At 42.0% G+C, this 461373-nt stretch carries 445 protein-coding genes, 1 tRNA gene, 1 other RNA gene, 4 riboswitches and 1 other annotated feature (2 of these 452 only partly in view); of the genes, 119 read left to right on the top strand and 328 right to left on the bottom strand.

Annotation, left to right across the window (positions count from 1 at the left end):
• The 11 genes from sufC to MKZ02_RS06855 all read right to left on the bottom strand — a co-directional run.
• On the bottom strand, positions 1-356 hold the 5' portion of the coding sequence (gene sufC / locus MKZ02_RS06905) for a Fe-S cluster assembly ATPase SufC (protein WP_120034262.1). 424 nt of this gene lie to the left of the window's left edge; only the first 356 of its 780 coding nucleotides appear in the window; it begins with the start codon at positions 354-356; the stop codon falls past the left edge of the window.
• A 426-nt stretch (positions 357-782) separates the two neighbouring features.
• Positions 783-944: a hypothetical protein gene (locus tag MKZ02_RS06900; RefSeq protein ID WP_182917009.1), complete on the bottom strand. Its 162-nt coding sequence runs from the start codon at positions 942-944 to the stop codon at positions 783-785.
• 255 nt (positions 945-1199) lie between these two features.
• On the bottom strand, positions 1200-1562 hold the full coding sequence (locus tag MKZ02_RS06895; RefSeq protein ID WP_120034266.1) for a carboxymuconolactone decarboxylase family protein: 363 nt from the start codon (positions 1560-1562) through the stop codon (positions 1200-1202).
• Between the two features lie 160 nt (positions 1563-1722).
• Complete coding sequence (locus MKZ02_RS06890; RefSeq protein ID WP_120034268.1) at positions 1723-2568, bottom strand: MetQ/NlpA family ABC transporter substrate-binding protein; 846 nt, start codon at positions 2566-2568, stop codon at positions 1723-1725.
• Between the two features lie 20 nt (positions 2569-2588).
• Positions 2589-3257, bottom strand: a complete 669-nt coding sequence (locus MKZ02_RS06885) for a methionine ABC transporter permease (RefSeq protein WP_120034269.1) — start codon at positions 3255-3257, stop codon at positions 2589-2591.
• Positions 3250-4275 (bottom strand): methionine ABC transporter ATP-binding protein, encoded by a 1026-nt coding sequence (locus tag MKZ02_RS06880; protein WP_120037895.1) that lies wholly within the window; start codon positions 4273-4275, stop codon positions 3250-3252. Before MKZ02_RS06880 ends, MKZ02_RS06885 begins: the two co-directional genes overlap by 8 nt.
• A gap of 85 nt (positions 4276-4360) precedes the next feature.
• A riboswitch (SAM riboswitch) is annotated at positions 4361-4475 on the bottom strand.
• An 83-nt stretch (positions 4476-4558) separates the two neighbouring features.
• Complete coding sequence (locus MKZ02_RS06875) at positions 4559-4900, bottom strand: hypothetical protein (RefSeq protein WP_120034271.1); 342 nt, start codon at positions 4898-4900, stop codon at positions 4559-4561.
• Between the two features lie 154 nt (positions 4901-5054).
• Positions 5055-5357: a thioredoxin family protein gene (locus MKZ02_RS06870; protein WP_340852661.1), complete on the bottom strand. Its 303-nt coding sequence runs from the start codon at positions 5355-5357 to the stop codon at positions 5055-5057.
• 1 nt (position 5358) lies between these two features.
• Positions 5359-5709: a toprim domain-containing protein gene (locus MKZ02_RS06865; RefSeq protein ID WP_120034275.1), complete on the bottom strand. Its 351-nt coding sequence runs from the start codon at positions 5707-5709 to the stop codon at positions 5359-5361.
• A gap of 111 nt (positions 5710-5820) precedes the next feature.
• The gene (gene gcvH, locus MKZ02_RS06860; RefSeq protein WP_120034277.1) at positions 5821-6204 is read right to left on the bottom strand and encodes a glycine cleavage system protein GcvH; all 384 of its coding nucleotides are present in this window, start codon (positions 6202-6204) and stop codon (positions 5821-5823) included.
• An 84-nt stretch (positions 6205-6288) separates the two neighbouring features.
• Complete coding sequence (locus tag MKZ02_RS06855) at positions 6289-6645, bottom strand: arsenate reductase family protein (protein WP_340852656.1); 357 nt, start codon at positions 6643-6645, stop codon at positions 6289-6291.
• 216 nt (positions 6646-6861) lie between these two features.
• On the opposite strand from MKZ02_RS06855, the gene mgtE reads away from it, so the two are divergent.
• Entirely contained in the window at positions 6862-8211 is a 1350-nt protein-coding gene (gene mgtE, locus MKZ02_RS06850; RefSeq protein WP_120034282.1) for a magnesium transporter, read from the top strand.
• Between the two features lie 72 nt (positions 8212-8283).
• Here the strand turns inward: mgtE and MKZ02_RS06845 are convergent, their stop codons facing one another.
• The 6 genes from MKZ02_RS06845 to MKZ02_RS06820 all read right to left on the bottom strand — a co-directional run bounded on the left by MKZ02_RS06845 (position 8284) and on the right by MKZ02_RS06820 (position 18240).
• The gene (locus MKZ02_RS06845; RefSeq protein WP_340852654.1) at positions 8284-10071 is read right to left on the bottom strand and encodes an acyl-CoA dehydrogenase family protein; all 1788 of its coding nucleotides are present in this window, start codon (positions 10069-10071) and stop codon (positions 8284-8286) included.
• 35 nt (positions 10072-10106) lie between these two features.
• The gene (locus tag MKZ02_RS06840) at positions 10107-11282 is read right to left on the bottom strand and encodes an acetyl-CoA C-acetyltransferase (protein ID WP_340852651.1); all 1176 of its coding nucleotides are present in this window, start codon (positions 11280-11282) and stop codon (positions 10107-10109) included.
• Positions 11283-11328: 46 nt separating this feature from the next.
• On the bottom strand, positions 11329-13716 hold the full coding sequence (locus tag MKZ02_RS06835; RefSeq protein ID WP_340852649.1) for a 3-hydroxyacyl-CoA dehydrogenase/enoyl-CoA hydratase family protein: 2388 nt from the start codon (positions 13714-13716) through the stop codon (positions 11329-11331).
• A gap of 1066 nt (positions 13717-14782) precedes the next feature.
• A complete protein-coding gene (locus MKZ02_RS06830) occupies positions 14783-14950 on the bottom strand; it encodes a serine protease (RefSeq protein WP_120034292.1) in 168 nt (55 codons plus the stop codon).
• A gap of 18 nt (positions 14951-14968) precedes the next feature.
• Entirely contained in the window at positions 14969-16753 is a 1785-nt protein-coding gene (gene thiC, locus MKZ02_RS06825; protein ID WP_340852646.1) for a phosphomethylpyrimidine synthase ThiC, read from the bottom strand.
• Between the two features lie 147 nt (positions 16754-16900).
• A riboswitch (TPP riboswitch) is annotated at positions 16901-17015 on the bottom strand.
• A gap of 82 nt (positions 17016-17097) precedes the next feature.
• The gene (locus tag MKZ02_RS06820) at positions 17098-18240 is read right to left on the bottom strand and encodes a polysaccharide deacetylase (protein ID WP_120034296.1); all 1143 of its coding nucleotides are present in this window, start codon (positions 18238-18240) and stop codon (positions 17098-17100) included.
• 178 nt (positions 18241-18418) lie between these two features.
• Here MKZ02_RS06820 and MKZ02_RS06815 point away from each other — a divergent pair, with 178 nt between their 5' ends.
• From MKZ02_RS06815 to MKZ02_RS06805, 3 genes are read left to right on the top strand one after another with little or no spacing between them, the layout of a single operon-like run.
• Positions 18419-18634 carry a DUF1659 domain-containing protein gene (locus tag MKZ02_RS06815; RefSeq protein WP_120034299.1) on the top strand — a complete coding sequence of 72 codons (216 nt, stop codon included), beginning with the start codon at positions 18419-18421 and terminating at the stop codon, positions 18632-18634.
• A gap of 16 nt (positions 18635-18650) precedes the next feature.
• Positions 18651-18869 carry a DUF2922 domain-containing protein gene (locus tag MKZ02_RS06810; protein ID WP_340852642.1) on the top strand — a complete coding sequence of 73 codons (219 nt, stop codon included), beginning with the start codon at positions 18651-18653 and terminating at the stop codon, positions 18867-18869.
• Positions 18870-18925: 56 nt separating this feature from the next.
• Positions 18926-19063, top strand: coding sequence for a YvrJ family protein (locus MKZ02_RS06805; RefSeq protein WP_120034303.1), 138 nt, complete (start codon positions 18926-18928; stop codon positions 19061-19063).
• 38 nt (positions 19064-19101) lie between these two features.
• On the opposite strand, the gene MKZ02_RS06800 is transcribed toward MKZ02_RS06805, so the two are convergent.
• Positions 19102-20577: a potassium/proton antiporter gene (locus tag MKZ02_RS06800; protein WP_340852639.1), complete on the bottom strand. Its 1476-nt coding sequence runs from the start codon at positions 20575-20577 to the stop codon at positions 19102-19104.
• A gap of 270 nt (positions 20578-20847) precedes the next feature.
• Here MKZ02_RS06800 and MKZ02_RS06795 point away from each other — a divergent pair, with 270 nt between their 5' ends.
• Positions 20848-21060 (top strand): KGG domain-containing protein, encoded by a 213-nt coding sequence (locus MKZ02_RS06795; RefSeq protein WP_120034307.1) that lies wholly within the window; start codon positions 20848-20850, stop codon positions 21058-21060.
• Positions 21061-21143: 83 nt separating this feature from the next.
• Positions 21144-21545: a glucose starvation-inducible protein GsiB gene (gsiB, locus tag MKZ02_RS06790; protein ID WP_120034309.1), complete on the top strand. Its 402-nt coding sequence runs from the start codon at positions 21144-21146 to the stop codon at positions 21543-21545.
• Between the two features lie 162 nt (positions 21546-21707).
• On the opposite strand, the gene MKZ02_RS06785 is transcribed toward gsiB, so the two are convergent.
• From MKZ02_RS06785 to hpaI, 11 genes are all read right to left on the bottom strand, one after another.
• Positions 21708-23288 carry a sodium:solute symporter family protein gene (locus MKZ02_RS06785; protein WP_340852636.1) on the bottom strand — a complete coding sequence of 527 codons (1581 nt, stop codon included), beginning with the start codon at positions 23286-23288 and terminating at the stop codon, positions 21708-21710.
• A gap of 5 nt (positions 23289-23293) precedes the next feature.
• Positions 23294-23407, bottom strand: coding sequence for a symporter small accessory protein (locus tag MKZ02_RS06780; RefSeq protein WP_340852634.1), 114 nt, complete (start codon positions 23405-23407; stop codon positions 23294-23296).
• A 138-nt stretch (positions 23408-23545) separates the two neighbouring features.
• Positions 23546-23947, bottom strand: coding sequence for a 5-carboxymethyl-2-hydroxymuconate Delta-isomerase (locus tag MKZ02_RS06775; RefSeq protein WP_340852631.1), 402 nt, complete (start codon positions 23945-23947; stop codon positions 23546-23548).
• 17 nt (positions 23948-23964) lie between these two features.
• The gene (locus MKZ02_RS06770) at positions 23965-24762 is read right to left on the bottom strand and encodes a fumarylacetoacetate hydrolase family protein (protein ID WP_340852628.1); all 798 of its coding nucleotides are present in this window, start codon (positions 24760-24762) and stop codon (positions 23965-23967) included.
• Complete coding sequence (locus MKZ02_RS06765; RefSeq protein WP_340852627.1) at positions 24759-25550, bottom strand: fumarylacetoacetate hydrolase family protein; 792 nt, start codon at positions 25548-25550, stop codon at positions 24759-24761. The genes MKZ02_RS06770 and MKZ02_RS06765 overlap by 4 nt, the downstream gene beginning before the upstream one ends.
• Before the next feature lie 132 nt (positions 25551-25682).
• A complete protein-coding gene (gene ribF / locus MKZ02_RS06760; RefSeq protein WP_340852625.1) occupies positions 25683-26579 on the bottom strand; it encodes a riboflavin biosynthesis protein RibF in 897 nt (298 codons plus the stop codon).
• A 26-nt stretch (positions 26580-26605) separates the two neighbouring features.
• Entirely contained in the window at positions 26606-27079 is a 474-nt protein-coding gene (locus MKZ02_RS06755) for a flavin reductase family protein (RefSeq protein WP_340852623.1), read from the bottom strand.
• A 24-nt stretch (positions 27080-27103) separates the two neighbouring features.
• Positions 27104-28087 carry a 3,4-dihydroxyphenylacetate 2,3-dioxygenase gene (hpaD, locus tag MKZ02_RS06750; protein ID WP_340852620.1) on the bottom strand — a complete coding sequence of 328 codons (984 nt, stop codon included), beginning with the start codon at positions 28085-28087 and terminating at the stop codon, positions 27104-27106.
• Positions 28088-28132: 45 nt separating this feature from the next.
• Complete coding sequence (hpaB, locus tag MKZ02_RS06745; RefSeq protein ID WP_340852617.1) at positions 28133-29602, bottom strand: 4-hydroxyphenylacetate 3-monooxygenase, oxygenase component; 1470 nt, start codon at positions 29600-29602, stop codon at positions 28133-28135.
• 192 nt (positions 29603-29794) lie between these two features.
• Entirely contained in the window at positions 29795-31309 is a 1515-nt protein-coding gene (gene hpaE / locus MKZ02_RS06740) for a 5-carboxymethyl-2-hydroxymuconate semialdehyde dehydrogenase (protein WP_340856346.1), read from the bottom strand.
• A gap of 68 nt (positions 31310-31377) precedes the next feature.
• Complete coding sequence (gene hpaI / locus MKZ02_RS06735; protein WP_340852615.1) at positions 31378-32304, bottom strand: 2,4-dihydroxyhept-2-ene-1,7-dioic acid aldolase; 927 nt, start codon at positions 32302-32304, stop codon at positions 31378-31380.
• Positions 32305-32533: 229 nt separating this feature from the next.
• Here hpaI and MKZ02_RS06730 point away from each other — a divergent pair, with 229 nt between their 5' ends.
• On the top strand, positions 32534-33421 hold the full coding sequence (locus tag MKZ02_RS06730) for a LysR family transcriptional regulator (protein ID WP_120034329.1): 888 nt from the start codon (positions 32534-32536) through the stop codon (positions 33419-33421).
• A gap of 57 nt (positions 33422-33478) precedes the next feature.
• Here the strand turns inward: MKZ02_RS06730 and MKZ02_RS06725 are convergent, their stop codons facing one another.
• Positions 33479-34543, bottom strand: coding sequence for a hypothetical protein (locus MKZ02_RS06725; protein WP_340852612.1), 1065 nt, complete (start codon positions 34541-34543; stop codon positions 33479-33481).
• A gap of 173 nt (positions 34544-34716) precedes the next feature.
• Between MKZ02_RS06725 and MKZ02_RS06720 the strand changes: the two genes are divergently transcribed.
• Complete coding sequence (locus MKZ02_RS06720) at positions 34717-35034, top strand: DMT family transporter (RefSeq protein WP_120034333.1); 318 nt, start codon at positions 34717-34719, stop codon at positions 35032-35034.
• A 12-nt stretch (positions 35035-35046) separates the two neighbouring features.
• On the top strand, positions 35047-35388 hold the full coding sequence (locus MKZ02_RS06715; protein WP_340852609.1) for a DMT family transporter: 342 nt from the start codon (positions 35047-35049) through the stop codon (positions 35386-35388).
• Positions 35389-35470: 82 nt separating this feature from the next.
• On the opposite strand, the gene MKZ02_RS06710 is transcribed toward MKZ02_RS06715, so the two are convergent.
• The 6 genes from MKZ02_RS06710 to MKZ02_RS06685 all read right to left on the bottom strand — a co-directional run bounded on the left by MKZ02_RS06710 (position 35471) and on the right by MKZ02_RS06685 (position 42282).
• Positions 35471-37015 (bottom strand): BCCT family transporter, encoded by a 1545-nt coding sequence (locus tag MKZ02_RS06710; RefSeq protein ID WP_340852608.1) that lies wholly within the window; start codon positions 37013-37015, stop codon positions 35471-35473.
• A gap of 244 nt (positions 37016-37259) precedes the next feature.
• Entirely contained in the window at positions 37260-38339 is a 1080-nt protein-coding gene (locus tag MKZ02_RS06705) for a tartrate dehydrogenase (protein WP_340852605.1), read from the bottom strand.
• Positions 38340-38358: 19 nt separating this feature from the next.
• Positions 38359-39810: an aldehyde dehydrogenase family protein gene (locus MKZ02_RS06700; RefSeq protein WP_340852603.1), complete on the bottom strand. Its 1452-nt coding sequence runs from the start codon at positions 39808-39810 to the stop codon at positions 38359-38361.
• Entirely contained in the window at positions 39803-40885 is a 1083-nt protein-coding gene (locus MKZ02_RS06695) for an aromatic ring-hydroxylating oxygenase subunit alpha (RefSeq protein WP_340852602.1), read from the bottom strand. The genes MKZ02_RS06700 and MKZ02_RS06695 overlap by 8 nt, the downstream gene beginning before the upstream one ends.
• 92 nt (positions 40886-40977) lie before the next feature.
• Positions 40978-41226, bottom strand: a complete 249-nt coding sequence (locus tag MKZ02_RS06690) for a ferredoxin (protein ID WP_120037897.1) — start codon at positions 41224-41226, stop codon at positions 40978-40980.
• Between the two features lie 36 nt (positions 41227-41262).
• Positions 41263-42282 (bottom strand): NAD(P)/FAD-dependent oxidoreductase, encoded by a 1020-nt coding sequence (locus tag MKZ02_RS06685; RefSeq protein WP_120034344.1) that lies wholly within the window; start codon positions 42280-42282, stop codon positions 41263-41265.
• Between the two features lie 254 nt (positions 42283-42536).
• On the opposite strand from MKZ02_RS06685, the gene MKZ02_RS06680 reads away from it, so the two are divergent.
• Entirely contained in the window at positions 42537-43907 is a 1371-nt protein-coding gene (locus MKZ02_RS06680) for a sigma-54 interaction domain-containing protein (RefSeq protein ID WP_406910218.1), read from the top strand.
• A 214-nt stretch (positions 43908-44121) separates the two neighbouring features.
• Here the strand turns inward: MKZ02_RS06680 and MKZ02_RS06675 are convergent, their stop codons facing one another.
• From MKZ02_RS06675 to MKZ02_RS06660, 4 genes are all read right to left on the bottom strand, one after another.
• Complete coding sequence (locus MKZ02_RS06675; RefSeq protein WP_120032260.1) at positions 44122-45480, bottom strand: IS1182 family transposase; 1359 nt, start codon at positions 45478-45480, stop codon at positions 44122-44124.
• Between the two features lie 312 nt (positions 45481-45792).
• Positions 45793-46605 carry a YitT family protein gene (locus tag MKZ02_RS06670; RefSeq protein WP_340852600.1) on the bottom strand — a complete coding sequence of 271 codons (813 nt, stop codon included), beginning with the start codon at positions 46603-46605 and terminating at the stop codon, positions 45793-45795.
• A gap of 156 nt (positions 46606-46761) precedes the next feature.
• On the bottom strand, positions 46762-47625 hold the full coding sequence (locus tag MKZ02_RS06665) for a permease prefix domain 1-containing protein (protein WP_120034350.1): 864 nt from the start codon (positions 47623-47625) through the stop codon (positions 46762-46764).
• 15 nt (positions 47626-47640) lie between these two features.
• On the bottom strand, positions 47641-47967 hold the full coding sequence (locus MKZ02_RS06660) for a PadR family transcriptional regulator (protein ID WP_120034352.1): 327 nt from the start codon (positions 47965-47967) through the stop codon (positions 47641-47643).
• A gap of 197 nt (positions 47968-48164) precedes the next feature.
• Here MKZ02_RS06660 and MKZ02_RS06655 point away from each other — a divergent pair, with 197 nt between their 5' ends.
• Positions 48165-49373: an MFS transporter gene (locus tag MKZ02_RS06655; protein WP_340852597.1), complete on the top strand. Its 1209-nt coding sequence runs from the start codon at positions 48165-48167 to the stop codon at positions 49371-49373.
• 75 nt (positions 49374-49448) lie between these two features.
• Here the strand turns inward: MKZ02_RS06655 and MKZ02_RS06650 are convergent, their stop codons facing one another.
• From MKZ02_RS06650 to MKZ02_RS06640, 3 genes are all read right to left on the bottom strand, one after another.
• Entirely contained in the window at positions 49449-50675 is a 1227-nt protein-coding gene (locus MKZ02_RS06650) for a CynX/NimT family MFS transporter (protein ID WP_120034356.1), read from the bottom strand.
• Positions 50676-50677: 2 nt separating this feature from the next.
• Positions 50678-51370: a FadR/GntR family transcriptional regulator gene (locus MKZ02_RS06645; RefSeq protein ID WP_340852595.1), complete on the bottom strand. Its 693-nt coding sequence runs from the start codon at positions 51368-51370 to the stop codon at positions 50678-50680.
• Positions 51371-51555: 185 nt separating this feature from the next.
• A complete protein-coding gene (locus MKZ02_RS06640) occupies positions 51556-52440 on the bottom strand; it encodes a LysR family transcriptional regulator (protein WP_340852593.1) in 885 nt (294 codons plus the stop codon).
• Between the two features lie 121 nt (positions 52441-52561).
• Between MKZ02_RS06640 and MKZ02_RS06635 the strand changes: the two genes are divergently transcribed.
• On the top strand, positions 52562-53746 hold the full coding sequence (locus MKZ02_RS06635) for an MFS transporter (protein ID WP_340852592.1): 1185 nt from the start codon (positions 52562-52564) through the stop codon (positions 53744-53746).
• A 74-nt stretch (positions 53747-53820) separates the two neighbouring features.
• Here MKZ02_RS06635 and MKZ02_RS06630 read toward each other — a convergent pair whose 3' ends face one another.
• The 4 genes from MKZ02_RS06630 to MKZ02_RS06615 form a co-directional block, all read right to left on the bottom strand.
• Positions 53821-54525 carry a pirin family protein gene (locus MKZ02_RS06630; RefSeq protein WP_340852590.1) on the bottom strand — a complete coding sequence of 235 codons (705 nt, stop codon included), beginning with the start codon at positions 54523-54525 and terminating at the stop codon, positions 53821-53823.
• Positions 54526-54556: 31 nt separating this feature from the next.
• Positions 54557-54964 (bottom strand): DoxX family protein, encoded by a 408-nt coding sequence (locus tag MKZ02_RS06625; RefSeq protein WP_120034364.1) that lies wholly within the window; start codon positions 54962-54964, stop codon positions 54557-54559.
• A gap of 69 nt (positions 54965-55033) precedes the next feature.
• Complete coding sequence (locus tag MKZ02_RS06620; protein ID WP_120034367.1) at positions 55034-55477, bottom strand: MarR family winged helix-turn-helix transcriptional regulator; 444 nt, start codon at positions 55475-55477, stop codon at positions 55034-55036.
• Positions 55478-55603: 126 nt separating this feature from the next.
• A complete protein-coding gene (locus tag MKZ02_RS06615; protein WP_120034369.1) occupies positions 55604-56104 on the bottom strand; it encodes a flavin reductase family protein in 501 nt (166 codons plus the stop codon).
• Between the two features lie 167 nt (positions 56105-56271).
• Here MKZ02_RS06615 and MKZ02_RS06610 point away from each other — a divergent pair, with 167 nt between their 5' ends.
• Positions 56272-57651, top strand: a complete 1380-nt coding sequence (locus tag MKZ02_RS06610; protein WP_340852588.1) for an amidase — start codon at positions 56272-56274, stop codon at positions 57649-57651.
• A 41-nt stretch (positions 57652-57692) separates the two neighbouring features.
• On the opposite strand, the gene MKZ02_RS06605 is transcribed toward MKZ02_RS06610, so the two are convergent.
• The 15 genes from MKZ02_RS06605 to MKZ02_RS06535 all read right to left on the bottom strand — a co-directional run bounded on the left by MKZ02_RS06605 (position 57693) and on the right by MKZ02_RS06535 (position 76319).
• Positions 57693-59285: a long-chain-fatty-acid--CoA ligase gene (locus tag MKZ02_RS06605; protein ID WP_340852586.1), complete on the bottom strand. Its 1593-nt coding sequence runs from the start codon at positions 59283-59285 to the stop codon at positions 57693-57695.
• A 166-nt stretch (positions 59286-59451) separates the two neighbouring features.
• On the bottom strand, positions 59452-60477 hold the full coding sequence (locus tag MKZ02_RS06600; RefSeq protein ID WP_340852585.1) for an NAD(P)/FAD-dependent oxidoreductase: 1026 nt from the start codon (positions 60475-60477) through the stop codon (positions 59452-59454).
• 43 nt (positions 60478-60520) lie between these two features.
• A complete protein-coding gene (locus MKZ02_RS06595) occupies positions 60521-61558 on the bottom strand; it encodes an aromatic ring-hydroxylating oxygenase subunit alpha (RefSeq protein ID WP_259455601.1) in 1038 nt (345 codons plus the stop codon).
• 56 nt (positions 61559-61614) lie between these two features.
• The gene (locus MKZ02_RS06590) at positions 61615-63057 is read right to left on the bottom strand and encodes an aldehyde dehydrogenase family protein (RefSeq protein ID WP_120034379.1); all 1443 of its coding nucleotides are present in this window, start codon (positions 63055-63057) and stop codon (positions 61615-61617) included.
• A gap of 101 nt (positions 63058-63158) precedes the next feature.
• Complete coding sequence (locus MKZ02_RS06585; RefSeq protein ID WP_340852584.1) at positions 63159-64592, bottom strand: amino acid permease; 1434 nt, start codon at positions 64590-64592, stop codon at positions 63159-63161.
• Between the two features lie 92 nt (positions 64593-64684).
• Positions 64685-65863 (bottom strand): Glu/Leu/Phe/Val family dehydrogenase, encoded by a 1179-nt coding sequence (locus tag MKZ02_RS06580; protein ID WP_340852583.1) that lies wholly within the window; start codon positions 65861-65863, stop codon positions 64685-64687.
• A 66-nt stretch (positions 65864-65929) separates the two neighbouring features.
• Positions 65930-67594, bottom strand: coding sequence for a thiamine pyrophosphate-dependent enzyme (locus MKZ02_RS06575; RefSeq protein WP_340852582.1), 1665 nt, complete (start codon positions 67592-67594; stop codon positions 65930-65932).
• A gap of 62 nt (positions 67595-67656) precedes the next feature.
• Entirely contained in the window at positions 67657-69141 is a 1485-nt protein-coding gene (locus MKZ02_RS06570; protein ID WP_340852580.1) for a sodium:solute symporter family protein, read from the bottom strand.
• Between the two features lie 2 nt (positions 69142-69143).
• Positions 69144-69332, bottom strand: coding sequence for a DUF3311 domain-containing protein (locus MKZ02_RS06565; RefSeq protein WP_120037899.1), 189 nt, complete (start codon positions 69330-69332; stop codon positions 69144-69146).
• A gap of 67 nt (positions 69333-69399) precedes the next feature.
• Positions 69400-70374, bottom strand: coding sequence for a hydroxyacid dehydrogenase (locus tag MKZ02_RS06560; RefSeq protein WP_120034387.1), 975 nt, complete (start codon positions 70372-70374; stop codon positions 69400-69402).
• 199 nt (positions 70375-70573) lie between these two features.
• Positions 70574-72505 carry a sigma 54-interacting transcriptional regulator gene (locus tag MKZ02_RS06555; RefSeq protein ID WP_340852579.1) on the bottom strand — a complete coding sequence of 644 codons (1932 nt, stop codon included), beginning with the start codon at positions 72503-72505 and terminating at the stop codon, positions 70574-70576.
• Between the two features lie 88 nt (positions 72506-72593).
• Entirely contained in the window at positions 72594-73793 is a 1200-nt protein-coding gene (locus tag MKZ02_RS06550; protein ID WP_340852578.1) for an MFS transporter, read from the bottom strand.
• Between the two features lie 567 nt (positions 73794-74360).
• Positions 74361-74708: a fluoride efflux transporter CrcB gene (crcB, locus tag MKZ02_RS06545; protein ID WP_340852577.1), complete on the bottom strand. Its 348-nt coding sequence runs from the start codon at positions 74706-74708 to the stop codon at positions 74361-74363.
• Positions 74705-75091 carry a fluoride efflux transporter CrcB gene (crcB, locus tag MKZ02_RS06540; protein ID WP_120037901.1) on the bottom strand — a complete coding sequence of 129 codons (387 nt, stop codon included), beginning with the start codon at positions 75089-75091 and terminating at the stop codon, positions 74705-74707. The genes crcB (MKZ02_RS06545) and crcB (MKZ02_RS06540) overlap by 4 nt, the downstream gene beginning before the upstream one ends.
• A 346-nt stretch (positions 75092-75437) precedes the next feature.
• Positions 75438-76319 carry a DUF6612 family protein gene (locus tag MKZ02_RS06535; protein WP_120034397.1) on the bottom strand — a complete coding sequence of 294 codons (882 nt, stop codon included), beginning with the start codon at positions 76317-76319 and terminating at the stop codon, positions 75438-75440.
• A gap of 209 nt (positions 76320-76528) precedes the next feature.
• On the opposite strand from MKZ02_RS06535, the gene MKZ02_RS06530 reads away from it, so the two are divergent.
• On the top strand, positions 76529-77593 hold the full coding sequence (locus tag MKZ02_RS06530) for a hypothetical protein (RefSeq protein WP_340852574.1): 1065 nt from the start codon (positions 76529-76531) through the stop codon (positions 77591-77593).
• A 132-nt stretch (positions 77594-77725) separates the two neighbouring features.
• On the opposite strand, the gene MKZ02_RS06525 is transcribed toward MKZ02_RS06530, so the two are convergent.
• Entirely contained in the window at positions 77726-78613 is an 888-nt protein-coding gene (locus MKZ02_RS06525; protein WP_120034401.1) for a LysR family transcriptional regulator, read from the bottom strand.
• A gap of 132 nt (positions 78614-78745) precedes the next feature.
• On the opposite strand from MKZ02_RS06525, the gene hutG reads away from it, so the two are divergent.
• From hutG to MKZ02_RS06505, 4 genes are all read left to right on the top strand, one after another.
• Complete coding sequence (hutG, locus tag MKZ02_RS06520; protein WP_120037903.1) at positions 78746-79696, top strand: formimidoylglutamase; 951 nt, start codon at positions 78746-78748, stop codon at positions 79694-79696.
• A 14-nt stretch (positions 79697-79710) separates the two neighbouring features.
• Complete coding sequence (gltS, locus tag MKZ02_RS06515; RefSeq protein ID WP_120034403.1) at positions 79711-80907, top strand: sodium/glutamate symporter; 1197 nt, start codon at positions 79711-79713, stop codon at positions 80905-80907.
• 265 nt (positions 80908-81172) lie between these two features.
• Complete coding sequence (yhfH, locus tag MKZ02_RS06510) at positions 81173-81301, top strand: protein YhfH (protein ID WP_120034405.1); 129 nt, start codon at positions 81173-81175, stop codon at positions 81299-81301.
• 180 nt (positions 81302-81481) lie between these two features.
• Positions 81482-81886: a (deoxy)nucleoside triphosphate pyrophosphohydrolase gene (locus MKZ02_RS06505; RefSeq protein ID WP_340852572.1), complete on the top strand. Its 405-nt coding sequence runs from the start codon at positions 81482-81484 to the stop codon at positions 81884-81886.
• A 7-nt stretch (positions 81887-81893) separates the two neighbouring features.
• Here the strand turns inward: MKZ02_RS06505 and MKZ02_RS06500 are convergent, their stop codons facing one another.
• Together MKZ02_RS06500 and MKZ02_RS06495 are read right to left on the bottom strand one after the other, a co-directional pair.
• Positions 81894-82334, bottom strand: a complete 441-nt coding sequence (locus MKZ02_RS06500) for a GNAT family N-acetyltransferase (RefSeq protein WP_340852570.1) — start codon at positions 82332-82334, stop codon at positions 81894-81896.
• Positions 82335-82474: 140 nt separating this feature from the next.
• Positions 82475-82930 carry a GNAT family N-acetyltransferase gene (locus MKZ02_RS06495; protein ID WP_120034409.1) on the bottom strand — a complete coding sequence of 152 codons (456 nt, stop codon included), beginning with the start codon at positions 82928-82930 and terminating at the stop codon, positions 82475-82477.
• A 469-nt stretch (positions 82931-83399) separates the two neighbouring features.
• Here MKZ02_RS06495 and MKZ02_RS06490 point away from each other — a divergent pair, with 469 nt between their 5' ends.
• The 5 genes from MKZ02_RS06490 to MKZ02_RS06470 are packed head-to-tail and all read left to right on the top strand — an operon-like array spanning position 83400 to position 86912.
• Entirely contained in the window at positions 83400-84353 is a 954-nt protein-coding gene (locus tag MKZ02_RS06490) for an ABC transporter substrate-binding protein (protein ID WP_340852567.1), read from the top strand.
• A 1-nt stretch (position 84354) separates the two neighbouring features.
• Positions 84355-85389 carry a FecCD family ABC transporter permease gene (locus MKZ02_RS06485; RefSeq protein ID WP_340852564.1) on the top strand — a complete coding sequence of 345 codons (1035 nt, stop codon included), beginning with the start codon at positions 84355-84357 and terminating at the stop codon, positions 85387-85389.
• Complete coding sequence (locus tag MKZ02_RS06480) at positions 85376-86161, top strand: ABC transporter ATP-binding protein (protein ID WP_340852562.1); 786 nt, start codon at positions 85376-85378, stop codon at positions 86159-86161. Before MKZ02_RS06485 ends, MKZ02_RS06480 begins: the two co-directional genes overlap by 14 nt.
• Complete coding sequence (locus MKZ02_RS06475; protein WP_340852560.1) at positions 86158-86568, top strand: ankyrin repeat domain-containing protein; 411 nt, start codon at positions 86158-86160, stop codon at positions 86566-86568. Before MKZ02_RS06480 ends, MKZ02_RS06475 begins: the two co-directional genes overlap by 4 nt.
• Entirely contained in the window at positions 86565-86912 is a 348-nt protein-coding gene (locus MKZ02_RS06470) for an antibiotic biosynthesis monooxygenase (RefSeq protein ID WP_259455602.1), read from the top strand. The genes MKZ02_RS06475 and MKZ02_RS06470 overlap by 4 nt, the downstream gene beginning before the upstream one ends.
• Positions 86913-86969: 57 nt before the next feature.
• On the opposite strand, the gene MKZ02_RS06465 is transcribed toward MKZ02_RS06470, so the two are convergent.
• The 3 genes from MKZ02_RS06465 to MKZ02_RS06455 form a co-directional block, all read right to left on the bottom strand.
• Entirely contained in the window at positions 86970-87902 is a 933-nt protein-coding gene (locus MKZ02_RS06465) for an NADP-dependent oxidoreductase (protein WP_340852557.1), read from the bottom strand.
• A 45-nt stretch (positions 87903-87947) separates the two neighbouring features.
• A complete protein-coding gene (locus MKZ02_RS06460) occupies positions 87948-88628 on the bottom strand; it encodes a type 1 glutamine amidotransferase domain-containing protein (RefSeq protein WP_120034421.1) in 681 nt (226 codons plus the stop codon).
• Between the two features lie 330 nt (positions 88629-88958).
• On the bottom strand, positions 88959-89252 hold the full coding sequence (locus tag MKZ02_RS06455) for an SAV0927 family protein (RefSeq protein WP_120034424.1): 294 nt from the start codon (positions 89250-89252) through the stop codon (positions 88959-88961).
• A gap of 733 nt (positions 89253-89985) precedes the next feature.
• On the opposite strand from MKZ02_RS06455, the gene MKZ02_RS06450 reads away from it, so the two are divergent.
• Positions 89986-91344: an IS1182 family transposase gene (locus MKZ02_RS06450; protein WP_340852552.1), complete on the top strand. Its 1359-nt coding sequence runs from the start codon at positions 89986-89988 to the stop codon at positions 91342-91344.
• A gap of 208 nt (positions 91345-91552) precedes the next feature.
• On the opposite strand, the gene MKZ02_RS06445 is transcribed toward MKZ02_RS06450, so the two are convergent.
• Both MKZ02_RS06445 and MKZ02_RS06440 read right to left on the bottom strand, forming a co-directional pair.
• A complete protein-coding gene (locus MKZ02_RS06445; RefSeq protein ID WP_340852550.1) occupies positions 91553-91948 on the bottom strand; it encodes a secondary thiamine-phosphate synthase enzyme YjbQ in 396 nt (131 codons plus the stop codon).
• A gap of 34 nt (positions 91949-91982) precedes the next feature.
• Positions 91983-92726 carry an NADPH-dependent oxidoreductase gene (locus MKZ02_RS06440; RefSeq protein WP_120037907.1) on the bottom strand — a complete coding sequence of 248 codons (744 nt, stop codon included), beginning with the start codon at positions 92724-92726 and terminating at the stop codon, positions 91983-91985.
• A gap of 177 nt (positions 92727-92903) precedes the next feature.
• Here MKZ02_RS06440 and MKZ02_RS06435 point away from each other — a divergent pair, with 177 nt between their 5' ends.
• Positions 92904-93686: a DUF7225 domain-containing protein gene (locus tag MKZ02_RS06435; RefSeq protein WP_340852549.1), complete on the top strand. Its 783-nt coding sequence runs from the start codon at positions 92904-92906 to the stop codon at positions 93684-93686.
• A 186-nt stretch (positions 93687-93872) separates the two neighbouring features.
• Here the strand turns inward: MKZ02_RS06435 and MKZ02_RS06430 are convergent, their stop codons facing one another.
• Genes MKZ02_RS06430 through MKZ02_RS06410 form a run of 5 tightly spaced genes read right to left on the bottom strand, consistent with a single transcriptional unit; the run spans position 93873 to position 98561 of the window.
• Positions 93873-94013, bottom strand: a complete 141-nt coding sequence (locus tag MKZ02_RS06430; protein WP_182917012.1) for a hypothetical protein — start codon at positions 94011-94013, stop codon at positions 93873-93875.
• 47 nt (positions 94014-94060) lie between these two features.
• Positions 94061-94282, bottom strand: coding sequence for a heavy-metal-associated domain-containing protein (locus tag MKZ02_RS06425; protein WP_120034428.1), 222 nt, complete (start codon positions 94280-94282; stop codon positions 94061-94063).
• 18 nt (positions 94283-94300) lie between these two features.
• The gene (locus tag MKZ02_RS06420) at positions 94301-94798 is read right to left on the bottom strand and encodes a DUF1641 domain-containing protein (RefSeq protein WP_182917013.1); all 498 of its coding nucleotides are present in this window, start codon (positions 94796-94798) and stop codon (positions 94301-94303) included.
• Entirely contained in the window at positions 94773-97754 is a 2982-nt protein-coding gene (gene fdhF, locus MKZ02_RS06415; protein WP_340852544.1) for a formate dehydrogenase subunit alpha, read from the bottom strand. Before fdhF ends, MKZ02_RS06420 begins: the two co-directional genes overlap by 26 nt.
• A 3-nt stretch (positions 97755-97757) precedes the next feature.
• Positions 97758-98561, bottom strand: a complete 804-nt coding sequence (locus MKZ02_RS06410; protein ID WP_340852543.1) for a formate/nitrite transporter family protein — start codon at positions 98559-98561, stop codon at positions 97758-97760.
• Between the two features lie 165 nt (positions 98562-98726).
• On the opposite strand from MKZ02_RS06410, the gene MKZ02_RS06405 reads away from it, so the two are divergent.
• A complete protein-coding gene (locus MKZ02_RS06405) occupies positions 98727-98945 on the top strand; it encodes a hypothetical protein (protein ID WP_120034434.1) in 219 nt (72 codons plus the stop codon).
• A 216-nt stretch (positions 98946-99161) separates the two neighbouring features.
• Complete coding sequence (locus MKZ02_RS06400; protein ID WP_120034436.1) at positions 99162-99788, top strand: FMN-dependent NADH-azoreductase; 627 nt, start codon at positions 99162-99164, stop codon at positions 99786-99788.
• A 50-nt stretch (positions 99789-99838) separates the two neighbouring features.
• On the opposite strand, the gene MKZ02_RS06395 is transcribed toward MKZ02_RS06400, so the two are convergent.
• On the bottom strand, positions 99839-101125 hold the full coding sequence (locus MKZ02_RS06395) for a LysM peptidoglycan-binding domain-containing protein (protein WP_120034438.1): 1287 nt from the start codon (positions 101123-101125) through the stop codon (positions 99839-99841).
• 175 nt (positions 101126-101300) lie between these two features.
• On the opposite strand from MKZ02_RS06395, the gene MKZ02_RS06390 reads away from it, so the two are divergent.
• Complete coding sequence (locus tag MKZ02_RS06390; protein WP_340852541.1) at positions 101301-101753, top strand: nucleoside deaminase; 453 nt, start codon at positions 101301-101303, stop codon at positions 101751-101753.
• 21 nt (positions 101754-101774) lie between these two features.
• On the opposite strand, the gene MKZ02_RS06385 is transcribed toward MKZ02_RS06390, so the two are convergent.
• Entirely contained in the window at positions 101775-101909 is a 135-nt protein-coding gene (locus MKZ02_RS06385; protein WP_120034442.1) for an FbpB family small basic protein, read from the bottom strand.
• Between the two features lie 543 nt (positions 101910-102452).
• On the opposite strand from MKZ02_RS06385, the gene MKZ02_RS06380 reads away from it, so the two are divergent.
• The gene (locus tag MKZ02_RS06380) at positions 102453-102911 is read left to right on the top strand and encodes an OsmC family protein (protein ID WP_340852540.1); all 459 of its coding nucleotides are present in this window, start codon (positions 102453-102455) and stop codon (positions 102909-102911) included.
• Positions 102912-103195: 284 nt separating this feature from the next.
• On the opposite strand, the gene MKZ02_RS06375 is transcribed toward MKZ02_RS06380, so the two are convergent.
• On the bottom strand, positions 103196-103573 hold the full coding sequence (locus MKZ02_RS06375; protein ID WP_120034446.1) for a hypothetical protein: 378 nt from the start codon (positions 103571-103573) through the stop codon (positions 103196-103198).
• A 117-nt stretch (positions 103574-103690) separates the two neighbouring features.
• On the opposite strand from MKZ02_RS06375, the gene MKZ02_RS06370 reads away from it, so the two are divergent.
• Positions 103691-104569, top strand: a complete 879-nt coding sequence (locus MKZ02_RS06370) for an alpha/beta fold hydrolase (protein ID WP_120034449.1) — start codon at positions 103691-103693, stop codon at positions 104567-104569.
• Between the two features lie 86 nt (positions 104570-104655).
• Entirely contained in the window at positions 104656-105549 is an 894-nt protein-coding gene (locus tag MKZ02_RS06365) for an alpha/beta fold hydrolase (protein WP_340852539.1), read from the top strand.
• Between the two features lie 68 nt (positions 105550-105617).
• Here the strand turns inward: MKZ02_RS06365 and MKZ02_RS06360 are convergent, their stop codons facing one another.
• The 9 genes from MKZ02_RS06360 to MKZ02_RS06320 all read right to left on the bottom strand — a co-directional run bounded on the left by MKZ02_RS06360 (position 105618) and on the right by MKZ02_RS06320 (position 113703).
• Complete coding sequence (locus MKZ02_RS06360) at positions 105618-106979, bottom strand: APC family permease (protein WP_340852538.1); 1362 nt, start codon at positions 106977-106979, stop codon at positions 105618-105620.
• A 3-nt stretch (positions 106980-106982) separates the two neighbouring features.
• The gene (locus MKZ02_RS06355; RefSeq protein ID WP_406910133.1) at positions 106983-107897 is read right to left on the bottom strand and encodes an acetamidase/formamidase family protein; all 915 of its coding nucleotides are present in this window, start codon (positions 107895-107897) and stop codon (positions 106983-106985) included.
• 71 nt (positions 107898-107968) lie between these two features.
• Positions 107969-109324: a hypothetical protein gene (locus MKZ02_RS06350; protein ID WP_340852536.1), complete on the bottom strand. Its 1356-nt coding sequence runs from the start codon at positions 109322-109324 to the stop codon at positions 107969-107971.
• Positions 109317-110018, bottom strand: coding sequence for a response regulator transcription factor (locus MKZ02_RS06345; RefSeq protein WP_120034468.1), 702 nt, complete (start codon positions 110016-110018; stop codon positions 109317-109319). The genes MKZ02_RS06350 and MKZ02_RS06345 overlap by 8 nt, the downstream gene beginning before the upstream one ends.
• On the bottom strand, positions 110015-110758 hold the full coding sequence (locus MKZ02_RS06340) for a sensor histidine kinase (protein ID WP_340852535.1): 744 nt from the start codon (positions 110756-110758) through the stop codon (positions 110015-110017). Before MKZ02_RS06340 ends, MKZ02_RS06345 begins: the two co-directional genes overlap by 4 nt.
• A 236-nt stretch (positions 110759-110994) precedes the next feature.
• On the bottom strand, positions 110995-111132 hold the full coding sequence (locus tag MKZ02_RS06335) for a YfhE family protein (RefSeq protein ID WP_259455603.1): 138 nt from the start codon (positions 111130-111132) through the stop codon (positions 110995-110997).
• Between the two features lie 83 nt (positions 111133-111215).
• Positions 111216-111539, bottom strand: a complete 324-nt coding sequence (locus tag MKZ02_RS06330; protein WP_120034472.1) for a YnfA family protein — start codon at positions 111537-111539, stop codon at positions 111216-111218.
• Between the two features lie 265 nt (positions 111540-111804).
• A complete protein-coding gene (locus tag MKZ02_RS06325) occupies positions 111805-112224 on the bottom strand; it encodes a universal stress protein (RefSeq protein WP_340852532.1) in 420 nt (139 codons plus the stop codon).
• Between the two features lie 21 nt (positions 112225-112245).
• Positions 112246-113703 (bottom strand): SulP family inorganic anion transporter, encoded by a 1458-nt coding sequence (locus MKZ02_RS06320; RefSeq protein WP_340852530.1) that lies wholly within the window; start codon positions 113701-113703, stop codon positions 112246-112248.
• Positions 113704-113934: 231 nt separating this feature from the next.
• Here MKZ02_RS06320 and MKZ02_RS06315 point away from each other — a divergent pair, with 231 nt between their 5' ends.
• The gene (locus MKZ02_RS06315; protein ID WP_120034478.1) at positions 113935-114477 is read left to right on the top strand and encodes a recombinase family protein; all 543 of its coding nucleotides are present in this window, start codon (positions 113935-113937) and stop codon (positions 114475-114477) included.
• 68 nt (positions 114478-114545) lie between these two features.
• On the opposite strand, the gene MKZ02_RS06310 is transcribed toward MKZ02_RS06315, so the two are convergent.
• Entirely contained in the window at positions 114546-115451 is a 906-nt protein-coding gene (locus tag MKZ02_RS06310; RefSeq protein ID WP_340852529.1) for a LysR family transcriptional regulator, read from the bottom strand.
• Positions 115452-115584: 133 nt separating this feature from the next.
• Here MKZ02_RS06310 and MKZ02_RS06305 point away from each other — a divergent pair, with 133 nt between their 5' ends.
• Complete coding sequence (locus tag MKZ02_RS06305; RefSeq protein ID WP_340856340.1) at positions 115585-116622, top strand: YeiH family protein; 1038 nt, start codon at positions 115585-115587, stop codon at positions 116620-116622.
• A 375-nt stretch (positions 116623-116997) separates the two neighbouring features.
• On the top strand, positions 116998-117444 hold the full coding sequence (locus MKZ02_RS06300; protein WP_340852528.1) for a universal stress protein: 447 nt from the start codon (positions 116998-117000) through the stop codon (positions 117442-117444).
• 43 nt (positions 117445-117487) lie between these two features.
• Here MKZ02_RS06300 and MKZ02_RS06295 read toward each other — a convergent pair whose 3' ends face one another.
• The 5 genes from MKZ02_RS06295 to MKZ02_RS06275 all read right to left on the bottom strand — a co-directional run bounded on the left by MKZ02_RS06295 (position 117488) and on the right by MKZ02_RS06275 (position 123001).
• Positions 117488-118597, bottom strand: a complete 1110-nt coding sequence (locus MKZ02_RS06295) for a Ger(x)C family spore germination protein (RefSeq protein ID WP_340852526.1) — start codon at positions 118595-118597, stop codon at positions 117488-117490.
• Complete coding sequence (locus MKZ02_RS06290) at positions 118594-119688, bottom strand: GerAB/ArcD/ProY family transporter (RefSeq protein WP_340852524.1); 1095 nt, start codon at positions 119686-119688, stop codon at positions 118594-118596. Before MKZ02_RS06290 ends, MKZ02_RS06295 begins: the two co-directional genes overlap by 4 nt.
• Positions 119689-119690: 2 nt before the next feature.
• Positions 119691-121040 carry a spore germination protein gene (locus tag MKZ02_RS06285; RefSeq protein ID WP_340852521.1) on the bottom strand — a complete coding sequence of 450 codons (1350 nt, stop codon included), beginning with the start codon at positions 121038-121040 and terminating at the stop codon, positions 119691-119693.
• 185 nt (positions 121041-121225) lie between these two features.
• Positions 121226-122395 (bottom strand): FtsW/RodA/SpoVE family cell cycle protein, encoded by a 1170-nt coding sequence (locus tag MKZ02_RS06280; RefSeq protein WP_120034492.1) that lies wholly within the window; start codon positions 122393-122395, stop codon positions 121226-121228.
• A 138-nt stretch (positions 122396-122533) separates the two neighbouring features.
• Positions 122534-123001: a hypothetical protein gene (locus tag MKZ02_RS06275; protein WP_340852519.1), complete on the bottom strand. Its 468-nt coding sequence runs from the start codon at positions 122999-123001 to the stop codon at positions 122534-122536.
• Positions 123002-123166: 165 nt separating this feature from the next.
• On the opposite strand from MKZ02_RS06275, the gene MKZ02_RS06270 reads away from it, so the two are divergent.
• Complete coding sequence (locus MKZ02_RS06270; protein ID WP_340852517.1) at positions 123167-123481, top strand: thioredoxin family protein; 315 nt, start codon at positions 123167-123169, stop codon at positions 123479-123481.
• A gap of 177 nt (positions 123482-123658) precedes the next feature.
• On the opposite strand, the gene MKZ02_RS06265 is transcribed toward MKZ02_RS06270, so the two are convergent.
• Positions 123659-125938, bottom strand: coding sequence for a transporter substrate-binding protein (locus MKZ02_RS06265; protein WP_340852516.1), 2280 nt, complete (start codon positions 125936-125938; stop codon positions 123659-123661).
• Between the two features lie 305 nt (positions 125939-126243).
• Here MKZ02_RS06265 and MKZ02_RS06260 point away from each other — a divergent pair, with 305 nt between their 5' ends.
• Both MKZ02_RS06260 and MKZ02_RS06255 read left to right on the top strand, forming a co-directional pair.
• Complete coding sequence (locus MKZ02_RS06260) at positions 126244-126426, top strand: hypothetical protein (RefSeq protein WP_340852514.1); 183 nt, start codon at positions 126244-126246, stop codon at positions 126424-126426.
• The gene (locus MKZ02_RS06255) at positions 126419-127840 is read left to right on the top strand and encodes an amidase (protein ID WP_340852512.1); all 1422 of its coding nucleotides are present in this window, start codon (positions 126419-126421) and stop codon (positions 127838-127840) included. Before MKZ02_RS06260 ends, MKZ02_RS06255 begins: the two co-directional genes overlap by 8 nt.
• Before the next feature lie 119 nt (positions 127841-127959).
• On the opposite strand, the gene MKZ02_RS06250 is transcribed toward MKZ02_RS06255, so the two are convergent.
• Positions 127960-128361 (bottom strand): hypothetical protein, encoded by a 402-nt coding sequence (locus MKZ02_RS06250; RefSeq protein WP_120034505.1) that lies wholly within the window; start codon positions 128359-128361, stop codon positions 127960-127962.
• A gap of 207 nt (positions 128362-128568) precedes the next feature.
• Between MKZ02_RS06250 and MKZ02_RS06245 the strand changes: the two genes are divergently transcribed.
• Positions 128569-129882, top strand: coding sequence for a globin-coupled sensor protein (locus tag MKZ02_RS06245; protein WP_340852508.1), 1314 nt, complete (start codon positions 128569-128571; stop codon positions 129880-129882).
• Between the two features lie 356 nt (positions 129883-130238).
• On the opposite strand, the gene MKZ02_RS06240 is transcribed toward MKZ02_RS06245, so the two are convergent.
• Positions 130239-130376, bottom strand: a complete 138-nt coding sequence (locus tag MKZ02_RS06240; RefSeq protein WP_340852507.1) for a hypothetical protein — start codon at positions 130374-130376, stop codon at positions 130239-130241.
• A gap of 74 nt (positions 130377-130450) precedes the next feature.
• The gene (locus MKZ02_RS06235) at positions 130451-130774 is read right to left on the bottom strand and encodes a winged helix-turn-helix transcriptional regulator (protein WP_120034509.1); all 324 of its coding nucleotides are present in this window, start codon (positions 130772-130774) and stop codon (positions 130451-130453) included.
• A gap of 237 nt (positions 130775-131011) precedes the next feature.
• Here MKZ02_RS06235 and MKZ02_RS06230 point away from each other — a divergent pair, with 237 nt between their 5' ends.
• The 4 genes from MKZ02_RS06230 to MKZ02_RS06215 all read left to right on the top strand — a co-directional run bounded on the left by MKZ02_RS06230 (position 131012) and on the right by MKZ02_RS06215 (position 135938).
• Positions 131012-131611, top strand: coding sequence for a nitroreductase family protein (locus MKZ02_RS06230; protein WP_340852505.1), 600 nt, complete (start codon positions 131012-131014; stop codon positions 131609-131611).
• A gap of 117 nt (positions 131612-131728) precedes the next feature.
• On the top strand, positions 131729-132871 hold the full coding sequence (locus MKZ02_RS06225; RefSeq protein WP_340852503.1) for an iron-containing alcohol dehydrogenase: 1143 nt from the start codon (positions 131729-131731) through the stop codon (positions 132869-132871).
• Between the two features lie 9 nt (positions 132872-132880).
• A complete protein-coding gene (locus MKZ02_RS06220; RefSeq protein WP_340852501.1) occupies positions 132881-134512 on the top strand; it encodes a sensor histidine kinase in 1632 nt (543 codons plus the stop codon).
• Between the two features lie 4 nt (positions 134513-134516).
• Positions 134517-135938: a sigma-54-dependent transcriptional regulator gene (locus MKZ02_RS06215; RefSeq protein ID WP_120034518.1), complete on the top strand. Its 1422-nt coding sequence runs from the start codon at positions 134517-134519 to the stop codon at positions 135936-135938.
• 124 nt (positions 135939-136062) lie between these two features.
• Here the strand turns inward: MKZ02_RS06215 and adh are convergent, their stop codons facing one another.
• The 8 genes from adh to MKZ02_RS06175 form a co-directional block, all read right to left on the bottom strand.
• Positions 136063-137580, bottom strand: a complete 1518-nt coding sequence (adh, locus tag MKZ02_RS06210) for an aldehyde dehydrogenase (RefSeq protein ID WP_340851843.1) — start codon at positions 137578-137580, stop codon at positions 136063-136065.
• A 60-nt stretch (positions 137581-137640) separates the two neighbouring features.
• The gene (adhP, locus tag MKZ02_RS06205) at positions 137641-138651 is read right to left on the bottom strand and encodes an alcohol dehydrogenase AdhP (protein WP_340856338.1); all 1011 of its coding nucleotides are present in this window, start codon (positions 138649-138651) and stop codon (positions 137641-137643) included.
• A gap of 439 nt (positions 138652-139090) precedes the next feature.
• Positions 139091-139249: a hypothetical protein gene (locus MKZ02_RS06200; protein ID WP_340852499.1), complete on the bottom strand. Its 159-nt coding sequence runs from the start codon at positions 139247-139249 to the stop codon at positions 139091-139093.
• 49 nt (positions 139250-139298) lie between these two features.
• Positions 139299-140033: a glucosamine-6-phosphate deaminase gene (gene nagB / locus MKZ02_RS06195; protein WP_340852498.1), complete on the bottom strand. Its 735-nt coding sequence runs from the start codon at positions 140031-140033 to the stop codon at positions 139299-139301.
• 340 nt (positions 140034-140373) lie between these two features.
• Positions 140374-141351, bottom strand: a complete 978-nt coding sequence (locus MKZ02_RS06190; RefSeq protein ID WP_340852495.1) for a S66 family peptidase — start codon at positions 141349-141351, stop codon at positions 140374-140376.
• Between the two features lie 35 nt (positions 141352-141386).
• Complete coding sequence (locus tag MKZ02_RS06185) at positions 141387-141809, bottom strand: GlcG/HbpS family heme-binding protein (RefSeq protein ID WP_182917016.1); 423 nt, start codon at positions 141807-141809, stop codon at positions 141387-141389.
• A 61-nt stretch (positions 141810-141870) separates the two neighbouring features.
• A complete protein-coding gene (locus tag MKZ02_RS06180) occupies positions 141871-142020 on the bottom strand; it encodes a hypothetical protein (protein ID WP_182917017.1) in 150 nt (49 codons plus the stop codon).
• Between the two features lie 180 nt (positions 142021-142200).
• Entirely contained in the window at positions 142201-143262 is a 1062-nt protein-coding gene (locus MKZ02_RS06175; protein WP_340852493.1) for an S-layer homology domain-containing protein, read from the bottom strand.
• A gap of 252 nt (positions 143263-143514) precedes the next feature.
• Here MKZ02_RS06175 and MKZ02_RS06170 point away from each other — a divergent pair, with 252 nt between their 5' ends.
• From MKZ02_RS06170 to MKZ02_RS06160, 3 genes are all read left to right on the top strand, one after another.
• A complete protein-coding gene (locus MKZ02_RS06170) occupies positions 143515-143877 on the top strand; it encodes a hypothetical protein (RefSeq protein WP_120034530.1) in 363 nt (120 codons plus the stop codon).
• A gap of 125 nt (positions 143878-144002) precedes the next feature.
• A complete protein-coding gene (locus tag MKZ02_RS06165) occupies positions 144003-144695 on the top strand; it encodes a response regulator transcription factor (protein WP_340852489.1) in 693 nt (230 codons plus the stop codon).
• On the top strand, positions 144682-146133 hold the full coding sequence (locus MKZ02_RS06160; protein ID WP_340856336.1) for a HAMP domain-containing sensor histidine kinase: 1452 nt from the start codon (positions 144682-144684) through the stop codon (positions 146131-146133). The genes MKZ02_RS06165 and MKZ02_RS06160 overlap by 14 nt, the downstream gene beginning before the upstream one ends.
• Before the next feature lie 57 nt (positions 146134-146190).
• Here the strand turns inward: MKZ02_RS06160 and MKZ02_RS06155 are convergent, their stop codons facing one another.
• The 8 genes from MKZ02_RS06155 to MKZ02_RS06120 form a co-directional block, all read right to left on the bottom strand.
• Complete coding sequence (locus MKZ02_RS06155; RefSeq protein ID WP_120034534.1) at positions 146191-146346, bottom strand: DUF1540 domain-containing protein; 156 nt, start codon at positions 146344-146346, stop codon at positions 146191-146193.
• Positions 146347-146475: 129 nt separating this feature from the next.
• Positions 146476-146640, bottom strand: coding sequence for a DUF1540 domain-containing protein (locus MKZ02_RS06150; RefSeq protein ID WP_120034536.1), 165 nt, complete (start codon positions 146638-146640; stop codon positions 146476-146478).
• A 28-nt stretch (positions 146641-146668) separates the two neighbouring features.
• Positions 146669-147493 (bottom strand): manganese catalase family protein, encoded by an 825-nt coding sequence (locus tag MKZ02_RS06145; protein ID WP_120034538.1) that lies wholly within the window; start codon positions 147491-147493, stop codon positions 146669-146671.
• Between the two features lie 132 nt (positions 147494-147625).
• The gene (locus MKZ02_RS06140; protein ID WP_340852486.1) at positions 147626-148582 is read right to left on the bottom strand and encodes a siderophore ABC transporter substrate-binding protein; all 957 of its coding nucleotides are present in this window, start codon (positions 148580-148582) and stop codon (positions 147626-147628) included.
• A gap of 21 nt (positions 148583-148603) precedes the next feature.
• Positions 148604-149362 carry an iron ABC transporter ATP-binding protein gene (locus MKZ02_RS06135; RefSeq protein WP_120034542.1) on the bottom strand — a complete coding sequence of 253 codons (759 nt, stop codon included), beginning with the start codon at positions 149360-149362 and terminating at the stop codon, positions 148604-148606.
• The gene (locus MKZ02_RS06130; protein ID WP_120034544.1) at positions 149356-150306 is read right to left on the bottom strand and encodes an iron chelate uptake ABC transporter family permease subunit; all 951 of its coding nucleotides are present in this window, start codon (positions 150304-150306) and stop codon (positions 149356-149358) included. Before MKZ02_RS06130 ends, MKZ02_RS06135 begins: the two co-directional genes overlap by 7 nt.
• A complete protein-coding gene (locus MKZ02_RS06125; RefSeq protein WP_120034546.1) occupies positions 150299-151249 on the bottom strand; it encodes an ABC transporter permease in 951 nt (316 codons plus the stop codon). Before MKZ02_RS06125 ends, MKZ02_RS06130 begins: the two co-directional genes overlap by 8 nt.
• 726 nt (positions 151250-151975) lie before the next feature.
• Positions 151976-152491, bottom strand: coding sequence for a DUF3231 family protein (locus tag MKZ02_RS06120; RefSeq protein ID WP_340852484.1), 516 nt, complete (start codon positions 152489-152491; stop codon positions 151976-151978).
• A 128-nt stretch (positions 152492-152619) separates the two neighbouring features.
• Between MKZ02_RS06120 and MKZ02_RS06115 the strand changes: the two genes are divergently transcribed.
• Both MKZ02_RS06115 and MKZ02_RS06110 read left to right on the top strand, forming a co-directional pair.
• Positions 152620-153039: a hypothetical protein gene (locus tag MKZ02_RS06115; RefSeq protein WP_340852482.1), complete on the top strand. Its 420-nt coding sequence runs from the start codon at positions 152620-152622 to the stop codon at positions 153037-153039.
• 14 nt (positions 153040-153053) lie between these two features.
• Positions 153054-154775 carry an MMPL family transporter gene (locus MKZ02_RS06110; RefSeq protein ID WP_340856335.1) on the top strand — a complete coding sequence of 574 codons (1722 nt, stop codon included), beginning with the start codon at positions 153054-153056 and terminating at the stop codon, positions 154773-154775.
• 43 nt (positions 154776-154818) lie between these two features.
• Here the strand turns inward: MKZ02_RS06110 and MKZ02_RS06105 are convergent, their stop codons facing one another.
• Together MKZ02_RS06105 and MKZ02_RS06100 are read right to left on the bottom strand one after the other, a co-directional pair.
• Positions 154819-156048: a DEAD/DEAH box helicase gene (locus MKZ02_RS06105; protein WP_120034552.1), complete on the bottom strand. Its 1230-nt coding sequence runs from the start codon at positions 156046-156048 to the stop codon at positions 154819-154821.
• Between the two features lie 152 nt (positions 156049-156200).
• The gene (locus MKZ02_RS06100) at positions 156201-156770 is read right to left on the bottom strand and encodes a spore coat protein (RefSeq protein ID WP_445324275.1); all 570 of its coding nucleotides are present in this window, start codon (positions 156768-156770) and stop codon (positions 156201-156203) included.
• Between the two features lie 202 nt (positions 156771-156972).
• On the opposite strand from MKZ02_RS06100, the gene MKZ02_RS06095 reads away from it, so the two are divergent.
• The 5 genes from MKZ02_RS06095 to MKZ02_RS06075 all read left to right on the top strand — a co-directional run bounded on the left by MKZ02_RS06095 (position 156973) and on the right by MKZ02_RS06075 (position 160145).
• A complete protein-coding gene (locus tag MKZ02_RS06095; protein WP_340852480.1) occupies positions 156973-157461 on the top strand; it encodes a spore coat protein in 489 nt (162 codons plus the stop codon).
• Positions 157462-157589: 128 nt separating this feature from the next.
• Positions 157590-158024, top strand: coding sequence for a YndM family protein (locus tag MKZ02_RS06090; RefSeq protein ID WP_120034558.1), 435 nt, complete (start codon positions 157590-157592; stop codon positions 158022-158024).
• 130 nt (positions 158025-158154) lie between these two features.
• Entirely contained in the window at positions 158155-158904 is a 750-nt protein-coding gene (locus MKZ02_RS06085; protein ID WP_340852477.1) for an SDR family NAD(P)-dependent oxidoreductase, read from the top strand.
• Positions 158905-158917: 13 nt separating this feature from the next.
• Complete coding sequence (locus MKZ02_RS06080; RefSeq protein WP_340852476.1) at positions 158918-159652, top strand: SDR family NAD(P)-dependent oxidoreductase; 735 nt, start codon at positions 158918-158920, stop codon at positions 159650-159652.
• Positions 159653-159731: 79 nt separating this feature from the next.
• Positions 159732-160145 carry a MarR family winged helix-turn-helix transcriptional regulator gene (locus MKZ02_RS06075; RefSeq protein WP_120034564.1) on the top strand — a complete coding sequence of 138 codons (414 nt, stop codon included), beginning with the start codon at positions 159732-159734 and terminating at the stop codon, positions 160143-160145.
• A gap of 322 nt (positions 160146-160467) precedes the next feature.
• On the opposite strand, the gene MKZ02_RS06070 is transcribed toward MKZ02_RS06075, so the two are convergent.
• From MKZ02_RS06070 to MKZ02_RS06050, 5 genes are all read right to left on the bottom strand, one after another.
• Complete coding sequence (locus MKZ02_RS06070; protein WP_120034566.1) at positions 160468-161175, bottom strand: ABC transporter ATP-binding protein; 708 nt, start codon at positions 161173-161175, stop codon at positions 160468-160470.
• Positions 161168-161956 (bottom strand): ABC transporter ATP-binding protein, encoded by a 789-nt coding sequence (locus MKZ02_RS06065; RefSeq protein ID WP_120034568.1) that lies wholly within the window; start codon positions 161954-161956, stop codon positions 161168-161170. The genes MKZ02_RS06070 and MKZ02_RS06065 overlap by 8 nt, the downstream gene beginning before the upstream one ends.
• Positions 161946-162896: a branched-chain amino acid ABC transporter permease gene (locus MKZ02_RS06060; RefSeq protein WP_120034570.1), complete on the bottom strand. Its 951-nt coding sequence runs from the start codon at positions 162894-162896 to the stop codon at positions 161946-161948. Before MKZ02_RS06060 ends, MKZ02_RS06065 begins: the two co-directional genes overlap by 11 nt.
• A gap of 9 nt (positions 162897-162905) precedes the next feature.
• On the bottom strand, positions 162906-163781 hold the full coding sequence (locus MKZ02_RS06055; RefSeq protein WP_120034572.1) for a branched-chain amino acid ABC transporter permease: 876 nt from the start codon (positions 163779-163781) through the stop codon (positions 162906-162908).
• Positions 163782-163900: 119 nt separating this feature from the next.
• The gene (locus MKZ02_RS06050; protein ID WP_120037916.1) at positions 163901-165097 is read right to left on the bottom strand and encodes an ABC transporter substrate-binding protein; all 1197 of its coding nucleotides are present in this window, start codon (positions 165095-165097) and stop codon (positions 163901-163903) included.
• A gap of 550 nt (positions 165098-165647) precedes the next feature.
• Here MKZ02_RS06050 and MKZ02_RS06045 point away from each other — a divergent pair.
• Complete coding sequence (locus MKZ02_RS06045) at positions 165648-166253, top strand: DedA family protein (protein ID WP_340852468.1); 606 nt, start codon at positions 165648-165650, stop codon at positions 166251-166253.
• A gap of 185 nt (positions 166254-166438) precedes the next feature.
• Here the strand turns inward: MKZ02_RS06045 and MKZ02_RS06040 are convergent, their stop codons facing one another.
• From MKZ02_RS06040 to MKZ02_RS06005, 8 genes are all read right to left on the bottom strand, one after another.
• The gene (locus MKZ02_RS06040; protein WP_340852466.1) at positions 166439-168325 is read right to left on the bottom strand and encodes a XylR N-terminal domain-containing protein; all 1887 of its coding nucleotides are present in this window, start codon (positions 168323-168325) and stop codon (positions 166439-166441) included.
• Positions 168326-168360: 35 nt separating this feature from the next.
• Entirely contained in the window at positions 168361-169872 is a 1512-nt protein-coding gene (locus tag MKZ02_RS06035; protein ID WP_340852464.1) for a 4-hydroxyphenylacetate 3-hydroxylase family protein, read from the bottom strand.
• A gap of 369 nt (positions 169873-170241) precedes the next feature.
• A complete protein-coding gene (locus MKZ02_RS06030; RefSeq protein ID WP_340852463.1) occupies positions 170242-170940 on the bottom strand; it encodes a 4'-phosphopantetheinyl transferase family protein in 699 nt (232 codons plus the stop codon).
• 184 nt (positions 170941-171124) lie between these two features.
• On the bottom strand, positions 171125-174844 hold the full coding sequence (locus tag MKZ02_RS06025; protein WP_340852461.1) for a non-ribosomal peptide synthetase family protein: 3720 nt from the start codon (positions 174842-174844) through the stop codon (positions 171125-171127).
• Between the two features lie 24 nt (positions 174845-174868).
• Positions 174869-176614 carry a methyl-accepting chemotaxis protein gene (locus MKZ02_RS06020; protein WP_340852460.1) on the bottom strand — a complete coding sequence of 582 codons (1746 nt, stop codon included), beginning with the start codon at positions 176612-176614 and terminating at the stop codon, positions 174869-174871.
• Positions 176615-177003: 389 nt separating this feature from the next.
• Positions 177004-178476 carry an aldehyde dehydrogenase family protein gene (locus tag MKZ02_RS06015; RefSeq protein ID WP_340852457.1) on the bottom strand — a complete coding sequence of 491 codons (1473 nt, stop codon included), beginning with the start codon at positions 178474-178476 and terminating at the stop codon, positions 177004-177006.
• On the bottom strand, positions 178477-179652 hold the full coding sequence (locus MKZ02_RS06010; protein ID WP_340852454.1) for an iron-containing alcohol dehydrogenase: 1176 nt from the start codon (positions 179650-179652) through the stop codon (positions 178477-178479). It abuts the gene before it with no gap.
• 14 nt (positions 179653-179666) lie between these two features.
• Positions 179667-179795, bottom strand: coding sequence for a hypothetical protein (locus MKZ02_RS06005; protein WP_259455607.1), 129 nt, complete (start codon positions 179793-179795; stop codon positions 179667-179669).
• Positions 179796-179889: 94 nt separating this feature from the next.
• Between MKZ02_RS06005 and MKZ02_RS06000 the strand changes: the two genes are divergently transcribed.
• Positions 179890-181653, top strand: coding sequence for a sigma-54-dependent Fis family transcriptional regulator (locus tag MKZ02_RS06000; RefSeq protein ID WP_340852452.1), 1764 nt, complete (start codon positions 179890-179892; stop codon positions 181651-181653).
• Positions 181654-181680: 27 nt separating this feature from the next.
• Here MKZ02_RS06000 and MKZ02_RS05995 read toward each other — a convergent pair whose 3' ends face one another.
• From MKZ02_RS05995 to MKZ02_RS05975, 5 genes are all read right to left on the bottom strand, one after another.
• Positions 181681-182052 (bottom strand): GIY-YIG nuclease family protein, encoded by a 372-nt coding sequence (locus MKZ02_RS05995; RefSeq protein ID WP_340852448.1) that lies wholly within the window; start codon positions 182050-182052, stop codon positions 181681-181683.
• Between the two features lie 21 nt (positions 182053-182073).
• A complete protein-coding gene (locus tag MKZ02_RS05990; protein WP_340852446.1) occupies positions 182074-182820 on the bottom strand; it encodes a DUF2087 domain-containing protein in 747 nt (248 codons plus the stop codon).
• A gap of 181 nt (positions 182821-183001) precedes the next feature.
• Entirely contained in the window at positions 183002-183730 is a 729-nt protein-coding gene (locus MKZ02_RS05985) for an amino acid ABC transporter ATP-binding protein (protein ID WP_340852444.1), read from the bottom strand.
• Positions 183727-184371 carry an amino acid ABC transporter permease gene (locus tag MKZ02_RS05980; protein ID WP_340852442.1) on the bottom strand — a complete coding sequence of 215 codons (645 nt, stop codon included), beginning with the start codon at positions 184369-184371 and terminating at the stop codon, positions 183727-183729. The genes MKZ02_RS05985 and MKZ02_RS05980 overlap by 4 nt, the downstream gene beginning before the upstream one ends.
• Positions 184372-184488: 117 nt before the next feature.
• Positions 184489-185274 (bottom strand): transporter substrate-binding domain-containing protein, encoded by a 786-nt coding sequence (locus MKZ02_RS05975; RefSeq protein WP_120037918.1) that lies wholly within the window; start codon positions 185272-185274, stop codon positions 184489-184491.
• Between the two features lie 333 nt (positions 185275-185607).
• On the opposite strand from MKZ02_RS05975, the gene mprF reads away from it, so the two are divergent.
• Positions 185608-188145, top strand: a complete 2538-nt coding sequence (mprF, locus tag MKZ02_RS05970) for a bifunctional lysylphosphatidylglycerol flippase/synthetase MprF (RefSeq protein WP_340852439.1) — start codon at positions 185608-185610, stop codon at positions 188143-188145.
• A gap of 28 nt (positions 188146-188173) precedes the next feature.
• Here mprF and MKZ02_RS05965 read toward each other — a convergent pair whose 3' ends face one another.
• Genes MKZ02_RS05965 through MKZ02_RS05955 form a run of 3 tightly spaced genes read right to left on the bottom strand, consistent with a single transcriptional unit; the run spans position 188174 to position 190544 of the window.
• Positions 188174-188830 carry a TetR/AcrR family transcriptional regulator gene (locus MKZ02_RS05965; protein ID WP_120034600.1) on the bottom strand — a complete coding sequence of 219 codons (657 nt, stop codon included), beginning with the start codon at positions 188828-188830 and terminating at the stop codon, positions 188174-188176.
• 25 nt (positions 188831-188855) lie between these two features.
• Complete coding sequence (locus tag MKZ02_RS05960; RefSeq protein WP_340852437.1) at positions 188856-189653, bottom strand: ABC transporter permease subunit; 798 nt, start codon at positions 189651-189653, stop codon at positions 188856-188858.
• A gap of 15 nt (positions 189654-189668) precedes the next feature.
• Positions 189669-190544 carry an ABC transporter ATP-binding protein gene (locus MKZ02_RS05955; protein WP_340852434.1) on the bottom strand — a complete coding sequence of 292 codons (876 nt, stop codon included), beginning with the start codon at positions 190542-190544 and terminating at the stop codon, positions 189669-189671.
• Positions 190545-190741: 197 nt separating this feature from the next.
• On the opposite strand from MKZ02_RS05955, the gene MKZ02_RS05950 reads away from it, so the two are divergent.
• The 4 genes from MKZ02_RS05950 to MKZ02_RS05935 all read left to right on the top strand — a co-directional run bounded on the left by MKZ02_RS05950 (position 190742) and on the right by MKZ02_RS05935 (position 194333).
• Positions 190742-191419 (top strand): response regulator transcription factor, encoded by a 678-nt coding sequence (locus MKZ02_RS05950; RefSeq protein WP_120034606.1) that lies wholly within the window; start codon positions 190742-190744, stop codon positions 191417-191419.
• Positions 191419-192831, top strand: coding sequence for a sensor histidine kinase (locus MKZ02_RS05945; RefSeq protein ID WP_340852432.1), 1413 nt, complete (start codon positions 191419-191421; stop codon positions 192829-192831). Before MKZ02_RS05950 ends, MKZ02_RS05945 begins: the two co-directional genes overlap by 1 nt.
• 106 nt (positions 192832-192937) lie before the next feature.
• Positions 192938-193510, top strand: a complete 573-nt coding sequence (locus tag MKZ02_RS05940; RefSeq protein ID WP_120034611.1) for an SCO family protein — start codon at positions 192938-192940, stop codon at positions 193508-193510.
• Positions 193511-193550: 40 nt separating this feature from the next.
• Positions 193551-194333: a FixH family protein gene (locus MKZ02_RS05935; RefSeq protein WP_340852428.1), complete on the top strand. Its 783-nt coding sequence runs from the start codon at positions 193551-193553 to the stop codon at positions 194331-194333.
• Positions 194334-194405: 72 nt separating this feature from the next.
• Here the strand turns inward: MKZ02_RS05935 and MKZ02_RS05930 are convergent, their stop codons facing one another.
• Positions 194406-195020, bottom strand: coding sequence for a PH domain-containing protein (locus MKZ02_RS05930; protein WP_340852426.1), 615 nt, complete (start codon positions 195018-195020; stop codon positions 194406-194408).
• 481 nt (positions 195021-195501) lie between these two features.
• Here MKZ02_RS05930 and MKZ02_RS05925 point away from each other — a divergent pair, with 481 nt between their 5' ends.
• Positions 195502-196050: a PadR family transcriptional regulator gene (locus MKZ02_RS05925; protein WP_340852425.1), complete on the top strand. Its 549-nt coding sequence runs from the start codon at positions 195502-195504 to the stop codon at positions 196048-196050.
• A 10-nt stretch (positions 196051-196060) separates the two neighbouring features.
• The gene (locus tag MKZ02_RS05920; RefSeq protein ID WP_340852423.1) at positions 196061-196537 is read left to right on the top strand and encodes a DUF4188 domain-containing protein; all 477 of its coding nucleotides are present in this window, start codon (positions 196061-196063) and stop codon (positions 196535-196537) included.
• Between the two features lie 63 nt (positions 196538-196600).
• Here the strand turns inward: MKZ02_RS05920 and MKZ02_RS05915 are convergent, their stop codons facing one another.
• A complete protein-coding gene (locus tag MKZ02_RS05915) occupies positions 196601-196849 on the bottom strand; it encodes a hypothetical protein (protein ID WP_340852420.1) in 249 nt (82 codons plus the stop codon).
• 284 nt (positions 196850-197133) lie between these two features.
• On the opposite strand from MKZ02_RS05915, the gene MKZ02_RS05910 reads away from it, so the two are divergent.
• Positions 197134-197796 (top strand): GntR family transcriptional regulator, encoded by a 663-nt coding sequence (locus MKZ02_RS05910; RefSeq protein ID WP_340852419.1) that lies wholly within the window; start codon positions 197134-197136, stop codon positions 197794-197796.
• A 43-nt stretch (positions 197797-197839) separates the two neighbouring features.
• Here the strand turns inward: MKZ02_RS05910 and brnQ are convergent, their stop codons facing one another.
• The 7 genes from brnQ to MKZ02_RS05875 all read right to left on the bottom strand — a co-directional run bounded on the left by brnQ (position 197840) and on the right by MKZ02_RS05875 (position 204866).
• On the bottom strand, positions 197840-199195 hold the full coding sequence (gene brnQ / locus MKZ02_RS05905) for a branched-chain amino acid transport system II carrier protein (RefSeq protein ID WP_340852418.1): 1356 nt from the start codon (positions 199193-199195) through the stop codon (positions 197840-197842).
• Positions 199196-199585: 390 nt separating this feature from the next.
• A complete protein-coding gene (locus tag MKZ02_RS05900; RefSeq protein WP_259455608.1) occupies positions 199586-200059 on the bottom strand; it encodes a CarD family transcriptional regulator in 474 nt (157 codons plus the stop codon).
• A 375-nt stretch (positions 200060-200434) separates the two neighbouring features.
• Positions 200435-200830 (bottom strand): glycine cleavage system protein GcvH, encoded by a 396-nt coding sequence (gene gcvH / locus MKZ02_RS05895; RefSeq protein ID WP_340852414.1) that lies wholly within the window; start codon positions 200828-200830, stop codon positions 200435-200437.
• Between the two features lie 307 nt (positions 200831-201137).
• A complete protein-coding gene (gene sdaAA / locus MKZ02_RS05890) occupies positions 201138-202019 on the bottom strand; it encodes an L-serine ammonia-lyase, iron-sulfur-dependent, subunit alpha (RefSeq protein WP_340852413.1) in 882 nt (293 codons plus the stop codon).
• On the bottom strand, positions 202019-202537 hold the full coding sequence (locus MKZ02_RS05885; protein WP_120034633.1) for a serine dehydratase beta chain: 519 nt from the start codon (positions 202535-202537) through the stop codon (positions 202019-202021). Before MKZ02_RS05885 ends, sdaAA begins: the two co-directional genes overlap by 1 nt.
• Positions 202538-202552: 15 nt before the next feature.
• The gene (gene glyA, locus MKZ02_RS05880; protein ID WP_340852411.1) at positions 202553-203803 is read right to left on the bottom strand and encodes a serine hydroxymethyltransferase; all 1251 of its coding nucleotides are present in this window, start codon (positions 203801-203803) and stop codon (positions 202553-202555) included.
• Between the two features lie 108 nt (positions 203804-203911).
• A riboswitch (glycine riboswitch) is annotated at positions 203912-203995 on the bottom strand.
• A gap of 3 nt (positions 203996-203998) precedes the next feature.
• Positions 203999-204099, bottom strand: a riboswitch (glycine riboswitch).
• A gap of 140 nt (positions 204100-204239) precedes the next feature.
• On the bottom strand, positions 204240-204866 hold the full coding sequence (locus MKZ02_RS05875; RefSeq protein WP_340852410.1) for a nitroreductase family protein: 627 nt from the start codon (positions 204864-204866) through the stop codon (positions 204240-204242).
• A gap of 119 nt (positions 204867-204985) precedes the next feature.
• On the opposite strand from MKZ02_RS05875, the gene MKZ02_RS05870 reads away from it, so the two are divergent.
• Positions 204986-205336: a winged helix-turn-helix transcriptional regulator gene (locus tag MKZ02_RS05870; protein ID WP_340852407.1), complete on the top strand. Its 351-nt coding sequence runs from the start codon at positions 204986-204988 to the stop codon at positions 205334-205336.
• 194 nt (positions 205337-205530) lie between these two features.
• Positions 205531-205938: an LAGLIDADG family homing endonuclease gene (locus MKZ02_RS05865; protein ID WP_340852405.1), complete on the top strand. Its 408-nt coding sequence runs from the start codon at positions 205531-205533 to the stop codon at positions 205936-205938.
• A gap of 407 nt (positions 205939-206345) precedes the next feature.
• Here the strand turns inward: MKZ02_RS05865 and ssrA are convergent.
• From ssrA to argS, 9 genes are all read right to left on the bottom strand, one after another.
• Positions 206346-206687, bottom strand: a transfer-messenger RNA (tmRNA) gene (ssrA, locus tag MKZ02_RS05860).
• A gap of 100 nt (positions 206688-206787) precedes the next feature.
• A complete protein-coding gene (smpB, locus tag MKZ02_RS05855; protein ID WP_120034639.1) occupies positions 206788-207255 on the bottom strand; it encodes an SsrA-binding protein SmpB in 468 nt (155 codons plus the stop codon).
• A 59-nt stretch (positions 207256-207314) separates the two neighbouring features.
• Positions 207315-209657, bottom strand: coding sequence for a ribonuclease R (gene rnr, locus MKZ02_RS05850; RefSeq protein ID WP_340852402.1), 2343 nt, complete (start codon positions 209655-209657; stop codon positions 207315-207317).
• A gap of 24 nt (positions 209658-209681) precedes the next feature.
• The gene (locus tag MKZ02_RS05845) at positions 209682-210428 is read right to left on the bottom strand and encodes an alpha/beta hydrolase (RefSeq protein WP_120034644.1); all 747 of its coding nucleotides are present in this window, start codon (positions 210426-210428) and stop codon (positions 209682-209684) included.
• Between the two features lie 249 nt (positions 210429-210677).
• Positions 210678-211256, bottom strand: coding sequence for a TetR/AcrR family transcriptional regulator (locus MKZ02_RS05840; RefSeq protein WP_340852399.1), 579 nt, complete (start codon positions 211254-211256; stop codon positions 210678-210680).
• Positions 211257-211388: 132 nt separating this feature from the next.
• A complete protein-coding gene (locus tag MKZ02_RS05835; RefSeq protein WP_340852398.1) occupies positions 211389-213026 on the bottom strand; it encodes an amidohydrolase in 1638 nt (545 codons plus the stop codon).
• Between the two features lie 42 nt (positions 213027-213068).
• Complete coding sequence (locus MKZ02_RS05830) at positions 213069-214430, bottom strand: APC family permease (protein WP_340852397.1); 1362 nt, start codon at positions 214428-214430, stop codon at positions 213069-213071.
• A gap of 71 nt (positions 214431-214501) precedes the next feature.
• Entirely contained in the window at positions 214502-215461 is a 960-nt protein-coding gene (gene speB / locus MKZ02_RS05825; RefSeq protein WP_120034650.1) for an agmatinase, read from the bottom strand.
• Between the two features lie 201 nt (positions 215462-215662).
• Positions 215663-217354, bottom strand: a complete 1692-nt coding sequence (gene argS, locus MKZ02_RS05820) for an arginine--tRNA ligase (protein ID WP_340852393.1) — start codon at positions 217352-217354, stop codon at positions 215663-215665.
• A 47-nt stretch (positions 217355-217401) separates the two neighbouring features.
• Positions 217402-217618: a binding site (T-box leader), on the bottom strand.
• A 321-nt stretch (positions 217619-217939) separates the two neighbouring features.
• Here argS and MKZ02_RS05815 point away from each other — a divergent pair.
• On the top strand, positions 217940-219325 hold the full coding sequence (locus MKZ02_RS05815) for an APC family permease (protein ID WP_340852391.1): 1386 nt from the start codon (positions 217940-217942) through the stop codon (positions 219323-219325).
• A 139-nt stretch (positions 219326-219464) separates the two neighbouring features.
• Here the strand turns inward: MKZ02_RS05815 and secG are convergent, their stop codons facing one another.
• From secG to MKZ02_RS05765, 10 genes are all read right to left on the bottom strand, one after another.
• Positions 219465-219701, bottom strand: a complete 237-nt coding sequence (secG, locus tag MKZ02_RS05810) for a preprotein translocase subunit SecG (RefSeq protein WP_340852390.1) — start codon at positions 219699-219701, stop codon at positions 219465-219467.
• A gap of 127 nt (positions 219702-219828) precedes the next feature.
• Positions 219829-221124 (bottom strand): phosphopyruvate hydratase, encoded by a 1296-nt coding sequence (eno, locus tag MKZ02_RS05805; RefSeq protein WP_120034654.1) that lies wholly within the window; start codon positions 221122-221124, stop codon positions 219829-219831.
• A gap of 27 nt (positions 221125-221151) precedes the next feature.
• Positions 221152-222687 (bottom strand): 2,3-bisphosphoglycerate-independent phosphoglycerate mutase, encoded by a 1536-nt coding sequence (gpmI, locus tag MKZ02_RS05800; RefSeq protein WP_340852389.1) that lies wholly within the window; start codon positions 222685-222687, stop codon positions 221152-221154.
• Complete coding sequence (gene tpiA / locus MKZ02_RS05795; RefSeq protein WP_120034658.1) at positions 222680-223441, bottom strand: triose-phosphate isomerase; 762 nt, start codon at positions 223439-223441, stop codon at positions 222680-222682. The genes gpmI and tpiA overlap by 8 nt, the downstream gene beginning before the upstream one ends.
• 32 nt (positions 223442-223473) lie before the next feature.
• Entirely contained in the window at positions 223474-224658 is a 1185-nt protein-coding gene (locus MKZ02_RS05790; protein WP_340852385.1) for a phosphoglycerate kinase, read from the bottom strand.
• 166 nt (positions 224659-224824) lie between these two features.
• Positions 224825-225832, bottom strand: a complete 1008-nt coding sequence (gene gap, locus MKZ02_RS05785) for a type I glyceraldehyde-3-phosphate dehydrogenase (protein ID WP_340852384.1) — start codon at positions 225830-225832, stop codon at positions 224825-224827.
• Between the two features lie 87 nt (positions 225833-225919).
• Complete coding sequence (locus MKZ02_RS05780; protein WP_340852382.1) at positions 225920-226948, bottom strand: sugar-binding transcriptional regulator; 1029 nt, start codon at positions 226946-226948, stop codon at positions 225920-225922.
• A 153-nt stretch (positions 226949-227101) separates the two neighbouring features.
• Positions 227102-227338, bottom strand: coding sequence for a glutaredoxin family protein (locus MKZ02_RS05775; protein WP_120034664.1), 237 nt, complete (start codon positions 227336-227338; stop codon positions 227102-227104).
• A gap of 19 nt (positions 227339-227357) precedes the next feature.
• The gene (gene rpoN / locus MKZ02_RS05770; protein WP_120037928.1) at positions 227358-228686 is read right to left on the bottom strand and encodes an RNA polymerase factor sigma-54; all 1329 of its coding nucleotides are present in this window, start codon (positions 228684-228686) and stop codon (positions 227358-227360) included.
• Positions 228687-229181: 495 nt separating this feature from the next.
• Positions 229182-229253, bottom strand: a tRNA-Arg gene (locus tag MKZ02_RS05765).
• A gap of 249 nt (positions 229254-229502) precedes the next feature.
• Between MKZ02_RS05765 and clpP the strand changes: the two genes are divergently transcribed.
• Positions 229503-230099 carry an ATP-dependent Clp endopeptidase proteolytic subunit ClpP gene (clpP, locus tag MKZ02_RS05760; RefSeq protein ID WP_120034666.1) on the top strand — a complete coding sequence of 199 codons (597 nt, stop codon included), beginning with the start codon at positions 229503-229505 and terminating at the stop codon, positions 230097-230099.
• 171 nt (positions 230100-230270) lie between these two features.
• On the opposite strand, the gene MKZ02_RS05755 is transcribed toward clpP, so the two are convergent.
• From MKZ02_RS05755 to hprK, 21 genes are all read right to left on the bottom strand, one after another.
• Entirely contained in the window at positions 230271-230534 is a 264-nt protein-coding gene (locus MKZ02_RS05755; protein ID WP_120034668.1) for an HPr family phosphocarrier protein, read from the bottom strand.
• A gap of 18 nt (positions 230535-230552) precedes the next feature.
• Complete coding sequence (gene whiA / locus MKZ02_RS05750; protein ID WP_340852378.1) at positions 230553-231500, bottom strand: DNA-binding protein WhiA; 948 nt, start codon at positions 231498-231500, stop codon at positions 230553-230555.
• A 19-nt stretch (positions 231501-231519) separates the two neighbouring features.
• Positions 231520-232485, bottom strand: coding sequence for a gluconeogenesis factor YvcK family protein (locus MKZ02_RS05745; protein WP_340852375.1), 966 nt, complete (start codon positions 232483-232485; stop codon positions 231520-231522).
• The gene (gene rapZ, locus MKZ02_RS05740) at positions 232482-233375 is read right to left on the bottom strand and encodes an RNase adapter RapZ (RefSeq protein WP_120034672.1); all 894 of its coding nucleotides are present in this window, start codon (positions 233373-233375) and stop codon (positions 232482-232484) included. Before rapZ ends, MKZ02_RS05745 begins: the two co-directional genes overlap by 4 nt.
• Before the next feature lie 62 nt (positions 233376-233437).
• Positions 233438-233896, bottom strand: a complete 459-nt coding sequence (locus tag MKZ02_RS05735) for an NUDIX domain-containing protein (RefSeq protein ID WP_049664749.1) — start codon at positions 233894-233896, stop codon at positions 233438-233440.
• 391 nt (positions 233897-234287) lie between these two features.
• Complete coding sequence (gene trxB, locus MKZ02_RS05730) at positions 234288-235241, bottom strand: thioredoxin-disulfide reductase (RefSeq protein ID WP_259455610.1); 954 nt, start codon at positions 235239-235241, stop codon at positions 234288-234290.
• A 113-nt stretch (positions 235242-235354) separates the two neighbouring features.
• Entirely contained in the window at positions 235355-236866 is a 1512-nt protein-coding gene (locus MKZ02_RS05725) for a tetratricopeptide repeat protein (protein WP_340852366.1), read from the bottom strand.
• Positions 236867-237105: 239 nt separating this feature from the next.
• Entirely contained in the window at positions 237106-237744 is a 639-nt protein-coding gene (gene hisIE / locus MKZ02_RS05720) for a bifunctional phosphoribosyl-AMP cyclohydrolase/phosphoribosyl-ATP diphosphatase HisIE (RefSeq protein ID WP_340852364.1), read from the bottom strand.
• Complete coding sequence (hisF, locus tag MKZ02_RS05715; RefSeq protein ID WP_340852362.1) at positions 237741-238499, bottom strand: imidazole glycerol phosphate synthase subunit HisF; 759 nt, start codon at positions 238497-238499, stop codon at positions 237741-237743. Before hisF ends, hisIE begins: the two co-directional genes overlap by 4 nt.
• The gene (gene hisA / locus MKZ02_RS05710) at positions 238496-239230 is read right to left on the bottom strand and encodes a 1-(5-phosphoribosyl)-5-[(5-phosphoribosylamino)methylideneamino]imidazole-4-carboxamide isomerase (RefSeq protein ID WP_340852361.1); all 735 of its coding nucleotides are present in this window, start codon (positions 239228-239230) and stop codon (positions 238496-238498) included. Before hisA ends, hisF begins: the two co-directional genes overlap by 4 nt.
• The gene (hisH, locus tag MKZ02_RS05705) at positions 239227-239859 is read right to left on the bottom strand and encodes an imidazole glycerol phosphate synthase subunit HisH (protein WP_340852359.1); all 633 of its coding nucleotides are present in this window, start codon (positions 239857-239859) and stop codon (positions 239227-239229) included. Before hisH ends, hisA begins: the two co-directional genes overlap by 4 nt.
• Positions 239860-240450, bottom strand: a complete 591-nt coding sequence (gene hisB / locus MKZ02_RS05700; protein WP_340852358.1) for an imidazoleglycerol-phosphate dehydratase HisB — start codon at positions 240448-240450, stop codon at positions 239860-239862. It abuts the gene before it with no gap.
• Between the two features lie 47 nt (positions 240451-240497).
• Positions 240498-241766, bottom strand: coding sequence for a histidinol dehydrogenase (hisD, locus tag MKZ02_RS05695; RefSeq protein WP_340852357.1), 1269 nt, complete (start codon positions 241764-241766; stop codon positions 240498-240500).
• A gap of 5 nt (positions 241767-241771) precedes the next feature.
• On the bottom strand, positions 241772-242401 hold the full coding sequence (hisG, locus tag MKZ02_RS05690; protein ID WP_120034687.1) for an ATP phosphoribosyltransferase: 630 nt from the start codon (positions 242399-242401) through the stop codon (positions 241772-241774).
• Between the two features lie 5 nt (positions 242402-242406).
• Positions 242407-243591 carry an ATP phosphoribosyltransferase regulatory subunit gene (locus MKZ02_RS05685; protein WP_120034689.1) on the bottom strand — a complete coding sequence of 395 codons (1185 nt, stop codon included), beginning with the start codon at positions 243589-243591 and terminating at the stop codon, positions 242407-242409.
• 200 nt (positions 243592-243791) lie between these two features.
• The gene (locus MKZ02_RS05680) at positions 243792-244421 is read right to left on the bottom strand and encodes a LysE family translocator (RefSeq protein ID WP_340852355.1); all 630 of its coding nucleotides are present in this window, start codon (positions 244419-244421) and stop codon (positions 243792-243794) included.
• A gap of 117 nt (positions 244422-244538) precedes the next feature.
• A complete protein-coding gene (locus MKZ02_RS05675; RefSeq protein ID WP_120034693.1) occupies positions 244539-245036 on the bottom strand; it encodes an acyltransferase in 498 nt (165 codons plus the stop codon).
• The gene (gene ppaX, locus MKZ02_RS05670) at positions 245033-245689 is read right to left on the bottom strand and encodes a pyrophosphatase PpaX (RefSeq protein WP_120034695.1); all 657 of its coding nucleotides are present in this window, start codon (positions 245687-245689) and stop codon (positions 245033-245035) included. Before ppaX ends, MKZ02_RS05675 begins: the two co-directional genes overlap by 4 nt.
• On the bottom strand, positions 245686-246636 hold the full coding sequence (locus MKZ02_RS05665; RefSeq protein WP_340852352.1) for a nucleoside recognition domain-containing protein: 951 nt from the start codon (positions 246634-246636) through the stop codon (positions 245686-245688). Before MKZ02_RS05665 ends, ppaX begins: the two co-directional genes overlap by 4 nt.
• Before the next feature lie 14 nt (positions 246637-246650).
• Positions 246651-247466 (bottom strand): prolipoprotein diacylglyceryl transferase, encoded by an 816-nt coding sequence (lgt, locus tag MKZ02_RS05660; RefSeq protein WP_340852350.1) that lies wholly within the window; start codon positions 247464-247466, stop codon positions 246651-246653.
• 30 nt (positions 247467-247496) lie between these two features.
• A complete protein-coding gene (hprK, locus tag MKZ02_RS05655) occupies positions 247497-248432 on the bottom strand; it encodes an HPr(Ser) kinase/phosphatase (protein ID WP_120034701.1) in 936 nt (311 codons plus the stop codon).
• Between the two features lie 161 nt (positions 248433-248593).
• Here hprK and MKZ02_RS05650 point away from each other — a divergent pair, with 161 nt between their 5' ends.
• On the top strand, positions 248594-249145 hold the full coding sequence (locus MKZ02_RS05650; RefSeq protein WP_340852348.1) for an N-acetylmuramoyl-L-alanine amidase: 552 nt from the start codon (positions 248594-248596) through the stop codon (positions 249143-249145).
• An 86-nt stretch (positions 249146-249231) separates the two neighbouring features.
• Here MKZ02_RS05650 and MKZ02_RS05645 read toward each other — a convergent pair whose 3' ends face one another.
• The 11 genes from MKZ02_RS05645 to MKZ02_RS05595 all read right to left on the bottom strand — a co-directional run bounded on the left by MKZ02_RS05645 (position 249232) and on the right by MKZ02_RS05595 (position 260450).
• Positions 249232-249582 carry a phage holin family protein gene (locus MKZ02_RS05645; RefSeq protein ID WP_120034705.1) on the bottom strand — a complete coding sequence of 117 codons (351 nt, stop codon included), beginning with the start codon at positions 249580-249582 and terminating at the stop codon, positions 249232-249234.
• A 5-nt stretch (positions 249583-249587) separates the two neighbouring features.
• Positions 249588-250769, bottom strand: a complete 1182-nt coding sequence (locus MKZ02_RS05640) for a DUF4097 family beta strand repeat-containing protein (protein WP_182917020.1) — start codon at positions 250767-250769, stop codon at positions 249588-249590.
• A gap of 226 nt (positions 250770-250995) precedes the next feature.
• Positions 250996-253848, bottom strand: a complete 2853-nt coding sequence (uvrA, locus tag MKZ02_RS05635) for an excinuclease ABC subunit UvrA (protein ID WP_340852344.1) — start codon at positions 253846-253848, stop codon at positions 250996-250998.
• Between the two features lie 7 nt (positions 253849-253855).
• Positions 253856-255835, bottom strand: a complete 1980-nt coding sequence (gene uvrB / locus MKZ02_RS05630; RefSeq protein WP_120034711.1) for an excinuclease ABC subunit UvrB — start codon at positions 255833-255835, stop codon at positions 253856-253858.
• Between the two features lie 201 nt (positions 255836-256036).
• Positions 256037-256822 carry a sulfite exporter TauE/SafE family protein gene (locus MKZ02_RS05625; RefSeq protein WP_120034713.1) on the bottom strand — a complete coding sequence of 262 codons (786 nt, stop codon included), beginning with the start codon at positions 256820-256822 and terminating at the stop codon, positions 256037-256039.
• Positions 256823-256848: 26 nt separating this feature from the next.
• Complete coding sequence (locus tag MKZ02_RS05620; protein WP_340852340.1) at positions 256849-257208, bottom strand: rhodanese-like domain-containing protein; 360 nt, start codon at positions 257206-257208, stop codon at positions 256849-256851.
• A gap of 45 nt (positions 257209-257253) precedes the next feature.
• Positions 257254-257514: a metal-sensitive transcriptional regulator gene (locus MKZ02_RS05615; protein WP_120034717.1), complete on the bottom strand. Its 261-nt coding sequence runs from the start codon at positions 257512-257514 to the stop codon at positions 257254-257256.
• Between the two features lie 155 nt (positions 257515-257669).
• Positions 257670-257900 carry a glutaredoxin family protein gene (locus MKZ02_RS05610; RefSeq protein ID WP_120034719.1) on the bottom strand — a complete coding sequence of 77 codons (231 nt, stop codon included), beginning with the start codon at positions 257898-257900 and terminating at the stop codon, positions 257670-257672.
• A 15-nt stretch (positions 257901-257915) separates the two neighbouring features.
• Positions 257916-259328, bottom strand: coding sequence for a rhodanese-like domain-containing protein (locus MKZ02_RS05605; protein WP_340852335.1), 1413 nt, complete (start codon positions 259326-259328; stop codon positions 257916-257918).
• 159 nt (positions 259329-259487) lie between these two features.
• A complete protein-coding gene (locus MKZ02_RS05600; protein WP_120034724.1) occupies positions 259488-259721 on the bottom strand; it encodes a CsbA family protein in 234 nt (77 codons plus the stop codon).
• 84 nt (positions 259722-259805) lie between these two features.
• Positions 259806-260450, bottom strand: a complete 645-nt coding sequence (locus MKZ02_RS05595; RefSeq protein WP_340852332.1) for a YfbR-like 5'-deoxynucleotidase — start codon at positions 260448-260450, stop codon at positions 259806-259808.
• A gap of 136 nt (positions 260451-260586) precedes the next feature.
• Between MKZ02_RS05595 and MKZ02_RS05590 the strand changes: the two genes are divergently transcribed.
• From MKZ02_RS05590 to MKZ02_RS05575, 4 genes are all read left to right on the top strand, one after another.
• A complete protein-coding gene (locus MKZ02_RS05590) occupies positions 260587-261417 on the top strand; it encodes an undecaprenyl-diphosphate phosphatase (RefSeq protein WP_340852329.1) in 831 nt (276 codons plus the stop codon).
• A 302-nt stretch (positions 261418-261719) separates the two neighbouring features.
• Positions 261720-262763, top strand: coding sequence for a pyruvate dehydrogenase (acetyl-transferring) E1 component subunit alpha (gene pdhA / locus MKZ02_RS05585; RefSeq protein ID WP_340856333.1), 1044 nt, complete (start codon positions 261720-261722; stop codon positions 262761-262763).
• Between the two features lies 1 nt (position 262764).
• Positions 262765-263760, top strand: a complete 996-nt coding sequence (locus MKZ02_RS05580; RefSeq protein WP_120034731.1) for an alpha-ketoacid dehydrogenase subunit beta — start codon at positions 262765-262767, stop codon at positions 263758-263760.
• Positions 263761-263771: 11 nt separating this feature from the next.
• Positions 263772-265028: a dihydrolipoamide acetyltransferase family protein gene (locus MKZ02_RS05575; protein WP_340852327.1), complete on the top strand. Its 1257-nt coding sequence runs from the start codon at positions 263772-263774 to the stop codon at positions 265026-265028.
• Positions 265029-265173: 145 nt separating this feature from the next.
• On the opposite strand, the gene MKZ02_RS05570 is transcribed toward MKZ02_RS05575, so the two are convergent.
• The 4 genes from MKZ02_RS05570 to MKZ02_RS05555 form a co-directional block, all read right to left on the bottom strand.
• Entirely contained in the window at positions 265174-266331 is a 1158-nt protein-coding gene (locus MKZ02_RS05570; protein WP_340852326.1) for a Glu/Leu/Phe/Val dehydrogenase dimerization domain-containing protein, read from the bottom strand.
• Between the two features lie 21 nt (positions 266332-266352).
• On the bottom strand, positions 266353-267789 hold the full coding sequence (gene nhaC, locus MKZ02_RS05565) for a Na+/H+ antiporter NhaC (RefSeq protein WP_340852325.1): 1437 nt from the start codon (positions 267787-267789) through the stop codon (positions 266353-266355).
• 401 nt (positions 267790-268190) lie between these two features.
• Positions 268191-269534: a hemolysin family protein gene (locus MKZ02_RS05560; protein WP_340852324.1), complete on the bottom strand. Its 1344-nt coding sequence runs from the start codon at positions 269532-269534 to the stop codon at positions 268191-268193.
• Between the two features lie 398 nt (positions 269535-269932).
• A complete protein-coding gene (locus MKZ02_RS05555; protein WP_182917022.1) occupies positions 269933-270103 on the bottom strand; it encodes a hypothetical protein in 171 nt (56 codons plus the stop codon).
• Between the two features lie 230 nt (positions 270104-270333).
• Here MKZ02_RS05555 and MKZ02_RS05550 point away from each other — a divergent pair, with 230 nt between their 5' ends.
• The 5 genes from MKZ02_RS05550 to MKZ02_RS05530 all read left to right on the top strand — a co-directional run bounded on the left by MKZ02_RS05550 (position 270334) and on the right by MKZ02_RS05530 (position 275783).
• Positions 270334-270999, top strand: coding sequence for a response regulator transcription factor (locus MKZ02_RS05550; protein WP_340856332.1), 666 nt, complete (start codon positions 270334-270336; stop codon positions 270997-270999).
• A complete protein-coding gene (locus MKZ02_RS05545) occupies positions 270996-272012 on the top strand; it encodes a sensor histidine kinase (RefSeq protein WP_120034737.1) in 1017 nt (338 codons plus the stop codon). The genes MKZ02_RS05550 and MKZ02_RS05545 overlap by 4 nt, the downstream gene beginning before the upstream one ends.
• A 161-nt stretch (positions 272013-272173) precedes the next feature.
• A complete protein-coding gene (locus MKZ02_RS05540; RefSeq protein ID WP_120034739.1) occupies positions 272174-272941 on the top strand; it encodes an ABC transporter ATP-binding protein in 768 nt (255 codons plus the stop codon).
• Positions 272931-274937 carry an ABC transporter permease gene (locus MKZ02_RS05535; RefSeq protein ID WP_340852322.1) on the top strand — a complete coding sequence of 669 codons (2007 nt, stop codon included), beginning with the start codon at positions 272931-272933 and terminating at the stop codon, positions 274935-274937. The genes MKZ02_RS05540 and MKZ02_RS05535 overlap by 11 nt, the downstream gene beginning before the upstream one ends.
• A 228-nt stretch (positions 274938-275165) precedes the next feature.
• Positions 275166-275783: a YitT family protein gene (locus MKZ02_RS05530; protein ID WP_120034743.1), complete on the top strand. Its 618-nt coding sequence runs from the start codon at positions 275166-275168 to the stop codon at positions 275781-275783.
• 14 nt (positions 275784-275797) lie between these two features.
• Here the strand turns inward: MKZ02_RS05530 and cysC are convergent, their stop codons facing one another.
• From cysC to MKZ02_RS05505, 5 genes are read right to left on the bottom strand one after another with little or no spacing between them, the layout of a single operon-like run.
• Positions 275798-276397: an adenylyl-sulfate kinase gene (gene cysC, locus MKZ02_RS05525; protein ID WP_120034745.1), complete on the bottom strand. Its 600-nt coding sequence runs from the start codon at positions 276395-276397 to the stop codon at positions 275798-275800.
• 12 nt (positions 276398-276409) lie between these two features.
• Positions 276410-277558 (bottom strand): sulfate adenylyltransferase, encoded by a 1149-nt coding sequence (gene sat, locus MKZ02_RS05520; protein ID WP_340852320.1) that lies wholly within the window; start codon positions 277556-277558, stop codon positions 276410-276412.
• Between the two features lie 41 nt (positions 277559-277599).
• Complete coding sequence (locus tag MKZ02_RS05515) at positions 277600-278310, bottom strand: phosphoadenylyl-sulfate reductase (protein ID WP_120034749.1); 711 nt, start codon at positions 278308-278310, stop codon at positions 277600-277602.
• A 32-nt stretch (positions 278311-278342) separates the two neighbouring features.
• On the bottom strand, positions 278343-278876 hold the full coding sequence (locus MKZ02_RS05510) for a histidine phosphatase family protein (protein WP_340852318.1): 534 nt from the start codon (positions 278874-278876) through the stop codon (positions 278343-278345).
• Positions 278858-279628 carry a phosphosulfolactate synthase gene (locus MKZ02_RS05505; protein ID WP_120034753.1) on the bottom strand — a complete coding sequence of 257 codons (771 nt, stop codon included), beginning with the start codon at positions 279626-279628 and terminating at the stop codon, positions 278858-278860. Before MKZ02_RS05505 ends, MKZ02_RS05510 begins: the two co-directional genes overlap by 19 nt.
• Before the next feature lie 191 nt (positions 279629-279819).
• Between MKZ02_RS05505 and MKZ02_RS05500 the strand changes: the two genes are divergently transcribed.
• From MKZ02_RS05500 to MKZ02_RS05480, 5 genes are all read left to right on the top strand, one after another.
• The gene (locus tag MKZ02_RS05500; RefSeq protein ID WP_340856331.1) at positions 279820-281043 is read left to right on the top strand and encodes an MFS transporter; all 1224 of its coding nucleotides are present in this window, start codon (positions 279820-279822) and stop codon (positions 281041-281043) included.
• Between the two features lie 14 nt (positions 281044-281057).
• Positions 281058-281342, top strand: coding sequence for a hypothetical protein (locus MKZ02_RS05495; protein ID WP_120034755.1), 285 nt, complete (start codon positions 281058-281060; stop codon positions 281340-281342).
• A 243-nt stretch (positions 281343-281585) separates the two neighbouring features.
• Entirely contained in the window at positions 281586-282353 is a 768-nt protein-coding gene (locus MKZ02_RS05490) for a sulfite exporter TauE/SafE family protein (protein WP_120034757.1), read from the top strand.
• A gap of 197 nt (positions 282354-282550) precedes the next feature.
• Positions 282551-282766, top strand: a complete 216-nt coding sequence (locus MKZ02_RS05485) for a hypothetical protein (protein ID WP_120034759.1) — start codon at positions 282551-282553, stop codon at positions 282764-282766.
• Positions 282767-282995: 229 nt separating this feature from the next.
• A complete protein-coding gene (locus MKZ02_RS05480) occupies positions 282996-283616 on the top strand; it encodes a DUF2238 domain-containing protein (RefSeq protein ID WP_120034761.1) in 621 nt (206 codons plus the stop codon).
• Positions 283617-283744: 128 nt separating this feature from the next.
• On the opposite strand, the gene MKZ02_RS05475 is transcribed toward MKZ02_RS05480, so the two are convergent.
• The 23 genes from MKZ02_RS05475 to MKZ02_RS05365 form a co-directional block, all read right to left on the bottom strand.
• Positions 283745-284290 carry a TVP38/TMEM64 family protein gene (locus tag MKZ02_RS05475; protein WP_340852315.1) on the bottom strand — a complete coding sequence of 182 codons (546 nt, stop codon included), beginning with the start codon at positions 284288-284290 and terminating at the stop codon, positions 283745-283747.
• A 120-nt stretch (positions 284291-284410) separates the two neighbouring features.
• The gene (locus tag MKZ02_RS05470) at positions 284411-285592 is read right to left on the bottom strand and encodes a PDZ domain-containing protein (protein WP_340852313.1); all 1182 of its coding nucleotides are present in this window, start codon (positions 285590-285592) and stop codon (positions 284411-284413) included.
• A 159-nt stretch (positions 285593-285751) separates the two neighbouring features.
• Positions 285752-287197, bottom strand: coding sequence for a S41 family peptidase (locus MKZ02_RS05465; RefSeq protein WP_182917158.1), 1446 nt, complete (start codon positions 287195-287197; stop codon positions 285752-285754).
• Between the two features lie 157 nt (positions 287198-287354).
• Positions 287355-288503 carry a trans-sulfuration enzyme family protein gene (locus MKZ02_RS05460; RefSeq protein ID WP_340852312.1) on the bottom strand — a complete coding sequence of 383 codons (1149 nt, stop codon included), beginning with the start codon at positions 288501-288503 and terminating at the stop codon, positions 287355-287357.
• A 284-nt stretch (positions 288504-288787) separates the two neighbouring features.
• A complete protein-coding gene (locus tag MKZ02_RS05455) occupies positions 288788-289369 on the bottom strand; it encodes a peroxiredoxin family protein (protein ID WP_340852310.1) in 582 nt (193 codons plus the stop codon).
• On the bottom strand, positions 289362-289946 hold the full coding sequence (locus MKZ02_RS05450) for a hypothetical protein (protein WP_340852309.1): 585 nt from the start codon (positions 289944-289946) through the stop codon (positions 289362-289364). Before MKZ02_RS05450 ends, MKZ02_RS05455 begins: the two co-directional genes overlap by 8 nt.
• A gap of 181 nt (positions 289947-290127) precedes the next feature.
• Positions 290128-290232: a YjcZ family sporulation protein gene (locus tag MKZ02_RS05445; protein ID WP_120034774.1), complete on the bottom strand. Its 105-nt coding sequence runs from the start codon at positions 290230-290232 to the stop codon at positions 290128-290130.
• A 153-nt stretch (positions 290233-290385) separates the two neighbouring features.
• Entirely contained in the window at positions 290386-291726 is a 1341-nt protein-coding gene (locus MKZ02_RS05440; RefSeq protein WP_340852307.1) for a murein hydrolase activator EnvC family protein, read from the bottom strand.
• A gap of 74 nt (positions 291727-291800) precedes the next feature.
• Entirely contained in the window at positions 291801-292685 is an 885-nt protein-coding gene (gene ftsX / locus MKZ02_RS05435; RefSeq protein WP_120034778.1) for a permease-like cell division protein FtsX, read from the bottom strand.
• Positions 292675-293361, bottom strand: a complete 687-nt coding sequence (gene ftsE / locus MKZ02_RS05430) for a cell division ATP-binding protein FtsE (protein ID WP_120034780.1) — start codon at positions 293359-293361, stop codon at positions 292675-292677. Before ftsE ends, ftsX begins: the two co-directional genes overlap by 11 nt.
• Positions 293362-293881: 520 nt before the next feature.
• Positions 293882-294220: a cytochrome c551 gene (gene cccB, locus MKZ02_RS05425; RefSeq protein WP_120034782.1), complete on the bottom strand. Its 339-nt coding sequence runs from the start codon at positions 294218-294220 to the stop codon at positions 293882-293884.
• Positions 294221-294622: 402 nt separating this feature from the next.
• Positions 294623-295773, bottom strand: a protein-coding gene (locus tag MKZ02_RS05420) for an IS3 family transposase (protein ID WP_340851290.1) whose coding sequence is annotated in 2 segments (ribosomal slippage) — positions 294623-295500 and positions 295500-295773 — 1152 coding nt in all. Because the reading frame shifts where the segments join, the coding sequence is not laid out codon by codon here.
• Between the two features lie 124 nt (positions 295774-295897).
• Positions 295898-296996, bottom strand: a protein-coding gene (gene prfB / locus MKZ02_RS05415) for a peptide chain release factor 2 (RefSeq protein WP_120034786.1) whose coding sequence is annotated in 2 segments (ribosomal slippage) — positions 295898-296923 and positions 296925-296996 — 1098 coding nt in all. Because the reading frame shifts where the segments join, the coding sequence is not laid out codon by codon here.
• Positions 296997-297041: 45 nt separating this feature from the next.
• The gene (locus MKZ02_RS05410) at positions 297042-297245 is read right to left on the bottom strand and encodes a hypothetical protein (protein WP_340852305.1); all 204 of its coding nucleotides are present in this window, start codon (positions 297243-297245) and stop codon (positions 297042-297044) included.
• A gap of 66 nt (positions 297246-297311) precedes the next feature.
• Positions 297312-299816, bottom strand: a complete 2505-nt coding sequence (gene secA / locus MKZ02_RS05405; RefSeq protein ID WP_340852303.1) for a preprotein translocase subunit SecA — start codon at positions 299814-299816, stop codon at positions 297312-297314.
• Positions 299817-299973: 157 nt separating this feature from the next.
• Positions 299974-301050 carry an SEC-C metal-binding domain-containing protein gene (locus MKZ02_RS05400; protein ID WP_120034790.1) on the bottom strand — a complete coding sequence of 359 codons (1077 nt, stop codon included), beginning with the start codon at positions 301048-301050 and terminating at the stop codon, positions 299974-299976.
• 300 nt (positions 301051-301350) lie between these two features.
• A complete protein-coding gene (locus MKZ02_RS05395) occupies positions 301351-301965 on the bottom strand; it encodes a hypothetical protein (protein WP_340852302.1) in 615 nt (204 codons plus the stop codon).
• A 445-nt stretch (positions 301966-302410) separates the two neighbouring features.
• Positions 302411-302971, bottom strand: a complete 561-nt coding sequence (hpf, locus tag MKZ02_RS05390) for a ribosome hibernation-promoting factor, HPF/YfiA family (RefSeq protein ID WP_120034794.1) — start codon at positions 302969-302971, stop codon at positions 302411-302413.
• 275 nt (positions 302972-303246) lie between these two features.
• Positions 303247-303591 carry a flagellar protein FliT gene (locus MKZ02_RS05385; protein WP_120034797.1) on the bottom strand — a complete coding sequence of 115 codons (345 nt, stop codon included), beginning with the start codon at positions 303589-303591 and terminating at the stop codon, positions 303247-303249.
• Positions 303591-303995: a flagellar export chaperone FliS gene (fliS, locus tag MKZ02_RS05380; protein WP_340852301.1), complete on the bottom strand. Its 405-nt coding sequence runs from the start codon at positions 303993-303995 to the stop codon at positions 303591-303593. Before fliS (MKZ02_RS05380) ends, MKZ02_RS05385 begins: the two co-directional genes overlap by 1 nt.
• 88 nt (positions 303996-304083) lie before the next feature.
• Positions 304084-304434, bottom strand: coding sequence for a flagellar protein FlaG (gene flaG, locus MKZ02_RS05375; protein WP_259455613.1), 351 nt, complete (start codon positions 304432-304434; stop codon positions 304084-304086).
• A gap of 157 nt (positions 304435-304591) precedes the next feature.
• Positions 304592-305266 (bottom strand): NUDIX hydrolase, encoded by a 675-nt coding sequence (locus MKZ02_RS05370; RefSeq protein WP_340852300.1) that lies wholly within the window; start codon positions 305264-305266, stop codon positions 304592-304594.
• The gene (locus MKZ02_RS05365) at positions 305223-305423 is read right to left on the bottom strand and encodes a YwbE family protein (protein WP_340852299.1); all 201 of its coding nucleotides are present in this window, start codon (positions 305421-305423) and stop codon (positions 305223-305225) included. The genes MKZ02_RS05370 and MKZ02_RS05365 overlap by 44 nt, the downstream gene beginning before the upstream one ends.
• A gap of 178 nt (positions 305424-305601) precedes the next feature.
• Here MKZ02_RS05365 and MKZ02_RS05360 point away from each other — a divergent pair, with 178 nt between their 5' ends.
• The gene (locus tag MKZ02_RS05360) at positions 305602-306150 is read left to right on the top strand and encodes a glutathione peroxidase (protein WP_120034804.1); all 549 of its coding nucleotides are present in this window, start codon (positions 305602-305604) and stop codon (positions 306148-306150) included.
• Between the two features lie 109 nt (positions 306151-306259).
• Here MKZ02_RS05360 and MKZ02_RS05355 read toward each other — a convergent pair whose 3' ends face one another.
• The gene (locus MKZ02_RS05355) at positions 306260-308794 is read right to left on the bottom strand and encodes a bifunctional 2',3'-cyclic-nucleotide 2'-phosphodiesterase/3'-nucleotidase (RefSeq protein WP_406910005.1); all 2535 of its coding nucleotides are present in this window, start codon (positions 308792-308794) and stop codon (positions 306260-306262) included.
• 620 nt (positions 308795-309414) lie between these two features.
• Here MKZ02_RS05355 and MKZ02_RS05350 point away from each other — a divergent pair.
• Positions 309415-309906, top strand: coding sequence for a thioesterase family protein (locus MKZ02_RS05350; protein ID WP_340852298.1), 492 nt, complete (start codon positions 309415-309417; stop codon positions 309904-309906).
• Positions 309907-309970: 64 nt separating this feature from the next.
• On the opposite strand, the gene MKZ02_RS05345 is transcribed toward MKZ02_RS05350, so the two are convergent.
• The 3 genes from MKZ02_RS05345 to MKZ02_RS05335 all read right to left on the bottom strand — a co-directional run bounded on the left by MKZ02_RS05345 (position 309971) and on the right by MKZ02_RS05335 (position 314209).
• Positions 309971-311464, bottom strand: coding sequence for an APC family permease (locus tag MKZ02_RS05345; RefSeq protein ID WP_120034810.1), 1494 nt, complete (start codon positions 311462-311464; stop codon positions 309971-309973).
• A gap of 507 nt (positions 311465-311971) precedes the next feature.
• The gene (locus tag MKZ02_RS05340) at positions 311972-312526 is read right to left on the bottom strand and encodes a hypothetical protein (protein WP_340852297.1); all 555 of its coding nucleotides are present in this window, start codon (positions 312524-312526) and stop codon (positions 311972-311974) included.
• Between the two features lie 222 nt (positions 312527-312748).
• Entirely contained in the window at positions 312749-314209 is a 1461-nt protein-coding gene (locus tag MKZ02_RS05335) for an aldehyde dehydrogenase family protein (RefSeq protein WP_340852296.1), read from the bottom strand.
• A 463-nt stretch (positions 314210-314672) separates the two neighbouring features.
• Here MKZ02_RS05335 and MKZ02_RS05330 point away from each other — a divergent pair, with 463 nt between their 5' ends.
• Positions 314673-314993 carry a YbjQ family protein gene (locus MKZ02_RS05330; RefSeq protein ID WP_120034816.1) on the top strand — a complete coding sequence of 107 codons (321 nt, stop codon included), beginning with the start codon at positions 314673-314675 and terminating at the stop codon, positions 314991-314993.
• A 5-nt stretch (positions 314994-314998) separates the two neighbouring features.
• Entirely contained in the window at positions 314999-315229 is a 231-nt protein-coding gene (locus MKZ02_RS05325) for a hypothetical protein (protein ID WP_259455615.1), read from the top strand.
• Between the two features lie 345 nt (positions 315230-315574).
• Here MKZ02_RS05325 and fmdA read toward each other — a convergent pair whose 3' ends face one another.
• Positions 315575-316753: a formamidase gene (fmdA, locus tag MKZ02_RS05320; RefSeq protein WP_340852294.1), complete on the bottom strand. Its 1179-nt coding sequence runs from the start codon at positions 316751-316753 to the stop codon at positions 315575-315577.
• A gap of 279 nt (positions 316754-317032) precedes the next feature.
• On the opposite strand from fmdA, the gene MKZ02_RS05315 reads away from it, so the two are divergent.
• Both MKZ02_RS05315 and MKZ02_RS05310 read left to right on the top strand, forming a co-directional pair.
• On the top strand, positions 317033-317638 hold the full coding sequence (locus MKZ02_RS05315; protein ID WP_120034822.1) for a chromate transporter: 606 nt from the start codon (positions 317033-317035) through the stop codon (positions 317636-317638).
• Positions 317635-318177, top strand: a complete 543-nt coding sequence (locus MKZ02_RS05310; RefSeq protein ID WP_340852291.1) for a chromate transporter — start codon at positions 317635-317637, stop codon at positions 318175-318177. Before MKZ02_RS05315 ends, MKZ02_RS05310 begins: the two co-directional genes overlap by 4 nt.
• Positions 318178-318291: 114 nt before the next feature.
• Here MKZ02_RS05310 and MKZ02_RS05305 read toward each other — a convergent pair whose 3' ends face one another.
• From MKZ02_RS05305 to MKZ02_RS05295, 3 genes are all read right to left on the bottom strand, one after another.
• Entirely contained in the window at positions 318292-319785 is a 1494-nt protein-coding gene (locus MKZ02_RS05305; RefSeq protein ID WP_340852289.1) for an amino acid permease, read from the bottom strand.
• A gap of 134 nt (positions 319786-319919) precedes the next feature.
• On the bottom strand, positions 319920-321422 hold the full coding sequence (locus tag MKZ02_RS05300; protein WP_340852287.1) for an aminotransferase class I/II-fold pyridoxal phosphate-dependent enzyme: 1503 nt from the start codon (positions 321420-321422) through the stop codon (positions 319920-319922).
• A 216-nt stretch (positions 321423-321638) separates the two neighbouring features.
• On the bottom strand, positions 321639-323045 hold the full coding sequence (locus MKZ02_RS05295) for a sigma-54 interaction domain-containing protein (RefSeq protein ID WP_445324337.1): 1407 nt from the start codon (positions 323043-323045) through the stop codon (positions 321639-321641).
• A gap of 576 nt (positions 323046-323621) precedes the next feature.
• Here MKZ02_RS05295 and MKZ02_RS05290 point away from each other — a divergent pair.
• Complete coding sequence (locus MKZ02_RS05290; protein WP_340852283.1) at positions 323622-325022, top strand: vWA domain-containing protein; 1401 nt, start codon at positions 323622-323624, stop codon at positions 325020-325022.
• A 68-nt stretch (positions 325023-325090) separates the two neighbouring features.
• On the opposite strand, the gene MKZ02_RS05285 is transcribed toward MKZ02_RS05290, so the two are convergent.
• Positions 325091-325588, bottom strand: a complete 498-nt coding sequence (locus MKZ02_RS05285) for an SH3 domain-containing protein (protein WP_340852281.1) — start codon at positions 325586-325588, stop codon at positions 325091-325093.
• 434 nt (positions 325589-326022) lie between these two features.
• On the opposite strand from MKZ02_RS05285, the gene MKZ02_RS05280 reads away from it, so the two are divergent.
• Positions 326023-327999: a methyl-accepting chemotaxis protein gene (locus MKZ02_RS05280; RefSeq protein ID WP_340852280.1), complete on the top strand. Its 1977-nt coding sequence runs from the start codon at positions 326023-326025 to the stop codon at positions 327997-327999.
• A 72-nt stretch (positions 328000-328071) separates the two neighbouring features.
• Here the strand turns inward: MKZ02_RS05280 and MKZ02_RS05275 are convergent, their stop codons facing one another.
• From MKZ02_RS05275 to MKZ02_RS05245, 7 genes are read right to left on the bottom strand one after another with little or no spacing between them, the layout of a single operon-like run.
• Positions 328072-328497 (bottom strand): Hsp20/alpha crystallin family protein, encoded by a 426-nt coding sequence (locus MKZ02_RS05275; RefSeq protein WP_340852277.1) that lies wholly within the window; start codon positions 328495-328497, stop codon positions 328072-328074.
• A 40-nt stretch (positions 328498-328537) separates the two neighbouring features.
• Positions 328538-328756 (bottom strand): spore germination protein, encoded by a 219-nt coding sequence (locus MKZ02_RS05270; RefSeq protein WP_340852276.1) that lies wholly within the window; start codon positions 328754-328756, stop codon positions 328538-328540.
• A 54-nt stretch (positions 328757-328810) separates the two neighbouring features.
• Positions 328811-329179 (bottom strand): spore germination protein GerPE, encoded by a 369-nt coding sequence (locus MKZ02_RS05265; RefSeq protein ID WP_340852274.1) that lies wholly within the window; start codon positions 329177-329179, stop codon positions 328811-328813.
• Between the two features lie 11 nt (positions 329180-329190).
• Positions 329191-329367 carry a spore gernimation protein GerPD gene (locus MKZ02_RS05260; protein WP_340852273.1) on the bottom strand — a complete coding sequence of 59 codons (177 nt, stop codon included), beginning with the start codon at positions 329365-329367 and terminating at the stop codon, positions 329191-329193.
• Entirely contained in the window at positions 329364-329990 is a 627-nt protein-coding gene (gene gerPC / locus MKZ02_RS05255) for a spore germination protein GerPC (RefSeq protein WP_340852271.1), read from the bottom strand. The genes MKZ02_RS05260 and gerPC overlap by 4 nt, the downstream gene beginning before the upstream one ends.
• Positions 329991-330027: 37 nt before the next feature.
• Positions 330028-330240 (bottom strand): spore germination protein GerPB, encoded by a 213-nt coding sequence (locus MKZ02_RS05250; protein ID WP_340852270.1) that lies wholly within the window; start codon positions 330238-330240, stop codon positions 330028-330030.
• Positions 330241-330266: 26 nt separating this feature from the next.
• Positions 330267-330488 (bottom strand): spore germination protein, encoded by a 222-nt coding sequence (locus MKZ02_RS05245; RefSeq protein WP_120034846.1) that lies wholly within the window; start codon positions 330486-330488, stop codon positions 330267-330269.
• 308 nt (positions 330489-330796) lie between these two features.
• On the opposite strand from MKZ02_RS05245, the gene MKZ02_RS05240 reads away from it, so the two are divergent.
• Positions 330797-331915 (top strand): CAP domain-containing protein, encoded by a 1119-nt coding sequence (locus tag MKZ02_RS05240; protein WP_340852269.1) that lies wholly within the window; start codon positions 330797-330799, stop codon positions 331913-331915.
• A 152-nt stretch (positions 331916-332067) separates the two neighbouring features.
• Here the strand turns inward: MKZ02_RS05240 and MKZ02_RS05235 are convergent, their stop codons facing one another.
• Positions 332068-332280 carry a hypothetical protein gene (locus MKZ02_RS05235; protein ID WP_120034850.1) on the bottom strand — a complete coding sequence of 71 codons (213 nt, stop codon included), beginning with the start codon at positions 332278-332280 and terminating at the stop codon, positions 332068-332070.
• A gap of 121 nt (positions 332281-332401) precedes the next feature.
• On the opposite strand from MKZ02_RS05235, the gene MKZ02_RS05230 reads away from it, so the two are divergent.
• The gene (locus MKZ02_RS05230) at positions 332402-333349 is read left to right on the top strand and encodes a hypothetical protein (RefSeq protein ID WP_340852267.1); all 948 of its coding nucleotides are present in this window, start codon (positions 332402-332404) and stop codon (positions 333347-333349) included.
• Positions 333350-333663: 314 nt separating this feature from the next.
• Here MKZ02_RS05230 and MKZ02_RS05225 read toward each other — a convergent pair whose 3' ends face one another.
• From MKZ02_RS05225 to MKZ02_RS05215, 3 genes are all read right to left on the bottom strand, one after another.
• Entirely contained in the window at positions 333664-334284 is a 621-nt protein-coding gene (locus MKZ02_RS05225; protein WP_340852265.1) for a DUF3298 and DUF4163 domain-containing protein, read from the bottom strand.
• Positions 334285-334753: 469 nt separating this feature from the next.
• Positions 334754-334954 (bottom strand): YjfB family protein, encoded by a 201-nt coding sequence (locus MKZ02_RS05220; protein WP_120034861.1) that lies wholly within the window; start codon positions 334952-334954, stop codon positions 334754-334756.
• Between the two features lie 348 nt (positions 334955-335302).
• Positions 335303-336487, bottom strand: coding sequence for an S-layer homology domain-containing protein (locus MKZ02_RS05215; RefSeq protein WP_340852263.1), 1185 nt, complete (start codon positions 336485-336487; stop codon positions 335303-335305).
• A 469-nt stretch (positions 336488-336956) separates the two neighbouring features.
• Between MKZ02_RS05215 and MKZ02_RS05210 the strand changes: the two genes are divergently transcribed.
• From MKZ02_RS05210 to MKZ02_RS05200, 3 genes are all read left to right on the top strand, one after another.
• Positions 336957-338129 carry an LL-diaminopimelate aminotransferase gene (locus tag MKZ02_RS05210; protein WP_340852261.1) on the top strand — a complete coding sequence of 391 codons (1173 nt, stop codon included), beginning with the start codon at positions 336957-336959 and terminating at the stop codon, positions 338127-338129.
• The gene (locus MKZ02_RS05205) at positions 338129-339811 is read left to right on the top strand and encodes a thiamine pyrophosphate-dependent enzyme (RefSeq protein ID WP_445324265.1); all 1683 of its coding nucleotides are present in this window, start codon (positions 338129-338131) and stop codon (positions 339809-339811) included. Before MKZ02_RS05210 ends, MKZ02_RS05205 begins: the two co-directional genes overlap by 1 nt.
• A gap of 325 nt (positions 339812-340136) precedes the next feature.
• On the top strand, positions 340137-341411 hold the full coding sequence (locus MKZ02_RS05200) for a dicarboxylate/amino acid:cation symporter (RefSeq protein WP_340852258.1): 1275 nt from the start codon (positions 340137-340139) through the stop codon (positions 341409-341411).
• Positions 341412-341464: 53 nt separating this feature from the next.
• On the opposite strand, the gene MKZ02_RS05195 is transcribed toward MKZ02_RS05200, so the two are convergent.
• Positions 341465-342226: an IclR family transcriptional regulator gene (locus MKZ02_RS05195; RefSeq protein ID WP_340852257.1), complete on the bottom strand. Its 762-nt coding sequence runs from the start codon at positions 342224-342226 to the stop codon at positions 341465-341467.
• Between the two features lie 549 nt (positions 342227-342775).
• Between MKZ02_RS05195 and MKZ02_RS05190 the strand changes: the two genes are divergently transcribed.
• Positions 342776-342955, top strand: coding sequence for a hypothetical protein (locus MKZ02_RS05190; protein ID WP_340852256.1), 180 nt, complete (start codon positions 342776-342778; stop codon positions 342953-342955).
• Between the two features lie 34 nt (positions 342956-342989).
• On the opposite strand, the gene fliS (MKZ02_RS05185) is transcribed toward MKZ02_RS05190, so the two are convergent.
• Positions 342990-343388, bottom strand: coding sequence for a flagellar export chaperone FliS (gene fliS / locus MKZ02_RS05185; RefSeq protein WP_340852255.1), 399 nt, complete (start codon positions 343386-343388; stop codon positions 342990-342992).
• A gap of 124 nt (positions 343389-343512) precedes the next feature.
• Here fliS (MKZ02_RS05185) and MKZ02_RS05180 point away from each other — a divergent pair, with 124 nt between their 5' ends.
• The gene (locus MKZ02_RS05180; protein WP_120034877.1) at positions 343513-344322 is read left to right on the top strand and encodes a flagellin N-terminal helical domain-containing protein; all 810 of its coding nucleotides are present in this window, start codon (positions 343513-343515) and stop codon (positions 344320-344322) included.
• A 118-nt stretch (positions 344323-344440) separates the two neighbouring features.
• Here the strand turns inward: MKZ02_RS05180 and fliS (MKZ02_RS05175) are convergent, their stop codons facing one another.
• From fliS (MKZ02_RS05175) to MKZ02_RS05090, 18 genes are all read right to left on the bottom strand, one after another.
• The gene (gene fliS, locus MKZ02_RS05175) at positions 344441-344842 is read right to left on the bottom strand and encodes a flagellar export chaperone FliS (protein WP_340852252.1); all 402 of its coding nucleotides are present in this window, start codon (positions 344840-344842) and stop codon (positions 344441-344443) included.
• Positions 344843-344879: 37 nt separating this feature from the next.
• On the bottom strand, positions 344880-346967 hold the full coding sequence (gene fliD, locus MKZ02_RS05170; RefSeq protein ID WP_340852250.1) for a flagellar filament capping protein FliD: 2088 nt from the start codon (positions 346965-346967) through the stop codon (positions 344880-344882).
• A gap of 817 nt (positions 346968-347784) precedes the next feature.
• Positions 347785-348471: an acylneuraminate cytidylyltransferase family protein gene (locus tag MKZ02_RS05165; protein WP_340852248.1), complete on the bottom strand. Its 687-nt coding sequence runs from the start codon at positions 348469-348471 to the stop codon at positions 347785-347787.
• Positions 348472-348477: 6 nt separating this feature from the next.
• Complete coding sequence (gene neuC / locus MKZ02_RS05160; RefSeq protein ID WP_340852246.1) at positions 348478-349629, bottom strand: UDP-N-acetylglucosamine 2-epimerase; 1152 nt, start codon at positions 349627-349629, stop codon at positions 348478-348480.
• The gene (locus MKZ02_RS05155; protein ID WP_340852243.1) at positions 349630-350673 is read right to left on the bottom strand and encodes an N-acetylneuraminate synthase family protein; all 1044 of its coding nucleotides are present in this window, start codon (positions 350671-350673) and stop codon (positions 349630-349632) included. It lies immediately after the preceding gene.
• An 18-nt stretch (positions 350674-350691) separates the two neighbouring features.
• A complete protein-coding gene (locus MKZ02_RS05150) occupies positions 350692-352545 on the bottom strand; it encodes a motility associated factor glycosyltransferase family protein (protein ID WP_340852241.1) in 1854 nt (617 codons plus the stop codon).
• A complete protein-coding gene (locus MKZ02_RS05145; RefSeq protein WP_120034885.1) occupies positions 352535-353125 on the bottom strand; it encodes a hypothetical protein in 591 nt (196 codons plus the stop codon). Before MKZ02_RS05145 ends, MKZ02_RS05150 begins: the two co-directional genes overlap by 11 nt.
• Positions 353126-353630: 505 nt before the next feature.
• Positions 353631-354476: a flagellin N-terminal helical domain-containing protein gene (locus MKZ02_RS05140; RefSeq protein WP_120034887.1), complete on the bottom strand. Its 846-nt coding sequence runs from the start codon at positions 354474-354476 to the stop codon at positions 353631-353633.
• 273 nt (positions 354477-354749) lie between these two features.
• Positions 354750-354977, bottom strand: coding sequence for a carbon storage regulator CsrA (gene csrA, locus MKZ02_RS05135; protein ID WP_120034889.1), 228 nt, complete (start codon positions 354975-354977; stop codon positions 354750-354752).
• Positions 354978-354981: 4 nt separating this feature from the next.
• Entirely contained in the window at positions 354982-355425 is a 444-nt protein-coding gene (gene fliW / locus MKZ02_RS05130; RefSeq protein WP_340852236.1) for a flagellar assembly protein FliW, read from the bottom strand.
• A gap of 16 nt (positions 355426-355441) precedes the next feature.
• Positions 355442-356032: a DUF6470 family protein gene (locus tag MKZ02_RS05125; RefSeq protein WP_340852234.1), complete on the bottom strand. Its 591-nt coding sequence runs from the start codon at positions 356030-356032 to the stop codon at positions 355442-355444.
• A gap of 106 nt (positions 356033-356138) precedes the next feature.
• Complete coding sequence (gene flgL / locus MKZ02_RS05120; RefSeq protein WP_340852232.1) at positions 356139-357026, bottom strand: flagellar hook-associated protein FlgL; 888 nt, start codon at positions 357024-357026, stop codon at positions 356139-356141.
• Positions 357027-357041: 15 nt separating this feature from the next.
• Positions 357042-358556, bottom strand: coding sequence for a flagellar hook-associated protein FlgK (gene flgK / locus MKZ02_RS05115; protein ID WP_340852231.1), 1515 nt, complete (start codon positions 358554-358556; stop codon positions 357042-357044).
• 32 nt (positions 358557-358588) lie between these two features.
• Positions 358589-359065, bottom strand: a complete 477-nt coding sequence (locus MKZ02_RS05110) for a flagellar protein FlgN (RefSeq protein ID WP_340852229.1) — start codon at positions 359063-359065, stop codon at positions 358589-358591.
• Positions 359066-359114: 49 nt separating this feature from the next.
• Positions 359115-359378, bottom strand: a complete 264-nt coding sequence (gene flgM / locus MKZ02_RS05105; protein WP_120034901.1) for a flagellar biosynthesis anti-sigma factor FlgM — start codon at positions 359376-359378, stop codon at positions 359115-359117.
• A 171-nt stretch (positions 359379-359549) separates the two neighbouring features.
• Entirely contained in the window at positions 359550-359969 is a 420-nt protein-coding gene (locus MKZ02_RS05100) for a TIGR03826 family flagellar region protein (RefSeq protein ID WP_340852227.1), read from the bottom strand.
• A 23-nt stretch (positions 359970-359992) separates the two neighbouring features.
• The gene (locus MKZ02_RS05095; RefSeq protein WP_340852225.1) at positions 359993-360676 is read right to left on the bottom strand and encodes a ComF family protein; all 684 of its coding nucleotides are present in this window, start codon (positions 360674-360676) and stop codon (positions 359993-359995) included.
• Between the two features lie 26 nt (positions 360677-360702).
• Positions 360703-362073 carry a DEAD/DEAH box helicase gene (locus MKZ02_RS05090; RefSeq protein WP_340852223.1) on the bottom strand — a complete coding sequence of 457 codons (1371 nt, stop codon included), beginning with the start codon at positions 362071-362073 and terminating at the stop codon, positions 360703-360705.
• Positions 362074-362265: 192 nt separating this feature from the next.
• On the opposite strand from MKZ02_RS05090, the gene MKZ02_RS05085 reads away from it, so the two are divergent.
• Positions 362266-364557: an S-layer homology domain-containing protein gene (locus MKZ02_RS05085; protein WP_340852221.1), complete on the top strand. Its 2292-nt coding sequence runs from the start codon at positions 362266-362268 to the stop codon at positions 364555-364557.
• A gap of 48 nt (positions 364558-364605) precedes the next feature.
• Here MKZ02_RS05085 and MKZ02_RS05080 read toward each other — a convergent pair whose 3' ends face one another.
• The 10 genes from MKZ02_RS05080 to MKZ02_RS05035 all read right to left on the bottom strand — a co-directional run bounded on the left by MKZ02_RS05080 (position 364606) and on the right by MKZ02_RS05035 (position 376267).
• Positions 364606-365232 carry a LysE family translocator gene (locus tag MKZ02_RS05080; RefSeq protein ID WP_340852220.1) on the bottom strand — a complete coding sequence of 209 codons (627 nt, stop codon included), beginning with the start codon at positions 365230-365232 and terminating at the stop codon, positions 364606-364608.
• Positions 365233-365403: 171 nt separating this feature from the next.
• Positions 365404-366255 carry a DegV family protein gene (locus MKZ02_RS05075; protein ID WP_340852218.1) on the bottom strand — a complete coding sequence of 284 codons (852 nt, stop codon included), beginning with the start codon at positions 366253-366255 and terminating at the stop codon, positions 365404-365406.
• 193 nt (positions 366256-366448) lie between these two features.
• Positions 366449-367864, bottom strand: a complete 1416-nt coding sequence (gene lpdA, locus MKZ02_RS05070) for a dihydrolipoyl dehydrogenase (protein ID WP_340852216.1) — start codon at positions 367862-367864, stop codon at positions 366449-366451.
• Positions 367865-369079 (bottom strand): dihydrolipoamide acetyltransferase family protein, encoded by a 1215-nt coding sequence (locus tag MKZ02_RS05065; RefSeq protein WP_340852215.1) that lies wholly within the window; start codon positions 369077-369079, stop codon positions 367865-367867. It lies immediately after the preceding gene.
• Positions 369080-369516: 437 nt separating this feature from the next.
• A complete protein-coding gene (locus tag MKZ02_RS05060) occupies positions 369517-370536 on the bottom strand; it encodes an alpha-ketoacid dehydrogenase subunit beta (protein ID WP_340856328.1) in 1020 nt (339 codons plus the stop codon).
• Positions 370537-370543: 7 nt separating this feature from the next.
• Complete coding sequence (pdhA, locus tag MKZ02_RS05055) at positions 370544-371599, bottom strand: pyruvate dehydrogenase (acetyl-transferring) E1 component subunit alpha (RefSeq protein WP_340852213.1); 1056 nt, start codon at positions 371597-371599, stop codon at positions 370544-370546.
• Between the two features lie 20 nt (positions 371600-371619).
• Positions 371620-372762: a Leu/Phe/Val dehydrogenase gene (locus MKZ02_RS05050; protein WP_340852212.1), complete on the bottom strand. Its 1143-nt coding sequence runs from the start codon at positions 372760-372762 to the stop codon at positions 371620-371622.
• A 365-nt stretch (positions 372763-373127) separates the two neighbouring features.
• A complete protein-coding gene (locus MKZ02_RS05045; protein ID WP_120034922.1) occupies positions 373128-373583 on the bottom strand; it encodes an Lrp/AsnC family transcriptional regulator in 456 nt (151 codons plus the stop codon).
• Between the two features lie 65 nt (positions 373584-373648).
• On the bottom strand, positions 373649-374992 hold the full coding sequence (locus tag MKZ02_RS05040) for a sodium-dependent transporter (protein ID WP_340852210.1): 1344 nt from the start codon (positions 374990-374992) through the stop codon (positions 373649-373651).
• A gap of 300 nt (positions 374993-375292) precedes the next feature.
• Positions 375293-376267, bottom strand: coding sequence for an NAD(P)H-dependent flavin oxidoreductase (locus MKZ02_RS05035; protein WP_340852208.1), 975 nt, complete (start codon positions 376265-376267; stop codon positions 375293-375295).
• Between the two features lie 82 nt (positions 376268-376349).
• Between MKZ02_RS05035 and MKZ02_RS05030 the strand changes: the two genes are divergently transcribed.
• Complete coding sequence (locus MKZ02_RS05030; RefSeq protein WP_120034928.1) at positions 376350-376868, top strand: gamma carbonic anhydrase family protein; 519 nt, start codon at positions 376350-376352, stop codon at positions 376866-376868.
• Between the two features lie 93 nt (positions 376869-376961).
• Here the strand turns inward: MKZ02_RS05030 and paaX are convergent, their stop codons facing one another.
• From paaX to paaK, 15 genes are all read right to left on the bottom strand, one after another.
• On the bottom strand, positions 376962-377840 hold the full coding sequence (paaX, locus tag MKZ02_RS05025) for a phenylacetic acid degradation operon negative regulatory protein PaaX (protein WP_120034930.1): 879 nt from the start codon (positions 377838-377840) through the stop codon (positions 376962-376964).
• A gap of 82 nt (positions 377841-377922) precedes the next feature.
• Positions 377923-378699 (bottom strand): enoyl-CoA hydratase-related protein, encoded by a 777-nt coding sequence (locus MKZ02_RS05020; RefSeq protein WP_120034932.1) that lies wholly within the window; start codon positions 378697-378699, stop codon positions 377923-377925.
• A gap of 194 nt (positions 378700-378893) precedes the next feature.
• Positions 378894-380099 carry a 3-oxoadipyl-CoA thiolase gene (pcaF, locus tag MKZ02_RS05015; protein ID WP_340852204.1) on the bottom strand — a complete coding sequence of 402 codons (1206 nt, stop codon included), beginning with the start codon at positions 380097-380099 and terminating at the stop codon, positions 378894-378896.
• Entirely contained in the window at positions 380096-380968 is an 873-nt protein-coding gene (locus tag MKZ02_RS05010; protein ID WP_340852203.1) for a 3-hydroxyacyl-CoA dehydrogenase, read from the bottom strand. The genes pcaF and MKZ02_RS05010 overlap by 4 nt, the downstream gene beginning before the upstream one ends.
• A 70-nt stretch (positions 380969-381038) precedes the next feature.
• Complete coding sequence (locus tag MKZ02_RS05005) at positions 381039-382556, bottom strand: aldehyde dehydrogenase family protein (RefSeq protein WP_120034936.1); 1518 nt, start codon at positions 382554-382556, stop codon at positions 381039-381041.
• Positions 382557-382570: 14 nt separating this feature from the next.
• On the bottom strand, positions 382571-383344 hold the full coding sequence (locus MKZ02_RS05000) for an enoyl-CoA hydratase-related protein (protein ID WP_120034938.1): 774 nt from the start codon (positions 383342-383344) through the stop codon (positions 382571-382573).
• A 14-nt stretch (positions 383345-383358) separates the two neighbouring features.
• On the bottom strand, positions 383359-384135 hold the full coding sequence (locus MKZ02_RS04995) for an enoyl-CoA hydratase/isomerase family protein (RefSeq protein ID WP_340852202.1): 777 nt from the start codon (positions 384133-384135) through the stop codon (positions 383359-383361).
• Positions 384132-384440: an EthD family reductase gene (locus tag MKZ02_RS04990; protein ID WP_120034942.1), complete on the bottom strand. Its 309-nt coding sequence runs from the start codon at positions 384438-384440 to the stop codon at positions 384132-384134. Before MKZ02_RS04990 ends, MKZ02_RS04995 begins: the two co-directional genes overlap by 4 nt.
• A 17-nt stretch (positions 384441-384457) precedes the next feature.
• Positions 384458-384958 carry a 1,2-phenylacetyl-CoA epoxidase subunit PaaD gene (gene paaD, locus MKZ02_RS04985; protein WP_340852201.1) on the bottom strand — a complete coding sequence of 167 codons (501 nt, stop codon included), beginning with the start codon at positions 384956-384958 and terminating at the stop codon, positions 384458-384460.
• Positions 384959-384984: 26 nt separating this feature from the next.
• Positions 384985-385800, bottom strand: a complete 816-nt coding sequence (paaC, locus tag MKZ02_RS04980) for a 1,2-phenylacetyl-CoA epoxidase subunit PaaC (protein WP_120034946.1) — start codon at positions 385798-385800, stop codon at positions 384985-384987.
• Positions 385797-386141, bottom strand: a complete 345-nt coding sequence (gene paaB / locus MKZ02_RS04975; protein ID WP_120034948.1) for a 1,2-phenylacetyl-CoA epoxidase subunit PaaB — start codon at positions 386139-386141, stop codon at positions 385797-385799. The genes paaC and paaB overlap by 4 nt, the downstream gene beginning before the upstream one ends.
• 25 nt (positions 386142-386166) lie before the next feature.
• Positions 386167-387120: a 1,2-phenylacetyl-CoA epoxidase subunit PaaA gene (gene paaA / locus MKZ02_RS04970; protein ID WP_120034950.1), complete on the bottom strand. Its 954-nt coding sequence runs from the start codon at positions 387118-387120 to the stop codon at positions 386167-386169.
• Positions 387121-387321: 201 nt separating this feature from the next.
• On the bottom strand, positions 387322-387561 hold the full coding sequence (locus tag MKZ02_RS04965) for a ferredoxin (protein ID WP_120034952.1): 240 nt from the start codon (positions 387559-387561) through the stop codon (positions 387322-387324).
• Between the two features lie 39 nt (positions 387562-387600).
• Positions 387601-388602 (bottom strand): NAD(P)/FAD-dependent oxidoreductase, encoded by a 1002-nt coding sequence (locus MKZ02_RS04960; protein ID WP_120034954.1) that lies wholly within the window; start codon positions 388600-388602, stop codon positions 387601-387603.
• 35 nt (positions 388603-388637) lie between these two features.
• Entirely contained in the window at positions 388638-389966 is a 1329-nt protein-coding gene (gene paaK, locus MKZ02_RS04955; RefSeq protein ID WP_120034956.1) for a phenylacetate--CoA ligase PaaK, read from the bottom strand.
• Positions 389967-390419: 453 nt separating this feature from the next.
• Between paaK and MKZ02_RS04950 the strand changes: the two genes are divergently transcribed.
• Positions 390420-390872 carry a PaaI family thioesterase gene (locus tag MKZ02_RS04950; protein ID WP_445324262.1) on the top strand — a complete coding sequence of 151 codons (453 nt, stop codon included), beginning with the start codon at positions 390420-390422 and terminating at the stop codon, positions 390870-390872.
• 146 nt (positions 390873-391018) lie between these two features.
• On the opposite strand, the gene MKZ02_RS04945 is transcribed toward MKZ02_RS04950, so the two are convergent.
• From MKZ02_RS04945 to MKZ02_RS04930, 4 genes are all read right to left on the bottom strand, one after another.
• Positions 391019-391486 carry an S-ribosylhomocysteine lyase gene (locus MKZ02_RS04945; protein ID WP_120034958.1) on the bottom strand — a complete coding sequence of 156 codons (468 nt, stop codon included), beginning with the start codon at positions 391484-391486 and terminating at the stop codon, positions 391019-391021.
• A 60-nt stretch (positions 391487-391546) separates the two neighbouring features.
• The gene (locus tag MKZ02_RS04940; protein ID WP_340852193.1) at positions 391547-392095 is read right to left on the bottom strand and encodes a hypothetical protein; all 549 of its coding nucleotides are present in this window, start codon (positions 392093-392095) and stop codon (positions 391547-391549) included.
• 417 nt (positions 392096-392512) lie between these two features.
• Positions 392513-393193, bottom strand: coding sequence for a response regulator (locus tag MKZ02_RS04935; RefSeq protein WP_120034962.1), 681 nt, complete (start codon positions 393191-393193; stop codon positions 392513-392515).
• Between the two features lie 25 nt (positions 393194-393218).
• Positions 393219-394373 (bottom strand): sensor histidine kinase, encoded by a 1155-nt coding sequence (locus tag MKZ02_RS04930; RefSeq protein ID WP_120037961.1) that lies wholly within the window; start codon positions 394371-394373, stop codon positions 393219-393221.
• A 434-nt stretch (positions 394374-394807) separates the two neighbouring features.
• Between MKZ02_RS04930 and MKZ02_RS04925 the strand changes: the two genes are divergently transcribed.
• Both MKZ02_RS04925 and MKZ02_RS04920 read left to right on the top strand, forming a co-directional pair.
• Entirely contained in the window at positions 394808-395449 is a 642-nt protein-coding gene (locus MKZ02_RS04925; protein WP_340852192.1) for a YigZ family protein, read from the top strand.
• A 136-nt stretch (positions 395450-395585) separates the two neighbouring features.
• Positions 395586-396566 (top strand): LCP family protein, encoded by a 981-nt coding sequence (locus MKZ02_RS04920; protein ID WP_120034966.1) that lies wholly within the window; start codon positions 395586-395588, stop codon positions 396564-396566.
• Between the two features lie 68 nt (positions 396567-396634).
• Here the strand turns inward: MKZ02_RS04920 and MKZ02_RS04915 are convergent, their stop codons facing one another.
• The gene (locus MKZ02_RS04915) at positions 396635-397684 is read right to left on the bottom strand and encodes a glycosyltransferase family 4 protein (RefSeq protein ID WP_120034968.1); all 1050 of its coding nucleotides are present in this window, start codon (positions 397682-397684) and stop codon (positions 396635-396637) included.
• Positions 397685-398053: 369 nt separating this feature from the next.
• On the opposite strand from MKZ02_RS04915, the gene secA2 reads away from it, so the two are divergent.
• Both secA2 and MKZ02_RS04905 read left to right on the top strand, forming a co-directional pair.
• Positions 398054-400411: an accessory Sec system translocase SecA2 gene (secA2, locus tag MKZ02_RS04910; RefSeq protein WP_340852189.1), complete on the top strand. Its 2358-nt coding sequence runs from the start codon at positions 398054-398056 to the stop codon at positions 400409-400411.
• 2 nt (positions 400412-400413) lie between these two features.
• Positions 400414-401316, top strand: a complete 903-nt coding sequence (locus MKZ02_RS04905) for an accessory Sec system S-layer assembly protein (protein WP_340852188.1) — start codon at positions 400414-400416, stop codon at positions 401314-401316.
• A gap of 132 nt (positions 401317-401448) precedes the next feature.
• Here MKZ02_RS04905 and MKZ02_RS04900 read toward each other — a convergent pair whose 3' ends face one another.
• On the bottom strand, positions 401449-402642 hold the full coding sequence (locus MKZ02_RS04900; protein ID WP_340852187.1) for a phosphodiester glycosidase family protein: 1194 nt from the start codon (positions 402640-402642) through the stop codon (positions 401449-401451).
• Between the two features lie 327 nt (positions 402643-402969).
• Between MKZ02_RS04900 and MKZ02_RS04895 the strand changes: the two genes are divergently transcribed.
• Both MKZ02_RS04895 and MKZ02_RS04890 read left to right on the top strand, forming a co-directional pair.
• Positions 402970-404415 carry an MBOAT family O-acyltransferase gene (locus MKZ02_RS04895; protein ID WP_120034976.1) on the top strand — a complete coding sequence of 482 codons (1446 nt, stop codon included), beginning with the start codon at positions 402970-402972 and terminating at the stop codon, positions 404413-404415.
• Between the two features lie 11 nt (positions 404416-404426).
• Entirely contained in the window at positions 404427-405464 is a 1038-nt protein-coding gene (locus MKZ02_RS04890) for a hypothetical protein (RefSeq protein ID WP_120034978.1), read from the top strand.
• 107 nt (positions 405465-405571) lie between these two features.
• Here MKZ02_RS04890 and MKZ02_RS04885 read toward each other — a convergent pair whose 3' ends face one another.
• The 15 genes from MKZ02_RS04885 to MKZ02_RS04815 all read right to left on the bottom strand — a co-directional run bounded on the left by MKZ02_RS04885 (position 405572) and on the right by MKZ02_RS04815 (position 427953).
• A complete protein-coding gene (locus MKZ02_RS04885; RefSeq protein WP_340852186.1) occupies positions 405572-407446 on the bottom strand; it encodes a C40 family peptidase in 1875 nt (624 codons plus the stop codon).
• A 183-nt stretch (positions 407447-407629) separates the two neighbouring features.
• Entirely contained in the window at positions 407630-409642 is a 2013-nt protein-coding gene (locus MKZ02_RS04880; protein WP_340852185.1) for a penicillin-binding transpeptidase domain-containing protein, read from the bottom strand.
• Between the two features lie 90 nt (positions 409643-409732).
• Positions 409733-410689, bottom strand: a complete 957-nt coding sequence (locus MKZ02_RS04875; RefSeq protein WP_340852184.1) for a DMT family transporter — start codon at positions 410687-410689, stop codon at positions 409733-409735.
• A 141-nt stretch (positions 410690-410830) separates the two neighbouring features.
• A complete protein-coding gene (locus MKZ02_RS04870; RefSeq protein ID WP_120034986.1) occupies positions 410831-412792 on the bottom strand; it encodes a hydantoinase B/oxoprolinase family protein in 1962 nt (653 codons plus the stop codon).
• Between the two features lie 13 nt (positions 412793-412805).
• Entirely contained in the window at positions 412806-414893 is a 2088-nt protein-coding gene (locus MKZ02_RS04865) for a hydantoinase/oxoprolinase family protein (protein ID WP_340852181.1), read from the bottom strand.
• Between the two features lie 148 nt (positions 414894-415041).
• Positions 415042-416022, bottom strand: coding sequence for a 5-oxoprolinase subunit C family protein (locus MKZ02_RS04860; RefSeq protein WP_120034990.1), 981 nt, complete (start codon positions 416020-416022; stop codon positions 415042-415044).
• A 2-nt stretch (positions 416023-416024) separates the two neighbouring features.
• Positions 416025-416909, bottom strand: a complete 885-nt coding sequence (locus MKZ02_RS04855) for a 5-oxoprolinase subunit B family protein (protein WP_120034999.1) — start codon at positions 416907-416909, stop codon at positions 416025-416027.
• A 13-nt stretch (positions 416910-416922) separates the two neighbouring features.
• Complete coding sequence (locus tag MKZ02_RS04850) at positions 416923-418953, bottom strand: sigma 54-interacting transcriptional regulator (RefSeq protein WP_340852177.1); 2031 nt, start codon at positions 418951-418953, stop codon at positions 416923-416925.
• Between the two features lie 445 nt (positions 418954-419398).
• Entirely contained in the window at positions 419399-420559 is a 1161-nt protein-coding gene (locus MKZ02_RS04845) for a glycerate kinase family protein (RefSeq protein WP_340852176.1), read from the bottom strand.
• 165 nt (positions 420560-420724) lie between these two features.
• A complete protein-coding gene (locus tag MKZ02_RS04840; RefSeq protein WP_340852175.1) occupies positions 420725-422560 on the bottom strand; it encodes a sigma-54-dependent Fis family transcriptional regulator in 1836 nt (611 codons plus the stop codon).
• A gap of 244 nt (positions 422561-422804) precedes the next feature.
• Positions 422805-424184, bottom strand: coding sequence for a dihydrolipoyl dehydrogenase (gene lpdA, locus MKZ02_RS04835; RefSeq protein WP_120035007.1), 1380 nt, complete (start codon positions 424182-424184; stop codon positions 422805-422807).
• Positions 424185-424200: 16 nt separating this feature from the next.
• Positions 424201-425421 carry a dihydrolipoamide acetyltransferase family protein gene (locus MKZ02_RS04830; RefSeq protein WP_340852172.1) on the bottom strand — a complete coding sequence of 407 codons (1221 nt, stop codon included), beginning with the start codon at positions 425419-425421 and terminating at the stop codon, positions 424201-424203.
• A 28-nt stretch (positions 425422-425449) separates the two neighbouring features.
• Complete coding sequence (locus MKZ02_RS04825) at positions 425450-426481, bottom strand: alpha-ketoacid dehydrogenase subunit beta (protein WP_120035009.1); 1032 nt, start codon at positions 426479-426481, stop codon at positions 425450-425452.
• Between the two features lie 24 nt (positions 426482-426505).
• Positions 426506-427498, bottom strand: a complete 993-nt coding sequence (locus tag MKZ02_RS04820) for a thiamine pyrophosphate-dependent dehydrogenase E1 component subunit alpha (RefSeq protein ID WP_340852169.1) — start codon at positions 427496-427498, stop codon at positions 426506-426508.
• A 173-nt stretch (positions 427499-427671) separates the two neighbouring features.
• Positions 427672-427953, bottom strand: a complete 282-nt coding sequence (locus MKZ02_RS04815; RefSeq protein ID WP_120035013.1) for a hypothetical protein — start codon at positions 427951-427953, stop codon at positions 427672-427674.
• 319 nt (positions 427954-428272) lie between these two features.
• Between MKZ02_RS04815 and MKZ02_RS04810 the strand changes: the two genes are divergently transcribed.
• Entirely contained in the window at positions 428273-429382 is a 1110-nt protein-coding gene (locus MKZ02_RS04810; RefSeq protein WP_340852167.1) for a mandelate racemase/muconate lactonizing enzyme family protein, read from the top strand.
• Positions 429383-429422: 40 nt separating this feature from the next.
• The gene (locus MKZ02_RS04805; protein WP_340856326.1) at positions 429423-430502 is read left to right on the top strand and encodes a M20 peptidase aminoacylase family protein; all 1080 of its coding nucleotides are present in this window, start codon (positions 429423-429425) and stop codon (positions 430500-430502) included.
• Between the two features lie 113 nt (positions 430503-430615).
• Here MKZ02_RS04805 and MKZ02_RS04800 read toward each other — a convergent pair whose 3' ends face one another.
• Together MKZ02_RS04800 and MKZ02_RS04795 are read right to left on the bottom strand one after the other, a co-directional pair.
• Positions 430616-431380: a 3D domain-containing protein gene (locus tag MKZ02_RS04800; protein ID WP_120035015.1), complete on the bottom strand. Its 765-nt coding sequence runs from the start codon at positions 431378-431380 to the stop codon at positions 430616-430618.
• Positions 431381-431889: 509 nt separating this feature from the next.
• A complete protein-coding gene (locus MKZ02_RS04795; RefSeq protein WP_120035018.1) occupies positions 431890-432447 on the bottom strand; it encodes a 3D domain-containing protein in 558 nt (185 codons plus the stop codon).
• A 392-nt stretch (positions 432448-432839) separates the two neighbouring features.
• Here MKZ02_RS04795 and MKZ02_RS04790 point away from each other — a divergent pair, with 392 nt between their 5' ends.
• Complete coding sequence (locus MKZ02_RS04790; RefSeq protein ID WP_340852163.1) at positions 432840-433502, top strand: hypothetical protein; 663 nt, start codon at positions 432840-432842, stop codon at positions 433500-433502.
• Between the two features lie 23 nt (positions 433503-433525).
• On the top strand, positions 433526-434773 hold the full coding sequence (locus MKZ02_RS04785) for an efflux RND transporter periplasmic adaptor subunit (RefSeq protein WP_340852161.1): 1248 nt from the start codon (positions 433526-433528) through the stop codon (positions 434771-434773).
• A gap of 546 nt (positions 434774-435319) precedes the next feature.
• Here the strand turns inward: MKZ02_RS04785 and MKZ02_RS04780 are convergent.
• The 3 genes from MKZ02_RS04780 to serC all read right to left on the bottom strand — a co-directional run bounded on the left by MKZ02_RS04780 (position 435320) and on the right by serC (position 441261).
• Positions 435320-438826: a S8 family peptidase gene (locus tag MKZ02_RS04780; protein ID WP_340852160.1), complete on the bottom strand. Its 3507-nt coding sequence runs from the start codon at positions 438824-438826 to the stop codon at positions 435320-435322.
• Positions 438827-438983: 157 nt separating this feature from the next.
• On the bottom strand, positions 438984-440186 hold the full coding sequence (locus tag MKZ02_RS04775; protein ID WP_120035027.1) for a phosphoglycerate dehydrogenase: 1203 nt from the start codon (positions 440184-440186) through the stop codon (positions 438984-438986).
• A complete protein-coding gene (gene serC, locus MKZ02_RS04770; RefSeq protein ID WP_120037966.1) occupies positions 440176-441261 on the bottom strand; it encodes a 3-phosphoserine/phosphohydroxythreonine transaminase in 1086 nt (361 codons plus the stop codon). Before serC ends, MKZ02_RS04775 begins: the two co-directional genes overlap by 11 nt.
• 774 nt (positions 441262-442035) lie before the next feature.
• Here serC and uraA point away from each other — a divergent pair.
• Positions 442036-443310 carry a uracil permease gene (uraA, locus tag MKZ02_RS04765; protein ID WP_340852158.1) on the top strand — a complete coding sequence of 425 codons (1275 nt, stop codon included), beginning with the start codon at positions 442036-442038 and terminating at the stop codon, positions 443308-443310.
• 113 nt (positions 443311-443423) lie between these two features.
• On the opposite strand, the gene MKZ02_RS04760 is transcribed toward uraA, so the two are convergent.
• The 4 genes from MKZ02_RS04760 to MKZ02_RS04745 all read right to left on the bottom strand — a co-directional run bounded on the left by MKZ02_RS04760 (position 443424) and on the right by MKZ02_RS04745 (position 446039).
• Complete coding sequence (locus MKZ02_RS04760; RefSeq protein WP_340852157.1) at positions 443424-443609, bottom strand: hypothetical protein; 186 nt, start codon at positions 443607-443609, stop codon at positions 443424-443426.
• 33 nt (positions 443610-443642) lie between these two features.
• Positions 443643-443972 (bottom strand): DUF2812 domain-containing protein, encoded by a 330-nt coding sequence (locus MKZ02_RS04755; RefSeq protein WP_340852155.1) that lies wholly within the window; start codon positions 443970-443972, stop codon positions 443643-443645.
• A gap of 285 nt (positions 443973-444257) precedes the next feature.
• Positions 444258-445118: a CvfB family protein gene (locus tag MKZ02_RS04750; RefSeq protein WP_120035038.1), complete on the bottom strand. Its 861-nt coding sequence runs from the start codon at positions 445116-445118 to the stop codon at positions 444258-444260.
• A gap of 132 nt (positions 445119-445250) precedes the next feature.
• Positions 445251-446039 (bottom strand): hypothetical protein, encoded by a 789-nt coding sequence (locus MKZ02_RS04745; protein WP_340852153.1) that lies wholly within the window; start codon positions 446037-446039, stop codon positions 445251-445253.
• A 133-nt stretch (positions 446040-446172) separates the two neighbouring features.
• Here MKZ02_RS04745 and MKZ02_RS04740 point away from each other — a divergent pair, with 133 nt between their 5' ends.
• Complete coding sequence (locus MKZ02_RS04740; RefSeq protein ID WP_340852152.1) at positions 446173-446301, top strand: hypothetical protein; 129 nt, start codon at positions 446173-446175, stop codon at positions 446299-446301.
• Between the two features lie 28 nt (positions 446302-446329).
• On the opposite strand, the gene MKZ02_RS04735 is transcribed toward MKZ02_RS04740, so the two are convergent.
• Positions 446330-448153: a S8 family serine peptidase gene (locus MKZ02_RS04735; RefSeq protein WP_340852150.1), complete on the bottom strand. Its 1824-nt coding sequence runs from the start codon at positions 448151-448153 to the stop codon at positions 446330-446332.
• Between the two features lie 398 nt (positions 448154-448551).
• Between MKZ02_RS04735 and MKZ02_RS04730 the strand changes: the two genes are divergently transcribed.
• Together MKZ02_RS04730 and MKZ02_RS04725 are read left to right on the top strand one after the other, a co-directional pair.
• Positions 448552-448710 carry a hypothetical protein gene (locus MKZ02_RS04730; RefSeq protein ID WP_182917028.1) on the top strand — a complete coding sequence of 53 codons (159 nt, stop codon included), beginning with the start codon at positions 448552-448554 and terminating at the stop codon, positions 448708-448710.
• 177 nt (positions 448711-448887) lie between these two features.
• Complete coding sequence (locus MKZ02_RS04725) at positions 448888-449169, top strand: late competence development ComFB family protein (RefSeq protein ID WP_120035044.1); 282 nt, start codon at positions 448888-448890, stop codon at positions 449167-449169.
• A gap of 61 nt (positions 449170-449230) precedes the next feature.
• Here MKZ02_RS04725 and MKZ02_RS04720 read toward each other — a convergent pair whose 3' ends face one another.
• A complete protein-coding gene (locus tag MKZ02_RS04720; protein ID WP_120035046.1) occupies positions 449231-450601 on the bottom strand; it encodes an aspartate kinase in 1371 nt (456 codons plus the stop codon).
• A gap of 229 nt (positions 450602-450830) precedes the next feature.
• On the opposite strand from MKZ02_RS04720, the gene MKZ02_RS04715 reads away from it, so the two are divergent.
• A complete protein-coding gene (locus MKZ02_RS04715; protein WP_259455832.1) occupies positions 450831-450959 on the top strand; it encodes a hypothetical protein in 129 nt (42 codons plus the stop codon).
• A 145-nt stretch (positions 450960-451104) separates the two neighbouring features.
• On the opposite strand, the gene MKZ02_RS04710 is transcribed toward MKZ02_RS04715, so the two are convergent.
• The gene (locus MKZ02_RS04710) at positions 451105-453258 is read right to left on the bottom strand and encodes a 5'-nucleotidase C-terminal domain-containing protein (RefSeq protein ID WP_340852141.1); all 2154 of its coding nucleotides are present in this window, start codon (positions 453256-453258) and stop codon (positions 451105-451107) included.
• A 334-nt stretch (positions 453259-453592) separates the two neighbouring features.
• Between MKZ02_RS04710 and MKZ02_RS04705 the strand changes: the two genes are divergently transcribed.
• Positions 453593-454573 carry an S-layer homology domain-containing protein gene (locus MKZ02_RS04705; protein ID WP_340852140.1) on the top strand — a complete coding sequence of 327 codons (981 nt, stop codon included), beginning with the start codon at positions 453593-453595 and terminating at the stop codon, positions 454571-454573.
• A 51-nt stretch (positions 454574-454624) separates the two neighbouring features.
• Here MKZ02_RS04705 and MKZ02_RS04700 read toward each other — a convergent pair whose 3' ends face one another.
• Both MKZ02_RS04700 and MKZ02_RS04695 read right to left on the bottom strand, forming a co-directional pair.
• On the bottom strand, positions 454625-455461 hold the full coding sequence (locus MKZ02_RS04700; protein ID WP_340852139.1) for a YihY/virulence factor BrkB family protein: 837 nt from the start codon (positions 455459-455461) through the stop codon (positions 454625-454627).
• Positions 455462-455738: 277 nt separating this feature from the next.
• Positions 455739-457130, bottom strand: a complete 1392-nt coding sequence (locus tag MKZ02_RS04695; RefSeq protein ID WP_120035054.1) for an O-antigen ligase family protein — start codon at positions 457128-457130, stop codon at positions 455739-455741.
• Between the two features lie 479 nt (positions 457131-457609).
• On the opposite strand from MKZ02_RS04695, the gene MKZ02_RS04690 reads away from it, so the two are divergent.
• From MKZ02_RS04690 to MKZ02_RS04675, 4 genes are all read left to right on the top strand, one after another.
• Complete coding sequence (locus MKZ02_RS04690; RefSeq protein WP_340852135.1) at positions 457610-458680, top strand: YARHG domain-containing protein; 1071 nt, start codon at positions 457610-457612, stop codon at positions 458678-458680.
• 11 nt (positions 458681-458691) lie between these two features.
• Positions 458692-459639, top strand: a complete 948-nt coding sequence (locus tag MKZ02_RS04685; RefSeq protein WP_340852133.1) for an N-acetylmuramoyl-L-alanine amidase family protein — start codon at positions 458692-458694, stop codon at positions 459637-459639.
• A gap of 124 nt (positions 459640-459763) precedes the next feature.
• Positions 459764-460312: a shikimate kinase gene (locus MKZ02_RS04680; protein ID WP_259455621.1), complete on the top strand. Its 549-nt coding sequence runs from the start codon at positions 459764-459766 to the stop codon at positions 460310-460312.
• A 446-nt stretch (positions 460313-460758) separates the two neighbouring features.
• Positions 460759-461373, top strand: the 5' portion of a protein-coding gene (locus MKZ02_RS04675) for an S-layer homology domain-containing protein (protein ID WP_340852132.1). Its footprint extends 816 nt past the window's final position; the window shows 615 of its 1431 coding nt (coding positions 1-615); its start codon is at positions 460759-460761; its stop codon lies beyond the right edge, outside the window.

The following is a 461373-nucleotide window of genomic DNA, read 5'->3' as shown; positions in this document are numbered from 1 at the left end:
AAAGAAATTTCATTTCCCTCTTCACGGCGGCTATTAATAGCAGAGCGAAGGAAATCGGCATTCGTTACTCCACTAATCTCGCTTGGATATTGCATAGCAAGGAAGAGACCGGCACGCGCGCGTTCGTCTACTTCCATTTCAAGAACATCCTCTCCGTCCAATTCAATGCTTCCGCTCGTTACTTCATATTTAGGATGACCCATAATAGCTGCAGATAAAGTGGATTTACCTGTTCCATTTGGTCCCATAATTGCGTGGAACTCTCCACCTTTTATTTCAAGATTTACACCTTTTAAGATTTCTTTTCCATCAATGGATACGTGTAAATCTTTAATTGTTAATGTTGAAGCTGTCATGTCCATACCTCCGTAATCATCGAAGCAAATCGATGTTTATTATCATTCTCAATTTATTCTCATTACAATCTTATAACAAATGAAAATTATATTCAACCGGTCTGACTGAATTGTCCCGGATATTTGATGATAGTTCATCCTTCATATGAAATCAAGGGAAATGGGAGCCATTTTTCTTAGTTTCTCCCTTGTTTATTTATCTTATTTACAATAGATTTTCTTTTTGAATCATAGAAAAAGCCAGCATGTGTGCTGGCTTTCAGATGGTTGGCAAACTTCCGCGTTCTTTATTGCTATAGCAATTTCGCTCCTGGCGAGTTTTATGGCTTCAAAGACAGTCGTTTTCAATATTTGCGGTAATTTTGTTTTGAACCTTCAAAGTCGGCTCATACGCTAAATTTGAAGGTTTACTTATATGCAATTTTATTATGAAAGATGGTTCGTAAATTTACGGTTGTGATCAGCAACCATTCGTCGGCTCTCCACATATTCCTCTTCACGTTGACGTTCAACATTCATTCTCACTTCATGATTTTGGCGGTACACCTCATATCCAACTCCACGGGATCCATGCATAGCCTTTTCCATACTGTCTGTGTACTGCAAATTCAGTGAGTTTAACGAGTTAATGGGGAATCAATCCTTTCGGTTTTTAGAATGAAATTTTCTTACAGGAACTATCGTAACAGTCTTTCCTTTTTTTCACAAAAGGCATATGAACTGCTCTTACCTGCTCACGCGTGATTTTGCGTGCTTCCTGTCTTTTATATAACCCCATTCTCAAAATTTAAACCATATCCTGCTTGATTCTTAATTTTCCGAAAGAGTCCCCATTCTGTCGTTTTAATGATTTACTTTTAATTCATCGATCGCTTCCTGTACAAGTGTTACTGCCTGGCTCATTGCCGCCCCACCTCCAAAAGCTGCGGCCACACCAAGCGATTCATAAATTTCCTGTTCACTGCACCCTTGATCCAAGCAGCCTTTCACATGATAAAGGATGCAATATTCATCTTGTGAATAGACGCTAATGCCGAGAGCAATCAGCTGCTTTTCTTTTTGGCCGATTTCTCCCTCCTTAAAACACTCTGCCGTAAATGCATTAAAATGACCAGCGAGCCCAGGCATTTTTTTTGTAAATGTGCCAAGCCCCTCTTTATATTCTAATAACGCTGCTTCTGTTGATGTTAAAACTTCTCTGTCCATAGGATAGCCTCCTCTGTTTTTATCTTTTTTAATATGCAGCAAGTAAAAAAGCTTTATTCAAATAAAGAATAAGAAAAGATTTTTCAGCCAAACAGAGAACTGGCCTTTACGATGAAACATAAAAACACCTGCAAGGGACTCCTTGCAGGTGTTTTTATCTTTATTTGTTAACCGGTACGACTGCTCCGCCCCACTCTTTCAAAATAAAATCCTGAATTTCTTTTGAATGAAGGACTTCTACCAGCGCTTTGATTTTTTCTTTGTCTTCATCGCCCTTGCGGACAGCAATAACGTTTACGTATGGTGAATCTTTGTCTTCAATAGCGATTGAATCCTTTAACGGATTTAAACCAGCATCGATTGCATAGTTAGAGTTAATGAGAACTGCATCGCCTTCTCCGTTGTTATAGGCCTGTGGAAGAAGAGCGGCTTCATAATTATAATCAAACTTCAAATCTTTTTTGTTCTCCGCGATATCTTCAACTGTCGCTTCCTCTTTCTTTACGCCGTCTTTTAATTTAATGAGTCCTTCTTTTTCAAGCATGGTTAAAATACGTCCGTGGTCTGCAACCGAGCTGCTCATTAAAATAGTTGCCCCTTTTGGAAGTTCCTCAAGGGTTTTATATTTCTTAGAATATACACCGATCGGTTCAATATGAATGCCGCCAGCATTTACAAAATCATAGCCATGCTCTTTCTTTTGAGACTCAAGATAAGGGATATGCTGGAAATAGTTAGCATCCAAATCTCCCTCTTCTAAAGACTTGTTCGGTAATACATAATCTTGGAATGTTTCAACCTTCAGATCATAACCTTTTTTCTCAAGCAACGGCTTAGCTTCTTCTAAGATCACCGCGTGTGGTACGTTCGAAGCACCAACAACGATTTCCTTATCTTCTTTGCCGCCTTCTTTTGCTTTCTCATCTTTCTTATCATCTGAGCCGCCACAGGCAGCCAACGCAAACACAACTACTGCAGTTAACAAAGTAAGCAACCACTTTTTCATCTTTCTTCCCCTCCTAAAATTTATCTTTTATCTAACTTATTAGTAATAAGATCACCAATCAATTGAATCACAAACACAATGATTAAAATAATAATCGTAGCAACCAAAGTGACATCATTCCGGCTGCGCTGGAATCCATCCAGATAAGCAAGATTCCCCAGACCGCCAGCTCCAATCACACCTGCCATGGCCGTGTAGCCAACCAGAGCGATCGCTGTAACAGTAATCCCAGAAACAAGCGCTGGCATTGATTCAGGAAGCAGTACTTTAAAGATAATCGTACTCGTTTTTGCTCCCATTGCTCGCGCTGCCTCAATGACTCCTTTGTCAATTTCACGCAGGCCGATTTCAACCATGCGCGCATAGAAAGGAGCTGCCCCGATGATAAGGGCTGGCAGTGCCGCATTTTCACCGATCATTGTACCGATAAGCGCTTTTGTAAATGGAATTAATAAAACAATCAATATAATGAAAGGAATGGAACGAAAAATATTAACAAAAGCAGAGACAATGCTGTAAATTACTTTATTGCTCCATATATTTCCTTTAGCTGTCAAAAATAACAGCAGACCAAGGAGTATGCCCAAAATAAAGGTAGCCACCACGGATATACCCGTCATATAAAGGGTTTCATTTGTCGCTTCCCACATTTTTTCCCAATCAACATTAGGGAACCATTGTTCAAGCATGATGGATCACCTCCGAGCTGACTTCTTGCTTGTCGAGATAGGCCACTGCTTGTGCCACTTCCTCTGGTTCACCCGTTAAATGAACGAATAGTGAACCATACGCACCGTTTTGCGTCTGCGACACTTTCCCTTGGACGATATTTACCGCTATGTTAAATTGACGGATTAAATTCGTAATGATTGGCTGCTCTGCACTTTCACCAATAAAAGTAAGCTTGACTACCTTGCCATTTGGAAACTGTTCAAGCAAGTGCTCTATGGTTTCTTTTGATTCTTCTGGCTCGGTCACTTGTTGAACGAACCGCTTTGTAATTGGCTGCTCGGGCGATTTGAAAACGTTGAGCACCGAACCAAGTTCTACGACACGGCCTGCTTCCATTACTGCCACCCGATGGCAAATTTTCCGAATGACATGCATTTCATGAGTGATGAGCACAATTGTTAATCCAAGACGTTTATTAATATCAACAAGCAGATCTAAAATAGCATCCGTTGTTTGCGGATCAAGTGCTGAGGTAGCCTCGTCACACAACAGAACTTTCGGGTCATTTGCGAGCGCCCGGGCAATACCGACGCGTTGCTTCTGTCCGCCGCTCAATTGTGAAGGATAAGCGTCTTCTCTTCCTTCCAAACCAACTAATTTAATCAACTCATCCACTTTCTTAAGGCGCTCTTCTTTCGACACACCCGCAATTTCTAGCGGAAAGGCAATGTTATCTCGCACCGTTCTTGACCAAAGAAGATTAAAGTGCTGGAAAATCATGCCGATCTCCTGGCGCGCCTGACGCAGCTCGCTTCCCCGGATTTTTGATATCTCCCGGTCCGCAACAACAACAGAGCCCGAAGACGGATTTTCAAGACCGTTCAGCATCCGGATAAGTGTGCTTTTCCCAGCTCCACTGTAACCAATTACACCAAAAATCTCGCCTTTATCTATCGTTAAGTCAATATTATCTACTGCTGTCACTTTTCCATTTTTTGTGGAAAAGACTTTTTTTACATTTTTTATTGAAATCATGCGGCGGTTTTCCTCCATTCCACCCGAAAAAATAAAAAACCTTTCTGCAAAATGAGCAGAAAGGTGTTCTTTAGTAGATTCCTTTCTCTCATCTCCCAAAGCAAAACGCTTTGTGTGAATTGGCACCTTTTCAACAAGCGCTCGCTGTTGACGGTTGCCGGGCTTCATCGGGCACATCCCTCCACCTCTCTTGATAAGAGCTGTATGCAATATGTTGTTCTTAATGGATTTGATTTTATCATTATTCTACGAAAATTGTCAATTATTCTTTAAAAAAATGTTTTTATGCTGTATCAAACTTTTCATAATAAGGGCGGCATAACCAAAGGAACGATTCAAACCAAAGCTTAACCCGGTAAAATCCTGACACCTCGACTGCCCCCATCGCTTCATACAAGCGCAGCTGACCCTGCCCCTCTAAGAGCGGTTCAAGCCCACCCCTCAACCGTAAATGCCAATGATCCGTGCTGCTATTTGAAAGCTGCATTCCCTGATGGCTGATCACGAGCAGCCAGCTCTCACTTTCTCCTACCAGCAGCACGTGTACAGGTTCGAGCGGGAGCAATGGCCAGATATGCGTTCTACCATGGCAAGCTGCCTGTACAGCTAACAATTTCTCTTTCATTTTATTTCCCCCTCTGTTCGCTTTAGCTTTACTTAATAACTTCCAAGCAGAGGAGGAAATCTCCTTTATTAATTACTCGACAAAGTGCGCACTCATTCGCATATTTCGTCAAACATGCCTATATAAAAAACTGCCTCCCTGTAGGAAGCAGCAATCATATATATTGACTTAACTTCTCATATATATGAGGAACCGACTGAAAGGCATAAATCTTTTCCTTTAATTCCCCTTCTTTAAATATAAGCAGACATGGGACACTTTCAATCGCATGATGAATCGCAAAGCTCTCATGATAATTCACATCCATGCGGGCCCATATAAAGCCGTTGTCTACCTTCTCGACAACGTCGACCATCTTTCCAGCTAATTGGCACGTTCCGCACAGCGGTGTATACGCATAGATGGCTACTAAGTGATTCGTCCTGATTAATTCGTTTATATTTTGTTCCTTTTGCATTTCATCCATCCTTTTGTAAAAACTCCCCATGTACATCAATGTTGGCACTTAATAATACAGAAGCCAGATGGCGGTAAGGAGCAGTAGCGACTTCTTTATAGACACGGTCAATGTATAAATGGTGAGCTTCGGGAAATTCACGGATAAATTGCTGACGCAGCTTTTCCCCGGCGCGGTCTGCATCAACAAGGATATATACATCTTGTCCTTCCAAGCTTTCAATTAACTCATCCAGCCGGCTCAGCCCGATTGTTCCATTCGTACAAATGATGTCCACCGGCTCATTTACAATTTCTTGTACTTTCTTCCGATCCGAAGCCCCTTCTACAACGATTGTTTTTTCTGTACGCATGAATATCCCTCCACCGTCTGAATATCTTGCCTCACAGTTTAATTGTCCTTTATTTAGTAAGAAATTGCAAAAGAACACTCCCTAAACCGGAAGTGTCCTTTTCTCATTTCATTAATCTTCTTGTGTCATTTCATCATACTGTTCAGCTGTCATTAAGTTATCCAGCTGCGCAGTATCAGATAATTCGACAACGATCATCCATGCTTTTTCATATGGTGATTCATTAACGAATTCAGGATTATCATCAAGCTCTTCATTTACTTCAACAACTTTTCCGCTGACAGGAGCATATAGCTCGGAAACTGTTTTTACAGATTCAACACTACCAAATGGTTCGTCAGCTGTGATTTCATCTCCTACAGATGGAAGCTCAACGAACACGATGTCGCCAAGTTCTGATTGCGCAAAATGCGTAATGCCGATACGGACGGTATCCCCTTCTGTTTTTACCCATTCATGCTCTTCTGAATAACGTAATTCTTTCGGTGTGCTCATATAAATCCCTCCATTACCTGATTTCAATTAAAACTTTACTTATTATAAAGGCATAAAGCAAGAAAAATAAGCTTTACGCACACTTTACAACCATTGTTTTTCAAATTCTTCCTCTTTAAACCCAACAGTCACTTTGTCACCATCAGTAGTAAGAGGGCGCTTAATAAGCATGCCATCGGAAGCGAGCAATTCCAGTAATTCCTCGTCGGAAGCGGTGCTTACTTTGTCCTTTAATCCAAGCTCGCGATACTTTTTGCCGCTCGTATTAAAAAACTTTTTCAATTCAAGTCCACTTTTTTTATATAAGTCTTTCAATTCTTCCTTGGAAGGCGGATGTTCCACAATATGTATTCCCCGAAAATCAACATTATGTTCTTCCAGCCATTTTTTTGCATTGCGGCATGTTCCGCACTTCGGATACCAGTAAAATGTTAATGTCACTCTTCAATCAGCCTCCTATTTACACAGTGCTCGGCTTTAAAATGTTTTCGCCACCGTTTTCAATTCTCCTGCTCTATTAATTAAAATATACCTGCTTTTTTAATAAAAGACAAAGTTTCAGCTATTCTTCCCCTCCATAACCAATATCCAAAATTACTCAAAAATGGTTTTTAAATTCCTTTATAGGGAATAGCGTTGATGACGGAGGTGTTGATCATGAAAAAAATACAAGACGATACACTGTTCGTTATCGAAAAGCTGAAAGCAGAAAAATATCAAGAGATCAATGACATGTTCACGAGCAAGAAACCTTATGACTTAGCCGCTATTTTTCAAAACCTTCCCGAAAAGCATCGAGCTTCCATGCTAGAACATCTTAATGAAGCTTCTATCGCCAGTATGATACAAAAGTTTAATCAGCTGAAACAACTTGAGTTGCTGGGAAAAATCGGTCCTGCCAAAGCAAATAAAGTTCTCTCCCTTCTGGACACCGATGTATTGTCTTCTCTTTTACTTCACTTCCCAAAAGCCGATCTTGATAGTTTCTTATCAGAGATAAATGATAGTGAAGCCAAATATTTAAAACGAATGATGAGCTATGAGCGAAACACGGCAGGCAGTATGATGACAAATCGGTACCTCGCTGTGCATCTAGAGGATACCGTTGCCGATGCAGTAGAAAAAGCACGTGTTCATGCTATGTACTCTGAAACGCTTTTCATTATTTACGTGCTTGATGAAAAAGAAAAGCTGGCTGGTACAGTCTCTTATCGGGATCTTGTCATTGCTCAGCCGGATGATTTGGTAAAAGACATTATGTTGAAGCAGATTATTTCCGTTCCCTACACAGCGAAGAGAGCAGAGATCAACAAGCTACTCAAGCGATATGATTTCAGCGCAATTCCTGTAGTGGACGAGAAAGAGAGACTGCTTGGGGTTATTACCTTTGATGATATGATGCAGATTGTTATTCAGGAAACGAACGAAGATATTGGTAAATTATCAGCTGTGGATAAAGAAATTGACTTTGACACAAAGCCGCTGACAGCTGCCAAACGCCGATTGCCCTGGCTGATTGCTCTTTTATTTATCGGTCTTGTCTCGGGAAGCATCATTTCGAAATTTGAAGGAACGCTTGAAAAAGTAGTAGCGCTTGCTTTTTTTATGCCGCTTATTGCTGGGATGACCGGCAATACTGGCACCCAGTCTCTAGCAGTAGTCGTACGCGGTCTGACAGAGCAGGAAATCAACGTGAAGGTAGTCACCCGTCTAATCCTTCGAGAATTTCGCGTCAGCTTAATCATCGGCATAACATGCGGTCTGCTCATTTCTCTTATTGCATTTATTTGGCAGGGAAATATATACTTAGGAATCGTCGTTGGAAGCTCGCTTCTACTCACCCTTATTCTCGGAACGCTTGCTGGAACGATCGTTCCACTCATACTCTACAAGTGCAACCTTGACCCTGCTGTTGCTTCAGGTCCGCTTATTACTACGGTCAATGACATCTTCTCGCTCGTGGTCTATTTCTCTATTGCTTCTTTTTTCTTAAGTCAATTAGTTTAGCTGTCTTTCAACAATCTTTATATTCAAACAAAAAGTGCCTGGAAAGTTATATTTCCGGGCACTTTCTCTTAATTAAACCGTATACTTTTCCACTTCAATCAAGCGATCAGCTGCTTCACGTTTCTTAGCGATTACATTAATGGGAGTGTATCTCGTTAACTTTCTTAAAATAGAGGTCATCATGCGCAGCGTGTCGCCCTCTTCTACAGCAACAAGTGTTTCTTTAGCATCAGCTTCAATTTGATTGAAGGCTTCTTGACAAAAGATTTGGGTATATAACAGTTTTTGCTTTGCTTTTTCCTCTCCAGCTTTGGCAATTGCTTTTTCTGTGCGAAGAACGACGGACTCCATCGCGTAAATATTGTTAACAATGTCAGCAATATTGGCGAGCACTTCCTGTTCTTTTTCAAGCGCTTTTCCATACTTTTGAACAGCTAGACCGGCTGCAAGCAAGCCTATCTTTTTTGCATTCTTCACTAAATACTTTTCTTGTTCAAGCGCTTCTGTACCGACTTCTTCCGGCATCAGCATCATGACTTCATTTTGCAGCTCCTGTGCTTTTTCAAACAATGGCAATTCACCCTTGAACGCCTTGCGCACGTATGTCCCCGGTACAAGCAGACGATTGATTTCATTTGTTCCCTCGAAAATACGGTTAATTCGGGAGTCGCGGTACATCCTCGCAATTTCATACTCTTCCATAAAGCCGTAGCCACCGTGAATTTGTACGCCTTCATCTACTACATAATCAAGCATTTCCGAGCCAAAAAATTTACCGAGTGAGCATTCAATGGCATATTCAGCGATAGAAGCAGCGACTGACAAGCCATCTTTTTGCTCTTCTTCCGAAAGCTGGCTCATTCGGTCTTCAAAGTAACCGACTGTACGGTAAATGGCACTTTCACTTGCATAAATTTTAGACGCCATATTAGCAAACTTTTCCTTAATCAAATTGAAAGAGGAAATCGGTGTTTTAAACTGCTGGCGCCCATTCGCATACTTTAATGAGATGTCCAATGCCCGTTTAGCACTACCCACTGCTCCAACACCTAGTTTGTAGCGGCCAATATTTAAAATGTTAAAGGCAATGACATGACCTCTTCCCACTTCTCCAAGCAGATTCTCTTTTGGTACCTCTGCATCCTGGAGGATAAGTGTGCGTGTGGAGGAACTTTTAATCCCCATCTTATCTTCTTCCGCTCCTGTGGATACACCAGGAAACTCCTTTTCTACAATGAAGGCAGAGAATTTATCTCCATCAATTTTTGCATAGACAACGAATACATCAGCAAAAGCCGAGTTCGTAATCCATTGCTTCTCTCCATTTAATATATAATGGGTGCCGGCTTCGTTTAATTTTGCTGTTGTTTTTGCTCCAAGCGCATCGGAACCCGAACCCGGCTCTGTCAATGCGTAAGCAGCAATTTTCTCTCCAGTAGCTAAAGTCGGCAAGTACTTTTGCTTTTGCTCTTCGTTGCCGAACAGCACAATCGGCAACGAACCAATGCCAACATGGGCTCCATGAGTAATGGAAAAACCTCCGGCAGCCGCCATTTTTTCAGCAATTAAAGCTGAACTGACTTTATCAAGATTCAATCCGCCGTACTCTTCAGGAACGTCAGCACTCAACAGTCCCAGTTCTCCAGCTTCCCGGAGTAACTTTACAGAACGATCAAATTCATGCTTCTCCAAATAAGGAACTTGCGGCATAACACTGTTATTTACATATTCTTCGGTTGTTTTGGCGATCATTTTTTGCTCATCAGAAAAGTCTTCGGGTGTAAATACTTGATCATATGTTACATCTTCAATTAAGAATGCTCCACCTTTAACTGCCTGTCTTTCTGTTTGTTTTGCCATCTATAATTCCTCCCATTCCCTTTTATTCGTTTTATTCACAATAGCTCAAATACGCCAGCTGCTCCCATTCCTCCGCCAATGCACATAGACACCATACCGAATTGTTCGCTGCGGCGTTTCATTTCATGCAGCAGCGTCAGCGTCAGTTTTGCCCCTGAGCAACCGAGAGGATGTCCGAGAGCAATCGCTCCACCGTTGACATTTACCTTGTCTTCATCAAGGCCAAGTTCCCTTATGACTTGGATGGATTGTGAAGCAAACGCTTCATTCAATTCAATTAACCCAATGTCAGACAGACTAAGACCAGCAAGCTTCAATGCTTTCGGAATAGCTACCACCGGGCCAACTCCCATGATTTCCGGAGGAACGCCCCCTACAGCAAATGATCGGAACTTCGCCATCGGCTTTAATCCAAGCGCTTCCGCTTTTTCTCTTTCCATGACCATTACTGCTGCTGCTCCGTCGCTTGTTTGCGAAGAGTTTCCAGCTGTTACTGTGCCACCTGCTGCAAATGCCGGCCGCAATTTGGAAAGCACCTCCATGTTCGTTCCCGGACGCACCCCTTCATCCTTTGTAAAATGGACCTTCTTTTCGACCGGTTTGTGATTCGGTCCGATTTCTCGAATTGTGACTTCCACGGGCACCATTTCATCTGCAAATTTCCCGCCTGCAATGGCTTGTGCGGCCCGCTGATGGCTCCGAATGGCAAACGCATCCTGCTCCTCGCGTGTAATACCATATTTTTTGGCAACCTCTTCTGCTGTATGCCCCATGCTCATATAGTATTCCGGCATTTCTTCTGCAATGCGGAGATTCGGACGGACAACATGCCCCATGACTGGCACGAGACTCATTGATTCTGCTCCTCCAGCAATAATCGTTTCTGCCTGGCCAATCATGATCCGTTCCGCAGCATAAGCAATTGCCTGCAATCCGGAGGAGCAATAACGGTTAATAGTTACGGCTGGTACGTTATACGAAAGACCAGCAAGTGCGCCAATATTTCGCGCCATATTCAGTCCCTGCTCTGCTTCTGGCATGGAACACCCTATGATTAAGTCATCGATTTCCCCTTCGTAGTTCCCTGCGCGCTTCACTGTCTCTCTCACCGCAAGCGCTCCCAAATCATCTGGGCGGACTGTGGCGAGCGTGCCTTTTTTCGCACGCCCGACCGGTGTTCTAGCACCGGCAACGATTACCGCTTCTTTCATCAGCTTTCTCCTCCTCGCTTTTTTATCTATTGGAATAAGAATCTAGTTAATTGCGCAGCGGTTTGCCTTTAACGAGCATATGCTGCATGCGCTGTTGTGATTTTGGCTCAGCAATTAAGCTGAGGAACGCCTCCCGTTCGAGGTCAAGCAAATATTCTTCATCCACTTCCGTTCCAAACGGCAGCTTTCCTCCGGCAATAACATACGCTAATTTTGAAGCGATTTTAAAATCATGCTCTGAAATAAAGCCTGATTTTAGCATGGATCGTGCACCTAAAAGTAAGGCTGCATACCCCGTTTCCCCTACAACAGGAACTTTCTTTCTCTTTGGCGCCCGATAGCCAGCTTCATAAAGGTACAAAGCCGCCTGTTTTGCATCATATAGCAGGTGGTCACTGTTGATACTGATTCCGTCTGCTTCCGATAAGAAATTATTCTCTCTTGCTTCTGCTGCCGAAGTCGACGTTTTAGCCATGGCAATCGTTTCAAATACCTTGTTAGCCACTGCCTGCAGGTCAATCTGTACACCATTCGCCATCTGCTCTAAATGCTTTAAATAGAGCTCCTTGTTTCCGCCGCCACCCGGGATAAGCCCGACACCGACTTCCACAAGACCTATATAAGTCTCCGAACTTGCTTGAATATGCGCAGCCGGCAAACAAACTTCTGCACCGCCGCCAAGTGTCATCGAGAATGGAGCAGCAACGACCGGTTTGCTCGAATATTTCACTTTCATCATTGCTTGCTGGAAGCCTTTTACGACCATATCTACTTCCCAGAGGTTATCATCCTGTACCTCCAGCAAAATCATAGCTAAATTAGCGCCGACGCAGAAATTTTTCCCTTGGTTTCCAATGACAAGCCCTTTGTAATTTCTTTCTGTTTCATCAACCGCGTAATTAATCATTTGAACAATATCCGCGCCAATCGCATTGTTCGGTGAATGAAACTCAAGCAAAACAATGCCGTCCCCAATATCAATCAAACTCGCCCCGCTGTTCTTTTTAAGAACTTTTCCTTGTTTCTTCAGCCTTTTTAAATCAATTACTTTCTCGCTGACAGAAACTTTTTGATACCCGCCGTTATGATAAAAATACACCTCTCCATTTTCCTCTCTATAGAAAGAAGAATGGCCGGCTTCCATCATGTCTTTCACCCAAAGCGGAATTTCGAAGCCCTCTGCCTCCATTTTTTCCAAAGAAGATGGCAGGCCAATCGCATCCCATATTTCAAACGGTCCTTGCTCCCAGCCGAATCCCCATTTCATTGCCTGATCGATCGAGACAATGTCATCGGCAATTTCGCCAGTGAGGCGAGCCGAATAAATCAGCACCGGTGCGATGATCTTCCATAAAAAATTTCCAGCTTTGTCATCACTGTAGATGAGCGTCTTCCATTTTGCCGATAATCCTTTTTGCTGCTTCGCCAATTCGATTGAAGCCGCTTTCATTTTCTTACGTTCACTGTATTCCATTGTTGTCGGATTAAGCTCCAGAATGGTTTTACCTTCCTTTTTAAAGAAGCCTTGGCCGCTCTTTGCGCCAATCCAACCGTTATCGCGCATCTTCTCCATAAATTCCGGTACATCAAATACTTGTTTTTCTTCTCCTTCTACTTGCTCGTAAACATTGTTGGCCACATGAATAAACGTATCAAGCCCCACTACATCAAGCGTGCGAAACGTGGCACTTTTCGGCCGGCCAATTAATGGCCCGGTAATGGAATCTACTTCACCGGCGGAAAGTCCGGAATTTGTCATTTCCTGAACCGTTTTCAGCAATCCGTATGTTCCAATACGATTGGCAATAAAGTTTGGCGTATCCTTGGCGACTACTACTCCTTTACCGAGAGTATCCTCACCAAACGTCTTCATATATTGGAGTACTTCTTGATCGGTATCTTTCGTTGGAATGATTTCGAGCAGCTTTAAGTAACGTGGCGGATTAAAAAAGTGGGTACCGAGAAAGTGACGGCGGAATTCTTCTGAACGCCCTTCCGCCATCGCCTCGATGGATATTCCTGACGTATTCGAGCTGACAATGCTGCCGGGCTTTCTATATTTTTCTATCGTTTCAAACACTTGTTTTTTTACATTTAAGTTTTCTACCACCACTTCAATGATCCAATCAACATCTTTTAGTTGTTCTAAATCATCCTCTAGATTTCCCGCTGTAATATATTGAATGTTGTTCTTCGATGTGAGCGGAGCAGGCTTTTGCTTTAGCAGCTTTTTCAAAGCATTGGCAGCGAATTTATTTCTGATTTCTTTATCGTTAATTGTAAAACCTTTCGCTTCCTCTTCTTTTGTGAGCTCGCGCGGAATAATATCTAATAATAAAGTCGGGATACCGATATTCGCCAAATGAGCAGCAATTCCTGAACCCATTACGCCTGAACCTAAAACGGCAGCCTTTTGAATGTGCTGAACCAACATAATTCCCCCTTCACATCTTTGAATGAATGCTCATTCATTATTTCTATTACTAATATAACCCAACCTTTCATTTGGTGCAACGAATAAAGAAGAAAAAATTGAAATTTTCAAACTTCATTTGATTTCTTTCGCAAAATGGATGCCTCTCTTCCTCCTTTAAAAACTAGATTATATAAATATTGACCTAAATTCCTACTATTTTTATGTTGTAAAATTGTTAAAGAACTCATATAAAATATCCTATCAGCTTACTTACATCGCCTTAAGGACATATGCTATTTTTTCTGCATTTAGCTGTATGGTTTTTCTTCATTTTAGTAAAAGGACGTAAACCTTTAACTGTGCTCCAATTCAATTAACTCCTTTAATTGAAAGCTGTTAGACAGAGCACTTTCTGAGAATACAAATAAAAGACTGCCTTCAGTCCACTACCTTGAAGACAATCTTCACTTCACACACTTTATTCCAATGTTCATTTATATACATGCTCAACCATCATAATTAATTAGCGAAGTACCTGATTATTTGGAACCCTCTGTCTCATCCCAACTAGCAAAAAGCGAGTATCTTCATCGTCCTTCCTCCATAATCGTTACATTAAAAATAGCAGGGTCAAGGTAGCGGCTCAATAATCGATTAGCCAGTCAAAAGATTCAAGGTTAGTGAGAAAATATTGCAAGGGGTTAGACTTCTATGAGCAAGGTGATTGGTTTAATACTATAAGGAAACGTATCTGCTAACAAGAATGATCCTAATCGCGCGCTCTCCACATAACTCCTCGCCCAAGTTTTTTTAGTCTCTCTGTTTATCCTGTCCCTTGCTGCTCAGAAGAGGGGTCCATTCTCATTGATTTTGAAAATCATTATCAATTATAGTTGACATTCATTCTCAATTAAAATATGATAAATACATGAACAGTTTACTTGTCCCGTTGCTGTTCTCTCATCAGAAAGAATAATATGCACAGCGGCTGTGCGAATGCCCACCCGCACAGCCCCCCTTAATGCATTCTTTACCTCTCTTTTTTATAAAAACGGCCGCGAGAATCTTCTCGCGGCCGTTCACTTTAATAATATAAAACATTCACTTTTTTACATTTGGCACAAGTTTCATAATACTGATTACCTCTATAATGATGGTCACAATTTTGCTGAATGAGCCTTAAACGATTTTGTAGAAGGACCAGCTTTGCTTTTAATTGATCAATTTCCCGTTCAATTTTATGGACAGTCATCTGCATTTCTCCTCCCGCTCACTGGTATATACTGCTGCCGGCTTGCTTGAACTCCTTCGCCTTTTGCTCCATCCCCTTTTCAAATGCTTCATCTGTATTTATTTCATTTTCCTTAGCATAATTGCGAATATCTTGAGAAATCCTCATGCTGCAAAACTTCGGGCCGCACATTGAACAGAAATGAGCAGTTTTTGCGCCCTCCGCCGGCAAGGTTTCATCGTGATATTCCAGCGCACGTTCCGGATCTAAGGACAGGTTAAACTGATCTCTCCAGCGAAATTCAAATCGTGCTTTTGACAGCGCGTTATCCCTCTTATGAGCTCCGGGGTGCCCTTTCGCCAAATCGGCAGCATGAGCAGCAATTTTGTAAGTCACTACCCCAGTGCGTACATCATCCCGATTGGGCAACCCTAAATGCTCTTTCGGTGTGACATAGCAAAGCATCGCTGTGCCGTACCAGCCGATCATCGCGGCTCCAATTGCAGAGGTAATATGGTCATAGCCTGGGGCAATGTCCGTTGTTAGCGGACCCAGTGTGTAGAAAGGGGCTTCCTGGCAAACTTCAAGCTGCTTATCCATATTCTCTTTAATAAGGTGCATAGGCACATGGCCGGGTCCTTCTATCATTACTTGCACATCGTGTTCCCATGCAATTTTAGTCAACTCCCCGAGTGTTTCCAACTCAGCAAATTGTGCCTCATCATTGGCATCAGCAATGGAGCCGGGACGCAGTCCATCTCCTAAAGAGAAAGAAATATCATAGGCTTTCATAATTTCACAGATTTCTTCAAAGTGAGTATATAAAAAATTTTCCTGATGATGATAGAGACACCATTGAGCCATGATTGAACCACCGCGTGAGACAATCCCAGTCATGCGCTTAGCTGTTAATGGCACATAGCGGAGAAGCACTCCAGCATGAATAGTAAAGTAATCTACCCCTTGTTCCGCCTGTTCAATCAATGTATCACGATACACTTCCCAAGTAAGAGCTTCTGCTACACCGTTCACTTTCTCAAGCGCCTGATAAATAGGGACAGTCCCCACTGGAACGGGTGAGTTACGGATAATCCATTCACGGGTCGTATGAATATTCTTTCCTGTCGACAAATCCATAATAGTATCCGCTCCCCAGCGTGTTGCCCATGTCATTTTTTCTACTTCCTCTTCGATTGACGAGGAAACAGCTGAATTACCGATGTTTGCATTAATCTTTACATGAAAATTGCGCCCAATAATCATCGGTTCAATTTCCGGATGATTGACATTAGCTGGAATAATTGCTCTTCCTCTCGCTACTTCCTCGCGGACAAACTCAGGTGACATGTTTTCTCTGATTGCAATGAATTCCATTTCGGGTGTAATGATTCCCTTTTTTGCATAATGAAGCTGCGTAATGTTCTTTCCCTTTTTTGCACGCAGTGGCTGGCGCTTTAACCTAGGGAATAGATGATGATTGGTTCGGGGATCATTTTTCTCTTTATAGCCATTGTCTTCAGGTTTTATCTCTCTTCCTTCATACGCCTCTACATCATTGCGTTCATTAATCCACGGACTGCGAATAGTCGGCAATCCTTTTGTAATATCAAGCGTGTAATGAGGGTCTGTATAAGGACCGCTCGTATCATATACACGCACGGGCGGATTTTCTTCCTCACCAAACGTACCAGTTGTTGGAGTGAGGTTGATTTCACGCATGGGAACTTTTAAATCAGGACGAGAACCTTCAATATAAACTTTCTTACTACCCGAAAAACTGGACATAATGGAAATGTTTTTTTCACTTAATGAGGATGTGGACATAAAAAAATCTCTCCTTTTCAACGGATTAATCGTTTAAGGACGAGATGCAGGGCATAGCATGTGGAAAAGCTCACTCATGTACATAAAAAAGCCGGTGTCCAATCAATGGATGGACCCGGCTAATATGTATGCAGAAGTAATCATAATAAATAACTGTTTTAACTTCCCCACGCTGGTATGAACCAGATCAGGTCCCAAGAGTCAAGAAACTTCATCGCGTTCCTTTCTCAGCCCAGCTCATTGGACTCCCCTAGTTATAACTATTTAATTTGACTCCATTATACATAGAGCTGCTATAAAAGTAAATATGTTTATTCAGAAAATTCCACCGTTTTATCAACTAATTACAGTCTTCCGTCCTTCCAGAAATTCTGGGTTACATGGGCAGAGGGATTGTAAGCTTTCAGTTCATATCCTTCCTTCTTTAAATAAACTAGAATTTGCGGAAGCATTTCTGCAGTGATCTTCTTCTCATGCAGTAAAATGACAACATTCTGATCGCCCTTCTTCTTTTGCAATTTAATTCCCGCTTGAATATTTTGCAAAATACGCGCTTTCGAAGATGTGTTATATTTCCAGTCCTCACTGTCTATATCCCAATCCCACAACCGATAGCCTTTTTTAACTAAAGCATCACGGAATGGCTGTTTTAGATAAGGGGAACTTCCAAATGGAGCCCTAACCAAAACAGAGGACTGGCCAGTCACTTTCTTTAATGTCTGATTTGTTTTTTCCATTTCGTTTATAAAGTTTTGTGGCGACTTATAAAGCGGGTTCACTTTATGGGTTACGCTGTGAAGGGCAAGGTAATGCCCTTCTGCTGCAGCTTTTTTCGCCGCAGCCCCATACCTTGAAATATTGGGTTCAATATAGAAAAATGTTGCTTTCACTTGCTGAGAAGCAAGGGTTTTTAAAATGCTGGCTGATTGAGCACTTGGACCATCATCAAATGTTACATAAGCGACTGGCTTTTTAGCTGGCGGCGGACTTTTCAATCGATCAAAAAACGGTTGATTAGCCACTAAAAACTCTTCGTTGGACAACTTTGATCCAGCCTTCGTATAGAGGCGTACTGTTTTATGCTCACTCAAGTAATCTGCCTGGAAACCAAATTGCTCTGCAATCCAGCGAATTCCAATATAAAACTTGCCATTTTCAGTGTAAGTAACTGCAGGGGCCACAGCTTTCCCGTCGAGCAAGGCTTCCTTCGTTTTGATGTTTACTTTCAGCTGCTGGCCGTTTTTTTCAAAGATATAAACTCCTTCTTTTTCCTTGATGGTTTCTTTTATATATAAATAGCGTGATAGTTTTTCTGATGGAGCAACTGCCTGACCATTGATGATAAAGGCTTCTCCTGTTGTAAACGGCAGCATTTTATCATGGAGCCCTATGTAAATGTTCTTCTTCTCGGCCGCATGAGTCGGCATTCCCCCTGCACAAATAAACAGCAGTAGGAAGCTGCACATGATTATTAATCTTCTCTTCATCTCTCTTACCCCTTTTTTCCCTCTAAATTTTATCTATTTATCTATTTTTCACCATTATAATACATATTTTTCACTTATGTTACAAAAATATTAAAAATATTACTTATTAAATTTTATGCAGGAGGGTATCCTTTATCACTCTTTTTCTGTATGTAGGAAGTGAAAGGAGGTGATCAGCATGGCACAAGCAATATTGATGAAGTCCACGTTAAGTCTCGTCTTTGATCACGGGTTAAATGATGAAGGAAAACCAATTCACAAAACAAAAACTTTTGCCAATGTGAATGAAATGGCAACGGCAACTGAATTAGAAACAGCTGGCACAGCGATTGCTACTTTAACTGATAAACCAGTTGTCACAATTGCAAGGAATGATTATTTTGAAATCAATTAACAGGAGGAAATAAAAAATGGCTAAAGTTCTTCAGTTGCAATTTGCTACCCAGTTAGATAAAACTGCGACATTGTCGATTGAAAACCCTAAAGAACCGATTGACCCATTGGCCGTAAAACAAGCCATGACCGCAATCATTCAGTCAAACGTATTTAACTCGACTTCCGGAGCTTTGACAGGCATCAAAGGGGCTCATGTTATCGACCGCAGCGTGACACCTATTCCCATTAACTAGCAAGCAGAAGGAAAGCCGGTTTCTCGGCTTTCCTACTCTTCATAGGAGGATAAAAAATGGAGACACTCATGCCTTTTATTCAGGAAGTTGGCTTTCCGATTGCCGTCACCTTTTATTTACTTTATAGAATCGAAATAAAACTGGACGGTGTAATCCAATCTATTCAGAACTTGCCTGAAAGAATGCGTAACTAAAAATAAGAGAGGATCACTTGTATACACGTGATCCTCTCTTATGTGAGCTGTTCGCTTTTTTGCTTTTCCTTTCTTTTCATCATCACTTTTTTCAATTCATTTTTCTGCTCTTTCTTCACTAACACGTAAAGCACATCTTCAGGAAAAAGCTTCGTTGACCCTTCCGGAGTAATAAGCTGGTCGCCCCGTATAACAGCGGTAATTAACGTTTTAGGCGGCAAATCAACTTCATGAATGCGCTTATTGGCTGCAGCTGATTCTTCCAAAATGCGCACTTCTACCATCTCGCTGTTCGTCTTGCCAATGGATATAAGTTCCAAACTGTGAGGCGATTCAGTTTTTTTCCCTGCCCGGGTCACACCGAACAATTCAGCGGCTTTAGAAATGCTCGCTCCCTGAATCACTGTGGACAAAAGAACAACGAAAAAGACCACATTAAACATAAGCTGTCCATGTTCAAGTCCCTCCACGAGCGGATATGTCCCTAAAATAATCGGGACCGCTCCTTTTAAACCTGCCCATGAAATAAAAAGCTTTTCCCTGACGTTCATTTTCGAAAACAATAAGCTAACAAATACTCCAACTGGACGCGCAACAATCATCAAGAAAACAGCTAATATAATGCCCTGCCAAGCTACATCAAGCAGCTCACTCGGGAAAACAAGGAGGCCCAAAATCATAAACATCACCATTTGCATCATCCACGCCAACCCTTCATTAAAACCAAGAATAGAGTGGCGATAAGTTAAGTCGGCGTTTCCTATAACGATGGCCATCACATAGACTGCTAGAAATCCGCTTGCATTCATGATCGTAACGACACTGAAGGCAAAAATAGATAAGGCAATAGATAAAACCGGATAAAGACCGGATGAATCGAGGTTGATCTTATTAATAATCCAAACGGAAGCTATACCGAACAAAATACCGAAGAAAAGTCCAAGCCCCATTTGCCAAAAAAAGCTCAAAACGAGGGTAAGAGGATCGAATGAAGGAGATTGAATTACTTGAATAAGACTGATCGTTAAAAAGATGGCCATTGGATCATTGGAGGCCGACTCTGCTTCGAGCACAGTTGCCAGTTTCCGTTTAACATTCTTGTTTCCAAGCACACTAAAAACAGCTGCCGCATCAGTCGAGCCAACGATCGCACCAACAAGAATGCCTTCTGCCCAAGTTAGATCAAGTACAAGCTTAGCAGCAATGCCGACAGTGAGAGTGGTAACAATTACTCCAATAGTGGCAAGTGACAAAGACGGCTTGTAAACTGGCTTTACACTTTCCCACTTTGTCTGCAGGCCACCTTCAAATAAAATAATGACCAATGCAACGGTTGCTAGTAATTGGGCAAGCCAGGCATTGTTGAAGAAGACAAATTGATTTAATACCATACCCGCAGCGATAAACAGGACGAGCGACGGCAAGCCAAGCCTTGTAGAAAACTTAGCGCTTATAACACCAACTAACAATAATATAGAAAACAATAAAACAATGTTTTCAATTGTAAAATTCATCGCACTCTCCTTTCTAGAAAATAATGTCTCTTCTATTCTATAACACGCGGAGAGCTTTTCCAAAATAAATGGTTTCCTCCTATTTAAAGCGCGACAGATCATTTCCTTCTTCTCTCTAACATCTTCTCATACAGTTAAAGGAAATAAATACTTTTATCTAAGAAAAAAGTTGGGGTTTTTACTTTTTATATAATTATATGGTTTTAAATACTTTAAAGCGGATATATAACAAGCGTACACCAAATATTCCATTTAAGGAGAGGATACAAAATGGCAGAAAACAAAGATAAAAAAATGACTGTAGAAGAAGCTGGCCGTAAAGGCGGAGAAGCTACTGCCCGCAATCACGACAAAGAATTTTATCAGGAAATTGGCCGCAAGGGCGGAGAAGCCACTGCCGAAAATCATGGAAAAGAATTCTATGAAGAAATTGGTGAAAAAGGCGGAAATGCTCGCGCTGAGCAAAGAGAATCTAACGAATAAAAATATAAAAATAAATGTTTAATAATCTTATAAAAAGGTAATAAAAACCATATGATTCATTAAATTAAAAGGAGATGTATAAAATGGCAAAAAACAACAATGAAAACAACGACAAAAAAATGACTGTGGAAGAAGCTGGCCGCAAAGGCGGAGAAGCCACTTCTGAAAACCATGACAAGGACTTCTACCAAGAAATCGGCCGCAAAGGCGGAGAAGCTACTGCTGAAAATCATGACAAAGAATTCTATCAAGAAATTGGCCGCAAAGGCGGAGAAGCTACTGCTGAAAATCATGACAAGGACTTCTACCAAGAAATCGGCCGCAAAGGCGGAGAAGCCACTTCTGAAAATCATGACAAAGACTTCTACCAAGAAATTGGCCGCAAAGGCGGAGAAGCCACTTCTGAAAACCATGATAAAGATTTCTACGAAGAAATCGGTGAAAAAGGCGGAAATGCTCGCGCAAAACAACGTGACAATGATTAATTAATTTCACTCAACAAAAAGGCCCTTTGATAAGGGCCTTTTTGTTGAGTGAAAAGAATGTCTAGATCATCAATGAGAGTCTTATTTTTCGCAGTCTGACGAGAAACACAGAAAGTGAATGTTTGCCAAAAGTCTTAATCCCATCCCTCTAGAGTGATGACATCACACCGCCTTCTCCTTCTGTTGCTGTTCTTCCTTCTCTAGTTTATCTTTCGTAAGCAAACTTACAAAGATAAAGACAATAGTAGATAATGGCAGTGCATAAAACAATGGATCAACATGTGTCATTGGATAAGCAAACAATGTATCTTTTCCAAATAAAGCTTTTGATAACCCAAGGACAGCAGCCTCCTTTTCGTGCAGGAACATAAACCCTAAGATGCTAACTGTAAATCCAACAATCATGCTGGCCTTAGCTCCTGCTCTCGTCGACCGCTTCCAGAAAAACGCCCCAATCATAACCGGGAGAAATCCAGCCGCACAAATGCCGAACCAAAAAGCTGTCGCCTGTGCGATGACCCCTTCGGGCAATACATAAGACAAAGCAACTGCCGCCACAATACCGATAAGCACACCGATACGGGAAGCATCCATTCCTAAAAACGATTGAATACCAAAGCTTTTCAAAATATCTTGCCCAAAAGCAGATCCCTGCAAATGAATAAGAGAACTGATAGTTGAAATAGCCGCCGACAATAAGGTAAGCGTGAATAAATAGACGAACCATTCCGGCATTAAATGATTAATTAACGCGGGAATCACGAGATCTACATTTCCCTTAGCTACCTCTATGGAAAGCTTTCCTACATGCTCCTGAAAATACAAATTACTGATCGGACCGAGCATAAAAGCAGCACCTGTCATAAAGAAAATGAAGACTCCACCAACGATCACCGAACGATACAGTGCCTGATTGTTTTTGACTGTCATAAATCGCATAACAAGCTGCGGCTGAGCTAGTACACCGATCCCGACTCCCATAACGATCGTGCTGACTAACGTCCACCAAATAGGAGAACCTAATTCCGGCATGGAGGTCCATCCACGATGCCCTTGCTCTACTAAAGACTGAGGAACAAGATTCTTCATTGCCGTTAATCCAGCATGTCCGTCAATCACACCTCCCACTGCTTTATAGCCCATAAACAGAAAGATAGCCATACCGACAAACATGACAACCGCTGCAAAGGCATCGGTATACATAACAGCTTTAATTCCACCGCTTAGTACATAAAAGCCGACAATGACAGCTAATACTAACAGTGCAACATTATAGTTCATTGAAAGAGTTTCCTGAAGAAAGCGTCCTCCGCCTACAAGGACAATACTCGTATAAGCAGGCATTAATACAAAAATTATGACTCCAGAAAATACAGTAATAAACTTCGATTGATAGCGCTTTCCTAAAAGCTCAGCAAATGTGTATGCTTCCAGCTTTTCCGAAAGTTTTCGAATGCGTGTCCCAAAAAAGACAAAAGAAATAAAAACCCCAAAAACAATGTTTAGAAAACAAAGCCATAATAGTCCAAATCCATATAATGAGGCCACACCGCCAAAACCAATAAGAGAAGAGGTGCTGATAAAGGTAGCTCCATAAGAAAGCGCCATGACTGTAGGATTGATTCCTCGTCCACCCACTAAATAATCAGCTTCTGACTTTGTTGTTTTATAACCATAATAGGCAAGTGCCGACATAATACCCAAGTAAAGTAAAAGGATAGGAATTAATATAGTAAAATTCATTTATTTCATTCTCCTTCCCCGCGATTCCACATGACTGCTCCAAACACAACACAGCCAATCATCGATAAAATGGTGCCAATCCAGGCAAAAGCAATTATTGGATCTTCCATGCCAAACATGATGAATTCCTCCTTTTATTTTTCTGTTTAAACAAAGAAAAGACTCATAACTAAAGTTTGTTATGGGACAAGCTTTAGTTATAAGCTAAAGGATAACCGTGCTATTAACCCTCTCAATGCAACTTTCATTTTCGTATTCTATTTTTCTGAGGTTGTTTTCTTATAACGGGCGTGTATATTGTTCTGCTTGTACGTGCCAGCCTCGCTAAATTCCACTAGCTCCATTGAGAGAGCCAAGTAACGTTTAGCAAAAAGATCAGCAAAGTGATCCTTCATAATAGCAAACAATTCATCGCAAACCGCTTTTTTCACCGATTCTGGGCGGCCAGCGCCGATTTTCAGTGCAGCATGGACAAATGCATCGTCCTCTGTGCCATCGGCAATGAAATAATCATGCAATTCAATCGCCCGGGAGCGAATCCCCCCGACTGGGAATACATCGTCATGAGAAATAAGCGATTGATTGATTTTTTTTAGCAAGGCTGGAATATCTGCCTCTGCTTTTATATTATCTGTATACTCGATAATAAAGTGTGGCATAGAAGTTCCCCCCTTTTTTACATCGTCTGTTTGGATGTTACTTTCGCAGAAGCGGTGCGAATGCCAAATGTCTCATCTCCTACAATAGTATTAACAAGGCGGCCAATGCCTTCTATTTCTGTAATGACCTCGTCGCCGACTTTCGTATCCACCGATCCTTTCGGTGTGCCTGTTAAAATGATATCTCCCTCGTTGAGCGTCATAAAGCTACTTAAATATTCGATCAAATAAGGAATATCGAAGACCATATCTTTCGTGTTACCTTCTTGAGTGAGCTCTCCATTGACATATGTTCTTAATGTTAGGTTCATCGGATCTGGAACAGCTTCTTTTTCAACGAACCAGGGGCCGATTGGTGTGCATGTATCCCTGTTTTTCACACGCAGATTGGGACGATAGTAATTCTCCAGGTAATCACGAATGGCGTAGTCATTAGCAACGGTATAGCCTGATACATAATCATACGCCTCTTCTCGTTTCACATTGCGTGCTGGACGGCCAATCACAACAGCCAACTCACATTCATAGTGCATATACTCTACATCTCCTGGACGTCGTGTCTGTCCACAGTGGCCAATGAATGTGTTTGGACCCTTCAAAAAAACAAGAGGTTCTTCCGGTGCTTTAAAGGACAACTCTGCAGCATGATCAGCATAATTGAGGCCAAGAGCAAAAACGGTCCGCGGTTCAACTGGCGGCAGCCATACGACATCTTCCTCCTTAACCATTCGACCGTCATTCAGCTGCAAACGGCCCTCATCTTTCTCTACAGCTTCGTGAATCGCTCCTGCATAAGCAACTTTTGCCCGCTTCATTTTAAGCCCCCCTCTGCTAATTCTTGTTCAGGCACAATCGTATTTTCGAGCGCGCCCACTCCCTCTACCTCAATGCGAACAACATCGCCAGCTTTGGCAAGTGGTGCCTTTTCAGGAATGCCTACAAGCAGGATATCTCCAGCATGCAACGTCATAAAATCGGTTACGTCTGCCAATAACCTGGCTATTGGACGAATTAAATTTGCTGTTGTGTTTTCTTGGCGCAATTCTCCATTAATATATACACGGGTATGTATCCGATCAGGATTTGGCACATCTTCACGCTTGATGATCCAGGGACCGATCGGGCAAAACCCGTCACGTGCTTTTTGTCTAATAGCTGGACGATAAACACTTTCGTGTGGAATACTGACATCATTGACTACCGTATAGCCAGCTACATAATCGAATGCTGCTTCTTCACTCACTCGTGTAGCTGTACGGCCAATGACTAATCCCATTGAGGCTCCGATTTCAAGTGCTTCGATGCCTTCTGGAAGTGGAACCGGCCGTTTATGGCTATTGATTGTATTTGCCGGTTTAATATAAAGAATCGGGGCTTTAGGAGCCGCTTTGTAAGGGGCCTCACTGACCGCCTCTCCCAGCGCTTCCAAGGCTCCTTTGTAGTTTAAGAGCGTGCCATATACAGTACCGGAAACCGGTGCATCTACAACCAGCTGATCAAAGTTAAAAGACTGGCCTTCCTTCTCCACCACACCTTCCATCAGCTTCACATTGATTTCATCTGATTGCAGCGTGCCATGAAATTTCACCTTTGCTGTTACCATCTCTTTTCCACTCCTTTGACAATAGGTATAACTACTTTTATGCTCTTGTTCTCAAAGAAATCCAGACAGGGTGAAAGGGGAGACATTTGGCTGCTCCCCTTCTTTCCTTTTTATTTGTTAACAAATCAGCAGTTAAATGACCATGTCCTCTCTTTGAATATAATCATTCACTTCGGCTGTTTCTTTTTGTTTGCCAAACATATATTTTAGCCATTTGATGTTTACTTTTTTTCCATAGGTGTCTGCAAAACATTCTTTTAGCTGGATAAGCAAGAATGATTGGCGGCCTATAACGGTCATTTGGTGGCAAATGCCTTCATACGACCGGCCCTCGATTTCTGCTTCTACACGATAAACACCGAGCTTCGGCAGGCGGTAATCTTGATTAATATCCACTTTTATAAATTGATGGTTCTTGTAAAATAGAGAGTTTTGCTTCACTTTTCCTCTCACCTCATAAGACTGACCTAGCAAGTCAGAAGCCTTCTCTACTTTTCCAGCAGCCAACAATTCACGGACGGCAGTAGAGCTGATTTTTTCAGCTTGCTGCTCAATCTTTTGGACGGTTGTTACCTCGAATTTTCCGTATCCTGCCTCAGTGAGTGTCTTCATGTTGCCTTTCCCTTTATGGCCATAATGGTAATCGAATCCAGCGACCACATGTTTACAGTGAAGATTCACAATATAATGCTCAATAAAGTCTTCAGGGGACAGCTTTGCAAATTCAGGAGTAAACTTCACAATGAATAATTGATCCACACCAATCTCCTGGAAACGCTCTTCTTTTACTGGCAGTGGCGTCAAGTATGTCATTGGCTCCCGCTCAGGAAAGAGGATATCTTTCGGATGGGGATAAAAGGTCATAACATTGAATTGATAGCCTTTTTTTCTTGCCGCCGATCTTGCCGCTTCAAGAATGCCGCGATGTCCAATATGGACTCCGTCGAAAAAACCGAGCGCCAGCACACAAGGAGTTGATCCGGCTGTTGTTGGGATTTGGTTTGGATGCTCAATGTGAATCGTTTCCATTAGTTGCACGTCCCCTTTCGTTTTACTTAAGCGAGCTGTCCTTCTGCAAGCTGGCCGTATTTTCCTTCAAAGAAAGTAAGCGGTGTTCCTTCACGTAAAACAATATCCTGCACTTCACCGATGAATAATGTATGGTCTCCAGCTACTTGCTTTGAATACACCTTACAGACAACATTGGCAAGCGCACCTTTAATTACTGGCACATCCTGAATGCGGTCGAATTCCGCTTCACGTTTTTCCTTGATTTGGCCGGCAAACAACATCGATACTTCTTGTTGCTCTGCTGCTAAAATATTAACAGCAAATTTGCCGGATTCATTAATTTTCTCAAGCATTTTTGCTTTTTCACCAATCGAAATTAAGACGAGCTTCGGATTGAGTGACACGGACATGAAGGCATTTGCCGTCATTCCATGTGCTTCCCCATCCAACTCAGTTGTAATAACTGTTACACCTGTCGCAAATTTCCCCATTGCATTGCGGAATAACCGATCATCCATCATTGATTCCCCCATTACTTTGCATTAGATAATAAATTCAGGTTTCTTTTGTTCCAGCTTGGCAGCTTCTGTTTCTACGAATTCCCCTGTTTCAATATCAAGGAATGGAGACGTTTCATTGAACCAGCTGTCCGGTGCTTTCGCTCCCCAGAACGTTTGGCGGCGTGGATCATTTAAATCCCAGCGGATCGGTTCAAAGTCCGAATCACTTGTTAAGTAATCACCGTTATACAATTCAATTCGATGACCATCCGGATCTCTTAAATATAAGAAGAAGGCGTTGGATAAACCATGACGGCCTGGTCCGCGTTCAATGCTGTCCGCATAGCCGAGTGAAGCGAGTACATCACAGCAATGAATAAGAGCTAATGGATCTGGCAGCCAGTAAGCAAAGTGGTGAAGGCGCGGGCCTTCTCCATTCATGAATGCCTGATCATGAACGCTCGGCTTGCGATGCAGCCATGCCGCCCAAATACTGTCATCTTCTGTTGCCGTGTATTCAGAACAAGCAAATCCTAATTCGTTAATGAAAAAGTCATAGGCTTTCTGAACATCAGGCACCGCACAGTTTACATGGTCAATGCGCTGAATTCTTGCGCCTCTATATAAGTCATAACGTTGCAGCAGACGCTCGGCTTTATCCATTTTACAGAAGAATTCAAGCGGCATCCCCGATACATCATGGACATGAAGCGCACGACCGAGCGCATGCTGTGTTCCCTCCTCAAGCCATTTTGTTTTCAGGCCTTTTGATTGGAAAAAGACTGCAAGCTTATCAAGGTCTTCATCTTTTTCTACTTTGTAGCCGAGTGCGTGGACACCCACTTTCTCGGATTTTTTCAATACTAAGCTATGATGAACATGCTCCTCTAATCCTCTTAAATAAATGCAATCATCCTTGCTTTCTGTTTCTATAAACCCTAGCGCATCGACATAAAATTTTCTTGAACGCTCAAGATCCTTTACATTTAATACGGTTCTTGCAATACGGATAATGTTAAAATCCATTGCCCCTGCCTCCCTTTTTCTTATGAAAATATCAAACTGTGCGGATTATTTTTGAATGAGCTGCTCTGAACGATCTAAGAATTCTTTTACACGGTCTACGTACTCCTGTTTGTCATAGCCGTTGTATAGTGCGCTTGCCATTCTGACTGGATCACCAAAGAAGAAGCGCTCATACAATGTTTGTCTCGTTCCAAAAGCACTCATGCATACATCCCATGCCAAGCGATATAATTTCACACGGTCGTAAGCGCTTCCAGTGGCAGACTGCAAATACTTGTCGAGATCCGGACGGATTTCTGAATTAAAGTCTGCTTCGTTTGGAATGGCCATTAAACCGCTAGCACCAAGCAATTGCATAATTTCACTGAAGCGAGGATAGATTTTCGGGTAGTAGTTACGAGCAATATTCAATGGCGTAAAGTCCGGTGTCATGATGCCCCATTTATCAACTTTAGCATTTGCTTCTGATGCCGCGACATAAGCTTTCACCGTTTCTAGTGCCATAATGATTTCAGATGCTTTTTCCTGAACGTGCTGATATTGTCCGATATTGATTGTTTCGATCATTAGTTGAACAAGGCCAAGAATAAACTCTGTTTTGGCAACATTTTTAGAAACGACTTGGTGCGTCATATGAACCACTGCATTACTTTCGTTATATGCCTGGTTACAGACTCCTACATCACCAAGAGCAAATACGCGATCCCAAGGAACAACGACATCGTCGAAAACAACGATCGTATCCATTTCTTCAAAACGAGAACCTAGCGGATGATCAAAATTGGACTTTCCATAATCAAATGATTCACGGCAAATAAACTTTAATCCAGGTGTGTTATTTGGAATAGAGAAAGCGTAAGCATAAGGATTTTCTTCTTCCGCTTGTTTTAATAAAGTAGAAGGGAATACCATAATTTCATCTGTAATGCCGCCTTGGGTAGCCAGCAATCTAGCGCCTTTAATCACAACGCCTTCTGATGTCTTTTCTTTAATGCGGGCTGCGATATATGGATCCGGCAGCTGAGCCGCATTCACACCCCGGTTTACTTGCGGCTGAATCAGCGTGTGAGTTAAAGATAAGTCATTTTCTCGACAGTATTCATAATATTTCGACATATTTTGAGCATAGAAAGGGTCTTGCTTGCCGAACATTTCCGATGCAGATCCGTAAGCCATCATTCCAACATTGATGTAATCCGGTGAGCGTCCCATCATTCCGTTGTTATGTCTCGCCCATTCCTGCATCATTTTACGGCGCATTTCCAAGTCTTCTTTCGTTCTTGGCTGGATAAAAGAAGTACCGACACGATCACCCGTCGTTGGCGATTCATATGTCATAAAATCTTTTTTCTTTGGATCATGCTGCATATCATATAACTCAGCCTGTGTTTTCATGACTCCTTTAAATGCAGGGTGCTCAGAGATTTTTCCCTTTACCTGCTCTCCATTGATCCAGACGTTCGCTTGAGCCTGGTCGACTCTCTCGATGTATTCCTTACCTGTTTTAGCTGGCATATAACTCTCTCCTTTTTAATAAAAGTGAAAGGCGCTTGATCAGCGGCGACTGGCATAAGACGAGCCGGCTAGAAGGTTGTTCTTTAACCTTCTGGACGGATTGGCTTATGCCAGTCGCCGCTAGTGCCTGTAACTACACAATCTTGAAAGTAGAAGGCGCTGGCTTAGCGCCCTCTCTTTTAAATGTTCCGTTTACTTACCGAACTGTGGAATATGATGGTCGCCAATAGCTACGTGAATGATTTTTGGTTCTGTATAGAATTCAAAGAGTGCATAACGACCGCCTTCTCGACCGACCCCGCTGTCTTTCATTCCGCCGAATGGGATTCTTAAATCACGCACGTTTTGTGCATTGATCCAGACCATGCCGGCTTCGACTGCCTGGGCAACACGATGGCCGCGTTTAATGTCGTTCGTCCACACGTATCCTGCAAGGCCATAACGCACATCATTCGCTGCTTTAACCACTTCTGCTTCATCTTCAAATTCGATGACCGCCATCACCGGTCCGAAGATTTCTTCCTGACACACTCTCATTTCGTTTTTAGCATTTAATAACAGTGTGGGCGGCACAAAGTTGCCGGCTTTCACTTCTTCGGGCACTACTCCCTGAATCACTTCACAGCCTTCTTCTTTTGCTAATTCAATGTAACTTTTAACTTTATTAAAATGCTCTTTTTCAATTAGAGGTCCAAGCTGTGTTTTGGCATCCATTGGATCGCCGATCTTAATATTCATGACGCGTTTCTTTAATTTCTCCACGAACTCCTCTTTAATGTTTTTATGAAGGAACAGACGAGAGTTCGCTGTGCAGCGTTCACCATTAAAGGAGAAGATTCCCCATACCGCTGCATCCAGGGCGCGGTCAAGGTCCGCATCTTCAAACACGATTAGCGGGGACTTACCGCCCAGTTCCATGGAGGTTTTCTTTAACGTATCGGCCGAATTCTTAATAATGATTGAGCCTGTCGTTGTTTCTCCAGTAAAGGAAATGGCTTTTACATCTGGATGTGCCACAAGCGTCGCGCCTGCTGTTTCCCCGAAGCCATGCACAATGTTGAACACCCCTTCTGGAAGGCCGGCTTGATCGATGACTTCCGCTAACTTGTTCGCTGTCAAAGGAGATAGCTCCGCCGGTTTCAGGATCACGGTATTCCCCGTTGCCAAAGCTGGAGCAACTTTCCATGTTTCCAGCATAAATGGCGCATTCCATGGTGTAATCAGTCCAATGGGTCCAAGCGGCTTATAGACAGTGTAATTGATGAATTCATCATCCATTGGGTATGATTCTCCGTGCAATACGGATTGCACCATGCGGGAATAAAAACGAAAGTTCTCTGCGGCACGAGCTGCCTGTTTCTTCGTCTGGCTGATCGGAAGACCTGTATCAAGGGATTCCAGATAAGAAATTTCTTCCGCGTTTTCCTCGATCAGGTCAGCGATACGCTCAATATACTTCATGCGTTCGGCCACTTTCATCTTGCCCCATGGCCCTTCTTCGAACGCTTTCTTTGCCGCAGCTACGGCTTTGTTGATATCTTCTGCACGACCCTCGGCCACCACGTTATTTACCTTATTCGTAAATGGGTTCACATTTTCAAAGGTAGCGCCTGCTTCGGCATCGGTAAACTGACCATCAATATAGAGTTTTACATCTTCTACTCGTTTATGGGTTAACCCTTGTTGTCCAGCTGCTTGTACTTGCATCATGGTCACTCCTTTTTCATTTCCTCAACCATTTTTATAGAGACTCATTCGTTCTTTCGCTCAGTTCATTAGTTCGCTGAAATACCTTCCGGTAAGATATTGTACGATTTCAGTACGTCACGGATTTCCCCCTGCAGCTCCTGTGTTGGCAACGCCATTGGCTTGCGCAGAACCGGCTCGATTTTGCCCATCATGCCGAGAGCGGCTTTGACCGGTGCTGGATTTGTGTCTTTAAAGAGCACATCGTTTAATGGCATCAATTCATAGTGAAGCTCAAGCGCTCTTTCCGCATTTCCTTCCATCCAGGCGTTGTGCATTTCTGCCACTTGTGCTGGCGCGACGTTCGCTGTCGCACTGATGGAACCAGCACCGCCGATCGTCAGCATCGGATAACAAAGCAACTCAATGCCAGAGAACAGCTTAAAGTCTCTTCCGCAATTTAACAGGACGCGGTTTACATGTTCAAAGTCTTTATTAGACTCTTTCGCCCCGATAATGTTCGGGCAGTCTTCCACTAAACGAGCCAGTGTTTTCACTTCCAGGTTCACGCCTGTGCGTCCTGGAATGTTATAGACAACGATTGGAATATCTACCGCATCGGCGATCGTTTTGTAATGAGTATAAAGCGCGTGCTGAGAAGGTTTATTGTAATAAGGAACGATGACCATTGCGGCGTCGGCGCCCATTTCCTGTGCCGCTTTCGTTAAGCGCAGCGCTTCGTTGAAGTTGACGGAACCTGTGCCCGGTGCGAATGGGACGCGTCCATTGATCGTTTGGATCGCTGTTTCCATCACAAGCTCTCTTTCTTCTACGGTTAGGGAACTTGGCTCTCCCGATGTGCCCGTCACGGAAATTCCGTGGCTTCCGCTTTCAATTTGCCAGTTGATTAAGCTTTTGAATGTGTCGAGATCTAAACTCTCATCCTGTTTAAAAGGAGTAATGACCGGTGCAATCGACCCTTTTAACTTTTCTTTTGCTTCCTGAACTTTTGACATGTTTCCTTCGCTCCTTTTTATCATCAAAATAATGTTATAAAGAAGTAACAGCTTTACTCCTTCATTCGTTCTAATAGATTCTTCACCAAATAAATTTTAAAAAGATTTCGAAAAAATGGTGGAATCGTTTACATTTATAACTTATCATAGGAATTAAAATATTAAAAATATTAAAAATATTGGTTAACCATATTAAAAAAATATACATATATGCAAGGAGGTTCCAAAGTTGGATATTCGGCAAATTCGCTATTTTGCTACCATTGCGGAAGAAGGACAGATTACAAAAGCGGCTAAAAAACTGCATATGGCTCAACCTCCTCTTAGCCAGCAACTAAAAGCATTAGAGGAAGAACTCGGTGTCTTGCTGTTGGAACGTAAAGGCAGAAGCCTTGAGTTAACAGAAGCAGGAGAAGTGCTGTATAAAAAAGCAAAATACTTGCTGGAGCAAATGGAAGAAACCGTTACTGAAGTAAAGGAAGTGGGAGACGGCTTAAAAGGTGTTTTATCCATCGGGTCTGTAAAAACATGCTTTTCTTATATACCTGAACGATTTCTTTATTTCAGGGAGAAATATCCCCGTGTTAAATTCCGATTAAAAGAAGGCGATTCCTCTCTATTAGCCAACTATGTGAAACAGCGCGAAGTAGAGCTTGCTATTGTTCGGCTTCCTCTCGAAATGGAGGAATTTTCTTACTTGCCGCTGCCAACTGATCCATTTGTTGCCGTTATCCCTGAAAAAAGCGAAGCCTCTTCTACTATCCGAATGAAGGAACTTAGCGGCATGCCTCTCATGCTGTTGCATAGGGTTAGCGGTGTCGGTCTCTATGAACTTGTCGTTAATGAATGTACAAGGCATAGCTTCGAGCCAAATATCATTTGCGAATGCCCTGATGCGGCGATGTTGCTCTCACTTGTTCGGACAGGCTTAGGGACAGCACTTTTGCCAAAATCTACACTGCTCTCTTTTCCAACGAATGGTTTAAAGGTAGTTGAAATTGAAGATTGCACCATCCAATCAGAATCCGCTATTATCTGGCTAAAAGACCGCTACTTATCTAAAAAAGCAGAGCGTTTTCTTGACACATTTCATTCGTCCAAAATGATTATCAATTAATAAAAAATGAGACCGCTATGTACGGTCTCGTTTCTTATTCTACTTATATTGTTCATCTCATGTAGCCATCCTGCTTAACCCCTCTTCTTCCACCGCTGCTAGAAATTCTTCCGGCTGGTCAAGACGCAAATAGATTCTCTTTGCTTTTTTAGTAAACCCGTATATATAGTGAACCGTCGCCGGCTGCCTTAATTCAATTACTACTTGTGGCTCGCCTTTTTCCATATCGGCATATACACCATGAAAAGCATCTTGATCCTTTTCGTTGTATTCTCCCTCCTCTGTGCGCCGGATCGAGAAAATATTTTCTTTTGTAGCAGTAATTCTTTTAACTAAGCCAATAGGGACAGTAATTTTGTCCGCTTCTACAACTATCGGGTTAAGACGGATCGCTTGGATTTCTCCGATAAAAAAGAGCACGGTGTATATATTTAAGACAACCATTACCCAAGCAATAACCGGATTCATCGAGTGGATCAGCCAGTGCACGCCGACCGTTTCCAGTACAACAGCATGGATGAGCATCACATTGAAAGCGAGAACACTGGTCTGGCGGTGAGCCGTAAAATGACGGTCAGATTCAGGTGGTTTTTGCTTCCAGCTAGCAAGCGCAAATTTCCATATCATCCATTCAGAAATAATAATTTTTGCAAATCTATTTTCTGAGAAAGCAGTTTCTGCCTGCTGCCAGACAGCAAGTGTTGAGGTAACAGCTCCTCTAGTGGCCTGTACTTTTCGACGGATAGTATGGACTGTTTTAATAAGCCGAAAAATAATCCAGATTTCAGCAGCAAAAAGGGCTGCCTCCCCTGCAAACAATACCCATCCGATCCACTCCATACCGGCCAGGCGGCCATCAGGGATAATTGCTTTCCCGACAAAATAACCAAGTAATGCCACGCCAATTACGGGAGCCATTTGCCGTTTTTGGCGAAAAACAAAGAGGTACGCAAGAAGCGGGATGACAAGAACAAAATCTAATAGCGAACCAATTGTCACCATCTGCATTTCATTGGGAGGAAGAGGAAGAAGATGATGCGCAGCAAAATTGGAGAGAATAATGACTCCAGCTAAGGCTAAGAACCAATTCCATTTTGTTGGTGATACACGAACAGCATTCATAAGAAAAGCCTCCTTTACAAAAACTGTAATCGTTTCACCTCTATTTTATAAAAAAAGAAACGTCCGCCCATTGAAAAAAGTTACAATTTTCCTACGCTTTCGTTTTTAACCAGAAGGTTCGGCAACGTGTGTTAAAATATTTGTAAAGTTTTTACCTAAGTGGAGGGTATCAAATGACGTTTCTTCCCTATTTGCTTTTAGGAATTGCTATCGTCTCGGAAGTATTCGGCTCTACTATGCTGAAACTTTCCAATGGGTTCACCCGCTTGCTTCCGGTAGCGGGAGTGATTGTCGGATTTGGAGTGGCCTTTTATTCCTTATCTATAGCTTTGAAAACCTTGCCTCTAGGAGTGGTTTATGCTACGTGGAGCGGCTGCGGTACCATTTTGACTGTTATCGCGGGTGTGTTATTTTTCAAAGAAAAAGTAAACAAGCAAGGCATCTTAGGAATAGGACTGCTCATCGTTGGACTTGTCTTACTAAATAGTTAAGGAGAAATAAATATGAGAGGCGTTCTTTTTTTAACACTTGCTATACTGCTAGAAATATTCGGGTCCACCATGCTGAAATTATCCGACGGGTTTACCAATATAGGACCTTCCATAGGAGTGGCCATCGGTTTTCTATCGGCATTCACTTTATTCAGCTTTGCATTGAAAAGTCTCCCCCTCTCCTTCGCTTACGCTGTCTGGTCTGGTGCTGGAACAGCACTAACAGCTATTATTGGTGCATGGTTGTTCGGAGAAAGCTTTAGCGCCTTGAAAATCGGTGGACTATTTCTTATCATCTTTGGCATTGCCCTTCTTAATACTTCTTCAGAAAAATCCGTACAAAGTGAGAGCTAGCCTATAATGATTTTGTATGTCTAAAGTCAATTTCTACATAATAAAAAGCGGACTTTGAAAAGTCCGCTTTTTAACATTTATTCTAAAGAGCCTTTTGTTCAGAAATATCCTTTTGTTCTTTCAACTCTTTATTTTTTTTTACAGATGACTGGATATATTCATCGTTCAGACCTTTATACGTTGAATAACACATCACGAGCATTAAAACAGCAAGAGGTACAGCTGTTGCCACAAGCGCTGATTGCAAACCTTGCAAACCGCCGGTCATAATAAGCACGACCGAAACTGCTGCAATAACAACTCCCCATATAATCTTTGTCCGGTGTGCAGGATCTGGATTGCCATTTTCACTGATCATTCCTAATACGAATACAGCTGAATTGGCTGATGTAATAAAAAACACAAGGACAAGCACCATTGCCAGTACACTTAAAAACGCACTCATTGGGAAGTACTCAAAGAACTGGAATAACGCAGAAGTAACATCGGTTGATACGGCAGTCGCGAGCGCCTTTTCTCCCATATTTTGAATAAGGTGAATTGCTGATCCTCCCATTACTGCAAACCAGAAGAATGAACCGAGTACAGGAATAAAGACGGCGCCCATCATGAACTCTTTAATCGTTCTGCCCTTGGAAATTCTGGCGACAAAACTACCAACAAGCGGCGCCCAAGCAATCCACCAGCCAAAATAAAATAGTGTCCAGCTAGCGATCCAGGAACCATCGTTATATGGCTCTGTTCGGAACGACATGCCGATGAAGTTTTGAGCATAATCGCCAACACCCTGGAAGAAAATTTTAAAGATAGACTGGGTTGGCCCCAGGAAAAGAACGAAGCCTAATAAAGCAAAGGCGAGGAACATATTCAGATTGGATAAATGCTTCATTGCTCCTTGCAGGCCAGAAACAGTAGAACCTACATAAATAAAGGTAACTACAATGATGATGAGTGCCTGTGTAAAGATATCCACCGGTATTCCCCAAAGGAAATTCATGCCGCTGTTTACTTGCAGCGTACCAAAACCGAGCGATGTAGCAATTCCAATAACAATCGAAAGGATAACCATGACATCAATCGCTTTGCCAAAAGGGCCTCTGATTTTATCTCCAATCAAAGGATAAAAGACAGAGCTCAATGAAGACGGAAGTTTTTTTCTAAACTGAAAGAAAGCTAAAGAAACTCCTACGAGTGCATAACAAGCCCAGGCCGAAACGCCCCAATGCAAATAAACAAACTGCATAGCAAGCTTGCCTGATTCCTCAGAAGATCCTTTGCCGAATGGAGGGTCAATGTAATAGGAGACAGGCTCTGCCACGCCCCAAAACACGAGGCTGATACCGATAGAAGCACTGAAAAGCATGCCAATCCAGGTGGCCGTTTTATATTCAGGCCGATCGTCATCATCCCCTAAACGAATATGCCCGAATTTTGACAGTCCGATATACATACAAAAAGCAAAGAAAATAAAAACACTGGCAAGAATAAACCATCCCAAGTTATTGTAAATAAAATTAAGTGACGAATTCGAAAACTTCTCCAGTTGCTTTGGTGCGAATACACCTACACTAATTAATAATAAGCTGATTGCCAAAGAGGAATAAAATACAGCTTTCTTGCTATTCACCTAACCACTCCTTTAAAGTTTGCCAATCAAAAGATGCTACTGCATCCTCCCACTCCCTTAAAAACTCTCCTAACATGCAAACGGTTTCTAAATTTAACACACTATCCATGATCCCCTTGAGCAAACCGCTGAGCACCTTCTACGTTCCTATAAAGTCCTAGGCAAAATAAGAAATTTCAAAAAAATATAGCGATACCGCCCGAGGAAAGTTTCCCCAGGCGATACTGTTTTATTTATCTAAAAATCATTTTGCTGGAACTAATGAAGCGATAATTTCTGTTATCCGGTCCCCTACTTCGGACGTAGAGGCTGTTCCGTTCATGTCAGGCGTTAACGCTTTATCTTCTAAAAGTAATTGTTCAACGGCAGCTAATACTGCTTGGCCGTATTGCTCATAGCCGAAAAAGTCAAGCATTTGACTCGCAGACCAAATAGATGCCAGTGGATTTGCGACACCTTGTCCTGCAATATCCGGAGCCGATCCATGAATCGGCTCAAACATGGACGGGAAGTTACGCTCAGGATTAATGTTGGCCCCTGCAGCAAGCCCGATACCGCCGGCAAGAGCGGCTCCCAGATCGGTTAAAATATCCCCAAATAAATTGGATGTAACGACTACTTCAAAACGCTTCGGATCCTTGATCATCAGCATGGCGGCTGCATCAACCAGGTAGGACGCCGTCTCCACTTCCGGATATTCCGCGCTTACCTCATCGAATACCTGATCCCAGAAAACCATGGAATAATTCAAGGCATTCGCTTTGGAAATGCTTGTAAGAGACCTTCCTTCTCTCTTTGCTGTTTCAAATGCATAGCGGATAATCCTTTCTGTTCCTTTACGGGAAAACACGCTGTTCTGCAATACCACTTCATGTTCTTGCCCCTTAAATAGCCAGTCACCGGCACCCGAGTATTCTCCTTCACTGTTCTCACGAATGAACAGCATATCAATGTCCTCGCGTTTCACGTCAACAAGCGGCAAGTGTGCCCCTTTCAGCAGTCTAACGGGACGAATATTCACATACTGATCAAAACTTTTGCGGATTTTCAATAGTAAATCCCAGAGTGAAATGTGATCGGGAACTCCAGGAAAACCAACGGCTCCTAAATAAATTGCATCAAATTCTTTTAGCTGCTCAATTCCGTCATCATCCATCATTTTGCCATTTTCTGCGTAAAACTCGCATCCCCATGGAAAGTAAGTAAAATCAAACTGAAAACTTGAATCAAGTTCAGCTACTTTATTTAATACTTTAACCCCTTCGTTAATAACTTCCGGTCCAATGCCATCCCCGGCAATCACCGCTATTTTAAATGTTTTCACGATAATCTCCCTCGTTCTTTCAGCTTTGGTTCCAAACGACTAATTTCATTTCAGTCATTTCTTCCACTGCATACTTAATGCCTTCACGGCCTGTGCCGCTTTCTTTCACACCGCCGTACGGCATCTGGTCTACACGGTATGTCGGCACATCATTGATGATGACACCGCCAACATGCAGCTCCTGTGAAGCGTACAAAGCATTCTTAATATTATTTGTGTAAATTCCTGCCTGCAGTCCATAGCGGGAATCATTTACTAATTCCACCGCTTCTTCGATACTGCTTACTTTATTAACAACGACAACCGGAGCAAACGCTTCCTGGCAAGATACCTTCAACTTATGCTCCGCCCCTGTAATGATGGTTGGCCCTAAAATGCCGTTTTGCAGTTTACCTCCTGCTGCTATCTGGGCACTGCTTTCTTTTGTTTCTTCGATCCACTCTAGCACGCGCTCTGCTTCCCCTTTGGCGATCAAAGCGGAAATGTACGTATCGGGATCAAGCGGATCACCGACTTTCAATTTCTTTGCCGCCTCTGTAAATTTCGCAATAAACTCATCGTACACTTCTTCGTGGGCATAGACACGCTGCAGGGAAATACATACCTGGCCTTGATTGGAAAAAGCTCCCATGATGCAGCGGTCAATGATGTCATTGATCTGAATATCTTTATCGATGATCAATGCTGAATTAGAGCCCAACTCAAGCGTTGTCTTCTTCAATCCTGCTTTACTGCGAATGCTAATACCCACACTTGGACTTCCTGTGAAAGTCACCATGCTAACACGATCATCTTCAACAATGGCATCTCCCACTGTTCCTCCCGGTCCCGTTACCACATTTAGCACGCCGGCTGGAAGACCAGCTTCCGCGAAGAGCTCTGCGATGAAAAGAGCAGAAAGTGGAGTTTGTGAAGCTGGCTTTAATACGACTGTGTTACCGGCTGCGATGGCAGGACCGACCTTGTGTGCAACTAAATTGAGTGGAAAATTAAACGGTGTAATAGCACCGATCACTCCAATCGGTTCTCTTACCGTATAGCCGATCCGGCCAACACCGCCCGCAGCCGCATCAAAAGGAATCGTTTCACCATGAATTCTTTTGGCTTCTTCCGCAGAAAACTTATAGGTTTCAATCGTTCTTGCTACTTCTGCTTTAGCGAAGACAATGGGCTTGGCTGATTCACGAGAAATAATTTCAGCTGCTTCATCCGCTCTTTCTTTTAAAAGAGTAACTACTCTCTCCAAGATCTCCGCCCGTTGATAAGCAGGCATTTTTCCAATCGCTTCACGTGCGTGATAAGCAGCTGTAATGGCTTGCTTTGTCAGCTCTCTGTCGGCCATAGCAATCTGGGCAATCTCCTCCCCGGAATAAGGAGAGCAAAGCGGGGTGTATACCGGCGCTTCCACTTTTTCACCATTGATCAAAAGAAACTGTTTAACAGAATTTTCTTTACTCGTTAATTTACTCATTGAGGGCCTCCAATACCATTTCATGAAATTGAACGATCGCTTTTTCCGAAGAAGAATATTTGCCCTTATTAAACGCGCGAGACCGGAAACCAATTTGTTCCAGCTCTACTAAGTCCACATCTTCCTGACGAACCTGTTCCGCAAAAGCAACTAAGTCTTTTTCTTCCTGAGTCAAGTTTTCATCGCGGAAGTAATACGTGTAAACAGCCAATGTGTTTTCATGGTCAATTGGCAGCATTTGAATCGTTGCCATATTTCCCGGTCCCGGATAAATCGTAACCATTAAATTTGGCCATAACCAGTAAAAGGTCCCACCCCGCATTTCCGCCTTGTTCAAATCCACTTCACCATAATTTTTATCAGGCTTTACAATGGACCCTTGGATAGAGTAGTTCTCACATGTAATAATTTGATAATCATCCATGTCCAGTGTTGCAACGAAGCTTGGATGAGCTACATGGCAATGGTCACATTCTAAATAGTTGTCAATGAATGCCTTCCAGTTAGCTTTAATGACACGTGTTTTTTGACCGGTTCTTTTCAGTTCGCTCAAGAAAGGAAACTTGCTCAATCTTTCAAAGAAATCCCCATAAGATTCACTGAGCGGCTTTGCTTGATCATCCAAGTTAACGAAAATTAAAGATTCCAAAATTTCCATGCGCACAGAACGCAAGCAAGCCTCCTGCACACAAGCAGCGTCTTGCCCTCTAAAGTTCGGCGCTTTATTTAACTTTCCATCCAACTTGAACGTCCATCCATGATAGCCGCACTGAAGGATTTTCTTCTTCCCCGCTTCCTTCTGTTCAAGCTTCGTCGCACGGTGTGGACAAACATTGTAAAAGGCGCGAATTACTTCATCCTGGCCACGAACAACGATGATTGGTTCTTTAGCTACTTCCGTCGTAAAGAAAGATCCTGGTTTTTCTAGTTGGCTGACATGCCCGACAAGCTGCCATGATTTTGAGAAAATAAGATCCATTTCCTTATCCAATACTTTTGGATCTGTATACAGATCATAAGTCATTGTTCTCTCAAATGTCCGGTTCGTCGCGTTTTCTACTTTATTATAAGCCATTATTCATTCTCCCCCGTAAAATAAATTGTGTTAATTGAATCAGCCTGGACTGTTTTTAAAGCGCTTTCGTTTTGGAGAAAGACGTTTGCCCTTCAGCTGACTTCTGCCTTTTTACACGCAAAAGGTTGTTCAGCCACTTTAATAGAGTCTGTCGGGCAGCCATCAAGCGCATCCTCTAAATCTTCTTCAAGGTCTTCTGGTACTTCCATTGCTCCTTCATTGTTATCAAGAACAGCAAAGGCAAGTCCTTCATAATCGTAATCGAACAGCTCCGGAGCCGTTGCCCCGCAGGCGCCGCAGGCAATGCACGTCTCCTGGTCTACTATCGTGTATTTAGCCAACACTACTCGTCTCCTTCCTGCTACTTGATTTCGTTATTACACAGAGTGGGTACTTTTGTTTTTTTCGCCCATCACACTCGTACTGTGGAGCGGCTGTACTTTTGCGCTCGGATCAATATATACTTTGGCGTTGCTGACAGCTGTGGGTGCTTCTCCAAAACCGCTGGCAATCAACTTGACCTTTCCTTCGTAGGTGCAAATATCTCCAGCGGCATAAATGCCTTCCAGGTTTGTCTCCATCCGAGAATTTACTACAATAGAATTTCCTTTGATTTCAAGTCCCCACTCTTTAATTGGTCCAAGGGACGAGACAAAACCATAGTTAACGAGTACATCATCGACTTCAATTTCAAGTGGTTCACCGCTCTTGGTTTCCGTCACAATGACTTTTTCAATCCTTTCTTCGCCAATAAGTTCCATCGGCACATACGGTGTTACAATGTCGACCTTTGACTGTTTTAACAGCTCTACACTATGTTCATGAGCACGGAACTTATCTCTACGATGGATGAGCGTTACTTTTTCTGCGATTGGCTCAAGCATCATCGCCCAGTCAACGGCTGAATCCCCTCCGCCGAATACCACTACCTTCTTTCCGGCAAACTGATTTAAATTCTGAACGGAATAATGAAGGTTAGCGCTTTCAAATTTTTCTTCGCCTTCAAGTTTCAGCTTACGTGGCTGAAAAGCTCCATTTCCAGCTGTGATAATAATTGCTTTTGAGTAATGGGTTTCTTCATTCGTTGTGATAGCGAGCACTTCATCTGTTGTTCGTACGATGCTTTCCACTGACTGTTCCAGACATACTGCCGTTTCGAATTGATTCATTTGCTCGATTAATTGATCAACAAGCTCCTGAGCACGTACTTTTGGAAAGCCAGCAATATCATAAATATATTTTTCAGGATATAAAGCGGATAACTGGCCGCCAAGCTGTGGTAGACTTTCAATAACCTTGACTGAAGCCTGACGCATTCCCGCATAGAAAGCAGTGAACAACCCAACCGGGCCGCCGCCAATAATTGTAATATCAAATATTTCCGGCTGTTGCTTCATCGTCATTCCCCCTCTACTACAAAAATAGTTCTCCTTGAGTCTGCCTCTTTGGAATAAACGGATATTTCAAGACAGTGTTGACTGCCTGTTGGTTGTATATATGCAATTCCAATGCCAACTTCTAAAATTAGCGAAAACGATAAAAAAATAACGAAAATTCTTTCAATTTTGATTTAAATTGAGTTATATTTAACTCAAAGTTAAGAATAGTTAGTCAAATATAACTCACTTGATTTACAAAAGGGGGAATGCCTGTGAAACATGCAGAAGAAAAAAACAGCGTTGAGATGACACTGGAGACGTTATTAAAAATACTCGATCATTCTTCCGATGAGATTTTTGTACTTGATGGTGAAATGCGGATTCTTTATGTTAATCAGGCGTGTGAACGTCATTATGGATTAAAGCCCACCGATGTAATCGGTAAATATAACATTGAATTGTTCGAAAAAGGGTATTGGAAACCTTCTATTGTTCCTGAGGTGTATAAAAGAAAGAAACCATGCTATATGAAACAGCAAACATATATTGGTGCAGAACTGCTCACATCTGCTATTCCGCTCTTAAATGAAGCAGGAGAGATTGAACTTGTTGTCATAACGTCAACAGAATCACAAACGTATAAAATGTTCAAAGCGAAAGAGGCAGCAAGTGAGTCAAATATAACTCACTTTGAAGAGGAAGCAGAGCGGATCGTTACAAACAGCGAAAAGATTAAACAAATCATCTCCTTCTGTGAAAAAGTAGCACCTACAGATTCAACGATTTTGATTGAGGGAGAATCAGGCACAGGAAAAGGAGTGCTTGCCCATTTTATTCATCGAATTAGCCAGCGGAAAAACGGGCCATTTTTAACAATCAATTGTGCTGCTATTCCAGAAGAGTTACTTGAATCCGAACTATTTGGCTATGCAAAAGGGGCATTTACCGGCGCCAGCAAATCTGGAAAGCCCGGCTTGATCGAGGCGGCGGACAACGGCACTGTGTTTCTCGATGAAATTGGCGAAATGCCTCTTGCTCTTCAGGCTAAACTGCTTCAGGTTATTCAGGATAAGCAATTTATCCCTGTTGGCGGCAGTGAAACAAAAAAAGTCGATATCCGCATTATTGCTGCCACCAATCAGAATCTAGTCCAAATGGTCAAGGACAAACAGTTTCGCGAAGATTTGTTTTATCGTCTAAATGTGATTGATGTCCATCTGCCACCGCTCCGCGAGCGAAAAGAAGATGTGATTCCACTGACATATAATTTTTTAAATAAGTTTAACGAAAAATACCATACGAACAAAGTCATTTCAGAAGAATGTCTCAATACTTTGATTCATTATCCATGGCCAGGCAACGTGAGACAATTGGAAAATCTCATTGAACGGCTAGTTGTGATTAGCGACTCTGTCATTCAAGTGTCTGACCTTCCTGATATGATTACGGAAAACGCCGGGCCTCTTACCCAGCTTTCCCTTCCCCACACTCTCGACCAGGCATTGAATGAGACAAAACGGATTCTCATCAGAAGATCTTACCAGATGTATAAATCATCACGAAAAGTCGCCAATGACCTCGGCATCAGTCAGACGAAAGCGTCGAAGCTGATCCGCGAATATTGCAGCGATTTGATGAGCTAGGCGCATAAACACGGTCACCAGGTCCGTGCACAAGCAGTCAGTAAATACCCCAGGTGGTGAGTAATCCTGGAAACATAAAAAAACCTTTTCCTAACAGGAAAAGGTCAGTTTGTCGACAAAAGGGGTTCGGAATAGTCTTATTCCGAACCCCTTTTGATTTTTCGGTAGTTTTAAAGCCCTTCGAGAGAAAGATAGACCTCTCCGAGGTCATCATTTAAGCCATTTCTGGTTCTCGCCAAGTCCAGCTGGCCATTTTCTTGAGATTCATGGCAGCGAAAGTAAGCATCGCTTGCATCGACAATTTTTTAAGTCCCCTTAACGTTGTCCAACGCATGCCATGCTTTTCTTTTGCATCTGCGAATACACGCTCAATCGTTTCTTTTCGCTCCGCATAAATCGCTTTAACTTCTTCGTGGTGGCGAAGATGGTCGGCCTCTTCCATATATTTCTGCCAAATATGGCGTGTCACCACTTTTTGATGATCTCTGCTTTCCGTGCATTTAGCTAAAAAAGGGCAGGAGGTACAAACCTGTTTGGGTGATCTGTATTCACGATAGCCTTCCTTATTCGTCGTTGAGTAATTCAATACTTCCCCTGCCGGACAAAGGTAACAGTCAAAATGTTCATCGTACACATAGTCATGCTTTCTGAAGAAGCCCTCTTTTGTGCGCGGCCGTGTATAAGGCAAAGCAGGTGTCATGCCGTTTTCCATTAAATAACTGGCAATGGCAGGTGTTTTGTAAGCTCCGTCTGCACCAACAGCTTTAGGTTTTCCTACCTTTTCTATCACTTTCTCCATTAACGGCTCTAAGATTTGGCTGTCATGTGTGTTGCCTGGTGTGACCATTGTGCCAATTACGAATCCCTTACGGTCTGCGGCCGCGTGAAAGGAATAGGCAAATTGTTTGGTTCGTTCGTCTTTAACGTAGTAGCCACTGTCCGGATCGGTTGTACTTTCCTTGATTTCTTTCGTTTCTTCTTTATCGAACTTATCTGGCGGGAACGGCTTTTTTCCATGATCCTCTCGGTCCTGATTAATCTCTTCTTGGAGGCGTTCCTGATACGCGCGTGTTTCTTTGCGAACCATTTTCTTTTCAAATTTACGCTTATTCGCGCTAGCTTTTACATGAGTGGAATCCACAAAAACGTGCTCCGCACTAATGAGCTTTTTCTCGGCAGCTATTTTTAAGATACGATAGAAGATCTGTTCAAACAGGTCGGTATCTTTAAAGCGACGCTCGTAGTTCTTACCGAAGGTAGAGAAATGCGGCACTTTATCATGGAATCCATAACCGAGAAACCAGCGGTAGGCCATATTCGTTTCCACTTCCTCGATCGTCTTGCGCATGGATCGAATGCCAAAGGCATATTGGATAAATGTTAGTTTAATTAAAATAATTGGATCAATGCTTGGGCGGCCCACTTCCGCATACAATCCTTCCACCAAGTCATAAATAAAAGAGAAATCCATCGCTGCCTCCATTTTACGGACCAGGTGATTCTCTGGTACAAGCTGGTCTAGAGCGATCATTTCTATTTGATTCCGTTGGATTGGATTGTTTTTCGAAAGCATCTTTCTCACCTCAAGTGTTTGATCTATTTATTTTAAAACAGGTATGGTTGTACGGCTACTCTAACTTTGTAACCCCTGTTGATTGAAATGGATGGCGCAAAGACTCCTGCGGGATCAGCGGGACAGGTGAGACCCCGCAGGCGCTTTCGCGGCGAGGAGGCTCACCGCCCGCCCCGCGGAAAGCGAAGCGCCTGGAATGGAAATCAACAGCCCCCATTCACAAGCAAAATAAAAAGGACTGTAGACAAACTCTAGAATTTCATTGAGTTTGTCTACAGTCTGACCTTTTCCTAACAGGAAAAGGTTTTTTCTCTAGGAAGGCCGGTGAAATGAGCCAACAACTTCAACCGTCTGGGTAACATTAACAAAGGCCCCAGGATCAGCATCATGAATCATTTTCTTTACATCAGTAAGCTGATAACGCGTAATAACCGTCATGAGTATGGACCGTCCTTCACCCGTGTAGGCTCCTTCTCCGTTCATTAGCGTAACACCGCGATACAAGTTTGCCAGAAGCTTTCCTTTCACTTCTTCCCCTTTGGCAGTAATGATCATTAATGTTAGCTTGACATGGTTAGTATGAATCATGTCAACCACTTTTCCTGTCGCATAAATGGCAATCAGCGTATTGAGCGCAGCATCCCAGCTGAAGATAAATCCAGAAGCCAGGACGACTACAGCATTCATAGCTGTTAAAATCGAGCCAAGCGGAAAGTCTTTCTTCCTTGTCAAAAGCATGGCGATAATATCAAATCCACCTGATGAACCAGAAGCCCGGAAGATCAGCCCAATGCCGGCTCCCGTAATCACTCCGCCGAACAGTGCGGACAAGATAGGCTCTGTGGACACTTCAACAATCGGTATCACATAGAGACTGAATGAAATCGTGACTACTGATAAAATCGTGTAGCTGATAAAGCGCCTTCCAAGCTTGATTAACCCAATAATTAGAAGCGGCAAATTCAAAATCAGGTTTACCACGCCTGTATTTAAAGGAGTGATCAGACCAAACATAATTGCTACCCCACTAAGCCCACTGCTTAATATCTCGTGCGGGATGAGAAAAAAATTGTAAGCGACTCCTACTAAAAATGAGCCAAACAGAATGATTACAACATTTTTCATCTAACCTCTCCCTTCTCCCATCTACTGTTTAATTGTTATTATTATAGGGGAGAAACTGGAGATTTTAGAGATAATAGTTTTTTCTGAAAAACCAGACGCGCACAAAAAGATGTAGAACAAAAACGCGAAGAGACACTTAACTCTTCGCGTTTTTATTTATAAAGCTTTTTTCTGCTTGAAAGGAATGGCTCCGATCAATACCTCTACACCTGTCGCAAAAATAAATACGATCCACGCGTACTTCCAACTAATAATAAAACCAATGAGAAGAAAGGTAGCAAAGGCAAAAATCCATAAAGCACCCGAGATACTCCCTCGTATCATTTGATATTCCGGATTATAATACTTGGCTGTATACTTCATCCACTCTTGGTCGTGTTTGCTGCGGTCCTTTTCTGTCAGTCCAAGAAACACGTAAAGGCAGATGGAAGGAATAGCAAATGGAAGCAACGTAGCAACCCACTCACCATTTTCTACACTCCCTTGAAAATAAACAATACCAGCGGTAAATAAGCCAAACAGTAAAACTCCCGTCGCTGCTGTATAGCCTGCTGCCCGGATCGGTCTCATTCCAAAATGATGTGGAGTTTCTTGAGTCAACCCTAAATAAACAAGCGCACTGATCGATACAAGGGCAAATGGAAACAAGGTGGAAATAGTAATGTAGTATTCTTCCATCCGCAAATGGACAAGCAGTGCCGTAATCATCCCGAACAGTAAAATTCCAATGCTAATGACATAGCCAAACACATGGACTTTAGGGAGCGGTTTTTTATTATACATATGATCAATAACTTCATAATGAGCTTTTATGCCGATGTCTTCAGCTACCTTCGTCACATCGCCAAGCTGGCTGATTGCTTTCTGAAACGCCTCTTCTTCGTTCATACCCTGATTAGTAAATTCCTGAATCCTCTCCTGCAGATTAACCTCTACTTCCTCCTTTAATTCATTAAGCTGATTGGAGGGAGGAAAATCAGCAAATACTTGTTCAATATATTCCTTGATCCTGCTCTTCATTTTTTCACAGCCTTTCTACAATAATTTGTCGATGACTTCTTTGGTAAACTCCCAATCATCACAGTTTCGTTTATAAAGCGTTTCACCGGAAGCAGTAATACTGTAATATTTTCTTCTGCCTCCCTGTGTCTCGCTTCCCCAATAAGAAGTGACACAGCCCTCTTGTTCAAGCCTTCTAAAACTGGAATAAAGAGTTGCCTCTTTTAATTCGTACTGCCCTTCGCTTTTCTCAATAATTTTTTTATAAATTTCATATCCATAACTGTCCCCTTCTTTTAAAATTCCAAGGACGATCGTATCTGTATGGCCTCTGATTAAATCAGATGATATTTTCGCACTCATTAGGCGTCCCTCCTACAATTACAATATACTTCATATTACTTTGTCTGTCAAAGTAATATTACAGACATTTTCTATTAAAAAAAGACAAGTTTAGCCATCTTGGCTGTTCAAGAAATAAATAGCTCTTCTTACTTTCCATACGTTATGATAGAGACACTATTTAAATCTGAGGTTTTTAAAGGAGAAAGTGATGTTGTTTGCAAAGAAGGAAAATTACAAGTAAGTGGCTTATTCTTTTCATTGCTACTCTTGCTCAAGCCTGTGCCACATTTGTCACTTACGGGATAGGTCCGCTGGCAACTTTCTATCAAAGAGAATATGAGCTTTCACAATTGGAAGTTGGCCTGTTAGTATCCGCAGTAAACGCTGGTCCGATCTTCTCTATGCTATTCTTTGGAGATTTAATGGAGAAACACGGAGAGAAGTGGGTCGTTGGTTTAGGCGCTGTGTTTCTGGGCTGCAGTATTTTAGCTGCTTCTTTAACAGATCAGTATGTTTTACTGCTTATCATTTTGGCCATTGTCGGCTTATGGTACGGCACCGCCCAGCCCGGCGGAAGCAGTGCTATTATGAAATGGTTCCCTAAGCAGCACCGCGGACTGGCGATGGGCATCAGGCAAACGGGAATCCCTATCGGCGGGGCCGCCGCTTCAATGATTCTTCCTTTCTTGTTTTATTACAATGGGGCCACCGCCGTCATAACAGCACAATCAGCCGTTGCTATAACAGGTGGTTTAGTCTTTCTTTTATTCTACAAAGATATTAAGCATGGAAAGAATGGCAGCAAAAAACACCGCTTCATGGAAAAAATCAATACAATTAAAAGTAACACTAGTCTTTATCCTGTATTTTTCATTGGCATGATTATGGTTTCTTTGCAGATTATCCTTGTTGCCCACTTAATGAGCTACTTTACGAACACTTTGCATGTGAAGCTTAGCACAGCAGGGTCTTTCTTAAGTTTTGCGTTGGCTGGCGGAATGTTTGGCCGGATTATTTTGGCCTGGATCAGCGACCATGTATTTAAAGGAAATCGAAGCAAGCCCCTGCAACTAACGATGTGGGCCTCTGCTATGGCTGTATTGGGTCTTATTCTTCTGCCATCTTATCTCCCTTTATGGGCAATTAACCTTTTATGCTTTTGGATAGGATTCTTGGGAATTGGCTGGTTCAGCCTGTTCATCGTGCTCGTCTCGGAAAAATCAACCACTGAATTCTCCACCTTAACAGTGAGTTTTGCTTTAACGTTAAATCAAGTGTTTATTGTTGTTTCTCCCTCATTATTCGGATGGCTTGTAGACTATTCTTCCGGGTATACTATTCCACTGCTTATGCTTACTTTTTTTATCATGGCAGGCGCTGTATGGCTTGGATCATCTGAGAGGCACTATAATAAAAAAGCTTAGGATGACCATGAAAAGACTGGTCATCCTAAGCTTCTTTCAAAGATTGACTATAGTTAAATTTGAGCTTTCACCACTTTACTTTTGGGCAGACGAAGTAACGTACCCCTTTTTCCCGACAGATAAGCCAGTGACAAAAATAAGCACTGAAGCCGCAATCAGCATGGTTAAAGGAATCGTCCAGCTATGGGTAAGATCATGCAATCCGCCGAACAAAACCGGTCCAACAGAAGCCAGAAGATACCCGAATGACTGAGCCATTCCCGATAACTCTGCCGCTTCCTGTGTACTTTTCGTACGCAGACTGAAAAACATCATAGCGAGGCTAAATGCAGATCCTGCTCCAATACCGGTAAAAATCACCCATAGCAGCAAAAGGGCACTATCGTCAAACAGTATGCCAATCAGTCCGGCCGTAAATAAGACGGCCGTGGCAGCTGCAATCCCACGCTGGTTTTCCTGCCGGCCTGCCAGCACCGGCACAATAAATGTAAACGGCAAAACAGAAAATTGCATCATTGACAGCATCCAGCCGGCTGATCCGGCATCCATTCCTTTTTGCTGTAAGATATCCGGCAGCCAGGTAATTACTACATAAAAGATTAACGATTGTAATCCCATAAATAAAGTAACCTGCCAGGCAAGACGAGAATGCCATAACCGGCTGCCTGAGCGATTGCCTCCTGGCACTGCTGTTTGTTTTTTACGACGCAGCTGCGGCAACCAAAAGAAAACAGCAATGAATGCTAATACTGCCCATACCCTGAGAGCGCCTGACCAGCCAAAACCAGCGCTGGCAGCAAGCGGTACACTAAGGCCCGAGGCGATAGCGCCACAGAGATTCATGGAAACGGAATAAATGCCTGTCATCACACCAAGACGCTCAGAAAAATGTTGTTTGATAAAGCCAGGCAGCAACACATTGCCAAGAGCAATCGCTAATCCGAGTAAAATTGTCCCTGCAAATAAGGCTGCTACTCCCCCGGAGGAACGGAGCAATATTCCTGTTGCCAAAGCAATTAAAGCGACAAATAATGTCAGTTCGACTCCGAACCGCCGAGAGATTTTTGGCGCAAACGGCGATAGAAAAGCAAAGGCAAGCAGAGGAAGCGTCGTAATCGTGCCAGCAACAGCATTTGATATTCCAAGATTCTCCCGAATAGCTGGTACGAGGGGTCCGACAGAAGTTAAAGGTGCTCTAAGGTTGGCACCGATCAAAATGATCCCCACGATTAAAAAAACGACTTTCCATCTTCTTGATGCATGATTTTGTTCAATAGATTGGATTGCTTGTGGTTCTCCCATTCTTATTCCTCCAAACCGGCAGACAGCAAATCTTTTAAGTAAACCATATATTCATTAACAGCTTCTGCTGCCGCCTCTTCATTTTGTGTCGCGATGCCCTCAACGAGCTTTTCATGAATATGCTGATGAGTAGCTGTGCAAAAGGAAAGTTCAACAAGATTGCGCACAGATGAATGCAAGGCATCGATCATATGCTCATATAATTCAATCAGCAGGCGGTTATGAGCAGCTGCAGCAACAGCTTGATGAAGCTGAATATCTGCTTCTGCATAACCTTCCTGATCCCCGTCATTAATCGCCTGACGGCAGTTATCTAAATAAGACCTCAGCTTTCTGACATCTTCATCGCTTCGCCGAACAGCCGCCAGCCGGGCTGCTTCCCGTTCAAGTGCATGTCTGACCTCCAAGGTTTCCTGCAAATCCGACTTGCTTACCCGCCGTTCAATAGCCACGCCGAGGGCGCTCGTCGAACAGACATGAGTGCCGCTTCCTTGTCTTGTCTGCAAAAGACCGCTATGCACAAGTGCGCGTATGGCTTCACGAAGTGTATTGCGGCTCACTTCAAATCGTTCCATCAATTCCATTTCCGGAGGCAGCCTCGTGCCGACCGGCCAAGCACCGGTCTCAATTAATTCCTCTATTTGTGCTGCGACTTGATCCACAAGTGAGATACGGTTCGCTTTTTCAATGTTCATGTCTACACCTCAAATTTGTAGGATGATTGGTTCATTGGCAAACTTATCATATCTATGAAAATAAGTAAACATCAAACGAAAAATTCCTAAAACAATTTTAATGAAGCTCTCCTGCCGACAAAATGCCTATACATAATAACTAAAAAAACAGCCCAAAAATCAGGCTGTTCCAAAAGCCAGAAGGATCACGGGCTTTTTAACTTTTCTTCCATCGTTTCAATAAACTTCCGCACCGCAAATCCTAGATACTTATCCGCCCTGTAAATAATCCCAATATCTCGTACAGGAGGGTCATCGCTCACCCTAATTAAGCACAAACTGGGATCATTTAGCGATTGGGAGAGCGGCAGTGGCTGGAGAGTCGCCCCGATATTTTCTTTAACAAAACGGAAAAGCGAAGGTCCCGTCGTTGTTTCTACCACTGTGTTTAGTTGAATGCCATGCTTTTGACAGTGATCCTCTAATAGTCGCCTTCCTAAAAATTGCTTAGCATACATCACCATCGGCATGTCTCTTAACTCTGCTAAACGGATAGAGTGACGGTTAGCTAACCTATGGTTTTTTGAAACGACTAACACATACTCTTCGCGATAAAGGGGGAGGCTGACTAAACGGCTGTCCTGTGATAAAAGCAGTGTAATCCCAATATCCACTTCGTTATCAAGTACTTGCTTAGTAATTTCAACAGTGGACGCAGAGAGATTTAAGCGAATGTTAGGAAATCTCTTGTAAAAATCGATGAATAAAGGAGTAAATCGGTAATCGAGCTCTGCCGGCAAAACGCCGACCGCGACAGTGCCTCCCTGGTATTCACGAAGTTCCTCTATCTCGTGAAGGGCATTTTCAAGGTTTCGAAACATTCCCTTGCAATTCTTGAGAAGAATGGCTCCAGCTTCTGTTAGAGCAATTCTCTTTCCAATACGGTCAAATAACGGAGTTCCCAGCTCCTGTTCTATCGCTCGTATTTGCAAACTAAGTGTTGGTTGAGAAATCCCAATTTTCTCTGATGCTCTTGTAAAATGAAGCTCTTCACAAAGAGTCATGAAATATTCTAACTGTCTAAGTTCCATGCCGGCCTTTCTCCTCATATCATTGATTTTTTCAATGATTATAATAGTTTTTATTGAATTGTCCAATCATTTATCTTCAGGTAACCTTGAGCTTAAATGAGTAAGAAAAGGTGTGAAGAAAATGAAAAGATTTAGGGCCACTCTGATGGCGCTCGCTCTCTTTATGGCTTCTTTAAACTTGCGCCCTGCAATCAACTCCATTTCCCCTTTGTTGGAGTCATTGCGAAACCACTTAGGAATTAGCGCTTCAACAGCAAGTTTACTAACTTCCATTCCTGTCCTTTGCATGGGAATCTTTTCGCCAGCAGCAGCCAAACTGGGAAATCGTATCGGCATGGAACGGGTTTTAGGAGGTGCTCTCCTCCTAGTTGGTCTCGGCACATTTTTACGCTTCTTTACGAACTCGGTTTTCTTTTTACTTTTTACCGCATTCGTAATCGGCATTGGCGCCGCTATTATGGGCCCTTTGCTTTCCGGGTTTATTAAACGCCACTTCCCTCACCAGGTACCGAAAATGATTAGTGTTTATTCCGTTGCTATGACGATGGGAGCCGCTCTTGCATCCGGCTTAGCCGCGCCGCTTCAAAGCGGACTGCATTCCTGGCGAGCTGCGCTTGGCATTTGGACTGTTTTGGCTTTAATCGCCATTCCACTCTGGTGGCTTTTGGTTTTACGGCAGGTTAATCATTCAAAAAACAATTCCGCCTTTCAGCCGTCCCCTGCCCTTCCTTGGAGAAATCCAAGGGCCTGGCTGCTGATATGGTCGTTTGGCCTGTCAGGAATGATCTTTTTTTCGATCACTGCCTGGCTTCCTCCGATTGTACAAGGCATGGGTTACAGTGAAAGCTATGCCGGCAATGCGCTAACTATTTTTGCGGTTGTACAAATTCCCGCAAATTTGCTACTTCCTTTTATTATTAAAAAGTATCCTTCCCGTCTCTTCTTATTGCTGTTTTTTTCTGGCGTAGAGTTCATTGGCTTTCTCATGGTGTACCTTGCAATATTCCCTTGGGTAGCCGCTATTTTTCTTGGAATTGGAGCAGCTTCCTTATTTTCGCTCAACTTGCTGCTGCCAATTGATGCAACTACAAGCGGACAAGAAGCTGCTGCTTGGTCAGCGCTGATTCAGTCAGCAGGCTATATTATTAGTGCAACAGGACCGATCTTGATCGGGTGGATTCATGATGCAACCGGAGGTTTTTTATTCTCTGTCATAGGATTGATTGCCATCAATCTCGCATGCATGATCGTTCAATTTTTTGTTGCGTTCCGCACTAAGAAAGAAAAAGTTCCCACAGCTGCATAGAGCTTATTAAATATCAAAAGGAGAGCCCTGCTTAAGCGTTTAGGCTCCCCTTTTGAAAATCATTCTCTCATTCTTTACGGTAGATCGATTAGCATAAATTGCGAGTCAGATTCTGCGATTATTTGTAAAGTGCCCGTTTCTGTTATGCGGGCAGAATCACGCTGGTGTAAGACGGCTTCAGCGTTTATCATAACTTTTCCCTCAATCACAAACAAGAAGATCCGACGTCCTTCTTTTTGCGTAAATGTGAGTTCCTGACCTTTCTCTAAATCTGATAAATAAACTGTTAAGTCCTGGTGGATATACGCGGTCTGTTCGGAAATAGGCTCTTGACTTACTATAGGAAGCAACTGATTTTTCAACTGATCCACATCAAAATTTGTTTGCTCATAGGAAGGCGTTAAACCATTTTCTTTCGGTTCAAACCATAGCTGCAGAAAGTTTACATCTTCATCAGAAGAAGGATTAACTTCCGAATGAATCACCCCTGTTCCTGCTGACATCCGTTGGACGCCTCCAAAAGTTGTTGTCGCCGTATGTCCCGCACTGTCTTCATGCTTTAAATATCCACTTAAAACAATTGACACGATTTCCATTTCACGATGCGGATGAGCCCCAAATCCTCGATGGGGTTTGACAATATCATCATTTAGCACTCGCATCGGTCCAAAGTTCATATTTTCGGGGTTATAATATTCCGCAAAGGAAAAACTGAAATGGCTCTTCAGCCATCCGTGATCTGCTGTATGGCGTGAGCTTGCTGGATAAATTGTTATCATTTGATCCCCCTCCTCTTATTACGTGTTTAGTTTAATTTCCTTGAAAAATAATGGCATCTAATGCATATTGGCCTGAACCGATTAAGGCAACACCAATCACTACTGCTATAATCATCAGATTATACTCATAGCCATTTTCAGTAGCCCAGTAACCATTTGGTCCGTGCACTTTTAGAATAGCGACGACCATCGTTCCAGCAATAATGACAGCTGCTAACGGTGTAAGCAGTCCTAAAGCAAATAGTGCTCCGCCAATCAATTCTGCCAATCCAGCTAAAACAGCCATCGTTACTCCCGGCTTCATTCCTATAGACTCAAAGAAACCTCCCGTTCCTTTAATTCCATGGCCTCCAAACCACCCAAACAATTTTTGTGCCCCGTGTCCGGCAAAGCTTAGACCGATAGCTAAACGTATTATTAATAACCCTGCATTCATCATTTTATTTCCTCCTCTTTTATTATCATTTCATATATTATGAATTCGAGATATATAGTTAAAAAAAATTATTTAAAGTTCTTGCGCGTAAAAACCTAGTTTTTTTAATTGGGTGATCATTATTTCTTTTTCTTTAGCATCTAATCCACCGAATATTTCCTGAATGGCCTCTTTATGTTTAGGAAAAATAGTACTCATTAATTCCTGGCCCTCAGGGGTAATAGAAGCATACGTGACACGTCGATCTGTTGGACATGGTTTCCGCACGAGCAGTTGTTTTTTCTCTAATTTATCAACAACGTAAGTGATGCTGCTGCTTGCAAGCAATATTTTCTCGCCGATTTTCTGTATGGGCTGATCCCCTTTGCTGAACAGCAGTTCAAGTACTGCAAACTCAGTTGTATTCAGTCCATAATTTTTTATATCTTCTTCTACTCGTTTCGTTACGGATTGTACAGCCCGAGATAATACAACGAATAGTTTCAAAGATAAGTCTTGTTGGTCAGCTGAAGCCATGATTATCAATTCCTTTACAAATTATCTCGATTTCGAGATTTATTATATAACCGTTTTTCTTTGATGTCAAACGGATCTTTTTTCAAAATAAACTGTCCGCTGCTAGTAAGCAACGGACAGGAAGTATTATTCAGTATAAAATTCTGCTGGGATTGGTCCAAAGCAGCGGCGATGATACAGCATTGGATCTTTTCCTTTATCGAGATGAATGTCGGTTACATTGCCAATCAGGACAGTATGGTCGCCTGCTTCGACTGCCTGAAATGTTTCACATTCAAATACACCGAATGCTCCTTCAATAATCGGCAGCCCATTTTCGGACATTTTCCATTTGCATTGACTGAAGCGGTCCACACCTTTAGTGGCAAACGTTTTGCAAAGCTCCTGCTGCTCACCGGCAAGCACATGCACGGCAAATTTGCCTCCTTCAGTAAATGCTTTAATTGTTGATACACCATGATCGATTGACCACAGCACCATCAATGGATCAAGTGAAACAGATGCAAATGAATTCACAGTCAACCCAACAGGTGTTCCATCTTCGGTTACCCCTGTTACAATCGTTACACCCGTTGGGTAATTCCCCATTACCTCTTTAAATAATGTTTGTTTCTCTGCTTTTTCCATTCCTCATCTCTCCCTTGTTATGTATTCACTTCTACTGTATCAAAAAATGGACAAAAACTGGGCAAAAAAGTTTCATTCTTTTTTGTTTATTTTAATATTTAATTTTTTGAAACTATTTCATGATAAAATAATGGAGGTAGGGATATAACAATTAAGGGGGAGGAACCATGAAAAATTTAACGATTCGTGAACTGAAAGCTCATTATCAAAACAAAGAATTCTCACCAGTTGAAGTCACTAATTATTACTTGAGGCGGATCGATCATAATCAAGACTTGAACACTTATATCACAGTTTGTGCTGAACAGGCTTTAAAACAAGCGGAAATTTCAGAGAAAAAATTTTTAGCCAATGAATTAACAGGAATATTAGAAGGCATTCCCCTTTCTTATAAAGATAACTTATACACGAAAGGGATTCGTACAACAAGCGGATCGAAAATCGAAGAAAATTTTATTCCGGATACCAATGCTGGCGCTTTCCAGATTCTCCAGCGGGAAGGAGCCGTCAATCTGGGCAAAACCAATATGCATGAGTATGCATTCGGCATTACATCGAATAATCCATTTTACGGACCGGTAAGGAACCCGTGGAATCGAGAATACACACCAGGCGGGTCCAGCGGTGGGTCTGGAGCAGCAGTTGCCGCCTCCTTATGTGCTGCCTCCATCGGCACGGATACGGGTGGATCTGTCCGTATTCCAGCGGCTTCTTGCGGTGTGATCGGTTTGAAGCCTACATACCATCTCGTTGATGCGACTGGCGTGAAGAATATTTCATGGTCAATCGATCATGTCGGGCCATTGACCAAAAACGTGGATGATTTAGCCATTATGATGGAAGCCTTAACAGGTCTTTCTTATTCAGAAAATCTACAGGAGGACATTCGTGGCCTCCGTGTCGGCGTGCCGTCCAATTACTTTAACGAGTATATAGATAAAGAAAGCCTGTCTCTCTACAAACAGGCCCTTAATAATTTAGCAAGCCTCGGAGCTGTGCTGATTGACATTGAGGTGCCATTTACAGCTGAAGATCTTGCTTTAGTGTTCACTCTTGCCATTTCCGAAGCAGGATTCGTACATGAAAATAGTTTGCATCATGCGATTGACCAATTCGGCCCTGATGTTCGTGCAGCTCTGGAGGCAAGCCGATCCTTCTCTGCGTTGGATTATATTAAAGCAATCAAACGAAAGGCAGATATTACAGAGCAATTTGAAAAGCTATTCGAACAAATTGATGTATTAGCGACACCAACACTGCCGGATACTGCCCAAAAAATTGGTGTAGAAGAATTTGAAATCGCCGGCAGAAGGGAACCGATCTTTGATGCGATGATCCGTTATGCGTCTGTCTTTAATTTAACCGGACAGCCTGCTCTATCTATTCCGAGCGGCTTGACAGAAAAAGGACTTCCCGTAGGATTACAGCTAGCAGCTGCAACGTTCAATGAACAGACGCTGATCCGTGCGGGCTATGCTTATGAGCAAAGCTTCCTCAAAGAGTTTTATAAAAAAAGAGAAGCGCTAGGAGAATCTCTGAAGAACTAATGGCAAAGAGCTTGGACCACTAATGGTCCAAGCTCTTTCTATTAATTAACGAAGCGGCCGGATGTGCCTGCAGAGCTCCAATACTCATTTCGCAAATGAACCTTTTGAATTTTCCCAGATGCTGTTTTGGGCAGCTCTTCTACGAATGACACCCCAGTGATTGCTTTAAAATGAGCGAGCCGGCTTCTCGAAAAATCAATTAACTCTTGTTCTGTTATATTCGAAGAAGGACGCTTTACCACAAAAGCGTGCGGTGTTTCTCCCCATTTCTCGTGGGGAACGGCTACAACAGCTGCTTCTAAAACATCACTATGCTCGTACAATACTCCCTCTACCTCAATAGAAGAAATATTTTCACCGCCGCTAATAATGACGTCTTTCTTTCTATCAACGATATCGACGTTCCCATACTCATCTACCGTCGCCATGTCTCCCGTGTATAACCAGCCATCGCGGATGGCTTCCATCGTAGCCTGTTCATTTTTCCAATATCCTTTCATCACGCCATTGCTGCGGACAATTAATTCACCGATCGCTTGTCCATCATGGGGCACCTCTTCTCCAAACTCATCTACAACGCGCACCTCATTGCCGATCATAGCGAAACCGGCTTTTGCTTTCATTCGGTATCTTTCCTTTAAAGGCAATCCGTCACACTGAGGCCGAATCGCTGAATAGGTGCTGAGCGGGGAGGATTCTGTCATTCCGTATACTTGCAGAAACTCCCAACCAAGCTCTTCTTCCACACGGGCAACAAAAGCTGGCGGCGGTGCAGATCCAGCGATGACAACACGTAATTTTTGCTTGATATGCGGTTTGTATTCTTCATTGTATTGCAGCAAACTGTTCAAGACTGTTGGAGCCATATGCATCACGGTTACATGATGATCGGCAACTGCTTCAAAAATGGTTTTCGGATCTGTTTTCTTCAAGCAAATATGGGTAGCGCCATTAGCTGTATAATAAAACGGCGCTCCCCATCCATTTACGTGGAACATTGGCAAAACATGCAGATAAATGTCTCTGTCTGACACGCGGATTGCATGCATGGAAGACATCGCATGCAGGTAATTGTTGCGATGGGTGAGCATCACTCCTTTAGGGTTGCCTGTTGTTCCGCTCGTATATAACAGACTGGCGAGGTCATCCTCCTCGACATCGGCTCTTTCGAAAGCAGTTTCGGAAAACCGTGCAAGCCATTCATTGTAGTCAGTCTCCTGACACCCCTTGCTCTTATCATGCACAATAATTTTTTCAACAGTTGTCAACTTTTCTTTTACCGGTTCAATGAGCGAATAAAGATCGTCATCTACAAAAAGCACTCTAGCTTCACTATGATTAAGGATAAATATATAATCTTCTGGTTTAAGACGAATATTGAGCGGTACCATGACTGCCCCCAGCTGGAATACTCCATAAAATCCCTCCAGCATTTCTAGCGAGTTGGGAGCAAGATAGGCTACTCTGTCCCCTTTTTTGACGCCCTCTGCTCTTAAACCACGTGATAAGCGCTGAACTCTTGCAAACAATTCTTTATAAGTGAGCGAATCTGTTGGAGTGATGACAGCTGTTTTTTCTCCATAATAAGTAACAGCCCGATCAAGAAATTGCGTAACTATAAGCGGTACATTCATTTCTCTCATCCCCTGGTCATGTATTTGTCCCTTCTTCTTTATCTTAATTGATTTTTCAGAAAATTAAAATCAATAACTGTTCACCTTGTTCCTATGAACTTACGCCTTTCATATAAAAGCAAAAAATAACGCGGGTTTTCCCCCGCGCTATAAATACATATCTTTATTAACTTAAAACCTTCTGAGTGTTTTTCTCTGTTTCGCCCATTATACTTGTGCTGTGTAACGGCTGTACTTTCGCTTTTGGATCAATGTATACTTTCGCGTTGCTGACAGCCGTCGGCGCTTCGCCGAAGCCGCTCGCAATCAGCTTCACCTTTCCTTCATACGTACAAATATCTCCCGCTGCGTAAATCCCCGGGATGTTCGTTTCCATCCGAGAATTGACAACGATGCTGTTCTTCTCAATGTCTAGTCCCCAGTTTTTAATGGGACCGAGGGAAGAAACAAATCCGTAAGTAACGACGACATCATCGACCTCGATCACCTCTTGCTGTTCCCCTTTCACTTCTTGGAGAATGACCTGTTCGATTCTCTCTTCCCCAACAAGTTCAGTCGGCACAAATGGCGTTTTGATATTGACTGAAGAATTCTTCATTGTTTCCACACTGTACTCGTGGGCACGGAATTTATCGCGGCGGTGGGCAATGGTCACCTGCTCGGCGATCGGCTCCAGCATCAGCGCCCAGTCCACCGCCGAGTCGCCGCCACCGAAGACCTGTACTTTCTTTCCGGCAAACTGGTTCAGGTCGTTGATAAAATAGTGAAGGTTCTTTCCTTCGTATTTTTCCGAGCCGGCAAGCTCCAGCTTTCTCGGCTGGAACGCCCCGTTCCCTGCTGTAATAATCACTGTTTTCGTATAGTGCGTACCCGCATTCGTTGTCAGCTTGAACGTACCATCTTCCTGCTTTTCCAGTCCTTCGACTGCTTCCTCGAGGCAGACGGTCGGATCAAACTGATTCATTTGCTCTTTTAAATTATCGACAAGCTCCTGAGCTCTCACTTTAGGAAAGCCGGCTACGTCATAAATGTATTTTTCCGGGTAAAGGGCCGACAGCTGGCCGCCTAGCTGCGGCAAGCTTTCAATGATCTTGCAAGACATCTGTCTCATTCCCGCATAGAAAGCGGTGAATAATCCTACTGGCCCTCCCCCGATAATTGTGATGTCATACATTTTATTACCTTGGTCCATATGTTCTTATCCTCCGATTTAATCAATCTCAACTATTAGTCGATTATTCGCTCTTCAAGGCTGCGTCAACAAGTTGATGAAAATATTCCTCCGCATTTTCAGTTGGAGAAAAGATTCCGTTTGCAAATGCTTTGGAGCCCAAGCCTTTCTGTAGCTCTTCCACTAGTTCAAAGTCTTCCAGCCTTACTTGATCCACAAATTTGAAATATTCTTCTTTCTCTGCTGTAGCCGTTTCATCAATTGAATAATCCCGGTAGATTCCAAGTGAAGTGCCTTCATCCAAAGGAACAACTTGAATCGTGTTAACATTGCCATCTCCCGGATAGACATTGATCATCATATTCGGCCAGATCCAGTAAAAGCGAGCAAGCTCACTTTCGTCAGCACCTTTACTGGCTGCCATATATTGATGAGTAAATTTATCGTGTGCCGTTGTACAGAAATTCGATAAGTCGTAGGACTTAGCAAATCCCGGGTGAGCGATGGCACAGTGATCGCACTCAAGATAATTGTCAACAACGGCCTTCCAGTTTGCCTTTACAACACGGCGTGTTTCTCTAATCAGCTTCACTGAATCAAAGAAGGAGAACTTCGCCATCTCTCCTAAAAACTCTTGATAAGCTTCTGACATCGATGGTGCTTGCTCATCCAAATTAACGAAAACTAAGGAATGATGTACCTCCAAACGAACTGACTTCATACAGCTGTGTGCTCCCAGCTCAGTTGTTTTAAAGTTAGGTGCTCGGTTGACACTCCCATCTAATTTAAATGTCCAGCCGTGATACTTACATTGCAATATTTTTTTGTTGCCCTGATCCTTCTGCTCCACTTTCATTCCACGGTGTGGACAAATATTATAAAAAGCACGCAATTCACCATCTTTATCATGTGTTACAATGATTGGCTCTCCCGCCACATCCATCGTCAGAAAGTCACCCGGCTTTGCCAGCTGGCTCGCATGACCAATGAAAATCCAATTCTTGGAAAATATCTTTTCTCTTTCTTCTTTGAACACCGCTGGATCCACATAACGTGAATAAGGTTGTGTAGAATTAAACTCTAATTTTTCTGTTGCTGTCATAATAAAGGCCCCTCTCATCATTTATAATCAATTAAAATGTTTATTTCTCTTGCGGACTACATACGATCCATATAAACTGTCTTTACTTCGGTATAAAATTCAATCGCACTTTTCCCTTGCTCACGGCTTCCGGTGCTTGAGTTTTTGTTGCCGCCAAACGGCAATTGCGGTTCGGTTCCGGCCGTTTCAGAATTCACGTGTACCAGCCCCACCTCGGCGTCTTCAACAAAGCGCTGTGCTAGTGTTAAATTATTTGTACAGATTGCCGCACTCAAGCCATATTCAGTATCATTGGCCATTTCTACTGCTTCTTCGTAATTTTTCACTTTAAACAAAGCGATGACCGGTCCAAAAATCTCTTCACGGGCAATGCGGGCATCTTGCGGAACGTTTTCAAATACGGTCGGCTGAACATAGAAGCCGTTCTGTAACTCCTCTTCAGCCGGGATTTCTCCCCCACATAAAAGTGAAGCTTCTGCTTTCCCCGCTTCAATCATTTCCATGACTCCATCGCGCTGTGCTTTTGACACAGCAGGCCCGATATAATTTGTTTCATCGAGAGGATCGCCGATTTTTAACTGTTTTGTTCGCTCGATAAGACGATCACGGAACGCTTCATAAATTCCTTCTTCCACAATGACCCGGCTCGTTGCTGTACACTTTTGTCCTGTCGATTTAAAAGCACCGCCCACAGCAATTTCGACCGCTCTCTCTAGATCAGCATCTTCTAAAACAATAAGCGGGTTTTTTCCGCCCATTTCCATCTGTACTTTCTTTCCGCTTTCAATAGCTTGCCTTTGAATTTCCCGGCCCACCTGATTAGACCCAGTGAAAGAAATAGCTTTTATAGCCGGATGCTTCACTAGTTCATTACCGATCACAGAACCTCTGCCAAACACACAGTTTACAACGCCCGCTGGAAGGCCAGCTTCATCGAATGCTTTCATCACGTGGTAGACTGATTTTGGTGTCAAATCAGCTGGTTTAATAACTACTGTGTTTCCGTAAATGAGAGCCGGTGCCATTTTCCACACAGGAATAGCAATTGGAAAGTTCCATGGTGTAATCAGCCCAACTGGCCCGAGCGGTGTGCGTGATGTGTATAAAAAGGTCTCTGCATTGGCTGAAGGAATGACCTGCCCTAGCGGCTGCTTTGCTTCTGCCGCGAAGTACTCAAGAATGCTGACTGCACGATTAGCCTCGCCCATTCCTTCCGTATATGTTTTTCCTTCTTCTTTTATAAGGTCCCGCCCTACTTCCTGTATATTGGCTTTTAAAATAGCGGCCGCTTTTTGCAAATAAGAAGCGCGTTGTTGAAACGAAAGCTTTTTCCAGGCAGGAAACGCCTCTTTTGCAGCAGCTGCTGCCTCATGTAAATCCGATGCTGCACTGGAAGGAAACTCCCCAAGCTTCTCTCCGTTATGCGGACTAAGATCTTCTCTATATTCTCCTGTAGATGGTTCTTTCCATTGACCATTAATGTAGTTTAAATAACGCATGTGTTCTCCTCCCATAATCTATTTTTCTGCTGCTAAATTATCATTCTTTTGAAAGGGACTCCTTTTATCATGAGGCTGAAGAGTCCCCTCACACCTGCTTTTTATGGAGCTAATTTATCAGGCTGTTCGGCTGTCGTTGTTAAGGCAGGTGCTTCCGCCTTTTTTCTCGTAAATTTGAAATAGTAGAAGAGATAACAAACAGCAACAAAGCCGAAGCCCCAATATAACGAAGTGCGCTGTGTCGGATCATAAGCAGTGAACACAAAAATACCTGTACACATGATCAGACAAAGAATCGGTACGAACGGGAAGAAAGGAACTTTAAACTTTAAATCCTCAACCCTTCCACCTTCTCTAATGTATTGCTTGCGGAATCGATACTGGGCAAAAGCGATGGCCATCCAAGTAAGTACTCCTCCAACCCCGCTGATGGCAAGCAGCACCACAAACAATGTTTCTTCTGCTACTACACTAGTAAGCAAAGACAACAAGGCAAAAACAAGAGTGACAAGCAAAGCGTTCATCGGAACACCGCGGCGATTAACCTTTCCAAATGCAGCCGGTGCCATTCCGGTTTGAGAAAGTGAGAAAAGGATTCTCGTACAAGCAAACAATCCTGTGTTTCCTACTGAAAGAACTGCTGTTAAGATAACAAAGTTCATAATGTCAGCCGCATAAGGAATGCCTGTCATTTCGAATACAGTAACGAAGGGACTTTCCAATACACCTGCTTCTTTCCATGGAACAATGGCGGAAAGAACAAAAGTAGCAAGAACGTAGAAAAGCAATATGCGGATAACGATGCTCCGTATCGCCCGCGGAATGTTTTTCTCCGGTTCTTCTGTTTCCCCGGCTGCCACCCCCATGATTTCTGATCCTTGGAAGGCATACACAACTGTCATCATCGAAATAAATATGCCGGTAAATCCGGTAGGGAATAATCCGTCACCGACAAAGTTAGTCAGGAATGGCGCAGGATTTCCTTCCATCGGGATGATCCCAAACATGGCAGCCCCGCCAATAACAATGAATAAAATAACGGTAAGCACTTTAATTCCTGAGAACCAATATTCTGTTTCAGCAAAGCTTCTCGTTGTCAAAGCGTTGATACCAAATAAGAGTAAGGCAAAAACTGTACACCATACCCACACGGGCGTATCAGGGAACCATCTGGACATGAGCAAACCTGCCGCTATAAACTCCAGACCGACGTAAAGGGCCCAACTCATCCAATACGTCCAGCCGATAACAAATCCGGTAGCCGGTCCGATAAACCGAGCAGCATGGGCTTGAAAAGAACCTGATACCGGCATGATGACTGATAATTCGCCGAGACAGACCATTACTAGGTACATTAATAAACCACCGACTAAATAAGCTACGATGGCCCCTGCAGGGCCTGCTTCACCGATGGCATAACCCGATCCTAGAAAAAGACCAGTGCCAATGACCCCACCTAAGGAAAGCATAAATAAATGCCGGCTCTTCATCGAACGCTGTAATTCTTTTGGTTGGTTCCCTTGTTCTGTGTACATTATATTCCCCCCGTTTCTAACCGTTAGCGTGCTCCCACACTCTGGAAAATGAATCATTATTTTTAATATTTACATTATTCTGAAATTAATCTTCACTTCTGGACAGCTACTGTTTCGCTCGGCTCTTCATACTCTAATAAATCGCTAATCGTTGGTTTAAAAATTTCATAAGCCACTTCTCTTTGATATCTGTTTTGATTTTTTGCTTCCGTAAACAAGCGATTCGTATTTTTGCGGCACAGCTTTTCAATATCATCAATGACAGCTTGCGGATTTGGGTCAACGAGGCCAAAAATAACTGCATCGTAAAATCGGATTGCACCCAGGTTGGCGACGAAGTCATTTACGATATCAATCCCTCTTTGCTTGACGATTTCGTCTCCCTCGGCAGAAATCGGAATGTTTGCCGCTTCGACAATCAGGCTTGCTTTTACATTTTCAGCATTAGATGCGTTGATAACATCTTCCAGAGCGGAAGGAATCAATATATCACAATCTACATTTAGCCATTCTGTATTCGGTCTTACAGCGTAGTTTGGCTCGAAATAAGCTTGATCCATTTCACCGTAAATGTTTTTATGGTCAATCAGCTTCTGGATATCCAATCCCTCTTCACATGTTACTAGCAAATTTGCATCGGAAATTCCAACGACTTTATAGCCTAGCTGAGACATTTTCAACGCACAGCTTGCTCCTACACAGCCAAATCCCTGGATGACAACTTTTGCATCTTCTTTTCCATTTTTAAACTTCCAAGCTTCATCTGCGGAAAATGCCACACCATACCCCGTTACTACATCATTTAGAAGCAACCCGTCAATTCTTGTTCCTAATAGTTCATCAAAGTCCTTTATTCCTTGCAGAACATCTGGATTTCTCTTCATTGATTTTGTAAGAGGAATATCAATGCCGAATTCATTGAATACTTTAAGCACGTCTTCATATTTAGTGCCTAAATCACTTCCCAAAGATACACCGATATCAATATAAGGCATCATCGCAATCAAGAATCTTCTTAATACTGCATAGGCATCCGGTGCTTTGTAATCATAAGCAATGCCGGCTTTACAACCGCCCGTTGTTCCACATTCACAGGCTACATATTTATAAGCCATCGCTTCAGCTAATCTTTCAACCTCTTCTTTTGTTACCGTTGGATGCATTCTCGTACCGCCGCCGGTATAGCCTTTTACAAAATTATGGACAACAAGCCATCCTTTTGCATCTGTTTCTGTATCATTCCACTCTACAACTAAATATGGTTTTGTCATTATGAAACCCCCTAAATGTCTTTTTAAAAAGTGATAATCGTTTGAAAGGCAACGTTCCTGTTTGGATTAATTACTAGATACGAGTTTCTCTTGTACTTTTGTCTTGTCCTGGCTTACAGAAATAATTTCAGGGTTAGTAACTACTTCTATTACAGCAGGCATTCCAGAAGCCATGGCTCGCTGCAATGCTGGTACGAATTCAGTGTTCTTTTCCACTTTTTCTCCATGGGCTCCAAATAAACGGGCCATTTCAGCGAAATCCGGATTTGTTAAATCCGTCCCAATCATTCGATCCGGGAAATGGAGTTCCTGATGAGCGCGAATCGTTCCGTAAATGTTATTGTTCACGACAATCGCTATCACAGGAATTTTATATCGCACAGCCGTTTCAATCTCTTGCATCGTCATCATAAAACCGCCGTCTCCCGAGAAGGATACAACAGGCCTGTCAGGATGGGCCAATTTCGCCCCAATGGCTGCAGGCAGTCCGTATCCCATTGCTCCGGATGTTGGTCCGACATACGTATTTTCCTTTTCAAACCGGTAGTAACGGGAAAGCCAGCCAAAGAAGTTTCCAGCATCATTTGTAATAATTGTATCCTTTGGAAGCTGGGCAACAATATCATGCATAAATCCATCCATATCTGTAAACTTCTCTGTATAATCTGCTTTTGTTTCCGAAAAGTCCATATAGGCCACATGCAATTGTTCAACTCTTTCTTTATCTGTACGGATCGTTTTTGATTCAGCAGCCTCTAATGCTATCTCCAGGAAGCTTTTTGCATCTGCTTCGATGGCTATAGAAGGAAGATACACCTTTCCAAAGATATCCGGACAAATATCGATATGAATCAATTTTGTCTGTTCTGACAGCAATGTATAATCCTGAGTGCCTACCTGAGAAAAGCGTGTTCCTAAAGCGATGACCACATCCGCATCCCGTATTTCATCAAGCAAGCTGCTTGGTGTTCCGAATCCGAGCCATCCTGCATAGCAGGCATTCGTATTAGGAAAAGCATCAAATCGGCGGAAAGCCGTTACTACAGGAAGATTCATTTTTTCAGCAAACTGTACGAGCAGCGACTGTGCTTTGGCATGGATAACACCGCCTCCTGCCATTAAAATCGGTCGCTTTGCTTGGCTTATTTCTTCTACTACTCGTTCCACTTCATCTACATGTGCACGCGGTCGGCTGGAAAGGTAAGTTGAATATTCAGCCATGATGGCTTCGTCTTCCAACATATCATGCGGCAGCGCCACTAAAACCGGCCCTGGTCGTCCTGAGCGTGCCATATGAAATGCCCGGTGCAGCAATTCAGGAATTCTTTCCACTCGGTCAATCTCTACTGTCCATTTGCATAGGTGACTGAAAAAACCGGCCAGATCCACCTCTTGAAAAGCTTCCTTTTCTTTAAAAGGCCGTTCTACCTGGCCAATAAGTGCCACTAATGGTGTAGAGTCTTGGGCAGCTGTATGAATGCCAATCGCCAAATTTGTAGCTCCTACTCCTCTTGTTGCCATACAAACGCCTACCGTGCCGGATGCTTTGGCATACCCTTCTGCCATGAAAGAGGCCCCTCCCTCGTGACGAGTGGAGATCAGCTCAATTTCAGGATGCTCATATAGTGCATCCATAACACCGAGATAACTTTCTCCCGGTACACAAAAAGCTTTCTTTACTCCTTCTTTCACCATGACATCTACAACTGCTTTGCCTCCACTAACTTTCATAGGTACTCCTCCTGTTTCTATCTCTAGTAAATGATAATGATTAAATTTTTAAAGGTAGTTGATCAGTTTGCTACATCAGTTACATCGTTATTTGTTTCTTTCTTAATGAAGGGCTTTCTTGTGATAGCGCTTACCCCAAGTGTAATCGCGACATTAATGAGCAGCACAGCCAATCCTACGTCAAGATCTTTAATTACTTGCGGGGATGTTGGAAATAGTGTAGCTAGCGTTGTGCCCGAGATTGTGGAATAGACGACAATCAAAATCCCAACAATCATTCCAGCAAAAGCTCCTTGTACAGTAACCGGGTTCTTTTTCCACAAACTGAAAAACAATGCCGGGAATAATTGTGCCATGAAGCTGTAAGCCATTAAATACAATGTAAAAATTGAGTTTCCGCCATTAAAGGTAAAGTAAAGAGTCACCAATGCAATGATCGGCACCAATATTCGACTTAACCTTGCCAGCTGGACATCCGATGTATCCGGCTTCCATACTTTATAAATATTTTTAGAAAGAATAGTAGCTGTTGCTGTTAGTACTAACGAGCTTGGAATTAGCGCTGCCATTGCTCCCGAAGCTCCAATGACACCGACAAACCAGGGATCAAACGACATCTTTGCCATTTTAAATAAAGCCAAGTCTGCTTCGGCCCCCTGCAGATTTGGAACTTGCAGAATGGCTGAAAAACCGATAAGTAGTGAAAAAATGATGATTACCTGATAAATTGGCATGATTCCGGCATTCCAGCGAAGTGATTTTGGACTTTTGGCAGAAAACACTCCCGCCAGCATATGAGGAAACATATAGAATGCCAGCGCCGTCATGATCGTGGCAGAAATAAACCACGAAACGCTCAATCCTTCCTCTGGAAAGACTAGAAACCCTTCTTTAGCTGTATCGATCGCTTCAAACATTGGCTGCAAGCCTCCGTAATAATGAAGCGGAAAGTACACTCCCATAAAGACCACAACTGCCAAAATCATAATATCCTTGATAACGGCCGTCCAGGCTACACCATGCATACCTGAAGCGGTGACATAAATCGTGATCGCAATCACGCCTACCATGATGGCCATATTCGGGGAGATAGAGCCATAAGAAGTTTCCGATACAATAATCCCTAATCCTTTTAGCTGCATAATTAAATAAGGAATGATAGAAATTACACTAATGATGGCTACAAGAACACCTAATGCCGGACTGTTGTACTTTTTGTCGTAAAAATCAGATTGGGATATCACATTATTTTCCTTAGCATATTTCCAGATTGGCGGGAGCAACCAGTAAGCGATTACAAAGTAAAAACAATTGAAAGCATATAAAGCGGGTGGAATACCTGACCTATAAGCACCGCCGCTCGCTCCTAAAAATGTATAGGTTGTAAACATTTCGCCTGCTATTAAGAAAAAAACGATAATGCCTCCAAAGCCGCGTCCGCCGACAGCCCACTGCTCTAGGCTCATATTCTTTCCCTTACGCGCTCGAAGCCCCAGCCAGATACATAAAATGAGAAAGAAAAGAATAACCAAAAGGGCTGTATTCATATTTATTCTTCCTCCTTATTGGCAGGATCCAGTTTGTTCGTAATAATTAAGAACAACGATGTCAGGCAGACCCAGCAAATGGCCCAAAAAAGTACAAACGGCATTCCAAGTACGTAGGGTTCTACCCGATTAATTACAACAAGCGAACCAAGTGCCGGTATCGTACTTGTTAAATAAACCAGCTTTTTCATCTGCTCACCGTCCTTATTGTCCATAAAATTATTTACTTAGCCGCTGCGAAGAAACTATTTTCGTCCGTTATATTGATATCTCCTTATTTAGTAAATCATTAACGGCCCAGTCGGGCCTTTCTCCTCTAAGTACTTGATCTACTTGCATTGCCGCATGAACGGCCATCCGTACAGAGGCTTCTTTCGTCAGTGCCGCGCTATGCGGGCTCACAATTACATTTTCCAGCTGAAAAAGCGGATTGTCTCTATCAGGCGGTTCTATTTCAAATACGTCTATTCCTGCTCCGGCAATCTTACCAGTTGTTAAAGCCTCGATTAAGTCCTTCTCCCTTACGATGCCTCCTCTGGAAGCGTTAACAAAATAAGCAGACGGCTTCATCCAGGAAAACTCCCGGCTTCCTATCGTTTCTTTTGTTGTTTCACTTAATGGCAGGTGTAAGCTAATCACATCAGCATTTCGAAATACCCATTCCAAGTCTGTCACAATGTCCAAATCCGAACTCGTACTTGCAGCTAAATAAGGATCATAACCGATAACCTTCATGCCAAAACCTTTGGCTGCCTTTTGTGCCAATAGTTTTCCTATTCTTCCCAAGCCAATAATCCCTAATGTCTTCCCCTCAAGATCCATGCTGGACAGCAGATGACGAACTCCATAGTTGCCAGTTCTTAATTCTTTATCGGCTGATAACAATTGTTTGGACAGAGTTAGAATAAATGCCATCACATGCTCAGCAACTGTATTTGCATTTGCCTCTGGAGTATTCGTTACATAAATCCCTCTCTCTGTAGCTGTCTTTACGTCAATATTGTCCAAGCCTACTCCATACTTAGCAATCACTTTCAACTTCTTCCCTGACTGAATGACCTCTTTGTTAATGATAGCGATTGATCTTGTTAACAAGGCATCACAATCTTTAATTTCTTCTTCAAGGGTTTGTTGTGACAAATTAGAACCTATTCTAAGCTTGTATCCCCTTTCGAGTAAATAATTTTTTCCCGCTTCTTCAATATCTTGAGGAATATACACTAGATAGCTCACATTTTCCCCTCTTTCATGTTGAGATGATGATTCATTTTTTTATTAACATCTTGTTCACCCTTTTATATATGTATTTGCAAAAATTGTGCCAATTTTCAAAAATCCATTTTTTTTGATAGAAAGCCGTTTTGTATGATTGATGCCTCATATAACTTTTTAACAAAATGTTTCACTGTGAATCATTTCGTTTCAAAATGTTTCATTTCGTTTCAATGTTCCACTGTTTTATCTTTCTCCACAAAGTTGTACGGCTCATTCCCAATTCGTCTGCCGCTTTCCCTTTGCTGTAATGACAATTTTTCAATACCTGCATAATTTGTTCACGCTCAGACACCGAGGATGCCCTCGCAACATTTCTCTTTGATTCCTGGAATGGACGTTCTCTTTCCTCATTTGTATCCGGCAGGTATTTTTCAATGTCGTATATATCAATGATTCTTCCTTTGCAAAGAACCATTAACCTCTCACAAAAGTTTTGCAATTGGCGCACGTTTCCTTCCCAGCTTGCTTCGCTTAACCTTTGACAAGCTGCCTCAGTGATCATAGGATGTGTATGACCTGGAAAGGATTTGCCGATAAAAGCATTGACTAGCACCGGAATATCTTCCCTGCGCTCTCGAAGAGGCGGAAGGTTAAGATCCAATACACTTAAGCGATAATAGAGGTCTTCGCGAAAGTCACCAGCTTTGACCATATGAATAAGATTTTTATTCGTAGCTGCAATGATCCTCACATCGACCGGAATAATTTTGTCGTCTCCGATACGCATAATCTCCCTTTCCTGAAGCACGCGGAGCAGCCGGCTTTGAAGCTTTGGGGAAATTTCTCCAATCTCATCCAAAAAGATCGTTCCCCGATGGGCCAGTTCAAAAAAACCTTGCTTTCCGCCTTTCATTGCTCCTGTAAAAGCACCCTCTGCATAACCAAATAGCTCACTTTCCAGCAAATCTTCAGGGAGAGCTGCACAGTTAATCGCTACAAACGGATTGCTCTTCCGCCTGCTGTGATTATGGATACTTTGAGCAAATATTTCTTTTCCTGTACCTGTTTCCCCGATGATTAAAATATTGGAGTCCACTTCACTGTAACGCTTCGCCGTCTCAATTGTTTTTTCAATTTCCGTGCTGCAAAACAGAATATCTGCAAATGTGTACTTTGCTACGTGTCCACGGGAATAAATTTTTTTACGGATTTTCCCTTCCATTTCCTGAATGCCGGTCACGTCTTGAAAAGCAACCATATTACCGACTTTCTTTCCTTTTAGAAAGTTTCCAACTTTTTTTACCGACAATTGTACAGACTGATAAGAAACAATCTCCTCATGATAATCGCCTTCATTGAGCAGCAAATCCCTGAACTTTCCTTTCTGCAAAACCTCGTAGATAGACTGTCCAATTAAATTTTTCTCAGAGATGGCCAGAATTTCACGGGCTGCCGTGTTGAAAACAGAAATTTCTCCTTTTAAATCGATGGCTACTACCCCTTCATATGCATGGTTAAGAATGGTCTGGTAGCGTTCAGCTTTTTCCTGCTCCCTCAAACTGACGAGTGCCAGCCTCTTTGCCTCAATTAAAGCCTGCCGGAAGGACTCCTTTCCTGTCTCTACAATAGCGGCCCCCAAACCAATGGCTTCTGCATATTCAGTAGTGCTCAATCCGCTCACTACGATCTCACAGCCTTCATTGACAGCTAAGTCTACTAAACTCGCTGATTTTTCTATGTCTTCCAAAATATAAGACTGAATCGGCAAGTCAACGATATCCGCCAGATTTTCCACTCCGTAAATCATATTAAGAGCACCGATCACAGCCACTTTCTTTCTCCCGAAGCGTGCCTTGCAGTCGGACAAACAGCGAATCAAGTCGATCCCTTGCACTGGAATGTCCACAATTGGCATAAATTCATTATGTTCTTTTAAAAGCTTTGTCATTAATCCCCTTGATATGATAACATCAGCATCCAATTCTAATTCTGCAATCTTGTGGGCAGCCACTACTACCTCTTCCAGCTCAATTTCTGCCATTTTCCCATGTTGATTTTCTCTTTCCTCCAGCTGGTTAAATTCCTCAAATCGCTCAAATGCCTCTTTAATGTAGCCTTTACGCGGAACAACCAGTTTTATTTTAATCAAAATACTCCCCCCTAAAAAAGCTTCGCGCAGGCACACTACAAGGCCTGCGCGAAACTGTTTATTTTTGTAACAGCAAAACAAGCAGTCCCTATCGCTTTGCTGCCTGCTTAGCAAGCGGAAATGTAATACAAAAACCACTGGCTAGTAAAACAGCTAGCATTTCAAATGCCAGCACGTAATTCTCTGTTTTCATTAGCAACACGGCAATTATCGGCCCGATCGTTGATCCGATAAATAAAAAGAAAGAATATAATGACATGGCCGCTGCCTTTTCTCTGCCTCCATGTTGGCCGAGCAGCGAAATCAGTGCAGGAACGGTAACGGAAATTCCTGCTGTAAAGACAATGCTCATTATTATCATCAGGAAGAGATTTCCTGAAATCCCCATACAAAAAAGGCCTAGCGCTGCTGAAATGAGACCGCTCCGCATCAATGGAAACGTTCCGAATCGCGAAGCAAGTCTGCCACCAAACGGCGCGAGCATCATGCCGATGACTCCAGCTGACCTAACGAGTAAAATCTGTGTAGCCTCCAGCGCATAAGCTTCACGCAAATAGTTCTCCAGTGTGGTATACATCCCTACAAAGCTTAATAACAACAGAATGGTAATAAAATAGCAAAGACGAAAGAAGTGTTGAAATAATACACTAGCAAAAGCCCCGCCAATAGATCTCTTTTTCCCAGATGGGAAAGCAGTGCCTTCTGGAACAACCGTATAAAATGCCAGCGCCATTACGACATACACTAATCCAAATATATAAAACACGTAATTCCAGCTAAACAGGTCATTGATCACGCTACTGTATATTTGCCCGATAATTCCTGCCATTAAAAATCCAGCACTGATAAAACCAATAGCCGTTACCCTTTTTTTAGAAGGATACAGCTCTGTAATGAAAGTTAACGCAGTTGGTGCAAACGAAGCAGCCATAAACCCTTGAATGCCTCGAAATAAAAGAATACTTTCATAGTTATTTAGCAGGCCTATCACTGGTGAAATAATCACCAGTGCAAATAAGCCAAACAAAATCACTCGTTTTCGCCCGTACCGATCAGAAAAAGGCGCGAAGAAAACTGTCCCAAGTGCATAGCATAACGAACACACACTCGTCGCTAATGCGGCTCTTTCTGCCGTAAGATGAAATTCAGCCATAAACACCGGATTAAGTGGGATGGTTACAAAAAGAGCTGATACAATGAATAGCCCGCTGCAAAAAAAGACAAGCGTCATAAGCGAATAACTCTTTTTTGGCATTCCCTTATTTGTTTCCGCTGCCAACTGTTCCATTAAATTCTCCTTTACCTATTGTTAAATTATTTAAAATATTTTAATTTTAATTATAAGAGCCAATAGGTCTCTGTGTCTAATAGCAATTTTTCTTCTGTCTTACCTTTCCCTTATAAAAAAATGACCTGGCTAAACCATCCTTTACTAGCTGGCAGCAACCTGCACTCACTTACTCTGGTTCTCCTCATACAGAGCCTAAACCTCTTCAACGTCTTCATCGACAATGCCTAACTTCTCTTTCCCCCATTCAGTATCTTCCTAAGACATCTGCCTCTCTTTTGCGTTCACGTGAAAAAAATCATGCTTTTCCCACCAAATGGTACGGTATGAATACAGCTCATGAATTATGACAATATGTAACGATTTGATTGTCACTCTAGATTATCCATCATAAAATTATGCTCACCCTCTGTTCTTGCCTCTCTTTTATTCCGAAGCAATCAAAAAAGCCAGTTAACCCCTTTTTAATAACTGGTGTTAACCGGCTTTGTTTATTAATGTCTTTATAAAGACACGTGACAATACCTCAATGAGCTATTGGAATGATTTGTACTTTGTCATTTCTCTTTACATGATCAATCCGATCGCCGCTGCGATACAGCCACCTATCACAGAAACAGCTACATAAACAGCGGCTGATTTAGTTCTCCCTGCTTCAGCCAGCGTAATCGTTTCATAACCAAATGTAGAGAAGGTTGTATACGCTCCACAAAAGCCGACACCTCCTAAAAACCACAGTTCATCACTAATACGGCTGGCTGAATGAAGGCCAGCGAGCCAGCCAAGCAGGAAAGAACCAATAAGGTTTATCAGCAACGTGCCGATTGGAAATAATGATTTTTTATTAAGAATCCCACCTATAAAAAACCTAGCAGCCGCGCCTAAAGCCCCACCCAGCCCAATTAGCCAAATCATCTTTTTACACCTTCTTTTTCATTGGATAATGCCCATCTGCGCCCCACTCCAGCCAACAGTAAGCCAAGTAACAGGCTGGATAGAATATAAAACAATGCGATAAGAAAGCGCCCCTCCCCAAATAATTGCATCACTTCCACTGAAAATGTCGAAAAAGTAGTGAAGGAGCCGACAAAACCTGTTCCTATTAATAAAGTAATTTCAGGCTTTATTTTCTTGTTTTGACTGACATACGTTAGAAACCAGCCAAGAAATAAACAGCCAATCAGATTAATCAATAAAGTACCCACCGGAAAACCATGCGCTGTATGAATCCATTCTCCCAATAAGTATCTGCATATAGCGCCTAAAAACCCGCCGATCATGACGAATAATACATTCATCAAAATCACCTTTCTTTCATTTAAGCTTCCTATCATTTTACACTGCCGTCTAGACAGATACCATGCGGTATACGTATGCATTTTTATAATCATGATCCATGGCTATTAGCTGCAAGTAAAAGTCCTTCACTCAAAAATATGATTGAAGGACGATTTGAAACCAGGCCGTATTTTTCATGAGATTTAGGATTCTATCATGAATGAAAAGCAGGTTATCTTGAATCACTAGTAGTTTATCTGAAAAGAATCTTCTTTATCATAAAAAATAAGCATGTAAATCATGGGCTAGATAGTGTTACCTACTTGTACATAAAAAAACCCCGCTTATAAAAGCGGGGCCCCATTATTATTCCATAGCTGGCATTGGCATTTCCTGAGCTTTATTCTTAACCTCTTCTGGAACTGTAATTGGTGCTACCTTATTGTAATCGCTATAAACAATATGCATCACTTGAGACGTTTTCATTGCATTTCCTTCTATATCCATAGACATATCCATGTCTACATCCATTTTGTTCGTCTGGAACGAGTCTTTATCAATATAAATAGTGTAATTTACCTTTTCAACTTTCATTGCCTTCATCATTTGCTCCATCATTGCCTTTGCTTCTTCACCGTTTGCCCCTTGCGTCATTTGAGACATTTGTGTTTCTATGAGTTTATTAAACTTTTCTCCTGCAGCATCTAGTTTTAATACGTACTCATCTTTCGTCTGCTCGAATTTAAAATCATCCTTAAACTGTTCGAGCTGCTTCAGCTGTTCTGCAGGCTCCACTTGCTGCTGAGACATATTCATCATTTGATCGTACATTTCTTTTGGCATCTTAATCCATTGCCCGCTCTCAGGCTCGTTTATGTAAAATCCTTCTTCTGTCATATATGACTCAATATTCATCGGCTTTGCTTGCTCGCCGCCTTCACCTGGAACTGCCATCGTACCCTTTTGATAAACTGCAAGCGGCTTCATCGTTATGTTCATATCCATATTCATCGCTGTATCCATGGATTGTTCTTCTTTTGGATAACTGATCTTTTGCTTCATATCCATCTTGGCGCTTACACTTTTTGTTTCATTAGAAACTTTAACCGCCTCATTAAACACTTCTCCTAACGTCTTCTCGCTCGTCTCTTCCTTTGGTGTTTCCGGCGTTGGCTTTGCCGTTTCTCCACAAGCAGCAAGACCAAGAGTCAATACTCCTGCTGCTATCCATCCTGTCCATTTCTTCATAGATGGTTCCTCCCTTATATATGTCTTCTACCTATTCTATACGAATTGCAGGTCGAAAAGTTTCGATAAATAGGTTTTTTTGTTATTTTTGGTAGTAAAATCCTAGGAAATACTATAGAAGGAGGAGTAATTCCCTACTATTTATCCTCTCCCTTTTCTTTAGAGGTCATGTTATTCTATGAAAATACTCTATAAAAGTGGTGAAAGCAATGTTCTACTTGATATTATTTATAGTCATTTCTATTTGTTTAATGACTTTTATTTTTCTCAAAAAAATTTTCATTAAGACCTCTACCCCAGCAATCGTTATGGCTCTTGGCATTATAATCCGCGGCGTGCTTTCTCACATGGCAGGTTCCCATTCTTTCCTTGTTCAGCTGCTAAGCGCAGTGATCATCGCTCTATGGCTCACATTTTCTTTTTCCATTATTCTATCGTTTATTTATAAGCGATTTATCCCTTTGCATATCGTCGACCCGTTGAACCGGTTCGGTATTGGTACCTGGATCGCTGGTACTTCCATCTGCGCCATTCTTATTTTTGAGCAATTCAGCTATTGGCAATGGGCTACATGGCTTCTTTTATATATTTCCATTTTCCTTTGGCCCTACTATCTATGGCAGGCCAGCCGGTCTTTTTACGAATTAAGAGGAAGCCAAAAAGTAAATATACACGGGATTTTACTGCTCACTACCGTTAGCACTCAATCTCTCGTCTTGTTGTTGAATGAAATCTACAGGGAGATTCCTTCATTGTTTAACTGGACGCTCCTTATTATTGGAATTGTTTTTTATGCTGTTGGCACCTTCTTGATCATCCGGCATCTTTTCACAGCTGGCTGGAATATGAAAGAGCACTGGGCTAATACTAATTGCATCTTACATGGCGCTTTATCTATTACCGGATTTGCCGGTATTTCCTCAGGTGCTATTAACGGAGGTTCGGCTGTCTTATGGTGGATATTCGTCAGTATCGTTTTTCTTTTCGTTGAATTCCTTGAAATTTGCAGGCTTGTTCAACGCTTAAGATATGATGGAGTCAAGAAGGGGATCTGGACATATCATGTCACCCAATGGAGCAGGTTGTTCACCTTTGGTATGTTTTATACGTTTACTTCTCTCGTGAAGCCGCAGACGAATTGGCTTGTCAATGCGAAAACTGCGATTCTTACAGCAGGTGCACCGCTAATCTTTGCATTATTTATTATTGAACTATTGCTTTATAGCTCCTTTCTTCTTCAAATTTTAAAACAGCCACAAGGCCAACGGTTGTAAGAAGCTGCCTCTAAAAAGGCAGCTTTTTTATAACCAATCTAATTTTTGTTCTCCTACTTTTGTATAACCGTAAATACATAACTAAAGACAAAAATAGATACTTACTGGTGGCTCTATTACTTGAGAATGGAATCAATCCTTTGCAAAAAACTCTTTCACTAAAGAAATAAACTGCAGGACTAAAGGGGGCAAATATCTATTTTTATCGAACGCCAAGTAGACGGTTCGTGACAAATCCGTGTCCTCCAACGGCTTAATATGAAAAAGAGTTTTCTCTGAATGTTTTACATAATTCTCTGGAAGAACCGTCATCCCCAATCCTTCTTCAACGAGCCGACAAGCTGTTTCAAAACGCTCAATTTCAAATTGTATATTCGGCCGGATTCCGGCTTTTTGAAAAGCATGCAAAACATCCGTCCTTGTCTGAAATCCTTCTTTGCACACAATGAAAGGTTGTTTGTCCAAGTTCTCGACAGCAAGAGAAGACTGATGCCGTAAAGGGTGTTTTTCCGGCAGCAATGCAACCAGCTTTTCTTCATATATAGGCACCATTTCAATCTCGTCATTATTAATGTACTGATTCGTTATCGCTAAATGAATATCAAAGTTATTTAAAGCTTTTTCGACATCCGTTAGGCTTAACGTGTCCATTAATTTAATGCGTACATCTTTCTGCTCCGCTTTAAAACGTGATAGCACTTTAGGTACCCAATACTTAGTTGACTCGATCACCCCAATAGATAATTCAAGAGGGCCATGCTCTTTCAGCCTTTCCATTTCACCAGTCACATGTTCAAAATGATTAACGAGTTTTTTCGCTTCCTGATACAGCACTCTCCCCTCTTTCGTCAGCTGTACCTCTCTGCTGCTGCGATCCAATAAAACTAAACCCAGCTCGTTTTCCAATTTTTTTATGGCGGCACTTAACGAGGGCTGAGAGATATGCAAAGCGGAGGCTGCATGAGTAAACGTGTTTTTTTCAGCAACTGCAATAAAATATTGAAGATGGCGAATTTCCATTTCTATCCTCCTATAGATAAAAACTATAGAAACATACATTTTCTATATTAGTAATTATATATAGGCCTGCTTTATAATAAAAAAGTAAATAATTTCAGAATTTAACGATAATACAGATATGAGGTGATTATTATTTACACGTTGCCAGATAAAAAATATTGGGACGGCAGAATTGATAGTGAGAAGGATCAGAATTCTTTTCGTCTTCATCAGATAGTGGCGCTAAAAGATGCCCAAAAATTAGCGGAAAATGAAAGCGCTTTTGGATTTGTTGGCTTTGAGTGTGAGGAAGGAGTTAGACGCAATAAAGGCAGGCTTGGAGCGGCTCTTGCTCCTAATAAGATCAGACAATTTTTATCAAGCCTTCCATACCGTCTAGAAAAAAAAATAATAGACATAGGAAACATTTCTTGTGAGGGAGAAGCACTCGAAAAAGCCCAGAAAGAGCTTGGCGAATCTATCGGCAAGCTATATAACAGCTCCTCTGTTCCGATCATTTTAGGAGGAGGGCATGAAACCTTATATGGACACTATTTAGGAGCCCGGGGCCATATCGGACCAGATGCTTCATTAGGCATAATCAATATTGATGCTCACTTTGATATGAGAGAGGATCCTCTCCCTTCCTCCGGTACAATGTTCAGACAAATTCTTGAACATGATACAAATGCAGGCTATTTATGTATTGGCATCCAAGAGCTTGGAAATACAGAAGCCCTTTTCCAAACGGCGGACAAGCTAGGCTGCACTTATATTTACGAGGAAGACGTGGCGGCTAATGATTTTCTGCAAACCTTTAAAAAAATTGATCAGTTTGCTGCCCAACATGATTTTCTTATTTTAACTTTGTGTACAGACTCCATTATTTCATATGCAGCTCCTGGAGTCAGCGCTCCTTCCCCTTTTGGGTTGGACCCGAAAACAGTTAAAACACTTTTGAGATACATAGCTGCAAAAAACAACTTGCTTAGCTTCGACATCTCAGAAGTCAATCCGTTATACGATGAAGGAGACCGAACCGTCCGGCTTGCTGCTTATCTTATCGCAGAAGTCATGCGTCATTTCAACCAGAATCACACATAATAAGGAGTGAAACTATGACAGTCGAAATCAACCAGGTAACTACGATCTTCTTAGCGGTCGCTGTCTTTATGATTGGAACATTTTTAAATAAAAAACTTACATTCCTGGATAGGTTTTGTATTCCTGCCCCGGTAGTCGGCGGGCTTTTATTTGCCATCATTGCAACCGTATTAAAAAGCACCAATCTTTTAAGCATTAATTTAGATACTTCCCTTCAAGGACTTTTCATGCTGACTTTCTTTACAACTGTAGGCTTGGGAGCGAGTTTCGCTTTAATTAAGCTCGGTGGAAAATTACTCATTATCTACTGGCTGTCATGCGGCTTTTTAGCACTTATGCAGAATGTGATCGGTGTCTCCTTCGCGAAATTACTCGATATCCATCCGCTCATTGGTGTCATGGTCGGCTCTGTATCAATGGAAGGTGGCCATGGGGCCGCCACAGCATTCGGCACAACCATTGAAAAGTCGGGCATCGACTCTGCTTTATCCGTTGGCCTTGCCGCTGCTACCCTGGGACTGGTTGCTGGCGGCTTAGTCGGCGGACCAATTGTTAAATATTTAGTAAGTAAATATCATTTAAAGCCTTCCGAAACAGAGCTGAATCCAACATCAACCGGCTTGGAGGAAGCAGCAGAATCACCTGTCACATCCCAATCGTTTATGATGCAGGTATTCATCATTACGTTATGTATGGCTTTAGGGTCCTATCTCGGGAATTTATTCACAAGCCTCACCGATTTTTCTCTACCTGATTACGTAAGTGCGATGTTTGTTGCTGTTATTGTACGTAATATTCTTGATCAATTCGATAAAGGCATTATCCAAATGAAAAGCATCTCGCTCATTGGCGACATTACACTGGGTGTCTTTTTGTCCATGGCCCTAATGAGCATCAAGCTGTGGGAGATCGCCGACCTTGCTCTTCCTCTGATCATTATTGTACTTATTCAAGTATTATTCATCGCACTGTTTGGCATCTTCGTTCTCTTCAAGCTACTGGGCAAGGATTATGATGCAGCTGTTATGGTCGCCGGATTTACGGGGCACGGTCTCGGGGCCACCCCTAATGCCATCGCTAATATGAGCGCTGTTGTAAACAAATTTGGCCCTTCTCAAAAAGCTTTCTTGATTGTTCCGATTGTTGGCGCCTTCTTAATTGATGTATTTGCCATGCCAATTATTATTACAACCATAAATATGTTTAGCTAGAAACTGTTGCTAAAGTCTAGAATAGTAGGCTTTAGCAACAGTTTTTTATTCGTAAGGCCCTGTTATATTTGTTTGTTGATTTTCACTGCAGACGGACGTTTTTCGCTATAATCCAGATTGAAAAAACAACATTTCTTTTTAGTAAAGCTACTTGTAAAAAAAGCGAAACAATTGTATAACAGATGTTGACTTTTAAAATCTGTTATAATACAATGGTTTCAAAGATAAATAAGTCAGAATAATTAAAAAATAGGAGGTCGTCATTATGATGCCATTAGAATTTTATCGCAATATTCCAGGAAAAGAATGCTGCCAGTGCGGAGCACAAATCATTGAACAACATGAGTCTTATCATAATGAATGTGAATATTGTCTAAGTAAGATAGAAGAATAAGCCGTTCATTTTGTATGAATCCGCCTGTTATGAAGAACAACAGAGCGGATTCTTTTATAACCTTATATAAAAACTGTTTGGAATGGTTGACTGCTAACGCATAACAAATCAATCTGTCGGCAGAATATCAAATATACTTATCAGCCATTATTAAAAGTTGGATCTGCTAAGGGGGCTCTAATGAGAAAAACGATCAAAGTCGTCGCTGCTGTCTGTATTGATGAACATGATTGTGTATTATGCGCTTTACGCTCACCGATCATGCCTTTACCGAATTTATGGGAATTTGCAGGAGGAAAAGTTGAAAAGGGAGAAACTCCTGAGGAATCACTCGTGAGAGAAATTCAGGAGGAACTAGGCTGCCTAGTACAAGTTCATGAATTGATCGAAGATGTGTCTCATGAGTATCCTCATGTTATTGTGAACTTGCTTACCTATCGAGCAACCATCGTAGAAGGAGCTCCAAAAGCAAAAGAACATGCACAAATCAAATGGGTGCCCCTTCAAGAGCTACGCTCGTTAAAATGGGCACCCGCTGATATTCCGACAGTGGATAAGCTTCTGACAGACGAACTGAGCGTTTAAGATCTTATTAGACGTTTAGCTCGTAATAGAAAAACTGCTCATCCTTTATCCATCCATCTGATTCATATAAATGTTGTGCGGAGATATTGTCTACTGCTGTTTGTAGCTTCAATCCTTTCGCATCTGTTTCTTTTGCAAATTGTTTGGCAGCGTGTAACAGCTGTCTCCCTGCACCTTTATTTCTACTTTCCGCTGTTACGAATAGATCATTTAAAATCCAGATCCGCTTCATTGAAACAGACGAAAAAGCGGGATACAATTGAGTGAATCCAATATACTCGCCATTTTCAACTGCTGTAAAAATAACAGATTCCTTCTTTTCCATTCGTTCGCGTACGAAGTCCTCTGCTGCCTGTATGTTTGAGGCCTGTTTGTAAAAAACTCTGTATGAGTTAAACAGATTAGCCACTCCATTGATATCCTCTTGTGTTGCCTGATAAATCTCCATCTCGCTTCCCCCATTCCAGTTTCTTTATAATTACAGAATATATCATCTTTGCGGAAAACAAAAAAATTTTTCGCATTTTTCTTTCTATTTCTAATTTATTTTAAATAGATTATTCATGCTTGCATAATCATTTTGTTCTGTTATTTGATTTCATAGTTCAGCCACACAGCCTTATCCGCTCCTACCTTATCATACAAGGCCTGAGCCGCCAGGTTATCGTGTGCTGTTTCCCAAATCATATGGGAATAATTATTTTCTCTTATATAATCAATGCTATGCTGAAGCAGCTTTTCGCCAATTTGTTGTCCCCTTGCGGCCGATGTTACATATAAATCGTAGAGGATAGCCATACGCTTTACTTCCAGTGTGTTAAAAGTGAAGTATAGCGTAGAAAACCCGACGATTTGGCGAGGACTTTTTTCTGCCACAAATTGAATGCCCTCATAAGGATTGGCAATTAAATGTACAATTAATTTTTCAAGTGAGCCTTCATCCGGACGATCACAGTTATAAAAATCGACGATGTATTCATACATCAAATCCATCAGCTGTGGTATGTCACTTTCAACAACAGGTCGAATGCTTATATGTTCCATATTTCCTTCCCCCCAATTTATGAAATGTCATTGTACTTTATGCAAGTTGTATGCCGTCAAGGATAGAATTCCTCTTATATGGAAGACGTTATTTTTTGTATTTCTTATGTTAGCCAGGCAGTTGAAGCACTCATAAATGAAGAAAAAGATACAGTGTTTTGAAATTAGAGGAAAAACTTTTTGACTTTACCACTCGGAAAATCAGACACCTTTGAAGATCAAGATTATATCTGAATACTTAGCTATCCTAAAGCTGCAGAAACCGATCTTTTGCCGCCTCTCTTCAATGAATAACGGTCAAATCTTGCTGTATTCCGTCCCTTTCAGCAAGATATTTTTCCTATTTTAACCTCCCAGATAGACGAAAAATTAGTTTTATTTTCCAAAACATCATTGACATTGATAATCATTATCAATATTATTAAAACTAATGATAATGATTATCATTTTTATTTAGGAGGATTGCATAATGAGAAAAGCATTTCTATTTTTTACTGGCTTGACCTTGCTGTTTATGTTAGCTGCCTGCAGTGCCAGTGAACAGCAATCAGCTGGAAAGGATAGCGAAGCACAAGCGAAAGAATCAGCTGGAATCGAAATAACGGATGACTCTGGACAGACGATTACATTTGATTCCGCTCCCGAGTCTGTCGCTACCCTGAGTTCAGGAGATTTAGATATTTTGTTAGCTTTAGGCGCGAATGTAACGGGACGGCCGACAGCCAATGGACATGTAGTTAAAGAAATGAAAAACATTCCTGAAATTGGTAATTTACACCAGCCGAATTTTGAAAAAATTAGTGAAGTCCATCCCGCTGTTTTAGCCGCTCCTGTAAGTTTCAAACAACAGGCAGCAAATATTGAACAGCAAGGAACAAAGGTTCTTTACACACAAGCCAACTCGGTAAAAGACATTCAAGAAACCATTACGATGTACGGAAAGCTATTGCAAAAAGAAGCTGAAGCGAAAGAGTTGAATAAAGTTATTGACGAAAAGAAAGAAAGTGTGGAAAAAAGTCAAAGCAACCCGGTCGATACGCTCCTAGTGTATGGAGCTCCTGGCACCTATCTCGCTGCCTTGCCAAACTCCCTTTCTGGAGATTTACTAGAAAAAGCCGGCGGAAAAAACATCGCCTCTGACTTTCCAAAGGAGGAAAAGTTCCCTCAGTATGCCAGCTTAAGTGTAGAAAAGATCATCGAAAGAAACCCACAGGCTGTTATGCTCATTACCCATGGCGATCCTGAAGCAGTCAAATCAGCGTTTGAAAAAGAAATGATGAAAAGTGCTGCCTGGAAAAACCTTGATGCAGTGAAAAACGGCAATGTTGTTGTTCTGCCTTCTCACTTATTTGGCACTAACCCTGGAACAAAAGTAACCGAAGCGTTGGAAGTAATGAAGGAAAGTCTCGAAAAGGTGAAATAAAGTGGAAGCCATAGAAGTAAAAGAATTTGCAAAGGCCCACCCATTCTCCAAGAAAAGAACCTGGTTCATCTGGACTCTTGGCTTATTGCTGTGTCTATCTTGTTTATCAAGCTTGATGATTGGAACGGTTTCTTTTTCAGTTAGTGACATCTGGAATGGCATTTTTCATACAGCTGACACGCTTGAAAGAAGGATTGTATGGGAGCTTCGACTTCCGCGGATGCTTGTTGGCATGATGGTTGGCATGTGTCTCTCCGCCTCGGGAGCCATTTTGCAGGGAGTGATGAAGAATCCGCTCGCTGATCCGGGAATTATTGGAGTTTCATCAGGGGCTGGCTTAGCTGCAGTAACTACTATGATTATTTTCCCGGCTTATCTTATGTTTCTGCCACTCGCCGCTTTTCTCGGAGCCCTTATTACAGCACTCGTTATTTACATTTTGTCGTGGAAAGGCGGCACGTCCCCTGTCCGGATCATTTTGGTCGGTGTTGCTATTAACGCTATTCTTGGCGCCATCATGAGCGCGCTCATGATCCTGTATAGCGATCGGGTGCAATCTGTTCTTCCCTGGCTTGCCGGGGGAATTGGCGGAACCGGCTGGGTACAGTTCAACATGATTGTTTATTATACAGCTGCCGCTCTGATTTTATCTCTGTTTTCAATTAAGCATATTCGTATTTTGCGGCTTGGCGATGAAGTGGCCAAACTGCTTGGACACAATGTAGAATGGAGCCGGTTTCTGCTGATTGTGCTTAGCACGCTCCTTGCTGGTATTGCTGTCAGCGTATCAGGGCTCATCGGTTTTGTCGGATTGGTCGTCCCTCATATACTAAGAACCACTATCGGCGGTGATTATCGGTACTTACTCCCTGCCTCAGCACTTGGCGGCGGTCTGCTTGTTGTTGTCGCTGATACAGTGGCCCGGAGTGCTTTTAATCCGATTGAGCTACCTGTCGGCATTTTACTTGCCTTTCTAGGCGGGCCATTTTTCTTATATATGATTCAAAGACGGAGGGATTCATTTGCTTCTCACTAAAGATCTGTCATTCGAGCATGCTTCTCCCTTTCAATTGAAAGATACAGATATTCATATTGAAAAAGGTGAAATTGTCAGCTTAATCGGCCCAAACGGTTCAGGGAAATCTACACTTCTGCGCATCATTTCCCGGCTTATTTCTCCCAAAAGCGGTGAAGTGATCCTTGACGGTAAAAACATCCGGTCAATGAAAAGCATGGAGGTAGCCAAAAAACTAGCCATGCTTCCGCAAATGCAGGATCATCAACTAGATTTAACCGTAGGAGAACTCGTTGAATTTGGTCGATATCCCTATCGGGGAGCTTACAGCAAACTGAAAGAAGAGGACAAGCATATTATTCAATGGGCCCTTGATGTTACACAACTTGGCCCTCTACAAAACCGTATGCTGCAGACACTTTCCGGCGGCGAGCGACAAAGAGCTTGGATTGCGATGGCGATTGCCCAGCGTCCAGATGTTTTGTTGTTAGATGAGCCCACTACTTTCCTTGATATCTCTCACCAGCTGGAAGTCATGGAACTGGTGAAAGAGCTTAATGATCAATTTAATATGACTGTGGTCATGGTGCTGCATGATATCAATCAGGCAGCGCGCTACAGCGATCGGCTAATTGTTTTAAAAAATGGCAAAATCGAATATGAAGGCCTTCCCCAATGCGTATTATGCAAGGAAATGTTCCGCTCGATCTTTGAAATTGATGCCCATATATATCAGGAAAATGGCAAAGCCTTTTTTACTCCGATTAAATTAAGAAAGGAAGAGTATGCATGAAAAGAGAACCTCTTAATCAGGATTCAGTGAGAGAATTTATTGTGGCGGCCCATGGGAATTTCGATGAGGTAAAGAAGCTGTTAGCAGCCGAACCTGCACTTCTTCACTCCTCTATCAACTGGGGAGGCGATGATTGGGAAAGTGCGCTCGGCGCAGCAGCACACACAGGCAGAAGAGATATTGCCCAATTTCTTCTTGACCGAGGAGCGCGAATGGACATTTTTGCCGCCGCTATGCTTGGCGAGCTGCCTATCATTCAGGCCATGCTTAGTGCTTGCCCCTCTTTGCTTCATGCTAAAGGGGCACACGGCATTCCACTACTCCGCCATGCAAAGATGGGCGGAGAGCCGGCTTTTCCTGTGTATGAATATATAGATAAATTATTGTCTGAGGAGGCAGTTCTATGAGAATGATGAAAGCTGTGAATACGATTAAAATCAAAAAAGGAAGAGCAGAAGAGGTTTTATCCCGTTTCGCCAGGCCGAAAGCTGTTCATACATTTGAGGGATTTGTATTGATGGAAGTACTAAAAACAGAAAGCTTGTCCGATTATGATGAGTTAAAGATCTGCACTACATGGGAAGACCGTCAATTCTTTGATAACTGGGTAGAAGGAAGAGGAGCAAAGAATGCCCATCAGCAAAGCCGCGAGCAAAATCCTGAGGATAGTCCAATCATTGGCTCCCACCTAATAACCTTTGAAGTCATCTACCAGCATAAGCCGGCTGCAGAAGCGAGCCAAAGCTTATAAAAAATCAAAGGCGAGCCTTTTATCTGCTCGCCTTTTTCTTGATATGAAACAGTCCGCTTACATTTCAATCACGATTTTTCCCTTTGCATGGTGGGTTTCACTTAAGGCATGGGCTTCTTTTATCCCTTCAGCCGTCAGCGGAAACCGGTGTCCGATTATGACCTTTAATTTACCTTGCGCTAAAAGATCGGCCATTTTTGCCAGCTGCTCTCCATTTGGAACGAGCCAAATGTTCTTCGCTTTAATATTCCTAAGCGCTGCTTTTTCTTGATCCGGTTCAGAAACGATAGACGCCATTCTGCCTCCCTCTCTCAAAACTGTAAAGCTCTTTTCTTGATTTTCTCCTCCCAATGAATCGAGCACAAAATCGAAATCGGCAAGGGCTGTTTCGAAATCTTGTTTCTTATAATCAATCACCTGATCGGCTCCAAGAGATTGCAGTAATTCAACGTTGTGGGTACTCGCTGTCGCAGCGACATAGGCACCAGCATGTTTAGCCAGCTGAATAGCAAAGGTTCCGACTCCGCCGGCCCCTGCGTGAATAAGCACTTTATCTCCCGCTTTCACTTCTCCAAAATCGAACAAACATTGCCATGCGGTCAGTCCAGCAAGAGGCACACAGGCTGCTTCTTCAAAGCTAATATTATCCGGAATCTTGGCAAGCAAGTGTGAATCGACCGCAGTGTATTCTGCATATGTTCCTCTATTCGTTGTTTCTGGACGTGCAAACACTCTGTCACCCGCTTTGAACCCTTCAACGTTTTCACCAACTTCTTCGATTATGCCTGAAGCATCCCATCCTAAAATAATCGGGAATTCAAATGGCATCATTGTTTGTAGATAGCCTTCCCGGAGCTTCCAGTCAATCGGGTTAATCGAAGTTGCATGGAGCTTCACAATGACCTCATTCTTCCTGGCGCTCGGCTTTTGGATGTTCATTTCCTTTAATTGCTCGCTGCCGCCATATTGCTCAATGACAATTGCCTTCACAGTCGCTCACCCTCTTTTCCAATATCATTTTTCTTACACTGGCCTTTATTTTCTTTTTTCAAGCGCTTTAACTAGCTCTTCTCCCATTCGTTCAGAAGAGAATGGATCACGGCTCGTAACAATTTGCTCACTCGCCCAGACAGCATGCGCTTTTTCGCTTAAATTCCCTTTATCATATGAAGCAATGTGAGTGAGTTCCTGCTCCAGACTAAACGGCAAAATATCCAACAAGCCTTCCGGTTCAATTTCATCCGGGTATCCCGTTACTCTCTTGCCGGCAATAATACTTTTTCCATTAGGACGCAATGTCCAAATAAGCGGAGCCGGGCCATGACACTCTGCAGCAACAATGCCGCCCTGATCATACACTTGATTAATAATACGGTGTAAATCTTCATTTTTTGCCAAGTCATACATCGCTCCATGCCCGCCAACAATCAAAATGACATCATAGTCATTCGCCTGTACATCTGAGAGCTTTTTTGTATCATCTGCTCTTCCAGATTCATACAGGGCTTTATACGTTCCTTCGGGATCATACTCCGGAGAAAGGCTTGCCAGATCAACAGTTGGCTTACCACCTAATGGAGAAGCAAGGTCTACGTGATGGCCAGCGTTTTCTAAAATCTGCAATGGAGCAAATAATTCTTCCCCCCACCAGCCTGTTTCGTAATTATTTTTTTCATCTTTATATCCGCTAGACAAAACTGCTAATACTTTTCCCATTTCCATCTCTCCTTTATTTACATTTAAAACAAGTCAACCCTGCACGGATCGTCATCATTCACCCGGTTTCCACCAGCTATTGAAAAGTACCCTTTCAAGGATTGGGCAAAACTATTTCTAGTTTGCACCAAGCTTGACAAGATATTCTCTACATTTCTTGTATCCAAGAGCTTGCTGCTTTCTCAAGCAGGTCGATTCATTTCATTGCTGTTCCACATTCGAGGAAAAATTTAACGGCCTTTCCCTGATTAATGATCAAGAAAAGGCCGTTATTTATCTCTTACATTTCTAGTACATCTCAGTAAACCAATAAGAAAGCAGACTTCCTATTTAATAAGAAGGCTTAGCTGGTTCGTATGTTCCTAACGCCGTATAAAGAAAATCTTGGATGGCTTTTATGTCTTCTTCTTCAACCCCTAGCCTCTGGGCCCAGTATGGGCTGTTTTCAATGTCCTCTTCACACATGAGTACCATTTGGCCGTTTTGAAGAGAAAGAACAATGCTGTTACCTAAAAACTGCTTTGTATCAATAATCGCTAAGTCGTAACGATGGTGATCCGTAATACAACATACGAAACGATTGGATTGCAGTTCAGTCTCATCTAACAAAAAAGTTATATCCATTTTACCCCATCCTTTCACTCGATTTAGCGGCCTAAAGAATTAAATACTATTCCTTAGCTCAAGAATCGCTCTTTTTTCCTTTTAATAATAGAAAAGCAAGATTCATGCCACCTTTAAAATGCGATCGAAATAAAATAGAGCCCCGATACAACACAGCGCAAATAGCCTGGATGAACCGTTCAGGAATAAGAAAGAGAACAAGGCGACCAAACTTTTATTCATTTTTGGGTTCTTAACTCTATTTTGAATAAAGGAGCCCTCTTTTCTCTTGGTAGAACGATTGAATGAACAACTATTGTTACTTGGTATCAATCTAAAAAACTTCTCCTAACCGTCACCCGGTCTGTCTTCTCTCCTCACAGAGACACGATGCCGGCTGAATCCCTCCCATCCCTGTACTTTTCCGATAAATGCATACAAAAAACGGAAGCTGTGTTATACAGCTTCCGTTCAGACTGTAGACAAACTCAATGAAATTCTAGAGTTTGTCTACAGTCCTTTTTATTTTGCTTGTGAATGGGGGCTGTTGATTTCCATTCCAGGCGCTTCGCTTTCCGCGGGGCGGGCGGTGAGCCTCCTCGCCGCGAAAGCGCCTGCGGGGTCTCACCTGTCCCGCTGATCCCGCAGGAGTCTTTGCGCCATCCATTTCAATCAACAGGGGTTACAAAGTTAGAGTAGCCGTACAACCATACCTGTTTTAAAATAAATAGATCAAACACTTGAGGTGAGAAAGATGCTTTCGAAAAACAATCCAATCCAACGGAATCAAATAGAAATGATCGCTCTAGACCAGCTTGTACCAGAGAATCACCTGGTCCGTAAAATGGAGGCAGCGATGGATTTCTCTTTTATTTATGACTTGGTGGAAGGATTGTATGCGGAAGTGGGCCGCCCAAGCATTGATCCAATTATTTTAATTAAACTAACATTTATCCAATATGCCTTTGGCATTCGATCCATGCGCAAGACGATCGAGGAAGTGGAAACGAATATGGCCTACCGCTGGTTTCTCGGTTATGGATTCCATGATAAAGTGCCGCATTTCTCTACCTTCGGTAAGAACTACGAGCGTCGCTTTAAAGATACCGACCTGTTTGAACAGATCTTCTATCGTATCTTAAAAATAGCTGCCGAGAAAAAGCTCATTAGTGCGGAGCACGTTTTTGTGGATTCCACTCATGTAAAAGCTAGCGCGAATAAGCGTAAATTTGAAAAGAAAATGGTTCGCAAAGAAACACGCGCGTATCAGGAACGCCTCCAAGAAGAGATTAATCAGGACCGAGAGGATCATGGAAAAAAGCCGTTCCCGCCAGATAAGTTCGATAAAGAAGAAACAAAAGAAATCAAGGAAAGTACAACCGATCCGGACAGTGGCTACTACGTTAAAGACGAACGAACCAAACAATTTGCCTATTCCTTTCACGCGGCCGCAGACCGTAAGGGATTCGTAATTGGCACAATGGTCACACCAGGCAACACACATGACAGCCAAATCTTAGAGCCGTTAATGGAGAAAGTGATAGAAAAGGTAGGAAAACCTAAAGCTGTTGGTGCAGACGGAGCTTACAAAACACCTGCCATTGCCAGTTATTTAATGGAAAACGGCATGACACCTGCTTTGCCTTATACACGGCCGCGCACAAAAGAGGGCTTCTTCAGAAAGCATGACTATGTGTACGATGAACATTTTGACTGTTACCTTTGTCCGGCAGGGGAAGTATTGAATTACTCAACGACGAATAAGGAAGGCTATCGTGAATACAGATCACCCAAACAGGTTTGTACCTCCTGCCCTTTTTTAGCTAAATGCACGGAAAGCAGAAATCATCAAAAAGTGGTGACACGCCATATTTGGCAGAAATATATGGAAGAGGCCGACCATCTTCGCCACCACGAAGAAGTTAAAGCGATTTATGCGGAGCGAAAAGAAACGATTGAGCGTGTATTCGCAGATGCAAAAGAAAAGCATGGCATGCGTTGGACAACGTTAAGGGGACTTAAAAAATTGTCGATGCAAGCGATGCTTACTTTCGCTGCCATGAATCTCAAGAAAATGGCCAGCTGGACTTGGCGAGAACCAGAAATGGCTTAAATGATGACCTCGGAGAGGTCTATCTTTCTCTCGAATGGCTTTAAAACTACCGAAAAATCAAAAGGGGTTCGGAATAAGACTATTCCGAACCCCTTTTGTCGACAAACTGAACGGAAGCTGTGTTATACAGCTTCCGTTCTTTGGTAATCTCCATACCCAAGGCTCGGGATGGATAAAAAATATCCTTAAGCGTTCTACAAGTTGCTAGCTACAGAGTTTTTACGTAAAAATTACGTGTGCGTGGCCCATCAAACTCACAAAAATAAATGCCCTGCCACGTTCCAAGAAGCAGACGGCCTTCCGCAACAATGACATGCTGGGATGATCCGACTGTGCTAGATTTCATATGGGCCGCTGTATTGCCCTCCGCATGCCGATCCAATGAGTGCTCCCACGGATACACTTCATCAAAGCGCCGAATCATATCCCGCTTTACATCTGGATCTGCATTTTCATTGATCGTTATGCCTGCTGTTGTATGGGGACAATACACAACAACAGCCCCATCCTGTATCCCTTGCTCCTTAATGAAATTCTTCACTTCCTGAGTCACGTCGATCATTTGATCACGACTGTTCGTGTTTAACGTAAATTTTTTGAGCATGGCTTCCTCTCCTAAAAAAATTGAATGATAGCTTCTATTCTTTTCCTCCAGGAAATTTCTGCTGCTTCAGCATGTCAGCAATGCCCTCATAATAAGGCTGGCGGTAAAAAGAGGCCACTGTTTTTGTCCACGTGCCCGCCCGCTGCGCTCCGCTTCTTTCAACTAAATAATTAGCGTAATCGTCATTATACTTTTCAAGCAACGGCTTTTGTTCTTGCTGATAAGTATTCTCGTGATAGACTGCTTCTTTCGGCAAGCGCGGCTTTTGTCCGGTGTCCTTTCCGGGATGACCAATACATAGACCGGTGATCGGGATCACATAAGGCGGAAGAGCGAGCTCTTTTACCACCTCTAAAGAATGGCGGCGGATGCCTCCGATCGGTACCGTACCAAGCCCAAAGGATTCAGCTGCAGCCACAGCCGTTCCAAGAGCAATCCCGACATCTGTCACTCCAACAATTAATGTATCAATATCTTCAATAGCCTCCATCGGCATACCTTCCATCTCGCTTGCCAAATGTGTCCGATAAAAATCTGCACAGAATATGAGAAAGACGGCTGCTTCCTCCACATGTTTCTGTCCGCCGCACAGCTCGGCAAATCGTTTCTTGCGCTCCGTGTCCTTGATCGCGATAATAGATAGCTGCTGTCCGTTAATCCAGTTTGGAGCGGCCTGCACGGCCTGAATAATTTGATCTAATTGTTCCTCATCTACCGGTTTGTTTTCAAACGACCGGAACGAGCGATGGGATAATAATGTTTGAATTACTTCATTCACCAATGGTTTCCTCCTCATAATTCTCTTTTACATTTCTTCTTTTTCATCGTAACGCAATGGTCTGAAGATTTCAAAAAACACACTCCACAGCAGATAGATGCATCAGCTAGCATTCACTTTACCCACATTTGGCCGATAGAATAGCTGAGTGCACAATAGAAGGAGAGCAGCCATAAAATGACTATTTATGAACAAATGAAGATTGTCTTACAAGGTAAGTTAAATGAACTGATCACCTCTTCAGATGTGAAATCTGCTTTAATGAATCATTTTGGGACGAATCCGGACAGCGTGATCCTTTCTGATTACTGTTATAACCGCTTTAATAATGGAATCCCCTTTAATAAGCATTTATTTCTATACATAAATAGAAATACGTATAAATACTTAGGAGAACATTATCCGTATACTGGCCTTATTTTTCACAAACCTAAAGGATCTGATGAAGAAATAGTGATCGGAGAGTGGAGAAACGGAGTAAGCAGCTTTTATGAAAAAAAAGAGGACTTTCCCGTTGGTAACCGAAGTCAGATTCCCTCCATTGGCAAAGAGCAGATCAGCAAACTTTATGAAGAGTACAACCAAATGCTAAAGTATGAAATGAGCTTACTAAATTGTAAAACGACAGAACTCCGGCATCTAATCGGAAGGATTGGCGAATTCCTTTGCGCGATCCACACAAATGGAAGTCTAGCCAGACAAACGAACCAGCACGGCTTTGATGTCATAAGTAAGGGAAGGAGAATCAGCGTTAAAACCACTGCACAAACGAGCGGATTTATTACCGTTAACCAGAACACATTTGCAGAATTTGATGACTTCTTCGTTGTTCAATATATCCATGATGAATTTAAAGTTATCTATTACGGGCCAAAGGAAGGGATACTTGACGTAGCGAGAAGATATGAAAATAAATATGAAATCGACATAAAGAAATTAAAGACGGTATCTGTTCGTTAGTGGCTATCCTGCTGTTTAGATAGAATCGACTAGCTTTTTATTCCATATAGGCCCTTTTTAACATACAACTAATCGATTCTTTTTCATAGCTTCATATTCCTTTTCCACTTAACAAAAAACACCGGACAAAAGACGATTGCAGCTCGTCCGCTTTGCACGGTGTTCCTTCAAGCATCAGATTATTTGTTATTCCTCATCGAAGGAGGGCAATTGACGGTCCGTTCGGCATTTTTCACAAACGTGCAGTAACCCCGCCTGCAATTGCCATTCTCCATTTTGGCTCATTTCCATTTCTTCCTCGCTTCCGCACACTTCGCAAACTTTCATCTCTATTCCTCCTTTTCTCAAGAGAAACGCTTTCTACCGTTACTTTTTTAATGATTTTGATCTTCTTCTATTTCAAACCCGCTATCCAGTAGAGCTTGTTGAAAGTCCGTATAAGAAGCCGCCTCTTCATTGTAGCTGAAGACGGCTTCTCCGCTGGCCGGGTTTACTTCTGTTCTTCGCACTCCCCACACGGATTCCAATGCTTGTGAAGCTTTTTCTGCCTCCTGCTGGGTCAGCTTATTTTTCAACCTGATGACTCCCTTTGGCACGGCAAACTCCTCCTTCTATTAATGAGTCTCCCTTTTATCCTGCTGAAATGCCTGGCCCATTCCTTGTAGAAATTCCGTCATGACTGCCAACGAGGCCCGGGCTTCAGGAGTACGAATGCTCTTTCCTAGCTTCCAAATCCCTGGATCTTCTTTTCTTTCTACACTTTCTGAGACCCTTTGCATCCCTTGATTTACACCTTCTAGAATATTCGCCAACTGCTCTGGATTTACAGCTCCTAAAAATTTGGCCGTATTCATTCCATTTTTAATAATGTTGTACATCGCTGGCTGATTCATCTGCTGGATAGCAATGGCCCCCACATCCGTGCGCTGCTCAAGCAAGCCTTTAACGATGTTCAAAACTCCCATTTCATGAAGGTTCTTTAAAATTGCGATGGTGCTGACGATCGCTTCCCGATTATCGGCTAGCTCTTTGATGATGGCTGTTACTGCCTCAGTTTGTTCTTCCTGCTGATTTGGAATGTTTCTGCTAATTTGCCTGACTGCCTTGGCCATACTCATCCCCCCTTATTTCAATAATTTCTTCAATCGGTATGAAATCCGGCCGTTTCCATTTTTCCTCTACTCTCACGCTGATCTGAGGAACACGGTTTCCAAACCGGTGATTCACCGGTGGAAGTGGAGGTTCACCTTTTTCTTCAAGAACTTCCATCTTGACGCCCATTTCCTTATAGTTTGGCGTATGAGTAATCTTGTCATGATAGCTGCTCGTTAAACGGTTTACCGCTTCGATTTCCTCAGTCGTGTTCATAGTTAAATACAGCTCGTTGCCTCTTACACGTTCCGTGACAATCGTTCTTACTTCCACATGGCCATAAGGAGAAGTCAACCGTACCAAAGATCCATCTTCAATGCTCCTTTGGCTAGCAAGCTCTGGCGATATTTCAAGCCACGGGTGTGGAACTTTATGAGTTAATCCCTCCGACCGGTAAGTCATGTTTCCTTCATGGAAATGCTCCAACAACCGGCCATTATTTAAATGCAAGTCATATTCTTCCCCTGCTTCATACGGCGGTGTGAAGTCAACTGGATAAAGCCTTGCCTTTCCGTCCGGAAACGCAAAACGGTCTTTGTATAGAAGGGGCGTATCTGTTCCATCGGCAGCGACCGGCCATATGAGACTGTTCCACTCTTCCAGACGATCATAGCTGACCCCTGCAAAGAGAGGTGCAAGCCGGGCTGCTTCATCCATGATCTCGCTCGGATGTTTATAATCCCAATTGGCACCCAGCCTGTTGGCCAACTCTTGAAAAATCATCCAGTCCGGTTTAGAATCTCCAAGCGGTTCCATTACCTGATAGAACCTTTGAATTCTCCGTTCTGTGTTCGTGAACGTCCCTTCCTTTTCAGGACTTGGAGCAGCTGGCAAGATCACATCTGCATACTGAGCCGTTCTGCTGAAGAAAATGTCCTGAACAACGAAGAAATCAAGCTTTTCAAAGTGCGCTTCTACATGGTTTGAATTTGAATCGACAAGCGCCATTTCTTCTCCGAAAAGGTACATCGCTTTGATTTGCCCCGTCTGAATACCTTCCACCATTTGGTGATTGTTGAATCCTGGTTCTGCCGGCAGAGTCACACCCCATTCTTTTTCATAGCGCTCTCTGGCTTCTTGATCTTGGACAGGTTCGTATCCAGGCAACCAAGCTGGCATTGTTCCAAAATCACAAGCTCCCTGTACGTTGTTATGCCCTCTCAGCGGATAAGCTCCTGTTCCGGGACGACCAAAATTCCCGGTAATCAATAATAAATTAGCAATAGCTGTACTGGCATCAGTCGCTCCTGTATGCTGGGTAATTCCCATCGCCCACAGCGCACACACTGATTTAGCTTCATGAATCATTGTCGCTGTCTCAATCAGCTGTTCTTTCGTGAGCCCGGTTGCTTCCTCTGCATAATCCAATGTGAATTTTTCTAAAGAAGTGATATATTCATCTAATCCATTCACTCGCTTGTTTAAAAACTCTTTATCCTCCCAACCTTGATCCAATATATATTTGGTCACGGCAGAGATCCAAATCAGATCCGAGCTCGGCTTTGGATGCAGAAAAAGATTAGCTCGTTGTGCCAGCTCATTTTCTCTTAAATCAGCTACGATCAGCTTTTGGCCATGTAATTTATGCGCCCTTTTTACCCTTGTCGCAAGCACTGGATGAGACTCGGCTGCATTTGCTCCGATCACGATGACTAATTCTGATTGCTCAATGTCTCTCATCGTTCCTGAGTCCCCGCCGATGCCAACCGTCCGCATAAGCCCCGCAGTAGCTGGAGACTGACAATACCGTGAACAATTATCTACATTGTTGGTCCCCATCACAGCGCGTGCCAGTTTTTGAAATAAGAAGTTTTCTTCATTCGTACATTTAGAGGAGGCAATATAGCCGATAGAGTGTGGACCATGCTGTTCTTTAATAGCTGTGAGTTTGCTGGCAACAAGGTTTAGCGCTTCCTCCCATGTTGCTTCTATAAACTCATCTCCCTTGCGGATTAGAGGGGTCGTTAACCGCTTCTCGCTGTTCACGAAATCCCACCCCCATTTTCCTTTCACGCAGGTTGAAATGCCGTTGACAGGTGCCTCCTCTGTAGGTTCAATTTTTAAAATTTCACGGCCCTTTGTCCACATCTCAAAGCTGCAGCCAACACCACAATATGTACAAACCGTTTTCGTCCGCTTAATGCGTGATTTTCTCATGGCTGCCTCTACTTCTGAAATAGCAAAAATCTCTTTATAGCCAGGTTCTACTTCTTTCGTTAAGTCAATCATCGGCTCCAAAATTTTTGGAGGAATGGATGTTAAATAGCCAGCTTCCCCGAGCATGGATTTCTCCATTAAGGCGTTGCATGGACAAACAGTAACACAATGTCCGCATGATACACATGAAGAATCATCAATCGGAACATCGTTATCCCAGATGACCCGAGGGGCTTCCCTGCTCCAATCGATTGTTAACGTTTCGTTCACCTGTAAGTCTTGGCAAGCCTCCACGCATCTTCCACATAATATGCACTGATCAGGCTCATATCGGTAAAAAGGATGGGAATGATCAGGAGGATACGGCTTAGCTTTGAATTCATACTTTTGATGCTCAATCTCCAAATACTCTGCCGTATTGTGAACGGTACAATTGCCGTTATTATTGTCACAAACCGTACAATAAAGCTCATGGTTTTTCAATATTCGTGACATCGCTTCGTATTGGGCTTCCCGTACAGGTGATGACAGCGTGTCTACCTGCATACCTGCTTCCGCTTTTGTAGAGCAGGCTCGTACCATTTCTCCTCCTACATTGACGAAACAGGTGTCACATGTTTGAATTGTTCCTAGATTTGGATGATAGCAGATACTAGGGATGAAAAATCCCCCTGATTGAGCAGCCTGCAGGATAGTCTGTCCCGGCTTTGCCGTGAATTCCTTGTCATTTATCCGGATTGAGAATGCGGATTCTTCCATTCTTTATTCCTCCTTGCTTTCAGTATTGCTGACTGGCGCAAGTTCCCGCCGGTAAGCAATCCAATAAAAAGCTGAAACAAATAGACTTCCTCCTATAGCATTCCCAATAAATACAAGAATAAAATTATAAAAATAATCTCCCCAATTAAAATAGCCTGCAAAGATAGCTGCAGGAATAACAAACATATTGGCGACCACGTGCTGAAACCCGATAGCAACGAATGCCATAATAGGGAACCAGATCGCTAATATTTTCCCACCGATATCCTCTGCTCCATAGGCCATCCAAACAGCCAATCCAACGAGCCAGTTACACCCGATAGCAGAAAATATCGCTGCCAGCGGATTAGCTTCCAGCTTAGCTTGTGCTGTTGCAACCGTTTTTTCGAGATAAGGGCCAGATGCCGTCAGTTCGGCTACGTGGCCGAAAAAATAAGCGACGAAGAGTGCTCCAATAAAATTGCTAATGGTGATCCAAAACCAGTTTTTGGCAAGCTGAGCTGCAGTAACCCTCTTAGCTAAGCAGGCCATCGAAACAGCCATCATGTTCCCCGTTAATAATTCTCCTCCCGCGATAATAATTAGCATTAATCCCACAGGAAATACAGCGGCGCCTAAAAAGGCTGAAAATGATCCCCACTCGTGAGGCAAACTGGCAACTACTCGTATATCTAAAAGATAGCCGAGTGAGATAAAGGCTCCTCCCAAAAAACCCAATAACAACATACTGTGAAGTGGCAAATGAACTTTTCTCGCTCCAGTCTCTACTGCTAGTTGTGCAATTTGCTGTGGACTGTGATAAGCCAATTCTCTCTCCTCCTTTGCTGACATTCTTTTATATACCTTCCCTAATAATGGAGATTTCAACAATAAATTTTCTTCTAATGGATTTGGTATATAAAGAAGAAAGGTAGGATACCTTTTTACATAAGAAATACTTTAAAGGACTCTATGGTAAGGAGGTCATTAGACATGGAGAGAGATCCATTATTTGAGAGGGTCAAGGGGATGATTTTATCTTCATCCAAGAAGCCGAAATATATGGCTATATCAACAGTAAAAGTTGCAGAAATATTAGGCGTAAAACCTGCTGATGTCGAACAGGGATTACAGAAACTGGTTCATGAAGGCAAACTAATCAGATCAAAGATAGAGGAAGCGCCGAATAGTGAAATTTATTCATTGCCTTAAATCGTCAACATACGAAAGAAAGGCTGTCAGGCAAAAAGGCCGGACAGCCTCTGTTGACAGCTTATCCCCCTCCTTTCTATCAGGCTTCCTTATTAAAAGCCAGGAGGGTCAATGATTGACAATAACTTTTTTCTTACTTTAAACTAGTAAAGACAATGACTACAATACCGCCTTATCTTATAAATATAATAAATTACATATTATGGAGGAATTTGCATGTCTAAAGTTTTATTTATCAAAGCTAATCCACGACCAATCGATCAGTCTGTAAGTGTAAAGTTATATTATGCGTTCCTTGAGAGCTACAAAGAAACTCATCCGCACGATGAAATCACTGAGCTTGATTTGTTTCAAGAAAACTTGCCGTACTATGGCACAGATATGATTAACGGCATGTTTAAATTAGCAAAAGGCTTAGAATTAACAACTGAGGAAGAAGCAGCTACCGTTACTGTCAATAAATACTTGAATCCATTTCTGGAAGCAGACAAAGTCGTCATCGCCTTCCCACTCTGGAACTTTACTGTGCCTGCAGCGCTACATACGTATTTAGATTATTTGTCGCAAGCTGGCAAAACGTTCAAGTATACACCTGAAGGTCCAGTTGGTTTACTCACTGATAAAAAAGTGGCCCTTCTGCAAGCACGTGGTGGTGTTTACTCTGAAGGACCTGCACAAGCAACAGAAATGTCCATGAATTATGTAAGAACCATTCTTGGCTTCTGGGGAGTAAATGATATCACAACCGTTATTGTTGAAGGCCATAATCAATTCCCTGACAGAGCCGAAGAAATTATTGAAGAAGGCGTAAGGAAGGCCGCAACAGCGGCCAACACATTTTAAATAAACATCACAAGGGGCTTTCCTGTCGGAAGCCCCTTATCTGATCGTCTTTATGCTCTTTTTCTAATAGTAAAGTTATCCTCCAACAGCAGCCAATTTTGTGGAAAAGAGAGACCAAGTTTCCAATACATAATCCCCCTTAAGCCAAATTGCTTGATCAGGTCAAATTTTGCCTGAATGCTGCGCGCATCTTCAAACCATACTTCATGCTGTACTCCGGCATCATCGATGTACTGAAAGAAAGGCGCTTGCGCCTGGTAATCATATTGAATTTGAGCATTTTCCCTTAATGCGATGGCGATTGCCTGCTGGGGACTGACAGCTCTTGCTGGCGGACCTCCTGCTGGTGGATAAGGAGCTGCCCAATTATAGCCATACAAATTTTGCCCCAACAATATTTTATTCCTCGGAATAACGCTCACGGCATAGCGCACAACATTTCTAACTGGCCCAATCGGGCTAACCGCTTGCGGTTCACTGTACGTGTATCCCCATTCATAAGTCATCAGAGCCACAAAATCAACAATTTGCCCAATGGCTTCATAGTCATGAGCGCCGTAAATCCCAGTTGTCACATCGCTCGCTTTCGGTGCAACAGCGGCCGATATCATTAAACCGGCCGCGTGAAGCCTGTCTCTCGCTTTTCGCAAAAATGTATTATACAGTTCGCGATCTTCAGGCCTCATCAATTCAAAGTCAAAATGGATGTCTTCATAACCAACATCATTAGCCACTTGGATAATATTTCCAAATAGCTGATTTTGAGCGGCATCATTCGTAAATATAGCATGCGCGAGATCAGCACTAAACTGGAACTCTTCTATATTACTGATAACCATTGCATTGATCGTCCTTGCAGCGCGAGCAATGGCAGGGATGTTGTCAATTGTAGGGGCATTGAGCGATCCGTCGCGATTGACCTGATAGCTGAACATGGCGAGATATGTTAAAGAGCCAACTCGATTGCGCACTTCATTGATGATCGCTTCGCTCACCGATGCTTGTGGTTCAACATAAAGCAGCACATCAATTGTAGACTTCGGCCGGGGAGGGATATATAGACGTTGCCCTATCTGAAGAGGAGCGGACACGGATATATTATTAACACGCGCAAGCTCGCTAACAGTTGTGCCATACGTTCTTGCGATGACGGAGAGCGACTCTCCTTGCCTTACCCGATGGTATCGCCCTGTAACCGGAATAACCAATGCCTGCCCGACAACGAGACGTGAAGGATCAGGCAATTCATTTGCCTGAGCAATCGCTTGCACAGTAGTTCCGTAAATTTGAGCAATCCGGTATACACTTTGGCCCTGCTGGACAACATGGATCTGCACAATAAACACCGCCTTTCTGAATAAAAGACTCCTTCACAATCCAATATATTTGCCGTTCAAGCCTATTATTCAGCAAAATCACTTCTTCTCTCTTAGTATACTGTGGTCCATTTAGGAAAAATAATGATAAATGCCTTATAATGATGGTGAAGAGTTTTCAGAGGAGGTTGTTAGATTGGATTCATTTATGAAGCGAGCGTTAGAATTAGCTGTGGAAAATGTTCAAAGCGGTGGCCAGCCATTTGGAGCAGTACTCGTGAAAGACGGCAGCATCATCTCTGAGGGAGTCAATGAACTCCATAAAAAATATGATGTGAGCGGTCATGCGGAAATGCTGGCAATCCGGCGTGCACAAGAACAGCTACAGACAAATGACTTATCGGGTTATACGATATACGCAAGTGGGGAGCCTTGTCCGATGTGCTTTGCAGCTATGTATTTTGCGGGCATTAAAGAAGTTTTTTATTGCGCGGCTGTTGAGGAAGCAGCAGCAGTCGGACTGACCACCTCTGGAAAGATTTATGACGATTTAAAAAAATCGAGAGAAGAACGAACCCTTTCGATGGTTCACATGCCCCTTAATGAGGGACAAGCCAATCCTATGGAACTGTGGGGAAAGCGTTCCTAAAGTAAAAAAAGCTAGCTTTTGTTAAGCTAGCTTTTTTAACTCATGGCGCTCTTCGATACGCTTTTCAATCTTTTCAATCGCTTGTTTATCATTAAGCAATTGTTCCTTATTCTCTTGAATAAGCTCTTCAAGAGATTTCTTGTGCTTGATGCGCATAATTTTACACTCCTTTATATGTCATTTGTCTCCATAAACTTTAATTAGAAAAATTATTTGTAATAGAATTTTCTGAAAAATTCCATCTACCCTTAATATATACCACATCACATCTTAATAAACGTTCGGATTTTGACAATTATATGAAGGATTTTTATGTAAAATTATTTCCTGCGAAACAGAGGCTTTGTCCTAAAGAAAAAGAGCCTTCTTGGCCATTTCTTTTTTTCACTAAACAAAAGAAAAACAAGAACCTCTTTTTCAAGAAAAAAGAAGCCTAACTATTTTTCACACGTTTGCTGTTCACATTGTTATAGTTGATGATTTCATTCACTCTTCCAAATCACCGCTAATTGAGAAAAGAAAAATTTCTAAAATAACAGCCATTGCGAGCAAGCGGACCAATTTAACGAAGTACTTTAATAAAGCCAGGTTTGTACACACCTTTTGCCGCTTATGCAAATCACCATTTTATAAAAGAATAAGAAATGGTTGAATGGCTTTGAGTGGTTATTTTACCTTATAAAAAAGGAGAGAAAATCGATGACATTACACAGTTTTCATTTAAAAGCACACTGGCCCGGCCTGCGCAATGATGTAGGCAAAATTGAAACGGGCAATTTACAAACAAAAGTATCCATTCCACCCGAAATGGACGGCCCCGGTATCGGCACAAACCCGGATGAGATGCTGCTTGGTGCTGCAGCTACCTGCTACATTATTACCTTAGCTGCCATGATGGAGCGCAGCCATCTCGAAAAAGACAGCTTGACGATGGAGTCGGAAGGCATAGTGGAAGTTATAAATGGGATCATTACCTACAAAACAATCATTCATCGTCCAATTATTGTATTGAATTCCCAGGCTACCGACAGGGAGGTGTCATTAGCAAAAAAACTTGCTGAAAAAGCGGAAAAATCTTGCATGATCAGTCGAGCGCTTAAAGGAAATGTTGATATCCAACTGGAACCCTCTATTGAATTGGGACTGTCCGATAGCTAGCTATCGGACAGTTTTTTTATTTATGAGACTATGTTATACTCGGTTGTTGATGTCTGCTGGGGGCGGTCCAAGCCTCCTCGTTGCATGCGCTCCTGCGGGGTCTCACCAGAATTGCCGGGTTCACCCGTCTATCGCTACAACCAACTCTTTAACAGAGCCTTATTTATAAGCAGACATAAGCCTGTTGCGAGCAGAGTTTTGTCGATGATGGCTGTAATTTTATCGTTTACGGGCGAACCAGTTGATTCCAAATATGCGTCACGTATATGTTGAGATCACTTTGCTTACTCCTTCTTTACATCTTTCACAATAAATTCCCCGTTTGACTGACTGTTATCAATGGTAATAATAAGTGAATTTGTCTCTCTCGGAACATTCAGCACTTTTACTTTGAGGATAATTTCATACTCTACCCCCGGCTTCATTTCTTCTGATGGCTCGGGTAAAGCCGCTTTTTTTATTGAAAGAATACGTGCATGTTCAAATTGCGGGAACCTAACATTGTAGGCACTTTTTATGGATTGCGATATTTGGGCATGAAATTGGGCAACCAGCACTTCCTCCATGTCCTCATTACTGACGCCTTGAGCAGTTACATTCATCATGCTGCTGCCTAAGAAGATAACAACAAACAAAGACAGAGAATAAGCTATTTTTTTCAAGAGACTCACCTTTCTTTCTTCTTTAACTTTCCCTAATGGTTTCTATTCATAAGCGTTAACTTATACCACTTGCAAAGTGTGGCTATTCTAAAAGAAAGACGGATAGGAGGCGGACACATGATTTATGAGCACTCTCATATTAAACACCACGTAATGCAACAATATGAGGATTACTTGCGGTTATTTAAAGATAAAGTAGAAAGAGAATACGTACAGACAAGGTTTGGACGAACACATGTATTGAAACTCGGCAAAGAGGACGGCAAACCGTTATTCATTTTCCACGGCGCCAATTGCCTGAATCCAATGACACTTTCCTGGTTTGAGGGATTGTTTGCTGATTATAAAATTTATGCGCCGGATACAGTCGGTCATCCCGGTTTCAGCGATGAAAGACGAATCAATCCTGAAGATGACAGCTTTGCCTTATGGGCGAACGACTTGTTGGACTATTATGGGATTGAATCCTGTGCCTTTGCCGGTGTGTCTTACGGAGGCGGCATCGTTTTACGGCTTGCCGCTTTTTATCCGGAGAAAATAAACTGCGCTATCCTCGTTGTTCCGGCCGGGATCAGCCCTTTCTCTAAATGGTGGACGATAAAGAAAATGCTCCTTCCATTTACACTTTACCAATTGAACGATTCAACGAAGCAAATTGAAGCGGTGGCTGATGCCATGTCTGCGGGTGAAATGAAAACGATAGACAGAGAAATCATCGCCACAATCTTTCAACATGTCAAGCTTGAGCATGATTTGCCCAAATTAACGACAACACAAGAACTTCAACGTTATCACTCACCCACAATGGTGATTGCCGGCATGCAGGATGTTTTCTTTCCTGAGAATAAGCTATTTCAGAGGGCAGCCCCTCTCTTTGGAGACCTTCTTGAATGGCGAGCTTACAACATGGGACATTTTCCTTCAAGAAAACATATCGAGAGAATGAATAAGGACATGTCTGATTTTTTAGTTCGTCATTACCATTTAACCGACTGATCCCTCCCTGGATTTTCATATTTTTATGGTGTTTTCTGTTAAAATACTGATTACAAAACAGTTATTTTATACAGGGGGCGGGATGCATGAAAAATAAATCCATCTACAGGAGTGAGCGAGGAAAACAGCTTATTCTTGGAAAGTATGAAGAGTACCTGCAATCATTCAGCTGTAAAATACAGAGAGAATATGTGCCGACAAGATTCGGCCGGACACATGTCTTAACGATGGGAAAAGAAGATGGAAAACCATTATTTATCCTTCAAGGTGGCAATTGTATTAACCCGGTCACCTTGTCCTGGTTTGAACACTTGCTCAGTAAATATAAAGTATATGCTCCCGATACAATCGGACATCCAGGTTATAGTGATGAAACGAGGATATCAGCCAAAGATGAGAGCTTCGCGTTGTGGATCACTGATCTTCTTGATCATTACCACATTGAGCGCTGTGCCTTTATCGGCCCTTCATATGGGGGCGGGGTTATTTTGCGGCTGGCAGCTTTTCGTCCCCAACGAATTGCCTGTGCTATACTTGCTGCTCCAGCAGGCATCAGCCTTGGTTCAAAAACAAAAATGATCAAAGAGATTATGATGCCTTTACTTCTTTACAAAATGAGCGGTTCAAAAAAACACCTTGCCTCCATTGCCAATACGATGTCTTGGGGCAGCATGAAAGCAATGGATAGAAAGATCATTGGGATGATTTTTAAGTATGTTTCCCTTGAGCAGGACATGCCAAAATTAACAACGAAAAGTGAATTAAAGCATTACCATTCTCCGACTTTGCTGATTGCCGGAAAGACTGATATTTTCTTCCCGGAGGATGCCTTATTAAAAAAAGCGGTTCCCCTTTTTGGGAACCTGCTGGAGTGGCGGGCGTATGATATGGGGCATTTCCCTTCCTCTTCACATATTGAGATCATCAACCGTGATATCGTCGCTTTTCTGGCTGCACACTATTCATCTGTCGAGAACTGAGGTGCTACTGATTCTTACGTCCATAAGCTAAGAAGGCAGCCCATTCTCAGGCTGCCTTCTTAGTTTTATCATTCAATATCCAGTGACATGTCTCTCTTCTTGATCTTTAAAAAAAGCAGATAAAGGATACCGATGCCAAGCCAAGAAAAGCCAAGTTGCTTGGAAAGCGGATCGAGATTGAACCACACATAGCCAATAATAATGAACCCAATCAAAGGTAAAATTAGATGGCGCACATAATCTCTGCTCTTCTGCTTACCCATGTAATAGTTGATCACAGATAGATGCAAAAACAAGAAAGATGACAATGCCCCAAAGTTTACTACAGACGCCAGCTTATCCAGCTGCGAAGAGAAAAAGAATGTTACAATAATAGAAATAACTGCAATGACTATGGTGCTCGTGTAAGGTGTATTATATTTAGGGTGAATTTTCGCTAAGAATACCGGCAGCTTGCGGTCACGCGCCATGCTATAAAGAATGCGCGAAATGGCGGCTTGGGCCACAAGTGCATTGGCGATTCCCCAGGAAAAGACTGTGGCCAACAAAGTCAACATTTTCAGCCAGGGTCCGCCGACAACTTCGGCAACTTGGTAAAAAGCGACGTCCGGATTTTTAAATGTTTCATAATCAGGCCAAATTAATGCTGCAACCCATGTTTGAATAATGAATAGAATGCCGACGGTTAACAGAGCATACACACATGCTTTGCCAATTGCCTTGCTTCCTTCTTTTGATTCTTCCGCAAGGGTAGAAATACCATCAAAGCCGAGAAAGCTCAACACGGCGATTGAAACAGCCCCCATAACTACGCTCATACTAAATTTACTCTCATCGTAAAGCGGTTTAATGTTGAACTCCGCCCCGTTGACTCCTTTTACAATAGCGAGTACACCTACTGTGATAAAGATAGCTAAGATGAGCAACTCAATCACAACAATAATTTTATTTGCCTTAGCGGTGAATTCAATGCCTAAAATATTGATTAATGTATTAATCGCAATAAAGGCTACTACCCATACGAGCATCGGAACTTGCGGAACAACATCGCTCAAGGCTGCTGCGCTGACTAAATAGAGCAAAGACGGAATGAAAACGTAATCTAGAAGAATGAGCCAGCCAGCGATAAATCCTACCGATTCGTTGATTCCTCGCTGGGCATAAGCATAGACAGATCCGGCAATCGGAAAAGCTTCTGACATGCGAGCATAACTAAATGCAGTAAAAATCATGCCAGCCATTCCGATTAGATAAGCAAGGGCCACCATCCCATTCGACCCTTGAGCCACCACACCATAGATTCCAAAAGGCGCAATGGGGACCATAAAAACCATTCCGTAAATCAATAAATCCCAAAAGGACAAAGAACGCTTCAGACCTGGCTTACCCGAGTTTGGAGGTAATGATGATTGTGCCGCTTTAAGTGCCATCCCTTATCCCTCCTGAAAAATTTCTTTGATGCCAAGCTTCTTCAAAATATCTTTAGAAAGAAAACAACGAGCTGTTTTTAACGGATCAACAATCTGGCTTACCTGCACATGGCCAGTCGCGCTTAACAGCATCGTCACTTCGTCAATCTTCATACTTGTACGTTGCAATAAATAATCAACTAGGTGTTCTACTGATTGATCAGCAGCTTCATCAAGTGTTTCTTTAGAAACGAGAAAAGCAATTCCTTCCTCATTTTCAACAAGGGGCGTCTCGATCGATGAACCTTTAATGACTCGTAAGGTTACTGTGACCTTTGCGGGAATTTCTATCCCTGATACGCCAACTTCTCCGTCTCCCATAGCCGCATGGACATCCCCCAAAGAAAAGAGAGCTCCTGGATGGAAAACAGGAAAATAAACCGTTGCCCCCTCGGCGATTAACGTTGTATCCATGTTGCCTCCATGATCCCCTGGTGTTCCGCAGGGCACCTCTCCCTCTTTAGGAGCCACACCGATGACCCCAATCATCGGGTTCAAAGGCAGTGCTATATCTTTATTAAAAATGGCTTTTCCATTTTCAATCGGCACCACTTTCACAGAAAACTCTTCTATACGGTGACCCATAGTTCCTAATTGCGGTCCCGTTGCCATCACTCCCTGTTTTTCAAGCTCAATCTTATGGATTGTCACGGACAAAATATCTCCCGGCTCTGCATCTTCTATATAAATAGGACCTGTCGCTGGATTAATTTGCGACCAATCAATTGCATTGAATGCAGTATCAGCAGAAGTAATTTGATTAAGAAAACAGTCATAAGTGTCAATCACTACCTCTGTGCCAGAGGCTACTCTTAAAACAGGCGCATGTGTATGACTCATTTCATAAATATACTTTTGACGTGTAAGTGTTTCAGCCACGATTGTCATCCTCCTTTTTATTCATTATAAAAAAAGCGAAGGAGGTTGATTTTCGAAATCTTGCCCATATTTTATGAAAAGTTATCCTTTTCTGAAAAATTAGATAAAAAGATGCTTCCTCCCAACGTAAAGGCCAGAATAATCCCCCATTGAAGCGAAAGGCTCGTACTCTTCGTCAGAGTATAAACAGTAACCCCTACGGCCCAAATGAAAGCCATCGCCAAAGGAGCGCTGATATTTATACGCCCGCTCTTTCTTAAAGACGCCCATAGCGGGATAGAAAAAGATAAATAAAATAAGATATACATGAACAGAAACCAAAAAAAGAAGCTTGGCAAGAGAACTTGCAGACTTAGACAAGCAACAGCTATCCCGATGGCAAAATAATAGATTTTCTTTGTTGTTACCTGTTTGTCTGCCGTTTCCATCCAATGAATAAAAATAGCTGTCACCGAGAAAAGAGAGAGACCAACAGAGTGTACGAGACCTACTAGCCAAATAATAATCATCAGTATAGAAGCGGCTTCATTGTGAGCTTCCATTATCTTATTTAAAATCACCGGAAAAGTAGGTGTTACCCCCTTTCCCAATAGATAAACCGCATACAAACATAACGAAAAAGGAACAGCTGCTGAACAAAAGAGGGAAAGCTTAATAGAGGAGGCTAAATGCTTCTCTTTAATTGAAGAAATAACCTGCCAAAAGAAGACGTTCATAGAAAGCTTTCCGGCAAAAGCTATCACACAGGCTGTTATCCATAGCCATTTTCTTTCATAGGTCAATGATTGGGCCACTCTTTTGTAATCATTGAATATCGCATTTGTGCCCTCCCCTAAGTAAAGAAGCAGGGAAATAAGGATCACCGATGCACTGCTTATCCATAGAAGCTGCGTTCCCGCCTTATAAATGGTAGTCATCCCGCCAAGTCCTGCTATAATTAGGCCAAACATAAAAAGCAACATGATAAAGAAAAAAGCATTCTTCCCGAAGCCTTCATTCAGCAGAATATTTGCAAATGCTGGCTCCAGCAACGCCCCTTCTAAATTTGCGATAACCATTAATAATAGAAAGAAACGATACCCATTTGCAGAAAACTTTTTTTGATAGTAAGACAAAATTCCTGATTTGTGGTCAAGCTGGTGGCTAATTCTTTTTATTATCTCTTTTAAAAAGAAGTACAGGGCTATTATTGTTCCTGCAAGAAGAGCTATCCCGATAAATATCCCAAAATGATAAGTAAGAAAGATCGGCAACCATACAGCCCAGCTACTAAAAAAAGAAAGCCACAGTAAAACCGTGCCTTTTTGAATGCCAAGAGCTTTCCCCGTAGAAAGGTAATCCCATGCACTTTGATGTTCAGCTACCCGATCAATGTTAGCCATCACAATAGCTGTCCCTAAAAATAAGATGACATACCAGTCAATCATCGATCAAACTCTCCTTGTATTGCCTCGGCGAAAAATGGACGAGTTTTTTAAATGTATAATTGAAGTGGTTTTGGCTCGAAAACCCGGTCTCTTCTGCAATTTTACTCATGCTCCAATGAGGCTCCTCTTTTAAAAGCTTTTTGGCTTTTTCAATTCGATACTTGACCAGATATTCCTGAAAGCTGACACCTAGCTCTTCGGAGAATTTACGACTTAAGTAGGTTGGCGCTACATGAATCCTCTCTGCCAACTCAGATAAATTTAACTTGGTCTGATAATGTTGATGAATAATAGCGAGCGCTTCTTGGATGGGCGGTGAACCTTCTAGGTAACGGTGCTTTTCTTTGAAAGCATCCAACACATGATAAAGCTCTTTGCTGATCACTGGTTTAACAATATAGTCAAGCACCTGCAAGCGGATCGCCTGCTTAGCATAATCAAACTCTTGGAATGCTGTGATTAATATGCATTCAGCCTCGTGTTCGTTGCGTATATATGCGCAAAGATCAAGTCCTGATTCTCCCGGCATATGAATATCGACTAAAGCCAAATGGATAGATTGGCTGATTAAAACTTTCCTCGCTTGAGCGGCGTCTTCTGCTGTAAAAACCGACCATAGCGGATACCTTTCACCAATGAGAAACGCCAATTGCTCTAATTCTAACGGTTCATCATCTACCAGTAATATGTTCATGCTCTCCCCCCTGGTGTATATGGCCACTGCGCAGTCACAACGGTTCTGTCTTGATATCTCCTTATGTTGACATCTGTATGTAAATCAAATAATAAGCGAAGGCGCTTCCTTATATTATCCAAGCCGATTCCTTTCTGTTCATGGGTCTTTACCATCGTTTCTGGGCCATTATCTATGACCGTTAGGACGACCCAGCTTCCTTCTCTTTTTAAGCGAATCAACAATGTCTTCTCCCCTGCCTTTTTTTCAAGGCCATGTTTAAAAGCATTTTCTACAAATGTTTGCAGCATATAGGGCGGAAGATAAGTTGGCAAGGCCCGGTCATCAAGATCAAATTCAACACTTAACTTTTCACCAAATCTAATCTTCTGTACAGACAAATAGTGATTGGTGTATTCTAGTTCCTTTTCAAATGAGACGAGCGCATCTTTCTCGATATATTTGTAGCGCAAAAATTGAGAAAATTGCTCCATCGCCTCCACTATATCTTTTGTTCGTCCTAAACGCCCGAGCGACAACATCGCATTCAAAGAGTTGAACAGAAAGTGAGGCTGAATTTGCTGGCTCAACTGCAAATATTCCATGCTTTGCAGTTCCTTCTCCATACGAATCTGTTTATTCTCCAGCTGTAAATAGTCAAATTCCCTCTCAAAAAATCCAAGTAAAAGTAAAATAACAAGGCTGGCAATGGGCAACCCGAGGCAAAGAAAGACGATGGAAGTGAATAGCAATGAGCTCACCTTGAAGCCCTCCATTTTTAATTTCCTGTTTAGTAACGTTTTAATTTAGTTTAACACTTTTTCTAGAGCCCCTTCTATGAATAATTTTTGAAGCCATCAGAGCTTAAGATCGCTTCCCCTTGAAAAATTTATGGCGCTCTTACATTCAAACGAACGTAGCGCAAGGGAGCTATCACAAATAAAGAGCTGTTTCGAAGATCAGCATCACACTGACTTTCAAAACAGCTCCACTCGTTTTACTTCTTATTTTTCTTATTTTTCTCTTTGTTTGCAGCGTCTGCACGGTTAAATTCACTCTGGTACAGCACCTCTTGTGTGTTGCTTAGCCCATTGCTTTTATCCGTCATTTTCTCATGCGGTTCTTTTCTAGCCACTGTTTATTCTCCCTTCCTCTTTTAGGTCATGTTCTATTCATTACTGTTCCCAGAGGAGAGGTGCTTTAAACGAACGGTTTGTGTCAGCCACGCGGCCATAAAATTACAATTACACCCGCTAGGCAAATCAAACCGCCAATCCAATCAAAGGAATCCGGCGTTTTCTTATCTATCCACCAGCCCCATAACAGACTTAATACCACAAATATTCCACCATAGGCAGCATATACTCGACCGAAGCTAGGAAACAGTTGCCAAGTCGCAATTATTCCATATAAAAACAGCGCTGTTCCCCCGAGAAAACCGAACCATCCTGGACGCCCTTCGCGCAGCCACTGCCATATTAAATATCCTCCCCCGATTTCAGCTACACCTGCTAAAATAAATAAAACTATTGCTTTTATCACTTACATAACTCCTTCTCGAATAGGTATCTATAATGTTAAGTCCAGATTATTTTCCACTCGCTTGATTCTCTCCAATTTTTTCGCTTGCCCCCTTCAAACCAGCGGCTTTTTAACAGGCTACCAATTTTCTCATTAGCTTATAACAATATACTTCTATGTACAATGCTTCACTTTTTCATTCGTTACTCTTCTTTCTCTTTTATGCAAATAAAATAGCTTGCTTGGAGAATAGCCACTCTTCAAGCAAGCTGTTTAAACAGGGAAACTATTTGACGATTAATGCCGGGCAATTTACTCTTTTCATGACTTTATGACTGACGCTACCTAACACCATCTCTTGGAATGAATTAAGCCCGCGGCTGCCAATAATGACGAGGTCAAAGTTCTCTTTATTTGCATATTCAACAATAACGGGTCCTGGCTCTCCATGCAAAATTTTCACTTCATACGCTATATGCTGTGATTGTAATTCTTTTTCCACCTGACGAAGCTTTTCCCGCCGGGAGAGCTCCAGCTCTTCTTTTCCTTGGGAATGAAGGATAGCGCTTTTTGATTTTGAATAGTCAGCCACATAAACAACCTCAATTTTGCAATCTTTTACGAGGAAAGCAATTGTAGCAGCTTCCCGCGCTGCTCGCAGGGAATTCTCTGACCCATCTGCAGCTAGTAAAATCTTTTTATACATATTGTCACCTCATTCGCTAAATTAATGAGGCATTAATCTAGCGTTTTTGTGTACAGCTAGCTTGTCAACGATTCTTTGACTGGACGAGTTCAATCCTTTAATCGCCACTTTATTATTTCTCTCATTGTATTTCATCATGACCTTATCAATTGCTCCAACGGCGGAGTCATCCCAAATATGAGCACCTGAAAAATCAATGACAATCTTTTTATTCTCCACCGTAAAATCAAAAATATCTACAAAGTTATCCGCAGAGGCAAAGAATAATTGACCTTCCACTGTAAACAATGTATGCTCTTTTTCTGCTTGTTTATTGATTTTTATTTTAGAGATTTTAGCTGTAAAAAAGATTGCGCTTAAGATCACTCCAGCAATTACTCCCTTAGATAAGTCATGAGTTGTAACAACAATCGCCACAGTGACGAGCATCACAACTGCATCTGTTTTCGGTGCTTTCCTTAAGTAAGAGAACGATGACCAATCAAACGTTCCGACAGATACCATAATCATAATTCCCACAAGGACCGGCATCGGAATCTGTACAACAAGATCCCCTAATACTATAATTAGAAACATTAAAAATGATCCTGCCACTAAAGTAGATAACCGGCCGCGGCCGCCTGATTTGACATTGATAACAGACTGGCCAATCATCGCACAGCCAGCCATTCCGCCAAAGAAGCCTGTTACAATATTGGCTACTCCCTGGCCTCTCGCTTCCCGATTTTTGCTGCTTTCGGTTCCTGTCATATCATCAACAATCGAAGCAGTTAACAATGATTCGAGTAGGCCAACGATGGCAAGAGCAATAGAATAAGGAAAGATAATAGCGAATGTTTCAAATGTGAAAGGCACATCTGGAATGAGAAACTGCGGCAGTTGTTGACTAATGTTTCCCAAGTCTCCTACTGTTCGCACATCTGCTTGTGTATAAATAGCTGCCACCGTCAAAACGAGGATCGCGATTAATGGTGCCGGAATGATTTTGACAAATCGAGGAACAACATACACAATAACTAAAGTAATAGCAACAAAAATATACGTTAGAGTTGAAATGCCAATGAAATTCGGCACTTGGGCCATAAAAATTAAAATAGCCAGCGCATTAACAAATCCGATCATCACGGCTCGTGGAATAAACTTCATGAGCCTCGCGATTTTAAATACACCAAATAATATCTGAATGATACCTGTCAAAATCGTGGCGGCCAGCAAATAATTAAGCCCGTATTCTCTCACGAGCGGCCCCATTAATAGCGCCATGGCCCCAGTTGCTGCTGAAATCATAGCCGGACGGCCGCCAGCAAATGAGATAACAACAGCCATCGTAAAGGAAGCATATAGTCCTATCATCGGATCCACTCCAGCGATAATGGAGAAAGCAATCGCCTCTGGAATAAGCGCTAATGCCACAACGATACCGGCAAGAACATCTGCTCTTATATTAGAAAACCAATCTTTTTTTATTTTTTCTATCATCTTGTTTTACCCCTCATTTATAGTAGGATGTTTTGGCTTTTCACTCTCATGAAAGCCGGGCCGATAGGAACAAAAAACAGTCTATCATCTTTCTTCCCAAAAAGGAACCCTTTTGGTGCCTTTTTTTGCACACCAACCTGGTTATAGAGGAAGTAAAAATGCAGGCAAAAGTTACTTTACATACTCTCAGGTAAACAGCCTGAAACTTTTACACTAGTTAGGGGAATCGTTATGTTAATCGGATATATGAGGCCATATTATGAAGATCAAAATTGCGACAGCCAAGCACAGCTTTTAGCAGACTGGTCATGTGAAAAAATCATTAAAGAAGAACATTCATCTGCCAAAAAGAGAAAGGCCCTTGAGCAGATGATTAAGGAACTTCATCCCGGAGATAAAATTATCGTGGCAAAACTTTTTGCATTAGCTGACTCCACTCGCCATTTAGTTGAGCTCTTGGAGACATTGGAGATGAAGGGAGCATTTATTCAATCACTAAAAGAGGAAATTGATACTAGCCACGAAAGCGGCTACCGGTTCAGTGATATTGTTAAGCACCTTGTTGAGTTTCAAAGTGATGTGATAAGCGAAAAGACTAAAAGCGGTGTCCATGAAGCGAGGCAAAAAGGGATTGCAACCGGGAGACCGAGAAAGCCGGATGAAAATGTCAAGAAGGCTATCCGAATGTATCAAAGCAAAAAATATAGCCTAAGTGATATAAAGGAAGAAACAGGGATTAGCAAATCCACATTATATCGATACTTGGAAAGCTAGCGGCTTTCCTATCCTCAAAAGGGCGGCCCAAACAATAAGACGGCCGCCCTTTTCCCCTATTCGAATGGTTATATCTCTACCTTTGGGATAGCATTGGCTAAATCCTCTCGTAGCAACTGGCTCAAGATTTCAACGACCTTCGGCTGGAATGGGTCCGTTGTTGTCACTAAGGAAAATTTTCTTTTTACCGGCGCTTCTTTTACTTTTAAAATGACAAGTGAACCAGCCATTGCTTCTTTTCTGATTGCCCATTGTGACAACAATGAGATGCCCAAACCGGCTTCAACGGATTCTTTTATAATTTGTGTGCTGCCAAACTCCATTAATTGTTCAGGCGGTTGTTCAAATAGCTGAAACATTTTTTCTGTTGCTTCCCGTGTACCTGATCCCTTTTCTCGAACAATCCATGTCTCCTTCTCTAACTCGGCCAGCTTAATGGACTTTCTACGAGCGAGTTTATGTTGAGCAGCGGCCACCACATACATTTTGTCTTCAGCGAATGGTTCAAAATTCAGCCTTTCATGCTTGAATTCTCCTTCTACAATCCCAACATCTAATTGATGCCTGGCGACTAAATGTTCAATTTCCTTTGTATTGCCAATCTTAATAGCTGGCTTAATGAGCGGATAATACTTACTCAAATAAGCAATAATATGAGGCAGCACATATTCACCAAATGAATAACTGGCCCCTATCGATAACTCCCCGCTTGCCTTGTTCGTTAAATCGTCTACTAAACACTTCATTTTAGTATATAACCCTGTGATTTCCTTCGCGTGATGGTAAACGATCTCCCCTGCTTTATTTAAGCGGACATATTTATTCGTGCGATCTAACAGCCGCGATCCAACTGCACGCTCAAGCGCTTGGATGCACTGGCTGATCGCTGGCTGCGTCATATGCAATTCCTCTGCTGCCCGAGAAAAATTCTTTTTTTCTGCCACTGTAATAAAAACAAGCAAAAGTTGATCCATACATATGTTTCTCCTTTCTCATTTTATTATGCATTTTGCTTATTATCACTATCATAATGATTTATTTTTCTTATAGCAAATCATCCTTTAAGATAAAATTACAATCTATTTTTGTGGAGGGATTGAAATGTCTATGCAGAATGTTCAACTCAAAAAAAAGCTTGTCCAGCCAAAGGGCAAGACAGCTTTTCTTCTTCCATGGATCGGCGGGATCTCCTTTACGTTTCTGATTGCTTTGCTGGGATACTTATTAGCTCAGGTGCCTGGGTTTGATCATGTCGGCCAGTTAGCCTGCGCTATCATAATTGCTGTTGCGTATCGGCAATTACTCGGATATCCAGAAGTCATTCGTTCCGGTATTGCTTTCTCCTCTAAAAGACTGCTAAGACTGGCAATTATTTTATATGGATTGAAACTAAATATTAGTATGGTTCTGCATGAGGGTCTTGGGCTGCTCGTACGGGATGCGGGAGTCATCATTTTTGCTATCTTCTTAACGTTAGGAATCGCTAAATTGCTTAAAGCTGATCAAATGATTTCTCTCCTTCTCGGTGTCGGTACGGGTGTTTGCGGAGCAGCTGCTATTGCAGCGGTGGCTCCTATCGTCAAATCAGACGATGACGATACGGCCATTAGTGTCGGAATCATTGCATTGGTCGGCACAATATTTGCTATTGCCTATACCATCTTACGGCCGTTTCTTCCTTTATCAGCGGTTGACTATGGCATCTGGTCAGGCATCAGCCTGCATGAAATTGCCCATGTAGCCTTAGCAGGAGCACTGGCCGGCCAAGAAGGGTTAGCTATGGCCTTGCTCGCCAAATTGGGGCGTGTCTTTCTACTCGTTCCGTTATGCTTTATTGCTATGTATTTGATGAAGCGCAAATCAGCGGAGAATCACTCCGAAGCAAAAGTGGAATTCCCGTGGTTTTTAATTGGATTTCTTGTGATGAGCCTTTTTGGGAGCTATATTCTCGGCCACTCTATTCACGTTTCAGACGAGACAATGAACGGAGTAGCTAATATGACAACTTGGCTTCTGACAGCAGCTATGGTGGGTCTCGGGTTAAATGTGAATCTGCGGGACTTACGTACAAAAGCGTTCAGGCCTTTAATCGCTATGGTCCTTACCTCTATTTGCTTATCCATCCTTGCTTACTTTATCATTTAGTGAAGCCGCTCATGTTCGTATATTCGTCATCTGTATCTTTTTTCATTCATCACATGATGCAGTTTATTCTGCTTCTTTAGCTAACAGCTTATTCTCACTCAGAAACTGCCCTGTACGAAAAACTGACTCGCCCAGGGCAATTTCTATACTAACCCGCAGATGTTCTTCCGCTAACCCCGTCACTAAAAAGGCTTTTATTCATATTTCTTAAAATGGATCTCTTATGCTTGCTGACTGATTGAACAATTTCATTCAAAATGCTCTGAAATGCTATATATTTTCTATTTGTTTGGAAATTATTCGCAAATCTTGTCTATTTTCTACTGATTCTCTTCCATCGATTAGGTACAATAAAGAAAAGGAGGAAGAATAACGATGAATTATAAAAATATTTTAATTGCAGTAGACGGTTCGGATGAAGCAGAACAAGGGCTTCAAAAAGCGATAGAAATTGCCAAGCGTAACGAGTCCTCCCTTCATATTGTACATATTGTTGATAATGGCTATTTCGCTTCAGTGGAAGCACTGGCCCATGCTTCTATTCCTGATTATAATGAAAAACAAGGGCAGGAGCTTCTCGCTAGGTGCAAGCAAGCAGCAGAAGCAGCAGGCGCTCCGAAAGTTTATACAGTAATGGAAGTCGGCTCGCCAAAGTCATTGATTCCAAATCAGATTGCCGATCAGGTGGAAGCGGATTTGATTATTTGTGGAGCAACCGGCATTCACGGAGTAGAACGTCTTTTCCTCGGGAGTGTTTCTGAGCGTATTACCCGCACAGCTAAATGTGACGTTCTTATCATTCGCAGTAACGACGTACATTAACACTAAATGAAAAATCCAGCCACACGTTTTCCTGGCTGGATTTTTATTTAATAACCCCGGTGCTTTTTATCGTCACTTTAGCCTCTACATCAAATTTTAGCCGCGGATAAATCCGTTGCCATTCTGCTTCAAGATCTCGGTTATGAAGCCTTGTAGCCTTATAACGAAGACCAAATCCTAAAGGATCCACCTCATTTTCTTGCAAGAATTCCAGGAGATGAAGCGCTCGCCTCTTCACTGCCTCGCTCGCGTATTTACTGTAAAGGCTTAGCTTTTCAGGCGGTACGGGATGTTGTGATTCTTCTATGATCCCGTCAATATCCACGGTCATTTTTAAAACAGGTGCTTGATTGGCGGGTGTCAGTATTTTATACTTTGCCTGTACTTTGCCAGCTGCAATCGTAATATGCACTCCCTTCTTTTTTACAACAATGTCTGCCCTTTCCTCCCTGCCCGATATAAGGTTGTAGTATTTCGTTTTTTCTGGGGTTAACTTTACCTTTTTCCTGCCCTCCTTGAAAACAATGGTCTCGTTCGTTCGATATTCTTGCCCCTTATCTGTTGCTCGAATAATCGGCAAAATCGGATCAAGACCAGTCTCAAATAGCCGGCGGGCAAAGTCGTACACGTAGGTTGTCACAATATAGACGCTTTCTGTCCCTTCATCAGAGAAGATGTTGAACAAGGCGTTGGAGCCCGGCACGTCAGTAGTCGGATTTGTTTTTAAAACTTTTTCCGCTGAAGGGTCGCCGACCGCTACCCAGGCAATTCCCTGAAAATCTCTTCTTCTTAAGAAAATATCAAATGTTTGTCTCGCGTCATGTTCAAGGATGTTTTTTCCTAAGAGAATTACTTTTGCATGCGAAAAGTCCAATTCTTTATCGGTATGTGTTTTTAACATTCGAACCCCTTCTGCCAGAGTAGCGGACTCGATAGACAAATAATCATACGTTGGTTTTGGAGCTTGCTTGAATGCTCCTGTCGGCACTACTAACTTTAAGGTAATACGATAGGGTTTCTTTTTGTCTTTTGTCCCATCTACACCAACCGCAACAACAAACCCCCTCTTATCAATGTCTTTAAATCCACACCCCGATAAGATTGCCAGACAGGCAAGCATAGAAATAACAAGAAAAAGTGTTTTTCTGCTCATGCCTTCGCCCTCCTTCTTATCCACAGAAGACTAAGCAATAGGACAAAGATAAAAGGAAAGACCAAGTCAAGCGCGTATTCTGTATACGTATACAGTTGGAATTCCGTTAAATAAGGAATAACAATCAGACTGCAAACCCAAAAAACAGCCACAAACAGCCAAGGAGTAAGATTGTAACCTTTCCATTGCAATTTCTTAAACCAAATAATATTTTTGAGTAACTCTATGGCGACATGCCAATGAATGAGTATGCTTAAAAAGGCAATCGATAAGCTTAATAGGGCGAACATAAAAAGAACGCGCTCGATAAATCCAAACTTCATCCGAATAGAGTCAGCTGTAAGGAACCAGGGATGGACAAGAAGATCAATATTCTTGAACCCCTGGAATCCAATTGGAATGAAATAAGAAGTAAACAAAGCGAATATTCCGGTTATGACTATAACCAGCAGTTGCTTCCACGACATCGTTTGTTTATTAGTAAACACCCGATTGAAAATAATTAAATTCGCCGGTCCTAAAACTACATATACAGCCGCAGCAAATGCCGGGTAATCTGGCATATGTTCGATATACATCATCGCTTCTCTCACGAAGTCCCAATTCATCCCTTTATCTACATACATTTTCGCAAAAATAAAAATCGTAAAGGGAATGCTGATAAGAAAGACAACCTCCACGGTATACAACACGCTTTTGGAATTCATCAATATACCGAAGGAAACAAACACCAACATCATGGAAATGATACCCATAATTGGCATGTCGGGGTTTAAAAATCGCTTTAGCAATTGCGAATAAGTAATAAGGGTAATTAAACCCGCTGTAAACCAGACGAGCACCGTACAGAAGAGAAGAGGCTTGGCAATCCATTTACTAGTGTATTCTTTTAACAACTCGGGATAGCCTTTACCGGGAAAGCGATTAAATATCCTCGTCATCCAGTACATAACCAAGCTTCCTGCACCGAGAGAAAGAATCATCGACACGATGGCTCCTTCCTTTCTTGCCTCGAAAAGTACCATCGGGACAGAAGTAATAATATGAGCAACCATATTAACAGCAAGCAAGTAATAAAAATAACGATTCATATTTATATCCCTTCATTTTCATTCGCTTTTTTCTGCACAAATAATTTTAAATAAGGCTCGCCAAAGCTGTTGACATGCGTTAAATACATCACCAAGCCGACAACTCCCAATGTCAATCCGGCTACTCCTGAAACGGTTGCAATGGCGAGCAAAACATACTTCATTACCCTTACAGCCGTGTTCATCTCATTAATCGGAATGGCAAAGTTGGAAATGGCCACCGCGGAGACAATAATGATCATAATATTGGAAACCAAAGCCGCTTCTGTTGCAGCTGTCCCCAAAATTAAGCCGCCAACAGTGGTCGCCGTTCCACTAATTACTTTTGGCAGCCGGACACTCGCTTCAATCAGCAATTCCATAATAATGAGCATAAACAATACCTCAACAAAGGACGGATAAGGAACCCCTACCCGGCTGCCAGCTACAGACATGGCAAGCTGCACACGGAAAATCTCTGGATTGTATGAAGTGACCGCCACATATAAACCAGGCAACACCAAAGAAAGAAACATTCCCAAATAACGGATTCCTTTTAAAAATTTCACTACGAAGTACGGGTAATAGTTGTCATCCATTGCTGATAAAAAGTCGAAAAAAACACATGGAGCAATAATGGCAAATGGATCTCCATCGAGAAGGATGACTATTTTGCCGCCAGACAAGTTATAGACAACTCGGTCTGTTCGTTCTGTCACCATCATTTTTGGAAACAAGGCATACTTTTTTTTGTTCATCATTCTTTTTAATTCTACTGTTGATTGAATGATGGGTTCTTTTAGTTCCTTCAAGTTCTGTCTGATATTATCCAGCATTCTCTCACTAACTGTTTCTCTGTCGTATATTAAAGCCAGTGCCTGATGAGATTTAGATCCGACTTCAAGCATTTCCACTGTGAGCGTCGGCTCATGGTACCGCTGCCGAATAAGATTGACATTCGTTTGTATATCTTCACTAAATGCATATTGTGGCCCTTGTGTGGTAGTTTCAATAGCAGCTTCAAGAATATTGTTTGTATTGACCTTCTTGACGTCAAATAAGAGCAGCTGACCGCTTACAGCAACAAGCACACTGCCTTTGGTTAACTCGATCATTAAGTTTTCCCTGGAAGTGACTTCCTGCTGGCTAGGAAGTGATTGTAAGTATGCCTCATAATGAGCTTCTGAATCCATTTCAAAAAAAGGCTTAATAATCAGCTTTTGCAGCTCATTACTGTCTACGACTGTTTTAATAAATAAAAGCGTAGCCTCTTTTCTTTCAATTTTCATGTTTTTCTCTACAAAATCTGAATTTGGCTTCAGCTTTCTTGATAACCAGCGAATTGTGTCAAGTGCTTTAGCTGAACGTTGCATCCTTTCACCTAATCTCTGTTAATAATTAATCAAACATTTATCAGCCTGGTGTCCTGTTAATTCCTTTTAAAATTTACATATCTTAGTCTCAGCATCCCGCACCTTGTTTATACATAACTAAACGACAAAAAAGACTGATCCGGACAGGGCTCCCTGTCTTTGGATCAGTCTTTTCGGATATATTATTATCTGTCTGAAGAGAACATATAGTGACGCTCATTGAAGGTCATAGAAAAAATCAAACTGATAGCAAACATATTTCCCATTAACGAGCTTCCCCCATAGCTAATGAATGGAAGCGGGATACCAGTGATCGGCAAAAGTCCAATCGTCATGCCAATGTTTTGGAAGGCATGGAAGGTAATCATCGCAATGACTCCGGCACACAGATACGTATAGTACGGTATCTTCGTACTTAAAGCGAGTTTGGTAATATGATAGATTAGCAGGAAGAAAAGACTGACGACAATACTCGCACCAATAAAGCCGTATTCTTCGCCGATAATACTAAAAATAAAGTCGGTATGGCTTTCCGGAAGATAAACTTCCCGATAACCGAAACCTTTCCCCATCGTTTGTCCGGAACCGATCGCCAGCAATGACCTTGTTAAATGGAATCCTGTCGAACTTTCATACGTGTATGGATCAAGCCACGAATAAACGCGTCCGAACTGATATTGCTTGACGCCAAGGTATTTTTCTAAAATAAGCGGATGCCACAGTACCAGATAGAAAATACCCGTTATAATTGCAGCGGCAGACCCAAACAACGGCAATAAGATTTTCCACGTAATTCCGGAAACGAAAATCATGCCGAGCAAGATAGATAAGAATACAAGTGACGTTCCGAGGTCAGGCTGTTGCATGACGAGCAACAGCGGAAAAGCTGTAACAAGTCCAAGCTTAATCAGAAGCCAGAAGTCCGATTGAATGGTTTTTACCGGGTTCTTCTGATGATGAACAATGAGCACACGGGAAAGTGTTAAAATTAAAAATACTTTAATAAATTCGGATGGCTGTAAAGAAAGACCCGGCAGCTGGTACCAGCTTTTTGCCCCATTAATAACGGGCGCAATGCTGGAAGGCGCTACAATCAAAAAAGCGAGCAAGGCAATACCAAGTCCATATAGATACCAGGACATCCCCATTAGCTGGTCGGAGTCAAATCGGACAACCACTAAAATAATGGCAATGCCGACCATATAATAAACAATTTGCTTCATTACAAAGTTACTGTCATACTGTCCCGTTGTCTGGGCACTATAAATCGCAACACAACTCGTTATAAACATCATTAACAATATCAAAATTAATCCGTAATCAATACGGCTGGAGTTTTGGTTTGGAGAAGTCATGAAAAGATGCCTCTTTCTTATAAAATTACACATCTTACATTATAACGTTAAAGTGCGATTTCACAACAGTTTAACATCAGCTAATAAGAAGAAAATCTTCTGGAAATAAAATGAAACACTTTTCACTCTCCAATTTTGCTAACTCCAGTAATTGAATACCAGCTCTCCTATGGTGCGCGGCTGCCAGTGAATAATTTGCCCCATTTCCGCCTTATTCAAATCGTTCTCTTGCTCAATCGAAAATATAGGCTGGGTTGTTATTTTTAACAATTGGTTAAGCTCTTTCGCTTCGCAAATGTAAAAGCCTTTAAATATTCCGCTTACTGCTGGCTCATCGTAAAAAATAATATGTTTAAATGACACCGAAGCTGCAAAAGCAACAATCGGGTAGTGTGCGTTCATCAATATGTGCAGGCGCTTTTCCCCATTGTCCAGAACCGCTTCAAAAAAATTAGTGTCGACTCTCGGCTTATGAAAGGCGATCATTTCGGCAGCCAGTTCTTGTGCCGCTTCAGTACACATCTGCTTAAATAATTTGCCGTTATTTCGCGGCGGAGGATTTTCTCCGCTTTCATAAAATCCCGTAATTCCGTAGGATAAATGCATCGTGCTGCTCCTCTCACTTGTAGACGCTCTTTCTTATTATAGGAAAAGCCAGCCCGAATCACTCTCATTTAACGAAAGCTTAAAGAAATTGAAATGTTTTATTTGTCTCTGACCGCCGTACGTCATACAATGGAAGACAGAATGAAAACTGAAGGAGAATGAGAAATGGAAAGAGTACAAAGCAAAGATCAATTTCAGCAATTAATTTCACAAGAAAAACCTGTTATTATGAAATTTACAGCTGGCTGGTGTCCCGACTGCCGCCGCATGGATATGTTCATCGACGATATCATCGCTAAATACGATCAATATGACTGGTATGAAATTGACCGTGACGAATTTCCTGAAACAGCTGAAAAATATGATGTCATGGGCATTCCGAGCCTTTTAATTTTTAAAAATGGCGAAAAGCAGGCTCACCTTCACAGTGCCCACGCAAAATCCCCAGAACAAGTGATTGACTTTCTACAATCTGTCTAATTGGCCAGCCTCCCAATACGATATACGGGGAGGCTTTTTAAGATTAATGGGTGTCCTTGTTAATAAATGTTCAAATATTAGCGAGAAACACCTGCTAACTTACACTTCACTCTGCTTCATTTAATTAGACAAGAAAAAGAACCGAAGGAAGCATCGTTTCGGTTCTTTTTACGCTTATTAAATCGTCAAATCAAATTCTTTTATTTTCCTATACAGCGTGCTGCGGGCGATTCCAAGCCGTTCAGATGCTTCCGTTACTGTTTTTGTTTCAAGCAAGGCTTGTTCAATAAGCTTCTTCTCATAATTTTTAATAGATTTTGGTCTATGCTCTTTCCGATGGTAATATCCCATTAATACATTCGGCAAATGTATCGTTTCGATTTGCTGATTCTCCTTGCCAGCAAGCAAGAACGCTCGTTCTAATACATTCTTCAACTCTCGTATGTTTCCCGGCCAATGATATTGAATGAATACTTGCAAAGCCTCTTTACTTACTTGGCTCGGGCCCTGCCCATATAATACGGTAAACTCCTGCAAGAGTTGCTGACAAAGATGCTCGATATCTTCTGAACGCTCTCTTAGCGGCGGGATCATAACAGATAAAACGTTTAATCGGTAAAAAAGATCAGAGCGAAAAGAACCATTGTATGCTATTTCCTCCGCAAGATTCCGATGGGTCGCAGCAATAATTCTCACATCCACAGCCCTTTCCTTCGTCTCTCCCAAACGCACAATTTTCTTTGTTTCTAGCGCCCTCAGTAAAACCACTTGCAATTCTAACGGCATGTCACCGATTTCATCTAAAAACAGTGTGCCGCCGTGAGCAGCTTCGAACTTACCAACCGCTCCACCTTTTTTCGCGCCGGTAAACGCTCCATCAGCAAAGCCAAACAATTCACTAGCAACCAAATCCTTAGGCAGCAGCCCTGTATTTATAGGGATGAAAGGGCCATGATTACGATCGCTTTGCTCATGGATCATTTGAGCGATCACTTCTTTTCCTGTGCCCGTCTCTCCGAGAATTAACACGTTGGCAACAGATTGGGATGCCAGCCTGGCCACTTCTAATTCTTGTCGGTAATTTTCACTCCATGTCTGAACACGGCCAAATGAAAATGGTGAATCTATAGAAACTTGTTTTGTCTTACGCTTTAATAAATATAAATGTTGGTCATTGGTTTCATAGCTGTTGACTTGGAAACACTGCCGTAGATGTTGAAGGGCACTCTTAGTAAGAGTTTGTCCTTCGCGAAATTCCGTTAGTTCGATTGCTTTCTTACTCATATATAAGATTTTCCCTCGCTGTGATAAAACCAACAAAGCCTCTTCACTAATTCTCCCCCACGCTTCAAGGACAATTTCATTTACCCGATCAGACTCCATAGTTTTAAGCTTAAAAGGTTTGGGTGGAATGTTTTCTTCTGAGTCCCAAACGATATCAAATTGACCGTTTGATAGCGCTTTGGCAATTTTCACCGGACGTGCTAAATGCCGGTGATCTGCATCTACTACGATTTTGCCGCATGCTGTGTCGAATGTTTGGCCGCTTAAGTCGTATAGAATGCGGCGGTGATCTTCACTCTTTACTTTGCAGATACTGTCAATCACTAATCTAGTGCCTAAGTAAGTATTAAACATTACAGAAGAAATAACTTGCTTCCCTCCAGCAAATCGGTGAAATTTATTAACGAATTCTGTGTTTAATGCATTGGAGAGAGATTGGAAATAGCTTGCCGAACCGTAATGCCCGGCTCCGTATTCACTCCCCATCGCTGCAATTTCTGTTTCCTTTGTAATTGGACTGAAAATAGGGATTTCTTCGGGATTGAATCCCATCCGTTTATAATCCTGATAAAAAGAAATGATACTTTTTCCGACAAGTGTAGAAAAAATAGCATCAGGCTTCTTTAAGTGAATATCTTCTAAAATATCATAAAATTTTTGCTGCCCGAAAGGAACATACCGCTCTCCAACCACCATTCCCTCCCGCTCATACAAGTATGTTTGAACTTGCTCATTTGTTTCACGGGGATAAATATAATCTGTGCCGATACAATATACTCGATTTCCATACTGGTTTGTTAAATAATCTAAAAGTGTGTGAACTTGCTGATTAGGTACTTCTCCGGTATAAAAGACATGCGGATGGCATTCACGTCCTTCATATAAAGTAGGATAGACAAGTAGACAATCGTATGTTTCTAGAATAGGCAAAATCGCTTTTCGACAGGCTGATGTATAACACCCAATAAAGATTTTTACTCCCTCTTTAGCAAGTTGCTCCGCTTCCTGAGCACTCTTTAACGGATCTGAACAAATATCACGCACAACAGTCTCTATAGTGTGCTCCCCGTTATCATACTCTTGGATCGCCAGCCTTGCTACTTCACATTGCCATTTCTCTGTGATGGAAGTCGTTCCTGTTAATGAAAACAACAATCCAACTTTACTATACACGTCATCCCCATCCCCTTGTCCCATTTTAGGAAAGCTGTCTCAAAATCGGACAAGCTTTCTTTCTCTTTATCATACAATTAATTTCTGAATATTTGGAATAAAATTGTCTTATTTTACAACATTCTTATAAGCACTTTCTCCATCTCTTACAGATTTTGATAGTGGCATAAAAATTGCAGTTAAAAGAGCCAGAAAGGAGGATTTTACTCCACATCATAAAAACGGAACTCGTGGATGGGGTTTGCATACTTATCAATTGATGAATGAATCATTCTTTGTACTTAAGGAAAAGGAGAGGGTTTGCAATGAAATTATCCGTACGTGAAAGATTAGAAAACCAAGGGGTGCGCGTAACCGAGGAGCATCTTACCCTTCTTGAATCACGTTGGCAGGCCATCGAGCAAATGAAAGCTGAAACGGACAGTGCGTCTTTAGACGACTATGATATTTCTCTTCGCAATATTCCCGGAGGTGATCATATTGAGTAAAGACCTTATTACAAAATCAGTGGAAGAATTGGCACCATTGATTGAAAATAGAAAGATTTCTTCTCTTGAATTAACAAAAGCTGTTCTGGATCATGCTGAATCCCAAAATAAAACAATTAATGCATACATCAGCTTTACTCGCGAGAAAGCGGAAGAAACTGCCCGCTATATGGATAAAGAAATAGCTAACGGAAATTATCGCGGCATGTACCATGGCATTCCGATGGCCGTTAAAGATAATCTATATGTCCAAAACGAAAGAACGACTATGGCTTCAAAAATTCATAAAGACTTTATTCCCAATTTCGACGCCACCGTTATTAGCAAGATGAAAGAAGCCGGGATTGTTTTTACCGGAAAATTAAATATGCATGAATACGCATGGGGAATCACAAATAATAATCCACATTATGGCGCCTGTCGTAATCCGTGGGATTTAGAAAAAATCCCGGGAGGTTCCAGCGGCGGTTCCGGTGCTGCTGTTGCAGCGGATATGACTACTGCTACCCTTGGGACAGACACAGCCGGTTCCATTCGTATTCCCTCTTCCGCTTGTGGAGTTGTAGGATTAAAGCCCACACACGGCAGAGTAAGCAAATATGGATGCTTCCCGCTCTCCTGGTCTCTTGACCACATTGGCCCCATGACAAAAACAGTTAAAGATGCGGCAGGGTTGCTAGAGATTATTTCTGGATGTGATCCAAACGATCCTACCTCTATTCACGCACCTGTCAGCCGATATACAGAAATGTTAACCGGCGATGTAAAAGGTCTTGTCATTGGTGTAAATGAGGAATTCTTCTTTAAAAATGTCGATTCCAAGGTAGAAAAGCTTGTACGAGCTGGGATTCAATCCTTAGTCGATCAAGGGGCAAAAGTAGAAGAAGTGAGCATTTCTTCATTAAGATACGCAGAATATGCAGAAATGATCACCATTTTATCGGAAGCAGCCACGATCCATCATCGAAACCTTTTAGAACGACCGGAGGACTTTGGGGCAGATATTCGCTTACTACTTGAGCTGGGAGAACTGCCTGCAGCCGTGGATTACTTGCGAGCTCAGCAGCTACGACGTCAAATTAAATTGGAATTTCAACAAGCATTTGAAAAAGTAGACGTATTCATTACCCCAACATTGCCTATTATTTCGCCAAATATTGGGGAAGATTTTGCAGACTTAAATGGTGAAAAAGTAGATTTGATTGACCATATCATCCGCTTTACAGGACCCGGAAACTTAACCGGCCTTCCCGCCCTTACTGTTCCTTGCGGCCTTGTGGCTGGCATGCCCGCCGGACTGCAGATTATTGGGCCGGCATTAAAAGAAGAAACCATATTAAACGTTGGCTTTGCTTTTGAAAAGACAAATCCTATGCAAGGAAGAAAGCCTGGATTAGCCAGCTCCCTTCAATAATCTATTGCCCCCTTCCTTCATGAAGGGGGTTCATGTGCTTAAACTTATCAGCAAATCCTGAATTTGATTAAAGAAAGCTCCATCTAGGAGACCAATTTAAATAGCTCTTCAACTCCTCATCATTGTACCTGTACTTTCATCGGTTCTTTTTCTCCTTTTTCCGCTAAACTGACATGGCGGAACTCACCAACCAGTATTCCCGCTGCTCCTCCTGCAGCAAAAGCAAGTGCCCATAATTCATCTGATAATAGGAAAATAGTAAGAGAGGCAAGAACATAGACAGGCCATGCATACCAAAGCGACATAAAGAGATCATCCTCTCGTCTCTCAAACCAAGGAGCACCTTTGTAGAGCACGAACCGGTAAACAGCTGAAATATATAAGAAGAAACAGAAGGTGCCTAGAAGCGCCACCCCGGCAAATGTCCAATTCATATAAAAAATAATAATAAAAGAAGTAGAAAACCACACACCTAGTACAGCGATAATATAAGGGTTTGTTAAGAACTCTCTAATTTTCATTCCACATTCTCCTTTCTCCTCTTTATACCGTATGCACGCAGGTCTATATAAAGACGAATGTTCTTTACATCAATAAAAAGACACAACATTTTTTTCTTCTCTATAAACAATTTTTGTAAACTTCCGATATGAAAGACAAGAAGCAATGTATTTTAAAGAGCCATGGGACTCTATCATTGAAAAGGATAGGGATATAGGAGTGGGGATATGAAATTTTTCAGAATAAAACCAAAAAGAACGGCCGAGAGCGAAACAGCTTCAACTTTCTCAGCAGTCGGACGTCTATCTGTGCGCCCTGAAGGCAGCCTGATGAATCAACTAGACATGATCAACTTATCTATACAAGATTTAACGGTCGTAAAATCACTTCAGCCGCTTGTGGAGGAACACCTCGATGATATTGTGACAGCATTTTACGATGCTATTGGCAAACAACCCAACCTGCTGAATATCATAAAAGAACACAGCAGTGTTGACCGATTGAAGAAAACACTAAGACAGCACATTCAAGAGCTATTTAATGGTGAAATAGATGAGGAGTTTATCCAGAAGCGACTTAAGATTGCTTATGTACACGTGCGTATCGGCCTGAAAACAAAATGGTACATGTCCGCTTTTCAGGAGCTATTCAACTCGCTTATCGCACTCATCTCTGAGACGGATAAAACGGTCGACGAAAAAATTGAGGCCATTACCTCCGTATCTAAGCTGTTAAACCTTGAGCAACAGCTTGTTCTGGAAGCCTATGAGAAAGAAGAGGAACGGCTCCGCCTCATAGTCCAGCAAAAGAGAGAAACGATGATTGCTAGCGCTCATTCTATTTCCCAGGAGCTTGCAGCTATTTCGCAAGAAACAAGTGCATCACTGCGGGAACTTAGCATGAAGTCAGATGCTATCTTACAACTTTCAAAAGATGGCATGACCCTCGCTGATGAATCTGCTAATCATTCTGTTCGAGGACAGAGAATGCTGAAAGACCAAGGCGAGAAGCTAACAGATATCCAGGCAGCAGTCTCCGATATCCAGACTTTTTCTGCTGAATTGAATCATATTGCATCCAGTATTACAGAAGTTATTACCATCGTCGGCAACATTGCCGGACAGACTAACTTGCTAGCACTGAATGCTTCTATTGAAGCGGCACGTGCCGGTGAATACGGCAAAGGCTTTGCCGTAGTAGCAGAAGAAATTCGCAAACTATCTGACCAAACAAAAACATCCACTACAAATGTATCCGATCATATTATGAAGACGAATAGCTTGATTGGCCAGATGAGCCAGTCCGTTGACAAAGTGAATGAGTTAGTCGTAAAAGGCATGGATAGTATGGGAAAAACCGATGAAGATTTCAACGAGCTATTGGAACTGATTGCAAATACAAAAGAACAAAACCATCGGATTGAAGGCGAAATGGCTCAACTTAACCGTATTGTTGATGAAATTGAACATGCATCCCAGGAAGTCGCGAATTCCGCTGTCGCTTTAAGCGACTCCACGGAGGACTTGCATTACGACAATTAAAAAAACTTTACTTTAATGTCATGCCTCCGGTTTAAATAACAGGAGGCCTTTTTATTGATAAGCTCTGCTATATTTGATGATTGAGTTTCGCTATAGACGCCGCTTCCACGCCAATCAGCTATTAAAAAACAACCTTCATGTTTAATGGAGCCTATTGATCAAACAAGCTGGCGCATGATAGCAAGCACGGTAATTAGCCATTCTGTTACCCATCTACTTATCCAGCATAATACATGAAAAAAAGAGGCCTAACGGCTTCGCTCTTCCTGCTCAATAACTGGACAGAAAGACCAAAAAAGCTCGTCCAAAGCCCGACTCTTTTTCCAAAAGAATCGCGTGCGTTGAACGGGCTTTTTTTATTGATTGGACGCAATGATAAAGCCGACTTTTTCTTCAATTAATCTGAGTACATCATTTAGTTTCGTATCTTGTTGTTGTGCTGCTTCATAGGCTTCTCGCATGGCTAAGAGAAACTGCTGCTGGTCCTGTGTCATTTGTAAGCTCCTTTAGTTTAAAAATACAACAATCTTTCTTTTCCACCCTTGCTTATTTTTAAACCAGGAGGCGCTTAATTTTTTTCCGTTATTTCAACCCATTCTTCTGCCCATTTTGAAATTTCCTTCATAACCGGCTTCAGGGCTTTTCCTTTCTCCGTCAATTCATATTCTACACGTACAGGTACTTCTGCGTATACTTTTCTTGTGACGAGTTCTTCTTCTTCCATTTCCTTTAAACGCTCTGTCAGCAATTTTCCGCTGATTGGCAGTTCGGCTTTTATTCGTGAAAATCGCTGTGGACCCGAGAGAAGCTGATTAATGATTAATCCTGTCCATCTCTTTCCGAGCATCTGCATCCCCTTTTCAAATTTGGGGCAAAGCTGAAAATCACTCATCGTCTTCACCTCTTTATATACTTATTATACCCCTTTTTCTTTAAAAGGAAATCTCTTTACTTTAATAAACAAAGTTACTTGACATCTCTTTATTTTTATTTTATATTTAGTTACGAAATGTAACAAAATGATTTTTCAATACAATCGAGATTTTATTAAATGAGGATAACTTCTTCAACTAACACACATACTGCCTTTAAAGGCGGTAAAACCATTTGCAGAAAGAGGGAAATTACTATGGCAAAAGACTTTTATACTGCAGTAGAGGAAAGACGCTCTATCTATGCAATCAGTAAAGAACAGCCAGTATCTAATGAACGCGTTCAGGAAGTCGTTGAGTTTGCGGTAAAATATGCACCTACTGCTTTTAACTCTCAATCTGGTCGTGTCATTGTTTTGTTCGGCGAACAACATGATAAGCTATGGGATTTAACAAAAGAAACATTACGCGAAATCGTTCCTGCCAAAGATTTTGGCCCAACCGAAGAAAAAATGGAGATGTTCAAAGCTGGCTCCGGCACAGTTCTTTTCTTTGAAGAGGAAGAAGTGATCAGAGGCCTTCAAGAACAGTTCCCGACATATAGCGATAAATTCCCGGAATATTCTTTGCAATCATCTGGTATGCTCCAATATATCGTTTGGACCGCTCTTGAGCAAGAAGGTTTAGGAGCTACTCTTCAGCATTATCAGCCTTTAATTGATGAAAAAGTACGCAATGAGTGGAATGTTCCCGCTTCTTGGAAACTGCATGCACAAATGCCTTTCGGCAAACCAGTAGCACCTGCTGGTGAGAAAGAATTCCAGCCGCTAAGCGAGCGTGTAAAAGTATATAAATAATGTTAACGAAAAAAAGCTTATTCAACCGTTTTTGTTGAATAAGCTTTTTTATTATATAAAAATTTCCATGTGTAATGATACAATAAAAAAGTAGATGAAATAAAAGGCGGTGTCCTTATGTATAAGTTTGTGATGCCTGAAGTAATTTTCGGAAGCGGCTCAATCCAGCAGACGGGAGAAAGCTGCATTCGTCTCGGGGCAAAACGCGCCCTGATTGTAACTGATCAAGGTGTCATCCAAGCTGGATGGTCCGAGCTGGTAGAAAAAAGCTGCCAAGAAGCAGGGCTTTCTTCTGTTGTCTTTTCCCATGTCAGCGTAAATCCAAAAGATATAGAAGCAGAAGCCTGTGCCCTCGCCTATCTTGAAAATGAATGTGATGCTCTCATTGGAGTAGGAGGAGGCAGCGCGATTGATACTGCAAAAGCAGCTGCGATTCTTGCAACAAATGGCGGTCATATCCGCGATTATGAAGGAGTAGACCAGATTTCCTCTCCCCTCCCGCCGCTAGTAATGGTTTCCACAACGGCAGGATCGGGTTCAGAAGTATCGCAATTTTCTGTTATAGTTGATACAGAACAACAGAAAAAAATGACGATTGTCTCTAAGTCACTTGTTCCTGACATCGCTATTGTTGACCCAGATGTGCTCGCTACAAAAAGCGCCCGTCTGACCGCTTCTACTGGTCTGGATGTCATCACCCATGCCATTGAGTCTTTCGTCAGCATCGCAGCTACCCCGCTCACAGATGTTCATGCCAAAAATGCATTGGCTCTGTCGTGCCGTTACTTACGCCCCTCTGTTGCTTCTAAATACAACAAGGAGGCGAAAGAACGAATGGCGATGGCTAGCTTGCATGCGGGCCTTGCTTTTTCTAACGCTATTCTCGGTGCTGTCCACGCGATGGCCCATGCAATCGGCGGCCGCTATCCTTTCTTACACGGCGATATCAATGCTGTATTGCTTCCTCATGTGATGGAATTTAACTTGCTGGCTTCGCCTGATAAATTCAAAGAAATCGCTGCGCTTATGGGCGAAGATGTCCAATCGCTTCCCTCTTCAGCAGCCGGGGAAAAAGCGATCAACTTTATTAAGAAACTTTCCATTGATATTGGCGCCCCGCTCACATTAACGGAAATGGGATTTGCAGAATCGTCCATCCCTGAAATAAGCGAAACAGCCTTGTCAGATGCTTGTATGATTACAAATCCTAGAGACATTACGGCAGAAGAAGTAGCTGCACTTCTCTACAAAGCCTTATAGGTGATTAAGATGAAAAAACAAGATATGATTGAACTATTAACAGGGGTCCGATCCTCAAAACAAAACTATTATACAGAGCTAAAGACAACAGTGGAAGAATTAAAGAAACGAAATAGCCAGCTTGAAATCATGAATGAAGTGATGAGAAGCTTCAATATCAATATGTCCGTTCAAGAAATGCTGGAGAATACGCTGAAAAAACTCCAAAGCATCTATCCTATCAAACGGGTGAGCCTCGCCCTCTTTGACGGTTATGAACTTCGTCTGTCCTATATCTTTCCCGAAGACTCATTCTATCTAAAAAAAGAGACTTCCTTTCCTAAAGAGCACTCTTTATATAACGACGTATTTGTAACTGGGCGAGAACGCATTTATCAACAGGACGATGACTCCGACTTTTTTGAAAAAGAAGCTTTTCAACATCTCCATCTTCACTCTGTTTTTTTATTTCCATTAACAAGCCGGGGGAAAATTATTGGCGTACTCTCCCTGGGCTCTCTTGTTCCCTTTTCATATGATGAGAAGGATCAAGCTTTCTTTCTGCATTTAGCTGGACAAATTGCTGTATGCGTGGAAAACGCCCGGCTGTATGAGGAAGTCTTTGCAAGCAAACAGCAATGGGAAGAAACCTTTCGTGCAGTCTCTGACGCCATTTTAGTTATCTCACCAAATGGAACCGTTTTATCCAAAAATGATGCAGCTTCTTCCTGGCCGCTGAATTCCCATGGAGACATTCGGCCATTCATAAAAGAAGCCGCCCGATCCTCTCGAAATCCATTTGAAGAAACCATTAAGTTCAAAAAGCCGCATTATGCTGAACTGCGGCTTCAAAATAAGTTTTATGATTGTTCCTGCTACCCTCTTTTTGTTGAAGACTCTACTCTCCATGCTGTTATTCTCTATATTAAAGATGTTACAGAAAAACGGCAAATGGAAGCCCAACTCCTTCATTCCGGTCAGCTGGCAGCGATCGGTGAAATGGCAGCAGGAGTTGCTCATGAGCTTAATAATCCCTTAACAGCCATTATCGGCAATACACAGCTGCTTCTTCGCATGAATGATATAAATGAAAAGATAAGGCCACTGCTTGATGATATCGATCTTTGCGGGAAGCGATGTCGGACAATCATCCGCAGCTTGCTTGCTTTTTCCCGGCAGGAGGAGTTTTCCTTTAAGCCTTGCTCTTTAAACCAGTCAGTAGAAGAAGCGCTTAGTTTAACACGCCGACAAATTGAGAAACAGAACATTCAATTGGACATCAACCTTTCTTCTTCTCTGCCTCTCATCAACGGAAATTTACAACAGTTAAGTCAAGTAGCCGTGAATTTACTCATTAATGCTAAAGATGCGCTTCAAGATGTAAAAGGCAGAAAAAGAAAGATTATCGTTGAAACAAAGAGCGATCATCACTCTGCTTTTCTGACCGTTACGGATAATGGTACAGGAATTGCTCCAGAAATAATAAACGATATTTTCCACCCGTTTTTTACTACGAAAGCGGCAAACAGCGGAACCGGCCTTGGGCTGCCTGTCAGCTTTGGCATTGCCAAGTCACACGGGGGACGCCTCTTAGTCGAAAGTTCAAATTCATATCAAACTACATTCACATTAGCTATCCCTCTTTTAAGTGAAAGGCTGTGAATAGATGAAACATATTTTAATCGTTGAAGATGAATGGGAAGTTGCCCGGTTTTTAGCAAGATTGTTTGAATTAAAAGGATACAGAACAACACATGTAGAAAACGGCGATTGCTTTGATCAACTTGATGATTATTCTGTTTTTCAGCTTGCTTTTATCGATGTTCGTCTTCCCGATCGCAATGGCCTTGAAATTCTACAATCATTAAAATTGAAAGCTCCTCAATGTGCCTGTGTTATTATGACTGGCTACGGTACAGTCAAAACAGCTGTAGACGCGATTAAAAACGGAGCAGCGGACTTTATCGAAAAACCCTTTGAGGACATTACAGCGATTGAGCAGCTTGCCGAGCGGCTGACCGACAGTTCTCCCAAAAATAACGAAGAAGCAGATTATGCGGTTCTCGCCCGGCAGCTCGGCTATTTTCTGGGCACAAATTCTAAGATGCATCAATTATATGAGTTCGCTTATAAAATCGCTTCGAAAGATATTACCATTTTAATAGAAGGCGAGACAGGCACTGGAAAAGAGGTGCTTGCAAATTATCTGCATGCGGCAAGCGAACGCAAGGAAAACCCATTTATCGGTATTAACTGTGGGGCTATCTCTGAATCGCTGCTTGAAAGCGAACTATTCGGCCATGTAAAGGGAGCCTTCACCGGCGCGACCGCAGATCGGATTGGCTACTTCGAAGCTGCCTCTTCAGGGACTTTATTTCTTGATGAGATTGCAGAAGCAACCCCTGCTACTCAAGTAAAGCTATTGCGCGTTCTGGAAACGGGTGAGTTTATGAAAATCGGTGGTACGATTCCAAAGCGAACATCAGCACGCATTATTGCCGCTTCACACGTTAATTTGGAGGAAGCCGTTCGGCAAGGATCTTTTCGCGAAGATTTATTATACCGTCTTGATGTAGTAAAGCTCATCATTCCGCCACTCAGAGAACGGCGAGAAGACATTCCCCTTCTTATTCAATCGCTCATTGAACAACTAAATGCAAAAATAGTATTTGCCAAGGAAACGATTGATCGAATGGTTGAATATGATTGGCCCGGCAATATGAGAGAGCTTTCCAACGTAATCCGGCGCACTGCCGCTTTATCAAATGATGGCATGAACATCACTCCCGATTTGTTGCCGGGAAAGGTGAACGGCCAGCATCAATCCGCGTCGGTGCCCGTACAGGTTGCACCAGCCAATTTTCTTGATGAATGGCGCCAATTTGCCAGTAAAGTCGAACACGTATATAAGAGAGAAGATCCAATGCAGCTGAACGAGCTAATTAGGCAAATGAAAAATATGGAGAAAAAAACAGCAGCAGCAATCATTCATAATGTTTTAAAAGAAACAGCCGGCAATCGTGAACAAGCGGCTGCCCGACTTGGATTATCCAAACGACAAATCCGCTATTACCTAAATGAAAAATAAAAGCAGATGGCAGAATTTCTGCCATCTGCTTTTAAGCTATTCAAAAAAACATTTTTCAATCATCCTGATATATAGGATGCATGCTTTACCTACCATGTCGAAGCGATGAAGTATAGGGACTCTATTAGAAGAATCCAAGGGCATCCTCGCTGTAGCTGACGAGCAGGTTTTTCGTTTGCTGGTAATGAGACAACATCATCAAATGGTTCTCACGGCCAACGCCCGACATTTTGTAGCCGCCGAATGCCGCATGGGCCGGATACTGATGATAACAGTTTGTCCAGACACGCCCTGCCTGAATGCTGCGGCCGAAGCGATAGGCCCGGTTCACATGGCGAGACCAGACACCGGCGCCCAGCCCATACAGCGTATCATTGGCGATCTCCAGTGCTTCTTTTTCATCTTTAAAGGTGGTCACAGAAACGACCGGTCCAAAAATTTCTTCCTGGAAAATTCTCATGTTGTTCGCTCCTTTAAAGACGGTTGGTTTTACATAATACCCATTTTCAAAGCCTGCGACCGTATTTTTGCCGCCGCCCACCAGGCATTCTGCTCCTTCCTGGTTGCCGATATCAATATAAGAAAGGATTTTCTCCATTTGCTCACTGGAAGCCTGGGCCCCCATCATCGTATCGGTATCAAGCGGATTGCCCGTCTTGATTTGCTTGACACGTTCAATCGCGCGCTCCATAAATTGATCGTAAATACTTTCATGAATCAATGCACGGGAAGGGCATGTACAAACTTCCCCTTGGTTTAAGGCAAAAAGCACAAAGCCTTCGATCGCTTTATTTAGGAAAGCATCATCTTTTTCCATGACGTCGTCAAAGAAAATGTTCGGTGACTTGCCTCCAAGTTCCAGGGTGACAGGAATCAAATTTTGCGAAGCATACTGCATAATCAGGCGGCCCGTTGTCGTCTCGCCTGTAAAAGCAATTTTGGCAATGCGTTTATTAGAGGCGAGCGGCTTGCCGGCTTCGAGCCCAAAGCCATTCACAATGTTTACGACTCCTGGAGGAAGCAGGTCCTGGATCAGTTCCATAAAGACTAAAATAGAAGCTGGCGTCTGTTCTGCCGGTTTTAGCACGACACAGTTGCCGGCCGCAAGGGCGGGAGCGAGCTTCCACACGCCCATAAGAAGCGGGAAGTTCCAAGGGATAATTTGGCCGACGACACCGAGCGGCTCATGGAAATGATACGCAACCGTGTCATCATCAATCTGGCTAAGCGATCCTTCCTGTGCACGGATCGCACCGGCAAAATAGCGGAAATGGTCAATCGCCAGCGGTAAATCGGCATTCAACGTTTCCCTTACGGCCTTTCCATTGTCCCATGTTTCGGCTACCGCCAGCTTTTCAAGGTTTTCTTCCAGGCGGTCGGCAATTTTATTTAAAATATTCGCTCGTTCGGCCACGGATGTCCGCCCCCAAGCATCTTTAGCCGCATGAGCTGCATCTAAGGCAAGTTCAATATCTTCTGCCTGCGAGCGAGCTACCTCGCAAAATACTTCCCCCGTCACCGGTGAAATATTTTCAAAGTACTGGCCGCCTACAGGCGCCTGCCATTCTCCATTAATAAAATTTTCATATCGTTTCTTAAAGGTTACTTTTGACCCTTCCTGGCCTGGATTTGCATAAATCATTGCGGCTCCCCCTATCGCGATTTACAGTCATCTATTGTAAAACTACTTTTCTCTTAAATCTTACATCGTCAAGACAATACGCCCATTGATTTTTCCTTGGACCATCTTTTCAAACACTTCATTGATTTGATCGAGCGGAGCGGTTTCAATTTGCGCTTTTACTTTTCCTCTTGCAGCAAAGTCCAGTGCTTCTTTCATATCCATGCGAGTACCAACAATCGATCCTTTTACTGACACGCCATTTAAAACTGTGTCAAAGATCGGAATTGGCAGTTCATCATTTGGAAGACCGACAACAACAAGCGTACCGCCGCGTTTTACAGATTGATAAGCTTGCTCAAACGCTCTTTTTGTTACCGCTACGCTGACAGCTGCCTGAACGCCGCCTACACGGTTTTGAATCGCTTCGACTGGATTTTCTTTCATGCCATTTACTGTTTCATCTGCGCCTAATTCTTTGGCGAGTACCAGCTTCTCATCTGCAATATCTACCGCCACTACGTTAAATCCCATTGCCTTCGCATACTGAAGAGCAATATGGCCCAGACCGCCAATACCATAGATCGCTACCCAGTCTCCCGGCTTAGCTCCTGATACTTTAAGTGCTTTGTATGTGGTTACTCCTGCGCATAAGATAGGGGCCGCTGCCACTGAGTCGAGCTCATCCGGTATCTTCGCCACATAATCTGCTGCAGCCAGACAGTATTCCGCGTAGCCTCCATCAACAGAATAGCCTCCATTCTCTTGATTCGGACAAAGAGTCTCTTGCCCTTTCAAGCAATACTCGCATTCACCGCAAGCAGAATACAGCCAAGGGATCCCTACGCGGTCTCCCACTTTTAAAGTCGTGACCCCTTCACCAACCGCTTCGACTACACCCACTCCTTCATGTCCGGGAATAAGCGGCAGCTTTGGTTTTACCGGCCAGTCACCATGAGCTGCATGCAAATCTGTATGGCACACGCCGCACGCCTCCATTTTTACGAGTGCTTCTCCAGGCCCCGGCTTAGGCTTTGATACAGTTTTCACTTCTAAATCTTGTTTAAATTCATTGACCACAGCAGCTTTCATAACACTTGTCCCTTTGTCCACCTTTTTAACTTCTTCTACGACTGTTTCTTTCATGAAAAATCCCCCTTTGTCTGATTATTCAGTTTTATTGTTGCAAGGAACATGCCAGCTAAAAATCGTTGTTTTTGCCGCTTATTTTATAAAAAAAGCCGTATTTTTGTCTCTTTGGGCCGTTTTTACGGCTATGCTTTGACAAAAAAACGGCTGCTATTATCCTTACTCAAAAGGCTTGGTTAAAGATGAATGTTATTTTTTCCCTAGTGATTATAGCGGGAGCAGCCAGTCCTGGAAAAACCGAACCCACAGAAGCTCATTTACCTCGTGTGGAAAGCATTTGATTGCAGCAAAACTTAACAATCCAGTCTAACTCTAACGGGCCCCATCAAAAAACAGTCCCACCATCGTTATGGCAGAACTGTCTTCTCTTTTGTTACCCTAATTATCCAAAATACTTATCGCAGTCTTCTTCCTCTTTACATTTAATAATCGGCCCTACATCCATTCGAAAATTCCCATCCCAGTCCCATCCAATCAATACTTTGTTGACCCCTGGGTTATTTTTAGTTATGTCTAACTTTTGCCCCTTTATTAACGTCACCCCTATATTAACTCCCTTTCCCTTCAATCATTTAATCAAGTAATGAATGTTACTGTTTGTCTACTTTTTTTAATGCCTCTTCATCAACGACCACTGTTACATTCGGATGTGCCAGCAAAGCCGAGGCCGGAAAGCTCTCGTTCGCTTCCTCTGTCAGCAGTTGAACCATTGCCTCTGCTTTTGATTCTCCTGAAACGAGCAATACAATTTCTTTCGCGCGCATGATTGTTTGAATGCCCATAGTAAGTGCCTGTGTTGGCACCTCAGCTAGACTAGAGAAATAACGGGCATTTGCTTTTCTTGTGGATTCATCAAGCGTTACCACATGAGTGATTGAATGGAAAGGAGTACCTGGTTCATTAAAACCGATATGCCCATTTCCTCCGATACCGAGCATCTGCAAATCAATATCCCCTGCTTCTCTAATTGACTGCTCGTACTGAAGACATTCCTCCTGTAAGTCCTTCGCTTCTCCATTCGGCAAATGGATATTTTCCTCCGGTATATCAATATGATCAAACAATTGGTGCTTCATATACGTATAGTAGCTATTTCGGTCTGTCCGTGGCAGACCGGCATATTCATCAAGGTTAAATGTTGTAATATGTTTATAGCTTGTTCCGGCTGTACGATGATCAGCCACTAATCGCTCATACATTCCTTCAGGGGTTCCTCCTGTAGCAAGCCCTAATACCATTTGCGGATTTTGTTTTACTTTTTTTAATACAATCCTGGCAGCTGTTTCACTTAGTTCTCGGTAATCTTTTACTTTGATTATGTTCATAACATGGTACTCCTTTAAAAATATAAAAATAAAACGATGGCTCTATACATCGTTTTATTTATTTTTACCATATCCCTGACAAATAAGCTATCGCTTCAGCGCCTTTTTAACTTAATACATCACCCTTCAACTATAAAAGGTAGATAAACCGCTTCTCTCACCGAGTATAAAATTGCATTATTTTGCTTTGATATTCTCTAAAGCATTGGCCGCGCAAACTAACAATAGCGATGGGAGCGAGGAAATCGTCGCATCCCGGAGGAGCTTAATCAGGCATAGTCAAAGAGCCTGCTGTGATAAATGTCTCCACAACAGGCTCTTTCACACCATTGTATATAACTTACGCTCCGTAAATAATAATTTCAGCCTTGCCATTTTGTGCCGTAATCTCCGCTTGTCCACCAATTGGCAATGTAGCCATTGGGTCTGTATGACCAAAACTAACATTCAGCAATACAGGAATTCCAGCAAGTTCCGGCTTATTTTTCAGCAGCGAAATGAGGGCAGATTCGGTCACATCGGACTCTTTTTGAAAACGCCCAATCAACACAGCTTTCAATTCCTTCGCTTCAGGTAAATGAAGGATTGACTGCAGATCGCGGTCAAACTTCATTAAATGAGTTTCATTATCATCTTCAATAAACAATACTGCTCCTTTTAAAGAAGGCATAAACTCTGTTCCTTGCAGCAAATTCAACGTGCAAAGATTACCGCCAATTAGCCGTCCCTCTGCTCGCCCTTCTGTGATAATAACAGGTCCTTCATTTGGATAATATGTACGGTCTTCTTGTTCCAAGTACCATTTATCGTCACTCCATGTTTCAGGAGTTTCTAATTCGAAGGGCGCATCATTCGTTAAAGCAGTCAGCATGCCTTGAATGGTGTAATCTGCCATATACTTCATGCCAAACGTAGAAAAATGGGGTCCAGAATAGGTAATTAAACCGGTTTTTCTATAGATGGCCAGCTGAAGTGCTGTAATATCGCTATACCCGATGAGGATTTTAGGATTGTTTCTAATGAGCTCATAATCAATGTGGGCAAGGAGTTGGTTCGCATTGTATCCTCCGATTGCCGTAAAAATCGCTTTTACGGCCGGATCGCGAAATGCTTCATGCAAGTCTTCTATTCTATTTTCAACCGATGTAGAAAATACAAGGTCATGCTCATCAACATGGCGGCCAAAGGTAACGCGAAAACCTAATTGTTCGAGTCGTTCTTTGGCCAGCTCTACCTGCTTTCCTTTTACAATCGCCATGCTCATTGATGGAGCAATCACCCGAATTTCATCTCCGGGCTGTAAACGCGGTGGCTGCATTTTTCTTCCCTCCATATTTGTTGCCATGTTCTTTTTTACTCAGTTATCAAGCCAAGTGCCGCTTCACAGCAAGCTTGATCTTGCTCGGTCGAACCGCCGCTTACTCCAATTCCGCCTGCTAGATCTTCTCCACAACGTACAGGATAGCCGCCGCCGAACACGGTAAGCCGCTTTGTATGAACAATACCGGTTTTTAAAGACGGCTTGTCTTTAATTACATCATACCATTCATGCGTAGGCCGGCCAAATGCAGCAGCTGTATAGGCTTTATCCTGGGCGATTTCAATACTTAATAGCGGCGCCCGATCCATTCTAGAAAAAGCTAATAAATTGCCTCCTGCATCCATAATCGCTACGTTAATAGCAATGCCAAGCTCTCTTGCTTTTTCCTTGGCGGCCTCCACCATCCGCTCAGCCAGATCGCTCGAAATTGTTTTTTGTTCAATAAACATTCCCATATCTTCCATCCCCTTTCCCTATCAATAAAAAATTAAGAAAAGACGGCACATTGGCCGCCTTTTACCTACTATGTACGTTTTCCTTGTACATTTCCTGCATTCTTTCTTTAATTATGTGCATAACTTTTTCAACCTTACTGTCATCCCGATAAGCTTCTTCATAAGCTTCCTGCATGAGCAACAATAACTGTTTCTGTTCTTGCACTTTCATCCTTCTTTTACCTCGATTGTCCAATAGATTTCTTTCTCATAAAACAAATTTATCATACTATAAAATTGCTAATCTTCCAAGAGAAAAGCAAATTATTTCCTTTTGTGTAACAATTGCAGCAGGAGGAGCTGAACAGTCCATCTGTTCAGCTCCTCCTTGCCGTAATGAAAATTGTGATGTTTATCGCTTTACGAACATCTGAGTGTAATAAATTCCATAATCGCCGCCCTTGGCAATCCCAATTCCCATTTCTTTGTAATTGGGATTTAAAATGTTGGCGCGATGGCCGGGACTGTTCATCCAGCCTTCCATAACGGCTTCTGCTGTACTGTAACCAGCAGCAATATTTTCCCCGGCAAATGTGTAGTTAATGCTGAATTGATCCATCATTTCGAATGGACTTCCATATGTGGGAGAAGTATGGTCAAAATAGTTGTTTTTCACCATGTCTTCTGATTTTAGCTGGGCTACCTTCGCCACATCATTGGCATACTGCAACGATCCTACTCCTGCTTTCGCTCGTTCTTGGTTGACAAGCCCTAAAATTTGCTTTGCGATTTCAGAATGAGTACCCGTAACTGACTGATGATCGAGCGGCTGCGGATTCGTCAGTTCCTCATTTTGATCATTCGGCTGATGATGCTTCAGAACATTACTAATAAAGACAGCAAGCTGTCCTCTCGTTACTTTCCCGTCCGGTGAGAAGGTAGTAGCTGATGTTCCAGAAGTAATTCCTGCTCCTGCAAGAGTTCCAATATACTCAGCTGCCCAATGGCCCTCCGGCACATCGGTAAAATTCGGACCTTTAGCCCTAGGTAAATTAAATGCTGTTACCATAATTTTTGCTAACTCTGCTCTTGTAAGCGTGCGATTTGGATAGAAGCTCTCTGATTTAGAAAATACGCCCCGTTGTGTGAGAGCAGTAATATAAGGATAAGCAGCTGTTCCAGAAGGTGAAATATCCTGAAAACTTGTTGTGCTGGATTGTCCTGGCTTAATCTGAAGCGCCCGTCCAATGAAAATGGCACTCTGTGCCCGAGTTACCGGTTCACCTGCTCGAAAGGTCCCATCTTTGAATCCAGTGATGATTCCCTCATTAGCCATTTTTTCGATTTGCGGGTATGCCCAATATCCGCTGGGAATATCACTAAAAGGATTGGCTGCATCTGCAGGAGATGCCCAAATACTGCCCGAAAGAATCAATGCGGCGGCGGCTGTTCCCATTTTTTTTGATAGTTTCATAAGTTTACACCTCTGCTAAATAAGTGATTTGCTTTTCATCCGGCCTATTATATCAATTTCTCCCGTTCATCTCATCGCCTGATTGACCTATTATCCATATTAAAAAAGTACGTTATAAAACTACTTTTCTCTTAATAAAAACAAAATAAACATAGAATTTTTTCATTTGACATGTTGTTGACACATTCATCCCTTACATTAAAATTATCAAATCGTTATTGAAGTCTTTCTGTACATAGGAGGAATAGATAGATGAAAAAGAGAACGATGTCGTACGTGATGAGCGGTGCGCTCTCAATTGGGATTTTAGGATCGGCTCCTTCCATGACAGCAGCAGGCCCTGCCACAACAAATGCGGAAGTGACGTCTTATAAATATCGGGACGGCCAGCAGATTAAGCCGATCAGAGATTTTTCTGATGTCATTCGTGAACAGGCGCAAACATTCGGGATCAACGTTGAAGATAAAGATATAGAAACACTTGCTAAGGAAGTAAGGGAAGAAAAAATAAAACAGCAGGCTGCTGCGCTAGGCATTGATACGTCGAATAAAGACGTTCAAACCCTTAAGAGCGAAGTTCGCATAGCTCAGCTATCGTTACATGAAAAGCGCTAAATGAGATTCTTTCTTTAAGCTGTCAATTTGGCAGCTTATTTGCTTTTTAATTATAATGATTAAAAATGTAAGCTATTTGTTTAACGAACATACACCAGTAATCAAATGAGCTGAGGTGAAGTGAGATGACTGCTTCTGTACTGCTTGCAGAGGATGAATTGGCTATCAGCCAAGTATTAAAAGCTTATCTAGTCAAGGCCGGCTTTCATGTGATCCAAGCTTTCGACGGACGACAAGCGATTGATTTATTCTATTCCGAGCCGCCTGATCTTGTGCTGTTAGATGTCATGATGCCCAAGGCAGACGGCTGGACCGTTCTTAAAGAGATTCGTCAAACAAGTGCCTGTCCAATCATTATGCTGACAGCTCTTGGGGATGTAACCTATCGGCTAGATGGATTAAATAATGGTGCAGATGATTATATTACAAAGCCATTCAATGGAGAAGAAGTGGTAGCTCGAGTGCGGGCGGTTCTGAGACGATCAATCAACGAACCCCTGACTTCGACTCTCAAGCATTATGGCAGCTTAACCATTGATAGTGCGGCCCATCGAGTCACATTAAAAGGAATTGATTTATCATTAACACCACGTGATTTATCGGTCTTGCTGTTTCTTGCCTCCCAGCCAAATCGAACCTTTACACGGGAACAGCTGATCGAGCATGTGTGGGGACATGATTATGACGGCAGTGATCGCGCTGTGGACTTGTCGATCAAAAGACTCCGCAAAGCCTTAAAAAATTGGCCGGAGACAGAAGGAGAAATTAAAACCTTACGGGGATTGGGGTATCAATTTTGTGTTCATGAAAACAACTAGAAGAGTTTCTTTGCTGCGTTATTGGACAACGCGTTATGTTGCTGCTCTTTGCCTCGGTCTTTTAATTGCCGCCATGCTTACAGTTATTTGGCTGCAGCATACGATGCTTAACAATCGGCTGGAAGTGTCAGAATTTATTGCAGAGGAGTTAGCAAACCGAATTGCCGGCAGCCAAGAGGAAAAAAGTGTCTCTCCCACTATTGATGAAGACATGTTGAAGAGCCGGGAGCTCTTTTTGCAATCTGAACATCCGCCAGCTATCTATATTACAGACCCAAAAGGACGAGTACTCTCGGCTAATCAGCAAACCTCCGGCATTAAAACAAGTTCCTTTGCAGCTTCTCTATTGGAAAAGAAAGGAGACGTGTTGAAACTTTCTCCTGAATTGGCTAATGGCTCACGTACATGGATGATTAAAAAGCCGATTAAGGTAGATGACATTATATTCGGTTGGGTCGTCATGCTGCAGCCAGAGAATGAACTGGAAAATGTGACAGAGGAATACCGTCTTCTCACCGGTCTGATTATCAGTCTTGGCTTGTTTGGCTGGGCTGCCATTTATATTCTCTCTCGCCGGCTCGCTACTCCAATCAGCCAGGTGGCAAAAGCGGCAAAACAAATTCAGGAGGGAAACTACCAAGTTCGCCTGCCGGAACAAATTAAAGAACAGGAGGTATACGATCTCGTTCACTCATTTAAGGAGATGGCCCAAAAGCTTCAGCAGCTAGAATCCTTGCGTGCTGAACTGCTGGCCGGTGTTACCCATGAGCTAAAAACACCTGTCACTTCAATCAGCGGACTCCTACAAGCTGTAAAAGATGAAGTGGTGACAGGCGAAGAAGCACAAAACTTCATTGATATCTCCTTAAAAGAGACAACGAAAATGCAAAAAATGGTCAATGATTTGCTTGATTTCAATTCATTTTCAGCAAAAGCCCTGCCTGTGGCAGTGGAAAAGCATTCAGTAAATGAGCTGATTTCTGAAATCGTTCATCAATGGCACTTGGGCCAGGAGACCGAGGAAATTACAGTGTCACTGTCTCCCCTGCCACATGATCGATATATTTCAACGGATGCCGTTCGGCTTCAGCAAATCATCGTTAACTTATTAAATAATGCGCGCCATGCTGTAGATTCGGATGGGAAAATTGAAGTTATATTATCAGAACAAGAAGGCGGCCTTCTCTCTATTGAAGTGAAGGACAATGGCAGCGGCATTCCTCTAGCTGAACAGCCATTGATCTTCGAGCGCTTTTATCGCGGCGAACAAAAAAAATACAAAGTGCGCGGTTTGGGGCTTGGCCTTCCTTACAGTAAACTGCTAGCCCAAGCATTAAAAGGTGACCTCCTGTTAAAAGAGAGTTCACCTGCAGGAACGACTTTTCGAATTTCCCTGCCGTTATCAGAAGAATCGTTTGGCAAGTCCTCCTTTGGCTAATAAAACAGTAAATCCAGATTGTAAAGGCTGACTCTTTTTTCGAGTCAGCCTTTTTTGTTATACTTCCGGTTCAAATGTCTTACAATCAGTCTCTTTTGTGTTAGTGGCCTGATTCCCTTTATGGCTAACCACATAAATTCGATCTGCTGTACATTCGTTTCCTTTCGCCCAATAAGTACAGTTGTTTACTTCACAAAGTACGTCTTTCGCCAATGTTCACACCCCCTTCCTTATATATTTAGCAAAAAGGATAAGCTCATTCCCTCCTTATTTTGGTCTTGCTCTCTGATCCGAATCAAAAAAGGCTTGCCATTGGTGGCAAGCCTTTTTTGAAAAGTATCTTTACTCTCTCTTAAATGTTTGGCAATCTGTTTCTTCTACATTGGATGCTCGATGGCCCCGGTGACTGGTCACAAGAATTTCATTAGCAGAGCATCGATTGCCTTCTTCCCAATAAACACAGTTGTTCACTTCACAGAGTACGCCCTCTAATACATCTTTATTCAAAGTAGTTTCCTCCTTTTAAATAGTTGATTTATTGTGGGTCGTGTGGCGGAGTGCTGTGCATATACGGGGGAGCTGGCGCTAGCATCGGTTTTTCCCCGTAGATGACCGGCATTTCCTCATATTCGAATTTTTTTCCGTCCGGTGCGGTTCCTTCAGCCCAGCTGCCTTTTACACTGTCTTCCCCTTCTGAAAAGTTGTACAGTTTATGTGAAAACTCTGTTGCTTCATATTCAGCAGGCACAGTAGAAGGAACGATGACTCCTTCTTTCTCCTCTAATTCTTTAATGGCTGCAATCCATTGATTTTGATGCATGGTATCACGTGCCAGCAGGAATGATAACATATCCTTAACACCGCGGTCATCTGTCATTTCATACAGACGAGCCACCTGCAATCTTCCCTGAGACTCGGCGTTTAAATTCGCACGGAAATCCGCTAATAAGTTGCCACTTGCTACGATATATCCAGCATTCCAAGGAACACCGGTACTGCTTTCCGGCGTGGCACCCAGTCCAGATACGATAGCGTGATGCGGATTCATCCCACCCATAATCGCACCAATAACCGGATCTTTAGCTGCATTTTCCTGCTCATTCACCGGCGCCTTATCAAGCAGGCGTGCAATCATGGTGGCAATCATTTCCACATGGCCAATTTCTTCTGTTCCTGTATCTAAAATGAGGTCTTTATACTTCTCGTTCCCTCTCGTATTCCATCCTTGAAATAAATATTGCATAGCAACTGAAATTTCGCCGAACTGCCCGCCAAGAATTTCTTGCAATTGTTTGGCGTACACCGGATCCGGCTTATCTGGTTTTGCGTGGAATTGAAGTTCTTTCTTATGGAAAAACATAAACTACCACCTTTGCTATTTTATTTGAATCACCGGTTGTAACCGGCTTTATGAAGATAGTATGTTATTCCACGTTTGGCTTTTTTTAAACAAAAATAACCTCCGGCAAGCCGGAGGTTAAAATTAAATCACTTATTTTAATGCTGATTGTACTTCCTTCACCATGGCAGAAACAGACTCTAATCCACCGCCAGATAAGTACCAGTAACCAGGATCTAGATAAACAATGTGGCCATCTTTATAAGCCTTCGTATTTTTCACTAAATCATTTTCGATCACTTGCTTAGCGGATGATCCGCCTCCTTCAGCAACAACAGCGCCGCGGTCAACTACGAATAAGTAGTCAGGGTTTTTCTCTACAATGTACTCAAAAGAAATGCTTTGACCGTGAGTAGATACTTCAATATTTTTATCAACCGGAGTTACACCGAATACGTCGTGAATGATACCGAAACGGGAACCTGGTCCATATGCACTCACTTTGCCATCGTTAGCCAATACGACTAAAGCGTTTTTCTTATCTTTTGAAGCTTGCTCTTTCAGCTTGCTAATTTCATCTTCTACTTTCGTCAATTCTGTTTTTACTTCCTCTTCTTTATCGAAAACTTCACCTAATGTTGTGGCATTTTTCTTAAATGAGTTCATAAAGTCAGCTGGGTCAACAGCTAAATAAATAGTTGGAGCGATTTCAGCAAATTGATCATACAATTCAGCTTGACGGCCAGAAATAATGATCAAGTCAGGAGACAATTCGTTTACTTTTTCAAAGTCTGGTTCTTTTAAGCTTCCAACATTCTCGTACTTATCCTCTTCATACTTAGACAAATATTTAGGAATATTTTCTTTAGGAAGCCCCGTTACTTCTACACCAAGCTTATCAAGTGTATCCAGGGAACCGAAATCAAAGACAACTACTTTTTCTGGGTTTTTCTTTACTTTCGTTTCACCAAGCTCATGCTTAACTGTTACCTCTTCTGTTTCTTTTTTCGGCTCACTGCTGCTCTTTTCTTTGTCCTCATTTGATCCGCAAGCAGCCATAATAGCGACTAGCATCGCTGTGATCATAAGTAATGATAGCTTTTTCCACATAATCTCTCTTCTCCTCTGCCTTTACTTAAAATATACACAAATTTTTTCGTTATTCACTGTTTCAATTTTCATATCAATTTCATAAATGTTGCGTAACACATTCCGCTCCATCATTTCATTCACTGTGCCTTCTTTAACGACTTTGCCGTCTTTTAAGGCTACGATATAATCGGAATAACAGGAAGCAAAGTTAATATCATGGATGACGATAACAACCGTTTTTCCTAGTTCATTTACTAGTCGCCGCAATACTTTCATAATTTGCACAGAATGCTTCATATCGAGGTTATTAAGCGGCTCATCTAATAAAACATATTCTGTATCCTGAGCGATAACCATCGCGATGAACGCCCGCTGACGCTGACCGCCGCTCAATTGGTCAATATATTTATCTTGCATATCTTCGAGCTCCATATAGCGAATTGCTTCGTCTACATGCTTCCAATCCTCTCTCGACAAATTGCCTTGTGAGTAGGGAAAGCGACCGAAGGAAACAAGCTCACGAATCGTCAATCGAAGATTTAAATGATTCGTTTGCTTTAAAATTGCCACTTTTTTCGCTAATTCTTTGCTCTTTGCCTGGTTTACGCTTTCACCATCAATCAATATTTCGCCTTCATCCTTCGTAATAAGCCGGCTAATCATCGACAGTAATGTACTCTTTCCTGCACCGTTTGGTCCGATGAAAGAAGTAATTCTTCCTTTTGGAATCGAGACGGAGACTTGATCAATGACAGCTTTGCTTCCATATCGTTTCGATACACCTTTAACTTCTACCATTTTTTATTCTCCTTTAACAGTAAGTAAATAAAGTACACACCGCCAACAAAGTTAATAATAACGCTCAATGTCGTGCTGAAAGTGAATACTCGTTCCACAATCAACTGACCGCCCACGAGAGCAATAATACTAATTAGGATAGAACCAGCTAATAAGTAGGAATGCCTGAACGTGCGGAACATCTCGTAAGTAACATTGACAACGAGCAGACCTAAAAATGTAATCGGGCCAACTAGCGCAGTGGATACTGAAATTAGAATGGCAACGACGACTAACAGCCGTTTGACTGTATAATCATAGTCCACTCCCAGATTGATAGCATGTTCTTTTCCAAGCGCCAGAACATCCAAATACTTCATAAAGCGAATAAAATAAAGGGATGTCAAGACAAGGACAATGACAGCGAGTGTTAAAACATCCGTCTGAACATTATTAAAGCTTGCGAACATTCTATCTTGAATAATCTGGAATTCGTTCGGGTCAATCAGTACCTGCATGAAAGAGGTGAAACTTTGAAAAAACGTTCCAAATATTAAACCAACTAATAAAAGGAAATAAATATTTTCTCCTTCACGTTTAAATAAAACTTTGTAAAGAATACCGGCAAAGAACACCATTAGGATAACAGAGACAACAAAGTTGACTTGTTTGTTCATCCATGTTAAATCGGTGGAACCGAACGCAAAGATCAGAACGGTCTGAATCAGCATATAAAGCGAGTCTAAGCCCAAAATGCTTGGCGTTAAAATACGGTTATTTGTGATCGTTTGGAAAATTAATGTAGAAAATGCGATAGCTGCTCCGGTCAGAACAATCGCAAAGATTTTTAGTCCTCTTTTCGGCAAAGCATAATCCCAATTGTTTCCGAGACCGGTAAACATAAAAACAACAATCAACAGGACAGCGGCCGCCGACAGGATAAGTAACTTTTTCTTATCACTCATAAGCCTTTCTCCTCATCAGCAAATATAAAAAGATGCCGCTTCCAATGACACCGACAGTCAACCCAATTGGAATTTCGTACGGATAAATGATCACCCGGCCGATAATGTCACAAAACAGGACGAAAACAGCTCCAAGTAACGCTGTGTGTGACAAACTCTTCTTTAAATGGTCTCCCCTATAAATCGATACGATATTAGGAATAATTAGGCCTAAAAACGGGATCATGCCGACGGTTAAAACAACCAGAGTTGCAGATAAAGCAACAATTACGAGCCCGATATTAACGACACGCTTATAATTCAAGCCGAGATTCATGGCAAAATCTTCTCCCATGCCAGCCAGTGTGAAGCGTTCCGCATATATGTAAGCAATAATTAAAAGCGGGATACTAATATAAAGAAGTTCGTAGCGTCCTGAGATGACCATTGAGAAATCCCCTTGCAGCCAGGCAGCCATATTCTGTATTAAGTCGTATTTATAAGCGAAGAAAGTAGAAATCGACGTTAAAATATTCCCGAACATTAACCCGACAAGCGGGATGAAAATCGTGTCTTTAAATTTAATTTTATCGAGGATTTTCATAAACAGAAATGTGCCAGCCAGTGCAAAAATGAAAGCAACAATCATTTTCTCAATCGGACTTGCGGCTGTAAATAAAATAAGTGAAATTAAAATTCCAAGTCGTGCAGCATCTAATGTTCCTGCAGTGGTTGGTGAAACAAATTTGTTTCTGCTCAGCTGCTGCATGATCAAACCGCTAATGCTTAAACTCACTCCAGCGATGATAATACTTACAAGCCGCGGAATCCGGCTTTTCCAAACAATTTGCGCCTGGTCATCTGTTAAATTAAACAATTGTAGCGGAGAAATGTGTGTGACTCCGATAAATATAGAAAGAATCGATAGAATGATCAGCGCAATCACTAAATATCTCTTTTTCATAACCATGTCCCTTATCTTACTGCCGCAACAGAAATTTTTAAGCTATCAGCTAAATGGATGACGATAATGAAATTCATTATCAACAAATAACGAAAAAATAATCTTCACCGGATGAAGAAGCTTATTTAAACAAGCATATAATTGAGCGCACTCATTTATATCATCGTTTTTAAATCGCGTTAAACTTACTCGTATCTTGTTCAATGCTTCAGGTACAAGTAACTCCCCAACTCTTTTTATCTACTAAATAGTCTATCTAGCAGTCCTTGCTGCCATTAGTTAAATAGATTAACTTGTTGCTGGGATAGGCCTGATGTTCAATAAAACCATGTTTAAGCACATTGTCAGTTAGAGATGGGGCCTTCACAGCCTATAGACTAACGCTTCCTCCAGAAGATACTTATTCTTCCTCACCCAAACATACTTTTCTTTGACAGCTCTTCGCTTCATATTTTACAAAACTATACTTGCTTATGCAAGAATCCGTTGTAAAGTTAGCATTATTTTCGGAATAAATGGTCAATTTGTGAACGCTCTTTTCATCCCTCAATGCCTATTATCGCAAATACACTTGCTCCCCTTTCACGCTTGTATTGATACTCATTCTCACTAACAATGATAGATGATAATGCTTCTCATTGTCAATAGCTAATTAACATATTTCCCAGTAAAAGAAAGGGCCGTCTTAAAGTGATGAAATAATCATCTATAAGACAGCCGATTTATTTAACCTTCTGTAATTGGTCCGCTTTGATGAAGCGGCGGCGGCATAAGCCAGCCATTCTCTTTATTTAACTGAAGAAAACGGCCACCAAGAGCAGCTTTCTGATTGTGAAATTGTAAAAACATTGCAGCAATATCCTCGCGGATACACTGGCTAATCATTTGACTGCAAGCGACTAAGCTAGCAGCAATACTGCCTGACATAATAGTGGAAATTTCATGGTCTTGAAAACGGGCTCCAGGAGGAATGCTGTTCACATCTGCTTGTGGGCGTTCCATCGGTCCTGCAGGAAGTCCGACCCCATTTTCTTTCAATAATGGCTCAAGCTGTGCTGCTTCTGACTGTGCTTGCCGAATAGATTCTTCTATGAGCTCTCTCAACTTTTCATCGCCCGCATGATTAAGCAATGTCTGTTGAACTCCGATTGCTCCGTTAGCTTTCATGAGGGCCGTCCATACACCGACTACTTCTCCATAATGCATTGGTTCGTTCTTAGGGTTTCCACTTAAAATTCCCATAATAACCTCCTGGCTACATCTTTCATTTTTGTGTTTTATCCACATCTCTAGTTTGGCCTTCTTCACTCTTTTTCATTCCATAACAAAGCGCGATACCGTATGATTAAGACAAAAAGGAGAACATGGCTATGAGGAATATTCCTTCCTTTCTTGTCCGTTTCCATAAAGTCATTCTTTTTTTGTGGCTTGCTGCCGCGATTATCATGGGGGTTTTTGCGACTAAACTTCCTTCCATGCTTGAGGGTGATGGATTTCGGACAGACGGAGAGTATGAGCAAGTCCAGAAAGACTTAACTGATACGTTTGATTTCCCTGAATCAACAATTATGGTGCTGTTTGAAAAAGAGAAAAAGGAATCAAAAGCAGCATTTGAAGACAAAATTGGATATACACTGACTGAAATAAAAAAGTTAGGCCTTGCATCAGCGATTGAATCACCGTTAGACAATACGTCACTTATGAAAAAAGATACCGCTTATGCGATGATACATATTGATGACAAGACAGCAGAAATGCCAGCCATTATTAGCGATATAAAAAGCAGGTAAAAGAAAAAGAAGGCATCACCTTAACAGGAGGACCTGTTATTTCTGAAGATATTAATAAAGCGAGTCAAGATGATTTAAAACAGGCAGAACTTATTGGCCTCCCTGTTGCATTGCTCGTTCTTTTGCTTTCATTTGGTACACTTACTGCTTCTATATTGCCACTTATCGTCGGAGGGATAACTATTGTTATTGGTTTCGGCTTACTTACCTTTATTGGAAAAGAAGTAGAGCTGGCGATTTTTATTTTAAACATTGCACCGATGGTCGGCCTCGCCCTGTCTATCGATTTCTCTCTCCTGTTCATTAATCGCTATAAAGAAGAATTCCAGAAGCAGCCGAAAACAGAAGCCTTAATCGTAACGATTAACACGGCAGGGCATTCCATTTTATTCTCAGCTGTCTGTGTATTTATCGGTCTCGGTTCCATGATGTTGATTGATGTGGATATCTTTAAGAATGTCGCTATTGGCGGCATGGTCGTCATTGCTATTGCTGTGCTCGGATCACTTACACTACTACCGGCCCTTTTATACATTCTCGACGACCGAATTTATAAGTGGCGCATTCTTCGGACAGACAAAGATAATAGTGGCCGCTGGCGAGCATTTGCCTCTATGGTAATGAAGCGTCCGGTCTTAATTACCATCGCCGCAACGGCCATTCTGATCGCCGGTGTTATGCCTGTACAGGATATGAAGCTATCCATACCGACAGCCGATTCCTTGCCGAAAACCTTTGACTCACGAATAGCCTATGAGAAAATTGAACGGGACTTCATGCAAAGAAATAAAAGTATCCTTTATGCTGTTGCTGAACGAAAGGATGGTTGGCTAGATGAAGCTGGCCTGGAGCAAATGAAGGGACTAATAGACTCTTTCCTCTCTGAAAAGGAAGTAAATGAAGCTGAGTCAATCTTTTCGATCAGCAAACTATCAGAACCCCAGCAAGTCGCAGCCGCTCTTGAGCAGCCGCAAATGAAAGCAAAGCTGGAACCAGCTGTCCAACCGTTTGTTCGAGGGGACAAGCTGTTAATTCCCATCCACTTGAATGTGGAAGCAAATTCAGACGCTGCCCAAAGGCTGGCCCGCGAGTGGAGCGAAGAAGACTGGCCAGTAAACATTCAATTCGGTGGACAGCCAAAGTTCAATCAAGAAATTTATGATGAGATTTTTGATAAAATCGGTCCTATTCTCGCGATTATTTTATCATCGACATTTATCATTCTTATGTTCGCCTTCCGTTCAATCATTATTCCGCTTAAAGCTATCTTAATGAATGTTCTTGGGCTTACCTCCACATTCGGCATTCTCGTCTGGCTATTTCAGGGAGGGCATCTCGGACTTCATGAAATGGACATTTCGTTAATTTTGCCGGTGCTCGTCTTTAGTCTCGTTTTTGGCTTAAGCATGGATTATGAAGTCTTTTTAATTTCCCGGATTCGCGAATATTACTTGAATACAGGAGATAATACTAAGTCTACCGTGGAGGGACTTGCCAGCACGAGTAGAGTTATTACTGCCGCTGCATTAATTATGATTGTGATCACCGGGGCGTTTGCTTTTACCGGTGTTGTACCTGTAAAACAAATTGGCATTGGCATAGCTCTTGCTATTGCGATTGACGCGACGATCATCCGCCTCCTCCTTGTGCCAAGCTTAATGAAGCTGCTGGGCGATTGGAATTGGTGGTATCCGTTTCGAGCGAAAGCGGCAAAGAAACCAAACGAGCACGTATAAAGACAAAAAGGGTGACCAAAAACTTCTCGGTCACCCCCTTCCTTTATTTACGCCTATTTTTTCTCCCTTGCCGTTGTCTGGCTGACGGTCGATCCTTTTTAGAAGAACCAATGGGCCTCTGATTTCTTTTATTATCCACGGGCGGAGCAGCCTGCTCAACGATTTTCCGTTCAAGCGGCCGACCCAGTCCATTTTCAATAAGACGAAGGAAGTCTTTATCCTTCAAGGCAGCAAACGTATAGGCTTCTCCCTTTTCTCCGGCTCTTCCTGTACGCCCGATCCGGTGGATATAACTTTCCATATCATGCGGGATATCATAGTTGAATACGTGGGTAACTCCTTCTACATCCAACCCGCGGGATGCCACATCTGTTGCCACAAGCAAATGCAATTCAGCGTCACGAAATCTTTTCATGACCCTTTCTCTTTTCGCCTGAGACAAGTCTCCATGCAATTCATCAATATTATAGCCTTTTGCCTTTAACTCATCGCATAGCTTGCTGACGCGTCGTTTTGTCCGGCAGAAGATGATGCCTAAAAAAGGTTGGGCCTCATCAATCACTTCACACAGTGCCTGTTGTTTACGGCGGTCGGTCGTTTCAATCACAAACTGTTTCGTCTGTTCCACCGTTACCTCTTTGCTCTTCACATGAACGGAGCGTGGATTTCTCATATATCTCTTCGCCAGCTGACGGACATCTTTTGGCATGGTTGCCGAAAATAAAGCCGTTTGCCGTGTAAAAGGTGTCTCTCTAATGATAGCCTCCACTTCATCTAAAAAACCGATATGAAGCATTTGATCAGCCTCATCGAGCACAAGCATCGACACGTCTGTTAAATCAACCGTTCCACGGCGAATATGATCGAGTAATCTTCCTGGCGTAGCAATCACAATATGCACTTGCTCATTAAGCCGCCGAATCTGCTGTTCCACATCTTGTCCACCGTAGGCAGCAAGTATATGTACGCCGCTCTCTTCTGTCAGCAATCCGCGCAATTCTTCCGTTATTTGCAAGGCCAGTTCTCTTGTTGGCGTGACAATTAATCCTTGAATCTCACCTTTTTGAATATTTATCTTTTCAAGCAAGGGCAATAGAAAAGCAAATGTCTTGCCTGTTCCTGTTTTTGCTTGAGCAATCACATCTTCTCCTTCTAACAAAAGTGGGATTGCTTCTTTTTGCACGGGGGTGGGTGATTCGATATTCTTTTCTTTTAATTTTCCAGCCCACACTGTGCTGACTCCTAAATCTGTAAATTGATTCAAACTCTTCACCTCTTTTTTCCATTATACATAAAAGAAGAAAAAGTGCAGATAGAGCTTATTGATTCTCTTTAGTGAATAAACCACCATTGTCTTTAAAGATAAATAGGTAGATACACAATTTAAAGCGCCATCCCGTGTGATAGGGATGGCGCTCTTGCTAATTAATGAGTCGACATATTGCCTGGTGCACCTGTTGCTGGTGCATATGATTGCATCATCTGCTGCATATCCTGCTGCGGAAATTGCGGCACCTGATAGTAATGATGCTTATTTTGATAAATAGACAACTCGTATGCCATCTCAATACAGTTCGGGATTGAATCAGCCAGCACACGGCGTACAACCGGATTTGTTGATTCCAGAGCAGCCATTGTTTTCATGGAAGCCGTTGACTTCATGGACCCCAGCATGGCACCGGAAATAAACGCATCGTTAATTTCAGATGTCGATTGCATTGGTTTTTTCGGCTGGGTTGGTGTTAAGCCGTAGATGAAGTCATTATCCTGCTTCATTTTATAACTTTGTGTCGGCACAGCCGGGTCCTGACCGGACTGGAAGCAATCCAATGTTGTGTTGTACTCCTGTTGCATGAATTGGTATTGACGGTCAAGAATATCGCGCAGCTCCTGATCTTTCACGTGAGAACGAAGCATCATGTATTCATTCATCGTACCTACCGCACCGGATAAGACTTCATGAACATCAAGCACCTCGTGAGCTCCGTGATTCATTTGTGGCGAAACGGCACCTGCATGCATGTTCGTATGAGTCTGTTCATTTTGATTCATCAAAGTAAATCCCTCCTGTAGTTGAGTGGTACGCCGTTAGTATACAGCTGCTTATTTTGATTTATACAAGCAAAAACAGACAAATTCCCGAAGTATAAATGCCGCATATAATACTGGGACTGCACTAAATAGGAGGAGATCTTTTATGAATAGACAACGTCATTTAGCTTGGCATGAAACAATGGAATTACATGAACTAACTGTATTTCAATCGCTCGGATTGATGAAGCTAAAGAAAACCTTTCCGAAAATTACAGACCCAGAATTAAGAACCATTTATCAGCAGACCATTAATAGTCTCACCGGTAATATTCAGGAATTGCTCCGATTTTACAGAATGGTGCCACATCCCGGACGTGAAGAAGAAACAAGAGCAGATGAACTGCCATTTTATGCTGGGGACCTTCTTGCCTTCCTTAAAACAGCGGTCCGAAACCTAGCTATTGCTATTACAGAAACGGCTACCCCCGCCTTAAGAACCGTGCTCGTTAAACAGTTGAATGGCGCGATTCAAGCCCATACTTCCATCTATAACTACATGTATAAAAGGGGGTATTATCCTTCATACGACTTAAACAAATTATTGCAAAATGATGTCGCCCTTGCTAATCAAGCGTTGACCCAAAAAATGTAAGCATAACTATCTGGATTGTCTTACACAGGCAATCCGTTTTTTTATTTTTTCTCTTTAGGATAGATATTGATCATAGAGAATAATTTTTTGGCTAAGAATCACACTACCTTTATAAGGAGGGTGAGTGCATGGAACATACGAAAGCGCTATTGATCAAATTTGTCGCAGTAACAGCAGCTGTATGGATCATTATGGGTGTATTTTACGGAGTTGATTTCGGGGAAATCCTAACCATAAGTATTCTTTTAACTATTGCTGCCTATATTATCGGCGATTTGTTTGTTTTACCTCGTTATGGAAATATGACAGCAGCCGTTGCTGACTTTGGCTTAGCATATATCGGTATTTGGCTGATCGGAAGCGTCGTTATTAACGAAAATATTTCACTTGGATGGGCTAGCTTCTCTACAGCACTGGTGATTGCCGCTGCAGAAGTTCTCTTCCACTTTTATATGATGAGACGCGTTTTTACACAAGATCAAAACAGAAGTCAAATTCAGCAAAATCCTGCTCTAGCTACTGAAATGGCAGAAGAAACAGACATCCATAAAGATGATAAATAAACCAGCGGCCATAAAGGCCCTGGTTTTTTCTTGTTCATGAGCAATTTTCTTGTCCATCGTTTTATTTTCAGGTACTATTTAAGAGTGAAATATTTAAACGTTTAAATATATTTCGAAATGAGGGAAACTGATGAAACTTGAAGGAAAAGTAACCATCGTAACTGGCGGTGCAGGTGGCATCGGCCGTGGCATTGCACTAGCAATGGCAAAAGAGGGTGCTCACGTAGCCATCGTTGACGTGAATGAAGAAAATGGTAAAAAAACTTTAACAGAAGTGAATCAATTAAATGAGGGTCTTCTTTTTATTAAAGATATATCTGTACAAGAAAACATTGAAACCATTGTAAGCGAAGTCGTTAATCACTTCGGTAGAATTGATGTGTTAGTAAACAATGCTCACGCATCTAAAAATGTTCCTTTTACAGAAACAACCATGGAGCACTTTGACCTTTCTTTCGGCACAGGTTTTTATCCAACTTTTAATTTCATGAAAGCCTGCTATCCTGAGCTTAAAAAAACACAAGGTAAAGTCATTAATTTTGCCTCCGGAGCAGGCCTTGAAGGGCAGGTTACCCAAACTTCCTATGCGGCAGCCAAAGAGGCTATCCGCGCCATTTCGCGCGTAGCTGCCAATGAATGGGGGCCAGACGGCATCAACGTCAACCTTATCTCACCAATTGCCTTGACGCCAGGTGTAGAGTATTGGCGCGAGAATAATAAAGAAGCGTACGATGAGATGCTTCAAAAGATCCCTCTTCGCCGACTTGGTAAACCAGAACAAGATATTGGCCGGACGGCTGTCTTTTTAGCAAGCGATGACGCAGATTATATTACTGGACAAACAATTATGGTTGATGGTGGTTCCATTAAACTACGTTAATGGAGGAATAATGATGAAACGATTAGAAAATAAAGTAGCTATTATCACAGGCGGTGCTTCAGGCATGGGAGAACGCATGGCGCACCTTTTTAGCCAAGAAGGCGCAACTGTAATTGCTGCCGATATTAATGAGGCCGCACTGGAGAAAATCAGCGAATTTGACAACATCCATGCCATGAAATTGAATGTTGCCTCTGAAGAGGACTGGCAGCAGCTATTAAAAGAGGTAAAAGAGCGCTTCGGCAAAATCGATATTCTTGTGAACAATGCTGGCATTTCCTCAGAAAAGCCTGTTGAAGAAGTAAACATTGATGATTGGCAAAAAATGCTGACAATTAATGGCTTTGGCCCCTTCCTCGGCATTAAGCATGTTGTTCCTTACATGAAGGAGCAGAAGAAAGGAGCAATTGTCAATATCTCCTCTTTCACAGCACAGATTGGCATGGGCTTTAATCCATATTCCGCTTCTAAAGGCTCTGTCCGGGCAATGTCAAGAGCGGCAGCCACTCAATACGGCCGAGCGGGCATTCGCGTAAACGCCGTATTTCCAGGGATTATTGAAACACCGATGACAAAGAACTTAGAAGCAACAAAAGACTATGTCGAACAAATGGTAGCTGCTACTCCGCTGCAGCGCTTAGGACAACCTGAAGACATTGCAAATGCTGTTCTATTCCTCGCTTCCGATGAGTCTTCTTATATTACCGGAGCAGAACTCGTCATTGATGGCGGCTTTTCCGCTCAATAACCATCTTGCCCCTTTTTTAAAGGGGCTTTTTCTTTTAATATGATATGATAGAAAAAGTACGATAGAAAGCAGGGATTTTATGGAGCAAGAATCGATTTTTGAGCTTTTGCACACAATGGACCAGGTAACAAATAAACTGATTATCCAATGGAATAGAACGTTTAATGAAAATCTCGGCATTTCTCATATTCTCGTACTCAGTCACTTAAACGAACATGGCAAAAGCCGTCCGTCTGACATTGCTAAGGCCCTTGGTCTAACGCCTCCTTCTTTAACCCATCTATCTGAGAAGCTGATCAATAAAAAACTTGCCGTCCGGCTCGCCGATGAAAACGACAGGCGCATTCTTTATCTTGACCTGACAAAACTCGGATATGAAATGTTGAGGAAAGCGTACAAAGAAGGACAACAGTTGCGAAAGCAGCTATTTGAAAAATTAACAGCAGAAGAACGCAAGCAACTATTAGCAATTTACGAGAAGCTGAATAGCTAAATGACGTTTTTTCTTTCCATAGAAACAGGCTTGCTCATGTAGCAAGCCTGTTTCTATGTCTGTTTCAGAAAATCTTCTGAATTGTTGCGAATCTTCCGAGTAGCAGTGGCCTGATTTACTTCAAGAGCAGCAGCAATTTTCCAAGCGGTTTTGTACTTGCTGCTTGATGTAATTATCCTTTCTTACTCCACCTCTTCCACTAGACCTTCTTTCCTTTTTGATAGCATCTTAAAGCCTCTACCAAACGAGTATTTTACACAATTAAAACCCCAGCTGAAGCAGCCTGGGGTTTTGCAAATAATAGGGGCGATGAAATTTATTGTTAGTGCCCGCCAAGATAGGCCATTTTTACTTCTTCACTTGCTTGCAGTTCTTCTGCTGTTCCAGAAATGACTATCTGTCCTGTTTCCACTACGTATGCCCGGCTAGCAATTGATAAAGCCATATGGGCATTTTGTTCAACCAATAAAATGGTTGTGCCATCGCGGTTAATCTCCTCAATAATACGGAAGATCGTTTGAACAAGCAGCGGAGCCAGCCCCATAGAAGGTTCATCCAGTAAAAGGAGCTTCGGGCGAGCCATCAAAGCCCGGCCCATCGCCAGCATTTGCTGCTCTCCTCCGGAAAGTGTTCCGGATAACTGTTTTCTCCGCTCTTCGAGTCGCGGGAACAGCTCATACACCCTTTCAAAGTCCTGACGAACGCCTGCCGAGTCATTTCTTAAATAAGCACCGAGCTCCAAATTTTCTTCTACAGTCATGTTGGCAAACACTCGGCGTCCTTCAGGTACATGGGAAATGCCAGCTTTAACAATTGTTTGTGCAGGCTTTCCAGCGATTGACTTCCCTAGATATTCAATCGTTCCTTCTTTTGGCTTGAGCAAGCCGGACAGCGTTTTAAGCAATGTACTCTTCCCCGCTCCGTTGGCACCAATTAAAGTAACGATTTCTCCTTCATTTACATCAAGGGAGACTCCCTTTAACGCCCGGATATTTCCATAGTTGACATTGATCTGATTCACTTTAAGCATTGGCACTCTCCACCTCCTCACCTAAATACGCTTCAATAACTTTCGGATGATTCCGGATAACCTCTGGCTCGCCCTCAGCAATTAGCTGGCCGTGATCCAGCACATAAATCCGTTCACATATGCCCATTACCAGCTTCATATCATGTTCGATCAATAAAATAGTCAAGTTAAATTCTTTACGAATAAAGGCAATTAAGTCCATGAGTTCTGCCGTCTCTTGCGGATTCATCCCAGCGGCCGGTTCATCAAGCAATAACAGCTTCGGACCGGCTGCCAGCGCTCTCGCAATTTCTAGCCTTCTCTGTTGACCATAAGGGAGATTTTTTGCGACCTCATCTTTTAAATGATCTAGTTTAAAAATTTTGAGAAACTGGATTGATTTCTCTTCCATCTCTTTTTCTCCTCTAAAATAAGAGGGAAGACGTAAAACGGAACTCCAAATCGAATGCTTAGCAAGGGAGTGATAGGCAACTTTTACGTTATCAAGAACAGAAAGCTCATTAAAGAGGCGAATATTTTGGAAGGTGCGGCTAATCCCTCCACGGGTAATTTGATAAGGAAGCAAACCATTAATGCGCTTTCCATCAAACCAGATATCACCTTCTGTTGGCACATATACACCTGTGAGCAAGTTGAAAGTCGTTGTTTTTCCAGCGCCGTTCGGCCCAATCAGCCCAATCAGTTCCCCTTGATGAATTTCGATATTTATGCCTGACACAGCTTTTAAACCGCCAAATTGAATGCCTGCACCTTCGACATGTAGCAACGGCTTACTTGCCATATGAGTCCCCTCCTTTCGCATTTGTCCATTTGCCAAAGTAATCCGTAATCTCTTTTGTTCCCATCAATCCTTGAGGGCGATATAACATGACAATGACAAGTACAAGACTATAAATAATCATGCGCGTTTCCGGGTAGTCCTGCAGGAAAGTAGAGACAATCGTTAATAAGATCGCTGAAATAACAGCTCCCGACAAACTGCCGAGACCACCTAAAACAACAAAAATCAAGATATCAAAAGACTTTAGAAAACCAAAGTTTGTCGGCTGAATGATATAGAAGTTATGAGCATACAGCCCGCCGGCAATCCCAGCAAAAAAGGAGCCAAGAGCAAAAGCAACGACCTTATAGTATGTCGTATTAATCCCCATTGCATCTGCCGCGATTTCATTTTCTCTAATGGCAATACAGGCACGTCCATGCCGTGAGTTCGTAAAGTTCACAATAACGACAATAGTAATCAAAAGACAAATAAAAGTATATGTCCAATCTGTAAAGTGGGAAACCTGCATTCCTGCAGCCCCGCCAACGTAATCAATATTTAGAAAAACAATCCGGATAATCTCTGCAAATCCCAATGTAGCAATAGCCAGGTAATCTCCTTTCAAACGCAAGCTCGGAATTCCAACCATTAAGCCTGCTAAAGCAGCGACAATTCCGCCTACAATTAATGCGGCCACAAAAGGAAATTCCAATTTCATCGTAAAGATAGCAGAAATGTAAGCGCCTACAGCCAGAAATCCGGCATGACCGATCGAGAATTGACCGGTAATTCCTATAACTAAATGCAGACTGACTGCTAAGATAATATTGATAGCTATAAATATTAACGTATTAGCATAGAACGGATTTAATGATCCGGAATTAATTAAAAATTGTACGACTCCATAAATCACTATTGAGAGAATAATAAATAACCAAAACCCTTTAGCTTTTTTCATCTGCCCCACCTACACTTTCTCTCTAGTATTTTTGCCAAAGAGGCCCGATGGTTTAAAAATAAGAATTAATATTAAGATGATAAAGGCGGCGGCATCTCTCCACAGTGAATAACCGAAGGCACTGACGATTGTTTCAACCACTCCAAGCACAAGTCCGCCAACCATCGCTCCCGGAATGATACCAATTCCGCCTAATACTGCCGCTACGAATGCCTTTAAGCCTGGAATAACTCCCATCAATGGATCAATCTTTGTGTAATAAGTTCCAAAAATGACTCCGGCTGCCCCTGCTAGTGCTGAGCCGATTGCAAATGTAAAAGAAATGGTTCGGTCAACGTTGATTCCCATCAATCGGGCTGCTTCTGCATCGTAAGAAACCGCACGCATAGCTTTTCCCATTTTTGTGCGATGAACGATAAATTGTAAGATAATCATAAGAATAATAGAAACAGAAAGAATTAATAAAGACTGGCTGCTAATGTTTACTCCAAAAATCTCAAATGTCTTGCTGGGAAAAACGTTAGGATAAGCTTCCGGCTGGGCTCCTCGAATATAAATAACCCCATATTGAATAAAAAGTGATACCCCGATAGCTGTAATCAGAGCAGCAATTCTGGTGGCATTGCGAAGGCGTTTATAAGCTACCCTTTCGATAACGACTCCCACTACAGCACAAACCGCCATAGCAAGCAAAAGGGCCGGCAGAAAACTTAACCCCCAGCCGCCAATCGCGTAAAATCCAATAAATGCTCCGATCATGAATACTTCCCCATGGGCGAAGTTAATTAATTTAATGATTCCATAAACCATCGTATAGCCAAGGGCTATTAATGCATAGATACTGCCGAGTGATATACCGTTGACAATCTGCTGTACCCATTCCATGATTCTCACTCCTTTTAAACAAACTTTTGCATCCTGTTTATTTTTACCGACGAAAAAACTGAAATGGGAGGATGCTCCTCCCATTTCTCACATACTAGCATGATGGACAATTGTTCATATTAAGGGTTAATTTTTGTTTTAAAGACTTGCTTGCCATCTTTGTACTCTAGAACAGTTGCCGTTTTGATCGGGTTGTGATTTTCATCAATCGTAAAGTTACCAGAAACGAGTGACAGATCTTTTGTTTCTGCTAGAGCGTCTTTAATTTTTGTTGAATCAGTGCTTCCCGCACGCTTGATTGCGTCCGCCAACAGATATACAGAATCATAACCAAGAGCATTAAACGCATCTGGTGATTGATCTTTATTCTTAGCCTTAAATGCTTCTACGAATTTTTGAATCTTTTCATCTGGGTCTCCAGAAGAATAATGGTTGGTGATAAATGTGTTATTTAACGCATCAGCACCGGCTAATTCAATAAGCTTTGGTGAATCCCAGCCATCGCCGCCCATAAATGGCGCTTTAATGCCCATTTCACGTGCTTGCTTGATAATTAATCCAACTTCCTCATAGTATCCAGGAATAAATACGAATTCCGGATTCGCTGCTTTAATGCGTGTTAACGTAGAGCGGAAATCAGTATCCTTAGCTACGTATGCTTCTTCCGCAACAACTTTTCCGCCGGCTTTCTCAAAAGTCTCTTTAAAAGAAGCAGCTAGGCCTTTTGCATAGTCACTTGCACTATCTGCAAAGATGGCGGCATTTTTCACTTTTAAATCTTTAGCTGCAAAGTTGGCAGCCACTGTTCCTTGGAATGGATCAATAAAGCATGTACGGAAAATAAACTCATTTACTTTATTGTTTGTCCCTACTGTCACGTTAGGGCTCGTGCCCGAAGGAGTGAGAAGAACCGTTTTGTTATCATCAGCTATTTGAACTTGCGCTACAGAGTTACCGCTTGTTGCCGCTCCGATAATAGCTGTTACTTTTTCCTGGCTTGTCAGCTTGATCGCCGCGTTGGTTGCTTCCGCTGCATCCGATTTATTATCTATTTTAACTACTTCGATCTTTTTACCGTCAATCCCGCCATCTTTGTTGATTTCTTCAACAGCGAGGTCTACTCCCTTGCCAATGGATTGTCCATAAGAAGCTACTGCTCCTGATAATTCGAGGTTGGCTCCGATTTTAATGACATCTCCGCCACCGCCAGAACCACCGCTTCCTGATTCTCCGCCTGCACAACCAGATAATATACCCGCTACTAAAGTCGCAGACAAAAGCATGTGAGGAAGCTTTTTCTTTAATCTCTTTCTCATAATAATCCCCCTATTTTCTCATTTTTCTAACAAATGAAAGCGGTACATTGTAAATCTCCCCTTCTTTCATCATTAGTAAAAAATCAAATATTTAGTATTACACAATAGTATTTTAATCTAAACTGACTATTTAGTCTAGACTTAATTTTCTTTTAATTAATATATTTCTGAATCTTTATTAATATACAACTTTTATTTTTAAACCACACTATCTACCTAGTGAAATTCCTTTAAAAACCATTGCCAAACGACAATACTACAAAAGTAACCGTTTCTTGATCTTTAAGAAAATCAAAAAAGCCACTCCCTCTCATTTACTGTACATAGTTTCATATACTCTGCTTCTTTTGCTTTAATGCTGTGCACAAGAAAAATAAAATGATAGACAGATGACCACTAGTTATATCCGAAGCTGGCTGCCGCTCCCTCTGTCTTTTCTTCTTCCAAATCTGTGATCATTATTATTTACTTATCTAAAACATACTTTCTTGGGCAACTCTTTCATATCATAGTAGAACAATAGCAAAAATTTACTGGAGGGAGTACTTGTATGCAAAGCTGGATGGTTGAAATGATGGAGCAGTATGGTTACGTCGGTATTTTCCTCTTAATCGCGTTTGAAAATATATTCCCCCCTATTCCCTCTGAGGTCATTCTCACTTTCGGTGGGACGATGACCACTTTCTCAACGCTAACAGTTCCGGGAGTCGTATTGGCGGCTACAGCAGGGTCGCTTACCGGAGCAGTTATCTTATATAAAATCGGCAATTTGCTTGATGTAGGGCGTCTCGAGAAAATCATTGACCGATGGGGTCGTATTCTTCATCTGGATAAAAAAGATATTTACAAAGCGGACGGATGGTTTAACGATTATGGCTATTGGACAGTTCTCGTCTGCCGGGTTATTCCGCTCGTCCGCAGTCTTATTTCTATCCCTGCCGGTATGGCACGGATGAGGTTTTCATTGTTTCTGTTTTTGACCTCTGTCGGTACATTTGTCTGGAATCTTCTTCTTGTCTCGGCAGGTGCCTTTTTTGGCGAGTCGTGGGAAAAGATTGTTCTCTTTGTGGACATGTATGCCAATATTATTTATGCACTGATCGGCTCATCACTAACATGTTTTCTGTTTTTCCTTCTATTTAAAAAGAAGAAATAAAAAGAGAGTACATCTCTTGAGGCACTCTTTTTATAAAAATAGTTGATTATTGATTTTCGCTGCAAGCGGGCGGTTTGTGAGCCTCTTCGTCGCGCGCTCCTATAGGGTCTAACCAGAGCTCACTTTTTCCGTTGAAGTCGCCGCCTTCCACTACAATCAACTAGTGTATTCAGCTTTAATAGGTCCTATAAAATAGTAATGTCACCTGCAACAATGAGGGCTTTTAGTGTTAGCAGCAATTCATAGCTTACTTGCGGATCTCGCAAATCTTTATCAAGCAAGTATTCTATTTTTTCAACCCGGTAGCGCAATCCACTCATCGAAAGGGACAAGTCATTCATGGTTTTCTCAAGATTTCCACCATTGCTTAAAAATATATAAAGTGTTTTAACAAGCTCATTCTTCTTTGCTCCCTCACTTTCAAAGAGCGGCCCTAATAAATAATGAGCCTTCTGCTTCACAGCTTCCTTATCTTGCGAGCTTAACAAGATCCCTGTTACTCCTAAATTTTCAAAGAGAAAGAGTGTTTCGTTGTATGCGCCAATCTTCAAAGCAATGATTGCTTCCTTATAGTAAGTAGCAGCTTGCTCAATTTGTTTTCCTTTTGTGCTCACGCCCATTCGAAACAAATAAGCTGGGTATACGCCACCGAGATGGTCAATGAGACAACTGCATAATTCAGGAAGCTTTTCCTCTGTCGTTAGAGAATCTGTTTGAATGAGCAAAATAATGTTTCCATCTCGCTGACCAGTTACGAGCTGGACTTTTTGGCGCTTAAAATAGTGAAAGATTGTTTCCATTAATTGTTCATGAAAAAACAGTTCATTAACCGGATGGCTTTGTCTGCTCTGATAAGTTAATACAATCATCCGGAAAGACAGGCTCAAATCAATATTCATATAGCCGCCCCGCTTTAATATTTCTTGTTTCGACGGAAAGTAACCATTTAGTATTTGTTCAAGAAAATGTCCTTTCATTCTTTCCATTGCTTCAAAGCTCGTTTTTTCATTTAATAGATAAAGAGAGCAAACGGTAGCTGCCCGCTCTAATATCATTGAATCAACCTTAGGAAAGTCCCTAACACTGGTTTCATAAATGAATGAACAATAGCCCAATATCTTTTTTTGCAGCCGGATCGGAGTCATTAAACGCTGGTGCTGCTCATCCTTTAGTCTTTTCGTTTCTTTAATCGTTACCTTATCATCGCCTTGATGTAGCAGCTCTTTAAAGCCAGCCTCTATCTTTACATATTCCTCATCTGTTATCCCAGCACAAGCAAGCTTCTCAAAGTAAGTGTTTTCGATTAGGAGAGGACAACTTGTTGTTTCATAAACAGCTGCCGCAATAGACTGTAAATCATTTCCATTGATAACTTCTTCTGTCAGCCTTTCATGAATGATCGCTGCCTTTTCTAAGTTGTTGCGTTCTTCAAGCAACATATTGTAAGCAACTTCCAGTTCCTTTACAATTGTCTGATTCTCATAATAATTTAATTCTTCATCCGCTTTTCCCTGCCAACAATGAAGAGACTTGCCAATATAACGGCATACGGGATCTCCAGTCCCTTTGCAAGCAATTTCTTTAAAAATAACTGTGTGTCCGCAGACTGTCGAATAGTACCCGCTTGCATAGCCGATCAGTGTATGGCAAACAGGATGCTTTTCCACACCAAACTGTTTACTATTTTCCTCTGCTTCGTATGAGCTGTACCATATTCCTTCAACATGCACATCCTCTACCTTCTTATCGGGATGAAAGTGAATTTGGAATTTCGTTGTCTTTGCTTTCGTGTAACCCTTCAATGCGTGAAAAACGGACCCCTGTCTTAACACTTCCTCTATGGAAGAAAAGTCCTTTTTTAACGCTCGCTTCGCATCATTGACTCCAAGGTTCCAACCATAGCGAATAAGAAACCCTTTCATCCGTTCATTCCCGATGTTTTCTGCCAAGTCTTTACGAAGCGTGCCAAAAACAGCGGAAGAGGTCAGAACGATTCTTTCATCATCCAACTGTATAATCCCCTCTCGTTCTGACAGATGGAGGGAAGTCTCGGGAAAGGTCTGATTACTCATGCACCATCACCTGCTTTTCTTGCATGGTTTAATTATCACTCTGTGCCAACCGGGCTTTTGTGTGCATTTACCCATGTGTCAGTCGTCCATCCAGAAAGATCGTATTCACTCATTGCCTGATCAACAAATGCTTTGTACTTTGCCGTTTGACCTGACAACTCAGCATTTCTAAGCGTCTCCAGCCGAATATTCTCATGGTTTCCGGCGTAATTGAGCTCGTACAACTCGTTGCGACCACCAAACTCTGTGCCGAGGGCATCCCAAATCAATTTCATGAGTTTTACTCGTTCTAACGCATCAATTCCCGTTCCCTTATAATATTGGTCCAGGTACTGGCGGATTTCCGGATTTTCAAAGTCTTTCGCGCTGGATGGAAGTTGAATCAACCCTCCCGCTACTACTGTTTCAAAGATCTCTTTTACTCTTGGCCACACCATTGGAGCCAGAACCCGGTAAGCTGCGGCCGATTGTCCATTCGGAAGAACAACGCCGTTGTCTCCCTTTTCTGGATCTGTTGCCATAGCCGTGGAAAGTGACCAGAACATATTTCTCCAGGCGAGCACCTGGCCAATATTCGCTTGCACTCCTCTGAACCCTTTTGTACCGGATGCCTCTGTCGCTTTCATTAATAAGCCTGCCATGAAGTCCAGCTTCACTGCAAAGCGAGTGCACCCATGAAACGTATACCGATTCATCCAGCCGGTTTTGCCGCGAAAGCCGTTTGCAATTTCCACATTCCGGTAAGCGAGTACATTTTCCCACGGTACGAAAACCCGGTCAAGTACGATAACGGCATCATTTTCATCAAAACGGCTTGATAAGGGATAATCAAACGGAGTACCTAACTTTGCTGCTATCAGCTCATATGATTGCCGGCTAATTATCTTCAGCCCTGGTGCGTTCATTTCAACGAAGAAAATTAAAGCGTGGTCAAGATCATCCTTCGCCAGATCAACGGGCGAATAGTTTGCGACAAAATTATAATTGGTAATGGCGGCCGATGTACCGACCATTTTGGCACCGCTTACAATGATGCCATTATCCCGTTCTTCTACTACACGAACAAAGACATCTTGATTCTCATGAAGCGGTTTGGACCGGTCCATTTGCGGATTAATAATCGTATGATTACAAAATGGCACTTCCTTCGTTGTTTTTTCATACCATCGGCGTGCATTGTCTTCAAACCCTTTATAAAAGTTAGCATATGGTTTCAAATGAGCAGTAAAGGCTGCTTTATAATCAGGTGTCCTGCCCATAAACCCGTAGCTTAACTTGGACCATTCAGCGATGGCATCCCGGGCCTCCAGCAGTTCCTGGGCACTTGTAGACGGTTTAAAAAACTTTTGTGTTAAATGCCCCTCCTTTGTTTTTGTTGTTAAAATCGAGGCTGTGTCCGGTTGATGAAGTGCATCATACAAACGAGCCATCGATCTTACGGAATTTTGATAAGCCGGATGAATCGTGACATCCTCAATTTTTTCTCCATTTAAGTAAATAACACGTCCATCTCGCAGACTCTCAATATACTCCTGGCCATTCATCATAATAAAAACCTCCATTTGTCAGAAAATTCTTTCTGTTATCCTTATCATAATGAATGTTCCGTTATTTTCCTACAACAAAGACTTACTAAAAAATAATAATTATTAAACACTTTTTGTTTGATAACTTCAGAACCAGAATAGTAAACCATCCATATAACGTTCATGCTAATTAAAAATTCCGAAAAACTGGATCTGAAAGAGTAGAAAAACTATCCTTTCAGATCTAGCTTTCTTTCTATCTTAATAATTAAGCCTCCATATACACCTCTATAGCCTGTACACCACGACTAAGACCGCTTTGCTTTGTGCTGTCAAAATAAATAACTGAACATTTTTCTCCGACAACACTTATTAAGAATGAAATATTATTTAATTTCTTGTACCGCTTTTAACAAAATAGGCCGTTAGTTCGTCTAGGCAAATCTTTTCAAAGAGAAGATTCATCGGTTTCACAGAAGAATAACAAACTGAACAGCGATAGGCGCGGGACAGGTTTGCGCAAGCAAACTTCCATGTTCCAGCTAATTCAGCAGGTAATCGTAAAACAGGCGGGTTGGATAGTTCAAATTCAACAGCTGTAAGCGAACCTCCTGTCAGCCCTGTTCCTTCTGCTTTGAAAAAAGACTCCTTCAGTGTCCAGTAGGTATATAACGCTGATAATTTTTCCTCCTCACTTTCTCTTGTCTGAAAAAAACGATGTTCATTTGGACTAAGAAACTCTGTCGCGACCGCAAAATCTATTTGACGGATCTTTTCTATATCAATGCCAATCCTGCCATTTGGGTGAACAGCACAAGCGATAAATTCCTCGGAATGAGAAATGCTTATCTGTCCCTCAAAATTCGCAACATAAGGTTTGCCATTCGCCGCTCTTTTTATCGGTTGATCTATAATTTGGTGACGTTCTGCTAAGTACCGGGCTAGTAAAGTGCCAATTAAAGAATTAATCTGATCTTCCTTCTTTCGATAACGAAGAATATAACTCTTCTCCTCATCTGTTAAAACAGAGTAAAGAGCAAATGGAATCAGTTCTATATCTGTTCTTTCGACAATAAAAAGCTCAATCAATGCGCTTAGCTCCTTAAAAATATTAAATTAGTAGCATAAGAGGACATCTTATCGATAGGATCCCCGGACCAAGAAAAAAACGCTTGTCTTTCAGGATGCACGTCTGCCCAAAAGCAAACAAGAAAGCATCCATGAAAGCAAGCGCTATTCAATATGTCATTTGTCTATATAGGTGCTGCTATCACTATGGGCGCGGAAAGTAACCAACTTTTGCAGCGTATGAGATCATTTTCTCAAAAAACTTCTCATCTATTTCCGGACATGCCACATTTGTATTTGCAAGCAACTTCTTTGTTTCCGGGCATGAGTAGCGGTAGGGAGAGTCCTTTGCCCCGTCTCCTTCAAGCTGAGCTATAGTCAACTGTAAAATTTCAGGATCGATATCGTTGTCGCCAAACAGCCAATTTTCGTATGCTTCTGGCTCCTTCAATTCAATGTTATAACCGCATTTTCTTAATTGCTCAATCATATCCGAATAATGGATTTGTACTTGGTTACAAATATGAAGCACCCGTCCGGCCGATTCCGGCTGCACCGCCAAGGCAACAATGCTTTCGCTTGCGTAATCAATAGGTGTGTAATCCACATACCACTCTACCTTCGGTGCAACTTTCAAGGACAGCATCGTTTTTAACATTCGGTAGTAGGCATTGCTGTCAATGTTCTTTTGGAATCTTCCAGTCTGTGAATGGCAAGTTAGATTGCCGGCGCGATAAATCGTAACTGGAATCTCCGCTTTTGCCGCAGCTTCAAATAATAGTTTCTCCGATTCGAGCTTGCTGTTTACATAGACATTTGTTAAGGAAGCATTCATCCAGTCATCCATACTTTGTAGGCTATCCCATTTTCCTTCTAAAGCAAGATCCTCCGGAATGCCTAAAGTAGAAATATAGTGAAAACGCAGCCCTTCTTTCTCTTTAGCAAACTTCAAAAGAGCTTCTGTGCTTTGCTTATTAACCCGAGAAAAGTGATCAACCTCTCCAAAGTGCCTAACATCCGCTCCACAGTGGATAATGCTGTCGATGCACGTTTCTAAATAGCTTCGATCCTCTGCAGACAACCCGAGGTCTTCTTTCTCTAAATCTCCTATAATCACAGTAATGCGCTGTGCTTCCTTTTCTATCTCTTCACCAAAATAATGAGTAAGAATATTCCACAGTCTTCCTTTTGCCTGCTCAGCAGAATCACCGCGCACTAAACAGTAAACGTTAGCTTCCGTTTGCGATAGTAATTGCTGTAAAATATGAGATCCTAAATAACCGGTTGCTCCCGTTAACAGTACGTGTTGAGTCGCAAGCAACTGAGCTGAATTTCCAGAGCCAATCTTTATTGGCCTTTCCGGTAAATCAATGATTTCATGAACAGCGGCTGTTTTTTCAGTATTTGCTGTAACAGCGGATAACTCTAGCGCCCGGGAAGCAAGTTCAGCGATGGTCGGATACATAAAAAAGTCATTAATTCTTAGTTGAGGATACTCTGGTTTTAATAGAACGAGAGTTTCCAGGATTTTAAGCGAGTGACCACCGATTTCGAAGAAGTTATCGTAAATATCGATAGCAGGTAGCTTTAAAGTTGTCTTCCATGCTTCTGAAATTACCTTTTCTGTTTTTGTCCGCGGTAAATTCTTAGCAACTGTCTGCTCTTGTTTCATGAGCTCATAAGTTGATAAAGTCCGTCGGTCAATTTTCCCGGAAGGCGAGACCGGCATTTCCTTTATATATTGAATATAAGTCGGCACCATATACTTAGGTAGCTTCTGCAAAAGAAAATCCCGTATTTCTAATTGAGATAATTCCTCTCCTGCCACACTTGTATAGAAAGCTGCAAGAACATTTAGCCCATCTTCATCCACTTTGGGAATGATGGCTGCATCTTTTATCAGCTCATAACTCGTCAACGCGTCCTCTACTTCACCAATTTCAATACGGTGTCCTCGGATTTTTATCTGAGAATCTTTTCGACTCACATATTCAATTTCTCCAGAAGGCAGCAGTCGAACGATGTCTCCTGACCGGTACAGAACAGAACTAAATGGGTCATTGAATATATTCGGAACAAATGCAGCCTCCGTCTTATCAGGCTGATTCAGATACTCACGTGCTACTCCTGCCGAACTGATAAGCAGCTCGCCCGGCACACCAATCGGACACAATTGATTTTCATCATTTACGATATAAACAGCATGGTTATGGAGTGGATGCCCAATTGGTACGGTAGGCGTATCTAGCATTTCCTCGTTTACTTTATAAAAAGTAGACATAACCGTACATTCCGTTGGCCCGTACATATTGTATATAGCAATATGCTTGCCGAATTTTTCATGGAAAGCGAAAGCTGTTTCCATGATTAATGCTTCGCCACCAATTGTAATTTGACGAATATTTTTAAACTTTTTAACTCCTTCACTTGAAAGCTTTGCGACCAGTTCATTAAAAAAGATGGTCGGCAAGATAGCGATAGATGTTACTCCCTCTCGCTCAATAGCCTCTGCAAAAGCTTCCACTGACATTCTTTCTTCGTCAGAAAGCAAATATAGTCGTGCTCCGTTAAATAGCGCGCTGAACGTATCATAAATAGAGGCATCAAAGCTATAAGGCGCAAATTGGCAAAGAACATCCTTCTCCGTAAATGCCATTTCCTGTGTAGACCAGTTAATTAAATTGATCACACCTCGATGGCGGATGAGCGTGCCCTTAGGCCGCCCTGTAGAACCTGATGTATAAATCACATAAGCGAGCTGTTCAGACGACGCTTCTACCTCAATAGAACTGCAAGGATACGCCGCAAAATCGGTCTCTGAAAAAATAGAGTATTTTTTGCCTTGAGGCAGCAATTCTCTAAATGAATCAACATAAGCAGAATCCACCAGGGCAATGGACGAATTCGTATCTTTTATAATGTAACTGTTGCGTTCAACTGGATGATCCGGATCAAGCGGTACATAGGCTCCGCCTGCTTTTAACACGCCGAGTATGGAAACGATGGTTCCAATGCTTCTTTTCATAAAAATAGGCACGAGCTCCTCTTTAGTTAAACCTTTTTGCAAAAGCATGTGCGCTACTTGATTTGATTGTTCTTCCAGCTCTTCATAAGTGATGCTGAATCCGTTGGAAGAAACGGCTGTTTGATCCGGAAAACGCTCAGCTGTTTTTGAGAATACTTGATGGATCACTGTGCCTTCGTCAAATGAAGCAGCCGTTTCATTTAAACGCTTATACATCATTTTCTCTTCAGTCGTAATGATAGGAATCGATTGAAAAGGAACATTCAGATCGTCAGCATTTAATATAAATTTGACAATATTTTCAAAGTACGCAGAAAATCGTTTGATCGTTTCTTCCATAAAAAGGGAGGAGTTATATTCAATTAACAATGATAAATCCGCGCCATCGGTAAACAGCCCAAAACCTAGATTCGTTTGTTCTATTCCAGGAAGGTTGCCAAAAGAGAAAGTTGTATAGTAACCGGGCTCCTCCTCTTTCTTGAGCACTTCCCTCCAGTTAAAGTGCTGATGCAAAGAGACATCTTCTACTTTTTGTGCCACTTGATTAAGAACATCCGCTAATGATTGGCAACCCGCAAAATTCGTTCTTATAGGTGCGATGCTTTCTCCGTCAACAGATATTCCGAGCATGATTTCTTCTTCATTCGCCAACCGATGCAGCAAAAAGAGATACGCAGAAATAAAGAACGTACGAAAGCTGCTATTATTTCTTTCTGCCCATGTAAATACATCTTTTACAGCGCATGATTCCAATGGCATAGAGAAGGTTTGAAACTGACTCTCTTTCAAGAGATGTTTTTGCTTATCAAGCGGCAGGTTCAAAGGCGGCAGCGGACTTTTCAATTCCTTCTCCCAATAATCTTTTGATGTCATTTCTGAAGAAAGTAAAACTTGGGACATTCATTCATACCTCCAATATCGTTGTTAAATTTTGAACATAGAAATGGATTGCTGTAGCTTTTGGAAGAGCTTGTTCATCTCCTCAGCATCGTCAGCAATAAGCTCCATGTTCCCTTTTTGTGCTTCAGTCATTTGGCTAATACCTGCAGAAGTCTCCGTGTTATGTTTGGCAATGCCGCTTAATTGCTCAATAACAGAAGCTACTTCCTCAGACTCGGCAGCAACTTGCTGAGTAGAAGCAGAAATTTCTTGGACCTGACTGCTTACCTTGTGAATATCATCCATAATGTGGGCAAATATTTGTGTCAGTTCACCGCTGCTATTCACGCTAGTTGAAACAGTCTCTACTCCAACAGAAATGGATGAAACGGCTTTATCTACCTCATTCTGAATAATAGAAATTAGCCCCTTAATTTGCTCCGCTGATATACGGGATTGTTCTGCAAGTTTGCGGACTTCGTCGGCCACTACTGCAAACCCCTTGCCATGTTCACCTGCCCGTGCCGCCTCAATCGCTGCGTTTAAGGCAAGTAAATTTGTTTGTTCAGCAATCTCACTAATCAAATTAACAATCCCGGAAATTTCAGTGGACTTCTCATCTAACTGTTGAAGCGCCTGAGAGGAGTTTCCAACGGATTGTTCTGCTGAATTCATTTGTGAAATAATATCCTTTACTGCTTTGTTCCCTTTTTGAGCGCGAGTTTCTAACTCTTCTGCTTTACTGCTGACGTCAGCTGAATAATCGGCTATGGCTGAAATCCCTGAAACAATTTCATTGATGGAGGAAGAACTATCGATCGTAGCCGTTTCCTGATTCTTCATCTGCTCTGAAATTTGCTGTAATTCAGATACAACGAAACTGTAATGGTCGCTCCCTTCCTTAACAGCTTCAGAAAGCTTTCCGGAATAGTCGGCGTTGCGCTCGTATGCTTCCTTGATCGCCTGGATAATTTGATGCATAGCAACCACCATTTCATTGAACTTCTTGTTCAACCTTCCAATCTCATCGTCGCCTTCTTTCAATGAGATCTCAAAGCTTCCTTGGCTAAATTTCTCGATGCCCTCCCCTAATTCTCTGAGAGGAAGAATAGACTTGCGCACAAGATAGAACTGCACGGTTAACAAAATAGCAAGAATAATTAAAAGAGCAAGAGAGCTGTATAAGAGTAAATCTTTCTTTCCTTTAGCCACAATACTTGCATCAATATCAATTCCATAGTAAGCAGTGATTTTTCCTTGTTCATTTTTGAATGGCTTTAAAACGGACATCCATGTACCGTAATCATCCGTATAAACATCTGTATAAATGACCTCTCCTGTAGACAGCATTTTTCTGACCGAATCGCTGATCACTTTTGGCTGTTCATATAAATCACCTATATTTAAATCTGCCTCTTTAAACGTTTCTAAGACAGCTGTTGGCATAGAAATAATTGAAGTTTTATTTCCACCCTCCAGTTCAGTTCCAAATATATAGGCCTGAGCAACTTGTGGATTGTTCGCAGAGACTGTATCAAAATAGCTCCGAAGTTTTTTATGAACACTTGAATTCTCATTGCTATCTGATGCTGCCTCCATGATTTCTTCACTATTAAGATTTTGGGAAGTGCCGGACATAATTTTCGTTGCTTGGCTATGTACTTGCGATTCAAGTACTTGTCCTTGAATGACATAACTACAAACAATAAGTGTAAGACCAACTAAAAAAATATTTAACATTGATGTGGCTAGTATTCTCGCTAAAAAACTCTTTCTAAGTAATCCAAACATTTTGCTTCTCCATTCCTGTTGTATTTGGCTAAAAGATGGCTATCGATTCATATAAAAAAGACCGTCCAAATTCCTACAGAACACTCTGAACTTTAAAAGCTTTGTTTATAATACTGGTGATTATCCCCTCGTTTCCAATCTATACAAACAGGTATATAAACCTTATCAAAAGGTTAAAAATAGGGTATTATAACCTAATATCCCCGTTAATAAATTAGTATCTTTTACCCAGAACATATTCTAGCACACACCTTTCAAATTTCAACAAATTCCGCCAAAATAGAGACATTTTTCCTACAAAAAGAGTGGGGCAACAAGCTGTTTAATAGCTTGTTGCCCCACTCTTTTTATCTATCATATAGCTCTTAATGAAGCGAAAAATTAACTATTTACACGCCGTACCAGTTCAATCCTTCCTTGCCAAGGTCAACCCACACATGTTTTGTTTCCGTATACATATCCATCGCTTGTATACCAAGCTCACGGCCGAATCCACTTTGCTTCGTGCCGCCAAATGGCGCCGTGCTATCCAGCATACTAAATGTGTTGACATATACTGTGCCCGCTTTTAAGCCGCGCGCCATACGATGAGCCCGCTTTAGATCATTCGTCCAAACGCCAGATGCCAGACCATAGAGTGTGTCGTTCGCTTTTTTCAATGCGTCTTCTTCGTCCTTGAAACGAATAACTGAAACGACCGGTCCAAAAATTTCCTCCCGGGCAATGGTCATTTGGTTAGTGACGTTTTCAAAAATTGTCGGCGTATAATAATAACCTCCGTCAGCTCCTTTAAAGCGCTCCCCGCCTGTTGTCAGTTGTGCTCCCTGCTCGAGGCCGGCAGCGACATATTGCTCGATTCTCTTCAACTGCTGCTCAGATACTTGTGGCCCCATTTGTGTAGACTGCTCGAGCGGATTGCCGACACGGATGCTCTGCACCTTTCTCACATACTCACTCATGAACTTGTCGTAGACGCTCTCCTGAACGAACAAGCGAGAACCAGCAGCGCATACTTGCCCTTGTGCAAAGTAGATGCCAAACATAGAGCCATTTACCGCATCTTCTATATTGGCATCCTCAAAAACAATATTCGGCGACTTGCCGCCAAGCTCAAGGCTTACCGGCTTTAAATTTTGACTGGCTGCCTGCATGATCAAGCGCCCTGTCGCAGTAGAACCGGTGAAAGCAATCTTATCTACTTGTGGATGAGAAGACAGTGCCGCCCCAGCATCCGCACCAAAACCAGGTACGACATTAATCACTCCATCCGGAATGCCTGCTTCTTGAAATAACTTCACCATTTCCAAAATACTGACAGGTGTCTGTTCTGCCGGCTTAATTACAATCGTGTTACCCGCAGCAAGTGCCGGTGCCAATTTCCACATTGTCAGCATAAGCGGGAAGTTCCACGGTACAATAGCGCCAATCACACCAAGCGGCTCTTTGAGTGTATAATTAAAACGGCCGGCCGGAGAAGCAAGCGTCTCTCCTTGCACTTTATTGGCAAGTCCAGCGTAAAACTCCAATACATCGATGGTAGCCGGCATCGCAATAAAGGTCGTCTCATTAATGGGCAGCCCATTGTCCTCTGACTCAATGGCTGCAAGTTTATTTGCATTTTCCCAAAGCAGCTGGGCCGCTTTATAAAGTAGCCGCCCACGATCGCTCGGAGCCATTTCTGCCCACGGACCGGATTCGAATGCACGGCGCGCTGCCTTGACAGCACGGTCAATATCTTCTTTTCCACCTTCCGCTACTATAGCATGGACTTCCCCTGTCCCCGGATTTACCGATTCGAATGTTTTTCCTAATGCGCTGTCTGTCCACTTCCCATCAATAAATAGCTGATATTGCTTTACCATTTATACTCCCGCCTTTCTTGCTGAATAAGCAAGTTCTAACAATTTCATAACCTCTTCTTCGTTTACCTCTCTCGGATTTACCATCGTGCTGATCTCTTCATTTAATGTTGCCTTCGCCAGCTGTTCAAACTGTTCACGTTTCACGCCAGCCTCTTCCAATGTAGGAATATTAATTGCCTTCGCCAGGCTTCTCACCGCTTCTACCGCTTGGTTGGCCGCTTCTTCATCAGAGAGCCCCCCTACCGGCAATCCCATCACCTGAGCAATATCTTTAAAGCGCTTCTGTACCGTTGCATCCTGAGCGTTATATTCCATCACATCCGGGAGCATGCATGCATTTGCTACACCATGCGGAAGACCGCAATACACGCTGAGCGGATGAGCAATGGCATGAACCAAACCTAGAAGAGCAGAGTTAAAGGCATAGGCTGCCATCATGCTGCCGAGCAGCATGTTTGTGCGCGCCTCGATATTGCTGCCGTTTTTATAAGCTTCTTCTAAGTTGTTATAAATAAGCTCCACTGCCTTTAAAGAGTTGATCTCACTCGGTACTGAAGCAAGCTTGGAAACATATGATTCAATTGCATGCGTAAGAGCATCCATACCAGTTGCTGCTGTGACAGCGGGCGGCAAACCCACTGTTAACTCTGGATCAACTAACGCAACATCTGCTCCGCAGTGGCGGCCGCCAATAACCATCTTTTTGGCTCCTTTTGTATCTGTAATAACCGTAACAGCCGTTACCTCGCTTCCAGTTCCAGCCGTTGTAGGAATAGCGATTAATGGCTTGGTTGGATTTTTCACCAGGTTCAACCCTTCATACTGATGGATCGGGCCCGGATTTGTCGTTAATACGTTAATTGCCTTGGCCGCGTCGATCGGACTGCCCCCACCAATGGCTATGATTGCGTCTACGTTTTCCTGTACAGCTAAATCAGCGCCTTCTTCCAAAATCGTATCTGGCGGGTTAGGCACAACATTGGCAAACTCTATAATGGTTACGCCGCTTTCTTCTAAATATGTAAACACCTGATCAATAATCCCTGCCTGCTTAACCCCTTGATCATATACACACAATACTTTTTTAGCATGTAATTCTGCGAGCACTTCCCCAATCTTTTTTACACTGCCCGCACCAAAAGTAACCTGGCTTGGAATACCAAATTCAAATTCCATTTCTCTCTCCCCTTTCACTCATTTACTCTCTTATTAGCAACTTCTGTGCCAATAGAACGTCCCTTGTGTTTATTGCCTTCGTAAGCACCGTTTTTTTCTACTGTCACAAAAAGTGACACTTTTTCTGTGTTACTCTGTGACATTGCCCCTTTTCGTGACAAGCAGTTTATAAAATAAATGGATTATAGTATAATTATTAGAAAATTCATTACTTTATAGTGAGGCGAGACCCAAAAGATGATTAGAAATGCGCTGAACGATAAGCAAACATGGCTAAAATATTCTTGGAGACGCTGTCAAGACCTTGGGTTCGACCGGAACGGCAAGCCCATTTTTTATCAAGCGGAAGGAAATTTGCTTAAGGAGTTACTGGAGAAAAATGAAAGACTCATTCGTGCCTCAGAAGCCGTATTCCGGCAGCTCGATCAATTTCTAAAAGACTATCACTATCGAGCAGACCTGCTTGATCATGAAGGCTACATTTTGCATTCGTATGGAGTAATAAGTGAACCTGGCCTCATGAATAATCCTGCGCTGGCAATCGGCACATGCTGGGGAGAAACTTTTCGCGGAACAAATGCAGTCAGCTTCAGCATTGAGCACAAAATGCCCGTCAATATCCATGGAAGTGAGCACTTTTTTCTAGAAAATCAAGTGCTGACTTGTTCGGCAAGCCCTATTTTTGATGAGGCCGGACAAGTGACCGCAGTCGTCAACTTCAGTTCACGCAGTTCGAATATACAGGATAATGCTTTAATTATGGCTATGCTTGCTGCCGATGCGATTGGTTATCGGCTGCTAACCGAACATGTAAAAGTAGAAAATGAACTGCTTATCCGGGAAACAGAAAAACTAAGCAGCTCCCACTCCCAAGGGATTGTCACTGTAAATGCAGACAGTCACATTATTTATGCTAACAAAAAAGCAAAGAAGCTGTTGGGAAACAATTGTATTGGAACCGTTTTCAATCCCTCTTCGTTACATACAGAATCTATTTATCCAACATCCGGTTATTGTTCAAGACGTTCCTACATGATCAAGCCTCACACCTCTGCCCGTAAAAGTTACACCTTTGACCGGATGATTGCCGAATGCCCGAAAGTTAAACAGGTCATCCAACTCTCCCAGAGGGCAGCGGCTACCGATTTTTCACTTTTTATTCATGGAGAAAGCGGAACAGGCAAAGAATTATTTGCTCAATCCGTTCATCAGGCAAGCATGCGTGCAGACAAACCTTTTGTCGCCGTCAATTGCAGTGCTTTAGCTAAAAATTTAATTGAGAGCGAACTCTTCGGCTATAAAAAAGGCGCTTTTACAGGAGCGGACCATGCTGGCAGTCTCGGAAAATTCCGCGCGGCGGACGGGGGCACTCTCTTCCTCGATGAAATTGGCGACATGCCGCTGCAAGCACAAAGCGCACTTCTTCGTGTTCTTGAGGAACGGGAAGTGATGCCCGTCGGTGATCATCAGACTTATCCTGTTGATGTTCGCATCATTGCAGCTACTCATCGAAATTTACTGGAGGAAACGAAAAAAGGGTCATTCCGTGCCGACCTTTATTATCGTTTAAATGAAATCTGCCTAAACATTCCCCCATTGAGAGAGCGGGGAGACATTATTCAGCTCGCCCGCCATTTTCTCACAGGGCTATCCGGCCGCTCTCAGCAATTTACTAATGAAGCAGAAAACATGCTGCTTAGCTATGACTGGCCCGGCAATGTCCGCGAGTTAAAAAATGTTGTGACACAGGCTAGTTTTCTCGCTGATGGCCGTTGGATTGATACTCATCACTTAAAATTGCAGACAACACCGAAAAGAGCATCGACAGTCGCTGCTCCGAGCTTTCCACCCTCGGCCTATACGTTGGAGGAAGCGGAAAAGCTACTAATCGAACAAGCTTTAAAAACACATAACAGCAACATTTCGCAAGCTGCCAAACAGCTAGGCATATCAAGAAATACGCTTTATCGTAAATTGAAAGCCTATGAATATACAGAATAAACAGCAAAGCTGAGTCGGCAATTCCGCTCAGCTTTGCTGTTTATCATTTGGCTTTTCCCGGTTATATCCACGCTCGCCGTAAGGTTCCAATTTGGCGAGCCACTTGTCCTCCAGTCTCTCCAGCTCTTTCTTTTCGTCAAAATAGCCCGTTTCTTTCTTTTTTAAGACCTCCAGCACTTCAAATTCAAAAGTATCTTTGCCAAACTCTTTCCACTCACTTTGCAGATGTTTATTTGTGTTTGTGCCCACCTCTAATTCAAAACGTTTTCCATTGAGCGTTTTTAAATTTCTTGTACTGCCGATAAACACCTTGCCATTCTTCTTATTTTTAATCTGGTAAATGCCCGCTTCAATTTTCGTTTCTTTATATTGTTGTTTTAGTATTTTTTTTTGATCCATGATGGATGCTCCTTTGTATCTTTATTGTTTTAACCAATACTCACTACCATCTGCCTGCCTGTCTAAAAAGCCATATTCAATTAAATAACGTCTGAGCAACACATAATCGCCATAAATAACTTTTAAGCGTTCATTTACTTCTTTTTCACTATATCGTTTACCAGAGTGGAATTGTTTCGCTATTTCTCTGAGTACGATCAGCTTTTGTTTTTCTTTTAAAGAAAATGTGGTTAACGAACCATTTTGAAAATACTTCTCCAGTACAAATGCCCGTTCTTCCTCAGTTATGTTATAACGGTCATCAATCATCACTGCGGTTGGAGGAACATCCACAAAAGTAGGAGCATGCTCATCTTTTTCCTTCAACAGCTCCATAAGCGTTAAAAAAACTTTTGCCTGCCGTTCTTTTTCCTTTAAAGTAAAGCGATGGTTCCGTATAGTTGATGCACTGCCAATTTCCATTTCTCGCTGAATGTCTGCATCGCTTTTTCCTTCGTAAAACAACTGAAGGAGTCTATTCTGATGTTCGGTTAACCCTGTAATTTTTTTATTAAGACCAATAAGATACGAGAAAACTGATTCATGCTCTTCTTTAATGTGAAGCTGCATATATCGTTCCGCTTCATAGAATGTTCCTTCATGCGGATAAATAATTCCCTTTTCCAAGCTCTCCCCACAAAGCAAACAAACACAATGACTCCCTTCGTAAACATATCCGCGTTTTAATTCTTCCAATGAAGCGTTCCAAAACCGCTCTGCGTTACCCATAAAACAAACAACCTTTCTCAACATTTACTATTTAATAAACATATTATTAAAATGTTTATAATAAGTCAATGATTTGTTTTTAACAGCAACATAAATAAGCCCCGGGCATGTCACTTGCCCGGGGCTTATTTAACCATTGCTAACCAGTTCTACCAGTGTGCTTTCCCTGCTGAAATTCTTTTTATAGCACTTTGCTTAAGAACGCTTTCGTCCGCTCATGCTGGGGTTTTCCGAATAGCTCTGACGGTTTATTTTCTTCAACGATATACCCGCCGTCCATAAAAATGACACGGTCACCCACTTCCCGGGCAAAGCCCATTTCGTGAGTAACGACCACCATCGTCATCCCTTCTTGGGCAAGCTGCTTCATTACCGCAAGCACATCCCCGACCATCTCCGGGTCAAGCGCGGAAGTGGGTTCATCAAACAGCATAATCTTCGGATTCATCGCCAGTGCCCTCGCAATGGCAACTCGCTGCTTTTGACCGCCTGATAATTCGCCAGGATAGCTTGTCGCCTTTTCTTGCAGTCCAACCTTTTCCAACAATTCATGTGCTTTTTTGATCGCTGCTTCTTTACTGTTGTTAAGCGCTTTCATTGGCCCGAGTATAATGTTCTCTACTACTGTCATGTGAGGAAAAAGGTTGAACTGTTGAAATACCATGCCTACTTCTTGTCTTACTTTGTTGATATTTACTTTTGGATCCGTAATATCATAATTGTTAATAACTACGCTTCCGCCCGTAATCGTCTCAAGCCGGTTTAGACAGCGAAGAAAAGTGCTTTTACCTGAACCGGATGGCCCAATCACGCATACTACTTCCCGCTCCTCAATAGCAGCATTAATATCTTTTAGCACCTCCAACGAACCAAATGATTTTTTTAAGTTCTTTACTTCAATCATGCTCATCGTAATTCAAATCTCCTTTCAAGGAAATTACCTAATACGGATAATAAATAAATAACGACAAAATAAATAATTCCAACAACGAGCCAGATTTTAAACGCTTCAAACGTTGCAGAAACCTGAACAGATCCCTGCTGCATTAAATCAGCGATGCCGATAATTGATAAGAGCGAAGTATCTTTTAAACTGATAATTGACTGATTTGTCAAAGCTGGTAGCATTCTTCGGAACGCCTGCGGTAAAATAATATAGCGCATCGTCTGAATACCTGTTAAGCCAATAGATCTGGAAGCTTCCGTTTGTCCTTTGTCTATCGATTGGATGCCTGCTCGGATAATTTCAGCAAAATAGGCACCAGCATTAATTGCAATGGTTATGACGCCAGCAGTTGTCCTATCAAAGGAAATCCACTCCAATGAGTTCAAACCAAAGTAAATGAAAAATAGCTGAACCAGAAATGGTGTGCCACGGATAGCATCAATAAAGATTTTGGCAATCCAGTTCAAAATCTTTAGCGGGGCAAGCCGAAAGAGTGCCATGATTAGGCCAAGAATGAATCCTAAAATGATAGCAATGACAAAGATATAAAGGGTGACTTGAAGTCCCTTCATTAAATACGGCAATGAATTAGTAATTGTCTCCATTACGCTCTCTCCTTCTAAGAAGAAAGCGCGCTATCTGCGCGCTTCCAAGCTGATAATGTTCGAATATGCTTGATCTTCACTTTCCAGGTGACCCATCTACACGCTTCTCAACTTTCTTTACTCCGCAAGATACGTGTTCAAAATCTCCTCGTATTTTCCATTTTCTTTTAATTCAGCCAATCCTTTATTGATTTTCTCAAGAAGTTCTTTGTTTTCACCTTTCAAGACAGCAATTCCGTACTGATCACCATTCAAGCGGTCGCCGACGATTTTCAAACCAAGATCCTTTTGGGCAATGGCATAAGCAATGACTGGATAATCTTCAATTAAAGCGTCCGCATTGCCATTGGCTACTTCTTGAAACATGGCTGGGCTATCATTAAACTGTGTCACTTTAAAGCCTTCTTTGTCAGCATTTTCTTGAGCAAACTTCGCGCCAATCGTCCCTTTTTTCACAGCTACTGTTTTTCCTTTTAAATCACTGACACTCTTAATGCTGCTGTTATCTTTTTTTACAACAAGCGTAATGCCAGCATCAAAATATGGCTCTGAGAAATCAACCACTTTCTTTCTTTCATCAGTGATACTCATTCCTGCAATCGCTACATCTAATTGTCCCGCTTGCATAGCCGGTATAATTCCCCCAAAGTCCATCGGAGAGAGCTTAATCTTGAAATCTTGGCTTTCGGCAATGGCATGGATTAAATCAATATCAATTCCCTTGTACTCACCGCCCTCCTCATATTCAAATGGAGGATACGTCGTATCTATCCCCACTGTGTACTCCTTTTTTTCTTCCCCTTTTTTCCCGTCCCCGTTTGTGCTGGCCGTTTTGTCTCCACCACATGCTGCAAGCATGAAAATGAATACAAGCATGAAACTTACCAAACTAAATTTCTTCATCCCATCCACTCTACTTTCCTATTTATTTATCGGCTAAATGTTGCCAATATACAGAATAATATGAATATAATCTACAGAATCAGCCGGCAATTTAATGTATGACCGGGCCATTTGTTTTATGTACCCTCCAGCTGTTTCCATATATATTCTAATACTTTTTTCGACATTTCATTGTAGATTCCTGCCTCTATATGTAAAATGTAACTGTTGTGCCTTGAGGGCTTATCCTTTTTTAGGAATTTGTTTGAAGCAATCAGGTGACGGCTACAATAAGAATTATAGGTGCATTCTCCCTTTTCACTACAATTAGTAAACGGAAAATAGGTGTAACTTATGCTGCGTATTAACAAGGAAAAACTCTTTCAATTTATTAAAATCGGCTTTCCAGTTATTTTATTTATAATTGCTTTAATAGAGATCAAACAGTTTGCTAACGGGCTAGATATTCGCTTGATCCGTTCCGAGATAAAGCATTTAAATTCGGTAGAGACGGCCCTTATTTTACTTGTGCCTTTCTGCGGTATCTTTCCAATGTTTTTTTATGATGCTGTTTTAGTTCGTGTTCTGAATATTAAAATCCAAACAAAAAAGCTCATAAAACAATCGTTCATTACTAATTCTTTTTCCAACTTAATTGGTTTTGGCGGCCTCGTGGGAGTGATGCTCCGGACTTATTTTTATAACAAGCATGATTTGGATAAGCGAAGGCTTCTAACATCTATTACTTCTGTTTCACTCTTTTATTTAACAGGCATTTCTTTGATTGCGTGGACGATCCCCACTGCTTACAAAGACTTTCCACTCATTGTTGATACAAAGTGGCTGTTTTTAGCTGTGCTGGCAGTTGGATTATATTTGCCTCTTTTCTCCCTTTTTTATTTTTATCAAAACCGACAGGGAAAAGACTCTTTAATCAATCTCCGGTCTGCTGTCACTCTTTTACTCGTTTCACTGCTGGAATGGTCCTTAGCTTTCTCAGTTATTTGGATATTGAGCATTATACTGGATATCCCTCTGCCTTTTTATGAACTTGTGCCTGTTTTTATTATCGCTTCCTGTGCAGGTATAGCCAGTATGATCCCTGGAGGACTCGGATCGTTTGACTTGGTTTTTATATGGGGAACACAGAATTTAGACATACTGGATGAAAAAGTTCTTGTGATGCTTATCTTTTACCGTGCAGGTTATTTCTTGCTTCCATTTTTGCTGGCTGCAGCCCTATTTGTAAAAGATTATTGGAACAAATGGAATCAATCGTGGGACAACTTGCCAAACACCATTATCCAGAACATCAGCCATGTTTTGCTGACTGTTCTTGTATTTGTTTCAGGACTCATTTTGCTCTTATCTGCAGCTGTGCCAGGGATTCTAGAAAGGATAAAGATTGCTCATGAAATTTTATCTTTCCCTATCATGAATCTCTCTCATCAGCTTTCAGTGGCCGCTGGTTTTATTTTACTCGGCCTGTCACGGGGAATTAATTACAACGTGAAACGTGCCTATCAACTGACGATGATCGTTTTAGGCTTCGCTGCGCTTTTCTCGCTGTTTAAAGGAATTGATTATGAGGAAGCCATTTTTATGCTAGCGGTTGCCCTTCTTTTAAAAGCTTCGAAAGGCAGCTTTTATAGAGAAAGCTATGTGCTCACCTGGGGCAAGGCTCTGTTTGATCTCACTGTGTTTTTGATCATCACTTCCATGTATTTATTGATTGGCTATTTTAATCTGCCTTCGGCAAAGCTCAATGTACCGAAAGCATTAGCTCCTTACATCATTACTAGTTACACCGATTTATTTCTTAGCGCGGCCATTGGCTTGCTTATCGCCTTTTTTATTTTAACTATCGGCTACCTGATCCGTAAGCCTAGGCTATGGATTCCAGAGACATCAGCAGCTCAAGAAGAAGAAATTTTCAATCACCTTTCCAACTATAAAGGAAATGTGCTGGCTCATTTGATTTTTCTGCATGATAAATATGTGTACTGGAACAAGGAAAAAACAGTGCTGTTTTCCTATCAGAAATATGCTGATAAGTTAGTTATTCTCGGCAATCCAATCGGGGAAGAAGCAGACTTTCCTCGTGCAATTGGGGAATTTCTAAAAATGGCCGATCTTTACGGCTACACACTCACTTTTTACGAAGTGAGCAATGACATGCTCCCTCCTCTTCATGAATATGGCTATGATTTTTTTAAACTAGGTGAGGAAGCGGCTGTTCATTTAGAAAGCTTTACTTTGTCAGGAAAAAAGATGAAAGGAGAAAGGGCGGTAAAAAATAAATTTGAACGAGAGAATTACCGCTTTGAAATAATTGACCCTCCCTTTGAAAAAGAACTCATAGCTGAACTGAACGACGTCTCACAGCAGTGGCTGCAAGGAAGAGAGGAAAAAGGATTTTCTCTTGGCTTTTTTGATGAATACTATCTCAACAAAGCAAAAATAGCTATCTTGAAAACAGCCAACCATGAGATAGTAGGATTTGCAAGCCTCATGCCAATATACGACGGCGGACGGACTATCTCTGTAGATCTAATAAGATTTCAGCCAGGTGCTCCTGCTGGCACTATGGACTTTATCTTTCTTTCCTTGTTCGAATGGTCGAAAAGCCAAGGCTATCTATTTTTCCACTTGGGAATGGCCCCACTTTCTAATGTAGGCACCTCCAAATTTTCTTTTTTAAGTGAAAAAATTGCTGCCCAAATCTTTTTACACGGCCAGTTTTTTTACCAGTTTCAAGGCTTAAGAAAGTTTAAAGAGAAGTATACGAATTCCTGGGAAGCGAAATATCTTGCCTATCGAAAAAAATCTTCCTTGCCTTTTACCATGGCACAAATTACTTTTTTAATTAGCAAGAGAAGAAAAGCACAATAAAGGGACTAGCACTCGCCAGTCCCTTTCATTATTCCGCTTTATACACACCATGTTTCACAATATCGAGGTAAGCATCAAGCTCACTCATTAACAGTTCCGGGTTCTCAAAAAAGTTATATTGCTTATTTTTTTGAAGCGTCTGATATTTTGCTGAAAGCTGCTCTACGATAAAGGCTGTCATTTGGATGACCCTTTCCTTAGACACTCCTGGCCGCAGCCTGCTCTCATCGATCAATTCTTTCGGGTACAAGCGGCTTTGCATCAAAGCAATTCCATAGGTTTCATGCTTTCTTCTTAATAAATCCTCAATCTCTGATTTAACCACTTTCGGCGGGTGCAACAGAACATCCGTGATAAACTGCATCTCTTGTTTATAAGGAGCTGTCACTTCTTGTTTCAACCAGACAGCTTCTTTAATCCGTTCAAAAAAATCATCAGATCGGATATCATCAAGTGACTCTACCGTTTTTTTCGTTGTCAGATCAATCACATGGGATGCGAGATATACATACAGATTTTTTTTGCTTTTAAAATAGTGAAAAAGAATCCCTTTAGAAATACCGGCCCGGCTTGTAATAATATCGGTAGATGCTTTTTCATAGCCATTTTTCACAAACTCTTCAATGGCTACTTTCAATATTAAATCTTTTTTAGCCTGAGGCTGCTTTTCAAAAGCTTCATACAATGCTGAACACCTCGTACTTTCATTATTAAACAGAAATATCTTTTCTCTTATATACCATAAACGCAGCAAAGAGACTAAGCAAGCATACCATTACCATAATTAATGAGTAAGCAGGCTCCAGCTTGTGATCGTTAATAATAGAAGCGGCCTCAATGTAATAAAACGGACTCATATATTTCACTACATTCAGTTCCTCTGAGAGACCTGACATCATGTTTAAAAAATAAGTGATGATGACTACAGCAATAGAGACAGCCAATGTATTTCTTGTTTTTCTCATAACAGCCGATAGCAAATAGGAGAGAGCTGCAAAGGTGAGATGAAGCAGGAGTGCTCCGATTACTAATAAAGTAAATGTTTTGTACGGCACCTCATATCCTTTTGCCAATTGGAAGCCTATCAGACTAGCCACAGCTACTACTATGTTTAAAATAAACACATTAAGAATCACAACAGCAGCTTTTTGTCCCACAATTTCATTTCTCGTTACCGGCTTTGATAACAAGAACTCAACTGTTTTGTCGTTTTCCTCCTTGGCCAGCATATTGGAAGCCAATATGGCTGCATAAATACTTCCGAGCAGCGTTGTCATCATGTATACTTCTATTCCATAAAAACCTATTAATGTACTAAGGCTGAGCTCGTTCATCTTAAATAGATCTTTCATTGAATCCGGATAGGCCTCGAATAATTTCTCCATGTCTTCTTGCTGCTCAGCAAATTGAGGAAAAATACTTAGCAGCCAAATAACCAGCCCCCCTAAAATCAAGCTCCAGATAATTAATGATTTGCGGCTACGCTTCCATTCCCTTTGAATAATCATGTATACATACTCCCCTCAGCTTTCGTAATAATGCATAAAGATTTCTTCAAGCGACGGCTCCTCTATCAACACGTCCTGCAGAGGCAAGCTGTTCAATTGCTGGAGAAGCCATTGAATGTCTCCATTGTAGAGAAGTTTGAGTTCGTTCCTTTTCACTTCGCGGCTGATCACTCCGTCGAATTCTATTGAAAGCTGATCAGCGCCTTCCATTGCAATTGTCACGTTCTTCATTTTATTTTTCGTTAAGCTTTCCATCGTTTCTACTTTCACAAGCTGGCCTTCTTTGATAATGGCCACACGATCACACATCTTTTGCACTTCGCTTAAAACATGAGAAGAGAAAAAAATCGTTGCCCCGCGCTTTTGCTCTTGATGCAGCAAGTCAAAGAAATGATGCTGCATCAATGGGTCAAGTCCACTTGTCGGTTCATCTAAAATAATAAGCTGTGGTTCATGCAAAAGCGCTTGGACAATGCCCACCTTTTTGCGGTTTCCGAAAGAAAGATCCTCGATTTTCCTATTTAAATTCAAATCAAGTATGGTAGCCAAGTCCTTCATTCTTTTCTCTTTAAAGTTTTTATGAAAGCGGGCCGAGTAAGTCAATAAGTCAATCACTTTCATATCATCATAGTAATGAACTTCAGATGGCAAATAGCCGACGTGCCGACGAATTTCCTTCGATTCTTTCACGATATCTTTTCCAAAAATAGTAGCATGACCGCTCGTCGGATAAATAAAGTTCAACAACGTGCGAATCGTTGTGCTTTTCCCAGCTCCATTCGGACCGATAAACCCAAAGATCTCTCCTTCTTCGATCGAGAAAGAAACATCTACAATCCCCCGATTGTTTTTATATGATTTCGTTAAGTTATGAAGCTCTACAATTCCCACTGTATCTCTCCCCCTCTTCCTATGCCTCTCTTATTGACTGATCAGTCAACATAACCATACTATCCATTGACTAATCAGTCAATGTTTTTATTGGAGTTTTTATCTCGTTGTACATGAAATTTAACTTTTTCACCGCCTAATCACACCAAAACTTCACAAATAATGGATACAATAAGAAGAGAAAGTGAGGGATATATATGAATGGATTAACGGTAATGATCATAGATGATGAAGAAACAATGAGGCAGCTTTTAAAAACCTTTTTGGAGAAAGAAGGCTATGCCGTTATGGAAGCATCCAACGGAATAGATGCTCTTTCTGCTATCGATAAGCAAGTACCTGATTTATTAATAGTAGATGTCATGATGCCGTATATGGATGGCTTTACTTTCGCAGCAGAGATCAAAAGAAGATATGATTTACCGCTTATTTTTTTATCAGCTAAGGGAGAAGAATGGGATAAAATTCATGGCTTAAAACTGGGGGGCGATGATTATATCGTAAAGCCTTTTCACCCTGGTGAGCTGCTAGCCAGGATTGAATCTGTTTTAAGAAGAACCAATCCTTCTTCCCGGCAAACAAATCGCTATACGATCGGACCGCTCACTCTTGATATGCAATCTTACAAAGTAACAGTGAATGGGCGCTCTCTCTCATTAACATTAAAAGAATATGAGCTGCTTTCTTGGTTAGCACAGCATCCAGGAAAAGTTTTTTCGCGGGAACAACTGCTTCATTCCGTTTGGGGTGAGGAATACAACGGCAGCGAGAGAACGGTGGATACTCATGTGAAGACATTGCGGTTAAAGCTAAAGGATCAGTCTGCTCTCATTCAAACTGTCTGGGGAATCGGTTATAAATTTGAGGTGTCCTAGTGAGAAAGAATTTTACATTAAGTCAAAAGGTGCTATTTCTTATTTTGTCCTGTATCGTCTTCACCATTGTTTTCGCTTTCTTCTTTTTGCACTTTTTGTATAAAGACTTGTACTTGAATAGCATAAGGGAATCGGTCATTTATCAGGGCGAAAGGACAGCTTCCCACTATCACTACGGTACTTTAAGTAAAGAAATTATTGAAAAAATTCATTGGTACAATGTCGTATCTGAATACGAGATTATTGCAGTTGACAATTTGGACGAGCTCTCCACTTACTTTCCTTATAAAATCAACTATGAAGCGCTTGTCAACAAACAAGACCAAAAGCGGTTAGAACAAGGCAACTATGTCATGAAAGAGGGCTATGTAAAAGAATTTAAGCGGGAAATTATCGGCGCCATCTTCCCTATTATGGGCGAAACGGGACTGATCGGATTTATTTATATTTACGTGCCGCTGGCAGCTATTCAAGAAGTATTCCAGGGCAGCCTGCCCATCTTAATTTTAACAGGCACTATATTTTTCTTGCTCTTGTTTCTTGTCGTTAACCGGATCCGACAATCACTCTTTCAGCCGCTCACAGAAATTCAGCAATTCTCACAAGAGGTATCTAAGGGGAATTATTCGAATCGCCTGCCCATTCGTGCCAACGATGAGGTTGGTCAGCTCGCAAAAGCCTTTAACAAAATGAGTTCTTCCTTGGAAAAGCAGGATATCCGGAAAAAAGAGTTTTTATCCAATGTCGTCCATGAGTTAAGAACACCATTAACTTACATCAGCGGTTATACACAGGCGTTAAAGCAGGAAATATATACTTCGCCCGAAGAAGCCCAGCAGTATTTGAATACGATTGAAAAAGAAACCGATCGCCTAAAAAAATTAATCCATGATTTAGTTGATCTTGATCATCTCCAGGAAAGCATGTACGTGCTCGATAAGGAACCTATCGCTGTCGCCCAGCTGCTGTTAGACACGCTCCACTTGTTTGACATTCACACGAGTGAAAAAAAGATTAGAACGGAAGTGAATTTCCAGGAAGATCTCATCATTGACGGTGATGCAAAGCGAATTCAGCAGGTTATTTACAACATACTGGATAACGCCATTAAATATTCCTTTAAAGAAAGCACCCTAATCATTGACTTAAAAGCAGAAGATAACGACATGCTCCTACAAGTAATCAATCAAGGCATCAGCATTCAAGAGGAAGATCTCTCACGCATAGGTGAACGCTTTTTTCGCACAGATAAAGCCAGAAGCCGGGCAACCGGTGGAACCGGCCTTGGCCTCTCTATCGTAAAAGAAATTGTCAGGCTGCACGGCGGAACTTTTTCCATTCGCAACGGACGGGCAGCCCAAGAAATCATTGTTTCTATCCGCTTGCCGTTGCTTGTTGATCCTGTTGTTTAAAAATTGCTAAGGATTTCTCACATAAACTTCACAACCATCGTTTACGCTTGGTTCAAGTATTCTTTTTTTCCAGGCGATGAGTGATGGACGAAAAGAGGTGCGCAGCATGAAGAAAATATGGCTGCTTATACTAAGTATGACATTAATCGCGCTTTCGGGCTGCGGCTTGGATAAAACCAAGCCCTATCAAATGAAATCATTCACCTTTACTAATCAAAATGGAAAAGCGTTTGGCAGCGAAAGCCTGAAAGGAAAAGTGTGGGTCGCTAATTTTATCTTTACCAATTGCGACACTGTCTGTCCACCGATGACAGCCAATATGGCTGCTTTGCAAAAACGCTTGAGAGCAGAAGACCTTCCTGTGGAGCTTGTCTCCTTCAGTGTCGATCCGGCTGTGGATACACCGAACAAGTTAAAAAAGTATATAGCTGGTTTTACAGAAGATGAGTCGAATTGGCAGATGCTCACTGGTTATACTCAAGAGCAAATCGAGACGTTCGGCAGAGAGGAATTTCAAACGCTCATTCAAAAACCCGAATCATCGAATCAGGTCATTCATAACACAAACTTTTACTTAGTGAATCAACATGGAGAAATTGTAGAGGAGTACAGCTTTACCTTAGGAGCCCACAGTGATGACATGATTAAAGACATAAAAAAAACCTTGTCAAATAGCTGAGGCTCTTTTCATTAAAGACTGATAAATTGGAGGAATGGATATGAAGAAACTATTCTGGATGATAGCCGTCGTCTTTGCTATGACGGCACTAGCTGCATGTAATAGCGGGGCAGATAAGAAGGAAGTGGAGAAACCAAAGGCGGTACAGAAAAAGGTAGAGCCGCTGGAAGCAGTACTTGATGTTCCCGAAAAAGCAGCTGTTAACGAAAATATCGCTATGAAAGCCACTGTATCGCAAGGCGATGAAAAAGTAGCCGATGCTGATGAAGTGAAGTTTGAGGTATGGGAAGAAGGCAAAAAAGAAGAAAGCAAAATGATCAAGGCAAAAAACAATAAAGACGGCACATACGAAGCAAAAACTGCTTTTGACCATGATGGACTCTTTACTGTACAAGTACATGTGCAGGCAAGAGACCTTCATACAATGCCTTTAAAGCCAGTGACTGTCGGAAAAGGGGTAACTGAAAATCACCATGAGCATGAAAAACAAGCCGGACACAGTCATGATCACGGAGAGCATGCAGAAGGCTTTGCTATGCACTTCATGGCGCCTGAAAATGTAAAAGCGAATGTCCCCACTTCATTAACCGTTCATTTGCAAATGAAAGAAGCGCCTTTGGAAAAAGCACAAGTCCGCTATGAAATCTGGAACAAGGCCAATCCTGATAAGCACGATTGGGTGGATGTAAAAGAAACGAAACCTGGCGAGTACTCTGGTGCCTATACATTCGCTGCAGCTGGCGAGTTTACTGTAAAAGTTCATGTAGAAAACAAAGAGGGCTTGCATGAACATGAAGATCACCAAGTAAAAGTAGCTCAATAGCATGTGAACAGCCTGCAAGTATATAATGTCTACCGATAAAAGCCCATCTAGCAGATGGGCTTTTATCGTGTATTAATTATTGATATACTTCTCAAATATTTCTCCGAAATCCTTTAAGTGATATTGCTCTCGGACAGATGTCATCCATGTAAAACCGAAGTCGGTCAATTCCCGATAAGTAGTTCCTAATTGTTTTTCATCTGTGCGTGAGTTCTGCAAAATACTTGCTGCTTTATCAAGGCTTTTTGAAGCCATATCTATGTATACGCTGTTCTCGTGAGTAATCTCTGCAATGCGCAGCAAAGCTTTGTATAAATCTTTTAATTGTTCAATTTGGTCTTTTCGAACATCAATATCAAATGCCTGATTTCCTAGTTGGAATTTAATTTCAACATCCATATCAATTTTACCCGCTGTTTCAAGCACAACATTAGAGATTCTATGCTGAGCATACGGATAACGTTTTAACGTTCTTTTAGAAGACACTGCGCTTTCCCCATCTACATGGATCAAAGCGAGGTTCGTAAAACAGTATTCATCTGCTTTCGTTTTAATTAAAAAATAAATTTTTTCATCATCTTCATGCATCACATAGTCATCAGCATCTGTCTTATCATAATCCGCCGGTGAAATAATCGTTCCAATGTCCGATAAGCCAAGTGCATCGGCAGCCATTTTCTTAAACATTCACTTATCCTCCCCTTAAAAATCACAAATTAAATAGCCTTCTTTCCAATTTTAACAAGAGCTTTTTGTTAAGCAAACTCTTTTTTCATCAACTAATAAAAATAAACATTTGTGGGCCAGACGTCTGTCATGAACTATCTCCAGATGAATAAAGTGGCAAACGGCCCGATAAAAAAGAAAATTGATCCCCCTCCACTCCAGGAAAAGAAGTCAGACAAATAGAGAGGCTCCTTCAATCGATAGGATAGTGGAATAGACCATTAAACCCTCTTCTGTTTTTGCCAATTGCATTGGCAAGCCTGATAAATGAACACTCACTCTTTTTCACATACAGCAATCACACACTTCTAAAAATTAAAATCATCATCCAGACAATTTGCCAAGAAAGATTTGAATATTATCCTAAAAGTCTGTCTTTTTTGCTGTTCATCCAATATAATATATCTAAATGATATATAACTAATTGATATAAGGAGATACAATGGCAAGAGAAAATCAAACAAAGTATGCAATACTTGGGCTACTTACGACTGGATGCCGCTCTGGGTATTCTATCAAACAAATGATTGATGGAAGTTTAAACTACTTTTGGAAAGTCAGCTATGGACAAATATATCCTACTCTAAAACAGCTGGTTGATGAAGGGTTTGCAACGGTAGAAACAACTTTACAAGACAAAAAACCTGATAAAAAAGAGTATTATATAACGCCCAAAGGAAAGCAAGCTCTCCAAGAGTGGATTCAGGCGCCTTTCAAAGAGCTACCAACGGAAAAAAATGAATTTTTACTTAAGCTGTTTTTTAGCCAGCACGAGGAGAAGAACATTATTTATGCTCAGCTCTCAGAATACTTAAAAAAGCTCCATGAGCGATATCAGACCTATCAAAGCATTGAACACATGATTAATAGCAGCTATGCTGACAAACACGAGGCCCAATTTTGGCTTATGACATTGGACTATGGAAAAAGGACAACAAAAGCAGCGATTGAATGGTGTGAGTGTTGTATGAAGAAAATTGACCAGTTATAGGAGGGATCATATGCCTAAAAAAATTTTTCCCGGACGTTACACTGCCAGTTCAAATGAGGAGGTTGTCGTATTTATTATCGGTATGCGAGTGAATAAATGGTGGGCTATTCATAAATGGCTGCCCGTATTCAAAGCCATGCCAGCTATGATTCGAGAGCTGTATACAAATAAAGATCTTGGCTTTTTGTCTATGGAATCGTTTTTTGGACTGCGAACAACTATCATGGTGCAATATTGGCGTTCTGCAGACGAATTGATGGATTATGCAAAAGGACAGAACCACCTTACCGCATGGAAAGAGTTTAATCAAAAAATCGGAAACAATGGTGTGGTAGGCATTTATCATGAGACATATATTGTTCCTAAAGGACAATACGAATGTATGTATGGAAACATGCCCGCTTATGGATTGGCACGGGCTACAGGCCATCAAGCCATCACACCAGAATTGCATTCCGCCCGACAGCGCCTGGATGCAGGTTTATAAAAGATCCATTACTGGCCGATCAATCCTTGACACAAAAAAAGAGCGTCGCTTTAGAGACGCTCTTTACTTTGTTCTATAAGGTTCCATACCTTTATAAGCTTTATCAAGCATTTCTTCAGATGCTACAAAAAATACCCCTATTAAAAAGACGAAAACTGCTCCTACAACTGCCCCAATGCCCATAGGAGTTAACACACTGGAATCGCTTCCAAAGAAACCGATTAAGAAAGTTAAAATCCCAAGAGCAAGCACTGTACCACCGATGTACTTTACTGCATTTAACATCTTCCGTTTAGTTTCCATTTTATCCATCTCCCTTTCTTCTATTATTTCTCAAATTCACATTTTTGTCAATAATTTTTTCTAATTTAGACACATCTTTTATATATATTACTATTGACTTTTCCGTTTGTTCATAAAACTAAAATCTATTTATTCCATAATAATTATCATTAGGAAAAATTTACCTGACGGTAGGTTTCTTACCGGTTTACCTTATAAAATAAGAGATTAATATATTGCATATTCCTATCCAGGTAGTTTACCTGTATAATATATAGAGAAAATATAGAATTTATGCAGGATGGTGAATTCCAGTGCCAATACCTACTGATCATTCAAAGCTGGTAAGAAAATCAGCAAAAGAAAGCGCATTCAGCCAGCTGCTACAATGGATTATTGACGGCACCTTGCGTCCGGGCGAAAAATTGAATGACAAAGAGCTTGCTGAGGCTTTAGGTGTCAGCAGAACTCCAATTCGTGAATCGCTGCAGCTTCTTGAAGCACAAGGATTTGTAGAAATGTACCCAGGTAAATCAACACAAGTGACAAGAGTGGAAGAAGAATCAATGAAAGATATCCTCCCACCCTTAGCAGCATTACAAGCATTGGCAGCTGAACTGGCTGTCCCCCATTTAACAGATGAAGCAACCCTGCTGCTAGAAATGACAAATGAACAATTAGCTGAGGCTGTACGTTCAAAAAATTACTTTGGTGCTCTAAAAATTGATGAAGAGTTTCACCAAATTATTGTCGATACAGCCAATAACCCTTATCTTCTTAAAATGATTCCATCTTTACAATCACATGTTCGGAGATTATTTTTTCACAGTTCGCTTGTTTTAACGGAAAAGACGATAGAAGAACATGCAGCGATCATTAAACACTTAAAGGATCGGGATGCTACAGGGGCTGCGGCAAGCATGAGGAAGAACTGGCTTCGTTCGATCGAAGAATTTCGCTCGCTCAAATCACTATAAACATAAAAGCCGGCTCCCTCTCAAGAGAGGGAGCCGGCTTTTATTAAGCTTCAACAGTTGATAACTTTTGAAGACGGACAATCACTCCTGTAATGACGATTACGATTAAAACTGGCAACAACCAGCCAAGTCCCTGGCCGTATAACGGCAATACTTGCTCGTAAAATGACACTACCGCTTTCATCCAATTAAAGTATGGAATGCTGAATGAATCACAGAATGTTTTGAGGCCATCGATTGTACTGATTAGCAATGCTACTATTGTGGCTGCTACATAAACAACCCGTGAATGATTAAACAATGGCGATAAGAATGTTAACAACATTAAAGTAATAGCCAGCGGATACAGGAACATTAAGACTGGAATTGAGTACATAATAATGTTGGATAACCCAAAGTTCGCAATGATAAATGAGAACAATGAAAAGAAAACAACAAACTTTTTATAGCTTACTTTCGGGAACAAAGTATGGAAGTACTCACCACACGCTGTAATTAACCCAATACTTGTTGTTAAACATGCCAGTATAATGATCACTGACAGCATCACTGTTCCGAAGCTTCCAAAATAATAAGAAGCTGCGCTGTTAAGAACAGGGCCCCCCGTATCAAAAACTCCGAATTTCTCTGTGCTTGTAGCACCTAAATAAGCAATACCTACATAGATGATAGCAAGGAAAAAGATTGCCACAGTCCCCGCTTTAATTGTTGCGGATAATACCTCTCCTTTGGATGTCACACCCATGGAGCGAATCGCATTAATAACAATAATTCCGAAGACAAGCGAAGCGAGCGCATCCATTGTGTTGTATCCTTCTAAGAAACCTTTCACAAATGCCCCGTTTGCATACATTTCCTGAGGAGCCTCAATAGATCCCATAGGTTTAGCAATAACAGTAATTAATAAGATCAAGAGCAGTATAATCAGTGCTGGTGATAGAATCTTTCCAACCCGGTCAACAATCTTTGAAGGGTTTAATGACAGCCACATCGTAACACCAAAGAACACTAGAGTAAAAATCAATAACCCTACTTGTGCAGAGCCCTCACCTACAAACGGAGATATACCGATATCGTAAGCGACTGTACCTGTACGCGGAGTGGCGAAAAATGGTCCGATCGTTAAATAAAGAAGCGAAGTGAAAATAACTGCGTATATCGGATGGACACGACTTGCCAGTTCTTGAAGATTAGAACTGCCCGAGAAGCCCATCGCTAAAATTCCGAGAAACGGCAGCCCTACTCCAGTTGTTAAAAAGCCAATAACCGCTGGCCAAACGTTCGTGCCGGCATTTTGGCCAAGCTGCGCTGGAAAAATAAGATTACCCGCTCCAAAAAATAGTGCAAACAACATAACTCCAATTGCAAGATAAGCTGAAAATGATAATTTCGACTTCATATAGTTTATTCCTTTCTAAATTACAAAATCTATTTTCGCTCAATAAAGATCCTATTCGAAGTATGCAATATATCGCTAGAACTATATTACTTCTATTGCTCTGTAATTTCAATATATTATTGTAAAATATTTTGAAGATTTAAAAATAGTTAAAGCGCTTTCTATAAAAAGGGCGATACCTTCTCTCACTCTTGATATAAGCTGATCCTTCCTTGGTAGATCCATATTGAGATAACATTATTCTAGATGTCAGCAAAGAATCTTTAACTTTTTTCTTCAATATTAATCTTTTAAATATTTTATCAGTGTAAAAAGCATCCTAAAAATTCAGGACGCTCTAAATCAAGATGTTTCAGACCATCACGCTTGAAAAATCATTTCCCTTTTACGTCAACTTGTGAGTTTCAGCAACTCTGCCGCTTCATTTTCCGTAATATCTTTTATCATGATTAATTCACTAATTAGAATACGCTTGGCACGGTCAAGCAACTGCTTTTCAACAGAGTTAAGCGCTTTTTCCCGTTCATAATGAAGCAAGTCTCGAACTACTTCAGCTGTGTCCTGCATTTCTCCTGTCTTCATTTTTTCCGTATTCTTTTTTAACCTTTCCTTCCACGAAAGCGAACAATCAGATACCTTATTATCAAAGTCGGATAATATCTCTTTTGCTACTTTTCTGCTAGTAATCGAACGGATTCGTGATTTCTTGATCACCTTTACAGGAATCATGACATCCATCTTACTAAGAGGAATGGCAATAACACAGTACTCTTGTGTTTTCCCTTGGATTTCTCGTTCTTCTATGGCTTCGATCACCCCTGCTCCATACATTGGATAAAAAACCTTGTCGCCAACTTGAAACAAATCCTCCACCTCCATTCACATTTACAACTACTATGTTATCACAACAATATTTTTATTCAAATTTTTAAATATATCACGAATATTTAAAATAATCAATATTCTTTTTCTTGTATATAAACCAAAATTCTTGTACTTATGAAGATTTTTATCGTCAACATTTAATTCATCCTTTGTAACCTTGAGAACATAAAACGCATGCAGGAAGAAACCTGCATGCGACAGTAAATATTGACTATGATACTTACAACTTGAAACAGCCGCCTGGGCTTGTGCGCTCTCGGATCACCTATTCACACCTTGCCTTCTCTCTTATCGTTTTTCTTAGTAGTTCTAATACCTGGCTGCCAGTTCTTTCTCTATCAAGCGTTGCTGGCCTTATTTTTCTCCTTCATTAATAAACGCTTCATAGTCGCCTTCACTTAGCAGCACCTTCAGTTCTTCCGGATTAGACATCTCCACTTCGATCAACCAGCCCTCTTTATAAGGCTGCTCGTTAATTAATTCAGGATTGTCCTCTAACCGTTCATTAACAGTCATAACCGTGCCTGAGAGAGGAGAAAATAATTCTGACACCGCCTTAACAGATTCAATAGTTCCCATAGATTCATTGGCCGTTACTTCGTCATTCATCTCTGGATTTTCTACAAATACAATATCCCCTAACTGCTTTTGGGCATAATCAGAAATACCAATTCTTACCCGATTTTCACTTAATTGAAGTACCCATTCATGTTCTTCGCTATATAGTAAATTCGCTGTTGCTTCTGTCATCTGTTTTTCTCCCTTTCCCCTCAAACGTTCTCTTTATTTTATAAATCCAATCGCTTCCTACTTAACTAACATATATATCAAAAAACAGTTTATACCCCATTTATAAGCCGGTGTCTTTATCCTAACAGTCACTGCCTTTTTACTGAGCTTCTTCCTGTAAATGGCTACCGCTCCCCCAAGCAATAGTCATTTTTTCTCCCACCGACAACACTTTTATTCAAGCTACTCTCTGTCATCGTTACTTCTATATAAATAAACACTGATATCCCTTTTATATAGCAATCGTCTTTTCCATCCATAAATTGCTTTATTTCTTACTGCAGAAGAGCTGTTCTTTTATCCTCTGACCAGTCTCAGTCATAGCAAGACCGCCAAGAGACGTTTCTCTTAATGTTCTTGGCATATCTTTCCCCACTTTGTACATTGCCTCAATTACCTCATCACATGGAATGCGGCTTTCTACTCCTGCAAGAGCCAAGTCTGCAGCCGAAAAAGCAATGGATGTACCGATCGCATTCCGTTTAATGCAAGGCACTTCAACAAGCCCTGCCACCGGATCACAAACCAATCCTAAGAGAGACTTCATCGCTATCGCCGTTGCATGCACAGCTTGCTCTGGGCTGCCGCCCTTTAATTCAGTGATGGTGCCAGCAGCCATGGCGGCTGCCGAGCCCACTTCCGCCTGGCATCCTCCAGCAGCCCCGGAAATAAACGAACGATTAGCAATCACATAGCCGAGCATGCTGGCGGTAAACAGTCCCATAACCAACTCCTTAAAGGGCGTTCCGTCATTGTGATGAAGCGAAAAGAGCACGCCTGGCAAAATGCCTGCTGCTCCGGCAGTGGGCGTAGCCACAATGACTCCCATTCTGGCATTGCTTTCCGAAGTAGCCAGTGAGAAAGTCATTGCCTGACTAATATAGCTGCCTGTAAGCGTTTTTCCTCCTCGTACGTAATCTCGCATTTTTACGGCATCTCCTCCGGAAATTCCGCTCGGCGCGGATGAGGAATCCTCTGTTCCACTGTCGACCGCTTCCTTCATTTTGATGAGCCGTTCTTCCATCATGCGAAGAATCGTTTGTTGATTTTTGCCTGATTTCTTTTCTTCTAGCAGCAGCATCACTTCACCGATACTTTTCTGCTCCTTTTCACAAGACTTCAGAAGCTGTTTCATTGATAAGATCTCCATCAGGCATTCCTCGCAATTTCTTCTCTTAATCGATATATCTGATAGTTTCTAGCCAGCACCGAAAAATCATCGCTCGTGCTCAAACGAATATCGACCATTCGGCCGTTGATCATAAAGATTTTCGATAACCCGCCTCCGAGAGAAGCACCGCCTACTTTTACAAGCTGGTTCCCCCGTCTAGCTGTAACCATAGCCGTGTTCGGATGGTCAAAAAATAAGCAGCTTCCTTGCGGCTCAATCGTATAATCCAGGCCAACCTCCCCGGCCCGCTTCAGAGCATCCCGAATGCCCGAGTCATCCGTCCCCATGCCAAGTAAACCGCCAAGCAGTGCTTTATCCGTTCCATGCCCTTGATAGGTTTCAGCAAAGGAATCATAGAAGACAATATCCGCCTCTTCAGGACACCCGCCCAACCATTCATAAATAAATTTGCCAATCGATACAACGCCAGCGGTGTGAGAACTTGACGGCCCCACCATAATAGGCCCGATAATGTCAAAGCAGCTTTGAAATTCCATTTTGTTGCTCCTTTCCTATACGTTGACTGACTGTTGGAATAATGGATAAGCTTCGCAAATAGAGGCCGTTGTTTCTTTTGCCTGTGCCAGTACCGCCGGTTCCCCTTTGTTTTTCAACACAGCGGCTATCACCTGAGCAATTTTCTCCATTTGCTCTTCTTTCATGCCGCGCGTAGTTAACGCAGCTGTTCCCATCCGCACTCCGCTCGTCACAAACGGGCCTTCCGGATCATAAGGAATCGTGTTCTTATTTACGGTAATACCTGCTTCCTCAAGCAAACGCTCTGCTTCTTTTCCAGTCAGACTCCACGGACGCACATCCAGCAGGACAAGGTGGTTATCTGTCCCCCCGGAAACAAGAGCAGCTCCTTCCCTCTTTAACGCTTCGCCCAGTGCCTGGCTGTTTCGGATAACTTGCTTGGCATACTCTTTAAAGTCCGGCTGCGCCGCTTCGTTGAAAGCTACCGCTTTTGCTGCAATAATGTGCATAAGGGGGCCTCCCTGGATTCCTGGGAATACTGCTTTGTTAATAGCCTTAATGATTTCCTCGTCGTTCGTTAACACAATGCCGCCCCGAGGCCCCCTCAATGTTTTGTGGGTAGTGCTTGTCACAACATCTGCATAAGGAACAGGAGAAGGGTGAAGACCTGCTGCCACCAGCCCGGCGATATGCGCCATGTCCACCATCAATTTCGCGTCCACTTGATCGGCAATCTCTTTAAAGCGGGCAAAATCAATCGTTCTCGGATAAGCACTCGCCCCGGCAATGATCAATTTCGGTTTTTCTTTATGGGCAATCTCCTCCAATTCATCGTAATCAATTAATTGCGTATCCTCCTTTACTCCATAAGAAACAACCTCAAACCATTTGCCAGAAATACTCACAGGGCTTCCGTGAGTTAAATGTCCGCCATGCGAAAGATTCATGCCCATGATTTTATCGCCAGGCTGAAGCAGTGCATAAAAGACGGCGAGATTCGCCTGCGCCCCCGAGTGAGGCTGCACATTGGCATATTTAGCACAAAATAGGTTGGTCAGACGTTCAATCGCTGCCCGTTCCGCCACATCGACAAATTCACAGCCCCCATAGTAGCGCCTTCCCGGATATCCTTCCGCGTACTTATTCGTCATTACACTTCCCATAGCTTCTAATACATCCGGGCTGACAAAGTTTTCTGATGCAATCAATTCCAATGTCTCATGCTGGCGTCTCTTTTCTTTCTCAATCGCCTCAAAAATAGTAAAATCATTTTTTTGCAAACTCATTTCCTTGCCTCCTATTCAGATTTCCTCTTTTAAACATGTGCTGTACATTTATCTCTCGCTACCTTTTTCTGCACACAAAAAAGGACAGAAAAGGGTAACATTTCCCTTCTCTGTCCTTTTACCTGAGAGTTTAACTCTTATCGATCGTAGAGTCTTCCCCTTTGGTGGCGTACCTAAACGCGCTCTCCAGAGGTGCGTCCCATTGTGGTTCTTCTACCTGAGAGATTAGCTCCAAGGGTCTTTTTGGAACTTGCTCCTTCGGTGGCTTATTGCTCGCGCTCTCCCACAATCGTCATCCGTTATTTTTGTTTAGAATATTAAAAATAATTATAATTGTCAACCACTTTTTTCAATTTATGAAGATAGGAAAAAGCAATATAAAAAGAGCACTCTGAAAAACCAGAAAATGCTCTTTTATTAAATAACGTCTATTTAGTTAGATAAAACGAACTGTTTCTTCCAGCGGAAGACGAGTCGTTTTATGAGCAGGCGCAGCAGCTTTACCAATAGCGATTAAAACAATTGGAATGTAGCGTTCCGGTACATCAAACCGCTCAGCAAACTTCTGCTTATCAAAGCCGCCCATAGTTACCGTATCATAACCATTCGCTTTGGCAATAAGCATAAGCTGCATAGAGACGAGCCCTGCATCAAATGAAGCAATATTGGCTCTTGCTTCAACTGGCGCATTAGGATACGTATTATATGTGTTTTGAATCAGTTTATTCATACTCGCTTCATCCATAAAGCCAGCTTCATAGCTGCTTTGGTATACCTTTTCAACATTTTTATACATTTCTACATCGCCTAGAACAGCAATGACAGCTGAAGATGTCTCCACTTGCTCTTGGTTGTAAGCAATGGCTCTTAGTTCCTTCTTTACCTCCTCATTATCAATAACGATAAAGCGCCATGGCTGAAGGTTGCTAGATGAAGGAGCTAGCATCGCTTCTTGCAGCATTTCTTCTATTTCATTTCTCGAAATTTTATAAGTTGGATCATATTTTCTAACAGAATGGCGATTGCGAATCACTTCTGATAAACTTTGCATAGTTGTTGTCACTTTCTTTCCCTCCTAATTGAACTTACTTTAAGTAAGTTCAAAACCAAGCTTACTATTAGTAAGCTTGGTTTGTCAAATACTATATGCTAAAATTTATATAAAAACATTGAGGTTATAGAATGAGCCAACAAAATGAGTTGAATTGTTCTCAGTACAAAGATAAGACCACTATTTGCGATAACTTTCACCACACGATCGAGTTCATCGGAAAGCGCTGGATGGGAGTCATTATTTATACACTGCTGAAAGGCCCTAAACGGTATCACGAATTATTAAACGAAATCCCCGGCATTTCTGATCGGCTCCTTACAGAACGACTGCGCGAGCTAGAAAATGAGAGACTAGTTGTGAAGAAAACATTTGAATCCTCCCCAAGAAAAGTGATCTATGAACTAACCCCAATCGGCAAAGAACTCGAAGATGTCATTACTGCTGTTATGCGCTGGGTTAGTAAAGCTTCTCGTATTTAAACCCTACACCTGGGTCATTAACTAGATAAGAATTTAATGTTTATTATCCTTCCTTAGAAAAACAGACTCATAGACATAACAGTTCTATGTTTTGAAGCTTCAATATAAGTAGATGATCATAACAACTTGACGAAGTTTTTTCTTTCACAAAGCTTCCATTTTTCAAGAATGACAATAATTCAGGAGGAGAGGACATGAAAGATTGGGAAGCGGGCTATTTAGCAGGGATTATAGATGGAGAAGGCTCTATCACACTAACTAGAATGCACCAAAGAGAACATCGGCGTCCTTGCATCACAATTTCTTCGTCGGATAAAGAGCTTCTTCTCTATATTCAAACACTGACCGGCGGAGCCATTAGTAATAAGAAAAATTATAAGCCTGGCCTTCACAAGGACTCTTATACTTTGTCTATAAAGAACAAAGAGAGCGTGTTGATGATTTTAAAAGAAGTTTCCCCTTATCTCAGAATAGATAAAAAAAGAAATCGAGCTAAATGGATATTGGAACACTACAACAGAGTCACACCTCGAAATGGGAAATATACAGCTGATATGTTAAAAGCGAAATTATTATTTGAGGAGTCATTTTTTAACATATAAAAACTGTTAAAGACCTCCACCTTTCCTTCCTATTTATGAACACAAAAAGACTTGCCACGTTTGGCAAGTCTTTTAATTAAATAGGTAATATCCACCAAATCATGTATGGTGGAGACGGTGGGACGTGCTTTTCCATGCTTTCGTCATGGCACTGACTATATCTTGAACCTGCATAGTAAGACAGGCTCTTCGGCGTCTTATGCGAAAAATAGATTTACCTGGATCCCCAGGTAGCTTCCCGCATCCTAGTACTGCCCTCCAACTAAGTGGCAGCCTATAAGTCGATACACGGCTGTTGGATTGCTCCACATACCGCTCGGCATTGCCTTATCATCATTCGATGACTTAGGTTTCACCGATAAAGCCGAATTTTCACTTGTATGTTACCATACAAGGCGACTATTTTCTAATCGAACCCACGTCCAAAGATAACGGCACTTGAACGTCTACGAGCGTAGTCGATATATTCGGATTTCGCTGTACCTTTTGCCTACCGACGGGCGGCCGGACAGCTAGCCTGATTGATCTCTTCCTTTGTCCCCAGACGGAGAACTACGGCGTAGCCCACTAAGAGTGAGTCCCTTACCCTACCACATGGGCGATGGAGGGAGGAACCGCTATCAGCTGTTATTAAGCAGCGAAAGCGAGGTTGTTGTTTTGTTTGCCAGTTATTATTGGCTTTGACGTTTTTACGAGGACGATCCCCTCGGCTCGCAGCCCAAGCTCGAACTATCCCTGTCGAATCCGTAACGTCCCCATTATAAAATAGGAACCGGACCAAATGTCCGAAGCTCAGCTACAGTTCTTATTATACCATTTTTCATAGAAAAAGCAACAATTGTTCGCTCTTTACCCTTTCTGCCGCTCTCTAAACGCGCGCTCTACATCGCGCTTCGCTTCTTTCTTCTTCAAGTCTTCCCGCTTGTCAAACTTCTTCTTCCCTTTAGCCAAACCGATTAGCAGCTTGGCGTAACCGTCTTTTAAATACATTTTCAGCGGGACAATTGAATAACCCGCTTCCTTTGTTTCCCCAATGAGCTTATCAATCTGTTTGCGGTGCAATAACAGCTTTCTCGTTCTGAGCGGGTCATGATTATAGCGGTTTCCCTGCTCATAGGGACTGATATGCATGTTATATACAAACACTTCCCCTTTTTGAATGCGGGCAAACGCGTCTTTTAAATTTACTCTTCCAGCACGGATTGACTTAATTTCCGTTCCTTGAAGTACGATCCCCGCTTCAAACGTTTCTTCGATAAAAAAATCATGGCGCGCTTTTTTATTTTGCGCAACTACTTTTCCTTCTCCCTTTGGCATTTTTCTTCACCTTCCGTTATTCAGTCCGACCCGGCAGCCTGGAAGCTGCCGGGTGCCTGTTATCCTTTATTCCGGCGTCTTTTCTTCGCTTGTTTTTTTGCTACGCCTTCATAATATTTACCGCGTTTTTTCTTTTTGTTTGGCGGCTGATTCGTCCATTCGCCGCCCGCTCCTTCATCGCTGTTGCCTTGCGGGCCGCTTGCTTTTTTGCTTTGTGATTTTCCATTAATCGTTTTTGTCTGAACAGCAGGACGTTTTCTTATATTTTTCATGCCAACAATCTCAAAGTCAATGGATTGTTCGTCCTTATTTACATCTCTCACTCTGACGGTAATTTGATCGCCGATGCGGAAAACATTTCCCGTCCGCTCACCAATCATAGCAAATTGCTGTTCATCATAGCGATAGTAATCATCCGTCATATAAGAGACATGGATCAAGCCTTCGATGGTGTTTTCCAACTCAACAAACATCCCGAAGTTGGTGACAGAACTAATAATGCCGTCAAATTCTTCCCCAATTTTATCCAGCATGAATTCTGCTTTTTTCAGTTCATCTGTGTCACGTTCGGCATCCACAGCCCGGCGCTCCATGTTCGATGTATGTTCGGCAATTTCCGGCAGGCGTGCTTCCCACTTTGCCTGAGTAGCCGGATCCACCTGCTTCTCAATTAAATACGTACGGATTAGACGGTGCACAATTAAATCCGGATAACGTCGAATGGGTGAAGTGAAGTGCGTATAATAATCTGTCGACAATCCAAAATGCCCTAGGCTTTCATCATAGTATTTCGCCTGCTGCATGGAACGAAGCATAACGGTAGAAATGATTACTTCTTCCGGTTTGCCTTGGATCGCCTCAAGCACCTCCTGCAAAGCGCGCGGATGTACAGAGTTAGACGTGCCTTTGACAACTAATCCGAAGTTCGTAATGAATTCAAAGAAACGCTGCAGCTTATCTTCTTTCGGATCTTCATGGATCCGATAAATGAACGGTACATCCATCCAATGAAAATGTTCGGCTACTGTTTCATTCGCTGCCAGCATGAATTCTTCAATTAACCGCTCGGCAACAGACCGCTCACGCAGCACGACATCCACCGGCTTGCCGTCTTCATCAACAATGACTTTCGATTCTTTAAAGTCAAAATCAATGGCACCACGCTTCTCCCGCTTCTTATGCAAGATAGCCGCCAGCTCTTCCATGTCTTCAAATAATGGTACAAGCGGTGCATACTTCGACCGCAGTTCTTCATCTTTATCAACAAGAATATCATTTACATCACTATACGTCATTCGCTCAGTTGTCTTAATCACACTTTGGAAAATTTCGTGGCTTACGACTTCGCCGGATGAGTTAATCTCCATCTCACACGAGAGTGTCAGCCGGTCCACTTTTGGGTTCAATGAGCAAATACCATTAGAAAGACGATGTGGGATCATTGGGATGACGCGGTCAACGAGGTAAACACTCGTACCTCGCTCATACGCCTCCTCATCGATGGGAGAACCTTCTGTCACATAATAACTGACATCAGCAATATGAACGCCGAGCTTATAGTTTCCATTATCGAGCTTTGTCACAGTCACGGCATCGTCTAAATCTTTCGCATCGGCGCCGTCAATTGTGACAATCGTTTCTTCGCGCAAATCCCGTCGGCCTTCTATTTCTTTTTCGCTAATTGTTTCCGGTACAGCATTTGCCTGTTCCATCACTTCCTCAGGGAATTCCTGTGGCAAGCCATGCTTATAAATAATTGAAATAATATCTACACCCGGGTCATTTTTGTGGCCAAGAATCTGTATGACTTCCCCTTCAGCACTTTTACGCCCATCCGGATAAGAAGTAATTTTCACAACCACTTTGTGGCCCTCAATTGCCCCGTGAGCAGCCTCCTTCGGAATGAAAATATCACTCGCAAACTTTTTATCATCGGGGATGACAAAACCAAAATGCTTACTGTCAGTGTATGTACCAACAATCTCTGTTTTTCCACGCTCAAGAATGCGGACAACCGTCCCTTCTCGTCGTGATCCGCTCGTTTCCGAAGTCACCCTCACAAGCGCAATGTCGCCATTTAATGCGCCATTTGTTTCATGTGGTGGAATAAATATATCGTCCATTCCTTGTTCTTCGGGCACTAAAAAAGCAAAGCCTTTTGAATGTCCGGAAATTTTACCGCGTACTAAATTCATTTTTTCAGGAAGCCCGTAGCGATTCGCTCTGGTCCGAACGACCAATCCCTTTTCTTCCATATATACAAGAGCCTTCACAAAATCTTTAAACTCAGCAGAATCTTCAATTTGCATCATCTCTTCCAGCTCTTTAACAGTGAGCGGCTTGTAGGACTCTTCCTTCATATATGTCAATAATCTGTCAACAAGCTCATTTTGCTGATCCATAGCAGTCCCTCCTTACATTTTGTATTAGTCGTTCCAGTTCAGCTTTTCCAGGAAGTCGTAAATATCCTCGTGCAGCTGTTCTTTTTCTTTATCAATGGTAATCACATGGCCTGACTCTTCATACCACTTTATTTCCTTCATTGTTGACTCAATTTCATCGTAAATGATGTTGGCACTTTCCGGATTAATCATCTCATCGTGGCGAGCCTGAACGACGAAGGCGGGCGCATAAATCATATCGATATGATCACGCACATCCGAAATGAGATTTTGCAGTGCTTTTAACGTGTTCATCGGTGTTTTTTTGAACGCCTCTATTTCTTGTTCAATTACCTCTTCCGATTTCCCTTCAAACTTCTTAAATTGGCGGGCGTAATCTAAAACCCCCTGGTACATCACTTCTTCACTTTTAATGTACATCGGCGCGCACATCGTCACAATTCCTTTCACAGGAACAGTATAGCCGAGCTTTAAAGAAAATACCCCGCCGAGGGACAAGCCAGCCACAGCAATTTCCTCATAGCCAAGATTTTTTAGATGCTCATAGCCATCCATCACATCCTGCCACCAGTCTTGCGGACCAGTATGAACAAGCTCCTCCGGCGGAACCCCATGCCCTTTATAATGCGGAGCATGCGACGTATATCCCTTCTTTTGCAAAAAGCGCCCGAGCATTCGCACGTCGGAAGAGTTCCCCGTGAACCCATGAAGCAAAAGCACCGCCCGCTTTCCAGCTTCAAACGTAAATGGTTTCGGCAAACGTAATTTCATAATTCAAAAAACCCCTTTTCTCTAGTATGAACCGTTCCACAGACATTCATTATCATTTTACGAAATAATGCCCTTAGAAACCAGCGTGAGGCCTGTCTCATTTCAATAAAAAAAGCTTCTTCTCTCTAAAAAGACGCAAGGATCTAGTGTTCCCAAGAAAATTCAACGGCCTTTTCCCGGTGGAATACAGGGAAAAGGCCGCTGTTCATCACGTATGTTCCTATGAATCATCTATGGAAAGAGAGCTCTTTAATTGCTTATACCGGCCCAAAAAATCTTCCATATATTTTGGAGTCTTGGGACCATCTTTTCTGCTCCGTAAAAAGACAGCTCAATGAAAATGCCATCAAGCAAACAATAATAAGCAATGATTAAATCTTCTATGTTTTCTTCACGAATTTCTTTCGCTTCTATTCCTTGTATGAAAATTGAGCGCAAAATAGCGGACAAGGCTTCCTCCGATAACAAAAACTCTTCATTTACAAGCTCTTTCAGTGACTCTGGCGGAAAGACTACTGCTCTTCTCAAAAAAGTAGTTTTTTCCTCATCATCTATGTAATCTTGCGCCGTTAACAGCATAATTTGTCTCAGTTGTTCTTCAGACGTCTCTCCTTTTATACGCTCCATCAGCCGCCTTACATCCTCAATATGACTCCACAAAATTTTCTTATAAATCGTTAAAAATATCTCTTCTTTATTTTTAAAGTGGTTATAGATGGACGGCTTTTGAATTCCCACTCCCTTGGCAATCTCTGCTAAGGTCGTGCCTTCATATCCGTTCTTAGCAAACAGCGCAATCGCTATAGCGATAATTTTGTCTTTTGTCATTGGCAGCCTCCGAATCCTTTTCTTTCATTAACAAAATGATAAACGATTCTCACTGTTTAGTCTAAGTGTTTCCTTAATAATTTAACTAAAAAAGCCCTGCCCTTAGTCAATCGAACTAAAGACAGGCCTTTTTTAATTGAAAGATGGTTGTTCTTGTTTAGAGTAAACAATTTCTCCGTCAATGATCGTCATTTCCACTTTCGTATCAAGAATTTCTTCTACAGGCACATCAAAAATATTTCTGTCCAGAATGGCAATATCAGCCAGCTTTCCCGCTTCAAGCGTTCCTAATTCATGCTCTCTAAATGTGCCAAATGCTGAACCGTACGTATATGCACGCAGAGCTTCAGATACAGTAATCCGCTCATCAGGATTCCATACATTTTTTCCACCGCTGTCAATTCTCGACACAGCCCGATATATTTGCAACATGGGATTTAAGGAATCAATCGGAAAGTCAGTTCCTAAAGCAAGCTGTGCTCCTGATTTTTGCAGCGTATTAATAATGAAAACATCCTTCTCTCGCTCTTTGCCAATTCGTTCCGTATAGACCCCACGCTCAGATAAAGCCATGTGATCCGGCTGCATAGAAGCGATTACTCCTAATGAAGAAAAGCGGGAAACGTCATTTCTGTCAATGACTTCTATATGTTCAATCGCATGGCGGGAATCCCTTGCTCCATTCACTTTTTGTGCTTCTTCGAACGTATCTAGAGCTAAACGGATAGCCCCATCCCCAATAGCATGAAAACGAATGCTAAATTCCTCTTTATCCGCCTCGATGACCCAATCTTTTATTTGGTCTGAAGAGAAAGCTGCATGTCCACAAGTGTCCGGCTGATCCGCGTAAGGCTGGAGCATGTAAGCCGTCCGGCTCGTCACTACCCCATCAATGAACTGCTTTAATCCAGCAACCCGTAATTTGGCTGACTGATATTTTTCCCTCAGTTGTTTCGCATGCGCAATGTTGCCATCAAGCTGTGGAAAAAGATGCATGCGTACAGTTAGTTCGTCATTCTCTTCAAATTCCCGGAACAGTTCAAAATCATCCAGCTTGCTCAATGTTTCTGTTCCATACAAATTATTGATGGACGTAACCCCGTAACTAGCTGCTTCTTTAAGAAAATTTCTAAATAAACTAGCTTTTTTATTTTTCGGAAGATCATAGGCATATTCCGTTACCAATGAAGAAGCTTCTTCAATTAATATGCCCGTCGGTTCCCCATTATCATCTTTTTCAACGGTTCCGTAAGAAGGATTTTTCGTATCCTTATTAATATTGGCAACCTCCAATGCTTTGCTGTTTACCCATGAGTAATGGCCCTCCGCATGAAATAATACAACTGGCCGGTCCGGGAATACCCGATCCAGGGAGAAACGGCTCGGCAGCCTTTTGTCCTCCCAATAACTAGAATCCCACATAAAACCAATAATCCAAGGTTCATCCGGATGCTGTTCTGCATACTGCCGTACCATTTCGACCGCTTCCTCTTCCGAGCGCGCATCAAAAAGGTTCACACATTGCAATGCAAGACTTCCCATCATCGCATGCAAATGAAAATCATGAAAACCAGGCATAATTAATTGGCTTCCATAGTCAAGCACCTTTGTGTTTGCTCCAATAAATGGACGCAGCTCTTCTTTCGAACCGACTGCTACAATTTTATTATTAATAATGGCAATCGCCCCTGGCTGCGGGTTGCTTTCAAGCCCTGTAAATATAGCCTCACTGCTAAGAACAATATCCGCTTCTTTTTGCTTATTCAACATAATGTCCCCTTTTCTTTTGTAAGTTATAAATCTAGCAATTACTTATTCGACTATTCTCATTTCATATTCTGTTTCCTCAAAGTGTAATTCAGGCGGACGCTGCTTGAACATTTTCGTTAGATGTAGAAGATAACCGAGCCCGATGAGCAGCCAAACACTCCCCAAAGTCATGGAATGAATGTCTAGCTTCGTCCAAAATAAAGCCGTCGTGCCGGCGCCCATTAACGGGATAAGCATATATAGCAATAGACCTTTTATTGAACGTTGTTTCTTTTTAATAAAGTAATGGACAAACACTGAAAGATTCACGAAAGTAAAAGCGAACAAGGCACCAAAATTAATAAAGGAAGTAGCTGTCTCTATACTCAAAAACAGAGCGCTCGTCGCAATAGCAGCAATAATTAATATATTATAAACAGGTGTCTGGAACTTGGCTGAAAGGTGACCGAATATCTTGTTTGGAAGGATGTTTTCCCTTCCCATTGCATATAGGATACGCGCTCCGCTGCCGCCGGAGGCGACGGCTGAAGCAATACTTGCTGTTACAGTTACAGAGAGAAAGAAAGCATTTAAGAAATTTCCCCCGGCGTACATAAAAATCTCAACAGCAGCTGATTCAGGATCTTTAAATGTACTGAAGTTCGGGAAGATAGACTGGGCAAAATAAGTAGAAGCAACGAACAATGCTCCACCTATCAAGACAATCCCATAAATCGCCTTGGGCATGACTCTTTTTGGATCTTTTGTTTCTTCCGCTAAAGTGGTTATGGCATCAAAGCCTAGAAAACTAAAACAAAGAAGAGGAACAACCGCTAATAAACTTGCAAATTTAACTTCTGGATCAAAAAATGGAGCAGATGTGAAAAGCTCTCCGCTTCCTTTTCCTTCTAAAAGTCCCTTTATACATAAAAGACAAAAAGCCACGATAAAAAGAATTTGAAAAAAGACAAGGAGTGCATTTACATTCGCCGCAATCTTAATCCCAAAAATATTGATAGCGGTTACAATTACGATGAAAGAAAGAATGCATACGCCGATAGGAAGAACCGGCAAGTAAGCATTCACAAAGATTCCAAAAAGCAAGGCACTGATCATAGGGCTGAATAGGTAATCCAGCAAAATCACCCATCCCACAAGAAAACCAAGTGATGGATTGATTCCTTTTTGCACAAACGTATAAGCTGACCCTGTGATCGGAAATTCCTGAACCATCTTTCCGTAACTATATGCAGTAAACATCATGACAATCAAGGCAATCATATAAGCAACTGGTATCATTCCGTGTGTGCTTTTAATGGCAATGCCGTATGTTGTAAAAACAGTAATCGGAGCCATAAAAGCAATCCCAAATAAAATTACATGGCGCAACGTGAGCGAGCGTTTCAATGCTGGAGACCTATTCATGGTGAAGCCTTTCCTCCCTATGAATACAATTTGAGGAGCTACCTATTTTTTTACGTGTGTTTCTTTCGAGACTACTTAGCTAGAACGTTTTCCTTGTTTTTATCTTTAATATTTAATGCGGTAAGGCTTGCAAATTCATGGACAAGTGTAGCCGCTAACAAGGACGTAATCTGCGTTGGATCGTAAGTAGGTAGCACTTCTACCAAATCAAAGCCAACATAATTGAATCCTGTGAGGGAGCGAACCATTTTCAATGTTTCGAGACTATTAAAACCGCCCACTTCCAATGTTCCTGTTCCTGGAGCACAAGAAGGATCCACAAAGTCAATGTCAAATGTTAAAAAGCACGGTGTGTCGCCAATAACCTCTTTCATTTGCTTTAGCACACTCTCGAATCCGCGTTCATGAAGTTCAGGAGTTGTGATTACCTGATATCCTAAATCATAACTCGCTTGCATGTCTCCTGGGTGATTTAATGTTCCTCGAATACCAATTTGAAATACTTTATCTGGTTGCAGCAATCCTTCTTCATGCGCCCGGATAAACGGGGAACCGTGCCAGTACTTCTCCTCGTAATATGTATCCCATGTATCTGTATGGGAATCAAAGTGGATTAAAGCAACCGGTCCATGTATTTTGGCTGCAGCGCGAAGGTTAGCCAGCGTCACAGAATGGTCTCCTCCTAAACCAATAGGAATGATTCCTTGCTTCATTAAATCGACCATCGCATTTTCGATCAGTTCATAGCTGCGATGGATATTATGAGGGATAACGGGCACATCTCCTATATCAATGGCATTGCAATCATCGAACGGATATACCTCATGAATCGGATGATAAGGAAAAAGTGTCATTGAGGCCTGGCGAATAGCTTGAGGTGCAAAGCGCGCTCCAACGCGAAAAGAAGCAGCTGTATCAAAGGGCATTCCTAAGATCGCCAGCTTTGCATTTTCATTTGAGGAAGGCAAACGCATAAACGTGCCAGTCGTACAAAATTCAGGCTTTACATCAGGTGAAAGTGGATATTTCATTTTTGTCAGCTCCTATTGTTATAAAATGTTACTAACTACCGGTAGTTAGTTTTACTATAAAACCAGTTTGAGGAAAAGTCAAACTATTTTAAACTTTTTAAAATAGTTTTCTGTGTGGACCCCACTATTTTAGAACGGAAAACATATTGATTCGTTTTCCGCTCTGTCCACAACTTTTATTTTGAGATAAATAGAGTTTTTTTACATTTCATCCGGCGCTTCAATACCAAGCAATGACAGCCCCGTCTTTAGAACTTGAGTGACAGCCAAAACGAAAGCAAGGCGAGATTCCTTCTGTTCATCCTCCTGGAGCACTTTCACTTCTGCGTAGTATTTGTTAAAAGCTTGCGCCAGATCAATAATATGCTTGGCAACTCGTGAAGGATCAAAGGTCACTACTGCTTTTTCAATCACTTCTGGAAATGCCATCAGCAGGCCGACCACTTCCCACTCTTTTTCACCGGACAATCGAATAGACGTTTCTTTCTCAGCATTCCAGCCAGCCTTTCGCAGAATAGAACAAGCCCTTGCATGCGTGTATTGCACATATGGCCCCGTCTCTCCCTCAAATCGCAAAATATCCTCCAATGAAAAGTCAATGTCGTTCATTCGATAATTTTTCAAATCGTTAAAAATAATGGCACCCACACCAACTTGTCTCGCTACTTCTTCTTTATTCGACAGGTTGGGATTCTTCAGTTCGACATTCTTTTTGGCAAGGGCAATAGACTCCTGCAGCACTTCTTCAAGCAAAACCACCTGTCCTTTTCTCGTCGACATCTTCTTGCCGTCTTTACGCATCATACCAAACGGCACATGGACCAGGTCGTCCGCCCAGTCAAAGCCCAATTTTTCCAATACAGCTTTTAGTTGTTTAAAGTGCAGGCTCTGTTCTCCACCCACCACATAAAGGGCCTTTTCAAAATCGTACGTCTCTTTGCGGTAAAGAGCGGCTGCCAGATCCCTTGTGGCATACAAGGTCGCTCCGTCCGACTTTTTAATCAGGCAAGGAGGGAGATTCTCTTCTTCCAGCGACACGACTTGAGCTTGCTCTGACTCCATAAGCAACCCTTTCTCCTCTAGTAAATGGACGACCCGGTCCATTTTGTCATTGTAAAATGCCTCTCCTGCGTATGAATCAAAATCAATGCCCAGCAGTTCATAAATCCGTGAAAAGTCCTTTAGCGATTCGTCTTTAAACCACTTCCACAGCCTAGCTGCTTCCTCGTCGCCGTCTTCGAGCCTCTTAAACCATTCACGCCCTTCCGCTTCCAACTGGACGTTCGTTTCTGCTTCCTCATGAAACTTTACATACAAAGAGAGCAGTTCCTTAATCGGGTTTGCTCTTACTTTAGCTTCATCTCCCCAATTTTTGTAAGCCGTAATCAGCTTGCCAAATTGCGTGCCCCAATCACCGAGGTGATTAATTTTCACAGGCTTGTAACCGCACTCGGCTAATAAGAGGGCAAGGGAATGGCCGATCACCGTTGAACGAAGATGCCCCATGGAGAATGGCTTGGCGATATTAGGTGAAGACATGTCAATGGCAATAGTTTTTCCTTTTCCACTGTTTGATGCGCCAAAATGATTTTTTTTCGCTAATACCTCTTCCAGCACTTGAGCAGTTACTTTTTGTTTGTTCAGAAACACATTAAGATATCCCCCAGCCGCCTCTACTTTCTCAAAAAGCGGAGAATTTACTTTTCGGCTCATCTCTTCGGCAATCAACTGTGGCGACTTCCGCTCAATTTTCGCCAGGGAAAAGCATGGAAAGGCTAGATCCCCACGTTCCAAATGCTTTGGCTTTTCAATTAATGGCTGCAAGTGATCCTTCGCCATTCTTCCCTCTAATGCCTCATACAGAGCTTGTGCAAATTCGTTACTATACATCATCATCATTCTCTCCTTATGATAAAAATAAAGAAACTCCCGTCTCTTCATGAAGAGACGGGAGTTTCTTTCCCGCGGTACCACTCTTTTTGTTCCATAACGGAACCGGCTCATCTTTGGTAACGGAAATACCCGGCTTGCCCTATCACCATCTTTTCAGACAAGCGTCTCAGAAGTGCGGTTCGTCATTTGATTTCGACCAGGCTTTCACTATCCCTGATTCGCTAAGTCCCTCATAATGATTACTCTCTTCCTCATCGACTTTTATATTTATAAATTCAATTTTTATCCCTTATATTTTTTACACTTTTGCAAGATTTGTGCCAAATTCTAAAACTCGTCAAATGAATAAAAAGTCCTTCATCATCTAATTTTCCTATTCACTTCATAATAATTTATGCAAAAATGAATAGAATTAACAAAAAATAATGTATTAAATAAACCTAATAATAGTTTAAAATATATTTTTAAAAGCTCGCCTTTTCCTTAATTAATTTAAATTTATTCTCGTCCTTCTCTTAGAGTTGGCACAAAAATTGTAAGAATGTTTGGAGATTTCAAATTTATGCTACAAAAGGAGGATGCACCTTGAATGAAAACATTCGTCTAAAGAAATCCTTAAAGTTATGGCAAGTGGTCATGATTGGGCTGGCCTACATGGCCCCTATGGTTGTATTTGATACATTCGGGATTGTGTCAGACATTACTGGCGGCCACGTGCCTGCCGCTTACTTTATCGCTTTGGCGGGGATGCTGTTCACAGCAGCCAGCTATGGAAAGCTTGTCAAAGTCTTCCCCTCAGCCGGTTCAGCCTACACGTACACTCAAAAAGCCATTAATCCTCATCTCGGATTTTTAGTCGGCTGGTCTTCGCTGCTTGATTATTTATTTTTACCAATGGTCAATGCTTTACTGACTAAACTTTATTTGAATGCTTTATTTCCGGCCGTGCCTTCATGGGTATGGGTCGTCGGTTTTGTCGGGCTTGTCACGCTAATAAACGTGCGAGGCATCAACATTCTTGCCAATTTTAATACACTCTTTGTTTTAATACAGATTGCCATTATGGTTGTATTTGTATTTCTTGTTATCAGAGGGCTTAGCAATGGTGAAGGAACCGGTCAACTGTTAACATCTCAGCCTTTCTTTGGTGATAGCATGGAAATAGGGCCTCTCATTGCCGGAGCAACTATTCTCTGTTTTTCTTTTTTAGGGTTCGATGCGGTTACCACCTTATCGGAAGAAACGCCTGATGCAGTGAAAACGATTCCAAAAGCGATTTTCTTCACGGCGCTTTGGGGCGGCATTATTTTCATTCTTACTTCTTACTTTATTCAGGTGTTTTTCCCTGACAATTCCAGATTTAACGATCCGGAAGCCGCTCTTCCTGAAATCGCTTTATATGTGGGAGGCGCTTTGTTCCAATCCATCTTTCTTGGCATTACCTTCGTCAATACACTCGCATCCGGACTCGCCTCTACAGCGAGTGTGTCAAGGTTGCTGTATGTTATGGGAAGAGACAATGTTTTTCCGAAAAAATGGTTTGCTTATCTTCACCCAAAATGGCGTACGCCGATGTTTAATATTATTATTGCAGCAATAGTTTCTTTATCAGCGATCTTTCTTGATCTTGTGACAGCTACCTCGCTCATCAATTTTGGCGCCTTGATCGCTTTCACATTCGTTAACTTATCTGTCATTAGCTACTTTGTTATTCAGAAGAAACAGCATAAAACAGTGAAAGGATTTGTTAATTATTTGGTTATGCCCTTAATTGGAGCTGCGATTGTTGGTGTGCTATGGGTGAACTTGGACATCCACTCTCTAACATTAGGAATCATCTGGGCACTCATCGGCTTTTCCTACTTGCTGTATATGACGAAAGGCTTCCGAAAACAACCACCACAGTTTGCTGGTGAACAAAATGAGATTTTAGCAGAATCCATTGCTCCAAGAGCAGGAAACGACAAGTAAAATAATATTTCAAAATAAGGATCTGTTCCTGACGAGTGTTTATTGGTGATCCGGTCAACGATATAAAAACCAATATTAATAAAAAAAGGGCTGACCTGAAAAACGGTAAAAACCGGCTTTCGGGTCAGCCCTTTTTGCATTACAAACCAAAATAAGATACAGCAATTGTTAAAGCAAAAAACAAAATCGCTAACACAACCGTTACACGGTGCAAGACTAAATCAATCCCCCGTGCTTTCTGTTTACCAAAAAGCTGTTCCGCTCCGCCGGAAATCGCCCCGGACAACCCGGCACTTTTTCCAGATTGCAGCAGCACAACAGCAATTAACGCAATCGATACAATCACAAGCAGAGTTACTAACAAAGTGTGTAGCATGTTTCTACCTCCATGAACGAGCATACGAATACACCAAGTTTAACACAAAAAAACAAAAATGTGAATAAAATAACAAGAGGCCAGCTTCCCATCACTTAAAAAGATGGGAGGCTGGCCCTGATTTTCCTTATTTTTTCAAGTTATAGAATGTTTTATCGCCTAAGTATTGAGCAAGCTCTCCAAGCTGGTCTTCAATGCGAAGAAGCTGGTTATACTTAGCTACACGGTCTGTTCTGGATGGTGCGCCTGTTTTAATTTGACCGGCATTTGTCGCAACAGCGATATCAGCAATTGTTGCATCTTCCGTTTCACCGGAACGGTGGGAAATAACGGCTGTATAGCCTGCACGTTTAGCCATTTCAATAGCATCAAATGTTTCAGTCAATGTACCGATTTGGTTTACTTTAATAAGGATAGCATTGCCTACTCCTTGTTCGATTCCTTGAGCAAGTTTCTTCGTATTCGTTACGAATAAGTCATCGCCGACAAGCTGAACTCTATTTCCAATGCGTTCAGTCAGCATTTTATGGCCTTCCCAGTCATTTTCATCTAAGCCATCTTCAATAGAGATGATCGGATACTTAGAAACCATTTCTTCATACCAATCCACCATTTCCGCAGAAGTTTTCACAACTCCTTCTCCGCTTAAATGATATTTACCGTCTTCTTTATTAAAGAACTCAGAAGAAGCAGCATCCATTGCTAGTTTCACTTGTTCTCCAGGTGTATAACCTGCTTTTTCAATCGCTTCAATAATGGTTTGCAAGGCTTCTTCGTTTGATTTTAAGTTTGGAGCAAATCCGCCTTCGTCACCCACTGCAGTGTTTAGTCCTTTTTCTTTTAAAACGGCTTTTAAGCTATGAAAAATTTCCGCACCCATACGAAGTGCTTCTTTAAAGCTTTCTGCTCCAACTGGCATGACCATGAACTCTTGAATATCAACGTTGTTATCCGCATGCTCACCGCCATTTAGAATATTCATCATCGGCACTGGCAGTTGTTTAGAGTTCACACCGCCAAGGTATTCATATAAATGAACACCGAGGAAATCAGCAGCGGCATGAGCTACAGCCATAGACACACCTAGAATCGCATTGGCTCCAAGCTTGCCCTTATTGTCTGTTCCATCTAATTCAATCATGGCACGGTCAATACCAATTTGATCCAGTACCTCAAAGCTGCCGACTAGTTCCGGCGCGATTACATCGTTCACATTTTCAACTGCTTTCAGTACCCCTTTGCCAAGATAACGGCTTTTATCGCCATCACGCAGCTCTACTGCTTCGTACTCTCCTGTAGAAGCGCCGGATGGAACAAGCGCTCTTCCAAAAGCTCCGGATTGTGTGTAAACTTCTACTTCTACTGTTGGATTTCCACGGGAATCTAACACTTCACGTGCGTAAATATCAGTAATAATTGGCATAACATTCTCTCCTTTTTTACAAAACATTTATTTTTTAATTAGAGATGTACCCGTCATTTCTGCTGGCTTCTCTATTTTCAGCAAATCAAGCATAGTTGGTGCCAAGTCACCAAGAATGCCGCCTTCTCGCAATTCGATGCCTTTCTTTGTAACAATGACTGGCACTGGATTTGTTGTATGAGCCGTCATCGGCTCCCCTTCTAATGTGATTACTTCATCAGCATTTCCATGGTCTGCAGTAATAATCGCAGCTCCGCCTTTGGAAATAATTAAATCAACGATTCGTCCCAGACACTCATCGACTGTTTCTACCGCCTTGATTGTTGGCTGCAACAGCCCTGAATGGCCAACCATATCAGGATTAGCAAAGTTTAAAATAATGGCATCCTGACGGTCATTATTAATTTCATCAAGAAGCGCTTCTGTTACTTCATAGGCGCTCATTTCTGGCTTTAAATCATAGGTCGCTACTTTCGGGGAATTTATTAAAATTCTTTTTTCTCCCGAAAATTCTTTTTCTCTGCCCCCGCTCATAAAGAACGTAACATGCGGGTATTTTTCCGTTTCCGCAATGCGCAGCTGGCTTAACCCATGAGCAGATAATACTTCCCCGATTGTATTGGTCAGGTCGACATTGTTAAAAGCAATCACACCTTTAACTGTCACACTGTAAGGGGTCATACAAACGAAGTAGAGATTTTCCGGCAGCTGATCGCCACGATCAAACCCTTCAAACGCTTCATTTGTAAACACATTTGATAATTGAATCGCCCGGTCTGGTCGGAAGTTGAAAAAGATGATGGCATCATTATCTTCTACTTTCGCCACCGGCTGGCCCGCTTCATTTGTTAACACAGCTGGCACTACAAACTCATCATAAATGCCATTTGCATAAGATTCCTCCACCACTTCAAGTGGATTCTCAAAAAATGGTGCTTCGTTGTAAACCATAGCGCGGTATGTTTTCTCTACCCGATCCCAGCGCTTGTCCCGGTCCATTGCATAATAGCGGCCGGAAATGGTGGCAAATTGGCCCACTCCATATTCCTGCATTTTTTCAAGTGTTTCTTCAATATATCCCTTTGCCGTCTGCGGACCGACATCACGGCCATCTAAGAATGCATGAACATATACCTTCTTAAGCCCCTCTTGTGCCGCAAGCTTTAACAAAGCAAATAGATGCTCAATATGGCTATGAACGCCGCCGTCAGATAACAATCCAAACAAGTGAAGAGCGGATCCATGCTTCTTCGCATGTTGAATCGCTTGCAAAAAGGCTTCATTTTTGAAAAATTCTTTTTCACGAATAGAGATATTAATGCGTGTTAAATTCTGATAGACGATACGGCCAGCCCCAATGTTTAAATGGCCTACCTCAGAATTTCCCATTTGGCCTTCAGGAAGACCTACCGCTTCCCCACTCGCTGTTAAGGTCGCATGGGGAAACTGCTCCCAATAGCGATCAAAATTTGGCTTTTTTGCCTGGACTACTGCATTTCCTTTTGTCTCGGCCCGGCAGGCAAAGCCATCCAAAATAATCAATGCAACAGGTGATTTAGCCATGGTTGACAGCCTCCAGCAGTTGCAAAAACGAAGCAGGCTCCAGGCTGGCTCCGCCTACAAGCGCACCGTCAATATCCGACTGAGCAATAAATTCACTAATGTTAGTTGGCTTTACACTGCCACCGTACTGGATGCGCAGACTATCAGCTGCTTCCTGTGAAAACTTTTTGGCGACTGTTTGGCGAATATGAGCACATACTTCATTCGCCTCTTCTGCTGTGGAAGATTTACCTGTTCCAATGGCCCAAATTGGCTCATAGGCAATAACAACTTCTCCTGCTTGCTCTGCTGTCAAACCAGTGAGCGCTTTTTCAATCTGGCTTGCAACCAAACGGTTTGTTTCCCCATTTTCACGTTGTTCAAGTGTTTCACCACAACATACGATTGGCGTGATCCCCGCTTTGAAAGCAGCAAGCACTTTTTTATTCACTGTTTCATCTGTCTCATTAAACAGTTCACGGCGTTCAGAGTGACCAATAATCACATATTTTACACCAAGATCTGCGAGAGCTTTCGGACTAATCTCACCAGTGAATGCTCCGCTTTCTTCAAAATGCATCGTTTGGGCACCAATCTCCACATCGGAATCTTGTACCGTCTGAACAAGCTGGTCTAAAAACAGAGCAGGAGCACAAATGACACTATCGACTACGACAGCATCCGGCACGAGGTTTTTTACTTCTTCAGCAAAACTCTTTGCTTCTCCTGCTGTTTTATGCATTTTCCAGTTGCCTGCGATAATAGGTTTGCGCATAAAGCTTCATCCTTTCTTTATTTTCATAGATTTTACTTGTCGTCTAAAGCTACAATCCCTGGAAGCTGCTTACCTTCCATGAATTCAAGCGAAGCACCGCCACCTGTTGAGATATGGCTCATTTTATCAGCCAAATGAAACTTTTCAACCGCTGCTGCAGAATCTCCGCCGCCAATGACTGAATATGTACCTTCTGCTTCCGCAAGAGATTTGGCCACTGCCTTTGTTCCTTCAGCAAAAGCATCCATTTCAAATACACCCATTGGTCCATTCCAGATCACCAGCTTGGATGAGTTGATAGCTGCTTGATAAAGACTGCTCGTTTTCGGACCAATATCAAGCGCCATCCAATCCGCTGGGATGTCTTCGATGTCGACGACTCTTACTTCTGCGTCTTCAGAAAACTTATCGGCAACCACAGCATCAATCGGCATTAGAAAGGCAACACCCTTTTCTTCTGCTTTTTTCATAAATTGCTTTGCCAGTTGAATCTTGTCTTCTTCAAGCAGTGACTTCCCGATTTCATAGCCCTTTGCTTTAACAAACGTAAAAGCGAGACCACCGCCAATGATTAAATTGTCCACTTTATCAAGCAAATGATCAATGACATCAATTTTATCTTTCACTTTAGCGCCGCCAATAATTGCGGTGAAGGGCCGCTCCGGATCAGATAACGCTTTACCGAGAACATCTAGCTCTTTCTCCATAAGGAAGCCTGCAGCTGCTGGGAGATGATGGGCAATCCCCTCTGTTGATGCGTGGGCCCGGTGAGCAGCGCCAAAGGCATCATTAACGTAGAGATCAGCAAGTGCTGCAAATTGCTTTGCTAACTCTTCATCATTTTTTTCTTCTCCTGGATAGAAGCGGACATTTTCCAGCAATAGGACCTCTCCGTCTTTCATTGCGGCGATCTTTTGCTGAACTGCTTCTCCAAAGGCTTCATCGACTTTTTTTACCTCTTTGCCAAAAAGCTGGGACAAACGGGCTGCCACAGGCGTTAAGCGTAATTCTTCTTTTACTTCGCCTTTCGGACGGCCAAGATGGCTTGCCAAAATGACTTTCGCCCCTTGGTCGGACAAATATTGGATGGTTGGAAGCGCTGCCCGAATACGTGTATCATCCGTTACGACACCGTCCTTCATCGGCACGTTAAAATCCACACGGCAAAACACACGCTTTCCTTTCACATCCAAATCTTTCATCGTCTTTTTGTTCATCTAAAAAGGTCCTCCCTCTTCAATAGAAAAATAAATAAAAAGGAGGGGGATCTTTTTTCCCCGCTCCCCTTTCATCCCATTTACATTATAGATGTTGGGTTATCATTTTCCAATAAAGATATTGAAAAATATAACACATTTTCTTATTAGTATCACACTATTCGAATTAGAGACCTTTTTGAGCAATATAATCAACAAGATCGACCACTCTGTTAGAGTAACCAGTCTCATTATCATACCAGGATAGCACTTTCACCATATTGTCTTCTAGCACCATAGTAGATAAGGCGTCAATTGTAGAAGAAGCAGTGCTTCCATTATAATCACGTGAGACAAGTGGTTCCTCACTGTAAGCAAGAATTCCTTTCAACTCACCTTCAGCTGCCGCTTGCAATGCATCATTTACCTCCTCAGCCGTCGTATTCGTTCTTAGTTCAGCAACCAAATCAACAACAGAAACATTAGGTGTTGGCACACGCATCGCCATGCCGTTTAACTTGCCTTTTAATTCAGGCAGCACGAGCGAAACAGCTTTCGCCGCTCCTGTTGTTGTCGGGATAATATTCTCTGCTGCCGCACGTGCACGTCGATAATCTTTATGAGGCAAATCTAGAATTTGCTGATCATTTGTATAAGAATGGACAGTTGTCATCATGCCACGCACAATACCAAATTTATCATTTAGCACTTTTGCAAATGGTGCCAGACAGTTTGTTGTACAAGATGCATTAGAAAGGACATGATGGTTGGCCGGATCATACTTATCTTGGTTTACACCCATTACAATTGTGATATCTTCATCCTTTGCTGGTGCTGAAATAACAACTTTCTTTGCTCCTGCTTCTAAATGCTTTGCAGCGTCTTCCCGTTTTGTAAAACGACCAGTTGATTCAATAACCACTTCTACGCCAAGCTCTCCCCAAGGAAGAAGGGCAGGATCACGCTCAGCGATTACTTTTACTTTTTTGCCGCCAACAACAATATATTCTCCCTCTACGGCGATATCTTCTTCTAATGTGCCGTGTACGGTATCATATTTCAAAAGGTGGGCGAGCATCTCTGCATCTGTTAAATCATTCACCGCTACCACTTCTATAGAAGGATTTTTCAACGCCGCACGAAAAACGACACGTCCAATACGTCCAAATCCATTAATACCAACTTTTACTGTCATATAAATCGCTCCCTCTTCAAGTTATTAAAAATTTTATAGTGAACAGCCTTTGAACATATATCAGCTGTTTATTTGACTCCAACAAAATTATTGTTCAGCTAATAGCTGCTCAGCTGCCGCTTCATCTGTGATGAGCACTGTAATCTTCGGTGCTCCTCGCAGATAAGAACGGATGGCTTTTCCTTTTGATGTTCCGCCAGCGACTGCAATCACATCATGGGCGGAGGCAAGATCATCGAGCTGCAAACCAATTGTTGACACTCTATGAACAATTTCTCCCTCTTCATTAAAGTAATAACCGAACGCTTCGGCAGTTGCCTTTCCGTCTTTAACTTTCTGAAATTCCTCTTCAGGGGTGTTTCGGCGCTTCGCCATCGTAATTGCCTCACCGATTCCATGCAAGACGAGAGTAGAAGACTTAATAAGCTCAAGCACTTCCTTAATAGTTGGCTCTTTTAAGATCGACTCATGGGTTTCCCGGCTAATTTGATCAGGCGCGTACAACAATTTATGTTTGCTGCCTGTGTTCGCTGCCATTTTTGCTACGATGGAGTTTGCCTGATTTAAGAGATCTTCACCAAGTCCCCCTCTTGCTGGTACAAAAACCACGTCCTTTTGGCCAGCAAAATCTGCTGTCATTGCCTCAGCTGCTTCGAGCGTTGTTGTTCCCCCTGTTACTGCGATGATATTATTTGCCAGTAGACGCTGTTTTATACTATTTGCACATGCTTTTCCAAGCTCTTTTTTTACCCAGGAGGATTGATCGCTGTCTCCATGAACAATGATTACTTCATCCAGCCCGAACTGCTTTTTCAGCTTCTCTTCCATCGTATGTATACCCTTTATACTGCCCATCAACTCCTGTAATTCTTCAAGAACAGACATACCTTCTTCTGTTAGAACCATGCCGGTTGTGCGGTAGTCAATTAAGCGCTGTGCTTTTAAAAAATCCACCTCTGCTCTAAGTGTTCGCTCTGTAAATCCGAGCGATTGCGCTAACAATCTTCTGCCAACTGGCTGTGACAAGCGGATCGACTGCAAGATTTCATATCTTTTTTGTAAGACATCAAGCAAATCAGGCACAATTTTTTTTTGAATATCAATAATTGTTTGCATCTGAAACCCCTCGTTTGAAACAGGGACGTTTTTTGTCCCTTTCATTAAAATCATGTCCCACCCAGGATAAAAAAATAAATCCCTGTTACACCAAACATTCTAACAGGGAAGGTACTGAAAAGCAATTGATATGAATTTTCTTTAATGAATAATCTAGGAATCAAGCTTAAGTCTAATGGTAGGATAGTCTACATCCCCAAATTGCACAATTTCTCCATCTAATTCAATAACCGGAATCATTAAACCATACTTTTCAGTTAACTCATCACTTTCATCAATGTTAATTTCACGAACATGAAACGGCGTTTCTTCCCGTACCAGTTCCAACGTACGCTTCGCTTCTTCGCAGAGCCGGCATTGGGGCCGCGTATAAAAACAAACTTCTTTCATCCGTTTTATTCCTCTATTCTCAGTCGTATCTTTTTCTTTTTGATGAAGAAGGAATAAAGAGCTGATCCCGATACTTTGCAACCGTTCTTCGTGATACTTTCCATCCTTCTTCTTTTAGAAGATTACTAATTTCTTGATCGGAAAGCGGCTTTTTCTTATCTTCGCCGTTAACAAGCTCAGTAATCTTTGATTTTACCTGTGCAGCTGAAGCCGTTTCTTCTGTCCCGCCGGACAAGCCTGCTGGGAAAAATGTTTTTAATTCGTATGTGCCATAGGGAGTCTGCATATATTTCCCCCGAACAGCCCGGCTGACAGTTGATTCATGAATCTCAAGCTCATCAGCAATTTCCTTCATTGTGAGCGGCTGCAAGCGGCTAGGCCCATAGAAGAAAAAATCTTTTTGCTTTTCGACAATCTTTAGGCCGACACGCTGAATCGTTCTTTTGCGCTGCTCTAGACTTTTTAAGAGCCAAAGATAATCTTTCTGCTTATCTTTCATAAATTCCTTTAACTGCTCATCTTTATGGCTTGCCAGCTCGTCAAAATAATCTTTCTGAAACACAATTTTCGGCATTTCATCTTCCAGCAAATGCACTTCAATAGAATCGTTTTTGAGCGCAACCGTTAAATCGGGACGGACATAGGTTGGCTGTTCATAGTGAAAACGAGAGCCAGGCTTTGGATTGAGCTTTTGAATAAAATCAGCAGCCTCTTGAATCTCCTTCACGTCAACGCTCAGCTTTTTGGCAACAAGACGCCAATTTTTCTCAGCAAATTCAACAAAGTAATCTTTAATAATAGCTGGGACAAGCGGTGGCACATCTTTCATGCGTTCGAGTTGCAAAAGCAAACAATCTTGTAAATTCGCCGCTCCAACACCCGCAGGTTCCAAATCGCGAATTAACTCCCATACCTCTGCCACCGCCTCTTCGTGACAGCGACACATTTGTGTAGCCTCTTCAACTGTAATCGACATATAGCCGTTTTCATCCATATTATATAATAAAAAATCAAGTATGCGCCTTTGATCCGCAGTCATCGGCACGATCGAAAGCTGCATTCTTAAATAGTCTGTAAGTGTCTGGGAGTGATCAGCTAAATGCTCCACCCAGTTTTTGTCTTCTTTCTTTTCTAGTCTCCCTTTGCGCGTTCCTGCCTTCTCTTTCGGCTGAAGCGCTTTCATTTCGGATACTTCTAATTGAATAAATGGATTCTCCATTGTTTTCGCTTCTAAAAATTCGGTTAACTCCTGGGCAGAGTATTGCAGCAAAGCAATTGCTTGTGTTAATTCCTGAGTCATCGCGAGTTTCATCGTTTGCTGCTGCCAAAGTCCGGGCTTTAAATGCATACTCAAGTTCCTCTCCCCCTTCCTACTCTATTATACAACAGGATCAAAATTTGAGAATGAAAATTTAGAATTTTTCACTCACTGCGTTACATAAAACGGGGAAGTCACAGCAAAATAAATTAAACGATCCGCGTCAGAGTAAGGTTTTCAGCAACCAACTAAGGAAATCAAGCCGCAAAGAAAAAGTTCTAAAATAAAGAGTAGAAAACCTTTATTTTGTTAGTTCTATAACATAAATGGATATTATATACTTTTTAATGGGTTTACATAAAAAGTTAGATAATGAGCAGCCCATCTATAGTTCCTCGCTCGCTATTTAGCCTTTTGGTCAAACAGCTAGCTTATCGCTTGTTTGACTTCCCTTTTTATGACGGTCCTTTCATAACTGATCGTTGTTGATGGCTAGAGAACTATGCATCACTATTTGACCTAACAAAAAAAACCCACAGCCTCATGGCACTAAGCCAGGAAAACTGTGGAGCTTTGCTTGCTGTACGCCCTCGGCAGGAATCGAACCCACATCTTAAGAACCGGAATCTCACGTGCTATCCGTTGCACCACGAGGGCTTAATCAGTACACTACAAAATTATAGCGGAAACCTTTAGCAAAAGCAATCATTATTTGAAAGTTTTCTCACAAATAAGTTCTGTTGCTTTTCTTACAGGTTTAGCAGGAATTCAAGTGGGTATAATAGAAATCTATGAAGAAGAATCATTTTCCAAATAAGCCATATTATTTGACCTTAATTGACCATCAATGTATGATACTACTACATAAGAATTTCTAACTATTTCATTTTTCAAGGAGGAAAGAAAATGAATTTAATCCCTACAGTTATTGAACAGACGAATCGCGGAGAGCGTGCTTATGACATCTATTCACGCTTATTGAAAGACCGCATCATTATGCTTGGCAGTGGAATTGATGACAATGTAGCCAATTCTATCGTATCTCAGCTCTTGTTCCTTGAGGCAGAGAATCCAGAAAAAGACATCTCCATTTATATTAATAGCCCAGGCGGAAGCATCACTGCCGGCATGGCTATCTATGATACCATCCAGTTTATTAAGCCGGATGTTCAAACGATTTGTATCGGCATGGCAGCATCTATGGGAGCTTTCCTGCTGGCAGCTGGAGCAAAAGGCAAACGCTATGCTCTTCCAAACAGCGAAGTCATGATTCACCAGCCTCTTGGTGGAGCACAAGGACAGGCAACTGAAATCGAAATTGCTGCTAAACGCATTCTCTTCTTGCGTGATAAATTAAATCAAATTCTAGCCGATCGCACTGGACAGCCGCTTGAAGTGATTGCCAGAGACACAGACCGCGATAACTTTATGACTGCTGAACGCGCACTTGAGTATGGTTTGATTGATAAAATTTTGACACGCAACGAACTTCCTAACAAGTAAAATAAAAAAGGCTGCTCTAAAAACCAGCAACCCGCTGGCTTTGGAGCAGCCCTTTTGCTTTCTACATGGATATAAAGTCATCGGTTGAAGAAATATGATGTCAAAGTATTTATGTAGTGGCCACCGGGCTTTGCACATCTGTAAAACGCTTCTGCACATCGCCCGCTATTTTTAGTAGTTCCCTTCTTTTTCAACGAACTCAACAAGGGCTGCCATTGCTTCTTCTTCATCACGGCCGTCAATAGACAATGTCACCGTGCAACCGCGATTAATCGCTAAGCTCATAATTCCCATAATACTCTTAGCATTGACTTTCTTTCCTTCCTTTTCAAGATGAATTTCCGAAGAAAAGCGATTTGCCTCCTGAACAAATAATGCAGCTGGCCGTGCTTGCAGTCCTGTTTTCAATTGAACTTCTGTTGTTTTTTCAATCATAACTATCTCCTCTTTCAATTATTTATTAATTGGTTCATTTGCTCGTAGTTTTTCAGCGATTTCATCAATCTTGCGCAACCGATGATTGATGCCCGATTTACTGATTGCCGTGCCTGATACCATTTCACCAAGCTCTTTGAGAGTGACATCTTGGTGGGCTACACGCAATTCAGCAATTTCACGCAATTTGTCTGGCAATACATCCAAACCGACAGATGATTCAATAAAACGGATGTTTTCTACTTGGCGCAAAGCCGCACCGATCGTTTTATTTAAATTAGCCGTTTCGCAGTTCACAAGACGGTTAACGGAATTGCGCATGTCTCTCACAATGCGGACATCCTCAAAGCGCAACAATGCACTGTGAGCCCCTACAATATTAAGAAATTCGGTGATTTTTTCTGCTTCTTTTAAATAGGTGATAAATCCTTTTTTACGCTCGAGCGTTTTACTGTTTAAGTCAAAGCTATTCATCAGCTCGCACAAAGCATCATTATGCTCTTTGTAAAGCGAAAATATCTCTAAATGATAAGAAGATGTTTCAGGATTATTTACAGATCCTCCTGCCAAAAACGCACCGCGTAAATACGAGCGACGACAGCATTTTTTTTCAATTAAGGACGAAGATATATTGTGCACAAAAGAAAATGAATTTTCAATAATCGCTAAATCCTCAAGAATGTCACGCGCTCTTTCTTTTAAGCGAACGATATATATATTATTTTTTTTCAGTCTCATTTTCTTTCGTACGAGCAATTCTACTTCTACTTCATAGTTTTTCTTTAACAGTACATAAATTCTCCTGGCAATCGCTGCGTTTTCTGTCTGAATATTGACGACAAGGAGACGATTGGAGAAAGAGAGCGATCCATTCATGCGGATGAGCGCTGAAAGCTCGGCTCTAGCACAGCAATCCTTTACCTCCAGCGTCGTTAGCTCTTTCTTTGTTTCAGAAGCAAATGACAACTACGCCACCTTCTTCCATTTATTTTTTATCCTCAATGAGCCGAAAAAGAATCTCAGAAACCTTATTTGTATCATGGCGAACCACGCCACCTTCACGAATCGCAATTTCATCAAAAATAACATTTAGGCCCAATGATTTTAATAAATCAACATCATAAAAGACTGGCCTTGCTCTTTCCTCTTTATATTTTTCCTGAATGTATTCCGGGATCGGGTCATTATTCACTAAAATGGTATCGATGAAGCGACAACTCATATGATCATAAATGGCTTTTACATGGTCACTTGCTGTGAAGTCAAGCGTTTCGCCGGCCTGGGTCATCAAATTGCAGATATAGACTTTTTTGGCAGGTGACTGGCATACTTCCTCGCCAATTTGCGGAACAAGCAAATTAGGCAAAATACTCGTATACAAGCTGCCTGGCCCGACAATAATTAGATCAGCCTCTCTGATCGCTCGGATCGTTTCAGGCAAAGGTTGGATATCCTCCGGTGATAAAAACACCCGCTTAATCCGCTTGCCGGAATAAGGAATTTTCGATTCCCCGGATACCACTGTGCCGTCGTCCATTTCTGCATGAAGCACAACGCTTTGATTGGCTGCTGGCAACACCTTACCACGAACATTTAACACTTTGCTCATTTCCTGCACCGCATGAACAAAATCACCAGTAATTGACGTTAACGCTGCAATCATCAAGTTGCCAAGCGAATGCCCCGATAATTCATTTTTCGTGCTAAAACGATGTTGAAACAATGTTTCTACAAGCGGTTCTACATCTGACAAAGCAGCTAACACATTGCGAATGTCCCCAGGAGGAGGGATATTCAGTTCATTCCTCAAACGTCCGGAGCTCCCCCCATCGTCAGCCACAGTGACAATCGCCGTTAAATCAACCGGATGCTTTTTTAGTCCGCGCAGAAGGACCGATAACCCGGTTCCGCCACCAATAATTACTACTTTCTTTTCTTGTTTTTGCCTCATGGCGCTTGAACCGTTCTTTTATTAATATCCCGGTGAGTAATCCGGGTTTGATAATCGCTGGCAAAGTAGTTTCCAATGTGTTCCGCTAAAGCGACCGAACGATGTTGGCCGCCGGTGCAGCCAATCGCAATAACGAGCTGTGACTTGCCTTCCATTTTATAATGAGGCAACATGAAAGAAAGCAGATCAATCACTTTCTCAAGAAATTTCTGTGTATCATTCCATTTCAGTACATAGCTGGATACATCCTCTTCAAGCCCGGTGCGCGGTCTAAGATGGTCCACATAATGCGGATTAGGTAAAAAGCGGACATCAAATACGAGATCTGCATCAATAGGTAGACCATATTTAAAACCGAAAGACATCACATTCACAGTGAAAACTGACTTCTTATTAAGTGAGAACTCACTTAAAATTTTCTCGCGTAAATCCTTGGGCTTCATGGCAGACGTATTATAGATAATATGCGCTCGTCCTTTTAAATCCTCCAAAAGGGCGCGTTCCTGCTGAATACCGTCGAGAGGAAGACCAGTCGGTGACAGCGGATGAGAGCGCCGCGTTTCTTTGTATCGGCGAACAAGCACAGAATCCTCTGCTTCTAAAAATAATAATTTAGGGGTAACAGAAGACATCTCAGCCGCTTCATCTAAGGCTTGAAAAAGATAATCAAAAAATTCCCGGCCACGCATATCCATTACGACTGCTACTTTGTTCATTTGATTGCCTGAGTCCTTCATCAGCTCTAAAAACTTGGGCAGCAAGGTCGGCGGTAAATTATCTACACAGTAAAAACCAAGATCTTCAAAGCTTTGGATAGCCACTGTTTTTCCCGCTCCGGACATACCGGTAATAATAACCAGCTGCATTTCGCTTCCCGCTTTATTGCTCATTCTCATTCCCCTCTCTCTTTTAGCGGTTATGCCAGCAATTTGCTCTGTACATATCTCTTTTATTAATTTGGATCAAGCCGGTAGGAAAGCAGCTTAAAATCAGGCGTATATGTAAAAGCCCCATAAATCACCCCAGTGCCATGTACCATGTATTCTAAAATGTGGCGATCACCTTCCGCCATCGGCAGTTCTTTTATTTTTTCAACCGGGTGCCATTCCAGCTGGCCTTCTTCGCATTCTTTAATCGATACGCCATCACTTTCCTGAGCAAAAAATGTAAACATCATCCACTCAGAAACAATATCGTCACCATCTTTAATAATAAATGTGAAAATGCCTTTTACAGCTGGCCGGCGTAAATAAATACCCGTCTCTTCTCTATATTCACGAATGACAGCATCGCGGATCGACTCCCCTGGCTCCATTTTCCCACCCGGAGCGACCCACCAGTTGCGACGAGGCTTTTGCAGAAGCAGTACTTTATCATCTTTTAACAACAAGCAGTTTGTTACACGTTGCACATTTCTTCACCTCCGGGTAAGTCCGGCTTCCAACAGAAACCGGGTAATCCGTCTCTTCTCTCATTCTTATTATTATACTATGTTCACTCCATTGATCTCAATGATGGGTTCCGCTAAGAAAACGTTTCCGCTCTAAAATCAGAAGATAATATAGAAAAGCTAGCCTTTTCTTCATAACAGAACCTTCTATTAAGCCGAGAACCTAAAAAAAGAGGGTGCTCCATACCGGCAATTCCAGCGGCTGCTTTCAGCCGCGGAAGTCAGTGCCGGTTATCGGAACAACCTCGTCAAAAGGGATATGATTAAATATAGGGGGTGTATCAGATTACTCAATTAATGTAACACATTTTTATTGCAGCTTCATTACGAGCCGATTAACAATCTGTTAAACTTACGCTTCTACCCCTAACTCTTCTTTCAATTCTTCCACAAAGTTTTGGGCCGCTTGAGCTGCGATGCTTCCATCCCCAGTTGCTGTTACGATCTGGCGGAGTGTTTTTTCACGCACATCACCTGCCGCGAAAATGCCAGGTATCTTTGTTTCCATTTTTTCGTTTGTCACGATATAGCCAGCATCATTAGTAATGCCTAAATTCAAAAACGGCTTTGAAAGCGGCAGCATACCTACATAGATAAACACACCATCAGCCGGAAATTTCTGCTCTTCGCCGTTCTCTGTAGACACGAGTGTGACGCTGCCGACTTTTCCGTCTTTTTCATTTATTTCCTTTACTGTATGATTCCAAATAAAATCCACTTTTTCGTTTTTGAATGCCCGATCTTGTAAAATCTTTTGGGCACGAAGCTCATCACGGCGATGAACAATCGTTACATTTTTAGCAAAGCGGGTTAAATATGTTCCTTCTTCAACGGCCGAGTCGCCGCCGCCAACAACAACAAGATCTTTCTCTTTGAAGAATGCACCATCACAAACCGCACAGTATGAGACGCCACGGCCTGTTAATTCTTTTTCACCAGGTACGCCGAGCTTTTTCCATTCGGCTCCTGTCGTAATAATTACTGAGCGGCCTTTAAAGTCTTTTGCGCCTGCTTTGATGATTTTATACTCTTTGCCGTCGACAATTTCCTTAATATCACCATACGCATATTCAGCGCCGAATTTTTTCGCATGGTCAAACATTTTCGTAGACAAATCCGGACCGAGAATATGGTCATACCCCGGATAATTTTCTACTTCCTCTGTGTTTGCCATCTGCCCTCCAGGCACGCCGCGCTCAATCATTAGCGTAGAAAGGTTCGCACGCGATGTATAGACAGCGGCTGTCATTCCTGCTGGTCCCGCGCCGATAATAATGACATCATAAATTTTATCTTCTGCTGCCAAAGCTAGCCACTCCTTTTCCTTCGGTACTATATAGATACCCTAAATCGTATAATTTATTCTCTTTCTATCCTAATCAATCTATGGACTTTCGTCTAATTTTCTGCTCATTATCATTATAATCGTTCACGCACGTACTTGATATACTTTTGCAATGTAGAAGCAGAGAGGTTATACTTTTCTGCCAGGCTTGTCTGTGATTCTTTCTCACCGCGAAGTTTGCGCCACATATACTCTGTGGCTGCTGCAAATGCTTCTTTATTTTTCAAGCGTGTCTGCTCCTCTGCTATTTCGCCAAAAACAGTGAACCAAAGCATAAATAAACCAGCTTCTTCTGTACCGATCGGCTGAAATTTCTTATAGAGAGTTAGAGCTGTGTCATGCGCCAGACTAATGCGAGCCTCTTCCTTTAGTTTGATATCCACCGACATGCCAAGCACATCCGCCAGGTAAATCTTCTCACGGAAAGCGAGTGATTCAATATCGCAAAAGTCAGGATGGCTCACTACTTTCTTTTGATCCTCTGTTATGGAAAGTAAAAAGATGCCGAAAAAACGCTCTTCTTCATATTCACTATTCAACCGCTTTACAATTGAAGCAGGCTGCTGCTCATGGCCAAGCTGCTCCGCCTTTTTACTCGCCCACGGCTCCTGTCCAGCCTTTTCCGGACTCATCTTCAATATATGCTTCCAGGCGTTTTCTGCTGCCTCTTGCCGGCCAGAAAAGTAAGCTGAGTGAGAGAGCCAATAATAAAAAGCCGGCTCGCCTTCAAAACCGCTTTTTTGAAGCTTTTTAAGCCATCGATAAGCATCTTCATACTGGCCGATCAGAGCAAATGTTACGCCGAGCTTAAATTGCTGCTCCGGCAAAAGCGGGTATGTCTTTCTTAGCAAATCCACCAGTTGTCTCAACAGACCGTATTGCTTTTCGTAAAAGAAAAAAACAGCTAGATTACATAGGGCATGTAAGTTCCCAGGGTTCTTCTCTAATACGCTTTCCAACACTCCATGGGCTTCTTCAATTTCCCCAAGATAGAAATGAGCAAGAGCCAGGTTGTTATGAGCGGGCCAAAAATCCGGATGCTTAGCAATCAATCCCTCCAAGCATTCTATTGCTTTCTCGAAACTGCCGCCCTCAAGCAGATAACGAGCCTCTTCCTGCAGAGCAATCAACTCATCCTGTTCATCCAACTCATCAAAACCTTCTTCACTGTCAAGCTCAATTAAATCGAGTAGTTCTTCGGCATCCTCTGTGAATTCCCCGGTTTCGTCCTGCTCCAAATATGCCTTGGCGTGCTTAAAAGCTTCTTTAAACAAGCCTAAGTGAGCATAATTATTAGCTAAAAAATAATGGCACTCACTGATCAGCGGATCTAGATCATCCAGCACAAAATGCAGCAAGCCATTTGATTGTTCAAAATTGCCGAGCTCCGTTTCTACAATCGCTAATTGGCAAGCGATCATTGGTTCCATCGGCTCTAAATCCATCGCGCGTGACAAATACTTCTTCGCTTTTGACAGCTCTCTCTTCCGCAGTGCTTTCAAGCCTTTTGTATAGTAATACTCACCTGTCGGCAAAAAAGAGATGACCTTTCCCTTTTCTTTCCGTAGCTTTGAGTGTTTTGTCATGTAAGTCCTCCGAGCATTGTTAATTAACCTATTGAGTATATCATAGATGTCAAAGCCTCGTTAATAAAGAAGAAAAGAAACAAAAATAAAAATAAGATGCAAGTACGGCATATAGACAGCGATACACGTCAGTCATTGTTCTATACACTTCGTTCATCCGCCTGTGTGGATTCTCATTTCACAAGAATAAAGCTGTCCTGAAGCCTATCTCCAAGGCTTCAGGACAGCTTTATTCGACTCTATTTGCCTCTCTTCTCTTCATGGCGCTTAGCAAGCACACCTAACACATCAGCAAGCTCTACCTTTTGCTCACGAAGAAGGACAAGCAGGTGATAGAGCAAATCAGCCGCTTCCCACTGCAGTTCATCCTTATCACGGTTCTTCGCCGCAATAATCACTTCGGCTGCTTCCTCTCCAACTTTTTTCAGGATCTTATCGACGCCTTTTTCAAACAAATAAGTCGTGTATGCTCCTTCCGGACGAGTTTGCTCCCTGTCAGCAATCACTTCCTCTAGTTTTTGCAAAATAGTATACGGCAGCATTTCCGTCTGTTCACCATATAAAGATTGCTCGAAACAGCTTGTTGTTCCAAGATGACAGGCAGGCCCTTCCGGCTTTACAAGTACGACGAGTGCATCCTGGTCGCAATCATATTTAATGTTCACAACCTTTTGGGTATGGCCGCTCGTTTCTCCTTTGTGCCACAGTTCTTGACGTGAACGGCTAAACAGCCATGTTTCGCCGCTGTCTATCGTCCGCTGCAAAGACTCTTTATTCATATAAGCAAGCGTTAGCACTTCATATGTAGTGGCATCCTGGATGATAGCAGGCACTAGCTCTTTCTCATCAAATCGAATCTCTTCCACGGTTACACTCATCGTATATTCACTCCCCGGTCTTTCAAAAAGTTTTTCACTTCGTTCACGCTTGTTTCCTTGTAATGGAAAATAGAAGCAGCTAACGCAGCATCTGCTACCCCTTCTGTGAACACTTCAAAAAAGTGTTTGGCATCTCCTGCCCCACCAGAAGCAATGACAGGGACGGAAACTGCTTCACTGACTGCTTTCGTCAGCGCAAGGTCGAATCCACGTTTTTCACCATCACTGTCCATGCTCGTCAGCAGAATTTCACCAGCTCCTCGCTCAACTGCTTCCCGAGCCCAGCTAATGACTTCTCGCTCAGTCGCCTGCCGGCCGCCATGCGTATAAACCCGCCATGAGCCAAGCTCATCGTCCCACTTAGCATCAATTGCGATAACTATACACTGTGTACCAAAGTAATCGGCACCGATTGTGATAAGTTCCGGATCAAGAACAGCTGCCGTGTTTAACGAAACCTTATCAGCCCCCGCACGCAAAATACGTTTCATGTCTTCAAGTGAATTAATGCCTCCGCCTACTGTAAAAGGAATGGCAAGCTGCGAAGCAACATCCTGAACAACTTCCACCATTGTCTTCCGGCCTTCGTGAGAAGCAGAAATATCAAGAAATACGAGCTCATCTGCCCCCTGTTCATCATACACTTTCGCCAGCTCCACCGGGTCACCGGCATCGCGTAATTCAACAAACTGAATACCTTTCACAACACGGCCGTCTTTCACATCGAGACATGGAATAATCCGTTTCGTGATCATTGGCCTCTTGCCTCCTTTAGCGCTTCGCGAACAGTAAATTGGCCGGTATAAATAGCTTTTCCTACAATCGCTCCGCTGACACCCTCTTGCTCAAAGCGTTTAATTTCCCTTAAATCTTGGAGCGAGCTGACGCCTCCGGAAGCAATCACACGTTTACCAGTTTTCCGGGCAAGCTCGGCTACCGCTTGGATATTGGGTCCAGAGAGCATTCCATCAGTGGCGATATCTGTGAAAATGAAGGTTTCTGCTCCGGCTGTTGCCAGCTCCTTGCCAAGATCTACCGCCTTTAAAGAAGACGTTTCAATCCAGCCATGCGTGGCAACGAATCCGTCCTTTGCATCAAGACCGATAGCGATCTTGTCACCAAACCTATTGAGCCATTGTTTAACAAGCTCCGTCTCTGAAACAGCAAGACTGCCAATAATGACCCGATCAACCCCATTTTCTAAATAATGGCGAATATCTTCTTCTGTACGAATGCCTCCGCCAATCTGCACTTTCGCCTCAAGCTTTTGTGCTGCTTCAATCACAAACTGGTCATTGATCCGCCTGCCGTCTTTCGCTCCGTCCAGATCAACCATGTGAATCCATTCTGCGCCTTCTTCCACGAATGATTTCGCCATATCAAAAGGAGAATCACCATACACGGTTTCCTGACTGTAGTCGCCTTGCTTTAGACGGACACACTTGCCGCCGTGCATATCAATAGCCGGGTAGATGGTAAAGCTCATATAATCGCCTCCGATTGCTCCATTGCTTTTGTAAAATTCGTTAATAGCTGCATGCCGACCCGGCTGCTTTTCTCAGGGTGAAATTGCATGCCGAACACATTGTTATTCCCAACAACAGCAGGAATTTCTACGCTATAGACGGTGCTGGCAAGCAGCGATTCTCTATCCATCCCGTCCACATAATAAGAGTGTACAAAATAGACAAAGCCTTCTTCCACACCGTGAAGTACAGGCGACTCTAGATGAAAAGCAAGCTGATTCCATCCCATATGCGGAACTTTTACTTTGTCACCGCTGTCAACCGGAATACGTACCACACTCCCTCTTAACAATCCGAGGCCCTGTGTCCGGCCGTTTTCTTCACTTTCCTGAAACAATAGCTGCATGCCGAGACAAATACCTAAAAGCGGACGGCCACTTTCTACATATGTATGCAAAAAGCTATCGAGTTTTTTTTCTTTCAATAAAGACATAGCATCTCTGAAAGAACCAACTCCCGGCAGAATCAATCCTTTCGTTTCATTCAGTTCTTCCGGCGACTCACTAATAATATAAGGCACACCTATCCTCTCAAGCGCTTTACTGACGCTGAACAAGTTGCCCATTCCGTAATCAACGATGCCGATCATTTACAACATTCCTTTCGTCGATGGCACGCCTTTAACGCGCGGGTCCACGATTGTTGCTTCATCGAGCGCCCGGGCGAGTGCTTTAAAGACCGCTTCAATCATATGATGTGTGTTGCTGCCGTAATGAATGATGACATGAAGGTTCATTCGTGCCTCTAAAGCAAGCTTCCAGAGAAATTCGCGGACAAGTTCCGTATCAAATGTGCCGACCTTTTGCGCCGGAAACTCTCCGCGCATCTCAAAATGCGGACGGTTGCTTAAATCAACAACCACTTGGGCAAGCGTCTCATCCATAGGAACAAATGCATTTCCATAACGTTTAATTCCTTTTTTGTCACCAAGGGCTTCTTTCAAAGCAAGCCCAAGACAAATACCAATATCCTCTGTTGTATGATGATCGTCTATCTCCACATCTCCGTCGGCTCTGACTGTTAAATCAAATTGGCCATGCTTTGTGAACAAATCAAGCATATGATCCATGAACGGCACGCCCGTCTGAATATCTGCCTGGCCCTCACCATCGATAGAAAAAGCAAGCTGTATTTTGGTTTCATTCGTGTTGCGGGTTAATTCTGACGTCCGGTTACTCAACTGGGCCACTCCTTCTTCTGCTAGTTTTGCTATATCTTTTGTTTACTTTATTTTTCTTTGCGTGCCTCTACAGCTCGGGCATGAGCTTCTAGTCCCTCTAAGCGGGCAAAAGCAGCTATTTTATCAACATTCTCATTGAAAGCTTTCTCGCTATACATAATTAAACTCGATTTCTTCATAAAATCATCCACATTGAGCGGTGAAGAAAAACGGGCAGTTCCGTTTGTTGGCAAGACATGATTAGGGCCTGCAAAATAATCGCCAATAGGCTCAGAACTGAAGCGACCAATAAAAATGGCCCCAGCATGGCGAATGCTTTTCACGACATCCAGCGCGTTCTCTGTCATGATTTCTAAGTGTTCCGGCGCCAGCTGGTTCACTACGCTTATCGCCTCCTTCATATCTTTTGCGACATAAATGGCTCCATAGTTTTCAATAGATTCCCGGGCAATTTCTTCCCTTGGAAGGCCCGAAAGCTGTCGTTCAACTTCTGCTGCCGTCTCTTCAGCGAGCTTCCATGAAGGTGTAACCAACACGCTGCTTGCACGCGGATCATGCTCTGCTTGAGACAATAAATCTGCCGCAATTTCTGCTGGCCTTGCACTTTCATCAGCGAGAACGGCAATCTCACTCGGTCCGGCAATCATATCAATATCCACATCACCAAACACTTCACGCTTCGCCAATGCTACATAAATATTGCCGGGACCAGTGATCTTATCGACTGGACGGATTGATTCAGTTCCATAAGCGAGTGCAGCCACTGCCTGAGCACCGCCAACTTTATAAATTTCTTCTACTCCCGCAATATCAGCAGCTATGAGAACTCCTGCTGGCAAACGGCCATCAGGACCAGGAGGCGAGACCATCACAATCCGCTTCACTCCGGCAACCTTTGCAGGCAGAACGTTCATGAGCACAGAGGATGGGTAGGCAGCCGTTCCCCCTGGTACATATACACCAGCGGAGTCAAGCGGTGTCAGCATTTGGCCAAGCATTGTCCCATTCTGATCTGTATAAGTCCACGTTTCCCTCAGCTGCTTTTGATGAAACGTAAAAATATTGTCAGCCGCCTCTTTGATCACTTGTGTGATCTCCTCAGGAAACTCGTTATAGGCTTCATCAATTTCACCGCGCGTGACCCTCATGATGTTCAGTTCTGCTCCGTCAAATTGCTTCGTGTAGGCTAACAGCGCAGCGTCTCCCTCTGCACGGACTGTTTGAATAATTCTTTGTACAGCGGTACGCTGTTCATTCGTTCCATTATCCACAGAACGCTTTAACGATAATTCTTGTGTGATATTTTGGATCTTCATCTCTTTCACACTGCCTTTTCTGCAATAATTTCTGACAGCCGGCTGACAAGCTGGCTAATTTCCTTACCCTTTAAACGATAACTGGCTGGATTAACAATTAGCCGGGAAGTAATATCTACAATTGTTTCATATTCAACAAGCCCATTTTCTCTTAAAGTCCGGCCGGTCGATACGATATCAACAATCCGATCTGCAAGCCCAATCATTGGAGCAAGCTCAATAGAACCGTTTAATTTGATAATTTCAACTTGCTCCCCTTTTCCGCGAAAATAAGAAGAAGCGACGTTTGGATACTTCGTTGCCACTTTAGGAGCTACTTCATCCACAGAAGTATCAGGCAAACCAGCCACAGCCAGGTAGCATGGACTGATCTTTAAATCGATCAGCTCATACACATCTCTTTCCTCTTCAAGGAGCACATCTTTGCCCGCAATTCCGAGATCTGCGACACCATATTCGACATATGTTGCCACATCCATTGGTTTCGCTAAAAAAAAGCGTAAATGCTCTTCCGGCACTTCAATAATTAGCTTGCGTGATTCATCGAGATCCGGAGGCAGCTGATAGCCTGACTCACGGAGCAGTTCAGCTGCCTCTTCAAAAATTCGTCCTTTGGGCATCGCAATTGTTAACATGGCGATCAGAACTCCCTTCCGCTTGTTGCTTTTCCTACGAAGAAGGAGACACTCTTGCATGCTTCTGTAAACCGGTCTACATCTTCTACGCCGGCTACATCCTGCAAAAGCACCGCTTCTCCTGCTTCACGACGTTTTCTTGCCTCTTGAATAGCTTCTACTCGGCGCTCATTGCTGAATAAGATGCAATGTACTTTTTCTTCCTCTTCCAGCTGTTCAAGAGCGCCAAGCAATACATCAACACGAAGTCCGAATCCTGTAGCACTGGCTGGCTGGCCGAACTTTTCGAGCAAATGATCATAACGGCCTCCGTTGCCCGCCGATGTTCCGGCTCCATCAACGTAAACTTCAAACACTAACCCTGTATAATAGCTCATATGGCTGACGAGCGGTAAATCGAATTGTATATACTCCGCTACACCATATTCTTGCAATCTTTCATATAAACCGCGCAATTCAGCAATCGCCTCGCTACCTGCCCCGCCCTCAATTAGATCAGCCGCCCCTTCAAGACAGTTCAGTTCCCCTGTTAAATCTAGAAAACGCAGAAGGCGCTGCTGGTCAATGGAAGAAAGCGGGAGACTTTTTACATGTTCACAGTAGCCGACATAATTTTTTTCGTATAAAAAACGGCGTAGATGTTCAACCCGCTCTTCTGTACCAAGAATTTGGCGGAACAGCTCATCCGTAAAGCGAATGTGGCCGAGAGAAATTTGAAAACGCTCCATACCAGTTTTCTTTAGGATAGATACAAGCAGTGCAATAAGCTCTGCATCGGCGCTCACCGTCTGGTCACCAATCACTTCTACACCAATCTGCTCAAATTCAGCTGCTCTTCCTCCCTCACGCTGCTGTGCTCGGTAGACGCTCGCTGAGTAGGCGAGCCGCAACGGCACACGTTCCTTCAATAACTTTGAGGCCGCCACTCGCGCAATCGGCGTTGTCATATCGGGACGCAGCACAAGAGTATTTCCTTGCTGATCAAGCAATTTAAACAACTGGCGATCCAAAATAGCAGAGGCTTCTCCTACGGTCTCATGATATTCCAAAGCAGGTGTTTCAATGAATCGATATCCCCAGCTTCTCATCTCTGTTTCCGCTGTTTCTTTTAGCTTTCGCTTCGTTTCATATATATGAGGGAGCGTGTCACGCATCCCGACAGGTTTTTCAAACATTAACAGCTTCGACATGGTCTATCACCCGATCATCTGTAGATTTCACGCAGCATGCTTTAGTTCGCTAATATGCTAACATGATGAAGTAATTACAAGTAGTTTAACGTTTCTGACAATTTCCGTCAAGAGAAATAAATACGCCATTCCCTTTAACTTTCCCTTTAAAATAAAAAAGCTGAAGTGATCCTATTAGGATTGGATCACTTCAGCCTTTCTTATGCAGGGGCCTTTTCAAAAGCAAGCTTTAAACCAAAGCCTACAAGCACAGCGCCCGATACTCCCTGAATGACTTTTTGAGTGGATTGTTTCTGCATAAACCCACTTATTTGATCTATGAGCAAAATGAAAAAAAGAGAGTATAGAAAAGTTAGGGCTGTATAAATAAAACCCAACAGAAGAAAGGGAACAAAGCTGTGCACATGCGGCTCTACAAATTGGGGTAAAAATGTTAAGAAAAATACAGCCACTTTAGGATTTAACAAATCGGTTAAAAACCCTTGTCGAAAGAAATTTTCGTCTGCCGCTTGGTAGCTTTCACTTAGAGCAGGGGCCTTTAATTTATTATCTCTGACGGATAAAAAGGCTCTCACACCTAAGTAAATGAGATAGGCAGCACCTACAAATTTGAATATTGAAAATAAATAAGCGGAACTGGCAATAATAGCAGATAATCCAATGATTGCTATTAATGTGTGAACTAACAGCGCCAAACAGATCCCTAAAATGGTTCTTAACCCTCCTTTCCTCCCTTCTCTTAACGTATTTCTCGTTAAAATTACGTTATCAGGTCCCGGAAGAATAACCAAAAAGAAAGACATAATCATAAAAGTAACGATATTTATCATAACTTCACATCCTTTTATTTCGAAATTTTATCATAGAAAGCAAATATTTTAGAAGAGGAAAAATGCGATGTCAGATCAGACAGTGCAGCAAATGAACAATTAAAAGCCCGTTAAGCCTTAAGGCTTAACGGGCTCTCTCTTTTCTTTTATCTGCATCGGATTCCCGCCAGCAAAAGCACCAGGCGGCACATCGCGATGGACAAGTGTAGCAGCTGAAATAATGGCGCCATCCCCAATCGTTACACCAGGAAGTATGGTGCTGTTGGCACCGATCATTACATTATCACCGATGATCACTTCTCCAAGACGATATTCTTCAATTAAATATTCATGGGCGAGAATGACGGTGTTATAGCCAATAATCGTATTGCGGCCAATCGAGATGAGTTCCGGAAACATAATATCTGGGACTACCTTGTAGGCAAGCGCCGTTTGTTTATCAATCTTCATGCCAAGAAATGTGCGGTACAGGCTGTTTTTCACTCTCATAAAAGGGATAAAACGGCCGATTTCAATAATTGCTGTATTTTTAAACGTTTTCCAAAACGAGACGGTTTTATAAATATTCCAGAGCGAGTTGGCCCCTTCCACTTTATACCGTTTCGTCTTTCTCACTTTTCCGGTACCCCGATCTTTACAATATCTAAAAGATCAGGCATCGCATCGAGCATATAATCCGGCTGAAAAGACTGCAAAAACTCTTTTCCTTTAACAGACCAGGCTACACCAGCTGTTAGGGTACCGGCATTTTTTCCCCCTTCAATGTCGTGGAAGTTATCGCCGATCATCATCGCTTCCTCTGGCTGAGAACCAACCTCCTGTAATGCTTTTAATAACGGTTCTGGATGAGGTTTCGGATGAGTGACATCGTCTAAAGCTACAATCGTATCAAAAAATGGATATAAGTTAGTTAATTTAAGCCCTTTAATGACTGTGTCTCGCAGCTTGGTTGAAACGATAGCGAGCTTAAAATTATTTTCTTTCAATGTACGAATTGTTTCATATACACCGTCAAATTCGGTGACGAGCAAATCATGGTTCTCAAGATTAAATGTTCGGTAGCGAGTCACCATTTCTTCTACACGTTCAGCATCAATACTGGAAAACGTTTCAACGAGAGTGGGGCCCATAAATGGATAAACGTCTTCACGTTTATATTGTTCAGGAAAATAATGATTCAACGTATGCAAAAAAGAAGAAATAATTAATTCATTTGTATTAATAAGGGTACCATCCAAATCAAAAAGCAATGTTGTTATTTTTGTCATGATAGTTTTGCTTCCTTTCTTTGAACCAATTCAGTCGGCTTCCATAGGGAAGACACAACAAGCGTCAGTAGAATAGCTGTAACTAAGCGAATTAAAAATAGAGCGAGTAATGGCCAACCTGTAATACCGAGCGGCATGAATATTACCGTATCTTCTACGACTGCATGGCATGCTACTAGGAAAACCATTGCAAGCGTCACATCCCTGCCGCTTACCCCGTCCTCTTTCACCGCTTGAATCATGACAGCAGATCCGAGCGCGAGTCCGAAAAGCAAGCCGGATGCCAATGTCATAGACGTATTTTCTTTCATTCCAAGTAAACGGGTCACAGGAGCCATCCAGCGCGAAAAGGCATCAAGCCACTTTAAGTCCTTTAAAATTTGGATAGCGAGCATCAAGGGCATAACAATTAAAGCTAGCTGAAAAATGCCATACCCTGCTTTTTCAAGACCAAGCATGAAAATTTCCCCCCAGCCATTAGGTTCTGCCTGCAGCGGCGGAGCCATACCATATTGCGCTATGCCACTCCCTCCACGCCAAACCAAGTTAATAATCAGGGCGGATGCAACCGCAAGCCCTAGCCTTACTGCTAAAATGACGGGCAATTTTACGCCAACCCGAGCAGCCACGCTTGATTCAATGAACAGATTGTGTGAAAAAGACAGCATGACAGCTAAAATGAACACTTCTTTAACTGTCAAATCCAATGATAAAATGGCTCCAATGGCCGCATATAAATTTAAAAAGTTGCCGAGCACAAGCGGAATGGAAGCATCACCTGATAATCCAAATATCCGCATAACTGGGCTGATCGCATTCATCAGCCACGGCAATATCGGTGTATATTGGAGCAGCGTGACAATGAGGGTAATTGGAAAAATAATTTTACCGAGCAGCCATGTTGTTTTTACCCCTGAAAACAGACCGTTTCTTAACGTGTTCCCCATATTATCCCCCTTGTTCATTCATTCACTAAACTATTGTAAGGCAGCTGTTTACCTTTTTGCCTGCGGCGGATAAGCAAAATAAGGACAGCTGATATTAAAAGGACAAGTGAAATCACCTGAGCAATCCTCAGTGAATCAGTCAGCATCAGACTATCTGTACGGAGCCCTTCAATAAAGAAACGCCCGATGGAGTACCAAATAACGTAAGATAAAAACAATTCTCCCCGTTTTAAATTCACTTTCCGCAAGCTTAACAACAATATCAAACCGACAAAATTCCATATCGATTCATACAAAAAAGTCGGGTGATAGTAATGACCGTCTATATACATTTGATTAATAATAAAGTCAGGCAAGTGCAGGCCCTCTAAAAAAGACCTTGTCACTTCGCCGCCATGGGCCTCCTGATTCATAAAGTTTCCCCAGCGGCCAATTGCTTGCCCTAAAATGATGCTGGGGGCCGCTATATCAGCCAGCTTCCAGAACGAAACACGTTTGACTTTCGAAAAAATAACAGTGGTAACAACTGCACCGATTAACGCACCATGGATGGCAATTCCGCCATTCCAAATTTTAATGATGTCTCCCGGATGCTGGGAATAGTATTCCCATTGAAATAAAACATAATAAATACGTGCTGAAATAATAGCAATCGGGATGGCCCAAATCAGCAAATCGGCAAATGTATCTTTTGGCAACCCAAGCCGGTCGCCTTCTTTTACAGCTAAATAAAAACCGAGTGCAATACCAAGACCGATAATGAGACCGTACCAATGAACCTGAAGCGGCCCAATCGCGATCGCAATCGGATCAAGCGGATAGCCTTCCATTCTTTTTCCCCTTTCTGCTTGCAGCCCTTGTTACATAAAATCAGTGTCGCGCTCACTGATGACATTGGCTAGCTTATCTGTAAAATCCTTCGCTGTATTAATTCCCAGACGTTTTAAGCGGAAATTCATTGCGGCTACTTCAATAATAACGGCTATATTTCTGCCTGGACGGACAGGAATAGTGATTTTTGTGATTTCCGTGTCAATTATTTTCAGCTTGTCTTCCTCAATGCCTAGACGGTCATATTGTTTTTTAGAATTCCACAGCTCCAAGTGGACATTCAGGGTAATTCTTTTTGTACTCCTAATAGCACTCGCGCCAAATAAGGTCATGATATTAATAATGCCGAGCCCGCGAATCTCAAGTAAATGCTCAATAAGTTCCGGTGCGCTGCCGACAAGCGTATCGTTGTCTTCCTGGCGGATCTCTACACAGTCATCGGCCACGAGGCGATGCCCTCTTTTAACGAGATCAAGGGCGGCCTCACTTTTACCGACACCACTTTGCCCGGTAATGAGCACGCCTACACCATAAATATCAACAAGCACACCATGAACGGCTGTTGTCGGTGCCAACATTCTTTCCAAGTAATTCGTCAGTTTGCTGGAGAGCCTTGTAGTAGTCAGTTTTGACTTCATTACGGGGACTGCATGCCGTTCAGAAGCTTCAATTAATTCTTTCGGCACTTCCAGTTCACGTGAGATAATAATTGCTGGTGTCTGGTCATCACATAGCCTTTCCATTCTCTCCAGCTTTTCATCTGGATGAAGCTTTTGAAAAAAGGTCAGCTCTGTCATGCCAAGCAGCTGCACACGCTCTTTTGGATAATAATCAAAAAAGCCGGCAAGCTCAAGTCCTGGGCGAGAAAGATCGCTCGTTATAATCGGACGATGGATGCCGTCTTCACCGCTAATTAGCTCCAAGTCTAGGTTTTCTAGCAAATCAGATGTACGCACTTTAGCCACTGTTTTTCCTCCTCATCATGGCAGTCTGATTCCATTGTAACATTTTTGCGGGGGGCAATTAAAATGAAGAATTAGAATTTTTTATTTACAGGCTGTTAAAGTGTCCTTTTTCTTTGCTAATCAGCATGTATAAAATGAAAAAATGATAGGGAGGAAAGCTGATGAAAATTATGATCGATGCGGGGCACGGCTATTCTACTCCAGGCAAAAGAACGCCGGATGGCATGAAGGAATTTGAATTTAACCGAAGTGTGGCTATCTTGATTAGAAAAAAGCTGGAGGAAAGAGGAGCAAGTATCACTTTCTCTCACTCAGACACAGAAGATGTCCTCCTCGATAGAAGGGTGTGGAAAGCAAACAACTGGAAAGCCGATCTCTTTCTATCCATCCATGCAAATGCTTATGGAAACGACTGGAATAACGCTAATGGTATTGAAACGTTTATTCATTCTTCACGCCCCAAACAGGCAGAAACTGTAGCAACAGCCATCCAGCAACGCCTGGTTGCGCTCACGGGACGTAAAAACCGTGGGGTAAAGACCGCAAACTTCTATATACTCAAAAAGACTCTCATGCCAGCTGTTCTTGTGGAAGCAGGATTCATGACCCACGCTGAAGAAGCACGCCTTCTGCGAACAGACACGTATAGAGAACTATGCGCCCGTGGAATAGTCGAAGCTATAGAAAAAATATATAAGCTGTCTATTCGCTAACAGCTAAAAGCCAGGCTTCTCCTCTTCTCTTCAAACATTTAGTCGAACAAAGAGAATGAGAGTTACCTGGCTTTCTTCCGGAACAGTTATTTATTTTTTTTAAATACTGTCACCTGAAGGATAAGATTGACTAATGCCATAATCACCGCAATGAACAATGCCATTCCAAAACCGGCAATGTCAAACGCCGATCCCATAATATTGTCTGTTAAAAGCAAGGTAATAGCATTGATAACAAATAGAAACAGCCCGAGTGTTAAAAAGGTAATAGGCAAAGTAAAAAGAACAAGCAGCGGCCGAACAATCATATTTAGGATTGATAAGATAAAACTGGCGATAACCGCTGATGAAAAATTATCTACATGCAGTCCCGAAAAATAGCCTGAAATGGCAATAAACAAAACTGCATTCACTAAAATGCCTATAATCCAATTCATCTTAATCACTTACCTTCAAAAATAGACGGTGGTTCATCATCTCCGCTATTATCGTTTTCATGAAAAGCTGTTGTCTTGACAGAAACAGATCCCGTTTTCGTTTCTGCCTCGATCGTCACTTGCCCAAGTGTTTCCTTTTCACTTTCAAAACGAATAAGCTTCTGAACCATTTCCTCTTTTTCCGTTACTTTTTTCAGCCCCGTTTCAGGAAGATGTAAAGAGCCGAGATTTGTGCGTAAAATCCCTTTCATTGCCATATGTTCAGGCACATATATTTCAATATTGCCGGTCACAGCTTGGGCTTTTACTGTATGAGCTGCATCAGACTTTAAATCGCAAAGCACATTTCCGTTAAATGACTTAATCTCCGTGTAGCCAACAGAACCGACTACGTGAACGGCTCCATTAAAGGAACTGGCTTCTACTTTCCTTGCTTCACAGTCAATAAAATAAACTTGGCCATTACCTGTTTCTGCTTCAAATTCATTTACTTGTGATTTCTTTACTTCAATTTTGCCGTTTGCTGTTTTTACCTCGAGATCCTGCACTTCCATATCACGCATGCTAAATGACCCATTAAACAACTTGACAGAAATGTTGTTAATAGCCGCTTCAGGCACATACAAAACCGTATCAACTTTCATCAGTTTTAAACCGACTGAGAATGAGAGCTTATCTTCACGTGCGTAAAAGACACTATTTTTAATAAATGACTCCCGCGCTTCATCCTCACTATCCGCCCCGTACATCTTGATCTGGCACTCTGCTTTTACCCCATTTTCCTGCCAAGGCTTAATAGTGAAGCTGCCGCTTGCAGTCTCTGCCTTAATGCGCTTCGGTAAAAAATCATTTTCTTGGAATGTGTGAGTGAATTCTACTGTTTTTCCAAGTGGAAACTCAAAGTCTTTTAATTTTTGTACAGTGGACTGAACAAATTGAAACAGCTTGTCTTTCGGCTGGTTAACAGAACTGTCTGCTTGGCTATGTGATTGCTCACTTTGCTTTTCTCCGCTGCCAGTCAACTTTTGGCCCAAGTTGAGCAATTCATCAAAGAAATTATCTCTGCGCTCTTTACGGGCCTGCTGGGAAGGCTCCTTATCAAGCGCCTCCAGCAAGGTTAACCCTTCACTTGCTGAAATTAAGCCTGCTTCTACCATTTCCAAAATTCTTTTTTTCTCTTCGTTCATTTCAGGCACTCCATTCATTAGGAATTGGTTTTCTGTTCATTCTTACGAAGATAAAAGAAAAAGGTTTCATTCTTTTCCTAAGCTGTTACGAAACGCTTGCTTTCTTGGTTTTATTTTCACAGGCTCTCCATTGGACCTTACTCTCGAAAAACAAGCGTTTCTAATTAGACTGATAGCCGTGCGGAAGCCAATTATACGGATAGCCTCCGAAAAGTGCTCAATCTTTTCAGCTTTCGATGTACTGCTCTCTTTCTCGTTCGCGCGCTAACACTCTATGCAAATAACGGCCGGTATATGACCCTTCTGCTTCTGCAACTTCCTCAGGTGTACCGACTGCAACAATGGTTCCCCCCTTATCGCCACCTTCAGGTCCAAGATCGATGATATAATCGGCTGTCTTAATCACATCGAGATTATGCTCAATGACGAGAACAGTATCACCATTTTCGACAAGGCGCTGTAAAACAGTTAGCAGGCGGGAAATATCATCTACATGAAGACCCGTCGTCGGCTCATCCAAGATATAAAATGAACGTCCGGTCGAACGGCGATGCAATTCAGAAGCGAGTTTTACGCGCTGCGCCTCCCCTCCTGACAGCGTCGTTGCCGGCTGGCCCAGCTTAATATAACCAAGACCAACATCAGCGATGGTTTGCAGCTTGCGCTTGATTTTAGGGATATTCTCAAAAAACTCAAGCGCATCTTCGACTGTCATAGCGAGCACATCAGCGATGTTTTTGCCTTTATATTTCACTTCAAGCGTTTCACGGTTATAACGCTTGCCATGGCAGACTTCACACGGTACATACACATCCGGCAGGAAATGCATTTCAATTTTAATAATCCCGTCACCGCGGCAAGCTTCACAGCGGCCACCCTTGACATTAAAGCTGAAACGACCTTTTTTATAGCCCCGAACTTTCGCTTCATTCGTCGTAGCAAATACGTCGCGAATATCGTCAAACACACCTGTGTATGTGGCTGGATTTGAGCGCGGGGTCCGCCCGATCGGTGACTGGTCAATATCAATCACTTTGTCAAGGTGTTCAATCCCCTTGATTGTCCCATACTTACCTGGCCTTTGTTTGGAACGCTGCAGCTTTTGAGCAAGTGCTTTATGCAGAATATCATTAATTAACGTACTTTTACCTGAACCAGAAACGCCTGTAACAGCAATAAATGTTCCAAGCGGGAATTTAACTTTTACATTGCGTAAATTGTTCTCTTTTGCCCCGGTCACCTCAACCCATCGTCCATCCGACTTGCGGCGTTCTGCCGGCAGCGGGATAAATTTCTTCCCTGATAAGTATTGGCCGGTCAGCGAGGCTGGATCATTCATCACCTCTTCTGGCGTACCTGCTGAAACAATCTGCCCACCATGTACGCCAGCACCCGGTCCTACATCTATTAAATAATCGGCTGCCATCATCGTATCCTCGTCATGTTCGACAACGATTAATGTATTACCGATGTCGCGCATATTTTGCATCGTGCTGATCAGGCGATCGTTGTCCCGCTGGTGCAGACCGATTGATGGCTCATCAAGAATGTAAAGAACACCTGTCAGCCGCGAACCAATTTGGGTAGCAAGACGAATCCGCTGCGCTTCCCCGCCTGAAAGCGTACCGGCTGAGCGGCTTAATGTCAGGTAATCAAGACCGACATCGACTAAGAAACCAAGCCGTTCACAGATCTCCCGTAAGATTAATTGAGCAATCTGCGTTTCTTTTTCTGTCAGGGACAGATCCGCGAAAAACTGCTTCACTTCTTCAATTGAAAAGTCGGTTACTTCGCTAATATGCAGGCCATTAATTTTGACGGCGAGACTTTCTTTTTTCAAACGGTAGCCCTTACATGTCGGACATTTTTGCTCCCTCATGTATTTCTCCATTTGCTCCCGAATAAAATCCGAGCTTGTTTCTTTATATCGGCGCTCAATGTTAGTAAGAACTCCCTCGAAAATAATATGGTTTTCGCGAATTTGACCAAAATCATTTTCATAACGGAAATGAATGCGATCCCGTCCAGAGCCATTTAAAATCTTTTCAAGCTGCTCTTTCGATAAATCCTTTACTGGTACATCCATAGGGATGCCATAATGGCGGCAGACCGCTTCCAGCAGTTGTGGATAATATTGAGAACTTGTCGGTTCCCATGGGGCAATCGCATGTTCTTTTAAACTCAAATCAGGATTAGGAATGACAAGATCAACATCTACTTTTAATTTAGACCCAAGTCCATCACACGTCGGGCAAGCCCCGAATGGACTGTTAAAAGAAAACATGCGCGGTTCCAGTTCTCCAATGGAAAATCCGCAATGCGGACAGGCGTGATGCTCTGAGAACAATAATTCCTCGCGGCCAATAACATCGATAATTACATTGCCCTCACCAAGCTTTAAAGCGGCCTCAAGAGAATCAGCCAACCTTGATTCAATGCCTTCTTTAACAACAACACGGTCAATAACTACTTCAATAGAATGCTTTTTATTTTTTTCAAGTTCAATCTCTTCCTCTACTTCTCGCATTTCTCCGTCTACACGCACACGGACATATCCTTGCCGTTTAATGTCCTCAAACACTTTCACGTGTGTGCCTTTACGGCCGGAAACAATAGGAGCCAGCACCTGCAGTTTCGTCCGGTCTTCATATTGCATAATGCGGTCTACCATCTGCTCGATCGTCTGAGAGGTAATTTCGATCCCATGAACTGGACAAAACGGATGGCCAATACGAGCAAACAATAGACGTAAATAATCATAGATTTCCGTAACAGTTCCAACCGTTGAACGGGGATTCCGGCTTGTCGTCTTTTGATCAATAGAAATAGCCGGGGACAGCCCTTCAATAGCATCAACATCTGGCTTATCCATTTGTCCAAGAAATTGGCGGGCGTACGCAGATAAAGATTCCACATAGCGGCGCTGTCCCTCCGCATAAATTGTGTCGAACGCCAGCGATGATTTCCCCGATCCAGACAGGCCCGTCAAAACGACGAGCTTGTCCCGCGGGATGGTAATATCAATATTTTTTAAGTTATGCGCTCTTGCCCCTTTTACAGTAATTTTATCTATTCCCATATCAAAGTCATCCTTCCGATTTCAACTCTAGCAATGCGTCGCGCAGCTGGGCAGCCAATTCGAAATCAAGCGCTTTGGCTGCTGCTTTCATCTCGCTTTCCATGTTGGCAATTAGGCGATTTCTCTCTTGAGGTGTAAGTTTTTTCTTAGAAGCTGCTGTTTCATAGCTCTCCACTTCTTCAGCAGCGTGGGTGGCCCGAATAACATCACGAATATCTTTTTGAATGGTCTGCGGTGTAATGCCATGCTCTTCGTTATATGTTTGCTGAATCTCCCGGCGCCGTTTTGTTTCTTCTATGGCTTTAGCCATCGAGTCCGTTACTTTATCTGCGTACATAATGACGTGCCCGCCAGCATTGCGAGCTGCCCGACCCATCGTCTGGATAAGTGAACGCTCAGAGCGAAGGAAACCTTCTTTATCAGCATCCAATATAGCTACAAGTGATACTTCAGGAATATCCAGTCCCTCTCTCAGCAAGTTAATGCCAACAAGCACATCAAATTTGCCAAGTCGGAGATCACGAATGATCTCTATCCGTTCAAGCGTCTTAATTTCCGAATGCAAGTATTGAACTTTTATACCAATCTCCTTTAAATAATCTGTTAAATCCTCGGACATTTTCTTCGTCAATGTAGTCACAAGCACCCGCTCGTTCCGAGCAGTTCGTTCGTTAATTTCATTCAATAAATCATCGATCTGTCCTTCAATCGGGCGGACATCCACTGTCGGATCAAGCAGGCCGGTCGGGCGGATAATTTGTTCTGTCATATGCGGCGTGTGTTCGATCTCGTAAGGTCCTGGCGTTGCTGATACATAGACGATTTGATTTACATGATCCTCAAACTCTTCAAATTTTAACGGACGGTTGTCTTTGGCGGATGGCAGACGAAAACCGTGATCGACAAGCACCTGCTTACGCGCCTGGTCACCATTGAACATACCGCGGATTTGCGGAAGAGTAACGTGCGACTCATCGACAACAATTAAAAAGTCATCTGGAAAGTAATCAAGAAGCGTATAAGGCGTAGAACCAGGGGGCCGCAAAGTTAAGTGGCGGGAATAATTCTCAATCCCCGAGCAAAAACCCATCTCGCGCATCATTTCCAAATCATAGCGTGTGCGCTGCTCAAGCCGCTGTGCTTCAAGCAATTTATTTTCTGAACGCAAAATAGCGAGTTGCTCTTCCAACTCTTTTTCGATATTGCCAATCGCTATTTTCATTTTTTCTTCCCGCGTAACGAAGTGAGACGCCGGAAAAATGGCTACATGTTCACGGTCACCCATGATTTCTCCTGTCAATGCATCCACTTCACGAATTCGGTCAATTTCATCTCCAAAAAATTCCACGCGGATACAATGCTCATCTCGGGAGGCAGGAAAAATTTCCACAACATCTCCGCGAACGCGGAATGTTCCGCGCTTGAAATCAATGTCATTCCGTTCATACTGCACATCAACGAGCTTGCGCAGCAGCTGATTGCGTTCAATCTCCATTCCATTACGCAACGAAATGACAAGATCCCGATACTCTTCTGGAGAACCCAAACCGTAAATGCATGATACACTGGCAATGATGATGACATCATTCCGTTCAAATAATGACGAAGTTGCTGAGTGGCGAAGCTTATCAATCTCGTCATTGATGCTCGCATCCTTTTCAATAAACGTATCCGTCTGCGGAACATAGGCTTCCGGCTGGTAATAATCATAGTAGCTGACAAAATATTCAACAGCATTATTCGGAAAAAATTCCTTGAATTCACTATACAACTGGCCGGCAAGTGTTTTATTGTGGGCAATGACAAGTGTCGGCTTATTTACTTCTTTGATTACATTAGAGATCGTAAAAGTTTTCCCGGTTCCTGTCGCTCCAAGCAGCGTTTGATGTTTTTTTCCTTCTTTTATCCCTGAAACAAGCTCGGCGATAGCTCCTGGCTGGTCCCCTTGCGGACTGTATTTAGACACAATTTCAAATTGGTTTTTCACCTTTCAACCCCCTGACTTCTGGTAAATATATTGATTCTTTTATCTAAAACATCCTCTTAAAGTCTGTGCAATTTTCTAAGGTTAGTAATCATAATCCCCATTTTAGCATAAATAAAACCTGAATGGCTATTAATAAGCGTACGTATGTTCCTGTATTTTTCCATCGTAAAAAAAGCCTCTCCTTTAAGCAGAGAGGCTTTTTTACATTAAGATATCCATCCATATTTTAATAGCCGTAGCTGCTATTAAGATTGCCAGCAGCCACTGCAACACTTTGATATTCATTTTTTGTCCCGCTTTGGCGCCGAGCGGCGAGGCGATCACGCTAGCAACAATCATCACAAGCGCCGGGACAAACATCACTTGTCCGGTCATCAGCTTCCCACCCGCCGAACCAATCGACGAAATAAATGTGATTGCGAGTGAGCTGGCAATCGTCATTCTTGTCGGGATTTTTAAAACTACGAGCATGATCGGCACAAGTAAAAAGGAGCCGGCCGCTCCGACAATCCCGGCACCGATCCCTATGATAAGAGCAGAGAAAGAAGCAAGCCATTTATTAAACTCTACTTCCTCCATCGACCGATTATCCACATTTTTCCGCGGAATAAACATCATGATTGCAGCAAGGGCTGCCAGTAAGCCATATATAACGTTGACCGTCGATTCCGCCAGATGTTCCGAACCAAATCCTCCGACAAAACTTCCGGCGAGCACGGCAATCCCCATATACATAATTAATTTTTTGTTTAAATAATCGCTTTTCCGATAGGCCCACACACCGGTCAGCGAAGCGAAAAGCACTTCCACTGCACTGATACCCGCCACTTCATGAGCAGTGAAAGCGCCAAAGCCAAGCATGGGCGGGAGGTATAAAAGCATTGGATATTTAATTATAGCGCCGCCAATTCCAACCATCCCTGACAGGAAAGAACCAATAAAGCCAATAAAAAAAAGAGCTGCCAGCCATCCGAATGACCAATCCATTCATTTGTCTCCCCTTTCCTGTCCCTCTATTTCCACGTGGTAATACCACCTGCTATGTTCGTAATCTTCTTAAATCCTTTTTTCTTTAGTAGGCGGGCTGCCTTCCGACTGCGCATACCGCTTTGGCACATAACAACAACTTCTCTTTCAGGGTCTAGTTCTTTTATGCGCGCAGATAGCTGCTGCAGCGGAAGGTTTTTAAAGCCTTTGATATGACTGGCTTTAAATTCTCCAGGTGTCCGGACATCAATCCATTGTTTATCTTTCTTTCTTATCTCCTTCTTTAACTCGTCAGCAGCGGCATTGCGCACTCCCGCAGCCGGCATCATATTTTTAATGGCTATAAAAATAAAGATAGCTAATATAAGATAAAAAATAAGCGTCATCTTCGCTCTCCCTTTACATATGGGGGTATTTTTTCAATCAAAAAATTAACGGCTCTTTACAAGCAGGTTAACTGCCTCTTTTACAAGAGAATCTGTCGGTTCTCCCTGCTCGATATTCGCACGTACGCACTGCTCTAAATTCCGGCTGACAATGAGGCCCATTGCACGGCTGATTGCACTCTCTATTGCGCTTAGCTGCGTAACAACGGCTGTACAGTCTACTCCCTCTTCCATCATGCCCATGACCCCGCGCACTTGTCCTTCAATGCGTTTCAATCGGTTTTTCAAGTCTTTGCCGTACTCCACAGAGAATCACCTCCACACATTATAACAATAGATTTTATCAAAATACGCAGTGTATCTTCCTATTATCTCCGTGAAACAGCACATTTCTGGGCCGTTCTTAAAAAAGCAGAGGGTGTCCGCATATCAATACTTGTTGGACACCCAGATTAAATCAATTATTTAAGCAGCTCCATCACGGCATCTGGATCATAACCAAGAATCCACTGACCGTTTATTTCTGTCTGTGGTACTCCCATTTGTCCTGTCGTTTCTACAAGTCTCTGTGCAGCTTGCCGATCTTGCTGAACATTCACCTCAGTAAACGGGATACCTTGTTCCTTTAGAAAGTTTTTCATCATCGTGCAATATGGACAAGTATTTGTTGAATAGACGGTTACTTTGTTCATTTAAACTCCTCCTCGTTATAGTTGTACAATCGGGCCGTTTTCTTTTTTCCAGCCGGCAAAACCGCTTGCCATGTTTTCGACGTTTTTAAATCCCTTTGCCTGGAGCAAGCTTGTGCCGATTGCAGAACGGGCCCCGGATTGGCAATGAACAATAATCTTCTTATCTTTCGGCAGGTTGGCTGCCTCCTCTTCCAAATAGCCAAGCATATAATGATGGGCGGTTGGAATATGTCCGGCTTCCCATTCTCCCTGTTGACGAATATCCACTACGTAGACATCATCCTTTTCATATTGAGCTTTTAACTGGTCAACATCAATGTTTATATACTTTTCGAGATCAGGTGCTTCACTTACTGTTCTTGGGCTGGCAAATGCCACAATTTTATCAAGCCCAATGGACTCAAGAGAATGCTGAATTTCAGTTGTTTGTTCTCTTGCTGCAATGACGACAAGCTTTTTATCATAGTCAAGAATCCAGCCGGCCCAGTTTGTGAAGATTTTTGTATACGGCAAGTTGATCGTACCTTCAATGTGTCCTTGAGCAAACTCATTGCCGAGTCTGGTGTCAATGACAATGATATCTTCCTGACTTAAATATTGCTCCAAGCTTTCGTAGCTTTCTACATACGGAATTGTTTCATTCGTTAGCACAGCAGGGCCGACTTTATTAACTTTTTTCATGACCGCAAAATACTTTGGAGGCTCTGGCTGATCTTTCAGCAGTTCTTTTTGAAATTGTTCTTTATCCATTTCCTGCAAGGCCCAGTTGTTCGCCTTTTCATAGCCAACCGTTGAGAGCGGAACTGCACCAAGCGATTTGCCGCAGGCACTTCCGGCACCATGCCCCGGCCAGACAACTAAATAATCCGGCAGCTGCTTAAACTTTTGAATGGATTCATACATTTGTGCGGCTCCGGAATGAGCTGTTCCTTTTACTCCAGCTGCTTTTTCCAATAAGTCCGGACGGCCAACATCACCAACAAAGACAAAATCTCCTGTGAAAATACCCATTGGCTCAGCTGAACCGCCGCCTCTGTCTGTCAAAATAAAAGAAATACTTTCTGGCGTATGTCCAGGAGTATGCATTACTTTAAATTCCACGTTTCCAATCATGAAAACATCGCCATCTTTTACAAGCTTAGCAGAAAGGTGATCAGTGTACTGGTATTTCCAATTTTCATCCCCTTCATCTGATAGATATAATGTCACACCATAATCATTTGCCAGCTGGCGCGCTCCGGAAACAAAGTCAGCATGGATATGCGTTTCAGTTGCTGCTGTTAACCGGAAGCCCTCTTTTTTTGCTGTTTCTACGTAAGGCGTAATATCACGCGCTGGGTCAATCACGATGGCTTCTCCTGTTTTCTGGCAAGCGACCATATAAGAATATTGAGCTAATTTTTCATCAAAATAAGAGCGAAAAAACATTACTTGACCCTCCTTTACCCTACTGGGTATGTTATTGTAATTTCATATTACCCTATGGGGTATAAAAAAGCAAGCATGAATTTTAAAACAAGTCACACGTTCAATATTCTATTTTTCTCCATAAAAAATTCCGGCTACCATTGATGGTACCGGAATCTGTTATTTAGGTTGTTTTCTTTTTTTCATCATCAGATTGGACAGCCAAAAACCTATCGTCAATGAAGCAGCATCAATAATAATGAGTGGCCATGTGTGTGTGTATCCTTTATAAGCAGAGGCTGCAATTAAAGCAACAGTTAAGCCCAGGCCTAAAAAATGGTTAAATGTTACTCTCGTAAAAAAAACAACGAGAAAGCCGGGCAAAAACATTGCCATTATCATTTTACCTACCATGTTTTCACTCCCAGCAAGCAGCTTTTACTCCCTACATCATACTGAAATACGATCGGTTTAGAAAGCCCTTTTCCGAAAAACAAGTTACTTTTTTTCATATTTTTTAACAATCATTTCTGTCATGTAATTCAATTCATTGTACGGAATAAATTCTTCAGAAAGCATATCTGGTAAGATATGCTTGATAAAATACTTTACACAATTCAAATCGGAAAATTCCATAATCGTGGATAGGGCTTCTTTGTAAATCTCCAAAAAAAGCGGTTCCGGATTGCGCTTTAAAATTTCCCCAAAAGATTCATACAGCAGATCAATTTTATCTGCTACTGACAAAATTCGCCCTTCCAGTGTATCGTCTTTTCCTTCTTTAAATCGTTCTAGATAAATGCCTTGCAATTCTTCTGGAAACTCCTGCTCAACAAACTTTTTTGCCATTTGCTCTTCTACTTGTGAAAACAAATCCTTTAATTCCTTGGTAGCATATTTCACAGGCGTTTTAATATCTCCTGTGAACAACTCTGCATAGTCATGGTTCAAAGCTTTCTCGTACAGGGCCCGCCAATTTACCTCCATTCCCTCTAATTCTTCAATCGTTGCTAAAAACTGAGCAATCTTTGTTACCTTAAATGAATGTGCTGCTACGTTATGCGATTGATATTTAAACTTTCCCGGCAGCCTAAACAGCTGCTCCAGGTCCGACAAACTCTTAAAATAATTATGTATCCCCATAAACTGATCCTTCCTTTCCATAACTGTGATAAGCATTAGAAAAAAATAAGGACATTTATTCGAATTCCTAGACATATTTTCATTGTAGCCCTACAATCGTTAAGTGGCTATTTATTTTACTCTTTGAGGTGAAAAAATGAATTTGTGGGAACTATTTGTTGCTCTAATCCTCGGACTTGTGGAGGGGGCAACCGAATTTGCTCCTGTGTCTTCTACAGGGCATATGATTATTGTAGATGATATTTTGCTGAAATCGAAGGACTTGTTTTCAGAGCCGGTGGCTAATACATTTAAAGTAGTCATCCAGCTTGGCTCCATCTTAGCTGTTGTCTTTGTCTTTAAAGACCGCATCCTTAATCTGCTTGGATTACAAAAAAGCAGCGGGACAGCTAACCGAACCGGCTCAAGGCTGACATTGGTGCACATTTTTATCGGACTAATCCCTGCAATGGTACTCGGACTAGCATTTGAAGATTATATCGATGAACATCTGTTTAGCATAAACACCGTATTAATCGGGCTCGTTGCCGGTGCCCTGCTCATGCTTGCAGCGGACTGGCTTGCGCCGGGACGGGTGAAAGCAGAAACGGTGGACGATATTACGTACAAGCAGGCTTTTCTCATGGGCTTATTCCAATGTATAGCCTTATGGCCCGGCTTCTCCCGCTCTGGTTCTACTATTTCCGGGGGCGTCTTGCTTGGCATGAGCTACCGAGCAGCGGCGGACTTTACATTTATTATGGCCATGCCGATCATGGCAGGAGCGAGCGCTGTGTCTCTCATTAAAAATTGGGAATACTTTACGATCGATGTTCTTCCGTTTTTTATCGTCGGTTTTATCAGTGCCTTTATCTTTGCCCTGCTATCCATCCGCTTCTTCCTGGCACTTATTAATAAAATCAAATTGACGCCGTTCGCCATCTACCGGATTGTTATTGCAGCTGTTATTTATTTTGTATTCTTGTAAAAAAATAAGTAAAGCCGACAATTTCCTACTATAGGAGTTGCCGGCTTTTTTCTTTATTAAACACACTCTCTCCGTTTCTTATATTCGTCCTTTAATAGAGTAAAAGGCTGATACCATAAAGAAAAAACGCGTTAAAGTAGGTATTTGCGCGATATTTTTTTATGTATTAAGATGTAGAACATCATCACAGATAATTTATAAAATTCATTTTATTAAGAAATTAAAAAGGAGTGTAGAGAGTGGCTGAGAAAACAATACTTCCTCCCAACTTGTATGAAAAAGAAGTCAATACTCATTTTCCTATGCGGCAAATCCTCAACCATAAAGGAGAGATAACAGACCCCTCCTATGAAAGCGTTATCAATGAAGGATTAGTAAAGAAGTTTTATCGACAGCTAATCTGTATGAGAACATTGGACCGCAAAGCTAAGAGCCTGCAACGCCAGGGCCGGCTAGGTACATATCCACCATTTGAAGGCCAGGAAGCCGCACAGGTTGGCAGTGCATTTGCCCTTGCTGAAGATGACTGGATGTTTCCAACCTACCGTGACCATGCGGCTAGCATTACGTTTGGAAAGTCCTATGCCATTTTATCCTCGTGGAATGGAAGAGTAGAAGGCAACCTTCCTCCAGAAGGGAAAAAAATATTGCCGCCATCTGTACCTATTGCCACTCAGCTTCCTCTTGCTGCTGGAGCCGCAATGGCGGCCAAATTTAAAGGCACGTCGGAAGCAGTAATCGCTTATTTTGGTGACGGTGCTACGTCTGAAGGGGATTTTCATGAAGGCTTGAATTTCGCTAGCGTTTATCAGGCGCCGGTCGTTTTCTTTAATCAAAACAATGGCTATGCTATTTCACTTCCTATTTCAAAACAAATGAATTCGAAGACGATTGCTCAAAAAGCGATCGCTTATGATATACCCGGTGTCCGCTTAGATGGAAATGACATCTTCGCCGTTTACTTTGAGACGGCGACCGCACTTGAACGTGCTCGCAGTGGCGGAGGGCCGACGCTAATTGAAGCTGTTACGTGGCGATATGGCGCTCATACAACAGCTGATGACCCAAGCAAATATCGCGATCAGAAAGAAAGTGAAGAACGGCGTGAATACGATCCTGTGATCCGTCTTGAACGGTTTATGAAAAATAACAGCTATTGGGACGATGAATGGGTTCAACGTGTGCATGACGAAGCTGCAGAAGAAATCGAAGAAGCAGTGAAAGAAATGGAGTCCATGCCTCCTCCAGATGTAAACGATATTTATGATTATATATTCGAAACACCTACATGGACGATTGAAGAGCAAAAGAAACAATATCTGAAACACTTGCGGGGGGAATCGTAAAATGTTAACGGCAGCGAAAACGAAAGAACTGACATTTATTCAGGCCATTACCGATGGACTACGTACTGTTCTCAAAGAAAAGGATCAAGTGGTGATACTCGGAGAAGACGTGGGAAAAAATGGTGGAGTGTTCCGTGCGACTGACGGGCTTCAGGAAGAATTTGGTGAAAAGCGTGTTTTTGACACTCCACTGAGTGAATCGGGTCTGATGGGCGCTTCTATTGGGATGGCACTAAACGGACTGCTGCCCATTGCTGAAATTCAGTTTTTAGGCTTTGTTTATCCTGCTTACGAACAAATCATGACACATGCGACACGCATGCGCTACCGTTCAAAAGGAGCCTTTACAGTGCCATTAGTCATTCGGGCCCCATATGGAGCAGGTGTACGCGCACCGGAGATCCATTCAGACAGCGTGGAAGCATTATTTACCCATATGCCTGGGATCAAAGTAGTCTGTCCTTCCACCCCGTGTGACGCAAAGGGTTTGCTTATTTCAGCAGTTGAAGACCCCGATCCCGTTCTATTTTTAGAGCCGTTGCATTTATACCGTTCCGTCCGCGAAGAAGTTCCTGAAGAGAAATATAGCATTGAAATCGGAAAAGGGCGAAAAGTGCATGAAGGAGAAGACGTAACCATCATTGCTTGGGGAGCGATGATGCCAGTGGCGATAAAAGCCGCAGAAGAAGCAGAGAAAGACGGCATAACCTGCGACGTTATTGACTTGCGAACCCTTTATCCTATTGATAAAGACATCATTGCGGAATCTGTACAAAAAACAGGCCGCTGTGTGATTGTACATGAAGCCCATGCAACAGGTGGTGTCGGCAACGATATTATTTCCATTATTAATGATACATCCTTTTTATATATGAAAGCTCCGATTGAACGTGTTACGGGAGCTGACGTCCACGTCCCATTTTGGGCATTGGAAAAACACTATCTGCCGACCCCTGCTCGCGTGAAAGAAGCCATTCATACGGTCGTTCATTTTTAGGAGGTTAAGAAATGATTGAAGTAAAATTACACGATATTGGCGAGGGACTGGCCGAAGGGGATATTCTTACCTACCTTGTAAAAAAAGGCGACCGCGTCCGTGCTGATCAGCCATTGGTGGAAGTTCAAACAGCAAAAATGGTAGCAGAATTGACTTCCCCTGTTTCAGGCATTGTGAAAGATATTCTTATTGAAACGGGAAACACCATCGCTGTCGGCACTACAGTCTTGACAGTAGAAGCCAGTGAAAACCCACCTGCCCCAAAAAATAGCAGCTCTATAAAGGAGGAGCTCCCGTCCCCTGCCGAAAAGTCAGCACCACAGGGCGGAGCAATATCGGGAGCCCTTCCTGCAAAAAACAAGCTGGCCGATCGAGTAAAAGCCGCTCCTTATACTAGAAAAGTTGCTAGACAGCATCAAGTAGATTTGAAGCTAGTTCAAGGCACAGGGCGAGCTGGACGGATTACAGTGGAAGATGTTTATCGTTTTATTGAAAATAGGAAACCTGATGCTTCCCTAGCATCCAATGTAGAAGTGAGTACTCCCTCATCAACAGATGGAAGATGCGAAGTAAAGCAGACTGAAACGATTCCATTTACAGGTCGTCGGAAACAGATTGCCCTGAAGATGACAAAGTCTCTTTATACGATTCCGCATGTATCTCACTTTGAAGAAATCGATATGACAGCTCTGCTGAACTATCGTAAAAAATTGAAAGCACTGGATGTAAATATATCTGTTGTGGCCTTTTTCATAAAGGCTCTAGCCATCTCATTAAAAGAGTATCCTATTTTTAACGCCAAGTTAGATGAAGGGAAAGAAGTAATTAAGCTTGAAAAAGAAGTTCATATAGGACTGGCGACTGACACGGAAGAAGGATTAATCGTTCCAGTTTTACGAAATGCTGAGAAAAAATCATTGCGTGCGATTCATGCTGAGATGAAAGACTTAACGAAAAAGGCACAGGAAAATAAGCTAACTGTAAAAGAAATGACCGGAAGCACTTTTACTATTAGTAATGTTGGCCCGATGGGCAGTATTGGAGCAACACCGATTATCAATTTTCCGGAAACTGGACTAATGGCTTTTCATAAAACGAAGAAAATGCCGATTGTCAATGAACAGGATGAGATTGTTATCCGATCGATGATGAATGTCACACTGGCCTTCGATCATCGGGTCGCTGATGGAGGAGCAGCTGTCGCTTTTACAAACCGCTTTAAGGCCCTCATTGAAAATCCTCCATTGCTTACGCTTGAACTCGTATAAACAATAGCAGCAAAGCCTCTTGGAGTTGTTTCCAAGAGGCTTTATCTTTCATCACCTTTTGCTCTCTCGATACAAAGATCGGTTGCCCTGCCAGCAAATGACCATTTAAAAGCAGGACAGCCCTTGGGAGGGAAGAGGATTTCTTTTAACGGCGAATTTGCCATTTCGGACGCTTATTCGGTGAAAAAAAGTGATCTCTATTCTTTCCTGCCTCCAACCTTTTTTCGCAGATCAAGTTAGCAGCTTCTACTGTTGTCACATTTTCATTTTCTGCTTGCTGGAGCACTTCAAGAATAGAATAATAGATATTTTTTGTTTTGCTTAATACCCGTTTTTTATTCGGTCCATATAGCTCGTCCGCTACTTGGATCACACCGCCGCTGTTGACAATGTAATCAGGGGCATAAAGAATGCCCTTATCCCTTAATACCCTCGCATGCCCTTCATGTAGAAGCTGGTTATTCGCTGCACCGGCAATTCCTTTCACTTTCAACTGCTCAATGGTCCGATCATTAATGATGCCACCGATCGCACATGGAACAAACATATCAGCCTCCACTCCATAAATATCCTCTCCCTTAACAGCAGCTGCTTTTCCTCCCTTTTGCTTGGCTTTCTGCAGCAAGGCCTGCACCGCTTCTTCCGAAACATCTGTCACATATAAATCAGCCCCCTGCTCCAGCAAGTGTTCTGCTACTTTAAAACCGACTTTCCCTAATCCTTGAACAGCAAATTTTTTGCCTGCTAAATCTTCGTTCCCCCATAGCGTATTGGCAACCGCCTGAATGCTATACAACACTCCTAAAGCTGTAGGAATGGATGTCTCGCCTCCTCCGCCGTACTCTTCAGGCAAACCAGCAATACAGCTTGTTTCCTTATACGCATGAACGAAATCATCCAGAACGGTTCCCATGTCTGTTCCTGTATAAAACCGGCCATTTAAGGAATCAATAAATTGTCCATATGCACGAAACAGTTCTGGTGTTTTATCCTTTGCCGGGTCGCCAATAATTACCCCTTTCCCCCCGCCAAAATCATTGTCAGCCGCTGCATTTTTATAAGTCATCCCCCGAGATAACCGCAGGGCATCCTCCAGAGCCTCCTCAAATGTACGGTAAGGCTTCATTCTTGTGCCGCCCAGCGCTGGACCGAGTGTCGTATCATGAATCGCAATAATGGCTTTCAGCCCTGTAGCTGGATCGTTACAAAACAGTACCTGTTCATGGCCTTGAATTTTTGCAAATAGATCAAATGAGCCTGTACACTGACTATTTATATTTTCTGCTGTTATCGTTGACTTCATTTCTATTCCTCCTAACCTTTATTAACCTTCCATTATCTTTCTTATCGATTGACTATTGTTTTCAACTGGTTTTACTGTTTCTTTTTCTTCTTCCTGCAAAGGTGCTAACCCAATTCCCGTATAACCATAAACAATGGCAATAATCGGTGTAATCATACTAATAAAAACGTAGGGAGCATATTCCATTCCTATATTTAAAGTGGACATAATAAAGGCTCCAGTTACTCCCCAGGGGACTATCGGATGGATAATGGTTCCTGCGTCCTCTAGTGTTCGCGACAAGTTTTTAGGATGAAGCTTCACTTTTGCATAAGCTGATTCCAGCAGCTGTCCAGGCAAAATGATAGATAAGTATTGTTCGCCAACGGTCAGGTTAATTCCCAGACATGACAAAACAGTTGAGGTAATGACATTTCCCCTGCTTCTTAATACTTTTTTAATCCCCTCAATAATGGAATGGGCAATCCCCACCTGCTGAATGACCCCTCCAAAAGCAAGTGATATTAGGATCAACGAAACGCCAAATAACATGCTGCTTAGCCCTCCAATTGAAAGCAGATTATCAATCGCCTCTACTCCTGTATCCGCAGCATACCCATTGTGAGCTGTCGACATGATCGTCCCAAACGATACATTGGGAACAGTATAGAATGCAGTTAAAACTGCTGCTACTAAGCCAATGACCAGCGATGGAATAGGGCTCATCCGCTTTATAGCCAAAAAAATGATTAATAAAGGCGAGAGCAGTGTCAATGGTGTAATCATAAATTCACGGTCCAGCACGCGAACAATAGTGCTGATCTGTTCGCTGTCTACAGGCCCTCTATCCGTAAGCAATCCAATCACAGTAAATATAGCTAGTGTAATAATAAGACTTGGAATGGTCGTCCATAACATATGTTTGATGTGTTCATAAATATTCACCTTTGCTGTTGCAGCTGCAAGATTAGTCGTATCTGAAAGAGGAGAAATTTTGTCACCAAAAATAGCACCGGAAACAATGGCACCGGCTGTCATTGCCGGAGAAATGTCTAAAGCGTAGGCAACCCCCATCAAGGAAACGCCAATCGTTCCCATCGTACTCCATGAACTTCCACAGACAACAGAGACAACTGCACAAATCAGTACAGCTGACATGAGGAAAAAGTCGGGAGACAAGATGTGCAAGCCATAATAAGTAATCGTTGGGACTGTTCCGTTCAGCACCCATACACCTATCAGTATCCCAATTAAACAAAGAATGAGGATAGAGGGGATTCCATAAAAAATCCCTTTCGCCATAGCATTCTCGAGTTCTTTCCACTTAGCACCTAATACAAGGCCGTAACAGGCAACAAAAATTGCTGAAATAACAATTGGAATCTGAGGTGCAACACCATAATGAAGAATACTTATTCCAAGTATGGCAATAACGATCAATACTACGATCATCGAGGCTAAAAATGAGGGTTTTTTCATGCATAGTCTCCTTTACTTTTTTATAAGAGAACATATAACAGTTCTACCTTAAAGAAAGCGTTTGCAAAATAGGAAATTAGAATTTTCCTAGCAAAGCCTAATCTGTTGACACACCCATTGACTGAATCCTACAAAACTTCATTCTCAATATATTATTCTTTTATCTCCTCTTCCTCCTTTGTTATCTCAGTTGCCTTCACACTTAAGACTATTTAAAACTTTCTGATAACGGTGTCATTATAAAGCAAAAAATACTATCTTGCAAAAACATCCGTTAAAGTAAAAAAACATTAAAGTATTGATACGTTAAAGCATGTAAACGAATAAAATAGCTGCTCTTCACTCCCTTAAAGACAACGCCCGGGTAGGTTCATAAAAAAACCTGATTCGCATTAAGCGAATCAGGCTTCTTTTATCACTTCTATTTCTCCAATCACCGGTGAAAGCGCAGGAGCTGCTTTCGTTACTTCGACAAACTTAATGTGATAGCCATCCAATTCGATGACCTTAAACGTGCAGCCTCCTCGTTCGATTGTATCGCCTTCCTGAACTTCAAATTTCTCAGTTAGAATCCAGCCGCCGACCGTATCAACATCTTCTTCGTCGATGTCCAAACCGAACAAATCATTTACTTCAGTGAGCAATACTTTACCGTCAAGTATCAGCTGCTGATCATTAATTCTTTTAATCATTGGGGTTTCATCTTGGTCAAATTCATCACGAATTTCGCCAACGATTTCTTCAAGAATATCTTCTGTTGTAACAAGTCCAGCCGTACCGCCATATTCGTCAATTAGGATGGCCATCTGAATGCGTTCTTTTTGCATTTTTACAAGCAAGTCATGAATGGCAATCGATTCAATTACTTGAATAACAGGACGAATATAATGATCAATTGTTACATTTTTCTTCTTTTCATCTTTGATGTAATCTGTCAGAACTTCTTTCATGTTCACCATACCGATAATCCGGTCTTTATCGCCGTCAGCGATCGGATATCGGGTATAGTTTTCTTCCATTGCTATTTCAATACACTGTTCAACGGTGTGCGACTTATCAAACGCCGTCACTTCCGTACGGGGTACCATAATTTCTTTAGCAACACGGTCATCAAACTCAAAAATATTGTTTACATATTTATATTCTGACTGGTTAATTTCTCCGCTCTTTAAGCTTTCTGATAAGATCATACGCAATTCTTCTTCTGTATGAGCCATTTCACTCTCTGAAACCGGCTTAAAGCCGAATAATTTGATTAACAGCGTAGATGATCCATTCAGTATCTTAATAAATGGATACATAAGACGATAAAAAATAATCATTGGTTTGGCAGCCAGCAACGTAACTTGTTCTGCCTTTTGAATCGCTATCGTTTTTGGCGCTAATTCGCCCACAACGACATGCAAAAAAGTAACCGTGGAAAAAGCAATCAAGAATGATAAGACACTGACAACAGACTCAGCTAATTCTAAGCGCACGAACAGCGGATGCAGCAAGTGTTCTACAGTTGGTTCACCGAGCCATCCGAGTCCGAGAGCTGTTACCGTAATTCCTAACTGACATGCGGATAAATACTCATCAAGATTCGAGATCACTTTCTTTGCAGCTTCCGTATTCGCCCGTCCTTCAGCTGCCAGCTGATCGATTCTTGTGCTTCTTACCTTTACGATTGCAAACTCGGTCGCTACAAAGAAACCGGTTAATGCAATCAAAAAGGCAACCATGATTAAGTTTAATATGTCCAAATAAGATCCTTGCGGCTACATTGTGCCGTAAGGAATTACACCTCCGTTAAATTAAAATGAATATCTCTATTCAACCGTCCTTTTTTTCGCGCGCTGAGGCTTGATCCGGCCTGTTTGCTCACAAAAATCAGTCTGGTTGCTTCTGTCCATAAACCGAGCTACACTGCCTGCAAACATGTTTACATTTCTTTCTACTGCCTTCCCAACATCCTCACCTCACTTTTACATACTTCTACTTTAAGACATCGGTCTTTTTCAGTCAATATTTAGAAAACAAATTTCAGACAATGATGCCAGATAGTTAATTGCCAATCCTTGATAAACGAGCTTATATTTATTATATTTATTTAAGCAAAAAAGAAGGCGCCCAAATTAAATGTTCGGGCGCCCTTTTGCTTTTACTGTATAGGTGTCTTTCTTGATCGGGTATTCATTCCCTGTCCACCCATATTCGTCAGCTGGGGAATGACATTGGGAAGTTGTCCGCTCCGGCCAGTCATCATGCTGTAAGCAACTGCTCCAATGCCGATTGAAGCAACGATAGGCAATAATTGAATGTTATTTCTCATCGTCCTTCCACCTGCCCTCTGTTAGATTGCTTTTTCAAGCACATATAGTTTTTGTTACTGGTGCTTAAAACACTCAAGTAGTTTTTAACAAAGAAATCTTTGCCACACACTTTCATTTTTTCCAACCACTGCTTTCATTTTCGAGGCCGAAAAAGTAAAATATAGGCAGCCTCATTTTAGGCTTTCTAGAGGCCATTGCAGCATTTAAAGGAGTGATTGCTTTGCAAAAAATGAACATTTTAATCATAGAAGATGCCGAAACTGTTCGCCATGAGCTCAAGCATTTTTTGACCGCTTATGGATATGAAGTTGAGGCACCGGATGATTTTGAGCATATTCTTTCTTATGTAAATAAGGAGGATATCCATTTAATATTGCTCGATATTAATTTACCTGTATTTGACGGTTACTTCATTTGCCGTGAGATTCGCAAAACATCCCAAGTGCCAATTATTATTGTGACAAGCAGAGATAATGAAATGGACGAATTAATGAGCATGAACCTTGGAGCTGATGATTTTATTACGAAGCCTTACAATACACAGATTTTGCTTGCACGGATTGATGCCGTGCTTAAACGAACCTATAAACAATTAGAAACGTCCGTGCTGACATTTGAAGAATTGAAGCTCCACTTATCTAATGGAACGGTCTCTTATAAGGGCGAGCAGCAGGATTTAACAAAAAACGAATTGAGAATTCTACATTACTTAATGACGAAAAAAGGCAGCATCGTTTCCAGAGAAGAACTAATGGAGCATTTATGGTCCTCCGATCTGTTCGTTGATGACAATACCCTATCTGTCAACATGACCCGCTTACGTAGAAAAATTGAGAGTCTGGGCATGAAAAATCCGATCGAAACGCGACGCGGTCTTGGGTATATCTTGTCATGAGGATGCTCACGTATATAAAAGAAAGGTCTGCTTTTTTATTTATTAACGTGCTTCTGTTCGCTTCGATCGCGCTTTTTTTATGGTTTGTCCATGTCCCAGGCTGGCTGATTATTCTCGTTTTTATTTGTTGGTTCATTCCCCTCCTCACTTCATATTTACTTGAGTTCTGGCAGCGAAAAAATTATTATGAGCCGCTGATTATGAATGCACAGCTGCTGGATCAGCAATACCTGCTTTCAGAAGTGGTAGAAAGACCGGATTTCTTAGAAGGCAAGATTGTTCATGATATCTTACAGTCAACAAACAAGCAGATGCATGAACATGTGAATAAGTACAAACAGATGCAGACAGAATATCGGGAATATATCGAAACATGGGTTCATGAAATTAAAACCCCTATCGCTGCAGGCAAATTAATTCTTGATAATCATAAGAGCTCCGATGTAAAAGGAGTCTATGAAGAATTCGAAAAAGTTGAAGGGTTCGTCGAGCAGGCGCTGTACTATGCGCGCAGCAGCAGTACAAGCAATGATTATCTCGTGAAAGAATTCAGCTTGAAGCCCTGCGTAACCAATGTGCTTAAAAAGAATGCGAAGGCATTTATCCATAATAAAATCCAATTGGACTTAGCGGATTTTAATGAAGTCGTCTATTCTGATGAAAAATGGGTCGAATTTATTATCAATCAGCTTATTAGCAACAGCATTAAGTACAGCCAAAAAAAGGAGAAAAAGATTCGCATCTTTACGACCATGCATGAACATAATCTTATCTTGCATATTGTTGATAATGGTGTTGGCATTGGTGAAAAAGACATCCGGCGGGTCTTCGACAAAGGATTTACCGGAGAAAATGGCCGGGCCTTTGGAAGCTCCACAGGCATTGGATTGTATCTTTGTAAAAAACTCGCTGATAAACTCCATCTTGGACTGGATATTCAATCACAAAAAAACGCCGGCACAGAAGCACGAATTATCTTTCCAAAAAGCAAAGTGACTCTGCTAGAGCAGTAACTAATAACAGCGAAAGGGATCGTTCCTCCGCAGCCTCAGAGCCGTAACCAACGGCTCTTTTTTAATCTTACAAAAATGTAAGTCTTCTGCAAACAAAAGCAATATGTGTTTTCTTTTAACAGCGGTACACTGAACGTACCAGATAAAGGAGCGTGGCAAAATTGAATTCCGTATTAAAAGTAGAACAGATTGAAAAATATTTTGGCAATAAAGGCAATGTAACGAAAGCCATTGACAATATTAGTTTTACGGTGGAAAAAGGAGAATTTGTTGGCATCATGGGACCATCCGGAAGCGGAAAAACGACCCTATTGAACTGCATTTCCACGATAGATCATGTCACAACAGGCCATATTCAGATTAACGGTACTGATATTACTAAATTGAAAGGCGGAAAACTTGAGAAATTCCGGCGCGATGAACTTGGCTTTATCTTTCAAGACTTTAACCTGCTCGATACACTAACGGGCTTTGAAAATATTGCGATTGCGTTAACCATTCAAGGACGCAATCCAAAAGAAATTGCGCAAACAGTGGAGGAAGCAGCATCAAAATTAGAGATCAGCTCCGTATTAAATAAATTTCCTTATCAAATGTCCGGCGGCCAGAAGCAGCGTGTCGCTTCCGCCAGAGCTATCGTAACAAATCCTTCCATCATTTTGGCAGATGAGCCTACGGGAGCGCTGGACTCAAAATCCTCCAGGCTGCTGCTCGATGCGTTTGAGAAGCTGAATGACGAAATGAAGGCAACGATCTTAATGGTCACCCATGATGCATTCACCGCCAGCTATGCGAAACGCATTTTATTTATTAAAGACGGCAAAGTCTTTAACGAACTAATAAGGGGCGGAGATTCGCGAAAGGAATTTTTTAACCGCATTATCGAAGTGGTGACTCTTTTGGGAGGCGACACGAACAATGTTTTTTAAGCTATCTATGCGCAATGTGAAACGCAGCTTTAAAGATTATTTCATTTACTTTCTGACCTTGACCTTTGCCGTTTGTATTTTTTACAGCTTTAACTCGATAGCTGATCAAGAAGCCATGCAAGACCTGTCTGCCAGCCAGTCAGAAATGATAAATAGGCTCAAGCAACTTCTTTCCTTTATTTCAGTTTTTGTTTCTGCTGTTCTTGGCTTTCTTATCATCTTTGCTAATAACTTCCTGATCAAGCGGCGGAAGAAGGAACTCGGTTTATATATGACACTTGGGATGGGGAAGTATAAAATTTCCCAGCTTCTCGTTACCGAAACACTCGCTGTCGGCATTCTTTCATTAGCAGCTGGTTTGGCGGCCGGGGTATTTATTTCTCAAGGCCTCTCACTTTTGGCTGCTTCATTGTTTAATGTTGATTTTACGGGCTATACATTTGTCTTTTCCAATGATGCCATGGTAAAAACCATTCTTTACTTTGGGATTATTTATTTATTAGTGATGCTTTTTAACAGTATCGTTGTTTCAAGATACAAACTGATTGATTTATTAACAGCAGCCAAAAAGAATGAGCAGCTAAAGGTGCGAAAAACCTCCGTCTCTGTTGCCTTGTTTATTTTATCGCTCATTATTTTAGCTGTTTCTTATGGAGTCATGCTTAAGTACGGATTAATGGAAAGCATGAAAATCGTTTGGACGTGTGTTGGCCTTGGAGCCTTTGGAACTCTGCTGTTTTTCATGTCACTGTCCGGGTTCGCCCTGAACATCATCCAGCAGTCAAAGAAGATTTACTTCAACGATATTAACATCTTTGTGCTGCGACAAATCAACAGCAAAGTAAATACGACGTTTTTATCGATGACAATTATTTGTTTAATGCTGTTTTTTACAATCGGTGTCCTTTCCACCGGCTTCAGCTTGAAAGATGCCATGAATAAAGACCTGGATACGTCTACACCTTTTGACGCCAGCTTAAGCCTCCTTATACAGGAAGAAGGCAAAGCAAAAGACATCCGTGAAGCAGAGAAGCAGCTCGAACTGGACCTGGATGCTTACGGAAAGACGTACCGCTTTAACCGCTATCAGACCGACCAAATGCTAAAGCCGCTGCTGCTTCCGTACAAGGATAAAAGTACAGAACAGCTTATTCAGAAAAAATTCGATGATGTTTATGTAATGGCTATCACCCGATCTGATTATAAAGCCATTGCAAAAATGCAAGGAAAAGAGCCAGCAGCGCCTAAAAAGGATGAAATTCTGCTTGTCTCTAGCGCTGGTACTTTTAAAGATACTTTCAAACGATTTACGAAAGAACATAAGACTATAAAGCTGAACGGCCAAACATACCGAATTGCCGGTAAAGTCGTCAACTTTTCCCCTTCAACCGATTTCAAAGGGATGGAATACTTAACAGCAGTCGTACCGGATGCAGCAGTTGCTCATATGAAACCGGCCAACTCCATTGTTAATATCCAGTACAAGGGCGGTCAAAAAGCAAAGGATGAAGCGTTGTACAAATTACTTTATCCCTTTATGACAGGACCTTCCCAAAAGGAGTATGGCTTCGTTTTAGGAGGAGCAACGAAATCAATGGTTTACGAATCATACACTGGCACATCAGCTATTACCGTGTTCATCGGGATCTATCTTGGCATTGTCTTCTTGATTTCCAGCGCTGCCGTACTCGCTTTGCAGCAGCTGTCAGAAGCAAGTGATAACGTGGAAAGGTACACCGTTTTAAAGAAAATCGGCGTAACAAAAAGAGGAATCAACAAAGCCATCTTCAGACAAATTTTTATTTATTTCATGATGCCTCTTTCCTTGGCAATCTTCCACTCTGTCTTTGGTGTGCAAGTTGTGAACAAAGCCATCATGGTAGCGGGCGGCGGGAATGTACTGCTCCCTTCCCTGTTGACCGGACTGATTATCATTACTGTGTACGGCGGCTATTTCCTGGCTACTTATTCCGGATACAAAAGAATCGTACGATAAATATTGCGCCTAAGTTGGAGTGAATTAAGCTTTCCTCTAATTTAGGCGCTTTACTTGCAACCAGACTTTGTTCTCCCTATTGCTCAGGCTTATTTTAATAAGTAACCTCCATCAAAATCACACATATTCTCGTGTTTCCCTCATAAAATGGACAAGGAGAGACAGTCTTTAAGGGGGAATAAATATGGAGGATATAAAGATCAATTTGAAGGATCTGTTCAAATAGTTATGAGGAGACTCCTGCTAACCTATTTCTATCTGCTCATCGGAGCGTTCTTGCAAGGAATGGCCATGTCTTTATTTTTATTTCCACACTCCATCCCCTCTGGCGGAGCGGCAGGCTTAGCCCTCCTGATGAATCATTGGTTTCACTTGCCTCTCGGCTTTTCCTTATGGCTGGCAAATGCTGCCTTTCTGCTCTTTGCCCTAAATTACTTCGGCTTCACCTGGACATTTCGGACAATCACTTCCGTTGCGGCTACCTCTACGACTATTAGCATTCTGACTTATCAAATTCCTCATATGCATGTACATATTTTTTTCGATATGTTAGCAGGAAGCATCTTTTTCGGTATCGGAGTCGGGATCTTAATTCGAGTTGGCGCTTCCAGCGGGGGAATGGTCATCCCGGCATTGATGATTGCCTCCTATAAAAACTGGAGCCCTGGAAAAGTGATGATGGGAATTAACCTTTTTATCTTTTTACTAACCTCTCTCATTATTGATTATAAAATTGTTATTTACGCTGTTGTTTGCCAGTTTCTCTCCACGAGCCTTATCGATTATATTTATGAATTTAGATTTCAAAAGGTCAATGTTCTCTCCCCTAATTGGAGGAGAAAATAAACAGAAGATCCTGGTTACAGGATCTTCTTCGCGGTTAAGTAAGCAACTATCTTTTCAACAGATTGTTCAATCGTCATTTGATCGGTCTCGATAACGATTTCAGGATGATAGGGAACTTGATAAGGGGATGTGATTCCAGTAAACTCTGGGATCATGCCTTTTCTCGCTTTTTTATATAAACCTTTTGGGTCCCGCTCTTCGCACACCTGGATGGGGCAATTCACGAAAACCTCAATAAACTCCTCTGGTTTAAACATCTCTCTTACTAGCTGCCGGTCTTCACGGAAAGGAGAGATAAAGGCAGAAGAAACAATTTGGCCGCTGTCAACAAATAATTTAGCCACTTCTCCTATTCTGCGGATGTTCTCTCTCCGATCTTCTTCTTGAAAGCTGAGATCCTTATTTAGGCCGTGACGGATGTTATCCCCGTCCAAAACATAACTTCTGCATTGCTGTTGAAACAACGCTTCATCTACCGCATTTGCCAAGGTGGATTTTCCAGATCCTGATAATCCAGTGAACCATAACACACAACTTTTATGCCCATTCAAAAGATGGCGATTTTCCTTTGTAATGGCTGTATGATGCCAAGTGATATTATCAGCTGTTCCCATATTCTACATCCTTTATATTTTTGTATATGCTTTTTTCATTCCCTTGATAAGAATGTCCACTACTTCCGGCCGGCTGAATTCCTCTGGCGGATGCACTCCATCCTTTAACATTTGTCTAACAGCCGTACCCGACAAAATGATGTGCTCTTTCTGCTCGTGAGGACATGTTTTTTTGGAAGCCATATTTGCACACTGTTTACAATAAAAGCTATGTTCAAAAAATAACGTTTTAATCCCCAGCTCCCCTTCTTCAAAATGACTAAAGATTTTCTGGGCATCATACGTTCCATAGTAGCTTCCTACTCCCGCGTGATCCCTGCCTACAATAAAATGTGTACAACCAAAGTTTTTTCGGACGATGGCATGAAAAATAGCCTCTCTCGGTCCGGCATAGCGCATAGCAGCTGGGAAAACAGATAAAAACACCCGGTCTTTCGGATAATAATTCTTCAGCAATACTTCGTAGCTTTCCATGCGTATTTCACTTGGAATGTCATCTGCTTTCGTTTCACCGACGAGTGGGTTTAAGAACAGCCCATCTACCGTTTCGAGTGCTGTTTTTTGAATGTATTCATGGGCTCGATGCACCGGGTTACGCGTTTGGAAGCCAACAATGGTTTTCCAGCCCAATTCATTAAATTTTTTTCTCGTATCGATAGGATCTAAATAATAGCGGCTGAATTTACTTTTCTCAGGCCTCTTTACAAGAGTAATCGGCCCGGCCACATACATTTCCGGCCGTGCAAAGAGCTTTCTTACACCTGGATGATTTAGGTCTGCTGTTTGATAGACCTTTTCCGCTTCTAATTTTTTATCGGGGAAAAATATTTCCTCTACGTTCATGACGCCATAGATGGTTCCATCATACGCAAGGTTGACGGTTTCTCCCTTTTTAATTCTCTCTGCTTTCTCTTTCTCCACCGCCAATGTAATCGGCAACGACCAGGGCAACCCATTCGCCAGTCTCATGTTTTGCACAACACAATCATAATCTGCTTTCCCCATAAATCCTTGAAGGGGACTATAGCCTCCATTAGCGATCAGCTCTAAATCGCTCAACTCCAATGTGTCAAGTTCTATGCAGCTACGTGATAAATCAGCGGACAATAGCAAATCCACTCGGTTAATTAGCTTACCGCCATGCGGTGTGTTTTTCTCCATGTTCTTCCCCCTTGGCGTCGTTGTCGCTTATACCACTCTTGCTAATCTTGATGAAGCCCGCATTCAGATTTTGAACGGCCTGCCCATCGGCCTGCCCGGAGTTCTTCATTTCCCAAAACTGGCTCAGTGCATGGGGCGCACCCAATACTCGGAAATCCTTTGTCATGGAGCGGGTTGTAGGGCAGCTTATTGACATGGAGATATGTCATAATGTCCTCCCATGTCCAATGAATTAGAGGGCACACTTTCACCTTGTGGAATTTTTCATCTTTATTGATGTACTGAACATGTCTTCTTGTCGGAGATTGTTCTCTCCTTAAACCTGAAATCCATGCTTTTGCTCCCTTCAATGCCTCCTCAAGAGGGGCTACTTTTCTTAGATAGCAGCAAAGGTTCGGATCGCGTTTCCAAAGTTCTTTCCCGTGCTGCTCAGCCTGGGCTTCCAACGTAATAGCGGGACGCACTTTCTTAATTTGCAGAGAAGGGTAGCGCTCCTTCACTTTTTCAATTAATTCATAGGTCTCTGAAAAGTGAAGCCCCGTATCAAGAAAAATAATTTCCGCTTGCTTATTTACCTTTGAAATCAAGTCGATTAAGACGATTCCCTCGGCTCCAAAGCTGCACGCATATACCACGTCGTTTTTATATTCACAAAACGCCCATTTTAACACGTCCAAATAGTCAGATTGGGCTTCCAAGATATCTTTCAGTTTCTTTTCATCCCAATTTTCGTATGTTAGTAAGTCAGCCAATAGCTACTCCCCCGTTTCTCTCCCCGTTGCCTTTAGAAATGGAACGTCAATGTGATGCATTCATTATTTTCTACAGTCATTTTATTCATATTGTTTATATGACCATATTGAAAATAAGACACAATGGCTCTCATCCACGACCCATGGCCGAACACCAATACATTGTCCCATTCCTTATATTTGTTTAAAAATAAAATGATCCTGTTTTCTAAGTCCTTTATGCTTTCTCCTAAAACTAACTCTTTCGGCTGTTCCATCCACTGCTCACGATGCTTTTCGTAAAGTTTTTCTTTTGGAAGCCCCTCAAAGGGACCAAAATCTAATTCATCCAACAACGGTTCCGTCTCAAACGAATAACCATAGAGTTGTGCTGTTTGCTGCGTTCTCTTTAATGTACTGGTCAATACGATATCAAATGGCGACAGTTCTTTAAGAAGCTTCTTATTACGGATAATACCCTGCCGGAAAGGCTCCGCTAGGGGGGGAATTCCGATGTCTCTTCTTCCCTGTAACCTTTGTGTTTTATTCCAATCTGTTGGGAGATGTCTTATAAAGGTAATTTGCATTCACTGTCCTCCAAATAAAATGTTTCGCTTCTTAGCCCGCATCGCTGAGCTTCCAGAACTAATACATCATGGATTTTTACGTTTCCTAAATTCACATTTGCTCCAATTTCTTTAATAAAATACATTTGGTTTTTTGGAGTAGGGGCTTCAAAAATAATTTTCCGGCTATCAATATCCTTGACTAATTCATTAATCAAGTTGCATTTAATGTTGCCATTCTTCTCGTAAATTCCAGCCGTGCCAGAATCTCTTCCTTCAGTAATTACATACTGGCAGCCCGCTTCAAGCAATTGCTTCATCTCATTCTTCCATTGGGAGACGGCCATTTCCTGGTTGGAATCTTTTGAGCCAACTTCTGCAATTACACAGAACTCTTTTTTTATTTGAGAAATAAGATCGAGGCGCTCTTGCAATGGAATATTTATCGTTCCGCTTGAAACTTCAATACAGTTAATTTCTAAATTGCGCAAGCTTGCCAAGTATTCGGGAATCTTATTTTGGTAATAGCATTTCTCAAATAAGGTGCCTCCAAAATAAGGACGAATGCCATATTGCTTATAAAGGTCCACCTTCTTCTTTAAATTTGGTGTTACATAAGCAGAACCGAACCCCATTTTAGCAATGTCAATAATGGAACTGTAATCATGTAAAATGTACTTCAATTCTTCTAATGGGGTCCCCAGATCAATAATCGAAGTTAATCCGTGAGTTCTCTTTCCAGTTGTCCTCTTCGGTAAGTCTAAAAATTCCATAGGGAATGGCCTCCTCTATTTTTCTAAGATGGACTATTCAAAAACTGGGTAAATGTGTAGATAATGGGCTTTTGCCCATAGAAATTAGACCGTTCCCCTGTATAAAGGAGAGGTCCCCTTCAAACAATAGGAAAGCATATATTCTTAACAGTCAGGGGTGTACATCATTGCCAAAGCAGAAACGAAAAGGCATGACAATTTTTGCGATCGGATCCATACCGCTCATTCTTGTCTTGGGAAACTCAATGCTTATACCAGTTCTGCCAAAAATGAAAACAGAACTAGATATAACTCAATTTAAGGTAAGTTTGATTATTTCTGTGTTTTCGATTGCCGCCGCTGTGTCAATTCCCGTATTGGGATATTTGTCCGACCGGTTTTCACGAAAAGCCATCATCATTCCTGCTCTCATCCTATACGGGGCCGGAGGGCTTTTGGCAGGATTTGCGGCGGCATGGTTTTCTAATGCGTATACATGGATTCTTGCCGGACGAGTCATGCAGGGGATAGGGGCCGCCGGGACTGCACCAATCGCTATGGCACTGACAGGGGATTTATTTAAGGGAGGCGAACAAAGTAAAGTATTAGGATTAGTTGAAGCTTCCAACGGATTCGGAAAGGTTATCAGCCCGATTATCGGTTCCCTCGTAGCGCTGCTCTTTTGGTACGCAGCATTTTTTGTTTTCCCGGTTTTTTGTCTAGTCTCCATACTGTTAACTATGTTCTTTATTAAAGAAAAGAAAACGAAAAAGGAGCCGCCTCCAGTCGGCAAATATATAAAAGGACTGGCCTCTGTTTTTAAAACTGAGGGACGCTGGCTATTTGCCGCTTACTTAACAGGTGCTATTTGTTTATTCACCTTATTTGGTATCTTATTTTACATCTCCGATATCCTGGAGAAAGACCACAAGATCGACGGAGTATTAAAAGGAGGCATTTTAGCTATTCCTTTGTTGTTTATGACGACCACCTCCTATATAACCGGGAGCAAGATTGGAAAAAGGATGCGGCTAATGAAGGGGTTAATCATATTGGGACTGCTATTGATGACTGCCTCTTTTGCAGCTTTGGTGTTCTTTGAACGCCTCATTCCTTTTTTTTCAGTTCTCGTCATTAGCAGTATTGGCACTGGACTTGTTCTGCCTTGTATAAACAGCTTTATTACAGGTTCCGTTCCTTCTGATCGCAGGGGGTTCGTCACTTCGTTATACGGTTCTGTTCGATTTTTGGGCGTGGCGATTGGACCACCCGTTTATGGTGCCTTAATGGCCTGGTCCCGTACCGGAATGTTCCTAACAACTGCCGGCTTAACACTCCTTGCTGCTTTGTTATGCCTTGTGCTCATTCATGTAAGCAAAAAAGAACCGTCTGAAGAAAAAAGCGATACACTGTTCGAAAAACTTCAATTTACGTAAAGGAGCAGGTAAAATTGCAAATATACTTTTCACCTGAGGTTATGACTCCTCAATTTCAAGTGCTAAACGTCGTGGACACTAATAATAAAGCGGTTGGAAATGTAGCCTTTTTATTTGATGAGAAAAAGTTATACATTTACGGAATATTGGAAGAAGAAGAAGTAGGAGCAGATTTTAAAGACTTGGTTACCCCTTATATAAAAGGACTGACAAAAGCCAAGCCAGATCTGGATGTTCTTTCCTGTCTCTATGTGGGCTGCAAAAAAATAGATCTGAACGGCAAAGAAGGAGAAAGTTGAAAATCTTCCAACTAGGAAGCCCAGCCACAATCGGCTGGGCTTAAATATTGAACCGCCCAATTAAAATTTTTATATTTCCCCTTTGCCCTCTCTCCCTTATTTTATTTGGATTATTCTTCCTTATTCCTCTTTTCTATACTCTTCTTATTAAAATGCCTGGTAGCAAGGCGCACAGCCATTTCATAAAGTGAGATATAAAAATTATTTTTATATTGATTAAAGGCAGACGGGAGTGTGCGTCTAATGAGCATGGGGATTATTGTAATGGGGCTTCTTGTTGGTCTTCTGGTTGGGTTAACAGGGGTTGGAGGGGCCGCCTTGTTAACACCTGTTTTAGTGTTAATGGGAATTAGTCCCTCCATCGCTGTGGGAACAGATCTTGTATACAACTCCGTCACAAAGCTTTTCGGCTCTATTCAGCATTGGAAACAAAAGACCATTGACCTGCAATTAGTGAAATATCTGGCAATCGGCAGTATTCCAAGTGCGATCTGTGCAGTCGGACTCCTTCACCTGTTTGATTCCTTCTTTAATAATCAAGAGGAAATTATCAAACATGCCCTAGGATATGTTCTTATCTTAGTAGCTTTAACTACACTCGTTAAAACCTTCATGAAGGATAAATTCGAATCAAACTATTTCCAGGTAAAGCCGCTTGAAGAAAAAAGAGGGTTAACGATCGCGATTGGAGCAATATTAGGATTCATTGTAGGATTGACATCAATAGGATCTGGTTCATTGTTCGCTTTAGCTATGCTTTATTTGTACAAAATGCGTCCTTCAGAGTTAGTGGGAACAGATATTGCCCATGCTTTTTTATTAGTTACTGCCGCAGGGATCATGCACGCTGGAATAGGAAATGTTGATTATTTATTAATGATCAATCTGTTGCTCGGTTCTATACCGGGTGTAATTTTAGGAAGCAGTTTGTCAGCTAAATTCCCTGCTAAACCTTTAAGAGCCATCATGTCACTCATTATTCTGATGAGCGGCTTCAAGTTAATTGTTTAACAAATAACAAACATGCATTGAGGAGGGAAACAGGCCCATCGCCCCTCCTCTTTTTTATTTACCGAAATGTCTGGCTCGCAGGTAAATAGTTACCAGCATAATTTGCCGCCAAATTTATAAAACTAAACATGGCTCTAAAACATCGTGCTTTTGGAGGCCGTGATTCGAACAATCTAATAAAGGAAGGATGGGTTGTTATGAACAATCAAGGTGGTATGATGACCTCGTTGCTAGCTGTGGGAGCTGCCGGAGCTGCTATTTACGGGATATCAAGAGGGATAAGAAACGGAACGTTCCAACAGCTTTCCCAAACGGTATCGAACACCTTCAATAACCAGTCGGTTGAACAATTGGCAAACTCTGTGCTTGGTATGACAAATAATCAAAACGCCAAAAATCAGAATAACCAGTAACTCTCCCTGAAAAAGCAAAGTGCATAATGAGGCTGATCATTAAGATCCTGCTTCCTTCCTCGTATTAGGAGCTCTTTTTGAACGTTAAGCGTTCAAAAAGAGCTTTTTATTTTCTGAGCAGAGCTGCTTGGATAACTCAGTCCGGTTATGAGCACCCTTAAATACACTGTATAGAAAACCGTATTTTTCTGAATACTAAAGGCAGAAGGTCTCTTAGCAGGAGGGAAAAATGGCAGAAAATAAAGTCAATAAGGTTCATCTGGCGCTCTTATTTATTATTCTTGCAGTTCTTATCTGGTCAGTTATAAAGCCGGCGGATTTCCCAACATGGACAATGGAATCCCTTCCTGCTGTGGCTGGACTAATCATTTTACTGATTACCTATAAGAAATTTCGCTTTACTACCCTTTCTTATGTCATCATTACTATCTTAGCGGCAACAATGTTCATCGGTGGTCATTACACTTATGGAAATGTTCCGCTCTTTAATTGGATCAAGGACCATTTTGATTTAAGCAGAAACCATTATGATCGGTTTGGACACTTTTTAAAAGGAATGGCTGTCATTGTGATCAGAGAAATATTAATTCGGACATCGCCGCTCTTCAAAGGTTTTTGGTTATCTGTTATTAGCGTAAGTATGACGCTTGCTATTTCGGCGCTGTATGAAATTATTGAGTGGCTATCTGTTCTCATATCTAAAGGGAAAAAGACCTCTAAAAGCTTTCTCGGCATGCAGGGAGACATGTGGGATGCGCAATGGGATATGGCACTCACCTTCATTGGTTCCATCCTTTTCCTTCTCCTTCTTTCGGCATTGCATAACCGGCTATTAAAAAATAAACTGTAAACAACCGCAACACACTTTATTTATACAAACAAAAGAGCACCGATTTGGACAGCCTTCAGTGCCGTGAATCCGTGCTCTTTACCCGATTAGTTTTAGAGGAAGCATTCAGCCTCTTCCTCCTATTCAATTTAATGACGCTTTCTTTTCAAAACACCGTAAAAAACGAGTCCCAAAACAATAAAAAAAAGGATGATGAGCTGCCAGTTGGCTGTTAGTCCCAGAGTCCATTTTACTGAATATGCTTCGATGAACAAAGAGGGGATTTTCCCCAGAGTGCTTACTACGCTGAAGGAAAGTAAACCCATTTTGCTAAAGGCAGCTGTTAGTGTAACGGCCCCAGAAGGTATAAAAGGTACAATTCTTAATAGGATCACCAGAGAGGCAGCTTCCAGACCTCCTGTATCCTTTAGTTTCTTCAGAAGCCGGCTTTTCAACGGCCTGTCTAGTTTTTTGACTCCTTGACGGTAAAGGAGAAAACTAACTACAGCTCCAGCTGCCTCTCCAATAATAGATACAATCAGTCCTGCTTTAAAACCGAAAACAGCAATGTTTACTCCCGTTATAAAAGCGCTGGGGAGCACGCCTGAGATTGCCACTATCATGCTGAGGAGGATACTGACTAAAAATGTTAAAATCGGATTATCCGGCATTCCTTGAATAAATTCATTCTCCATGCCTTCAATTCCTTTCTACAAAATGTCATTAACTTTTTTCTCGACTGTTCACCTTGGCCTGCAAGTCCTTTATTGGCCCTTTCATGCCTCTAAATTCAGAACGCCTCCAAAATGATCAGATTAATTTTCTTCTGCGGCAAACTCCTTCTCTTCATCGACTAAAATTAAACCAAGCTCATAGTGTTGTCCTTCGTAAAGCGAGCCTTGTGCAAAACGGTTTTGCCCGTTTACATCCACTACTTCCAGCTTGCAATAAGCAGCATTTTTTTGCAGCGCTTCATAAAATTCGCTTTCTGTATTCACTTCAGTGCCATTTACCTTGTAAATAATTTCTCCAATCTTCAAATCCATTTTCTTTGCAGGTGTATAGGGCAAAATGCCAAGAACCATGACACCTTTCGGCTGCGGTGTAAAGAAATAGTGACGATCTCTTTCGTATGCATAATGACGCCAAGAAATCCAAATGCGGCTTATAAAAGCAAACACGGCGCTAATAACTGCCAGCACCGGCACCCAATAAGCGGCAATGGCCAACAATAATGTAACTACACCCGCAGCAATAATATTTTTTCCAGTCGCCTTTACGGCGAGCTCCGGCAATGTGCTTTTGATCAGCTGGGCAAAGCCGACCAAAAAAGGAAACCAAATAAATGAGTATGTCTCTGAGCCAATTGATATAACCGGCCACCAAGGCCATGGCGATGTAAGCTCTCCGGTTGGCAGCACCAAGAATACCGGCACAAGCCATAGGCGCTGAGCAAACTGAACACCTACTTTTAATCCGCGCGGACTCTCCACAAGTCGCGGTGACGTTCCTTGCCACCCTCGCTTTAGCATCAGCAATCCCTCTGTAATGAATAGAAGCGCTAAAACAATCGCCATCGTCATCAATATTTTGCTAAAGGAAAACCCTTCATGCGGAATAAATGAGTAACCTGTTTTTTCCGTCACCGCAAAGATAAGCAAAGCGAGGCTAATTGTCCATGCAGGTGACAGCAGCCGGAAACCACCTGCACTTAAGATAATCGTGACAGCGGCAATGAAATTTAGCAGTTCAAGCGGAAGCGTAAGTCCAAAACCAATTGACACGATTGATAAAAGCAGCCCGATTAATAAGCTGGAGGGCAGTATGTAACGAACTTCCTGATAAATATCATACACTCGCGTGTGAAAGTCTTTCCGTTCTCTTGACACTCGGAACATGCCGACGACAAAAGCAAGCAAGAACGAAAAATAAAAAATTGGATGGATAAATAACTTTCCGAAGCCGCCTAAGAGCCCCAACAACCATTCTTGTAGCATGGCGTTCCCCACCTTACGTTAATTGCATTCTACTCAATATTGTAGCAAAAAAAGTGACCGTGCGTGAGTATATATCACGTTTCATTTGTGAAAGAAGTATTTCACTACAAAAAAGAACAGCTGCCCCTTCGTTGAGGCAACCGTTCATTCGTCATTTTATTACTTATCTAAATTTTTTATATACGAGAGGGCTGCCTGCAGCTGGAGGTCATTCTTTTCCTCTTTCATTTCCTTTATCCATCTCTGTTCGAGCTCACTTGCTGTTTTCTTATCAATCTTTCCGGTCGCTTTCATTCCGGCCTGTACTTGCAGGGCACGAACCGCTTTCTCTGTTTCGACACTAAAATAGCCGTCTGTTCTTCCAGGTGCATATCCAAGACCGGCAAGCATCATTTGGGCACTCTTTACATTATCATTGTTCATTTCACGAATGAGCGGCTGGCTCACTTGAAGTGGGTGAGCATAAAAGTAGTCAGGCTGTCTCACTTCAATATCGGGACGAATTCCTTTTTTGTGAATCCAATTGCCGTTTGGCGTCAGCCATTTATGAGTGGTTAGTTTCAAATTGCTGCCGTCTCCAAGCGGCACTGGCTGCTGAACGGTTCCCTTTCCAAAACTTGTTTCACCGATGATAGGATAACCCTCTGCTTCCTTCAGCGCTCCCGCCAATATTTCAGAGGCAGACGCACTTCCCTCATCTGTAAGCACAGCAATCGGATAAGGCTTCACTTTTTTCGTTTCTGAGAAATAAGGTACTTTGCGCCCTGACTTTTCTTCAATCTGCATATACGGTTTATTCTCTGTCACAAGCTCTTTCAAGATTTCCTCTACGCTGGTCAAGAAGCCGCCTGGATTCCCACGCACATCGATGATGAGGCCATCCAGTTCTTTTTTCTCCATCTTCTTTAGTTCTGATTTAAAATCTTTTGCCGTTTCTTCAGAAAATGAAGTCATTTCAATAACGCCAATCCGTTTTCCTTGTTTTCCCTTTACCTTTGCAAAGACAGTTTCAATCGGAATATTATCTCGCTTTACTTTAACATCAAGCGGTTTCGTCATGCCTGGACGGATAATTCCCATTGTCACCGTCGTTCCTTTTTTGCCGCGAATTTTCTTCGTCGCTTCATAAATCGTCAGTCCATCTACCGTTTTTCCATTAATTGTAACAATCTGGTCCTTCGGCTTTAATCCGGCTTTTTCTGCCGGCGAATCTTTAAATGGAGCAACAATAGTCAGTTTTCCCTCTACAACAGTGATCTCCGCACCGATGCCTTCAAAAGAGGAGTCCAACGACTCTTCGAATTGTTTGGCCGTTTCAGCATCCATATATACGGAATAGGGATCCTTTAAAGAACTAACCATTCCATCAATTGCTCCTTCTACAAGCTCGGTCCGGTTCACCTTTTCCACATATTGATTGGCAATCACTTCATATACGGTCTGCACTTTATGAAGCTCGTCCGGCAGATTCGTTTGTTCCGGTGCTGTCTGCGGTGGCTGGGCCGTATTCTCTTCTTCATCCATCACTGTCAGCCCCCCATACATTCCTCCGGCCCCTATTATAAAAGAAGACACCGTCAGCACCGCCACCCATTTTCTTTTCACCATTCCGCCCCCTCCAATTTGGAAAGCTAAAAAAGCCGCCCGGCTCACTACCGCACGGACAGCCCTTTCTCCCACTTTATGAAAGGAATGGACAAGTTATGAATAGCTCTTTGAAAAAATAGGCAGCCCTTTTGCCAAGGAGCTGCCTATTGTAATATTAACGCACGAATGCTGTATGAATGGCCTGTTCGATCTGATTAATAATATCAGCTGGTTCTTCAATGCCAACAGAAATACGAACAACCCGCTCATTAATGCCAAGGGCACTTTTTTCGTCTTCTGTTAACGAGCGGTGAGAAGTGCCAAGCGGATATGAAACAGTCGTTTCAACCCCTGCAAGAGAAGGAACAATCTTAATCCATCCGAGTGAGGAGAAAAAGCGATTCATATCCACCCCTTCATTTAATTCAATGCTAACCATAGCCCCGTTACCTTGCTCTGACACATATTTAGGGTAATATGTTTTTTTGACTCCCCTGTGCGCTTGAAGAAAATCAGCGAGCTCCTGGGCATTTTTCGTCTGACATTCCATGCGAATCGCTAATGTTTTTAATCCGCGGTAAGCAAGCCACGATTCAAATGGACTTAGATTCATTCCCATGTTAACGATCCGGCTTCGGCTCTTTTCAATGAGCTCCTTGCTGCCGACCAGCACTCCGGCTGTAACGTCGCTATGCCCGCCGATGTACTTGGTCGCACTGTGAACGACTAGATCCACACCTTGTGCAAACGGCTGCAGCAAATAAGGCGTAGCAAATGTATTATCCATCATCACAGAAAGACCATGCTTTTTAGCTATTTCCGTCAGCTTCTCTATGTTTTCTACCCGCAAGAAAGGATTGGAAATTGTTTCTGAGTACAACAGCTTTGTGTTCGGCTGAATAGCTGCTTCAACTGCCTGATGATCGCTAAAATCGACAAATGAGGCAGCAATGCCAAACGCCTGCAGCTCTTCCTTAATTAAATGATAAGTACCGCCATAAAGGTCGCTCGCCGCCACGACATGATCTCCGCTTTGAGCCGCAGCCAAAATTCCCGCAAGAATAGCCCCAAGGCCTGAGGAAGCCGCTACTCCCTCCGGAGCTCCTTCCAGTGCTGCCACTGCTTTCGCGAGCTCATCCGTATTCGGGTTGCCATTTCTCGTGTATAAATAGGGAGTTTCGCCCTCAAAATACCCTTCTAACTCTTCTAAACTATTAAACGAAAAAACGGACGTCTGATAAATAGGGGTAGATTTACTTTTAATATCCCCTGTTTTTGATAATCCGCTGTGTACGGCTTTCGTTCTAAATGACTGATCCTTCATGTTCCCATCTTCCTTCCATTGCCAACTCACCTATTAAGGAGCTGTTGGTTGCTTCAGATAATCTTTTCCCGGCTATTCATGCTCATTCCTTTATATACATACTGTACACCTGCTTATCCGGAATATTCAATATATAATGTTCAGGAGAAAACAGATAGGCTTAGCGACAGGCAAAGAAAGGTCTTAAGTGTGAAGGCATGATTATTTAGCGGATAAAAGAGACAAGCATCGGTAGTACCTCTTGGCAAAAACTATTGCTTGTCTCTATCCACATACAAACATCACTATTTCAGCTCGCTAACAAGTTTTTTCATCATTTGTTCATCCATTGGACCAATAATTTTTTGATGAATGGTCCCGTCTGTGTTAAGAACATACGTGGTTGGGATTGTAGCTACCTGATATTGCGGCCCAATTGTTCCTTCTTTATCAAGAAGGATCGGAAAAGTTAAGTCATATTGTTTGGCAAATTCAACAACCGCTGCTTTTCCTCTATCCTCGCTTGTTAAGTTTACTGCTAAAATTTCCATGTTACTTTTCTCTGCTTCTTTTTTGTAAAAGCTTTGCATATGAGGCATCTCTGCTTTACAAGGCGGGCACCAGGTGGCCCAAAAGTTTAACATTACTTTCTTGCCCCGGTAGTCCGACAAAGACACTTTTTTCCCATCTAATGTTTGGAGAGTAAAGTCTGGCGCTTGATCGCCCAGGCCAATACCAGAAGCCATTCCTGAAACAGCTTCCTGATCAGCCACTTCCATACCGGGATTTTCAATTTTTGTGATTTCCTTTTTATCTTTTACTACATTTACTGCTGCAATTCCAGCTAGTAAAACGAGCAGCAAAATGCCAAACCATTTTTTATTCAATCGGATCCCTCCTGACAATGAAAGTAAAGAACAGCGCTGCCCCTATATAGAACAAGCTATGCAGGGAGAATAAATCAGCAGTGAGCGATTCAAACAACAACTGCCATAACGTAAATAACCAGATGGTGCCGGCTGCTTGTCTAAGAGGAACAGCTAGCTGGGCTACACCTCCCGCAAGCTGAATCCATGCCAACAAGCCAGCTTGTCCTCTTAATAAGGACAGCATCCATTCAAAAGAAATTATCACTATCATCCACGTCCAAATAATTTGCGGCCGCTTTTCCGCAGGGGTCTTCCACAGCAGATAGATGCATACAGCGATCAGGCCGAGCCAAATGCCTTTCCAGCCGCCATTAAAATACACCAGCGACAAAGGTGACTTTACTACAAGCATAAAGCTGAACAAAAGCACACTTACCTTCCACACAGCAACAAATAAAAAGACAGCATTCACATAAAGTTCCAAAAAAACCTTGTCTTTTTTTAGCCAAATGACTAAAGCGCCAATGATGAAAGCAGCTAGAATAGCCAGCTGGGCTGCCGGGACAGTCAAAGAGCCTATTGTAAACCAGTTCATTTTTATTGTATTCCTTTACTCAAAAATATTGCTTTTGTATTCTCTTTAAAAAACGGCTATTTCTTTTATATACTATCATAGGTATAAGCCTACACAAAAATACCTTCTCCGTCCATCTTCTTTTATTATAAGCAAAAGAGGGCTGCCCTAATAGATCAGCCCTCTTCTCCTCTTTTATTTATTAGTAACCCCAGCCAATGTAAGCTGCCCCAACAATAATCAAGAGGATAAACAAGACAACGATCAAAGCAAAGCCGCCTCCGTATCCGTATCCGCCACCGCTCATACTTTACACCTCCCCTTCACTTACAATTACAGACTATTCAAAAGGGGAAAGATTGCGCGGGCGAACGCCCAGAATAGATGCTTTAGACCAGTAACCGCAAAAACAAAAGCCATCCTTGAATGCCTGATATAGGCTTTTAAGGATGGCTTTCTATTAAAAATTGACATATTTACGCGGATCAACCGCATTTTCTTTAGACAATGTCCAAGGACCTTCATGAATTTCAAAATGCAAATGCTGGCCAAACGAACGGCCTGTATTACCCATATAGCCAATAACCTGCCCTTTTGAGACGCTTCCGCCTTGGGCCACACGCTCTGACATATGAGCATAAACAGTAGTGAACACTTTCCCATTAATAGAGTGAGAGATGAAGATGCAATTTCCATAGGAAGCTGAATAATAGGAACGGATTACTTCTCCGTCCGCCGCCGCTACAATCGGCACGCTGGCGCTGTTTGCAATGTCGATACCTTTATGGTCTCCCAAGCTCCTTGTCCCGAATCCAGAAGATACATGCCCTTGAGCTGGGCGCATAAATGATCCGCCTGAAACAGCTGGCGTATCGTTTGAACGATCGGCTGAGACGGACTCTTCCTTAGGAGCTGCTGGCTGGCGACTGCTGCTGTTTCTCTTTTGACTTTCTGCAGCTTGCTTCTCTCTTTCACGTGCAAGCTTTTCTTGTTCCTTGCGTGCTTGTTCTTCCTTTGCAAGACGGGATTGTTCAGATGAAATAGCCGCTTTGATTGCTTTTTCTTGAGAAGAAAGCAACTCCTGCTCTTCTTCTAAACTTAGTTTTTGATTGTGTGCGTGATCTTCTTCACTGGCAAGCTGCTGCATAACTTTGTCTTTTGCTGCTTTTTTCTTATCCAGGCCGGCTTTCAATTCTTTTAAATCAGCAAGCATGCTTTCTAAGTTAGCTAATTTAGTTTTTAGCTGCTGCTCGCTTTTTTCTAATTTATTTTTATCTGCCTCTTGTTCCTGCAAAATATCTTTATCAGCATTTACTAATGTAGTCACAGCGCTGGCTCGATTAATAAAATCAGTAAAGCTTTCTGAACCAAGCAGCACATCAATATAGCTTGCTGATCCGCCGCTTTGTTGCAAAGAACGGGCCCGATCTTGCAGAACGAGATTTCTCTCAGCAATGCGCTTTTTCAAGTCCTCTATTTCTTTTCGAAGCTTCTTTATTTCCTTCTTTGTCTCCGCAACTGCTGCTTGCTTTTCGCGGATTTGCTTTTCTGCTTTAGTAATAGACTGATCCAACTGTTCAATTTCTGAAGAGAGCTTTGCCTGCTTGCTTTGCAGTTCGTTAATTTTCTTGCTTTTCTCGTTAATATTTTGTTTGATATCTGATTGTTTGTTTTCAATTTGATGCTGGCGGCTCTCCAGGTCGGATAACTTGGAAGCAAACGCTTCTTTTGTCATTCCTAATGTGCCCCCAAAGCCAAGAGATGCCGTTAAAGCAACTGTAAGTCCTATACGTTTCTTCAAACTCCAATTCTCCTCTCTGTTCCCCTGAAAATCTCCAGTTTACCTATCTATTAGCCAGATAAAATGATCGTTGATTACACTTTCAAAAATCGGCGAACAGCCATAAAGCTTCCCCACATGCCGATAAATGCTCCAATTAGCAAAATAATTCCGCTGATTTGCCATGCAAATGGATAATAGGCGAGCGGCTGAATGAAGTGGCCTTGCATATGAGTGGTGATTGCCTTGACTACATAGGAATAACCGATCACGACCGCAGCAACCGGCAGCAATGAACCGAGCAGTCCAAGCCAAAGCCCTTCTAATAAGAACGGCCAGCGGATAAACCAGTTAGTGGCCCCAACTAATCTCATAATCTCAATTTCTTTTCGCCTAGCAAAAATAGTCATTTTAATCGTATTGGAAATAAGGAACATAGCTGTAAACAGCAAGCCTAAACTAAGAACTAGTCCAACGTTGCGGCTCGTCTTTAAAAAGCTAAACAGCCTTTCGACTTTTTTCTCGCCGTAAACAGCATCCTCTGTATAATCCAGCTTTTTAATTTTCTTCGCTGCTTTTGGTGTATCTGTAGGATGCTTTGTTTTCACCACGAACACGTCATAAAGCGGATTGTTTTGCTTAAACAGAGCAAAGTCCTCACCCATATCCTTTATTAAATTCTGCAATTCTTTCTCTTTTGGAGAATAAGTAACCTTGGCTACTTCAGGCAGATCGAGCAATTGCTCTTTCAGCTCTTGCTGCTCTGCTTCCGTAGCATCCAGTTTAATTAGCACACGTACTTCGACATCATTTTCTATATCGGTTGCGGCTTTGTTTAAATTTAGTAAAACAGTAAGAAAAACTCCAACTAATAACAAAGTTACCGTCACAGCTGAAACAGCCGCAAATGTCATCCACCCGTTGCGGCTTAGATTTTTAAAGCTTTCTCTGAAGTGGCGGCGGAATGTTCTAGATTTCATAACCGTAATCCCCCCGCTGCTCATCTCGAACGATTCGACCGCCTTCAATCGCAACTACCCGGCGGCGGATCGTATTCACGATTTCCTTATTATGAGTAGCCATCACTAGTGTGGTACCCCGAGCATTAATTTTTTCAAATATGTCCATAATATCCCATGCGGTATCCGGATCAAGGTTCCCTGTTGGTTCATCTGCAATAACGACCTTTGGCTGATTAACAATAGAGCGAGCAATCGATACACGCTGCTGCTCTCCGCCAGATAATTCTTCTGGAAGCATTCTTGCTTTGTTTTTCAACCCAACAAGATCCAGCACTTCCATGACCCGTTTTTTAATAATAACTGGACTTTCTTCAATTACTTCCATTGCAAACGCCACATTTTCATATACTGTAAGAGTCGGCAGCAGTTTGAAATCTTGAAATACTACACCGATTTGCCGGCGAAGCAATGGAACAGATCTATCTTTTAACGTCGACAAGTTTACTCCGTTTACGATAATACGGCCGCCTGTCGGTTTTTCTTCCCTATACATCAGCTTTATAAAAGTTGATTTGCCTGCTCCACTTGGCCCAACAACGTAAACAAATTCCCCTTGTTTAATGGAAATGTCAATGTTTCGCAAAGCGAGGACCCCATTCGGGTATTTCTTTGTCACGTCCTTCATTTCTATCATCGAATCACCTGTCATCTTTTGTCAGTTATAAAAGAAAAAGCTGAAAAAATTCAGCTTTTTCTCCTCAAATCCAGATTCATTATATCACTGATTAAACCCTTATTAATGGTTAATTTAATTACATTTTCGTTTCATATCGTAATATATCCGATGGTTTTTATAGCGCTTTCAAAGAAATGATCGCTTTTTTTGCATAAACTCGCTGATACACAAGGTGAAAAAAATGAAATATTTTGTAATAAGCAAGCAAAAATATTTTGTCGATTAACAGGAGAGGAAATGAGAAGGGAAAAAATAAAGAATGCAGTAGTATATACTACTGCATTCTTACAGCCTGTTGAAGAGGCTTGCTTTCTCTATGGCTCGCTTGCCGAGACGGCATGGCACCTTTCCTTTTACTTCCCTACGAGTAAAATTTTTAAAGCGTAAAATAATTATTTGCCATCCATCTGGCAGCAGTTGTGCTAAACCGCCGGCATTCTAAAAAGAATGCAGCACACGGCTACATTCTTGTTTTGACTTATTTCTTTGTAGCTAACCAATCAGCGACTGCTTCAGCATCGGCCCCTTGAACAACATTCGGAGGCATCTGCCCTTTACCGTTTTTAATGATATTTAAAATTTCGTCCTTGCTATACTTGCTTCCTATTTTGTCTAACGCCGGTCCAACTTGCCCTTCCAGGTTTTCTCCGTGACAGCTAAGGCAGTTCTGCTTGTACACTTGCTCTCCTTCTGCGCTAGCTGTTTCTTTCCCGCCGCCGTTATTGTCTTCGTTTGATTTGTCATTCCCGCCGCCGCATGCCGCAAGCGCTACGGATGAACCGATTAACAAAGCCATTAATGATTTTTTAAATTCCATGTTCTCTCCTCCTAGGAAAAAATAAACAATGCATGTTAAGTATACCAAAGCCGCTATAATTTGAAACAAGGCCGAGCACTGCAAGGTGAACAAAAGCAACGGCCAATCCAGCCAGATCAATCACTTTTGACAATTGTATACACTTTTTGAACTTTATTCATCCGGCTGTTTACACAAGTGAAAGCTGCTCGGTATTCCTCCATCTGGCATTGAATTTATTTTGCTGCATAGGAGCAAATTTTATGTATCCAACCAGCTGCATATAGTTATTATGATAACCGTTTTTAGTCTCTTTAAACCTTTTTAAGGCTGGAAGCCTATGCTTGAAAGAGATTCAAAAAGCCCTTTACTGATATGGGATCGGGACTGACCCCTATTTTTGAGACAGGGATCAAAACACCTTTAAGCAGCCAGCTGCCGATATTTGACCGGTGGCTGGTTGTTTAGTTTCGCTTGAATACGGATATGGTTATAATAGTGAATATAGCTTTCGACAGTTTGCTCTACGATAGCCGTCGTAGTGCTTGTCAACTCGTCGAGATAGAACGTTTCAGACTTTAGCGAGGAATGAAACGATTCGATGGAGGCATTATCAGAGGGTGTCCCTTTCCGGGACATACTCATGGTAATGCCTTTTTCTTTGACTGCCTGCTGATAAGCATAAGATGTGTACACAGATCCCTGATCGCTGTGCAGAATGCATCCCTCTGGGAGGGGTGGCAACTGGGCCAGCGTATGTAGCACAAAATCTGTATTCTGGCAGCTTCCTAAAGAATAGGCAATGATTTCGCCGTTAAATAAATCCTGAATACTTGAAAGATACAGCTGTTTCTGGCCAAAAGGCAAGTATGTAATATCTGTGACGAGCTTTTGAAGAGGCTGATTTGCCTGGAAATCTCCTTTTAACAGGTTATCGGAAATATGACAGGGCTGTCCTGTTCGTTTGCGTTTCTTCACTTTTACCCGGCACTGCCAGCCATACTTCTGCATTACACGCTGTACCGCTTTATGGTTAATCGACATCTCTCGTTTTAATAAGGCCGTGATTTTACGATAACCATATCGAAACTTAAGGTCCCGGCACAACGTGCCGATTTTTCGTTCAACGATCTGCCTGGCTGTTTCTTTCCGGCTCCTGCTCTTCCAGCGATAATAAGTGGATCTAGCAATGCCGAGATGCCGGCATATTTCCCTGACGGGCATGCTGGTTTGGAGTTCTTTTACTAATTCTACAGCTGTTTCTGGGACCACTTCCTCTCCAATTCTTTGTACTTTTTTAGTACTTCAATCTGCTGTTTCAAATACCGATTTTCTGCCTTCAGTTTCTCTGTTTCACTTTCATACTCAGCCCCTTTTCCGAAGGAATACTGCTTGCCCACTGGCTGTTCAAATCGATGAAACTCGCCTGCTTTGTACCATTTCATCCATGTTTTAAGCTGTGTCTTATTTCGAATGTTTAATTCCTTTAAGACTTCTTTGACCGGCACCCCAGCTAATCTCATTTTTACAGCCTTCATTTTTACTTCCGCTGGATAACTGACTCTTGTCCCCATAGAAAAACACCTCCAAGTTATTTTCGAGTATCCCATACTCGTTTTCAACTTAAAGGTGTTTTTTATTTGTCTCACTTTATGGGGTCAGTCCCATCAGTCCCATGGGATCAGTAAAGGGCTTTTTTTATAAGCGCGAGCGCAAATAGGCATTAATAAACGGACTGATTTCTCCATCCATCACTGCTTGGACGTTCCCAGTCTCCTCATTGGTCCGATGATCTTTTACCATTGAGTAAGGATGGAAGACATATGAACGGATTTGGCTTCCCCAGCCAATTTCTTTTTGTTCTCCGCGAATTTCTGCCAATTCGGCTTCCTGCTCTTCAATTTTCTTTTGATAGAGCTTAGCTTTTAACATTTTCATCGCATGCTCACGGTTTTTAATTTGCGAGCGCTCTGATTGACAGGTCACAACTGTATTAGTTGGCAAGTGGGTAATTCGGACAGCAGAATCCGTTGTATTTACGTGCTGACCACCCGCTCCGCTTGAGCGGTACGTATCTATCTTAAGATCTTCCGTACGGATATCAATTTCGATATCATCATTGAATTCCGGCATAACCTCACATGAAACGAATGAAGTATGTCGGCGTCCCGAAGAATCAAATGGAGAAATCCGCACTAAGCGATGTACACCCTTTTCTGCTTTTAAGTAGCCATAGGCATTATGTCCCTTAAATAGAAGCGTTACACTCTTTACACCCGCTTCATCTCCAGGAAGATAATCCATCGTTTCCACTTTAAACCCTTGCTTTTCTCCCCAGCGTGTATACATGCGTAGCAGCATCGAGCCAAAATCCTGTGATTCGGTACCACCCGCTCCTGGGTGTAGTTCTAATATGGCATTATTCTTATCATAAGGATCGCTTAACAGCAGCTGCAGCTCGAAATTACTGATTCGATTCCGGAACTCCTCCAGTTCGTTTTCCAGCTCTCCCTGCAGTTCTGCATCAGCTTCTTCCTTTACCAGCTCATGTGTTAACTCTAAGTTTTCTTGTGTTTCCAACAGCTCTTTATATTCGTTAACTACTTCTTTTAAACCATTTGCTTCATTGATAACTGTCTGAGCAGCCTGCTGATCATCCCAAAAGTTAGGATGCAGCATTTCATCCTCAAGTGCTGCAATGCGTTCCTCTTTGATTTCTAAGTCAAAGAGACCCCCTAAAGTCCGCTAACTTCTTAGCTGTTTTATCTAACTCATTCCGAATTTCAAATAATTCCATATAAGCACCTCTTCTTTAGTGTAAAAATGTTGTATTATGCCTACATTATTCAAGATATGAATCCGGCATGTTGTTCATCATTCCAGCAGGTTTAGTTACGAAACTCGCTCCCTCTGTCGGAGTTTGAAAATCAACTCCTTGTCGAGAGCTCCAATTCGCTATCACACTGATCGAGCGCCTTCCGCTTTTCTCTTGTCCAGCTGCAGCGGCCAGCCCGTACCGTGGTTTCGGTCTCTCTGTTTGAGTCAAAGAACGACTCCTGGTCGAGTCCTCCAACCTCCTATCGGGCTGATCAGGCCGCTTCCACTTTTCTAATCACCCACAGCAGTTTTTGTATTTTTTGCCGCTGCCGCATGGGCATGGTTCATTTCTGCCGACTGCCGGTGCTTTTCTGACTGGTTTTTTCTTCGCTTTGCTTTCTTCGTCCTCTTTTGGATTTACTGCCTGTCCTTTAGCTACTTCCTGACGCTCCAAATTGTTTTGGATTTCTGCTTTCATGACGTATTTAGCAGCTTCCTCGTTAATGGAGGCGACCATGGCTTCAAACATAGCGAAACCTTCGTTTTGGTATTCACGCAACGGGTCGATTTGTCCGTAGGCACGTAAGTGGATCCCTTGGCGCAGTTGATCCATCGCATCAATGTGATTGATCCATTTAGAGTCAACAGCACGAAGCAGAACAACTTTTTCAAACTCACGCATCTGTTCTTCGCCCATTTGCTCTTCTCTTGTGTTATAGCGCTCTGTTACTTTCGCATAAATGGTGTCTTGCATTTCATCGGCACCCTTGCCTTGTAAATCGTTAATTGTCAGTTCTCCTTCACTTAACAAATTCGCATTTACATAATCGGCAATGGCCTGCAGGTCCATCTGCTCTTCCGTTTCAGCAGTGGTAGTATGAGCTTGGACGACTTGCTTAATGACAGCAAGAATCATCCCTTCTAAAATTTCTCGCAAATTCTCCGATTCTAATACTTCGTCGCGTTGTTTGTAGATGATTTCCCGTTGCTGACGCAAAACATCATCGTATTCCAGCAAGCGTTTCCGGGCATCAAAGTTATTGCCCTCTACACGTTTTTGTGCAGATTCTACTGCCTTGCTGACCATTTTACTTTGAATCGGCTGGCTATCATCCATACCGAGTCTTTCCATCATCGACTTCATGTTATCTGACCCGAAACGGCGCATTAACTCATCTTCCATTGAAAGATAAAATTGTGTAATCCCCGGGTCGCCTTGACGGCCAGAACGTCCACGCAGCTGATTATCAATCCGGCGAGACTCATGGCGCTCCGTACCGATAACAGCAAGACCGCCAAGCTCTTTCACGCCTTCTCCCAACTTGATGTCTGTTCCGCGTCCGGCCATATTCGTCGCGATGGTCACTGCACCAGGCTGACCAGCTTCCACAATAATCTCGGCTTCACGGCCGTGATTTTTTGCGTTCAACACATTATGGGGAACGCCACGCTTCGCCAACAAGGAAGAAATCAGCTCAGACGTTTCAATCGCCACCGTACCGACAAGCACAGGCTGCTTTAGCTGGTGCCGCTGATAGATGTCTTCCACCACCGCCCGGAACTTCCCTTCCATGGAAGCATAAATTAAGTCAGGGCGATCGTCGCGGGCAATCGGACGGTTTGTCGGAATGCTGACTACTTTCATATTGTAAATATTGCGGAATTCTTCTTCTTCTGTTTTCGCTGTTCCCGTCATCCCGGAAAGTTTCTCATACATGCGGAAGAAGTTCTGGAACGTAATTGTCGCCATGGTCATGCTCTCGTTTTGAATAGGGACTCCTTCTTTGGCTTCAATTGCCTGGTGAAGGCCATCACTGTACCGGCGCCCTTTCATTAACCGCCCTGTAAATTGATCGACGATAATGACCTCATCTTCTTGAACGACATAGTCCACATCGCGCTGCATTGTGACATGCGCTTTTAACGCCTGATTAATATGGTGGTTCAGCGTTACATGTTTTAAATCAAACAAGTTTTCAATGCCAAACGCCTTTTCCGCTTTATTAATTCCTTCTTCCGTTAGCAGGACACTTTTTGTCTTCACATCATACGTATAGTCATCTTCTGCTTTTAACGTGCGGACAAAGCTGTTGGCATGGATATAAAGCTGTGTTGACTTCTGCGCCTGACCCGAGATAATAAGCGGCGTACGCGCTTCATCAATTAAGATAGAGTCTACCTCGTCAATAACTGCAAAATGAAGCGGGCGCTGTACCTTATGTTCTTTGTAGAGCACCATGTTATCCCGGAGGTAGTCGAAACCAAATTCATTGTTTGTGCCGTACGTAATGTCTGCTTCGTAAGCCTCTTTTTTCTCTTCTTTCGATAAGCTGTTTAAATTCAGTCCTACACTTAGCCCAAGAAAATTATACAACTCGCCCATTTCCACAGCGTCACGCGAAGCAAGATATTCGTTGACCGTGATAACGTGAACACCTTTGCCGGAAAGAGCATTTAAATATACTGGCATCGTCGCCGTTAACGTTTTTCCTTCCCCCGTCTTCATTTCGGAGATATTGCCTTCGTGGAGAGCAATCCCCCCCATCAACTGAACTCGGTACGGGTAGAGGCCGAGTACGCGTCGTGCTCCTTCGCGCACAACCGCAAAAGCCTCTGTTAATAAATCATCAAGCGTTTCACCTTTTGCATAGCGCTCCTGAAATTCTATCGTTTTGGCGCGCAGATCTTCATCGGACAGCTGTTCCATTTCCTCTGCCAATGATTCAATTTTTAACGCCATTTTTTCTAACCGCTTTACATCGCGTTTATTTGCATCAAACATTTTTGTTAATAAGCCCATTTATAGCCGCTCCTTTTTACTTGCAACAAGTTAGTCCGTGAGCCTGAAAACCTCATAAAATTCCTATTTAATATTACCACTATCACCTGTTTGAAACAACTGAACGGCATGGAGAAAGGCTCTCGTTAAAAAAGTAAAAACGCCTGTGACAGGCGTTTTATACTTGAAGTGCTTGTTTGTCCTGTTGCAAATGTTCCTCCAGAAGAGGCTCCATTTCCTTCACACGCTTTGTTAGACTTGCAGCAGAGACTCCAAGTCGGGAAGCCAGCTGGCTATTTGAATAGTCAGTAGCAACCATTCCATGAGATTGCAGAAGTGAATAAAGAGCAGCTGTATAAATTTCCGGTTTGCGAACTGTCGGATTTTCTTTTTGGCAGTATAGATTCCAAAGAAGTATCGCTGTCTGCTGTCTCAGCTCTTCGATTCCTTCTTCCTGCAGAAATGCAAGCAAGGCATCTGCTGTTTTTTTCTGGGATTCTTTTTCCCATGCTAATTCACTATAATCCAATGTTGCTTCTTTGCCTTTATCTTTCTCTTCACCTTCACCGCCATAAATCGTAAACAGGCCTTCTAACACAGGCAGCCAGTTGGCAGCAAGAAATGTCTGCGGATCTGTTTCTTCCGCTTGCTTAAATTGTGAAGAAATCCAGCTTTCTGCTTCCGCCACGACGTGTTGTTCAAAATGAAAATCAATCATAAAGAACGTATATTCGTTTTCAAATGGCAGCAGGCCACCAGTTACAAAGACTTCTTCGATAGGCAACTGACGGCGTGCTCGGATCGATAGCCTTTCACCCGATAATACATCTTCCACCTCATACACATTGCCTTTGGCAGCTTTTACAGTGCCTGCCACAAACTTTACTTGAGGCCATGCAAGGAGGATGTCTCTCGTCCGCTCTCTCTTCACTGTTTGCGCACGTCTGGCCACAAACTCTTCAAGGACAGTCTGTCCATTTTTAACAGGCTGCGTTAAAATAAACCAAATTTCAAAAGCAATCAGATACACCTGCGGATCTTTGCGAAGCACTTCATACGTATGTAAAAGTGACTGAAAACGTTTCTTCATTTCATACGAATGATGTTCCATAGCGTAATCGATTAGCTCACGTTGTAGATTTTCAAGCTCTTCTTGCATCACTCCGTGAATAGCCGAACCTTCTATTTTTCCACAACATTTTTTGAACTTTTTTCCGCTTCCGCATGGACATGGCTCATTCCGTCCAACTAACATAATTTTACTCCCCCCTGGATCATCAACTCTTCCTCTATAGTAACATGAATTGTCAACTCTCAGTAGGGATAGCCAATAGTTTAAGCAAGCTGCTTCTTCAGAATAAAGCGCCGTTCCCCTCATTAAGTAGTCATTCACCTTTCCCATCCATCACCCGACGATTGTGAAAAAAGGGCATTAAGAAAACAGACTCCTCATTCAGGAGTCTGTTTTCTGTACATTACAGACTTGGTGAAAATTGTTAATTAATATTTTTTCCTACCTCCACCAATATACTTTCCAAGTTATTGAATCGATCAGTTACCCTCCAGTTGATACAACACCTTCCGCATTGTCGACGACTGGAGCCTCAGGTGCCTCAATTACTGGTGTTTCAACGGCATCTCCTTCTGCTGGTGTTTCTATATTTTCTTCTTCCGATGCTTCACCAACGACCGTTTGGATAAGCGTTTGGACTTCAATTTGAAGAACCTCGACTCTTTGTTCACGTTTTTGAATATCTCCCGTGGCGGTACCCTTTACCATCAAAGAATCTAATCGATGATTCATAGCATTCAAACGGTTCTCTAACGCTGTTAATTTATCGGCATACTCTTCATGCTTGTCTGTTGCTTCAACGGAAGTGTTTTCTTGCGGCTCTTCTCCAATTGCTGGTGTCTCAAGATTCAGGGAATCAATTTCCTGCTTGTACTCTCCTAATTTTTCTTCTATGCCAGCCACCTGCTTATCGATTGATCTAAGCTGATTGGCTTGTCCTTTAATTTTTTCGTTATTGATCTCCTTTGCCCACTCCTGTTTTTCGGACGGATGAACGTCATCCTTTTGCGCTGCATATCCATATACCGGCGCAGAGAAAATTGTTCCTGCTGCTAGTGCTATTGCAAATGCGGATGATACTTTTTTCTTTTTTGCCATTCACTTACTCCTCCTTTAACATAGTTAAGCAAAGATCAACAGCCAGCAACCAATCGGTGACGCTTTTTTCCTGGCCCGGTCTTTACGCTATCCATCATAGCGGTTACCCCTGGTTGAAACCAAGACCCAATATAAAAAGAGGAGAGCCTTACTGTTAAACTTCCATTTTTACCCAATTCTCTCTTTATTTTGTATATTAAAAGAGGAAATGTGCTTGAAACTTTCGCTTACTTCCCTTCTTCTTTTTTCGACTGAAATCGACCAAAGCGTTATTTCTACAAGGTTGTCTCATTCAAAAAAGGGGGTTGGCGAACTGGCTTTCCAACCAACCAAGCAAGCCCGCCTATGCGACTAAAAATAGTCTATTTGATAGATTTCCATTGGCTGTGAAGCCCTTTTATCAAAAAGTCCCCGCTGTCCAAAGACAGCGGGGACTTGATTTGTTTTAATTTGTCTCAATTAAACCGTACTTTCCATCTTTTCGTCTATAAACAATATTTGTACCATTGCTTTCTGCGTCTGTGTAGATAAAGAAGTTATGTCCCAAAAGATTCATTTGCAATACGGCTTCTTCAGAATCCATTGGCTTCAAATCAAATTGCTTTGTACGAACGATTGACAATTCATCTGTCTCTTCTTCTGCTTCAGCAACTGCTGTTTCACTTTGCGCGATGGCAAAATAATCTTGCGGGTCACCCTTTTCGCGGAATTTACGGTTTACTTTTGTTTTATGTTTACGGATTTGGCGCTCTAATTTATCAACAATTAAATCAATAGCTGCATACATATCTTCATTTCGTTCTTCAGCTCGAAGCACAAGGTTTTTCATTGGGATTGTGACTTCGACTTTGGAGTTTTTATCAGAGTAAACTTTCAGATTCACATGCACAGTCGCATTTGGAGTTTCAATAAAATAACGCTCCAACTTGCTGATTTTCTTTTCCACGTATTCACGAATTGCCGGAGTTACCTCAATGTTCTCACCGCGGATGCTATAGTCTAACATGCTGACTCCTCCTTTACAAATAGCTATGTGTATATACTTCTCCTTTCCCTTAGAAACTCCTGCTTAACCTAGCAAAAATGTTTGTCGAAACTTTAATAAATATTTCCTATTCTGTCTATTGATTTTTGCAGTTGTAGCATTTCCTCGGGCCAAGTCCTAATCAAACAGACTTATTTCAGGCATTATACGCGGCAAACGAAGAAATCATGTGGCTGATTCAAAATATTCCATTTAAAAAGCAAAAAGCGAACCGTCTGAAAGCGGTTCGCTCTAAATTAATTCTTTTTATCATAAAAAACGCCATCCATCTGCATGGACGCATAAGGGTTCACATATTTGTCTACAGAGTCCTTCTTTTTTGTTAGACTTTTCATGTCTCTCTGAATGTCTTCTTTTACCTTCTTTAGCCGCATATCGATTACTGCATTGCGTTTAATCATTTCTCGCCCGAGCTCCTGCTCTTCTGCCGTGAAAGGCGGTTTAATATCCGCAAGCAGCTCTTCTCTTCTCTCAAGCAACGTTTCAATAGCCGCCATCATTTGATCTCGGTCTGCCGGCGGACGGCTCACGAGTTGAAATAGCTTTTCCGTTATTTCAAAGCAATTCTTTACAGCCGACATCAGGCTTGCCCACCTGCACCAGCATGCTGAAGCTGGCGATTTTTTTGAATAACGTCCTTCCATGTATCACGGAACTCGATGACGAACCCCTCTACTTCTTCCAAAATGGCTATGTCATTTTTTATATTTGCTTCAATCAAACGGCGGTTTAAATAATCATAAAGAGACAATAAGTTTTCTGATACAGTCATGTCCATGTTTAAGGTAACCATAAGCTCTTGAATGATCGCTTGCGCTTTTTGAATGTTTGTGTTTTTCACTTCAATGTTTTGTGCTGCAATCGCTTGTTTTGCCTGACTAATAAATTTTAGGCAACCGTTGTAGAGCATCAATGTCAATTCCCCAGGGGAAGCCGTTGTTACGGCGTTATTCGAATATGTTTGATAAGGGTTTTTCATTGCCATGAAAAAAAACACTCCTTTAATAATTAAAAATAGCTAAGGGCGCCAGCTAGAAGGCTGCGTTAGCTTTTGCTGGATCGCCCATGCGAGGTTAAATTTTTTTATCTACTAAAATCCCCAAGTAATCCGTCATGGCTGCGTACATGTCGAGAAGCTTTTTTGATGGAATTTCCCTAATGACTTCTTGTGTTTCGTCATCGATCATTGTTACGTAATATTCTTCGAGTTCATCATGAAATTCAAACTTCAAATGAGTGTTTGACGGTTTTAAGAAATCATTCATTCCCTGTACGATTTTTTCCATTTTTGCTTTTTCAGACTTACGCACAGTCATTTCAGTGGTTTCTTCCTGCTTTTGTTCCTGCAGATTGACTTCTGCTGGTTTTTGCACCGCATTTACCGGTATGATTACATGTTTTTGCTTACCTAGCTTATCTATCACTCATTACCGCCCCTTCCGGCTTGGTTTTTCTATTAGTTATATCGGAAGAAGCGAGGCAAAGTTAATAAAAAGAAAAGAATCTATTTCATGATTTTGTGAAAAATACAAATAAATAGAAATAGCAGGAAAACTTCCGTCTAAAAGTCCACTTTCGATTCTACCGGCTAATATACTTTTGTATTAGGGAAGCTGTGCGTTGGAAATATGTTTCCTCATGCGGGACAAAGTCTGCTTTGCTAATCATCCGCCTAAAGGGAATCTGTTCATTGTCTACTCCGATCAAAAAGCCTTCCCCAAACATGTTAAGTTCTTCTCCTTGGCAAAACCTTAAAAAGACAGATAAGTCTACAGAAACGATGCCAGATACCTCTTCTTTTTGCAGCGAATAGTCTTCGATAGGCTTCAAGCTTTCATATAAAAAAACATGACACCATTCGTTATCTAAGAAATCTCCCATGTGTAGACGATCTGGTACGGTGCCAAGTAAAATAAGGTCGTTAAAAGAAACGTCCAGCCCTAGTTCTTCCTGAACTTCGCGCACGCCATCCTTCACCGTCTCATGTGCAAGCAAATGTCCAGCTGCTGTAATATCCAATAGCCCAGGAAAATCCTTTTTCATTTCACTGCGAACTTGTAAATGAATCGTATAACTGTTTTCTTTTTTGCTAATGACCCAGCAGTGAAACGTTTCATGCCAGTGGCCTTTTTTATGCACGTCATCTCTTGAGGCAATGCCTATTTCCTTTCGCTTCTCATCTACCACTCTAATCATTTCTGTTTCCATATGTTCATTTACCTGGATGGATGTGCTGTACGCGCCCGACTTGGCCATCTTCAAGCCTCACCTTTATTCCATGCGGGTGTGAACTAGAGTTTGTTAAAATATCTTTTACAATGCCGGTTGTTCTTTTCCCTGTTCGCTGGTCCTGCTTTAATACAATATCGACCTTTAACCCCGGCTGAATATCTTTGCGGTTTTTTCCACTCATTGAGATAAAACCCCTTTCACGTGATTGTCATATTCCTTAACTATAAACGACGGATGCAGTTCTTTCTAATGAAATATCAGCTTTTCTCTTACTAAGTTCCCCTATGCTACTTTTTGACTAGAAAAGAATATTATCATATAATAATTATTATAAATTGAGAATCAAAGGGGATAATAGTATGGGTATACACCAGTTCACTGCCAAGCAAAAAAGCGGAAAGGAAATCGATTTAAAAGACTACGCAGGCAAAGTTTTACTCATTGTTAATACGGCCAGCAAATGTACCTTCACTCCGCAGTTTGAAGATTTACAAAAGCTATATGTACGATATAGAGAAGCCGGTTTGGAAATTCTCGGTTTTCCATGCAATCAATTTGGTGAGCAAGAGCCTGGCAGCAATGAGGAAGCAGCGGAATTTTGCCAGTTAAATTACGGTGTAACTTTTCCAGTCTTCTCAAAGGTAGAAGTAAATGGAGAGCAGGCGGACCCGCTGTTTCAATATTTAAGAGAAGCAGCTCCATTTCGTGGCTTTGATGATGCCAATGTGAATGAAAAGCTTTTGAAAATGATGATTGCTGACCGGAATCCCGAATGGTTAGTAGGAGATGCTATTAAATGGAACTTTACAAAATTTCTCGTTGATGCCAACGGTACTGTTATCAAGCGCTTTGAACCTTCTGATGACTTTTCTTCGATAGAAAAAGAAGTTGAAAGTTTGTTAGCTTAATAAAAAAGAACCGTGCACAAAGCTCTCACGCTTGCCCTTGTACGGTTCTTTTTATTAAACGCGTTAAATCATTGTTTTTAACAGAGAGTTATTCATGTGTAGAAGTGAATTATTGTTTATATTGATCTAAAGAATAAATCACTTTAGCTGCCTCAGCTCTACTAGCTGATTTTTTCGGTTGGAACGAATTGTTTTTATAGCCCGATATGAACTCCAACTCCGTCGCTATAGCAATTTCATCGGCAAAGCCTTTATGAATGTTCTTCTTGTCTTTGAATGAGACTGGCTTGGAGGCAGAGAATTTTTCCCCTGTTTTTACTTCCAAGGCTTTTACAGTCATGACCGCCATCTGTTCTCTCGTGATCGGCTGATGAGGGGCAAAACGATCTTTGCTTACACCGGAAACGATGCCTGCTTCATACACAGCAGCGACGTCTTTTGCCATAGAAGCCGGCACATCTTTAAATGGAGAAGCATTTTTCGCTTTTAAATTTAATGCCCGGGCTAAAAATGCCGCATACTCTCCTCTTTTTACGCTTGCTTGCGGAGCGAAGGTTTTGTCGTTTTTCCCAAGAATGATTCCCTTCTCTGCTAATACATGAATATATTCATAAGCCCAATGATCTTTTGGAACATCCTTAAATACAAGCGGTTCTTCTCCCGGCTGCGTCGCTTTTGCGTTCATATTAATAGAGTATTGAGCAAACCCGCTATCAAGCTGTTGGATAAATGCAAATTTATCAGATCCATCGATGAATTTTTTGGCATTTGGCGAGCTTTCAAATGTTACTTTAGCGTTTTGTGAAAGCGGAGCAAATGACCAGTTGCCGTCAGCCGATGGATTAATTTCTTTTTCTTCCATAATGTAATCAATTAGAATGCTTCTGCTTTCATCTGGTGTCGCAACAGCGATATTTTTTCCGTCAAGGCCAGGGAAGCTACCGCCGCCGCCAGCACGGTAATTGTTTGTAGCGACAAGGAATTTTTGTTTTGGATCAATTGGCTTGCCGTTGAACCGCAGATTTTTAATGCGGTTAGCATCTGCGTTAACAACTTTGCCGTCCTTTCCATATTTTGCAGGCTGGGCAACATCCACTTGATAGGTGACACCATCGAGCGTATCGAAGTTATAAGTTGGAAAATCTTTATTGATCAGTTCTTGTGCTTCTCCTTTGGACGGATCAATCTGGTTAAATTGTCCAGCTGACATTTCCAGCCATTCTTTCACTTGGGAGCCATCAACCATTACCGCACTTAATGTATTAGGGTACAGATACAGGTCAGATACATTTTTAATAGCAATATCCCCGGCCGGAATATCTGTATAATAGTTCGCTCCCATGCGTGCGCCTGCTTTAAACGGTGCAGCAGCCGATAAAACTGGAATGTTTTCATATTCAGTGCCTTTAATATACTTTTCTACATACCATTTTTGAGCATTGGCAACAATTTGAACAGACGGATCATCTTGTACAAGAGCAAAATAACTATTAATCGGTGCTGTTGTTTTGCCGACTGCACTCCGTATCCAGTCAAGTGTATCCTCATGATCGTCCTTTACAGCATTAACAATGTCTTTATCAGAATCTACTGCTGCTTGGCCATCAGCATTTGCGATTCCCCTTGTTTCTGCTTTAGCATCCGCAACTTTCCATTTGCCATTTTCTTTCCGTAACTGAAGATCAACTACCCCAAGGTGGCTGCCCCAGAATCCCGGCATTACCGCCGCTACGCCATTGACGGTTCCTTTTTCAATATCAGCTCCAGGAAGATCTTTATATTGGCTGCTTGGGAACACGCCGTGAGAGTGGCCAAAGAGAACGGCATCAATTCCCTCTACTTTCGTTAAATCATAAGTCGCGTTTTCCTTCATCGTTCCTTCTTCCATTGTACCAAGTCCTGAATGGGGGATAGCAACGATCACATCTGCTCCTTTTTCTTTCATTTCAGGGACAAATTTTTTCGCAGATTCTATAATATCTTTAGCAATTACTTTGCCTTCAAGATTAGCCTTGTCCCAGTTCATAATTTGCGGCGGCACAAAGCCAATAACGCCTACCTTGATCGTATGTTCTTCACCATCTTCATCCATCACTTTTTTATCGAGTAATAGATAAGGAGTGAAGTAATTCTTATCGTTGTCCGGATTATTATCCTTGTCATCTATGTACACATTTGCATTTACATAAGGGAAATCGGAGCCTTTTAATGACGTACCCAAGAAATCAAGTCCATAGTTGAATTCATGGTTGCCAATATTACCAGCATCATAGTCTAACAGATTCATCGCTTTATATACCGGATGAGTATCGCCTTCTTTTAACCCCTTAATTCTGGCAATATAATCACCAAGCGGATTTCCTTGAATTAAATCTCCATTATCGAACAGCATGGAGTTTTTGCTTTCTGTCCGCGCCTTTTTAATGAGGGAAGCTGTGCGGGCTAGGCCGTAATCATTCACTTCCTTGTCCTGATAGTAATCGTAGTTCATGACATTTACATGGATGTCTGTCGTTTCAAGCAACCGTAATTTAACAATGTCCTCATTCAATACATTGGCATAAGTTGGTTTTTCCATGCTCGCTGGCAAAACAAGCCCAAACACAAGAGCTGCTGTCACTGCTGTCTTTTTCGCTTTGTTGATTCCCATACATGTTCCCTCCCTGAATAAATTATTCCCTTTTTTTGATCATAGCATATAAAGTGTAAATATTTTTATACTTATGTAAACATTATGATAATTTCAGTTAAATTTTTACTTTTGCTGTTCGTGTCCCTCAGCCATACTCATTTATCACAAGCTAGTAAAAGAAGGACAGCAGATTATCACAGAGCACGAAAAATTGAAAGCGTTATCAAAAATGACCGCCATTAAACGGTAAGAACAATGGAAACAAACGCCATAGTGATCCATCTGGACGAATGTGCTAAGAAAAAGTGAACTACACAGTTTTAGCCCTTCCCTTTTGGAATAGCATATAAAACAAACAGTGTCCGCCTCAAAGATACTTTGCCCCTCCGTTTCTTGGTGACTCTCAGCCTCATCCACTTTCCTTCTTCTTAAACAATGAATAGATATTCATTTATTTTATCACCCGTCCATACTTTTGTCATTATTAATTTTACCCACCCTTCCCTCTTTATTATCTGGCAATTGACCTTTCCTGCAAGCGATGCATGCTGGCTGTTTCGTGGATTTTCCTATGGTACTATGAAAACATCATCAGAATTTCTCTGCTTCTTAGAAAGGAGAAGGTGTAGCTTATGGATAAGCAGTGGATCATTCTCAAAGATCACGTACAGGATGAGTGGCTGGACTACAATGGACATATGAACGATGCTGAATATGCGCGTGTTTTCAGCTGGGCAGGATTTAACTGGATGAAGGAGGTGGGCTTTAATGACGCATTTCGTCGGAAACACCAATATACAATTTTTACGCTGGAAAGCCATATTTGCTACTTGGCGGAGATGAAACCAAATGAAGCATTCGAAGTCTCTCTTCAGGTACTTGATTACGATGAAAAGCGAGTTCATTTCTTTTTTCAATTATTCGGCAGCAATGGAAAGCGGGCAGCAACATGCGAGCAAATGCTCATGGGCATGGATCAAAAACAACGCCGGACTGCCCCGTTTCCACATGAGCTGTTTGAAAAAATCAAGCATCTGGCTGAACAGCAAGCCGGACTGCCCAGACCAAAAGAAGTTGGACAAACCATTGGTATCCGCAGGAAAGATAAACAAAAAGATCATTAAAGTAATTAAAGGCCAATTTCCATATGCCAATTGGATTGGCAGTTGAAATTGGCCTTTGCCTTGTTTAAGGCGCTATCTTCTCATCTGGATCAGCCGATGCCCGATGATTAAATCCATCAGCCAAGTGGCTGTGCTCGCCAAGAATGTAATAATCAAGCTCTTTCTTCGGAATTTGTTTGTACGACTTCCCATACACTGTGTAAAATAGAACCCCTATAGCCAGCCAAATGAGTAAAGCTATCCAGGATGGTCCTCCCATAAATGCTGGCGACCCCGGAACAGCAAGTAAGATAACGAAAGAGAGACTGCTAATAACGCCGAGTAAACTGCATAATTTTTTTCCTGGTGAAACAGCTCCCTCGATAACAGATTCGTCTCCCGACCATTTGAAAAACTTATAAGCCGCAAAACAAGTATAAAAATAGGCAACCGCTACACCAATAGAAGCCATATCAACGATCCAAAGCAGTACCTGTCTGCCAAACCACGGGGCAACTAAACAGATAATCATCGTAAAAATGATACCAGCATAAGGCGTTCTATATGTTGGATGAAGCTTTCCGAATACATCAGGCAATATTTTCGCACGGGCCATGGCAAACAGCAAACGGCTCGCCGATACATAAAAGCCGTTTAAACCCGTAAAGATGCCCATGCAGATTGCAATCGCTAAAACAATTAAACCGATATTGCCAAACGCCCCGGCAACCACGTCTCCTGTCCCCCAGATCGACTGCTTGGCAACCAAATCCTGCCATGGCATGCCAACAGCAGTGAAAAGAATATTGGTTACGTAAATGAGCGTAGCAAAAACAAGAGCCCACACAATCAACGAAAACGCTTTTTTAGCAGGAAAATCAAACTCTTCCGCTGATTGCGGTACGTTGTCAAAACCAACGAAGGCGAAAGGAGCAATGGCTACAATTGTCAGGATAGCCGATAAAGCTGGAATTTCCGGGTTAAATGCCGGCTGCAAATGAGATAAAGATGAGTCAGGATGCGTAAACATGCCGATTCCCAATGCTGCTACTCCTAACACGAGAATGACACAAAAGATAAACTGCAGCCGGCCAGAAAAAGAGGCACCGCGAATATTGAGCCAGGCAAACACACACAAAGCAATCGTTGCGATCAACACTTCAGTAAAATAAACATCCCAGCCAGCAATACTATACATCTGCCCTTTCATCGCTACTTTAGGAATCGTAAATTTAAATAAAAGTGCCATAGCAGACGCGTTCAAAGCGACAATACTCATATAACCGAGCACTAAAAACCAGCCGCAAATGTAGGCATTCGTCCTTCCAAAACCAAGATACGCGTAAGCAAATTCTCCCCCTGAAACTGGAAAATGCCTAATTAGAAACCCGTAACTGACTGCAATTAAAATCATGAGAAGCCCGCCAATCCCAAATCCGATGGCTGCCCCGATCGGCCCTGGCTTTGCCATCCAGTCTGCCGGAAGGACAAAGCTTCCCCAGCCGATTGCCGATCCTAGGGCAATCGCCCAAACCCAGTGTGGTTTCAGCGTCTTGTCCAGCTGCGTTCTTTCTTCCATTCAAAAAACCTCCTTCATTTATAGTAATTAAACTCGTAGAGAGGTTTAACCAGAAAAAACATAACCATCCCTCAGAGCATAACCCTCAAAATAAATTAAATATTCAGTTTTTTTATTACGTATTTATTCAGGATCGACACAGTGATAGTATTTGTGAAAGGAAGCAATGCGAGGTAACTTGAAGTGAAGACTTGTTCTTATCCCTACTATATTATAGAGTTTTACAACTAACGATTTAACATTTTAATAAGCGTTATGAGATACTTTAATAAGTGACGGGCTCCACCTTTCGATAGTTGTCATCCTCTCCTGCTTTTCGCTCTTATAGAGTCGACTTATAGTTATAATAATGAATATATTCATGATTATTTATTTTAGTCATTCACTGTAAGCTACTTTATAAAAGCTTTCTTTACTTCTTTTAGGTGGCGCCCACTTTACAGATAAAGCACTCTTTTATTTATCCTTTTCTTATAGGAAATTGTTTTAAGATGGCCAGCTAGCTTTTCAAGCCCTTTTATCTCGAAGGCACTTTAACGTTTGTACGCTTGAATGTAAGAGTGACTCTGCGCTAAATGTTACTGCTCTCTCCGTACAAAATGTTAAAAATTCTTTATAGCTGACAGAAATAGCCTCCAACAGCTTTTCTGTGTCGATAACGGATGATTGAATGAATTCTTTATTATTTTCCATAGTGACTTTCTCTATCTCAAAAAAATACCCCTCCTCTTCTTTTACTAAATAAAGTGTAGTAGGATTATCTAATAATTCAATAGGGTATTTTTTCTCACTAGCTCTGTCTAACACAATGTAGGAGAGGTCGGCCCATGTTTCTAATAATTCTCCGGTCCACTCCTTTTCAGATACAATGACCTGATCATCATCTATAATTTTTATATATCCTGATAAATAATCTCCCTCCTCATGATTTAGTAATTTTTGTGCGGCCAGTTCTGCCGAAGGATGGGAAATCGCTACAAAGTTCTTTTTCTGATCGGTCAAAAAACCTAATTCTGGAACAAAGTTAGTGATATACGTTATTATTTTAATTTTTTTATTCATCCTATCCCTCTTTTATTCATAACTTATCTGTTCTTGTTCATATTTAATACTATTCCTATATGTTGAACAACTGTCGCTTTTTTTATCTTTTCATGCTCATACAGCCGTGTTTAGTCCTTTTCCTATCTTCTTATTAGCAACAACTAAAAATAGTGGCAGGTAAAAAAACTGCGCCTCAATAGTCGTACACAATGACCAATTAAGACGCAGTTCTGTTGTTTACTAAAAAGGGTACGTGCGATACTTTGTTTGCAGAGAAACCCATTTAGTAACAGTAAACTCTTCAATGACCCACGGGTAACCGAACCGGCCCATTCCACTTTGTTTGTTGCCGCCAAATGGAACAACCGGGCTGTCATTCACTGTCTGATCATTAATATGAGTCATGCCGCTATCAATTTGAAGAGCAAGCTGCTCCCCCTTCTCCAAGTCCGTCGTAAAGATGGCTGAACTTAAGCCATACTGTGTATCATTAGCCAGTTCAATTGCCTCCTCGTCCGTTTCTGCTTTAATAAGAGAGGCAATCGGGGCAAATAATTCTGTCTGGGCAAGCTCGCTTGAATTATCTACTTCTGAAAAAACGAACGGCGTTAATACGTTGCCTTCCGCTCTTCCTTCTAAAGCAATGTTCACACCTTTCTGCTTAGCTTTTTCGATAATCTGCAACGCTTTATTTAATTGATTTTTATTCATTAACGGGCCAATAACTGTATTTGGATCACTTGGATCACCCGCCGGTAATTGTTTCACACGCTCTACAAATTTCTGCTTAAATTCCTCATAGACAGCTTTATGAATGATCAAACGATTAATAATCATGCAAATCTGCCCCCGATGGATAAACTTTCCAAATATTGCCGCATCCACTGCCCGATCTACATCCGCATCTGACAATACAACGAACGGATTGTTGCCGCCTAATTCAAGGGCTACCCGCTTAAAGTTTTCACCCGCGATGCGACCGATTAATTTTCCGACCGGAGTAGATCCTGTAAAGCTGATTAAGCGCGGAATCGGATTTTCCAGCATCTCATTTCCTATTTCTTCAAGGTCCGTCAAGATCATATTAAAGACGCCTTTAGGAAGGCCGGCTTCTTCAAAGGCTTTCGCCAAGATAACACCGCCAGTAAGCCCTGTTTGTAAATCCGGCTTGTGAACAACGGCATTGCCAAGGGCAAGAGCTGGAGCAATCGCCCGCATAGATAAGTTCATTGGAAAGTTAAACGGCGAAATAGAGGAAATAACACCGAGCGGCAGGCGATGAACATGGTTCACTTTCCCTTCAATCGGATCAGATATTTCTTTTATTTCATCTAGTTCTCCTGCATATTTAACAGCCTGTTCAAGCAACCCAATGGTCAAACCGATCTCTACGCCTGCCTTTACGGCCGTTCCCCCTGTTTCACGAGTTATTGTCTTTTGAACATCTTCCTTATGTTCTTTCAAATAATCCGCTGCTTTCTTCAAAACTGCTTTTCGCTCATCAGCTGTTGTCTTTGCCCACTCTTTCTGAGCCTGCTTTGCTATTTCAAATGCTTCTTTTACCTGCCCCTTTGTCGCCAATTTGACGGCAGCAATCTCTGATTCATCGTACGGATTAATAATCTTTCCAACCCGTTCGCTCTTCCCTTCTGTCCACTGACCATTTAAAAAGCTTTTGTTGTATTGTTCGAATATTGGCATGAGCTTCACTCCTTGTTATGCCTTAGCAAACGATGTAAATGATAACTCTTTTGTTTTTACCCTGATAGAAAAATTTAAACATCCGCGGACGATCATTCCGCTTCATACTCTACTACTCTTTTATAAACGAATGGTTTTTTATGCAATCATTCTAAATAAATTACAAATAGGCTCTTGAAAATGAAAACGTTTTCTTATAAAATAAATAGTAGGTTGGACAGCAACAGTGGCTGTCATGATATTTGGCGCAGGCGGGGCCAGTATCGATTTAAATGAATAAAAATTCATCGTTTGTACTTTAAATACAAACGATGCATCCACTTTTATTTGCTTTTGGAGAGCGTTAAAGAAGAAACTTTGACGCTTTTTTCATGCTTTATTCATTCCTCAGACATAGCAGGCATATAAGAAAACATGTACAATAAAAAGAGAACAGCTATTTATGAATAAGGGGTGAAGACAGATGATCATTGTGACTACAGAGAAAATTGCCGGCTATAAGGTTACTGAAATAAAAGGACCTGTGTTTGGCTTAACCGTTAGAGCACGGGGAATTGGAAAAGATATTGTCGCTTCATTTAAAGGCCTTGTGGGCGGAGAAATCAATCAGTATACAGAGATGCTAGAAGATGCGCGGAAACAGGCAATGGACCGCATGGTTCAAAATGCCAAAGCTATGGACGCCAACGCTATTATTATGATGAGATTTGACTCTGGAGAAATCGGTCAAAACATGAGCGAAATCGTTGCTTACGGGACAGCTGTTACTGTGGAACAGGAATAAGACCTATGCTGGAATGGATCATTGGTTTTTACGGTTTGCAGCTGATTGCTCTCATTGTTTTGGTGATCGGTTCCTGGTTTATCTGGGATCGTCGCTTTAAAACGAAACACGGCCAGCAAGTGCCAGAGGGATTTGTGCGCACAAAAGAAGTGTCCTTTGACCCGACAACTAAGAAAAAGCTAGTCGTTTATATGCACCCTGATACAGGCGAACGATTTTATAAAGAAGAAAAATAATAGACTCTGTGCTTCCTGAAAAGAAGCACAGAGTCTATTTATTTACTTACCGTTAAACTATTAATGCCCCACTTGCCATGGGCGGCTTACCTGGGGCGGCTTTCTCCTTTGTCTTGGTCCTAATTCGTCTCTCGTTACCCTGCGCGGCTCCATTCCTCTTTCAATTCTTGTCCGCACTTCTTGGGAATAAGCATATAAATTAGGAGGTAAGTATATCCGAGACGCTTCCTGCTGGCAGTTTGGGCATAATGAGGTCCCTTTATAACTCGACATTGACTTGAAAAATAAAGTGAATTCACCGCATTGATTGCATTTGAACGTATAACTCGGCAAGGCCATTCCCCCTTACTTCGGATCGATATCCTTTTCAAATATTTTTGTCGGAATGGCAACCGTACAGCACGCATTCGGAATATCAACGATTCCGCTGATTCGTCCCTCAACAGGTGCCGTACTTAAGAGCATGTAAGCCTGTTCTCCCGTATAACCGAGCGTTTTCAAATACTCAATAGCATTTAAACAAGCTCTGCGATAAGCAATATGAGCATCCAGGTAATGCTGTTTTCCATCAAACTCATCTACAGAAATTCCTTCAAATACAAGATAGTCTGAGTAATGCGGTTCAACCGGACCTGGTTTAAAAACAGGGTTATCTTTAATTTTGTACTTCTCCATGCCGCCTTTAATCACATCTACCTTCAGATCAATCCACCCCGCCATCTCAATTCCGCCGCAGAAAGTAATCTCGCCGTCCCCCTGTGAAAAGTGGAGATCTCCGACTGATAACTTAGCTCCGTCTACAAACACCGGGAAGAAGATCCTTGAGCCTTTGGACAAGTTTTTAATGTCACAGTTCCCACCGTTTTCCCTTGGCGGAACTGTTCGAGCTCCTTCCTTAGCCACCCGGTCAAATTCTGCTCCTTTCAGCGTACCGAGTACTGCATGCTCAACCTGCGGGGAAGTGGCCAGTTCCGGCACACGGTCTGGGTCCGTCATCTTTAGCTCATTTTCCCTTCTATTCCACTCCTGCAGCATCTCCATAGAAGGGGCTACCCCGATTAAGCCAGGGTGAATAAGCCCAGCAAACTTCACACCCGGTACATGTCTTGAAGTGGTATAAATTCCTTCAAAGTCCCAGATAGATTTTGCTGCTTCTGGGAAGTGCTCCACTAAAAAGCTGCCGCCGTTTTCCTTGGCGAATATTCCGTTAAATCCCCATTCATATTCCGGAAAGGCACCGATATCTAAAATATCTACGACAAGCAAGTCTCCCGGTTCCACTCCATTGACATAAACAGGTCCGCTTAAAACATGCACTCGCGGCAAAATAACATCCCGTATATCATTTGGATTGTCATCATTGCTAATTTGGCCATCTGTCCAATCTTTGCACTCCATCCGAAAAGATTCTCCTGGCTCTACTGAAAAAGCTGCTGGAATATCCGGATGCCAGCGATTGTGTCCAGGATGGGCCTGCTGTTCCATTGGCTTGCTAAGGTCAAGTTTGAATAACGTTTTTGGCATGTCGTTCCCCCTTCAATCAACTAATCTATGAAGTCAAAATATGTATGCGTTTTCATTTTAACTGGTTGAAAAATAATAGTCAAATTATTCAAACTATTACACCTTGCTTACATTACTATAAATTCCTTCCAAAAGCAGCCACTCCCCTTCTCCCTTCTCAATTTGTTAAGATGGTTATAATTATTTTGCATAAATGAGGAGAGATAATAGCTTGTCTTATGTTATAAAGGAAGCAATAAGAATTATGTACTGACTTTTCTAAAGATAGGAGGACGCCTGATGAATTGGAAAGTGTATTTCGATATTGTTGCGGCTATGATAAGAACGGGCATTTTAGGATACGGAGGCGGCCCTTCGGTCATTCCGCTTTTTCGTCATGAAGCCGTTACACGCTATAAGTGGATCAGCGATGAAGAATTTGGTGAAGTCCTCGCCTTTGCTAATGCTTTGCCAGGTCCGATTGCTACAAAAATGGCTGCCCACCTCGGCTACCAGCAAAAAGGTGCGCTTGGTGCATCAATCGCTGTGATCGCTCATATTTTTCCTACCACTGTCGGCATAGTCGCTCTAATGGGCGTGCTCTATACTCTGAAAGAATCTCCTGTCATTTCAGGAATGATTGGAGCGGTCCGGCCCGTCATTGCCGTTTTGCTCGGCATGATGGCTTACGAATTCTGCGCAAAAACATGGAAAGGTTTAGGAAAAGCCGTCGGCTTGTTGTTCGGCCTTCTATCCTTCCTATTGCTTGCCATTCTGGATACTCATCCGGCTGTTGTCATCATACTTTTCTTAGCTTATGGCACGGTCCACATCAAGTTTTCCGGATGGGCTAAACACAAATGGAAGAAGCCTAAAACAGACCAAGATAGCGAGGGATCAGAATGATTTTTTGGCAATTGTTTTCTGCCTTTTTTGTTGCGAACTTGCTCGGTTACGGCGGAGGCCCGGCATCCATTCCGCTGATGCAGCAGGAAGTAGTCGATCACTACGGCTGGATGAGCAATGAACAATTTGTAGACATGCTGGCTGTTGCCAACGCCTTACCCGGACCCATTTCAACTAAGATTGCCGCATTGGCCGGCTATCAGCAGGCTGGCTGGCTCGGACTGGCAGTAGCCACTTTCGCTACTGTCGCTCCTTCCGCCATCGCTATTATCATTCTCCTTAAAATATTAAGTCGATTTAAACAGTCTCCTGTTGTAAAAGGAATGACCTTACTCGTTCAACCGGTCATTGCAACAATGATGATCCTGCTGACATGGGAGTTTAGCCACGTATCTTTTAGCTCCATCGGTTATTTGCAATCTCTTCTGATCGGAATCATTGCATTACTGGCAATGACAAAGTGGAAAATCCACCCTGCCATTGTCATCGTAGCCGCCTTTATTTATGGCGGATTAGTATTGCCGCATTTTTCTTCCTAATTAATAACTGTAAAAGAACCCCTGAATTTTTATATTCAGGGGTTCTCTTCTTAACCTTTATGAACAATCAAGGTTTGTGAGCGCTTCCACAATTTAAGAGGCTATTTCTCTTCATTAAGGCTTGTTCAGATTACACTTTTCAAGCGGCACCACTTTTGTTTTCTTCGCAACTTTGTAACCAAGCCAAACGACAATGAATAATGGAAGACCAATATAAGAAATAATCGCGCCGTTCCAGTCAATCGTACCGCTTGTGAAAGCGCTGTAATTTTGTCCAAGGATAACAATGGTACAAAGTGTAAGCGCAAAGAGCGGACCAAACGGAAACCACTTTGCCCGATAAGGCAAATCACGTAAGTCATGTCCTTGAGCCATATAAGCTCTGCGGAAACGATAATGACTGACAGCGATTCCAAGCCAGGCAATAAAACCGGACATGCCTGATGCATTCAATAACCAAATATAGACTGCCCCATCACCAAAGAAAGAAGCAAGGAAAGCCAGCGTTCCAACAAGAGAAGTGATAATTAAAGCATTCACCGGCACACCGCGACGGTCTAATCTAGCCAAAAACTTCGGTGCTTTTCCTTCTCTCGCTAAATCCCATAACATCCGAGTAGAAGCATACATGCCAGAGCTTCCAGCCGATAAAACAGATGTTAAAATAATGGCATTCATGACCGATGCTGCAAAAGCGACGCCTGCCTGATCAAATACAAGCGTGAAGGGACTGACTGTTACATCCTCGCTTGCTAAACTCGCCGTTGTATACGGAATAATCAGACTAATCACAAGGATAGCAAAGATATAAAATAGCAAAATCCGCCAGAACACTTGTCGAACTGCTTTTGGAATAGCGCGAGACGGGTTATCTGTTTCGCCGGCAGCTACTCCGAAAAGCTCTGTTCCCTGGAATGAGTAACCAGCCGCCATAAAGATCCCAAGAATCGTCATGAATCCACCGTGGAATGGAGCATCTCCAATCGTAAAGTTTTTAAAGCCGATATATTCACCACCAACAATACCGAAAATCATCAAAACCCCTGTAATTAGAAATACAATGACTGCCGTTACTTTTATCATTGAAAACCAGTATTCTGACTCTCCAAACCCTTTGACAGAAAGATAGTTTAATAGAAAGATAACCGCTAAACATAATCCGCTCCAAAGAATGGAAGGGCTGTTTGGGAACCAAAATTTCATAATTAATGTTACAGCAGCAAGCTCAGAAGCAATCGTAATTGCCCAGTTATACCAGTAATTCCAGCCGAGTGCAAACCCCAATGCCGGATCTACGAAGCGGGTCGCATAAGTGCTGAATGAACCGGCTACCGGCAAAAAAGCAGCCATTTCAGCAAGACTGATCATTACGAAATAAACCATAATTCCAATTGCCCCATAAGCAAGGAGTGCTCCTCCCGGCCCTGCTGTATGAATAGCACTTCCGCTTGCGAGGAATAGGCCCGTGCCGATTGTTCCTCCAAGTGCGATCATTGTTAAATGTCTTGACTTTAAACTTCGTTTTAACTCTTGTGATGGTTCTTGTGCTAGCTGATTGTTTGCCTCATTCGTTGACAAGATAGTAGGTTGAGAGGCGTTATTTGGCATACATTGTTCCCCCTTTTCTATGAGGACCTGTCATGTTCTGCTTGTGGATTCTTCGGATGTGCATTCCAGTCTTCATACTTTTTATTTAACCAGCCGCAGCTTCCTGCAGATGCAGCGGCTGGCTGAATAACAAACTATTTGAGTACGTATAGTGTTTTTAATGTATCGTCGGAAGGACTCTGAAAATAGGCTCCCATTTCCTTTAACTCTTTAATCGTTTGTACATGCGTGGCAGTAATTTCCTCCCCAGGTGTCAACAACGGAATTCCCGGTGGATAAGGAAGAATCATTTCTCCGCAAAGAGAGCCAACGGCGTCTTCTAAAGCTACTCTTTTGCGCGGCATGTGAAAAGCATCTCGCAAAGAGACTTCCTGCTTATATAATGTGCCTTCCGCTGCAAAAAGAACAGTCTCCACTTTCTCCTTCTGCTCCGTCATTGCCCATTGCTGTAGCTTTTGATCAATCGCTTTAATCGCTTCCACTACTTTCTCAATATCCTCTTGTTCCTCATTCAATGAGAATAAAAAGACAATATTGCGCGGATCGCTGATCTCTGCTGTACAGCCTTGCTCGTAAAACATATCCAGCAGCTGATAGCCAGAGACCACCTCATTGTTGCAGGAGATAATCCATTTTAACGGATCCCGATAATGAACCTCTTGACTTCCCTCCCAGATGGAAAGCGCTTGCAGCTCATCTGAAAGAGCCATACGTCTTTCCTCTAAACGTTTCACTGTTTCTTTTAAATGCGCACGTCCTTCTGTCACTAAATAACGTCGAGCCAGATCCAAAGAAGCAAGTAACGGATAGGAAGGGCTCGTTGATTGAATCATTCCGAGCACTTGTGCCAGCCGCTCACGGGAAACACGGTCTCCTTTTACATGAAGCATTGAAGCCATAGTCATAGCTGTAAGCATCTTATGCGTAGATTGTATAACAACATCTGCTCCTTTAGATAAAGCTGACGGTGGCACTTCCTCCGATTGGCCAAAATGGGCTCCATGGGCTTCATCAACAATGAGAGGCACCCCCGCTTTGTGGCAAGTCTCAGCTAAACGGGTAATATCCTGACTCATTCCATAGTAGTTAGGGTTCGTAATCCAAACGCCTTTTACATCCGGGTTTTCCGCCAGTGCTTTTTCAATGTAGTAAATATCAGATACTTTCGCTACTTTCGTTGTGGATTCAATAGCCGGTGCGATAAAGATTGGCTGAGCACCTGCCAGCATTAAACCATGGAACACCGATTTATGCATATTGCGCTGAACGAGAATTTTCTCTCCAGGCGCACATAGAGTGAGAGCTACTCCGATGTTTCCGATGGTGCTTCCGCCTACTAGGAAAAATGTATGATCTGCTCCGAATGCTTCCGCTGCTAAATTTTGAGCATCAGCGATAAAATCCGTCGGATGATGCAAGTCATCAATTCCTACTGATTCAGTTGCATCTATTTTTAATATGCTCTCAAAGCGGCCAAATGCTTCCCGGTCAAACACCCGCCCGTCTTTATGTCCAGGCACATGCATAGATGTACGCTTGCTTGCTTCATATAAACAAAGGGCCTCATAAAGCGGTGCCTCTGTATGATCAACTTTAGAATGAGGGGCTTCATACAAATTCGTAATTGTAAGATTCATTCTCTCTCTCCTCCAATACTTTTACTTGTTAGCAGACAGTTCTTCTGCTATAAACTATTCCGTTTTTCTTTATAGCAATTTCTATGCCAAAAAGAAGACCTCTTCTCATAAACCCTGTAATAGAGCGGAAATTTAAATATTAACGGAGGGAGCATTAGAGATTTTATTGAAAGAATCTAATAAAAACATATAAAAAACCGCCGAAAATTCGGCGGTCTACAATATATTTAACTTCGTTAGTTTATATTGCAGCGTTTGCCGGGGGATTTCTAATAGCTTTGCAGCCTTTTGTATATTGCCCTCTGTCTCTGCTAGTGCCTGTCTGATTAAGTTTTCTTCAGTGTCTATTAACGCCTGCCGCAACGGCTGCAGCGAAATGGGTTTTGTCCTTTCCGGTGCTGGAGTGTCCCCTGCAATATGCATAGGAATATGCTCCACTGTAATTGAATCACCGTCCATAATGTTCATCGCTGATTCAATCGCATGCTCTAATTCCCGGACATTGCCCGGCCAGTCATACTGGTTAAATCTGACCTTTACTTCTTCATCAACCTTGGTAACGAGCTTGCCAAAGAGAAAGTTATATTTCTGAATAAAGTGATCCGTCAGCAATGGAAGATCACCCTTTCTATCCCTGAGCGGCGGAATCTGCAAATTGATTACATTTAAACGATAATACAGGTCGGAGCGCAGTGTTTTTTCACGGAGACAAACGTCTGCCGGCTCATTCATCGCCGCAATAATCCGAACATTCACTCCATGCTCTTTCGTCCCACCTATTCTGCGAATTACTCCGTTCTCTAGCACCCGCAATAATTTTGCTTGAATATCAAGCGGCATCGAGTTAATCTCATCTAAAAACAGCGTGCCCCCGTCCGCAAGCTCAAACAAGCCAGGCCGATCCACAGCACCGGTATAGCTTCCTTTTGCTGTTCCAAACAAAATGCTTTCAAGCAGCGAAGAAGGAATAGCTGCACAGTTTTGAGCGATGAACGCCTCAGACTTGCGCGGGGATGCGTTATGGATTGACTGAACGAGCAGTTCTTTTCCTGTTCCGGTTTCCCCGTATATCAATATAGGTGACGAAGTCGATGCTACCTTTAACGCTTTTGTTTTCAGACGTTCGCAAACAGGATCATTTGTGATAATGTCTGTAATATGATATTTTGCTCCTGTTTGGCTGCGCCGTTCCTTTTTAGGGCGCTGAGCCGTTTCTACCTTTGCCTGCAAATCAATAAGCTTCTCTGACAATTGCTTTACTTTCGTTAAATCTTTAGCAATTTCAACAGCTCCAACCAGTTCTCCATCCACTTTAATCGGCAGTGTTGTGTTTACCATATCGATCAGCATTCCGCGGATATTGTAATACGACTGGTGTTGATTATAAATCGGTTCTCCTGTTTGAATGACTTTCATTAACGTGCTGGTAGAAGCCGACAGGGAAGGAAACGCTTCCAATAAATGTTTGCCCAGCACTTCCTCTCTCTCGACAGCATCATGCTTAGCTGCCACATGGTTATAAAAAATTGTTATGCCATTAGCATCTACTGCGTGAATGCCTTCATCAATCGTGCCCAAAATAGCCTGAATCATTTTCATTTCTTTCGTGTCAGTTATATTCAATAGCATTTTGAACGATTCTCCTTCTTTGCTTACAAAACCGCTTTATTCCATTTTAAGACAGATAACCCGCAAATAATCAATGCCGGATTTCTGTCATCTCCATGCCGGATTTTCGGCACTTTTCCTTCAGTTCGACAAGGTACTGGTTATCCAGACAACTTTTTTATCATTTTATTTTACAATTTCTAGTAATTATCCTTTTTCAATTATAATGACTATCCGCCTTTAAGTACAGTTTAATTTTCCAGCACGAGCAGCCCATGTGTTTAACTATCCTTCTTTTATAATAGAAGAATTCTATCTGTCTACCCCTATGTTAATGGGTAATTGAGCTATCTCTTTTATTTTCATTCGCTCTATATTTCCACATAAAAAGAAGAATATTGCAAAAAGAACGGAATCCTTTCTTTAAGCAAGAAAAAACTGAAATAGCGCCTATTAATATTTATCTTACACGATATTAAAGCCGCAAGCATGACAGGTCCGAACAAGTCCCAATTGTTTCCTTTTCCTCTAGTCTCATTTATCCCATTTTGCCATAATGATAATTAGAATAATTGTTTAGGAGGAGGAAGGATGAAGAAACCCATAATTAAAAACAGCCGGCTCTTGATCCTGCTGGTTTGTCTTATATTCCTAGCTGCTTGCTCTGGCTCTACAGAAAACAGCAAACCAGCCGAGCCGAAAACGGCAGCAAACGGTTCACCAGCTGGAAAGATTCCTAAAGCAGCCGAAACAGCTGAGGGAATGATTGCCCAGAAAGCTGGATGGTTAATGAAAAAGCATTTTGACGAAGACATCGAGGCTGTCAAGCCCATTGACTGGTTCAAGTACCGTAACTTTTATGAGGAAACATTCAAGCCTATTATGGAACAAGAAATTGGTCATTACTTTGAAAAGCACAAGAACTTAACGAGTGAGGAGGTCTATAATTATCTTGTTTATACATTAGGGTCGGGTCAATATGAAAGATTTTATAAACCGCTCACCGCTTTCACCCACGGCTTTCGGGCCCCTGAATTGCCAACTGAGAAAACCGACACAGTAGAGATAGCAGAAACGCCAAAGCAGGCAAATGCCCTCATCCTCATAGATGCAAGCGGAAGCATGAAAGCGGAAGTTCCAGGTGGGGTCAAAATGGACCTAGCAAAAGCAGCGATTCAACAATTTGCAGCCGAGCTCACTGAGGGAACGAACGTTTCTCTGCTCGTTTATGGCCACGTTGGAACTGGAAGTGATGCCGATAAAGCCAAGTCATGTCAAGCCATTGAATCCATATTCCCATTGGCGAAATACGAAAAGGCCAGCTTCCAGCAAGCGACTGACTCTTTTCAAGCAAGCGGATGGACACCGCTTGCCGGTGCGATTAATAAAGCAGCCGAACTTCTTTCTGCCTACCCTTCTGATCAGTACGCCAATAGCGTATATATTGTGAGCGACGGGATCGAAACGTGTGGCGGCGATCCTATTGCGGCCGCGAAAAAGTTACAGGAACAAAGCATTCAAGCTAAAGTTCATATTATTGGGTTTGACGTCGATGATCCCGGCCAAAAACAATTAAAGGCTGTAGCTGAAGCGGGTGGCGGTGAATACGCTACGGTTAAAAATAAAGAGGAGTTAGAAACACAGATAATAAAGAAATGGCGTCCTTCTGTGTTTGAAATCGCTGGAAAACAAGGCGTGCCGGCTCATGAATATGTAGACAAAATAAGCGAGCTTACTAATTATAAAGTTCACTTAACTGATTTAAGCAACTATGAAAAAAGCCGAATTGCAAATGCTACTTATTTTTTATCCAACCAACAATTGATCGATGACAAAACAAAAGAGAAGGTCCTTTCTATTATAGAAAAAAGGAATAGACTAAGAAACGATCACTTTGAACAAATATATAAAATGAAAAAACAAAAACTAGAAGAAGCCAAAAATATCATTGATCAGAAAGTGTCTGACTGGAAAGATCAGTGGAAAAAATAAACTCATTCCATACATTAAAAAGGAGAAGCGCTAGTGTGCGCTTCTCCTTTTTTAATGAGACCTGCCACTTAATCGGCCTTCATCGCTCCGTTATCCGGGTCTATAATGAGAAAGTAATACCCATATGGCGTTCCTTTAAATCCTACCTTTGCACGATAGACATCGCGTTCCGCTTCGTAGTAACTCATTTTAATCTCTTTATCGGGTGCTGGCTCGCTACTTAAAATAAGCTTTTCTGCTTCTTTTAATGTCAATCGGCTTTTAAATGTAAGATAACTGGTTCCAACATAAGCTTTTTTGCCATTGTATCTAATTTCCGACCAGCCTGCCGTGTCAGTTGCATACACATAAACAGGCGCTCTCTTTTTTAGTGTGCCGATCACCTTAGCTTTCGGACTTGGAGTGGCTCTTACATGAAGAATGGGAGAGGCTGTGGCAACTGCTTCTTTTTTAAATGTACTTATTTCACTGCTTGCAGGCACAAGGTATCCCGCAGAAACATAACCTACTTTATTATTATATCTAACTTTCGCCCATCCCCCGGGCTCTGTATTATATACATACACGCTAGCGCCTTTTTTAGTGAACCGACTACCCTTGCTTTTGGGCTCGGCCTTTCACGTACATTTAACTTTGTCTCAACTTTTACAGTATACTGCCCTGGCCCGTTTACTGCTGCCTGCGGTGAATGAAACGACAGGCCAATTAAGCCAAAAATGACACAGTGAACATGATGGCTATCTTCTTCATTAAACTCCCTCCTATTCGCCATAAACAAGACTAAAGACCCATAAAATTATATCACAGGAGGTAAGTAGTTTCACTATACATATTATTTCCCCTTCGCTTTAATTAAAATTTTTCTACTTCCTCTTAACATGAAGTTTTTTAATTGCTGTGTATTAAAAGTTTACAGCTGCTTACCGATATATAAAATTGTCTTTATCTTTAACCCTGAACGCCAAAAGAATAGACAATCGTAGAAAAGAGGTTATTCATAGTGAAAAGTGTCTTTACATACTTTGGGACCATCCGGTCTAAATTAATTTTATCTTTTTCCCTCATTTTAATTATCCCGGCACTTATTATTGGCACGCTCTCTTATGGAACAGCCAAAGAAGCGGTAAAACAGGAGATGCTCAACGGCTTTTCCGAGAATATTGACTTATTAAACTCTTCAATCGATCAAACCATTCAATCGAAGATCCACGATGCTGACGTTTTTTCGCAAAGCACCTCTTCTTCTTTTTATAAAGGGGAAAGCAGCCCTGCACTTCGGCAAAAATTAGCGCAGTATTCAAAATTACACCCTGAAGTTTTCAGTATCTATGTTGCTACAAACACTGGCTTGTTCATCGAGGAGCCAGTAATTACGGATACATCTAGTTATGATCCGCGGACGAGAGACTGGTATAAAGAATCGATGGCTAAAAAAGGAAAAACAATTATCTCGAAACCTTATCCTGATGTAACGACAGGGGACATGGTTGTTACTATCTCGCAATCGACAAAAGACGGATCAGGTGTAATTGGCATCGATATTAACTTGAACTATATTCAAGGGCTAATCAAACAAGTGAAAATTGGTAAAGAGGGTTATGCTTTTCTTTTGGACAAGGATCAGACCGCGATAGCTCACCCTTCTATTAAAGCTGGTGAGCAAGTGAAAAAACCCTTTTATCAGACGATGTATAATGGAGCAAAAGGAACGTTTGATTATAGAGACGGCGATAGTGAAGAAACGATGAGCTTTGTAACAAACAAATTGACCGGCTGGAAAATAGGCGGGACGATCAAACAAGCGGAATTCACTGCTGCCGCCGCTCCTATCTTCCAAAAAACACTGCTCGTCATTCTTATAGCGACAATCATTGGTGCAGCTATCGTCTTCCTTATTATCAAGTCAATTATTAAGCCGCTTAGGAGACTAAAAGAGCAAGCAATCACCGTTAGTAAAGGCGACTTAACAGAGCCGGTGAGCGTCCAGTCAGACGATGAAATCGGACAGCTGGCGGGGGCATTCAACATTATGCAAGAAAACATCAGACAGTTAGTTCAAAAGATTGAGTCTAATGCAGAACAAGTAGCAGCCTCTTCACAAGAGTTAACCGCAAGCGCCGAGCAAACAAGCACGGCCACAGAACAAGTCGCCTCATCCATTCAAGAAGTAGCGGGCAGTGCGGAAAAACAAACGTCTGGTGTTGACCGGAATGTCCTCTCCCTGCGAGAAATATCTGAAGGCGTCTCTCAAATTGCTGATCGTTCTGGAAAAGTATCTGAGCTTGCCCATGATACAACCATTCAAGCGGAGGAAGGCGGAAAAGCTGTTGCCAATACCGTCAAACAAATGCACTCCATTCGTGCGTCAGTGACAGAATCAAATGAAATGATTCACTCCTTGCACGAACGTTCTAAGGAGGTCAGCTCCATTTTAGATGTAATTACCGGAATTGCAGAACAAACGAATTTGCTCGCTTTAAATGCAGCCATTGAAGCGGCAAGAGCAGGTGAGCAGGGCAAAGGATTTGCCGTCGTAGCTGACGAAGTGCGGAAGCTCGCTGAACAATCACAACAGTCAGCGGGAGAAATCTTTTCCATCGTCCAAGGCATACAAAAAGACACAGAAAGTTCCGTGCAGGTGATGGCTCGTGTTACAGACGATGTGCAAGCCGGAGTAAACGTATCAAATGAAGCAATTGAAAAGTTTAAACTAATTTTACAACGCACAAGAGAAATCACTCCACAAATGGAGGATGTATCTGCTACTGCTGAGCAAATGGCGGCAGCTGTTCAAGAGGTTACTCATACAACAAATGAATTGGCGATTATTGCGAAAGAAAATGCGGCTACTTCAGAGGATGTGGCTGCATCAGCCGAGGAACAGCTTGCTTCGATGGAGGAAATTTCCGCCTCCGCAAAGGCGCTATCCTCCATGGCCGAAGAACTGCAAAAATTGATTTCCGCCTTTAAGTACTAATTGTTTTTTCATTATAAAAAGTGTTGGGCAAAAAGGCAGCAACGACTGTCTTTTCGCCCAACACTTATATATTTACTCTTCGTCTTTAATGGAAATCGTTTGATTCTCATTGCTAGGCGGAAGACGTACTAAGCGAACAGCGAGCAGTCCCCGTTTGTAAGATGCATCAACCCGATCCTTTCTCACCAAAAATGGCAAGTTGATCACGCGTGTAAAGGTTCCTTCATTGAATTCCTCTTGAATCACACGAAAATTGCTGTGCTCAAAATGGATATCACAGCTGACTTCCAACATCTTTTCGTTAACTGTTAAACAGATATCTTCCACCTTTTTAACTCCTGGAACGAGAAATAAACACAGGAGCTCATCTTTTGATTCATATAAGTTCACTCGCAGCTGGTTTTCCGCTCCTTTAAAATACTGGTTGAACTTCCCCTCCACCTCCCCGTCAAAAAACTTTTTAAATAAAGCATCCCATCCATTAAAGTAGTTATCCATAGATATCCACCACTTTTTATGAGTTAATGAGGGTTAATATTTATGCATTATTAGCCTGTGTTTGGTCCGCTATATCAGGGTCCATTGCTGTGCTGATGCTAATACCATTATTTGTCATCATGAAGTCCCCTGTATTTCCTCCACCTGAACCCCTCACCTCTTTGAATATGCTTTTTGGAGAAATATTTAACGTATCGCCAAAATTCAAAACGCCGCTATTGGTATTTACTTTAAATGGTCCGCTCACTATAGAAGGCATATGAACACCCTTTTCAATCTGTATTCTTCTTATTTAAACTATTCATTACCGCCTTTACCTGTGTAATAACTGTCTAATATGCTTGATTCTAGCTTCTGCATCTATTATCCCTGTTGATCCGATATGCAGCACACTCGATGAAGCGACCCCTACTATACTGATATGATTCACACGGATGAAAGGAGAAAGGTTGTATCTCGTAACAGTAATGTTCTCGTTGATTTGTGGTATGGGTATCGGCCTTGAAAACAGAGGATAATCATTAAGGTTGCCCTCATTCCCGAAAAAGAGCTCTGCCTGGCGCTGGACAGCTAACACGTTGTTCCGTAATTTCATGTTAGCAGAGTCGCCAATTTCAAAGACTGAACTATCAGATACAGTAATGACCCGAGCATCTTTAACGATAGATGTTCTCTTAAACAATGGAACACCTCCTATTCGGGAGAAAGCGGAACCAAAGGCCCGACAATAAAAGACTCGGGCGGCGTATCAAATATGGATGATAGCGTAATTGCATCCGTGTCACCAACTAAAGCCACAGAGGAACTTGCCACGCCTTCAATTATTAAATTATCCACACAAATATTTTTATTGACGACCGTAAAATTCATGTCAGAAAGCCCCCTTCCTTTGGCAGTTGTGTAATAAACTCATCATAAGTTTTATGAATGTCTTCCTTTACTTTATTAACTGTTCTGCCTTCGATCTCTGCCAGCTGCTCTTCCCCTATATTGCTCATATTAATTTGATTTAGATAATAATGAATGCGCGAATCAATCTGCTTTTTAATATCATCAATAATATATTGCCGGTAATCTGAATTTAACGGCTGATTCTTTTGCTGCTCAATTGTGTTTAAAACAGAATAACAATCCCCATTTAAATACTCATGCACCTGCCGCTGGATGTTCCCAAACAACAACAGCCGCTGCTGCGGATTCATCGGCGGTACCATTAAGTCATTTTGTTCAACGGAAAAGTCCTCAATTGATCCTTCTCCGGCATGAGGGGTAATGCCGATGTTTAACGTTCCTTCCAGCCTTTCCACTTTTAATTGATCGAATTTATATTCAACCCGTTCAATATTGGAGGACTGGTTTTTTTTTAACGATTGAACTTCTTGTTGAAGCTGCTGAACATTCGCTTCCAGCTGAGTAATTCTCTGCTGTTGGGCATTGACCCATTGTTGCATTTGTTGGAGACTATGTATCATATGAGAATAATTAAAATACATACAATCTCCTCCTTACAGCTAAAGTTGAAGTATCATTTCAAGAACGGGTCGGGGGAGTAAGCGGGACAAAGAAAGGCCGTCGAGTTTGCTGTCCCGCCTGCGGAGCTGGTTCAGTAAACCCTCCTGTGTTATAAAGATTGGACAAAGCTTTAATAATGCCGGCACTTCCAATTTGCAAAAAGGAAGAGTTAGAAATGGCATCAATTTTTAAATTGTGAATAACGATGCTTTGGTTAATGTGAAAATTCATGCCCGCTCCCCCTTATAAGAGTACTCTTATACAACGGTTTGAATATTGGAATCAGCCGCATCTGCATCATACGTATTCGTTGAGCTATAATCATTTCTTACTCTCATGCCATCCCCTGTATTAAAGGAACCCGCCCCAGCAAAGGTTTTTGCTGTGCTGGACGGAGAAATGTTATACACATCACCAATATTAAAAACACTGCTGCTTCCTATACTAATGACTTTTACCGCCCCTACGATTGCTGGCATTTATCCCATCCCTTTTAAAAAAGCAATTCTACTAGTAAAGTATGAAAAAACGGAATAAATGTGATAAACGTCTATAGGCGCTGTGGCTTTTTTCTCCTTATCATTAATATATTAACCGGAGGAGAAAAAATGAGAGAATTGTTGCATTTTCATGTACGTGCTATGGAACATCCTCTTTTTCCAAATGGCAAGAGAATAAAAAATTGGAAAAGAGATATAACTGTGAAAAACAACAGGCAAAATTTATAATATAAAGGAGTAATCATTCACTGCTGGATTAGAATTAATTAAGAAAGGAAGCTACTGCATTGAGGAGCTTTTTTTATACATTAATAGTTTTAGCTATTTTATTCCTCTCCTGGCCTGCAATCGAAAAGCTGATTACAAAGAATAATGATTCACCGGTCGTTTATAAACTTCAGTCGAGTCTTGAGCAGATTAAAGAAAACCCTTATATTTCAGAAGCACTCGACAATCTGTATGCGAGCCTGTCTCAATTGATCGGCTCGGATGAAACCGCTACTGACCCGCAAAGAGAGAACGTTGAAAAGCCCGCTTTAACAAAGCCGGCTGAACAAGCTTTTTCCATCCATAACATTGAACTTCAGGAAAGCAAGCAAAAGGCTGAGCAAATTCTTGGCACTCCGCAGCGTTCTTCCTATAATGAATATGGCGTCGAGTGGCACACTTATCATACCGATTACCAAAATTTTTTGATGGTTGCCTATGATAAAAACAATCAAGTAGCAGGGCTTTATACAAATCAAGATTTGATCGCTTCAGCCAGCGGAATTAAGCTTGGAAGTGATAGAAACACCGTTCTGCAGAAATTAGGAAAGCCTTTAAGCCAGCTTCGCAAAGGTTTGGTTTACATGAAGCTCCAAACCGATCAAGAGTATGACATGTTCATGATTGATCATAGTTATGTCACTATTTTTTATGATAAGCATGAAAACAATACAGTGACTGCTATTCAAATTATCAGTAACGACCTGGAGCAGGAAAAGCCGGCTTTCTATGCAGAAGCGAGCGAACAATTAAAAGAAGGATTGGAATACCAATTATTCGATCTAACGAATGCCGCCCGTGTCAATCACCATCTCCCGATTTTAACATGGAACAATCCGGTAAAAGAAACCGCAAGAAAGCATAGCGCAGACATGGCTAAGCAAAATTATTTTTCTCACACAAACCTTCGTGGCCAGTCTCCCTTTGATCGGATGAAAGCCGACCATATCTTTTTCACAACAGCGGGCGAAAATTTGGCTTACGGGCAATTTAGCAGTGTTTTTGCCCATGAGGGGTTAATGAATTCTCTCGGCCACCGTGAAAACATCCTGCGTCCTGAATACCGGTTTTTAGGTGTTGGCGTGGCTTTTAACAAGGAATCACAGCCTTACTATACAGAAAACTTCTTTGCGAAATAGAAAACGGGCTGAATGTCTTCAGCCCGTTTTCCTTTCCTTATGCTCTGTGAATTCCGTAAAGATGAACCAGCATGAAACTCAAAGCAAATGACCAATGAAATAACCTCATAAAGATAAGCACCCTATCTGGCAAGAGAACTTCTTTTAACCTCTTATCTTTTTCTATTTTTAAGCTCCTCTGCTTTTGCCTCAATACTTTTTTTATCTTTAAGCGTGTTTTTTAACTCTATTCCCCCAACAAATAACATGATGATTCCCAACGGCAAAAATATAATTAAAAACATTTCTAATGATATTTTGTCCATAGCCAATAAGATAATCGCCAGCAAGGAGACAACGGTTATTCCACTTACATATTTGTTCATAAGCTCCTCCTACTTATGGATTAATTTTCAATAAATTCATTTTTTTGTAAAAAACTATTTTACTTTTAATATTAGTTGTTATACCATTATTTTATAATTTTTTCAATAAAGGGGAAATTTTATGAATTTACGAAAAAAATTAACCTATCTATCTACCAGTTTTATTTTAGCTAGCTCGACTATTTTTTTAGGAACTGAAGCAAGCGCTAATGCTGATATCAACTCTTCACTTGGTGAGAAAACCGAAGCGATTACTGGCACGGAGGATTTGATTACTCCTACCACTGCTGGTTCTGTTGAAAATAACTTTAACGTTATTGACCTCCCTGGCCAATCTGACAATAAAATTACTTTAGTAAACAAAGAGACAGCAAAAGAAGATTTAAAGATCAGTGTGCCTAATGATATGAAAGTGGGCACTCCTGAAATTACAGACTCCGGCAGCTATGAATATAAAAATAATGGCGATGTCGATTTAATCGTTCAACCGACAGAGAATGGCGTACGAAGTTTAATGAATATCAAGAATGCCAATGCTCCCAAAGAATATAAGTTTGACTTAGACTTACCTGCTGGTCACAAAGTGATGCTCTCCTCTGAATATTTCGGTGAAGAGCCAGGCAGTGAATTAGATACTGGGGAAGTCTTCATTGTAGACGAGAATAATATCATTCAAAGTGTCTTTGGTGCAGCATGGGCAAAAGATGCCAATGGAATGAGTGTTCCTACCCATTATAAAGTGGTCGACAATACGCTGATCCAAGTTGTCAACTTTACCGAAAACACGGCTTTCCCTGTTATTGCCGATCCGGACTGGGTGGCAATTGGTGCTTGCAGTGCAGCGTTAACTTGGTTTGTCGGTTCAAATCTGTTTGTAGCTGCAAAAATCATTAAAGTTCGGAAATATATTAAAGCATTGGGCGGCTTCAAAGAGACCGCAAAGTTGATTGCTGGTGCTACTTCATGGGAAGAAAAACTTCGGGTTGGCGGATCAGCTTTACGCAGCTTAGCTGCCGAGATCACAGGTGTGACAGGATTGTATGCATGTAATAAATTTATAAAAAAGTAAATCAACGTGATAACTCCTTATGCTTTCGTACTCTTAAAGAAAAACTGTCTCAAAGAACAACCATATCTGCATCTGCCTCGTATTAACGGGCATGTCTAGCCAAAGAGATATCGAACAAACGAATAGTAAACCAGACTTGGTTATTGAAAATTTGGCTGGATTGTTTACCGTGACGGAACGATACTCTCTATTCAATAAAAATAGCTGTCTATTTTATATAGACAGCTATTTTTTAGGAGAGGCTCATGTAAATATTTCGCCAGAAGAAAATCATACAGCTGCAAAACAAGCTAAAGACAATATTTATTTTCCAGCTAATTATTCACAGCCATCCGTGCGAGCGGGCCATTTTCATCAATAATATCCTGTAAGCTATACACAGAAATCGGGAACATCGGGAAGCCGAAAACATATGGAGTGATTTCATAAAGCTGAAAATAAATGACAAGCGCTTTATCGGCAATGTAAAAGTCTTGATTCGGCTGAATAGCTGTAAAGTCATTCAGCAGTTGGATATCCCGCTGCTGGATTTGTATGCGGATTAAGTCAGACAGCCTTTTCACATAATCACTTCCGGGCTTAAACAAATCTTTAAGTTGATAAAGCTTTCCTTTTTGCCAATCAAATGTCAACGATTTAATAAATGTCATTCCATGAGCTGCATGAAAGTGATACGTATAATTAGAAAGCGATACACTCAGCACTTCTCGTTGGTTGTTTTTGATTTCATAGGAGCCCTCCATCTCTTCAACCGTTGTCGGCATATTTCCAACTTGCAGGTTGATAAGCTGCTGGGTTTGATAAGCAATGGTACGATTCATTGCTTTTTGAATCTCTTTATTTCGCATGCCGGTAACTTGGGGATAAAAGACTGTTTTCTGTGGTCCGCTACTTAGCTTAACGGTTTGGACAGCAACTGGTAATGCAGTAGGCAAGGTTCCTCATCCTTCTCTCGTTTTAATGCATAGTATTCTTGAAAAGGAGAAAGAGTGTGCAGACAAAGACGTTCCGGTTAACTCAATCATTCACCCGATCAGTTTCAGCTAGTCCCCATCATATATTCCTCCTATTTATCGAATGAATCTTCTTCTTACACCGGCAATTTTGGGTATATTGTGTATTTTTACTAAAGCCCTTAAAATCACTAAATTTTTTAAACGATCATGTATGGTTAAAAGAAACAAGGAATTCTATGAATTTCGCGGAAGTGATTCCAGGCATCATGAGCGTTCGTTTTCACTTATTTTGAAAATATGTAAGAATCCGTCCGAAGAAAGGCTTTTCTTTCTCAGGGTTGTCTCTTGGAAATAATAGACTGAATATCCACAATTGACAATGTACAGATGTGTTGATCACCGCCCAAAAAATAGACCAACTTTTTTGCTTATGAGGATTCAGCTCTTCTTATCCTTTTATGTCGATGTTGCCTCCTAAATGCGGCTGGGCAGCATGTTGAATAGCTGCCACATCAGCTGTCTCCATTAATTTTTGAAGGGCTTCTCCCTGCTGTTTCGCCCCTCCCATTGCCATCTTCATCACCGCTATAGAAGCCTGCCGCTGAACTTTCCCTTGTCCTAATGCCATTGACATCAACGCTATATCCATAAAAACACCTCTCTTTTTCTAATAAATAGGCTCTATGTTATTTTTCAATCGTTGATTGCAGCGGAAGGCGGCGAGTCCCGGTGCCCCGTCTGCAGCGAAAACGAATAATCAACTGAACAGAGCTAATACATAATTTTTTATTCCACTAAGCTGTTTCATTTCTAATAAAGAAAACTTATGAACACGATCGTATTCAACTATTCTCTCTATACTTTTGGTATAATGGCTCTTTGGCTATTTCTGCTGCTTTTTATTATTTTACCTTTAAAAGATCGAGAAGTGTATCATCTCAAATAAAATAACCCGCCGTTATAAAAGGCGGGCTAAACAGAAGCACTTTACAACCAATCAGCGGATCAAAGAATACGGCAGGGTAAATTCTCTAATGCCATTTGAATACGGGCCATATTCATAAGGGTTAAAGTAGACGACAAATCCTGCAGTGGTCATGTAAAATTGCTTTTTATGCTCAGCCAAACTGTCAAGCCCCTCCCAATAAATGCGTCCCTGATTGTGTAACGCATAGGCTTGGGCATTGATCCGGTCAATCACCGCGCGTTCATAATTTGATTTTTCCGCAAGATGATCCAGCGATATAAAACGGCTATTCTTCACATCATAATTGTAAGAAAAGAGCTGTTCATACCCGTGTGCGCCGCCTGTATATTCATAGCTTTCGAATACAACACTCGTATAATTGGCATCGGCGCGAGCCACCTTATAAGACACCACATATTCATAGTATTTTCCCAACGAATGATCTTCTCGGGCAAGATCCATGATTTCTTTGCGGATATTTACGAGATTTCTTCCTATTTTTGCGTATTCGTTATTTAAAAAGCCAAAATCATGAGCACCTGCCGTATCTTTAAATTGCGGATAAAATATCCCTTGCGCTGCCTTTTTAGGGTAAGAGACCACGCTAATTCTAAATTTCTCGTTCAACGCCCGGGCAATGAACACCGCGAACTGTGCACGTGTAACGACCCCTGATGGATTGTATTTCGTAGCCGTATAACCGGAAGTAATCCCATTCGCTACGAGTGGCGTGACATACGGAGTCCCCCAATACGCCCTTGTCATATCCTCCCATTCCACCGGCAACGATCCTTTTAGAGAAAAAGCATCCGTCGTGATTTTCGCCATTTCTACACGCTTCAATTTTCCATTCGGGTTAAAATTCACGGTTTTCGAAAACCAGCCAGCATGTACGGCCGCGGCAATCTCTTTATAGAACGGATGAGAAGCAGGCACATCCTTAAAACCCGGATTTGGCACATTTACTAATGGAAGCTTCTTTGCACGAACTAAAATAGCGGCCGCCTGTGCTCGCGTAACTGGTGCATCCTTATTAAATTTGCCATTGGAGCCTCCTTTTAATATGCCTAAGTCACTTAAGTAACCTACTTCCTTCGCACTCCAGTGGGTAGCCGGCACATCTGAATAACTAGCAGCCTTCGTGCTTAAAGTTGGGATGCAACCTAGAAGCAAAACGGCCATAAAGGCAGCCTGTACTCTTTTTCTAAAAGTCATCTTTCCCCCGCCTCTCTCTTAAATTTTGTAATAATTACACTCTAACAAAAAAAGATTCCAGCCGCTGTTTCACACTATAACGCTCTCTGCTTTTTTGTCTTCTGCTCATGCCTGCACCTTTTTAAATAAATAGTTTCATGGATCTTATTATAAATGAGCCATATCGAGCAGTCTGTCCTATCTTGTCGAAAGGAAATGACTTCATTTCTTTATGTTCATTCAAGTTATTGAACCAGCACGAAATTTAAGAATTTGAAGATAAAATGATTCTTAGACAGTTAGATAGTATGCGAGCTTCCTTTTTACAACCTTTTACTAATTAACTGAGCAAGAAATTGTTCTAACTCTACTTACAAAAAATTAATTGAATATTTTAAAATCAAGCTTTATAATTTCATTATACAAAACTTTATTTCTAATAATGAAACGTTTCTTTATTTGTTAAATATTCTCTAAGGAAGGGTGTTCTATGTCTTTCACATCTAATAAAATTCAACAGTTACCTCCTTACTTTTTTTCTTCGATTGATAAAAAGAAAAAGGAATTATCAGATCAAGGCATTGATGTTATTGATTTAGGAATCGGAGCGCCTGATCTTCCGACTCCTTCTTTCGTTATCGAGACGCTAAAAGAAGAATTAAGCAATCCCCAAAACGGAAAGTACTCTCCGTATGCCGGAATTCCAGAATACCGGGAAGCGGTTGCCTCATTCTATTCAAAGACGTATGGAGTCAGCCTCGATCCTGATACAGAGGTGTTAGCACTTATTGGCTCTAAGGAAGGGATTGCTAACATCATCCCGGCAGTAGTAAATCCGGGAGAATCTGTCTTAGTGCCTGATCCCGGTTATCCTGTATATCGAACGTCCGCTTATTTAGCTGGTGTTCATGCGATCAACTTGCCTCTTGAGCGTGAAAATCAATACGCGCCGGATTTTACAAAATTGAGCCAAAAAGATATTGAACAGTCTAAGCTGCTATTTCTAAATTATCCCGGAAACCCTACTTCCGCTACGATTGATGTAAGCACGTTTGAGCACGCTGTTTCCTTCTGCCGAGACAATCAAATTGCCGTTGTTCATGACTCTGCCTATTCTTTAGTCACTTATGAAGGCTATAAAGCTCCCAGTATATTAGAAGTGTCCGGTGCTAAAGATATTGCTATTGAAATGGGCTCTCTGTCAAAAAGCTATAATATGACAGGCTGGAGAATTGGCTATGCGGTCGGCAATAAAGAGATGATTAAGGCCCTTGCCAATTTAAAGAGCAATATTGATACGAGCCAGTTCATGGCCATTCAAAAAGCAGCTTCTGCCGCTTTAACGAGTGACCATGCAAGCGTAAGAGAAAATAATGAAATCTATTATAAAAGAATGAAAAAAATGGTTGACGCGCTTGGAACCATTGGCATTGACGTTGAACTTCCGAAAGGCTCCTTTTTTATATGGGCTCCTGTCCCTAACGGATATTCTTCAGCTGCCTTTGCAGAAAAGGTATTAATAGAAACCGGTGTTATCATCACACCCGGTAATTTATTCGGCCCGTCTGGAGAAGGTTTTTTCAGATTATCCATGTCTGTCTCCAATGACCGATTGGATGAAGCGATTAAAAGAATAGCCAATTTGAAAGCGAGGGTAAAATAATGTTAAACACTCAATCTGTTAAAATGGAAAAGTTATCTGGTGGTCAAGGCGTGGTCGCCTCTTTAAAGCAGGAAGGCGTGTCCAAAGTATTTTGTGTTCCTGGAGAAAGTTACTTGCCAGTCATGGACGCCATCTATGACGAACCTTCTATTGAACTCATTTCCTGCCGTCATGAGGGAGGGGCTTCCTTTATGGCGGAAGGGTATGCAAAAGCTACTGGGGAACCTGGCGTAGTGATGGCAACAAGGGCCGTGGGAGGGGCAAATTTAGCGATCGGTATTCATACTGCTTATCAAGACTCTACTCCTATGGTCGTTTTTTTAGGTCAAGTCCATACAGCTTTTCGAGGGCGTGAAGGCTTTCAGGAAGTAGAACTGGATCAATTTTTTAGCCATATAGCAAAGTGGACCGTTGAAATTCGAGAGGCCGCAAGAGTTCCTGAATTAGTCAGCCGTGCCTTTAAAGCGGCAAGATCCGGCCGTCCTGGTCCGGTAGTTGTCTCTCTGCCCGAGGATATGCTTAGAGATATTGCCGATATGACCTTTACTCCATCACTCGAACGGCCAAAGCCTGCTCCTTCAAGATCAGAACTAGAAAAAATAAGCTTTTTACTCAAGGAGGCAAAGAAGCCTATCATTATCGCCGGAGGCGGAGTGGTGCGTTCAAACGCCGAGCAAGAATTGATCACTTTTGCTGAGGCCACGGGTATCCCGGTTATGGCTTCTTTCCGGCGCCATGACGTGTTCCCGAACGATCATCGCCTCTATGCGGGACACTTAGGGCTAGGAACACCAGCTCCGATATTAGAAACAGCTAAACAAGCGGACGTTATTTTAGCATTAGGATCAAGACTTTCTGAAATTACCTCTCAAGATTATTCATTATTTAATAAGGACCAAAAGTTAATTCATATTGATATAAGTGAAGATACGATTGGTAAGGTGTTTGCTCCAGCCATAGGCGTTTTATCGGATGCGAAAGAAGCGCTATCTGCATTGACAGCATTAAATATAACACCGCAGCCCGAATCATTAGAGTGGGCAGAGGAACGGCATGAGATCTTTGAAAAATATTCTTCATTGAAGATAGAAGAGCAAACTGAAGCGGCAATTTCTTACCAGCAAACGATTAAGCTTTTACAGAGCGAACTTCCTTCGGAAACCATTTTTACGAACGATGCCGGAAACTTTGCTACTTGGCTCCATAACTACTTTATTTTTACTAAGCCAAACACCTATATCGGCCCTACCTCAGGCGCTATGGGCTATGGAATTCCTGCAGCCATAGGGGCCAAGTTGGCTAATCCCTCTTCTCCTGTCGTATCTTTGTCAGGTGATGGCGGTGCCATGATGACGATTCAAGAATTGGAAACCGCTGTACGGTATGAAATCCCTGTTATTTGCATTGTCTATAACAATCAAATGTACGGAACCATTCGGATGCATCAAGAAATCCATTACCCTGAAAAAGTAGTCGGAACAGACCTTGGCAATGTTAATTTTGTTCTTCTTGCCCATTCAATGGGAGCCTCAGGAGAATTGATTGAAACAGCAGATCAGCTCAAGGAAGCGCTACAAAAAGCTGTAAAAAACAAAGTCCCTACTCTTTTGGAATTAAGAATGGACCCTGAACAAATATCTGTTTCAAAAACCATTACAGAATTAAGAGACCGTAACAAATAAGTGCATTTTTAAAAAATCATTCCCTTAAGGAATGATTTTTTGCTTTTTAAAAACCACTTGCTGTCCAGAAAAATAATAAATGTTGAGAATTGTCAAAAAACATTTGCTAAAATTTAGTCGCTGTGGTAAATTTATTACAACAAATAAAGAAACACCATTTCATATAATGAAATAAAAGATTTGTAGGGCAAGCTTAAAATATTTTCATGCAGCTAACGCCCTTTGTGTAAGCGCATACATAAAAGTCATGCGCTTTCCCCTCTCTTCTATGAAACTGACATAATACCTGCAGGCACCCAATAAGGTAATTTAGGAGGAATATACGGTGATTCAATTCTGGAATTGGTATAAAAAGAAATCATTTATTTTAAAAATCACGACCGGCTTTATTCTTGGTATTATCGTAGGATTAGCATTCGGTCCGTCAGCCAGTGTGCTGGCTCCATTCGGAACACTCTTTCTTAATCTTCTTAAGATGGTCGTTGTTCCGCTCATTTTGTTAACTTTAATTGTATCCGTTAACCATTCTAATCCGAAAGAATTAGGAAGAATTGGCGGAAAAATCTTTCCTTACTATTTGATTACGACTGCCGTTTCCTTATTGTTAGGTATTTGGATTGCTAAGCTGATTAAGCCAGGTATGGGGCTCAGCATGCCGGGAAATGAAAATTTCGAAGTCCCTGAAGCTCCATCGGCGGTTGAAGTTTTTCTTAATATCGTTCCGTCTAATGTTTTTCAGTCCCTCGCTAACGGCGATATCTTGAGTGTCGTATTTCTTGCATTGATTGTTGGTTTTGCTATTTCATTCATGCGCCACGCCAAAGACCAAAAAATGAAAGATCAAGGAGAATTATTATTAAAATTTTCTGAGGCCGGCAGTGAAGTAACCTTTCGAATTCTGAACGGCATACTTCAATACGCTCCTATTGGGGTGCTCGGCATTACAGCGAATGCAATAGGGAATCAAGGTTTCGATACGTTGCAATCTCTTGGAAAATACGTTCTTGCTTCTTATGTCGGTGTCGGCGTACAAATGTTTATTGTCTTCCCATTGATCCTCTTGCTCTTTAGAGTACCGGTTCTGCGATTTTTCAAGAATGTTCGTGAAGCCTTGTTAACCGCTTTCGTAACATGCAGCAGTCTAGGCACTCTTCCAGTTACTCTTAAAGCAGCCAAAAAAGCCGGCATTAGTGACCGTGTAGCAGACTTTACTTTACCTGTTGGTGCTACCGTGAACATGAACGGATCGGCCATTCACTTCGGTGTGGGCGTGATATTCGCTGCTGAAATTGTTGGCTACGATTTAAGCCTGGGCACCATTATCGGCATTATTTTAACAGGAACATTGGCGGCAGTTGGAACAGCTGGTGTGCCTGGAGCTGGATTAATCGGGATGTCGATTGTATTCACACAGGCCGGTCTCCCTATTGAAATTGTTGGCCTGACAGCCGGAGTCAATGTTATCACGGATATGGTTTTTACTACCTGTAATGTAACCGGAGATATCGTTGGAGCTGCCGTGGTTGATAAGAGTGAGCAAAAGCATAGTGACTATAACGAACCAGTAGCCGACATAACCGTCAAAACGATAAGCAAGTAAGGAAACACATAATGGCCAGCGGCTAATTAGCCGCTGGCCATTTATTGTTTTTATTATCCAATATAGCCAAGCGCTTTTGAGATATTCAGAGCCGTTTCTTTTGTCTTTTCCTGAATTTCTTTTTGGAGCTCCTTGTCAATTCTGCTAACGGGACCGCTTACGCTCAAAGCAGCAATCACTTCCTTCGAATAGTTACGAATAGGATAAGAAATGCCAATCGTTTCCCGCTCCTGTTCCCCCAAACTAATCGAGTATCCCTGATCTTTGATTTGTTCTAGGTGCTTGTACAAGGCTTCCTCCGATTGAATCAGACTATCCGCATTGTCCTCTAACTTTATGCGGGAAATGAGGCTGCTTTGTTGTTCCGGTGGCAGAAAAGCTAGTAATAGCTTTGGTCCCGATCCTATGTAAATACTTGAACGCTTTCCTACATGAGTATGTAATCGAACCTTTTGATTACTTTCGATTTTTTCGATATAAACCGCCTCATCACCGTCCAATATAACTAAATGAACATCTTCGTTTAGTTCCTTACACAGCTCTTGCATCCACGGTTTGGCAATCGTTCGGATCTCCAATTGTTCCGCTACGATATTACCTAACTCCAACAGCTTCAGCCCTAAGCGATAACGTACATCTTGGCCTGTGTTTTTCGATTTTACTAACATGCCGCATGTTTCTAAAGAAGCAAGAAAGCGAAAAGCAGTCGGCTTGGGCATGGCGGCTTTCTCAGCTATTTCACTCAGCGTCAATTCAGTTTGACCATCTAAAAAAAGATCCAGCAGCTTCAAAGCCTTCACTACGCTCTGATTCATTATGTCCCTCCTTCAGTTTACTCCGTTGAACCTCAGCAATGTTTTTATCCCTATTATACCATGCAGGATAGTATTTATATGGTTAATACTTACCCGAGGAAAAAATCTAGCACGATTCGCTCTTGGCTTATTTACCTGCATCGTTGTTTGATACGATATGTACAGAGACACCGTGAACAAAAGGAAAAACTACAGCCATTCAAGCCCATAGCTTCCAAGAGAGGTTAGCTAAATGTGTCACACTCCTTCACTAGCTGAAGATCACGGAGAAGGAAAGACAATTAGACGATCAAAAGATTTTCTGTATTATTATGGAGATTGTTGCCGAGGGATAGCTAGCGCGACAATTGAAAAAGAATGGCCCCCAAGAAAATTAACTATCCATTCCACTGATCAGGCTTTGATTGAACTGAAACACAAGAACCTGATGATGAGCAGTAGTTTGTAATGGCAAAAAGCTTTTCTTTAGAAAATATATGATCTACAAAGCAGGAAAAAAGTCTTATAAGGAGAATATATACATTGTTGTAAATATTAGGAGGGATCATTATGAGTGTTATTGGCGGCGTTGGAGAAGGGCCAGTGTCACAGTTTGTGGTCATTAGCAAACAAATTGCGGAGAAAGTAGTAAACGAGAAAATTCAGGATGTTGTGTCAGATCCAGCAAAGAGAGTACGTGAGCTGCAGCAGCCTTCTCCATTTTCCCAGTTTATAGATATTAAAATCTAGCAAGACACCTTTGAGATTCCTCAAAGGTGTCTTGCTAGATCAAATTGTTATTATACTCTCTTATTCTCCTACTCTTCACTGCTTCTTTCCAGGCTTGCTCCAATTCAATTAAGTACTCTTTAATCTCCTCTAAAATTTTTTCCTCATTTTTTAAATTAGCCTCAATTAATTTACGATTTATATAATCATATAGGTTGATAAAGTGGTTTGCCCTTTTATGTTCTTTATTAATAATGACAACGAGTTCTAAAATAATCTGCTGCGCCTTAATTAGGCTATTGCTTTTTTCAATAAAGTCATTAGCCAAAAGAGCTGTTTTTCCCCCTTCAACCGCCTTTATACATTCCTCAATTAATAGAACTACTAATTCATCCGGCAATAAAGTTATAAATTTGATGTTGTTATATAGAGCTCCAGCTTTCACATGATCCATTGAAACACCTCTGACATTTACTGTATTAGGTTATACCGGCTGTTTGGTTCAAATAATAAGCTTTACATAAGCAGAGATTAGACGATATAAAAAATGAACCAACTTTTTAGAAAGGAGTGGAAACGTGAAGATTTATAATAGTCCAGTGATTGCTTCTACTGCAAATCGGTTGAAGCAAAACGAAACACAGATGCAAAAAACAATGGAGAAGCTCTCCTCAGGGTTAGCTATTAAACGAGCAAGCGATAATGCAGGTGGATTAGCCGTTTCTGAAACTATGCGTGCACAAGTCAGGGGCACTTCTCAGGCGCAACGCAATATGCAGGACGGATTATCAGTACTCCAAGCAGCCGATGGCGGGCTTAATCACGTAAATAGCTTGTTACAGAGGGTTCGGGAGCTTAGCGTTTCAAGCGCTAATGATACATTGACGACTAGTGACCGCGAAGCCAATCAGCTTGAACTAGAACAGCTAATGGAAAGTATTAATGATACAGCAGAAAAGCTGCAGTTTAATACACAGAAAATCCTTAGTAAAGATACATCCTTATCCTTACAAATTGGCGCCCATGCCGGTCAATCTCTTTCCATTAATTTAGTTGATACAAGTACAACAGCACTGGGATTAGATGGTGTGTCTTTAGAGAGCCAATTGCAAGCAGAACAATTACTTGTGAAAGTAGATCAAGCAATAGAAAAAGTAAATACACATTTAACTAAGATTGGATCAGAATACGAGGCGCTTGAACACCATATAACGAACTCCTTCTTGCTTGAATCCAATTTAACCAAATCTTTATCAATGATCCAAGATGCGGATATCGCAAAAGAGACACTGCAATTTGTCAGTCTGAATATTCGACAAAATAGCGATAAGTTATTAATTTCTAGTGTAGATACCAATACAAAAGACATCATTAAGTTATTTCATTGATCAAAGGCTGGTCTCCATATGGAGGCCAGCCTTTGATCATGCTAAATGTACAATGACTGAAACATACAATAAAATAAAACTTTTTTTGGATATTTCATTCAGTGGTGTGCAACCTTTATTAGACTCTTTCAGTTTGGCCGTACTTTTGCTGGCGATTAATTTGGATGACTTGCTTCCAAGTATCTCGAAATTCTGTTGCTAATTCTTCCACCTCTAGTAAAATGGCTCCATCATTTTTGATATTTGCTTCAATTAAACGGCGTTTCATATAATCGTACAATGACATCATATTATTAGCTATTTCATAATCCATGTTTAACGTAACCATGAGCTCTTGAACAATGCTTTGCGCTTTTTGAATATTAATATTTTTTTCATGATAGTTCTTATCTTCCAAAGCCTGCTTAGCTTGATGAATAAACTTAATGCAGCCATTATATAGCATTAACGTCAATTCACCAGGAGAAGCAGTAGTTACCGAGTTATTCTGATAAGACTTGTAAGGATTATTGATGGCCATTAAAGAGACACTCCTTTAAGTAATTGCTTTCTTAAACTTATCCACCAAAGCTTTGCAGCATTTGGGCTGATTGCGCATTCGCTCGCTGAATGGCTTTTTCCATGGCAGTGAACTGACGCCAGTAACGGTCTTCGACTTGTTTCATTCGGTCTTCAAATCGGTCAATTCTATTTTCCATGTCATCTAGTTGTTGCCCCATGGAATACATTTTCGTTGTATAGTACGAAGCACCCGCTTTATCATTTATCTTATTCATTGTTTTAGAGACTGAGTCATACAGCCGATGTATGATTCCTTGTTGAGCTTCTGTAGCCCCCTCACCCGTAAACAAGCTTTCCACAGACTGAGGATCTTCCTCTAATGCCTTCTTTAACTTCGTTTCATCGATAGTAAGCTTTCCGCCTGATGTGTAATCATTTGTAGTAGTAATTCCTATTTTTGATAATTGATTATATAAACCAGAAACATTATCATTGCTGACTGGCTGATAAAAGTCCATACGCATATCACTCAAAACACTAGAAAGGATAGGATCTCTCCGCAGCAAACCGCTCTTGGCTTTTTCTTCCCACTGTTCTTGTTGCTTATCAGAAAGAGACTCACGTTGTTCATCAGTGAGCGGTGCGTAACTTCTGTACTTTTCCTCACCCGTTTTCTTCTGGATTTTATCAATTAATTCATTATACTTATTAACAAACTTAACAATATTATCAAACACTTGAGTACTATCATTGTTGATATTAACACCAACAGGGGTTGTCGTCGGGTTGCTCGGATCGGTGTTAAAAGTTTGTTTTAGCGTAAATGTTACGCCATTCATCTCAAAAGTATTTGACTTGCGTGTAGTATCAACCCCATTTATCGTTAATATGGCATCCTGACCAGACGTTACAGTCGTATTAGATCCAAATTTAAATACATCATTGATCAATGAACCGTTTGTAACAATATCATTGCCACTCGACGCAAACTTCCCTGTTTCCGTACGATTCAGCGTCATTTTTCCCGACTGCTGGTCATAAAACAGTGTCACTCCAACATTCGATCCATTCACTCGATTGCTTAGTTGGTTAATTGATTCATTGCCCTGTACAAGGAAATTCTCGTGCATGGCACCTTTGGAAGTAGAAGTATCTAGACTAAATGTTGTGTAATTTTGATTGTAAGTAACCTCCATGGTAAATTTAGGACCTTCTGTTCCGGCAGGAAGATCCTCCGGATTAGGCGGTAAGTCTATCTTACCATCAATAAAACTAACTTTACCGGTTTGCTTATCTAACGTTCCTACTTGATCTGTGCTGTCTTTTTTAAATACATTTCCATTAGCATCTACATCATATGCTTGCGCCACGGCTCCATCTTTCTTAAGAACAAAAGAACTAACTGTATCTACAGACCCCTTCGAGAGTTGAATAGATTTAGAGTTATAAGCTAACGTTGCTGTATCTGTTTTAGTTTTAGCAATGTAGTCGATTCGTACAGAACTATCCTGAGCTACATTTTGTTTAAAATGAACGACTCCATTTGTATCAATAAAAACGTTATTGTCATTATTTATTGTCGCGTCATTCCAAGTAGCGCTATCGACCACCTTATAGCCTTTACCATTTACTTTTACACTCCAGGAAGAAAAATCTTGAAGATTTTCTGCTGGCACTCCTACAGAAAAGTCTTTTGTAACCCCATCAGCTACAATTGATTTCGTTTCAATGGCCCCCTGTCTCCATGTAGCATCTGGAACGCTTGACTGACCAAATAAGCCCTTGGCAGGATCAAGGGTAACTGATCCTCCATTCAAAATTCTTTCGGAACCGGCTAGTTGCCGTACACTAGAAACGGTATGGGAAGCTTTCTCGGCTCCACTGCTTGCTACAGCACTGACCAATGCTTCGTTCGTTGAGGAAGTTGTTCTAGAACGGTAAGTAGAAGATAGCTTCATCTTGGTTAATTCGCTTCGAAAATCTAGAAGCAACGTATTCATTGCCCGATAGTCATCACGCTGCCATTGAAGCAATTGTCTTTTCTGCTTTAATTTATCAAGCGGCATTCTTTCCGCCTTCATCAAATCCTTTACAATTGACTCGGTATCCATACCGCTAGCCAAACCACTAATACGCATAGCCATTTTAACTCACTCCTTAAATCCTTCTATGTACTATTTTTAATACTCTTTATTATATATCCACTATTTTCCACAATTAAATCTTTTTAGATTCTTCAATTTTTATGTTAGCTACAGTTAGTATTTGTACTCTTTTCATATGATCTTAAGTCTATTACAAGTATCAGTCACTGACTTTCCCACTTCTGTTTCTTTATCTACTTCTCTGAAACCTTTACATCTCAAGATAATTAAACAGCATAGACGTATCTATCGATCCTTGTATTGGATTCTTGTTGTTTTCGTAGCTATCTATTATATCGGTTTAGGAAAAAATTTCTTAATGACATAAAAAGAAATTCAATAAAAAAGCAGAGAGTATTCTCTGCTTTTTAGAAAAGATAAAATCGATTTTTAAAAGATCCCTTACAAAAATTTCTTTTGATTATCTTTTTTGTACACTTCTTAGATTCTTTTAACTACTCCTAACTTAGTCCTATATCGATAACTTCAACAAAACTCAAGCATATGTATTTTAATCGGTGCGATTAAAATACTTTGTGTATCTAGCCACTTTTCCTTTTTATTGTCCCTTGTCACTTAAATATTTCTGTATTTCTACCGTTTTAAAATTATTTCTTTTCCTCTTGCTTTTTAACTCTTCTAGACTTACTATATTATAATTGCAAGCCAACCATTCAATTTGTTTTATAAAATCTTCCGTTTTTAGTGGTACAATTCCCTTCCAATCAGAATTAGAGACATAATAGTACACAAGGCTATATTTTCCAAAATAATTCCCCCTTTACATTTGATATTTTTTAAAGCTATAAAAAACAGGCTAACTCCTCAGTTTAAATTGTTCAATATCTTCAAAAGTATCAATATCTAGATCATATTTCTCATCCATTATAAAGGGGAAATTATTATCATTTAAACTAGTTTTAGAGGTAAAGCTATCATCAATCTTATTTATATAAATCGCTCCGTTAACCTTATAAAAATCCGGGAAGTCTTGTCTTCTTACGGTACTGTCAATATTTAGTATATTTTCAAGAAAACCCTCTTTTGAAATAGTACGCATTAAGATCGGATGTTCTTTTACTTTTGAAACACTTACTAACGACTTTTGATGACAATCAACAATTTTTTTAATTGCTTTATCAATGTGAAAACTTTTTCTTAGAGGTTGCGTCGGCTGTAATAAAACTAAATAATCGTAATTATCGTTTTTATTTCCACATTGCTCAATAGCATGTAATAAGACATCAATTGTTTTTGATGTATCTGTCGCTAATTCTAATGGTCTTATAAAAGGGACCTCAGCTCCATAAAACTTAGATACTTGAGCGATTTCTTCACTATCAGTAGAAACTATTACTCTATCCAAAAAATTTGATTTTAGAGCTTCATGAATAGAGTAATAAATTAGAGGCTTCCCATTGATTTTATAAATATTTTTTTTAGGTATACCTTTACTTCCTCCACGTGCAGGTATAATCGCAAGAAATCTTTTACCTTTATACATGCATAATCACCCTTGAGTTTGAGAAATAAATGGGATAAACTTCTTCTGAAAATTCTTTATCCAAATATCTTCGTTGTTCATTACTTTCATAAACTCAATAAAACTCTTTCCCTTTCCATAGAGAGAATATTGTTCACTTTTATCAAATTTAATTTTTTTAATAACTTTACAGATTTCGTTGCTGTCTTCATTAACATGCACAATACTCTTTGATAGCAAAGGGTCGTATCTTCCTTCCTGTCTACTTCCTATATCGATAGAAGGAATTCCATAAACGCTTGCTTCTCGAATTCCTGCACTGGAATTCCCAATCATAAATAGACTGTATTTAAGCAGAGTTAAAAATGATTCAAAACGAATTGAGGGAAAACACTTAAACTTCTTGTTGTCTTTAAACCTTTCAAACTCATCCAAAATAGTGTTGCTTCCTTCATCATTATTTGGATAAACAACAATATAGTTTTTTTCTGAGTTAATCACAGCATCTACAACTTCCGAAACATTTTTTTTAAGTTTATCCAATTCGGTAGTAACAGGATGATACATCAAAATCCCATATTCTTCGAATTCAATATCATAATGTTCCTTGACTTCTTCAAGTGTAGGCAAGAAATCACTAAACATAATGTCAATATCGGGTGACCCTATTACAAAGACAGAATCTTCTCTTTCACCAAGCTGAATGATTCTCTTTTTTGCTTCCTCATTAGATACAAGATGAATATGTGCAAATTTAGTAATAGCATGTCTAATTGATTCATCTATCGTTCCTGAAACTTCTCCACCCTCTATGTGAGCGACTTTAATATTATTTAAGGCTCCGACAATCGCACCAGCCAAAGCTTCTACTCGGTCACCATGAACAACAATTAAATCCGGTTGATACTCGGACACATAATTGCTGAAGCCAAGGATTGTATTACTGAGAGTGATATCCATTCCTTGATTAATCTTTGTATTAACAAACTTATAAATGTTATCGAATCCATCTTTTTCTACTTCCATATAAGTTGATCCATATTTTGAAAGCATGTGCATACCTGTAACAAAAATATGAAGCTCAAATTCTTTATGCCTTTTTATTTCGCACATCAAGGATTTTAATTTCCCATAATCTGCGCGAGTTCCAGTTAAGAATACTACTTTTCTAGATTTCATTTATTTACTCACCATATTCCATGAAAGTTGAGTATCCACAGGAATATTCTCCATAGCTGTTTGACCTAATATTCTCTCAAAATCCACAGCCTTGATTTCACCAGTTCCTGGACGCTTCACCCAGATATTATCCTTAGAGAGCTTATCCCCCTTTTTAATTGGCTTAATAGAAACAACACAAGCATAAGCAAAGTCAATCGTTACTTTCTCTTCCCGCTGTATTTCTTTACTTCCGCCAAGAGATTGCCAAATAGCTTCTGTTCCCTTGATTAAATCCTCAAGCTCAACAGGGTTTAATGAAATTGGTACATCTGGGCCTGGCCAATTTTTATTTGAAGTAAAGTGTTTTTCTAGTATTCTTGCCCCGTATGGTACAGCTCCAAAACAGGTATAGTTACCTATTGAATGATCACTCAACCCTAGCACTGCATTCGGAAAGTTCTGTTCTAAATCACGAATAGCACCAAGTTTTACCTTATCATATGGCGTAGGGTACATAGAGACACAATGTAATAAGGCATATTGAACATTGCGTTTCTCTAATATTTCAACCGATTTCTTTATCGACTCGATGGAATTCATACCGGTACTAAGAATGATAGGTTTACCAAAGGAAGCAATATGATCAATTAACGGATAGTTATTACATTCACCAGAACCTATCTTATATGCATCAACATCGAGTGACTCTAAATGATTAGCCGCCGCTCTAGAAAAAGGTGTGCTTAAAAATATCATGCCTTTACTTTCTACGTATTGTTTTAATTCTTTCTCTTCCTCCAATGTCAAAGCACACCTAGACATAATTTCTAATATGGACTCTTTAGCGTTCCCGGGGATTACATTACCTGCAGCTGGGATCATTTCATCTTCAATGATATGAGATTGGAATTTCACAATCTCTGCTCCAGCTTCATATGCATCATTCACCATCTGAATAGCTTTTTTCATATCTCCTTCATGATTGATACCAATTTCAGGTATAACAAGAGGTTTATAATCTACTCCTATTTTTCTTCCACGTATTGTAATAACATTACTCATAATTTCCTCACCAATTAATTATTTTATTTGGGCAGAAGCAAGCTCCTGAGAAACTTCTTGATAAACCGGTAAAATAACATCCATAGAGGACTTTATTCCCTCTAAAAACTTAATATAAAACGGTAAACTAGTTTCTATCTCTTCTATAATATTTTTCCTTAAATGAAGATCATTTAGACCTTGAACAAACAAGTTAAACTGTATTTGCATAATCGGCATAATAAAAACAATAAAACATTCGTTATCTAAAATTTTCTTTAGATGGTTAATGAACTTAATATACTGTTGCTGCACTTTTCCAAAGTTTCTAGTTACTTTTAATTCATACTGTAATTTGTCTAAAATTCTTTTAGCTTGGCGATAAGCTTCTTTTAAATCTTCTCTATTCTTTTGATTATTGAAGTCTTCTGTCACTTTGTCTATATCGTATCCAGCCTGTGCATTTCGAATTATCTCATCAAAACTCACTGGTAAATACTCAGTTAAATATTGATTTATAACCTCTTTTATCTCCATAAACCTCGTTCTCTTAATAGCGGCACCTTGGACAGTAGTATTTATAACTTGTATAGACGGATTTTTTTCAATATAGGATTCAAGGGCTAACCTCATCCTATTAAAGTCTTCATTGGTCTCAACCATTTTACCCTCTACACTTTCAACAAGTATAGCTTCCTTGTTAGCTTCTTCACTTACTTCAAGATTCATAACCTCTTTTGCATACCACTTTTTATCTCTATAAGCCAAATTTTGCCCAGATAAGATAATAGGATTGCAACCCAAATTACTAAGTATTTGAAATGTAATAACCGCAATACTTGGCGAATCATTTATCGATATGATGTTTTCATCATCTTCCCTGACTAGATAACGAGCACCAATTGAATCTTGACTAGTTATAAAATGTAACATTTCACCAGGATAGCTTTGAAGAGTCTCATGCCCCACACTTGAGCCAAATATCAGAGGAATAGACGAAAGGTTTGCAGCTACTATCTTTTCAAATACTTTATAATTTTCTTCTTTCGGATCATAAGTAAAGGCTGCATCAGGATAAATACCATACTCGATTAAACCATTAACTGCCGATCCAACTGCAAAAATATATGCTAGTCGATTATCTTTTATATGTTTAATTTCTTCTAAATCATCGCTTAAAGAAGGGCCTGCTGAAACAATAATGGCTGGTCTCTCTTTAAGCCATTCTTTTTTGACATCATGTAGAAAATTTGGCGTAACTAATACACGAGAGAAATTTTTTAAACCATTAAGAACCCAACGCTTCTGGAAAGCAAGATTAACATGCAAATGATTTTTCCAGTTTTTTATCCCCTCAGAAAGTTTACTGGAGAACATTTTATATTCTTCTTTAAAAAGCCGCTCATGGGCTGGTAAAACAATAAGAGTGACTTCATCATTTATTTTCTCTAGAAAGCGATAGATAAAACTATTCTGTTTTTCCATTGAGAACTCAACAAAGAATTCCTGAAGTCTTCCCTCTGACCAGTGACTTATATTTCTTTCTTCCAGTAAGCTCTTTAAAACCTGAGGTTGGGATTCGTAAAGAGTAAAAGCTTTATCGGGAAATTTCCTGATAAATAAGTCTATATGGAATCCCATTCCGATTCCATAAAATAGCACATGGTTACTTTTTTCTATTTTCTCACTATATTTCTGGATAATTCTTTCTGCCTCTTCTAATGGATTGTATTTACTATGCAGATAAAATTCTTTTTCGTCTCTTCTTACTTTTATAGTAGGAAACCCAGCCCTACTGTTTTCAACCTCTATATGATCTTTCAAATCAATTGCAGATTGATCGAGAAAGTTCGGGATGAATTTTTGAACAAAGGATTGATTATCAGCTAACATGGCCTTCTCCCTCTATATTTATCAAGCTTCTTAATTGTTCTTTTAATTCTTCTAAAATAGGTTTCATTTCATACTGTATTAAATCCGCAATACTTAGTGAATCTTGGGTAACAAGCCCTTGTTCTAGGTCTGGGAAGCTAGCCTGTAAATCTTGCAATAGCGAGTCAATCGTAACAAAATTCACTCCTTGTACATTTACAGATCTTGCCGACTGAACTGCTTGATAAATCCACTCAACTCCCTCCAGTAAATCAGTCACTTTATTCCAAGTTTCATCACTAATTTCAGAATAAAATTCATCTGCTAACAATTGAACTTCTGGCAACGCTCTTTCTAAATACTTATAGATGGAGTTAAGAATCTCACATATCAGCTCTTCTCGTGTCTTAAGTATAACTTCAAATTTTCCTAAGGAGATTCTATTAATGACTTCTTCAAAATCATAATATTCCTCCCCATTTAATAAATAGTGACTTACTAGCTTGTTTTGGTTTTGAGTTTCATTTTCAATTAACTCCCCTACTTTCTCTAATGATTTATTCTCTAAATAAAAAACCCTTCCATCAATATAAATTTCCATATTATGATTCTCCTTTGAGTCTATGATTAACTACACTTATTTCCTTATGAACTTACATGTACCATTTTACAAAGTGAAAAGTTCTTTTTATTATTTAACTTTATATAACTATACATCATTCGTTGAGACCCTTTGCTTTTAACTCACGATTTCAAAATAAAGTAAAAATGTTGTTTTATTGAAGTTAAGATTATTTGAAATGCTATTATTAGATTTTCAATTAACTTATTACCCCTACAGTGTTATTATCGGTGTCTAACTAAAGATTGTTTACTTCTCATAAACTTTCCTTTATTTACACTACAGTTAGTATAATGCATTCCTTTTACTCAACTAACTACAGATAAAACTCTATGAATTTTAGAATAAAAAATCTAATTATCTTCAAATTCTTTATTCGTATGTATAAAAATTAAAATAATATAAGCCTTACAATTTTTTTATTACTTTTTATAGAAATACAAAAGGCCCCGCTATAGCGGGGCCTTTTGTAAAATCACTATTATTAACGTAGTAATTGAAGAACGCCTTGTGGTTGTTGGTTCGCTTGAGCAAGCATAGATTGGGCAGCTTGAGAAAGAATATTATTCTTAGTGAATTCCATCATCTCTTTCGCCATGTCAACATCACGAATACGAGACTCAGCAGCAGTTAAGTTCTCAGCAGCATTATCTAAGTTTGTGATAGTATGTTCTAAGCGGTTTTGCATTGCACCAAGGTAAGAACGCCCTTCAGAAACAGTTTTAATTAAAGAATCGAGACCACTGATTGCATTTTGAGCACCAGATAATGTGCTGATGTCTAATCCAGAAGCAGTAGTGGCTACGTTTGTTAAATTTACTCCCGAAGTAGTTAAATCAAGAGTGATTTCATCACCTTTGTTTGCACCCACTTGAAGAACTAACTTACCAGAGGAATTAATTTCATCTCCGCTGGCTCCCTTAAACAGGCCTTGTGTATTAAATGTAGATTTATCTTTGATTCTATTAATCTCTTCAGATAACTGATCAAATTCCTTGTTCAATGCACTGCGGTCTTGAGTTACATTTGTATCATTCGCAGATTGAACAGCCAATTCACGCATACGTTGAAGAATAGCATGAGTTTCGTTCAAACCGCCTTCTGCTGTTTGAATTAAAGAAATACCATCTTGTGCGTTTTTAGAACCTTGGTCCAAGCCACGAACTTGCGCTCTCATTTTTTCAGAGATTGCTAGACCAGCAGCATCGTCGCCAGCTTTGTTAATGCGAAGACCAGAAGATAATTTTTCCATACTTTTTTGTGCTGCGCCGGTGTTTTGGCTTAAACGACCATATGTGTTAAGCGCTGAAATATTGTGATTAATTCTCATTTTTAATTTCCTCCTTGAATATATCGTTCACTTCCATGTGAACTTTTGATAAAAATTGTTTCACAAGGACTTTCAAGTCGGCCGCCTTGTTGTTCCCTGTTACACTAATAATATCGGCAAGGAAATAAATTTATTTAACAAATTTAGAGAAAAAATCTTTTTTATTTTTACTGACTTAAATAAAGCAAATAAAAGAAAATAATTAGTTTGAAAGTCAACCCGTAAATACTTCCACAGAGGAGATTTTACTTTGTTACCTTAAAACGGAATTCTTTAATTGCCCTTTTTATGGTTCAGCAACTCAAGCAATCCTTTTACATCCTTTGAAGCTGATTGGTTTTCTTCCTGAATGGTGAGATACACTTCTTTCCGATGGATCTCTACGTGTTTGGGTGCCTCTATACCAAGCTTTATTTGATCTCCTTTGACGGCTAAAACAGTAATTTCAATATCAGTGCCTATTTTAATTGACTCACCTATTTTACGTGTCAAGACTAACATCGTCTCACCCCTTCTTCTCTTGTGTCTCAGGGAAAATGGCATGCCTTGTTCTATAGTTTGTATTATTTAAAATGACCTGTTTTCCCCTTTTGTTTTTATAGTTAAGTATAAGAGGGGCCTGAAGGTTAGCAGTTGTTTCTTGAAAAGACTCTTTTACCGTCAAAATCACAAAAACTTGTACGTTTTCAGTCGTTTCAAGTTCTAACTGTTCCGTGACAGAGTCTTCCAGCGTAAAATCGTAGTCTTCAAAAAAAGCAAATGGGTTAGCAACTACAAATCCTAAATCAGGAGTTTGAACGGACTGCAAAATATAAAAAATCTCATTGTCTGGTAAGGGTAAGAGTGTGAATCGCTTTTCTGAATCAAAACCAGGAATTCCGTTATCAAAGTGCCAAATATCTTTATTCTCAACTGTAATATTCCCATGATATTTCGTTTGGATCTCCATGTTAGCCCTTCCTTTTTTATATTTCTTGTTCATAATTTATTCCTTTAAACTGTAAGTTTGTAAAATCTACCTTTAAAGATGATGGCTGCCTTAAACTTGTCGTTACCTCACCTGGTTGATAGTTAACAACTGGCTTTTGTGCTTTTGTATTATTCATCACCTTATTGATATTCCATTCTATATTTAATTTGGAGGGTTCAAAATTAACCTTTACACTAAAAGGAGAAGGAATAAACCCAATATTAAATGAGTATACCGGTTTCTCGCTATTTGTTTTAGCTTGACTGGCAATTGGGTTCCCATCATTTTCAATCCTCATTAATTGATCGCCGTCTCCAGCTCTCCGGCCTAGACCTGAAAGCCAGTCTTGATAACCATTGTTCGCATATTCTTCAATCCTTCGAAAAATATGCTTTAAATCCATGTCCTCCCATGCCTGGGTTTGGTCAATAGACAATTTAGATGGTGTACGGTCGATTGTCATTTCTGCCGGCGGCTGTTGAAGGTCTAATTCTGCCCTCGGTTGCTCGATTGACTGTTCAGCTGGTTTGGTGTTGAGTTCTATTTGAGCAAATCTCGATTGCAATCGTATCTGTGGTAACTGCATAGCTCCTCACCTCACTTAAAAGTATAAACGGTTGTTGTTCAACTCACCAACCAAATCTTGATTTCTCTTTTATGAAAAAAAGCTATCTTGTTAGATAGCTTTGTTCTTATCTTAGAAAATCCATTAAACTCGGCTGAATAATGCGAGCACCTATTGACAGGGCGGCTCGATGAACACTTTCCTGTGCTATCAATTCTGTAATTACTTTTTCAAAATCGATATCTTCATTTTCAGACATTGCCTTTGTCGAAATAACCTCCTGCGTATCTACACGGTCTTCCATTAATTCAATACGATTTGCTCGTGCTCCCAAGTCGGCACGAGCGTTTAAAACGTTAGCTTTATGTTTATCAACTACTTCTAAATACTGTCCAACTTCACTTCCAGACTTAGAAGGATCTTCTAGTGTGGTAATCAAGTCATCAATCTCTTTAAAGAGATTGCTATCAAAAGCTTCTTCAGGCTTAACGTTTACGGGTATATAGATTCCTTTTGATAATTCTAATTCTACATCTCCATTATTACGCGGCGAATTAAAGGTTGGAGGTGTGCCATCTGTAACAGGAGCCTTTAACGTATCTGTCCCATTAAAAAGATACTTTTCCCCCACTTTTGTATTGGCTATATTCACCAAATGATTCCTCAACTGTTTAATCTCTTCCGCTGCCGCCTTACGTTGAGTGGCGTCATACGTATCATTGCTGACCTGAACAGTTAACTCGCGAATCCGGTCTAAAGCTAATCCTGCCTTATCTAAACTTGAATCTGCGTTATCCACCCAGTTATACGCTTCACCGAAATTTCTCTGGTATTGCTGCACCTCTTGCAAATTACGCCGATAAGTAATCCCCTTCATAGCTACAAGCGGATCATCCGACGGTCGGTTGATTTTTTTCTGACTTGTAATTTGCTCTTGATATTTACCTAAACGGGAATAGCTATTGCTTAAATTACGGAGCATATTATTAGAAAGCATCGATTGTGTTACGCGCATTATTTAATCACCGCCTTATCTTCCTACAGTTCCCATGCCGTTAATAATCTTATCAAGCATTTCATCTACAACAGTAATATTTCGTGCTGCTGCATTATAGGCATGTTGAAACTTAATCATATTTGTCATTTCTTCATCTAACGCCACTGAGCTGACGGATTGCTTTCTTTCATCTACTGATTGTCGGAGAACAGCACTGTTGGCAGTAAGCCGATTTGCTTGCAGCGCATCTACTCCCAACTTTCCAATCATTCCTTCATAGAAGGAATTAATTGTCGCATTTCCTAGTTCTGGCGTAGCTTCCCCTTGAATACCAGCTAACTCAATGGCATTTTTCCCGTTACCGCTCGTACCATCTGCTGATGCAGCAATTTCATTCGTGTTTTTAATAGCAAGGATAAGCCCTTTAGCAGGACGCTCTCCAGAATTAATCGTAAAAAAGTCACTGCCTTTGGCCGATGGGGAATTATTCTTATCTAAAATATGACCTTCTCTATGCTGAGCATTAAATGCATTGGCAAACGCAGTGGCCATTTTATCTAAATCATTCAGCATTTCGATATAAATTCCCTTGCTTCCCCCATTATCTTCATAACCGTAAGCTTCCATTAAACCTCGAAGCTTACCTTGGGAAAAGTCCGGAACTGTAATACTCTTGCTGTTACCTTCACTATCAATAACCTCAAGAGTACTGATACTTTCTGGATTGCCATCTTTGACTCCAGTATCACTAATTTTACCAAAGTTTGATTTTGAGACTAATGTAGATTTTGAACCATCATTATTTACTAGCTTAATTTCATACAACCCTTCAGCTAAAGGAGAAGGGTTACCCCCTGAATCCTTTCTCTCAACCTCGATATTTATATACTGAGAAAGCTCATCAACTAGGCGATCACGCTCATCGTATAAATCATTAGGCAAGTATCCATGGGGCTCAATTTCTCCAATTTGCTTATTAACGTTAGCAATTTGCTCTAGAAGCGAGTTAATTTCCTTTACACTAGCATCTACTTGAGCACCATAATCCTTTTTTATCCCATTCAGTGAATCGGATAAGTAGTGAAAAGTATCCGCTACTGCTTGACCACGCTGTAAAACAACTTTACGCGCACCTTCATCTTCTGGGTGGACACTCAGATCCTGTAGGGACTGCCAGAACTCTCCCATTACAGCAGAAAGGCCATTTTCACTTGGCTCATTCATAATATCTTCCATTTTACTTAAAGCAGTAGCTCTAGACTCCCAATATCCTAATTTATTATTCTCATTTCTATATTGAAGATCTAAAAAACTCTCTCTCACTCTTTGAATAGACCCGGCTTCTACACCCGTTCCCATCTGTCCAGGAATTTGTGGTCTGTTCATTGAAGCGGCTGGGTAAGGTTGTGTTTGAACAAAGTTAACCCGTTGCCGTGTATAGCCGGGCGTGTTTGCATTTGCAATATTGTGGCCTGTTGTATAGAGAGCGCCTTGCTGCGTATTCATACCGCGTTTTGCTATCTCTAGCCCCATAAATGTTGAGCGCATAGTAAAGCCTCCGTTCTTTTGCTTATCATCAATTATGCTTGTGAATCAAACATCGATTGCTTTTTGTGCTGTGCACCGGAACGGGCCGGATGAGTATAAGTCGGTTGCTCAGGCTGTGGATTAATCATACTCAAATTCAAGTTAACGAACTGCAATGATTGATAAATCAATTGCTGGTTTAATTCATTTTGTTCCTTCAGCCGTTTGATTGTTTCATGCAGAGTGCTTTGTAAAGACAATAAAGCATTTTTTTCATTTGCTTCCAACTTTGCGATGCATTCTGTCATAGTCGATTCGTTATTACCTGTTAGTACAGCAGCAGCTCTTTGTCGTTCCTGTTCCATTGTATGAATGGCTGCCACGAATTTTTGCTCATCCTTAAGCAGTTGATCCAGCCCGTCCATATCATTTTTCTTAATCACATCTGTTTTTTTAACCGCAAGTTCGAGCAGTAGCACATGCAGGCGGTCCAATTTATCCAATACATCAATCAGCTTATGTGCAGCCATGATGTCCCCTCTGCTTTCTTAAAGCGGCACAAACGATGTGCCGCTCTCATTATTTCTTATAAAACTTCACGATGCCTTCAGCGATTTTCTCCGGTTGCGGCTGGTACTCACCTTTCGCCACCTGTTGTTTCAGGCTTGCGATTTTTTCCATTCGTTCTTTTGTCATTTTAGACACTTCCTGCATGCCTTTCGCCGCTGCAGAGATTTCCAGTTTATCCTTTGGCGCCTTAGCCGCTTGTTTCGTCCCTTGCACTTTGTTCAGCTGCTTTTGGTATGGGTTGATGCCCGATACGCCAGATTGGTTAATTTTCACGTCTGTTGATCCCTCGCTTTCTTTTTTTCCGAATTTCTCATTTGATTATCCATTATATCGGTTTTTCAGAAAAAAAGTTAACAGCGGATTCATAGGCGGTTTTTATCAATTTTATTCACATGTCTTTTGCCGGCTAAAAAAGTTTTCTAGGTCTTATATACTATACTCTTTTTAATTTCTTTTATTCGCCGCATAATATGTCGTTTGCTTATCATGCTCTTGCTTTTTCGCTTCAAATGCTTCCTGACGCTGGATTTGCTCTAACTCGCTTTCAATGTCGCCCGTGCAATTTCGACATATTTTACCTTTATTAATAATAGCTCCGCAACGGTCGCATGGATAGCCGAGGTTCGGAAAATGGGCTGCATGGAGTCGGCCTTTTTTCATCCATTTATGGATAAGTGATTCACTTACTCCTGTCACTTCCACAACCCGTTCAATCGTAGCTGCCCGATTTTCCCGCTGGCGTAAAAATTTATATACGATCTCATACATTTGCTCTTCTTCTTTTGCACATTTTGGACAGACATCACGAAAAGTATTTTCCATATAAAGCTCGCCGCAACGCGAACAGTTAACGATTTCTCCCATATCTCGATACCTCCAACGATCTCTCAGATCCCCTGCCCTCTGGCCAGCGTGAGTGCCCGTACTTCCGCTGCCCCCGCCTGCTTTAATAGAAAGGCAGCTTGCCTGAGAGTAGAGCCTGTAGTATATATATCGTCGATAATAAGAATTTTTTTATGACAAATGGACGATTTTTCTCTAATCTGAAAAACTTGTGAAGACCGAAGGCGTTCCCTGCGTGACTTTTTTGACTGCTTCTCAGAGTGAAAGCGCTCAAGAATATGGAGGGTTTCGAGCCCTGCCTCTCGGGCCAGAGCCTCCGCCTGATTAAAGCCTCGTTCATAAAGTCTCTCTTTACTGAGCGGCACGCCAATCACAAGATCATGCACGATATTTTCTGCCGCTTTTTTTATTTCATTCGCAAATACTTTAGCGAGTATATAGTCTCCACGGTATTTAAAACGGGCAATAAATTCCTTCATCGCATCGTTATACGTATAGAGTGAATAATTACTGGCCAATGTATTCTGATAAAGCGGATCTTCTTCCCAGCGGAGACAATCGAGACAAACACCGTCCATAACAAAAGCTGGATCAAGCATGGCTAGCGGACGAGAGCAGCTCCGGCAGCTTTCACCTGCTATTTTTTCAAAAGTCTGCCGGCATTCTTTACAAACGACAGGCGGCTCTTCCAGCCAGAAAAACTGGCGCCACCCTAAACTTCTACTCATTTCTTCAGCACATAAGAGACAAATGTTCACCTGTCCAGCCACCCCTTCTCTAATCCTTCTTTATTCATTTGGCGAATGTGACCGACTGCTTGAACGATGGCTTTTGTTTTCCCATAGTGGAAAAAGCGAACTTCTCCCTCCGGAAAGTCGGCGCTCCTGCCAGCACGGCCCGCAATTTGTACGAGCGCACTTTCGGTAAATATGTCATCTTCTGAGCCGATGACAGCCACATCAATATTGGGAAACGTTACCCCTCTCTCTAAAATTGTCGTTGACAGCAAGAGAGGCAGCTTTTGTTCACGCATGGAATTAACCTTTTCCTTCCTGTCAGGGTCTTCTGCATGAACGGCGTCAATCGAGGGATCGAGCTGTTGAAATAACGGGAGGGCCTGTTGCATGGAGTCAATATGCGGAAAAAAGAGGAGCGCCTGTTTCTTCGCTTGCAGGCGTTTCATCGCCCATTCCTTCACTTGGATAGGCAGTTTCCCTTTTTTAATGGCTTTTTTCCAGTTTCCGCTCCAATTAAGTACAGGGACTGGCAGCGGCTGTCTGTGAAAGCGGGCAGGGATTTTCACGAATGGCCTTTTTCCCTTTAGACAGTCTTTTTGCCATGTTTCATGAGGAGTGGCAGTTAAATAGATGAGTGAAGAAGGAGATTTCCGAGCCTTTTGTACAGCCCGTTGCAAGGAGGGGTCATAAGAGTAGGGAAACGCATCCACTTCATCAACAATCATGACGTCGAATGCCTTGAAAAAACGAAGCAATTGGTGAGTAGTAGAAACAACGAGCGGGCTATGCAAGTGGCGATCGGAGCTGCCGCCGTACAAAGCGGCAACAGAAACATTTGGAAACACTTTTTGCAGGCGCGGGGCAAGCTCAAGAACAACATCCGTCCGCGGTGTGGCGATGCACACTCGCTTGCCCGCAAGCAGCGCTGACTCAATCCCAGCAAACAGTACTTCTGTTTTTCCAGCTCCACACACCGCCCAAATCAGCTGTTCTTCATCATCCTGAATTGCCTGAATGACTGCCTGCGAGGCAGCGGACTGTCCCTCTGACAGCTGGCCTATCCACTGAAGAACGCCGTCGCCTTCGTACGGCGGCTCAGGACCTGTCCAATAAATGAGCCGAGAGCAGCCAGCAACACGTCCCATCATGAGACAGTGGCGGCAATACGGACAAATTGTTCGGCAGCGGGCACAGGGAAAAACGGCAAACCGCTCTTTTTTATTATTCCCGCAGCGTTCACAGTAAAAATATTGATGTTTTTTTGAAATGCCGGGAAGCTTCTGAATATGCGAAGAAACTGGCAGAAGGAAAGGAACTTCTTCTTCAAGGAGGAGGCGGCCGGAAAGAAAGGAAACCAGCGAAGAGGATATATTTGAGGAACTCATCATTTCATCTCCTTATTGGTAGAGTTTCTTCTATTATATATGACTTCTTATTTAAAGGGGGCTTTTTTCCCTTTTAAACAAGTACATACTTATACTATCATGTAAGTTGATCTTTTCCATTAGCTTCCTATGATAAGGAATTGCTAATATGATATAATGTCAAGGGTTAAAAATTCCATCGGGAAAGGGGAAATTATGAAAAAATTACTAGCGAGCCTGACCGTGATCGTTTTGTTTTTTACGTTAACGGTTCAAGCGTCTGCTCAAGTATTCAATGATGCCAAGAATCATTGGGCTGCGAAAGAAATCCAGACGCTTGTCGATGCCGGTGTCATTAACGGCTATCATGATGGAACATTCCGGCCAGATGCTCAAGTAACAAGAGGACAGTTTATTGCATTTTTGGTTCGGGCCTTGGATCTGCCACCCGGGGATTCTGCTTTCAAGGATGTTCCTTCCGGCAGCAATTTATATAAAGACATTGCAGCAGCGAAAAAAGCGGGGCTACTTTTAGGAAATGCCGAGGGCTATGCGCTCGCCAATGATCCGGTCACACGTTCGGATGTAGCTGTTATGCTTGATCGGGCCATGCAGCTAAAAGGAGAGTACCCAACAAAAGCTGCACTCACGTATAAGGATGCAGCAGATATTACCCGGTACGCCTATGAATCTGTACAGCGCATGACTCATTACGGACTCATTAAAGGAACAGCAGATAATTATTTTTTACCGAAGAAAATTGCTACACGCGGTGAATCAGCCGTGTTTGTGTATCGATTGATGGAAAAGCTTGATTTATTCTCTGGAAGCAAAGATCCGATTACGATTCCTAAGCCGATCGATTCCTCAGAGGTTGTCGTTCCAGTCAATGACTACCAATATATTAAAGTAAGAATGAATACACGCGGTGTGCCTCTTACATACAATAAGCGTACGACAGATGTGCACATTCGCTCGACAGACTATCATTATTACTATCATATGGGGAACGCCTCTAAGCCGCTTGGCTCCTTGAGAGTGACGCTGAGGAAGCTGGAGAATGGCGATGTATTCGTCTTTACAAAATTCATCCATAACGGCGACAACACGTACTCTGCCTCGGTCATTGTGCCATTCCAGCAGTCGAATAGCTATTCACTGGCTAAATATAATACGTTCGGCCAGGTAGATCAAAAGCATGACGATACGTTCGGCGTTGATAAAACGTCGCATCCAGTCGGCATTTTATCAGTGAAAAAAGGCAATACGGTGGTCAATGAAATGATGATCGGCAAAAACTACATTTCTCTTGATCGCCAAACGAATTATGCCAATGGACAACGCTCTGTTCTCCGTGAGCTGCTCAATGAATATGAAAGCCATCAAGTATACACGGATACTGAGCGAAACCTTGTCACTACCCATGTAAATATGTCTGTTAAAGGAAAAGCGGTTTCTGAAAATTGGGTATTGCTTTCCGACAAACGACTGTTTGCCGATAACAACAATCGAGATGAGTGGTTTAAGCGATCGATTAAAGAGTATACGTCGATTAATAACTGGTTAACGGCGGATGGAGCTTATACAAAGCTGCCATGGTCGATTGAACCTGGTTACAAAATGGGATACGGACGTAATATCGGCCGATTGCAGGGAGGCATTTATTTAACAGCTTACGAAGGGAACAAAGAACGTTACTTTGAAGACCTTGTAGTAAATGCTATTGCCGATCTTGATGTTTTCTCTGGCGGAATAATCTCTGCAGGCAAGACACCGATTTTCAAAACGGAGTATACGAGCACCTGGCTTAAAAATGCTTATGGAACGACCGCTCCTTATGTGGATACGCGCCATAATGAAAATGCTGCGCTATTCTTGAAAAACGCCGCAGAAAGCCTGAATATTCCGCAACTGTCTGAAGCGAATCTTCGCTATGCGGATTTTCTCGTGAAGCAAAAGGAAATCGGCAACATTATTCAAGTCACATCATCTAGTCATTTAATTGCTGACTATTATGCAAAAGGCAGTCAAAAAACACACGTATCGCTTAACCATGCTTTAGGCGAAATGAGATTTCTACTAGAAACATATAAACAGACGAAAGATCCGACGTATTTAAAAACAGCCCGTGAGTTAAAAGCGGGGATTGAAAACCTTTACCCACGATGGATCCGCTCCAACGGCGATTTATGGTATCAAGTAAACGGCAAGCTGCAATTTACTGGCAATGACTATGATTGGCTGACATTAATGGACTTGCTGCTTTCACAAACAGCTTTTGAGGAAAACGGCATAGGGCGCAGTACGATTTTCGATGCGATGATCCGCTCTAAAGCTCAATATCTGGTTGATAATAATATCCCTATTAAGTCGCAAATTATCATGCTTCTCGAACAGCAAGGATTTGGTGATATCGTTAAACCTATTTCTGCAAGCTCAAAAGAAAAGAAGGCAAAGCTCGATCTTAATGAATTGCCAAAAGATGAATTAGATTTGCTTGCTGAGTAAGCAAAAAGCTCTCCCTTAAGAGAAGGGAGAGCTTTTTTCATTGCTGCGTTATCGGCTTTGAAAAGCAACCTTTAAACCGAGTGCAATGTAAATCGTTCCAACAATTTTTCCGCTCCAACGGCCTATCCAGGAAATCCGTTTGATCAATTTTCCGAGCGGCCGTATGCCTACAGCAATCAGCGTGGTATAGGTAATGCTCATCAGCACAAAGATTAAACCGAGAACTAAAAACTGGATGATCGGTGTTCCCTGTTCAGGATGGACAAACTGCGGCAAGAACGCTAAGAAGAAAAGAGCTGTTTTAGGATTGAGCACTTCAGCGACGATAGCTTGACTGTATACACTCAGCGTTGAAACAGGAGTCGCTGCAGGTGCCGCTGCATCAGCTGATTTTTCCAATATGGCTTTAATTCCCATGTAGAGCAAATAAGCGGCTCCTGCTAGTTTAACGATATTAAAAGCAAGCGCAGACGTCATCAGGATAGCAGACAGCCCTACAGCTGCGCACACCGTATGAATAAAATCACCAGTGGCAATGCCTGCCCCTGCCATAATGCCTGCTTTTTGGCCTCCCTGCGCTGTTCGGGTAATTGTAAGAAAAACAGCGGGCCCCGGGATTAAAAAGAGACCGATAACGACCACTACAAATGTACTCAGAGTTGAAATGTCAAACATAAAACTCCCCCCTCTATTTTTCATAGATCACAAACCTGTTAGCTGCTTGTTTGTTTTACCGGAACAATAAAGTTTATGAAACAAGAAGTTTTATTTAAGATCAAAAAGGAAGGCTTATTCTCCAAAGATTCATTTTATCGTCTGAATCCACGCTTTTATTAGCCAAACAAATTAATCTCGCTTCTTCGTCCAGCCAAATCCAAGGGCGCCTTCGCCAAGATGAGTGCCGATAACAGGCCCGAAGTAACTGATGGAAAATGAGGCATTAGGAAAACGCTCCTCCAGCTCTCCGATCCAGCGGCGAGCTTCCGTTTCTCTGTTAGCATGAATAATGACGGCTTCCAGCGGCTCACCTTTTTCGTAGTCTTCTTCAAATAGGTCCGCCACCCGCTTCAGTGCTTTTTTGCTCGTGCGGATTTTTTCAAACGGAACAATAACTTTGTCCACGAACTGAAGCAACGGCTTAACCTGTAAGAGCCCGCCGATCAAAGCTTGCGCACTGCTTAGACGGCCGCCGCGCTTCAAATGGTTCAAGTCGTCTACAACAAAATATGCTTTAACGGACGACCGCATTTTTTCCAGCTCTTGAATAATATCATCCGGCCCTTTCCCTTCACGGGCGAGTTCTACGGCTCGAAGTACATAAAATCCTTGGGGGCCGCAACTAATTTCTGAATCAAAAGAGCGAACCGTTAGCCCCTCCACCAGATCGGCCGCTGCGAGGGATGTCTGGTAAGTACCACTAATCCCGCTTGATAAATAAACACCTACCACTGCCTCATACCCTTGCTCTAGCAGCTGTTCATACAATTTAACAAACTCGCCAATAGGCGGCTGTGTCGTTGTCGGCAGCTTTTCTTGCGTGCGGACGACTTCATAAAAGTCCCCTGCTTGAATATCTACTTCTTCTCTATAAGTCTCCTGCCCAATAACCACACTTAATGGGATCATATGTATATGCAACTGGTCACGCAACTCTTTCGAAAGATAGCTGGTGCTGTCCGTTACAATTGCCGTTTTCATAAAGTTCACCTGCCTTGTTCATAATATTAAAGCTTCAGAGTGTAGACGAAGTCTATTTTCCATTCTATCAGCTTGTAGCTTGCAATAAGCTTTTCTTCTATTCTATTAGATATACAGTGGATTTGCATCTCTTTTCAGTAAAAACCAAAAACGGCTATTCCCTAAATTGGAACAGCCGCTTATTAAGCAGTTTTTATTTTTTTGGCACCATGTGAATCGCCTGGCCAATAAGGCCTTCAGCCGATTCAAGCAATCCTTCATTGAAGCTTGGGTGCGCGTAGGCCGGAAATTTCACATCTTCCTCTTTGGCAGCCATTTCAAGCAATTGGACAAACGTGCTGGATAGCTCAACTGCTCCTTCGCCGATCATGTGAATTCCAAGGACGATTTCATTAGAAACATCAGAAATCACCTTAACAAAGCCATCTTTTTTACCAGTAATCATTGCATAGCCATTGCCACCAAGGGCAAACTGGCCCACACGAATATCTATTCCGAGTTCGCGTGCCTGCTGTTCAGTTAAGCCAGCTGAGGCAATCGGCGGAACGGAATGAACGATCGTTGGAAGAAACGTCAAATCGACTTCCGGCTTGCCGCCAGCAATTGCTTCCACTGCCGCCTTTCCTTGCTTGATCGCTTTCACCGCTAAAAGCGGCCCCTCAGTAACGTCGCCAATCCCATAGATGGAAGGAACCGAAGACTGCATGTTTCCATTCACCTTCACAAATCCTTCAGACGTTTGCTCAACACCAAAGCGGTTGATCCCTAAGTCCTGAACGTTTGGCTGGCGGCTGCCGGCCACAAATAAATGAGAGCCTGTTACTTCTTCTTCTTTCTCGCCGGCAGTAAACATTACGCGTACGCCGTCTTCTGTTTCTTCTGCCGACTGAATCACTGCTTCTTTGATCGCTTTGATTTTCTTTTTCTTCAACAATCGGTTCAATTCTTTAGTGATGGACTCATCAAATGGAAAAGCAGCTGCCTGTTCCAAAAGGATGGTCACCTTAGCTCCTAAAGCGTGAAAACTCGTCGCTACTTCTAAAGAAATATAGTCGTTGCCATAGACGATCAAATGCTCAGGCAGCTCTTGTAAATCAAACATTTCATGAGAAAGCAAAATGCGCTCGCTATTTTTTGGTAGACCTTGGGGTAAAACTGGCGTACTTCCTGTGGCGATAATCGCTTGTTTGAACACATAAATATCAAACTGGTGGCCATTTTCGACACCGACACGGTCTTCTGCAATCAAACCTGCTTTTCCTTTTAGCACTTCAACCTTATTGGCTTTACAAAGAGCTTCCACACCTTTTCTCAATTGTTCAGTCACTTTCGACTTGTAAGAGACCAGCTTTTCTAAATCAAACGTGCCGTCTCCTGTCGGGAGTCCAAGCTCTTTCATATGAGCCGTTTCCGCCTGCTTTTTCGCAGCATATGTAAATACCTTAGAAGGAATGCACCCTTTATTTAAGCAAACACCGCCGAGATCAGCTTGCTCAATTAATGTCACTGGCAAGCCGAGCTGTGCAGCCCGGATCGCTGCACTATAGCCGCCCGGGCCGCCGCCGATAATAATAAGATCTCTTTCCTGACTGATTTCCCCAACAACCATTTATATCATCTCCAGCATCAATTTGTTCGGCTGCTCAATTAAGCTGGCAAACCGGTTCGTGAACGCAACAGCGGTTGCTCCATCAGCGACGCGATGGTCAAATGACATGGATAATGTCATCATGTGACCAATCACGATTTCATCCTTTTCGTTCACAATCGGTACTTTTTTCGTCTTATGGAAAGCAATTAATGCTGTTTCTGGATAGTTGATAATCGGCGTCGCACCGATACTGCCAAGCGGTCCAACATTGCTGACAGTAAATGTGCTATTTTGAATGTCCGCCGGTGCTAATTTTCCGTCTCGTGCTTTCTCATTCAAGCGCTTAATATCATCATGAATCGTTTTGATTGATTTTTTATCGGCATCGTGAACAACAGGAACAATTAAGCCATCTTTTGTATCTACAGCCATACCGATGTGATAATTTTTCTTCAACAAAATCTTTTCATTTTCTTCATCAAGTTCTGCATTGAATATCGGGAAGTCTTTTAAAGCGATCACTAGGGCTTTTATGAAAAATGCGGGCACCGATACCGATACACCTGCCTCTTTTAATTCCTCGCGCAGCTTAAGCAGGTTTGTCATATTCACTTCATCGAAGTGCGTGACGTGCGGAATAGTGAAAAGTGATTTTGTCATCTTTTTCGCAATTTGCTTGCGCATGCCCCGGAATGGAATTTCATCAGGCGTTGTTTGTTGTGCGGAGACAGGTGGTTCATTTGTCGAAGCGGCTTCTTGCTGTGGCTGCTGTTCTCCTTTTATGAACCGGTATACATCTTCCTCTGTTACCCGGCCCGACGGATCAGATGGTGTCACATCCTCAATATTAATATTGTGATCGCGAGCAATTTTACGTGTATAAGGAGTGGCTAGTACACGGTTAAAAGAAGCAATAAATGTCTTTTTCTCTTGCTTCTTTTCAGCTTGCATTTCTGCTTTTTCTGCTGGCTTTGCTTCAGCAGCAGCTGCCGGGCTGCCCTCTCCTTCAATATAAAGTAGCGTCGTGCCAACCTGGACCGTTGTTCCTGTATCAATAACGATTTCTTTCACTGTACCGGCCCCCGGCGACGGCAATTCCGCCACCATCTTATCAGTCTGCACTTCAACAAGCGGCTGGTCAGCCGTTACCCGATCTCCTGGTTTGACAAGATAATGAAGAATTTCGCCTTCTGTCATCCCTTCTCCAATATCATGAAGTTTCACCTCTAACACATCGTTTCCCCCTTTATTTAAAAGTGTAAGGCGTCCGCTTAGCGGCGACAAGCATAAGACAAGCTGGCTAGAAGGCTGCTTTTTTGCCTTCTGGACAGATTGGCTTATGACCTCGAGCCGCTGACGCCTGAAGCTGGATAGTTATAAAAGTGTGAGCGCCTGTATTGGCCCGACAAGCACAAAGCAAGCTGACTGGAAGGCTGCTTTTTTGCCTTCTGAACAGATTGGCTTATGACCTCGAGCCGCTGACGCCTGAAGCTGGATAGTTATAAAAGTGTGAGCGCCTGTATTGGCCCGACAAGCACAAAGCAAGCTGACTGGAAGGCTGCTTTTTTGCCTTCTGAACAGATTGGCTTATGACCTCGAGCCGCTGACGCCTGAAGTTAAATAATAGAAAAACAGAAGGCGCCCGGTTCGTGGCGCCTTAAGCCGGACAATTAAAAATGAACAACTTTTTCAATACCTTCCAAGACACGTGCCGGCGTTGGAAGAAAATCCTCTTCAAGAGCGAAGAATGGAACAGGCACATCAAAGCCAGTAACACGCTCAATCGGTGCCCGTAGATATAAGAAAGAGGTATCATTAATAATGGAAGCAATGTCATTGCCCAGCCCGCCTGTTGAGTGAGCTTCATGTACGATCACGGCCCTGCCTGTTTTTTGTACAGACTCGGCAATAATGTCACTGTCGATTGGATAGAGTGTACGCAAGTCAATGATTTCACAGCTGATGCCTTTTTTCTCTGCTTGTTCAGCTGCTTTTTCGACGACTGTCATCATCGCTCCCCAAGCAATTAATGTTACATCTGTTCCTTCTTTTACCTTTTTCCCTTTGCCGATTTCAACTGTGTATTTGCCAGTCGGCACTTCTTCCCTCTTAGCACGATAGCTCTTCATCGGCTCCAGCATGAGCACAGGGTCCGGATCTTCCATCGCTGCGATGAGCAATCCTTTTGCATCGTAAGGAGTGGACGGACAAACAACTTTAATTCCCGGCATATGGGTAAACAGTGTTTCTGTGCTATCAGAATGGATCTCCGGCGAGCGGATGCCGGCTCCATATGGCGCACGAATGACCATTGGCACGGTAAAGTGGCCCATCGTTCTCATTCGAATCCGGGATACATGTGTCATAATTTGTTCGTAAGCCGGATAAATAAAGCCGAGAAACTGAATTTCAGCGATTGGTTTAAATCCATTTACCGCGAGACCAATGGACGTTCCGATAATACCCGCTTCTGCCAGCGGTGTATCAATCACACGATCAGCACCGAATTTTTCCTGAAGTCCTTCTGTCGCCCGGAATACTCCACCGTTTTTCCCGATATCTTCCCCAAGAATCATGACGCTGTCATCTGTTTCAAGCAATGTGTTCATGCCATCATTTACAGCCTGCACGATGGTCAAAAACTGAGTAGTCTCTTTCTTTTGCGGTATATCTCTTACTTCCATTTCCATTGCCATTTTACCCCCTCCTCAAATGCGCGAGATAGGATTCTTTCTGGTCAGCGAGCTGAGCTGGCATTTCCGCATATACATGATCAAACAAATCTTCGACATTGGCCTTCGGATAACTCTCCATTGCTTCAACAGCCGCTTCTACTTCTGCTTTAATCTTTTCGTCTATTTCAGCGATCCATGCTTCATCCCAGTAACCGTGATTTTTCATGAAGCGCTCCATGCGTAAGAGCGGTTCTACGATATGCTTGCCCTGGTCTTCCGGACGGTATTTTGTCGGGTCATCAGCCGTGGTGTGCGCGCCTGTGCGCCAAGTTACCGCTTCAATTAATGTCGGGCCGTTGCCGCTGCGGGCATGATCGAGTGCCTTCTTCACTTCAAAGTAAACAGAGAAACAGTCATTGCCATCAATGCGTACCCCCGGCATTCCATATGCGACGGCTTTTTGAGCGATCGTTTCGGAATTCATCTGCTTTTCAATTGGCACAGAGATCGCATAACGGTTGTTTTGGTTAAAAAAGATAACCGGCACTTTAAAGACGCTGGCAAAATTCAGCCCTTCATGGAAATCTCCCTCTGACGTAGCTCCGTCACCAAAGTAGGCGATAGCTGCATTTTTCGTTCCTTTGCGCTTTTCAGCCCAAGCCGCGCCTGTTGCATGCGGCAGCTGTGTCGCAATCGGTACAGCCGGTGGAAAAATGTTTTTCCCTTCCGGCGGCACGCAGCCTTCTACCCGTCCATTCCAATAAAGATAAGTTTTAGCCATATCAGCGCCAAAAGTAAGCTTTGCTCCATGGTCACGATAAGTTGGAAACATCCAGTCGTCTTCGCCAAGTGCCAGCGCACTGCCAACCTGAGAAGCTTCCTGTCCTTCAAATGGTGCATAAGTGCCGAGGCGCCCCTGACGCTGTAAGCTAATCGCTTTTCTATCAAACGTTCTAATTCTATGCATATGGTAATAAAGCTGCTTTACGAGCTGCTCATCCAGTTGCTCCTGATAAGAAGCATCTACCAAATTTCCTTCATCATCAATGATTCTTTTGATTGGATATTGAGTCTCCATGATAGCCTCCCCGAACAATATTAGTTGCGAATATCCCATTTTGGCTTAACAGAAGAAGTGAAAAAGCTGTTTCGTCTGCCTCTTGCTGCCATTCTCTGCTCACACATTCTGTTGGCGGCTTCCATTGTTGTTACCCGATCTAGTTCAGCTTGCTGATATACTTCTAGAATGGCATCATAAATGTGCTTCGTTTTAGCAAGTACACGCTCTTTATTCACCCCATATAATTCATCTGCTACTTGAATAAGACCGCCGGAGTTAATGATGTAGTCTGGAGCGTAAAGGATCCCTTTGTCTGCAAGCTGTCTTCCATGATCTTCCGTCAGCAATTGATTGTTAGCTGAACCAGCGATGGCTTTCACTTTGAACTGCTTCATCGTTTCATCATTGACGACTCCACCAAAAGCACAAGGAACAAACACATCCGCTTCCTGAGAGTAAATGTCATCGCTGGCTACTACAGTGACAGAACCCGGTGTTGATTTTGCTTTTTCCTGGATCGCCCGCAGGCTTTGTTCATTAATGTCTGTCACAAACAAATCAGCCCCTTCCTCCAGCAAGCCTTCTGCTACTTTGTAGCCCACTTTGCCAAGCCCTTGAATGGCATAAGTGATGCCACCGAGATCATCTTTGCCAAACAGCATTTTGTTCGTTGCTTTAATTCCGTACAGAACACCCATCGCCGTTGGAATCGAAGAATCGCCGCCACCGCCATAAGCTTCCGGCACACCGACGATGCAATTGGTTTCTTTCATCGCGTGAATGAAGTCCTCCATGTTCGTTCCCATATCCGTTCCTGTGTAAAAGCGGCCGCCAAGAGAATCGACGAACTGTCCAAAAGCCCGGAATAATTCAGGGGATTTATCCTTTTGCGGATCGCCGATAATCACTGCTTTTCCTCCGCCGAAATCTACATCAGAAGCCGCACATTTATAACTCATTCCTTTGGAGAGACGAAGAGCATCTTCCAGAGCATCCTCTACACTGTTGTACGGCTGCATGCGGCAACCGCCAAGCGCCGGCCCGAGTGTCGTGTCGTGAATCGCGATAATGGCCTTTAACCCTGTTGCCGGGTCGTTGCAGAAAACAACTTGTTCGTGCTCAGACATTTTGTCAAAAAGTGTGAAATCTTCTGTAATGGAGGTTTTTTTTACTAGACTCATATTCAATCCCTGCTTTCATTATGAATAGTTACATCTTCTTATGCGGCCGCGAAAAAAACGCTAGCCTCGTTGTCATTTTTTATTTTTTGTAAGCCCTTTCACAAAGGCGTCAAACAGCTGATTTATAAACATATTATTTACTTTAATTATAAAAGGTTAAATTACATATATATATATCAATGTGATTGAATTTTCAGACCTTCATTTACTTTTCGAATGTATTTTTTATTATTCCTATTCATTTTGTAAAACACTTTCATTTCCAGAAATGACAGCCATAAAAAAACCTCTTTCTGTATATGAAAGAGGCTTCAACACGCAAACAACTTTTTACTTCTTACCTGCTAGTTTATCCACAGTCTTATTTACGGCCATTCCTGTTCGTCGTCCGAGGGCAAAATAATCTTTTCAGGAACCGGGGACTTCAGTACGATGGACGTATGAATAATGCCGTATCGGATTAAATAATCAATCAGCTTATTCAAATGCTCCATATCGTTGACCGCTGCTTTTAATAAGTAATTGACTGTGCCGGTCAAACGGTGACACTCGATAATGTCCGGGTGTTCAAGCGTCATTTGTTCAAATTCATCATAAGGAACTCTTACCTCACTCACCTGGATAAATAAAAGAATGTTGCGGCCGACAGCATTGGGAGATACTCTTGCGCTTATCTTGTCTATCACCCCTTTTTCCATTAGCCTCGTAAATCGTTCGGCTACGCTTGGCCGACTAAGGGATAACTTCTTCGATAGATCGCTTAATGTAATTCTTCCGTCCTCTTGAAGAATTTTCAAAAGTTGAATATCTGTCTCATCCATGCTTTCACCTTCAAACGTTTGATTTCACTCTATTCTTCTGCTTTTTCCGGCCTTTACTGCTTATATTAAATGATGCCGAGCACATCCAAGTAAACAATGATAATAGCAATTGGCGCTAAATATTTAATTAATAAGAACCAAGCTGAGAAAATCTTCTTTCCGATAGATGACCCCGAAGAAATCTCTTCCAACAATCTTTGCTTCGGAATCTTTAACGGAACAAAAATAGCAATTAACAAAGCGCCGAGCGGCATTAGCAAGTTGCTGACGAGAAAGTCGGCTGCATCAAAAATTGATTTATTAAAAATTAATACATCACTCCACACGCCAAAAGACAAAGCGGACGGAACACCGACGATAAAAATAAGCATTCCAATAATCCAAGAAAATTTCATACGCTTGCTGTCATTCCCTTTTGCCAACACAGCGACGATAATTTCCAGCATGGAAAAGGCCGATGTTAATGTTGCAAATAAAAATAGAACTAAAAAGGCAATTAGAAAGACTACGCCAAATGGAATTTGGTTAAAGACCGTCGGCAATACGTTAAACAGTAAAACTGGACCTGCATCCGGCTTTAATCCGAATGAGAAAACAGCTGGGAAAATAGCCAGTCCCGCTAAAATAGCGACGAGCAGGTTCAATACAACGATGGAAATAGCCGACTGCGGGATGCTTTCTTTTTTAGATAAGTAGGAGCTGTATGTGACCATGACTGATACCCCAACACTTAGCGCAAAGAAAGACTGTCCCATCGCAAACAAAATCGTTTCCGATGTAATCTTTGATAGATCAGGCTTCAAGAAAAACTCAATGCCTTCCATCGATCCGTCTAGTGTGACAGAGCGTATAATGATAAGCAAGAATAAAATAAATAAAGCAGGCATCATAAACTGGCTGGCCTTTTCAATTCCTGCTGTTACTCCTTTAGAGACAACATAAATGGTAATGACCATAAAGAGAAACTGAGCAAAGACAGACAAGAATGGACTGGAAATCGTTTCTCCAAATAAAGAACCATACTGGGCTTCTGTCAATCCACTTAAATCTCCAGTCAATCCTTTAAAAATATAAATTAATATCCAGCCGCCTACCACGCTATAAAACGATAATAAAACGAAGCATGTGAAGATGCCGAGTCTGCCAATAAAATGCCAGGACGAATTCGGCGCCAGCTCCTTATATGATTCAATTGCATCTTTTTGCGTACTTCTACCGACAATAAATTCCCCGATTAAAAGCGGCAGTCCGACAAGAAGCGTAAAGAGGATAAAAATTAAAAGAAAAATTCCTCCCCCACTCGTTCCAGCTACATAAGGGAATTTCCAGATGGCACCAAGCCCAATAGCTGAACCTGCGGCTGCCAAAATGAACCCTAGCTTAGACGACCATTGTTCTTTTTGTTCCATTTTTTCACCCCATAAAAGTTGTTGAAATCAGAAAACGCTTACATTATTTTTTCTTTAATATTACCCTTTTTATGTATAACGTTATTCCAACGTCATTTTACCAATCGGTAATAGATGAGTCAACAATGTTTTTAGAAAAGTCTTTCTCTTCCAAAATTACAGCATTTTCTCGATAAAAAAAGAGAGCGGCTAATCCCCTCTCCAATGAAAAGCTTTTTTAAGAAAATGATTTCACTTCTCACAGTCGTGCACCTGAACATATTACCACGGATGACCCTTGCCGGCAATAGGAGGTGCTGTTTATTTTCCCGCTCGTGACCTCACTTCTCTTAGTTCCTGCGCCGAGCGATTCAACTGTTCATCCGCCTCTTCCACCATTCTTTCAAGCAATTCTTTTACAGTCGGAACATCTTCAATCAGACCTGCAATTTGGCCGCTATTAATAAAGCCGTTTTCCATATCGCCTTCCATCGCCCCTTTGACATGCTTTTCTTCAGACGTCCATTCCGCGTATTGTTCAAGCGTCATTCCCGCCTGCTCCTGATCAGTTAATTGCTTGGCATAAGGTGTTTTCAAAATCCGTCTTACCCGCCCTACGCTGCGTCCAAAAATCGTTGTCTCTGTATCGCCTGCTTGCACCAGATTGTTCTTGTATACTTCATGAAAGGGCGCTTCCTTCGTTGCAATAAGCCGTGTCCCCATTTGCACACCACTCGCGCCAAGCATAAGAGCCGCCGCCAATCCTTTGCCGTCGCCAATTCCTCCTGCCGCAAGCACCGGCACGTTCACATGCTTCACAATTTGCGGAATGAGCGCAAAGGTTGTCAATTCGAGGCTAGAGTTGATTCCTGCCGCTTCAAAGCCTTCTGCCACAAGAATGTCCGCTCCCGCCGCTTCTGCTTTTTGCGCATGCTTCACAGATGCAACAAGCGCAATCACTTTTATCCCATGGTCATGCAGCACCGGGATAAGCGGAGCCGGATTGCCAGCTGACAACGATACAACGGGTACGTTATGCTGGATAACCAGGTCAATCAGTTCCTTTGTATAAGGCGACACGCTAATCGCGATATTCACCGCAAAATTTTTATTCGTGCGCTGCTTTGTTTCTAGAATAATTTTTTCCACTTCGTCAGGGGGCATTGTACCACAGCCAATCGTGCCCAGCCCGCCCGCTTCTGAGACAGCAGCCGTCAACTGAGCATTGCTAATATTGCCCATTCCCCCTTGAATAATGGGATAGTCAATCTGGAGCAATTCACAAACGTCTATCATTTTTTCTCCTCCTCTTAAAAGAAATGTTATAATAAATAAAAAAGAAAAACAATTGCGTAAATTCATATTTGGAGGGTATGCCATGATTGTTACATATAACGGAAAAAATCCGCAGCTCGAAGAAAACGTATTTATTGCACCTGGTGCTTATCTTATCGGAGATGTGCATATCGGTTCGGAATCAACCATTTGGTTTAATGCTGTACTGCGGGGGGATGAGGGCACCATCACGATCGGCAAGCGGTGCAGCGTTCAGGATAACTCAACGATTCACTTGTATGAAGGAGCGCCGGTAGTCGTTGAGGATGAAGTAACGGTCGGCCATAATGTTATTTTACACGGCTGCAAGATAGGAAAACGCTCCATTGTCGGCATGGGCTCAACCATTCTTGACCATGCAGAAATTGGAGAAGAGTGCATCATTGGCGCCAACACTTTAGTTCCAAGTGGCAAAAAGATTCCTCCCCGCTCGCTCGTCGTCGGTTCACCCGGAAAGGTCGTTCGCGAACTAAGCGACAAGGATTTCGAGCTCATTCAGCTATCCATTGATACTTACGTCCAAAAAGGCTATGAATTCCGAGAAACTTTTAAAGAAAAGTAATGGATCTTCTCACGCGCCGAGACATCATTAAAAGCATCTTTTCTGACATTTTATCCGTAAAAAAGAAAGGTGCTCTGCACCTTTCTTTTTCATTTAATTCACGATATATGGATGATCAGCAGCGTCATACGACTTGTCCTTGCGGCGCATATCATTGTCTTCACGGAATACTTCCTCGAAAAACCGGCTGGCTGGTTCAGCAAGCAATTTATAATACTGAGCGAATAAAAGAGCCGCATGATCGCCATTCCACATAGACGGCAGCAGTTCTTTCGGAAGCCCAGGATCGGTAAAAAGAAACTTGCGGTATTCATGCACAAGATTCGTCCGCTCAACAAAACACTCAGCATCGGTCATTTGTCCACTTGCCATGGCACTTTGATGAACAATATATCTTTTGCTGTATGTAGAAATAAATTCTTCATACTTACCTTCAATTTCATCAAGCGGCCAGCTTTTTTCAACAAGCGCACGGTCTTCCTGCGGTCCTTTATAATCTGCGACAAAGAAATCGACATAGGAACTAATATCGTATTTCTCTACAAGCATTTTCACTTCTTTTTCAAGGTCATTTGGTGAAATCCAACATCCGTTGGAAAAGCTGCCGAAACCGCTCCACAAGAGCTCTTTGCGCAATTCATCGCGAATTTGCCGCTTCTCCTCAGGAATGGTATACATCAGCATGCGCCATTTGCCATCCCACTCGTGCGCCTTTAATTTAAAAATCCGGCGGGCGGCTTCTTCCATGCGCACTTCTCCACGTGGTGTCAGAAAATAATAGCTTTTATTTCCTTTCTTCTCCGATTGGATCCACCCCTGCTTCACCATTCGTGAAACGGCCACACGAACGGACTGCTCATTATGGCCAAATTCTTTCAATACACGGATTAAGCTGCCGATCCATATCTTATTGCCGTAATGGCGAATGTAATCGCCATAAATCGTGAAGATCATTGATTGTGTATTCGCCATCTCTCCCACTCTTTCTTCTTTGATCGTCGTTGCATCACTTTCCTTTGATTCTCTTATTATAACGTGATATTGGAAAAATTACTTACTTTCCAATAAATTTTGGTGCTCTTTTTTCACTGAATGCCTGAAGCGCCTCTAAGCGATCTTCTGTCGGAATCGTGAGTTCGTACGCTTTCGACTCAATAGCAAGTCCTGTTTGCAAATCGGTATTCATTCCTTGGATAATGGCATATTTGGCTTGCTTTAAGGCAACAGGTCCATTTTTCATCATATCGGCGGCAAGCTGTTCACAGGCAGTCATTAATTCTTCCTTCTGCACAACTTTTAATACTACACCGAGTGCTAAGCCTTCTTCAGCCGTAAATTTCTTGGCGGTAAAAATAAGTTCTTTCGCTTTCATTTCTCCTACCAATCTTGGCAAACGCTGTGTGCCGCCAGCTCCCGGGATGATCGCCCAGCTTGTTTCTGTAAGCCCCATCTGGACCCCCGCTGCCGCGATTGGGAAGTCGCAGGCGATCATCAATTCAAACCCGCCACCAAGCGCGTAGCCATTTACAGCAGCAATTGTCGGCTGTGGAAGGGCAGCAATGCTGTTAAAAACATCACGAATCGCTTTAACATTTCGGCGGACTTCTGTTTCTGTCAATGTTTTACGCTCTTTTAAATCCGCACCGGCACTGAATGCTTTTTCACCGGCACCGGTAAAAATTACGACCTTTACTTCCGGGTCAATGGAGATTTCATCGGTTACTTCTTGCAGGCGTTTAAGTGTCTCGTAGTTAAAACAGTTGAGAGCTTTTTCACGGTTAATCGTTACATAGGCAATGTTGTTTTCCTTTGTATATAAAACAGTCGACATGTTTCTTCTCCCTTTCTATCAAAAAAGCTGTCCAACGCCTGCCGCTGCTCTTCCTTTCCCTTAGCAGAAAAGAGCTCTGGCGCCTGAAGGACAGCCTGTTTATCGAGTGATCCTATTTATCCCAGATCGTAGACAAACGAAACGATTTCAATCAGCCTAAAAGCTTAGAAAATCGACTTTTCCTACAATCTTTATTATTCGTTTATATTTTCTACGATTGCAGCAATCCCTTGGCCGACGCCAATACACATCGTTGCCAATCCATATTTTTCATCGCGTTTTTTCATTTCATAAAGAAGCGTTGTTAAAATACGAGCGCCGCTTGCGCCAAGCGGATGGCCAAAAGCAATCGCCCCGCCGTTGACATTTACTTTGCTTTGGTCCAGCTCTAACTGGCGGATACATTCAAGCGATTGAGAAGCAAACGCTTCATTCAACTCAATAAGTCCCAGGTCGTCCACTGTCAAGCCAGCGCGTCCGAGTGCTTTTCTTGATGCGTAGATCGGTCCAAGCCCCATTACAGCAGGCTCTAGTCCCGCTGTCGCTCCTGTAACGTATTTGGCAAGCGGCTTCAAGTCCAATTCCTTCGCTTTTTCGGCGCTCATAATTAGCAAAGCAGAAGCTCCATCATTTACACCTGAGGCATTTCCAGCTGTCACTGTTCCATCTGCAAACAGTGGTCTTAGCTTGCCAAGCTTTTCAATAGTTGTATCTGGTCGCGGATGCTCATCCGTATCGATGACAATTTCATTCCCTTTGCGGTCTTTATATACGACTGGCACAATCTCTTCCGCAAAACGGTTTTCTTCCATGGCTTTTTTTGCGCGCTGCTGGCTTTCAAACGCAAATTTGTCCTGATCCTCACGGGAAATGTTATAACGCTGCGCTACATTTTCTGCCGTTTGCGGCATAGAATCTGTTCCGTACATTTCGTGAAGCTTTGGATTCGTAAAGCGCCAGCCAATCGTCGTATCTTGCAATTCCATGTTTCCACGCGGGAAGTCCTTATCCGGCTTTGCCATAACGAGCGGTGCGCGTGTCATGCTTTCTGTTCCCCCGGCAATAAAGATGTCCCCTTCGCCAACGGCAATCGCTCTCGCTGCATATATCACAGCATCAAGCCCTGAACCGCACAGACGGTTCACTGTCGTGCCGCCGACTTCCACTGGAAGTCCCGCAAGCAAAGCGGACATTCTCGCTACGTTACGGTTGTCTTCACCCGCCTGATTGGCATTGCCAAAAATGACTTCTTCAATTTGTTCAGGCGGAAGACTCGGATTTCTTTCAAGCAGCGCTTTAATAACAACGGCGCCAAGATCATCCGGTCTAACGTCTTTTAAAGCTCCTTTATATCTACCAATCGGTGTGCGGACTGCATCAACAATGACTACTTCTCTCATTTTTTTACCAACTCTTCCTTGTTCGTATAATCGTAAACGCCTTTTCCACTTTTACGGCCAAGTCTTCCCGCTTTCACATATTGTTCAAGAAGCGGTGCCGGACGGTACTTCTCGCCAAGCTTTTCATGCAAATATTTTAAGTTGTTCAAGCGGGCATCCAAACCAACAAGGTCAACCAATTCAAATGGACCCATTGGATAATTTAAGCCGAGCTTGATCGCTTTGTCGATCTCTTCCGGGGTACCGAGGCCTTCCTGTAGCATGTAAAACGCCTCGTTGCCGACTAAAGCACTGATCCGACTGGTTACGAATCCAGGAAACTCGTTAATAACGACTGTTTCCTTGCCCATTTTCTCGGCTACTTCTCTAATCACAGCTGCTGTTTCATCACTTGTTTCCAAGCCGCGGATAATTTCAACGAGAGGCATTTTATGTACCGGATTAAAAAAATGCATCGCGATAGTTTTTTCCGGGCGCTTCGCGTATGAAGCAATCTCTGTCGGGCTCATTGTAGAAGTATTCGTTGCAAAGAAGCAATGCTCCCGAGCATGCTCTTCAATCGTCTCAAACACTTGCTTCTTAATTTCCGCTTTTTCAGGAACAGCTTCGATAATTAAGTCAGCGGCAGCTGCCACTTGTGCCAGGTCGCTTTCATAGCTTAAATTCTTGCGCGCTTGCTCAGCAGCTTCTGCTGTAATCTTGCCGCGCGATAGGCCTTTTTCAAAAATCGAATCAATCTCCTGTTTCGCATTTTGCAAGGCCGCTTCATTAATATCTACTACTGTCACTGAGTAACCGCCAACGGCTCCCACATAGGCAATTCCTCTGCCCATCACACCGGAACCGACGACTCCAATGCGGTTGATCATGTTGTTCTCCCCCTTATGCGTGAAAACGGACAAGAGGCCTGAATGCCACCTGTCCGTCTTCATCAATAAATTAAACTCCTAATGGATTGATCGGACGGCTGCCATAGTAAGACAGGATGCTCTTCGTTTCTGTGTAGAGATCCAGTGACTCAATGCTTAGCTCACGGCCAAAGCCGGATTGTTTGTATCCGCCGAATGGTGTGCCCGGGAATGCAGAGAATGGACAGTTGACCATAACGATTCCTGCTTGGATTTGATTGGCTACCCGAGTTGCACGGGCACCGTCTTTTGTCCAGATTGCAGAGCCAAGGCCGAACTCTGTATCATTCGCCAGTCTGATCGCTTCTTTTTCATCCTTGAATTTCATTACGACAACAACTGGACCAAAGATTTCTTCTTTAACGACTTTCATGTCATGGTTCACATTTGCAATGACAGTCGGCTCATACCAGAAGCCATTCTCATAGCCTTCAGGCTGTGCTACATTTCCGCCGGCAAGAATTTCAGCGCCGTCTTCGATCGCAGACTTCACATAGCCGTCAATTGTGTCAAGCTGACCTTGGTCAATGATGGCACCCATGTGTGTTCCTTTATCAAATGGATCACCGAGTTTAATACTTTTTGCTTTTTCAACAAATTTGCTAACGAACTCATCATAGATATCTTCATGAACATACAGGCGAGAACGTGCTTCACAAGATTGTCCGCTATTATAGAAGATTCCGAATAATGAACCATCTACTGCTGCATCAATGTCCGCATCGGCAAATACAAGATTAGGAGATTTACCGCCAAGTTCAAGTGTTACGCGTTTTAATGTTTGAGAAGCTTTGGCCATAATGTCTTTCCCAATTGGTGTAGAGCCAGTGAAGGCTACTTTGTCTACTTGTGGGTGTCCTACTAAATAATCGCCTACTTCCGCTCCTGATCCCGGAACGATATTTACAACGCCTGCTGGAACGCCTGCTTCCTGACAGATTTCACCGAGGACAATCGTTGTCAGCGGAGTAAGGGATGCCGGCTTAACAATAACAGAACAGCCAACAGCAATAGCAGGGGCAATTTTCCAAGCAGCCATCATCATTGGATAGTTCCATGGAGTAATTTGCGCACAAACACCAACCGGTTCTTTTTCAGTATAGTTATGGAATTGTCCAGGAACATTGTTAACTGTGCCGCGGTGACCCACGATCGCTCCAGCATAAAATTCAAAGTCTTCAATCGCTTGCGTGATCTGTCCTTGAGCAGCGTGGATCGTCTTGCCTGTGTCAAGAATTTCAAGCTCAACAAGTTCATTAAAACGAGAACGCATAATCGCAGCAATTTTATTTAGCACCTGTGCACGACGACCTACAGGATACTTCTTCCATTTACCATTATCGAATGCTTCACGTGCTGCTGCAACTGCTTTTTCTGTATCTTCCTTTGATGCCTTTGCTACTTCAGCCACCAGCTCACCCGTTGCCGGATTGTATGTCTTGATCGTTTCACCTGTGCTGCTTTTTACTTTCTCGCCATTGATGATTAAATGATAAAAATCGCGTTTAATTGCTTCTTGTTCTACTTTTGTTTCTTGAGTTGTTGACATAGGTTCCACTCCCTTTATTTCCCTGAGAAAACAGGTTTTCTTTTTTGCATGAATGCTTCGACACCCTCGCGGTGATCAGCCGTTAATCCTGCTGTCCGCTGTCCTTGTGCTTCTTGCTCAAGGTAGTCTTCAAAAGAAAGCACAGAAGCGGCTTTCAATGAGCGTTTAATTAAGCCAATTGCTTTTGTTGGCATAGCGGCAAGGCGAGCCGCAAATGCGCTCACTTCGTCTGTGAATGTTTCTGCGGAAATCATCTGGTTGGCAAGGCCGAGCGCCACCGCTTTTTCTGCTGGCACTTTCTCTCCCAAAATCGATAATTCTGCTGCTTTTGCCTGGCCGACAAGCTGCGTGAGGAAATAAAGATTGCCTGAGTCAGGAATGAGTCCTACATGAACAAAGGCATTGACAAAGCTAGCTTTCTCCGAAACCAGTCTGAAATCACAAGCCAGCGCCAAGGAAAATCCTGCACCGGCAGCTACCCCATTAACAGCAGCCACAATCGGCTTTTCACATTGTCTGATTTGTTTAACCATTGGCCCATAATGTTTTCTTAAAATGTCACCATGGTCCATATTTTCATCTACTTCCGACAAGTCCTGGCCGGAGCAAAATGCCCGTCCTTCTCCTGTAATCACGATACAGCGCACCTCATCATCCTGTGAGGCAGCTTTGACCGCGTCTTTAATCTCGCGGTTCATTTGCGCTGTAAACGCATTCAGCTTGTCAGGCCTGTTTAAAAAGAGCCAGGCGACTCCGTCTTTCACGTCATAACGGATCGTTTCAAACATTCGACAAAGCCCCCTTACCTTCCTCTATAATTCGGTTTCCTTTTTTCGACAAACGCATTCATGCCTTCTTTTTGATCCTGCGAGGCAAACAACAAATAGAAATTTTTTCGTTCATACTGCATGCCTTCATACAGCGAGTAATCGACTGCCTTATTGACCGAATCTTTGATGAGCCGTACGGAAAGAGGCGGCTGTTTCGCAATTCTGCCTGCAAACTTCATCGCTTCTTCCATTAGTAGCTCCGGCGCGACAATTTTATTAATGACCCCGTGAGCAAGAGCAGCCTCTGCTGGAATCCGTTCACCTGTCCATAGCCATTCCAGCGCTTTCGTGCGGCCAACGAGCTTTGTCAGTCTTTGTGTACCGCCTGCCCCCGGCATGACACCGATCGACACTTCAGGAAAGGAAAACTCCGTGCCGGCTGCCGCGATCAATATGTCACAGCTGAGCGCTAGCTCGAATCCGCCGCCAAAGACAAACCCTTTAACAGCGCCGATAATCGGCTTTTTCACTAATGATAGCCTGTCCCAATCGGCAAACTGATTTAAAAGCTCAAGGCGGATCGGATCATCTTCTGCCATTTCATCAATGTCCGCACCAGCTGAGAAAGAATGTCCTTTTCCCGTCAACAAGATGGCAAGAACTTCTTCGTCACGGTCGAATGTCTCGATCGCTTCTACGATCTCACCGACCATTTTACGATTCAGCGCATTCAGTTGGCGGGGGCGGTTTAATTCAATAACCGCCGTGCCGCCCTTTACGGATGTTTCGATGAATTCAAAACGGCTCATTCTACTTCCTCACCAATCATTAATGTAACAAGATCACCTGCAAATCCCATTAAATCTTTTCCAGAAGCTTTTCCTTCATCTGAGCGCATGCCATTCTTTAAATCTTCCATGCTATCGTAAATCATTTCGCACATCAGATAATATTCTGCTTCTCCGCCTGTCATAACGGATTTATTAAATTTTGTTACTTTCATTTCACGAAGGCCCGGAATTTTTGCTGTAATCGGTCCATGAACATTAAAATAATGCTCGTCGAATGTTTCTTTATCTTTTGGTTGCTTATATAAAGCTACTACTTTTGCCACTGTGCATCCCTCCACTTTTACATCATTGTTGAAACAGGCTTCATTGCCTCAAACGGATTTTTACAGCTCTTACAATATAAGATGCTTCTGCAGGCCGTCGGTCCGAAAATGTTCTCCATTGTGACATAAGTAGACCCGCAATACGGGCAATCTACATGCCACGAACCATCTTCTTCAAAGTGCTTGGGCGGCGGGGCAATCCCGAACGCACGCAGGCCTTTATGACCTTCTTCTGTAATACGATCCGACGTCCATGGCGGATGAAAAACAAATTCTACGTCTACTTCTTCAACGAAAGAAAGTTCTTTCACAGCGCTGACTGTGTTCTTTTTAATAATTTCAAGTGCTGGACATCCTAAGAATGTTGGTAGAAGAACCACTTTTACGTGACTTCCTTCAGCGCTGACTTCCTTTACCATACCGAGATCAATAATGCTAACTGTGTCGATCTCTGGATCTTTCACATTTGTTAGTGCCTCATATACTTGCTGATCAGCAGATTCTATAGGTGTATTCATTAAGGCCACCTCTTTTCGGTATTAAATTACCAAGCAGCTGCAGGGTCTAGTCTGTATACTTCAGAAAGAGTTGCCAGTGCTGCTGTTAAGTCTTCTGTATGTTCGCCATTCCGGCCATTTTTAGCTGGTGTTTCAGGAATTACAGGCACTGCCATTCCAAGAGATTCAAAGACTGGTGCCATGTTCGCTTTCCATTTATCTTTCAATTCTTCTTCGCTAGCCATCAGATTGTTGCTTTCAATAGCCGCTTTCTTATTACCATACGAGAAAACATCTCCAAAATCCTTCATTACCATTTCAATAGCGTCGTTCATTTTTTGTTTCGCTTCATCTGTTGAGCTTAACAATTGAACAAACCATGTTTTCCAGTGCAGCAAGTGATAGTAAAGTTCCATGTTCACTTTCACGGCTGTTTCCGCAAGCGGTTGGTAAGAGCTTTGACGCAAAGAGTCAATTTTCACTTTTTTTGCTTGAGCATAAAAGAAATTTCTAACGACAGCATACGCCCAATCGTACTGAGGTGTCTCCATGTAATAACCTTCACCGTTCACACGTTCAGCAAGCACGCTGTTTTTTCTTTCCTGAGCCGGACGCAGATGAGCAAGGTCATCCGCTTTTCCTGCCTCTAGTTCTTCAAGGAGAGAGTAATACATTGCCGCATGCCCCATTGTATCTTGGCTGATAGATGAGGAAGCAACGTCTTCCTCGATATGAGGAGCGAGCCCGAGCCATTCAGAGCCGCGGAAGGAAATTAAGAAGTCGTCATCTGCCAGTTGAAATAACAGATTCGTTACTGCTTCTTTATATTCCGGGCTTAATACGTTGTTTTCTGTGCTGCTCATTTGCCGTCTCCTCCCCATGACAAGATTTCTTTTTCATCAAGCATTTGCTGTTCATAATGACGCCACTTTTTCTTTAAGTAACCATACCCTTTTGTCGTGCGGTACTGCTTATTATCTAACCGGCCAAGTGTTAATTTTTCCTCTGCATCCATTGACCGAATATGTTTTCTATTGACGATCCAAATGTCGGCAACCGGCTCGCGACGCATAAAGTTCTCTTGAGCCATGATAAGCGCCATGTCTTCGTTCGGGGCAAGCAGGCTGAACTGATGCTGAAATGCAGAGCTCGGCGTCCGCTTGCTGAATACTTCATATTCTTGGTAAAATGTTTTTTCTGCCATTTTCCTTCTGCTCCTCTCGATTCGCTTAGCTTACTGTAGCTGCAAGGGCATCGCGCACCCAGGCATTATTTTCATAAGAAGTTCTGCGCAAGTTCAAGCGTGCTTGAGAACGCGGACCTTGATTTTTAATAATTTTCTTGAATTCTGACCAATCTGGCTGCTGGTAAACCCACACTTTATTTTCCTCGTCATAATGCATAGTGGAGTCTGGAAGCTTTAATCCCAGTGATAGAATGCGCGGAATATATTTATCAAAGAAATCCTGTCTCAATTGCTCGTTTGTTTTTGTGCGGATCTTATATTTAATGGTCACGTCCTGTTTAGAAGAACCAGTTGTGTCTTTACTTGCTGGCCCGAAGAACATAAGCAGTGCATCCCACCAGCGATTTAATGCGTCCTGGATCATCGCTCTTTGTTCTTCTGTTCCTTCTGCAAGCGCCATGATGATCGCTTCACCGTGCTGTGCATGAAACACTTCCTCTGCACAAATGCGCTGCAGTGCTCTTGCATACGGTCCGTAGGAAGAACCAAGCATATTTGTTTGCGTAATAATCGCTGCACCGTCAACAAGCCATCCGATTAACCCTGCATCTCCCCATGTTCTTGTATCCATGTGAAAAACGTTATGGAACTTCAAGTCACCGTTGAATAAATCCTGCATTAAGTCACCGCGGTTTTTGCCGTATGGTTTCAACAAGTCTTCTGCTACGCGAAGAAGAAGCTGTCCGTGTCCCATTTCATCCTGCACTTTCGCCATAATGCCGAGCTTTCTATGAAGGGAAGGAGCTTTCGGCACCCACTCTTTCTCTGGAAGCGCTCCCATTATTTCGCTGATCCCATGCATAGAAATTAACTTAACAAGCGCCATGCGGTATTCTTCAGGCATCCAGTCATCCGCTTCAATTTTATCCCCAGCTTCAATCCGCTGCATAAATTGTGCTAACTTTTCTTCTTCTGTCATCATTGTCAGATTAGACATTGTCTGCTCCTCCTTTAATTCTATCGCAGTCCTAAAACTTATATATAACATTTTTATAACGTAATTATAAATTATTGTTATACACAATGCAAATATATTCTGATAATTTTTAATGAAATTTTCTTAATTGCCCATATACATAGAAACGCCGGTCTATAAGACCGGCGTTTCTATGTATATCTTATGAAAGGAATATTGACTTTAGACTCTTTCTGCACAAAATGGCTGACCAGCGATTTTAATAGATTCTGTCGGACAGCCCTCTGCTGCATCCTCTAAATCATCCAACAAATCATCTGGCACTTCAGCTGTTCCTTCGTTGTCATCCAAAATAACGTAGGAAATCCCCTCGTCATCATAGTCAAAGATATCCGGCGCGCTCGCTCCGCAAGCTCCGCAGGCTATACAAGTGTCTTTATCGACAATAGTATATGTCGGCATGATGTAGTGTTCCTCCTTTGTTGATAAGCAATCTCTCGATTATTTTGCATCTCCCATTACAGACGTACTATGTAACGGCTGTACTTTCGCTTTTGGATCAATGTATACTTTCGCGTTGCTGACAGCCGTCGGCGCTTCACCGAAGCCGCTCGCAATCAGCTTTACCTTTCCTTCATACGTACAAATATCTCCCGCTGCGTAAATCCCCGGGATGTTCGTTTCCATCCGAGAATTGACAACGATGCTGTTCTTCTCAATGTCTAGTCCCCAGTTTTTAATGGGACCGAGGGAAGAAACAAATCCGTAAGTAACGACGACATCATCGACCTCGATCACCTCTTGCTGTTCCCCTTTCACTTCTTGGAGAATGACCTGTTCGATTCTCTCTTCCCCAACAAGTTCAGTCGGCACAAATGGCGTTTTGATATTGACTGAAGAATTCTTCATTGTTTCCACACTGTGCTCGTGGGCACGGAATTTATCGCGGCGGTGGGCAATGGTCACCTGCTCGGCGATCGGCTCCAGCATCAGCGCCCAGTCCACCGCCGAGTCGCCGCCACCGAAGACCTGTACTTTTTTTCCGGCAAACTGGTTCAGGTCGTTGATAAAATAGTGAAGGTTCTTTCCTTCGTATTTTTCCGAGCCGGCAAGCTCCAGCTTTCTCGGCTGGAACGCCCCGTTCCCTGCTGTAATAATCACTGTTTTCGTATAGTGCGTACCCGCATTCGTTGTCAGCTTGAACGTACCATCTTCCTGCTTTTCCAGTCCTTCGACTGCTTCCTCGAGGCAGACGGTCGGATCAAACTGATTCATTTGCTCTTTTAAATTATCGACAAGCTCCTGAGCTCTCACCTTAGGAAAGCCGGCTACGTCATAAATGTATTTTTCCGGGTAAAGGGCCGACAGCTGGCCGCCTAGCTGCGGCAAGCTTTCAATGATCTTGCAAGACATCTGTCTCATTCCCGCATAGAAAGCGGTGAATAATCCTACTGGCCCTCCCCCGATAATCGTGATGTCAAAAACTTGCTGGTTGTCAGACATTCCGTAATTCCTCCTTCAATCTAGTCATTCTCTTATTATACGCCGACCGTGTCAGAATTTCTCAAATCAACGATTCGGATTGCTTTTCCTTCTGATCTTGGAATCGCTTTAGGGATATTAAAGATTGTATTCATTGACACCAAACAGGTGGATTTCATCAAATGCTGGATTTCTTTTTTCATTTGCTGAATGCGCAAGTGGGACAAATCTTCTCCGATTTCTCGATACAATTCGCTCTCCACTTCTACATGAAGTTCTACGCCATCCATTGTGCCTTTTCTAACAAGGTGAATTTGATAATGCGGCACAAGGCCTTCAATTTGCAAAAGGACACGTTCGATTTCAGATGGGAAAACATTAACGCCACGAATAATGAGCATGTCATCTGTACGCCCTTTTACTCTAGACATTCTCACTGTTGTCCGTCCACATTTGCAGGTTTCTCTTGTAATGGATGCAAGGTCACCCGTACGGTATCGGATAATCGGAAACGCTTCCTTCGTTAAGCTCGTAAAGACAAGCTCACCGATTTCCCCTTCAGCAACCGGCTCAAGCGTATCTGGATTAATTACTTCAACGAAAAAATGGTCCTCTTGAACGTGCAAACCATCTTGTGCTTCATAACATTCAATAGACACGCCAGGCCCCATAATTTCGCTCAAGCCGTAAATATCAACCGCTTTCAAATTTAACGTTTCTTCGAGCTTAGTACGCATTTCTTCAGACCATGGCTCCGCACCAAAAATACCATATTCAATCGATGTATCTCTTGGGTCCTTGCCCATTTCCTGCATTTTTTCAGCAATATTTAAAATGTAAGAAGGCGTACCGCAAATGCCTCTTGGCTTAAAGTCTTCAATGACTGTAATTTGTCTTTCTGTGTTTCCTCCTGAAATAGGAACAACAGCTGCCCCAAGAGCTTCTGCCCCGTAATGTAGACCAAGACCGCCAGTGAACAAGCCATAGCCATAAGCGTTATGAAAAATGTCTGATTTCTTTCCGCCTGCCGCTACAATGGAACGGGCTACTACTTCACTCCACACGTTAATGTCATTCTGTGTATAGCCAACGACAGTCGGTTTTCCGCTTGTACCGGAAGATCCATGAATGCGAACAACTTCTTCCTGCGGAACAGCAAATAAACCAAATGGATAATTATCGCGTAAATCTTGTTTTTTTGTAAATGGCAGCTTAACAATATCATCTAAGCTTTTAATATCTTCCGGAGTGATCCCTAATTCTTCAAATTTCTTTTTATAGAATTCAACATTCTCATATACTCTTTCGACTGTTTTTTGAAGGCGTCCAAGCTGTAAACTCTCCATTTCAGAACGCGCCATTGTTTCAATTTGCGGATTATACATTGTGTAGCCCTCCAATTGCATAATATATAGCCTTTGTTTGAAAAATCCTTCTCGAAAACTCATAACGATTTTAATACGATGATTGGAATAATGGTAATATGTTTAAATTTTAAAATTTACGCAGCTTGTTGTCAATAATAATTTCTGAAAATTCATATTTGAACCTCTCATTTGTATATTCGTTTCATTCAGTTTTGTTATCGTTTTCAATCCTCCTCTTAAAGCGGCCCACATTAAGACAGAATAGTTCGAACTTTCGATTTACATAACGAGAAGGCTATGGTACTTTTATCTAAAGAATTTATAAGCCATTACTGGTTTAGCGTTTTAAAATCGTATGATGCTATTTTTCTAGATCATCCATCTATTCCTTACATAGCGCTTTTTACTCAAGTGAAGCGTTAAAGCAGGAGGGCAGAACCAATTTAGAAAATTCACGGGAAGGTGATTAAATTGACTAGACAACTAGACGAGCAAGAAATCCATGCTGAACATTATGACCAGATTGTCGAAACATTCAAGCAGGAGCCGTACGCCAATCACTTAGGTATTCAGTTAACTGCGCTTGGCAAAGGAACCGCTTCGGCTGAAATGCAAATTGAAGACTATATGTTGAACTCTCATGGAACTGTTCATGGTGCTGTTATGTTCGCCATTGCGGATTACGTATTTGCAGCAGCAAGCAATTCTTATGGGAAAGTCTCTGTCGGCTTATCCACCAATATGAATTTTATGGCTCCTGGCCGCAAAGGAGCCACTTTAACTGCTATAGCCGTTGAAGAAAAGAAAACCCGGCGCATCGCATGGTATCGAATCACTGTTGAAAGTGAAGGAAATCTTCTTGCAACAATGGAAGCCACCGTGTATAGAAAAGACCAATACTTTGTCCCGGTGGATGAATCTTAAAAAGGAAGACTGTCAGAAAAAACTGGCAGTCTCTTTTTGTTTTGAAAAGTTTTCTTTACACATAAAACAATCTTTATAGACAGCTTGTCTTAAGGGGAGGCGATGGGAAAACAGATGGCCTCGTACAGGCGGCTTCGCTTTTATTCTTAAAATACTTCCGTCCACTCTTCGCGTTTTGATAGCATATACCGGGCAAGTTCTTTTGCTCCTTCAAGGCTGTGGCTAGCCGCCCATCCGCATTGCACTTCGTTGCAGGCAGGAACTTCTGTTGCTTCGAGTACATCTTTTAATGTGGCTTCTACAATGCGCAAAATGTCATCAAAATCTTCGTGGTTAATGACGGATAAGTAATAGCCTGTCTGACATCCCATCGGACTAATGTCTACAATTTTATCCGAATGGTTGCGGCTGAATTCCGCCATCATATGCTCGAGGGAATGAATGGCAGGCATGTCCATATGTTCTTTATTTGGCTGAGAAAAGCGCAGATCATATTTGTAAATTTGATCTCCATTGATCCCTTCTTTTTTGCCAGCAAGCCGAATATAAGGTGCTTTTACTTTCGTATGGTCAAGGTTAAAGCTTTCTACGTTCATCTGTTTTTGTTCTGCCATCATGATCGCTCCTTTATCAGAAAGTTAACTCTATTATATCAGTTCTCCTGAACATTTGGACTATTTCATCGCAGATAAAGCGGTTTGTTTCCAACCGTCTTTCTCTTTATTAAACTTCATCACTTGCCGCGTCGTTTCTGCGACTTCCTTTCCTGTCTGCAAATCTTTTGTGACAGATTTCATTGCCACGAATATATAAGCCTCTTTTTTCTTATCATCATACTTAATGATAGCTGTATGTTGAGGTTCCATTTTTGCATCAAATGTATCAAATACCTTTTTCACGTAAAGACGCTCTTCCTCATAATTGCGTTCTGTATTTTTAGAAATGGTCTCCATATATGCATCGAGATCTTTTCCGTTAAAGGCATCTACGTGCTGGGCAAGCGTCTTCATTAACTCCTCTTTTTCTTTTGGAGGCACATTATCTACATCTTCAATTGGCTGAGTCACGACAGGTTGTTTCGTTTCCTCAGGCTGATCAGCTGCCGGCTTAGGGTCTTCTGCTGCTTGTGATTGATCTGCCTTTTCTTTCTTTGCCTCTTCATCACCACATCCAGCCAAGAGAATCCCAGCCAGCAAAGCAGGCACCATTAATCTTCGTATCAACGTCTTCACGTCCTTTCTGCCCTATTGTATGTCAAGTTGCCCTTTTTCCTCAACTGCTGAACATAGAAAAAATTAGCGAATTGCGTGGGCAGGAGAAATGGCACTTCAAAGCTTGATTACTGATTAAAGCACCGACCGGCTACTTGCCGGGCATCCGAACGGTGCTTGCTGATCAATGCGGGCAAGTATCCTTCATAGAAATAGGGATCGGTCAGGCCGCCAAAGAGGCATCCCTGGATGCTGACGCACCGCCTCTCCTTCAGGACCCATCTGCCAGCCTCTCATTTACTCCCCCCTGCACAGTGTTTTTTTCCCCTTAATCGAAAACTCCTTATATGATGTGTAATGGCCTAGCTAAGTACCGCTAAAACCTTCCACACTAAAAAAGCAGCAGGCATGACTACCTGCTGCTTCCATTTATCTAACCTCTACCCAGCCTTTTTTAATAGCAGTAACAACAGCCTGTGTTCGGTCATTTACATTCATTTTCTGTAAAATATTGCTGACATGGTTTTTAACCGTTTTCTCACTGATATATAATGCTTCGCCGATCGCTCGGTTGCTTTTTCCATCTGCAAGAAGCTGAAGCACTTCACATTCGCGTCGAGTGAGCAAATGAAGCGGACGACGCACTTCTGTTTGCTGGAACCCTTTTCCTTTTCCTTCATCATTGGCCAGACGGCGATAATCAGAAATCAGATTATGTGTTACGCGCGGATGCAAATAAGAACCGCCATCAGAAACAACTTTAACAGCTTCAATTAATGCATCGGCATCCATTTCTTTTAACAGATAACCCATAGCTCCTGATTTCAGTGCATGCGTCACATAATTCTCATCATCATGAATGGAAAGGATAATCACTTTTGTGTCCGGGAACTTTACTACGAGTTCACGTGTCGCCTCCACACCATTCACCTCTGGCATATTAATATCCATCAAGACGACATTTGGATGGTATTGCTCAATCAGTTCAACAGCATCCTTGCCATCGTCCCCTTCCGCTACTACTTCGAATGATTCCTCGAATTCTAAAATCCGCTTAACCCCTTCACGGAATAATTGATGGTCATCAATAATAACGATTTTCGTTGTCATTGGTCTTCCTCCCTTAATTCAATCTCTACTCTACAATTGGAACACGAATCATCACAAGTGTTCCTTCGTCCGGTTTAGAATGGATAGAAAGGTCACCTTCCAACAATTCAAGGCGTTCTTTCATTCCCATAATGCCGAACGAACTGGTCTTTTTCTCTCTTATATCAAATCCTTGACCATTATCTTTAATAACAGCCAGCACTTGATGTGCTTTTATTTCTAGTTTTACCGTAATGGATGTCGCTTCTGAGTGCTTTAATGCATTCTGCACCGATTCCTGTATGAGCCGGAATAAAGCGACTTCCAATTTGGACGAAAGCCGTTTTTCGCTTCCCATATTTGTAAAATGAATTTTTGTCGATTTTTTTAATGATTGTACATGTTCCTCGACGGTTGCCAAGTATTTTTTCAATGTGGGAACAAGACCAAGATCGTCGAGAGCCATTGGGCGTAGATCATAAATAATCCTGCGGACTTCGTACAAAGCGGAGCGAACCATTTGTTTCAAGTTGCGAATTTCTTTAAATGCTTCATCCACACCCCGTTCTCTATACAGCCGCTCAATCAAATCAGATCTAAGCAGCACGTTTGCCATCATCTGCGCCGGACCATCATGTATTTCACGCGATAACCGCTTTCGTTCTTCTTCCTGCGCCTCCATAATTTGCAGGCCGAATTCCTGTTTTAAACGGGCATCCTCCAGTACTTCGCCGATTTGCTTCATGTCTTGTGTCAAATAATTTAAGACAACAGATACTTGGGAAACGAGATGCTCTGCTCGTTCGATTGTCGATTCAATCGTCGACAATCTTCTTTCCAAGTCGTTCCTTTTTTCAAGAAACTGCTTCTCCCTTTGCCGGGAAACGAGCAGCTTCATTTGCAGATCGTGAGCTTTTTCGTAGGCCTTACGGACAGTCTCTTCAGAGTATGTATGAAAATTTTGACTCACTTCCGACAAACGGTTCCTAGCCATTTTGACCTTTGTTTCAAGTTCATCCTGTTCATCAATTAACTGATGCACCTGAATACGGACTTGTTCGAGTTCTCCCAGCAAGGATTCATAGTCGTGTCTGCTCTGCTCAGCAATCGCGAATAATTCTCCTTTACTCTGGTCTACCGTCACAATCATTTTTTTTAAAATGGTATCTAAAAGTGATGTATTGGTGTTTTTAGCAGCCATCATTAGGTAATCCCTTCCTCGACATCCCTATTTTACCTTTATTTCATCTATATCACTATGATGAGGATAGGTATTTGTATAAAATCCCTCTAAAAGACCCTTAAAAATTAAAATCTCTGGGAGAGAGGAGCTTATATAGAACTACTTTTCCGATAAGTTATAGTAGTTTTAAAAAGGACCTCTTTACCACTTTAACCCGTCTACTTGGCGATTATACAACATTGAGGATGCATTCATTATATCATGACTGAATTTCCTATACATTAAAGTTTAATTACTATTGCGTTAAAAAGATTTCCATTTGCGTACAAAGAACCATATGGCTTTGCTCCTCTCCTTTTTTCATATATCATAAGAATGATTAGTACCCATCTTTTTGTCGTTTAAACATATTATTTGCCTAATTTTCAAATTTTTTATTGGAGGAATGAACCTTGCTCCCTCATTATTATACCGTTAAGGGCTACGGCGAAGAGGAAATCGTTATACAGAAATCCCGCTTTATCGCCTACGTCACCCGTGCAGAAACCGAAGAACAAGCTCAGCAATTTATTGCTGAAATCAAAAAGAAAAATTGGAATGCTACTCATAATTGTTCTGCTTACATGATCGGTGAGACGAATCATATCCAAAAAGCAAATGATGATGGAGAACCGAGCGGAACAGCCGGCCTTCCTATTCTCGAAGTGTTAAAAAAACGCGGTTTAAAAGATACAGTCGTTGTCGTTACTCGTTATTTTGGCGGGATTAAGCTCGGCGCAGGCGGTCTTATCCGCGCATATGGAAAGGCTGCTTCTGAAGGGATCGATGCGGCAAAAGTTGTTGAACGCCGGCTGATGCAGATCATGGAAATTGCGATTGATTATACTTGGCTTGGCAAAGTTGAGAATGAGCTGCGATCCTCTGTCTATTCTATCAAAGACATTCATTATCTCGATAAAGTAACGGTAGAGACATTTGTCGAGGAAAATCAAAAGGAAACATTTACTGACTGGATGACAGAATTAACGAATGGCCAGGCTGTCATTCAAGAAGGTGCGCTTCTCTATCAGGAGAAAGTTGTCAAATCTTCATAGAATTTTAGCGAATATGCCAAAAATTAAATTTACGCCTGCTGCGTTTCATAGTAAAATGTTACTTGGCCTCTGGAGAATGATAACTATTTGAATAGTTGATTCTTGCCGCATTACTCTATTGAAGGAGCTAAACTATATGTCATCAGATAGACAGCGTTTGCAAAAACGCAAAAGACAGAGAAAAAAGCGTCGCGTTGCTTTTTTCATCCTATTGCCTATCGTATTTCTCACATTCACAGCCGCCGGCTACGGTGCCTTTTTATATAAAAAAGCAGAAACTATTTTTACAGATTCTTATATGGATGATGGCCGTAAAAAATCGGACTTGCGTGATGCAGAAGTTCATCCGCTTAAAGATAACATTTCCATCTTATTTATCGGGATTGATGAAAGTGATGTGCGTACAAAAGAAGATAAGACACGCTCAGATGCCTTAATGCTGGCTACTTTAAATGTAAAAGATAAGTCCATTAAATTACTTAGCATTCCGCGTGATTCCTATGCATATATTCCAGAAGTCGGCTACAAAACAAAGATTAATCATGCGCATGCTTTTGGCGGGCCAAAAGCAACCATTGATGCCGTTGAGGACTTACTGGATGTTCCTGTTGATTACTACGTCCGCATGAATTTTTACGCGTTTATGGACGTGGTTGATGCCTTGGACGGTATCAAGTTTAACGTTCCTTATAAGCTGTCAGAGAAAGATTCTAACGATCGCCATAATGCCATCAAGCTTGAACCTGGCCTTCAAGAATTAAATGGCGAAGAGGCTTTGGCTTTAGCGCGGACCCGCCATTATGATAATGATATTGAGCGTGGCAAACGTCAGCAGCAGCTATTGAGAGCCGTGATTAAAAAAGCAACCTCTTTCAACTCGATTACAAAATATGATGAAATTCTCGAGGCAGTTGGCTCCAACATGAAAACCAATATGACATTCAGCGAAATGAAGTCGCTTATCAACTATGGGAAATCAGGAAATATAGAATTTGAATCCCTCACCTTAATCGGTGATGATGATAAAATGTCTAATGGCGCTTATATTTACCGTCTTGATGAAGACGAGCTCGAAGTCGTCAAACGTAAACTTGCCCGTCACCTAGAAATTGACTAACCAACGAATGAAAAGCGTAGCCCGCCCAAAAAAGCTGTCGGATGATCCGACAGCTTTTTTTCGTAGGCTTAATTCTTTTTATCGCGAACACGCATAAAGTTAAGGAGTGGCTTGTAATTAGAGCTAACGAGACCGATACTTTCAACGAACAGCTCGATAGCAATCACAATCACTGCAATCATAATAAATGCACCCCAAATGGTTGCCATAGAAAAAATAACAGCAGCTAAACCAAACATAGAGGCGATTGCATAAATAATAATTACCGTTTGCTTATGAGTGTATCCCATGCGCAGTAAACAATGATGCAAATGTGATTTGTCAGGGGCCGATAAAGGCTGTTTGTTTACTTTTCTTCTAACGATTGCAAAGAATGTATCAGAAATAGGCACACCGAGAATAATAATTGGGATAATTAGTGAAATAACGGTAATATTTTTAAAGCCAAGCAAAGAAAGGACGGCAATAATGTAGCCAAGAAACAGAGCGCCCGTATCTCCCATAAAAATTTTGGCTGGGTGAAAGTTGTAACGCAAAAAGCCAAATGTGCTTCCTAAAACAAGCAAAGCCATGCTCATTACGTATATATCGCCCTTCATAAATGCCATCAGGCTGATGGTTAACAGGGCAATGGATGATACGCCTGCCGCCAGTCCATCCAGCCCATCGATTAAATTGATCGCATTTGTAATGCCGACGATCCACAGAAGAGTCAATGGTACGCTAAGAACTCCAAATTCCATTTCACCGCCAAATGGCAGAGTAATGAATTCCATCTTTACACCGCCGTATAACACAACAACGAGAGCAGCAAGCAGCTGCCCTCCCAGCTTTACTTTCGCCGATAACTCAAACCGATCATCAAGTACACCTGTTATAATAATAATCACACTGCCAATAACGATAGCAGCATTAAAGGGCGACTGCGGTTTCAATAAAAGTAAGCCGATCATAAAACTAATAAATATCGCTAATCCCCCCATACGGGGCATAACTGTTTCATGGACTTTCCGATAATTCGGCTTGTCGATCGCACCGACAGCAATAGCCATCTTCTTTACGAGCGGGGTGATCGCGAGCGATAGTAATACACACATCAAAAAGGCAAAGAGAACCATGAAGTACCTCCTCTAGCTATACAGACGAGTTTTGCATTTTTTCTTCCATATAAATTAACAGCATTTAACATCAGCATGCTGCTAATGACTTGCTTATTTTATTTTCCCTCATAAATTCATTTCACTTCAACATTATAATGGTAATTCAAAATAACTTCTATAAAAACAAGTAAATTCGCTATTTTCTTTTTCCTGTTTTGCTGGCTCTCTAAACGCTTTTCCCTCTAACCTTGTACATAGCTTTTGCTTTATTTTTACAGAGACTTAGATATATTAGTCAATCGATTCTTCTTTTGGTAAAATAAAATAATGATTTAACTATCCCACACTGCACTTAATTGAAATTTCTCCAAGGGAGCGTAAAGATATATGATTTCGTTTTTTAAAAAGCTGGGCGATTCAAATGATCAGCGTTTAAAGAAGTATTACAAAACAGTAGAAGAGATCAATGCGCTGGAAGCTGATTTTGAAAAGCTTTCAGATGAGGAATTAGCACATATGACCGTCGTCTTCAAAGAAAGGCTCGCAAACGGTGCAACCGTTGACGAAATCAAGGCGGAAGCCTTCGCTGTGGTCCGCGAAGCTTCTAAACGCGTGCTTGGCATGCGTCACTACGATGTGCAGCTAATTGGCGGAATGGTGCTTACAGAGGCAAATATCGCTGAAATGGCGACAGGTGAAGGGAAAACTCTCGTCGCTTCTTTACCAAGCTATTTGCGTGCTCTAGAAGGAAAAGGTGTACACGTTATTACAGTTAACGATTACTTGGCAAGCCGTGACCGGGAGACCATCGGCCCGCTTCATGAATTCCTCGGATTGACAGTCGGTCTCAACTTGCCGCTGATGGATCCTGCTGAAAAACAAAAAGCTTATAAGGCCGATATTACGTATGGAGTCGGCACGGAATTCGGGTTTGATTATTTGCGTGACAATATGGTATGGCACCCTTCTCAGCGTGTGCAACGCCCATACCACTTTGCGATTATTGATGAAGTAGACAGTGTCTTAATTGATGAAGCGAAAACACCGCTGATTATTGCTGGTAAAATGCCGGCAAGCGCTGATCTTCATGTTATTGGGGCCCGTGTTGCCAGCCGTTTTGTGAAGGACGAAGATTACCATTTGGATGACGAGACAAAGGCGGTCAGCCTCACTGAGCAAGGGATTGAAAAAGTAGAAAAAGCGTTTGGTATCGATAATTTGTACGAGCTAGAACACCAGACATTGTATCATTATATGATCCAAGCTGTGCGTGCCCATGTCATGTTTGAACGGGATGTTGATTATATTGTGAAAGACGGAAAGATTTTGCTCGTTGATATGTTCACTGGGCGAACAATGGAAGGCCGAACATTGAGTGATGGACTCCATCAGGCAATTGAAGCAAAAGAAGGCTTGGAGATCACCGATGAAAACAAAACACAAGCCTCCATTACCATCCAAAATTACTTCCGAATGTACCCTTATCTTTCCGGCATGACAGGTACAGCAAAAACAGAAGAAAAAGAATTCCAGCAAGTGTACAACATGCAGGTCATTCAAATCCCTACAAACCGCCCTAAACAACGGATAGATAGACCAGATAATATTTATGTGACGGAAGAAGCAAAATATAAAGCAGTAACAGAAGAAGTAAAAAAGCGGCATGCCACGGGCCAGCCAGTCCTCGTCGGCACGACCTCTATTCTTCAATCGGAAAAAGTAGCTGAATATTTTAAAGAAGCTGGACTGTCTTTTGAACTGCTCAATGCAAAAAGTGTAGAGCAAGAAGTTGAGCTCATCTCCAGATCTGGTCAAAAAAACCATATTACAATTGCTACTAATATGGCTGGGCGTGGCACGGACATTCTTTTAGGCGAAGGAGTTGCCGAGCTTGGCGGACTCTTCGTGCTAGGGACCGAACGCCATGAAAGCCGCCGGATTGATAACCAGCTCAAAGGCCGCTCTGGCCGGCAAGGAGATCCGGGAGAGAGCCAGTTCTTTATCTCACTAGAAGACACGATGTTCCGCCGCTTTGCGAAAGAAGATATAGAAAAACTCGAGAAAAAACTGCAAACAGATGCCGATGGAATTGTGCTCAACAAAAAGATGCATGAATTTGTAGACCGTGTTCAGCGCATCGTAGAAGGCGCCAATTTTTCTATGCGCGAATATAATTTAAAGCTGGATGACGTAATTAACGAACAGCGCGGCATTATATTCGGCCTTCGCAATAAGGCGGTTGATTTAGATGAACATTTTGACCGTTTTCTCTCTATTCTGCAGGAAGCTGTGCGCAATGAAATAGACCGCCTTTGCCCCGAGGACGAACCTTCTGATGAATGGCAGGTGGACCAACTGGCAGGCAATATCAGTGCTTTGCTAGGCAGCCGCCCGGTTCAGCTACCAGAAGAAGTCATAAACAGAAAAGAAATCGAAGAGGTTGTGGAGCAGTCTTTATCTGCCTATGTATCAGCACTTACTGCAGCGTACCAAACAGAATGGGATGAATACATTAAGCGCATTATTCTCTCCACAATCGACCGGCTCTGGGTCGAACATCTAGAGAATATGACTCGTTTAAAAGAAGGAATTGGCCTTCGCTATTACCAACAGGAAGATCCAATGAGAATTTATGCACGCGAGGGGCTTCAGCTGTTTACAGATATGCACCATCAGCTCCAAAAAGAGATTGCCATCCAATTCGGCCATCTCGTTAAGGAATTAAATAGTGAGGAGTTGCAATAATTATGTTTTCATTTTTTAAAAAGAAGCAAAGCGATTCAGATCAATTGAAGAATGATGGACGTGAAAGTGCCATCGCATCAAGCGAATTAACAGATAGCACAGCTGCAGAATCTGCTGAAGAAGTAGAAACTGAGCTGTCTATTCATCCATCGTCTACTATCCCTAAAGAGCAAATGTATGTCTTGCGCTTTTTAAACAACGAACTCCCGCCTTTAAAAGCGAACCAGCTGTCCCTATCCGGCATTGAATGGGATGAGCAGCCAGAAGGACTAGCTGTCTCCGCTTTCGTGCGCAACTCTGTTGAGAAAGGCATTCAGCTCGGCAAGGTGCCTCTCTTATTGATTAATGAGAAAAATGAGGTTAAAGCCAGACATGAGTTTAATCTGGCAGAAATAGGCGAAATTCCTGCTAAAAGCAGCCGGCCGTGGACATTTATTTTTCCTGCCTCGTCCATTGAAAAACAAGTAGGCCTAGAGAAAGAAAATTGGACATTAGCTTTTGATTTAACATCTAAGGAGCACAAGTTGGATTTGGCTGATTCCTGGAAGGAAGTTTTACCGGAAGCAGAACAAGAAAAACTCCAGCAGATTGTTGAACAGCTTGGTGATCCGGGGAAAAATGAATTGAATTTTACCGGGCTCCAGGCAAGACGAGCGGAGGATGGTACATTCCATGTTACTGTTCTCATTCGCAATGGGTATGATCGCTCGATCAATATTGAACAGCTGCCGTTGCAAGTATTGGATAGCCACAAGGAGATCATTGCCGAAGGGCAATTTAACGTAGGAAATCTGGAAATCAAAGCAAATACAACGAAGCCATGGTCCTTTATTTTTCCAAAAGAGCTATTAAAAAATGAAACTCCTGATCTTTCAAGATGGAGCGTACACGTGAAAAGCAACTAACTTGTTCACTTCTAATCTTTAAAGCTGTCAGCATCCAACTGACAGCTTTTTATATTTAATCGAAGAAATAAGCAGCGATCATTTGGCGCTAAAAATAAAAAAAGAGGCTTTATGAAAGCCTCTTTCCTATTCTTATTTAGCTTGAAATATTTCTAAAATAGCAGAAACTGTTCTTTCTCGGCCGTCTGAAGGTATGTTCAATACTTTCGCCTTGCTAGAACCGATGGCACGGCCAGCCATTGTGGTTGACCCTCCGCCGTCCAAATTTAATGCTTGATAGCCACCCAAGCTTTTTAAGTAGCCGGCAAATTCCATTAGTGTCATGCCTGCACTTCTTTTTTGACGGCCGTCCACAGTGACAAAATACACCTTTTCCCCCGAACGATCAACCATTATGGCCGAGCGCGGCGCCCTTGCACGTGCATTGGGACTCTTTGTTGACATGGTCATCGCTACTTTCCCTTTTTGAACAAGCAGCGGGCCACTGGCTAGCATGAAACGGCTGTCCTTCCATTTTTCTTCCGGATTAATTGTTAATGAAACAGGATCTCCTGTCTTCAATGATTTCAATAACTGAGTTTTCTCTCCATGCGCTGATAGCACAAATCCATTTTTAGGGATCACGGAGCTTGAACGCTCGCCATATTTTCTAATAGCTGTTACCTTTCCTGTAACAGGCTCACCGAATTTTGCACCTGGATCCAGCGGATGATCAAGACCCTCGACCGTCACTTCATAGCCATACGGGTTCGTTCTTGTATTGTTGAACTTCATACTTCTTGTATAAAGAATCAACTCTTCTTGTTCACGGGATTCATTATAGCCTGTTATAGGAAAAGCAGCCTTTTTCGAATTTGCGGTCATAGACAACCGGAAACGGTCAATCATCGCTGCCCCGTCTTTCTTCACACCGAATGCAGCCGGCACATACATATAATCCGTGTTTTTATTCGATACGGCTCCCAGATTGTCCAGTTTGTTCTCTTTAACAAGTAAATAAGCCGGCTCTCTCGTACTAAAATGGAAAAAGGAAGCATTGATCGCTCCAAGTTGTCTCTGCCCTGTCGGCATTTGGCGGTTAGATAAAGCAGATACTTTATTAAGACGATAATACGGCATGGGCAGATGATAAGAGATGCTGTGTCCCCTTTTCGTTAAGTCTGCTGCCATAATATTAATCGACTGATATTTCCCATTCACTTTTGTATAGACATGTCTCCAATTGACGCCATTGCTCAATGCTGTTGTTTTAGCCAGACTCTCCATCGGGAAAGCTAGCAGCAGGACAAGCAAAAAAAGCAGCAGTCCTGTTTTTTTCTTTCGCAAAACTATGTCCCCCTCTTTTTCTAAACTAGTACAATTATACCAAACTGCCAATCTATTTTGACCACTTTTTCCCAAAAAGAAAAAGCATCTGCTCATTAAGAGCAGATGCTTCCGGGCCATCCAACCGTTGCCACTTCATTATTGTCAAATTACAAAACAGAAAACTATACTTTTATTGTACCATATCTCTTCATTTTCACAAGAAATATTTTCATTTACTGGATATAATATCTTAAAGCGAGAAAATAACGTGTCATTGTATTCATTTGGTGATTATAGTATGATTAGTTCGCCATTATTTTCCGATGTTTTTTGGAGGAGATCCACTTGATTTTTAATTCATTTGAATTTATTTTTCTGTTTCTTCCTATTGTTTTATTGGTTTACTTCCTATTTAATAATTGGAGTTTTACACTTGCTAAAGCATGGCTTCTTGGCGGTTCCTTATTTTTCTATGCTTGGTGGAACCCGCTATACTTACCGCTCATTCTTTGTTCACTCGTTGTAAATTTTATCGTCGGTACATTGCTTGGCAAACAATATTCTGTTTCCAGAAAAAAATTAATTTTAACGAGCGGCATTATCTTCAACGTTGTCCTGCTCGGCTATTTTAAATACTATGATTTTTTCATGGAAAATATCAATTTCCTATTTAATGAATCTATTCCTTTGAAACAACTGATTTTGCCGCTGGCCATTTCTTTTTATACGTTTCAGCAAATCGGTTATTTAGTGGATTCTTTTCGCGGCGAAACAAAAGGATACAATTTTTTAGACTACTGTTTGTTTGTTACATTCTTTCCGCAGTTGATTGCCGGTCCGATTGTTCATCACAGTCAAGTAATGGGACAGTTCCAGCAAAAGGAAAACCGCCGATTAAATCCGCAGAATTTTGCGCTTGGATTGCTTATATTTAGCATCGGTTTGTTTAAAAAAGTCATCATTGCTGATTCTTTCGCAGTCTGGGCTAACAAAGGATATGCACTAGCTGATCAGTTGACATTTGTGGATGGATGGATGACAGCACTCGCTTATACGTTCCAGCTTTATTTCGATTTTAGCGGCTACTCTGATATGGCAATTGGTGCTGGCCTGTTATTTAATATTCATTTGCCTAAGAACTTCTTTTCTCCTTACAAAGCGCTCGATATTCAGGATTTTTGGAGGAGATGGCACATTACGTTAAATACCTTTTTAACTCAGTATATTTATATTCCGCTCGGTGGCAGCCGCAAAGGAGCGGCTAGGACTTATATCAATATACTGATCATTTTCTTCATAAGTGGTTTTTGGCACGGAGCCGGCTGGACCTTTATCATTTGGGGAATGATGCACGGGATAGCAAGCGTTATTGCTCGTGCATGGAAACGCGCTGGGCATTCGATGAATAAATGGCTTGCCTGGTTTATTACCTTTAACTTCGTAAATCTATCATGGGTATTCTTCCGATCTCCTGATTTTGAAACGGCCCTCCATGTATTAAAGAGCATGTTTGGGCTTAATGGCGTCTATTTACCTAAAGAAGTGATTGAAGCGTTACATATTCCGCTTGGCAGTCCGGTTTTATTTAATTTTGAACTCGGCAGTTCATTCCTAGAGGTACTGCTTTACATTATTGGCGGTTTTCTCATTGTTTTATTTGCTAAAAACTCCATTCAATGGAGAGATGAGTTTGAGCCTAAAAAAACCATCGCTTTGTATGCTTCTGTTCTTTTTCTTTATTCTGTGATGCAATTACAACAAGTGACCGCTTTCCTCTATTTTAACTTTTAAGGTGGATCATCATGAAACAAGCTAAGCAATTTATCGTTATTTTTTTTCTCCCTGTTATTTTTGTTTTGAGTGGAATGGCTGCTTTTAACTTTTATATAGATCCCTATTGGACCTATGGGCATAATCACTCGTACAATGATCATCAAATATCTGTGGATGAACGGGAGCAAAAGACAAACCGAATTTACTTTCAGGATTTTTCCTACGATACTATTATTCTCGGGAGCAGCCGGACGACCTATATTAATCAAAATCGTTTTAAAGGCATGAAAGCTTATAATTTTGCTGTAAACAACATGTCCATTAGAGAATATGATACTTTTTTGCAATTTGCAAAGGAGCAAAGCACACAAAAGGTTAAACGCGTTATTATTGGCGTTGATTTTTTCAAATCTAGCATCCAGGAAAGTGAACAGCCCATTTCTTTGAAAAACTATGAAGCCAAAGTGCAGCAGCGATTTTACCGTGCCAGAAACTTGATTTCTTCAGACATTTTCAAGTACTCTCTGCAAAACTTTAACATGTCCAAAAGCAATGAGGTCAATGACCTGCGTGTCTATGACCGCTATAATGTGGCCTCTGCTAAAAATATCAATACAAAAGAAAAACTAAAGAACACATCAGAAAAGATTGAACGGTTTCGAGATGAGTTTTACGGAAGAAATTATCAATATAACCCAAGATATAAAGAATATTTAATGCTCTTTAAAAAACGCCACCCGGATGTTGAATTTATTATTTTTACCACGCCGATTTCAGCGAAGCTCTTTCAAACCATGGTTGAAGAAGGGCAACTGGATGATTATGAACGCTGGCTGCGTGATGTAACGGATGTGTTTGGCGGCGTGTACAATTTTATGTATCCCAATAAGGTAACACTTGACCTTGATAATTATCTTGATGGCCACCACTTCTATCCACATGTTGGCGATCAAATTGCAAACCGCATCTTGCAAGGACCTGATGTAAAAAACAGCTCGTTTGGTGTATATGTAACAAATCAAACGATTGACGATCACCTAAGAAAAGTCGAGCAACTGGCAAGATAAGAAATTGCTTTAGAGGGCCAACTTTTATATCTAACTGGCTTTATATAAAGCTTCCTTCCTATTTAAATAACAAGCAAGGAGATGGGATACACATCCCATCTCCTTTATTAATAGAACCGCTTAAAGCTGTCAAACCGCTGTTTAAAGTATGAGTTATCTAAACTTGTAATGGTAATCCCCTGGGAGGAGCTTGCCTGAATAAATTGATTGCCTCCTATATATATCCCCATATGCGAGATTCCTTTTTTATACGTATTCGCAAAGAAAACAAGATCTCCTACTTGCGGCTTGCTCACCAAATAAGAACGACTGTAATAGCCATCTGTACTTGTTCTAGGGATATTCTTCCCGGCTTTGTTAAAAACATAATAAATAAAACCGCTGCAGTCAAAGCCCGAGGGCTGAGCGCCTCCCCAGACATATGGGGTACCGAGATGCTTTTTAGATTCCGCAATTAAGGCCGTGATGGAAAAAGACGTACCGGAAGAATCGGGCTTGTTAGAAGATGGCTTATCCTCTTCTGTTGCCCCGCCTGCTACCTTCAGTTTTTGACCAACGAATATGACGTCAGACGTTAGTTTATTCAGCTGTTTCAACTTAGCTACACTCATTTTATATTTTTTTGCAATTAAGCTTAAGGAGTCCCCACTTTTTACTGTATAAGTGCCCGTGGTAGAAGGGTTTGTTACAGGTAAAGTTGGAGTCGGCTTTGGTGTTGATGGCTTCGGTGTAGTAGTCGCCGGCTTGCCGCTTACTTTTAATTTCTGACCAACGAATATGACGTCAGACGTTAAGTTATTCAGCTGTTTTAATTGCGCTACACTCATCTTATATTTTTTAGCAATCAAGCTCAATGAGTCCCCACTTTTTACTGTATAAGTGCCTGCTGACGGCGGATTCGTTACAGGAGTGGTTGGTTTTGAAGCTGGTGGCACAGTAGCAGGCGGCTTTGATTGGCCACTTACTTTTAACTTTTGACCGACGAATATTATATCGGACGTTAAGTTATTCAACTGCTTTAGTTGCGCTATGCTCATTTTATGATTTTTAGCAATTAAGCTTAAGGAGTCGCCGCTTTTTACTGTATAGGTTCCCTTAGCAGCAGGCGTCGTTACAGGCGCAGTTGGTTTGGGTGCTGCTGGCGTGACAACAGCTGGCTTGCCGCTTACCTTCAGTTTTTGACCGGCATAAATCATATGAGACGTCAGCCCATTCAACTTTTGCAGCTCGGCGACTGTCATATGATGCGCTTTGGCGATGGCACTGAGTGAATCACCGCTTTTTATCGTGTAAGTGCCTGAGGAAGCTATTTTAGTAGTCATCGTGGACGGTTGACTCTTTGAAAGCGGCTGGCCGCTTACTTTTAGTGTTTGGCCGGCATAAACTGTGTTGTTTTTGAGATCATTCAACTCTCGCAGCTGGGCAGAATCCATCTGATAGGCTTTTGCGATCGCTCCTAATGTATCGCCATTTTGAACTATGTAGGTTCCTGTAGCGACCACCTGCTTGGCGCCGGCCTCAACTGCAGGCTTTGCTGCTTTTGTATGAGATTCCGCCGAAGGCAGCGGGCGCTGAACAGCAGGCGGCTGACTAGCGGCAGCCTCTCCGGTCACTTTCAACTCTTGACCGATCACAATATTCTGGTCTTGGAGCTCATTCATTTGCTGTATCTCTGCTTCATTCATTCCATAGAGCTTAGCAATAGAATGGATCGTCTCCCCCTCTTTGACAATATGGGTTCTTGTAGAAATAGTGACAGCGCTCTTAGATACCTGCAAGATCTGGTTTTCTTGCAAGTCACTCGTTTTTAAGCCGTTTAACTCCTTGAGCATATCGACATCCATTTCATATTGCTTGGCAATGCTGTACAATGTTTCACCGGGTTTGACGACATGCTGTTCAGCCGCATGAACGACGGTAGCCGCTCCCGCCCCGGTGGAAAGAAAAGCAGCTGTTGATAGTGTAAATAAACTTTTTCTCATCTCAAACCCCTTATCACCGGAAAAATCCGTTTTCTTTTTTAATATCGGTTATCTTTCATATTTTTTAATTTCGACAACAAGATCTATACAAATTACTTCTACAAGAGGAAAGGATTACCTTCTAGAATGTAAAAAAAGCCGCCGAAAAAACGGGAAAATCCGCTTTTTCTGGCGACTCACTATTTAAGAGCTTATTTCTTTCCACTTAAGGAAAACTTGCTTGCTTACGCCGATAGCTGCTTTACTTCCCCCTTCCTCTTCAGCCCCTTCTACCATCAAAGCCATAATAAAGGCTGGATTTTTCTGATCGTATGCAACAAAAAGGCCATTTTCTTTGCCGGTTGTTCCCTGTTCCAATTTTATTTCAGCTGTACCCGTCTTACCAGCGAGTGCAAAGCCTGGCATGTCTGCTTCTTTCGCCGTTCCTTTTTGGATAACGAGCCGTAGATCTTGCTTTAACAACGCAGCTGACTCTTTAGAAAGAAGGTCTTTCTTCCATACGTCTGCTTTTTCTCCGACATAAAGCTGCGGCTTCATCATCACACCATCATTTACGATCGCACCATAGGTAGAAGCAAGGTGCAGCATACTTGTCAGCACTTCTCCTTGCCCATATCCTGTATCACCAAGCAAGATCTCTTTATCTAATGATCCACTGTTGGAAATTTGTGACGCCCTTATCGGATAGGCAAACGGGAGTTTTTCAGCGAAGCCAAAGGAACGAAGCCCGTTAGCCATTTTTTCCTTCCCCGCTTCAAGAGCGGTTTGTGCAAAATAAATATTATCAGAGTATACAAACGCTCTCTGAAGATTGATTGGCTCTCCTGGGTCTTTTACCCTTGTTACGGAGTAACTGCCCCATGATGCATCCTTTTGCCAATGAAGGCCTTTAATCGGTCGTTCTTCCGCTGGATCAAGCGTACCAGCCTTCAGCCCGATTGCTGCTGTAATCGGCTTAATGGTTGAACCAGGTGCATACGTAGCGGCGAACCGATTTAAAAGCGGTTTGGCCGGATCATTTTCAAGCTCCTCGTAACGGCTGCCTGACACCCCAAGAACAAATTCATTCGGATCAAATGCTGGGGAGCTGACGAGCGCTAATACTTCACCATTTTTTGGATCAATAGCCGCTGCTGTTCCAGGCTTCCCTTTTAATTGTTCATAAATCGTCTTTTGCATCTCTGCATTGATCGCTACTTTAATATCTTTTCCGTTTTTCGGAGGCTTTTCTGCAACTGTTACTGGTTCACCTTTTTCCTTTTCAATATAAATTCTTTTGCCATCTTGAGCATGGAGCTCCTCTTCCAGCAACTGCTCCAGCCCACGTTTGCCTACCTTGTCTTGTTCACTATACCCTTTTGATTTTAGCTTCTTTAATTCTTCACTGTTAATATCGCCAATATAACCAGTTAAGTGCCCTAAGGCTTCTTTATAAGGATATTGGCGCATCGTTATTTCTTCTACAGCAAATCCTGGTATTGTCCGCAGCTGCTGAAGCTTCTTATTGTCATAGGCAGATATATTTTTCAAAGGGACAAAATGACCAGGCTGCACCCAACTTTGCTTCAACTGTTTGTCAATAAACTCCGTCTTAATGCCAAGCAACTCGGCTAATTTGCTTTTAGCTGCTGTATCATTATCTATTTCTCCTGCCTTCACTCCTGCTGAATAGCCTTGTCCGTTAACAGCCAATGAATTGCCGTTGCGGTCAAAAATCTGTCCGCGGCTTCCTTTCCTTGTCTCGATTCGAATCTTATCGCCCTCCTCCATTTGCGGGAAGATATAAGAAGGATTCCAATCGATAAACCAGGCTTCTTCCTTATCCGTTTCTTCCTTCTTCAACGTAGCTTTCTTTTTAAAAGAGACAGGGCCGGCACTTGTATCCATTTGGACGTTGATCGGAAGAACGGCTTTTTCCCCCTTCCAATCTTTTTCTTCTTTCGCAAGCGGCGTTACTTTTATACTTTTTATTCCCAAGCTCTTATAGATAGTTTGATAACGGTCAACATAGTCTTCCTTCTTAACCTTTTCTTTCGTAGAAGGAGCTACATAGCTTTTGTACATTTCTGCAAAATTTTGATCATTCCACAACTTTGTATACTCATTCAGCCGCTCCTCCGGTGAAGCCAATTTGTTGCAGCCGGCTAAACTGAAAAGCAACACTAGCAAGCCGGTTAAAAATAGATATTTTCGCATTCTTGCACCCTCCGATTTAAATTCAACATTCTGCCGAATTTCTCTCTCATCGTACTTTCTCCTTATTATAACAAACAAAGCGCCTGACACTTAAGTGCCAGGCGTTATTTGTTTGGCATGGGAAACATAGCTGTGCAGCACCATGCCGATGACAATTAATATCATGCCGGCAATAGAAATAGGGGCCGGTAAAGGGGCCGATAGCAAAGCCATCTCTCCAACAACGGCAAATAAAACTTCTAACGATTGAGTGGCCTCTACGGCTCCCAGCTTGCTCATATTGCCTCTTACAAGGTCAGTCGCGGCAAAAAATAAGACGGTAGCAAAAACGCCTGAAAAAAGAGCGACCAATCCTGATTGCCCAACTTGACTTTTACTAGGCCATCCATCCACGTACATAGCTACTCCTGAGAGGATGAGCCAAAATGGCAAGCTCGCCAGTGTCATACCAAGTACGCGTTGGTAAGCATCGAGGCGGTTAGAGCAAACATCCATCATTTTACGATTCCCAAGCGGATAAGCAAATGATGCTACAATAATTGGCAACATGCATAGCAAAACAGCCTCCAAAGACAATTGCCGTGCGTGCTCAGCCTGCATAAGAGCAACCCCGGCCAGTATAATAAATGACATCGCAAGTCCTCTGAATGGAATCTTCCCTCTTACCTCTTTTGGTCCGCTTGGCGTTTGGATTGTTATGTAAAAAAGCGGCACCAATAGGGAGCCGGAAATGATTGTTACTTGCCATGTACCCGCAATTAGCCATCCCGGTCCATAAGCCGCCGCAAAACAAAGCGGAGCATAAAATAAACCGAACCCAATTGTGCTCCATAATAGCCAGGCAGAGGGGTTCTTTCTCATTTCTGCAAATAGCGGTCTAATCCCCTTGCGACTGCCAACGATTACGGCAAGCAACGGCACCATAAATAAATACCGCAAAGAAGCGCTCCACATCCAGCTGCCTCCTTCTGCATCCATCAGCCGATTTAGCACAAATGTAAAAGCAAAAAAGAAAGCAGAAAGTACACCTAACATAATCGGTCTCATAAGATAGATCCCCCAATAACAAACAAAAACCTCTGCCCTCACTATAACGCACCTTTAATTTCACACGCAATGCTAAATTTTCAGAAAGCAATTGTTTTAACGAATAAAAGCAGCGGGGGATTTTCCCCCGCTGCTGCTTGGTTATGCCCAGTACGCAAGCGAACGCTGTTCGAGCATTTCCCGATTTTGTTCCGTTGTCTTTTTAAGAACCGTTTCAGTTGCCAAATCAACAATGACACCATATCTGCGAATTAAATCTAATTGATCAATTTCTCCGTTGCGATATTTAGAAAGGACACTGTCTACATCTTCTTTCAGCCAGCCTGCACGTGATTCACGGATAAATTGTCTTTCTGCCTTTGTAGCTTCCTCATCAATTTCAAACAGATCAATTTCCCTATCAATCTCATGAATAACAACACCGTAATCTTTCTTTGCGCGTTCAATAGAAACATATTCATCGATCACATCTTCCAGCACAGCTTTCGGGTCACGCTCAAGCGGATCACCAAGTCCGCCACCGCCAGCAGATGGCCTTGTAAATGTGTCACCTTTTTTTAGCTTAACATTCGAGAAAATGGCACCTAAGAATTGGCCGTCTTCTTTGTCTTTATTTAACCAAGCACCGTGTGGGGTAGACGGAAGTCCGCCAAAGATTCCCCATGTAACGGAGCGGGAGCGGTCACAACAGTAAGACATGACTGTATCATTCGCATCTGTTAAGATCCCGCCTTTTTCTACCCCACAGCCGCCGCGGAATTGACCTGGACCTGCGGAGTCTGTGACGATTTCATGCTTCGTTGTAATGACTGGAGACAGGCGCTCTTGTCCTTCACAAGGCTGGATGCTGAGGCCGACACCAAAGACCGGGGACAGGGCGTTCGCTCCGTCACGCTTGTCACGGCCGCCGTGTCCGCCTGCCATCCAGTCATACCACATAAAGTAGTTGTCATAGCCTTGACGCTTATCCCAGCCGCCGATCAATAAATATTCCAGGTTGAAGGAGCAGGCGAGTGCGCGTTCCGGCATCACATGAGACCACAGCTCAAAGCAGGCATTCATAATTTTTTCGTATGCGCCCGAACAGAAGCCAGTAACCGCCACTGGCCAAGCTGCATTCACTACTGAATTTTCCGGCAAGTCCACATGCACTACTCGGTAAAAACCGGAGTTTAACGGGATATCCGGGAAGAATGTTTTTGTGCCGGCATAAGCGGCAGACATCGAAGACCCGAAGGCGGAGTTTAAGAAACAGCCGATATAATCATGGGAACCGGCTAAATCATAAAAAATTTCGTCACCTTTAATGGTCATTTTCACTTTAATTGGAATAAGACCATCGCCTACTTCTGGATCCATATCAATATAATCTGTTGTTTCCCACTCACCATCAGGAAGAGCAGCTACTTTTGCCCGCGCAAGGCGTTCTACATAATCCTGCACCTCCGCAAAAGCAGTTAAAATTGTGTCTAATCCGTATTTCTCCACAAGAGCAAGCAACTGTGTTTCACCCGTCTTTGTAGCCTCTGCTTGGGAGCGTAAATCACCAAGACGCTCTTCCGGAAGACGCATGTTGGAAACAAGTACGTTTGCCACGTCGTGTAAGTATTCGCCTTTTCTCCAAATACGCAGCGGTGGAATTCTCATCCCTTCTCCATAATGGTCTTTTGATGTAATATCGAAAGATCCTGGCACAGAACCGCCCATGTCTGCCCAATGGCCGTTCAACTGCATGAAAGCGATCAGCTTATCTTCATAAAACACTGGACGAATCACACGTGTATCGTTAAAATGTGTGCCGCCACGATACGGATCATTAACAATAAAGACGTCTCCCGGGTGAATATCGTCGCCGAAGTCTTCAATGACCGCTTTTGCTGTTAGGTGAAGCGTGCCAACGTGAACAGAAATGTCCTGTGTTCCCTGCATAACAGTATTCCCTTCCGCGTCGCACAAAGCCGCACTAAAATCGCGGTTGTAAATAACGAAGGAATAACAAGTCCTTAAGACTTGCTCGGACATTTGGTCAACTAAATTGACAAAACCATTTTTCAAAACCTCAAATGTAACAGGATCTAACTGGCTCTCAAATACTTTGCTCATATTCCCACCCCTTTTAGTTGGCTAATGTTGGTACTGTCGCGTCTTTTTCTTTTTGGCCTTCTTCTTTTTTTACAAACGACATAATAATGTTGCGATATTCATCTACTTTTACCGTGCAATATGGAGGCACAACAACCGTGGAATCAAGCTGGTCAATAATTGCTGGACCAGAGAATTCAGATAGAACAGGAATTTTCACACGGTCGTAAACAACTGTTTCTGTAAACCCTCCAGCTTCTTCAAAATATACTTCACGGGTTTCTTTCCGTGCGTCTTCTAATGTTCCGGACGGCTCTTCTTTATTGAATTCTGGTTTATTGACTGTTCCGATTGCCTCTACACGCAAGCCGTAAATTTCGATGCCTGTTGCCTCATCTCTGAAGGCGAATTCACGTTCGTGCTCTTGATGGAAACGCTCAACTGCATTTTCAAGCGACTGCAGCGGACGATCCACAGTGACAGACAGCGTTCTCCATTGACCGACATAACGCATATCTACATAACGAATTAAATTCATATTTTCCGGCGCAATGCCCTCTTCTTCTAGCAAGCTGATCGCTTCTTTTTCCATTTCAATAAATTCTTTTTCTAAATCCTCTTTCTGAATCTCCGCTACGTTCGCTAAATATGTTTTTGTCACGTCATGGCGCACATCCACAAGCAAACATCCCATCGCTGCTGCCACTCCCGGGTGAGCCGGTACGATGACATGTGGGATCTCCATTTCCTTCGCCAGTTCTGCACCATGCAAGGCACCAGCCCCACCAAAGGCAACAAGTGCAAAGTCACGCGGGTCATAGCCGCGGCGGACAGAGATCAAACGGAGGGCGTCACACATATTTGCGTTGGCCACCTTAATAATCGCATCCGCTGCTTCGTATACGTTGTAATTCAGCTTAGAAGCTACAGTCTTTTCGATCGCTTTAACAGCTGCCTCTTTATCCAGTGTCATCTGGCCGTCAAGAAGCTTTGTGCCTAATCGCCCGAGCACAACGTTTGCATCTGAGTTTGTCGGCTCTGTTCCACCGCGTTGATAGCACGCAGGCCCTGGTACAGCACCAGCACTTTGCGGACCATTCCGTAAAGAACCGCCTTCATCGATCCATGACAAGCTGCCGCCACCAGCCCCAATGGTTAAAATCTCGATGCTCGGGAAGCCGATCGGATAGCCGTACTCAATGTACCAGTCTTTCGTTACACGCAAATCGTTCTCGTACATTAAGGAAATATCCGTACTTGTTCCGCCCATATCCAAACCGATGGCATTTTTAAAGCCGCACATATTAGCAATATGCTTACTTGCAATCGCTCCAGCTGCAATCCCTGAGCTTGCCAGACGGGCTGCATAGCGGGGAACTGTTTCTGACGTCATAACACCGCCTCCGGAATGAAGAACGAGAATGTCTCCTTTATAGCCAATCCCTTTCATTTCTTCTTCCAGTACTTTAATGTACTTGCTAATGGTTGGACCAAGAACAGCGTTTACGATCGTTGTGCTCATCCGCTCATGCTCAAAGATTTCCGGAAGCGTTTCAGACGACGTACAAATGTACACATTTGGCATTTCTGCTTGCAAAATTTCTTTCACGCGCTTTTCATTGTCGCCATTTACATAAGCATTCATGAAACAGATCGCAATGGATTCTACCTGACGCTTTTTCAATATTCGTGCAAGCTCGCGCACTTCATCTTCATTCACTTCTGTCATAATGTTTCCGGAATAATCTACCCGCTCTGTTACCTCAAATCGGTCACGGCGCTTAATATAAGGCTCGGCAACATCGTTATAAGCATCCCACAGATCAAGCTTTGTACCGCGGCGAATTTCCGTCACATCACGAAAGCCTTTCGTCGTAACGAGCGCAGCTTTTGGCAGCTTTCTTTCGATTAAGGCGTTTGTTCCAACCGTTGTTCCATGAGAGAACATCGCAATTTGATCGCCTGTCAGCTTCGCTTTAGCGATTCCGTCCATCATTCCTTTTTCCGGATTAGACGGAGTGGAAGACGTTTTTGTTACATAGATTTTCCCTGTTTTTTCATCGAATACGAATACGTCCGTAAATGTTCCCCCAACATCAACAGCTACATGATATTTACTCACTTGATCGCCTCCATTATTTATTAAAAAGATAAATTTATTTATTAATTGATTGCTGATCCCTTTTAGTGCTTTTCGACACCACCTCCTAAATTGAACAGCCTATAATAGACGAAATATTCAGAATTAATCTTTGGCAGCAAGCGACTCGTCACGCTTGCTGGACATTTATTTTTACTTTTTCAATGAGCTGTTCTTTTTGGCGGCGTAATTGAAACGCCTGTTCCACTGTCACAGCATGAAAACGGACAACCGCTTGTGGCCTCGCTTGAGAAAGTACGCTAATATCCGAGCTAATCACGGTTCCTGTTGTCACAAAGCCGCCTCCGCCTGTGCCGTCATTCAACAGAATGATCAATTCCTCTTCATTTGGCACAATGACTCCGCCGATCGGATAAGGAATATCCACAATGTTTCCCGGACTGTTTCCCGATCCGAACGGAGCTGCTTCTTGGATATAACGAACACGCTCTCCGTGCAGGCGGTAGGCTACCCGGTTAGATTGCGGATGAATTTTCCACTCATTATTGAGCAGACCCGTTAGCCCTTCATCACTGATTCTTTCACTGGCAATGCCTAATACGAGATGAATATCAAGCTGCCGGCTAAAGACTGGCTTCATTTCATTTGATATACTTCTTCCGACCTGACGATGAACTCCCGGGAGCGGCTCATTGAGCGGGAGCTGGTCGCCTTTCAAAAGCTTTCGACCGAGCACACCGGGAAATCCACTGGCGAAACAAGCAGAACGGCTGCCAAGCATTTCAGGAGTAGCAAGCCCGCCGGAAACAGTCAGATATGTAAAAATCCCTTCATAAATTTTCCCTACCGCTAGCACATCTCCGGAGGATACAGCTACCGGCTGCCAGAGTGGCAGCTTTTCTCCGTTTAGCTTCGCTTCTGCCGGTGCTCCGGTGAGCACGATGACTGTCTTTTTCCGAAACTCAATGACTGGACCTTCCAGCATTATTTCCAAGCCAGCGTAATCAGGAGGATTGCCAAGAAGGGCATTTCCCAATAAAAAAGAATGTTTATCTGCCGCTCCTGACGGAGGCACTCCCATATGGTAATGCCCAAAACGGCCGGTGTCTTGAATCGTTGTCTTTAAGCCTGGTTCCAGGATATGAAGCACAGTTAAAATCCCTCCATCAGTTGAGAAATGTAATGGATGCCGTTTTCATCATATTGCTCGGCAGAAAATTGAATAGGTTTTACCTTATACTCATATGTGCGCTTTTCCACCTCTTCACGAATGTTATAATACTCGGCTTCTGTTACCGGTCGATATTTCCATAAGTCTCCCGGTTTGGCGAGAAAGAATGAATCTCGGAAGATGGGCAGGCTTTGTCCTGTATCATACACAGGGACTGCTGATACACCGATTAGCTGGTAGCTTCCAGTAGATTCCGATGGGTAAACAACGGTGAACGCACCGCCTATGCCTAGGGCCTCGCTCGGTGTATACGGACGCGGACTAGAATATTTCGGTGCTTGAATAATGCGATTTTGCGGCACGCCGAGCGGAAATCCCCACGCGGTTCCAGGCTTAAACCCTAGTGATGTAATGAAATACGGCGGAGATGAATGGGCAGTGATAAAGGCCTCTACATCCGTAAATCCATTCGTTCTCATGACATATGCAAAGTCATCTCCCTCTGCTTCTGGCTGCAAATGCTGATATTTCTCTATCGTCTTCTTTGTCACTTTGTCGTTGTACCAAACAGGGATTTCAATGATCCGGCTGCTAAAATGCAACTCCGAACGATCACTCTTCTGCTGATCAATTTCTTGTAAATAATCAAGCAAATGATAAGGAGAAATGACATTCGGATCATAGCGGATCAAATAAGAGGCATTACTCGGATACACTTCAATCATGCCAGGAATATTGCGTTGTCTTAATTCATTTGTGATGGAAATGGCTTTGAAATTGCTCTCAATTCTCATTTCTGTTGAAATTTCTGCGTAAATATATTCATCACCGCAAAAATCAAATTTCGTTTCCGGAAAAATTAACACGTTGTTGTCTCCTTCATTTCGATGCTTTTTTCATTCTCCGGCTGACTGTCGATGCGCTGACTCCCAATGCATCTGACGCTCTGGCCGCTGTTTTGTATTTTCCAAGAGCAAGTCGTATTAACTGGTCTTCCACTTCCTGAACTGCTTCTTTCAGCGGCATAATTCCACGAATCGTTAAATGCCCCTGCTCTTCCGATTCACTGTCCCAGACAGCTCGAAACACGTCGTCCCCGGAGATGACTTCTTGCCTTCCGATGACTACAAGCCTTTCCATCACATTTTGCAATTCTCGAATATTTCCTGGCCATTGATAACTTTCCAGCAGCTGCAAACCTTCTCTTGATAATTTTTTCTCTTTTTTATATGTTTCATTTAATCTTTCAAGAAAAGAAAGGGAAAGCGGTGCAATATCTTCCTTTCGTTTTCTAAGCGGTGGAATTTGTAATGGCACAACGTGCAAACGGTAAAATAAATCCTCACGAAACTTTTGAGCGGCAACCATTTTTCTTAAGTTTCTATTCGTTGCCGCCAGTACACGAACATCTACTTTGATCGGTGTAAGGCCGCCAACACGAACAACTTCGCGTTCTTGCAAGACCCGTAGAAGCTTTACCTGCATATGAAGCGGAATCTCAGAAACTTCATCAAGAAAAATAGTCCCGCCGTCAGCCGCTTCAAATAGTCCTTTCTTTTTATCTACAGCGCTTGTAAATGCGCCTTTTTCATGACCAAACAATTCACTTTCTAGCAGATTCTCAGGAATGGCGCCACAATTAATAGTGACAAAAGGTGCTTCTGCACGCCGGCTATAAAAATGAATATGGCTAGCAACCACCTCTTTTCCAGCGCCCGATTCCCCGGTAATCAAAACCGTTGACTCCGTTTCTGCTATTTCCTTTATCTTTTTCACCAGCTCGGCCATTTCTTGAGAACGGTACACTAGCTTTTTCGTTAAATCGGGTGTAAGCTGGTTTTCACTTTCCATGTTCTGTTTTTCTGAAATTTCCTCCGTACTCACATCACGGGAAAGAACGATAATTTTTTCTAACTTTCCCTTCTTCAAAACTGGAGCAGCAGTCGATAAAATCTTTACATTCCTTCGGCTAGTTTGTGTCATGCTAATTCTTTGCTTCTCTTTCAGGCAGTGATCTACAATATTAGGCTCAAACAGCCCTTCTACTTCTAACTCGTATATATTTTTTCCAATCAAATCATCTTTTGAATAAGGCCGCCAAAAATTCTCAAGGAAAGCACCCGCTATGTTGGAGATTTCCCCAGACGGCCGTATGGCCATGATTTGTTCGTTGGATGCCGCGTAAATCGTCTGAAGCTCTTCCGTCAGCTCACGAACAAACTCCAATCCGCTCACTGCTTTTTCCAAATGTTCCTGCAAATAAAACACATGGACAATTCCCTCTATTTGTCCTTCATGATATACAGGGGAAAAGTGGCCGGTCATTTTCTTAAAGTTAAAAGAACTGTCAACACCAAATTTCTTCTCACCTGCCAAAACATTTTCCATTTCCACATCAGCAGCGATAATTTTTTTATAATTTCTTCCCGCAAGGATCGAGCGGGACAATCCTAAAATCTGACCGGCCGTTTCATTCATAAAATTCACTTCAAACTGCTGATTCGTTGTAATAATTCCAATTTCTGCGCTGTTCAGGCTATGATTTAAAATTTCTAGCTGCAGCTGGGCAAGCTGGTTTTTAGCTTCCTCAATAGTAATATAGCCGACTGCCTGTCTTTGCTCATCGACCCCGGCGACAATATGGCAGTTGTGACAAAACTCTACCCATCCTGTCTCACGGACAAGAAGCAAATCCTTTTCGTATTCAATCGGCTGGTTTAGTGATTCAGCCCCCTTTATTTGTTTCATTAAATCGCCGAGGGTAAGATAGCCGACTAGTTCTTCTTTTTCGTAGACAAATGCCGTATGGCTCTCTTCCCGCGCAAGCAAGCTGATGGCACCCTGTACTGTAGCTTCGCTTGATAGGCCAGGTGGCAAAGGCAATAAAATCTCCTGCCATCTCCATCTCATAGTCACTGAACCCCTTTCCATTGAATCAACGGGAAAAGAACTTTCTACCTGGCAAACAAACGATTCAAAAAGTCGAATACGTTTACATCTGCTTTTATATAAGCAATTATCGTGCCAAATAGAAATTATCCTGAAATTAAATGAAAAATTCAGAAAAGAGCGTCTCTTTCTCTTGCTGTTTCAGCTCTTCGCTTTTCCCTCTACCTGCAACAGTATTCGACAGTTATATTTAAAACCCCTTTTCTGTTCTTGCAAAGCTGCAATAATGATTGCAGTTTTGCAAGAACTCTGTATTACTTCAAATTAAAAGTAGGAGCCTATTTGTAAAATAAACATTCAAAACTGAAGATTATGCTTTTTAATATAGAAATGCCGCCGGAATCAGACGGAGGCAAACGGCTATTCTTGCAAACTTGAAAATCGCAGTGCCCAGGCGGTGCACTGCCTACGAAGAGCTGTCACAGGATGCGTTTCTTGCTCGCTTTGAAGAATACAAACGAAGAAGCTGTTCGGCTGTTTGGCTCGCTTGGTAAGCAGCTACCCCAGGATTCATAGCCTGTTCAACAGTCAAGCAGTCTGACTGAATTGAAAAGATGCCGTCAAAGTATGGATGAAGTGATGCTACATCTTTTCCAAGTCTGCCGGCAAGAGCGATAACAGGTTTATTGTGCAGTTTTGCAAGCTTTGCTACACCAACAGGGACCTTCCCAAGCAAACTCTGTCCATCAAGACTTCCTTCCCCTGTAACGACTAAATCAGCCTTCTTAATGTCTGACTCCAGCCCAACCAACTGGATAACCATTTCAACGCCTGATATAATTTCACCGCCAAGCGCGGCAGCTACAGCCCCACCAATCCCACCGGCTGCTCCGCTTCCTTTTACCTTCTGTACATCGGTCCCATAAGCTTGCTGAAACAAACAGGCGGCCCTTTGTAAGGCTTGATCCAATCGCTCAACCTCCTGCTCGTTTGCTCTCTTTTGCAGGGCAAATACAAAAGCGGCTCCCTCTCGTCCATAAAACGGATTCATCACATCGCTTGCTGCCAAAAATCGCGTCTCCCGTATTGCTGGATGAATCTGTTTATCGCAAAACGAATGAATGGACAGCAATGGATTGCCAGCTTTCCTTATTTCATTGTTGTGGTGATCGTATAACTTCCAGCCGAGTGCCTGAAGCATTCCAAGACCACCATCATTTGTGGCACTGCCGCCGAGCGAGATAATAATCTGGCGGTATCCCTCATCGAGCGCTGCCTTAATCTGTTCACCCAATCCATACGTATTGACAGTCATCGGAGATCGCTCTGTTTCTGCTAGAAGCGTTAAACCGCTGCTTTCCGCGCATTCAATTAAAGCAGTGGGTTCTCCCTCATATTTCATAGTGAGATAAGAAGCTTCCGCGGATCGCATGAGCGGATCGCAGACCATTAGTTTTCGCAGGGTGCCGGGTAATACAGCTATCGTTCCTTCACCGCCATCTGCCATTGGCACAACCTTTATCTCCGCGTGTGGAATAGCCTTTTCCACTCCAGCTGCCATCGCTTTCCCAACAGCTGCGGCTGAAAGCGACCCTTTAAACGAATCCGGTGCAATAACAATATTCATATTCAACCTTCTTTCAACACTTTTTCTTTATTTATTTTAGCGGACGAATGGGGAATTTCCTTTATCCTGGCTATAAGTCTATTTATCTTCCTCTCTTCACTACTATCATTTCTCTCGGCTGCTACTTGTCCACAAAAAAGAGCAGGAGGTTTTCCTGCCAACTTGTTAAAGGTGATATTTTTGCATGCGCCTGTAAAATGTACTTCTCGGCATATTCAACAGTTTTGCTGCTTGAGAGACATTCCCTTGCGTTTTCTGCAGTGCCTCAATCATTAAATCTTTTTGGATGTTTTCCCGTGCGTTTAGCTTGTGTGTCTCTTTTTGGATAGGAAAACAATGAACATCTGTCACAAAAAATTTATCTAATACGTGGTAATTTTCCGCTCCAAGATAAGGGAATGAAATGCGTAAACGCTCCAATACATTGAACAGCTCCCGAATATTTCCGGGCCAGTCGTATTGTTTTAGCCTTTCTATATATTCTTCTGGCATCTGAATATTCCAGTCATTTTGCTTACAATAATAGTGGACTAAATACGGAATGTCTTCCTTTCTTTCCCGTAATGGAGGAACATAAATCGGGTACACATGAAGACGATAATATAAATCCTTTCGGAATTTCCCTTCTTCTACAAGTTGACTGAGATTCCAATGGGTAGCTGTGATGATACGAACATCCAATTCGATTTCTTTCGTCCCTCCCACCGGTGTTATTCTTCTTTCTTGGAGAACGCGTAATAGCTTCACCTGCATAGCCGGTGAAATTTCGCCGATCTCATCCAAAAAAATTGTACCGTTATTTGCCTGCTCAAATTTCCCTTTATGGCCTTGCCGCTTTGCTCCGGTGAAAGCACCTTCTACATAACCAAACAATTCACTTTCTATTAATTCAGCTGGAAGCGCGCCGCAATTTAAAGCAATAAAAGGCCCATTTTTTCTCTTGCTATTAAAATGAATCGCTCGAGCGATGATTTCTTTTCCTGTACCTGTTTCTCCCGAAATATAGACACTGGCTTCTGTTGGGGCCACTCTCTTAACATCATCCAGTGTTCGTTGGAAGGAAGAACTCGTGCCAATAGTGCCTTCAAAATAAAAAGGCTTAGAGGTTAATGTCCAGCTCGAAGAAAGCTCGTCCACTTTCTTTATATGCAGACAAGTACCGATACATGTTGTCTGATCGCTTGCTAGAATAGAAGACTCCATTTCTACTTTCACGCCGTACTTGAGCAGCTCTTTTCTATCCATTCCTTTATAGTTAGGAATGTGCTGTCGTAAATCCTCACTGACGGCAACTACCTTCTCTCTTTCATTACAAACGACTACCGACTGGCTGCTCTCCAGTAAATGCGTACATCGATTAATTAATTCGATTTCTTTTTTGTGGGCTTGGACATTTAACTCCTTCTCCGCTTCCTGGGCAAGCGAAGCAACCATGCCAAGCATAAATGGATGGGCTCGATCCACTGGACAGGATACATCAATTACACCAAGCAATTCGCCTTCACATGAATGAATTGGAGCCGCTGCACAACTCCAGTTATGAGAAGCAATGGAATAATGCTCTGAACCGCTGACCATAATCGCTTCACTTGTTTGTAGAGCCGTGCCAATCGCATTTGTTCCGACTTCCTCTTCCGTCCAACGTACCCCTTCAACAAAATTAATCCTCCTGGCTTCATGCAGAACCTTCTTATTTCCAGTGATTGATAACACATACCCTGAAGGATCAATCAATAGTACGATTGCTTCTAATTCGATCATCATCTTATCAATTCTTTTCAAAGTTGGCAAAACAGCTTGGAGAAGCAAGGAGTTTTTTTCTTTTTGCTGTTTAAATAAATCACTCGTCAAAAAATGCTCGCCTTTTTTTAAGTAAGGATTCACCTGCTGGCTTTTGCAGCGATGCCAGGATTCAATAATTCGTTTACTAATACGGGAGGGATCCAGTACTCCTTCATTAACAAAGCGTTTCCATGTACTCAAATAACAGACGGATTGCATTCAAATATCCCCCTTAAATCATTCATTTAGTACACCTGAAAAGCTTATTCATATGTATGCTTGAGGACAGTTTCTTTTGTGAGATTAGATGAATAGACTGATGAACAGCGGCAGGAGAAAAGAAGCTAATAATTACTTTCCCCATTATAAAATAGATAGAAAATTTAGGCAATTATCATTTTCTACTAAAAAAAGACAAAAAACTTCATGCGAAACACTTTCGCATGAAGTTACAACGCTCTCTTCAAATGTGTATGGCCTGACCGACCGTACAGGATATCGCTTCATAAATTGCTTCTGATAAGCTGGGATGTGCAGCTATAACCCAGTCTAAGCTATCTGCTGTCATCTCTCCATGAAGCATAACGGCCCCTTGTCCAATCAGCTCTGTGGCATGTGGTCCAACAATCGACAGACCAACAATTTCATTGTATTCAGGCTCGATAAGCACTTTGACTTTTCCGGCTGCTTGATTAAGAATCACTGACTTTCCGTTCGCCATAAATGGAAACTCGCCTATTTTTATATCGCCATACTCCACACGCGCCTGCTTTTCGGTTAACCCGACGCTCGCTATTTCGGGAGAGGTATAAATACAGCGGGGGACAGCTCGATAGTTCGCGTCTATAGACTCTCCGCAAGCATTCACTGCCGCTACTGTCCCTTCGTGAAAAGCTACATGGGCAAGCTGAATTCCTCCAATAATATCTCCGCAAGCGTAAATATGAGGTATATTTGTTTCCATCCGGCTGTTCACTTCAATACCATGTTTAGAATGGAAGATTCCGCCTTTGTCTAACCCTAAATTTTCTACCCGCGGTTTTCTTCCGACGGCCACCAATACTCGTTCCGCGGCCAGCTTTTCAACCCCTTGATTCGTCTCTATTATCACTTCTCTTGTACTGGCATTTACCTCTTTGACAGCACTGGAGGTATAGACAGTCACCCCATCTGCCTGCAGCTTTGCCTGCAAAATTGCAGCAATATCTGCATCTTCACCCGGCAACAGTTGATCAGTCATCTCAACAACTGTTACTTTGGCTCCCATTCGGCTATAAATACTGGCAAACTCACAGCCGATCACTCCTCCACCAATAATCACCAACGTGGACGGAATAACAGGAAGCGATATCGCTTGTCTGCTGTGAATGATCCACTCACCGTCAAATGGCGCAAAAGGCAAAGAAACAGGCTCTGAACCAGCTGCAATAATAAACTTGTCCGCCGAAACAGTCTTTTCTCCCTCTGTCGTTGCCACTAATAAGCTATATGCGTCTCTAAAGCGAGCTTGCCCATTCATGACCGTAATTTTATTTTTCGTTACTAAATGCTTTACGCCCGCCACTAACGTCCGGATCATTTTTTCTTTTCGCAGCTGCACATATGCCCAGTCCACTTCTGCATGAGCGGATAACGAACGAATGCCAAACTCCTCTGCCTGCTTCACTTTTTCAAACATATCCGCACTTTCTAATAGTGCCTTTGTTGGCATACATCCTTCATTTAAACATACGCCGCCTAAAGGACCCTCATCAATGAGGGTGACTTGCCGGCCTTGCCGGGCGGCAGTAATTGCCGCCACATACCCTGCAGGCCCGCCACCGATAATTGCAATGGTTGTCATATAATCTACCTTCCTTCTAAAGCAGCATTATAAACGGATCTTCCAGCAGCTGTTTAATCGTTTGTAAAAAAGCAGCAGCAGGTGCTCCGTCCAATACCCGGTGATCAAATGTCAGGCTAAGAGGCAGCAAGCTTCTGCGCTCCACTTTTTCCCCTCTAAAAACGGCCGCATCCTCCACGGCCCCGACACCAAGAATACCGGCTTCAGGCGGATTTAAAATCGGCGTAAAGTATTCGACTCCATAAGTCCCGAGGTTGCTAATTGTAAAAGTAGAACCTATCATTTCATCCTGACTCAGCCCCCCTTGACGCGCACGCTGAGCGGCTTGTTTGATTTTTTTAGCCAACTGGATTAGCGAATCGTTTTGCGCCTCTTGAACAACTGGCACTACAAGTCCTTTTTCCAATGCAACAGCTATACCGAGATGAATCGATTCAAATACATGAATGTGATCATCTATGTAAGCACTGTTCATTTGCGGATGCTTTTGCAGCGCGAGTACAACGGCCCGAGCCACAAGGTCATTCATTGAGAGCTTTGTGTCAAAATGGGATTGAACGGTCTCTGCCAGTTGTGTACGCAGTTTTACAGCATCAGTTACATCCACTTTTGTTGTCATTGTTAATTGTGCACTGTCTTTTAAGCTGTCGTGCATGCGTTTAGCAATCACTTTGCGCATGCCCATCACTGGTGTTTTATGTGCTTCGTTAGCGACTTTACTCTCTTTTTGCTCGATTGCTTGGGGAACTCCCACATAGGAGATTGCTTTTTCTATATCTTCTTTTATAATTCTCCCGCCCGGTCCTGATCCTTCCAACAGCTTGTAGTCAATACCGGCTTTCTCTGCCATCTTGCGGGCAACAGGTGAAATTTTTACCCGGTTTTTTGTATTTACTTTAGAAAGTGAAGCAGTCTTCTCTGACTCAGCAACTGTGGCGGCAATCTCTTTTTCGGCTTTCTCTTCTTCAGCAGAAACCTTTGCTTCCGGCACTTTCTCGTTTGGCTGGCCAATGTAGCCAATGACCGTTCCAGGAGGGACTCCCTGTCCCTCCTGCACGGTAATCTCCAACATGCTTCCAGCTGCTGGCGCTTCGAGCTCCATTTCAATCTTCTCCGAGTTAATGCTGGCAATCAGTTCGCCCTTTTCTACCACATCTCCCACTTGCTTGTTCCAAATAGAAACCGTTCCTTCCTTCATCGCCATCCCTAATTTTGGCATGATCACTTCTACAGCCATGTAACCCCTTCCTTTCTTCTTTATTTGCTTATACGCTGAGAGAAGCTTCTCCTAAAAGTTCCGAAACAACCTTTATCACTTTCTCAGGCGTAGGAAGATATATATCTTCTAAAGGAGGAGAAAATGGGACTGGTGTATGCGGTGCAGTTATGCGTTTAATTGGTGCATCCAGCGCATCAAACCCTTTATCCGCAACCATTGCTGCAATGTCCGTCGCTACGTTGCAGCGCGGGTTCGCTTCATCAATAATAACGAGGCGATTCGTTTTTGCAACAGAAGAAAGAATGGTTTCTTCATCTAATGGCGATAAGCTGCGCGGGTCTACTACTTCTACTTCTATTCCCTGGCTGGCAAGACGATCAGCAGCTTCCAAAGCGGTATTCACTTGCTTTCCAATACCGACAATGGTCAAATCAGAACCTGCCCGCTTGATATCTGCTTTTCCAATTGGAAGGGTGTAATACTCTTCCGGCACTTCTCCGGTCACGTTATAAAGGGTTTTGTCCTCGAAGAAGATGACGGGGTCATTGTCTTCAATGGCCGCAAGCAGCAACCCCTTCGCATCATAAGGGGTAGAAGGGACAACCACTTTCAACCCAGGAACGCTCGTGAATAGCGCATACAGGCTTTGCGAGTGTTGAGCAGCTGCACGAAAGCCTGCTCCATGCATCGTACGCACTGTCACAGGAACCTGCGCTTTTCCGCCAAACATATAGCGGAATTTTGCCCCCTGATTTAATACTTCGTCGAGACAGCTGCCGATAAAATCATTAAACATCAGCTCAGCAATCGGCCGCAGCCCTGTAGAAGCGGCTGCCATCGCCGCACCCATATAGCCTGCTTCGGCGATCGGCGTATCTAAAATCCGTTCCCTTCCAAACTCCTGGACGAGCCCTTTTGTAACACCGAGCACACCGCCCCATGCGTCTTCATCCTGCAAATGATCCACTTCTGCTCCTCCAGCAACATCCTCCCCCATTAAAATGACATTCTCATCTTTCCTCATTGCTAGTGTGATTGCCTCATTAATTGCTTCCGACATGCTTATTGATCTCGCCATATTGATCTCTCCTTATTTAAAAAGTTAATAGGATACATAAACATCTGTCAGTAACTCGGATGCTTCCGGATATGGGCTTTCCTCACTAAATTGCACGGCTCGTTGAATCGCTTTCTCAACGGATTCTTCAAGGGAGGCTAACTCGTTTTCACCTAAAATTTGTCGGGTTAATAAATGCTTTTTAAATTGAATAATGGCATCCTTCTCCTGCTTATGCTCTTTCTTCTCTTGTTCTGCCTTGTATGTTTGGGCATCTCCCTCGAAATGTCCATAATTACGATAAGTCATACATTCAATTAGCGTTGGCCCTTCTCCACGGCGAGCTCTTTGTATCGCTTCTTCAGCCGCCTGGTAAACGGCAAGGACATCTTTTCCATCCACACGAACCCCCGGAATGCCATAGGCAGTTGCTCGGTCTGCAATCGTTTGGCAGCTCGATGCATATTCGAATGGCGTTGCCTCCGCATAACCGTTATTTTCAGCAATAAAAACAACAGGAAGCTTCCAAATCGCCGCCAAATTGATTCCTTCGTGGAACGTCCCATGGTTATTCGCCCCGTCCCCAAAGAAACAGACACTGACCCTGTCTGTCTTTTTATATTTCGCTGTTAAAGCAGCACCGCATGCAAGCGGGAACCCTCCGCCAACAATGCCGTTTGCCCCGAGCATCCCTTTATTTAAATCAGCGATATGCATCGATCCGCCTTTTCCCTTGCACAATCCTGTTGCTTTTCCGTATATTTCAGCCATCATGCCATCGAGGTCGCAGCCCTTTGCAATACAATGGCCATGCCCGCGATGAGTGCTCGTAATTGTGTCTTTATCATCTAGATGAGCGCAGACACCGACCGCCACTGCTTCCTCACCGGCATACAAATGAACGAAACCCGGTAAAATTCCTTGCGCAAACAATTCATGGACTTTATCCTCGAACTGGCGAATCTCTAGCATCTTCTGATACATCCATCGGGCCTTATCTTGCGTCAATGTAACTCCTTTGTTCTGCAGCACTTCCATGGTTAACAGCCTCCTATCATTTGCTTTCTCCTATTACTTATTGCAAATGCTATGCCAAGCTTCAAAGCGCATAGAAACAGTCTTTCGCAAATAAAAAAAGAGACAAAGTGAGACAGTTGTCCCACTTTGTCTCGCTTTGTCTCTTTTTTTATTACTTGTCCATTCCACACTCGTTACTTTCCTCTGAAGGCATTTGTGATAAGAACAAGCGCGGTAATCCAGTGCATGATCATCCCTACAAATGGAATCCAGCCAATAACAGAAGTAATAATACCGAGAATGCTACCTGTTAAACTTCTGCCGGCATTTAAGGCAATAAGTAAAGTGATGATATGCAGGATGGCCATGAAACCGAGCGGCGCCCAGGCATGTCCCATAATAAAAAAACCACCGATAACAGGAATGCCCAGAAAGGCTTCCATGCCGCCCGTTACCCATTTCATTGCATTCGTCATATATGTCTCCCCTTTTTACGATTGCTTATAATTTACTTACGAATGATCAGGAAAAAAGTTTCACAGCAAATTAGCTTTTTGACAAAATCAGCAAAAGAGAGAAAACTTCTTTAAAGCCGAATGCTCAGTAAGATAACAACGAAAGCTGGTTTTGTAAATATCGACCAAGATAAGCAGGCTCACTTCTCTGCTCGACTCTTTTTATATGAAGAAAAAATTTAAATACTGCGGATATGAAAGCATGCTGTCTTGGAAAGTCTCTTCTCAATCAATTTTTTCACTTATACTGATATATATACATACAAAGGAGAGAGCAAGAATGAATATTACAAAAGCAGAAATTTTCGGCATTCATTTGCCGCTAAAAACACCTTTCATTATTTCTTACGCTACCTTTCACCATATGCCGTCTATCATTGTTAAATTAGAAACTGATAATGGGCTCATCGGCTGGGGTGAAGCAGTGCCTGATGAACATGTAACGGGCGAAAGCTTTTACAGCTGCATTGAAATTCTGCGCCATGTTCTTTTGCCAGTGGTGCTGGGGGAACATCCCTTCCAAATCGAGCATATCCATCATAAGATGAATCAAGCGATCACTGCCAACCCGGCTGCGAAAGCAGCAATTGACATTGCTTGCTACGATTTAATGGGTAAGGCGGCTGGATTACCTGTGTACGATTTGCTCGGCGGAAAAAGTCATAAAAAATTGACTTATCCAAAAGTATTAAGTATCGAAGAGCCGGAAGTAATGGCAGACAAAGCGCGGGCAGCCATTGAAGCCGGTTTTCAATCATTAAAGCTGAAAGTCGGCATGGATAGACAAATGGATGTTAAGCGAATTCAGGCAGTCCGAGAAGCAGTCGGATGGAACATTCCAATCCGGGTAGATGTCAATCAAGGTTGGCATACGTATGCGGTGGCTATTCAGGCGATGAAGCAGCTTGAGCCTTTGCAGCTTGCCTGGATTGAACAGCCGATCCGTCTCGGCGACATTGAGGGGCTAGCACACATCAAGCGGCAATGCACCATTCCACTCATGGCGGATGAATCTATTCAAAATGGCGAACAACTAATAGAGATGATTAAAAAAGACGCCGTTGATAAGATTAATATCAAACTAATGAAATGCGGCGGCATCTTTCCAGCGGTCCACATAGCAAAAGCGGCTGAATACGCTGGAATTGACTGCCAAATCGGCTCCATGGTCGAATCATCGATTGGATCAGCAGCCGGCTACCACGCTGCGATTTCAAGAAAAAATATTACAAGTACAGAATTAACTGGCCCGCTGCTATTTAGCAAGGACATTGGCGACCTCACGTACGAAGTGCCTTTTGTTCACTTGAACAATAAACCAGGCCTTGGACTTGTGATCAATGAATCTGCATTAGAAGAATTAACCGTCTCTCGAGCGACAATAAAATAAGAAAGGAGGATCGTTCGTGAAAAAGACAGACAGCCAGTTGATGAATATTTTTCAGCATCTGCATACACACCCGGAAATCAGCTGGAAAGAAACAGAAACAACGGCGTATATCACCGAATTGCTAAAGAAAGAAGGAATCTTTGTCTCCCTGTTTGACGATTGTACGGGCTTGATTGCTGAACTCGGAAACGGAAAACCCATCGTTGCCGTCCGTGCAGATATAGATGCGCTCTGGCAGGAAGTTGATGGTATCTTCCAGGCGAATCATTCATGCGGCCATGACGCTCATATGTCTATCGTTATCGGCACCATTCTGCAATTAAAAAATCAAGTAACAAACGGCACAGTCCGCTTTATTTTTCAGCCTGCCGAAGAAACCGGCAGCGGCGCCTTAAAAATGGTTGAAAAGGGCATTGTTGATGATGTGGATTATTTGTTTGGCATCCATTTACGTCCTATTGAAGAACTGCCCTTCGGCAAAGTCACCCCTTCTGTTCATCATGGCGCCGTCACTTTTTTAACCGGAAAAATAATAGGAGATGATGCACACGGTGCTCGACCTCATCAGGGAACAAATGCAATTGACATTATTTCTGTTATAAACGAACAGCTAAAGTTAGTTCATTTCTCCCCTTTTGAACCGTATTCTGTCAAAATGACCTATGTGGAAGCCGGAGGCCAAAGCTTGAATATTATTCCTGGCACTGCGAAATTTGGGCTTGATGTGCGCGCTCAGAAAAACTCAGTCTTGTTGGACATGCAGAAAATAATTGAAAAGAAAATTCATCAGCTAAGCCATCTTTTCGAGGTGAAAATTGAGACAGAGTGGCTCGACTTTACCCCGGGAGCAGAAGTAGACACAGAAGCGGAAGAATTGCTTCGTCAAAGTATTCTTGACTATGGAGGCCGGGAAATGCTGGCAGATCCACTTATCACATCGGGAAGTGATGATTTTCATTTTTACACCATTAAGCGCCCAAAGATAAAAGCATCTATGATGGGAATTGGAGCTGACTTAAAGCCCGGGCTGCACCATCCCAAAATGTCCTTTGACCCGCGTGCCATTCAAATTGGCGCCGATATACTAGCCAGCGCTGTTTTAAATGCGTTAAAAAAATAAACAAAAAAGCCGGCTGCTAAAAGTATTTAGCAGCCGGCCCTTTTCTTTTATACCCGATCGGCTTTCTAGCTCAGAAAAATTATTTAGTCAAGCTCGGTTGGATGGATCTTTTTTTAATTTAGGATTGTTACATTTACTGTACGGCGGCCCCAGTTAACAGCTTGAGACTCCGTTGGCACATGGATATCGATGCGATTTCCTTTAATCGCTCCGCCAGTATCACCAGCGACAGCTGTACCGTATCCTTCAACATGTACTTTTGATCCTAGCGGGATTACGTTAGGATCAACCGCAATGACTTTTGCATTTGGATTCGCATTTAAGTTAATGCCTGTTGCTGTAACGCCTGAGCAGCCAGCACATTTTGCTGTATAGGCTGTGGCTGAAACAGAAATAGTTTTACCGCTTTGTGGTGCTTGTTGAGCCGCTGCCGGCTCTGCAGCTGCTTTAGTTGCTGCTGGTCTAGAAGTCGATACTCCTTTTACCTGTCCGGAAAGAGAAAGTTTGTCACCTGCATAAATTCTATCAGAGGACAAGCCATTGATCGCTTTTAAAGATTGTACAGATAGTCCATTTCTAGAAGCGATTTTGGCTAGTGTGTCTCCAGGTTGAACAGTGTATGTACCGTTTCCATTGGACGCTGCAGAAGCTTTTGGAGCAGCGCTGCCGCCTACTTCCAATCTTTGATTAGGAAAAATTAAATCAGATGATAAGTTATTAGAAGATTTTAATTGTTGAACAGTTGTATTATTTTTTTGAGAAATGCCCCATAATGTATCTCCATTTTTTACTGTATATGTTTGTGCTGATGCAGCTGTTCCGAAAAGACCTCCGCCGATCACTGTAGTAGCTGCAAGTGCGATAATTTGTTTTTTCATGATAGAAAAACCTCCTGATTGTTCTAGCACGCGGTAACTTCCCAGTTTAGGTTTCCAATTAAAAGGGAAAATAAGAAACAACCGCCTGCAAGAAGCTTTTTTAAAAAGTAAAGTGTCCAGTGGCACTACTAATGGCAATAAACAATTTTTATTTATATAAACAGTTCGGTCAATCACCCGATGACCCGCTGACGAAATTCATTGTATCACGCCAAAGCATGTAATGATTTTAAGAAGCCATTACGCTTTCCCGCTTTATATAACGTTCTTGTTACAAAAAGATACTTTATGCATACTTGTAACTTCGATGAAATAAATAAGACAATTCCTGCAAGCCCTAGAACATGTTTTTTCTCTTGTTGGATAAAATCACTGTGGTATTTGGTTGTTGATTTTCGCTTCAGGCGGACCTTTCCGCTCTAATCAGCTATTGAACAAACAACCTTCAACAGGCCTTAGATAAAAAAAAGAAACCCATAAAGTGGATTTCTTTTTTTCTTACAATCTATTTATTTCAAAATCTGTACTTTTACTGTCCGTACTCCCCAACGCTTTGCTTGTGTTTTATTCGGAACATGAACGTCGATTTTGTTTCCTTTAATGGCGCCGCCTTTATCACCAGCAACGGCTTGGCCGTATCCCTCTACGTATACTTTCGTCCCAAGCGGGATAACTTTTGGATCGACGGCAATGACTTTTGCATTTGGGTTTTTCTTTAAGTTGATGCCTGTTGCTGTAACACCTGAACAGCCTTTGCATGAAGCCGTATAAGCTGTTGATCTCACAGTCAGTACCTTGGCGGCTTTGACGGCCTGTGGTTTGCTTGCTGCCGGCTTAGCGTCAGCTTTCTTAGTTGTATTTTGAAGGACCAATTTTTGGCCAACTTTGATGTTTTCTGATTTTAAATTGTTCCATTGTTTTAATTGATTAACAGTCGTCTTATACTCTCGTGCAATGCTCCATAAGGTATCTCCTCTTTGTACTGTGTGACTCACTGAAGCTGCTTCTACAGCAGATGTGCTGAATAGTACGCAAGCAAGAACCAAAGACATAATAGCTTTTCTCACGAATGAAAGACCCCCTTGTTTTTCTGTAACATGTGCCTCATTCTATCATGGAATTATAACGAGACTATTACACTAGCATGTTTGTTTCTTTACACGCACATTTCAAACGTTATAATTTTCTGATACATTTTCCTTTTCGCAAAAATCGCCATTAACCTCTATCTATTAAGCTTTTTGTCATATTTCAGCTGAAAAAGCAGCTGCTTAATCTATCACTATTTTAAAAGCCACTGTTTTATTTGTTACATTATTCTACATTTCCCCTCCATTATTGCCCCTTCAAAATAACTCGCTTTTTATCAAATTCTGTTAGATTATATTGGTATGAACAGAGGGAGTTGTATATAATAAAAAAAGATGTCAATTTACATTACTTCATTGGAGGATTTTAGATGATTTATCGTGTGCAGCTAATTAAAGGGCTGTTTCGTCCGAGTGATCGTTTCTATCAGCTGGACCATGCGGAACAAATGAAAGGATTATGGAGCCGCATTTCTTTATTAATCATCATCAGTACAGCCTTGTACTTTTTAAGCGGCCTGTTGGGCATTCAATCTGAATCAGTCTCTGCCTATTTGGCGGACACGAACAACGCGGAAATCCAGGGACAGAAAATGTGGTTCACTATTGGAAGTACCATTTGGGGCTTTCTTTATCCACTAATTATCTTGTTCTTGCCTGCGCTTTTATTTTGGACTTTTTTAGAAGTAGATTTTCGTAAGTTACTTGTCTTGCAATCATTTGTCTATGTCATTTATTTAATTGAGTTTTGCTTATTAATTCTATTAAATATCACGCTTGCTATTCCGAGAGATTCTTCTCCTTTTTCACTCGGCGTACTCGCTCAATATGCATCAAAAAACGAGTTAATAACAAGCTTTTTTAGCTTTATTACTCTGTTTCAAATCTGGGCCATCAGCCTGCAATATAAGTTTTTAAAACAAAGTTCAGAGAAAAGCCCGCGTTTTGTTCTTTTACTGATTTTAGCAGTTACCCTTGCAATCTGGCTTTTTTCTACTTTGTTCACTTCCATCCATGTTGACCGCTTATTTTAAGAGAGAAGGAGGCGGCGGGGCATATGAAAAGAATAAAGAAATCCGTCTGGCTGACAGCAAGTGTGCTGATCATTGCCGGCAACTTGTGTTTAACCTTTAAAGAAGACAGCAAAGCTGACCGGTCACAATGGCTGACAGAATGGAATCAATCGGCAAAAGATGACGTGGTTGAATCCTTCCAAACAACAGGTGTGATCATTCCAGCAGATGAATATCCGATTTATTTCGATAAAAATGAAGGAACATTTTTAAGGTTCCTCGTAGAAAAAGGCCAACAGGTCGATGCAGGCACACCGCTATTTGAATATTCATCATCCAAACTTGAGCAAGAAATAGAAGAATTAGAGGCAGAAAAGAAACAAACAGAGAAGCAAGTTCAATTAATTGATGGACAAATATCTAAATTGAATACGATTTTAGATAAGATAGAAAGGGAAGAAAGGGTAGCAGATGATAAGAAAGATGACGAGAAAGACGATAAGAAAGACAGTGCTGCCAAAGTAACCGTTGAAAAAGACATTATTGATCAAGAAACAGAAAAACTGAAATTAGAAGAAGAAATTCGTAAATATGATTCCTTAATTTCACAGACTGAATCTAAAAAGAACAACTTAGTCGTCAAAAGTGAAAAAGAAGGCGTTGTTAAAAATCTAAATGCTCGTCTCGATAATCCGATTATCACTATCCGCTCTCCCGAAGCGGCTGTTCAAGGTGTCTTTGACGAACAGCAAATGAATAAAGTAAAGGAAGGATTAATGATCCATGCCTCTGTCGATCCCCTTCCAGTTACCTTTCAAGGTGAAATTTCAAGCATCGAAAAGTTTCCAGAGCAGGAACCGTCTGTGAAAAGAAAGAGCTTATATCCATTCACCGCTCAGCTTGATAAAAGCAATATGAAAGAAGCGGCTGATCAGCTGTTGCCGGGTATGAAAGCAAATGTTACAGTCGTCACAAAGGAAGCTTTACAAGCTGTAACCGTCCCTGCTTCTACCTTGATGAAAACCGGCAATCACTCTTATGTATTTGTCTTAAATACAAAAGGGCAAATTGAAAAAAGAGCCGTGCAAAAAGGGCTTCTTGTGGACGGCCTTCAAGAAATTAAGAGCGGCTTAAAAGCTGGCGAAAAGGTTGTAGCCCATCCCGAGAAACTCATCGCTAAGCAAGATCGTTTTATTACGCCGGCCGATTATACAGCCATACAGAAGAAACAGCTAGAGCAACTAACAAAAACCGAACGATTGAAATTTATGTTAATGGGTGTATTGTCATAATTTTATTTAACAGAGCGAAATTTCGCTCTGTTTTTTTATTTCTACTGGTAATCTGTCAAACTATCAATAGCAGAAAAAAGACTGGAGATTAACAGGAAAACGGTATTCATTATTAAGGCGTCTCCCTGCATTGGTCACGTCCCTATGCCAAGCAGACCCTTCTCCTCTAGAAGAAAAGGGTCTGCTTGCCAATAAAATACAGGCCGCTTATTAGGCTTATCCCCGCTAATGAATCGACTCCCTACTCGGGGCTATTGGAATTCATTCATAAGAAGATGTAAATCCCCATAGCCTAGATAACATTTTCAAAAGAGGCCACACTCCCATCTGAAAATACTATCTTGACTTCTTGTACCAAAATTACCTTTGATTTTCTTGAGTAATAACCTGCTGCGAAGCCGGCCTGGCCGACCCCGATTACATTACCATTATAATGGCTCTCCAAAAGTTAAAATTAAATAAGTGAATGGATGAAGACCTATAAAAAAAACACAAAGCAGCTTATCAATCGAACCGCTTTGTGTTTTTCCTCTACTCAAGTCTTTCTTACTTTACTGTCAGTTTGTACGGCTGTGCAGAAGCGCGGCCTTCTGTTTCGCTAATTTCGATAAAGTACTTTCCTTTTTTCAATTGGATGACAGCCAATTCTTCATCGCCGCTTCCGTAATGATCAAAGCTTTGAACGAGCACACCCTTGGCGTTATAAATTTCAATTTTTCCGTCCAGCCCATCTTCCATTTCTAACGCAAGAGAAAACGTTCTATCTTTTGTTACATTTAAGACGAAGTGATCGATATCACCAAACGGAACACCGGCGTTCATATACCCATTTATCCCAAGATGTCCATTCATCTTCTTTAAAGAAATCGGCTTTTGAGGTACATGGTTTACCACCTTGCCATCGCCATCTTTTAGTGCATCTTTCATATCAGCCAACTTTATTTCATACGGCTGGAGACTCGGCTTCATGGAAAGGAATGAACTGACTGCAAGGAAATACCCCGTGTCTTCTTTTGCCATAAAGGAAAGGTTTGCTTTTGTTTCAAATGACAACTCAAGCAAGTTAGGGCCAAATGGGATAGACTTCAGCTGCTCTTCTTCGTCTAATACCTTGTCACCGTTCGTATCTTCGATGAGTGCGCCAGTGAAAATAGCCGGTTGACGAAGATCATAAGGAATCGCTGCTTTTTCAGCTGCTGTTAATTTTCCTTGATCAATATTTAAACGATAGACTGCCTGTTTACCACTATTTTTAAAGTAATAAAAGCCAGTATCCCCTGGATAAATAAAGTAATTCTTAAATGCTGTTCCTGGCTTAAGCATTTTTGCGTTTTCAGGGGTGTTCTCATTCTGTCCAGTTCCCTGTGGCGTATAAGCCAGCTTCTTGGAACGGATCGTGTATGGGTCTGCAGAAATATTGTACGTTTCATTTGCCAAACGCAGAATGTAGGTTTCTCCCTTTTTAAGAGCCATCGTCATTTTATTATTTTTTGCGCCGCCAAGCAGACTCATAATCAGGCTGAGAAGATCCTCTTCACCGCCTGAAATCGGAATCAGCTCGTTCGTTTCTTTATCATATTGCAAAACAGTAGCAACTGGCAGCTGGCTTGATCCTTTTTGAACATCAAACTCATAGATGCCGTTCTCTGCAGGGGTGAAAGAATAGTAATCTTCATCCCCTTCTAGTTGAAAATAACCGGATTTTGTATTTCCGAGTTTGTACGGTATGGCATTAGACAAAATGGCTTTTGTCATTTCGCCTTCCATTTCTTCTGTCGGCTCTTCATCAAGCGTGCCATCTATCGCTTCAGCAGCTTTTGTTTGCGCGTATTTTGCAGGGGCTATTTCCCCCTTTTCAAGCGCTGTTTCTAAATCTTCTTTAAATGGCAGACCATCTTCATCTTCCGGCAGTTGCTTTTCTTCCACTTTTAATTCATAAGGATAAGCAGACGCTGCATATTCATCAAATTGAAAGGCTCCCGGGTTCATCATAAGTAAATCAAGAAGAGACCCTATGCCCCCGGCATCGCCAAATGATTCATTTGTTACGGTGAGCTGGTATTTAACTCCTGGCACCGCTTTAAAAGAAAGTACTTCTCCCTCGCTCATGCCGCGATCATCAGCCTCAGCAATCTCTTCTACTGTTGTCGTGTTGCCTTCTTCTTCCTCTTCCTCGGTTATCATAGAAAGACTCATGGCAGAGTTTACCCCTGGCAAAGCAGATAAGGAAACAGAAAGCACTTTTGCTTCATCGACCTCGATGGTGTAATGATCATGGTCAGGCATTCCTTCCTCTTCCGGGAATAAGGTGAAATCCCCTTTTTTGTAAGGAAGTGATTTGATAACTATTGGTTGATCAGACGTGTCAGGATCTGCTTTCAATCCGCTGATCTTTTCAGCTGTGAATGTGTAAGACGATAAACCAGCTGTACTGTAACTGCCATTCACATCTTTTATGCCAATAAAGAGCGTTCCTTTTTCTTCAGCCTTAAATAAGTAGCCTTCCTTTTCTCCAGCACGGCCTTTATTATATTCCGTGAGCATGCCTTCGTCTGTCTCGGCTCCTTCAGGAACAAAGTAAAAATCCATTCCATAATCATAATCGCGGCTTGCCTCTAATACGGTTTGGACATGTTCATTTTCATTTAAGTTCATTTTAAACCAGTGTGTTTCACCAGGTGTTTTTAGCTGCCCCTTCATCATGTTCTTGCCTGCTGTTAACGGCTTTGCAGAGCGACTGAGAGTTTCACTGGTCAGGACCTGCTTCTTTGGCAGCTTTTTGATGTCATAGGACAGTGCAGCCAGCGGGTTAACCAATCCATTAGCATAGGTTGTATCATAGCCTTTTGCCCCCAGGTCTGTCGCTGTTCTTTCCAAAATATTTTCAATATCATAAGCAGACAGTTCGGGATGCTTGGACTTCAATAAAGAGACAACACCAGCAACCATTGGAGCTGCCATAGAGGTGCCGGTTAGCATAGCAAAGCTCGATCCTTTGCCGTCTTTTTCATAAGCTGTACTGTAGATATCTTCTCCTGGAGCCACTACATCAACAGAAGGACCGAAATTCGAACTATCAGATAATCTCTTATTGCGGCCAATATTTCCGACACTGATTACACCAGGGTAAGAAGCCGGATAAGAATAAATATCTGTTGATTCATTCCCGGCAGCTGCCACTACTACCGCTCCGCTGTCAATCGCCTCACGGATCGCTTCTTCCACGAGCGGTGAGGAAGCAAAGCCGCCAAGACTCAGATTAATAACGTCTGCCCCTTTTGCTACAGCGTATAGAATTCCTTCGGCGATCGTAAAGTCATTCGCTGACATCTTGCCGTTAAATACATCTATAGGTAAAATTTTGGCATTCGGATTTACACCATGGCCGCCAATGCCATTGTTTGCTTTAGAAGCAATAATCCCTGCCACATGGGTTCCGTGCAAATCACGAACTGGGTTGTTCGCTGGGTCTGCTGCGTTATACGGCGGCAGCAGCTGTCCCTGCAAATCTGGATGCTTGTAATCTACTCCACCATCGACCACTGCTACAGTTACCTTGTGTTTGCCGGAAAGCTTTAATGCCTTATCAATATTTAGCAATGGCAAGTGGTACATTTTACTTTTTTTCGGATCACTTTGTGCAGTCGCAAATTGTTTATATTTCACGCTGGGAGTAATAGAAGAAATCCCTTTTTGCTGTCGGTATACCTTCATCGCATCACTTACTTTTTTGGATTTCGGCACATGGACAATATCATAGCCAAGCTTCGGCAGCGAGCGGACCAGCACGGTTCCCGCTTTCTTATGGATGGCTCTGTTAAGCGGCTTAGTATATTTAATGACTAGTGTGTTCGTATCAACTAGCTCATTCATTTCTTTTAATGCTTTATACGCTTCTTTATTTTTTTCAGAAGCAGCCGCAGTAACAGGTGTCTGTTCAGAAACCTGCTGGAACACCTTTACTTCTTGATTATGTACGGATGCCCCAGCTGCTGCTGGAAAAACCATAACAGCAGAGAGGCCGAGGGCCAATACCTTTTTCCACGTCTTCATCTTATTCGTTCCTCCTGAATTTTTTGTTTACCTGTTTAATAATAACGTAAAAGAAAGACAAATAGTTTCACTTTTTGCATGTTTTTGAAATAAATGTTATTTTTTCCATATATAAAAAAAACCGCAGCTACTTTAGGAGTAGCTGCGACTTTTTTTATTAAATAATACGCGTTGTAACAACGCCTTCAATTTGGCTGATTTTCTCTTCAAGTCCCGGGATAACGTCACCGTTTACTTTATTGTCAATGTCAATCATTGTATAAGCAAAGTCGCCCCGGCTTCTGTTCACCATGTCTGCAATATTTAAGCTGTATTCAGATAAAGCAGAAGTAATCTGTCCAACCATGTTCGGAATGTTGCGATGGTAAACAGTTACCCGGCGCTTTCCTGTATAAGGAAGAGAGGCATTTGGCATATTCACAGAGTTTTTGATATTCCCTGTTTCTAAATAATCTTTTACTTGACGGGCTGCCATGATCGCACAGTTTTCTTCTGACTCTTTCGTAGAAGCACCTAGATGTGGGATCGGCACAGCATTTTTCATTTTCAAGACGTTTTCATTTGGGAAGTCGGTTACATACTTACCGACCTTGCCGCTTTCAAGTGCAGCTGCCATGTCTTGTTCGTTCACAAGCTCTCCACGGGAGAAGTTCAGAATATGAACGCCTTCTTTCATAATATCAAACGTGTTTGTATTGAACATACCTTTTGTTGTGTCTGTGAGCGGAACGTGAACAGTAATGTAATCACTTTTCGCAAACAATTGTTCAATTGTCATAGCACGTTGAACATTACGAGATAAGCTCCAGGCAGTATCGACAGAAATGAACGGATCAAAACCGATAACATCCATATCAAGATCAAGCGCGTCGTTCGCAACTAGCGCTCCAACAGCACCAAGCCCGATAACACCAAGTGTTTTTCCTTTGATTTCTTTACCGACAAATTGCTTTTTGCCTGCTTCAACAAGCTTTGGAATTTGATCGCCCTGACCCTCAAGTCCTCTTGTCCAAGCGATACCCGCAAATACGTTACGAGAAGATGAAATTAAAGTAGTGAGTACAAGCTCTTTTACCGCGTTCGCATTTGCTCCTGGCGTGTTGAAAACGACGATGCCGCGCTCTGTATAATCGCTGACTGGAATGTTGTTCACGCCAGCTCCCGCACGGGCAACGGCTTTTACATTCCCACCAATTTCCATGTCATGCATGTTAAAGCTGCGCAGAACAATGGCATCCGGGTTTTCACTGTCATTATCGATCGTAAAGTTTTCGTTAGTAAAAACATTTAAGCCGCATTCGGCAATATTATTTAGTGTTTTTATAGTAAACAACTGTCCGTCTCCCCTTTTATTGTGCATGTTTTTCTTGGAATTGTTTCATAAACTGAATGAGGGCCTCTACCCCTTCAACCGGCATCGCATTATAGATACTAGCGCGCATTCCGCCAACGGAACGGTGGCCTTTCAATGTTTCAAGACCTGCTGCTTTTGCTTCTTTAACAAACGCCGCATCTAATTCCGCAGATGGTGATACAAACGGAATATTCATAATGGAACGGCTGTCTTTTCTAACTGGAGAGTTGAACATCGTTGACTGTTCAAGAAAATTGTATAACAGCTCTGCTTTTTTGCGATTGATCTTCTCCATTTCTTTTAAACCGCCAATCTCCTGCAACCATTCAAATACGAGCTTTGCCATATAAATGCCATAAGTTGGCGGCGTGTTGTATAGAGAACCGCTCTCGCTATGCGTCTTATAATCAAGCATCGTCGGGCAGCTTTCCGGCGCATGACCGATCAAGTCTTCTCTAATAATGACAACTGTCAATCCAGCTGGCCCGATGTTTTTCTGAGCACCAGCATAGATCAAACCGAATTTCGATACATCGATCTCTTCTGATAAAATGTTGGAGGACATATCAGCAACGAGCGGCACGCCGCCTGTATCCGGAATGTTTCTGAAAGCTGTTCCTTCTATAGTATTATTTGTTGTAATATGTACGTAGTCAGCTTCTGGATCAATCATGCTGCTGTTGATTTCCGGAATGTAACTGAAGTTCTCATCTTCTGAAGAAGCAATTACACGAACATCTCCATATTTCTTTGCTTCCTTAATTGCTTTTTTAGACCATGAACCAGTGTTCACATAGTCTGCCTTTTTACTGTTTGCCAACAAGTTGAGTGGAACCATTGCGAATTGCTGGGAAGCGCCCCCTTGAATAAACAGCACTTTATAATTATCTGGAATGTTCATTAAATCTCTCAGCAGTTGTTCCGCACCGGTAATAATCTCTGTGAATAACCCCGAACGATGGCTTAACTCCATGACTGACATACCAGAGTCTGCATAATTGACTAATTCTTTTTGTGCTTTTTCTAATACTGGCAGCGGCAACATAGAAGGTCCTGCCGAAAAATTGTATACTCTCTTCACGTGAACTCCCTCATTCGTTTTAAATTTGGAATCAGAAAATTTATACATTAATAATATTCATGAATTATAAATTATTACTCTTTACTTATCAAGGGGCGGTCTGGCAACTTTTTTTCTATTTTTCAATTGGTAACGCTTTCATTGCTTTTTTAAAAGGAGCCTAAAAAATTACGAACATTTTTTGTCTTTTTTATTCATTCGTTCGCTTCTTTACCTTCTTTCCTTTATCGCTTCTCTATTTACTTGGACTCTACCGCTCAACTAAAAAGAAAAATATTCTTAATATGATAGAGATGAAACAGACGTTTCATCCCTTTGGCCATTCTCTTCCATCCTTCCGTTAACCCTAATTAAATGAAGGGCATTTATTTTTACATTTTCTTGATGTCCTTTATGTATGGCCCCGCCACGGAGCGAACATGCATATAGGGCCGTTTCTATTCTGGCTGCGGATTAGAACATCTAAACAAGACGGTGCTCTTCTAACAAACTTTCCTCAGAAAAAACAAAAATCTTTAATAGAAATGATGGAAGCTGCTCAGAGAAAATAGATCCTCTAACAGCGCCAGAATTAAAACGCTTCCTTGATATATCGATTTCCTCGTTGCTTTCCTTACTATTATTGCAATGATTCATAGAAACGGCTTGTTTGCAATACAATAAAACAAGAAGGAGCCTCCTACTTTTTCAAAAATAATTTAATTTTTTATAGAAATTTAACGGTTAATTACTGTATAATAGCTACAATTTGTGTTTGATAAAGGGAGGGTATTTATGCGTACCTATCAAGTTGATGAGCGGCCGCCGGTTGCGGCGATGATCCCGCTTAGTTTGCAGCACTTATTTGCGATGTTCGGGTCAACAGTCCTCGTGCCTATTTTGTTCGGCGTCAACCCGGCAACTATTTTGTTAATGAATGGGATTGGTACATTAATTTATCTTATTCTATGTAAAGGACAGGTTCCTGCTTACCTCGGTTCAAGCTTTGCGTTTATTTCTCCGGTGCTCTTGGTGCTCTCAACAAAGAGCTACGGAGCGGCGCTTGGCGGCTTTATCGCCACTGGTATTGTCTTTATTTTGGTAGCTCTCATTATTCGTGTGGCTGGAACTAAATGGGTAGATGTTATCTTCCCGCCAGCAGCGATGGGTGCGATTGTGGCTGTTATTGGGCTTGAGCTTGTTCCAGTGGCTGCTGGCATGGCTGGGTTAGTTCCTTCGGGAGATGCGGATCCTGCAAAATGGACACCCGATGCAGATGTGATTACCGTTTCCTTGCTAACACTTGGCATTACGATCGTTGGTAACGTCATGTTCCGCGGATTTCTAAGAATTATCCCCATTTTAATTGGAATCGTCGCAGGCTACATTATTGCTGTCTTTTACGGGCTCGTTGATTTCCAACCGGTAAAAGAGGCTCATTGGTTTGCTTTACCAACGTTTTACCGTCCAGAATTCGATTGGTCAAGCATGGCAATTATTCTGCCAGCTGCTCTTGTAGTTATCGCTGAGCACATTAGTCATCTTGTTGTTACACAAAACATTGTCGGCCGTGACTTGATGAAAAAACCAGGCTTAGGCACTTCTTTACTTGGAAACGGGATTTCAACAGTCATTTCTGGCTTTGTTGGCTCTACTCCGAATACTACCTATGGAGAGAATATCGGTGTCCTCGCTTTAACGAGAGTATATTCAACCTGGGTAATCGGTGGGGCCGCAGTGATGGCGATCATCCTGTCTTTCCTCGGCAAGCTGGCCGCTTTGATTTCTACGATTCCTACAGCGGTTATGGGTGGCCTTTCGCTTCTGCTGTTCGGAAGCATTGCCGTATCTGGCTTGCGCATGCTCGTTGAATCGAAAGTAGACTATTCCAAAGCGACCAACATGATTTTAACGACTGTTGTACTCGTTATTGGCCTTAGCGGTGCTACTTTGAAATTCGGCAACTTTGAGTTGAAAGGAATGGCTCTTGCAACTATCATCGCCATCTTTGTCAGCCTGTTCTTTGCCATCATTGATAAGCTAAAAATATCAAATGACTATGAACAATAAAAAGCAGCCCTCGGGCTGCTTTTTGGTCGTTTGCTTCAGAATTAAATGTGGGTAGTCAGTAAACTATTTTTATTGGTCGGTATGGCGTGTAAACGACTCAGCTTGCCAAACATTTATCCCTTTTGCTGGCTAATTCTAATCTGATAGGCCAGCCAGGTAGCTGCCGCTGGGGATAAAAAAATGAGCGGAAGCACACGAATCCAATAGACAATATCATTAATTGCTCCTGTGCTGTCTGAGAAGAGCATAGAACTGAGAAAGAATACAAGGATGGTTAAGGCTAGAAGAAATACAGTCACTTTGCTAATTATCCCTTTAGCTCGCTTGTACTTTTAAACAATCGTTGACCGGCCTGTATAAATGGGCCTCATTCCCGGAACAGCAGAAAAAATGTGCATGCCTCCTGCTGAACAAACAGGCTTCCATCCGCCTGCTCTAAAAATAGCATAGTAACCCTCCATCTCCGCTTTAGGAACGTCTTGATAGTCAAGACTATAGATGAGGTGGCGAGGATTGCTTTTTCGAAGCGTATAACCTAATGGTGCAAAAGATTGAAGGATCCACCCTTTTTTGGCCAGCTTGCTTAACTTTTTCATATCTTTTCCTTCAGAGAATGCCAAGCCGCCTGATGAAATATAACGCTTGTCCTTCTGTTTTTTCATTTTCCTTCCCCTCCTCTAACAGTTGGAATGACAGCTCGCCTTGTTGAACCGTATGACTTCGCCTGCTTACTTCATTGCAGAGCATATTTTTGCCCTTTTCGGTAGCTTTATAGATTTTTCGCCTACTATGTGTGAATTCCAGCAAAGTAATGAGTCCTGTGATTGTTCAATCGCATAGACTTCATTATATCCATTACCGATATATCATATAACGATATAACAAATATCTCCAAATGATTTGTCAATAAAAATAAGCTGCCGGAAAGTTCCCGGCAGCCCCAACTGTTATTCCTTTACTTGATATGTCCATCCTTCTTCCTGGTACACTTTCTTTTCTTTCATCAGCTTGCCAAGCGCCCGCTTAAAAGCACCTTTACTCATCGAAAAACGCTTTTCAATTTCTTCCGGGAAGCTCTTATCGCTATAAGGCATGGAACCGCCTCTTTGCAGTAAGTATGCGTATACTTTTTCAGCGTCGTCTTGTTGAACTTCCTGCTTTCGTCCAATAAGAGACACATTAACAGAGCCATCCTCTTTTACATCGATAATACGCCCATCTACCTTCTGTCCGAGCCGCGGCTCTTCTTGCCGCTGAGACTCATGAATGAATCCGCGATAGCCTTCTGCTGTAATAATAAATGTGCCCACCTTCGTTGCACGATAAACAATGCCCGTTATATCCTTATTAAAATCTTTCTTAGAAGCTTTGGTAAACTGTTTAGCCATTACCTCTTCTGTAGCCGGCTTGGCAAATAGACGGCCTCTCTTATCAAGCCTCAACGTGCAATAAAGTCGGTCTCCAACAATTGGCCGCACGGAATATAGGAACGGCAAGTCATCTTCCGACACGAGTATATCTTTTGTAATGCCGATCGAAACGAACACACCGAGCTTTTCCTCTACACCAACAACTTCTACCCATTCATACGTATCTTGTGTAATCATCGGCATCTTCATCGTTGCCGCAAGTCGTCCCTGATGATCTTGGAAAAGAAAAACTTTCACCGGTTCATCGGGGTCAAATCCTTCTTGTATCTCTGAATGATGCAGCAAAACTGTTTCTTCTCCGTCTGTCAGAAACCAGCCAAATGGCGCTTCATTTTTCACATCCAATGTGACAATCGTGCCAGCTTGTAAATTATACATATAGGGTAAATCCTTCTTTCACTTATATTTATTAACAATTTTCCCGTTTCGGCTTTAATTATAACAGGCTTTTGGGCAGGCGCATCGTTTCTGTAAAAAAACTTCATTCCAGAGAATGAAGTTTTTTACAAATTAATTTATTTTTTGCAGTTCAAATACTCGCTTTGGTGATTTTCCGTTGTTATCTACTGTGAGAATGAGACCGACGTTCGGAGCAAAATAGTAGTAGAAGTTTTCCGAATCCTTGATCTCAATGACATGTTGGAAAGTGCCTGCTGGTGTCTTAACTGTTTTATTGACTGATAGGACACGATGATGAACGCCGTAAAGATCGTCCTTCCAATAGCTTCCTTTTTTTAGCGGCAGCTTAATATTCAAAAAGATGAAATCAGAATTGGCCAAACCTAAGCGCATCCACTCTTTATTCTCTCTATAAGCATACCCATTGTCCCCGTTCACTGTCCAAACATCCCAGCCGTATGCTGTTCCTTTGTATGCCCAATTTTCCTTCCCATTCTCTACATCATAATACGTATATCGATGTTTTTTATTAAGCTTTAACCCGTAATACACTGTTCGATATTCTTTGTTTAATTCATACTGCACATCTTTTGGAACAGGTGTAAATTTAGCATAGGAATTTTTCTTAATAAATGTTTTTTTATAAAGATGATAATACCCTTTTGTGACTGCAAATACGCTTGCTGTCTGGCCTTTTTTCAATGTTTTTACTTTTACAATTTTCCCCTTTGATCGTGTAAATAAAGGGGTATCTTTTAAGATAGTTACTTTGCCGATCGTCCCTTGTTTTAATTCTATCCCATCCCAAATAACGGCGGCATCCGCTTTTGAGAAAGGCAACGTGATAGCGGATGAACAAATCATTGCAACTGCCATTAAGAGACACGCTATTTTTTTCATCATTTTTCCCCTTTTCTAGTAAAATATCCCTTTAATTATAACATGTAAAAAGTGGCTCGTCCGTATCGTTTAATAAATTTAAAAAAGGGGAAGTTAAATTATAATTAACGCTCTAAAAAAGGTGGTAAACACAATGAGTAAAAAAAGAGGCTTATCTTCTTTAATGAGGCTAGCTATTAAATATGGACCGATTCTCTATCCTATCGTTAAGAAAATGCTGGATAAACGCAAAGCCGCCCGGGTTATGCCTACTCAAAGATAAAAAACTCCAGGCAGACGCCTGGAGTTTTTTACAAATTAATAGGAGTTTCTTCTGTTACCTGATTGTTCTGTAAGTCCCTGCCAGTGATAACCAGTTTATAAGTGCCCTCAGGCATTCTCTTTACATTTTCATTTGTCCCATTCCAGGAAAGACGGTGACTTCGGGCCGGCAACGCCTTTTTATTCAACAACGTTTTGACTAGTTGTCCTTTATTATTGTAGACAGCCGCCGTGACAAACAAGCTTTTATTAATGGTAAATTTGATATTTACATTTGTTTGAGAAGCTGAGGAAGCTTCATTAACGACTTCTGCCTTAATAGAAGGCGGCAAGTTATGGATCAATTTAACTGCTGCTTTCTTCGTTAAAGATTGATGATTATCGAATGTCCGGAACACAATGGAATATTTTCCTGCCGGTGCTATGGTACCGTCTGCCAGCTTTCCATTCCAATAGGCAACAAAGCCGCCTTTTTGCGGTGCTGCTCCGCTTATAAGCGTGCGGACATTTTTTCCATTTGCACCTTCTACATACACCGTTCCTCTCATGCTACCGCTCACAGAAAGTCCAGCTCTAAGATTATTGCTGCCGGTGACTTTAAATTCCGTTGTATTAAGTGAAATGCTTCCCATCGGTTCAGGTGTTGCTGCAAGCGCCTTATATGCATCAACGCGACCATTCCCATAAAAAGAATCCCATGATTTCGTTCCTAGATCTACAGATGACTTGTATAAAATCCGTGTGACCTGCTGCGGAGATAAAAAAGGATTTTTTGACAAAACGAGTGCGGACGTTCCTGAAACAACCGGAGCTGCCATAGAAGTGCCATCCATATAGCTATAGGAGTTATTAACCGTTGTTGATAAAATGTCTTCCCCTGGCGCTGATAGATTAATATAGCGACCAAAATTAGAAAAGTCAGCGATTTTATCCAACGAGCTGGTCGCACTGACGCTAATAACGTTAGACAAAGCAGCTGGGTAAAATGGCAAACTGGTATCCTCATTTCCGGCAGCTGCAACAACCATTGCACCTTTATTGATAGCATAGTTTGCCGCATATTCTATAACATTGCTATACGAATAGCTTCCCAGACTTAAATTAAGAATGTCAGCTCCTTTATCCACTGCATATATCATCGCTTCAGCAATCGTATAACTATCTGCATACTCTCCTTGAAATACATTAATTGGCATAATCTTTACCCCTGGAGCGACACCCGTTACACCCGAGCCATTCATAGCCGCCCCAATAATCCCTGCAACGTGTGTGCCATGGTTATCAAACGGCAAAGCGGTACGGCCAGTTACTGCGTTATACGGATTCACAAGACGACTTTTAAACTCAACATGACGCGTATCCATTCCTCCGTCAATAACTGCGACCGTAACTTGGGAGCTGCCGCGTGTTCGGTCCCATGCTTTCGGTGCGTTAATCTTTGAATGAAACCATTGGCGATTATAATAAGAATCGCTTGGCTTAAATGTATTAGTAAGCTGATAATTGGGCTCTACTTGTTTAACTGCCTCTTCCTTCATTAACTCAGCTGCTACTGTTGACAGCTCTTGTTTTTTCTTAATCGATGCATGGACAAAAAGACCATGCTGCAGGCTATCTTCTTCGGATAAACCATATCTTGTATAAATCGCTTGCCGTTCCGCTTTCTCCAGCGCACGATTAAACTGAATGATCAGTTCTCCTTTTGCATAATCCCCCTGAAATTTCTCCTCCACTGGCTGCGATGGCTCAGCAGCTTTTACCTGATCTGTTCCTGTTGTAAATATAGTACACGCTGTCACCAAAGCAGCCGTGCTAACTACGGCTGCCTGTCGCAACCTTGATCTGATCCCCATCCTGCTTCCTCCCATTTCATTCATAAAGTGCTAATGTATTCCTTTGCTAACGGGAATATTATAGTTTTTTTATCCCCTGGCGTCTATCTAATTTTTATGACAATAAACGGTGAAGCGAAGGCACAGGCGGACACAAGCTAGTGAAAAGCCTGATAAACAGGCAACTGATCAAACATAACGCCGCTAACTTTTCAGAGCTGTGCTGCTGTTTTCGTTTTCGTTTAATTTCTTCCTGTTTATGTTATAATAGAAAGGAATGTAGTTTCACTGGCTTCTACCCGCTTTTTTAAAGCATTTTGCCCCTTTGTTACATACAGCAAAAGAAGATGAACGTTTCTATTTGATGGTCGTTGGGTAAATAGGATTAGACGAACTTTTAAGAACGGAGATGAAGAAAGATGAACGCAAAAAAATTATTGACTTATGGATTAGTAGTAGCGATCATGCTGCCAAAGATCAAAGAAAGATTGGAAACGCAACAGCTACGTAAATCCTATCAAAATGCGCATCGTGTGCGTATGAATCATAACAGCATTCTGGGGAAAATCTCCGGCTAAAACTAAAAATTAGGTAGTTGAACGGCAAACTCGGAAAGTACAAAAGTACTTTTCGAGTTTTTTATTTCTTTTCCAATGTTTGCTTTCCCTTTCACTTAGTAAAATGGTTTGTCAGTAAATTGCAGTTAATCTTTTTGAGACAAAGTGGTATAATTAGGAAAGATTGGAGGAGTACGTATGGCCCTGCATAACGTAATGGAGGATATTATAAGAGGAATCCTCTCGGATCAACTCGATCATTTGCATCTTTCCTGTAAATGCCAAAAGTGCCAGGAAGATATCTTAGCGCTTTCTCTAAATAAGGTGCCTTCAAGGTATATCGTCGACGACAAACGACAACCGTTAGTAAAAGCTAATTATATGATTAACACACAAGATCATGCCAATATAGTAGCGGCTGTTGCCCAGGCGGCGGCTGTTGTCTCTGCCAATAAACGCTGTACCATCCCAGAAGAATAGCCTATGGGTTAAAATGAAATATTTTCAAACAAAAAACCGCCCAAAAGGACGGGTTTTTTTGTTAGACGCCGAGAACAGCTGTTGTGCTAAAAAACTCTTTGTACAAGGCTTTTAAGACGTTATTCGTCTCTTCTTCCTTAATGCCAAAAACAAGGCTGACTTCAGATGAACCTTGGTTAATCATTTCAATATTTGCTCCAGCTTGCGAAATAGCAGTTGTCGCTCTTGCTGTTAAGCCTTTCGTATTGTTCATCCCTTCACCAACAAGAACAACCATAGCAAAATTATGTTCAATATGAACATCATCCACGTTTAATTCTTCGCGGCACTTTTTGATGATTCGTTCTTCTTTTGCTGGAGTGAGTTGGTGGCTGCGAACAATAACTGACAGATCGTCAATTCCTGAGGGAGTATGCTCATAGGAAATTTCTTCTTCCTCCAAGATTTGAAGCAGGCGTCGGCCAAAACCAAGTTCGCGGTTCATTAAATACTTGCTGACATAAATGGTAGAAAATCCACCATCTGCAGCGATTCCAATAACTGGACTGTTTGAATATTCACGCTCAGCTACAATCATCGTTCCTTCCGCAGAAGGATTGTTTGTATTTTTTATACAGACTGGAACAGAATGCTGGAATGCTGGCATTAACGCTTCATCATGAAAAACAGAGAATCCAGCATAAGATAGCTCTCGCATTTCCCTGTAAGTCATCCGTTTAATCTCGACCGGATGGTCAACAATCTTTGGATTAGCAGCAAAAACTGAATCTACATCTGTAAAGTTTTCATAAAGCTCCGCGCGGATAGCTGCTGCTAAAATGGAACCGGTAATATCAGAGCCTCCGCGGGCAAACGTCATCATGATTCCATTCTTCGAGTAGCCAAAAAATCCTGGAAAAACAACAATCCCTTTGCGATCGCGCAAATTACGCAAATTCTCATATGCCTCAGGCAAAGCACGGGCTCGTCCAGGTTCATCGCTGACAATTAAGCCCGCTTCCTTCGGGTTAACATATTCAGCTTCCAGGCCGATGCTTGAGAAATAAGCAGCAATTAACTTGGCATTATTATCTTCTCCGCTCGCCTTCAATTGATCAACGAATAAATCCCGGTTTTCTTTGCTTTGTTTTACACGGTCACGCAAGTCTTGCTCAATTACTTCAACAATTTCGTTATCCAGACCGAGCTCGGCTGCTATATCTGCATACCGTTCTACGACCGCCTGTAATTCTTGCTCCGCATCCTTTTCAGAAAGGGAAGCTTCCGCCAGGCTGATCAGCAGGTCGGTTACTTTAATATCGTCATCAAAACGTTTACCTGGGGCGGAAACAACTACAATTTTTCGCGCAGCGTCTTCTTTAATAATGGCAGCAACCTTCTTGATCTGTGCTGCACTCGCTACGGAAGTCCCCCCAAATTTACATACCTTCATTCCCACTTCACTCCTTAATCGCTGTTAGATTTTCATGATGGAAAAAGTTTTATTTGAAAGATTATACCACTGTCTGCATTAAAAAAGAAGAAATAATCTGATATTTGCTCAAGCAATTAACAGTCCTCTCCCATGTCCCGCTTGTTTATTTCATTTAATTTAGGGAATATCTATTACATGTACGCTAGTATTGCTGCAAAACTGTCATAAAAGGAGAGTGCACACTAATATGAAAAAAAATAAATCTAGAGGCAATAAAGCAGCCATGACTGCTCTCGCTCTTGGCGCGGCCTACCTTCTCAGAAATGAAAAATCCCGAAGTAAACTGATGAATCAAATTAAGTCAATGGCAAAATAAATGTGCCTATATACTGCTGGAAAACAAAATATTCCCCACGGCTTGATCTGATTAAACCGAACGCCATCCGTCTGCTATCACACAATTTTTACCAAGAATATTTTGTTACTTGAAAGCGCCGAGGAATGTCCCCGGCGCTTTTGTTTTATTGGTTACTATCTGTTATTCGATTTTCTAATCCCGGTGCGATATTTGGATGTGCTTGGAGATAATCTCTGAACATTTCCCAATCGACAAAGCCCGGTTCGCTGACACGGCCTTCTTCATATGCTTTGCCAAACATTTCGTAGCCGTCTCCACCTTTAGCTGTAAACGTGTTTGTCGCCACGACGTATGATTCATTGTCAGCAAGCGGCACATAGCCTTCAGCTGTTTTCACTTCTGCTGTTTGCACCCGTTCACCGACTGGTTTGCTGCTGTCATAAGTAAATTTTAATCCAGACATTTGCAAAAAGCCACCGAACTGTGCTGGCGCTTCTTTAACGCTGTGTTCAAGAGCGGCACGAATTTCTGCTCCCGTCAAATTCATGATGGCAAGCGAATTGCCAAACGGCATAACTGTCAGTACTTCATCAAGCGTGATGTCGCCTTCATCAATAGAAGCACGGATGCCACCGCCGTTTTGCACAGCAATAACGGTATCTTTATTAATCGTTCTTGCTTTTTCGAGCATGCTATCTGTAACTAGATTGCCCAGATTGGTTTCTTTCGTCCGAGCATCGGCACGTTCACCGTTTAAAGCAACCGTTGTTTTACCAACGACTGTCTTTTTCTTTTCATCAATTGCCGGTTTATATTTGGCTAGAATTCCTGCTGCTTCCGCATCATCTTTGAGTACGTAGGTGCCATCTTCCTGCTTTGCATCAATTTCAATCAATTTGCCAGCATGCCCAATGACTTTCCCATTTTCATCAAACTTGACATCCAATGTGCCTAAATATTTATTGTATTCATTTGCTTGGACAATAACCGTCGGCTCTTTTCCTGTTGATTCCAACACAGGCTCTTCAAGCAGATCATGAGAATGGCCGCCAACAATAACGTCAATGCCTTCCACTTCTTTCGCCAGCGTCACATCATTATCGCCGCCCCCATCTTTAAAGCCAATATGCGTTAAAGCGATAATTTTATTGACTCCTTGCTTTTCAAATGCAGCAACGGTCTCTTTCGATCTTTCTAAATAATCTTCAAATGCAACCCCTGCACCAGGGCTAGAAATATCGACCGTTTCTGCTGTTGTTAAGCCAAAAATACCGATCTTTTCCCCATCCACCTCTTTGATAATACCATCGTACACTTTTCCATTATCCGGAAGAGCGGATATCCCGCCTTTAACAAATCCTTTAACATTTTCATCACTCGTAAAGTTGACGTTTGCACTTACAAAGGGAAACTTCGCCTTAGCAATAAAGTTAGCGAGCGGCTTTGTGCCTAAATCAAACTCATGGTTGCCGAATGTCATGGCATCGTAGTCGACTAAATTCATAAATTCTAAGTCAGCCTGACCTAAATACTCGTTAAAATAAAGGGTGCCGGAGAACACATCGCCAGCGTCTAACAACAAAGCATTCGGCTTAGCATTCCGCACTTCCTTAATAGCGGTTACTTTTCTAGCTATATTTTCGATGTGTGCATGTGTATCATTGCCATGCATAACTGTTAAATCAAATTCTTTAGCAGGCTTTTCAGACAAGCGATGGAGGAATAGTGCCCACTCTCCGCGCTTTAAATGATCATCTGCCCCGAAGCGGCTGCTCGTTTTTCCTTTTGTTACTCCGCTCTTAATAAGGACATCCACATACTTAGCCCATTTGCTGTTTACATCAGTGAATGAGGTTTTTGTGACGCTCTCATCAATGTTAAGGTTGTAAGCTAAAGCGAGCAGACGGGCTGTCTCATTACGGGTAATAGGAGCAGCTGCACCAAATGTACCAGCTTTTTTCCCAGCTACAATCCCCTTCTCAGCGAGTGCATTGACTGCCCACTGACCTCGTTTTGGCACATCTGTAAATCCAGCATTTTTATATGTACCCTTTGGATCGATACCTAAAGCTAGAGCCAGCTGAATCGCTGCATCCACACGAGAAATTGAAACATCGGTGCCAAACTGACTAGCAGTTAATCCCTCTGTAATTCCCTTGTCCGTTAAATAGGATACTGCTTCCGCATATCTAGCAGGCACATCCTTAAAGGAACTATTTTCGGCTGAAACCCCAATAGGGCTTACTGCCGGCACCACGATAGCAGCTGTTGCTGTTAAAGCTAGGAACTTTTGAGATGATGCATGTCTTTTTCCCAAATTCTACTCCTCCTTTTATGGAAAGAAACCTATATTAAAAGATTAGTAGTTTTCTGAAAAAAAGCAACCTATTAAGGATAAAACTTTAATTAGATGATTACTCTACTATAAATTATGATGATTTAACCAGGTATTTAGACTCTATATTTGCGTTTGAAGGATCATAAATCAAAAAAAAACATCTTTTTTCCTTGTTATCTTATTCATATATTTGTCTGCAACCTATTAACCTAGTGTTATCTGCTCATTTTGCAAAATAAGATATTAAAATATTTACTGTTTTGCTAAAATATGTATGTGACTAGACAGATTATACGTAAATGGGGTGTATCAAGTGAGAAAAGTAACAAAACTTTTAGTGGCTTCCTTATTGTCACTAACTCTTTTAGTGCCGTCTGTAAGTGCGGCATCGTCCGCAAGCCTGGAAGGAAGTTCAGAAGGCAAGACTTCGATGGATAGCCATGCGACAGCGGCAAACGCAACGAAAGCAGCATCATTTAGCGATGTGCCGAAAAATTTCTGGGCTAAGGATTCTATTGACTACCTTGTTCAAAATGGGATTATTTCCGGCTATAAAAATGGGAAATTTGGTGTGAATGATCCGATTAAACGCGAACATGCGGCAATCATTTTAGCAAAAGCACTTGGCATGGATAAAGAATCTGCTCCAAATCCGGGATTTAGAGATATTCCTGTTACTCATCCTGCCTATGATGAAATTGCTGTTTTAACAAAATATGGTGTTTTCAGCAAGGCGAAATATTTTAACCCGAGCGGCAAGTTAAAACGCTCCCATATGGCTAAAATCATCACAGAAGGCTTTGGGTTTGACTATTCTTACCTAGTTTCCTTTAAAGATGTGAAAAGCAGTGATCCATTCTACAAATATATTGCTACTCTTGGCAGTGCTGGAATTGCTGGCGGCAGCAATGGCTATTTCATGCCAAATAAGACGCTTAACCGTACAGAGTTTTCCGTCTTTGTCGCTCGTGCTCTTGAACCGCGTTTCCGTACCGGCGTTCAAGTAGACGTTCAAAGCGTACAATATTTATCAGACGGCCGTTTGAAAATGAATCTGATCATGTATAACAATACTCGTCAGTCAGCGTTTAACATTAAAGGAAAATATGAACTTTATGCAGGCAGAACGCTCGTTGCCAAAACAAGCACAGCTAGAGAGTTCAAGAATGTAACTATCGGCGCTAACCAGAAAAAAGCCGTTACCTTCTATTTCTCAACAAGCGAGATAAAAAACAAAGTCAACTTGAAAGACATCTCTCTCGGCTATGAGCATTCTTGGAAATACTATCAGTAATCAAAAAGCAGGATCCATTCAGGATCCTGCTTTTTCTTTTTTAACAGCCTGTCAGTCCGGAGGGATAGGAGCCACTCCCCGTTCTCGTTCGGCATTGATAAGCCCGCCTATTAGAAGGACAATGGCAGTAAGATAAAACCACAGTGTAAGGATGATCACTCCAGCAAGCTGCCCATAAATACGCGTGTAGTTGACTGCACCGGCATATTCACCGAAGATAACAGACATAGCCTGCCAGCTGATCGCGGCAAAGACAGCGCCCGGAATCACAGATTTCAACTTTTGCTTGCCGCTCGGCAAAATTTTGTAAAACAAAATAAAAAAGCCAAATAAAAATAATGTTCCGAGCCCCCATTTGATCGCTGTCCAGGTTTTAAGAAAAGGGCTCGCGGTTTCAATCGTACCGATCACCTCTGCTGATATCAACAAATGAAGCAAATGCTCAGCCAAGGGAATAAGCAGGGAGAGCGGAACAAGAAACATAAAAATAAGCGTAACTCCTAGATCTCGTATCACCCCTTTTAAAAAACGAAGAGGGCGTTTGATTCGATACGCTTCATTTAATGAGCGAACTAGCGATTGAATAGCCATGGAAGACAGCCAAAATGTAGAAAAGAAGCTCAAAGAGATTAATTGACCTTTTCCTTTTTGCAAAATCGCTTCCACATTTTCATGAATGAGAGCATATGTGTTAGCCGGCGCATAAGGGCGTATAACACTGAGTATGTCGTTTTCCTTGATAGGAAGAAAGCTCACTAATGAAAGCATGAAAATTAGAAAAGGCACGATGGACAGCAATAAATAATAAGCTGTCTGAGCTGCATGGTCAAAAAACTGTTCAGTAAAAAAGCGAATGCCTAGCCGCTTTACGAACCTTATAAAACGCATGGATTCATCTCCCCCGCTTGCACTTTCTTAACAACAACTCTTCTCTAGTCAAATCTCTTATTTAAATTAGTATATCCCGGAAATTAACTGAACTAACGGCTATGTGATTGAATTTACTTAGAAGCATACAGGAAGAGTCCACGTATAGCTCCCACATACATTTAAGTATTTTGTTCTTTTAGCTCCGATGTTTACCGTAAGCTCCACCACTAAGTATGAAAGAATATAAAAAGAGCAGAGAAATTCTCTCTGCTCTTTTATTAGTTCCGTTCATCTATTATCTTGGCTGGTCATCAATCGTTCCGCTGTGCACCATCAGCATGGACATCAGTGCAGCAACATAAATAGAGACCGCTGGTGCTGTCAGCACATGTCCCGCTGTTGTGGCAATGCCTAGCGCTAAAATAAAACCGACGCCATACATAACATAAGGGATGGTGAACGTTTCTCGTATTTGGGAAACGAAGTAAATGATAAAGCGAACAGCATAATATAATAGGGGGGCAATAAGATATAAAAAGCCGATAATGCCGAGTGAGAAGAAGAGATCGTAAAAATCCATCTCTATCATCTTAGGCTCTTTCCCTGGTTCCGGCATTTCATAGTTTCCGGCAAAGCCCATACCAAACATTTTCTGCAGGACGGGCGCTTCTGCAAAATCCTGCTTAAAATCGGCTAAGTATTTCTCCCGACTGCTGAATACAAGGTTTTGGAGCTGTTCCTCAGTAATCGTTGGCTCTTGCTGTGTATCTTCTGGCTCCTCTTCAGGCTCTTCTGTCACTTCCTTCTTCGGTTCCTCTTTGTTTATATCAATGTTCAGAATGCCAAGGTGAGCATACATATTATTAAAAACAGGTGTAAACGGAGTAGAAACCGCTAGTGCAGCAAGAAGAAGAAGAGAAACTAGCATATTTGCCCTCGTTTTTTTCGTCCGTTCCTTCGTTAAGTAAATAATCAAAAGAGAGATACACGCAGCGATTAGAACAATGACGATTCCCCCATAGCCTACTTTCGTACCGAGAAACAGCATAGAAATGGACAGTAAGATAAAGGGAATCCAGTAATAACTCGTTTTAAAAGATTTCGTTTTCTCGATCGCATAAACTGCGGTCACTGGTAAAATAATGGCCATGATGGCACCAATTTCATTTCCGGCAAAAAACCATCCAGTAAAACCGATTTTTGTATGGGAGTAGTTGGATAAGCTCGTACCAGTCAGAAAGGATACAATGAACACGGCACTGATAATAATGGAAGAATATAAGAAGTATGCTGTTGTTTTCTCTATCAATGGCACACGTTGCTTTTTCAGCTGTAAATACAACATATTAAAGCCTAAAAATAAGATTGGAAAGTAAATGACCTTATTGTAGAATTTTAATTCTTTAAATAAAAAGTATGGATCCTTTAAGTTCATGTTAACTGCAATATTGATCCCGATGACAACGGCTAGTCCAATTAAATAAAAAATGTACTTTTTTGCAAGCCGGCTTGAAAAAGCCAATTTCAGTAATATTAACAAAATTACCGCCATATAAAGTACGCGAACGATGACACCAACCGTAAGATTCACATTTAAAATCATGAGAGATGCCGTAGTCATTACGTCAATAACCGGCTGCAACACTAAAAATATAAGCAGCAGCAAAAATGTCTTCTGATTCAGCATGTTGATCTGTTCCTCTTCCCTTTCAATTTCCTTTTATATAAACGATTAAAATAATCTGTCAATCGTTGCTAATTTCTTATGTTGTTGCCATTCAAACCAGACAATAAAGCCTTAACGGCCCGGCCTATGTACAAAAAGCACCTTTTCCATTATATCACAAAAACGAAATAATCTTTCGCAAAATTTGAGCCCAAATTTAATTGCCGCCTTTGTATTCTATCATCTTTTTCTCTTCCATACTATCTATTTCATATGATAACTTTCACGTTTTAAACATCCTTTCTCTATCGTATTTTAAGATAAGGAGGCAGAGAATCGCCCGTTGCTCTTTTACGTCGCTTTTTGTCCTTTACAGCAACCATTCCCCCCTTTATTTCCCTAACATGCCACAGGAAAATCATTCAGTTTACAAGAGGCAATTGTAAGTTTTTCTATAATTTAGTAGTATAAATCTATCATGACAATCGGAGGGGAAGAAAATGAGAAAGTGTGGTGCTTGCGGGCATATAAATGAAGCAGACGGAGTATTCTGTTCCAAATGTGGAACTTCTCTAGATACCCAATCTTCACGCACTACCGGCCGTGAGGAAGCAAATAGCAAAAGAGGAAACTCGTCGAAAAAGAAAATCCCCCTTTTGCTGGCCTCAGTTGCCATTTTATTAATCATTCTATTTACCGGCTACCAAATGCTCAATAAAAAGTATAGTGAAGAAGCAGTCATTGAACAGTTCAAGACCGCTTTATCAAAAAAAGACAAAAATGCTTTAAAACAGCTGATCGTTCCAGCTGACTCTCGGATAAAGGTAAGCAGTGAAAGCTTAGACGCTTTATTCATGCTGATTGATAAGGAGCCTTCACTCGTTCAGGATATTGAAGAATCTCTACATAACGAAGGTCTGGGCAGTAACCTGTTTTATTTGCGGGAAGATGGCAAGCATTATGGCTTGTTCAAACGCTACGTCGTAGATACCCCCGGGTACTTTATTCATACAGATAGCACTAGTGAAGGAACCACTGTTTATTTAAATGATAATGAGATCGGCGTGTTGGATAAGGCAAAGGAAGCACAAGAGTTCGGTCCTTTTTTAGCAGGTTCTTATAAAGTAAAAGGAATGAAAAAATCCGCAGCTGGCTCAACAGAAGATGAAGTTGTCCTTGAACTGGCAGGGACGAAAACAGAAAAAGAAATCACCTTAAACACAGGCAATTCTGAAGAAGAAACAGAAAAGGAAGAAGTGAAGGAAAAAACAGTAGTAAAAGAAGTAATTAGGGAAGTTGCTCCCAAGTCATCACAGGCCAGCTATTCATACTATCTTATCCCTCATAGCGATTATGCCTACTTAACTTATGATGATTTATCCGGCTTATCCAAAAGCGAACTTCGACTCGCAAGAAATGAGATATATGCTCGACACGGTTATATCTTTAACTCAAAGGATTTGCAAAATTACTTTAGCAGTCAATCCTGGTACAGTCCAAACCCAGGATATGGCGGCAGCTTAAGTTCTGTAGAGAAGCACAATGTAGACTTCATCAAGTCATTTGAATAGGAGCTTTGCATATGAAAAAACTCTCTATCGCTGCCGTTTTGATCGCCTGTTTTCTATCATTTCTTCTTTTAAAAATAGATTCACGCTCGGAACAAGGACTTTTGAACAGCCTGTTCACTGAAGAATCGAAAGACAGCAGCCCGGCAATCGAAAAAAATGTGAACAACGAAACGAGCGAGAAAAATCAATCAATAGAAGAAACTCTCTCAGCTAATGAGCATCCGAAGGAAAACAAACACACGGAAGCTGTGGCAGAGGAACAAAAACCGAATGCCGCCACAAAGATTGACGATCCACCCGCACCTAAAGCGATTGATAAGCCGTTCCTTGTTGTTATCGACCCTGGCCATCAGGCAAAAGCAAACCTTGAGCAAGAACCCATTGGGCCAGGCGCCAAAGAAACGAAGTATAAAGTAACGGGCGGTACAACGGGGGCGGCTACAGGAAAACCAGAATATGTTCTTACTCTTGAAGCCTCTAACCTGCTCAAATCACAGTTAGAACAAAGAGGAATAAAAGTCATCATGACCCGCACCATGCATGAGGTAAACATTAGCAATCAGGAGCGAGCGGAAATTGCCAATAAAAACGGCGCCAATTTATTTGTCCGCATCCATGCAGATGGAGCAGAAAGCGCAGCTGTGAACGGATTTTCTGTTTTAGTGCCAGCAAAAGAAAGTCCGTACACTAAGTCCATTTTTGATAAAAGCTATCAAGCTGGCCAATCTGTATTGAAAAGCGTTTCCGCAGAGGTTCCTCTTCACCAGGGCGGTATTTTCTTCAGAAGCGATATGTCAGGCTTTAACTGGTCCCGCGTACCTGTCATTCTTCCAGAGATCGGATTCATGACGAATCCGGAAGAAGACCGAAAGTTATCCGACAGCGCCTACTTAACGAACTTAATGTCCTTGCTTGCCGACGGCATTAAAAATTATGCAAGCTCGACGGTTGATCAATAAATAATTAAAGCCGCCCTCTCCTTTAGAAAGAGGCGGCTTATTTTTTAACATTTCAAAAAATATTTACGTTGCCCCTTCCCTGTACTATACTAGAACAAAATAATGAGCAGAAAGAGTGTGTATTTTGAATAGTATACAAACGTCGTCCACAGAAAAAAGCATTGTATTTATCGGCTTCATGGGTGTGGGGAAAACAACCATTGGCTCCCTTGTCGCTAAAAAGCTGGGTCGCCCCTTTGTCGACATTGATGAAGAGATCGAAAAAGAATATAACATGTCCATCAATGAAATTTTTGCCGCACATGGAGAAAAAGGATTCCGCGAAATCGAGAAGCAAACCATCCGTTCCTTTTGCGAGCAGTCTTTAAAAGTCATCTCCCTCGGCGGCGGTGCCTTTATGCAGCCTGAAGTGCGAGAAATTTGTTTGGCCAATTGTCATGTTGTTTATCTGGATATGTCATGGGAACCATGGAAGGAAAGATTACATGATTTAATTGATAGCCGTCCGGTTCTTCAAGGCAAAGATCTGAAGGAAATCGAAGAGCTTTTTTATAAAAGAAAGAGCGCTTATGCCATTAACCATACCACTCTTCTTGTCGACTCACTAACCGCCGAGGAAGCGGCTGATTGCCTTATAGGCTCCCTGCAACTTGGAGAGAGTTTATCTAAATAAAGACCAATATCCGTTTGGAGCCATTCACTTTGATATTTGGTGTAGCTCAGGCGGGACGGGCTATGATGGCTCATATCCCGTTCTGCTCCCCTATAAAAAGCCCTCGACCACCTACCTATTCGTTTATTCATCCCCACAAGCTAAGATCATACCCAAAAATACCATATAACCGATCGTCCAGCAAAGCTTGTCTTTTGCACTCATGGCCGTCTTTATTTTCATAGGTTCTTCCCCCTCCCCTCTGGCTGCTTACTCGTTATTTCTAGGATGCAAATAACAACTGTAGTTTATGCGCATTTCTCCTTTCTCCACTACTTTTGGATGTTACTTAACTGTATAAAATTAGCGAATACCTAAATCTTTTTTCCTAACTCTCCCTATTATTTTTTGTAAAAATGTTCTATTATTACTATTGTTCGGCAAAAAAAGAGAGGAGAATTATTGAATTGAAAAAAGTTTTTGTTTCATTTTGTGCTTTTGTTTTAAGTTTTAGCCTGTTTATTCCTTTTGCTAAAGCCGCTCAATTTAACGATGTAACAAAAAATAATCGTTTCTATAAGGAGATCCTTTTTTTATCAGATCAAGGGATAATCAGTGGCTTTCCGGATGGAAATTTTAAACCCGGCCAAGAAGTCACCCGTGCAGCAGCAGCGATTATTATTGGCAAGGCATTGAATTTGAACGGTGAAAAACGACAAACCCAATTTAAAGATGTGACTCCTGCCAACATAGCAGCCGGTTACATTGCATCTGCTGTAGAAGAAGACATCATTTCTGGTTTCCCAGACGGTACTTTCCGACCAAATGAATTTGTCACACGAGGCCAGATGGCTATCTTGTTATCAAAAGCTTTTGAACTAACAGATGAAGACACCATTCAATTTTCTGATGTGCATCCTAAAATGGCTGCTTATCCTTATATAAAAAAAATGACGGCCGCTGGAATCGCCTCCGGTTATGAAGACAATACCTACAAACCTGATCTTGTACTCAAAAGAGAACAGTTCGCTGCATTTATGGCGCGTGCGCTCAATCCATTTTTCATTCCCGGCCAAGAAGCA

Source organism: Pseudobacillus sp. FSL P4-0506, assembly GCF_038003025.1.
Lineage (GTDB): Bacteria > Bacillota > Bacilli > Bacillales > Domibacillaceae > Pseudobacillus.
Note: the sequence above shows the minus strand (reverse complement) of the source record. Positions and strands in the feature narration are given on the sequence as shown.

Bases quoted from the DNA above. Each gene is read 5' to 3' on its own strand.
- MKZ02_RS06900 (WP_182917009.1), bottom strand. From the start codon at position 944: ATGGAAAAGGCTATGCATGGATCCCGTGGAGTTGGATATGAGGTGTAC.
- MKZ02_RS06895 (WP_120034266.1), bottom strand. From the start codon at position 1,562: ATGGACAGAGAAGTTTTAACATCAACAGAAGCAGCGTTATTAGAATAT.
- MKZ02_RS06890 (WP_120034268.1), bottom strand. From the start codon at position 2,568: ATGAAAAAGTGGTTGCTTACTTTGTTAACTGCAGTAGTTGTGTTTGCG.
- MKZ02_RS06885 (WP_120034269.1), bottom strand. From the start codon at position 3,257: ATGCTTGAACAATGGTTCCCTAATGTTGATTGGGAAAAAATGTGGGAA.
- MKZ02_RS06880 (WP_120037895.1), bottom strand. From the start codon at position 4,275: ATGATTTCAATAAAAAATGTAAAAAAAGTCTTTTCCACAAAAAATGGA.
- MKZ02_RS06875 (WP_120034271.1), bottom strand. From the start codon at position 4,900: ATGAAAGAGAAATTGTTAGCTGTACAGGCAGCTTGCCATGGTAGAACG.
- MKZ02_RS06870 (WP_340852661.1), bottom strand. From the start codon at position 5,357: ATGCAAAAGGAACAAAATATAAACGAATTAATCAGGACGAATCACTTA.
- MKZ02_RS06865 (WP_120034275.1), bottom strand. From the start codon at position 5,709: ATGCGTACAGAAAAAACAATCGTTGTAGAAGGGGCTTCGGATCGGAAG.
- gcvH (WP_120034277.1), bottom strand. From the start codon at position 6,204: ATGAGCACACCGAAAGAATTACGTTATTCAGAAGAGCATGAATGGGTA.
- mgtE (WP_120034282.1), top strand. From the start codon at position 6,862: ATGAAAAAAATACAAGACGATACACTGTTCGTTATCGAAAAGCTGAAA.
- MKZ02_RS06845 (WP_340852654.1), bottom strand. From the start codon at position 10,071: ATGGCAAAACAAACAGAAAGACAGGCAGTTAAAGGTGGAGCATTCTTA.
- MKZ02_RS06840 (WP_340852651.1), bottom strand. From the start codon at position 11,282: ATGAAAGAAGCGGTAATCGTTGCCGGTGCTAGAACACCGGTCGGGCGT.
- MKZ02_RS06835 (WP_340852649.1), bottom strand. From the start codon at position 13,716: ATGTTGGTTCAGCACATTCAAAAGGCTGCCGTTTTAGGTTCAGGCGTA.
- MKZ02_RS06830 (WP_120034292.1), bottom strand. From the start codon at position 14,950: ATGACTGTCCATAAAATTGAACGGGAAATTGATCAATTAAAAGCAAAG.
- thiC (WP_340852646.1), bottom strand. From the start codon at position 16,753: ATGTCCACATCCTCATTAAGTGAAAAAAACATTTCCATTATGTCCAGT.
- MKZ02_RS06820 (WP_120034296.1), bottom strand. From the start codon at position 18,240: ATGAAGAGAAGATTAATAATCATGTGCAGCTTCCTACTGCTGTTTATT.
- MKZ02_RS06815 (WP_120034299.1), top strand. From the start codon at position 18,419: ATGGCACAAGCAATATTGATGAAGTCCACGTTAAGTCTCGTCTTTGAT.
- MKZ02_RS06810 (WP_340852642.1), top strand. From the start codon at position 18,651: ATGGCTAAAGTTCTTCAGTTGCAATTTGCTACCCAGTTAGATAAAACT.
- MKZ02_RS06805 (WP_120034303.1), top strand. From the start codon at position 18,926: ATGGAGACACTCATGCCTTTTATTCAGGAAGTTGGCTTTCCGATTGCC.
- MKZ02_RS06800 (WP_340852639.1), bottom strand. From the start codon at position 20,577: ATGAATTTTACAATTGAAAACATTGTTTTATTGTTTTCTATATTATTG.
- MKZ02_RS06795 (WP_120034307.1), top strand. From the start codon at position 20,848: ATGGCAGAAAACAAAGATAAAAAAATGACTGTAGAAGAAGCTGGCCGT.
- gsiB (WP_120034309.1), top strand. From the start codon at position 21,144: ATGGCAAAAAACAACAATGAAAACAACGACAAAAAAATGACTGTGGAA.
- MKZ02_RS06785 (WP_340852636.1), bottom strand. From the start codon at position 23,288: ATGAATTTTACTATATTAATTCCTATCCTTTTACTTTACTTGGGTATT.
- MKZ02_RS06780 (WP_340852634.1), bottom strand. From the start codon at position 23,407: ATGTTTGGCATGGAAGATCCAATAATTGCTTTTGCCTGGATTGGCACC.
- MKZ02_RS06775 (WP_340852631.1), bottom strand. From the start codon at position 23,947: ATGCCACACTTTATTATCGAGTATACAGATAATATAAAAGCAGAGGCA.
- MKZ02_RS06770 (WP_340852628.1), bottom strand. From the start codon at position 24,762: ATGAAGCGGGCAAAAGTTGCTTATGCAGGAGCGATTCACGAAGCTGTA.
- MKZ02_RS06765 (WP_340852627.1), bottom strand. From the start codon at position 25,550: ATGGTAACAGCAAAGGTGAAATTTCATGGCACGCTGCAATCAGATGAA.
- ribF (WP_340852625.1), bottom strand. From the start codon at position 26,579: ATGGAAACGATTCACATTGAGCATCCAAACCAAATCCCAACAACAGCC.
- MKZ02_RS06755 (WP_340852623.1), bottom strand. From the start codon at position 27,079: ATGGATGATCGGTTATTCCGCAATGCAATGGGGAAATTTGCGACAGGT.
- hpaD (WP_340852620.1), bottom strand. From the start codon at position 28,087: ATGGATTTTAACATTATCCGTATTGCAAGAACCGTATTAAATGTAAAG.
- hpaB (WP_340852617.1), bottom strand. From the start codon at position 29,602: ATGCCAGCTAAAACAGGTAAGGAATACATCGAGAGAGTCGACCAGGCT.
- hpaE (WP_340856346.1), bottom strand. From the start codon at position 31,309: ATGCAAGTACAAGCAGCTGGACAACAAGGGTTAACCCATAAACGAGTA.
- hpaI (WP_340852615.1), bottom strand. From the start codon at position 32,304: ATGTCAAAAGTTCAGGAAGCAAAAGAAAAGTTAAAAGGGTCGATTGCA.
- MKZ02_RS06725 (WP_340852612.1), bottom strand. From the start codon at position 34,543: ATGAATGCTGTTCGTGTATCACCAACAAAATGGAATTGGTTCTTAGCC.
- MKZ02_RS06720 (WP_120034333.1), top strand. From the start codon at position 34,717: ATGACGTTTCTTCCCTATTTGCTTTTAGGAATTGCTATCGTCTCGGAA.
- MKZ02_RS06715 (WP_340852609.1), top strand. From the start codon at position 35,047: ATGAGAGGCGTTCTTTTTTTAACACTTGCTATACTGCTAGAAATATTC.
- MKZ02_RS06700 (WP_340852603.1), bottom strand. From the start codon at position 39,810: ATGAGTAAATTAACGAGTAAAGAAAATTCTGTTAAACAGTTTCTTTTG.
- MKZ02_RS06695 (WP_340852602.1), bottom strand. From the start codon at position 40,885: ATGGCTTATAATAAAGTAGAAAACGCGACGAACCGGACATTTGAGAGA.
- MKZ02_RS06685 (WP_120034344.1), bottom strand. From the start codon at position 42,282: ATGAAGCAACAGCCGGAAATATTTGATATTACAATTATTGGCGGCGGC.
- MKZ02_RS06675 (WP_120032260.1), bottom strand. From the start codon at position 45,480: ATGCTTTCGAAAAACAATCCAATCCAACGGAATCAAATAGAAATGATC.
- MKZ02_RS06670 (WP_340852600.1), bottom strand. From the start codon at position 46,605: ATGAAAAATGTTGTAATCATTCTGTTTGGCTCATTTTTAGTAGGAGTC.
- MKZ02_RS06665 (WP_120034350.1), bottom strand. From the start codon at position 47,625: ATGAAGAGCAGGATCAAGGAATATATTGAACAAGTATTTGCTGATTTT.
- MKZ02_RS06660 (WP_120034352.1), bottom strand. From the start codon at position 47,967: ATGAGTGCGAAAATATCATCTGATTTAATCAGAGGCCATACAGATACG.
- MKZ02_RS06650 (WP_120034356.1), bottom strand. From the start codon at position 50,675: ATGGGAGAACCACAAGCAATCCAATCTATTGAACAAAATCATGCATCA.
- MKZ02_RS06645 (WP_340852595.1), bottom strand. From the start codon at position 51,370: ATGAACATTGAAAAAGCGAACCGTATCTCACTTGTGGATCAAGTCGCA.
- MKZ02_RS06640 (WP_340852593.1), bottom strand. From the start codon at position 52,440: ATGGAACTTAGACAGTTAGAATATTTCATGACTCTTTGTGAAGAGCTT.
- MKZ02_RS06635 (WP_340852592.1), top strand. From the start codon at position 52,562: ATGAAAAGATTTAGGGCCACTCTGATGGCGCTCGCTCTCTTTATGGCT.
- MKZ02_RS06630 (WP_340852590.1), bottom strand. From the start codon at position 54,525: ATGATAACAATTTATCCAGCAAGCTCACGCCATACAGCAGATCACGGA.
- MKZ02_RS06625 (WP_120034364.1), bottom strand. From the start codon at position 54,964: ATGATGAATGCAGGGTTATTAATAATACGTTTAGCTATCGGTCTAAGC.
- MKZ02_RS06620 (WP_120034367.1), bottom strand. From the start codon at position 55,477: ATGGCTTCAGCTGACCAACAAGACTTATCTTTGAAACTATTCGTTGTA.
- MKZ02_RS06615 (WP_120034369.1), bottom strand. From the start codon at position 56,104: ATGGAAAAAGCAGAGAAACAAACATTATTTAAAGAGGTAATGGGGAAT.
- MKZ02_RS06610 (WP_340852588.1), top strand. From the start codon at position 56,272: ATGAAAAATTTAACGATTCGTGAACTGAAAGCTCATTATCAAAACAAA.
- MKZ02_RS06605 (WP_340852586.1), bottom strand. From the start codon at position 59,285: ATGAATGTACCGCTTATAGTTACGCAATTTCTTGATCGGGCTGTTACT.
- MKZ02_RS06600 (WP_340852585.1), bottom strand. From the start codon at position 60,477: ATGGACCAAGGTAATAAAATGTATGACATCACAATTATCGGGGGAGGG.
- MKZ02_RS06595 (WP_259455601.1), bottom strand. From the start codon at position 61,558: ATGACAGCAACAGAAAAATTAGAGTTTAATTCTACACAACCTTATTCA.
- MKZ02_RS06590 (WP_120034379.1), bottom strand. From the start codon at position 63,057: ATGCGTTATTTAAACTACATTAATGGTCAATGGAAAGAACCATCTACA.
- MKZ02_RS06585 (WP_340852584.1), bottom strand. From the start codon at position 64,592: ATGTACACAGAACAAGGGAACCAACCAAAAGAATTACAGCGTTCGATG.
- MKZ02_RS06580 (WP_340852583.1), bottom strand. From the start codon at position 65,863: ATGACAAAACCATATTTAGTTGTAGAGTGGAATGATACAGAAACAGAT.
- MKZ02_RS06575 (WP_340852582.1), bottom strand. From the start codon at position 67,594: ATGAAAGTTAGTGGAGGCAAAGCAGTTGTAGATGTCATGGTGAAAGAA.
- MKZ02_RS06570 (WP_340852580.1), bottom strand. From the start codon at position 69,141: ATGAATACAGCCCTTTTGGTTATTCTTTTCTTTCTCATTTTATGTATC.
- MKZ02_RS06565 (WP_120037899.1), bottom strand. From the start codon at position 69,332: ATGAAAAAGCTGGTTTATTTAACAAGTACGATACCGGCACTTGGTTCG.
- MKZ02_RS06550 (WP_340852578.1), bottom strand. From the start codon at position 73,793: ATGGAACAGTTGGCAGCGGAAACAAATAAGGGAATGCCAAAAAAGAGT.
- crcB (WP_340852577.1), bottom strand. From the start codon at position 74,708: ATGATTTGGCTAATTGGGCTGGGTGGGGCTTTAGGCGCGGCTGCTAGG.
- crcB (WP_120037901.1), bottom strand. From the start codon at position 75,091: ATGAATGTATTATTCGTCATGATCGGCGGGTTTTTAGGCGCTATATGC.
- MKZ02_RS06535 (WP_120034397.1), bottom strand. From the start codon at position 76,319: ATGAAGAAATGGACAGGATGGATAGCAGCAGGAGTATTGACTCTTGGT.
- MKZ02_RS06530 (WP_340852574.1), top strand. From the start codon at position 76,529: ATGTTCTACTTGATATTATTTATAGTCATTTCTATTTGTTTAATGACT.
- MKZ02_RS06525 (WP_120034401.1), bottom strand. From the start codon at position 78,613: ATGGAAATTCGCCATCTTCAATATTTTATTGCAGTTGCTGAAAAAAAC.
- gltS (WP_120034403.1), top strand. From the start codon at position 79,711: ATGACAGTCGAAATCAACCAGGTAACTACGATCTTCTTAGCGGTCGCT.
- yhfH (WP_120034405.1), top strand. From the start codon at position 81,173: ATGATGCCATTAGAATTTTATCGCAATATTCCAGGAAAAGAATGCTGC.
- MKZ02_RS06505 (WP_340852572.1), top strand. From the start codon at position 81,482: ATGAGAAAAACGATCAAAGTCGTCGCTGCTGTCTGTATTGATGAACAT.
- MKZ02_RS06500 (WP_340852570.1), bottom strand. From the start codon at position 82,334: ATGGAGATTTATCAGGCAACACAAGAGGATATCAATGGAGTGGCTAAT.
- MKZ02_RS06495 (WP_120034409.1), bottom strand. From the start codon at position 82,930: ATGGAACATATAAGCATTCGACCTGTTGTTGAAAGTGACATACCACAG.
- MKZ02_RS06490 (WP_340852567.1), top strand. From the start codon at position 83,400: ATGAGAAAAGCATTTCTATTTTTTACTGGCTTGACCTTGCTGTTTATG.
- MKZ02_RS06475 (WP_340852560.1), top strand. From the start codon at position 86,158: ATGAAAAGAGAACCTCTTAATCAGGATTCAGTGAGAGAATTTATTGTG.
- MKZ02_RS06470 (WP_259455602.1), top strand. From the start codon at position 86,565: ATGAGAATGATGAAAGCTGTGAATACGATTAAAATCAAAAAAGGAAGA.
- MKZ02_RS06460 (WP_120034421.1), bottom strand. From the start codon at position 88,628: ATGGGAAAAGTATTAGCAGTTTTGTCTAGCGGATATAAAGATGAAAAA.
- MKZ02_RS06455 (WP_120034424.1), bottom strand. From the start codon at position 89,252: ATGGATATAACTTTTTTGTTAGATGAGACTGAACTGCAATCCAATCGT.
- MKZ02_RS06450 (WP_340852552.1), top strand. From the start codon at position 89,986: ATGCTTTCGAAAAACAATCCAATCCAACGGAATCAAATAGAAATGATC.
- MKZ02_RS06445 (WP_340852550.1), bottom strand. From the start codon at position 91,948: ATGCTCAAAAAATTTACGTTAAACACGAACAGTCGTGATCAAATGATC.
- MKZ02_RS06435 (WP_340852549.1), top strand. From the start codon at position 92,904: ATGACTATTTATGAACAAATGAAGATTGTCTTACAAGGTAAGTTAAAT.
- MKZ02_RS06430 (WP_182917012.1), bottom strand. From the start codon at position 94,013: ATGAAAGTTTGCGAAGTGTGCGGAAGCGAGGAAGAAATGGAAATGAGC.
- MKZ02_RS06420 (WP_182917013.1), bottom strand. From the start codon at position 94,798: ATGGCCAAGGCAGTCAGGCAAATTAGCAGAAACATTCCAAATCAGCAG.
- fdhF (WP_340852544.1), bottom strand. From the start codon at position 97,754: ATGGAAGAATCCGCATTCTCAATCCGGATAAATGACAAGGAATTCACG.
- MKZ02_RS06405 (WP_120034434.1), top strand. From the start codon at position 98,727: ATGGAGAGAGATCCATTATTTGAGAGGGTCAAGGGGATGATTTTATCT.
- MKZ02_RS06400 (WP_120034436.1), top strand. From the start codon at position 99,162: ATGTCTAAAGTTTTATTTATCAAAGCTAATCCACGACCAATCGATCAG.
- MKZ02_RS06385 (WP_120034442.1), bottom strand. From the start codon at position 101,909: ATGCGCATCAAGCACAAGAAATCTCTTGAAGAGCTTATTCAAGAGAAT.
- MKZ02_RS06380 (WP_340852540.1), top strand. From the start codon at position 102,453: ATGACATTACACAGTTTTCATTTAAAAGCACACTGGCCCGGCCTGCGC.
- MKZ02_RS06370 (WP_120034449.1), top strand. From the start codon at position 103,691: ATGATTTATGAGCACTCTCATATTAAACACCACGTAATGCAACAATAT.
- MKZ02_RS06365 (WP_340852539.1), top strand. From the start codon at position 104,656: ATGAAAAATAAATCCATCTACAGGAGTGAGCGAGGAAAACAGCTTATT.
- MKZ02_RS06360 (WP_340852538.1), bottom strand. From the start codon at position 106,979: ATGGCACTTAAAGCGGCACAATCATCATTACCTCCAAACTCGGGTAAG.
- MKZ02_RS06350 (WP_340852536.1), bottom strand. From the start codon at position 109,324: ATGATTGACTGGTATGTCATCTTATTTTTAGGGACAGCTATTGTGATG.
- MKZ02_RS06345 (WP_120034468.1), bottom strand. From the start codon at position 110,018: ATGAACATATTACTGGTAGATGATGAACCGTTAGAATTAGAGCAATTG.
- MKZ02_RS06325 (WP_340852532.1), bottom strand. From the start codon at position 112,224: ATGTATAAAAAGATTTTACTAGCTGCAGATGGGTCAGAGAATTCCCTG.
- MKZ02_RS06320 (WP_340852530.1), bottom strand. From the start codon at position 113,703: ATGATAGAAAAAATAAAAAAAGATTGGTTTTCTAATATAAGAGCAGAT.
- MKZ02_RS06315 (WP_120034478.1), top strand. From the start codon at position 113,935: ATGTTAATCGGATATATGAGGCCATATTATGAAGATCAAAATTGCGAC.
- MKZ02_RS06310 (WP_340852529.1), bottom strand. From the start codon at position 115,451: ATGGATCAACTTTTGCTTGTTTTTATTACAGTGGCAGAAAAAAAGAAT.
- MKZ02_RS06305 (WP_340856340.1), top strand. From the start codon at position 115,585: ATGCAGAATGTTCAACTCAAAAAAAAGCTTGTCCAGCCAAAGGGCAAG.
- MKZ02_RS06300 (WP_340852528.1), top strand. From the start codon at position 116,998: ATGAATTATAAAAATATTTTAATTGCAGTAGACGGTTCGGATGAAGCA.
- MKZ02_RS06295 (WP_340852526.1), bottom strand. From the start codon at position 118,597: ATGAGCAGAAAAACACTTTTTCTTGTTATTTCTATGCTTGCCTGTCTG.
- MKZ02_RS06290 (WP_340852524.1), bottom strand. From the start codon at position 119,688: ATGAATCGTTATTTTTATTACTTGCTTGCTGTTAATATGGTTGCTCAT.
- MKZ02_RS06285 (WP_340852521.1), bottom strand. From the start codon at position 121,040: ATGCAACGTTCAGCTAAAGCACTTGACACAATTCGCTGGTTATCAAGA.
- MKZ02_RS06280 (WP_120034492.1), bottom strand. From the start codon at position 122,395: ATGACTTCTCCAAACCAAAACTCCAGCCGTATTGATTACGGATTAATT.
- MKZ02_RS06275 (WP_340852519.1), bottom strand. From the start codon at position 123,001: ATGCATTTATCCTACGGAATTACGGGATTTTATGAAAGCGGAGAAAAT.
- MKZ02_RS06270 (WP_340852517.1), top strand. From the start codon at position 123,167: ATGGAAAGAGTACAAAGCAAAGATCAATTTCAGCAATTAATTTCACAA.
- MKZ02_RS06260 (WP_340852514.1), top strand. From the start codon at position 126,244: ATGAAATTATCCGTACGTGAAAGATTAGAAAACCAAGGGGTGCGCGTA.
- MKZ02_RS06250 (WP_120034505.1), bottom strand. From the start codon at position 128,361: ATGAAAATTAGAGAGTTCTTAACAAACCCTTATATTATCGCTGTACTA.
- MKZ02_RS06245 (WP_340852508.1), top strand. From the start codon at position 128,569: ATGAAATTTTTCAGAATAAAACCAAAAAGAACGGCCGAGAGCGAAACA.
- MKZ02_RS06240 (WP_340852507.1), bottom strand. From the start codon at position 130,376: ATGACACAGGACCAGCAGCAGTTTCTCTTAGCCATGCGAGAAGCCTAT.
- MKZ02_RS06235 (WP_120034509.1), bottom strand. From the start codon at position 130,774: ATGAGTGATTTTCAGCTTTGCCCCAAATTTGAAAAGGGGATGCAGATG.
- MKZ02_RS06230 (WP_340852505.1), top strand. From the start codon at position 131,012: ATGGCAAAAGACTTTTATACTGCAGTAGAGGAAAGACGCTCTATCTAT.
- MKZ02_RS06225 (WP_340852503.1), top strand. From the start codon at position 131,729: ATGTATAAGTTTGTGATGCCTGAAGTAATTTTCGGAAGCGGCTCAATC.
- MKZ02_RS06220 (WP_340852501.1), top strand. From the start codon at position 132,881: ATGAAAAAACAAGATATGATTGAACTATTAACAGGGGTCCGATCCTCA.
- MKZ02_RS06215 (WP_120034518.1), top strand. From the start codon at position 134,517: ATGAAACATATTTTAATCGTTGAAGATGAATGGGAAGTTGCCCGGTTT.
- adh (WP_340851843.1), bottom strand. From the start codon at position 137,580: ATGATTTATGCAAATCCAGGCCAGGAAGGGTCAAAAGTAACCTTTAAG.
- adhP (WP_340856338.1), bottom strand. From the start codon at position 138,651: ATGAAAGCTGCTGTGGTCAATGAATTTAAACAAGATTTAGAAGTGAAA.
- nagB (WP_340852498.1), bottom strand. From the start codon at position 140,033: ATGAACATAATCAAAGTAAAAGATTACCGAGAACTAAGTGAAACAGCT.
- MKZ02_RS06190 (WP_340852495.1), bottom strand. From the start codon at position 141,351: ATGCAGCCACCGCGTTTACAGCCCGGAGATGAAATTCGGGTGATTGCT.
- MKZ02_RS06185 (WP_182917016.1), bottom strand. From the start codon at position 141,809: ATGGGAATGTTTATTGAACAAAAAACAATTTCGAGCGATCTGGCTGAG.
- MKZ02_RS06180 (WP_182917017.1), bottom strand. From the start codon at position 142,020: ATGAAAGTGCAAGAACAGAAACAGTTATTGTTGCTCATGCAGGAAGCT.
- MKZ02_RS06175 (WP_340852493.1), bottom strand. From the start codon at position 143,262: ATGAAACTATCAAAAAAAATGGGAACAGCCGCCGCCGCATTGATTCTT.
- MKZ02_RS06170 (WP_120034530.1), top strand. From the start codon at position 143,515: ATGAAAAAGAGAACGATGTCGTACGTGATGAGCGGTGCGCTCTCAATT.
- MKZ02_RS06165 (WP_340852489.1), top strand. From the start codon at position 144,003: ATGACTGCTTCTGTACTGCTTGCAGAGGATGAATTGGCTATCAGCCAA.
- MKZ02_RS06160 (WP_340856336.1), top strand. From the start codon at position 144,682: ATGAAAACAACTAGAAGAGTTTCTTTGCTGCGTTATTGGACAACGCGT.
- MKZ02_RS06145 (WP_120034538.1), bottom strand. From the start codon at position 147,493: ATGTTTTTCCATAAGAAAGAACTTCAATTCCACGCAAAACCAGATAAG.
- MKZ02_RS06140 (WP_340852486.1), bottom strand. From the start codon at position 148,582: ATGTGGAAAAAGCTATCATTACTTATGATCACAGCGATGCTAGTCGCT.
- MKZ02_RS06135 (WP_120034542.1), bottom strand. From the start codon at position 149,362: ATGGTAGAAGTTAAAGGTGTATCGAAACGATATGGAAGCAAAGCTGTC.
- MKZ02_RS06130 (WP_120034544.1), bottom strand. From the start codon at position 150,306: ATGAGTGATAAGAAAAAGTTACTTATCCTGTCGGCGGCCGCTGTCCTG.
- MKZ02_RS06125 (WP_120034546.1), bottom strand. From the start codon at position 151,249: ATGAAAAAGAGATATTTAGTGATTGCGCTGATCATTCTATCGATTCTT.
- MKZ02_RS06120 (WP_340852484.1), bottom strand. From the start codon at position 152,491: ATGGGAATTTTAAGTGGAAACCCTAAGAACGAACCAATGCATTATGGA.
- MKZ02_RS06115 (WP_340852482.1), top strand. From the start codon at position 152,620: ATGAGGAATATTCCTTCCTTTCTTGTCCGTTTCCATAAAGTCATTCTT.
- MKZ02_RS06100 (WP_445324275.1), bottom strand. From the start codon at position 156,770: ATGAATCACGGAGCTCACGAGGTGCTTGATGTTCATGAAGTCTTATCC.
- MKZ02_RS06095 (WP_340852480.1), top strand. From the start codon at position 156,973: ATGAATAGACAACGTCATTTAGCTTGGCATGAAACAATGGAATTACAT.
- MKZ02_RS06090 (WP_120034558.1), top strand. From the start codon at position 157,590: ATGGAACATACGAAAGCGCTATTGATCAAATTTGTCGCAGTAACAGCA.
- MKZ02_RS06085 (WP_340852477.1), top strand. From the start codon at position 158,155: ATGAAACTTGAAGGAAAAGTAACCATCGTAACTGGCGGTGCAGGTGGC.
- MKZ02_RS06080 (WP_340852476.1), top strand. From the start codon at position 158,918: ATGAAACGATTAGAAAATAAAGTAGCTATTATCACAGGCGGTGCTTCA.
- MKZ02_RS06075 (WP_120034564.1), top strand. From the start codon at position 159,732: ATGGAGCAAGAATCGATTTTTGAGCTTTTGCACACAATGGACCAGGTA.
- MKZ02_RS06070 (WP_120034566.1), bottom strand. From the start codon at position 161,175: ATGCTTAAAGTGAATCAGATCAATGTCAACTATGGAAATATCCGGGCG.
- MKZ02_RS06065 (WP_120034568.1), bottom strand. From the start codon at position 161,956: ATGGCAAGTAAGCCGTTGCTACATGTCGAAGGTGCAGGCATTCAATTT.
- MKZ02_RS06060 (WP_120034570.1), bottom strand. From the start codon at position 162,896: ATGAAAAAAGCTAAAGGGTTTTGGTTATTTATTATTCTCTCAATAGTG.
- MKZ02_RS06055 (WP_120034572.1), bottom strand. From the start codon at position 163,781: ATGGAATGGGTACAGCAGATTGTCAACGGTATATCACTCGGCAGTATC.
- MKZ02_RS06050 (WP_120037916.1), bottom strand. From the start codon at position 165,097: ATGAGAAAGAGATTAAAGAAAAAGCTTCCTCACATGCTTTTGTCTGCG.
- MKZ02_RS06045 (WP_340852468.1), top strand. From the start codon at position 165,648: ATGCAAAGCTGGATGGTTGAAATGATGGAGCAGTATGGTTACGTCGGT.
- MKZ02_RS06040 (WP_340852466.1), bottom strand. From the start codon at position 168,325: ATGAGTAATCAGACCTTTCCCGAGACTTCCCTCCATCTGTCAGAACGA.
- MKZ02_RS06035 (WP_340852464.1), bottom strand. From the start codon at position 169,872: ATGATGAATGGCCAGGAGTATATTGAGAGTCTGCGAGATGGACGTGTT.
- MKZ02_RS06025 (WP_340852461.1), bottom strand. From the start codon at position 174,844: ATGTCCCAAGTTTTACTTTCTTCAGAAATGACATCAAAAGATTATTGG.
- MKZ02_RS06020 (WP_340852460.1), bottom strand. From the start codon at position 176,614: ATGTTTGGATTACTTAGAAAGAGTTTTTTAGCGAGAATACTAGCCACA.
- MKZ02_RS06015 (WP_340852457.1), bottom strand. From the start codon at position 178,476: ATGGTAAAGCAATATCAGCTATTTATTGATGGGAAGTGGACAGACAGC.
- MKZ02_RS06010 (WP_340852454.1), bottom strand. From the start codon at position 179,652: ATGGAATTTGAATTTGGTATTCCAAGCCAGGTTACTTTTGGTGCGGGC.
- MKZ02_RS06005 (WP_259455607.1), bottom strand. From the start codon at position 179,795: ATGTCACAGAGTAACACAGAAAAAGTGTCACTTTTTGTGACAGTAGAA.
- MKZ02_RS06000 (WP_340852452.1), top strand. From the start codon at position 179,890: ATGATTAGAAATGCGCTGAACGATAAGCAAACATGGCTAAAATATTCT.
- MKZ02_RS05995 (WP_340852448.1), bottom strand. From the start codon at position 182,052: ATGGATCAAAAAAAAATACTAAAACAACAATATAAAGAAACGAAAATT.
- MKZ02_RS05990 (WP_340852446.1), bottom strand. From the start codon at position 182,820: ATGGGTAACGCAGAGCGGTTTTGGAACGCTTCATTGGAAGAATTAAAA.
- MKZ02_RS05985 (WP_340852444.1), bottom strand. From the start codon at position 183,730: ATGAGCATGATTGAAGTAAAGAACTTAAAAAAATCATTTGGTTCGTTG.
- MKZ02_RS05980 (WP_340852442.1), bottom strand. From the start codon at position 184,371: ATGGAGACAATTACTAATTCATTGCCGTATTTAATGAAGGGACTTCAA.
- MKZ02_RS05975 (WP_120037918.1), bottom strand. From the start codon at position 185,274: ATGAAGAAATTTAGTTTGGTAAGTTTCATGCTTGTATTCATTTTCATG.
- mprF (WP_340852439.1), top strand. From the start codon at position 185,608: ATGCTGCGTATTAACAAGGAAAAACTCTTTCAATTTATTAAAATCGGC.
- MKZ02_RS05960 (WP_340852437.1), bottom strand. From the start codon at position 189,653: ATGATTATTCAAAGGGAATGGAAGCGTAGCCGCAAATCATTAATTATC.
- MKZ02_RS05950 (WP_120034606.1), top strand. From the start codon at position 190,742: ATGAATGGATTAACGGTAATGATCATAGATGATGAAGAAACAATGAGG.
- MKZ02_RS05940 (WP_120034611.1), top strand. From the start codon at position 192,938: ATGAAGAAAATATGGCTGCTTATACTAAGTATGACATTAATCGCGCTT.
- MKZ02_RS05935 (WP_340852428.1), top strand. From the start codon at position 193,551: ATGAAGAAACTATTCTGGATGATAGCCGTCGTCTTTGCTATGACGGCA.
- MKZ02_RS05930 (WP_340852426.1), bottom strand. From the start codon at position 195,020: ATGTTTAAGAAAATGGCTGCCGATGCACTTGGCTTATCGGACATTGGA.
- MKZ02_RS05925 (WP_340852425.1), top strand. From the start codon at position 195,502: ATGGCAAGAGAAAATCAAACAAAGTATGCAATACTTGGGCTACTTACG.
- MKZ02_RS05920 (WP_340852423.1), top strand. From the start codon at position 196,061: ATGCCTAAAAAAATTTTTCCCGGACGTTACACTGCCAGTTCAAATGAG.
- MKZ02_RS05915 (WP_340852420.1), bottom strand. From the start codon at position 196,849: ATGGATAAAATGGAAACTAAACGGAAGATGTTAAATGCAGTAAAGTAC.
- brnQ (WP_340852418.1), bottom strand. From the start codon at position 199,195: ATGAAGTCGAAATTATCATTTTCAGCTTATCTTGCAATTGGAGTTATG.
- gcvH (WP_340852414.1), bottom strand. From the start codon at position 200,830: ATGACAGAAGCAACAGCGAATTTACTATATAGCGAAGAACATGAATGG.
- sdaAA (WP_340852413.1), bottom strand. From the start codon at position 202,019: ATGGAGATCTTATCAATGAAACAGCTTCTGAAGTCTTGTGAAAAGGAG.
- MKZ02_RS05885 (WP_120034633.1), bottom strand. From the start codon at position 202,537: ATGGAATTTCAAAGCTGCTTTGACATTATCGGGCCTATTATGGTGGGG.
- glyA (WP_340852411.1), bottom strand. From the start codon at position 203,803: ATGAGTTTGCAAAAAAATGATTTTACTATTTTTGAGGCGATTGAGAAA.
- MKZ02_RS05870 (WP_340852407.1), top strand. From the start codon at position 204,986: ATGAGCCAACAAAATGAGTTGAATTGTTCTCAGTACAAAGATAAGACC.
- MKZ02_RS05865 (WP_340852405.1), top strand. From the start codon at position 205,531: ATGAAAGATTGGGAAGCGGGCTATTTAGCAGGGATTATAGATGGAGAA.
- smpB (WP_120034639.1), bottom strand. From the start codon at position 207,255: ATGCCAAAGGGAGAAGGAAAAGTAGTTGCGCAAAATAAAAAAGCGCGC.
- rnr (WP_340852402.1), bottom strand. From the start codon at position 209,657: ATGGATCAGCAAAATGAGCTTGTTGACAGATTATTGACATATATGAAG.
- MKZ02_RS05845 (WP_120034644.1), bottom strand. From the start codon at position 210,428: ATGAAATTACGTTTGCCGAAACCATTTACGTTTGAAGCTGGAAAGCGG.
- MKZ02_RS05840 (WP_340852399.1), bottom strand. From the start codon at position 211,256: ATGACAAAAGACAAAATTATCGCTATAGCGATTGCGCTGTTTGCTAAG.
- MKZ02_RS05835 (WP_340852398.1), bottom strand. From the start codon at position 213,026: ATGTTGAATAAGCAAAAAGAAGCGGATATTGTTCTTAGCAGTGAGGCT.
- MKZ02_RS05830 (WP_340852397.1), bottom strand. From the start codon at position 214,430: ATGAATAGGTCTCCAGCATTGAAACGCTCGCTCACGTTGCGCCATGTA.
- speB (WP_120034650.1), bottom strand. From the start codon at position 215,461: ATGAAATATCCACTTTCACCTGATGTAAAGCCTGAATTTTGTACGACT.
- argS (WP_340852393.1), bottom strand. From the start codon at position 217,354: ATGATGTATAGTAACGAATTTGCACAAGCTCTGTATGAGGCATTAGAG.
- secG (WP_340852390.1), bottom strand. From the start codon at position 219,701: ATGCTACACACTTTGTTAGTAACTCTGCTTGTGATTGTATCGATTGCG.
- eno (WP_120034654.1), bottom strand. From the start codon at position 221,124: ATGCCAATTATTACTGATATTTACGCACGTGAAGTGTTAGATTCCCGT.
- gpmI (WP_340852389.1), bottom strand. From the start codon at position 222,687: ATGGCTAAATCACCTGTTGCATTGATTATTTTGGATGGCTTTGCCTGC.
- tpiA (WP_120034658.1), bottom strand. From the start codon at position 223,441: ATGCGCAAACCTATTATCGCAGGCAACTGGAAAATGCATAAAACAGCA.
- MKZ02_RS05790 (WP_340852385.1), bottom strand. From the start codon at position 224,658: ATGAACAAAAAGACGATGAAAGATTTGGATGTGAAAGGAAAGCGTGTG.
- gap (WP_340852384.1), bottom strand. From the start codon at position 225,832: ATGACAGTAAAAGTTGGTATTAATGGATTTGGACGTATTGGACGTGTC.
- MKZ02_RS05780 (WP_340852382.1), bottom strand. From the start codon at position 226,948: ATGCAAACAATTATTGATATTCAAAAAAAAATTGTGCCTGATTTGCTT.
- MKZ02_RS05775 (WP_120034664.1), bottom strand. From the start codon at position 227,338: ATGAAAGAAGTTTGTTTTTATACGCGGCCCCAATGCCGGCTCTGCGAA.
- rpoN (WP_120037928.1), bottom strand. From the start codon at position 228,686: ATGCATTTAAAGCCCGGACTTTGGCAGCAGCAAACGATGAAACTCGCG.
- clpP (WP_120034666.1), top strand. From the start codon at position 229,503: ATGAATTTAATCCCTACAGTTATTGAACAGACGAATCGCGGAGAGCGT.
- MKZ02_RS05755 (WP_120034668.1), bottom strand. From the start codon at position 230,534: ATGATTGAAAAAACAACAGAAGTTCAATTGAAAACAGGACTGCAAGCA.
- MKZ02_RS05745 (WP_340852375.1), bottom strand. From the start codon at position 232,485: ATGAGGCAAAAACAAGAAAAGAAAGTAGTAATTATTGGTGGCGGAACC.
- rapZ (WP_120034672.1), bottom strand. From the start codon at position 233,375: ATGAGCAATAAAGCGGGAAGCGAAATGCAGCTGGTTATTATTACCGGT.
- MKZ02_RS05725 (WP_340852366.1), bottom strand. From the start codon at position 236,866: ATGACAAAACACTCAAAGCTACGGAAAGAAAAGGGAAAGGTCATCTCT.
- hisIE (WP_340852364.1), bottom strand. From the start codon at position 237,744: ATGAGTGTAACCGTGGAAGAGATTCGATTTGATGAGAAAGAGCTAGTG.
- hisF (WP_340852362.1), bottom strand. From the start codon at position 238,499: ATGATCACGAAACGGATTATTCCATGTCTCGATGTGAAAGACGGCCGT.
- hisA (WP_340852361.1), bottom strand. From the start codon at position 239,230: ATGAGCTTTACCATCTACCCGGCTATTGATATGCACGGCGGCAAGTGT.
- hisH (WP_340852359.1), bottom strand. From the start codon at position 239,859: ATGATCGGCATCGTTGATTACGGAATGGGCAACTTGTTCAGCGTCAGT.
- hisD (WP_340852357.1), bottom strand. From the start codon at position 241,766: ATGAAGATCCAAAATATCACACAAGAATTATCGTTAAAGCGTTCTGTG.
- hisG (WP_120034687.1), bottom strand. From the start codon at position 242,401: ATGTTAACAATTGCGATGCCCAAAGGACGAATTTTTGAAGAGGCAGCT.
- MKZ02_RS05685 (WP_120034689.1), bottom strand. From the start codon at position 243,591: ATGTCGAAGCTGTTAATGTTTGAAAAACCTGTCGGGATGCGTGACACG.
- MKZ02_RS05680 (WP_340852355.1), bottom strand. From the start codon at position 244,421: ATGATAAATATCGTTACTTTTATGATTATGTCTTTCTTTTTGGTTATT.
- ppaX (WP_120034695.1), bottom strand. From the start codon at position 245,689: ATGACAAAAATAACAACATTGCTTTTTGATTTGGATGGTACCCTTATT.
- MKZ02_RS05665 (WP_340852352.1), bottom strand. From the start codon at position 246,636: ATGGGGAACACGTTAAGAAACGGTCTGTTTTCAGGGGTAAAAACAACA.
- lgt (WP_340852350.1), bottom strand. From the start codon at position 247,466: ATGGAAGGCTATCCGCTTGATCCGATTGCGATCGCGATTGGGCCGCTT.
- MKZ02_RS05650 (WP_340852348.1), top strand. From the start codon at position 248,594: ATGAAAATTATGATCGATGCGGGGCACGGCTATTCTACTCCAGGCAAA.
- MKZ02_RS05645 (WP_120034705.1), bottom strand. From the start codon at position 249,582: ATGAATTGGATTATAGGCATTTTAGTGAATGCAGTTTTGTTTATTGCC.
- MKZ02_RS05640 (WP_182917020.1), bottom strand. From the start codon at position 250,769: ATGAACGAAGAGAAAAAAAGAATTTTGGAAATGGTAGAAGCAGGCTTA.
- uvrA (WP_340852344.1), bottom strand. From the start codon at position 253,848: ATGGGAATAGATAAAATTACTGTAAAAGGGGCAAGAGCGCATAACTTA.
- MKZ02_RS05625 (WP_120034713.1), bottom strand. From the start codon at position 256,822: ATGGATTGGTCATTCGGATGGCTGGCAGCTCTTTTTTTTATTGGCTTT.
- MKZ02_RS05620 (WP_340852340.1), bottom strand. From the start codon at position 257,208: ATGACGCTTATTTTTTATCTTATATTAGCTATCTTTATTTTTATAGCC.
- MKZ02_RS05610 (WP_120034719.1), bottom strand. From the start codon at position 257,900: ATGAACAAAGTAACCGTCTATTCAACAAATACTTGTCCATATTGCACG.
- MKZ02_RS05605 (WP_340852335.1), bottom strand. From the start codon at position 259,328: ATGTTTTTTCGCTCTTATTTTGATGAAAAATTAGCTCAATATTCTTAT.
- MKZ02_RS05600 (WP_120034724.1), bottom strand. From the start codon at position 259,721: ATGGTAGGTAAAATGATAATGGCAATGTTTTTGCCCGGCTTTCTCGTT.
- MKZ02_RS05595 (WP_340852332.1), bottom strand. From the start codon at position 260,450: ATGGGGATACATAATTATTTTAAGAGTTTGTCGGACCTGGAGCAGCTG.
- MKZ02_RS05590 (WP_340852329.1), top strand. From the start codon at position 260,587: ATGAATTTGTGGGAACTATTTGTTGCTCTAATCCTCGGACTTGTGGAG.
- pdhA (WP_340856333.1), top strand. From the start codon at position 261,720: ATGCGGCAAATCCTCAACCATAAAGGAGAGATAACAGACCCCTCCTAT.
- MKZ02_RS05580 (WP_120034731.1), top strand. From the start codon at position 262,765: ATGTTAACGGCAGCGAAAACGAAAGAACTGACATTTATTCAGGCCATT.
- MKZ02_RS05575 (WP_340852327.1), top strand. From the start codon at position 263,772: ATGATTGAAGTAAAATTACACGATATTGGCGAGGGACTGGCCGAAGGG.
- MKZ02_RS05570 (WP_340852326.1), bottom strand. From the start codon at position 266,331: ATGAAGTCAACGATAACAGCAGAAAATATAAATAGTCAGTGTACAGGC.
- nhaC (WP_340852325.1), bottom strand. From the start codon at position 267,789: ATGAAAAAACCCTCATTTTTAGCCTCGATGATCGTAGTATTGATCGTT.
- MKZ02_RS05555 (WP_182917022.1), bottom strand. From the start codon at position 270,103: ATGAGAAATAACATTCAATTATTGCCTATCGTTGCTTCAATCGGCATT.
- MKZ02_RS05550 (WP_340856332.1), top strand. From the start codon at position 270,334: ATGAACATTTTAATCATAGAAGATGCCGAAACTGTTCGCCATGAGCTC.
- MKZ02_RS05545 (WP_120034737.1), top strand. From the start codon at position 270,996: ATGAGGATGCTCACGTATATAAAAGAAAGGTCTGCTTTTTTATTTATT.
- MKZ02_RS05535 (WP_340852322.1), top strand. From the start codon at position 272,931: ATGTTTTTTAAGCTATCTATGCGCAATGTGAAACGCAGCTTTAAAGAT.
- MKZ02_RS05530 (WP_120034743.1), top strand. From the start codon at position 275,166: ATGAGGAGACTCCTGCTAACCTATTTCTATCTGCTCATCGGAGCGTTC.
- cysC (WP_120034745.1), bottom strand. From the start codon at position 276,397: ATGGGAACAGCTGATAATATCACTTGGCATCATACAGCCATTACAAAG.
- sat (WP_340852320.1), bottom strand. From the start codon at position 277,558: ATGGAGAAAAACACACCGCATGGCGGTAAGCTAATTAACCGAGTGGAT.
- MKZ02_RS05510 (WP_340852318.1), bottom strand. From the start codon at position 278,876: ATGCAAATTACCTTTATAAGACATCTCCCAACAGATTGGAATAAAACA.
- MKZ02_RS05505 (WP_120034753.1), bottom strand. From the start codon at position 279,628: ATGGAATTTTTAGACTTACCGAAGAGGACAACTGGAAAGAGAACTCAC.
- MKZ02_RS05500 (WP_340856331.1), top strand. From the start codon at position 279,820: ATGACAATTTTTGCGATCGGATCCATACCGCTCATTCTTGTCTTGGGA.
- MKZ02_RS05490 (WP_120034757.1), top strand. From the start codon at position 281,586: ATGAGCATGGGGATTATTGTAATGGGGCTTCTTGTTGGTCTTCTGGTT.
- MKZ02_RS05485 (WP_120034759.1), top strand. From the start codon at position 282,551: ATGAACAATCAAGGTGGTATGATGACCTCGTTGCTAGCTGTGGGAGCT.
- MKZ02_RS05480 (WP_120034761.1), top strand. From the start codon at position 282,996: ATGGCAGAAAATAAAGTCAATAAGGTTCATCTGGCGCTCTTATTTATT.
- MKZ02_RS05475 (WP_340852315.1), bottom strand. From the start codon at position 284,290: ATGGAGAATGAATTTATTCAAGGAATGCCGGATAATCCGATTTTAACA.
- MKZ02_RS05470 (WP_340852313.1), bottom strand. From the start codon at position 285,592: ATGCTACAAGAATGGTTGTTGGGGCTCTTAGGCGGCTTCGGAAAGTTA.
- MKZ02_RS05460 (WP_340852312.1), bottom strand. From the start codon at position 288,503: ATGAAGGATCAGTCATTTAGAACGAAAGCCGTACACAGCGGATTATCA.
- MKZ02_RS05450 (WP_340852309.1), bottom strand. From the start codon at position 289,946: ATGAACTGGTTTACAATAGGCTCTTTGACTGTCCCGGCAGCCCAGCTG.
- MKZ02_RS05445 (WP_120034774.1), bottom strand. From the start codon at position 290,232: ATGAGCGGTGGCGGATACGGATACGGAGGCGGCTTTGCTTTGATCGTT.
- ftsX (WP_120034778.1), bottom strand. From the start codon at position 292,685: ATGAAATCTAGAACATTCCGCCGCCACTTCAGAGAAAGCTTTAAAAAT.
- ftsE (WP_120034780.1), bottom strand. From the start codon at position 293,361: ATGATAGAAATGAAGGACGTGACAAAGAAATACCCGAATGGGGTCCTC.
- cccB (WP_120034782.1), bottom strand. From the start codon at position 294,220: ATGGAATTTAAAAAATCATTAATGGCTTTGTTAATCGGTTCATCCGTA.
- secA (WP_340852303.1), bottom strand. From the start codon at position 299,816: ATGGGCTTATTAACAAAAATGTTTGATGCAAATAAACGCGATGTAAAG.
- MKZ02_RS05400 (WP_120034790.1), bottom strand. From the start codon at position 301,050: ATGTTAGTTGGACGGAATGAGCCATGTCCATGCGGAAGCGGAAAAAAG.
- MKZ02_RS05395 (WP_340852302.1), bottom strand. From the start codon at position 301,965: ATGGCAAAAAAGAAAAAAGTATCATCCGCATTTGCAATAGCACTAGCA.
- hpf (WP_120034794.1), bottom strand. From the start codon at position 302,971: ATGTTAGACTATAGCATCCGCGGTGAGAACATTGAGGTAACTCCGGCA.
- MKZ02_RS05385 (WP_120034797.1), bottom strand. From the start codon at position 303,591: ATGTCGGCTGTAAAGAATTGCTTTGAAATAACGGAAAAGCTATTTCAA.
- fliS (WP_340852301.1), bottom strand. From the start codon at position 303,995: ATGGCAATGAAAAACCCTTATCAAACATATTCGAATAACGCCGTAACA.
- MKZ02_RS05370 (WP_340852300.1), bottom strand. From the start codon at position 305,266: ATGGCCAAGTCGGGCGCGTACAGCACATCCATCCAGGTAAATGAACAT.
- MKZ02_RS05365 (WP_340852299.1), bottom strand. From the start codon at position 305,423: ATGAGTGGAAAAAACCGCAAAGATATTCAGCCGGGGTTAAAGGTCGAT.
- MKZ02_RS05360 (WP_120034804.1), top strand. From the start codon at position 305,602: ATGGGTATACACCAGTTCACTGCCAAGCAAAAAAGCGGAAAGGAAATC.
- MKZ02_RS05350 (WP_340852298.1), top strand. From the start codon at position 309,415: ATGGATAAGCAGTGGATCATTCTCAAAGATCACGTACAGGATGAGTGG.
- MKZ02_RS05345 (WP_120034810.1), bottom strand. From the start codon at position 311,464: ATGGAAGAAAGAACGCAGCTGGACAAGACGCTGAAACCACACTGGGTT.
- MKZ02_RS05340 (WP_340852297.1), bottom strand. From the start codon at position 312,526: ATGAATAAAAAAATTAAAATAATAACGTATATCACTAACTTTGTTCCA.
- MKZ02_RS05335 (WP_340852296.1), bottom strand. From the start codon at position 314,209: ATGCCAATATTCGAACAATACAACAAAAGCTTTTTAAATGGTCAGTGG.
- MKZ02_RS05330 (WP_120034816.1), top strand. From the start codon at position 314,673: ATGATCATTGTGACTACAGAGAAAATTGCCGGCTATAAGGTTACTGAA.
- MKZ02_RS05325 (WP_259455615.1), top strand. From the start codon at position 314,999: ATGCTGGAATGGATCATTGGTTTTTACGGTTTGCAGCTGATTGCTCTC.
- fmdA (WP_340852294.1), bottom strand. From the start codon at position 316,753: ATGCCAAAAACGTTATTCAAACTTGACCTTAGCAAGCCAATGGAACAG.
- MKZ02_RS05315 (WP_120034822.1), top strand. From the start codon at position 317,033: ATGAATTGGAAAGTGTATTTCGATATTGTTGCGGCTATGATAAGAACG.
- MKZ02_RS05310 (WP_340852291.1), top strand. From the start codon at position 317,635: ATGATTTTTTGGCAATTGTTTTCTGCCTTTTTTGTTGCGAACTTGCTC.
- MKZ02_RS05305 (WP_340852289.1), bottom strand. From the start codon at position 319,785: ATGCCAAATAACGCCTCTCAACCTACTATCTTGTCAACGAATGAGGCA.
- MKZ02_RS05300 (WP_340852287.1), bottom strand. From the start codon at position 321,422: ATGAATCTTACAATTACGAATTTGTATGAAGCCCCTCATTCTAAAGTT.
- MKZ02_RS05290 (WP_340852283.1), top strand. From the start codon at position 323,622: ATGAAGAAACCCATAATTAAAAACAGCCGGCTCTTGATCCTGCTGGTT.
- MKZ02_RS05275 (WP_340852277.1), bottom strand. From the start codon at position 328,497: ATGGATAACTACTTTAATGGATGGGATGCTTTATTTAAAAAGTTTTTT.
- MKZ02_RS05270 (WP_340852276.1), bottom strand. From the start codon at position 328,756: ATGCCTTCTATAGTGAGCGGACCATTTAAAGTAAATACCAATAGCGGC.
- MKZ02_RS05260 (WP_340852273.1), bottom strand. From the start codon at position 329,367: ATGAATTTTACGGTCGTCAATAAAAATATTTGTGTGGATAATTTAATA.
- gerPC (WP_340852271.1), bottom strand. From the start codon at position 329,990: ATGTATTTTAATTATTCTCATATGATACATAGTCTCCAACAAATGCAA.
- MKZ02_RS05250 (WP_340852270.1), bottom strand. From the start codon at position 330,240: ATGAATTTTCACATTAACCAAAGCATCGTTATTCACAATTTAAAAATT.
- MKZ02_RS05245 (WP_120034846.1), bottom strand. From the start codon at position 330,488: ATGCCAGCAATCGTAGGGGCGGTAAAAGTCATTAGTATAGGAAGCAGC.
- MKZ02_RS05235 (WP_120034850.1), bottom strand. From the start codon at position 332,280: ATGAACAAATATGTAAGTGGAATAACCGTTGTCTCCTTGCTGGCGATT.
- MKZ02_RS05230 (WP_340852267.1), top strand. From the start codon at position 332,402: ATGAATTTACGAAAAAAATTAACCTATCTATCTACCAGTTTTATTTTA.
- MKZ02_RS05220 (WP_120034861.1), bottom strand. From the start codon at position 334,954: ATGGATATAGCGTTGATGTCAATGGCATTAGGACAAGGGAAAGTTCAG.
- MKZ02_RS05215 (WP_340852263.1), bottom strand. From the start codon at position 336,487: ATGACTTTTAGAAAAAGAGTACAGGCTGCCTTTATGGCCGTTTTGCTT.
- MKZ02_RS05210 (WP_340852261.1), top strand. From the start codon at position 336,957: ATGTCTTTCACATCTAATAAAATTCAACAGTTACCTCCTTACTTTTTT.
- MKZ02_RS05205 (WP_445324265.1), top strand. From the start codon at position 338,129: ATGTTAAACACTCAATCTGTTAAAATGGAAAAGTTATCTGGTGGTCAA.
- MKZ02_RS05195 (WP_340852257.1), bottom strand. From the start codon at position 342,226: ATGAATCAGAGCGTAGTGAAGGCTTTGAAGCTGCTGGATCTTTTTTTA.
- MKZ02_RS05190 (WP_340852256.1), top strand. From the start codon at position 342,776: ATGAGTGTTATTGGCGGCGTTGGAGAAGGGCCAGTGTCACAGTTTGTG.
- fliS (WP_340852255.1), bottom strand. From the start codon at position 343,388: ATGGATCATGTGAAAGCTGGAGCTCTATATAACAACATCAAATTTATA.
- fliS (WP_340852252.1), bottom strand. From the start codon at position 344,842: ATGGCCATCAATAATCCTTACAAGTCTTATCAGAATAACTCGGTAACT.
- fliD (WP_340852250.1), bottom strand. From the start codon at position 346,967: ATGGCTATGCGTATTAGTGGTTTGGCTAGCGGTATGGATACCGAGTCA.
- MKZ02_RS05165 (WP_340852248.1), bottom strand. From the start codon at position 348,471: ATGTATAAAGGTAAAAGATTTCTTGCGATTATACCTGCACGTGGAGGA.
- neuC (WP_340852246.1), bottom strand. From the start codon at position 349,629: ATGAAATCTAGAAAAGTAGTATTCTTAACTGGAACTCGCGCAGATTAT.
- MKZ02_RS05155 (WP_340852243.1), bottom strand. From the start codon at position 350,673: ATGAGTAATGTTATTACAATACGTGGAAGAAAAATAGGAGTAGATTAT.
- MKZ02_RS05150 (WP_340852241.1), bottom strand. From the start codon at position 352,545: ATGTTAGCTGATAATCAATCCTTTGTTCAAAAATTCATCCCGAACTTT.
- MKZ02_RS05145 (WP_120034885.1), bottom strand. From the start codon at position 353,125: ATGGAAATTTATATTGATGGAAGGGTTTTTTATTTAGAGAATAAATCA.
- MKZ02_RS05140 (WP_120034887.1), bottom strand. From the start codon at position 354,476: ATGAGAATTAATCACAATATTTCAGCGCTTAACACATATGGTCGTTTA.
- csrA (WP_120034889.1), bottom strand. From the start codon at position 354,977: ATGTTAGTCTTGACACGTAAAATAGGTGAGTCAATTAAAATAGGCACT.
- fliW (WP_340852236.1), bottom strand. From the start codon at position 355,425: ATGGAGATCCAAACGAAATATCATGGGAATATTACAGTTGAGAATAAA.
- MKZ02_RS05125 (WP_340852234.1), bottom strand. From the start codon at position 356,032: ATGCAGTTACCACAGATACGATTGCAATCGAGATTTGCTCAAATAGAA.
- flgL (WP_340852232.1), bottom strand. From the start codon at position 357,026: ATGCGCGTAACACAATCGATGCTTTCTAATAATATGCTCCGTAATTTA.
- flgK (WP_340852231.1), bottom strand. From the start codon at position 358,556: ATGCGCTCAACATTTATGGGGCTAGAGATAGCAAAACGCGGTATGAAT.
- MKZ02_RS05110 (WP_340852229.1), bottom strand. From the start codon at position 359,065: ATGGCTGCACATAAGCTGATTGATGTATTGGATAAATTGGACCGCCTG.
- MKZ02_RS05100 (WP_340852227.1), bottom strand. From the start codon at position 359,969: ATGGGAGAAATCGTTAACTGTTCGCGTTGCGGCGAGCTTTATATGGAA.
- MKZ02_RS05095 (WP_340852225.1), bottom strand. From the start codon at position 360,676: ATGAGTAGAAGTTTAGGGTGGCGCCAGTTTTTCTGGCTGGAAGAGCCG.
- MKZ02_RS05090 (WP_340852223.1), bottom strand. From the start codon at position 362,073: ATGATGAGTTCCTCAAATATATCCTCTTCGCTGGTTTCCTTTCTTTCC.
- MKZ02_RS05085 (WP_340852221.1), top strand. From the start codon at position 362,266: ATGAAAAAATTACTAGCGAGCCTGACCGTGATCGTTTTGTTTTTTACG.
- MKZ02_RS05080 (WP_340852220.1), bottom strand. From the start codon at position 365,232: ATGTTTGACATTTCAACTCTGAGTACATTTGTAGTGGTCGTTATCGGT.
- MKZ02_RS05075 (WP_340852218.1), bottom strand. From the start codon at position 366,255: ATGAAAACGGCAATTGTAACGGACAGCACCAGCTATCTTTCGAAAGAG.
- lpdA (WP_340852216.1), bottom strand. From the start codon at position 367,864: ATGGTTGTTGGGGAAATCAGTCAGGAAAGAGATCTTATTATTATCGGC.
- MKZ02_RS05060 (WP_340856328.1), bottom strand. From the start codon at position 370,536: ATGGAAATGGAAGTAAGAGATATACCGCAAAAGAAAGAGACTACTCAG.
- pdhA (WP_340852213.1), bottom strand. From the start codon at position 371,599: ATGGAGACTCAATATCCAATCAAAAGAATCATTGATGATGAAGGAAAT.
- MKZ02_RS05050 (WP_340852212.1), bottom strand. From the start codon at position 372,762: ATGAGTCTAGTAAAAAAAACCTCCATTACAGAAGATTTCACACTTTTT.
- MKZ02_RS05045 (WP_120034922.1), bottom strand. From the start codon at position 373,583: ATGGATGAGACAGATATTCAACTTTTGAAAATTCTTCAAGAGGACGGA.
- MKZ02_RS05040 (WP_340852210.1), bottom strand. From the start codon at position 374,992: ATGGAACAAAAAGAACAATGGTCGTCTAAGCTAGGGTTCATTTTGGCA.
- MKZ02_RS05035 (WP_340852208.1), bottom strand. From the start codon at position 376,267: ATGATAGACGTTTGTGAATTGCTCCAGATTGACTATCCCATTATTCAA.
- MKZ02_RS05030 (WP_120034928.1), top strand. From the start codon at position 376,350: ATGATTGTTACATATAACGGAAAAAATCCGCAGCTCGAAGAAAACGTA.
- paaX (WP_120034930.1), bottom strand. From the start codon at position 377,840: ATGGCGAATACACAATCAATGATCTTCACGATTTATGGCGATTACATT.
- MKZ02_RS05020 (WP_120034932.1), bottom strand. From the start codon at position 378,699: ATGTCGACTGTTTTATATACAAAGGAAAACAACATTGCCTATGTAACG.
- pcaF (WP_340852204.1), bottom strand. From the start codon at position 380,099: ATGAGAGAAGTAGTCATTGTTGATGCAGTCCGCACACCGATTGGTAGA.
- MKZ02_RS05010 (WP_340852203.1), bottom strand. From the start codon at position 380,968: ATGATCAACCGCATTGGAGTCGTCGGTTCCGGTGTGATGGGCAGAGGA.
- MKZ02_RS05005 (WP_120034936.1), bottom strand. From the start codon at position 382,556: ATGTCAACAACTCAAGAAACAAAAGTAGAACAAGAAGCAATTAAACGC.
- MKZ02_RS05000 (WP_120034938.1), bottom strand. From the start codon at position 383,344: ATGTTTGAAACGATCCGTTATGACGTGAAAGACGGAGTCGCCTGGCTC.
- MKZ02_RS04995 (WP_340852202.1), bottom strand. From the start codon at position 384,135: ATGAGCCGTTTTGAATTCATCGAAACATCCGTAAAGGGCGGCACGGCG.
- paaD (WP_340852201.1), bottom strand. From the start codon at position 384,958: ATGAATACACCTATAGAATCTGCTGATCAGCAAGTATATGAGGCACTA.
- paaC (WP_120034946.1), bottom strand. From the start codon at position 385,800: ATGAGCAGCACAGAAAACAACGTATTAAGCCCGGAATATAAAGAAGCA.
- paaB (WP_120034948.1), bottom strand. From the start codon at position 386,141: ATGGCAGAAAAAACATTTTACCAAGAATATGAAGTATTCAGCAAGCGG.
- paaA (WP_120034950.1), bottom strand. From the start codon at position 387,120: ATGTCTAATCTGACAATGATGACAGAAGAAGAAAAGTTAGCACAATTT.
- MKZ02_RS04965 (WP_120034952.1), bottom strand. From the start codon at position 387,561: ATGCCGACATATACTATTGTCGATAAAGACACTTGTATAGCCTGCGGA.
- MKZ02_RS04960 (WP_120034954.1), bottom strand. From the start codon at position 388,602: ATGTCTGACAACCAGCAAGTTTTTGACATCACGATTATCGGGGGAGGG.
- paaK (WP_120034956.1), bottom strand. From the start codon at position 389,966: ATGTATAATCCGCAAATTGAAACAATGGCGCGTTCTGAAATGGAGAGT.
- MKZ02_RS04945 (WP_120034958.1), bottom strand. From the start codon at position 391,486: ATGGCAGAACAAAAACAGATGAACGTAGAAAGCTTTAACCTTGACCAT.
- MKZ02_RS04935 (WP_120034962.1), bottom strand. From the start codon at position 393,193: ATGACAACGAAAATCGTTATTATTGATGACCATCAATTATTCCGTGAA.
- MKZ02_RS04930 (WP_120037961.1), bottom strand. From the start codon at position 394,373: ATGGCTGCTAAAAACACCAATACATCACTTTTAGATACCATTTTAAAA.
- MKZ02_RS04920 (WP_120034966.1), top strand. From the start codon at position 395,586: ATGTCATCAGATAGACAGCGTTTGCAAAAACGCAAAAGACAGAGAAAA.
- MKZ02_RS04915 (WP_120034968.1), bottom strand. From the start codon at position 397,684: ATGGTTCTCTTTGCCTTTTTGATGTGTGTATTACTATCGCTCGCGATC.
- secA2 (WP_340852189.1), top strand. From the start codon at position 398,054: ATGATTTCGTTTTTTAAAAAGCTGGGCGATTCAAATGATCAGCGTTTA.
- MKZ02_RS04905 (WP_340852188.1), top strand. From the start codon at position 400,414: ATGTTTTCATTTTTTAAAAAGAAGCAAAGCGATTCAGATCAATTGAAG.
- MKZ02_RS04890 (WP_120034978.1), top strand. From the start codon at position 404,427: ATGAAACAAGCTAAGCAATTTATCGTTATTTTTTTTCTCCCTGTTATT.
- MKZ02_RS04885 (WP_340852186.1), bottom strand. From the start codon at position 407,446: ATGAGAAAAAGTTTATTTACACTATCAACAGCTGCTTTTCTTTCCACC.
- MKZ02_RS04880 (WP_340852185.1), bottom strand. From the start codon at position 409,642: ATGCGAAAATATCTATTTTTAACCGGCTTGCTAGTGTTGCTTTTCAGT.
- MKZ02_RS04875 (WP_340852184.1), bottom strand. From the start codon at position 410,689: ATGAGACCGATTATGTTAGGTGTACTTTCTGCTTTCTTTTTTGCTTTT.
- MKZ02_RS04870 (WP_120034986.1), bottom strand. From the start codon at position 412,792: ATGAGCAAAGTATTTGAGAGCCAGTTAGATCCTGTTACATTTGAGGTT.
- MKZ02_RS04850 (WP_340852177.1), bottom strand. From the start codon at position 418,953: ATGAGATGGAGATGGCAGGAGATTTTATTGCCTTTGCCACCTGGCCTA.
- MKZ02_RS04845 (WP_340852176.1), bottom strand. From the start codon at position 420,559: ATGAATATTGTTATTGCACCGGATTCGTTTAAAGGGTCGCTTTCAGCC.
- MKZ02_RS04840 (WP_340852175.1), bottom strand. From the start codon at position 422,560: ATGCAATCCGTCTGTTATTTGAGTACATGGAAACGCTTTGTTAATGAA.
- lpdA (WP_120035007.1), bottom strand. From the start codon at position 424,184: ATGACAACCATTGCAATTATCGGTGGCGGGCCTGCAGGGTATGTGGCG.
- MKZ02_RS04830 (WP_340852172.1), bottom strand. From the start codon at position 425,421: ATGGCTGTAGAAGTGATCATGCCAAAATTAGGGATGGCGATGAAGGAA.
- MKZ02_RS04825 (WP_120035009.1), bottom strand. From the start codon at position 426,481: ATGGCGAGATCAATAAGCATGTCGGAAGCAATTAATGAGGCAATCACA.
- MKZ02_RS04820 (WP_340852169.1), bottom strand. From the start codon at position 427,498: ATGGAAGTGCTGCAGAACAAAGGAGTTACATTGACGCAAGATAAGGCC.
- MKZ02_RS04815 (WP_120035013.1), bottom strand. From the start codon at position 427,953: ATGACGAATGCAATGAAATGGGTAACGGGCGGCATGGAAGCCTTTCTG.
- MKZ02_RS04810 (WP_340852167.1), top strand. From the start codon at position 428,273: ATGAATATTACAAAAGCAGAAATTTTCGGCATTCATTTGCCGCTAAAA.
- MKZ02_RS04805 (WP_340856326.1), top strand. From the start codon at position 429,423: ATGAATATTTTTCAGCATCTGCATACACACCCGGAAATCAGCTGGAAA.
- MKZ02_RS04800 (WP_120035015.1), bottom strand. From the start codon at position 431,380: ATGAAAAAACAAATTATCGCACTTGCAGCTACTACAGTGATCGGCGGA.
- MKZ02_RS04790 (WP_340852163.1), top strand. From the start codon at position 432,840: ATGATTTATCGTGTGCAGCTAATTAAAGGGCTGTTTCGTCCGAGTGAT.
- MKZ02_RS04785 (WP_340852161.1), top strand. From the start codon at position 433,526: ATGAAAAGAATAAAGAAATCCGTCTGGCTGACAGCAAGTGTGCTGATC.
- MKZ02_RS04780 (WP_340852160.1), bottom strand. From the start codon at position 438,826: ATGAAGACGTGGAAAAAGGTATTGGCCCTCGGCCTCTCTGCTGTTATG.
- MKZ02_RS04775 (WP_120035027.1), bottom strand. From the start codon at position 440,186: ATGCACAATAAAAGGGGAGACGGACAGTTGTTTACTATAAAAACACTA.
- uraA (WP_340852158.1), top strand. From the start codon at position 442,036: ATGCGTACCTATCAAGTTGATGAGCGGCCGCCGGTTGCGGCGATGATC.
- MKZ02_RS04755 (WP_340852155.1), bottom strand. From the start codon at position 443,972: ATGAAAAAACAGAAGGACAAGCGTTATATTTCATCAGGCGGCTTGGCA.
- MKZ02_RS04750 (WP_120035038.1), bottom strand. From the start codon at position 445,118: ATGTATAATTTACAAGCTGGCACGATTGTCACATTGGATGTGAAAAAT.
- MKZ02_RS04745 (WP_340852153.1), bottom strand. From the start codon at position 446,039: ATGAAAAAAATAGCGTGTCTCTTAATGGCAGTTGCAATGATTTGTTCA.
- MKZ02_RS04740 (WP_340852152.1), top strand. From the start codon at position 446,173: ATGAGTAAAAAAAGAGGCTTATCTTCTTTAATGAGGCTAGCTATTAAA.
- MKZ02_RS04735 (WP_340852150.1), bottom strand. From the start codon at position 448,153: ATGGGGATCAGATCAAGGTTGCGACAGGCAGCCGTAGTTAGCACGGCT.
- MKZ02_RS04730 (WP_182917028.1), top strand. From the start codon at position 448,552: ATGAACGCAAAAAAATTATTGACTTATGGATTAGTAGTAGCGATCATG.
- MKZ02_RS04725 (WP_120035044.1), top strand. From the start codon at position 448,888: ATGGCCCTGCATAACGTAATGGAGGATATTATAAGAGGAATCCTCTCG.
- MKZ02_RS04720 (WP_120035046.1), bottom strand. From the start codon at position 450,601: ATGAAGGTATGTAAATTTGGGGGGACTTCCGTAGCGAGTGCAGCACAG.
- MKZ02_RS04715 (WP_259455832.1), top strand. From the start codon at position 450,831: ATGAAAAAAAATAAATCTAGAGGCAATAAAGCAGCCATGACTGCTCTC.
- MKZ02_RS04700 (WP_340852139.1), bottom strand. From the start codon at position 455,461: ATGCGTTTTATAAGGTTCGTAAAGCGGCTAGGCATTCGCTTTTTTACT.
- MKZ02_RS04695 (WP_120035054.1), bottom strand. From the start codon at position 457,130: ATGCTGAATCAGAAGACATTTTTGCTGCTGCTTATATTTTTAGTGTTG.
- MKZ02_RS04690 (WP_340852135.1), top strand. From the start codon at position 457,610: ATGAGAAAGTGTGGTGCTTGCGGGCATATAAATGAAGCAGACGGAGTA.
- MKZ02_RS04685 (WP_340852133.1), top strand. From the start codon at position 458,692: ATGAAAAAACTCTCTATCGCTGCCGTTTTGATCGCCTGTTTTCTATCA.